Origin of the sequence: Sinorhizobium fredii USDA 257, assembly GCF_000265205.3 — a bacterium.
Taxonomy (GTDB): domain Bacteria; phylum Pseudomonadota; class Alphaproteobacteria; order Rhizobiales; family Rhizobiaceae; genus Sinorhizobium; species Sinorhizobium fredii_B.
Window position 1 is genome coordinate 5728694 of the sequence record NC_018000.1, and the last position, 456307, is coordinate 6185000.

Genomic DNA, 456307 nt, shown 5'->3' on the forward strand with positions numbered 1-456307 from the left:
ACGTGCAAAGAGCGCAGCCCGAGCGATCAGCCTTCCAGCCAACGCACCTCTTCCGGAGCAAGCGAGATCTGAATGGCCGAGAGGCTGTCTTCCAGTTCCGCCACGGTCCGTGGGCCGATGAGCGGGATGATCGGGAACGGCTGGGCGATGACATAGGCGAGGGCGATATGGATCGGGCTGCAGCCGTGCTTCTTGGCGAGTTCGATTGCGCGGTCGCGGCGTTCGAAATTGCGGCCGGAATACCAGACCCGGACGATTTCCTCATTATCATGCTTGTCGCGCCCTGCCCTGTCGGTGAAAAAGCCCCGCCCCTGGCTCGACCAGGCGAAGTTGGGAATCTGTCGCTTCTTCAGCCAGTCTTTCCAGCAGTCGTCGGACGCCGCGACGCAGCCGGGCCAGATGGGATCGAGCATCTGCGCCAGCGAGAAGTTGTTGGAAAGAGCGGCCGGGCCCGCCTTACCGTTCTTCTCGGCATACACGATCGCCTCGTCCATGCGTTCGCGCGTCCAGTTGGAGCCGCCGAAAATGCCCCGGATACGCCCGCGCCGGAGCTCGGCGTCCATGGCATCGACGAATTCGCCGACCGGGATGTCCGGATTATCGCGATGCATGAAGTAGACGTCGACATAATCCGTCTTCAGCCGTTCCAACGACTGAGCCAGTTGTCTGGCAATCACGTCCGGATAGCAGAGCGGCGAATGGGCGCCCTTGCCGATCAGAACGATGTCCTCGCGGTTGACCTTGCGGCTCGTATGCCAGTCGCCGAAAATCCTCTCGGTCCTGCCGGCACCGTAGACGAATGCGGTGTCGAACAGATTTCCGCCCGCCTCGTAGAAGGCATCCAGCGTCAGCGAGGCGGAGGCGAAACTTGGGAAGAACTCGAAGCCCAGCGCAACCGTGGAGGCCGGCTTGGCCACGCCAGGGATCTGCCGTTTGAGCACGTTCTTGCCGGCAACGACGGCCACGCCCGCTAGGTTGGTGGTCCGCCTGGCGGCCGTCTCGATCCCGTATTCGAGACCGACGGATGCGCGCCAGCGATCGAGAACGCTGAGATTGGCGCGCGTATCTTCGGCGTTCATGCCGGGGAAGGCGAATTCGGTGCGGCCGGCACGGATCGCCTCGCCCACCGCATCGACCTCGAACGAGTAGAGATGGCGCTTCTCCTCGACCTTGATTGCCTGCTGTCCATCGTTCCGGATGATTTCGATGCACCCGACCCCGCCCTGCTGACCGGAGGCGAACCAGAAGTCCTTCACCTCAATGCGGCCTTTCGAACCGATGATGCGCAGCATGTTGTCCTGCTGTGCCATGATCGAGCAGGACACCTCCGCGACTATGTCGTTGGGGAACTTGAGGACCGCCGACGCCCACTCGTCGACGCCGGACGGCCCCAGCCGGGCAGCGCCAGACACCGTCAGCGGCTCGAGGAAGGGGTTTTTCTCGGCAGCACCGGCGAGCATACACACCATCGAGACCGGGTAGCCACCGACATCGAGAATGCCGCCGCCGGCGAGATCATTGGCAAAGAGGCGGTGCTCAGGGCGATAGCCACCCATGTCGAAGCCGAAACTCGAGCGGATAATCCGCACTTCGCCGATCGTACCGTCCCGCACCAGTTCGACGAGACGGGCCGTCTGCGGATGGAACCTGTACATATAGGCTTCGCCGGCGAAGACGCCGGCCTTTGTCGCCTCGTGGAAGATCGATTGTGCATCGAAGGCTGAAAGCGCCATCGGCTTTTCGACCAGCACATGCTTGCCGGCGCGCACCGCCTTGACCGCCCATTCGGCATGGCTGGTATGTGGCGTGGCGATGTAAACCGCGTCGATCGCCGGATCCGCGAGAAGCGTGTCGTAACCCTTCATGATGCGCGCGGCCGGAAAGCCCTCGCCGAGGCCGGGCTTGTCCGGATTGCGGGTGGCGATGGCCAAGAGGCGGCCGGTCGCCGAATGGGCAATCCCTTCGGCGAATGTCCGCGCGATGGTGCCAGGGCCGATAATACCCCAACGGATCGGTTGTTCTGAGCTCATGGAATATCCTTTTCGGTCAGTCCTGGGAGAGGGATGGGATCGATCAGCGCAGCCGCTTGCCTTCAGCATCGACCGCTAAGCAACGCCTGACATAGCTGGTAGACCGAGATGCTCCGCGACTACGCGGAGGGAAAGGCCGGCGGCGCCTCCGCCACTGCCTGATTGGCCGGATCGCCACGAGAGGTGCCCCGAAATGCCTGAAGCACATTGAAAACCTCCCTTTTCAATTGTCGTCCTTCAGCGAACATGGGCACATTATCGTCGGGCGAAAATCTGTCTCGCACAAAGGGAACGTGGATTTGGCGAAAAGTAAGATTGTCGAACGAGCGACCTATCAGCCGGGTGCCTGCAGCATTGAGGGCATGCCGACCAGGCTGCATTTCTTCCACGCCCATCCCCCGATCATGCTGCACGCGCATTGGCATGCGCAGATCGAGGTAAACTACGTGATGCGAGGCTCGGTGCATTACCGCATGGCCGGCCATGATCTGAGGCTCGGCGCCGGACAGATGTGTCTGTTCTGGGGCGGGCAGCCGCACCGGATGGACGAATCCTCCGACGATTCCATCTATGCAGGCGCTCATCTGCCGCTGGTGCATTTCTTCCGCATGCGGCTGCCGCCGGCAATCTCGCAAATGCTGATGGGCGGCGCTACAATGCTGACATCCGCGACGGATTGTGCCGACGACCGTAACTTTCCACGCTGGCGCAGCTGGGCTAATTCCGGAGACGAGGTGAAGGCCCAGCACGCTGTGGAAGAACTGCTGCTGCGCGTCGAACGAATGTTCATGGAGCCTTACACGATCATTTCATCCGGCAAGGAATGCGAGGCCGAGAGCGCCTCGGCCCCGCCCTCGCTCGGCGTCGTGCGCATGTGCGATTTCATCGCTGCCAATTTTCTCGAGGAGATCGATGCGGTCGATATCGCCGCCGCAGCGGGATTGCATCCGAAATACGCCATGAACTTGTTTCGCAAGTCGACGGGCATGACGCTGATCAAGTACGTGACCCTGCTGCGGCTTTCACGGGCGCAAGCCATGCTGATGAATGGCAACGACGGCATTCTGCAGGTAGCCCTGGATAGCGGCTTCGGTTCGGTGAGCGCCTTCAACAAGGCTTTCCGGCAAATCGCGGGCATGCCGCCCTCGGAATTCCGCCGCGACGTTCGCGCCGCGGCTAGGTGAGCGTCAAGAAACGTCCGTTTACCTGCCTGCATCTCGCCTCTCCAGTCCGGCAATCGACGGTTTTCCAAGCGTTGGCCTTTCCGGCGAGGGAGACCTGATCAACACTTTCGCCCCGTCAGGTCCGGCGGGGGAGTTCAACGCCGCGCGAAATTCAAGATCTCGAGGGCCCCCCGCTTCACTTGCCGGCCGTAATCAGTGGCTTCGTCGGAATCCCGACGTAGTTGTTACTCGCATCATTGATGTTCCGGTGCCAAAGTATCCGAAGATCCGCAACGAGCGATGAGCAGTGAATGGACCTGCGCCTCGGCCACGAGGCGCGGCAATTCCCACAAATTTGGAGGTGTAAGCCATGACCACAGCCACCGAGAACGGACGGAAAGGCGGGGAGCCCGCCATGCACACACCACCGGTCGTGTCGCCGCAGGCGTGGGAGACCGCCCGCCAGCAGCTGCTGGTGAAGGAAAAGGCCCAGACCCGCGCCCGTGACGCGCTCGCCGCCGAGCGCCGGCGTATGCCGTGGATGGCCGTGGAGAAGGCGTATCAGTTCGACGGGCCCGCCGGCAAAATCAGCCTCACCGACCTGTTCGACGGTCGGCGTCAGCTGATCGTCTATCGCGCATTCTTCGAGCCAGGAGTGTTCGGCTGGCCGGATCACGCCTGCCGCGGCTGCTCCATGGTGGCCGATCAGGTCGCCCACCTCGCCCACCTGAACGCCCGTGACACCACCCTCGTTTTCGTCTCGCGGGCACCCCAAGCAGATATCGCAAGGCTGAAGGCGCGGATGGGCTGGGAGATGCCGTGGTTTACCATCACGGACAGCTTCGACGCCGACTTCGGCGTGGACGAGTGGCACGGCACGAACGTGTTCTACCGCGACGGCGACCGCGTCTACCGCACCTACTTCATCAACAACCGCGGCGACGAGCAGATGGGGAGCACCTGGAACTATCTCGACATCACGCCGCTCGGCCGTCAGGAAGTCTGGGAGGATTCGCCCGAGGGCTATCCTCAGACGCCGACCTACAAGTGGTGGAACTGGCATGACAGCTACGTCGAAGGTGCTGCGCCCGACAAGAAGTGGGTCGAGGTGTCGAACGCCGGAGAGGCGGCGTTCCGAAACGAGGACGTGAACACGAAGCCCTGAGCCATGTCCCGGTGCATCCGATAGGTGGCGGCGAGATCGACGCTTCCGGGGGTGGAGAAAAGCAGTTGGCTACCTATTTCGGAAGAGAGCGGATGGGGAAACACGGCCGAAATCTTGGCTTCACAGCGAAAGGAACACTCAAAATGGCAAAGAATACGATTTGCCTCTGGTACGACAAGGACGCCGAGGCTGCCGCCCGCTTCTACTCCGAGATCTTTCCTGACAGCGTGGTGAGTGCCGTGCACCGTGCACCGGGCGACTACCCAGCCGGCAAAGAGGGCGATGTGTTGACCGTCGACTTCACGGTTGCGGGCATTCCTTGCATCGGCCTCAACGGGGGTCCCGCGTTCAAGCACAACGAAGCCTTCTCGTTCCAGATCGCTACCGACGATCAGGAGGAGACCGACCGCTACTGGAATGCCATCGTCGGCAACGGCGGCCAGGAGAGCGCATGCGGCTGGTGCAAGGACAAGTGGGGGATTTCCTGGCAAATCACTCCACGCGTCCTGACTGACGCGATGGCGGCCGGCGGCGATGAAGCAAAGCGCGCGTTTGATGCCATGATGACCATGAAGAAAATCGATGTCGCCGCGATCGAGGCGGCGCGGCGCGGCTGACGCTCCATCGGTCGTGCGGCCAAATTGCTGCCAGAGCGTGTCGCTTGCTGACATGCTGTGCCCTGCGCTCCGCGCAAGGCTGCGATGTTACCTAGGGCACTATTCAGCGATGCGGATTGATCTATCCTCACCATTGTCAAGTGCAGCTCCTCCTCCCGCTGCGCACGACCTCGATCGGTTCCACTCCTCCTCCCAGGACCGATTGGTTTCAAGACCCCGACGCCTCCTCCCGGCTCGGGGTCTTTTTGTGTCGCACCGCGCGTCAACATCCTGCTTCCTTGACCACCCGTCTTCCCTTACAATTCCTCCCGGACACAGAGGAGTTCCGCCATGAGCGAAGACGCCTTCAACATGTCGACCCGCAAGTTCCTGAAGGAAGTCGGCATCACCTCGCAGCGCAAGATCGAGGAGACGGTGCGCGACGGGCAGACCGGCGGCAAGAAGCTGAAGGTCCGCATGACGCTCACGGCAGAAGGCACCGACCTCAACCACGTGGTGGACGGCGAGATCGAACTTCCATGAGAAGCATCAAGCGGGACGTCCCGTCCCACGTCATTTCCCTGAGGGAACACGTCAGCACCGGACTCATCCACCATTGGCTTCAATGGCTACGGCGTCGTTGTCCGCAAGGCTGGGGGAGCCATCACGAGCTACCTTGGCGAGCGGCCGCCATTCACCGATACCGTTGAAAAAGTCCGTTTTCTGGGACCTCTGATTTTTTGGAGGGCCGTAGAGGCCAACAAAGAAAATTGAGGTGGGGGACCTACCAATTCTGCGATCAAGGAGCGTGTGAGCCGCGTAGCGGAATTGAGATGGCATTGAGCAGTAACATTCGCTGAGATCGCTAATTGGCCGACTTTTCGGCGAGCCCCGAGTTTGGACTTTTTCAACACTATCCACCCATTCCGCTCATTCCGGACCGCTTCGACACGGCCGCTCTAGCCCGAAGTCGCCTGAACCATGGCGGTATCCATCCTCCTCCTTTGTGCCCGAAGCACCACAGAACGAGTCCTTTTGCCGAGAATCCGACCAGAATCGACGCTTCGGGGGTGGATGCGGCCGGCCCTGATCGTTAACAAATGGAAAACTTTGGCCTGCTAGAGTGCCCATTGCCGCACATGCAGGCAGTGAGTAAAGAGTCGCCTGAAACGGGATGCGGAGGATGTCTCCACCACGCTCGAGTATTGCGTATCGAAAGGCGGCGACGGCATTCGCTCTTGCGGCCTCGACGGCGCTCGGGCCGATTTTCGCCGGCCAGGCTCACGCGATCCGAATCTTCGGCATGCGCTTTTTCGAGAGCGCCGAAGAACAGGTTCAGGTTCTCGATCCCGTCAACTATGCCCTGACTTTCGAGCCCGGCACGGACGATGAGGAACTGCGCGAGGCGCTCGAAAACGCCTCGCAACTCAACCAGGATCAGGAAAAGCCGGTCTCCGGCGACCTCGGCCTCTTGATCAAGGCGCGCGACGACCGGGAGCGGCTGCTTGCCGCCCTCTATGAAAAGGCGCACTACGGCGGCACCATCACGATCCTGATCAATGGCCAGGACATCGACAGCCTGCCGCCCGACCCCTCCTTCCCCGATGGCCAGGCCGTGCCGGTGACGGTGCGCGTCATGCCTGGGCCGGCCTTCACGCTCAATTCGATAAGGTTCGAGGGCGATGCCGCGGGGCTCGATCCGGCGACCTACGATCTGACGCGCGGCGCCCGCGCCGACTCGACGCTGATCATCAAGGCGGGCGAGCAGATCGTCACCGATCTCAAGGAACAAAGCCGGCCGCTCGCCAAGATCACCGAACGCAGCGTCGTCGCCGACCATGCCACCTCGACCGTCGACGTGACGATCAGGGCGGATTCCGGACCTGTCGCGCCCGTCGGCGCTCTCACCGTCACCGGCACCAAGACCGTCGACCCGGGTTTCGTGCGCGACTATTCGCGGCTCAATCATGGTCGGCCCTATTCGCCGGAGAACATTCGCAAGGCCGCCGAGCGGCTGCGGACGCTGAACGTCTTCTCCAGCGTCACCATCGTCGAGGCCGATCAGCTTGCGCCGGATGGCACGATCCCGATGAACATCCAGGTATCCGAGGGCAAGCACCGCTATTTCGGTTTCGGCGGCCAGTTCTCGACCACCGACGGCCTCGGTCTGCAGGGCTATTGGGGCCACCGCAATCTCTTCGGCCGTGCCGAGTCGCTCCGCATCGAGGGCTCCGTCGACCGGATCGGCGAGACCACCGACGTCGGCGGGCTCGACTATTCGGCCGGCATTCTCTTCGCCAAGCCCGGCGCCTTCGGGCCGGCATCGACCTTCACGGCGAGCGTCAAGGCGGCAATCGTCGATCCGGATGCCTATAATGCCAAGACGATCACCGCCGCGGCCGGCGCCGGTTTCGAGCTTTCACCCGAGGATACGGTATCCGTCGGGGCGGAGCTGGGCTGGGCGGATATCGACGACGCCTTCGGCTCGAATTCCTATCTGACCGCGGCGATCCCGCTCGAATATGTCCGCGACACCCGCGACGACAAGCTGAACGCCACGGAAGGCTACCGGGCGATGCTCAACGCGAAGCCGAGCTATGAGATCGAGGGAAAGACCTTCTTCAGCTCCTTCGAGACCTCCGCCTCCACCTACTATGCGCTGGGCAGCGAAAAGCGTTTCGTGCTTGCCGGCAAGCTTGGCGCCGGCGTGCTTGTCGGCGGCGACGAACTTTCCGACATTCCGGCGACCCGGCGCTTCTTCCTCGGCGGCGGCGGCTCGGTGCGCGGCTATGCCTTCCAGGAAATCAGCCCGCGCAATGCCGATAACGAGCTCACCGGCGGCCGCTCCTATGTGAACGGCTCGCTGGAGGTCCGCATCGCGGTAACCGATACGATCGGCCTCGTGCCCTTCATCGACGCCGGCAGCGTATCGTCAGGCACCGCGCCGGATTTCTCAGACATCCGCGCCGGGGCCGGCATCGGCCTGCGCTATGCGACGCCCTTCGGGCCCATCCGTCTCGACTTCGCGGTACCGCTCAACAAATATCCGGGCGGCACCGACTACGGCATCTATGCAGGCATCGGCCAGTCTTTCTGATGCTAGGCCGCGATGCCGTGGTAGAATAGGCAATTCCGCCCTACAGCGCCGTGCGTCTTCTCAGACGCACAAAGGTCGCTGCAGCACTTTGAATCGCTGCATGTTTCCCCAAATCGGCTACGATTCAAGGAAACATGCAGCAGGGGCGATGCGCTTCCGTGCTGCCGATTCCAGAGCGGCGTAAGATGGTCTATGGATAGGACATGAATCAGGTCATCGGCACATTTGGATCAGCGCTGCGCTACTTTTTCGCCTTTCTCGGCGCAGCTTTGGTCGCGTTGGTTCTCCTCGTCGCGTTTCTGGGCTTCACCGTGCCCGGCGCGCGCGTCGTCGCCTGGGCGATCGAAAAATATGCGGCAACCCCCGACCAGATCGTCCGAATCTCCGATCCGGGCGCGCTGCTCACCGGCGACTTCACCGCCGGAACCGTGACGCTCTTCGACGGCGAGGGGATTTATGCGGAGGTCCGCGACCTCTCGGTCGCCTGGACCCCGGCCGAACTTCTGTCGATGCGCTTCGATGCAAGCAGCATCTCGGCGGCTTCCGTCCGCCTCGAGCGGCTGCCGGTCCCCTCCACCGAAACGAAAGAGGTGCGAAGCACACTCGCCCTGCCGGTGGACGTGAACATCGATGCCCTCGATCTCAAGGAGGTCGTCATCGGCAAGGCGATCGCCGGCCAGGACCAGTTCCTGACCGCCAAAGGCAGGGTCAACGCCACCAACTCGAGCATCGCACTCGCCTTCGATGCGGCCGAACGTGACCGGCCCGAGGCGCGCGCCGTCGCCGATCTCGTCTTCAATCCGGCCGGAAACGAGCTGAAGCTCGAGGCTGAGGTCGCCGAACCCAAGGGCGGACTGCTGGCGAAACTGCTGCGGCTGCCGGGCGAACCTTCGGTCGATATCCAGCTCACCGGACAAGGACCCCTCTCCGACTGGACGGGCTCCGGCACCGCATCGCTCGACGGCAGCGAGATTCTGCGGCTTGAGGGACAACACGTGCTGACGGCCGACGGCATGCACAACCTGAAGCTCTCCGGCGGCGGTGCTTTCGCCCAGCTGATGCCGCCCGCCTTCAGGCCGCTTTTCGAGGGATCGACCAGCATCGACCTGACCGCCGCCTTCGACGAAAAGAGCCGTGTCCGGATCGAAGCGGGCAAGGTTGCGACCGGCTCCCTGACGCTGAACGCCTCGGGAACGGTTGACAGCCGCGGCGAGAACAACCTTCAGGCAAGCGTAGCCGGCGCCAGCGGCCCGTTCGATTTCCGCTGGCCGCTGAAGGACGGAGAGCTGCAGGCACGGATCAACACCGCCAACCTGTCGCTGATTGGCGATGGACAATCGGCGATCCTCGACATCGCCGCCGATGTCGCCTCGCTCGGCCTGCCGCAGGGGAATCTCGGCGCCATCCGGCTCTCGGCGCAAAGCGACGCCTTCAACCTCGAAACGCAGTCGGGGTCGCTGAAGACGGCCGTGGAAATCGGCGAAACCCGCTTCGCAAGCGCCGATCTTGACCGGGCGATCCAGGCTCCCGTGAAGCTCGCCGGAACGATCGCGATCGCACCGGACGACATCCGCTTCGACCCCGTGACGATCGAGAGCGCCAGCATCGGCGGCTCCGTGACGGGCAGCCTCGATCGCGCCGATATCTCGCTCGAGGCGGCATTCAAGCTCTTTGCCGTTCCGGCCGTGCTGCCGACGGGGCTCGCGGAAAAGTTCGAGAAGACGATTGCCGTCTCCGGCAATCTGGTGACCGAAGAGGACGGCAGCGTCCAGGTGAGCGGCCTCGAACTCCAATCCGAAGCGGTCGAGGCCTCCGGCTCGCTCACACTTTCAGGCGAGACCCTGACGGCCGATTTAAAGGGCACGGTCCCAGATCTCGGCCGATTTCTGCCTGAGGCAAAAGGTAGCGCGGCCTTCCAGGCCGCCGCCTCCGGTCCGTTGAGCAAGCTCGGCGTCAAGGCGGAGATAAAGTCGAGCGGCGCGACGCTCGCCGGGCGCAGCTTGAGCGATCTGACGATCAATGCCGATGCGACGGCGACGCCCGGCAGCCCCGAGGCGAAGCTCTCCGCCACCGGCACGCTCGACGGTCAGGTGATCGACATTCGCGCCGACGTGGTCTCGAAAGACGGCCGCACGTCCGTTCCCGCACTCGAAGCGAAAATCGGCGGCAACACGCTCACCGGCGCGATCGACCTGACGGCGGACTTCAAGCCGAACGGCAAGCTCGACTTCAGCCTCCCAGACCTTGGGCTTCTCGCCGCCATGGTCGGCCAGCAGGCCTCCGGTGACCTTGCCGGTTCGGCAACGCTGCAGACCGTAAACGGCGTCACGTCGGTCGCAATCAAGGCCAGCGGCAGCAGCGTGCAGCGCGACGCGCTGACGATCGCCAAACCGGCGGTCGATCTCGGTATCGCAGACATTGCCAGGCTCGCGATCAAGGGCACTGTCAGCGCGGAGAGCATAGCGCAGGGTGAAAACCGGGTCTCGGACCTCAATCTCGCTTTCGAACAGCAGGGCGGCCGTACCGGCTTTTCGGCCGAGGGCCTCTATGACGGCGCACCGTTGACGGCGGCGGGCGAGCTGACAAGCGACGCCGGCCGCACCGAGATCCGCCTCGCTTCCCTCGCGGCGACACCGAGGCGACTGCCGCTGCAACTCGCAGAGCCGACCCTGATCGCGATCGAAGGGGGCATCGTTCGCCTCGACGGCCTGACCATCCAGGCGTCGACGGGTACTGTTACCGTCTCCGGCACCGCCGGCGACAGGCTCGACCTCAGCGCGAGGCTGAACGATCTGCCCGCCGTGCTCATCAATAGCTTCGCGCCGACCCTTGGCGCGGAAGGCATCGTTGCCGGCACCGTCGATATCGACGGTGAAACGCAGGCGCCGGTGGTCGCCTACGACCTCGCCTGGCGCGGCGCATCCGTATCCTCTTTGCGATCCGGCGGACTTGCCGCGCAGGATCTGACCGCCAAGGGCACGGTCACCGTAACGGAAACAACCATCAGCTTCGATCCGACGACGATCGAAAGCCCCGGTTTCCGCGGCAATCTCACCGGCAGCCTCGCCCGTGCCGAGAAAACGGCAACGGCGAATTTCGAAGTCCAGGCCGAGCCGAGCTTTCTGCCGGGCGGTCTGGCAACGAGGTTCGACACACCGGTGACCGTCTCGGGGAAGGTCGAGACCGGCGGCGATGGCAGCGTCAAGCTGAGCGCCCTCGAGGTCCAGTCCGGCACGGTCGACGCCAGCGGTTCGGCGACCATCGCCGGAGGCCAGCTGACGGCCGATGTGGAGGGCACGCTGCCCGATCTCGGCAAGCTGCTCGCCGATGCGGAAGGCAAGGCTGGCTTCAACGCCGCGATTTCCGGACCGCTCGATGCGCTCGCCATCAAGGGAGAGCTGACTTCGAGCGGCGCAAGGCTGGCCGGCCGCTCGCTGTCGGACCTGATAGTCACCGCCGACGCAACGGTCAAACCGGGGAGCCCGCAGGCGAAACTCACCGCAACCGGCGGGCTCGACGGCCAGGCGATCGACGTCAGGGCCGAAGTGGTTTCAACGGAAGGCCGCACATCCATCCCAACGCTCGAGGCGAAGATCGGCGACAATCGCGTGACGGGCGCGATCGACTTGACGGCGGATTTCAAGCCGAACGGCACCATCGACTTCAACCTGCCCGATCTCGGGCTGGTCGCTGCCATGGCCGGCCAGAAGGCGTCCGGGGACCTTTCGGGTTCGGCTTCGATTGCGACTGCGAACGGCGTGACCTCCGTCTCGGTCAAGGCCAGCGGCAGCAACATCAAGCACGACGCGCTGACGATCGCCAAGCCGGCGGCTGATATCCGCATCGCCGATATCGCCGCTCTGGCAATCCGCGGAACCGTCAGGGCCGAAAGCGTCGCACAGGGGCAGAATCGCATCTCCGCCGTCAACCTGACCTTCGAACAGCAGGGCGGCAGGACAGGCTTCGATGTCGCCGGTCAATATGACGGCGCTCCGCTCTCGGCCAAGGGCGATCTGGCGAGTGCCGGGGACCTCACCGAAATCCGCCTCGCTTCCTTCGCGGCAGCGCCGCGGAGACTGCCGCTGAAGCTTGCCAGACCTACGGTCGTCGCCATTGAGAATGGTGTCGTTCGCTTGGGCGACCTGACCATTCAGGCATCGAGAGGCACGATTGCCGTCGCCGGGACCGCCGGCGCGACGCTCGATATCTCGGCGAAGCTCAATGCCTTGCCCGCCGCCCTGATCAACACCTTCGCGGCGGCGCTCGGCGCCGAAGGGACGATCGACGGAACGGTCGAACTCAGCGGCACCGCCGCTGCGCCGATCGTCAACTACGATCTGCGATGGAGCGGTGCTTCGGTTGCGGCTGCGCGGGGCGCTGGGGTGTCGGGGCTCCAAATCTCCGCGAAGGGGCGGTTTGCCGGCAACCGCGTCACGCTTGATGCGACCGTCTCGGGACCGGGCGGCCTCTCCTTCCGGGGCGGCGGCCAGGTCGACGTCGGCGGCAACATGCCGATGTCGATGAAATTCGCCGGCGACGTTCCCTTCGCCCTGCTTGCCGGCACGCTCGCCGAGCAGGGCTTCACCCTCACCGGCGCGGCGAAGGTCGATCTTTCCCTCTCCGGTTCGGCCAGGGCGCCGCAGATCACCGGTACGGTCTCGACCGCCGGCGGCCGGCTCGTCGACGTCAGGCGCAATCTCGCCCTCAATGATCTTGCGGCCAATGTCACGCTCGACGGCAGTCAGGCGACGATCACTAGGCTTTCCGGCAATCTTGCCAGCGGCGGATCCATCGAGGCAAGCGGCACGGTGGGCATCGCGGCCGGCTCCAATTTCCCGGCCGACCTCAGAATTCGCCTCAACAACGCCACCTATGTCGACGGCACCGTCTTCACCGCCAACCTCGCCGGCGACCTGACGCTCAAGGGCCCGCTCGTCGCCACGCCCGTGCTGGGCGGGCAACTGACGATCCGCAGGGCCGCGATCACCGTGCCGGAAAGGCTGCCGACCTCACTCTCGGCGATCGACATAAAGCACAGGAACGCGCCTGCCGGGGTGCGGCAGATGGCACGCGACGTGCGCAGGGAAACGTCTGCATCCGGCGGTGCGGGCGTCAACGCCGGCGGCGTCATCGCCTTCGATCTCGCCGTCCACTCGCCGGGGCAGTTCTTCGTGCGCGGGCGCGGCATCGATGCCGAACTCGGCGGCGACCTGACGATCCGCGGCACCGCCGTCCGGCCGATCGTCTCCGGCGATTTCGACATGCGGCGCGGCCGGCTCGAAATTCTCGGCAAGCGGCTGACTTTCACGGACGGCCATATCGGCTTCGGCGGCGACCTTATTCCGACGCTCGATCTCGACGCCACCTCGAGCGCCGGTTCGACCACCATTACGGTCAACATCGCCGGGCCCGCCAACAACCCGACGGTGACCTTCTCCTCCTCTCCGGCGCTGCCGCAGGACGAGATCCTTGCGCAGCTGATCTTCAACCGATCGCTGAACAACCTGTCGGCCTTCCAGATCGCCCAGCTCGCCTCCGCCGTCAGCCAGCTCGCCGGCGGCGGCTCGACGTCGCTGCTTGACGGCCTGCGCAACAAGCTCGGCGTCGACGACCTCGATATCACCACCGACGAGAGCGGCGGCGCCCAGGTGCGGGCCGGCAAGTACCTCAACGACCGGACCTATCTCGAATTGCAGCAAGGCTCGGATTCGGCCTCCAGCAAGGCGATCATTAATCTTGACATCGGCCGCGGCGTGAAGCTGAAGGGCGAGGCGGCCGGCGACGGCGCGGCCGCCGGCGGCATCTTCTTCGAGCGAGAGTACTAGGCCTTCTCGCCCCAAAAAGACCCCTCACCACCCCCTCCCCACAAGGGGGTAGGGCTTCCCGGTGGCACCCACCGCACGTGAACCGAACGGTGGGTCCTTGTGGTCAACGTGAGCACAAAGGTCGACATTGAGACGGAAACGGGGCGGCCAGTAAGCCCCTCTCCCTTGTAGGGATGGGTTGGGGAGGGGTCTTGAGCCAAGTGCACGACCCCCACTCAGGCCGCATTCCGCTCGACTCCGAAGGCGTCCAGAAGTTCGCTTTCGTCGATGGCCGTGAACAGTGCCCAGATATGGCCGAACGGATCGATGAGCGCGGCGACGCGGTCGCCCGTCGGCAGGGTCTCGACGGCATTGCGCAGGCTGGCGCCGGCGCCCATCGCGCGTGCGAGCACGCGATCCACATCGTCGACATGGAGTTCGAGGATCGCCGCGGTCGTGCCGAGCGCGTGCGGCGAGCGCGGCCCGCCGAGGTGCGGCTCTGCATCCCGGCGCGGATTGGCGCCGGCCACTCGGAAGATCGAGTCGCCGATGCCGAGATCGGCGCTCGTCAGAATGCCGCTCCATTCATGGCGCTGGAGCAGTTCGGCACCGAAGACGTCACGATAAAAGGCGATTGCGCGCTCCTCGTCCCCATGCCTGACGAACAGTTTGATGCAGATCTGCCGCGCCATTGGACCGCCGCCGGAAATGGCCATGACATCCTCCCCTTGTTCGCTGAGACACAACATCTTAAACGAATATGAGAACAAATCAAGAACAAACCGAAACAGGCGATCAGAAGGCACCGATCATCTTGCTGGTCTTGAGCAGGATGTTCGTTTCCGTGACGGTGATGCCGTCGATAAGGCGGATGCGGCGCAGGGTTTCGTCGAAACTTGCCAAATCGCGGTCCTCGAGCTCGGCGATGAAATCCCAGCGGCCATTGGTGCTATGCAGTGCCCTCACCTGCGGCAGGCCGCGCAATTGCTCGGCGACGCGATCGGCCATCTTGCCGTGAACCTCGATCATCACGACGGCGCGCACCCCTGAGGCGGGGATTTCGGACCCCGTCCGGATGGTGAAGGCGGCGATCGTTCCATTCGCCACCATGCGGTCGATGCGCGCCGCGATGGTCGCGCGCGATACGCCGGTCATGGCCGAAAGCGTTGAGACCGGGGTTCGCGCATTTTGCCGAAGGGCGCTGATGAGGGCCTGGTCGAGATCGTCCATTCTCTGTCACTTTGTCAAGGATTGCTTATCAGTATGCGAAGAGTAGCCTTCTTATCGGCAGTTTTCCATCTTTTTGCTGTCACAGCTTTTGGCGATAATCCTCGCCTGAACCCACAGATTCGAAGGAAGAGAAGAGGCGGACATGAAGACCATCACGTTGATCGGTGCACCGATCGAGGAAGGTTCCGGACGCCGCGGCGCGGCCATGGGCCCGACGGCGCTCAGGATTGCCGGCATCGATACGGTCCTCGCCGAACTGGGCCATACGGTTCACGACGAAGGCGACCTGCGACCGTTACCGGCGCGCGACCTCCCGAACCATCCGGGCGCCAATAATCTGCAGATGGTCGCCGCCTTTGCCCGGGCCCTCAACGACGCGGTGCACGACACCGCCCTCGAGGGGCATTTTCCGATCATTCTCGGCGGCGACCACGCCCTCTCGATGGGCAGCGTCTCCGGCATGGCGCGCTACGCGGACGAAGTCGGCCGGCCGCTCTTCGTGCTGTGGCTCGACGCCCATGCGGATTTTAACTCGCCATCGACCTCGCCATCCGGCAACATGCACGGCATGCCGGTCGCCTTTTTCTGCGGCGAGGCGGAATTCACCCCGATCCTTGCCCCCAACCGGCCGCTCGTCGATCCGAAAAAGGTCTACCAGGTCGGCATTCGTTCCGTCGATGCACGCGAGCGCGAGGAGATCGCCGAACACGGCGTCAATGTCTATGACATGCGCGCCGTCGACGAGATCGGCATGGCCCATATCATGCATCAGATCCTCGACGAGGTGCGCGCCGCCAACGGCCTCTTGCACGTGAGCCTCGACGTCGATTTCATGGATCCGGAGTTTGCCCCCGGCGTCGGCACCACCGTTCCGGGTGGCGCCACCTTCCGCGAGGCCCATCTCATCATGGAGATGCTCTGCGACAGCGGCCTCGTCTCCTCGCTCGATGTCGTCGAACTCAACCCGTTCCTCGACGACCGCGGCAAGAGCGCCCGCATCCTGGTGGAGCTGACGGCGAGCCTCTTCGGCCGTCGCATCCTTGACCGTCCGACCCGGAGCGCCTGAGAATGGTTCGATCCGTACCGCCGTCTATCCGAAACGGCGGCCGGAAGCAGACAGGGGAGAGGCATTGATGAAGACCACGGCAGGCCTGATCGAGACCGAACATCTGCTCGGCGCTCACAATTACAAGCCGCTCGACGTCGTGCTGACGCGCGGCGAAGGCGTCTTTGTCTGGGATATCGAAGGCAATCGCTATCTCGATTGCCTCTCAGCCTATTCAGCCGTCAACCAGGGCCACTGTCACCCGAAGATCTTCAAGGCAATGGTGGAGCAGGCGCAGAAGCTGACGCTCACCTCCCGCGCCTTCCGTAACGACCAGCTCGCTCTCTTTTACGAGGAGGTCGCCGCACTCACCGGCTCGCACAAGGTGCTGCCGATGAATTCCGGCGCCGAGGCGGTGGAGACGGCGATCAAGGCCGTTCGCAAATGGGGATACGAAGTCAAGGGCGTCGCCGACGACCAGGCCGAGATCATCGTCTGCTCCAACAATTTCCATGGCCGCACGATCGGCATTGTCGGCTTCTCAACCGATCCCGACGCGCATGACGGCTTCGGACCCTTCGCGCCTGGCTTCAAGATCGTCCCCTTCGGCGACATCGATGCCTTCCGGGCAGCGATAAGCGAAAACACCGTCGCCTTCCTGGTCGAGCCGATCCAGGGCGAGGCCGGCGTCATCGTGCCGCCCGCCGGCTATTTCAAGGCGGTGCGCGAGCTTTGCACGAAGCATGGCATCACGCTTGTTCTCGACGAGATTCAGACGGGCCTCGGCCGCACCGGCAAGCTGCTGGCGGAAGAGCACGAGGGTATCGAAGCGGACGTGACGCTGATCGGCAAGGCGCTCTCCGGCGGCTTCTACCCGGTTTCTGCCGTGCTTTCGAATTCGGAGGTCCTCGGCGTCCTGAAACCGGGCCAGCACGGATCCACCTTCGGCGGCAATCCGCTCGCCTGCGCGATCGCCAGGGCGGCACTCAAGGTGCTGAGCGAAGAGGGCATGATCGAAAATTCGGCGCTGATGGGCGAGCGCTTCACGAAAAGTTTGACCGACATTCGCTCCAACATCATCAAGGAAGTCCGCGGCCGCGGCCTGATGCTCGCCGTGGAACTCGTGCCGGAGGCCGGCGGCGCCCGCAAATATTGCGAGGCGCTGAAGGAGCGCGGCATCCTCGCCAAGGACACCCACGGCGACACGATCCGCATCGCCCCGCCGCTCGTCATCACCGCTGCGGAGGTCGACTGGGCCCTCGAGCATTTTGCGGCGGTACTCGCTTCCATCTGAGCCGTGCCATGCCACGGACCGGAATGCCAGTCCTTCAAGGCTTCGCAACAAGCAAGTCTTAACGATTCCCGGCCTAGGATGCCGCCAAAGCGCAAGGCGGGCTCCCCGCGCATGATGCGGCTTGCGCCTCGCCGGATGTCGTCGGCGGACCACATCACCAGGTCGCGCCTCGCGGGCGCCGACGGGAAGCCGGAAGGAGCTTTAAATGACAGGCACGTTGAAGACGGCTGGATTTGACGGCGAGACGCTGGAGATCATCGCGTTCCGCCTCCACGATCAGGAATTCTGCGTCAAGACGACGACGATCCGCGAAATCCGCGGCTGGGCGCCCTCGACGCCAATCCCGCATTCGCCGCCGGAAGTGATCGGCGTCATGAACCTGCGCGGCACGGTGATCCCGATCATCGACCTCGCCCACAAGCTCGGCATGAAATCGACCGTCGCCAACGAGCGCAGCGCCATCGTCGTCGCGGAAGTCCACAATATGGTGATCGGCCTCGTCGTCGACCGCGTCTCCGACATTCTGACGGTGCAGGGCAGCCAGGTGCAGCCGGTGCCCGAAGTCACCGCCTCCTTCGACAAGAGCTTCGCCGAAGGCATCATCGCCAACGAGAACGGAATGATCTGCTTCCTCAACCTCGCGCGCATGTTCAAGGAGCGCGAGGTGGAAGACCTCGCCGCCTGACGTTAGTTTAGTCCCCGCCGATCAAGGCCGTCTCGTCCTCTGCGAGACTGCTTTTTTGTTGTTGGCGTCGTTGGGCATCGGACAGACAAAATTCGAGTAGCAAATACAACCTCGCGCGAGGCGGAGGCTCTCTACGGCCTCCTCCGGCAATTCCGGATCGGTGAGGACATCAACGGTGGCCCGACCGACATTCGCGCCGATGCGCCGGCACGGCTTCCCGCAGCAAGACCGACAAGAGGCGCCCAAAAGCGAAACCTGGCGGTCGTGCCCGCCGCCGAAGCCTGGCAGAACTTCTGAGTTCAATCCCCGAACCGCACGCTCGAAGAAGGGGAGGTGGCATCAGTGGCCGCCCTCCCCGCAAGACCATTTTGAGGTTAAGCCAAGAACTTTGCAGGCCCCTCCCCACAAGGGAGGGGCTCGGCGCGTGCGGCCGCCCACAGTGCCAGTTCCAACTTCCAAGCCTTCAGGACCGGTCGAGTCGGGAACGGGGTGGCACGGCATCGAAAGCCCCCTTGTGGGGAGGGGTTGGGGAGGGGTCTTTTTGCGTGCTGCGTCGGTAAGCGCCTCTTCCGGCTACTGTCCCTGGGCTACGCCGCTTCCGGACGGCGGATCTTCGGCGCTGCTTCAAGGACCAACGGGTTCAGTCCCTCGCCGCCGTGCTCGATATGCTCGAACAGTTTGCGGCGCATGCGCGGCTCCCAATATTTGTTGATGTGCGTCGCCACGCCTTGCGCCGCCTCTCTGGCTGGCTGGCTCTGGAAGAAGGTCGCGATCTGGTTCGCCATGTGGATCAGCTTGGCATTGGTATCTGCAGACATCGCGACAGCTCCGCTTCTCTCAAAATGAATCAGTGCGGGAGGCGCGCGTGGAAAACGGCGCCCGTTCTTCCTCGTCCCGCTCAATGCGCTCTGGGTGGGTAAAGATTTCGAATTCGTCGCCGCGCACAAGCGCGATCAGTGTCATGCCGGCCTCCTCCGCCGTGCGGATCGCAAGCGCCGTCGGCGCCGAAATGGCGATGATCACCGGGCTTCCGGCAATCGCCGCCTTCTGAACCATCTCGACAGAGACGCGCGACGTGACGACGACGGCGCCTTGTGTGCCCTTGAAACCGGCGCGCGCGGCGGCGCCCGTCAGCTTGTCCAGCGCATTGTGGCGACCGACATCCTCGCGCACCGCGATCAGCCCCTGGCCCGGCACGTAGAACGCCGCGCCATGCACCGCACGCGTCTCGATGTGCAGCGGCTGCTGGCCGTTGAGCAGGCCGACGGCCTGTACGACATCCTCATCGGAAAGCCTCAGCGACGAGCCGGAAACGTCCGACGTCGCTCGCACGGCTTGCTCGATCGATTCGATGCCGCAGAGCCCGCAGCCGACGGGCCCGGCCATGTGGCGGCGGCGCAAGCGCAACGCCTCGTTCTGCTCGTCCCTGAGGCTGATCTGCAGGTCGATTCCCTTGTCCTCGGCGACCACCTCGACCGTTTCGATTTGATCCGGGTCGGTGATGATGCCTTCCGTCAGGCTGAAGCCGATGGCGAAGTCCTCGAGATCGGCGGGCGTCGCCATCATCACGGCGTGCGTCGACCCACCATAGCTCAGCGCAATCGCTGTCTCCTCCGGCACGACGCGCGATTGCCGTACGAGCACGCCCGCACGCCGCGCGTCTTCCGGAACCTTCGCCGTCGTCTTGAAGCGGGTCCTGTCGGCCGCGCCGACCGTGACGGCAGTGGGAGAGGACGGAAGTCGTTTGCCTACCATTCCTTCTCCTACTCCGCCGCCTCCAGCTTGCCGGCGATCCGCCGCGATTGGCGGGCCTGCTCGTCATAGTCGACCTGCCAGTCCGAGGGGCCGTTCGACGGCGACACCTGCACGGCCGTCACCTTGTATTCCGGGCAGTTGGTCGCCCAGTCGGAAAAGTCCGTGGTGATGACGTTCGCCTGCGTCGTCGGATGGTGGAAGGTGGTGTAGACGACACCAGGCGCGACGCGGTCCGTGATGAGCGCCCGGAGCGTCGTCTCGCCCGAGCGGCTGGCGAGCCGGATCCAGTCGCCGTCGCGGATGCCGCGCTGTTCGGCGTCATGCGGATGGATCTCCAGCCGGTCTTCCGGGTGCCAGACGACATTCTCCGTACGACGCGTCTGGGCGCCGACATTGTAGTGGCTGAGGATGCGGCCGGTGGTGAGCAGCAGCGGGAAGCGCGGCCCGGTCCTCTCGTCGGTCGGCACATATTCGGTGCGGATGAACTTGCCCTTGCCGCGCACGAAGCCGTCGACATGCATGATCGGCGAACCGAGCGGCGCCTTTTCGTTGCAGGGCCACTGCACCGAGCCCATCTTGTCGAGATAGTCATAGGAGACCATGGCGAAGGTCGGCGTCGTCGCGGCGATTTCATCCATGATCTCGGACGGATGGCCATAGTTCCAGTCGAGACGCATGGCCTGGGCGAGTTTCTGCGTCACCTCCCAGTCGGCATAGCCGTTCTTCGGCCGCATCACCCGGCGAACGCGATTGATGCGGCGCTCGGCATTGGTGAAGGTGCCGTCCTTTTCCAGGAAGGTCGAGCCGGGCAGGAAGACATGCGCATAGTTGGCCGTCTCGTTGAGGAACAGGTCGTGCACCACGACACATTCCATCGCCGCGAGACCGGCGGCCACGTGCTTGGTGTCCGGGTCGGACTGCAGGATGTCCTCGCCCTGGATATAGAGCGCCTTGAAGGTGCCTTCGACCGCTGCGTCGAGCATGTTGGGGATACGAAGGCCCGGCTCGTTGTTGAGCGTCACGCCCCACAGCTTCTCGAAGGTCTCGCGCGTCGCGTCGTCCGAAATATGCCGGTAGCCCGGCAGCTCGTGCGGGAAGGAGCCCATGTCGCAGGAGCCCTGCACGTTGTTCTGGCCGCGCAGCGGATTGACGCCGACGCCGGGCCGACCGATGTTGCCGGTGACCATGGCGAGGTTGGCGATCGCCATGACCGTGGTCGAACCCTGGCTGTGCTCGGTGACCCCGAGGCCGTAATAGATCGCGCCGTTGCCGCCGGTGGCGTAAAGGCGAGCAGCCCCGCGCACCAGTTCGGCCGGAACGCCGGTGTAAGCCTCGGTCGCTTCCGGGCTGTGGTGGGGCTCGGCAACGAACGCCGCCCAATCCTCGAATTCCGACCAGTCGCAGCGCTCGCGGATGAAGGCTTCGTTGGCGAGGCCCTCGGTGACGATGACATGCGCAAGCGCCGTCAGGATGGCGACATTGGTGCCGGGTTTGATCGGCAGGTGGTAGGAGGCTTCGACATGGGCCGAGCGGACGAGATCGATCCGGCGCGGATCGATGACGATCAGCTTGGCGCCCTCGCGCAGCCGCTTCTTGAGCCGCGAGGCGAAGACCGGATGGCCGTCGGTCGGGTTGGCGCCGATGATGATGGCGACATCCGTGTGCTCGACGCTGTCGAAATTCTGCGTGCCGGCCGAGGTGCCGAAGGTCTGGTTGAGGCCGTAGCCGGTCGGCGAATGGCAGACGCGGGCGCAGGTATCGACATTGTTGTTGCCGAAGCCGGCGCGCACCAGCTTCTGCACCAGATAGGTCTCCTCGTTGGTACAACGCGACGAGGTGATGCCGCCGACGGAATCTCGGCCATACTGATACTGGATTCGGCGGAACTCGGAAGCGACGTGCGCAAAGGCCTCTTCCCAAGTGACCTCGCGCCAGGGATCGGTGACCTTGTCGCGGACCATCGGGTTGAGAACGCGGTCCTTGTGGTTCGAATAGCCATAGGCGAAACGGCCCTTGACGCAGGAATGGCCGCGGTTCGCCTGGCCATCCTTCCACGGCACCATGCGGACAAGCTCCTCGCCGCGCATCTCCGCCTTGAAGGAGCAGCCGACGCCGCAATAGGCACAGGTGGTGACGACCGAATGCTCCGGCTGGCCGATCTCGATCACCGATTTTTCGGTCAGCGTCGCCGTCGGGCAGGCCTGCACGCAGGCGCCGCAGGAGACGCATTCGGAGGAGACGAAATCCTCGCTCATGCCGGCGGAAACACGCGAATCGAAGCCGCGGCCGCTGATCGTCAGCGCAAAGGTGCCCTGCACCTCTTCGCAAGCACGCACGCAGCGCGAGCAGACGATGCACTTCGCCGGATCAAAGGTGAAATAGGGATTGGATTCGTCCTTCGGCGCCCATTGGCGATTGATCTCGCCATTGTTGCGCGCCTTCACATGGTTCGCGCCATCATAGCCATAGCGCACGTCACGCAAGCCGACGGCGCCGGCCATGTCCTGCAGCTCGCAGTCGCCGTTGGCGGCACAGGTCAGGCAGTCGAGCGGATGGTCGGAGATATAGAGCTCCATGACGCCGCGGCGCACATCCTTCAGCCGCTGCGTCTGCGTCGAAACGCTGATGCCGGGCGCGACCGGCGTCGTGCAGGAGGCCGGCATGCCGGCCCGCCCCTCGATCTCCACCAGACAGAGCCGGCAGGAGCCGAAGGCCTCCATCATGTCCGAGGCGCAGAGCTTCGGCACCTCGACGCCCGCTTCCATCGCCGCCCGCATGATCGACGTGCCTTCCGGCACGCTGATCTCCCGCCCGTCGATCGTCAGCGTCACCAGCTTTTCGGATTTGGAAGCAGGAGTGCCATAGTCGATTTCACGCACCATATTCATTGCACTGCTCCCATGCCGACTACACTAGGGGTCAATCGTTCTCGCGCTGTTTGCGCCGAAAACTCGACAAGCTCCAGCGGCGGCAAGTCTTCAGAGAAGGCCGAGAAGGTCATGCGGCCGTCTTCGTGCCAATAAAACACTTCGAGCACTGCGTGCGTTCCGCCACCAATTTGCTCGTTGACTTCAATATACATCCCATCGCGCTGTATCATTCCGCAGCCTCCACCGCCGGCGCCGACGAAAAGTCCTCCGGGAAATGCGTCATGGCGCTCATCACCGGATAGGGCGTGAAGCCGCCGAGCGCGCAGAGCGAGCCGAACTTCATCGTGTTGCAGAGATCGGCGAGCAGTTCGCGGTTCTTTTCCGGCTCGATGCCGGCCGCGATATTGTCCGCCACTTCGACGCCGCGCATCGAGCCGATGCGGCAGGGCGTGCACTTGCCGCAGCTTTCGACCGCGCAGAATTCCATGGCGAAGCGGGCCTGCTTCAGCATGTCGGCCGTGTCGTCGAAGACGACGATGCCGGCATGGCCGATAAGCCCGTCCTTCGCCGCGAAGGCCTCGTAGTCGAAGGGCGTGTCGAACAGCGCCCGCGGGAAATAGGCGCCGAGCGGCCCCCCCACCTGCACCGCCTTGACAGGACGGCCGCTCGCCGTGCCGCCGCCGATCTCGTCGACGATTTCGCCGAGGGTCAGGCCGAAGGCGGTCTCATAAAGGCCACCGTGCTTGATGTTGCCGGCAATCTGGAGCGGGATCGTGCCGCGCGACCGGCCCATGCCGAAATCGCGGTAGAAGGCGGCGCCCTTGTCCAGGATGACCGGCACCGAGGCGAGCGAGATGACGTTGTTGATGACGGTCGGGCAGTCGAACAGACCTTTGTGCGCCGGCAGCGGCGGCTTGGCGCGCACCAGACCCCGCTTGCCCTCGAGGCTGTTCAACAGCGAGGTCTCCTCGCCGCAGACATAGGCGCCGGCGCCGGTCCGAACTTCCATGTCGAAGGCATGCGCCGATCCGAGCACCGATTGACCGAGCACGCCGGCGGCGCGGGCGATCTCGATCGCTTGCGTCATGGCGGCAATGGCATGCGGATATTCGGAGCGGGTGTAGACGTAGCCCTTTGTCGCACCGGTGGCGACGCCGGCAATCGCCATGCCCTCGATCAGCACGAAGGGATCGCCTTCCATGATCATTCGGTCGGCGAACGTACCGCTGTCGCCCTCGTCGGCGTTGCACACGATGTATTTCTGGGTGCCTGCGGTTTCGAGGACGGTCTTCCACTTGATGCCGGTCGGGAAGCCGGCACCGCCGCGGCCGCGCAGGCCGCTTTCGGTCACCTCGGCAACGATCGCCTGCGGCTGCATGGCAACCGCTTTCTCGAGGCCGCGCAAGCCGCCATGGGCGCGGTAGTCGTCGAGCGACAGCGGATCGATGAGGCCGCAGCGGGCGAAGGTCAGCCGCGTCTGCTGCTTAAGGAAGGGAATCGCTTCCGTCTTGCCAAGACAGAGCGGGTGCGCAGCGCCTGAAAGCAACCCTGCATCGAGGAGTGAGGCGACGTCGCGCGCCTTAACCGGACCGTAGGCGACGCGGCCCGCCGCGGTTGCGACCTCGACCAGCGGCTCCAGCCAGTGCATGCCGCGCGAGCCGTTACGAACGATCATCGCGTCGAGACCGCGCGCCGCGATCGCCTCGGCCATCGCCGTCGCCACCTTTTCGGCGCCAAGCGCAAGTGCTGCGGCATCGCGCGGAATGTAGATCTTGACGGTCATCGGCGTGCCTCCGCGACCAGCGCCTCGAGCTCCGCGTCGTCAACCCGGCCATGCACCTCGCCGTCGAGCATCGCCGACGGCGAGCAGGAACACAGTCCAAGACAGTAGACCGGTTCGAGCGTTACCGCCCCGTCCGGAGTGGTCTCGTGGAAATCGATGCCGAGCAGCGCCTTGGCACGCTCCGCGAGCCGGTCACCGCCCACCGCCTGGCAGGATTCGGCGCGACAGAGTTTTAGGACGTGCCGCCCGGCCGGATGTTCGCGGAAATCATGATAAAAGGTGACGACGCCATAGACTTCGGCGCGCGACAGGTTGAGTTCGCGGGCGATCACCGGCAGGCATTCCTGCGGCACATAGCCGAACTCGTCCTGGATTTCGTGCAGGATTGGCAGAAGCGGACCTTCGAGCGCTTTGAGTTCGCCGACAATCGCCAGCGTACGCTCGGTCACGTCTGCGCCTGGCAGATGAATATTCACGCGAAGAGCCCTCCCGGCTCGTGGTGCGCCGCGATCAGAGCCCTGCTCGATCGCCAGCACGCCAAAACTCGATTTTCGCAGAGCCCGGAGCCTCGTCGGCCTCTGCACAGGCTACAAGCTTCGCGCTTAAGGCCAGAAGGGTCAATAATGCTGTTCCGTTGGTCGATAGAAAAAATCTATTGAACGCAGTTGCGCTCGCTGAGGATGCGGGCCTCGTGCAGCAGGGCGGAGACCAGCGGAGTAAACGGCTCGCGGTAGGTCGCGACCAGGCCTACCGTATGGTGCACATCCGGATCGATGATCGGGATCATCCGGATGTCCTCGTGAAAACCGAATGATTTCGCAACGTTATAGGGCATGATGCTTGCCCACCGCCCGGTCCGGACGTGGGAGAAAAGGACGATCATCGAATTCGATTCGAGCGTCGGGCTTGCCACCGCGCCGGCTTCGGCGAAATGCTGATTAATGATACGCCGGTTCTGCATGTCGGCCGTCAATAGACAAAGCCGAATATTGCTAACCTCTTTCCAGGTCACGCTTGCGCGATCCGACAGGGCTGTGCCGGCGGCGGCAACCAGATGATATTGCTCGATCTGCAGCGGCACGCTGGTGACTCGGCCGAGCGGTTCGTTCTCCAGATAGGTAAGCCCCGCGTCGATTTCGAGATTTTCGAGCAGCGCCAGGATCTGCAGCGAGGTGGTCGAAAGTACCGAGAAGGTGACGTCGGGATGCTTCTCCTGAAACGGTGCCGTGATGAGCGGCACCATGGAGAGTGTTGTCGGGATGGCGGCAAGGCGAATGTGGCCGGAGAGCCCCTTGCGCGCCGCGCGCATCTCCTCGCGCATTGTGCGCGCATCGCCGACGATCCGCCGCGCCCATTCGAGCACCCGCTGGCCTTCGGGGGTCAGCCCCTGAAAGCGGGATCCTCGATTGACAAGAATGACGCCGAGCTGGTCCTCCAGCTGGCGGATCGCCGCCGACAGCGTCGGCTGCGTGACGCCGCATTCCTCCGCCGCACGACCAAAATGCCGTTCGCGGGCGAGGGCGAGAAAGAACTCCAGCTTGTCGATCATGCCTGCCCCATAAGTTAAAGAGTAAGTCGCCGCTCACCCTAGGCCTCTCCCCGCATGCGGCGAAAGGGGACTGAGACTGTGCGGCATATCCCTTCGCCCCGTTCGCGGGAAGGTGCCGGCAGGCGGATGAGGGGGCGGAAGGCGCACGCCCTTCATAATCCCGCTTAGGCGATCAGCTGGCCCCCGTTCACCTCCAGCACCTGGCCGGTGATATAGCCGGAAAGCGCATGCGAGGCGAGGAAGAGATAGGCGGGCGCACAGTCCTCGGCGGTCCCGAGTCGCCCGAGCGGGATCGATTTGCGGGTCGCCTCGAGCTTCTCGGGCGTTGAATAGCGCTCGTGGAAATCGGTGGTGATGGTGCCGGGCGAAACGCAATTGACGCGAATCCCGTCCGGCGCCAGTTCGCGCGCCAGCGCCTTGGAATAGGTGGCGACGAAGGCCTTGGTGGCGGAATAGATCGACGAGCCGGCGCTGCCGCCGGAGCGCGCCGAGATCGACACGGTGTTGACGATCGCCGGATGCGTGCCCTTCAGCAACAGCGGCAGCATCGACCGGGTCATCTCGACGACCGAGGTCTGATTGAGCTGGACGATCGTTCGGTACTCGTCGTCGGTCAGGTCTGCCGCCGGAAAGCGACCGACCATCGTGCCGGCATTGTTGACGAGCACGTCGAGGCTTTCGAAACGGCTTTTCACCTCGTCGGCGAGCGTCTCGACGCCTCCGGCGGCAAGAAAATCCGCCGCCGAGAGGAATGCCCTGCCCTCAGCCGCCGCCAGGTCGAGAAAATCTGGGCGCGGGCCGGAAATCGACCGGCCGACATGGACCAGCACCCGCGCACCGCAATCGAGGAACTGCCGGGCGACCTCGAGGCCGATGCCCCGACCGCCGCCGGTCACCACCACATTCATGCCCTTGAACAAGGCCGGATGATACATGGGCTTTCCTTCCTTCTCGCGAAAAACCACGCTGGCGCATCCAAGGATGGATTGCAACACTGGCATCGGCACTAGCGGCACCGAAGATAAAACCGCAATTAATCGCTGATTCTGAAATTGCGTGGCTTTCGTTTTTGCATATTATGAAAGAAAACGAAAGCAGAGGGAGCGAAGCATGTACCTCACTGGACGGCAAGCGGAGATTCTGGACCTGGCAAAGGCGGAGGGCCGCGTGCTCGTCGAGGAACTCGCCCAGCGTTTTTCGGTGACGCCGCAGACGATCCGCAAGGATCTGAACGACCTCTGCGATGCCAGGGTGCTCAACCGCATTCACGGCGGCGCGATCTTTCCGAGCGGCAAGGAGAATGTCAAATACGACGCCCGCCGCCAGATCGCCGCGGCGGAAAAGCAGGCGATCGGCCGCGCCGCCGCCGCCCTCATCCCCGACAACGCCTCGCTCTTCATCAACATAGGAACCACTACCGAAGCGGTCGGCGAGGCGTTGCTCGACCACAAGGAATTGATGGTTATTACGAATAATATCAATGTTGCCAATCGCTTGCGCGTCTTTCCCTCGATCGAGGTGGTGATCGCCGGTGGCGTCGTACGCGGCTCGGACGGCGGCATCGTCGGCGAGGCGGCGGTCGACTTCATCAACCAGTTCAAGGTCGATTTCGCCGTCATCGGCGCCTCCGCGATCGACCCTGACGGCGCGCTTCTCGATTTCGATTTCCGCGAAGTGAAAGTCGCGCAAGCGATCATCGCCAATGCGCGCCACGTGATCCTGGTTTCCGATTCGACAAAGTTCGAACGTACCGCGCCGGTCAGGATCGGCCACATTTCCCAGGTCCAGACCTTCATCACCGACCGGTGCATCGTTGAAAACGTTCGGAAAATCTGTTCCGAGCAAGGCGTCAAGCTGGTCGAGACCGAGGACTGACCGCACCCATCCAGGGACTGACAAGATTCGAGAAGCATTCGTTTGACATTCGAAATATTTTCGTTTTAACTGCCTTCACTTTCGCGATTGCGTCAATTTGTGCGTTGCGAAAAGTGGGAGGGGAAATCGCGGTGTCAGAGCAGGCAATCTTCGACGTCTTTGTCATAGGCGGCGGCATCAACGGATGCGGCATTGCGCGTGATGCGGTCGGCCGGGGATATTCCGTTGCGCTCGCCGAGATGGACGATTTCGCCTCCGGCACCTCGTCCGGCTCCACCAAGCTCATCCATGGCGGCCTTCGCTATCTCGAGCACTACGAATTCCGGTTGGTGCGCGAAGCGCTGATGGAGCGCGAGGTGCTTTGGGCCATGGCGCCGCACGTCATCTGGCCGATGCGCTTCGTCCTGCCCTATCACAAGGGCGGCCCGCGCCCTGCCTGGCTGATCCGACTCGGCCTATTCCTTTATGATCATATCGGCGGGCGCAAGCTGTTGCCGGCCACGGGCACGCTGGATATGACCCGCGATCCCGCCGGCGCGCCGCTGAAGCGCCTCTTCACCAAGGCCTTCGAATATTCCGACGGCTGGGTCGACGACGCCCGTCTCGTAGTGCTCAATGCCCGCGATGCCGCCGACCGCGGCGCCCGCATCTTGGCGCGCACCCGCGTCGTTTCGGCCCGGCGCGAAAACGGTCGCTGGGCGATCGAAACCGAGGACGCCCAGACGGGAGGGCGCGAAACAGTCCGCGCCCGCATGCTCGTCAACGCCACCGGTCCCTGGGTGGACCGGGTGCTCGGCGACGCGATCGGCAAGAAGGACGTCCATAATGTCCGCCTCGTCCAGGGCAGCCATATCGTCGTGAAGAAGCAATTCGACGACCCGCGCGCCTATTTCTTCCAGAATCCGGACGGGCGGATCATGTTCGCCATTCCTTACCAAGGCGATTTCACCCTGATCGGCACCACCGACCGGGATTTTACCGGCAATCCCGCCGAGGTGCGCATCAGCGATGCCGAGATCGACTATCTCTGCACCTCGGCCAGCGAATATTTCAGCGAACCGGTAACCCGGCAGGATATTGTCTGGACCTATTCGGCGGTGCGCCCGCTCTTTGACGACGGCGCAAGCAAGGCGCAGGAGGCGACCCGCGACTATGTGCTGCGCCTCGAAGGCCAGAATGACCAGGCGCCGCTGCTCAACGTCTTCGGCGGCAAGCTCACGACCTATCGGCGGCTGGCCGAATCGGCGCTCGATAAGATCGGCGAGGCGATCGGCGCAAAGGGCAACAAATGGACGGCCACGTCGCACCTGCCTGGCGGCGACTTTCCGGCAACCGGCTACGACGCGGAAGTCGAAAGGCTGAAGGCGCGCTGCCCTTTTCTCGCTGCTTCGCATGCCCGCCGGCTGGTCCGGCTCTACGGTACGCATGCTGCAAAGCTGCTCGGCCGTGCCGCGAGCCAGACGGATCTCGGCAAACACTTCGGCGCGGATCTTTACGAGGTCGAGGTCGACTGGCTGATCGGACAGGAATGGGCGCGGCGTGCCGAGGACGTGCTCTGGCGCCGCACGAAACTGGGATTGAAGCTGACGCCGGCCGAGATCGCGGAGTTGGAGGACTACATGCACGGCGCCGTCAATGCCGCCGCCTGATCCCGCGATTGAAACTGCCGATGGCTGGGTGGAACACCGGAGAATTCAATGCTTGAAATGAAGAACATAACCAAGGTCGTGGGCGGGGAGACGCATATCCACCCGACCGACCTTGTGCTGGAGAGGGGATCGCTGAACGTGCTGCTCGGCCCGACGCTCTCCGGCAAGACGTCGCTGATGCGGCTGATGGCCGGTCTCGACAAGCCAGCCTCCGGTTCGATCCATTTCGACGGTGCCGACGTCACCGGCGTACCCGTGCAGCGGCGTTCCGTTGCGATGGTCTATCAGCAGTTCATCAACTATCCGGCGATGACGGTCTACGACAACATCGCCTCGCCGATGCGCATCAAGGGTTCCGACAACGCAGTAATCGACCGGGAGGTCCGCAAGGCCGCCGAACTCTTGAAGCTCACCGCCTATCTCGACCGCACGCCCCTCAATCTCTCCGGCGGCCAGCAGCAGCGCACCGCGCTCGCCCGCGCCATCGTCAAAAATGCCGATCTGGTGCTGCTCGACGAGCCGCTCGCCAACCTCGACTACAAGCTGCGAGAGGAACTGCGCGAGGAACTGCCGAAGATCTTCGCCGCCTCCGGCGCCATCTTCGTCTATGCGACGACCGAACCTTCGGAGGCGCTGCTGCTCGGCGGCAACACCGCCTCGTTGAGCGAAGGCCGCATCACCCAGTTCGGACGCACCATCGACGTCTACCGCCGTCCGGCCGACATCATCACCGCCCGCACCTTCGCCGATCCGCCGCTCAACACGATCGAGCTGGTGAAGGCGGGATCGGATTTCACGCTCGAAGGTAAGCCGGTCCTTTCCGTCCCCGCGCATCTTGCGGCGGTTTCGGACGGCCCCTGCACGGTCGCCTTCCAGCCGCACCACCTCTCTTTCGACCGGCCCGAGGGAAGCGGCGATCCGCTCATCGTCAAGACGGCGATTTCCGAGATCGCCGGGTCGGAAAGCTTCATTCACGTCGGCTTCGCCGATGCGCGCTGGGTCATGCTGGCGCCCGGCATTCACGACATCGAACCGGACGCGACCCTCGACGTCTTCGTCGACACCCGCCACCTGATGGCCTTCGGGCCGGATGGCCGGGCGATCGGCGGGACCGCATAAGGAGGCGCTGGGAGGAGACCATGGCACGCATCAATCTCGAACATGTCCGCCACGCCTATGGCGCCAAGCCGAAGTCGGAAGCCGATTACGCGCTGAAGGAAGTCCATCACGAATGGAACGACGGCGGCGCCTATGCCCTGCTCGGCCCTTCGGGCTGCGGCAAGACCACGCTGCTCAACATCATTTCGGGGCTGATCAACCCGTCTGAGGGTCGCATCCTCTTCGACGGCACCGATGTCACGCATCTGACGACGCAGCACCGCAACATCGCCCAGGTGTTCCAGTTCCCGGTCATCTACGACACGATGACCGTCTACGACAACCTCGCCTTCCCGCTGCGCAACCGCCATGTGCCGGAGGCCGAGGTCGACCGCCGCGTCAAGGAGATCATCGAGATGACCGGCCTTGGCGGCTGGGCGAAGAAGACCGCACGGGGGCTGACGGCCGACCAGAAGCAGAAGATTTCGCTCGGCCGCGGCCTGGTGCGCTCCGATGTGAGCGCCATCCTGTTCGACGAGCCGCTCACCGTCATCGATCCCGAGATGAAATGGGTGCTGCGCTCGCAGATCAAACGGCTGCACAAGCAGTTCGGCTTCACCATGGTCTATGTCACGCACGACCAAACGGAGGCGCTCACCTTCGCCGACAAGGTCGTCGTCATGTATGACGGCCAGATCGTCCAGATCGGCACGCCGGCCGAGCTCTTCGAGCGTCCGCGCCACACCTTCGTCGGTTACTTCATCGGTTCGCCGGGCATGAACGTCCTGCCGGCCGAGATCGCCGGCAATAGAGCGGCAGTGGGCGGCGAAAGCATCGCCCTCAATTTCCAGCCAAGGGTCGCGCCCGGTGCCAAGACCGAACTCGGCATTCGTCCCGAATTCATCTCGCTCGGGCGCGACGGCATGCCGGTGGCGATCACCAAGGTCGAGGACATCGGCCGCCACAAGATCGTGCGCGCCCGCTTCGCCGATCGGCCGATCTCGATCATCGTCGACGAGGACGGCGAGATCCCGGCCGAGCCGCGTGTCAGCTTCGACCCGAAGGCAATCAACATCTACGCCGATTCCTGGCGCGTCGGCGAGGAGGCCTGACCATGGAAAAGACCTGGAACAACAAGGCCTGGTTCATGGTCCTGCCGGTCCTGGTGCTTGTCGCCTTCTCGGCGGTGGTCCCCCTGATGACCGTCGTCAACTATTCGGTGCAGGATACCTTCGGTAACAACGAGTTCTTCTGGGCCGGCACCGACTGGTTCCTTGATGTGCTCGAATCCGACCGCTTCTGGGACGCGCTCACCCGCAACCTGATCTTTTCGTCGATCATCCTGGCGATAGAGATCCCGCTCGGCATCGTGATCGCCCTCAACATGCCGAAGAAAGGCATCGGCGTGCCGATCTGCCTCGTCCTGATGGCGCTGCCGCTGCTCATTCCGTGGAACGTCGTCGGCACCATCTGGCAGGTCTTCGGCCGCGTCGACATCGGCCTGCTCGGACGCACGCTCGCAGCGCTCGGCATCAACTACAACTACGTGCAGAACCCGCTCGATGCCTGGGTGACGCTGATCATCATGGATGTCTGGCACTGGACCAGCCTCGTCGTGCTGCTCTGCTATGCCGGTCTCGTATCGATCCCGGACGCTTACTACCAGGCCGCCAAGATCGACGGCGCTTCGCGCTGGTCCGTGTTCCGCTACATCCAGCTTCCGAAGATGAAACGGGTCCTGCTGATCGCCTTCCTGCTGCGCTTCATGGACAGTTTCATGATCTATACGGAGCCTTTCGTCGTCACCGGCGGCGGCCCGGGCAACTCGACGACCTTCCTGTCCGTCGACCTCGTCAAGATGGCCATCGGCGAGTTCAACCTCGGCCCCGCCGCAGCCCTCTCGATCATCTACTTCCTCATCATCCTGCTGCTCTCGTGGATCTTCTACACGGTGATGACCACGAGCGACGCGCAGGGCTGAAAAAGGAGGAGGAACACATGATGACCAACAAGCAACCGCTTTCGCAACGCCTCTCCTGGCTGGTGCCGACGATCTACATCGTCTTCCTGCTCCTGCCGATCTACTGGCTCGTCAACATGAGCTTTAAGGAAACGAGCGAGATCCTCAGTACGTTCTCGCTCTGGCCGCAGAACCCCACACTCCGCAACTACACGGTGATCTTCACCGATCCCTCGTGGTACAACGGCTACATCAACTCGATCACCTACGTCGTCTTGAACACGCTGATCTCGGTGACCGTGGCGCTGCCGGCGGCCTACGCCTTCTCGCGTTATCGCTTCCTCGGCGACAAGCACCTGTTCTTCTGGCTCTTGACCAACCGGATGGCGCCGCCGGCGGTTTTTGCGCTGCCGTTCTTCCAGCTCTATTCCGCCTTCGGCCTCATCGACACGCATATCGCCGTAGCGATCGCCCACTGCCTGTTCAATGTGCCGCTCGCCGTCTGGATTCTCGAAGGCTTCATGTCCGGTGTGCCGAAGGAAATCGACGAGACGGCCTATATCGACGGCTATTCCTTCCCCCGCTTCTTCGTGAAGATCTTCGTGCCGCTGATCGCCTCCGGCATCGGTGTCGCCGCCTTCTTCTGCTTCATGTTCTCCTGGGTCGAACTGCTGATCGCCCGTACGCTGACGACGACTGCCGCCAAGCCGATTGCCGCGACGATGACGCGCACGATTTCGGCCTCCGGCCTCGATTGGGGCGTGCTTGCCGCCGCCGGCGTGCTGACGATCATCCCGGGCGCGCTCGTCATCTATTTCGTCCGCAACTACATCGCCAAGGGCTTTGCCCTGGGGAGGGTCTGATGGCAATCATCGCCACGCGCAAGAACCGCTGGCCAGTCGCACTGGGCGCCGTGCTCGTCGTCTATGTCGTAGCTGCCGGCCTGCTCTTTTCAGCTCTGCCGATCAAGGACGGCAAGCGCGACTGGTTTGCCTCGCTGATCCCGGGCGGCTGGATGGCCTGGTCATTTCCGACCGCCATGTTCTTTCTGACGATCTTCGCACTGCTGTCGCTGATGGCTGTGTGGGAATATGCCCGACCCGGCGGCAACCCACGCCTCGGCATCCTGCGCTTCGAGACGACGCGCGGCGACCGGCTTTTCGTATCGCTGCTCGGAAGCGCATTCATTCACCTCGGCTGGCTGGGGCTCGTCGGCGCAAATCTCTGGTGGGCGGTCGCCCTCTCGGCGATCTACGCCGTCGGTGTCTTCCGCTACGTCTGAGGACGAAAATGAAGGGCGCGCTTACCCGGGCGCCCTTCGAAACTGCAAGGAAACGCAATCGCAAAACCCAAGGGAGGACTTGATGCGACGGCACCTTTTCACAACGACGGCGGCCATGCTGCTGGCACTTACCGGCACCGCCTTCGCCGGCATGGATGAGGCAAAACAATTCCTGGACAAGGAAGTCGGCGATCTGTCCACGCTCGACCGAGCTGGGCAGGAAGCCGAAATGCAATGGTTCGTCGATGCGGCGAAGCCCTTCGCCGGGATGGACATCAAGGTCGTTTCCGAGACCATCGCCACGCATGAATACGAATCGAAGGTGCTGGCCCCGGCCTTCACCGCCATCACCGGCATCAAGATCACCCACGATCTGATCGGCGAAGGCGACGTCGTCGAGAAGCTGCAGACGCAGATGCAATCGGGCGAAAACATCTATGACGCCTATATCAACGACAGCGACCTGATCGGCACCCATTGGCGCTACCAGCAGGCGCGCAGCCTGACCGACTGGATGGCAAACGAGGGCAAGGACGTTACCAACCCGAAGCTCGACATCGACGACTTCATCGGCAAGTCCTTCACCACGGCCCCGGACGGCAAGCTCTACCAGCTTCCCGACCAGCAGTTCGCCAACCTCTATTGGTTCCGCTACGACTGGTTCAACGACGAGAAAAACAAGGCGGACTTCAAGGCCAAGTACGGCTACGATCTCGGCGTTCCGGTCAACTGGTCGGCCTATGAGGACATCGCCGAGTTCTTCACCGGCCGCGAGATCGACGGCAAGAAGGTCTATGGTCACATGGACTACGGCAAGAAGGACCCGTCGCTCGGCTGGCGCTTCACCGACGCCTGGCTGTCGATGGCCGGCAATGGCGACAAGGGCATCCCGAACGGCAAGCCGGTCGATGAATGGGGTATCAAGGTCGACGAAAACTCGCGACCCGTCGGCTCATGCGTTGCTCGCGGCGGCGACACCAATGGCCCGGCTTCGGTCTATGCGATCCAGAAATATCTCGACTGGATGAAGGCCTATGCCCCGGCCGCTGCCCAGGGCATGACCTTCTCTGAGTCCGGCCCGGTTCCCTCGCAGGGCGAGGTCGCCCAGCAGATGTTCACCTACACGGCCTTCACGGCCGCCTTCGTGAAGGAAGGTCTGCCGGTCGTCAACGAGGACGGCACGCCGAAGTGGCGTTTCGCTCCGAGCCCGCACGGCGTCTATTGGAAGGACGGAATGAAGCTTGGGTACCAGGACGCAGGATCCTGGACGCTGATGAAATCCACCCCGGACGATCGCGCCAAGGCCGCCTGGCTCTATGCGCAGTTCGTCACCTCCAAAACCATCGACGTGAAGAAGAGCCATGTCGGTCTCACCTTCATCCGCCAGTCGACCCTCGACCACCAGAGCTTCACCGAGCGCGCACCGAAACTCGGCGGCCTGATCGAGTTCTACCGTTCGCCGGCCCGCCTGCAATGGTCGCCGACCGGCACCAACGTGCCTGACTATCCGAAGCTGGCACAGCTGTGGTGGCAGGCAATCGGTGACGCTTCTTCCGGTGCCAAGACGGCGCAGGAAGCCATGGATTCGCTTTGCGCCGAACAGGAAAAGGTGCTGCAGCGCCTCGAACGCGCCGGTATCCAGGGCGACATCGGTCCGAAGCTCGCCGAGGAGCACGATCTCGAATACTGGAACGCGGAAGCCGTCAAGGCCGGCAACCTCGCTCCGCAGCTGAAGGTCGAGAACGAAAAGGACAAACCGGTCACCGTCAATTACGACGAACTGGTCAAGAGCTGGCAGACGAACTAAGCCATTGACAAAGGCGCCGCCCGGAGTTTCGGGCGGTGCCGCGATACCGGAGATGCGGCACCGGGGCTGGAAACAGCCCCGGTTTTCGTTACTGCATGTTTGGTCAAACCGTACCCGATTTAAGGGCAAAAACATGCAGTAGAGATCTCCCGCCCAGGGAGATCTCACCACACTTCGATCGGTACCGAAGCATCCATCTCTCCGGCGAGGTTAGAAGAGCGGCATGGACTCGCTTTAAGGATTTGATCGATGATCGCTGCCGCCAAGACAAACATCGCTTTCGAACTATTGCTTCTTCTCGCGCTCGCGACGCTCTGGGGCGCTTCTTACACGTTCATCAAGATCGGCGTCGAAACCATTCCGCCGATAACGCTGATCGCCGCCCGGACCTTGATCGCCGGGGCGATCCTTCTCGCCGTCATCGGCTGGCGCGGTCTCTCGCTGCCGCGTGACGCGGCCACTTGGCGGCGCCTTCTGTTCCAGGCCTGCCTCAACAGCGTCCTTCCGTTCACGCTAATCGCATGGGCCGAGCGCACGATCGACGCCGGCGTCGCAGCGATCCTCAATTCCACCACGCCCATCTTCGCCTTCCTGCTGACGGCGCTAATCACCCGCCACGAGGCGGTTACCACGCGCAAGTTCGTCGGCGTCGTTGCCGGGCTGACAGGCACGAGCTTGGTCATCGGTTTGGAGGCCTTTCGCGGGATCGGTGATCAACTCGCGGCACAGATCGCGGTGGTCATTGCGACGGTCTGCTATGCGGGCGCCGCGATCTTCGGCAAGGGGTTCAAGGGCCTGGATCCAATCATCCCCGCCGCCGGATCGCTGATCTCGGGCGCCGCTCTGCTCGTCCCGGCGAGCCTGATCATCGACCAGCCGTGGACGCTCGCGCCTTCGGCCCAGTCTCTGGCGGCGCTCCTCGGCCTCTCGGTCTTCTCCACGGCACTCGCCTTCGCCATCTATTTCCGGCTGATCCAAACGCTCGGCTCCGTCGGTGCGACGGCTCAGGCTTACGTTCGCGTTCCCATCGGCGTTGCGATCGGAGTGCTGTTTCTCGGCGAGACGCTGTCAGCGACCGCGTGGCTGGGGCTCGGCTGCGTCATCCTCGGCGTCGCCGCCATGACCATGCCCGCCGGACGCGCGGTGCCGGCGGTCGTCCCGAAAGGCTGAGCGCTCAGTCCTTGCGCTTCCGGCAATAGAGCTCCAGCCGGTGGCGCACCAGGTCGTAGCCGAGCTCGGCGGCGATTTCCGCCTGCAACTGCTCGATCTTGTCGGAGCGGAACTCGATCACCGCGCCGGTTTCGATGTCGATCAGATGGTCGTGGTGCGGGGCGTCGGCCGTCTCGAACCGGGCGGTGGCATTCTCGAAAGCATGCCGCTGCACGACCCCCTGCTGCTCCAGCGCCGATAAGGTCCGGTAGACGGTCGACAGCGACACGGTCGCGTCGATTTCCTTGGCGCGCCGATGCAATTCGCTCGCATCCGGATGGTCTTCGGCCTCCGCCAGAATCTTCAGAATCGCGGCCCGTTGGCGGGTGACGCGCACCCCCCCATCACGAAGAATTCCTTCCAGTTCCGCGATCCGACTTTTGGCTTGTCTCATGCGGCGACACTAGCCAAGGGCAGTCGCTTTGAAAATAGCTAGTTGCAAATGGTTCTCATTTGCATTGACTTATGCAGGCCATTCGCCTACCCATTGGACAGGTTCAAGATTGAGGAGCGATGGATGATCGATCGGATGCGGCGCATGATTCTTACGGCAGCAACGGCAATGGCTGCCTTTTCCCTCCTGACCGGCACGGCGTCGGCGGCGGAAAAGTTCAAGGCGGTTACCACCTTTACGGTCATTGCCGACATGGCGCGGAATGTTGCGGGCGACGCGGCGATCGTCGAATCCATCACCAAGCCCGGCGCCGAGATCCACAACTACCAGCCGACCCCGCGCGACATTCTCAAGGCGCACGATGCCCAGCTTGTCCTCTGGAACGGCCTCAACTTGGAGCTCTGGTTCGAAAAATTCTTCCAAAACTTCGACGACATTCCGGGCGTGGTGGTCTCCGAAGGAGTCGAGCCGATGGGCATCGCCGAAGGCCCTTATACGGGCAAGCCGAACCCGCATGCCTGGATGTCGCCGTCGGCGGCAATGATCTATGTCGACAATATCCGCGATGCCTTCGTGAAGTTCGACCCGGACAATGCCGAGGCCTACAAGGCGAATGCCGAGGCCTACAAGAAGAAGATCGAGGCGACCATCGCGCCGATCAGGGCCGAGCTCGAGAAGATCCCGGCGGAAAAGCGCTGGCTGGTCTCCAGCGAGGGCGCCTTCAGCTATCTCACGCGCGATTTCGGCCTGAAGGAGCTCTATCTCTGGCCGATCAACGCCGACCAGCAGGGCACGCCGCAGCAGGTGCGCAAGGTGATCGACGCGGTCAGGGCCAACCACATTCCGGTCGTCTTCTCCGAAAGCACCATCTCGCCCGATCCAGCCAAGCAGGTGGCGCGCGAGACGGGTGCCAAATACGGCGGTGTGCTCTATGTCGATTCCTTGAGCGAGGTCGACGGACCGGTGCCTACCTATATCGATCTCCTGCGTGTCACGTCCGAAACGATCGCGAAAGGTCTTTCGCAATGAACCTTCAGGTAAAGGCCCGGCCTACGCCGCGGCCCGGCCCTCTGGACGAGGGCAGCGGCATTCGCGTCAGCAACGCCACCGTGACCTATCGCAACGGCCACCGCGCGCTGCATGAGGCCTCGTTCGAAATCCCGACCGGCACGATTGCCGCGCTGGTCGGAGTCAACGGCAGCGGCAAGTCCACGCTGTTCAAGGCGATCATGGGCTTCGTCCGGCTGGCCAGGGGCGATATCTCAGTCCTCGGCCTCACCGTGCCGCAGGCGCTGAAGAAGAACCTCGTCGCCTATGTGCCGCAGGCCGAGGAGGTCGACTGGAATTTTCCTGTCCTCGTCGAGGACGTGGTGATGATGGGCCGCTACGGCCACATGAACATGCTACGCATACCGAAGCGGGCCGATCACGAGGCGGTGGAGGCAGCGCTGGCGCGGGTCGGCATGAGCGAGTTCCGCAAGCGTCAGATCGGCGAGCTTTCCGGCGGCCAGAAGAAGCGCGTCTTCCTTGCCCGGGCGCTGGCCCAGGAGGGCCAAGTCATCCTGCTTGACGAACCCTTCACCGGCGTCGATGTGAGGACCGAAGACGCGATCATCCGCCTGCTTCTCGCACTTCGCGACGAGGGACGCGTGATGCTCGTCTCCACCCACAATCTCGGCAGCGTGCCGGAATTCTGCGACCGGACCGTGCTGCTGAAGAACACCGTTCTCGCTTACGGCCCGACCGAGACGACCTTTACCCGCGACAATCTCGAACTCGCCTTCGGCGGCGTGCTGCGTCATTTCGTGCTCGGCGGGGAGAGCCTCCACGATGACGCCGATCCGCGCCAGCTTTCCGTCATCACCGACGACGAACGCCCCCTGGTCATGTATGGCGCGAAGGGTCGGATGGTGACCCAACCGGCGAAGCCCGAGGCTGAGGCGGACAGCGAATGATCGCCCTGCTCGCCGAACCCTTCACCTATGGCTATATGCTGAATGCCATGTGGGTCAGCGCGCTTGTCGGCGCCGTCTGCGCCTTCCTCTCGGCCTATCTGATGTTGAAGGGCTGGTCGCTGATCGGCGACGCGCTCTCCCATTCGATCGTCCCCGGCGTTGCCGGCGCCTATATGCTGGGGCTCCCCTTCTCGCTCGGCGCCTTCTTCTCCGGTGCACTTGCCGCCGCCGCCATGCTGTTCCTGAACCAGCGCACGCGGTTGAAGGAGGATACGATCATCGGCCTGATCTTCACCTCCTTCTTCGGCCTCGGCCTCTTCATGGTGTCGCTGTCGCCGACCTCGGTGAACATCCAGACGATCGTGCTCGGCAACATCCTCGCCATCACCCCGGCCGACACGCTGCAGCTCGCCATCATCGGCATCGTTTCGCTCCTGATCCTGTCGGCGAAATGGAAAGACCTGATGGTGACCTTCTTCGACGAAAGCCACGCCCGTTCGATCGGCATCAACACGACGCTCATCAAGGTGCTGTTTTTCACGCTGCTCTCGGCTTGCACCGTGGCGGCACTTCAGACGGTCGGCGCCTTTCTCGTAATCGCCATGGTCGTGACGCCCGGCGCCACCGCCTATCTGCTCACCGACCGCTTCCCCCGCCTCATCCTGATCAGCATCGTGATTGGCGCCCTGACGAGCTTCGTCGGCGCCTATGCGAGCTATTTCCTCGATGGTGCAACCGGCGGCATCATCATCGTGCTGCAGACTGCGATCTTCCTGCTCGCCTTCGTGCTTGCTCCGAAACATGGGCTGCTCGCCGCGCGCCGCCGCGCATCCGAGGCGCTGGAGACCGCATGATGCCATCGCTCGATATGCTCCTTGCCGTCTTCGAATTCGAGTTCATGCGCAACGCCCTGCTGATCTCGGTTCTGGTCGCGATCCCGACGGCGATGCTCTCCTGCTTCCTGGTGCTGAAGGGTTGGTCGCTGATGGGCGACGCGATCTCGCATGCGGTTTTCCCGGGCGTCGTCCTCTCCTACATCGTCGGCCTGCCGCTTGCCGTCGGCGCCTTCGCCGCCGGCATGTGCTGCGCGCTACTCACCGGCTATCTCAAGGAAAACAGCCGCATCAAGCAGGACACGGTGATGGGCGTCGTCTTTTCCGGCATGTTCGGCCTTGGCCTGGTGCTCTACACCAGCATCCAGAGCGACGTGCATCTCGACCACATCCTCTTCGGCGACATGCTCGGCATCGGCTGGGGCGACATCCTGGAGACGGGCCTGATCGCGCTTCTCGCCGCCGGCATCCTCTCCTTGAAATGGCGCGACCTGCTGTTGCACGCCTTCGATCCGGGCCAGGCACGTGCGGTCGGCCTGCCGGTCGGGTGGCTGCATTACGGGCTGTTGGCAATCCTGTCGCTAACGATCGTCGGCGCCTTGAAGGCCGTCGGTCTGATCCTCGCCATCGCCATGCTGATCGCCCCCGGGGCGATCGCCTTCCTTCTAACGCGGACGTTTCGCTCCATGCTGATCGTCGCCGTCGTCGTCGCTGTCGCCGCCTCCTTCTCGGGCGTCTATCTCTCCTTCTTCATCGACAGCGCCCCGGCCCCGACCATCGTCCTCCTGATGACGGCGATCTTCCTCTTGGCCTTCGCCTATTCCACCTGGCGGACGGCGCGCATGGAAGCGCAGCGGACACGCGTGGAGTAGAAAATCAGACGCCCCATCCCCTCCCCCTTGCGGGGATGGGGAGGGGTTCTTCGCCCAACGCCAACCGCGCCTTTTCGAGCATGAAGTCTCTTGGACGCCGGCGCCATGATCCCGTATGGTGCGCCGTCTAAAAAGTTTGAGCGGTCGCGGACGAAACCGCCGACCTGCTCTTTGGCGGAGCAACGGTGGCATGGAGAAGAAGCAGAAAGGCCGGTCCGGCGTCGCTTTCTTCCTATCAGCCGTGGCGCTGATCTTCACGGCGATCCTGGCGACCGCGCTGCTTGCCAACGAGCAACGCAATCTGAAACATCTGCTGACGGCGATGGGGCTGCAGGAGGTGCTCCCTGCAGCCCCGCAAGTGCCGGCGTCGAAGCCAATCCGTCAACGACTCAAGAAAGCGGAGCCGTCGAGAGTGCTGCTGCCGGTTCGAACATTCGAGGACCTGCATACGCCCGAGCAGCAATTCATCCGCCAGATTCGCAGCGACCCGCGCGCTCTGTGCGAGGGCCTGCGGGACGCGGGCTTCCGCGAACTCGCATGGAAATCCGCCGAGAGCGGCCGATGGGAATGTTCCTCGCTCGTTCCTTTTGCCCGCCCGGGCGTGGAGAAAAGCTCGTCGATCTTCATCCTCGTCAAAGGCACCGACGAGAATGAAATAACCTCCTTCCGCGTAAAGCTCAACATAGAGCATCCCGACGATACCCAGGCGGTTACCAGTGCCGCGGCGACGGCCGCTTCGGTTTTCCTGAGTGAGGTTCACTGGGCCGACAGCGAGAGCATCGCCTTGAAGATTCAGGCGCTCGGCGAATTCGATCTCAAGCGTTTCGGCAGCCGTATCCAGTTCAGGCGGGAATCGGGCGACACGCCACGCTACAATTTCCTCGCCAATCAGGCGGCGCGTGCACGGCCGAAGAGCGCCGCCGAGCTCTACTTCGACCGCGAGAAATGGCTTGCGCCCGGCGATGGCTCGATCGTTTCCGTCATTCGCGGCCCAGGCGCCTGGAACACCGGATCCGGTAGCAGCGCGCGCTGAATGGCGGAGCCGGTCAGCGGTCGATGCGCGTCGAGAGAATGATCGATGACAGCGTCTTCTCGACACCCTCGATTTCACCGATGCGATCGATCAGCAGATCCAGCTCGCTGATCGAGGCTGCCGCGACGATGGCAATCAGGTCGAAGCTGCCGCTAACCGAATGCAGTGTGCGGATCTCGCGGATCGCGCCGAGTTCCGGCGTGACACGGCTCAGCGCCCGCGCCGCGATGGTGATCAGCACATGCGCCTTCACCAGCCCCTTTTCATAGCTTTCGGCAAGCCGCACGCCATAGCCGGCGATCACCCCCTCGCGCTCCAGCCGCTCGATGCGAGCCTGCACCGTCGTACGCGACAGGCCGAGCCGCCGCGCGATCGTCGCGGTCGGCATGCGGGCGTTCTCACTGAGGACGGCAAGAAGTTCGCGGTCTTTGTCGGTAACTTGCATATCGTCGATCCACTTCGGCAATACGCCGATTAAGCACCGACGATGTAGCTATTTTGCCGCTTCGAATCAACATCCACTTAGCGGACAATAGCAAACGAAGAGGCTCATACCCCGGGGATAAAAATTATGAGAGACATCGTTGTCATCGGCGCTGGCAAGATCGGCTCGACGATTGCCAGAATGCTGGCCCATACCGGCGACTACCGCGTCTGCGTCGCCGACCACAGCGCCGAGCAATTGCAGCAGGTCGAGAGCCACGAGGCGATTTCCACTGCCGTCATCGACATCGCCGACAGACAAGCCCTCGTCGGCCTGCTGACCGGCAAGTTCGCCGTCCTCAGCGCCGCACCGTTCCACCTGACGGTGGCGATCGCCGAGGCTGCCGCCGAAGCGGAGGTCCACTATCTCGACTTGACTGAAGACGTCGAATCGACCCGCCAGGTCAGGGCGATCGCGGCCGACGCGAAGACCGCCTTCATCCCGCAATGCGGTCTCGCACCGGGCTTCATCTCGATCGTCGCCAACGATCTCACCAGTCATTTCGACACGCTTGAAAGCGTGCGCATGCGCGTCGGCGCCCTGCCGCAATATCCGTCGAATGCTCTGAACTACAATCTCACCTGGAGCACCGACGGCGTCATCAACGAATATATCGAGCCGTGCGAGGCGATCGTCGAGAGTGCGCTGATCGAGGTTCCCGCCATGGAGGAGCGCGAGGAATTCTCGCTCGACGGCGTCACCTACGAAGCCTTCAACACCTCCGGCGGCCTCGGCACGCTTTGCGAGACGCTGAAGGGCAAGGTCCGCACCCTCAACTACAAGACGATCCGCTACCCGGGCCATGCAGCGATCTTCAAGGCACTGCTGAACGACCTCGGCCTGCGCCATCGCCGCGAGGTCCTGAAAGACATCCTAGAGAACGCGCTGCCGACCACGACCCAGGACGTCGTCGTCATTTTCGTCACCGTCTCCGGCTTCCGCCAAGGCCGCCTGATCCAAGAGACCTATGCGAACAAGGTCTATAGCGGCGTTGTTGCGGGACGCATGCATAGCGGCATCCAACTCACCACGGCCGGCAGCATCTGTGCCGTCCTCGACCTGCTCGCCGAAGGCAAGATCCCGACCACGGGCTTCGTCCGCCAGGAAGACATTTCCCTCGACACCTTCCTCGCCAACCGGTTCGGGCACTACTACGCCCAGAAGCACGAAACGGAACGCGCTGCCGGCTGAAGCGGGCTGCATGCCGGCGAGATGGAAATGCCCGGGTCGATCCCGGGCATTTTTTCGTTGCGGCATGGGAATCAACTACTCCAAGCCGGGAGCGATGAGACCCGGCAAAGCGGGATAGGCACAAAGGTCGTCAAGGGGCTCGTTGCAATCAGCTCGGACGCGCTGAAGCACAAAAAAGCCCGCGCGAGGCGGGCTTTTTGTCTATCCGTCGTTTCCCTTATCGGGATGTCCCTTTCAGGCGGGGATGACGATCTCCCCGAGCGTCGTCAATTCGGCGATGAACTGTTCGATGCGGGTCTTCTTTTCGTCGATCGCGCCTTCAAGCTCGGCACGCGCCTCATCGATGCGGTTTTCGAGCACGGTGCGATCGAGCTCGTCGACGTGGACCGCCGATTCGGCGAGCAGCGTGCAGCCGGTGGGCAGGATATCGGCGAAGCCGCCGAAGACGGCGAAACGCTCGGTCTTGCCGTCGGCGGTTTTGACCGTGACCACACCCGGCTTGATCGTCGTCATGGTCGGGGCGTGGTTGGCCATAACGGTCATCTCACCCTCGGTTGCCGGAATGACGACTTCGGTCACCTGGGCGGAAAGCAGCAGGCGCTCCGGGGAAACAAGCTCGAAATTGAAACTGTCGGCCATGACCATTCACTTCTGGTAAGCGCGCCGCGGATCGGCGGCTGTGCATGTTCTCAGCCGCTTGCGCCGCGGCGGAATGAAAGCCGTGGCGCGATCGGTCCGCGCCACGGTTCACGATGCCTATCAGGCCGCTTCGGCAGCCAGCTTCTTGGCCTTCTCGATCGCTTCCTCGATGGAGCCGACCATGTAGAAGGCAGCTTCCGGCAGGTGGTCGTACTCGCCGTTGACGAGGCCCTTGAAGCCCTTGATCGTGTCTTCGAGAGCAACCAGCTTGCCCGGCGAACCGGTGAAGACTTCGGCGACGAAGAACGGCTGCGACAGGAAGCGCTCGATCTTGCGGGCGCGGGCAACGGCGAGCTTGTCCTCTTCGGAAAGCTCGTCCATGCCGAGGATGGCGATGATGTCCTGGAGCGCCTTGTAGCGCTGCAGGGTCGACTGCACCTTGCGCGACACTTCGTAGTGCTCTTCGCCGACGATCATCGGGTCGAGCATGCGCGACGTCGAGTCGAGCGGATCCACGGCCGGGTAGATGCCCTTTTCGGCGATCGAGCGCGACAGAACGGTCGTCGCGTCGAGGTGGGCGAACGAGGTCGCCGGCGCCGGGTCGGTCAAGTCGTCGGCCGGAACGTAGATCGCCTGAACCGAGGTGATCGAGCCCTTGGTGGTGGTGGTGATGCGTTCCTGCATCTGGCCCATGTCGGTGGCGAGCGTCGGCTGGTAGCCCACGGCCGACGGAATGCGGCCGAGCAGAGCCGACACTTCCGAACCCGCCTGGGTGAAGCGGAAGATGTTGTCGACGAAGAAGAGAACGTCCTGACCTTCGTCGCGGAACTGTTCGGCAACCGTCAGACCGGTCAGAGCGACGCGAGCACGCGCGCCCGGCGGTTCGTTCATCTGGCCGTAGACGAGTGCGGCCTTGGAGCCTTCGCCGCCGCCGTGCTTGTTCACGCCCGATTCGATCATTTCGTGGTAAAGGTCGTTGCCTTCGCGGGTACGTTCACCCACACCGGCGAAGACCGAATAACCACCATGCGCCTTGGCGACGTTGTTGATCAGTTCCATGATCAGAACGGTCTTGCCGACGCCTGCGCCGCCGAACAGGCCGATCTTGCCGCCCTTCGCGTAAGGCGCGAGCAGGTCGACGACCTTGATGCCGGTGACGAGGATCTGCGCTTCCGTCGACTGTTCGACATAGGAGGGAGCGTCCTGGTGGATCGCACGGCGGGCCGAGGTTTCCAGCGGGCCGGCTTCGTCAACCGGCTCGCCGATGACGTTCATGATGCGGCCGAGCGTTTCCTTGCCGACCGGAACCGAGATCGGGCCGCCCGTGTCGGTGACCGACTGGCCGCGAACCAGACCTTCGGTCGAGTCCATGGCGATCGTGCGGACAGAGTTTTCGCCGAGATGCTGCGCGACTTCGAGAACTAGGCGGTTGCCCTTGTTGTCGGTCTCCAGCGCGTTCAGGATCTGCGGGAGCTGGCCTTCTTCGAAGGCGACGTCGACGACGGCGCCGATGACCTGCGTGACGCGGCCGACAGCACCCGTAGCCACAACAGCGGCTGTCTTGGCGGTAGCTGCCTTACGCGGTGCAGCGGGCTTCTTCACCGCCGCGGTTTCTTTCGGGGTAGCTGCCTTAGCCATAATTCTTACCCTCTTCTCGTAATCTTAGAGCGCTTCCGCGCCAGAGATGATTTCAATGAGTTCCTTGGTGATCTGCGCCTGCCGCTGACGGTTGTAGTTGAGCGTCAGCTTGTTGATCATTTCACCGGCATTGCGCGTCGCATTGTCCATGGCACTCATCTTGGCGCCCATTTCGCCGGCGACGTTCTCGAGCAACGCCCTGAAGATCTGGACGGAAATGTTGCGCGGAATGAGATCGGTGAGGATGGCCGCAGCGTCCGGTTCGTATTCGTAGATCGCTGATGCGCCGTCTGCCTCGGCAGCAACCGTGTCGGTCGAGGCGGGGATCAGCTGCTGGGCGGTCGGAATCTGCGAAATGACGGACTTGAACTCGGAATAGAACAAGGTGCAGACGTCGAACTCGCCCTTTTCGAAAAGTTCGATGACCTTGTGACCGATCCGGTCGGCGTTCTCAAAGCCGATCTTCTTGACCTCGCGCAGGTCGACGCGGTCGATGATCAGCGACGCGAATTCCCGCCGCAGGATATCGAACCCCTTCTTGCCGACGCAGATGATCTTGACCGTCTTGCCCTGGGCGAGCAGCTTGCGCACGTGATCGCGGGCAAACCGGGCGATCTGCGAGTTGAAGCCGCCGCAGAGGCCGCGTTCAGCCGTGCAGACGACCAACAGGTGCGTGTTGTCCTTGCCGGTGCCCGTCATCAGCTGTGGCACGCTGTCGTCCGCGCCGACCGCCTGGGCGATATTGGCGAGAACGGCAGCCATGCGCTGCGAATAGGGCCGGGCGGCCTCGGCCGCCTCCTGCGCACGCCGAAGCTTGGCCGCGGCGACCATCTTCATCGCCTTGGTGATCTTCTGCGTCGCCTTGACGGAGGCGATCCGGTTCTTCAGATCCTTAAGTGAAGGCATCCGTTGTCCGTCCTAACTGAAATCCGCTCAGGCGAAAGACTTGGCGAAGCTGTCGATTGCGGCCTTGAGCTTGCCCTTGACGTCGTCCGAGATCGCCTTTTCCTTGCGGATGGCTTCCAGCAGGTCCTTGCCTTCCGAACGCAGATAGGAAAGCAGGCCCTGCTCGAACTTGCTGACCTGGTTGACGGGCAGCTTGTCGAGGTAGCCGTTGACGCCGGCGAAGATCACCGCAACCTGCTCTTCCGTCTTCAGCGGCGAGAACTGCGGCTGCTTCAGGAGTTCGGTCAGGCGGGCACCGCGGTTCAGGAGGCGCTGCGTCGCGGCGTCGAGGTCCGAGCCGAACTGCGCGAAGGCCGCCATTTCGCGGTACTGCGCCAGTTCGCCCTTGATCGAGCCTGCGACCTGCTTCATCGCCTTGATCTGTGCGGCGGAACCGACGCGCGAAACCGACAGACCGACGTTAACGGCCGGACGGATACCCTGGTAGAACAGGTCGGTTTCAAGGAAGATCTGACCGTCGGTGATCGAGATCACGTTGGTCGGAATGAACGCGGACACGTCGTTGCCCTGGGTTTCGATGACCGGCAGAGCCGTCAGCGAGCCGGCGCCATTGTCGTCGTTGAGCTTTGCAGCGCGCTCCAGCAGGCGCGAATGCAGGTAGAAGACGTCGCCCGGATAGGCTTCGCGGCCCGGCGGACGGCGGAGCAGCAGCGACATCTGGCGGTAGGCGACGGCCTGCTTCGAAAGGTCGTCATAACCGATCAGGGCGTGCTTGCCGTTGTCGCGGAAATATTCGCCCATCGTGCAGCCGGCGAACGGCGCCAGGTACTGCATCGGCGCCGGATCGGAAGCGGTCGCGGCGACGATGATCGAATACTGCAGCGCACCGCGCTCTTCGAGCACCTTGACGAACTGCGCGACCGTCGAGCGCTTCTGGCCGATGGCGACGTAGACGCAATAGAGCTTGTCACCTTCCGGACCGTTGTCGTGAATGGCCTTCTGGTTGAGGATCGTGTCGAGAATGATCGCGGTCTTGCCGGTCTGGCGGTCGCCGATGACGAGCTCGCGCTGGCCGCGGCCGACCGGAATGAGTGCGTCGATGGCCTTGAGGCCGGTCGACATCGGCTCATGCACCGACTTGCGCGGAATGATGCCGGGCGCCTTGACGTCGACGCGGGCGCGCTGCTTGGCGTTGATCGGGCCCTTGCCATCGATCGGGTTGCCGAGCGCGTCGACGACGCGGCCGAGCAGTTCCGGACCGACCGGAACGTCCACGATGGCACCGGTCCGCTTGACCGTGTCGCCTTCCTTGATATCGCGGTCGGAGCCGAAGATAACGACACCGACATTGTCGGCTTCGAGGTTCAGCGCCATGCCGCGAATTCCACCGGGGAATTCGACCATCTCGCCTGCCTGAACATTGTCGAGGCCATAGACGCGGGCGATGCCGTCACCGACGGAGAGCACCTGGCCGACCTCGGAGACTTCTGCTTCCTGGCCGAAATTTTTGATCTGATCTTTAAGAATTGCGGAAATTTCCGCGGCGCGGATATCCATCAGCCGACCTCTTTCAGTGCAAGCTTAAGGGTAGAGAGTTTGGTGCGAAGGGAGGTGTCAATCTGGCGGGACCCGACCTTGACGATCAGACCTCCAAGAATAGACGGGTCGACGGTGACGTTGACCGCCACGTCTTTGCCGGTAACGCCCTTGAGCGTCGCCTTCAATTCGGTTTCCTGCGCCGCTGTCAGCGCATGCGCCGACGTGACGTCGGCGGTGATTTCGCCACGGTGGCGTGCGGCAATCAGGCGGAACGCCCTGATGCTGCCTGGCAGCGCGAAGAGGCGGCGATTGCGCGCCACCACCTTGAGGAAATTGCCGACGAGCCCGGAGAAGCCAAACTTCTCGACGAGTGCCGAAATGGCCTTGAACTGATCCTCGGCAGAAAAGACCGGGCTCACGACCAGGCGCTTCAGGTCGTCGCTGCCGTCAATCAGCGCCTGGACGCGATCGAGATCGGCACCGACCGCCTCGACCGAACCAGCCTCCAGGGCGAGTTCGAAGAGCGAGGACGCATATCTTTCTGCAACACCGGAAATAAGCTGGGATGTGTCGGCCACGGGCACAAGCTTCTCTCAAAATCATCCAAGAGCGTCAGCAGCGGCGAACCGATTACGTAACATCTTGAATTTGCTGCAATAACTCGCAGGCTATCGAGGCCTTTCGACCCACTTCCCCCGCAATTCGCGGTTCGTCTAGCATAGGATGTTTGGACTCGCAACACGCCAACGGCAGGAATGCGGCATAACACCGCCCCCTTCGACGGAATTTTGCCGTAAATTCACGTTGCCCGGATTTAGGCTTGACGTGGGCCTGTCAGATGAACCCGAAAACATAAGCAAGCGGCAGGATCGCAAGCGCCGTCTGGACGACGAGTGCTGACCAGTTGAAAAGCGTCGCGCCGTTGTCGCTCATCATCGACAATATGCGGCCGAACGCCGCGAGCGCAAAGGCGGCCCCGACGGCGAGATAGACCATCGGCTGGGCAAGCAGGATGGCGCCGAGGCCGAGACCCACATGCATGCCGCCCATGGTGGAGCGCGCCTCCGCCAGCCCACCGCGCCGTCCCTCGGCAATGCCGATACCGGCGGCGCGAAAGGCGAGACGCGGCGCGAAGAGCATGACGAGACCGATCAGCATCGCCGCCCCCGCCGCGCAAAAAGCCAGGAACTCCCCGGTTTCCGTCGGGATGTAGAACTCCATTGCCGTCCTCGCCCGTTACCCCCTGCGCCCTCCTCCGCATGACGTCGGACAGGTCGCGCAAAGAGGTCTAGCGCATGTTCTGTCCGATGTGAATCGGCTGAATGGCAAAGAACGAAGTGCCGTCACAGAAAACTCTGCGGATCGACATCGAGCTGCACGCTGATCGATCCGCGCTCTTTCGGCCCCCCCGCAATCATCGCCTTCACGAAGGACTGCATGTCGCTGTTGCGCCGTCCGTGGACAAGCAGCCGGAATCGGTGGCGGCCGCGGATCAGTGCGAGCGGCGCTTCCGCCGGCCCGAGGACCGAAATGCCGTCGACGCGCGGAGCGGCGTTGCGCAAGGCGCGTGCATGCCCCTCGGCATCGCTGCGCGTGTCGGCAGAGACGATGATCGAGGCAAGCCTGCCGAAGGGCGGCAGCGCCGCCCGTTCCCGCTCGTGGGTCTCGCGGTCGTAGAAGGCGTCCGAATCACCAGACACGATCGCCTGCATTACCGGATGCTGCGGCTGATAGGTCTGCAACAGACCGAGGCTCTTCAGGCCCGTTCGTCCCGCGCGCCCGGTCACCTGCGACAGCAATTGAAAGGTCCGCTCGGCCGCACGAGGATCGCCATTGGCAAGGCCGAGATCGGCATCGACGATGCCGACCAGCGTCATCATCGGGAAATTGTGCCCCTTGGCGACGAGCTGCGTGCCAATGACGATATCCGCCTCGCCGCGGGCGATTGCTTCCAGTTCCAGCCTTAGCCGCTTGACGCCCATCAGGTCGGAGGAGAGGACGATGGTGCGGGCTTCGGGAAAATGTCGCTCGACCTCCTCGGCGATGCGTTCGACCCCCGGGCCGCAGGCGACCAGGTGATCGAGCGTGCCGCATTCCGGGCAGGCCTCGGGGGTGCGTTCCGAATAACCGCAATGATGGCACTGGATCTGGCCGCGAAAGCGGTGCTCGACCAACCAGCTCGAGCAGTCCGGGCACTGGAAGCGATGACCGCAGACGCGGCAGAGCGTCAGCGGCGCGTAGCCGCGGCGGTTGAGGAACAGGAGTGACTGCTCGCCGCGGCCGATCGCCTTGCCGACCTGGTTCAAGAGCACCGGCGAGAGAAAGCCGCCGCGCTCCGGTGGATGGCGGCGCATGTCGACGATGCCGAGATGCGGCAGCGCCGCATCGCCGAAACGGGTCGGCAGGTGGATCGGCCTGTAGCGGCCGACCTCGCCGTTCACCCGGCTCTCGACTGAAGGCGTTGCGGAAACGAGTACGACCGGAAAGCCGCTGAGCCGCCCGCGCACCACTGCCATGTCGCGGGCATTGTAGAAGACCCGGTCCTCCTGCTTGTAGGCAGGGTCGTGCTCCTCGTCGACGATGATCAGGCCGAGCTCCTCGAAGGGCAGAAACAGCGCCGAGCGGGCGCCGGCGACGACGCGCACCTGGCCGGTCGTCACCTGCCGCCACACTTTTTCGCGCATGCGCGGCGCGAGGTCGGAGTGCCACTCCGCCGGCTTGGCGCCGAAGCGATCCTGGAAACGCTCGAGGAAACTGGCGGTGAGCGCGATCTCCGGAAGCAGGATCAGCACCTGCTTGCCGGCCCTAAGCGTCGCGGCGACCGCCTCGAAATAGACCTCGGTCTTGCCGGAACCGGTGACTCCATCGATCAGCGAGACCGAAAACTTTCTTTCTTCGACGGTCGTGAGCAGGTCGGCGGCGGCCTCCTTCTGCGGCCCCTCGAGGCGCGGCGCCGCGAAATCCGGATCGGGTACGGCGACCACCGGCGGCGGCGGCATGAACACCGTTTCGAACACGCCCTGTGCGGCAAGTCCGTCGATCACTCCCGTGGAAACACCGGCTGCGTGGGCAAGGCCGGAGCGGGTCCAGGAGAAGCCATCGCTGGCCGTTGCAAGGACGCGCTCGCGCGCGGCGGTCATCCGTTCAGGGCGCCGCTCGGTCAGACGCAAGGCTTCGACCATCGGCTCGGGATCGAAGGCGGTCGGCGCGCGCAGCGCCATGCGGGCGACGAGGCCAGGTGGCGTGATCGTATAGGACGCCACCCAATCGAGAAAGGCGCGCATGTCGCAGGTGAGCGGCGGGCAGTCGAAGACCTTCTCGATCTCCTTCAGCTTCTTCGGATCGACTGTGCCGTCGTCGAGGCCGTCCCAGACGACGCCGACGACAAGCCGCGGCCCGAGCGGCACCTGCACGATCGAGCCCGGCTCGACCGCCATGCCCTCTGGCACCGCATAGGAATAGGGCCTCGGTGCCGGCATCGGCACCAGGACGGGCACCACGCGGCGGTCGAAGAGAGCGCCGAATAAATCGGTTGAATCAAGCGTCATTTTGCCGTGACCTTGCCACCGCTTTCGGTTAAAGAAAACTGCACAGCGAACCGTCGCCTTTGCAGGAGCAAGGGTTTGTCACGGTTCCACCCGAGTTTCAACGCGCGCGATTTCCGCCGTGGATTTTCCCGTGAGCGGAGAGGCGCCTGAACGGCTTAGTGCCAGAGGAAGACTCCCATGAAATTTTTCGTTGATACCGCCGATGTGAAGGAAATCCGGGAACTGAACGATCTCGGCCTGCTCGACGGCGTCACCACCAACCCGTCGCTGATCCTGAAGTCGGGCCGCGACATCGTCGAAGTCACCAAGGAAATCTGCTCGATCGTCGAAGGCCCGGTTTCGGCCGAAGTCACGGCAACCGAATACAGCGAGATGATGAAGGAAGCGGCTGCTCTTGCGAAGATCGCCGACAATATCTGCATCAAGCTGCCGCTGACGCTTGACGGCTTGAAGGCCTGCAAGGCGCTGACCTCGGACGGCCACCACACCAACGTCACCCTTTGCTTCTCCGCCAACCAGGCGCTGCTCGCCGCGAAGGCCGGCGCGACCTTCGTTTCGCCCTTCATCGGCCGCCTCGACGACATTGCCGTCGACGGCATGGACCTGATCCGCGAAATCCGCCACATCTTCGACAACTACGGCTACGAGACGGAAATCCTTGCCGCCTCGATCCGCACCGTCAACCACGTCAAGGAAGCCGCCCTGATCGGCGCCGACGTGGTCACTGCCCCGCCGGCCACGCTGAAGGCGCTGGTCAAGCACCCGCTGACCGACAAGGGCCTGGAAATGTTCCTCGCCGACTGGGCCAAGACCGGCCAGAAGATCGGCTGATCGACACCGAGCTCGCGCACTGTATTACAGGGCCTCGCAAAGACGCGGGGCCCTTTTGTCATTTCACCGGACTTTTGGATTTCTTCCAAATAGCGAAGTGGGCAGCCGGCGAGCTATACTTCCTCGTCATCCGCCGAGGACATGCCGCCCTCCTTGGCGATCTCATAGGCAAGCTTTCCGCGCACGGCCGATTGGACGAGCTGCAGCGCGCGGTAAAGGTTGGATTTGCCGACGCCGTTCTCGCCGATGAAGAGGTTGACCCCGGTCAGATCCATGCGGATCGATCGCAGCGAACGGTAGTTCTCGGCAAGCATCGAGCGCAGCAAGCATGGACAAGTCTTAGCCGATCGGCGGCGCCACAGAACCATCAGGTCCCGATTTTCGTTTCTTCGGCAGAAGCGCGGGCAGAAAACTGCATAATCGGCTTAGCCAAAATGGGGCAGTGCGTTGAAAACGGCGTCGCTATCGCGCGCAAGCTCGAGGACCGTATGGCGCTCGAGGGAGCGGGTCACTTCCATCGGGTCGCCATCAAGCGCCTCCGGAGGGATGAGATTGCCGACGCGAAAATCGAAAAGGTCGCCCTTCTTGTTCAGGAGCTCATGGAACACCGTCATGTCGCGCAGTTCCGTCGACCATTTGGCGAACCAATAGAACAGTCCGGAATTGCGCGCGCTCATATGCACCGGCAGGATCGGCAGGTTGTACTTGCGGGCAAAGCCGACGGCAGAGCTTTTCCAGGGGCGTTCATTGAGGCGCCCATCGGCCCAGTAGGCGATGCGACCGGACGGAAAGAGCACGGTTGCCTTACCTTCCTCAATCGCCCGGTTGGTGACCTGCAAAGTCTCGCGCGCCTTGAGCTTGCTCTTGTATTCCTCGCGCCATTCGACGGGGATGACCATCTCGACGAAACGTGGATTGACGCGGATGGCGTCGCGATTGGCGAAGAACATCATGTCGGGGCGGCGGCTCTTCAAGAGATCGAAAACCGCAATGCCGTCGGCGATGCCGGTCGGGTGGTTGCTGACGAGGAGAAATCCACCTCGTGCCGGAATCCGCTCCGCCTTGTCGACGCGGATGTCGAGATCGAGCAGCGAGCTCAAGTGTTCGAAAGCCTGGAAGCCCGGCATATTGGCGACGGAATTGGCGAACTCGATCGCCTTGCGGTAGTTGAGCAAGGTGTGGAGAAAGGGCCGCATCACCGGCCACAGAGGATGGCGAACGATCTTCTGGCCGCGCTCGGCGATCAGCGTGTCGACGATATGACCGGGCCGCCCCTGCGAGACCAGCGCAACTGCCTCTGCAAAATGCGCCAGCGCGCTCGCCGAATCACGTCTCGCCATGGTCCCATCCGCCGTTGCTGACCGAAGATCGCAATTCAATATGATCGAAGAATGACAAATTCCAAGAGGATGTTAGCGAAAACATAAGGGCCCGGCGGCATGCTCGGCAATGGAAAACAGTCAAAGAGCGATCGTCGGACCGACAATGAACGAACTTCTAGTGATAGGCCATCCCGAGGTGATGGCGGAGCGTCAGCGGTGGCTTGCAAACCTTGCCGAAGAACGCCGCCTGGCCGACAAGACGATCGAGGCCTATGAGCGGGACACGCGGCAATTCCTGGCCTTTCTAACCGGGCATCTCGCCGGACCGCCCCGGCTCGCAGATATCCGCACGCTCAGGCCGGCCGATCTGCGCGGCTTTCTCGCCCAGCGCCGCAAGGCCGGCGCCGGCGCGCGCACGCTTGGGCGCGGGCTTGCGGGGCTGCGCTCATTCCTGCGCTACCTCGAGAAAAACGGCCTTGCCAACGCCGCCGGCGCCGGTGCCGTGCGCTCGCCGAAACAGCCGAAGTCGCTGCCGAAGCCCTTGACCGATCGGGATGCCCTGAAGGTCGTGACGGCGGATGCGCAGCTTGCCGAGGAGCCGTGGATCGTCGCCCGCAACGCGGCCGTGCTCACCCTCCTCTACGGCTGCGGATTGCGCATATCGGAAGCGCTCGACCTGACGCCCGACGATTTTTCAGGGGCGGCGTCGCTGCGCGTCACCGGCAAGGGCGGCAAGACCCGGATCGTCCCGCTGATCGCCGCGGCGATGGAGGCGGTGGCGACTTACCGGAAACTCTGCCCCTATCATATTGGCTCTGGAGAGCCGCTCTTCCGCGGCGCTCGCGGCGCCAAGCTGCAGCCGGCGATCATCCAGCGCGAGATGCAGAAGCTGCGCTCTGCCCTTGGCCTTCCCGATTCGGCGACGCCGCATGCGCTGCGCCATTCCTTCGCGACTCATCTGCTCGCCGGCGGCGGAGATCTCCGCACCATCCAGGAACTGCTCGGCCATGCCAGTCTCTCGACGACGCAGGTCTATACCGGCGTCGATTCGGCACGGCTGCTGGAAATCTATGATCGAGCCCATCCGCGCGCCTAAAAGGGGCAAGATCCAAAAACGCTCACGCTTTTTTTCATCCGGCTCTACAATCGCCAGGCTCGCGCGTTAACCAAGCGCGTTAAGGAAGCTGTGACGGAGGGGGCTTAGTGTCACACTCATGATGACGATGACCAGACCCGTTCGCGATTTCGCGGCCAAGGCGGCCGACGGCCTGTCGTGGCTGATCGCACTCATGCACGTGCTGTTGGCCGCAAGCCTCCTCGCAGCCTTGCTCTCCGTCTCGGAGGCCGAGGCCGCGGAAGGCGACGACTGCGGTGGCAGCAATATCCTCGCAGGTCTCGAGCGGTCCGATCCGGCCCGTCTGGCGGCGATACGCCGCGAGGCGGATGCCGTACCGAACGGCAAGGGCCTGCTCTGGAGGATCGAAGGGCAAGGATTGGCGCCGTCCTTCCTGCTCGGCACCATGCATGTGACCGATCCGCGCGTGCTGGCCATGCCCGCCGGCGGCGCGGAAGCCTATGCCGGATCGCGGACCGTCGTCGTCGAATCCGACGAGATCATCGACGAGAGAAAGGCGAGCGCCGCCATCATGATGCGCCCCGATCTCACCATGTTCGCCGACAACCGGACGATTAACGATTTCCTGGAGCCGAAGGACCGAGCACTTCTCGAAAACGGCCTCAAGGCGCGCGGCATTCCCCTGCCGCTGGTCGCCAAGATGAAGCCCTGGATGATCGCCAGCTTCGTCGCCCTGCCGGCCTGCGAATTCAGCCGCAAGGCTGCGGGCGCATCGTTCCTCGACAAGAAGCTCGCCGAGGATGCAGTGAGCCAGGGCAAGACGCTGAAGGGACTGGAAAGCCTGGTCGAGCAGCTTTCCGCGATGGATTCGCTTCCCGTCGAGTGGCATCTAAGGGCGCTGATCGACACGCTCGCGCTCGGCAAGACGATCGACGACGTGCTGGCGACGATGACCGACCTCTATCTCGCCGGCGACACCGGCATGATCATGCCGATGATGCGGTCGGTGGCCGAAAAGATCTCGCCCGGCGATCTCGGCTACGCCGATTTCGAGCAGCGAATCATCATCGATCGCAACCGGATCATGTCGGTGAGGGCTGAACCCATCCTGAAACAGGGCAACGTCTTCATGGCTGTCGGCGCGCTGCACTTGCCGGGCAAGGAAGGACTTGTCGAACTCCTGCGCCAGCAGGGCTTCACCCTCACGCCGGTCAACTGACCGGCCGGCGCGCCGGTTCGTTGACTTGAGCGAGCAAGGCCGGAACGATCGCCTTGTGAAAGGGCGTGATCGCGGCGAGATAGAAATAGCCGAACAGGTTCCTGCGGCGCACCAGCGTCGTGACGCCGATCACCTGGCTGTCGGCCGGCCCGTCGTGCACCTCCACGACGATCCGGAAATCCAGATGCCGGTCGTCGAGGCCGAGGACCATCTCTCGATCGCTGCCGCTGAGGATCGGGAAGGCACCGACGAGGCTGACATCTCCGGACGGGGCGCCGGCCTTGAGGCCGAGCGGCGCAACGACGCGATTGCGCAAGGCCAGGAGGCTGCGAATCCAGCGCGGTGCGCTTCCAAGCGCCCGCCGTGCCGCTTCATGCGCCGTCATGCGTTCGCCGAGAAAGAGAAGCTCATAGCAGTCCGCCCAGTCAGCCCCGGGCAGGCAGGCGTTGGGCAAGCGGGCGGCAACGCTGCGAGGTTTCATGAACGCGTCCTTTCGCTATCGCCGGTTGGCTCCGGCGGCGGTCTGAGGGTGGAGCGTTCATGATTGCGCCGGATGACGACTGAAGGCAGGGGGCCGCTTGTCGCAGCCCCCGCGCCAATTGTCACACGGGACCGATCACATGTGGATCGGCTTGAAGAAGGTCGCAAGCGCTGCTTCCTTGACCGCCTCCGACATGGTCGGATGCGCGTGGCAGGTGCGGCCGAGATCCTCGGACGATCCACCGAACTCCATCAGGACGGCGATCTCGTGGATCATCTCGCCGGCGCCGAAGCCGATGATATGGCCGCCGAGCACCCGGTCGGTCTCCTTGTCGGCGAGGATCTTCACGAACCCGTCGGCCTGGAGCATGGCGCGGGCACGGCCATTGGCGGTGAACGGGAATTTGCCGACCTTGTAGGCGACGCCGGCCGCCTTCAGTTCCTCTTCTGTCTTGCCAACGGAAGCGACCTCCGGCTGGGTGTAGACGACACCCGGAATGACATCGTAGTTCACATGGCCGGCCTGTCCGGCGATGATTTCCGCCACGGCCACGCCCTCGTCCTCGGCCTTGTGAGCGAGCATCGGCCCGCGCACCACATCACCGATCGCGTAGACGCCGGCGATGCTCGTCTGGAAGTGACGGTCGATCTCGACCCGGCCGCGCGCGTCGAGCACGACACCGGCCTTGGCGAGACCCATGCCTTCGGTGCAGGGCTTGCGGCCCGTCGCGACCAGCACGACCTCCGCATCGAGGGTCGTTGCTTCGCCGCCCTTGACCGGCTCGAAGGTCACCCTCGCAGCGTTTTCCGACTTCACGACGCCGGTCACCTTGGCACCGAGCTTGATGTCGATGCCCTGCTTCGCCAGCATCCGCTGGAGCTGCTTGGCGATCTCGCCGTCCATGCCGCCAAGGATCGTGTCGAGGAACTCGACAACAGTTACCTTGGCGCCGAGACGCGCCCAGACCGAGCCGAGCTCGAGGCCGATGACGCCGCCGCCGACGACGATCATGCTGGCCGGGACCTTCTCCAGCTCGAGAGCGCCGGTCGAGGAGATGATCACCTTCTCGTCGAACTCGAGCTCGACGCCCGGAATGCCGGCGACATCCGAGCCGGTGGCGATGACGACGTTCCTGGCTTCGAGAACCTGTTCCTCGCCCTTGTCGTTGGTGACGGAGACCTTGCCTTGGCCAAGCACCTTGCCGGTACCCTGGAAGCCATCGATCTTGTTCTTCTTGAAGAGGAACGACACGCCATCGACATTGGCCTTAACGGTGGCGTCCTTGTGGGCCAGCATTTTCTGGAGATTGAGTTTCGGGCTTGCGACCTCGACGCCCAGCGCATCGAGGCCATGCGCGGCGTGATGGAACATCTCGGAGGCATGCAGCAGCGCCTTGGAAGGAATGCAGCCGACATTGAGGCAGGTGCCGCCATAGGTGCTGCGCTTCTCGACAACCGCAACCTTCATGCCCAGCTGCGCCGCCTTGATGGCGCAGACATAGCCGCCGGGGCCGCTACCGATAACGATGAGATCATAAGCCATGTGATAATCCTTCTGGGAGGCTTGTTGAAAGGGCGGTCATCGCCCGCCGCTGACATTGAGGATGGCTCCCGTCACATAAGCCGCCTTATCCGACAGGAGATAGAGAATTGCGTCGGCCAATTCGCCGGCCGTGCCGGGGCGCTGCATCGGGATCGACGGCGCCATGTCGCGGGCCCGATCCGGCAAGCCGCCGGACGCATGAATATCCGTGTCGATGATGCCGGGGCGAACGGCATTCACACGGATTCCCTCGGACGCCACTTCGCGTGCGAGACCGACGGTGAAGCTGTCGATCGCGCCTTTCGTGGCGGCATAGTCGACATATTGACCCGGCGCGCCCAGCACGGCCGCGACGGAGGAGAGATTGACAATCGAGCCGCCCTCTCCGCCGTGCCGCGTCGACATCCGCAGCACGGCTTCCGCCGCGCAACGGATCGCGCCGGTCACATTGACGCGGAACATCCGTTCCAGCCGCTCCGTCGCGATGTCATCGATCCGCTGCGGCGACCCGATAATGCCGGCATTGTTGACCAAACCGTCGAGCCGGCCGAAGGCGGCGTCGACCGCCGAAAAGATCGCCTTCACCCCATCCTCGGAGCCGACATCGCCCTGGATGGCGATCGCCGAGCCGCCTGCCCCGGCGATTTGACGAACGACATCGTCGGCCGCCTGTCGGTTGGAGGCATAGTTGACCGCCACTTGCCAGCCTTCCGATGCCGCGGCTAGGCAGACGGCGGCGCCGATGCCGCGGCTGCCGCCGGTGACGAGAAGGACACGCCCGCCACTCATCCGGCGCATCCTTTGAACGCGAAGACGTCGGAACTGTCGGACGAGGCCTTGCCGTTGCCCCAGGCGCTCGACTGGCGCAGCGACGGGCCGAAATCCGGGAGCAGGATCTGCCGGGCAGCTGGTGCATCCTCGGCCTGAAGCAAGCCGATCGTGCCAGCGCTATCGACGGCATAGATCGGGCCCTGCCATACGGTGCAAGCCGTCAGTTCGGCGCCCGTCACGTCCCCCGTCGGACAATCGTGCATGACGATCCCGTTCGGCCGTTCCGGTTCCCCGGAAGGCAATACGACGCCGTCGAGCGACACTCCGGTGCCCGCGACGCTGATCTTGAAATGATTGCTGGTGACCGCCGCTTCCGATCCGACCGGCTCGAAGCGCAGCTCATAGCCACCGGCCGGATCGGCATAGATCGCCTGGACCTGCTTGCAGTCCTCGGCAAGCGCCGGGAGAGCGGCCAGTGCCAGCGCCAAGGAAGCAAGGATGGCTGTCCGGCCGGACATCTTCAGGCAGCCTTTTCGGTCGCGAGCTTCAGGCCGAGCGCAATGAAGACGAGGCCGCTGGTCCGGTCGATCCACTTGCTCGCCCGCGTGAAGGTGGCCCGCATCCGTGGCGTCGTCATGAACAGGCTGACGCCGACGAACCAGAGGATGAGAGCGCTCGCCATGACAAGGCCGTAGCCAAACTTCACGAGCAACGGCGTGTGCGCCCCGACAACCGTAGAGAAGATCGACAGGAAGAAGAAAACCGCTTTCGGGTTGAGCGCATTGGCGGCGAAGCCAAGCGCGAAGGCCTTCAACGCCGACTGGCTCCCACGCGCCCCGGCATCGTCGGTCTGCTCTACGGTAATCTCAGTCTGTCCGGCCCTGAGCGCCTTGACACCAATATAGATCAGGTAAGCGACACCGCACCATTTGACGATGTTGAAGAGGTAGATCGATTGCGAAATGATCAGCCCCAGGCCGAGAACGGTATAGCTGACATGGAACATCAGCGACGCGCCGATGCCGAAAGAGGTGATGATCGCCGCCCGCCGGCCGTTCACAAGCGACTGGCGCATCACCATGGCGAGATCCGCTCCGGGCGAGACGATGGCGAAGGAAAAGATCGCCATCAGCGATGCGAGTTCGATCAGGTAAGCGCTCATGGTTGCCACCGGTGCGTTGAAGATCAAGATGAAGCCGCAAGAGCCTGAATGCGCGCATAGCGTGCTTTGCAGACACTAGCCTCCTGCTTCATCGCTGTCGAGCGGGCCGCATCGACGGTTGCGCGCGGCGGGAACGAAACGGGGGCTCACGCCCCCGCCTTGGCTTAGAGGTCGAGCACCAGACGTTCCGGATCCTCGAGGCTGTCCTTGACGCGCACCAGGAAGGTCACGGCTTCCTTGCCATCGACGATGCGGTGATCGTAGGAGAGCGCCAGATACATCATCGGACGGATGACAACCTGGCCGCCGATCGCGACCGGGCGGTCCTGGATCTTGTGCATGCCGAGGATGCCCGACTGCGGCGCATTGAGGATCGGCGAGGACATCAGCGAACCGTAGACGCCACCGTTGGAGATGGTGAAGGTGCCGCCCTGCATGTCGGCCATCGACAGCGTTCCGTCGCGTGCCGCCTTGCCGAGACGGCCGATTTCCTTCTCGATTTCGGCAATCGACATCTGGTCGGCATCCCGCACGACTGGCACGACAAGGCCCTTGTCGGTGCCGACGGCCACGCCGACATGGCAGAAGTTCTTGTAGATGATGTCGGTGCCGTCGATCTCGGCGTTGACAGCCGGCAGCTCCTTCAGAGCATGCGTGACGGCCTTGGTGAAGAAGCCCATGAAGCCGAGCTTCACGCCGTGCTTCTTCTCGAAGATGTCCTTGTACCTGTTTCGCAGGCTCATGACGGCGCTCATGTCCACCTCGTTGTAGGTGGTGAGCATCGCGGCGGTGTTCTGCGCGTCCTTGAGACGCCGGGCGATCGTCTGACGCAGGCGGGTCATCTTGACGCGCTCTTCGCGGACGGCGTCTTCTGCCGGCGCCGGCGCACGGGCCTGGATCTTGGCCGGTTCGGCGGCTGCGGGCGCCGAAATTCCCTTGACGACAGCGGCGAGCACATCGCCCTTCAGCACCTGGCCGCGCTTGCCGGAACCGTCGAGCTGGTCGGCGGAAAGATTGTTTTCGGCGATGAGCTTGGCGGCCGCCGGAGCCGGCGGCATGGAGGACTGAGCCTGCGGTGCGGCGGCTGCCGGCTTCGCGGCGGGAGCAGCGGCAGCGGGCTCGGCCTTCTTCTCGGCCGGCGCCGGAGCGGCTGCGGCGGCACCCGCGCCTTCGGCGATCTGGCCGAGCAACGCGCCGAGACCGACGGTCTCACCCGCCTGCGCGACGATTTCGCTGAGCGTGCCGGCGGACGGCGCCGGCACTTCGATCGTCACCTTGTCGGTCTCGAGCTCGAGGATCGGTTCGTCGGCCTTGATCGCATCGCCGACCTTCTTGAACCAGGTCCCGACGGTCGCTTCGCTGACGGATTCGCCGAGGGTAGGAACGCGGATTTCTGTTGCCATGATTTTTGTTCCGTTGATCAGATATCTGTTTCTGTCGATTGGCAGGCGGCGAGGGACTTGATCAGCCCCCCAGCGCATCCTCGAGGAAGGCGTTGAGCTGCGCCATGTGCTTGGACATCAGGCCCGTCGCCGGGGAAGCGGCGGCCGGACGGCCGGTGTAGCGCACCCGCTGATACTTGGCGTCGATATGGGCAAGAACCCATTCGAGGTAGGGGTCGATGAACGACCAGGCGCCCATGTTCTTCGGCTCTTCCTGGCACCAGACCATCTCCGCGTGGCGGAAGCGGCTGAGCTCATTGATGAGCGCTTTCGCCGGGAACGGGTAGAGCTGCTCGACGCGGAGCAGATAGATGTCGTCGATGCCGCGCTTCTCGCGCTCTTCGAGAAGATCGTAATAGACCTTGCCCGAGCACATCACGACGCGACGGATCTTCGAATCCTTCTGCAGCTTGATCGGGCCGTCCTTGATGACCTCGGCGTCGTCCCACAGCAGCCGGTGGAAGGAGCTCTCGCCGGCCATTTCCGACAGGCTGGAGACCGCCCGCTTGTGGCGCAGCAGCGATTTCGGCGTCATCAGGATCAGCGGCTTGCGGAAGTCGCGCTTCACCTGGCGGCGCAGGATGTGGAAGTAGTTTGCCGGCGTCGTGACGTTGGCGACCTGCATGTTGTCTTCCGCGCAGAGCTGCAGAAACCGTTCGAGACGCGCGGAGGAGTGCTCCGGTCCCTGGCCTTCATAGCCGTGCGGCAGCAGGCAGACGAGGCCGGACATGCGCAGCCACTTGCGCTCGCCGGACGAGATGAACTGGTCGAAAACCACCTGAGCGCCGTTGGCGAAGTCGCCGAACTGGGCTTCCCACAGCGTCAGCGCGTTCGGACGGGCAAGCGAATAGCCGTATTCGAAGCCGAGCACCGCCTCTTCCGAGAGCATCGAGTTGATGACCTCGTAGCGCGCCTGGGTAGGCGACAGGTTGGCGAGCGGAATGTAGCGTTCCTCGGTCTCCTGATCGTAGAGGACCGAGTGGCGCTGCGAGAACGTGCCGCGCTCGCAGTCCTGGCCCGATAGGCGGATCTTCGTGCCCTCGGTGACGAGCGTTCCGAAGGCGAGCGCTTCCGCCATCGCCCAGTCGATACCCTCGCCGGTCTGGACCATGTTGGCGCGGTTCTCCATGAAGCGCTGGATGGTGCGATGCGCGCTGAAGCCAGCCGGGATCTCGGAGATCTTGCGGCCGACTTCCTTCAGCTGCTTCATCGGCACCGAGGTCCGGCCGCGGCGCTGCTCATCCTGGTTGTCGGCGGTGCGCAGGCCCGACCAGGCACCGTCGAGCCAATCGGCCTTGTTCGGCTTGTAGGACTGGCCGGCCTCGAACTCCTGCTCGAGACGAGCGCGCCAGTCGGCCTTCATCTTCTCGACCTCGCCGTCGTTCATGAGTCCTTCGGCGACCAGCCTTTCCGAATAGACCTGGACGACCGTCTTGTGGGCGCGAATGGCCTTGTACATCTTCGGCTGGGTGAACGCCGGCTCGTCGCCCTCGTTGTGGCCGAAGCGGCGATAGCAGAACATGTCGACGACGACCGGCTTGTGGAACTTCATCCGGAACTCAGTCGCAACCTTGGCCGCGTAGACCACGGCTTCCGGGTCATCGCCATTCACGTGGAAGATCGGCGCTTCGATCATCTTCGCCACGTCCGAAGGATAGGGCGAGGACCGAGAGAAGGCCGGGTTCGTGGTGAAGCCGATCTGGTTATTGATGATGAAGTGCACGGTACCGGCAACGCGGTGGCCGCGCAAACCGGAGAGACCGAGGATTTCTGCGATGACGCCCTGGCCGGCGAAGGCCGCGTCGCCATGCAGCAGCAGCGGCATGACCTTGACGCGTTCGCGCAGCGGAATGATGTCGCCCTCGAACACGGTCGCCATCTGGTCCTGCTTGGCGCGCGCCTTGCCCATGACGACCGGGTTGACGATCTCCAGATGCGACGGGTTCGCCGTCAGCGACAGGTGCACCTTGTTGCCGTCGAATTCGCGGTCGGAGGAAGCGCCGAGGTGGTACTTGACGTCGCCCGAGCCTTCGACGTCGTCCGGCGCATAGGAGCCGCCCTTGAACTCGTGGAAGATGGCGCGGTGCGGCTTGGCCATGACTTGGGAGAGGACGTTGAGGCGGCCGCGATGGGCCATGCCGAGAACGATCTCCTTGAGACCGAGCTGGCCGCCGCGCTTGATGAGCTGTTCGAGCGCCGGAATGAGCGACTCGCCGCCGTCGAGGCCGAAGCGCTTGGTGCCCTTGTACTTGACGTCGATGAACTGCTCGAAGCCTTCCGCCTCGATCAGCTTCTGCAGGATTGCCCGCTTGCCCTCAGGCGTGAATTCGACGCCCTTGTCCGGTCCCTCGATCCGCTCCTGGATCCAGGCCTTCTCCTCAGGGTTGGACATATGCATGAATTCGACGCCCATCGTCGAGCAATAGGTTCGCTCGAGGATTTCGACCATTTCGCGCACGGTCGCGTATTCGAGCCCAAGCACGTTGTCGATGAAGATCTTGCGGTCGTAGTCCTTCTCTTCGAAACCATAGGTTTTCGGTGCGAGCTCGTCGTAATCCTCGACCGGATCGGCGAGGCCCAACGGGTCGAGCTTGGCATGCAGGTGGCCGCGCATGCGATAGGCGCGGATCATCATGATGGCGCGGACGGAATCGCGCGTCGATTGATGAACCTCGGCCTCGCTGACCGGCACGCCGGTCGCGGCAGCGGCTTCCTCCGCCTTCGCCTTGACCTTCTTCTCGACGACCTTTTCGACGGTGCCCCAATCGCCGTCGAGCGCGGAGACGAGTTCGCCATTGGCGGCGATCGGCCAGTTCTTCTTCTTCCAGGAGGCTCCCTTGGCTGCCTTCACCACATCTTCGGGCCTGTCGGCAAGTGCCTTGAAGAAGGACTGCCATTCGGCCGAAACGGACGACGGGTCCGCTTCATAGCGCGCATAGAGCTGCTCGATATAGGCGGCGTTGGCGCCGTCCAGAAACGAAGTGAGCTGGAATTGCTCGTTGGCCTCTTGCCTTGTCATGGTCTCTCGCGGACTTGCGTCCGCCTCCTGACTCTAAGTTGGGTCGCCGGATTGTCCGGTCATGTTTGCCTGAAGTCCGGATCAGGATGGCCTTCGAAAGGTCGGACATCCGTCCCGGCTTGCGTCGGTTGGAGCGGATGCGGCGCTTCGCCACCTTCGTCCCGCCCGACGCTTCATCATCGTGTCATTCGTGGCTCTATCGGGGCGGCACCGGAGCCGCCCCGAGAAAGTTCGTCAGCCCTTCAGGACTTCGACGAGGGTCTTGCCGAGGCGGGCCGGCGACGGCGAGACGCGGATGCCGGCCGATTCCATCGCCGCGATCTTGTCTTCCGCGCCGCCCTTGCCGCCGGAGATGACGGCACCGGCATGGCCCATGGTGCGGCCGGGAGGCGCCGTGCGGCCGGCGATGAAGCCGACCATCGGCTTCTTGCGGCCGCGCTTGGCTTCGTCCTTGAGGAACTGCGCCGCATCCTCTTCCGCCGAGCCGCCGATCTCGCCGATCATGATGATCGACTTGGTCTCGTCGTCGGCGAGGAACATTTCCAGGACGTCGATGAATTCGGTGCCCTTCACCGGGTCGCCGCCGATGCCGACAGCGGTCGTCTGGCCGAGACCCTCATTGGTGGTCTGGAACACCGCCTCGTAGGTGAGCGTGCCGGAGCGCGACAGCACGCCGACCGAGCCCTTGCGGAAGATGTTGCCCGGCATGATGCCGATCTTGCATTCGTTCGGGGTCAGCACGCCCGGGCAGTTCGGGCCGATGAGGCGCGAAGTCGACTTCTCGAGCCGCGCCTTGACCTTGACCATGTCGGCGACCGGAATGCCCTCGGTGATGCAGACGATCAGCGGAATTTCCGCGTCGATCGCCTCGATGATCGCCGCCGCGGCACCGGCCGGCGGAACATAGATGACCGAAGCATTGGCGCCGGTCGCCTCACGGCCCTCGGCAACCGTCGCGAAGATCGGCAGTTGCTCGCCCTTGGAACCGGTCCAGGTCTCGCCGCCCTTCTTCGGGTGGATGCCGCCGATCATCTTCGTGCCGTTATAGGCAAGCGCCTGTTCGGTATGGAAGGTGCCGGTCTTGCCGGTCAGGCCCTGGACGAGAACCTTGGTGTCTTTGTTGATCAGGATGGACATGAAACCTCAGGCTCCCTTGACGGCTGCAACGATCTTCTGGGCGGCATCGTCCAGATCATCGGCGGAGATGACGTTGAGGCCCGATTCATTGATGATCTTCTTGCCGAGTTCGACATTGGTGCCTTCGAGGCGGACGACGAGCGGCACCTTGAGGCCGACTTCCTTGACCGCAGCAAGCACGCCTTCGGCGATGACGTCGCACTTCATGATGCCGCCGAAGATGTTGACCAGGATGCCCTTCACGGCCGGATCGGCGGTGATGATCTTGAAGGCGTGGGTGACCTTCTCCTTGGAAGCGCCGCCGCCGACATCGAGGAAGTTCGCCGGCTCGGCGCCGTAGAGCTTGATGATGTCCATCGTCGCCATGGCAAGGCCGGCGCCGTTGACCATGCAGCCGATATTGCCGTCGAGGGCGACATAGGCGAGGTCGTGCTTCGACGCTTCGATTTCCTTCTCGTCTTCTTCGGTCGTGTCGCGCAGCGCGACGACGTCCTCGTGGCGGAAGAGCGCATTGCCGTCGAAGGACACCTTGGCATCGAGGACGCGCATGCGGCCGTTCTTCATGACGATCAGCGGGTTGACCTCGAGCAGGCTCATGTCCTTCTCGACGAAGGCCTTGTAGAGGATCGGGAAGAGTTTTTCGGCGTCGGCGCGCGCTTCGCCTTCGAGCTTCAGCGCATCGGCCAGCGCCTTCAGGTCGTCAGCGGTGACGCCCTTATTGGGATCGATCGCAACGGTGACGATCTTTTCCGGCGTATGCTCGGCAACTGCCTCGATATCCATGCCGCCCTCGGTCGAAACCACGAAGGCAACCTGGCCGACGGAGCGATCGACGAGGATCGAGAGATAGAGTTCGCGGTCGATGTCGGCGCCGTCCTCGATATAGAGGCGGTTGACCTGCTTGCCGGCCGGGCCGGTCTGCTTGGTCACCAGCGTATTGCCGAGCATATCCTTGGCATTGGCAACGACCTCGTCGACCGATTTCGCCAGCCGCACGCCGCCCTTGGCATCGGGCCCGAGTTCCTTGAACTTGCCCTTGCCGCGGCCGCCGGCATGGATCTGGCTCTTCACGACGTAAAGCGGTCCCGGCAGCTTTTTCGCGGCCGCTTCGGCTTCGTCGGCGGAGAAGATCGCGACACCTTCCGCGACCGGCGCGCCGTAGCTCTTCAGCAGAGCCTTGGCCTGATATTCATGGATGTTCATGAGTTCTTTCCTGTCTGATTGGCCTGTCTGATTGGCCCGGCGGCGGTTACTTCAGGCTGGGCGCAATGCCGATGCAGGCTTCGCAAAGGCCGGCCACGGCACCGACCGACTTGTCGAAGGCTTCCTTCTCGCCCTTGTTGAGGTCGATCTCGATGATGCGCTCGACGCCGCCGGCGCCGATGACCGTCGGCACGCCGACATACATGTCCTTGACGCCGTACTGGCCGGAGAGATGCGCCGCGCAGGGAAGCACGCGCTTCTTGTCCTTGAGGTAGGCTTCAGCCATCTCGATCGCGGAAGCCGCCGGAGCGTAATAGGCCGAGCCGGTCTTGAGAAGGCCGACGATCTCCGCGCCGCCGTCACGGGTGCGCTGGATGATTTCTTCGAGGCGTTCCTTGGTGACCCAACCCATCTGGACAAGATCGGTCAGCGGAATGCCGGCGACGGTCGAATAGCGGGCGAGCGGCACCATCGTGTCGCCATGGCCGCCGAGAACGAAGGCGGTGACGTCCTGGACCGAAACGTTGAATTCCTGGGCGAGGAAGAGACGGAAGCGCGAGGAGTCGAGCACGCCTGCCATGCCCACAACCTTGTTCTTCGGCAGGCCGGAGAACTTCTGCAGCGCCCAGACCATGGCGTCGAGCGGGTTGGTGATGCAGATGACGAAGGCGTTCGGAGCATATTTCTTGATGCCGGCGCCGACCTGTTCCATGACCTTCAGATTGATGCCGAGCAGGTCGTCGCGGCTCATGCCGGGCTTGCGCGGGACGCCGGCGGTGACGATGCAGACGTCGGCGCCTTCGATCGCCGCATAGTCGCTGGCGCCCGTCAGCGATGCGTCGAAACCTTCGACCGGCGAGGACTGGGCGATGTCGAGGCCCTTACCCTGGGGGACGCCGTCGGCAATGTCGAACAGGACGATATCGCCCAGTTCCTTCAGGCCGGCGAGATGCGCCAGCGTGCCACCAATCATCCCTGAACCAATAAGTGCGATCTTGTTGCGCGCCATGAATGTGCTTCCTTTGTGATCCATGATCGAGGCCTGAAACGCGGCAAACGCCAAACCTTCGCGAAAGCCCTTAAACGGCAAATGGTAAAATATCAATCGATACTTTTTGGCGAAGCAAATTCAATCGGTTAGAACATAAAATTCTTACGTAAAGGTAAGATTTTCTGTCACTGTTGCGTCACTGAAACGCCGTATTTTCAGCATGTTGGGCGGCATATTCTTCGCTCTGCATCTCGATGAGGCGTGAAACCGTGCGGTCGAATTCGAACCCCTCGGTACCCTTCTTGGCGATCAGTAGCCGTTCCGGTTCGGCGACGGCCGAGGCGAAGAGGCGGGCACCCTGGTCGTAGAGCGCGTCGACCAGGATGATGAAGCGCTTCGTTTCATTGCGCATATGCGGACCGAGATGCGGAACGCGGTCGACGAAGACCGTCCTGTACTGCGACAGGATGGCGAGATAGTCGGCCGCGCCGAGCGGCTGCGCGCAGAGATCGGCGAAGGAAAAGCGGGCGCAATGACCGACGGCGGCCGGCACACGGATCTTCCGCCCCTTTCGTCCGATCTCCGTCGAGGTGACGGGCGCGCCGCCGGTCTCGACATACCAGGCGCGATCCATTGCGGCTTCCGCATCCGATCCGAGCGGCGACAGCCAGACGGGATGCCCGTCCGTCTTGCGCAGGCGATAGTCGGTATCCGTGTCGAGCGAGATGATTTCCGTGCTGGCCTTCAGGAGGTCGATGAAAGGCAGAAAGAGACCGCGGTTGAGGCCGTCGCGATAAAGCTCGGACGGCTCCACGTTCGAGGTCGCCACGAGAACGCAGCCCTTGGCGAAGAGCTCGCCAAAGAGGCGCCCGAGGATCATCGCATCGGCAATATCGGTGACCGAGAACTCGTCGAAACACAGGAGCCGTGCCTCGGCGAAGAGCTCCGAAGCGACCGGCGGTATCGGATCGGCCTGCTTGGTCTCGCCGTTCTTGAGCTTCTGCCGGTGCTTGTAGATGCGCTCGTGCACATCCGCCATGAACTCGTGGAAATGGGCGCGCCGCTTGCGCTGTATCGGCACCGCGCCGAAGAACATGTCCATCAGCATGGTCTTGCCACGGCCGACGCCGCCATGGATGTAGAGGCCCTTGACCGGCGGGTGGTCCTTCTTGCGGGCGGCGAACAGCCAGCCGAGCGCATTGGCTTTGCGCGACGGCCGGCTGGCAAGCAGCTCCGCCGTCAGATGGTCGAGCCGCCTTGCTATCGCAAATTGAGCCGGGTCACGCTGCCGCTCCCCGGCCGCAACGAGCGCCTCGAGCTTGTGGAGAATGCTGTCGTCAGGATTGAGCACGATGCACCTGGATGGACCAGGGGCTGTTTTGAAAGGTGAGACTTAAGGCTGCAGGCGGAAGCCCCACCCCGACAACAGGCCGTAACGAGGTCCGGCAGGAAAGCCGGACCGGAGAGTAGGTCAACGGCTGAGGCTAACCGGCTGGCCGCCATTGGTAGAGCCGTCGAAGCGTGAATCGGCGGTCTTGTAAAGGCGGGCGATCGGGGTACCGTTGCGATCCTTGAGCACGACCTGCTTGCCGGCCACCTCCCAGGATCCCATCGTCGTCAGTTCGCCGGCGCAGCCGCGGGTACCGCCGCGCGAGCCGCTTCCGAGATTGGTCAGCGTCAGGAACATGTCGCAAGAACTGCCGGCGCTCGAAACCCGCCAATTGCCGACCATCGATTCCTTCGTCACGTCGAGGCCGCCGGTGGCGGCGGCCACTTGCGTGCCCCCCGGCGCGCCGGGTGCCGGCGTGCCGCCCGTCGGAGCGCTCGGGAATTGCGAGGTGTTGGTCGTCGGATCCGGGAGCTGGCCCGACGAGACCGACGGCACCGGCTGCGCTTGCAACGGGGCAGGCGCGGCAGAAACATCCTGAGAACCGAAGCCACCAAAGGATGTCCGCTGGCATCCGGTCAGCGCAAGCACAATAACAAGCCCCGCCGCCGCATGAAAAACCCGCATGTGTTTACCCCCGATATTGTCCGCGAACCATGATGCAATGCGATAATAAAGGCCGAATTACAGCAAATCCACCTGTGAGATCAAGGCGTCGCATTTCGGTCTTGGCTGTTGCACGATGGAAACGATTGAGATCGGGCGCAGAAAAGCGGTTCTGACCATTCGTCCGGAGACGGAATGTTGGGCTCAGTGGCTGACACCGGCATAGGCGCGTTCGCCCCAAAGCGCTTCGACTGCCCGGTTTCGGCCGCAGCCGTTGCGATAGTACCAGTAGCGGATCGGATTCCGCCCCGCGAAATCCTGATGATAGTCCTCGGCGGGCCAGAACTTCGAGGCTCCTTCGACGGGCGTGACGATCGGCCTGCCGAGTTCGGCCTCGGCCTTGATCTTCTCGGCCTTGGCCTGCATCGCCTGCTGCTCGGTGAGCGCGTGGATCGCCGTCGTGTAGGAGAAGCCGCGATCGCAGAACTGGCCGCCGCCATCGGTCGGGTCCGTCGTGTGGAACAGCACCCCGACGAGATCCGCATAGGAGATCTTGTCGGGATCGAACTTGATCCGCACCACCTCGCGGTGTCCGCCCTTCGCATAGTTTTCGTAGGTCGGATTCTCGCTCTTGCCGCCGGCATAGCCGGAAATCGTCTCGAGAACGCCGGCCACGTCGTCGAAGTCGCTCTCGACACACCAGAAACAGCCGCCGGCGAAGATCGCATACTGCGGCTCGGCCGCCCGCGCCGGCGACAGGAAAAGGCAGCTCACGGCGATTCCGAAGGCCAAGCGAAGCATGGGCGACCCTCCACCTTCTATTACCTATGCGCCTCGCGACGGCTTTCAAATCACTTAGCGACACGTCGATGTGAGTGCCGTGATACGCAAACGGCGGGCTCAGAGCCCGCCGCCGGATTGGCATCGATTGTTGGAGCTGCGCCACTCAGAACCGGCGCTCGACCAGCATCTTCTTGATCTCGCCGATCGCCTTGGCCGGGTTCAACCCCTTCGGACAGGCCTGGGCGCAGTTCATGATCGTGTGGCAGCGGTAAAGCCGGAACGGATCCTCGAGGTTGTCGAGGCGCTCGCCGGTCGCCTCGTCTCTGGAGTCGATCAGCCAGCGATAGGCCTGCAGCAGAACGGCAGGACCCAGATAGCGGTCGCCGTTCCACCAGTAGCTCGGACAGGAGGTCGAGCAGCAAGCACAGAGAATGCACTCGTAGAGCCCGTCGAGCTTCTGGCGGTCTTCGTGGCTCTGCCGCCATTCCTTGGCCGGCGTCGGCGACACGGTCTTCAGCCACGGCTCGATCGAGCGGTGCTGGGCGTAGAAATTGGTCAGATCCGGCACTAGGTCCTTGACGACCGGCATGTGCGGCAGCGGATAGATCTTCACCGACCCGTTGATCTCGTCCATGCCCTTCGTGCAGGCGAGCGTGTTGGTCCCGTCGATGTTCATCGCGCAGGAGCCGCAGATGCCCTCGCGACAGGAGCGGCGCAGCGTCAGCGTCGGATCGATCTTGTTCTTGATGTAGAGCAGGCCGTCGAGGACCATCGGGCCGCAATCGTCGACATCGATATAGTAGGTATCGACCCGCGGGTTCTTTCCGTCGTCCGGATTCCAACGGTAGACGCGGTATTCGCGGAGCTTCGTCGCGCCGACCGGCTTCGGCCAGACCTTGCCTTCGGTGATCTGCGAGTTCTTGGGAAGAGCGAGTTCAACCATGTGCCTTAGTCCTCGACATCAGTAGACGCGCGCCTTCGGCTCGATCTTTTTGGGATCGATGCCGTCGGCGATAAGCTCGGTATGGACCGGACGATATTCGAGCCGAACCTCGCCGGTGTCGTTGACCCAGGCGAGCGTGTGCTTGCGCCAGTTGACGTCGTCGCGGCCGCCGAGCGGGCCGTCCTTGTAGTCCTCGCGGGCATGCGCGCCGCGGCTTTCCTTGCGCGCCTCGGCGCCGTAGACCGTGGTGATGGCGTTGGCCATCAGGTTCTCGAGTTCCAGCGTCTCGACCAGGTCGGAGTTCCAGATCATCGACCGGTCGGTGACCTTGACGTCCGGCAATTCCTTCCAGATGGCGGAGAGGCGCTGGCAGCCGGATTCGAGCGACTCCTGGGTGCGGAATACGGCCGCGTCTTCCTGCATGGCGCGCTGCATCTTGTCGCGCAGCGCCGCCGTTGAGGTGCCGCCCCTGGCATGGCGCAGCCGGTCGAAGCGCTCCATGATCCGGTCGGAGGCAGCCGTGTTGATCTCCGGCACCGCCTCGTTGCGGTCGATGACCTGGCCGGCTCGGATCGCCGCGGCGCGACCGAAGACGACGAGGTCGATCAGCGAGTTCGAACCGAGGCGGTTGGCGCCATGCACCGAGGCGCAGCCGGCTTCGCCGACGGCCATCAGGCCGGGCGCGAGGCGCTCGGGGTTCTGAGCGTCGGCGTTCAGCACCTCGCCCCAGTAATTGGTGGGGATGCCGCCCATATTGTAGTGGACGGTCGGCAGCACCGGGATCGGTTCGCGGGTCACGTCGACGCCTGCAAAGATCTTCGCCGATTCCGAGATGCCGGGCAGCCGCTCGTGCAGCACCGCCGGGTCGAGATGGTCGAGGTGCAGGAAGATATGGTCCTTGTTCTTGCCAACGCCGCGGCCTTCGCGGATTTCCATCGTCATGCAGCGCGAGACAACGTCGCGCGAGGCCAGATCCTTGGCCGACGGGGCGTAGCGCTCCATGAAGCGCTCGCCTTCCGAATTGACGAGATAGCCGCCCTCGCCGCGCGCTCCTTCGGTGATTAGACAGCCGGCGCCGTAGATGCCGGTCGGGTGGAACTGCACGAATTCCATGTCCTGCAGCGGTAGGCCGGCGCGCGCGATCATGCCGCCGCCGTCGCCGGTGCAGGTATGCGCCGAGGTCGCCGAGAAATAGGCGCGGCCATAACCGCCGGTCGCCAGCACCACCATCTTCGCTGCGAAGCGGTGGATCGTGCCGTCATCGAGGTTCCAGGCGACGACGCCGGTGCAGCGCCCGTCATCCGACATGATCAGGTCGAGGGCGAAATACTCGATGAAGAATTCGGCGTTGTTCCTGAGCGACTGGCCGTAGAGCGTGTGCAGGATCGCGTGGCCGGTGCGGTCGGCGGCCGCACAGGTGCGCTGCACCGGCGGGCCTTCGCCGTAGTTCTGCATGTGGCCGCCAAAGGGCCGCTGGTAGATCTTGCCTTCCTCATTGCGCGAGAACGGCACGCCGTAATGCTCGAGTTCGTAGACCGCCTTCGGCGCCTCCATGGCAAGGTATTGCATGGCGTCCACGTCGCCGAGCCAGTCGGAGCCCTTGACGGTGTCGTAGAGGTGCCACTGCCAGCTATCGGGCGTCATGTTCTGCAGCGAGGCGGCGATGCCGCCCTGGGCCGCGACCGTGTGCGAGCGCGTCGGGAAGACCTTGGTGATGCAGGCGGTCTTGAGGCCCTGTTCGGCCATGCCGAGGGTCGCACGCAGGCCTGCGCCGCCGGCGCCGACGACGACGACGTCGAAGGCGTGATCGACATATTGATAGGCCTTGCCGTTTGCAGCGGGGGAATTGATCGATGCCATGACGAAATTACCCTGCGAAAGCGATCTTCAGGACGGCGAAAAGACAGAGCCCGCCGATCGCGATCGCAAAAAATGTATTGAGGATGAGAAGCGCGATCTTGGCGCCCTCCGCATGAACGTAATCCTCGATAATGACTTGCATGCCGAGCCGCATGTGGACGAGCGCGGAGGTCACGACGAGACCCATGATCACCGCGACGAACGGATTCGACAGGGCCGCGACGACATCCGCGTGCGGCGCCCCGGCATAGCGGGCCACAAAGAAGACGAAGAAGATCAGGAGCGGAATATTGGAGACGGCCGTCAGGCGCTGGCGCCAGAAATGGTCCGTGCCTTCCTTGGCCGAGCCGAGACCGCGAACTTTGCCGAGGGGTGTGCGCATATCCATGGTAAGTCCCCTCGTTAGCGAAGCAGAGAGCCGATGATCCAGATGACGAGCGTCAGCGTCACCGATCCGACGAGCATCGCCTTGGCCACCTTGGTCGCGAAGTGCTTTTCATAGCCGTAGCCGAGGTCCCAGACGAGATGGCGGAGCCCGCCCAGCATGTGGTGCATCAGCACCCAGGTGTAGCCGAAGAGCACGAGCTTGCCGATCAATGTTCCGAATAGCCAGTTCACCCAGTCGTAATAGGCCGCGCCCGAAGCCGCGGCGATCAGCCACCAGGCGACCAGGATCGTGCCGAAATAGAGTGCGCCGCCGGTAATGCGGTGCATGATCGACATGACCATGGTGGGGATTGGCTTGTAGATTTGAAGATGCGGCGAAAGCGGCCGGCTTCGTGTGACATTCGTCATCGGAACCTCACGTAATGACCGGAATTCACGCCCTTAAAGTAGACTATATTCATCCGGTATCGCACCCGATTGTGCGCAATTCAGTCATCCGGACCTTTAATCACCATATTGCTTAACGACAAGTATGTTTGCGGTGCAAAATAAATAAAATCGATTAGACGAAAAGCGGCATTTTCCTGCCCGCCGGAGACATCCGGGCGTTAACGATGTGGGCGGAAAAGCCAATCGAATCCGTGACATTTCCCGGCTCTTGCATCAGGATGCGGTTAAGAATTCGTTAACCGCAATCCGGAGGGCAGGACAGTATGAATCTGCGTGCAGTCCATACGGCCAAAATTCTACTCCTGGCCTTCACGCTGGCTATCCCGGTCGGCCTGCCTGCGACAGCCGGGAGTGGTGAGGGTCTGCCGGAAGTAGAGACGCGCGTACGGCATGTCCGGCTCAAGCATCGCCCCCCACACCATTCCTGGCGCAAGGCGCGACATCATCGTCATTTCGCCGGCCATCGACGCCACCGCTCCGTCAACGCCAGCATCGATGATTTTTCGTCCTTCGAGACAGGCGGCCTGGGCGACATTCAAACCCGCACCCGCCATATCCGGCGGAAGCACTGGCCCTTCCACGCCGCACGCCGTGACCGCAATCGCGGTCCCGTGGTAGTCATAGTAGGAAGGGGCTACGACGCCGGCAGCTACAGCGGCGGCATCGATGGCGGCTATGATTTTCCGTCCGGGATTCCCGGCCTCGGCACCTATGCCGGCAACCTTTCGGCCTACCAGCAGCCGGGCAATGGCATCTATTTCAGCCAGGCCGGCAGCTATTCCTATTTCGCCGAGGACGACGTCGAGCCGGCCTCGCCGGCGGAGCGTCCGAAGATCATCGTCGTCTCGCCGCAAACCAATGCCAGCGCCTGCTCATGGGAACACGGGATCTGCGTCATTCGGCCATAGCAGTTCCGGCCGTCAGCGGTCGACGACGGAGGAATCAAACCGCCAGACCGTCGTCCGCTTCACGTCGCTATCCTCGAGCGCCCTTGTGACCGGCACCTCATAGGTCGCAAGCGCGGTCATCCGCTGGCGCGGGCAATAGGCGCGCCCCGGATCGCCGACGATGACCAAGGCGCCGGCGCGTTTGAGCGCGTCGAACCACGGCTGAAGCAGATCGGCAAAGCCCTTGTCGTAGAAGACGTCACCGGCGAGATAGACGTCGGCGGCGCGCTCGCGGCCGATGATGTCCTCGCGGAGGAAGCGCACCGAAACGCCATTCAGTTCCGCATTGAGCCGGACGGCCGTCTCCGCCCAGGGATCGATATCCACGGCGAGCACTTCGGCAGCGCCGGCCAGCATGGCGGCGATGCCGACGAGGCCCGAGCCGGAGGCGAAGTCGACGACGCGGCGGCCGCGCACAATTTCCGGATGATCGAGGACATAGCGGGCGAGCCCCTGCCCGCCGGCCCAGGCAAAAGCCCAGAAAGGCGGCGGCAGGCCGACCTCCTCCAGCTCCTCCTCGGTCTTCAGCCACAGATCATGCGCTTCGCTCGCGAGGTGCAGACTGACCTCCGGCACATGCGGCGGTGACAGAATGCCGGTATTGGCACGGATGAAGCTTTCCGGAACGGTTTTCAAGACTGGAGACTCAGAGTATGACCGAGGCGGGAACGGTTCCGGCTCACCGCGGCGGATTGTCGAACCCGCCCATGCGGCAGACCTCGATCCACTCGTCCTCGGTGACCGGCTGCACGGAGAGGCGCATGGAGGTCACCAGCGACATCTTGGCGAGCTTCGGATTTTCCTTGATCTCCTTCAAGGAGACCGGACGCGGCACGTCCATGACGGCGCGGATGTCGACGCAGTCCCAGCGGGCATCGCCTTCGGCGGTCGAATCCGGATGCGACAGGGCGCAGACCTCGGTAATGCCGACGATCTCCAGCCCCTCGTTGGAGTGGTAGAAGAAGCCCTTGTCGCCGATCTTCATCGCCCGCATGTTGTTGCGTGCCAGATAGTTGCGCACGCCGGTCCATTCGGTTCCCTTGGCACCGGCGTCCTTCTGCATCTGCCAGGACCATTTGTTCGGTTCGGATTTGTAGAGCCAGTAAGCCATTGCCCCTCAAGCCTCCGGATTGTTGAAGACCCAGTTGTAGGCCTTGATCTCGACCTTCGAAAAGAGGCCCGCCTTCGCATAGGGGTCGGCTTCGGCGATCGCCTTCGCCTCTTCGATCGTATCGGCCTTGACGATCACCAAGCTTCCCGTCGGCTTGCCGTCCTCGCCGAGAAAGGGGCCGGCAATCCTCAGGATGCCCTTGACATTGAGCTCGTTGAGATAGGCAACGTGGTCGGGCCTGGTGTCGAGCCTGAGCTGCAGGGCGCCCGGTTTGTCCGTGCATAGAAGTGCGAAGAGCATGGTTCCTCCTGACTATATTGATTGGCGCGGGATGGGGCGGAAAACCGCTTTGCACTTTTCCCTATCCCGCCGCCGGATTATTCCCGGGTCCGGATCATTCCTGGGTGATCGGCCGCGACATTAATTGTTCGAGCGCGGTGCGGACATCGAGCCTGCCGTCGATGATAGCGGCAACCGCCTCGGTAATCGGCATCTCGATGCCGAGGCCCTTTGCCACGCGCGCCGCCACCGACGCGGCAAAGGCGCCCTCGACGAGCTCGCCGCCGCCCCCGTTGGCGCGGCCGTTCTTGCCGAGCGCGATGCCGAAGCGCAGGTTGCGCGACTGGTGGCTCGTCGCCGTCAGCACCAGATCGCCGAGCCCCGACAGGCCGCGCACCGTGTCGCCTTCGCCGCCCCTTGCGGCGATGAAGCGCGACATTTCCGCAAGGCCGCGGGAGATCAGCGCCGCGCGGGCCGAATCGCCGAGGCCCGCCCCTTCGACGATGCCGCAGGCGATCGCCAGGACGTTTTTGAGGGCGCCACCGAGCTGGACGCCGATGCGGTCCGTTGACGGGTAGAGCCGGAAGGTCGGTCCGGAAAGGGCCTCGGCCAGTTCCGTCGCAATTGCCATATCAGGCGCGGCGACCACCATCGCGGTCGGCAGGCCCTTGGCGATGTCGGCGGCAAAGCCGGGACCGGAGAGAACTCCGACACTGTGGCCGGGCAACTCCTCGCCAAGCACGTCCGTCAGGAGCTGGCCCGTCGATTGCTCCATCCCCTTGGCACAGGTGACGATCGTCGCATCGGCGCTGATCGCCGCGCCATAGGCCTGCGCCGCAGCGCGATGCTCCTGCGACGGCATGGCGAAGAGCACGATATGGGCTCCGGCAAGCACGGCGGCATCGGAGGAAAAGGCAAGACCTGCCGGAAGCGCAATGCCGGGCAGAGCCTTTTCGTTGCGGCCGGTCCGGCGGCATTCGGCGGCGACGTCGTCGCGTCGCGAAAGCAGCGTCACGTCCGCCTTGTTCTTTGCCGCCGCGACGGCGGCAAGTGCCGTTCCGAAGGCACCCGCACCGACGACGACGATCTTGGTCACGATCGTTGGATTATCGCTCATCTTCTGTCCATTATGCCTTGGCGCCGCGCTTGCCGGAGCCGATCAAAGCGTGTGCCCGGGTGTCGAGCGGCCAGCGCGAACGCGGCGCGACGTCGAGGCCGTCGGCCGGCAGCCCCGCCGCCAGCCGTTCTGCCCCTGCCCAGGCGATCATCGCCGCATTGTCCGTGCAAAGCTCAAGCGGCGGCGCGACAAAGCGGAAGCCGTGGGCGTCGCAAAGCGCCTGCAGCGTCGCCCGGAGCGTCTGGTTCGCGGCCACACCCCCGGCAACGACAAGCGCCGGCAGATCGACCGAGGCATATTCCGCCTTGAAGCGCTTCAGCCCGCGACCGACCCTATCCTTCAGCGTGCGCGCGATGGCGCGCTGGAACGAGGCGCAGATGTCGGCGATATCCTGTTCCGTGACCGGTTCGAGGGATTGCGCCGCCTGCCGCACCGCCGTCTTCAACCCGGAGAAGGAGAAATCGAGCCGGGCATCGCCGACGAGTGGCCGGGGAAAGTCGAAGCGCTCGGGATCGCCCGTCCTGGCCGACCGCTCCACGGCAGGCCCGCCGGGATAGGGTAGGCCGAGCAGCTTTGCCGTCTTGTCGAAGGCCTCGCCGAGCGCGTCGTCGATGGTCGTACCCCAGCGCTCGTAGTCGCCGACGCCCTTTACGAGGATCAGCTGCGTGTGGCCGCCCGAAACGAGCAGCATCAGATAGGGAAAGGAGAGCCCGTCCGTCAGCCGCGCCGTCAGCGCATGGCCTTCGAGGTGGTTGACCGCATAAAGCGGCTTGCCGGTCGCCCGAGCGATCGCCTTGCCGGTCATCAGCCCGACGATCAGACCGCCGATCAGGCCGGGACCGCTCGTCGCGGCGATCGCATCGATGTCCTTGAGCGTCACGCCGGCCCGCAGGAGCGCTTCCTCGATCAGCGTGTCCAGCGCCTCGACATGGGCGCGCGCAGCGATCTCGGGCACGACGCCGCCATAGGCGCTGTGCTCTTCGAGCTGGCTCAGCACCACGTCGCCGAGAATCCGGCCGCTGCCATCTTCATCGCGCAGCACGACGGAAGCCGCGGTTTCGTCGCAGCTTGTCTCAATGCCGAGGATGCGCACAGGCGGGGACATTACGTGGTATACTCAAAGATTGCGGTCACCGTGAAAGGTGGGTACACGGAACTCATACAGCGCCGTGCGTCTTTCAGACGCACAAAGGACGCTGTAACGCTTTGAAGTGCTGCATGGTTTTATCCTTAAATCGATTCCGATTTAAGGAACGATGCAGTAACAACGGATGGCCAGGGATGCAAACAAAACCTTTCCGCATCGGCACGCGCGGCAGCCCGCTGGCGCTCGCCCAGACCCATGAGACGCGCGACCGCCTGGCCGCCGCGCATGGTCTGCCGCCGGAAATGTTCGAGGTTGTCGTGCTCTCGACGAAGGGCGATCGAATCACCGACCGGCCGCTCGCAGAAATCGGCGGCAAGGGCCTGTTCACCGAGGAACTCGAACAGCAGCTTCTGTCGGGCGATCTCGACTTCGCCGTCCATTCGTCGAAGGACATGCCGACGAAGCTGCCCGACGGACTGTTCCTCTCCGCCTTCCTGCCGCGCGAGGATATCCGCGACGCCTTCATCGGCGGCACCGCACCGAGGCTCGTGCAACTGCCTGAGGGCGCCACCGTCGGTTCGTCGTCGCTGCGCCGCCAGGCGCTGATCCGCCGGCTGAGACCCGACATCAATGTAATCACCTATCGCGGCCAGGTCGAAACCCGGCTGCGCAAGCTCGCCGAGGGTCAGGTCGACGGCACGCTGCTCGCCTATGCCGGCCTGAGGCGGCTCGGCATGACCGACGTGCCGACCGAACTGCTTGATCCGAAGGAGTTCCCGCCGGCACCGGCCCAGGGCGCGATCTGCATCGAAAGCCGCGTCGGTGACAATCGCGTCAACGCGCTGCTCGCCGCGATCGACGACCCGCGCACCCATGAGGCTGTCGCCTGCGAGCGCGGCTTCCTGGCAACGCTCGACGGCTCCTGCCGTACGCCGATTGCCGGCTACGCCCAATCGGACGGTACGCATATCCGCTTCTCCGGCATGATCCTGACGCCCGACGGCACGACCTGCCACCGCATCGAAATCGACGGCAAGGCTGCAGACGCGACGGAGCTTGGACGCAGGGCCGGCGAGGAGATCCGCGCCAAGGCCGGACCGGGGTTCTTTTCGAGCTGGGCCTGACCGATGCGCGTGCTCGTCACCCGTCCGCGTCCGGCAGCCGAAAGAACAGCGCTGAAGCTTGCAGCGATGGGACACCAGCCGGTCGTCCTGCCACTGATGCAGGCGCAACATTTTGCCGGTGCGGTGCGCGCCGGGTTCGAGCGCCGCCATGACGCGATTGCCGTGACCAGTGCGGAAGCCGTCCACGCTCTGGCCGGGCTAGGTCCCGCACTTGACGCGCATCTGGCGACACCGTTTTTCGCCGTCGGCTCGGCGACGGCGCGCGCCGCCGCCGAGCTCGGCTTCGCCGACATCCGGGTCGGGGCAGGAACGGGAGAAGCGCTCGCCGAGACTGTTGCCGGCTTACTCGGCCCGGAGACGGGATCGCTTCTTTATTTCGCCGGCTTGCCGCGCGCCGATGGTTTCGAGCATGCGCTGCGTGAGCGGTCGATCGACCATGTGACCGTCGAATGCTACCGGATGAGCCCCGTCGGCCACGCGCCGGGAACACTGCCGGCTCTCGTCCAGTCCGGCCCATTTGACGCGGTGCTGCTCTACTCGCGCGAAACGGCTCGGCGCCTTGTCGCGCTCCTGCGCGAGAGCGGCCTTGATTGCGCCGACGTTTCCGCCCGTTACCTTTGCCTCAGCGCGTCTGTCAAAGAGGTGCTACCGGCCGGCGTTGCAGCGGATGTTGCAGCAGCACCGGACGAGAAAAGCCTGCTGAGCCTCCTCTGAGACGGGATCAGCAAAGACGGCGCCGATTTTCCGCTCACTTCGCGGGGGTTGGTGGGGTCATGTGAGGCAAATGCCGCAAAAACGGGACACAGGGACTTTCCCTGGTGCGCTTCCCTGACTAGGTTTGGCTGAAGAGCCCGACAGAACGGTAAAGAGGTCACTATGGTATCGGAAAAGCCGCCGCGCCGCTCGCAACCGGAAAAGGAACCGCTGACGATCGACCTCGAGGCGGAGAGAACCGTCACCGAAGAGACCGAGTCGATCGCCAGCCAGGAGCCGGTGACCGACGAGCCGGCGGAGATCTCAGCGACACCGGACACGACGGAGACGGTCGCGGGCGACGCCGACGCGGATGAGGCCCAGAAGGATGAGGTCAAGGCGGATGAGGCGGGGAAAGAAGACGCCGAGCTGAAGGCGGAGGCAGAAGAAGACCGCGCCGGCGCAGCCGCCGCCGCGTTCGACGAGGAGCCTCCGCATCTGAGCAACCGCACGACTCTCGAGCCCGGGAGAAAACAGGCGACGAGCGCCGGGGCGCTTGCCGCCGGCATTTTCGGCGGTCTCGTCGCGCTTCTCGGCGCCGGCGTGTTGCAATATGCCGGCTATGTTCCTGCGCCTGGGCCGGATCGCAGCAACGGATCGGTCGAGCAGAACCTGGCGAGCGAAATCGAAGCGATCAAGGCCGAGCTTCAATCGCGCCCGGATGCCCCGGCAGCCGCCGTCGATATCGCTCCCCTGGAAAGCCGCCTTGCCGCACTTGAACAGGCGGCCCCCTCCGGTGCGACCGCACCCGATGTCACGGCGCTCCAGGCCGATGTCGCCAACCTGAGCAAGGAAATCGCCGCACTGAAAACCGAGCTTGCCGATGCCCGGCAGTCGGCGGACGCCGCCAAGGCCGAACTTGCCGGCCGCATCGATCAGGCGGAGCAGAAACTCAACGAACCGGTCAACGACATCGAGATGGCGAAGGCCGTCGCCGTGACCGCACTGAAGACGGCGATCGATCGCGGCGGACCGTTCGTCGCCGAGCTCGACGCGCTGCGCAGCATCGCGCCCGAGGATGCGGCGGTAAAAGAGCTTGCCGACGACGCCGCGACCGGCGTCGCCACGCGAACGGAACTGCGCAGTGAGTTTCCGACCGTGGCGACGGCGATGCTCGACGCCCTGCATCAGCCCGACCCGAACGAGGGCATCCTTTCCCGTCTCTTTTCGAGCGCCATGTCCGGCATTCGCGTCCGGCCGGTCGGCAGCGTCGAGGGCGACACGCCGGAGGCGGTGATCGCCCGCATCGAGGACAAGCTCAACAATGGCGATCTCAAGGGGGCTTCGCTGGAATGGGAAAGCCTCCCCGAGTCAGCGAAAACCGCCGGTCAGGATTTCAAGACGAAGCTCGACCAGCGATTGCGCGTCGAGACCGCCATCGGCGCGGCCGTGGCGGCGACCATGACGCGAACCGGCACGCAAGGCTAAGAAAAGGAAGAAGACTACATGGTCCGGATACTGTTCTTCATCCTGCTCGTCCTCGCGCTCGCGCTCGGCTTTGCCTGGCTCGCGGATCGGCCGGGGGAATTATCGCTGATCTGGCAGGGCCAACGCATCGAGATGAGCCTGATGCGCGCCGCCACCATCCTGATTTCGCTCTTCGCCGCGATCCTTATCGTCGCCTGGCTGATCCGTACGATCTGGCTGTCGCCGCACACCGTGACGCGCTACTTCCGCGCCCGCAAGCGCGATCGCGGCTACCAGGCGCTGTCAACCGGACTGATTGCTGCAGGAGCGGGCGACGCGACACTGGCCCGCAAGATGGTAGGCCGCGCGCGCGGTCTGATCCGCATCGACCAGGAACCGCTCATTCATCTGCTGGAGGCGCAGACGGCGCTGATCGAAGGCAAGTATGACGACGCGCGCAAGAAATTCGAGCTGATGGCGGAAGACGCGGAGACGCGCGAGCTTGGCCTGCGTGGCCTCTATCTCGAGGCCAAGCGGCTCGGCGCCAACGAGGCCGCCCGCCAATATGCCGAACGGGCGGCCGAAAAGGCGCCGCATCTGTCCTGGGCGACCCTGGCGACCCTCGACCAGCGCAGCCAGGCGGGCCAGTGGGACGAAGCGATCCGTCTTCTGGACCAGAGCCGCGCCGCCAACGTCCTCGACAAGAAGGAAGCGAACCGGAAGAAGGCCGTGCTGCTCACCGCGCGAGCGACGAGCAAGCTTGAGGCCGATCCGAAAGCCGCCCGGGACGACGCGCTCGCGGCGCTGAAGCTCGACGATCGGCTGGTGCCGGCAGCGCTCGTCGCCGCGAAGGCGCTGTTTCGCGAGGACAACCTGCGCAAGGGTGCTTCGGTCCTCGAGAAGATCTGGAAACAGGACCCCCATCCGGAGGTGGCCCGGCTTTACGTGCGGGCGCGCGGCGGCGATTCCGCCGTCGACCGGCTGAAGCGCGCCAAGAGGCTCGAAACCCTGCGCGGCAACAATGCGGTTAGCCTGGCAACGGTCGCCGAGGCAGCGCTCGAGGCACGCGAGCTGGAGCTCTCCCGAATCAAGGCCGAAGCGGCCGCAAGGCTGGCGCCGAGCGAGAGCATCTTCCTGCTGCTTGCCGACATCGAGGAGGCCGATACCGGTGACGAGGGCCGCATCCGCCACTGGATGGCGCAGGCGCTCAGAAGCCCGCGCGACCCGGCCTGGACCGCCGACGGCGTGACCTCGCCGACCTGGCTGCCGGTGTCGCCGGTGAGCGGTCGGCTCGACGCCTTCGAATGGAAGGCACCCCCCTCGCCACTTGCCGGAACGACCGAGAACGGTCGTCTCAGCGGCGACGACGCGATCCGCAGCCTGCCGCCGGTCGCTCCCGACCAGCAGATGGCCATACGAGAAGCGCCGCCAACGGCCAAGGCCGAAGAAAGCCGGCCAGTGCTGGAAGCGGAGCTCCCAACGCCGACACCCACCCTGATAAAGGTGCCTGAGCGCAAGGAACCTGTCGCCCCGCCCGCTAAGAGCGAAGAGACTCGCCCCGAGGAAGAAGAGGAGGCGCCCTTCTTCGGGCGGCCGCCGGACGATCCCGGTGTTCGCGAGCGAGCTGTGGAGGAAGGCAACAAGGCCGGCCTCCGGCTGTTCTGAGTTCTGGTTTCGATGGCTGTGGGCACAAGGCATGTTTGAACGGTTTCGAGCGTTTCTCGAGGAACTGACGGTTCCGTCCGCGCGTATCGACAAGGACGATCCGCGCGTCGCGGTGATCGGGCTCTGTTTCCAGGTGATGGAGGCGGATGGCGCCATCCGTACTTCGGAGCGGCGCAAGATGCGCAAGATCATCAAGGAGCACTACGAGCTCGACGATGCCGCCCTCAATGCCCTGGTCGCGGCGGGCGAAACGGCCGAGAGCGAGGCGATCGACTTCTACCGCTTCACCTCCGAGATCAAGCGCCACCTCTCGGAGGACCAGCGCGTCGAGCTTGTCGGCATGTTGTGGGAGATCGTCTACGCCGACGGCGCGCGCAGCGAAATGGAGGACCACGCTATCTGGCGGATCGCCGATCTCCTCGGCGTATCCGGCCGCGACCGGGTCTTGAAACGGCGGGAGGCAGCCGCCAAGATCGACATGGTCGAGGAGGAGAACGAGGCACAACAGGAAAGCTGACGATGCCGCCAGAAGCCGCCGACGACAAGAGACCGATCCTCATCGTCCTTCACCAGGAGCGTTCGAGCGCAGGCCGCGTCGGCCATATTCTTGAGCAGAAGGGCTTTTCGCTCGATATCCGGCGGCCGGCGCTTGGCGACGAGCTGCCGCCGACGCTCGAGGGTCATTCGGGAACAATCATCTTCGGCGGGCCGATGAGCGCTAACGACGAGGAGGAATTCGTTCGCCGCGAGATCGATTGGCTGTCGGTGCCGCTCCTTGAAAACAAGCCCTATCTCGGCATCTGCCTCGGGGCCCAGATGCTCGCCCGCAATCTCGGCGGCAAGGTCGCTCCCCACCACGAGGGCATGACCGAGATCGGCTGGTATCGGCTCGAGGCCACCGAAGCCGGCAAGGCGCTCCTCGACTGGCCCGCCATGGTCTACCACTTCCACCGTGAAGGCTTCGACCTTCCGAAGGGCGCCGAGTTGCTCGCGACCGGCGACACCTATCCGAACCAGGCCTTCCGCTACGGCGAGAACGCCTGGGGCATCCAATTTCACGGCGAACTGACGCGGGCGATGATGCATCGCTGGGTGGTGCACGGCGCCCACCGCTTCGTCCTGCCCGGCGCCCAGATGGGCAAGGCGCATCTCGAGGGCCGGATGATTCACGACCACCCCTTGCGGACCTGGATGGAGAATTTTCTCGAGCTGATCTTTTTGGGTGGCGACAAGGGGATCACTGCAACCGGGGAAAAGCTGGCGTAACGGACGGCTTGCGGGGGAGCTTGCAATTTCACCCCTCCCCACCTGTGGGGAGGGGTTGGGGAGGGGCCTGTCACTGCCCTTCCCGCTGCCCCTCCGGCACGTCCAACCTGTCGATCCGGCGCAGCTGCGGGAAACCGATCGCCCAGAGCAGCGATACGAGAAGCGTGCCGAGCCCGCCGAAAACGACGGCGAAGACGGCGCCGAAGCCCGACGCCATCGTGCCGGCGCGGAATTCGCCGAGCTCGTTGGAGGCGCCGACAAAGACCGCGTTGACGGCATTCACCCGGCCGCGCAACTCGTCCGGGGTCCAAAGCGCGATCAGGCTCTCGCGCACATAGACCGAGATCATGTCCGCCGCACCCATGACGACGAGCGCGGCAATCGAGATCCACGGCGTCGCCGACAGGCCGAAGACGATCGTGGCAAGGCCAAAGAGGGCGACGCCAATGAACATGTAGAGGCCTGCGCGGTTATGGACCGGGTGGGCGGCGAGCCAGATGGCCATGCCGACGGCGCCGACGCCGGGGGCGGCGCGCAACAGACCCAGCCCCCATGGCCCGAGCACCAGGATATCGCGGGCAAAGACCGGCATCAGCGCCACGGCGCCGCCGAGCAACACCGCGAAAAGATCGAGCGAGATTGCCCCGAGCACCACCTTCTCGGCCTTGATGTAGCGGAAGCCGGCGGTGATCGTCTGCCAGCTCTGTGCCGAGGCGGGCGTGCGCTGGGCAGGCTTCGGCACGGCGAACACCATCAGCGCCGCCGCCGCGAAGAAGCAGAGGCTGACCGTATAGGGCACCGTCGGTCCAAAGCCGTAGATCAGCCCGCCCACCACCGGCCCGACGATCGTCGCCGTCTGCCAGGAACTCGAGTTCCAGGCGATCGCATTCGGCAGATCCTCGGCCGGCACGAGATTGGGCGCCAGCGATTGCGCGGCCGGCGTCAGAAAGGCCCGCTCGATGCCGAAGACGATGAGGATTGCGTAAACCGGCCAGGGAGCGAACAACCCGGACACCGTGAGGATCAGCAGTGCCGCGGCGCAGAGCGTGCCGACGAGCATGCAGAGCCCCATGATGACGCGGCGATTATAGCGATCCGCCACGCTGCCGGTGACGAGAATGAGGACAAGCGACGGCAGGAATTGGAAGAGGCCGATCAGGCCGAGTGCGAAAGGATCCCGCGTCAGATCGTAGATCTGCCAACCGACCGAGACCGACATGATCTGCACGGCGAAATAGGCAAGGAAGCGCGAGAAGAAATAGCGCCGATAGCCGACATGCCGAAAGGCGGCAAAGCGATGCGCGTTGTGGACGGCCGACATGACGGAACACTCCCCGGGAAAACTACGCCCCCGCATCGTTAAACATGATGGCGCCGGGCAAAGCGTCGTACTTGCTCGTTTGGTTCCCAATGTCTACATGTCTGGCGACAAAGAATTGGAGACGGGCATGATTGCTGTCATCGGCACCTTGAATTTCATCATCAACATCGCGTGGTTCCTGATCATCGCGTCGGCGATCTTCTCCTGGCTCTATGCCTTCAACGTGATCAACGTGAACAACCAGGCAATCAACATGATCGGCCGCTCGCTCTATCAGCTGACCGAGCCGCTTTACCGACCGATCCGCCGTTTCCTGCCGGACATGGGCGGCGTCGATCTTTCGCCGCTCGTCGTCCTGGTGATCCTCTATTTCATCCAGCTCTTCCTGAACACGACGATCGCGCCGGCGCTGATCCGCTGACGGCATGCGCGGCGCGCTGACCAGCTTCGGCGATCATGTGCGCCGGACGGTGCGGCTGACGCCGAACGGCGGCAGAGACGCGATCGCCGGCCTGGAAACGGCGGCCGACGGCGAGGAGCATCTCAAGGTGCGGGTGCGGGCGGTGCCGGAAAAGGGCAAGGCGAACCGGGCCCTGATCGCCCTGCTGGCCAAGTCGCTCGGCCTCGCCAAGAATAGAATCGCGCTCGTTTCCGGCGACACGCAGCGCAAAAAAATCCTCCGGATCGAGGCCGACCCGGAGGAAATCAGGAAGCGTCTGAGCGAACTCGTGAGAGAGACTGGCTAGTTACTTCTTCGCCTTGGCGCGTTCGACCGCTTCGCGGATCAGCTGCTTGGCGACAACCGCATCCTTCCAGCCGAAGATCTTCACCCACTTGCCGGGCTCCAGATCCTTGTAGTGCTCGAAGAAGTGCTCGATCTGCTTCAAGGTGATTTCCGGCAGGTCGGTGTAGTCGTGAACCTTGTCGTAGCGCTGGGTCAGATGACCCGAGGGGACCGCGATGATCTTCTCGTCCTGGCCGGAATTGTCTTCCATCATCATCACGCCGATCGGGCGGACGTTGATGACGCAGCCCGGCACCAGCGGGCGCGTATTGCAGATCAGCACATCGATCGGATCGCCGTCATCGGAAAGCGTGTGCGGGACGAAGCCGTAATTGCCCGGATAGGTCATCGGCGTGTAGAGGAAGCGGTCGACGACCAGTGTGCCGGCTTCCTTGTCCATTTCGTACTTGATCGGATGCCCGCCGACCGGGACTTCCACAATCACGTTGACATCTTCCGGTGGGTTTTTTCCGATGGAAATCGCGTCGATCCGCATGAGCACCTCCAGGGTCGTTTGAAAAGTCGCCCGTCGGATAAAGGGAAACATGCCGCGATGCAACATGACTTTCGTCCCGGGGGCGGAAATGCTGTAGGCAGGCGGCGCGGCCAAATATGGGCAGAGCGGATTTTTGTCCTGGAAAAAGGCAATGGGGTGGGGGAGCGCCGGGAGACCTCTAACCCTGCACAGTCACACCCTGTGACGAAGCCATGGGCTTAAGGAAACAGGCGGGGGAGCGCTTACTTCCAGACGAGGCCGACCTTCTTCAGGTATTTCTCGCCGAAGTCTTCCATGCCCTCGGCAATATCGCGACCACCGGCCGACAGGAAGAAATTATAGGCGAGGTCGCTGTCCTCGAGGCACCAGACGACCAGCCCCTCGCAACCGAGCGATTTCAGTAGGCTTTTCGCCTCGCCGAACAGCATGCGCCCGAGACCGAGGCCCTGATATTCGGGGCGAAGATAGATTTCGTAGATCTCGCCTTCCTGCGGGAGCGCCCTTGCGCGGCTCAGGCCCAGCGTCGCATAGCCGGCTATCGTTCCGGCTACATCGACTACGAGCAGCGTCGCCGGCCCGCGCGTCGCCTTCCTCCACCAGGTCTCGTCGCGCCGGTTGACCATCTTGACCAGCGGGCGGTGCGGGATGATGCCGCCATAGGCCTGCAGCCAGGAAGCGCGATGCACATCGGCGATCGCCGCCGCCTCATGCGGCTCTCCGGGCCTGACCTCGATCGAAACAGTCTTCATGACCTGACTCTAAACACACGACACGGCGAACCGGAATCCCGCCAGGCTGCCGCGCCACGTTAACCCACAGGCAACTTTAACGGCATCCGTTCGAAGGTTAACGTGTTTTAACTTTATCCGCAAGCCGCCCGCGAAAGGCACACACAGCAAAAAACCCCGGATCGCTCCGGGGTTCTCATGCATCTGTCGATTTTCTCGAATTTTACGCCGCGCCGGCCGTACGGGTCTTTTCGAAGCGCTTGCGCTCATTCGGATCGAGATACATCTTGCGGAGCCGGATCGATTTCGGCGTGACTTCTACAAGCTCGTCATCCTGGATCCATGAAAGCGCGCGCTCCAGAGTCATGCGGATCGGCGGCGTCAGGCGAACGGCTTCGTCCTTGCCGGCGGCACGCATGTTTGTGAGCTTCTTGCCCTTCAGAACGTTGACTTCCAGGTCGTTGTCACGGGTGTGAATGCCGATGATCATCCCGGCATAAACCTTTTCGCCCGCCTCGATGATCATCGGGCCGCGATCCTCAAGGTTGAACATGGCGTAAGCCACGGATTCGCCGGCATCGTTGGAGAGCAGAACGCCGTTGACGCGGCCGCCGATCTCGCCCTTGTAAGGCTGGTAGTCGTGGAACAGGCGGTTCATGATCGCCGTGCCGCGCGTGTCGGTCAGGAGTTCCGACTGGTAGCCGATGAGCCCGCGGGTCGGCGCGAAGAACACCAAGCGAACGCGATTGCCGCCGGAGGGACGCAGCTCGACCATCTCGGCCTTGCGCTCCGACATCTTCTGCACGACGACGCCGGAATGCTCGTCGTCAACGTCAATGACGACTTCTTCGATCGGCTCCAGCAATTGCCCGCTTTCGTCCTTGTGCATGACGACGCGTGGACGCGAAACGGCAAGCTCGAAGCCCTCGCGGCGCATCGTCTCGATCAGCACGGCAAGCTGCAATTCGCCGCGGCCGGAGACGAAGTAGGAATCCTTCTCGGACGATTCCTCGATCTTCAGCGCGACGTTGCCTTCGGCTTCCTTGAACAGGCGGTCGCGAATGACACGCGAGGTCACCTTGTCGCCCTCGGTGCCGGCAAGCGGCGAATCGTTGACGATGAAGGACATGGTGACGGTCGGCGGATCGATCGGCTGGGCTGTCAGTGCCTCTGCCACGGACGGATCACAGAAGGTGTCGGCGACGGTGCCCTTGGTGAGACCGGCGATTGCGACGATGTCCCCGGCATGGGCCTCCTCGATCGGCTGACGCTCGATGCCGCGGAAGGCGAGGATCTTCGAGATACGCCCGGATTCGAGCAGCTTGCCGTCCTGGCCCAGCACCTTCACGGCCTGGTTCGGCTTGACGGAACCGGAGTGGATGCGACCGGTGATGATGCGCCCGAGGAAGGGGTTTGCCTCCAGGATCGTGCCGATCATGCGGAACGGGCCTTCGGCAACCGTCGGCTCGGGAACATGCTTCAGAACCAGATCGAGCAGCGGTCCCATTCCCTGGTCCTTCGGACCTTCGGGATTGACGTTCATCCAGCCGTCACGACCCGAACCGTAGAGGATCGGGAAATCGAGCTGTTCGTCGGTCGCGTCCAGCGCGGCGAAGAGGTCGAAGACCTCGTTGATGACTTCCTCGTGGCGGCCGTCCGGCCGGTCGATCTTGTTGATCGCGACGATCGGCTTCAGGCCGACCTTCAGCGCCTTGCCGACCACGAACTTGGTCTGCGGCATCGGGCCTTCGGAGGCATCGACCAGCACGATTGCCCCGTCGACCATCGACAGGATGCGTTCGACCTCGCCGCCGAAGTCGGCGTGGCCAGGGGTGTCGACGATGTTGATGCGCACGCCCTTCCACTCCACCGAGGTCGCCTTGGCGAGAATGGTGATACCGCGTTCTTTTTCCAGATCGTTGGAATCCATGACGCGTTCGGCAACGCGCTGGTTTTCGCGGAACGAGCCCGACTGCTTCAGAAGTTCGTCGACGAGCGTGGTCTTCCCATGGTCGACGTGCGCGATGATCGCGATGTTACGAATGCTCATTTTTTGTCTCGGAAAGTTCGTGGGCACGCGCGACAAGGCGGGTACCGCTTTTCAGTTGCCGCGCTCATACAGGTTTTTTTGCGATTGCGAAAGGGGGCGGCGCTTGAGACCGGGCCCGCACGAACCGCTGCGGCACTCAAGCGACGGCCGCCGGATCGAGCGTCACGCGCCACAGCTCCTTATCCTGCCGGTCCATGAGCCGCACGGTCAGTTGCTCGGTCTGGCCGTTGACATCGACGATTCCGAAGAATTGCAGGCCCGCCGACGGCGGCAGATTGCTGTCTGCGCCGCCGGCCGACGCCTTGATGAAGCGGACTTCCGGTCCGAAGGTCATATCGAGTTCCTTCGGCCCATAGGTGCCGGAATGCAAGGGGCCGGAGACGAACTCCCAGAAAGGCAGGAAATCCTTGAAGGCGGCACGCGACGGGTCGTAGTGATGGGCGGCGGTGTAATGCACGTCGGCCGTCAGCCAGACGATGTTGTCGACCCCATTGTCGCGGATGAAGCGCAAGAGATCGGCAAATTCCGTCTCGCGCCCCCCCGGCGCGCCGCCGTCACCATTGGCGATCGCGTCCGATCCACGCTTCCTCGAATAATCGTCCCAGACGACGAGACCGATCGGCATGTCGCAGGCGATCACCTTCCAGGTGGCGCGCGAGGCGGCGAGCTCACGCTTTAGCCAATCGGTCTGTCGCCATCCGAAAAGCCCGGCATCCCCCTCCCCCTGGTTGGGGCCGCGATAGGAACGCAGATCGACGAAGAAGACGTCGAGCAGTGGACCATAGGCGATCTTGCGGAAGATGCGCCCCGGCTGGGTCGGCAGGGTGCGGATCGGCGTCATCTCGTGGAAGGCGCGCGCCGCACGGGACGCATAGACGGCCACGTCCTTCTCCGGATAGCGCGGATCGTCGCGAAGGTCGGTGGAGGCCGACCAGTTGTTCAGGACTTCGTGGTCGTCCCATTGATAGAAGGTCGGGCAGACGGCGTTCAAGCCGCGCACATGCTCGTCGAGCAGATTGTATTTCCATTGGCCGCGATATTCCTCGAGCGTGCGGGCGACGTCGCGCTTCTCCGGCGTGACGATGCGATTCTTCCACATGCCGCCGTCGCGAAGCTTGATCTCGTCGGGGATTGGGTTGTCGGCATAGATCGTGTCGCCGGAATGGATGAAGAAATCCGGCTCGTGCAGCCGCATGGTCGAATAGGTCTTCATGCCAACCTCGTCGATGCCCCAGCCCTGACCGGCCGTGTCGCCGGACCAGACGAAGCGCACCGAACGCCGGCGCAAGGGCGCGGTGCGAAAGCGCCCGACGATCGGCTCGGAAACGCGGTTGCCGTCATAGAGATCGGTGGCGGTGAAGCGGTAGAAGATGTCCTGGTCCGGCAGCAGATTGTCGAGCCGGCACTTCACCGCGCAATCGGTCTGCGGCGTCGCATCGATATCGGCAAGCCGGATGGCACTCGAGAAGCTCTCGGTGGTCGAATATTCGACCACGACGCGCGACGGGCGGTCCACCCGCGTCCAGATCATGCCTGATTGCGGATCGACATCGCCGGACTGGACGCCATGCAGGAATTCCGGCCTCCCGTAGCCGCGCGCATAGAACGGTGTGGCAAGGCCGGAGGACGCCACGAGGCCGGCGGCGCCGGTCGATAAGAGAAAAGAACGCCGGGTGAGCGTGTCTCGAACTGCGGCCAAATCCTGCCTCCGGTCCCGTTTCGCGAATCATCGTCTTCGCAAGCGGACCTTTGGCGAGCCGCATGTCAGCGGCTTTACAGATGGATGAAACTATTTGAACGGATTGGCGACAGTTCTGTGAAGGCGCCGGAACGGCGGGACCGGCGATGCTCAATGCACGAAATCGTAATGGTCCCGTATGCGGTGGTTGAAGTAGCCGCCAGCCGAGTCCGCATCCGCGAGTTCCTCGTAAACGCGCTCCGGAACGTCGAGGTAATGGTACGGGCGATCATTGCCGACGAACCAGATGCTCAAGATTCGACGGGGCACATCGTACTTTGCCTGCCTGATTGCAGAGGAATCCAAGAACGATTGCAGCAATGGCATTGACCCCTCCCGACTGGATACCAGAAGTCGCAGGACGTTGATTATATATCAAATCGCGCAACTTATGAACGATAGCCACTTCGACTGTCGTCCATGCGCCTGCTATGAAGGAAGGCCGGCGCCGCGCCTAACGAGGTCCTTTGCCTTTGACCCGATCGAACACGCCCTCATCCAGTGACCGGCTCGAAGCCATTCTCGCGCGTCTGGAGCAGCGCCGGGACGAAGAACGCGTTTTCATGAAGATCTATGCCGAATCCGCCCGCGCCGCAGCGGCAGCCGCCGACCGCAGGCGGCAGGAAGGAACGGGCCTCGGCCCGCTCGACGGCCGCATCGTCTCGATCAAGGACCTCTTCGACGTGGCCGGCGAGCCGACCCTTGCCGGCTCGATCATCCGCCGTACTGCGCCGCCGGCGTCGGCCGATGCAACAATCGTCCGACGCTTGCGCGCCGCCGGCGCCGTCATCGTCGGCAAGACGCACATGACCGAATTCGCCTTCACCGCCGTCGGCCTCAATCCGCATTATCCGGTGCCGGGCAATGCCCTCGATCCGAAGCTCATTCCCGGCGGTTCCTCCTCGGGCGCTGGCGTTTCGGTGGCGGAAGGCACGAGCGAAATCGCCATCGGCTCCGATACCGGCGGCTCAGTCCGCATCCCCGCCGCCCTGCAGGGCCTCGTCGGCTCCAAGCCGACCGCCCGCCGCATGCCGCTCGACGGCGCCTTCCCCCTGTCGCCGAGCCTCGATTCGATCGGCCCGCTCGCGCTCAGCGTCGCCGATTGTGCGCTGGCCGACGCCATCATGGCCGGCGACACGCCGAAGCCGCTTAGCTCCCTGCCGCTCGATGACCTGAAGTTCGGCATTCCGAGAGGCGTTCTGCTGGAAGGCCTCGCGCCCGATATCGCCGGAGCTTTCGAGGCAAGCCTGCAACGGCTCGCCGGCGCCGGCGCAAAGCTCGCCGAATGCGAGATAGACGATCTCCTCGCCCGCTTCGGCGAAGCCACCGCAATCGGCTCCCTCGCCGGGCTCGAAGCAAGCCGCATCCATGCGGACTGGCTGATGGGCGAGAATGTGCCGGTCGATATCCGCGTGAAATCCCCGCTCCGCCGCCGTCTCGCCGTTCCCGACGCGGCGCTCGAAAGCCTGCTGCAGACGCGGCGCGCGCTCGCCCGCGCCATGGACGAGCGCTTGAAGCATTTTGACCTGGTCCTGCTGCCGACGACACCGATCCCCGCCGTCCCCATCGCCTCCGTGGTGGATGACAAACAGGAATATCGCCGTATCGAGGGTCTGCTGTTGCGCAACACCGAGGTCGCCAACCAGTTCGACCTCACGGCAATCACCCTGCCGATGCCCGGCACCGCGCTGCCGGCGGGACTGATGCTGATGGGGCGAAACGGTGCCGACGGAACGCTGCTGCAGGCGGCTGCTTCCGTGGAGCGTGTGTTACAGGACGCCTAGCGCATGTGCACCTGAAAAGACGCGCGGCGCTGTAGCCCGCCGACCGCCTCAATGCATCGTCTGGGCATCCTCGCCGAGGATCCGAAAGGCATGTTCGAGCGCAGCGACCAGAATATCGGTAAGCTCGTCGCCGTCATTGTCCATCAGGTAGAGGGCCACCCTGGCGTCCTGCGGGTCGCTGTAGTGCTCAATAGTGTCAGACATTCATTGTCCTTTCTTCGCCACTTCACATCCGGCTGTTGGCGCGATGATAGGAAGGTCGGCTTGTGCAGAGCTTGACGTGCGCAGCCCTCATCCACGGCGTTTCATTCAAGCACGGCAGCCGCGAGTTGCGCCGTCCCACCTGGACGTACAAGGCGGCTCATGTTTTTCCTCGCCCGCGCCTCTCGGGCAGGGTAGATGACATGGAAATCGAGCCTCGAGATTCATGATGTCGAAGAAAACCAAGCGCGATGACGTCCACCTGGAGCGGCTGAAGACCGAGTTTCCGGACATCCATCGCGCCCTCCTCGCGGGTGAGATCGCCTCGGCGCGCAAAGCCTTCGTCATCGCCGGCATCACGCCGGAGCGCACCCGCCTCGAGAAGCTCAAGAACTCCTGGGCGAAAGCCACGGAAAGCGAGCGTGACGCTTTCCTGACCTGGGTTTCAGCCACGGGCGCGAGCCCGGCGACGGCGGCATCATTCTCCCCTCCTCCCTCTTCAGATTCGCGGAACGCGGAAACGCCTATCGCGAGCGGCCGCTATCTGCTGCCCTCCACCATCGCCGAGATCCAGGCGATCATGGTCCGGCGCAGGCTGACGCCTCGGGATGTGATGCACGAGATGGGATTTGATCCCGACGGCCAGTCCCTCGCCGGCGCGATAGCCCGCGGCGCGAGCCTCAGACTGTCGGTGATTGCTGCCCTGGAGGGCTGGCTGCGCATCAACCAGCAGAGCTAAGTTGATCGGTACGGCCCTCGGACAGGGGCGCCGCCTTCTCGCGGGATCTCGATGCGATGGAGCAGAAAAGATGAGCTTCGACAAACTGCTCGGCATCGACGTCGGCTACTCCCGATCCCGCCCGACCACCGGCGTTGCCTGGAACCTTGGCGAGGAGTTCGGCTCGGCCAGGACGCACAGCGACTGGGAGCGGCGACAGCGAAGCATTCCCGCCTCGGCCGCATTCGCGGTGATAGCAATCGACGGACCTTTGACGCCGCCGGAGGCGCCCGACACCCTCGATCGCTTCTGTGAGCGTCTCTTCATCCGCGGCACCTTCCAGACGCGCTGCAAGCCGGGCCTCAGTCACCATGGTCATGGTCGCGATCTCCGGAAAGCTGCCGCGGAGACGGCCGCGCAAGTCAGGCACCTCGCAGCCGCCCCGATCGGCAGATCCGTCATCCCCGGCGCCGCGATCATCGAAGCCTTCCCCAACGCCTTTCTCGGCGTTCTCTTGGAGGACGAGCGGTTTGCCATGACGAGAGCCGCGAAGCGCAAGAAGTTCGACTGGCTTTACGACCATGCCGTCGAGTCGGGCGTTATCAAACACCTCCTCGATTTCATCGGCTGGAACAATGAGAGGTTGCTCCAGCAAATCGCCGTCGAAGGCGACCACGAAAAGCGAGCGGCCTGGATCTGCCTGCTGACGGCCGCCTGCGCCGCCGCCGGCAAATCGGAAGTCGTCGGGGACGAGAAAGGAGGCTGGTTCTGGCTGCCGCCGGCAGAGCTCTGGGCGGATTGGGCGAGGGAGACATTGGCGAGGAACAGGGCGGCGATCGCGGCGAGCGCGATTTTGGGGGCTGGTTGAGTATGTTTAATGGCGGAGAGGGGTCGTTCGTTGCGGGCAATAATTAGAACCGTAGTCGTGCTGCCTGCCGCCGCCCGCCCGCGCGATGTCATCTAGCTATGCCTCGGCACATCCGTGCGATCAGCGACACTCCACCATAAATTTGTACTGACACAGTCCGCGCGCGTGCGAAGGTGTTTGCTTCCGCCGGCCTTCCAATGCCGTGACGCAATGGCCAGAGCTGGATCGGGAAACTTGGACAGGGGTTATAAGTGGAATTTCTGCCTGAACACGGTATAGAAGCCGGGAACAGGAGTTTTCTAAGTGACGCGATTATTCTTCGATCAGACGCTTCTTCCCCGGGGGGAGCCCCTGCTCGATCAACCTGTCGAGGTAGTCGCAGTAAGGACTGCCTTCATAGAATGGGTGGGCCGCCTCTCGGACGTATTCCGCATTCAGGTTTGGAAACTTCTTCAAAGCATCAGAGATCCAGATCTTCACTTCATCGGTATTGCCCGCCCTGAGAGCGAGCAACGCTGCCCCAATGAATGGATAATAGGTTGTGCGTTCGAAGGATGCCCCTTCCCGTAGATGCATCCGGGCCGTTGAGAGGTCATCGGGCTCGCCTCTCAGCATCAAGCCAATACCGAGTAGTGTCTTGAACGCAAACATAGACGGATCGTGAGGACTGAGATCGATGGCATTTTGTGCGGCTCTAATCGTCGTATCGGCGTCCCTGAGCCGCACGGCTGCCATTCCATGTGCGAAGTGAAGAAACGCGTAGTTGGGATTTAATGCAAGGCCCAGTACAGCGACAGGGATGGCCTCAGCCGCTCGCCCGTCCACCGTAAGAAGGAGCGACATCATCGCATACGCGATATCGCTACGCCTGTCGATTTCTAAGGCCTTCGTGGCGAACGATAGTCCTTCCTTGACAGCAACAGGCACGTCTGCGGCACGCCCCCAAAGGACGAGTGCGTATCGGTGGCGAGCTAAATAGGCGTAGGGAAGTGCGAAATTCGGATCGTGTTCGAGCGCTTGTCGAAGGAACCTCTCGGCAGTGGCTTGAGAACCTGCTTCGAAGGAAAGCAATTCAGCAAAGCCGCGGTGACAAAGTTCCCAAGCAGTAAGGTTGTCCGTCGATTTGGCGAGGGCGAGGCCCCGTTCGTGCGCTCCCAGTTCTGGTTCGATGCCCGCGATAATCCGGCGCGTTATCTCGTCCTGCACATCAAAAAAATCGGCGATCGGACGATCCCACCGCTCGGCCCAGATGTGTGCTCCGGACAGCGCGTCGATTAGCTGTACAGTGATCCTCAACCGATCACCGGACCGCCGAACCGATCCTTCCACGACATAGCGCACACCAAGTTCCCGGGCGATCTTGCGTACGTCCTTGGCTGTTCCCTTGTAGGCGAAAGTCGAGTTGCGAGCGATCACGAACAACCATCGAAAGCGACTTAGTTCCGTGATGACGTCTTCGACCAGTCCGTCGACAAAGAAGTCCTGATCGGGCGTGGCAGAAAAATTCTGGAATGGGAGAACCGCGATCGAAGCACGTTCCTGTCCAGAGAGCCTAACCGGGCTGGGCGCCGTGCCGTCCAGCTCGACCTGCCACACGTCAATTGGTTCGGGGATGTTCTTAACGGACTGTGGCCCGAGCCACGTCATCCCAGCCTCTATCTTGCCTTTCACATGATCGTAGATTGCACGAGATATGCAGATGCCTCCGGCGGGTGCGATGGTTTCTAAACGCGCAGTGATGTTGACGCAGTCGCCGAGGATGTCGTCCCCATCGATCACCACGTCTCCCAGATGAATACCAATCCGGAAACGCAGACGTCGGTCTTCCCTTTGAGGAGACTCGCGCGAGATCAAGTTGCGCTGCATTAGAAGAGCCGCTCTTACCGCTAACACTGGCGATGGGAAATCGACTAGGAGCCCGTCGCCCATGGTTTTGACGATGCGGCCACCGCCTTCCATAATTGCCGGGTCAATCACGTAGGTTCGCGCATCGCGCAGCCGCGAAATGGTGCCTTCCTCGTCTGCCGCCATGAGACGAGAATAGCCGACCAAATCGGCAGCCATTATTGTGGTAAGGCGACGTTCCACACTTGCCCCTCCGCCAAGAAAATACAGTACCGCCTGATAAGCAAATGCGAAAGCGCTCTGGAACCGGGCGAATCAGGATAGGTACGAAAAATCCAGATTGAATGCCCTGATGTCGCACCCAAAGGGATCCGCTTCTCTCTTCGGCTTTCCGATGCCGAGCGGGAATGGTGGCAGCGTAGAAAGAGCAGCGACTGCGGCGCGTCCACAGCGGCAGCGCGGGTCGTCTGGTTGTGCTTGCACTGGAGGGGCTTGGCGTTTTCGTTCTTGTTCCTCTTCTCGTTCTGGGCAATGCAACCTAACAACCCGACGAGCCGTTGCTCGAGCGCAGACGTTCGCAGCCAAAGCTCCGAACGGCGGCACGCGGCCAGGAGCCTGCTTATATGCTGGAGATGGAGAACGTTACGATCCGACCCTAAGCGGCCGCACGTCCACGCGATCCGGAGGACAGCAGTGGGGTCAGAAAACGGACGCACGAGAACTACGGAAAGGACAAGGGTCACCTCCTTCGCATCGAACCGCTGGAACTCGCCGGTTAGGACACCGATCGACACCTCACCTCGGCACGTCTGGGCATAACTTGAACGACGGCCATCGCGCCAGCAGGCCGCGACCGCGAAAATCAGCAGCACGATCCGCCGTTTCCGCGATAATCGAGCGAACCACCCGATTGGTGACGAGGCCATCGCCGGCCGCAACTGGCTTGGTCAAACGGTGTCGCCGTCCAGATGACTGCAACGTTATTACGTAACTTTCCATTTGACGATTGTAATAACGTAACATATCGAGGGAGCAGACACATGCACTCTGCAGCCAGCTTAGTCACAGGAAAATATTTGGAGGTCTGAATGCGCACACTGCGCGTGCTCTTCACTGCGGTTGCACTCGGCGTCACCGCAGCGCTTAACCCGGCCCATGCCGCGGTGCTCAAGGTTGCCGGCCCATGGGAGATTGCCGGCACTGATCCAGCCCAGACAGGTTATGTCTTCAGCAGATTGCAGGTCGCCGAAACGCTTGTGACCGCCAACCACGAAGGCAATCTCGTCCCGGCCCTCGCTAAACAGTGGAGCGTCAGCAGCGATGGTCTCATATGGCGCTTTACGCTCCGAGAGGATGCCCAGTTTCACGATGGCACGCCGGTGACCCCGCAAGCGGCTGCCGCCAGTCTGAAGCGAGCCCTTGCAGGTGTCGGCGTGCTCTCTCAAGCGCCGCTTGGCGAGATCACCAGTCAAGGGCGGGACGTCGTGATCCGGCTGACGAAACCGTTCTCTGCCCTGCCCGCCTATCTCGTCCATTTCAGCACGATCGTGCTGGCGCCTTCGTCATTTGATGCGGCGGGCAAAGTTACGCAGATCGTTGGATCCGGACCCTACAAGGTGAAGAGCCTCACCGCTCCGGCACGGCTGGAGTTGCAGGCCTCAGGCCGCTGGTGGGGCGGCAAGTCCGCGATCGAGGAAGTCAGCTATCTCGCAGTGGGACAAGGCGAAACCCGAGCGCTGATGGCGGAAAGCGGCGAAGCCGATTTGGTCTTTTCGATGCTGCCGGTCTCGGTGAATCGTTTGAAAGCCAATCCGAAACTCGATGTGCAGATTGCCACCATCCCCCGCACGCGCATCCTCAAGGTCAATGCGGCGTCCCCATTTTTCGACCAGATTGAGGAACGGCAGGCGATCAGTGCAGCGATTGATCGGGCCGGTCTCACCAAGGTGATCCTGCGCAACGCCGATCTTGCTGCAACCCAGCTATTCCCGCCTGCGATGAAGGGCTGGAATTCCCCCGAGGTTCAGCCGCTCGTGCGTGACGTCGACAAGGCGAAGGAACTCCTGGCCACGGCCGGCTGGAAAGCCGCCAGCGACGGTATTCTGGAAAAGGACGGCAAGCGGTTCAGCGTGACACTGCTTACCTATTCGAGCTGGCCTGAACTGCCGCCGATCGCGACGGCACTCCAGGCCCAGCTTAGACAGGTGGGAATCGAGGTAAAAGTATCCGTCGGCAACAGCTCGGAGATTCCGGCGCGCCATCAGGACGGAACGCTGGAGATGGGGCTGATCTCGCGACTCTATTCCATCGTGCCGGATCCCGTCGGAACGCTGCTCCAGGACTATGGTCCCGGCGGAAGCGACTGGGGTTCGATGGGCTGGGACAACAAGGAAATCCAGAGCGTCGTCGAACAACTTGCGGCGACGAGCGATGCGGCGGCCCGCGCTCCGCTTCAGAGTCGCGCGGTGGAGATCCTGCAGCGAGAGCTGCCAAGCATTCCAGTGACCTGGTCGGAGCTCGCCATCGTCTCGAACAAGAGGATCACCGGAGTCCAGGTCGACCCCCTCGAAGTGAATTACGGCTTGTCGGCAATCCGCTGGGCAGAGTGACGGGTAAGGTTATGAGAAACTTCCTTCTAGCGCGCCTGCTCCAGGCGGGGCTAGTGGCCATCGTGGTCGGCGCCTTGTGTTTCGTGCTCATGCGCGTGCTGCCCGGTGACGCCGCCATGCGCATTGCTGCCGGCCGCTACGGGCCGGATGCACGGATTGCCGAAGCGGCAGAAAAGGTCAGGCTCGAACTAGGCCTCGATCGGCCGCTTGCAGCCCAGTTCCTGGAATGGCTAGGCAGCCTCTTGCGCCTTGACCTCGGACATTCGCTCGTCACGGGTTCGCCGGTCGTCCATGAGCTGAAGGTGCAGCTCGGCGCTTCCGTGTGGCTTGCCGCATCGGCGCTCGCGCTATCGCTTCTCATCGGACCAGTCATTGGCCTCTTCTCGGGACTGAAGGCGGGCGGCGCGATTGACCGACTGGGCTTGGCGGGTGCGGCAATTTTCCGCGCCATTCCGCCGTTCGTGCTGGGTCTGATGCTGATGCTGGTCTTTTCGAAGCAGCTCGGCTGGTTACCGCCAGCCGGTTTTGGCTCGCCGCGTGAGATGCTGCTTCCCGCGCTGACGCTCGCACTCGGGCTTGCGGCCATGTCGAGCCGGGTGATGCGCAACTCGGTCGCTGCCGTTGCTAAGGCACCCTATTTCGCCTTCGCCCGATACAAGGGGCTGCCGGAATCCGTTGTCGTCCTTCGGCATGGGCTTCGCAACGCCGCCATCCCTGTCGTTTCCTATACCGGACTGCAAGCCGTGTACCTCGTCGAAGGCGTCGTCGTCGTGGAATCGCTCTTTGCCTATCCGGGCATCGGCCACGCGCTGGTCCATGCGGTTGTCGAACGGGATATTCCCATGGTGCAGGGGACGGCGTTGCTGATGGGGCTGATGTTCGTCGTCATCGCCACCATTGTCGACCTTCTGACGCAGTGGCTCGATCCGCGTGTGAGGAGAACGGCATGAGTACGACCGACGAGCTGTCCATTTCTCGGCCGGACCGGCGACTGACCAGGGGGCGCATGTTCGGCGCCGGCATTCTAAGCCTGGTCGGTGGCTTTGCGTACATCGGGCCGGTGCTCATTCCTGCCGATCCTGCGGCGCAGGATTTTAGCGCCAGCCTCGCTCCGATCGGCGGCGACTACTTGCTCGGAGCCGATCATTACGGGCGCAGCCTCCTCGCGCGTCTCGCCCACGGCGCTCGTCTTTCCTTCGGCCTCGCACTCCTGACCATGCTCTCGGCCGCGATCCCAGGCGTTCTCTTCGGTCTTGTCGCCGCCTGGAAAGGCGGCTGGACAGAACGGTTCCTGGAACTGACGGCCACAATTGTGCTGGCACTGCCCGGTTTGATGCTGGTGCTCCTGCTGCTAGCCTTCGCGCCCGGCAATTATGGCCCGCTGTTCCTGGGCCTGTCGCTTACCCTGTGGGTAGAGTTCTATCGTGTAACGAAGGCGACGACGAAGACCATCCTCGCGCAGCCGCATATCGAGGCGGCGCGCATGCTCGGCTTTGGCTCGCGCTACATCCTTGTCAACTATGTCTTGCCGGTGATCGCACCGATGATCGCAACGCTTTCGGCCTTTGCTATGGCGACGGCGATCATCGCCGTGTCGACATTGAGCGCCATCAGCGTTGGGCTGCAGCCTCCCACGCCCGAACTCGGCAGCATGATCGTGGAGCTCTTGCCGTATTACGCGGAGGCGCCGGTGCATGTGCTGCTGCCGGCATTGCTGATCTTCCTGCTCGTCCTCGGCCTCCAGCTTCTCGCACAGGGAGATCATCCATGAACGTGCGCCCCGGAATCCAGGAACTTTCCATAGCCGCACTCTCCGTGGAATGGGGCGCAGGGCGGATCGTTTCAGACGTCTCCTTCACGGTCGGCAGAGGGCGCCCGTTGGCGTTGCTCGGCGAGAGCGGGTCGGGCAAGTCGCTTGTGGCGCAGGCCATTATGGGAAATCTGCCGACCGAACTGCGGGCCACTGGAAAGGCGCTGCTCGACGGTGTTGATCTCTTGGCTGGTTCGCCGCCCGAACGACGCGCGCGTTGGGGACGCAGTATCTCGCTTCTCCCTCAGGAACCGTGGCTGGCGCTCGACCCAACAATGCGAATTACGCCGCAAATATCCGAGGTCCACCGGTTTGTGAAAAAGAAGAGCCGAGGGCTGAGCCGTTTGCTGGCTAGAGACAATCTTGCCGAAGTCGGTCTTGGACATGCCGGCCAACTCTATCCGTTCGAGATGTCGGGTGGAATGTCCCAGCGCGCCGCAATCGCGATCGCCCACGCGGCCGAGAGCGATCTGTTGATCGCTGACGAACCGACGAAAGGACTTGATGTGGCGCTGCGTGATTCCGTTACCGCGCGGCTGCGGCAAGAGGTCGAGCGGGGACGTTTGCTGCTGACGATCACCCATGACGTCGCGGTTGCACGGGCGCTGGGCGGAATGGTAGGAGTGATCCTGGACGGGCGGCTTGTTGAATACGGGCCTGTGGAAAAGCTGCTCGCGGCGCCAGCGCATCCCTACACCCGCGCATTGGTCGGCGCCGATCCGGCAAGTTGGCATCGACAGAGACCGACCGCCTCGGGTGGGCCGGTACTTGCCGGGCGTCGATTGGCGAAAGCCTTCGGAGAAAAAGTGCTGTTTTCTGAACTGAATATTGAGATTCGTGCCGGCGAGATCGTCGCGATCGCCGGCCAGAGCGGTTGCGGCAAGACCACGGTCGGAAACATTCTGCTCGGGCTTACGGCAGCCGATTCAGGCACCGTCGAACGGCAAACGGGTGTTTCGCCGCTAAGATATCAGAAGCTCTACCAGGATCCGCCCGCCGCTTTCGCGCCGCGTCAAAGCATTCGCAAGGGACTGACCGATCTGGTCACATTACACGGACGCGATTGGATCGATGTAGAGAGACTACTTGCCCGGATTCGGCTGTCGGCAAATTTGCTCGATCGCCTGCCAAGTGAGATCTCTGGCGGCGAGCTGCAGCGCTTCGCCATCCTTCGGGCGCTTTTGCTCGACCCAGTGTTTCTGTTTGCGGACGAAGCCACGTCGCGCCTCGATCCGGTCAGCCAGAAGGACGTCATTGAATTCCTGCTCGAAATCGTCCACGAGACCGGCCTCGGTGTGTTGCTCGTTACCCACGATCGCCATCTCGCCGAGCGCGTATCGAGTCGGATCATTGATATGGGCGAGGCTAGAGAAAAGTAAATCGCCAGCATCAGTGTAACGCTCCGCGCGGCATATCCGCTGCTGCGGGCAGGCTAAGGTGTAGCCACGTCGTCAGCGATGAGGTGAGGTCCGCGTTTGCGGGAGCAGTTACTTCGCCGCGAGTCGCCGGTCGAGCGCGTCGAGGACCCGGCGGGTCAAGGCGGGGTAATCTTCGTCGAAATGGTGGCCGCCTTCGATGGCGACCACGTCGACGCCGGAGGATTTCAGCCCCGGACAGGCGTCGTCTTCCTCTTCCGTGCCGTAGATGCATTGGACCAGCGACGGATCGATCGCCCTGACATCATCGACCGGATCGCCCGCGCTCGCCTCGCCCTCGGCGCCGAACCAGCCAAGGACGGAAATCTTGAAATCCGCCCGATGTGACATAGCCATCAGCGTCACCTGGCGCACGCGCGCGCGGGTGGCGGCGGGCAGCAGGTTATAGGTGCGCGGCAGGATATCGGCACCGAAGGAATAACCGACCAGCAGCACGTTGCGGACATTCCAGCGCTTTCGATAATAGCTGATGATCCGGGCGAGATCGTCGGCGGTCGCCTGCGGCTGGCGCTCGGACCAGAAATAACGGAGAGAATCGATCCCGACCACCGGCACACCCTGCTGCTGCAGGGCATTACCGACCTCCTTGTCGATGTCGCGCCAGCCACCATCGCCAGAATAGATCACGGCCACGGTGTCGCGTGACGGTTTCGCGTCGAGGACGGTGAGCGGCAGACCGAACGGGTTGTCTGTTTCGTCGCCCTCCTGCAGATATTCCGAGAGTGCGCCGGACAGGGCGGCATAGGCGTCGTCCTCCGTGTCCGTGGTCTCGATGTCCGGGTGCTTGTCGACCAGCGCGGCGACATGTTGGCGCCCCTCGGCGGACGCCGCGGGTGAGAACGTGACGCTGACCGGGTCCGGCAAGGGTCCGTCGGTCAAGCCATAGACCAGACGATCACCCTTGCGGGTCTTCTCGGCCGGCGTGCAGAGCTGCCTGGTCAAGGCAATGCCCTCTTCGGGATCGACTGCGAGGGTCTTGCCGATCGTTGCGGCGGGAGATTGGGCGGCGATAGCCAGCGCCATGGCACCGCCAGCGCCGACCCCGGCGACGACCGGCGGCCGGTAGGCACCGCTAGCGGCGGCGCGCTGAACCTGCTGGCTCAAGGATTCGATATCCGAGACGGTGTAAATGCACTCTCCGTCGTCCTTGGCGAGCGCTGCCAGATAGGCCTTGAGATCGATGCCGACGACGAGTGCATTCTCCCCGGAAAGGGAGCGCGCAACAGCATCTTCCTTTTCCGTCCAGCCGTCCGCGCCGGAAAGCAGCACGACGAGCCCGGATGCGTCCTGCTTCGGGAACAATATATGCGGCGACGGGATCATGCCGGTGTCGAATCTCGCCTCTTCGGCCGCTGAGGGGAGGCTTGCCGCCGCAGCAATCAGCGTCGCCAAGGCAGCGCCTTTCCAGATTCTTGTCATGCGGATCATTTCTTGATCACTCCCTTGATGCCGCCACCGATCAGGAACGTCGCGTCCATCAGCGCGAGGATCGGATTGAGACCGCCGCTCGCCGCCAGATAGCGCGGCTGCCAGTGCGGGTGGAACTTCGACTTGAAGGCGCGCAGACCTTTGAAATTGTAGAAGCGCTCGCCGTGCTCGTAGAAGGTCCGGCCGGCGCGATCCCAGACCGGCGCCGTGCTGCGGGAGGACATGCCGGAAAGCGGCGCCATGCCGAGATTAAAGCGCCGGTAGCCTTGCGCCTTGAGGTATTCCATCAGTTGAGCGAACAGGAAGTCCATCGACCCGCGCGGCGCCTCCGGGGAGAAACGCATGAGGTCGACAGAGCCCTCTACCTTATTGGCGGTGACCAGTATGTTGGCGAAGGCGACGATGCGCCCCTCACACTTGAGGATCGCAACCGGCTGCGTCACCAGATATTGTGGATCGAAGGCGCCGAGCGAGAAGCCTTTCTCCCGGGCGCTGTGATGGTCAAGCCAGGCATCGGAAATAGCGGCGAGCTCCGGCAGGATCGCCGGTACGTCCGCGGGCTCCACCACCGAGAACTCCAGACCATCGCGCTGGCCCCGGCTTACCTGGTGGCGCAAGGTCGCCCATTTGCCGCCCTTCATCTCGAAGCGCGTGAGATCGACCTCTGCAAGCTCACCGAGGCGGAAAGCCCTGAGGCCTGCATCGGCGTAATAGGCAAGGCCGCGCGGCGAAATCTGGTAGAAGACGGCACGGCAGCCATTGGCGCGGGCCGTCTCGATGAACTGCCAGATGAGGTCCGGCCAGGCCTCCACCGGGCCGACGGGATCGAAAAGCGCGATCCACGAGCGGCCCCAACGGCCGTACATGATGAAGGCGCGGCCGTCGGCAGAGAACATGATGCTCTTGTCGCCCATCCGCACGAGATTGGCGTCGGACATGTCCTGCGTCTCGACGATGGCGAGCGCCCGCTCCATATCCTCGTCGGAGGCAGGCGCGATCGCAGTCGCGGCCGGACGCATCAGGCTCCAGATGGCCACGGCGGTCGCGCCGATCGTCACTCCGAGCAGCGCGCGAAGACCGCGCGGCGCCTCCGCCGAGAATTCGAACTGCCACCAGAGTTCGTGGCTGTACTCGACGTTGCGATAAACGAAAAGCAGGACGACGAAGGCACCGAGGCAGATGACGCCAAGGGCAGTAAGCCAGGGCAGCGTCAGCGCCTGGCCGAAGAGCGAAGCCGGACGAACGAAGAGACGGCGGCTCGCGAGCAGTCCGACAAGGAAGAAGGCGAGCATGCCGGCCTCTCCGAGCGCTACCGCCTTCACCAATGAGAGCAGGAGCGCCGCGAGCGCGATCACGATCGCCGCCCACCAGGCGCCATCAAGCCGCAGCGCCAGCCCTCGCGCCACAATGAAGAGCGCCAGCCCGAGCAGGCTCGCGAGGAAATGCGCTCCTTCCACGATCGGAAGAGAGACATAGTTCGCGAGGAAGGCCAGATTCTCGTCCGGCGTCGGCGTCACACTCGACAGCACCAGCATGAGGGAAAGCACCAGTGCAAGCGTGGCAAGCAGAAGCGGCGTCATGCGGCCGCCGGCTCGGCGCAGGCTGGAGGCGACCGGATGGCCGGCAAACTGGCGCAGCTCGATTCCGACGATGGCGACGATCGCGATCAGCAGCGGCAGCACGTGGTAGATGACGCGATAGAGGACGAGCGCACCGAGCACCGCGTCGACATCGGCCGCTTGCCCGAGTGTCGCGACGATCACGGTCTCAAAGACGCCAAGGCCCGCGGGCACATGGCTGAGCACGCCGAGACCGACTGCGACGGAATAGATCGCAAGGAGAGCCGGCCAACCGATCGTTCCGGCCGGAAGTAGGACGTAAAGGACAGTCGCGGATGCGGCGAGGTCGAGCGCCGTCACCAGGAACTGTCGCGACGACGTTCTCGAATCCGGCAGCCGCAGAGTGAGGCGGCCGATGTGGACTTCATGGGCGCTGCGCGCCGCGACCATGATCGCGAGCATGCCGGCAAGAACGACGACGGCTATCGTCCTGAGCCAAAAGGCATCGAGCCCGATGAGCGGTGCGACATACTCGCCGACCGCAAGCAGACTCAGGCAGGCGACTGCCGCGAGGCCCAGTCCGAAAGCGAGCGTAACGAATGCGATGACGCGGGCAATCTCGTCCGGTTCGAGCCCGAGACGCGAATAGGAGCGATATCGGATCGCGCCGCCGCTCAGCGCCCCGAAACCGGCTGTGTTGCCGACCGCATAGGCGCAGGCGGCCGTGAGCGCGACATCGGCATAGGGCAGCTTGCGCCGAATGTAGTCAAGGGCGCTGACGTCGTAGAAGGTGAGCGCCAGGAAACTCAAGCCGGTGAACAGAATGGCCGCAACCACTGAACGCCAGCTCGTTTCGGCCAGTGCCGAGACGACGTCGTCATATCGGACCTCGGCAGTCAGATGGAAGATCGCGGCACCGAAAAGAGCAATCAGGACGAGCGTGCCGATGGCGGAAAGATAGCGCTGGTTGCGCCTCAGCAACGGCCGCCACCCGGTTCCAGCCATTTGCGCCTGATTTGCTTCAGCCCTGCCTGAGAAAAACGTCATGAATAGTCCTCCCGCTCACCCGTGGCTAACCGCATCGGTCGGGTGACGGTTTGCCTCGCGGTTCGAGCATTGAACAGCCGTTTGATACCGTCGGCGAGCTTCTCCATGTAGAGATAGATCACCGGCGTGACGAAGAGCGTCAGCGGCTGCGAGACGAGCAGCCCGCCCACCACGGCGACGCCGAGCGGCTGGCGCAATTCCGCGCTGGCGCCAGTGCCGAGCGCGATAGGCAGCGTGCCCATGAGCGCGGCGAGCGAGGTCATCATGATCGGCCGGAAGCGCATCAGGCAGGCGCGGTGGATCGCCTCTGCGGCAGGCATGCCGGTGCGCTGGAAAGACAGCGCCACGTCGATCATCATGATCGCATTCTTCTTCACGATGCCGATGAGCATCAGAAGACCGATCACCGCGATGATCGACAGGTCGAAGCCCCCGAGGCTGATCGCCAGCAGCGCCCCCGAGGCTGCCGAGGGCAGGCCGGAGAGGATCGTCAGCGGATGGATGAAGCTCTCGTAGAGAATGCCCAGGACGATATAGATGGTGAGGATCGCTCCGAGGATGAGCCAGGCCTGGTTGGACATCGCATCCTGGAAGAGCTGTGCCGTGCCGTAGTAGCGCGTCGTGACCTCCGACGGCATGCCGATTTCGGTCTTCAGGCGGCTGATCTCGTCGACGCTGTTGCCGAGCGCCACGCCGGCGGGGAGATTGTAGGAGATGGTAACTGCCGGCAACTGCCCAAGCTGGTTGACGGTGAGTGGCCCGGGAGACGTGTCTATGCGGGCAAATGCGCCAAGCGGCACCAGCGTGTTGGCGGCGGTCGGCACCTGCAATTGCGCGAGCGCGGCAGGAGACCAGTTCTTCGCCGGATCGAGCTCCATGATGACCTCGTAGCTGTCGCCCGAGGTGTAGATGGTCGAAATCTGCTCGGAGCCGAAGCCGCCATAAAGCGTCGAGCGCAGCACGTCTGCCGTGATCCCGAGTGCGGCGGCCTTGTCGCGGTCGATCACGAGCTCTGCCTGGGGCGCATTGTTCTGCAGATCGGAGTTGACATCGGTGAAGAAGGCGCGGTCCTCGCGCATCGCTTCCGTCAGCTTGTCCGCCCACTCGTTCATCAAGCTTTGATCCAGGCTCTGGACGACGAGCTGGTATTGGCTGGCGGAGCTGCGTGCGCCGACGGAGAGGTTCTGCACGGGCGTGATGTAGCTCCGGATGCCGGCAATGTCGCCGAGTTGCGATCGCAGTTCGGAAAGGAGCCTGGGCAATGCCGGCCGTTCGCTTGTCGGTTTCAATTCGACGAAGAGTCTTCCCGAATTCGAGGCCGAGGAGCCGCCCGTGCCGACCGAACTCGCCACATGGGCGACATAGGGCGAATGCGCAAACACGTCTTCGACCTTGGCCTGCAGTGCCGACATCGCCGCGAAGGAGATGTCCGGCCGCGCCTGCGTCGTCACCTGCAGCTGGCCGATATCCTCCTGCGGAAAGAAGCCCTTCGGAGTCGTCCTCACCTGGTAGATCGTCAGACCGATGGTGGCGAAGAAGAGGATGAGGACGGCGAAGCGATGGCGCATGCAGAACTTCAGGAGACGATCATATCCGCGGAGCATCGCCTCAAAGCCGCGCTCGAGCCGCGCATCGAGCCCATGCCTTTCCTGATCATGCTTGGGCATCTCCGGCAGGCGTGCCGCAAGCATCGGCGTCAGCGTCAGCGACACGAATGCCGAGGCGAGAATCGCGATCGTGACGACCACGGCAAACTCGTTGAAGATCTTGCCGATCACGCCGCCCATCAGGAGCACCGGGATGAACACGGCGACAAGCGACAGCGAAATCGCGATGATCGTGAAGCCGATCTCCCTTGAGGCGGAGATCGCCGCCTCGAAGGCGCTTTGTCCTTTTTCCTCCATATGCCGGACGATGTTCTCCAGCATGACGATGGCGTCGTCGACGACGAGGCCGACGGAAAGCGTCAGCGCCATCAGCGAAACATTGTCGATCGAGAACCCCAGCGCATACATGGCTGTGAAGGTGGCGATGATCGAGATCGGCACGGCGAAGGCCGGAATGAGCGTTGCCCAGAGCCGACGGACGAAGAGGAAGATCACCAGGATCACCAGCCCGATCGTGATGGCCAGGGTGAGTTCCACATCGTCGACAGCGCCGCGCACGGACTGGGAGCGGTCGTTGAGCATCTCCAGCGACGCTGCCGCCGGCAGGGACTGGCGGAACGATGGCAGCATCGCCTTCACCATGTCGACCACGGCAACCGTATTCGCGTCCGGCTGACGCTGGACGGCAAGGATGATCGCGCGCGAGCCGTCATGCCAGCTCGCGGTCTGAGTGTCCGCAACCGAGTCGATGACCTTGGTCACGTCGCCGAGCCGAACGGCCTTGCCGTCCGCGCTCTTGACGATCAGCTTGGAGAAGGCGGCGGCATTGTCGAGTTGCGTGTCGGCGACGATCGTCATCTGCCGCCCGGTGGATTGCATGGTGCCGAGCGGCGAATTGTCGTTTGCCGCCGCGACGGCCGTCTTGAGAGCGTTAAGCGAAATGCCGCGGGCGGCGAGCGCGTCGGGATCGATCTCGATGCGAACGGCAAACTGCTGGCTGCCGAATATCGAGACTTCCGCGACGCCGTCGAGCGTCGACAGCGCCGGCGAGATCACCTGCTCCGCCAGCGCGTCGAGTTTGGTGAGAGGCACGGTATCGCTCTTCAATGCGAGCAGCAGCACCGGCGCATCCGCCGGGTTCACCTTGCGGAAGCTCGGCGGCGAGGGCATGTCCTGCGGCAGCGTGCGCAATGTGCGGGTAATGGCCGCCTGAACGTCGGCGGCAGCGGCGTCGATATCGCGGCTAAGTTCGAACTGGATGGAGATCGAGGTGGAACCGAGGGCGTTCGTCGTCGAGATGCTGTCGATTCCCGCGATCGTGTTGAACTGCTTGATGAGCGGCGTCGCGACGGAGGTCGCCATCGTCTCGGGGGAAGCGCCCGGCAAGGTGGCGGAGACGTTGATCACCGGAAAATCGGTCCGCGGCAGCGCCGCGACCGGGAGCACCGTATAAGCAAAGAAGCCTGCCGCCACGAGTGCCAGGGACATCAGCAGCGTGGCGACCGGGCGGCGAATGCAGAATTCGGAGATGGACATGACCGTTTTCCGTCTCTTGCGGCGAACCTCGCTTCGACCGCGGCTTCAAAATATCGGGGCGGACGGGTGCTGTGCCCCGTCGCGCTGGCCGAAAGTCACTGCTGCTCCGCAACCCGCGCCTTGTCACCGGCCATGAGATTGTTCTGGCCCTCCGTCACCACCGTGTCGCCCGCCGCAAGGCCTGAGGTGATCGCAGCCTCCTGGCCGTCATTGGCCGCGACGACGACCGGGCGAACTTCGACCGTGTCTTCGGAGGTGACCCGGTAGACGAATTCGCCTTTTTGGCCGATCTGGACGGCAACGGCGGGAATGACAGCGGCTTGCGGCAGGGTCTTTTGCTCGATGTCGACCTCGACATATTGCCCCGGCCACAGCTTCTGTTCGCCATTGTCGAACTTGGCGCGCATCATCACCGTCCCTGTCGCCGTATCGACGGCGGAATCGATGAAGTCGAGCACGCCCGCGCCGACGACCTTGCCGCTACCGCTCAGCCGCGCCTTGACCTGCGGGGGGAACCGGCGTCGAGCCGCGACTTGAAGCTCTGCAGATATTCCTCCGGCAAGTGGAAAGCGACTTCGATCGGATCGATGGAGGTGATGGTGACGAGGCTCGTCGGCGAGCCGCTGCCGGAAGTGCCGACGAGATCGCCGATCGTCATTTGGACGGCACCGAGCCGGCCGTCGATCGGTGCACGAATGCTCGTATAGCTGAGTGCCACCTTGTCCGCGTCCACAGTCGCCTGATCGGCGTCGACGGTCGCCTTGGCGGATTGCTGGGCGGCGAGCGCCGTATCATAGGCCTGCTGCGTGCCGCTTTTGTCGTCGCGCAGCGTTCGTGCCCGGTCGAGTTCGATTCCGGCATCGGTCAGGATGGCCGTGTCCTTCGCCAGTATGGCCTGGTCGCGGTCGAGTGCAGCCTTCAAGGCGCGGTCGTCGAGCGAGAACAAGAGATCGCCCGCCTTGACCATCTGACCGTCCTTGACATGGATCTCGGTGATCTGGCTCGAGACGCGAGCGTTGACCGTCACGGTCTCCGGAGCGTTCACATTGGCGAAGGTTCTGACGACGACGGGAAAGTCCTGCGCTTTCACTTCGGCGACTTCGACCGACGCTCCCCGAGGGCCGCCGCCGGATGATTTGCTACCGCTGGACCGCAGTGTCGAACCCTGTGCACCTGAGCCCTGTGGATCGGTGCTGGCGCCGTCGCCGGTGGCGAGAAGTGCCGGCACCTTGGCCGCGAGCGGCGCGATCGCTATTCCGCCGAGCATCGAGCCGAGAGCGACCATGGCGATGACAACACGGCTATACATTACATGCACTCCGCTTTTCCGGGAGCGAGGCATGAGGAGATCATGCTCATTCCCTTCTATGATAAGGACCCGGTTCCATGAATTCAGAGGCTCGCGCCGAGCCCACAAAGCTGTGGACACCCGCTGCATCTCAGAAGAACTGGGTCGGCAGATCGAGGGGTTAGGTGCAGCCCGCATGTGCGGGCTGCATATGCTGGAGTCCCTCCAATCCAAGACAACTAACGAGCCCCGGGTTCGGGCCCGTTAGGAATGAGCCTGCGCCTGGCTTACGCGTGGTCGAGAGGCAGTGCGACGAAACGGGTGGTGCCGCCCGACTGGATCCGCACCAGCGCAGCAGACTTGCCTTCCTTCCGGAGCGACATCAGGTCCTGGCGGAAATCCCTGGCATTCGACACCGCCTTGCCGCCGACGTCGAGGATGATGTCGCCAGCGGAGAGACCATGCTGTGCGGCCTCCCCGTTCGGATCGACGGCGACGACGACCATGCCTTTTTGGTCGGTACCGGCGACCTTGCTTGCCGGAGCAATCAGAAGACCGAGATTTTGCTCGTTGGGCGGTACGCTGCCGCTGTCGTTCGCCGCGACGACCTCAGGAGGTCGATCGGCGGGCATCGTGCCGAGTGTCAGCGAGATGTCCTGCATTGCGCCATCGCGGAGCACGGTCAAAGTCGCTGAACTGCCTGGCGCCATCTTGCCGATCTTCTGCGCCAGTTCACGCGGATCGTTGATCGCGGTGCCGTCGACGGCGGTAACGACATCGCCCGGCTTGACGCCGGCCTTCGCCGCCGGGCCATTCGGCTCTGCCTCGTCGATGAGCGCGCCCTTAGCCTGCTTCAGGCCGAGGCTGTCGGCCATATCCGGGGTGATCTGCTGTTGTTGGATGCCGAGCCAGCCGCGCGTGACATGGCCCTTGTCCTTCAATTCGGCGATCACCGCCTTCGCCGTATCGGCCGGAATGTCGAAGCCGATGCCGACCGAACCTCCGGACGGCGAGAAGATCGCCGTGTTGACGCCGATGACATCGCCATTGACGTCGAAAGCCGGCCCGCCCGAATTGCCGCGATTAATCGGCGCATCGATCTGGATGAAATCGTCATAGGGACCGGCGCCGATATCGCGCCCCTCGGCGGAAACGATGCCGGCCGTGACCGTGCCGCCGAGACCATAGGGATTGCCGATGGCGATTACCCAATTGCCGACACGCGGGCGCTCGTCGGCAAAATTGACATGCGGAAAATCGCTGCCCTCGACCTTGATCAAAGCGAGGTCGGTCTTCGGATCGGTACCAACGACCTTTGCGCTGTAATTCTGCCCGTCATTGGTCGTGACCTCGACCAATTTGGCATGATCGACGACATGATTGTTGGTCACGGCATAGCCGTCCGCCGAGATGAAGAAGCCGGAGCCCTGCCCGATCATCACCCCGCTTCCACCGCCACTATCGGGAGAACCGTCTTGACCGTCGTCTGCGGTCTGTTGCGTTCCATCAAGCTCCACCCGCACGGAAATGACCGCAGGCTTCACCCGCGCGACGATGCCGGCAAAGTCGCCCGGCTCGGCTGCGGCTGGCGGCGTCGCCGCCTGCGCGGCGGCATTCCAGCCGAGCGCATTAGGATGGTGCAGCGCGACGGGTTCCATCACGATCGCTGCGAGGCTCAGCACGGAGACGGACGAAAGGGCCGCCAGAGCCGCCGTCAAGCGGCGAGCCCGCGAGTTCTTGGTTTTTACAGATCTGGCCATGACGTGTTTCCTTCTAGTAAGTCGAAGTTGCCGATCGCGGCTGTCAAGGGTGATGCAGACGGTATGCCAGATACTAGATGATTGATTTTACGTGATGTTTTCCGAGTGATTCGCGAGTGGCAGTGGATATCAACCACTCGGATCGGGCTAATCCACCACTCGCGTGGCATCGCCTCCGGTAAAATCGATGACGACCCGCGTTCCGCGGTCGCTTGCGTGGACGGTCACAACGGCCCCGAGCTTCATCGCCATCGCCTCTATGATGAGTTGTCCAAGCCCCGTGGAACCCTCTGCGGAACGCGATCGGCTACCTGTTCCATCGTCCTCGACGCAAAGGCGAATATCGCTTCCGGACGACGCATGCAGAGCCACGCGAACGGGACCGTTCCCGGAGGCGTATGCGTGTTTCATCGCATTGATGATCAATTCGGTCACAATAACGCCCACCGCTACCGCACGGTCCGGGTCAAGCACGACCGGATCGGCCGCAAGCGAGAGCCAGCCTTCCTCGTTCGCGGAGGCGCCAATGTCGGCGACGAGCGCATGGAGATAGTTGTCGAGCGCGACTGTGCGCACATCGTCCGACGTATAGAGGCGTTTGTGCACCTGGGCGACAGCAAGCACGCGGCCATAGGCGGAGGCGAGAGCTCCCTTTACGTGCGCATCATGGCTCACGTCGCTTTGCATCAGGAGGAAGGAAGAGACGAGTTGCAGACTGTTGCCGACCCGATGGTTCACTTCGCGAAGCAGCACGGCTCTTTCGGCCGCGAGCGACTCGAACCGATCACGCGCGGCGCGGACCTCCGCTTCCGCCGCCTCCTTCTCGCGCCGCAGCTTCGCCTGAGCCAGGGCACCTTCAATCGCGACCCGCAACAGCGCGAGAAACTCGCCCCCGACATCCTTGATGACGTAGTCTGCCGCGCCTGCCTTGAGTGCGGCGATCGCCACACGACCCTCGTCCGAGCCGGTCACGTATACCACCGGCGGAGCTTCAGGATCGACGCGGATGGAAGCGAGGGTCTCAAGCCCATCCTGCCCCGGCATGTAGTGATCGAGCGCCACGACATCGATCCCGCCTGCGCGCAAGCGGCGAAGCCCCTCCTCGCCTGTCGTTGCAAGCTGGACGCTATAGCCGTGCCGCTCGAACTCCTTGCTGACCAAGCGCCGAAGGGCGGGATCGTCGTCTATGTAAAGGAGCCGGATGGGCGCCATCACGAATTCTCCGCCACTTGTATGACCGAGAAAAAGAGCCCCAATTGCCGGATGGAATGGGCGAAGCTTTCATATTCGACCGGCTTGGTGATGTAGACGTTGCAGCCAAGATCATAGCACCGCTTGATCTCGTCCTGATCGTCCGTTGTTGTCAAAATCACCACGGGCGAGCGCTTCAGATGCTCGTCTGCCTTGATGCGTTTCAAAATGTCGACGCCTGACATGTCGGGCAGGTTGAGGTCGAGCAATATGAGCAGTGCCCGGCCGGCATGCGCAGTTCCCGCGCCATCCCGGCCGAACAGATAGGCAATCGCGCTCGTGCCGTCGCGGAACGCGACAATGTCGTTGCGTACGCCGGCCCGCCTAATATTTTTCTCTATGAGGCGCGCGTGGCCCTCATCGTCCTCAATCATCACGATCGTGACGTGCGTTGTCATGGGTTTTTCTCCGGCAAAGCGCCCGGTGCGTGGCGCGGCAGCGTCATCGTGAAGGTGCTCCCGCGGCCAGGGTCGGAACGGACGGTAATGGCGCCGCCAAGGCGGCGGACAAGAGTGCGTACATATGTGAGGCCAATTCCCTCCCCTGGACGGTCCTGGGGCCCTGACCGGCGGAATATCTCGAAGATACGTTCGCGGTCCTTCGGGTCGATGCCGCGTCCGTTGTCGTTCACCTCGTAGACGACCTCCGACGGCATCGCCCGACCAGTCACCCGGATCTGGCCGGGTGTGTCGTCGCGAAGGTACTTCAGGGCGTTCTCCAAGAGATTGGCGAAAATCTGCTCGAGAGCAAGGCGGTCGCCGACGCATGGCGGCAAGGACTCGATGATGATTGAGGCCCCCGACTCCTGCGCCTGGTAGCTGAAGCCGTCGGCCGCTGTTCGGGCCAGCTCCGTCATATCGATCAATTCCAGGCGGAGCTCGCGGCGGCCTTCGCGGGTGAGCTTGAGAATGGCCTTGATCAGCCGATCCATGCGCGTGATCGAGCTCTTGATAAAGCCCAGCGCTTCATCGAATTCGTGCGCAAGCCGCTCATCCGGTTCGGAATCGACTTCAGGGCGTGCTCTGAGCAAGGAAATGCGTCCAAAGAGCTCCTTGCGTAGGACCTCCAGCTCACCTGTAAAGCCCATGATGTTGACAAGCGGGGAGCGCAAGTCGTGGCTTACGATGTGGGCGAAGTGCTGGATTTCCTCATTGGCTTGCCGCAGTTCGGCGGTGCGTTTCGCAACGGTTGCCTCGAGTGACTCGTTTGCCTCTTCCAGCGCCCTCTGGGCAGTCTTCAGCCGTCCGGTCGAGTGACGCACCAGAGCGACCGAGATCGCGGCCAAGGCAATGATCAGCGATGCCCCGAAAAGACTCGCGACCAGGAGCAAATGCGCCGTGCTCTGCGAAGCGCCGATCGCTTGTGAAAGCAACTGCTGTTCGTGCCGGACAAGCTGCGCAACATTTGTCCTAATGTCCTCGGCTCGCGACTGCACCAACGCATCACTTCCAAGAGAGGGGGAACGCTCGAGCTCGCCGCTTTCCCGTTTGGCAACGGCCTCTTCGAGAAGAGCGAGTTCCGCCGTTACGGCCGCGTCGAGCTTTGTGACAAGCGGCAGACGGCTTTCCTTCCCCACATTACCAGATAGCGCCGCCTTCGCTTCAGCCAGTGCAATTTTCACCGCCTCCAGGTCGGCGAGAAATGCGTCACGATAACGTTCAGCTCCGGTAAGCAGCAATCCGCGCTGATCGCTTTCGGCCCGCCAGATCTGACCCTGCAAGTCAAGAAGTTTTTCCTTGGCGTTGAGGGTCCAGATCACCTGCCTGGAATCACCGCGCGACTGGGCCACCAACCATACGGATGTTCCGCTGATCATCACAAGGATCGCGAAGCCGAGCGCGAGAAGGAAGGGTTGGCTGGCGGCGAGAGAAGGAGAATATCTCGACATCATGTTGGCACTCCCCCTTCAAATCCGCGCGATTGCAAGCTGCCACGGCTCACTGTTGATCGAGGTCGGGCATTACGCACAGCAAACATGTTCCACAACGGTTCCACGATCAGGACGGCGCGACGGGGCCTGTTTCCAACCGGCTGCTATCCCCGCTCCTATTATCGTCTTGCGCTCTTCCGAATTCGACTCCTTTCGCCTCCACACCGAAGCCGGCCAGAAGCACAACAGCGACGGCGACGACGCCGACGACCATGGCGAGGGCGAAAGCATAGTCACCGTTGTAGTGCTCGGCGAGCCCAGCCTGCAGAGTTGCATTGGCGGAGGCGAGGAGGTTGCCTAGTTGATAGGTGACGCCCGGGAACGTGCCGCGGATTTCGTCGGGCGACAGTTCGTTAAGGTGCGCGGGGATGATGCCCCATGCGCCCTGGACAGCGAACTGCATGAGGAACGCGCCGAGCGCCAGCAGCAGCGGACCGGATGAGTACACCCAAAGCGGAATAACGGGAATGGCAAGCAGGGCTGCGAACACGATAGCGCGCCGGCGGCCCATCCTTTCCGACAAGAGGCCGAAGGTGATGCCGCCAAAGATCGCGCCGATATTGTAAACCACGGCGATCGCTCCAACGGTCGTCGTTGAGAACTTTTGCTGCACCTCGAGGAAGGTTGGATAGAGATCCTGCGTGCCGTGGCTAAAGAAGTTGAAGGCTGTCATCAGGAGAATCGTATAGATCGCCAAACCCGCATGCCGCCGCAGTGTGCGCCACAAGGCGCTCCGATCGGGCTTTTGGCGGCGCGCCAGGAAGACGGGCGATTCGTCGATATTCGAGCGGACATAGAACACGATGAGCGCAGGCAGCACGCCGATCATGAACATGCCCCGCCAACCGACCAGCGGAAAAAGCAGGTAGAAGGCAAGAGAGGCGAGGAGATAGCCCGCCGGGTAGCCGGCCTGTAGGAACCCGGAAACGAGGCCGCGAGTCTTCGGCGGGATCGTCTCCATCGTCAATGACGCCCCAACGCCCCATTCACCGCCCATCGCGATGCCATAGAGCGCTCGCAGAATGATGAGCATGGTCAAGGTCGGTGCGAAGCCGGACGCGAATTCAAGTGCCGAATAGAGGAGGATGTTGACCATCAGTACCGGCCGGCGGCCAAAGCGGTCGGCAGCGTAGCCGAAGATGAGCGCTCCCAAGGGGCGCATGGCCAGCGTCAGCGTGAGAGCGATGGTGACCCGTTCAATGTCTGTCCCGAATTCCTCAGCCACATATTTCATGACAAAGACAAGGATGAAGAAGTCGAATGCGTCGAGCATCCAACCAAGAAAACTCGCGACGACGGCGTTGCGCTGCGGCGAAGTCAGGGAGCGCAGATCTGATAGTATGGGCATGTTTTCCTCCTGGTTAGGCGGTTCGCGGCGGCACTGAGTTGGTGCGGCGTCGCTCGCGATCATGTGACGCAGACCCAGCGCGCCGGTTTGTCCAGGATGATGGCGCGCATCTTTTTTGCCTCATTAGCGCTGCCGCCGTGGACCAGGATCACCAATCAAGGAACGGGCCAACAGCCCGATTGGGGCTTTCGATCAGCTTTTCCAAGCAAACCCGCATCGCCGAACCTTTACGGTCCCGCCTGCGATGGTTTTCGGATCTGGGCCACTTCAGCCAATTGGTGGTTTTCAACCACCTCTGTAGGAGGTAGCGTAAACAAACCACAGCCAGGATCGCGCAGCCGCCGAAAGTCGAAGTACGATGAGTGACGAGCTTCTGATCATCGAGGACGACGCCATGCTAGGCATCGACCTCAAACGATATTTCGAACGCGTGGGCTGGAGGACGCGCCTCGTCCGCAGCCTCGAGGAAGCGGGCTCTTTCGTCTTCGGATCTGGCTATGAAGGGCTCGTCGTGCTTTCGGATCTGCACTTGCCCGACGGTAACGCGCTCGACCTCTTGGAACGCGCCCGCGGCGAGGGCGACAGCCGCGAATGGATATTCCTCACCGGCTTTGGCGAGGCACCGGATGCGGAGCGAGCCAAGCGTCTCGGCGCCTTCGACTTTCTGACAAAGCCAATGGATCGCGAGCGGCTCGAGCGCATCGTTGCCGCAGCGCGGCGCGGCGCGCGCGCCCAGAGGCGGATCGCCGACGAAGCTTCGCAGCAGCGCAATCGCTACATCCCGGCCGCCTTCATCGGTCGCAGCAAGGATGCCGCGCGCGTACGCGATACACTTGAAAGGCTGTGCCAAATCCCGCTCAGCAGTGTCATCATCTCGGGGGAGACCGGCACCGGCAAAGGCCTTGCGGCGCGGATCCTGCATCACAGCGGCACGCGCGCCGACGGCCCCCTCGTCGAGGTTAACTGCGCAGCCTTGCCGCGCGACCTCGTGGAGTCCGAGCTTTTCGGCCATGAGGCCGGTGCCTTTACCGGAGCGAAAGGCAGCCATCGCGGCTTCATGGAACAGGCGAGCGAAGGCACACTGTTTCTCGACGAGATCGGCGAACTCGATCTCGACCTTCAGGCAAAACTCCTCAAGGCGCTCGAAGACAAGGCAATCCGCCGAGTCGGCGGCGAGCGGATGATACCCGTCGACGTGCATGTCGTGGTGGCGAGCAACCGAAATCTGCCGGAACTCGTGGCCGAAAAAGCCTTTCGGGCGGATCTCTATCACCGGCTCAACGTTTTCCAGCTCGATCTGCCTCCATTGCGGGCCCGCAAGGCGGACATCGACGAGATCGTCGACGGTCTCATTCGCGAGTTCAACGCGATTGCCGGCAAGCGGGTTAAACGCGTTCCTCAATCCGTGCACGCGCTCCTTGCCGCATACGACTGGCCCGGAAACGTCCGCGAACTGCGCAATGTGGTGGAGCGGTCGGTGCTTCTTTCCACCGGCGAAGAGCTGTCGGGCGAGTGGTTGCAGATCGCGCCGGGCGGTACCCTCGCGAAGACGATGGCTGCAGGCGACGTCATCTCTCTTCCGTTGGACGGCTCCATGACGTTCGATGCGATGGAGAAGTTGATAGTGGAGTCGATCCTGCAGCGCGAAGGCTACAATGTCCTGGCGGCAGCGCGGAGGCTTGGCCTCACGCGCGAAACCCTGCGGTACCGCATGGCTCGGCATGACCTGCAGCGGCAGAACGCGCCGCGCTGAGCGCCACGCAAGCCACCGATGAGTGGTGGATATCCACCTTCCACTCTCCTGTCCCACCCCAATAGCTTAACCCAACCAAAAGCTTAGCTCTCTGGCGCGGCGCTTGCTTCCATTGCTGTGGCGGGCCATTCCGGTTGCCCGCGCGCGGTAGCCGTTGAATGGAGGCAAATCGGTGCCGGCCATTCCGACAGAACACTCGCCCGTATATCAGGAGGCTTCGATGCATTTGAGCCAACTTCACTACCTCCCTCTTCCTGCGCCTCTTTTTTCCGCCCTGGCGCTGTCGTTCCTTGTTCTGGTGGCGCTGATTCAGCTCGGAGTGCTGCAATATGCGTATACACGCCTGGGCATCAGCGCCCGTGCTGCGCTGCTCCTTCTCCTCGGCTCCCTTCTCGGCAGCTACCTCAATCTTCCTTTGGCGGAATTGCCTGGTCAGGAAGTCCTCTCCGGCCGAGTGGTGGATTACTTCGGCATGCGTTACGTCGTGCCAGTCTTCGTCGATTGGCCTGGGACCATCATCGCGGTGAATGTCGGTGGGGCGCTCATCCCGACATTGATGTCGATCTATCTGCTTTCGAAAAACGGGCTGTGGGGCCGCGGCTTGCTGGCGACCGCCGTCGTCGCCGCCGTCTGCCACTGGCTCGCTCGACCGGTGCCCGGCCTCGGCATTGCGTTGCCGGTGTTCGTTCCCGCGATCAGCACCGGTCTCGTGGCTCTGCTGCTTTCCCGGCAACATGCGGCGCCGCTTGCTTACGTCGGCGGCAGCCTCGGCACCCTCGCCGGGGCAGACCTGCTCAATCTCGGAAATCTGCGAGGTCTGGGCGCTCCCGTCGCCTCGATCGGTGGCGCCGGAACATTCGATGGGATTTTCGTCACTGCGATCCTTGCCGTGCTCATCGCGAGCCTCTCGCGCGGCTCGCCGTTGAGCCGGCTGTCCTCAGCCGCGACAATGCCGGAAGCGCCCACATACGGACCCCCTGAGGCTGGTGGTCGTCACCCATGACCTGGGCGCAATCACCAAGTCAGAATGGGCTGGGCGACGTGAATAAGGCCGAACTCTCAACGGAAACGGGGTGTTGCTGCACTGGCACGTGGCTTGCTTGATGATATGGCAACCCTACTACCGACAGGAGCTATCTCTCCCCGGTGACTGACATCGCTGCTTCGAAGTGCGGAGACGAGAATGCAAAACAAGACTATTACCGAACTGGCGGACCGCTGGATGGATGAGGATCCAGGCGACCTCACTGAACTCGAGCAGACGGTTTTGCAAAGCGCCATTGAGAAACGCGCGGTTTCCAGGGATCGCAACGAGGCCTATGAGAAGGAACTGACATTTGGCGAACGCGTAGCGGACGCAATCGCCCGGGTAGGCGGCTCGTGGACGTTCATCTTCGCCGCCTTGGCATTTCTGTTGCTGTGGACTGTCGGAAATAGCCTGCTGCTCGGGCGCGACCAGTTCGATCCGTATCCTTACATCCTGCTCAACCTCGTGCTGTCGATGCTCGCTGCACTTCAGGCGCCGGTGATCATGATGTCGCAGAACCGGCAGGCAGCGCGCGACCGTCTGGATGCCGCGCACGACTATCAGGTCAATCTCAAGGCTGAGATCGAGATTTTGGCGCTGCACGACAAACTCGATGAACTGCGGCGCAACGAGATCCTGCAGATACGCGACCAACTAACTGAACTGGCGACCCATCTGCAGCGCATCGATAAAAATGCAATCGCGGGGAGCCGGCCGGAATAACGGAGAGGGTTCAACTATGGGAGTCCCGACCGTGCTTGTTTCGCTGCAGACCTGGGCACGACTGGTGGTTCCATCGACTCTGAGGAATACATGAAGAAGCACGATACAAATTACACTTTCACTGCCCGGCCTGTCGCGATCCCTCCTTTTTTATCGAGACGAATGATGGAGACATCTTTATTTTTCGCCCACATCAGCCGACGCCTTACAATAACACTCTACATTCACTAATAACGCATACCAATTGTCGGCAAATATGGCGAATATTTGATGAACAATAGTTATATTGTATTAATTATTATTAAGATGACAGAGTGGAGGTGGCTAAATATTCTTTTTCTAGAGGCTGAATACTGCTGAACGAAGATCGCAAAGCGGCAGTATGAGACAGCCCCGACTGGAAGCTCATGCTTCCCCAATTCTAGGAGACTCAAAAATGCGCTCGTTCATCAAGACGTCTGCAATCGCTGCTCTCGCCCTGTCAATAGCCGCAGGCGGCGCCTTCGCAGCCAACCATCATGGGCACGAGGATCGTGGCATTTCCTCGCGGGGCCCTGAAAACGGGGATTACTACCAAGGGGTATTCGGCGACGACGACGGGACAGCGCCGCCGGTACCGGTATACCAAACCACAGCATCCGTCGCCGTACATACACCACGGCTCGGCAATATTCTCGGAGAGCTTCGCGCTGCCAATCATCGCATGGATACCAAGCGCTCGGAGGGCGAACTCAGTGCAGTGACCTTTAACTGGCTGCGGCGCGAGGAAGCCAACATTCGCGCACGAACTGTCCAGGTGGCGGACCAGCACGGTGGCATGATTCCAAAGGAATTCTACGCACACCTGCAAAAGGACGTTCGTCGGCTTGACGGAGAGATTGCCCGCTCAGCCTGATGGCCGGATGCTAGGCCCGTAAACCTGTCTGCGAAGCCGGTCTGTTTCGGCGGAACCGGCCATCTAGAGAACCGCCGCAGCTTAGCTGCGGCGGTTTTGCTGATTCTCAGCTGCACCCGTTCTGGACTGAGCAGCGGAATACCGGAATACATTGTGCGATCTAATGAGCACGAACGAGAACATCTGCCGCTGCGAGCCTCACGCGGAGGTAAGGCCGCTCTCGGACCCGTTGCGGACATCCGGACCGAAGCACCGAATGACAAAAAGGTACGCTCAAGGCGGACGTTGATTTCTCGCCTTAGTCGGCTCCAAGCAGTCACCCATAAATTCGATGAAGCGTTGCGTCGTTGCCGGAGCAGGCGCGTTTCAATGGCGGCGAAGACAGAGCGGCAGCACGTGAAGCAGACGGCCATCGGCCAAATCCTCGGCGACGATTTCCTCCGCCAGAAGGGCGATGTCTAAGTCGAGCGTGGCCAGCTATCCGACATGCGGCGCATGCAGCCGATTTGAGGAATGTCGAAGTGGCTTAACTGCCAGCGGTCTCGAACATGAGCGCTCGAAAACAGGACCGCCGCACTGCTCGTTCGTCGGTATTGCCTCGGCGTTCTCGTCGCATCGGATGCAAGGAGACGCGAAGGGCGAGCAGGCGGTTGCGTTACACATTGCTCAGGCGTCAGTTCAACTCAATACGTTCTCCCGTTGCCGCCGAGCGTTTTACCGCATCGATTACCCTCACGGTTTCGAGCCCCTCACGCCCGCTGACAAGCGGCGGTTCGTCTCCGCGGATCACCTTGCAGAATTGCCTGATCTGCAGGACGAGCGGGTCCTCGTCGTCGACCTCGATACGCTTTTGGTCAAATGGCTCCCACCAGCTCCGTTTACCAGGATTGCGCCAGACTTCGAGCGACGGAACAGCCAGCGACCCGTGCGTTCCTCCTATCATGTAACAGGATTGCTCCGTTTTGGGGTAGGCCGGATTCTCCCCGGTTGTCATCTCCCAGCTCCACGGTGCGACCACCGAGTCCGAGACTGTCGCAGTTCCCAAAACTCCATTCTTGAACTCGATCAGGATCACAGCCGTTTCCTCAACTGCGTTGCCGCGCACTGCGTTGGACTCGCGTGCCTGAACCGCGGCCACATCGCCGAAAAGGTAACGCAGATTATCGACATCGTGGATGAGATTGAGGAGAACCGGCCCCGCACCGCGCTCACGACGCCACGAGATGTCGAAGTAATCGTCGGGCTTGAACAGCCAGAACATCGCATTGACAACAAGAACGCGGCCGAGCTTTCCGCTTTCGATGATTTCCTTTGCCTTCTGCATCACCGGATTGTGTCGGCGGTGATGGCCGGTCAAAAGAGGAACACCTTTTGCCTCAGCCGCTGCGATCAGCTTTTCCCCGGATATAATGTCGTCGGCGATAGGCTTCTCGATGAGTGCGGGAACGCCTGCTTCAACGGCTTCCAACCCGTTCTGGACGTGAGCCTGGTTGGGCGTAGCCACGATGATCCCGTCAGGTCGGTCTGCGGCAATCATGTCCGCGAAGCTTGTAAACCACTTCACGCTGGCTTCCTTGGCAATAGTCTCGCCAACCGGCGTGGGATCGACCACGGCACTGAGTTGCGCCGAGGGCTCGGCCAGGACGTGCTGAATATGGCGCTTACCGATGAGGCCTGCGCCAAGTACGGCCAGCTTAACCCGTCGGGTCATGGTCACCTCAGCCCTTGCTCGCCGCCTTGATCATTGTCGCCGCGCGCCGGATGCCAAGCTGGTATCCTTCTGTTCCAAGGCCGCAGATCACGCCGTCCGCGCGGTGCGAAACGAACGAATGGTGTCGGAAACTTTCGCGCTTGTGCACATTGGAGATGTGGATCTCGATCACAGGCCCTTCAAATGTGTTCAGAGCGTCGAGGATGGCGAGTGAGGTATGGGTAAAGGCTGCCGGATTGATGACGATGGCCGCACCGTCCTCGCGCGCCTCATGAATCCAATCGATGAGCTCGTATTCCCGGTTACTCTGATGAAAGCGGATTTCATGGCCGAGTTCGGCTGCCAGTTTGCGGCAGTCCGCCTCTACGTCTGCAAGCGTTTCATGCCCGTAGATGTGCGGCTGGCGTTTGCCAAGCAGATTGAGGTTTGGTCCATTGAGAACGTAGATCAGGCTCATAGTATATTTTCCTTCTTGAGCACGCTGTCCTGGTCAGACGAACGCGATTGCTTGAACAGCAAAATCAGGGTCCGACTCGTAGAGATCTGCGCGCAAGCCGAGCCTTCCCGCTTCGAGAGCAGGCGCGGCGATCGCCCGCGCGGCGTCGAGAACGGCAGTGAGAAGCTTCTGCTTGGTCTCTGCAGCACGACCCGGTGCCATCCGCACGATAATTTGGATGAAATGATTATCGACATGCTCATCGCCCACGCAGGAGTATGTCGCCTCCCGCGCAAGCGTGCGCACGGCGGAAGGTTTCACAAGGCCGCCATCGCGAACGCAGCGATGCACGCTCAGCGTGAGCCGGTCCATGGCTACATGCTCGCCTGCGCCCCGGCTATAATCGATAATGATATGCGGCATTTGGGATCTCCCCATCAAGCCGACAGGCGGCACAAGTCCATAAAGTGACGGGACATGCGCTCTGCGTCGGGTGCTATCCCGGTGAACAATTCGAAAGCCGCTGCTGCCTGGTAGACGGTCATGCCGCCGCCACGAAGGGTCCGGCAGCCTCTTCTTTCGGCGAGAGCAAGGAGCTCTGTGACGAGCGGCATATAGACGATGTCGGCGACCCAATGCCGTGGCAGAAGCCATTCCGGGTCGATCGGCAAACCAGGATGGCTCTTCATACCCGTCGGTGTCGCGTGAATAAGGCCGTCCGCGGAGCGCAGGGTGCTGCCGACATCCGTCGTGGCACGAGCGCAATCCCTTGAGAACCGATCGTTCAACTGCCCAGCCAAGGTTTCTGCTCGTGTCGAATCCTGGTCAAAGATCGATAATCGCTTAATACCGAGCTTGATTGCGGCATGCGCCACGGCGACACCGGCGCCGCCGGCGCCAAGCAGGACGGCATGCGACTTCGCGACGTGAGGAAGGCCGCGCTGGAAATTCTCGTAGAAACCGTACCAATCAGTGTTGTGGCCGATCCTCTCGCCGTCACGAAAGACCACGGTGTTGACCGCACCGAGCATCCCTGCATCCTCGGAAAGGCGGCTGAGGTGGGCGATCACCGACTGCTTGCACGGATGTGTAATGTTGCTTCCGGCAAAACCGCGCCGCCCTTCCTCGTCGAGGAGGTCTGGTAGCGCCGAGGCAGGAAGGCCTCGCTCGGCCAGATCGAGAAGCTCGTAACGGTAATCGAAGCCCTGATGTCGAGCCTCCGTTTCGTGGAGCGCCGGGGACTTTGACAGTTGGATGTCGGCCCCGATCAGTCCCACGAGGAATTTCTTGTCGTGCATTGGTATCGCTTTCGAACGTCAGTGGTGGGCAAGGATTTCGCCGAGGAAGGTTTTCGTGCGTTCGTGCTTGGGAGACTTGAAGAAGATCTCCGGTTCGGCCTCTTCGACGATTTCTCCTAAGGCCATGAAGATGACGCGATCAGCGACCTGACGGGCAAAGCCCATTTCGTGCGTGACACAGATCATCGTCATGCCGTCACGGGCGAGCCCGATCATGGTGTCGAGCACCTCCTTCACCATTTCAGGATCGAGGGCAGAGGTTGGTTCGTCGAAGAGCATGACCTTCGGCTCCATGCAGAGCGCGCGAGCGATGGCAACGCGTTGTTGTTGCCCGCCGGATAGCTGCGCAGGATACTTTTCAGCCTGGTCAAGGATTCGAACGCGCTCGAGATATTTTCGAGCCAGTCGCTCTGCGTCAGCGTGGCTTGTGCCCCGAACACGCATCGGGGCGAGTGTACAGTTCTGAAGTACGGTCATGTGCGGGAAGAGATTGAAGCTCTGGAAGACCATTCCCACTTCGCGCCGTATCGCATCGATGGATTTGGTGCTTCCGTCCAGTACCTGACCCTCGACGACGATCTTGCCTTCCTCGATCGTTTCGAGGGCATTGATGCAGCGGATTAACGTCGATTTCCCGGAGCCTGACGGCCCGCAGAGGACGATTTTTTCGCCTTTGCGGACCGACAGACTGATGGATTTCAAGGCATGGAAAGCGCCGTACCACTTCTGCACGTCCTCAAGGGAAATCAGCGTCGGTCGATCGTTTGCGGAATTTAGCACGGAACCCTCCATTTGGGCTTTAATTGACGGTGAACGGGATGTTCGGAATGGATTCCGGGAACTGCGGCAGATCGATCGCCATCCACTTCTTCGTGATGGCGGCAAGCTCACCATTGGCCTTGATCTTCTCGATGAAGGCGTTGACGGCTTCGTTCCAGTCCTTCTCGCCGAGACGGGTTCCGACGCCGTTGTAGGTCGTCAGAAAGTTAATCTTGCGCTCATAGGTGCCGGCACTCGCCGCATCCAGACGCTGACCATAGAACTGGTTGCCGCCAACCGCCTTTACCTGTCCGGAGATCAGAGCCTGGATGGTTGCAGCGTCGTCATCAAAGCGGCGAACCGTTGCGGTGGATCCGACGGCGTCCGTTACTGCCTTATCCTGCGAACTGGACTTCGGAACGCCGATCTCCCATCCCGCAATGTCCTCAGGCTTCGTAACCGTGTCGGACTTCGCGGCATAAAGCGAAATCGTGTTGGCGGCGTAGGGCTTGCTGTATTGAATTGATTTCGCACGCTCTTCCGTCATTGCCATCGTTGCGAACAGGATGTCGACTTTGCCGGTCGTTAGCGCGGGAATGCGGTTGGCAACGGCGAGCGGCTGGAATTGAACCTTAACGCCCAACTCCTTTGCAAAGAGGTTGGCGACGTCAGCGTCGAAGCCGTCCTGCTGGCCGCTCGTATTGACGAAACCCCAAGGCGCGTTGTCGCCCTGGATGCCGACGACCAGCGTGCCCTTTGCCTTGATTTCTTCTACAGTTGCCGCAGAGGCGGCGGCAGCGCTGACGGTTGTGAAGGCAACAGTTGCCAGTGCAAGTCCGAGAAAATTCCGACGATTGGTATGCATAAGTATGCTCCTCCTCCAGGGTTTTGCTTCCAGCGAAGCGGTTAGCGGACGGCTTTCGACATCCGTTTTTCGAGGCCACTTCCGGCATGGGAGAGGGGCCAGCAAATGATGAAGTAGATTGCGGCGACGATCCCGAAGACGAGCAGCGGACGATAGGTCTGGTTTGAAATGATCTGGCCGGCGCGAGTCAGTTCAATGAAGCCGACGATTGCTGCTAGCGACGTGCCCTTGATGAGCTGGACAAGGAAGCCGATCGTGGCCGGCATCGAGATTTTCAGGGCCTGCGGCAGGATGACGTCTTTCATCCGCGAGACATAATGCAGACCGAGGGCGTTGGCGGCTTCCGTCTGGCCCTTCGGCACAGCCTCGATGGAGCCGCGCCAGATCTCTCCCAGGAAAGCACTGGCATGGAGCGTGAAGGCGATTGCGACCGCGATCCACGCGTTGACCTCGATGCCCAACAGCGCAACGCCGTAATAGACAACGAAGAGCTGCATCAGAAGGGGCGTGCCCTGGAAGACACCGATATACCCTGCGGTGATCGTCCGGGCGACCTTCGTCTTCGAGGTGCGCAGCAGCGCTATCAGGATTCCGAATATCCCCCCACCGATGAAGCCCACGATCGCGAGCAGGACGGTCCATTTCAAACCCTGCATCAAAAAGAAGAATTCATTTTCGCCGATGGGACCCATGGCTGCCTCCTATCGCGTCGGGTAGTTGAAGTAGTGACGAGAAATGAGGGCAAAGAGGCCCATCATCAGTGTGGAGATAACCAGGTAGATAGCGGTCACCGTGAAATAGACTTCAAAGCTGCGGAAGGTGTCAGACTCAATGCGCTGAGCGGCCGAGGTCAGTTCGTAGGCGGCGATTGACGTGCAGACAGACGTTGTCAGTGTCAGCATGATGAATTGGCTGGTAAGCGAGGGATAAATCGCCCGAAGTGCCGGCTTGAGCACGATGAGCCGGAAGACGTCCGCCTTGTGGAGTCCGAGGGCGAAGCCAGCCTCGATCTGGCCGCGCGACACGCTCTCGACCCCGCCTCGGATGATCTCGATTGCGTACGCCCCACCATTGATGCCGAGAGCAATGATCGCCGTAACGGTCGGATTGAGGCGTATGCCCATGAGAGGAAGGGCAAAATATATGAAGAAGATCTGCACGAGGAATGGCGTGTTTCGCACGACCTCGACGAACACGATCACCGGAGTGCGCGCAATTCTGCTCTTGGAAGTCCTTGCAACGACGCCCAGGATTCCGATGACGAGTGCGAGAAGCATCCCGGCCAACGCAAGGCCAAGCGTCCCAAACGAAGCCCAAAGCAATTCAGGGGCGCGGTCAAGGACCGCACCGAAATCAAACCTATAACCCATGTATGACTTCCTCCTCCCGACCGGCTCGCGCCGCGTCGGCACCGGATCAATGATCCGGTCTCAGTAGTCCCACTGCGCTGTCGTGGAGATGTTTCAGGTGTGCCTGTGGGTCCACCGACCCGACGAGCGGCACTTCAACCGAGATAGCGGCGCTATCCTTGGCTGTGGTCCAGAGCTCCTTCAATGGCAATTCGCCTTCTCCAGGAGCGAGCCTGCCGCTTCTCGCCTCGGCGATCATTGCGTCCGATGTTTTGGGAGCAGGCCCGCGGACGTCGCAAAGCTGGACGTGTTTTACCTTCCCTGCGTTTGCGCGAAGTTCGTCGATCGAGGCGCCATTTCGGAAGAAGTGAATCCCATCAACGAGGGCACCGGCGTTCTCTGCTCCGCAGGAATTCACGACCGCTACGCTGTCGCGAAAGGTTCTTACCGTCCGCCAGCCCATGTTTTCGATGTCGACTGACATGCTATATCGCGCCGCGAGGGCGCAAAACTCAGAAAGGTTTGTGGCAAGACGGCCGCCGTCTCGATCATCGCCGCAAACACTCAGCCGGCGCGCCCCTATGTTCGCAGCGGCTGCGACGGTCGCCTCATGGGAGGCCGCAACGAAGCTCTCATCGATCACGAAGAACTCGATATCGAACACCTTGATGCCTTCGCCATCGGCAATTGCCTTGAACTCCTGGGCACTCTGGCTGCCCACCGGCAACTCGTAGAAAGGGGCTCCGGGAAAGGCGGGGTGCAGACGCAGACCTATCGACGCAAAACCCGCCCGAGCAGCTGTCACGGCGAATTCTTTGGGCGGCAGCGCGATGGATGAAAAATGCGCCACGCCCAGTTCAAGGCCCGGTCTTGGCGTCGCGACGGTCATCACAAGATCCCCTTTGTCGCGAGGTGATTGCGCAGATTGGTTCCCGTGCGGTGAATATGCTGACGCAACATATCGCACGAATAGTCCAGATCCCGCGCGACGGCTCCCTGAGCGATCTCGCTGTGCTCCTGGCTGACGTTGCGGTCACCCGACGTGCGGGTCAGAAACACCCGGCGATAACGGTCGTTGAGATTAAGAAGCAATCTGCAAAAATGGAGCAGGATCGGCTTCCCGCAGCCAGATATGAGTGTCAGATGAAATTCGCGGTGGAGCTCTTCCCAGCGCTCCAGTGTCTCTGGCCGAGCCGCGTCACGCTCGGTGCGGTTAAGGCGATGCAGCGCGCGCATGACGTTGCCCTCCCACTCCACATCGCCGAGCCGCATGGACTCGCGAAGCGCAAAGACTTCAAACTCTTCGCGCAGGGTGGTGATCTCTTCCAGATTGGCCAAGGAAATTGATGAAACGCGGTAGCCGCGATTGTCCTCGAACTCCACTAGACCGTCCGATATCAGCCGCGCCAACCCTTCACGCAGCGGACTGAGGCTTACGTTGAACGTCTTGCGCGCCTTGTCGAGATTGATCTTGCTGCCGGCCTGAAGCTCGCCGGAGATGATCGCTTCACGAAGACGGGATGCAAGCTGGCTCCCAATTGTGTTTTTGCCGTCATCGAGAAAGCCAGAAGACGACGGAGCATCTTCTGTCGTCGGAGCAAATGCGCCGTCGTCATCCGGTACCATTGTTCCTCCCAAGGCTCCCCCGAACTAATTGTCGATGATCGATACAATAAACGATTATTCGTGTCAACTTGAGAGCGCTGAAATCTACACAAAGTTAAGCCTCAGCTTCCTCTTCGCAAACGATATATAATAGAATCAAGGTATTGCATGCAAACGTCCTGTTTCTTTTGGCTTATTGGCGCCGCGAGAATGCACGGCGGCCTTGACAGATAATCGATTATTTTGATAGGCGGGGAAATCGGGAGGTAGCCCACATGGTGATCAAAACTGAAAGCGATCTGACGCCAGCCGTCCTCGCTGTGATGAATCGCACTGAAGACCCCCGCCTGCGAGAAATCCTCGTCGCGATGGTCAAGCATCTTCATGCCTTCGTGCGCGAGGTTCGATTGACGGAGGTCGAGTTTCGGGAGGCGACAGCCATGCTGAATGAGATCGGGAAGCTGCATACTGATCACCACAACGAGTTTGTGCTGATGGCCGGTTCTCTTGGCGTGTCCTCACTTGTCTGCCTGCTGAACAATGGCGACAGAGGACAGACTGAGACCTCCCAGTCGCTGTTGGGCCCATTCTGGCGCCTCAACTCTCCGCGAGTCGAAAATGGCGGGTCGATTATCCGATCCGAGACACCGGGCACTCCCTTGTTCGTGCATGCCAAGGTCGTTGACCGCGACGGTAAGCCAATTGCCGGCGCGGAAGTGGATGTGTGGCATGCCTCTCCCGTCGGTCTTTATGAAAACCAGGACCCGGACCAGGCCGAGATGAACTTGCGCGGCAAATTCATGACCGACGAGCAAGGTCGGTTCTGGTTCAGGACCGTGAAGATGGTCGGGTATCCCATACCAGTCGATGGCGTGGTCGGACGCCTGCTCAAAGCTCAGGGACGCCACCCGTACCGACCAGCGCACCTGCACGCACTGATCTTCAAGCACGGATATAAGACGCTGATTTCCCAAGTCTTCGATCCCAGCGACCCGAACATCGACTCCGATGTTCAGTTCGGTGTCACGGCAGCGCTGACCGGCGACTTCATTCGCCATGAGGAGCCCCATCCGACCGAAACGGATATTCCTGGTCCGTGGTTCTCGCTCGACTACACCTATGTCATGGAACCCGGCGAAGCCGTTTTGCCGCGTCCCCCGATCAAATAAATCACGATCAGCAGAGCAAACGATATGATCACCGAAGAAGAACGCCAGGCCGCGGCAGACGCGCTGCTCAAAGCTGAAATCGAGCGCAAGCCGATCATACAGCCCAGCGAGACCTACCCGAACCTCGAGCTTGAGGACGCCTACCGGATTCAGGCTTTATGGGCGGAGGCGAGGGTGGCGAAGGGCGCACGGATCGTCGGGCATAAGATTGGCCTGACGTCACGCGCAATGCAGATGGCTTCGAAAATGACGGAGCCGGACTACGGCTGCATTCTTGACGATGCCCTTTACAACGACGGAGCGCAGATCAGGGCTGACTTGTTTATCAAGCCGCGCCTCGAGGTCGAGCTGGCCTTTGTTATGGGTGAGGATCTCGTCGGACCCGGCACCAGGATCTATGACGTCATGCGTGCGACCGAATTCGTTGTCCCGGCGCTCGAGATTATCGACTACCGGACCGAAGTCCCTCGAGCGATCACCGACACCATTGCGGACAACGCAGCTTTCGGCGCCCTCGTCGTTGGCGGCCGTATAATTCGCCCGATGGACATTGATATCCGTTGGGTCGGAGCGACTCTTTCCAAGAACGGCATCATCGAGGAGTCGGGCGTGTCGGCGGCGATCATGGGACATCCGGCAGCCGGCATCGCGTGGCTGGTCAACAAACTTCATGCTGTGGGCGGTGGCCTGAAGAAGGGACAAATAGTCCTGGCCGGCTCCTTCACGCGTCCTGTCGATATCGCGAAAGGTGATGTCATTCAGGCCGACTATGGCCCTGTTGGCTCCATCGGCGTGTCGTTCGTGTGAGGTGCTAGATGGAACATCCTGTCAATCGGTTCAAGCAGAAGCTTCTTGCTGGTCAAAGTCAGATCGGCCTGTGGTGTGGCCTGCCGGGAAACTACGCCGCGGAAATCGTCGCGCCTTCAGGTTTCGATTGGCTCCTGTTCGACACGGAACATTCTCCGGGTGACGTTCTGACCGTCCTGCCACAATTGCAAGCGGTCGCACCATACGACGTTTCCCCAGTCGTCCGCCCGGCCATCAACGACCCCGTTCTCATCAAACGTTTCCTGGATATTGGCGTTCAGACACTGCTCATTCCCTACGTTCAGAACGCGGAAGAGGCGAAAGCCGCAGTCGCGGCGGTGCGATATCCTCCGGATGGAATTCGTGGTGTTTCTGCCCTGACGCGCGCCACTCGTTTCGGCCGAGTTGCGAACTATGCGCAAAATGCGGAACGGGAAATTTGCCTGTTGCTGCAAGTTGAGACGCGGGAAGCGCTTGGCAACCTCGAGTCGATTGCCTCGGTAGAGGGAGTGGATGGGGTATTCGTAGGACCGGCAGACCTGGCAGCGAGTTTCGGACACAGGGGCCAACCGAGCCACCCGGAGGTGGTCGATGCAATTGTCGACGCGATTGAACGCCTGAAAGCGTTGGGCAAGCCTGCGGGCATTCTTACCCCGGATGAGAAGTTTGCGGCGCGGTGCATCTCACTGGGAACACTATTTACTGCCGTTGGTGTCGATGTCGCTGTTCTGGCAAGGGGATCGGAAGCACTCGCGGCACGATTTGCATCGCAAGGAGCGGGCCGCGATGCCGGAACGTGATGAACTCCTCACTGAAATCGCACCGACGGGAGTCATCAGAGCGGCGGTCAACATGTCGAATGCCGCACTTGTCCAACTCGATCCAGTGACAGGCTCTCTAACAGGGCCGAGCGCGCAGATCGCGATCGCACTTGCGGCAGAACTCGACTGCAGTTTGTCGCTGGTTCGATACGGATCGGCCGCTGACATTCTCGCGGCTGCCGAAGGCAACGAGTGGGACGTTGCGTTCATTGCTTCCGATCCATCGCGTGCCGACAGGTTCTCCTTCTCGCCCTCCTATACCACGGTGACCGCCAGCTTTCTGGTGTCAGACAGTAGCCCGCTGGGCAGCGTCGAGCATGTCGACGTCAAAGGGGTACGCATTGCCGCCGCCAGAACCGCTGCGTATACAAAGCAGCTTGAGCGACAGATTAGAAATGCAATCCTCCTCCATACCGAAAATCCCGCCTCCGCCCTGGACATGCTTGTATCCTCCCAGTGCGATGCGGCTGCGGGCTTGACCGAGTCCCTGTCACGTTTCTGCGAAGAGAAACCAGGTTTCCGCGTTGTTGAGGGGACATTCTCGAAAGTGCCTCAGGCGATCGCTGTGCATCGGAGGTGCGTTCACGCTTCAACCTTCCTGTCGGACTTCATCCAGCAGCATTGCAGTGCGGGTAAGCCGAGCAATTGAAGCAGTTGGCGGGACATGCGAGGGAGCCAGGTCGAGGGGACGCGACACGTTAACTCCCGAATAGTCAATTGGAATCCTCTTCCTTCTCAAGCGTTCCGACTCGGAAGTTCATGTTTCGTTAAGCCTTAGCGTACGATGAAAGGGTTGGCGGCGGCCGTGCCCTGGATCCTGGGCGTGTGCTTCGTGGTGCTGGCGCAGCAAGTCCTTGCCGTAGTCGTTGCCATTCGACGTCCTGACGACCGTGTGGATGTGCCCGCGCGTCGGCCACGCCCCGCCGCCACCGCCAGAATGGCCCAGATCGGCGCTCCTCCCCCAGCACCATGACCGCCAGGAAAACTGCGAGCGCGATCGCGACCGACTGGGTGAGCATCATCAGGCGGCGGCGCGGAAGCCGGTCGGCGGTTTATTGCCGGGTGATACGATTGCGTTAGGGACTATCGTCCTTTCCGTGCCGATCGCATCGCGAAAGTCTCTTTCCTGGACGATCGCTACTCCCGCAACCACCGTCAGCTTGTCAAGCCAGGAAGAGCTTCGACGCAAGCAACAAGACGGCAGCTAAAATTCGTCCTAGTACGGGCCGGCACGATTGGCCGAAAGGTCCCGCTTAGCGGCCGATTCGCTCGTTCGCTCGAACTTCCGCAGTCTACTCACCCACGACGCTGATGAAGGCGAATTCTGGACCCGTTGAGGACATCGCGCGCTACCGCCCAGAACTTCCGTATTCGTTGCGCAAAGCAGACCGTTGTGTTGGCCTCCTCAGAATTTCGACCGGCCGCTTTGGAGCTCGCGCCTTAGGCCCGCATCCGAACACAGCCGCATAATGCGAAGATCGATTCTCAGCCTCTCGAATGAAAGGCATTGTAGGTTTCCGCGGTCGAGTCGACGTCCTCGTAGTGCTGGCTCCAGCCCCGTGGCTGTGCTCCAAGGCGCCTTCAAGCAAGCACGATTCTCATAACCGCTTCAGAATGGCTTCTGATGCCTTCTCCGCGATCATGATCACCGGCGAGTTCGTGTTGCCGGAGACGATCGTCGGCATGATGGAGGCGTCAACGACACGCAATCGGCCGACGCCGTGCACGCGCAGCTTCGCGTCCACCACAGCCATAGGGTCACTCCCCATCTTGCAGGTACCGACCGGGTGAAAGATGGTTGTCGCAATGTCCCCGGCGCGGCGGATCAAATCCTCGTCGCTGTCGTGCTCGCGGCCGGGAAGCATTTCCTGCGGCCGGAATTGCGCAAGCGCCTTCGTTTCCATCAGGCTGCGGGCGTGGCGAATGGAGTTCGCGCAAGCAATCGGTCGCCGGCGGTGGAGAGATAGTTTGGGCGTATTTCAGGTGGCTGTGCCGCATCACGCGCGGTGACATGCGCTGTGCCGCGGCTCTCTGGCCGAAGATTGCAGACGGACACCGTAACGGCTGGATAGCGGTGCAACGGCTCACCGAGCCGGTCCGTGCTAAGCGGCTGAACGTGATATTCGAGATCGGCCGTCGCGACCGCCGGATCGCTCTTGGCGAAGATCCCGAGCTGGCTCGGCGCCATTGAGAGCGGGCCGGATCGGCTAATGGCATATTGCAGCCCCATGCCGGCGCGGCTGAAGAGGTTGTGATAGAGCTGGTTGAGTGTGCGCGCGCCTTCGATCTTGAATACGGTGCGGATCTGCAAGTGATCCTGAAGGTTCTCGCCGACGCCCTGAAGTTCGTGGTGGACGGGGATGCCGAGGGCGGACAGCAGGGCCGGTCGACCGATGCCCGACAGCTCCAGGATTTTGGGCGAGTTGATGGCGCCAGCCGACAACACCACTTCGCGTGACGCACGAGCGACCCAGAGGCGGCCGTCAAGGCGGAAACGCACGCCGGTGACCATCTTGCCGTCAAACTCCAGCCGTTCGGTCTCGGCCCCGGTCAGGACGCGCAAATTCTTGCGCTTCATTGCCGGCCGCAGGAAGGCTTTGGTCGTATTCCAGCGCACGCCGCCGCGCTGGTTGACTTCGAAATAGCCGGAACCCTCGTTGTCGCCGCCGTTGAAATCATCCGTCTTCGGAATGCCGAGCTCCTCCGCGGCATCGCGGAAGGCGTCGAGGATCGGCCAGGAGAGACGCTGGCGCTCGACGCGCCACTCGCCGCCCGCCCCGTGAATGGCGGACTTGCCGCGGTAATTGTCCTCCGACTTCAGAAAATAGGGCAGCACGTCGTCCCAGCCCCAGCCCGCATTGCCCGCCTGCCGCCAGCCGTCATAGTCGGCAGCCTGCCCGCGCATGTAGATCATGCCGTTGATCGACGAGCAGCCGCCGAGCACCTTGCCGCGCGGATAGTTCAGCGCGCGGCCGTTGAGGCCGGCTTCGGGTGCCGTCTTCATCAGCCAGTCGGTGCGCGGATCCCCATGCAGTAAAGATAGCCGATCGGCACATGCACCCAGTGGTAGCGGTCAGAGCCCCCCGCTTCGAGCAGCAGAACCCGGTACTTCGGATCGGCCGAGAGCCGGTTTGCGAGAACGCAGCCAGCCGAACCGGCACCGACGATAATGAAGTCGTATATGCCTTCGTCCACCGGCATTTCAGTGTCATGCATGGTCATGCTGCAACTCCAGTCTCCCGGCCTGTGGTTGCCGAAAGCCGCCGCCAAAGCGGGGTCATCGCATCTGCTACGTCCCTGTAGAGCGCATAGCGGCGATGGTAGTGCGCGGCGAGCGCGCTATTCGGTCTGTAGTGCCGGTCGACACGTACCATGGCGGCCGCGCCGTCGGTGAAATCGGCGAAGAGGCCGACGCCCGTCCCCGCCGCGATCGCTGCACCCAGCGCGCCCGTTTCCCGCGAGGTGGTGACGGAGACGGGAACTCCGAGCACATCGGCAAAGATCTGCGGCCAGAGTCGGCTGCGCGAACCGCCACCGGACAGGACCGCCTCGTCGAAGCTGGCCCCCGCGTTACGAATCGTCCCGATATGATGGCGGTGGCCGAAGGCGACGCCTTCTAGCAGGGCACGGATCAGATGCCCCTTGCTGTGCCAGCCCGCGATTCCATAAAAACCTGCCCGCGCGTGGCCGTCCTGCTGGGCGCCGTAGAGATAGGGGTGATAGAGCGGATCGTCCGCAGCGGGTTCGACGGCAGCTGCCAGCGCGCAGCAGGCGTCAAAGGGCGAGAGGTTCTCCGCATGCTCCCCCTCGAAGAACTCCCGCACCAGCCATTCGAGATTGACAGCAGAGGTGGCGCTGTTTTCCATCGCCATGTAGCGGGTGCGGTCGAAGGTTGACGACATGAAGACGGGACCGTCGAGATCGGGACCGTCTATGATGACCTGGTTGATGCTCCAGGTGCCCGCGATGATCGAGGCGCTGCCGGTGCGCGCCACGCCGGAACCGAGGGCCGAGGCGACGACGTCGAAGAGTCCGCCGATCACCGGCGTGCCCGCGGCAAGCCCGGTTTCTTTTGCCACCGCCTCCGTCACCGTGCCGGCGATATCGGCGCTTTCGACAAGTGGCGGCAACAGGTCCATGCAATCGGCAAGCCCGTATGCCTCCATCAGTGCCTTGTCGTAGCAGCGCGCCCCGAGGTCAAGCAGGCCGGCGCCCGACATGTCCGAGACCTCGCTGACGCGGCTCCCCGTCAGGCGGTTGACGACGAAATCCTTGGAGAAGAACACGGTGCCGATGCGCTTGAAGACGTCCGGGCGATTGCGCTTCAGCCAGGCGAGCAATGTCGGAGTCTGCGAAGGCCACGGGCGCTGGCGGGCGATCGGATAGGTTCGATCGCCCACACCTTCCGTCGCCCATTCCTCGACGAGGCCCGTCGCACGTGTGTCGAGCGACTGGATGCCGAGGAGCGGTTCACCGTCGCGGTCGAGCGCATAAAGTCCGTTACCGTGGCCGGCGCAGCCGATCGCGGCGATTTGGGTCGCGGCGATGCCCGCCCTGTCGAGGCAGGTGCGGATGACGCGCTTGGCATTGGCCCACAGTTCGCCGAGGTCGCGCTCGACATGCCCGGGGCATGGCATGCGGCTGTGGCCCTCCTCCCCCGCATGTGCAAGTTCCCGGCCGGTCCGGTCGAAGATCACCGCCTTGATGACGGTGTTGCCGGCGTCGATCCCCAAAAGATAGTCTCCCATTCGGAACCCCTCCCAAGGTTCGTTTACGCTCTCACCCCTGCTGATAGAGCGCGAAGGCGTCCTCGCCGCCGGCATCCTCGTGCACGATCGCCATCAACCCGCGCACCACGGCGCTAGGATTGGCGTGCTGGTAGATATTGCGCCCATAGACCATGCCCATGGCGCCCTGCCGCATCAAGGCGGCTGACTTGTCAAAGACTGCGCGAAGATCCTCCTTGCCGCCGCCGCGCACCAGAACTGGGCAGCGCGCCGCCTCGACGACACGATGGAAATCCTCCGCATTGGTCGTCGGGTCCGCCTTGACGATATCGGCACCCATCTCGCGGGCAAGCCGCGTCAATGTGACGATCTTTTCAGCATCGCCATCGACCATGTAGCCGCCGCGGTCCGTCACCGGCTGCATGACGAGCGGTTCGATCATCAGCGGCATGCCGTATCTTTCGCAGTCTGCCCGCACGCGCGAAATGTTCTGGACGCACTGGCGGAAGAGATCGGGTTCGTCGGGCAGCATGAAGAGGTTGACCACCACGCAGGCGGCATCCATCTGCAACGCACCGATCAGCGGCTCGGTCTCGTTCTGCAATACCGCCCACATGTCGCGATGGCGGATGCGGTTATATGGGTTGCCCATGTCGATGCGCATGACGAGCGCCGGCTTGTCCTTACCGGGAACGTCCTGCAACAGGTCGGCCTGGCCGTAGTTCATCTGGATCGCGTCAGGTCTGGCCTGGAGCAGCGCCTTTACGACGGCTGGCATGTTCTCCAGCCCATCGAGGAAGGACGGCTCGTTGCACACGCCGTGATCGATCGCCACGTCAAGGCAACGGCCGTTGCCGAACAGCCGGTTCATCCGGACCTTGCGGTTGTTTCGCATAATTCACTCCTTTGTTCGTTCCTTGCGGAAAGGGTTGCCTCCGCGACGCCGTGGCGCTCGCGCATGAGGGTGAGAAAACGGCTCAATTCCTCGGCCTTGGTTTGCTCCGGCCAGCCCTTTTCGGCTGCAAGCAGGTCGAGCGCGGCCTCGGCCATGGCAAGCGAAAGCTCGCCGGTGATGGCAAGTGTCGTGCGTCGGAGGAGCAGGTCGTCCACATGCTCGACCGCCTCCGTGCGGATGAGATGCAGGAGCTCCCGGGCGCTGTAGCCGGCATGGGGCAAGCGGTGGTCCTGCCCCGCGGCGGTGAAGCGAGCGACGTCCTCCGCGTCTGTGCCGTAGCGCTCGAAAAGCGTCGCGGCGCGATCGGGGGAAAGGCCTGTCGATTCCGACAGGTCCCGGATCCAGCCGCTATGGTCTTTCGGAAATTCACGTCCGCCGCCGAAAGTGCGATCGGCCGTGTTCACGCGGCGGCTCTGGCCCAGCCGTTCCAGCGCCATGTCAGCTGCGAGCTCGCCGAAGGATCGGAAAGTCGTCCACTTGCCGCCGATCATGCAAATGACCGGCGGCCCACTCTCGCCGCCTTCGAGCACGGTGCAGAAATGGTCGCGCGGGATGCGGCCGGTGAAGCTATCCTTGCTGGCCGGCAGCGGTCGCACGCCGGCGAACTGAAAGACGATCTCTTCCGGTCGGATGCGCACACCCGGCAGCACGTAGGCAAGCGATTGCAGGATATAGTCCCGCTCTTCGGCCTCGCACCGCACTTCATCGGGATCGTCGACGCGGATATCCGTCGAGCCAACCAGCACCTTGCCGAGGTAGGGAAACAGGATGCAGATGCGCCCGTCCTCGTTCTCGTAGTAGATCATGTGCCCGTCGAGCATGTCGTGGAGTGCCGGATTGTCGATGATCAGGTGCGAGCCCTTCGTGCCACCCATCACCGGCGCGGGTCGGTCGTCTGCAGGAAACAGCGTGCCGTTTGCCATATCGATCCAGCCGCCGGTGGCATTGACGACCAGCCGCGGCCGGATCGGGAATTTATCTCCGGAAAGCTTGTCATGCAGCAGGAATTCCCCGGCATCGGCCTGCACGAGCGTCGCGTAGTTGAGGGCGCCGGCATTCGCCCCGGCGGACAGAGCGTCGCGCAACAGCTCGATGCCGATGCGTTCGGGATGACTGACCCAGGCATCGTGATAGGTCGCCGAGCTCAGGATTGCCGGATTGAGCGCCGGCCATTTTTCCAGCGTTGCCTTGCGTCCGCGAAATTGGTGGCGCGGCATCAGCGCCCGCTTGCGCGTCAGGAAATCGTAGATGCCGAGGCCCGCCTTGATGGCGACGGCACCACGACGGCTGGGACGGCGGGTGAGGCGAAGAAAGCGCACGATGCCGTTGGCGAGACCGGAGAAGAGGTCGAAGATCGGCACCGTGGTCGGCAGCGGAGCGACATAATGGGGGGCGTTGCGCAGCAGCCGGTCGCGCTCGACGAGCGACTCCCGCACCAGGCTGAACTCACCATTCTCCAGATAGCGCAGGCCACCGTGAACCATGCGCGACAGCGCAGCACTTGCGCCGGAACAGTAGTCGCCCTTCTCGACCAGCAGCACGCTCGCGTTCTGCAGCGCCAACTCGCGGAAGACGCTGATCCCGTTGATGCCGCCGCCGAGGACGCACACGTCCACCTTCGGGCTTTGGCGCAGCCCGTCCAATGTCTCTTTCCGGTCCATGATGACAGTCCGTTATCCGTCCATGTTGGCCAGCTTCACCGAAACGGCCGTTTCGATGGCTGCCAGATCTTCATCGGAAAGCCGCAGCGTGCCCGCTCGCGCATTGTCGAGCGCCTGCGCCGGGTTGCGCGCGCCGCACAGGGCAAAGGTCACGCCCGTCTGGTTGAGTGTCCAGGCGATCACCGTCTGCGCGATGCTTGCGGCGTGCCGCTCCGCGACGGGCCGAATCGCCTCGGCGAAATCCCTGGCCTTCTGCCGGTTGGCCATGGAAAAGCGCGGATTGTCCTTGCGCTGGTCATCGCCTGAAAACGCCCGGTTCGGTTCGATCGTGCCGGAGAGGAGACCGAGCGCGAGCGAGGAATAGCTGAGCGTCGACACGCGATTGGCAACCGTGAGCGGCAGCAGTTCCGACTCGATCTGGCGATCGATCATGCTGAACCGTTCCTGGATCGCGTCGAGCGATCCGGTACTGATGTATTGCTCCAGCTCCTCACGGCTGACGTTGCTGGCGCCGATCGCGCGGATCTTGCCGGCTCGCTTCAGCTCCTCCAGAGCCGCAACCGTCTCCTCGATGGGCGTCGTCGCGTCCTGCCAATGAGTGATATAGAGATCGATATGATCGGTGCCGAGGCGGCGCAGGCTTTGCTCAACCTCATGGATGATCGAGTCCCGACCGAGATAACGATGGACTGGCTTGCTGTCCTGGTCGAAGAAGTGGTCGCCTTTCTTGGTATGCCACACGAGACCGCATTTCGTGGCGATTGCCGCCTTGTCGCGGCGGCCCGCGATCGCCTTGCCGACGATCTCTTCCGAGCGGCCGAGGCCATAGGCCGGCGCCGTGTCGATGAGGGTGACGCCGGCCTCGAGCGAAGCCTGAATGGCGGCAATGGATTCCGCCTCATCCGTTCCGCCCCACATCCAGCCGCCGATCGCCCAGGTGCCGAGGCCGACGGCCGATGCCTTGACGCCGGAGCGTCCGATCTCGCGGGTTAGCTGCTCACCGCTCATGCGGAAAATCCTTCCTCAGAGGCAATTTCAAGAATACGCACGCCGGTCGCCTCGTCGGTTACGAGCGTGTCGAGATGGTTGCCCCGCATGACGCTGAGAATCGGGCCCGCCTTGTTCGGTCCGCTCGCGACCCCGATCTTGGTCGGGATCGAGGCAAATTCCTCAAGCGTCAGCGACACCAGCGAACGGTTGAGGCTGTAGTCGCAAACCCGGCCTCGTTCGTCGAGCAGGTGGGCGAGCAGTTCGCAGGTCGCGCCGGAGCGTTCGATCGCCGCCCGGTCGGTGCTCGAAGACGGATGCAGATCGTAGTAGCTCGAGTCGTCGGTAAGGATCGAGCCGATGCCAACCACCGCCACCTTCGCCTCGCGCGCCCGTTTGAAGACGTCGGCGACGGAGCGCATGCTGATCAGCATTTCGCGCTGCTTGGCATCGTCGGCGAAGAGGGGCGCGTGGATCTGGTAGGAGCGTCCGCCGAGCCGGTCGGCCATCAGGGTCGAGACATGATTGACATCGGTGTAGTGTTTGCCCTGCACGCAGCCCGTCGCCGGGATGACTTCGACATCGAAACGACGCGGCGGCTTCAGGCCGGCGACGACGGCGCTCACGCCCTTGCCGCCGGTGATGCAGATTGTGTCGCGGTCGCCGATCTCCTCGAGCAACAGCCGTGCCGCCGCCTCGCCGACCGACTGAAGCGCAGTCTGCGGATTGCCGGAAATGGTCGGCACCACGACCGCGCGGCTGATGCCGCCGAGCGCGAGCAGTCGCTCCTCCATGTCAACCAGCGGCTCGACCGGCGATTTGATCTTGATCTCAACGAGACCGAGCTGGCGGCCGCGCTTGATGAGGCGGTTGACGGTGGCTTGCGAGATGCCGAGTTGGTCGGCGATCTGGGCCTGCGTCAGACCCTCCATATAGTGCAGGACGAGCGCCTGGTGCATCTGGCGGGCGATGACGATCTCCTCGCGCGGTGCTGTCGTCCGGAGTTTCGGATTGGCGATTGGCATGTCAGGCGGCCTTCCGATTGTGCAGGAAATGGTCGATGGAAACGGCAGCGAGCAGAATGCACCCCTTGATCATGTCCTGCCAATAGACGGAGACGTTCAGCAGGATCAGCGAACTGGTGACGACAGAGAGAAGCGCTATGCCGAGGATGGCGCCGAGGATCGTGCCGGAGCCGCCGTTGAGCGAGGCGCCACCGATTACCGCCGCCGCAATGATGTTGAGTTCCATGCCGACGCCGAAGGTGGGGGTCGCGGCACCGAAACGGGACATGTAGATGGCTCCCGCCACACCGGCGAGCGTCGAGCAGAGCACCGTCACCCAGAATTTCACGCGATTGGTCTTGATGCCGGAATAGAGCGCCGCCTTCTCGTTGCTGCCGGTGTAGAAGACCTTGCGGAAGGCGGTTGCCCGGCGCAGCAGGAAGTCGAACAGGATGACGACGGCGACGAAGATCAGGATGACATAGGGAACGCCGTAAAACGTGCCCTGCCCCACCGCCTTGAAGCCCGACGGCAGTGTGAAGAGCGAAAGCGGCGTGCCCTTTGTGATGATGAGGCAAAGCCCGCGTACGATCACCATCGCGGCGAGCGACGTGATGAAGTGGTTGAGACCCACGACCGTCACGAAGAAACCCATGATGCTGCCAATCGCGCTGCTCGCGGCAATGCCTACAAGAGAGGCCGCCCAAGGGTCGACGCCGGCTAGGAAGAGCGAACCCGAGAGCACCATGGCAAAGCAGACGACGGAGCCAACCGCGAGATCGATGCCGCCGACGATGAGCAGGATCGTCATGCCCACGACGACGATGCCCTCAACGGAAAAACTCATCAGCATGGCGCGGAAGTTGCCGAGTGTCAGGAAATGCGGCGAGGCAAAGCTCATCATTACGCAGAGTGCAAGGATGATCGCGATCAGCCCCGCCTCGCGCATCCTGCCCATGCGCTTCCAGGACGATGTCTTCGGCGCGCCTGCCACAATCGTGTCGAGTGCCATTCCCGTCCCTCCCAATTTCTCGTCACGCTGCATGGCTCGCCGCCCTTGCCGTTCCCACCCCCGAGGCAAGGCGGATCACGGCCTCTTCCGTCATTTCGTCGGCGCCGAGTTCACCAGCGATGCGCCCCTCCCGGACGACGAGCACGCGGTCCGAGAGACCGAGCAGCTCTGGCATCTCCGAAGATATGACGATGATACCGATGCCCGAGCAGGCAAGCTCACGCAGCAGCCGGTGAATTTCCGCCTTCGCGCCCACATCGATGCCGCGCGTCGGCTCGTCCATCAGGATCACCTTCGGCTTCACCGCGAGCTGCTTGGCGATCGCGACCTTCTGCTGGTTACCGCCTGAGAGCGATTTTACGGGTGCCTCGACACCGCCCATCCGCACTGCAAGCCGTCGGGCGAAATCCTCAGCAAGCGCGGCCTCCGCACGCCCGTTCATGAGACCGACGGCATTCGTCAGCGACTTCAGTTCCAGCACGGAAATGTTCTGCGCGATCGACATCTCCAGAAAGATGCCAGCGCCCTTTCGGTCCTCCGACAGATAAACGACCCCGGCCTTCACCGCATCGGAATAGGAATTGATCGTCTGCGTCTTGCCGCGGAGGCGTACCGCACCGGCCGTGCGCGCTCGAAGCCCGCATATACCCTCGGCGATTTCCGTGCGGCCGGATCCGATCAGGCCGCCAATGCCAAGAATCTCGCCCTTGCGAAGCGCGAAGCTGACGCCATGGAAACGCTCGCCGTCACCAATGTTGTCCACCTCGAAGACCAGCTCGCCAGACGCCTCACCGGGCCTAAGCTTTTCCGGGTAGAGCTGCGTGATCTCGCGCCCCACCATCCGGCGTACCACGTCATCCGGCGTGATGTCGGCAATGCGATCGGTACAGACGTAACGGCCATCGCGGAACACGGTCACCCGGTCACAGAGGCTGAATATCTCGGCCATGCGATGACTGATATAGATGATTGATATGCCGTTCGCCTTGAGATCTCGGACAATCGAAAAGAGCTGCTGCGCCTCGCTTTCGGTCAGCGCCGCGGTCGGCTCGTCCAGGATCAGCACCCGGCAGTCGAGCGTCAAAGCCTTGGCGATCTCGACGAGCTGCTGGCTGGAAATCGGTAGGTCCGCAACCTTGCGGCCGACATCGATTGCGCCCAGCCGATGCATTACCGCCTGCGCGTCACGTTCGAGCGCGCGGTAGTTCATGAAGGGGGCACGGCGGCGGTTGGTCGCCGCCATGAACATGTTTTCCGCAACCGTCACATCCGGGCAGAGGGCGATTTCCTGATGCACCAGACCAATGCCGAGCGATTGGGCGACGGCTGGTGAGGATATCCGCACGACCTTCCCGTCCATGCGGATCTCGCCCTCGGTCGGCTGCAGTACGCCTGCGATGATGTTCATCAATGTCGACTTTCCGGCGCCGTTCTCGCCGCAGAGCGCATGGATCTCACCGCGTTCGAGTATGAAATCGACGTCCGTCAGCGCCTTCACCGCACCGAAGTGCTTGGTGACGCGATGAATTGTCAGCACAGGCTCCGCCATCGTGTTCCTCCCCTACCCGAGACCATCCGCGCTATGAGGCGCGGATGGCGCAATTCCGCAGCTTACTCCTCGATGCCCTTCGTGCCGCGACGTTTCAGGTATTTGTCCCAATAGAAGTCATCGGCATTTTCCGCCGTCACGATGGAGAGGCCGTTGTCGACGACCGGGATGCTCATCGGGTTGAAGCCGGATCGCTTGGCATCGTTCATCGGATCGATCAATTCCGGATGCTTGGCGAGCCACAGCAACATGAAGCCCATATAGCCCTGCATGCCCTGGTTCGGGTTGATTGAACCGAAGACCTCGCCAGCCTTGATCATGTCGAGGATATTGGCGTTGACGTCCGCGCACATGACGAGGACCTTGCCGCCGCTTTCCTTGTTGGCCTGGGCGGCGCCGATTGCCGAATTCGCTTCCGGCATGAAGACGGCGCCGAGGTTTGGATTGGCCTGGATGATGCTGTTGAGGCCCTGATAGGCCTTGGTCGGATCCTGATTGGAGGCAGCGCGGCCGACCAGCTTCATGTCCGGCCACTGCTCCTCCATGCGGCCGATGAAGGCCGCGATGCGCTTGTCGTGGTTGCCCTGGCCCGGATTTTCCAGAACCGCATACTCGCCCTTGCCGCCCATCTTTTCGGCGATCGCGTCGGCGGCATAGATGCCTTCGCGGGTATTGTCCGAGGTGATGAACGACACGCGCTTGGAGAGCGGCGAGTCGGCCGCGAAGGTCACGACCGCCGTGCCCTGGTCGATCGCGCGGTTGATCGGCTCGATGAAGGGGTCGGAGTTCATCGGATGGACGAGAATACCAGCCGGGTTCTGTGCCAGTGCCTGGTCGAAGGTGGCGATCTGTTTGTTGACGTCATATTCCGGCGTGCCCGTATATTCCGTTTCGCAGCCGAACTGCTGGCCCGCCTGCTTGAACATTTCATAGACCGGAAACCAGTATTCGACGCCCGAGACCATGACGTTCATGACGTATTTTTCGCCCGGTTTGCAGCGGAACGGGTTCTCTGTCTCGGCGGCTGCGGAATCGGCAAAAAGCGTTGCCGCAAGGACCGCCATCGCGGTCGTGCTAAAAAAAGTGCGCAAGTGTCCTCCTCGAGGCCGAAGCCCCTCCCAAAAATCCCGAAGGCGCCGAACCGACGCCGATCTCAGTGAAGACCGGATTTCCTCCTCGAAGTCCGGTATGGGCAGCTAAATGCAAAGCGCATGGCCTGTCAATATAATTCATCGTATGAATTATATTTCATACGCTCGCAAAGGGCGACAGCCGGGCGGTGAGGACGTGACCAATCCTCTGCTCCCCACTCCACCCGAAAAATCGCTTCTCGAAGTACGATCCATGCGCTTGAAGATTGAGTGCTAAGGTGTGGGGGTGGCTTTTGGGAGGAAAGCTATGTCTAGCTGGAACTCGGGCCGCATCATCGGTCAGAAGCCTCCATTAAAGCCGAAGGAGGTCTGGGCCATCCGCACCCGCCTCCAGATGTTGGGTGCAGTGCGCGACCTGGCGCTGTTCAACCTCGCGATCGACAGCAAATTGCGAGCTTGTGATCTCGTCGCGATCTCAGTTGGCGATGTTTCGATTTCCGGGAGGGTTCGCGAGCGGGCGATCATTATTCAACGGAAGACCGGCCGACCCGTGCAATTCGAGATCACCGATCAAACGCGGGAGGCTATCGCGGCATGGATTGGAAGTCGCAGGCTCGGTGAACGGGATTACCTGTTTCCAAGCCGCGTGCACGTATTGCCGCATCTGTCGACGCGGCAATATAGCAGGGTCGTTGAACGGTGGGTGTCGAGCATCGAATCCCAAACGCTACGGCACACACTCGATGAGGCGGACGAAGGCGGCCCACATTTACAAGAAGACGGGCAATCTGCGCGCCGTCCAGCTCTTGCTCGGCCACAAGAAGCTGGAGAGCACCGTACAGTACCTCGGAATCGAGGTGGACGACGCCCTGGCCATCTCTGAGCAGGTTGAGTTGTAGTTACTCGATAGCGGCGCTTCGAACAGAGGCGCCGCTATCGCCACGCGGAAGCCAAATTCGACCCGGTCGGTGATCACCACGGGAGCAACATTCAAGGCCGCGATGGTCAATTATCATCCCGGCGCAAATGGCCGGGCTCTTGGCGCACCAGGCAGGGCTCGCCATTCAGTCGGGCTCGCGTCCGTTCGATCCGGTCGCCTTCGAATCGGCGCTGCAGCCCGGCATGCATATAGTCGGCGACGCGATCATCGGCGGGGTATGCCGAAATCCGCCTTCTGCGCTGACAGCCGGGCCAAAGCCTGCGCCTTTGCCATCGCGGCCGATCTCACCGAATCAGCGCGTTTCCCGGCGCATTTGTTCAACACCTGCCGCACCCTTCTCGGCCCGACGATGCGTTCAGCAACGCCATCAGCTTCAAGCTCGTCGACGGGAAGCTCAAGAGAGTCATCGGGTTTGTCAGCAAGGTCGAGGAAAGCTCCGAGGTCGCTGGCAGGCTGCGCTCGCGGCGGAAGCCGGAAATGACGCCTTCACGCACCATGTGTTTGGCTGAAACGAAACTCAACTCCGCTCGACGGCCGGACCGGCCATTGCGGAAATGCCGGTGCCATTGTGTATACGCTCCGCCTTGGCGCCGGATCGTTGCTCCGGGACCAGCGCTGGAACAGGATCGGGCAGCCGCTCTAGCCGCAGCGAATTCACCACCACGAGGATGCTCGAGCCGGCCATGACCGCCGCCGCAAGGATTGGCTGCAGAAGTCCGAATGTTGCGAACGTCAGCGCGACAAGGTTGTAGCCGAACGCCCACATAAGGTTGGTCAAGATGGTCCTGCGGACCGCGCGGGCCACGTCGACGATCCAGGGCAGCATCCACAATCCATCCGCAGGCAGCACGAGCGCCGCAGTCTCGCGGGCGAGATCGGTGGCGGAGCCGACGGCGATACCGACATCTGCGGCGGCCAATACCGGGCCGTCATTCAGTCCATCGCCGACCATCGCCACCGAACCGTGGTCATGGCGGAGCCGATCCAGGGCCAGCCGTTTGGCCTCCGGCGAAAGGCCCGCTTTGACGTCCTTGATCCCAACCAGGGCCGCGATCCGCTCCGCCGCTTGCGCCAAGTCGCCGGTCAACAGTGTGGCGTCGAGCCCGCGCTCACGCAGGGCCGCGATCGCGCCCTGCGCCTCTGGAAGCGGTGAGTCATCGAGCGACAGCACGGCTTGAACCCGCTCGCCCCAACCGACATAGACCACCGAATGACCGCTCGCCTCCAGCGTTCGCGCACGCTCGGTCAGGAACGGGGAAAGCGGCCAGCCCAGATCATTCATCAACCTGCCGTTCCCTACCGCCACGGGCCGGCCTTCGGCGCTGCCGCGGATGCCACGGCCGGGAATCGTCCGAACATCGCGGGTGACGAGCGGCGTGATGTCCCGCTGAGCGGCGCCTGCGGCGATAGCCCGCGCCAGACCATGCTCGGAAAGCCGCTCCAGACCGGCGGCCCGCGCCAGTACTTCGTCGATGCCGACCTCCTCGCGGTCGACGCCGACGAGACGCGCTTTGCCCGCAGTCAGAGTGCCGGTCTTGTCGAAGGCGAGTAACCGTACACGCGCGAGAGTCTCGAGCACGCCGGGGTCGCGGACGAGGCAGCCGTGCCGCGCGAGCCGGCCGATGCCGAGAGAAGTCGCCATCGGAGCAGCGAGGCCGACGGCACAAGGACAGGCAACCACCAGTACCGAGAGGCCAATCAGCAACGCCCTATCGAACGGCAATGACTGCGCCCAGTAAACGATCGTTAGACCGCCGAGGGCGAGGACCAGCGGCACGGACACGCCCACGGCGCGGTCTGCAACGCGCTGGGTTGAACTGCGACGGCCCAGCGCTTCGCGCACCGACCGGCAAATCCGCGCCCAGCGGGTTGCGGTTCCGTCACCGCTGCTTTGTATCAGGAGCGGGCCGTCGATATTGATGCTACCGGCAATCACCTTGGAGCCGGCGCCCTTTGTCACTTGCCGGCTTTCTCCGGTAATCACGGCTTCATCGGTGTTCGATTCCCCCTCGACAACCACACCGTCGACCGGAATGCGCTCGCCTGGCCGGACCCGCACCAGCATGCCGGCCGACACCTCCCGCACCGGACGGCGGATCTCTGCCGCGCCATGGACCACGGTCGCGCTCTCGCTTTCTGCGGCCAGAAGAGGTTCGAGGTCGCGCGCCGCCCTTGCGCGGCCAACAGCCTCGAGATAGCGGCCAACGGTGAATAGCATCAGCACCATCACGGCGGTGTCGAAATAGACATGCGTGCTGCCCTCGAACACGGCCAATGCCGAATAGAGGTACGCGGCAGCGACGCCAAGCACGATGAGTGCCGACGACGTCACTCGTCCCTGAATGCCATTGAGCCACATTTCGCGCAGATAAGGTCCGCCGAGAATCACGACCGCCGGCGTCGCGAAGATCCAGAGCAAAAAGTGAACCCACGGCAGCACGCCCGCATCGACCCCGGTGAACGCGTCCGAATAGAGGAGGAGGCTGAACATCATGATATTCATGGAGAGAAAGCCTCCCACGCCGAGCTGGATCAGAAGCCAGGCGGCTTCCCACTCTTCGTGTCTGCCGCTCTTCACCTGAAAGGCGATGCAGCAGCCGTAGCAGCAGAACGCGCAAGCCTCGCCGTTGAGCCTGCGCTCCATCGGGCGCAGGCCGACGGGCAGTGAACAGTGGCTACAGAGTATGTCGTCATGCGCAGTCATGCGGGATGTCCGTTCAGCCAGGCAAGGCCGATATGCGCGTGAGAAGGCAGGAGACCACGGCCGAGCGTGATGAGACCGAGCAAGAGAATAAAGCCACCGGCCAGCCGCACGCCGCGCCGCCGCGAGGCTGGCCCGAGTATCCGGCCAACGCCACCCATCATCAACATAGCGGGGAAGGTTCCCAGTCCGAACCATGCCATGACGAGGAACCCGGGAAGCGCTCCGGCGGTGCTCGCCGCCTGGGCGGCGAAGGCATAGACCAGGGGACATGGCAGGAAGCCGTTGAAAACGCCAAAGGCGAGCGGTGCGGCGCTGCTCCGGGCCGTCAACAGACCGCGCAGGGACAATGCAAATGTACTGCCGCCAAATCCGATCGCGAGGCGATGAAAGACCTGCAACAAGCCGAAGAACTGCAACGCCATGGCAATCATGAGCAGGCCAGCGACGATCGCGAGAATTCGTTGGCCGATGTCGAGGGTGCCGTTCAAGAGCGGCACCGCCGTTAGACCTTGCGTGGTGCAGATGACCTGACCTATCGCACCCGCGAGCCCGCCCAGAAAGCAATAGGTTGTCAACCGGCCGGTATTATAGAGCAGGTGGCGAAGGACGGTTGCGCCTCCGCCTCGCTGATCGCGGCCCAGCGCGCAGGCAAAGCCGCCGCACATGCCGATGCAATGAAAGCTACCTGCAAATCCAGCGGCGAAGATCATGAGGTAGTAGATCATTGGCGTTTTCGCTGCGCCGCTATAGCCGCACAAGATAGAAAAGATAGATGATAAAGCCGACGGTGCAGCCGCCATAGATGAGGAAGCCGAGCATCTGCGGCAAGCCGGCGTCAGCGAGCTTGAAGACGGTGTCCTGTAGCATCCACGCCTCCTATGTCAGCCGAAATAAAGACGAAGCACGTTTATCGCCACCTCGAAGGTCAGGAAAAGGAGGTTCAATGCGGCGACCCCAAGGAGAATTTTTGCTATCAACATCTCCATCATTCCTGCCTTACCGGCCCTTGCGACAGTCTTCTTAGAACAGACGGCCGGGGCCGAGCCCGCCCCAATAAACATACATGTAATACAGCCCCCAGGCGAACAGCAGCACGTAGACGACGAGAAGCCATAGCGGAATGAATCCCACACGCGCCTGTATCAGGCCGCCGGCATAGTCCTCCAGTTCAGGGTGCGAGCTTTGACGCACATCCAGTTCCGGATGCCTCGGGCTCTCCGGATCGCTGCTCTGCAGATCGCTCATTTTCCATTTCCCTTTCAAAAAACCCATTGGCGGCTTTGTCGGTGCCGCTCAACGCGCCGGATAGGACGCCCCAGATGAACAAGAACAGGGCCGCCAGGCTCATAAGCATGGCGCCCACATAGGGTCCGGTGACTTCAAAACCGAGCATGCGCTAACCTCCAGCGGGTGCCTGTTTCTCGCCAGGCGGAGCTGGCGGGCCGGACGCCGGCACCGACGGATCGGGCACATAGGCTCGCTCAGGCTTGTCCGCGACCAGTTCCAGATTGTTCAGCGCCGCGCGGGCCTCCTTCGTGATCGAGAGCGGCTGCAGCGAGAGCGGGTCTTTATAGGCGGAAAGCGCCACCACGAAATAGGAAAGCGCCCACCGGTCCTCATCCGGAAACGCATTCCGATAGGACGGCATCGGCGTGCCGCTGAGGCCGGTAGTTATCGTCCGGAAGATGTCCTCGACGGCCGGGCCAGACTTGAACTGGCCGCTGGTGAGGTCGGCCGGCACCATCGGGAAGCCGAGGTCATCCTTGAGGCCGGCGGCTTTCTCGCCATCGCCCTTGCCCCCTTGGCCGTGGCACTCCCAGCACTTCGCCGCCTGCCAAACCTCCTTGCCACGGTCCAGCATCGTCTGGGACGGGGTCGGCGGGCGCCCGATATATAACGGTGGGCCAGGCGGTTCCTCGACGAAGAAAGCGTAAGGAGCGGCGGGATCGGAACGGTCAACCGCGAGCTCATACTTGATGTACTGGATCACCGCCAGCCGATCGTTGAGCGGCAGTTCGTACCAAGGGGGCATTGCTGTGCCGCGGATGCCGCGAGTAATGGTGCGCAGCATGTCGCCGTCCGTGGGCAGGGGCTCCTTTGTCAACCTGAACTTGAAGACTGCGGACGTGAAGTCCCTGGGCCGCTGGTTGAACATAAAGGTGGCGGCCGGCCCGTTGCCGTCGCCTTTGACACCGTGGCAACCGATGCAGCGGCGCTCATAGACTTCCTTGCCGTAAGCAATCCATTCCTCCGAGCGCGGCATAGTCGCATCCATGACCTCCAGGCTTTGCGGCTCGAAGAGATCGCGCCATTTACCCCGGTTCGTGCCGAGCTTCTGGACGTAGGAAACGAGCGCCGCCAACGCTTCCGTTTCCGCCGCGATGCTGACGGTTTCTCCTGTGTATTCGTCGTTCGGTGTCAGGATGATCGGCTTTCTTTCGCGCGCCTCCAGCGGCACGAACAGCAACCCGTCCGCATTCGGCGTCAACTGGATCGCTCGTTGGCTGTCGAAGTCGAACAGGCCTTCGGTGACCTCTGTCCTTTCCACGGTCCGATTGCCAGCGCCGTCGTTAACGATACGGACAGCTGCATCGGGCTCGTGGAAGAGGCCGCGATACGGCGCCATTATAGAGTCCGGCACGAGCATTCGCGGATCGTAGAAGTGCGCCAGGTGCCATTCGTCGCTGTATTTCAGGCCGACGCGCGTCAGGTCCGGTCCGATCCGGCGTGTGCCGAACAGGTGGGGCACGTCATAGGCGTATTCGCCCGCCTCGCTAACCGGTCCCCAGCGGCGGATCTCGCCGGTCACTGGCCGCACGAATTGCGAATGACAGTACCAGCAGCCCTCGCGCAGGTAAATGTTGCGGCCGCGAAGCTGCTGCTCGGTGTAGTCTGTCGCCTCTGAAACCATCCATTTCAGCTGGCCGAAATCCGTGCGCACCACCGAGGTCACGCGCGTAGTTCGCGAGGATGGCTCCACGAAGGGCAGCACGCCCTGCGTGATCACCGCGAGGGTGATGCAGAAGACGCCGGCGAAAAGCGCGAAGAAGCGAACGTTCACCGCTCGAGCCCTCCCGCCGGGGACGGGATAGGGGCTCCCACCGGCCCGCGGACGCGTCGCGCCTCAGCCGCCGGGCTAGTCAGCGCGGTCAGCATCAGATTCACCACCAGCAGCGACATGCCGATATCCATGCTGATACCTGACAGGGTCCGCGCCAGCCAATAGGGCTTCACCCAGACGAGCGAGTCGAGCCATTCGACCCCATTCATCCATTGATAACCCTGCTGCAGCCCGCCCGCTGTGAGGACCAGGCCCATGGTCGCGATCCCGACGGTGATCAGCCAGAACGACCAGTTGCCAAGTTTGAAGGACCAGAGTTCGCGCCCGAACAGCCGCGGCCAAGTATAGACGAGGCCCCCCATCGCCCAGACGACGAAGGTGCCGAACACGGTGAGGTGCGAATGCGAGATGACGAAATCGGTGAAATGGGTCGGCTGCTGCAGCTGCCGCAGCGCCTCGGTCGAACCTTGGAAGCAGCCGACGAGATACATGAGCGAGCCCATGATCAGGAACTTCGCCGGCAGGTTCCTGCCGAACTCATGCCACTTGCCCATCATGGTGCCGAAGAAGTTCACCAGCACCGTCCACACCGGAATGATCAGCAGCATCGACGTGACGACGGCCAAGGTCTCGGCCCAGTCGGCGATCGGACTGTAGAGGTAATGGTGGATGCCGACGAACGGGTAGAACAATGCCAGGGACCAGAAGCCTACCAGCGAGAGCTTGTGGGCATAGAGCGGATTTCGCGCGCTGACCGGCAGGAAATAGTAGATGATCACGTAGCCTGCGGGCGTTAGCCACAGCCCGACGATGTAGTGGAGGTAGAGGCCATGGAAGGCGGCGCTGTTGATGCCCGAGATCGTGTATGGCAGGATGAAGCTTCCAAGCACGAAGTTCATCGTCGTCCACACGAAAGTGGCGATCAGGTACCATAGCGCGACATAGATTGCCGGCTCGAGCCGTCGACTGATCGTGATCAGGAACTGCGCGGTAGCAATAGCCACCACGATGAAGAATGCGACTTTCGCGTAGAGCGGAAGCTCTCCGGCTTCCAAACCGTCACTGTCGCCGATCAGCAAGCCGACCAAACCGGCAAGTGTTGCGATGTTCCAGACCCATGCAAGAAGAACCGACCACTCCGACCATATTACCCGCACCCCCGACAGACGCGGTACAAGATAGTAGCAAAGGCCGATGAAAAGCGTCGAGAAGGCGCCGAAGATGACTCCGTTGACGTGGACCGGGCGCAGCCGGCCGAAGGTGAGCTCGAGGTTCCCAGATCCGAGATAGTCGGGATAGTTGAAGGTGCTCGAGATCAAAACGCCGACGGATGGCGTCACCATGAGCCAGAACATGCCAAAATAAAGCCAGGTCCGCACGACCCGGTTGTCGACCAGCGCATCCAGGTCCACATTCGCGAAGTTGCCGCGCAGTTCCATCCCAGTCTCTGCCAACGCATAGACCTCCCCGCGCGGTTCCTGGGCCGCACGACTGCTTCAACCCCACCGATGGTCGACTCGCGACGCGCTCCCTGCAGCCGGTGCCCGGTCTATCGACTAGACTAGTATTTACGTGGCACCAACACCGAGCCGGTGTTCGAACAGGTGATGTACGCCTCGGGCGCCATCATCGCCTCCGATTGGGGATCGATCTTCTCGCCCTGGTTCGGCTTCTCGATGCACCAATAACCCGCTCATCGTCATAGAAGCCACCTCATGAGGACGAGGGGCAACTTTTAAAAATAGAGCTAAAACAGTACCATGTCTAGCCACGGCGGAGATCGCGATTATGCAGTTGAGCGATGCGCCGAAAGTTGTCATCCGGAAGGAGGCGGCCATGCAAAGACATACAAAGGAAGCTTCGGAGCTTAAGGAATTGATCCTCGCGGATCTTCATAAGGAGCCGGGATGCGAGTACGTCACAGATTTTGTGATTCAGCGGCTCGAAACGAGGGAGAACGGGGCAAACTGGACTGTCAAATATCTGGATACTAATCAAGATAAGGTCTGCGAGACAATTCTCATTAATATTGCGCGAATGTTGCAGCTCAGCTTCGACCTTCCCGAACGCCGGTCGTGAGAACGATGAGCGGGATCGGCGCGCATCGCACTTCCAGGATGGCTGGACCCACAGCGTTGCAACACCGACAAACCTGGGCGTCGTGATTGATCAGCTCGCGGCAGCTCTGTTCGATGTCTGGAAGCGGCTCGGGCTGCTACGGGACAATCTCGCCTGCGCGGTTGATTAAAGCTTGCCCGTCGCCGGACGTTCCTTGGACATTAAGTCTTAAGGATCAAGGAAGGCTGCCAAGGAAATCATGTTCTCGTTTGGCGCTAGCAACAGAATGGTGCGCGGCATTGACATCCTGGCGAATGCGGTGCGCTAGAAATCAATGTCGAGATTGTCCTCGTGATCGTGATGGCCGGGAAGCTCGGGCGGCGGCGGTCCAGGCACCTCGGCCACCATGGCCTCAGTCATAATCATTAGACCGGCCATTGAGGCGGCACCCTGAAGCGCTGTGCGCACGACCTTGGCGGGATCGACGATGCCCGCCTCCAACAGATCGCGAAACGTTCCGGTTTGCGCATCGTAGCCCCAGCCGTAGTCGTCCCTTTGGAGAATTTGGGCGGCGACGAGCGAGCCATCCACGCCCGCATTAGACGCAATCTGTTTCGCCGGCCAGGTTATCGCTTCCTTGACGACGTTGATGCCGGCCTGCTGGTCGAGGGTCTCAGCCTTCAAAGTCCGGATTGCACTGCTTGCGCGCAAGAGAGCGATGCCGCCCCCGGGCAGAATACCCTCCTCTACGGCGGCTCGAGTGGCATGCATGGCGTTGCGGATACGGTCCTTCTTCTCCCTAACCTCCGACTCGGTCGCGCCGCCAACCCGGATCACGGCAATCCCGGCGGAGAGCCGCGCCAGCCGCTCCTGAAGCTTTTCCCGATCAAAGTCGGATGTGGACAGGTCAAGCTGCGCCTTGATCGCAGCGATCCGCCCAGCGATGTCCGCGCTTGACCCGCCTCCTTCCGCGATTGTGGTATTCTGTTTGTCGACTCTAATCTTCCGGGCACGTCCGAGACGGTCGAGCGATATGCTCTCGAGCTTAAGACCTAGATCCTCCGAGATAACCGTTCCGCCGGTGAGCAGTGCAATGTCTTGCATGATCGCCTCGCGGAGCTCGCCGTAGGCCGGCGCCTTGACAGCAGCCACTTTGAGGCCGCCACGCAGCCTGTTGATAACAAGCGCCGCCCTGACTTCAGCCTCGATGTCTTCGGCGATGATGAGAAGTGGCTTGTCAGCCTGTACGACCTTTTCCAAAAGCGGCAAAATTTCGCTAAGGCTAGACAGCTTCTTCTCGCAAACGAGGATAAGTGCCTCTTCCATTTCCACCCGCATTTTGTCTCGATTGGTGACGAAATAGGGAGAGATATAGCTGCGGTCGAACTGAATGCCGGTGATGACTTCGCTTTCGGTTTCGAGCGATCTCCCTTCCTCGATCATGATCACGCCGGCGTTGCCGACCTCCGCCATAGCCTCGGCGATGATGTGGCCGATCTCTCGATCTCCATTGGCCGAAATCGTAGCGACCTGCGTGATCTCGACATTTGAAGCGACAGCTCTTGCATTCTGTTTCAACTCCGCGACGACCGCCTCGACCGCACGATCGATCCCGCGCTTCAGGTCCATCGGGTTCATGCCGGCAGTGACCGCCCGGACACCGCCCCTGAGGATTGCGTCGGCGAGGACCACCGCTGTCGTCGTTCCGTCGCCCGCCTGATACGAGGTTTTGATGGCGACCTGCCTGAGCAACTGAACGCCCATGTCCTCGAATCGGTCCTCGAGTTCGATTTCCCTCGCGACCGTCACACCGTCCTTGGTGATTTTCGTGCCAAAGGATCGATTGATGGCTACGTTTCGCCCGCGCGGCCCAAGCGTGACAGCGACAGCACGCGCGAGCGTGTCGATGCCATGCAGCATGCTGTCGCGCGCCCGGAAAGCGAGCCTGATCTCCTTGGCCGTCATGTCTCCCTCCCTTTCTTGCGTCGCGCATCTGAGCGGATGACCAAAGGACGCAACGACGCTTTTTGATTGGCGCGGTCTTTTTAGGGCAACGCGGTACCTCTTCTTTCCGCCGCAGAGGCGGTACTTTCGCGTGGCAGCCCGAGTTCATCCCAAACCTTGCTGAGCGCGGCCACAAGTTGGCAGATCATGATGTCGTCATGGCACGGAGAGGGCGTGATGCGCAGCCGCTCGGTTCCCTTCGCCACGGTAGGATAGTTGATCGGCTGAATGTAGATGCGATGCCCGGCGAGCAGCATGTCGCTCGCCGACTTGCACTTGGCGGGATCGCCGACCCGCACTGGAACGATGTGACTGCCACTGGCCATGACCGGCAGCCTCGCCCCGATTAGCTCTGCCTTTACCCGCTGAACGCGGTCCTGATGAGCGCGTCGCTCAGAGTGCGACACCTTCAGATGGCGGATCGCGGCGGTGGCCGCGGCACAAATTGGTGGAGGTAAAGCCGTGGTGAAGATGAACCCCGGCGCGTAGGAGCGAACCGCATCGATGAGCGTGGCGGTTCCCGTTATGTAGCCACCAAGACAGCCGAACGCCTTGGCAAGCGTTCCTTCGATAACATCGATCCGCTGCATGACGCGGTCTCGTTCAGCGATGCCGCCACCGCGCGGGCCGTACATGCCGACGGCATGGACCTCATCGAGGTAAGTCATGGCCCCGTAACATTCGGCAAGATCGCAGATGCGGCGAATCGGAGCGATGTCGCCATCCATCGAATAGAGGCTTTCGAAAACGATCAATTTCGGCCGCACCCGCCCGGCCGCTCTCAGCAATTCCTCGAGATGGCAGAGATCACTGTGACGGAAGATCCGCTTTTCGCATCCAGACTGTCGTATACCCTCGATCATCGAATTATGATTGAGCGCATCCGAGAGGATGACACAATCGGGGACCAGCTTCGCAATCGTGGATATCCCTGTCTGGTTTGAGATATATCCTGAGGTGAAAACCAGCGCCGCTTCCTTGTGATGAAGATCCGCGAGTTCGATCTCCAGCTCGACCAGCGGATGACTGGTTCCGGATATATTGCGCGTGCCCCCCGCGCCTGTTCCCAGACGCTTCGCTGTTTCAGTCATGGCGCCGATCACACTCGGGTGTTGCCCCATGCCCAGATAGTCGTTGGAACACCAGATAACGACTTCCTTCGACCCGCCCGATCCGTGCCAGATTGCGCGCGGAAAATTCCCGGCGATCCGTTCGAGGTCTGCGAAGACACGATACCGATGCTCGGCATGGAGCTGGGCCGTCGCGTCGGCGAAGAACCGATCGTATCGAGCTGTCACGAACCTTTGAGCGCGAGACAAGCTTTCAGACATGGCCTCCTTGTCTCCGAGTTGCAACCGTTCGACGATTCACTCGCGATGCTTCGTCATCACTTGCCGCAGCATATCGGCCATGGAATCACCGGACATACCGGCCCGCAAGCCGCGAACGAACTTGCCCTGAGGGTCCATGACATAGATGTATGTGCTGTGGTCAACGATATAATCGGCGCCTGTTTCCAGCAGATGGTGGTCGCTGTAAGCGCCATATTTCTGCGCCACCGCGGCGATCTGCTCCCCGCTTCCGCTCAATCCCAGGATCCGCCGGTCGATGGCGCCGGTATATTGCCCCATGACAGCGGGCGTATCGCATTCGGGATCGACTGTGATGAAGATTGGCTGCACCTTCGCTGCCTCGGGGCCAAGTCTGTCGAGAGCGATGGCAATCTCGCTCAGCGTCGTTGGACAAAGACTCGGACACGAGGTGTAACCGAAGAAGACCAGCATCCATCTGCCGCGGAACTTCGCGTCGGTCACCACGGCGCCACCCGGTTCGATGAGGCTGAACGGTCCGCCCACGGTCACCGGCGACGCTGCGAATCCAGGCACGGTGCTTACGAATACCGCAGCCGAAAACAATCCATGGAAGACCGCGCGTCGGCAAGTCGAAGCCCAAAGCAGGCCGTTCCGCCTCTCCATGTCGTGCCTCCTCATCGCAGGCCAACATCCTTTGCTGCACGCGTTCAGCGGCCATGCCAACCGGATGCCTGGCGAGGCCGAAGAACTGCTCCGATAGCTCAGCCTTGCAATGGATACGAAGAGATATGACGCGGCCGGGAGCTTCCCGCTGGCGTCTATCTATATTCGTCGCCAGCCCTGCCAAAATCGCGATTTCGCCTTGATATTAGAATCATTCTGAAGGAAAATACAATGTTTCCTTCAAGGCGAGGGAGGCTTGCTGTGGCAAAGCACCGCTTCTTGTCTAAGTTTCTTGGAACCGCTGCGGTTATGATGATCGCACCGCCGGCTCTATCCTATGAGGTAAGCGCCGTGACCGGAGGCGGGTCGATTGAAGGCGTCATCGTCTATCGCGGCGACGTTCCGACGACCAAAATCATACCGACGAAAGATGTTGAGGTTTGCGGGCAACCGCGGGACGAACCGCTAATCCGCGTTGGCGCCGATCAGGCGGTCGAAAGCGCGGTTGTATATCTGGTCGACGTCGCATCGGGAAAGGAATGGCCGGCACCCGGCAAGACGCCCGAGCTAAACAACCTGAAATGCCGGTTTGAACCCCAGGTGCAGGTGATCGCGGCAGGCCCGCTCGATGTGATCAACTCGGACCCGGTGCTTCACAACACGCACGGCTTTTACGGCAAGCGCACCGCCTTTAACCTGGCCCTGCCGAACAAAGGCCAGCGCATACCGGTAGAATTGCCGCGGCCGGGCACCGTCCGTATCGACTGCGACGCACATGGTTGGATGGAAGGCTGGATTTACGTGGTGGACAATCCCTACTACGCGGTCACCGGCGCTGACGGCAAGTTTTCCATCACTGACATCCCGCCGGGCGACTACAAGCTCGTGGCAGTGCAGCCCTTTATCGGACCCATAGAAATGCCCGTTAAAGTCGAGGGCGGGAAAGCCACCAAGTTCGACATCGAGCTCAAGAAGAAGTAGCATAGTAACGTGTCGGCGTGAGAGACGTAAAATAAAGAACAAGAAAAGCACTGACTGGCTTACATGCCATGTCTGCCTCTGAGCCGAGTTCTTCTTTCGGCCTAAGAGGAGGATTCGTCATGTCTGACGAGCTTGATCGCATTCGCCGCGAAATGCATTCGGTACTGCAACCCGAAGGGGTTCGGCCCGATGACTCGCTGAAAATTACCCGCCGCACCTTTATCCACGGATCCCTGATCTTCGGCGCGGCAACTGTCGGTCAGGCCTTCGCCTGGTGGCCGCTGCTCAACACGCTCGATATTGCTCACGCGGCCGAGACGCCCTTCAAGTTTGCCTGGATATCCGACACCCATCTCTATCCAAGATCCCTGAACACACGCTTCGTAGACAAGGTGGTGCGTGCGGCCCAAGAAGTCCAGGCGATGGATCCGCCGGCCGATTTCCTGATTTTCGGTGGTGACCTGGCCCAACTTGGAAAGATAGAAGAGCTGGAACTCGGCGTCGACCTGCTGAAGGAGATCAAGATCCCGAAACATTACATCCCCGGCGAGCACGACTGGTACCTCGACATGGGCAAGAAATGGGGCGAGCTGTTTGGCCAGCCCAACTGGACCTTCGACCATAAGGGTGTGCGCTTCATTGGCCTCGACACCGTCAGCCGCGGACCGGACTATTGGACGGCCAAGAACATGACGCCCGAAGAGCGGATGGGGCATATGGCCACACTCGACGGCACCGTCGCCGGACCATGGGCGGGCGTCGGCCGGGATCAGCTCGACTGGATGGAAAAGACCCTCGCCGACTGGGACAAGCAGCGCCCCGTCGTGATCTTCAGCCACAACCCCCTTTACGAGTACTATCCGCCGTGGAATTTCTGGGTGCGTGACTGGCGCGAAGTCCATGAGGTGCTGAAACCGTATGCCAAGGTCACGAACATTCACGGTCACGTGCACCAGGTCCTCTACAACGAGATCGGGACGTTGCGTTCGATTGGGATGTTGGCAACGTCCTGGCCGTGGCCCTATGCCCCGGAAGGTTTGCCGAAGCTCACCAAGCCGATGATCCGTGTCGACCCCGGCGATCCCTATGATGGAGTCGGCTGGAGCAAGATCGATGTGGCGGCCAACGACCAGTTGGAAACGGAATATATCATGTGGGGGCGCAAGGAAGTCTTCGTGCAATCCCCGGAAGACCATGACAAGCATGTTTCTGAGGTTATTCGCCCAAGGATCGCCGACAACATGTGGCCATATCGTTAGCGGAGGAAGGGTCATGACAACCCATTCGAAAATCCGCTGTTCACTGCGGCGCTTCCCCTTGATTGGGGGAATTGCCATTGCCGCCGTTTTCGCGGGACCGACCAGCGCCCATAAAGATCCGGTAAAGCAGGAGCAGTTGAAGCTCTACCAGGAAGTGTTCATGGAAGAGGTCAGGAAGGGTGACCTTCTCTTCCATGGCGACCAAAAGATGGCCGAGCAGCTAGGTGTTGCCGACGACCTCTCGAAAACTGGCATGGCCTGCGCGATGTGTCATCCCATGGCGTCCGACACACACCCCCAATCCTTCCCGAAGTTCCAAGCGCAGATCGCTAAGTTCGCTACCCTCCGCGACATGATCAACTGGTGCATCGAGAAGCCGAACCAGGGCGTGAAGATCGATCCGGAATCCGAGGCAATGAAGGCGCTCGAAGCCTACATCACGTGGTCCAACACCGGTTCGGTGCTGCAGCCGGGCAAGTTTTAAGGCGGCCGCTGTCCGCATGAGCGCTACGGCCATCCTTGCGTGAACCCGAACTGGCGCGGGCAAGGGAGGCATGTTTTGTGACCTTGCCCCCAAGTTTTATCCAGTTTTGAGTTCGCTCCAGCGGTTTTGGGTTGCTGTATTCGGGGCGGTAGCGGCGGGTTGCGGTGCGGAGCCATTCCGGCTGCGCAGCACCGCATCACGTCGCGGGTTGATTGTCTGAGCGAACTCGGCCGGTGTCATCCAGCCAAGTCCAGAGTGTGGTCGATGATCGTTGTAATCGCTGCGCCAGTTTGAAAGCGCGGATCGAGCATGGGTCAGTGACGAGAAGAGAGTTTCATTCAGGAGCTCGTCTCGCAGCCGCCCATTGAAGCTTTCGATGAAGGCGTTCTGTATCGGCTTGCCCGGCGCAATATAATGCCAGTCCACTTTGGCCCCGTCCGTCCATTGCAGGATCGCGTTGCTGGTGAACTCGCTGCCATTGTCGCTGACGATCATCTTCGGCTTGCCGCGCCCCTCGATGATCCGGTCAAGCTCACGGGCAACCCGCAGGCCGGAAAGCGACGTATCGGCGACGAGGCCCAAGCATTCCCTGGTGCAATCGTCGACGACCGTCAAAATTCGGAACCGGCGTCCATCGGTGAGTTGATCCGACACGAAGTCCAGTGACCAGCGATCATTGGCGGCAAGCGGGATCAGCATCGGTGCGCGTGTGCCGATCGCTCGCTTGCGGCCACCACGTTTGCGCACTGTCAGCTTCTCTTCCCGATAGAGCCGGAAGAGCCGCTTATGGTTCACAAGGTGACCCTCACGCCTGAGCAGCACATGAAGGCGTCGATATCCAAAGCGGCGACGTTCATGCGCCAGCGCCTTCATCCGCTCGCGAAGGTCATGGTCATCGCTGCGCCTGGTTTCGTAACGGATCGTCATCCGGCAAAAGCCGATGGCTTTACACGCCCGCCGTTCACTCATCTGGTGGCGATCCATCAGATGAGCGACAGCGTTCCGCCTTGCTGCGGGCGTCACCACTTCTTTCCCAAAAGGTCTTTTAAAGCGGCATTGTCGAGCATGGCGTCTGCCAGAAGCCGCTTCAGTTTCGTGTTCTCGTCCTCAAGCGTCTTCAGCCGCTTGGCCTCAGACACGTCCATCCCGCCGAACTTGGCCTTCCACTTGTAGATGCTGGCATCGCTGACACCGTGCTTGCGGCAGAGCTCCGAGACCGGCGTGCCCGCTTCATGCTCCTTCAGAATGCCGATGATCTGTTCGTCCGTAAAACGGTTGCGTTTCATTCCCTGGTCCTCTCAATGGGCCAGAGCTTACTTCAAAATGGACTATTTCAACGGGGCAAGGTCATTTGGCAAAGACTGCACTCGTCTTCCCGAAGGGGGGATGATGCCTTGGATCGACGTCGCCCGCACGGTTCGCCGGACCGTTCTCACCAATCTCCACTGGGCCTGGCTACAATCTCATCGCATTGACGCCGCGCATTGACGCCGCGTCCATCCGATTTCTGAAGCCGATTCTCGCGGCGGCCGTCATGTCGGATCGAGCGTTCGTCGTTATGCATTCGATGGGCTCCAGCGCCTGCCGGACCCGGATCCATCACGCTGGTCGCCAGACCCAGTTATTTCTTCAGGAACCTCCGCCGAACACGTCCGCAGTGAAGGCGGAATACCAGCCCACGGCGTGATGGGCGGTGCGGCGGCGGACCTCAGCGCTCTCGCCCACCTTGCTGATGAACATTCTTACGGTTTTTATTCTTCCGCCCTCGGGTACGAAGGTGAGGGCATTGGTGAAAGCGTCGTGGGGCGCCAGAAACGTGTAGCACGAGTTGAACAGGTGCGGCGGAAACTGACGCGAGCCCGTGAGGGAAGCCGCAATGGCAAAAGCGCATGCTTTGGCCTGGCTGTTGGCAGAGAAGGCAGACTTCGGCATGTCGCCGCCGATAATCGAGTCGCCTACAACGTGGATGCCGGGCTGCAACGTCGACTCGAACGTCACAGGATCGACTGGGCACCAGCCGGATGCGTCAGTGAGACCTGCCTTCTCGCCGATGAGCCCCGCCTTTTGGGCTGGAATAATATTGGCGACCGCCGCCCTGAACGTCTCGCCTTCTGTCACCACCGATCGCGCCGCAACATCTACGGCTTTGATTGCCCCGATGAACTGAGACGGTAGCCATTCAATCATGCCCGGATAGTGGCGCGACCACGCATCCTGAAACAGTTCCTGACCTGAAAACTTATCCTTCGCGTCGAGAATGAGTATCTTCGATTTGGGTTTGAACTGCTTGAAATAGTAAGCGACCAGCGAGGCCCGCTCATATGGGGCCGGCGGGCAGCGGAACGGGTTTGGAGGCGCAGCGATAACGAACACACCGCCGTCGTCCATGCTTTTGAGTTGTCGGCGCAGCAGTTCACTCTGGGGTCCGGCAATCCAGGCATGCGGCATGATCTTTGCCGCTGCCTCATCATAGCCCTCGATCTCGCCGAACTTGAAGGCGATCCCCGGTGCGACGACGAGGCGGTCATAGGAGAGCTTTGTGCCGCCGCGAAGTTCGACAGCCCTTCCTGCAGGATCGATAGCCACCGCGCTGTCGCGGATGATCGTTATGCCGTGGCCTTCGGCCAGCATCTCCAGGCCGAAAGTCAGGGAGGCGAGCGAGCGAAGACCGGCAAGATAGAGGTTGCTGGAGAAGCAAGTGACGTGGGTGGAGTTCGGTTCGACCAGTGTGACGTCAATTGACTTCATGTCGCCGAGGTATCGGGCAACCGTTGCGCCGCCGATGCCGCCGCCGATCACTACAACTTTAGCCCGCCCCTGACCGCGAACAATGTGTGGCGCGGCCAGCGCCAGCAGCGCTCCTCCGATCAGGCCGCCGATCTGGCGACGCGTCCAATCCGTCACGGCTGCCTCCCGGCGTTGGCTCTGTCAGCGAGATAGCGCGCTGTTGCGGCCAGCTCGTCGTCACTGAGCGACAATGCGACCGCATGCATTACAAGACTGGGGCTTTCACTTGCACGAAAGGCGAGCATGGCTTTCACGATAGCCTGTTCGTCCAGTGCCGCAATCGGCGGGATGGCCTGCCCGCCGCCAGTTGGGTCGTGACAGGACGCGCAGGTCGCGGCAATCTGCGCGCCTTGACTAACGTCCGCAGGAGCGGAACTTTCGGGAAAAAGCAGGATCGCGGAAAGCAAAAGACCAAGCAACCACCGGATTTCGGATGCGAGACCCTTCGCACGCGAGACAAGCGCGGCCGCCCGTTCCCGCTTCATGTCAGGTGACCACTATGTCATGATACAGCGAATAGGTCGCGCCGCCGTCCTCCCGCCAGGAGAACTCAAGGCGACCGTTTTCCGTCGCGAGCAACTGGAACTCAAGGAACGGATTGGCCGAGACGGCTTCGTGCAGATCGGTACGGAAGACCTCGAGGCCGCCGTAGCGGCAGACGAACTGATTGATGATCTTCCGCGGGATCGTCTTGCCCGCGGAATCGGTGCGCAGCCCCGTCTCCATCTGGTGCTGGATGATGGCCTTGACCGTGAACACCTCGTTTTTTGGTACCGAGCCTGGAACCATCACGCGGGGTACGGGAGTGGTCACGCCTACCTCCTTGCGCCACTTTCAGAGACAGCCATTGGTGGCGACAGCCACCCAGGCCTGTGCCATCAGCAGGTTACCGTTGCTCATCTCAGCAAGTGCCACCACATGTTGCGGGGCGGCCAGCCGGACGCGCGTCGAGACGCGGGGAAGGCTGCGACCCGGAACGAAATGAAATTGTGCCACTTCGACGAGCGGGTTCTTCGGAGCGAATACACGGACGGATTTGACGTGATCGGCCTCGGTCATCGGACTGTCGACCGAGATGCTCATAGGCACCGTATAGCCGGTCGAGAATTCCGCCGGCATCACGAGGCGAAGCCGATTCGAGGGCGTTGCCTTTCGCCCAGTCACACGGAAGAGAAAGTCCTCTACCTCATCCGCTCCCCGGGAATGCTTCGGCGCCAGCAAGGCAACCGCACATGCCACTGTTCCCATGGTGCTGGTCAGCATATGACGTCGCGTCAGGCTCATCGCTGTGTCTCCGGGACGGCTTGCACGCAGTCAAAAAGGATTTCGTGCCTTCTCAAACGTCGCCACCGCGGTTCTGGGAAGAGTACACCCTGTCCCTTGCCCCGTAAATTGCGCACGATCCAGAGTTCATCGGCATTACATTGAGGCATCCCTCCTATGCTGGCTGCGGCGATTATCGAACTTGACCAAATTGCTTCGTTGGGGTGGCAGGCACTGGTCGACCACAACGGTTCGAGGAGAGGCCGTAGATTTGTGCAAACGTCGTTTGAGGAAGGAAGAAATTTGAGCGCGAGGAGACAACCTGAAACACCGAATCTTTGGGACACGAGCCGCTGCTGAATCAAGCCCCGGTCACGAGGACAGCGGCGAGTATCAGCCCCTATCAGCCAAGAGCAAAAATCCCCGCGGGGTCGACGGGGATGATGATTGAGTTATGCCTTAATTGGTTGCAGGCGGTGCGCATAAGATGGTCTCAGCTTGGATCATTTCATAGCATCTCAGCAGATCTCTCGTGCCGCAGCGACAGCGTGAACGCCCCAAATTCGCGGGCGTCTGAACGGCGCCTTCGTCCCGTCCTAGCGGACGCCCAGGGATATTCTTCTGGACGTCTGTTCACCACCCCGTGCAGACGGTCGATTGATTGGAGAAGCTCACCGCATCATCGCCCCCGCCCAAGCCCGAGGACTTTGGTTGGCTATTCGGTCGTGAAGGCAGCGATGGGGTGCCGACGTTAGGCAGCGGCTCGGTTGAGGCGGACCCAGCCACGCCTTCGCACTTCTGGATCCTGACGACGACATTGTTCAGCCTCAACGGTTGATCGATGCCTACGGGGAATTCGTGATCGTGGGGGGCGCAGCGGTGAATGGGCAACGAGCATCGACGGGCGGGCGCGACAGGGACCTAGACCTCCTCCTCCGCCAGACAGACGCAAACCTCGAGCGCCTGATCGACGTGCAACTCAACTGGCTACGCTTCAACGACACGCGCATCGCCAACTCAAGGAAGCGGGCGCAAAAATCCAGGATCGTAGACGGGGTCTAGGCGCGTCTGCTTACGGGTGGCGCTCAAGGCAATCATCTTCTTGCTTCGCGCACGTTTCGATGGTCGCCGTATCTTCCGCCACCGCGCTGACGCGATGGGAGCAGGAGGGGATTTACGCATGCAGCCGGGCAAGCGGATATGGTCAGCGGGTCCACTTCGAGCGAGGACGCGCGGATTCGTTGGAAAGAGCTTAGGCTAGAGCCGCTGCTTTAATGGTCTTCGCCAAACAATTCAAATACTTACTAGTGTACTGGCGGAGAGGGGGGGATTCGAACCCCCGATGGGCTTGCACCCATGCCGCATTTCGAGTGCGGTGCATTCAACCACTCTGCCACCTCTCCGCGGGGCCGGTTGGCGCTATGTGAGCGCGGCCGGTTCATAGCGGCAGTTTCCGCCGCTGACAAGGGGCAGAAAGAAGAATATCTTCAACTCAGTACCTTTCGCCTTGACAAGGCAGGGCGACTCCCTTAATCCGCGCCATGAAGTGGTGTGGCCTGCCCGCACCGCGGCGGGTCATGGTTTGTGCCCGTTCACTGGCGGTGGCCAAGAGTTTCCCTCAAGGCGCTCCGCTCAACGTAACGACTGAAAAAAAGACGGCCTTGCTGTTTCAGGCAAAGAGCCGGACCGAACATGAAAGGATAACAAATGTTCGCAGTCATCAAGACCGGCGGTAAACAGTACCGCGTGGCAGCCGACGACGTCATCACCATCGAAAAGCTGGAAGGCGTTGCAGGCGACAAGATCGAATTCACCGAGATCCTGATGGTCGGCGTCGGCGCCGATGCAACCATCGGTGCTCCGTTTGTCGAAGGTGCCGTTGTCAGCGCCGAGGTCGTGGACCAGGGCCGCGCCAAGAAGGTCATCGCCTTCAAGAAGCGCCGCCGCCAGAACTCCAAGCGTTCGCGCGGCCATCGCCAGCATCAGACGACCGTCCGCATCCTGGACATCGCTGCCGCCGGCGGCAAGGCGAAGAAGGCTTCGAAGAAGACCGAAGCCGCCGCTGAAGCTGCAAACTGAGTTCGGGATCGAAGGTTTAAAGGAGAACACCAATGGCACACAAGAAAGCTGGCGGTTCGTCGCGCAACGGTCGCGATTCTGAGTCCAAGCGCCTTGGCGTGAAGAAGTTCGGCGGCGAAGCCGTCATTCCAGGCAATATCATCGTGCGCCAGCGCGGCACGAAGTGGCATGCCGGCGCCAATGTCGGCCTCGGCAAGGACCATACGATTTTTGCGCTTACGACCGGTAACGTGGACTTCCGTAAGAAGGCCAACGGCCGAGTCTACGTGTCTGTAATGCCGAAAGCCGAAGCAGCGGAATAAGCCGGTAGCGCTCTAAAACAGCCGGCGTCTCATCGACCCGGCTGACGCACCCGCAAGGTTCTAAAGCCAGACTTCAAAGGGGAGATGGGGCAATACCCAGCTCCCCTTTTCACGTATCTGGAGGAAGAACCATGCAAACCGAGCTCGTCAGGGAAGACCAATCCCGGTCTCCCGAACAAAGGCTGAGGCCTCAACGGTCAAGGACCGATTGCCCGATATTGTTATCGCCCCGGCTCGTTTTGCGCGCCCCGCATGAAGACGATATCGACGCCCTTGCCCATCTTGCCAACAACGCCAATATCGCCACCATGGTCTCGCGCATGCCGCACCCCTACACCACGGCGGATGCGGCCGATTTCGTGCGACGCGCAAAAGCCGGCACGATTGGCAAGTGCGTCTACGCGATCACCAAAGCGGACAATGGCGCATTCCTCGGCTGCTGCGGGATCGAGCCGCATGCCGACGGCAGGACGGTCGAACTCGGCTACTGGCTGGGCGAGCCCCATTGGAACCAGGGCTATGCCACCGAGGCGACGCAAGCGCTGACCGACATGGCCTTCCGCACCCGCGACATCGACCAGATCGATGCGCGCTGCCGGGTCATGAACATGGCTTCGCGCCGGGTCATTCAGAAGTGCGGCTTCCAGTTCCAGGGCTCCGGCATGGTCGACAGCCTGGCGCTCGGCGGCACCGTCGCCGTCGAGTGGTACAGGCTCGACCGCAAGACCTGGGTTTCGCTCAAGAGCTGGGGAGGCATGCGATGAACGCGCTCGTCACCGAACGGGCGCGGATCGTCGCAAAGCCCGATCCCGGCCCCTGCCCGGACATCGAGACGAAGCGGCTCAGACTGCGGCCGCACCGCCTCTCCGACGCGGCACCGATCGCCGAATCGCTCGGCGATTTCCGGGTGGCGCGCATGCTGGCGCGGGTGCCGGCGCCCTATCACCAGCAGGACGCGCTCGACTGGCTGAACCGCCAGGCGGCGAACGTGCTGCCCGACTGGACGTTCGCCGTCACGTCCGGCGACGACGTCCATATCGGCTGCGTCGGCATCGAACTGAGACACGGCGAATGGCATGTCGGCTACTGGCTGAACCGCTTCTATTGGGGCAAGGGCCTAGCGAGCGAGGCGGTCTATGCCGCGGTCGACCGGTTCCTGCGGCGGATGCCGGAGGCGGTGCTGCATTCGGGGGTCTTCGCCGACAACCCCGCCTCGCTCAAGGTGCAGGAGAAGCTCGGCTTCAAGATCACCGGCTGCAGCCAGATCTATGCGCTCGCCCGCAACACCATGGTGGCGCATATCGAAACGCGGCTGTCGGCCGAGGACCTGCGCCGGCCAGCCTGACGAACCGAACCCGCCAGAGCCGGCTCTGGCGGGTTCTTTTGCACGATAGTCTTTGACCTCCGCCGGAACCGCCTATATCGATGGCGGCGAAGAGGCGGGGTCATGGAAAACTCCACGCGGTTTTGCGCGCGCAGCCCGCTCTGCAGACAATCAAGCCGAACATGCAAGAAATGGCGAACCGATGAAATTCCTCGATGAAACAAAAGTCTATATCCGGTCCGGGGATGGCGGCGCAGGCGCCGTCTCCTTCCACCGCGAGAAATTCATCGAGTTCGGCGGGCCGGACGGTGGCGACGGCGGTCGCGGCGGCGATGTCTGGGTGGAGGCGGTGAACGGTCTCAACACGTTGATCGACTTCCGCTACCAGCAGCACTTCAAGGGCAAGACCGGCATCCACGGCATGGGCCGCAACCGCACCGGCGCCAAGGGCGCCGACGTGACGCTGAAAGTGCCGGTCGGCACGCAGATCTTCGAGGAGGACAATGAGACGCTGATCGTCGACATGGTCGCGGAAGGCCAGCGCTATCGGCTCGCCGCCGGCGGCAATGGCGGCTTCGGCAATGCCCATTTCAAGACCTCGACCAACCAGGCGCCGAACTGGGCCAATCCCGGTCTCGAGGGCGAGGAGAAAACCATTTGGCTCAGGCTGAAGCTGATCGCCGATGCCGGCCTCGTCGGCCTGCCGAATGCCGGCAAGTCGACCTTTCTCGCCGCCTGCACGCGCGCCCGGCCGAAGATCGCCAACTATCCCTTCACGACGCTCCATCCCAATCTCGGCGTTGCCACCATCGACGGGCGGGAATTCATCCTCGCCGACATTCCCGGGCTGATCGAGGGCGCCCATGAGGGGATCGGCATCGGCGACCGTTTCCTCGGCCATGTCGAGCGCACCCGCGTTCTTCTGCACCTGGTCTCGGCGCAGGAGGAGGATGTCGCCAAGGCCTACACGACGGTCCGGCACGAGCTCGATGCCTATGGCGGCGGGCTCGAAGATAAGCCGCAGATCGTCGCGCTGTCGCAGATCGACGTGCTTGACGACGAGGAGCTGAAGGCGAAGGCGAAGGCGCTCGCCAAAGCCTGCGGCGCGCCGCCGCTCCTCATCTCGGCCGTTACCAACAGGGGCATGACCGAGGCGCTGAGGGCACTGCGCGACGTCATTTCCGCCGCCAAGGCGGGCGAGGAGCAGGTTTGAGATGGCTGCTACGCGCAAACCGCTCGCAAAATACCGCCGGATCGTCATAAAGATCGGCTCGGCCCTGCTCGTCGATCGCAAGACGGGGCTAAGGAAGAGCTGGCTCGACGCCATGTGCGCCGACATCGCCGCCCTGAAGGCCAAGGGTGTCGAGGTGCTGGTGGTCTCCTCCGGCGCCATCGCCCTCGGCCGCACCGTGCTGAACCTGCCGGCCGGAGCCTTGAAGCTCGAGGAGAGCCAGGCGACCGCCGCGGTCGGCCAGATCGCCCTGGCGCGCGCCTGGTCGGAAAGCCTTTCGACCGATCAGATCATCGCCGGCCAGATCCTGCTGACGCTCGGCGATACGGAGGAGCGCCGCCGCTATTTGAACGCGCGCGCCACGATCAACCAGTTGCTGAGGCTCGGCTCAGTGCCGATCATCAACGAGAACGACACGGTCGCGACCACCGAGATCCGCTATGGCGACAACGACCGGCTGGCCGCCCGCGTGGCGACGATGGTCGGGGCAGATCTGCTTGTGCTGCTGTCCGACATCGACGGGCTCTACACGGCCCCGCCGCATGTCGATCCGGAGGCCCGCTTCCTCGAGACGATTGCCGAAATCACCCCGGAAATCGAGGCGATGGCAGGCGGAGCGGCGTCCGAGCTGTCGCGCGGCGGCATGCGCACCAAGATCGATGCCGGCAAGATCGCCACCACCGCCGGCTGCGCGATGATCATCGCTTCTGGCAAGCCGGAGCACCCGCTCAAAGCGATCGAGGCGGGCGCCCGCTCCTCCTGGTTCGCGCCTTCCGGCTCGCCGGTGACGGCGCGCAAGACCTGGATCGCCGGGCAATTGCTACCGGCCGGCTCGATTGCGATCGACGCCGGGGCGGAGACGGCGCTGCGCTCCGGCAAGAGCCTGCTTCCGGCCGGCGTGCGGCAGGTGACGGGAAGTTTCAGCCGCGGCGACACGATCGCGATCCTTGGCAGCAGCGGCCGCGAGATCGCCCGCGGGCTTGCCGGCTACGATGCCGACGAAGCGCGCCAGATCGCCGGCAAAAAATCGGCCGAAATCGGCGCGATCCTCGGCTATGCCGGCCGCACCGCCATGGTGCATCGCGACGATATGGTGATGACCGCCCCCTCCGGCCCGCGGCCCGAGGAGGAACTGGATGACAGGAAGGGCAAGCTCCATGCTTGACGCGGCCGAAAACGGCAAGGATGTCAACGCGATGATGCTGGAGATCGGCCGGCGCGCCAAGGCGGCCGCCCGGCCACTCGCCATCGCCAGCGCCGAGCACAAGCATGCGGCGCTCGTCGCCATGGCGGACGCGATCGTCGCCAAAAGCGACGAAATTCTCGCCGCCAATGTGATCGATCTCGAAAACGCTCGGGAGAGCGGTGTCGCCACGGCCTTCATCGACCGGCTGACGCTGACGGAGGCTCGTATCCGCGACATGGCGGACGGCATTCGCGCGATCGCCGCGTTGAAGGATCCGATCGGTGATGTCATCGCCGAATGGGACCGGCCGAACGGGCTGCATATCGAACGGGTCCGCACCCCGCTTGGCGTTATCGGTGTGATCTATGAAAGCCGTCCGAATGTCACCGCGGATGCCGGCGCGCTCTGCCTCAAGGCCGGCAATGCCGTGATCCTGCGCGGCGGCTCCGACAGCTTCCATTCGTCACGGGCGATCCATGCCTGCCTCGTCGAGGGGCTGAAGTCGGCGGGCCTGCCGGAGGATGCGATCCAGATGGTCCCGGTTGCCGACCGCGCTGCCGTCGGCGCCATGCTTTCGGGTCTTGAGGGCGCGATCGACGTGATCGTGCCGCGCGGCGGCAAAAGCCTCGTCGCCCGCGTCCAGAACGAGGCGCGCGTGCCGGTGTTCGCCCATCTCGAAGGGCTATGCCATATCTACGTCGACGCTTCCGCCGATCTCGATATGGCGAGAAAGATCGTCGTCAACGCCAAGATGCGCCGCACCGGCATCTGCGGCGCCGCCGAGACGCTGTTGATCGACCGCAATGCAGCCGACCGGCTGGCAACACCGCTGCTCCAGGGGCTGCTTGATGCCGGATGCGAAGTGCGCGTCTCCGAAGAGTTGCAAGACCTGCTTCCCGGCCTGAAGGCGGCGAGCGATGAGGACTGGGCGACCGAATACCTCGACGCGATCATTTCGGCAAAGCTGGTCGACGGCATCTCCGGCGCCATCGAGCACGTCAACAGCTGGTCTTCGGCCCATACGGAGGCGGTGATCGCCGAGGACCCGGCGGTCGTCGAGCGCTTCTTCACGGAAATCGACTCGGCGATCCTCCTGCACAACGCCTCGACGCAATTTGCCGATGGCGGCGAATTCGGTATGGGCGGCGAGATTGGCATTGCCACCGGCAAGATGCACGCCCGCGGTCCGGTCGGCGTCGAACAGCTCACCTCGTTCAAATATCGCGTGCGCGGCACGGGACAGGTGCGGCCCTGACGACACCTGCCGATGTGAAGCCAAGCTATCTGCGCATGCCGCATGTCGAAAGCGGCATGACGGTCGGTCTGTTCGGCGGGTCCTTCAATCCGCCCCATGACGGCCACGTGCTCGTTGCCGAGACGGCGCTGCGCAAGCTCGGGTTCGACCAGCTGTGGTGGATGGTGACGCCCGGCAATCCGCTGAAGGACCGCAACAATCTCGCGCCGCTTGCCGAGCGCATCGCGATGAGCGAAAGGATCGCCCGCAATCCGCGCATCAAGGTCACCGCCTTCGAGCAGGCGCTCGGCCAGAGCTATACGGCACGCACTTTGGAGTTCGTCCGGGCGCGCAATCGCGGCGTGCGCTTCGTCTGGGTGATGGGGGCGGACAATCTCCGGAATTTTCACCGCTGGCAGAACTGGCGCCGGATCGTCGGCACCTTCCCGATCGCGGTGATCGACAGGCCGGGCGCGACGCTCGCCTATCTGTCGTCGCGGATGGCGACGACTTTCAGCCATGCGCGAATCGACGAGGACGACGCGACGACGCTCGCCTTTCAAAGGGCGCCGGCCTGGACCTTCATCCACGGGCCCCGCTCGTCCTTGAGCTCGACGGCGCTTCGTTCCGCCAAATCCGGGTGAATTCCCGTCATTTACTTCTCGCGTCTTGAAACTGCACCGGTTTGGTGCCTACATTTGACACACGGTTCGTCCTCAGATCACGAACCGGAAGTGCATGTTCTGTTCATTCGGAAAGGAAAGACCCTGACAACAGCACACGCCAAGGGATATGCGGTCTCCGCATACCCGCGCAGCACGGGATCGAGCGACGAAGCCGCTGTCCGTGCGCTTAAGCTGGTCCTCGAAAGCCTAGAGGACTCAAAGGCAGAAGACATCATCACCATCAACATTGCCGGAAAGTCGGCGCTGGGAGACTTCATGGTCGTCGTCTCCGGGCGTTCGAACAGGCATGTGATGGCTATTGCCGACCACCTGGTGAGAGACCTGAAGGACGAGGGACTTGGCAATCCCCGCGTCGAGGGCCTCGAGGGTGGTGACTGGGTGCTGATCGACACCGGCGATGTGATCATTCACATCTTCCGGCCCGAGATCCGGGAGTTCTACAACATCGAAAAGATGTGGGCCGCCCCGGAGATGGAGGACAGTACCCTGCACTGAGACGCGCCGCCCGTCCCTGACCGATCGCCTCAGGACGGAGCGACGACCGGTGCCGATTTGAGATGCGGCTGTCATCACCCGACCGGGCGGATGGCAGCAAGAGGGTTTTTGCCGACCGAAACCTACAGCGTCGTGCGTCTTTTCAGACGCACAAAGGTCGCTGTAGCACTTTGAATCTCTGCATGTTTTATCCTTGAACTGAGAACGGTTTAAGGAAACAAACAGTAGTCGGTCGGATGCCGGTGGGGACGGAACGGGTCAATGCGTATCGGACTTTTCGCAGTCGGCCGCCTGAAGGCGGGTCCGGAGAAGGATCTCGCGGCCCGTTATCTCGATCGCTTCTCCAAGGCCGGGCCGGCCGTGGGCCTGGAACTGGCGCGTGTTGTCGAGGTCAATGAGAGCCGCGCGGCGAACGCTGAAACGCGCAAGCGCGACGAAGCGGCCCAGCTCGAAAAGGCGCTTGCCGAGGGCAGCCTGCTCCTGTTGCTCGACGAGCGCGGCAAGGCGCTCGATTCCGAGAGTTTCGCCACGCTGCTCGGCGCGTTCCGGGATGGCGGCAAGCGCGACCTGATGATCGCCATCGGCGGTGCCGACGGGCTCGACCCGGCGCTCCACGCCCGCGCCGATGCCGTTCTCTGCCTTGGCAAGATGACCTGGCCGCACCAGCTCGTCCGCATCCTCATCGCCGAACAGCTTTATCGCGCCGTGACCATCCTTGCCGGCCACCCGTACCACCGCGCGTGAAAAGAGTCGAAGAGCATTCTGCAGAAGACCCCCTCCCCAACCCTCTCCACAAGGGGGATGGGCTTACTTTGCCGCGATCCCGCCTCCTATTTCGAATGTTTCCGGGATAAGCGGTGGATGGAAAATGGTAGGCGGTCGCAGCGAACGAGATAGCCCCTCCCCCTTATGGGGAAGGGTCTGGTCGATGCGCTTCACCGCAATAACAAGAATATGTATTGGTGGCCTCCGACAAATCGGATTAGGGTTCCCTGATTTAACTGCTAGCCCACGAGACAGGATGACGAGCGCCAGGAACAGAGCCGACGTCGCCCGGTTGAGATCTGCCGCGAGGCAGATCGGCCGGCACGCGGCGATCGCCGCCGTTCTTCTGTCCATGTACGGGCCGGCGCTTGCGCAGGAGGCCGCGAGAGACGTGGCTCCAGGCCCGACCGCCGCGCAACAGGGGCCGCCCGATCCCGCGGCCGACCTGACCTTAAGACGCGACAGCACGCGCAGCGAGCTCGACGCGCTGTCGAAGACGATCGGTCTTTCGCGCGACCGCGCCACGGCTCTCGAGCAGACGATTGCCGAGATCGACAAGAGCAATACGGCACTGCGTTCCGCGATCGTCGACTCGGCTGCGAAGCGCCAGGAACTCGAACGGCAGATTGCCGAGGGGGAGATACAGCTCAACGAACTGCGTGCCAAGGAGGACGTGGTCAAGCGTTCGCTGAGAGCCCGGCGCGGCGTGCTCGCCGAAGTGCTCGCTGCGCTGCAGCGCATGGGCCGCAACCCGCCGCCGGCGATCCTGGTGACGCCGGAAGATGCGCTTGGTTCCGTTCGCAGCGCAATCCTGCTCGGCGCCGTCGTTCCGGAAATCCGCGAGCAGACCGACAGCCTCGTCGCCGACCTCGAGGCGCTTGCCGACATCCGCGCCGGCATTGCCAGACAGAGGGACGATCTGACGGCGGCGATGACGGCCGTTCTCGAGGAAGAACGGCGCATGTCGATGCTCGTCGCCGAGAAGGAAAAGCTGCGACAGCGGAACGCGGCGGAACTGGCCTCCGAACAGCGCAAGGCTGACGAACTCGCCTCGCAGGCGACCAATCTCGAGGGGCTGATCTCCTCGCTCGAAAACGAGATCTCCTCGGTGCGCGAGGCCGCTGAGGCCGCCCGCGCGCAGGAGGAAGAACGGCTGCGGATGAACGAGGCCGAGCGTCAGGCGGCACGGGAGTTGGCCAAGAGCGCGGTGCCCGACAAAAACCGCATTGCGCCCGCATACGTGTTTTCGGAATTGCACCAGAGGCTCAGCTATCCGGTCGCAGGCTCGATCCTGCGGCAATTCGGCGACGCGGACGGCACCGGGCACTCGCTGCAGGGGATCATGCTGGAAACCAATGCAGGCGCGCTGGTGACCACGCCGGCGGACGGCTGGGTCGTCTATGCCGGCAGCTTCCGCAGCTATGGGCAGATGATCATTCTCAATCCCGGCGACGGCTACCACATCGTGCTGGCCGGAATGGAGAATGTGAGCGTCCGCCCGGGGCAATTCGTCGTGGCAGGCGAGCCGCTCGCGACGATGGGTGCAAAAAGAGTGGCGAGTGCGGCGGCCTTGACGCTGGAAACGGACAGGCCGACGATTTACATTGAATTCCGAAAAGACGGAAAGCCGGTTGATTCCCGACCGTGGTGGACCGCAGCAGAAGTTGGAAAGGCGCGAAATGATACGTAGAGCTTCACTTGTTCTGGTCGGGGCGCTGATGGGAGCGACGGCGATGGGCGTCGTCTATTCGGCAACGATCCCGGCCGTGGCGGCCAATTCGTCCACTTACCGCGAGCTGGCGATTTTTGGCGATGTGTTCGAGCGTGTGCGCGCGCAATACGTCACGCCGCCGCAGGACGACAAGCTCATCGAGAATGCCATCAATGGCATGCTCTCCTCCCTCGACCCGCATTCGAGCTACATGAACTCGGCCGATGCCGAGGATATGCGCACCCAGACGCGCGGCGAGTTCGGCGGCCTCGGCATCGAGGTGACGATGGAAGAGGATCTCGTCAAGGTGACGAGCCCGATCGACGAAACCCCTGCCGCCCGCGCCGGCGTGCTGGCCGGCGATCTGATCTCGAAGATCGACGGGCAGGACGTCCGCGGCCTGAAGCTCGAGGAAGCGGTCGAGAAGATGCGCGGTGCCGTCGGCACGCCGATCAAGCTCACCATCCTGCGCAAGGGCGCGGAAAAGCCGATCGAACTGACGATCGTTCGTGACGTGATCGCCGTGCGTGCGGTCAAGGTCCGCGTCGAAGGCGATGTCGGCTATCTTCGGGTGATCTCCTTCACCGAGAAGACCTTCGACGATCTGAAGAAGGGCATCGAGAAGATCCAGGCGGAAGTGCCGGCGGACAAGCTCAAGGGCTATGTGCTTGACCTGCGCCTCAATCCGGGCGGCCTGCTCGATCAGGCGATCAATGTTTCGGACGCCTTCATGGAGCGCGGCGAGGTCGTTTCGACCCGCGGCCGCAACCCGGACGAGACGCGCCGCTTCAACGCTACGCCGGGGGATCTCGCGGACGGCAAGCCCGTCATCGTGCTCGTCAACGGCGGCTCGGCTTCGGCATCGGAGATCGTCGCAGGCGCGCTCCAGGATATGAAGCGTGCCACCGTGCTGGGCACACGTTCCTTCGGCAAGGGCTCGGTTCAGACGATCATTCCGCTCGGCGACGCCGGCGCGCTGCGCCTGACGACGGCGCTCTACTACACGCCGTCCGGCAAATCGATCCAGGGGACCGGTATTACCCCGGACATCAAGGTCGAACAGCCGCTGCCGCCGGAACTGCTGGGCAAGGTGGAAGCGCAGGGCGAATCCGATCTGCGCGGCCATATCCCGGGGCAGAACGAGACGGACGAAGGCTCCGGCTCCGTGGCTTACGTGCCGCCGGAAACCAAGGACGACATTCAGCTCAACTACGCGTTCGACCTGTTGCGCGGCAAGAAGACGGATCCGACCTTCCCGGCCAATCCGGAACAGGCCGAGCTCAAGAAGTGAGGCTGGGTGGCTCATTGGCCTGATCCAGGGAGCCACGCGGCCGATCGAAGCGAATGAGACAAAGGCGCCGGGCTGTTCAACCCGGCGCCTTTATATTATTCATCGCCGATGTAGCCGACTGCCGATGATTCTTCGCGTGCGGGCGCATTCCTCACCGCAATTTTCCTAGAGCAATTCCAGGAAAAGTGCGTAACCGTTTTCCGTCCGGAATGGCGTGAAAACAAAAGATAGAGCGTTTTTGCGATTCGAAGAAAAGCGGAAATGCTCTAAGGTCGAGGCTCCGTTTGGGAACTGATCTCAATGCCCCCCTTGGCCACGGCCCGAAGAAGAGGCCAGTGCGCAAGCCCGACCCGCGCCGCATGGTCGGCTATGGGTTTCTCGGCATCTTCACGCTTGCCGTCGCTGGGCTCTCCGGCTGGGCGGCTTTCGCGCCCGATCGCCTGCTCCAAACGGCCGACCCGACCACAAGCGCTGACACGACTTTGGCGTCCGCCGGGCAAGCCGCGCCTTCCGCCAAACCCGAGGGCGCAGTTCGCTCGCTTCGGCCGAGAGGGGCTCATTCGGGAGCCCATGTCGAGGAAATCCTGACGGATGACGGCGCGACGGTTACAAAATTCACGCCGAGGTCGCGCGACGGCGACGGCCCGGCGCTGATCACTGCCGGCCCGATGCGCGGTCAGGATCCTCGCCTGGCGGCGCTTCCGAACGACGATCTCATCGAAGATACGCCTCAAGGCCGGTTGCCGATCGTCGGTCCGGACGGATTGAGGCCGATGGATCAGTATGCCCGCCCCTGGTCCGGCGCCCGCGGCACGCGCATCGGCTTGGTCGTCGGTGGTCTCGGCCTCAGCCAGACGGGAACCCAGCGCGCGATCCGCGACTTGTCGCCGGACGTGACGCTCGCCTTCGCCGCTGGCGGCAACAGCCTGCAACGTTGGATGCAGGATGCGCGGCGCGACGGCCACGAGATCCTCCTGCAAATCCCGATGGAGCCCTTCGACTATCCGGACAACGACCCGGGGCCGCATGCGCTTCTCATTTCCCGCAGCGCCACGAAAAACCTCGCCGAGTTGCACCGCAGCATGAGCCAGATCACCAATTATACCGGCGTCATGAACTATCTCGGCGGCCGGTTTCTCTCCGACACGGATGCACTCGAGCCGGTGATGCGCGACCTCGGCAAGCGCGGTCTGCTGTTTCTCGACGACGGCACCTCGGCGCAATCGTTGTCCGGAACGCTCTCCGGCGCCTTCGGGGTGCCGCACGGCTTCGCTGATCTGGTCCTCGACGGCGAACTCAGCCGCAACGCGATCCTGCGCAAACTCGACGAGCTCGAACGCGTCGCACGGCGCAACGGCAAGGCGATCGGTGTGGCCTCCGCCTTCGACGAAAGCGTGGCGACGATCGCCGAATGGATGGAAGAGGCCGGCGGGCGCGGCATCGAATTCGTCGGCATTTCGGCCCTCGTCAACGATCCGCAACAAAACTGATCTAAGCACGCGAACGGGCTGAACAGCCGGCAGCAACCATGCAGGGAATGGCGAGATGGGTAAAGACAAGGACAAGGTTTTGAGGGCAGAGGACCTTCCTTATCGGCCGTGCGTCGGCGTCATGGTCCTCAATCACGAGGGGCTTGTCTGGGCCGGGCATCGGCTCGCCGTCGGCAATTCGGAATATGACGGCTCGCCGGAGCTCTGGCAGATGCCGCAGGGCGGCATCGACAAGGGCGAGGATCCGCTCGAAGCCGCCTATCGCGAACTCTACGAGGAAACCGGCATGCGCAGCGTTTCGCTGCTTGCCGAGGCGCCCGGCTGGATCAACTACGACCTGCCGGAGCACCTGATCGGCATTGGCCTCAAGGGCAAGTATCGCGGCCAGACACAGCGCTGGTACGCCTTCCGTTTCGAGGGTGACGAAAGCGAGATCGCCATCGACCCGCCGCCGGATGGCCATGATCCCGAATTCGACGCCTGGGAATGGAAGCCGATGCGCGAGCTGCCGAACCTGATCGTGCCGTTCAAGCGCAAGGCCTATGAGGAGGTCGTCGCGGCCTTCGCGCATCTGGCGGGTAGGTAAGTCATCCCGCATTCCGCTGCCGGGCCATCTCCCCGCAGGTGGAACCAGAAAACGCAACCCGCCTTTTCATCGGTGAAAAAAAGTGCCGCGCGTTCGCAACGCGCGGCGCTCCGTTGAGATCGAGCCGATATTACTCGGCTTCGTTGGCCGGGGCGGCGTTGAGCTGCCCGTATTTCTCCTCGCCAATCGTGTCGAGCAGCTGGAGCTGCGACTCGAGGAAGTCGATATGGCCCTCCTCGTCTGCGAGCAGTTCCTCGAAGAGCTTCATCGAGACATAGTCGCCAGCCGCGTGACAGACATCGCGGGAATTCTTGTAGGCCGTGCGGGCGTCGTATTCGCCGGCGAGATCGGCCTTGAGCACTTCCTTGACATTCTGACCGATGCGCAACGGTGCGACCGTCTGCAGGTTCGGATGGCCTTCGAGGAAGATGATGCGTGCGATGAGTTTATCGGCGTGGTGCATTTCCTCGATGGATTCCTCACGCTCCTTCTTGGCGAGCAGCGTGTGGCCCCAGTCTTCGAGAAGGCGGTAATGCACCCAGTACTGGTTTACGGCACCGAGTTCGAGAAAGAGCGCTTCGTTAAGCTGCTCGATGACCTTTGCGTCGCCTTTCAAGATCCGCCCTCCGGTTTTCTTCGTGGAATTGTTTTAGGCGGGTCATGAAATCAAATAACTCGGCATCCGTCGAGTCGCGACGGGCGTGATATTGCTCGGTGGTACGGATGATGATGTCGACGACATTGGGAAAACAGCCGCAGCAGCGGCCGCGCTTTTCCATCGCGTGATAGACTTTCGCCGGCACGATCAGCTGCCAACAGTCCTCATCGAGGAGGCCGATGATCGTATCCTCGATCTCTTCTTCGGTGATGAAATTGCAGCTGCAAACCAACATTTCGCCTTGCCTGTCACACGCAACATCCTGATTTTGCGATAAAGCAAAAGAGGATATTTGCCGTCAACAAAAAACTCCTCTCCATAAAGTTGCGAAGCATATTAGAGCGGTTCTAATCTTGAGAAAAAAGTTCGCGTTTTCATTAGATTAGGCGATTCTAAGGCGAGGATTTTTCTCCCATGGCTTGCAAATTATATGTAGGGCAGCCTGCGACATTTTTACACAGGCAATTCCGGAGGCAAAAGTTGTGGGTGAATCGACGATGCAACGATCGTCGGTAGTTGACGGGAGGCTCAATGGAAATTGCGTCCCTTCGGCATGACCTCGGCCACCTCGCTCCCCGCCTCCGAAGCTTTCGGCCCCTCGTGCGCAGGCGGGGCCAGACGCATTTGCCGGAGTGCCTTCTTGTCGCGGGCATCCGCAGTCGGCCGCAGCGCCTCATCGGCCCGATCATTGGCTCCGAAACGCCTGGCCTCGTTGCGCAGGAGACCGAGCATCGGCGTCATGTCTTCCATATACTCGGCGACCACATGGATGACGCCGCTTTCGCTCTGTAAGCGGCCGCGCACCTTCACGAGCCGCGATCCCATGACCTGCCGCCGGTATGTCTGGAACGTCTTTTCCCAGACGATGATGTTGGCGACACCGGTTTCGTCCTCGATCGTCATGAAGATGACGCCGTTGGCGGAGCCCGGCCGCTGGCGGACGAGCACGAGGCCTGCCACCGTCACCCGTCTTCCGGCCGGGGTCCTTGCAAGGTCACGGCTGGAAAGGATGCCCATGCGCGCGAAATCCTCCCGCATGAAGGAAACCGGATGCGCCTTCAGGGAAAGCGTCAGGTACCGATAGTCATGGATGACATGCTCGCCCGCGGGCATGGCCGGCAGGGCGACCGCCGGTTCGACCTGCAAGTCCGCCGAGCCCGCTCGGTCGAAAAGCGGCAGGCGCTCGACCGCCGACTGCTCGTTGAGCGCCTTCACCGCCCAGAGTGCTCTTCGCCGATCGAGTCCGATGGAGCGGAAGGCATCCGCATCCGCCAGGCGCTCCAGCACGGCCCGGGACAGGCCGGAACGGATCCAGAGATCGTGGACGGAACCATATCCCTCGCCGCGACGCGCCACGAGCGCCTCCATATCCGGTTGCCGCACCCCCTTGACCAGCCGAAACCCCAGCCGCACCGCCTTCCTTGATTGGATGACATCCCGCATATCGGCATGACGCGGATCGATCGCCTCCTTGTGGAACATCCCATCGCCTTCGAGCAGGGCATCCCAGTCCGAGTGGTTGACGTCGACCGGCAGCATCCTGACCCCGTGTTCGCGGGCATCGCGCACGAGCTGGGCGGGCGCATAGAAGCCCATCGGCTGCGAATTCAGCAGCGCGGCGCAGAAGACATCCGGGTAGTAGGCTTTGAACCAGGAGGAGGCATAGACGAGGGAGGCGAAGGAGGCGGCATGGCTCTCGGGAAAGCCATATTCGCCGAAGCCCTTGATCTGGTTGAAGCAACGTTCGGCGAACTCCCTGTCATAGCCGTTCCTGACCATGCCATCGATCATCTTCCGTTCGAAAGTATGGATCGTGCCGGTCCTCTTGAAGGTCGCCATGGCGCGGCGCAGGCGATCGGCTTCGCTGGGCGAGAAGCCTGCAGCGGTGATGGCGATCTGCATCGCCTGTTCCTGGAACAGCGGCACGCCCAGCGTCCTTTCCAGCACCGCCTTCAATTCCGGACTCGGATAGTCGACCGCCTCTCCCCGGCGCTGCGCCTCGCGCCGCTTCAGATAGGGATGCACCATGTTGCCCTGGATGGGGCCGGGCCGGACGATCGCGACCTCGATCACCAGATCGTACATTTCGCGTGGGCGTAGGCGCGGCAGCATGCTCATCTGCGCCCGGCTTTCGATCTGGAACACCCCCACCGTATCGGCGCGGCAGATCATGTCGTAAACGGCTTCTCGCTGATCCTGGTAGAGTTCGGCGAGCGTTTTTCGTTCACCGTAATGGGCCTCCAGGAACTTGAAGGCCCTGGCGAGGCAGGTCAGCATGCCGAGCGCCAGCACATCGACCTTGAGGATCTTCAACTGGTCGAGATCGTCCTTGTCCCATTCGATCATGTAGCGGTCGGGCATGGCCGTGTTCATGATCGGCACGACCTCGTCGAGCCTGTCGCGGGTGATGACGAAGCCGCCGACATGCTGGGAGAGATGCCGCGGGAAATTCATGAGAAGGCTGGCATAGGCAAGAACGCGTCTGGTGAGCGGATCCGCCACGTCGAGGCCCGCCCCCTTGGCCTGATCTTCGGTGAAGGGCGAAGTTCCCCAGCCCCAGATCGAACTGACGAGAGCGGATTGCACATCCTCCGACAGGCCAAAGGCCTTGGCGACCTCGCGCCCGGCCGAACGCGAGCGATAGCTGATCACCGCGGCGGTGAGCCCGGCATGCTCCTTGCCATAGGTCCGGTAGATATATTGGATGACCTCCTCGCGCCGCTCGTGCTCGAAGTCGACATCGATATCGGGCGGCTCGTCGCGGTCGCGCGACAGGAAGCGGTCGAACAGCAGCGTGAACTTCTGCGGATCGACATCGGTGATGCCGAGACAGAAACAGACCGAGGAATTGGCCGCAGACCCCCGCCCCTGACAGAGAATGTTCACGCTGCGGGCAAATTTCACCAGCTTGTGCACGGTCAGGAAATAGGGCTCGTATTTCTTGTCGTGAATGAGTTCGAGTTCGTACTCGATCTGCCGCTGGACCTTTTCCGGCACGCCCGTCGGGTAACGCTCCAGCGCGCCTTTCGCGACCAGCCTTCGCAAGCTTTCAGCCGGCGTCTCGCCTTCGGCGTTTTCGTCCGGATATTGGTGGCTGAGTTCGTCGAGGCTGAAGGAAAGCCGCTTGAAGAATTTGCCAGCATTGGCGATCGCTTCGGGATAGTCGCGGAAAAGCCGTGCCATCTCCTTCGGGCCCTTCAGGTGCCTTTCGGCGTTCTTCTGGAGGAGGAAGCCGGCGCTGGCGATCGTCACATGTTCGCGAATGGCGGTTACGACATCCGCAAGCGGCCTGTAATGCGGATCGTGATAGAGCGCGTCATTGGTGGCCAGAAGCCGGACATCCAGGCTCCTGGCGACTGCGGCGAGGACGGCGAAGTCATGCCGGTCGAAACCGTCATAACGGGGCGCCAGACCAAGATAGAGCCGGTTGCCTACATGCTCCTGCAATTTTTCGAGAAGCGTGCGCATGGCTTCCGGCTGCGGCCGACCCTCGCCCGGCATGACGATCAGGAGAAGCTCCTCCTGCCATTCGAGGAGATCGGCGAGATAAAGCGTGCAATCGCCCTTCTTCGAGCGCAGATTGCCGGTGCTGAGCAGACGGCAAAGATGCCCCCAACCCGACCTGTTTCGGGGATAGGCGAGAATATCCGGCGTGCCGTCGGCAAAAACCAGGCGGGCCCCCGGCTGGAAAGGGTAACCCTCCACTTTCGCCTTGCCATGGGCACGGACGACACCGGCCACGCTGTTGCGATCGGCGATGCCGAGACCCGAAAGCCCGGCCTTCCTGGCAAAGACGATCATCTCCTCGGCCGGCGCCGCCCCCTCGAGGAAGGAGAAATTCGTGCGCGCCCCAAGCTCGTAGAAGATCGGCTCCTCGCTCATGCGAACACTCCGTGCATGAACCATCGGGCCGCGGCGACTTCCCTTCCGTAGAGGCCTTCGCGGAACAGCCAGAAGCGGCGGCCCTGCTGATCCTCGACCCGGAAATAGTCGCGGGTCGGATGCCCCTCGCCGTCGATCCACCATTCGGCGGCGATCCGCTCCGGACCCTCGGCGCGGGCGACGCGATACTGGGTCTTGCGCCAGTTGAAGCTGCGCGGGGCGCCGTCCGGAACCTCGGCCGTCGCCTCCACCAGTTCGGGATAGCTGAAAATCCGAAGCGGGCGGTTTTCAGGAAAAGGCCGGCCTGCAAAAAACTTGTCGTCAGAGGCAGGGGACCCCATCACCGCCGCCACATCCCGAACGGCGGCAAACCCGCCCGCCCGTTCCGGCAGGTGGCTTTCGGCCAGGCTCGCCTGCATCAGGCAATCGGGACCGAAACGGGCGGAAACCTTGTCGATGAAGGCGGCAAGCGGCTGGCTTTCCTCGGGCACGCCGGAAAAATCCTGCTGTGCCGGATCGAGCCTTTCGCTGCGCAAAACCGCGAGCCTCAGGATTTCGAAACCATATCCGGCATCGAGATCGTCATGAAGCGCCTGCAGCCGTTCGCGAAAGAGCGCCGCAATGCGATCGGCATCATTCAACGGGATGGCCGCATGCGCCCGGACGCGGAACACCCGTCCATCGACGCGAAACAGGAGGAGTTCGAACAGCCGCCCGCCTTCGCCATGCCGCTCCAGCGAGGCGCGGACGTCCTTGGCAAGGTGCCGTGCCAGTTCGAGAATGTATTCCTCGTCCATAAGCGGCTCGGCGAGCCGGCGCTCGGCGGAAAAGCTCGGCACCGGCAGGCGGGGCGATAAAGGTTCGTCCGCCTCGCCTCTCGCCTGGTCGAGCTTGAGGAGAAGAAGGGAGCCGAAGCGGCGGGCGAGCGGCGCGCGCGGCGCTTCGAGAAGATCGCCGATCTGCTTCAGCCCGACCCGTTCGAGCGCGGCGGCGGTTTCCGCCGGCAGGCGCAGCGCAGCGACCGGCAAAGGGGCAAGAACCCGGTCGGCCTCTCCCGGTTCGATGACGTCGGCACTGCCATAGCGGGCAACCGCCCAGGAAAGGCCAGCAGCGGAGGAGACGGTCGCCCGCGCTTCGACGCCGAGCGAAAAAAGCCGGGACAAGACGTCGCTGACGAGCCCCTTCTCGCCGCCATGCAGATGAGCACAGCCGGTGATATCGAGGAACAGGCCGTCCTTTCCATCGAGCGCGACGAGCGGCGTATAGCGGTCGCACCAATCGGCAAGCCCTTCCAGGAAGGCCTGGTCCGCCGCCGGATCGGCGGCGATCACGTCGAGCGCCGGACACATGGCGCGAGCCTCCGCAGCCCCCTGGCCGCGCTTCAGGCCGATGCACTCGGCAAGCGTGTCGAGCGCGACGAGGCGCATGGCATTGTCGACCTTGGCGGCAAAAGCCACCGGCGGATGATCAGGACGCCCGCGCGAAAGCCAGGAGGCGCCCCAGCGGCTGCGTGCGATGCGATCGGCCGGCAGATGCGGAAAGTGGATCGACAGGATTCTCTGGCTGTCCGTGGGCTTGAAGAGCGGCGCTCCGGCGCTCGTCGAGGGGGTAGAAGCGGCGGTCATGGGCGTTCCATTCCAGAAAAATGCCGGCAGAGCCGTAAGCCCTGCTTTTTTCGACATGGAGGTGAAAGGCGGGATGATCGAAGCTGCCGCAAAGCACCGAACCATCGGGGAGAGGACGTTCGCCGGCCGGCGCCGGCTTGATCTGGAACCGGAAGAAGGCGCTGCTCGCCTCCTCCTCGCCCGCCTGGCGGAGGAGAAGGAGAGGCACGCCGCCGGCCCGGGCCCGGACATGCAGGCGCCGGCTCTCGCTCAAGGCGAGGCTGGCGGGATTGCCGCGGATTTCCAGAATGACCGCGGCGAAGACCGGCACCGAAAGTGCTGTTTCGGTAACCCACAGCGCATCCTTGACGGTGCGCACTGAGACGAAGAGGAAGCGCTCCGGGTCGAGCCCGTAGGACTTGAGGCCGGGCGCATAGAGCTGCCCCGCCTCGCGGGAAGCAAGCGCCTGGCTGATCCAGAGCACCGGGGCGAGATGGCCTTTCTCCTTCCTTTCCCGTTGATAAAGCACCGCAAGCGCCGCCACGAAGCCGGCGGCCGCGCCCGCATCGCGGGTTTCGGCATTGCGGATTTCCATCAGGCCTTCGAGCGGCAGCCCGCCCTTGAGGACATCGTCGAGCGGCGCAATCCCGAGCGGCAGGACCTTGCGATGCAAGGTTCCTTCCCTGCCGCGCCGAAAGCCGGCGGCATCGGCCGCCTTGGCGGTCCGCACAATTCCAGGCAAGTTGCAATTTTCAATCCGTGATATGGTGTCACGAAGGGAAAGAATGGTTTGCCGTTGCACGGCGTTCTCGGCCATGACGGTCAACCTCCCATCAAATGTTCATGTTATGTTCTTATGGATTCCAGAGCCTGGGGGAAGAGTCAACAGCAAAGGATAAGAATTTATTCCTCATCCCTGCTCGAACAGAATTCAACACTCGAAAAACAAACGAGAAATCGCTATATGAGGGGCAATAAGGAGTGCCTATGGCCCGCATTGACCAGACCGAGGATTGGCGGGAACGCCACGCACCGACGCTTACCACATTCGAACAGCTTGCGTTTGAAGCCTTTAGCCACCTGCCGCAAGAATTCCGCAAGCTGACGACGGACCTCATCATCGAAGTTGCCGATTTTCCAAGCGACGACGTCTTCGAAGACATGGCGCTCGAGACGCCTTTCGACCTTCTCGGCCTGTTCGAAGGCCGCGGCATCGGTGAACGCTTTACCATGGAGACCGGCCAGTTCCCGAACCGGATCACGCTCTACCGCCGTCCGATCCTCGACTACTGGGCGGAGAACGAGGAGACCCTGGGCGACATCATCACCCATGTGCTGATCCACGAGATCGGCCACCATTTCGGTCTTTCCGACGACGACATGGAACGGATCGAGGCCAGCGTCGAGCACGTCGGCGGGTAGCCTAGCAGCAGCTTTTCCGATCACAAATTTGCCCCTCATCCGGCCTGCCGGCCACCTTCTCCCCCGCGAGCGGAGCGAAGGAAACCCGTTGCCCGCTCCGAAGTCACCTCCCTCGGGGCGAGGGGTTAGGGGCAGAATTTCCGCGCTAATCCTCGATCTTGCGCGCCTCCGAGACCAGCATGATCGGCACGCCGTCGCGAATCGGATAGGCAAGCCGCGCCTTTTCCGAGACCAGCTCATGGGCCTCGGCATCGTAGCGCAGCCGCCCCTTCGTCAGCGGGCAGACGAGCAGTTCGAGGAGTTTCGGATCGACCCTGCTGGCATTTGCGTCCATGGCTTCGTCTTCACTGCAGAATGTTGTCGAAATCGCCGAAATTGCGGGCGAGCACGATCTCGGTGATCGCGATCAGCGTTTCGGCGCGCGTCCTGAGATCGGGCGCTTCCAGCAGCGCCTGTTTCTCCGCCGGCCCATAGGGCGACATCATCGCCATCGAATTGACGAGCGTACGGTTGCTGGCCCGTTCGACGCTTTCCCAGTCCGCTTCCAGCTTGTTGGCGTCGAGATAGGCGCGGAAGGCGGCGAGCAGCGCCTCGCGATCGACGAGGGCTTCGTCGTCGGGCCCCTCGAGATCGGCCGCAAAGGGGCCGATGCGGAAACGCCGATAGCCGCGCACGCCGGAAATTTCGGAAAAGAGCCTGTAGCGGCAGACGCCGGTGAGCGACGTGATATAGCGGCCGTCGCCGGTCTCGGCGAAGGAGGTGATGCGGCCGATGCAGCCGACCTGGCATAGGGCCGGCACCGGCGAGGAATCGATGTCGCTGCGACCTTCGGCAAAGGAGGGTTGGACGATGCCGATCAGCCGGTCACCGGAGAGCGCGTCGTCGAACATTGCGAGGTAGCGCGGTTCGAAGATATTGAGTGGAAGCTGTGCACCCGGAAGCAGCAGCGCGCCCGTCAGGGGGAAGACCGGAATTATCTCCGGCAGATCCTTCGGACTGAGATAGCGCGCATTTCCGACATGCATTTCCGAATGCCCCTGAAGATCACGGCGTCCCCGTCGCAGAGCGTGGGCCGCACGCTCAAGAGATGGTGCATCCCTCGAAAATCTCAAGAAGAAAGCTGCGATCGGCGACGCAAAAAGCAGGTCCGCTTGCTGACGCCAACCGGTCAGGAGAAGAGAAGCGCGGAAAGCTTGCGGCGGGCGGCAATCGTCGCCGGATCCTTCGGCCCCCAGACTTCGAAGAAGGACAGGAGTTCGCGCCGGGCGGCGTCGTCCTCAAAGCTGCGATCGCGCTTCATGATCAGCAAGAGATGGTCGGCCGCACCGGTCCTGTCGCCTTCGACATTGCGGATCTTGGCAAGCTTCAGCCGCGCCGCGTGATCGTCGGGGTTAAGTGCCAGCTGATGCTCCAGCTGAACCGGATCGCCGAGTTTGCGGGCCTCTTCGATCTGGTCGAGCTTCTTCGAAACGGCGCTGATGGAAGCGGCCTTGCCGAGTTCCTCCGGCAATTGCGAAAGCGCCTGGCGCGCCTCGGCAAGCTGGCCGAGCGCGATCATGCATTCGACCATGCCGGCGATTGCATCGGTATTTTCCGGCTCCGCCTGCAGCACGGCACCGTAAAGGCCGGCGGCGTTCTGGGCGTCGCCCGCTTCGAGCAGCGCCTTGGCGTCGGCAAGCACCGCTTCGACCTCGGCCTTGGAATCGTCGACGGTCGGGCCGGCAATGCGGTCGATGAACTGCTTGATCTGGCTCTCGGGGATCGCGCCCATGAAGCCATCGACCGGACGCCCGCCGACGAAGGCGATGACCGCCGGGATCGACTGGATGCCGAGTTGGCCGGCGATCGAAGGATGGTCGTCGATGTTCATCTTGACGAGCTTCACACGGCCGGCTGCTTCCTTGACCACCTTCTCGATGATCGGCGTCAGCTGTTTGCAGGGTCCGCACCAGGGCGCCCAGAAATCGACCAGTACCGGCTGCTGGCGCGAGGCCTCGAGCACGTCGCGCGCGAAGCTGGCGGTCGTCGTCTCCTTGATCAGGTCGCCGGCCGCGGCGGCGGCATTCGGTGCCGGCTGCTCGCCGAACGACGCCGAGGCCGTCATCTGGTTGCCGAAGGAACCTGCATAGGGATTGTCGCTACCGCCCATTTTCTCTCCTCGCGGGCTTGTCGCCCGACTTCATGGTTTCCGCGCCAAAGATCGTATGTCAGGCCGTCACTTTCAAGACAAGCGGTTCGTGTCCGGTTGCCTCCATGAAGCGCAGCATATCCTTGGCGGCGATCGAGGTCGTCTGGTCGTTCGAGAGCGGGTGGCAGTTGATCGTGTCGAATTCCATCAGCCCCTCGTCGAGAATGAACTTCACCTTGCCCGACGTGTCGTTGATCGCCCCGAGGGCAGTCACGGCGCCGGGGATCACGCCCAGATATTCCATCAGCTTCTCCGGCTTGCCGAAGGAGACCTTGCTTGCCGCACCGATGGTCTGATGAATGGTCTTCAGATCCACCGTCGCATTCTCCTCGACGATCAGCAGGAAATAATTGTCTTTTTTGTCCTTCAGGAACAGGTTTTTTGTATGTCCGCCGGGAATTTCGTCGCGTAGCGCCACCGATTCGGCCACGGTGAAGACCGGCGCATGCCGCTTCGTCCGGTGTTCGATTCCGAGTTCGTCGAGAAAGCGGAACAGGTCTTCCGCGGTCTTCGGCTGTGCCTCGCTCATGCTCTTGATCCTTCTGCCACCCGAGATTTCCCCCTGCTTTACGAGGAAGGGACGGCTTGCGCAATCTCAAGGGCGACGGCGAATGACCGGGATCACGGCAGGAGCTTTTGGGATTAGCCCGAAAAATTTCTTGCCTTCGACGCTATTTCCCTGTTGCATTTGAAAAATGCTTAGGCCATATAGCGCCGGTCGCCGCAAGACGGGGCGGCAACCCACGGTCCACAGACTACCCCGGACCTGGGTTTGATGAGCGGGTGTAGCTCAGGGGTAGAGCACAACCTTGCCAAGGTTGGGGTCGAGCGTTCGAATCGCTTCACCCGCTCCATTCTTCCAAGACCTTCAAAGCCTCGGTTTTCCGGGGCTTTTGTGTTTTTCTGGCGCGCGCGAAGTCACGTCGGCTGGAAGCTGCGAAAGAGGACGTGGTTACCGCGCGGTTACCTATTCTCGCAAACGCATAGGGCGTTGACCCTCGTAAACATTGCCAGTGGAGCGCGCGCTAATTCCCCTACAGACGACTCAAGGGGCCTCGCTCTCCAAAGTCGCTTGCCTGCGTTCCGCCCTAACTTTCAGGCTAGGCAGAGCTACGATATTAGCTCTTCACGAAGACGTAGTCCGTCTCCTGCCGGAGCACTTCGCCGGGCCTCAGCACCGCCTTCGGGAAACCTTCGCGGTTCACCGCATCCGGCCAGATTTGCGTTTCGAGGCAGAAGCCGGCGAAGGGGCCGTAGCGGCGGCCCTCGAGGCCGGGGACGGGTACGTTCAGCTTGCTGCCGGTATAGAGCTGGACGCCGGGTTCGGTGGTCAGCACCTCCAACGACACGCCGGAATTGATGCTGCGCGCCAGCGCCACGGAGCGCTTCTGCATGCGCTCCGGCGAGAGGCAGAAATTGTGGTCATAGGCGATCTTCTCGCCCTCCAGCTGCCGCCGCAGCGAGGTCATCTCGCGGAGATCGAAGGCGGTGCCGGCAACCGGGCGGATCTCGCCGGTCGGGATCAACCGCTCGTCCGTCGGGAGATAGTGGTCGGCGGCGATCATGATGTCATGGCCGAACGCGTCGGCGCCGCCGTCGAGGTTGAAATAGCTGTGCTGGCAGACATTGGCGAGCGTCGGCGCGTTCGTCTCGGTTTCGTAGAGGACGTTCAACGTGCCGCCCGGCTTTAGCGTATAGGTGCAGGTGACGGTGCAATCGCCGGGATAGCCGGCGCGACCGTCGGGATCGGTGATCCTGAGCGTCACGCTGTCTTCCGCCCCGTCGACGATCGTCCAGTTGCGCTTGCCGATATTGTCGCTGCCGCCGTGGAGATGCGTGACGCCCTTTTCGTTGAGCTCGAGCTGGTAGGCCTTGCCGTCGAGCACGAAGCGCCCGTCGCCGATGCGGTTGGCGTTGCGGCCGGGCGTGGCGCCGAAATAGGGGGAATGGGCTGGATAGCTTTCGAAATCCTCGAAGCCGAGCACGAGCGGGGCCGCATGGCTCTCGAGCCGCAGGTCCTGGATGACCGAGCCCCAGCTGATCACCTTCGCCGTCAGCCCGCCGCCCTTGAGCGTCACCCGATGGACCGGTTCGCCCGACGCCAGGTGGCCGAAGATTTCCGTGTCAGCGCTCATCTTGTCTCTCCTCGCTTCGTCGGTCCAAACGGGCGACAAACTGCGTCATTTCCGGCGGTGCGGCAACCGGAAAGTCAGACTATTCAGCGGGACAATTCCTTCGTCGCCGCCTGCAGGCCGGCAAGCGTCAGCGGGAACATGCGGCCGTGAAAGAGCGCGCGGATCATGCCCGTCGAATGGGTGTGGCGCCAGTCACCCTCCGGCACCGGATTGAGCCAGATCGCACGCGGGAAATGCGTCGTCAGGCGCTCGAGCCAAAGCGCCCCCGCCTCGTCGTTCCAGTGCTCGACCGAACCGCCCGGATGGCTGATCTCGTAAGGGCTCATAGCGGCGTCGCCCACGAAGATGGCGCGGTAATCGCTGCCATAGGTGCGCAGGAGTTCCGCCGTGCGGGTGATGTCGGCGCGGCGGCGGCGATTGTCCTTCCACAGGCCCTCATAGACGCAATTGTGGAAATAGAAATAGTCCATGTGGCGGAACTCGGCGCGCGCCGCCGAGAACAGTTCCTCGACGATGCGGATGTGGTCGTCCATCGATCCGCCGACATCGAAGAACATCAGGAGCTTGACGGCGTTGCGCCGCTCCGGCCGGGTCACCACGTCGAGATAGCCGTGCTCGGCGGTCGAGCGGATCGTGCCGGAAAGGTCGAGTTCCTCGGCCGCCCCCTGGCGCACCCAGCGCCTGAGCCGTTTCAACGCGACCTTGATGTTGCGGGTGCCGAGCTCGACCGTATCGTCATAATCCTTGAACTCCCGCCGATCCCAGACCTTGACGGCGCGGCGGTGGCGCGAGCCCTCCTGACCGATCCTGACACCCTCGGGATTGTAGCCATAGGCGCCGAAGGGCGAGGTGCCGGCCGTACCGATCCATTTCGAGCCGCCCTGGTGACGGCCGGCCTGCTCGGCAAGCCGTTGGCGCAGCATCTCCATCAGCTTGTCGAAGCCGCCGAGCGCCTCGACGAGCTTCTTCTCCTCTTCGCTCAGATATTTCTCGGCGAGCTTCTTCAGCCATTCCTCGGGGATCTCCGCCTCGGCGACACCCTGTAACGGCGAAACCGCCTCAAGTCCTGCGAAGCGATGGCGGAAGACCCGATCGAAGCGGTCGATGTAGCGCTCGTCCTTGATGAGCGCCGTGCGCGCCAGGAAATAGAAGGCCTCCACGTCGAAGGCGGCAATCCCCGTCTCCATTCCCTCGATCAGCGACAGAAACTCCCGGAGCGTTACCGGGACCTTCTCGGCCTTCAGTTCGAGGAAGAAGGGGATGAACATCACTCTCCAGTGCCGATCTTTTCGAGCTCGTAGGATGTCGTCTGGTACATCTCGTTGATCCAGTTGCCGAAGAACAGATGCGCATGGCTGCGCCAGCGGTTCTGAGGCGGCAAAGTCGAATCGTTATGCGGGAAATAGTCATGCGGCAGCTTGATCGGCACGCCGGCATCCGCGTCGCGGAAATATTCGTCCGACAGCGAGGTCGAATCATACTCGACATGGTTGAACATGTAGAGCCGGTTGCCCTTCTTTTCGTGTACCAGGCAAACCCCCATCTCCTTCGATTCCATCAGGATCTCGAGGCTCGGCACCCGATCGATGTCGGCGCGGCGCACCTCGGTCCAGCGCGACACGGGGACGGCGAAATCATCCGAAAAGCCGTTCAGGTAGACGGAGGAAGGCTTGAGGTTCTGGTGGCGATAGACGCCGAAGGCCTTTTCTTTGAGCGGATACTTCGGCACGCCGTGGAAGTGGTAAATCGCCGCCATCGCGCCCCAACAGACGTTCAGCGTCGAATGCACGTGCGTCGTCGTCCAGTCCAAGATGCGCTTCAATTCCTCCCAATAGGTGACCTCTTCGTAGTCGAGCGTCTCGACCGGGGCGCCGGTGATGATAAAGCCGTCGAACTTGCGGCCCTTCACCTCCTCCCAGGTCTCGTAGAAGGCGAACAGATGTTCCTCGGGCGTGTTCTTCGGCCGGTAGCCGCCGATGCGCACCAGCGTCAGCTCCACCTGCAGCGGCGTCGCGCCGATCAGCCGGGCGATCTGGATCTCCGTCTTGATCTTGTTGGGCATCAGGTTCAAGAGCCCGATCTGCAGCGGGCGGATGTCCTGGCGGACCGCCGCGGTCTCGGTCATCACCCGCACGCCCTCGTTGACGAGTGTTTCGAAGGCGGGCAGCGTATCCGGAATCTTGATGGGCATGGTTCCACTCGATCAATACAAAAAAACCGGCGGCGAGATGATCGCGACCGGTCCTCGGAAATCCGTTGTTCCTCGGCCCTTTAGCGATTTCTTTAACGTGGCTGCAAGCCGGCCGGCCAAATCACCACAGGATCGCTTGATAGCGTGGCGGAGGCGGCGCGGTCAATGAAAAACGATTCGCGGATGTTGCGGCGGCCCCTCATCCGGCCCCGCATCCCCTCGCCCCGCTTGCGGCGAGAGGGCTAGTCCTCGGGGTTAAACCCGAGGAGAGGGGCCAACTGCCGCTGGCTTTTGCAGCAAGGCCAGAGCTTCATTCATCCCATATCCCAATCGACTGCTGGCATCGCTTTGGCTGACCCAGAAGAAGCGAAAGCGGATCGGCGGACCGCCGCTGTCCGGCGTCATTTCGTCGTGCAGCCAGCTTTGCCGCTGCTCGCCGACGAGGGCCGTGTGGAAATAGAGCCGCCGGTGCCAGATCTCGCTGCCGCTCTTCACGAAGCGGTAGTCCAATGTGGCGAGTTGGGCGAATGGTTCCCGCGGTGCCAGCCCGGTCTCTTCGAAGAACTCCCGGCGGGCGGCCGCTTCCGGGCTCTCGCCCGGCTCCATCGTGCCGCCCGGCACCTGCAGGTCGACCTCGGGAAAATCCGGTTGATCGAAGACCAGCAGCGAATCTCGCCAGGTGGCGTAGATCAGCACCTTGTGAGCGTCCGGCCTCATCCGTCACGGCGCGCCATGAAGGCCAGCCGTTCGAAAAGATGGACGTCCTGCTCGTTCTTCAGAAGCGCGCCGTGCAGCTTCGGCAGCATCGATTTCGGATCGGCGCGCAAGTCTGCCGGATCGATCTCGCCGGCGACCAGCAGGCGGATCCAGTCGAGCGCCTCGGAGGTCGAGGGCTTCTTCTTCAGGCCCGGCACCTCGCGGATGCCGTAGAAAGCGGTGAGCGCCGCCGAAAGCAGGGTCTTGCGGATGCCAGGATAATGAACCTCGACAATGCGGGCGAGCGTCTCGGCATCGGGAAAGCGGATATAGTGGAAGAAGCAGCGGCGCAGGAAGGCGTCCGGCAGTTCCTTCTCGTTGTTCGAGGTGATGATGACGATCGGTCGGTGCCGGGCGCGGATGGTCTCGCCCGTTTCGTAAACGTGGAACTCCATCCGGTCGAGCTCCTGAAGCAGGTCGTTCGGGAATTCAATGTCCGCCTTGTCGATCTCGTCGATCAAGAGCACTGCCTTCTCAGACGCCTCGAACGCCTGCCAGAGCTTGCCTTTGCGGATATAGTTCCCGACGTCATTGACGCGGGCGTCGCCGAGCTGGCTGTCGCGCAGCCGGGAGACGGCATCGTATTCGTAGAGTCCCTGCTGTGCCTTGGTCGTCGACTTGACGTTCCACTCGATGAGTTCGAGGCCGAGCGCTGCGGCGATCTGGCGGGCAAGCTCGGTCTTGCCGGTGCCGGGCTCGCCCTTGACGAGCAGCGGCCGCTCCACCCGGATCGCCGCATTGACGGCGACCATCAAGTCCTTGTCGGCGATATACTCGGCGGTGCCTTCGAAGTGCATGGGGCTGCTGCTCTCGATTAGGAGGAACGTGCGATACGGGCAAAGACCGATCCCGTTTAGCCGCGAAACGCCGTGACCTCGATCTCGATCAGCATTTCCGGGCGGATCAGGTCGCAGACGACCATCGTCGCGGCCGGGCGGCTCTCGCCGAAGATCTCGCCGAAGATCGGGAAGACCCGGTCGGCGAAGCTGGCGTCGGTGACGTAATAGTGGTTGCGCACCACATCGGCGAGCGAGAAGCCGGCTTCTTTCAAGGCGGCTTCGATCGTCTTCAGGCAGTTGCGCGCCTGTTCCTCGACCGTCTCCGGCATGGTCATGGTTGCGTAGTCGTAGCCGGTCGTGCCGGAGACGAAGCACCAGTCGCCCTTTGCGACGGCACGCGAATAGCCTGCCGTCTTCTCGAAAGGGGAACCGGAAGAGATGAGCTTGCGCGCCATCAGCGCTCAGGCCCAGGGATGCGACGCGGCGTTCTTCTTCTCGAAGCTGTCGATGGCGCTCGCCTTTTCGAGCGTCAGGCCGATGTCGTCGAGACCGTTCAACAGGCAGTGGCGCTTGAAGGCATCGATCTCGAACTTGATCGAGCCGCCGTCGGGGCCGGTGATTTCCTGGGCTTCCAGATCGATCGACAACACGGCGTTGGAACCCCGGTTGGCGTCGTCCATCAGCTTGTCGAGGTCGGCCTGGCTGACAACGATCGGCAGGATGCCGTTTTTGAAGCAGTTGTTGTAGAAGATGTCGGCGAACGAGGTGGAGATAACGCAGCGGATGCCGAAATCGAGGAGCGCCCACGGCGCATGCTCGCGCGAGGAGCCGCACCCGAAATTGTCGCCGGCAACCAGGATCTTGGCGTTCTGGTAGGCCGGCTTGTTGAGCACGAAATCCGGATTTGGCGTGCCGTCCTCGTTGTAGCGGGCCTCGGCGAAAAGTCCCGTGCCGAGCCCGGTGCGCTTGATCGTCTTCAGGTAATCCTTCGGGATGATCATGTCCGTGTCGATGTTGACGACGGGCAGGGGCGCAGCAACGCCGGTGAGCTTGACGAACTTGTCCATGGTCTAGCCTTCGATTTCAGCGGAAATGTCGGGAGAGCGTTTAGATCAGTTTTGCGCCGAAATGAAGGGGAATCTGCGTTTGCGGACCTTCCCGGCTCGATTCAGAGATCGATGATCGTGCCGCGCCCGTCGTTCCAGATCCGCATTTCGCGCTGCTGGCCGGCAGCGGCCGCGCGGGCACGTGCCGGCATCGGCTTCGCGTTGAACCGTGCGGCGATCGCACTGCCGATCGCAATGACGGCGGCAATGCCGGCAAGCGCCAGGGCGAGCGACGCGGTCAGCACGAAGGCCGCAAACGTGATGGCAATGGCTGCGGCCGTGAAAAGAACAGAGCGAATGCTTTGCATGTTCGTCACCTTTCTAAAACGCATGTGGTGGCTTGCGGCACCGCTTGCAAGAGGGCCCATCGACTTGCGCAAGGCACGAAAGGCGGGCACAACCAATCCCATGAGTCGAGCGACCAATCATCATCCCGCGCGGCTCCGCCGCTCCGTGCTTTGCGTGCCGGCGGACAATGCCCGTGCGCTTGCCAAGGTCAAGGACCTTGCCGCGGATGCGGTGATCTTCGACCTCGAGGACGCCGTAGCACCCGAGCGCAAGGCCGAGGCCCGCGACGCTCTTGTCCGCCACCTGTCGGAAAACCGGCCCGGCGGCGAAGCGATCATCCGCATCAATGTGGCGGAATCGGGTTTCAGCGAAGCGGATCTCGTCGCCGCGGTCGCGGCGAGCCCCGATGCGATCCTCCTGCCCAAGGTCGAAAGCCCCGCCGACATTCAAGGCATCCTCGAATGGCTGTCTGAAAACGACGCGCCGGAGAGCTTGCGGCTCTGGGCGATGATCGAGACGGGGCGCGGCGTCATCAACGCGCCGGCGATCGCCGAGACGGGCCGCACCTTCGGCGGCCGCCTCGATTGCTTCGTCGTCGGCCTCAACGATCTGCGCAAGGAGACGGGCGTTGCCGCACTCGCCGGTCGCACCTATCTCGTGCCCTGGCTGATGCAGGTCCTCATCGCCGCCCGCGGCAGCGGCCTCGACGCCATCGACGCCGTCTTCAACGATTTTCGCGATGCGGAGGGCTTCGAGGCCGAATGCCGGCAGGGACGCGACATGGGCTATGACGGCAAGATGCTGATCCACCCCGCCCAGATCAACGCGGCCAATCGCTGCTTCGGCATCGACCAGGCGGCGCTTGACGAGGCGCGCGCGATCATCGACGCCTTTGCCCGGCCGGAACATGCAGGCAAAGGCGTGATCAATCTCGGCGGCCGCATGGTCGAACGCCTCCATCTCGAGCAGGCGCTGAAACTCGCCGCGAAAGCGGAGACCATCGAAAAACGAAAGGCGAAATCTTGAAGCTCTACCGATTTTTGACCGGCCCCGACGACGCGTCGTTCTGCCACAAGGTGACGGCGGCACTGAACCAGGGTTGGAGTCTGCACGGCCCGCCGGCCTATGCCTTCAACGCCGATACACAGCATATGCTGTGCGGCCAGGCGGTGGTGAAAGAGGTGGAAGGCACGGATTATCGTCCCGAGATGAAACTGTCGGAGCAATAGGGCCGCTCATAGGCGGATATCGATTAGCCCTCGCCCCTGGCTCGTCCCGTAGGCCGACGCTTACAGGCGAAAGTGGCCGGCAGGCCGGGGCCAATCACCCGCCTTGACGACCCTCGCCATCAATTCGCCGTCAGCGCGTGATGTTGCCGTTGACAAGCAGGCTTTCCTCCTCCACCTGAAGGGCGAAAGCTCGGGACGCGACTGCCGTCCGCATCCCGCTTCGAACTCGCCGGGACCCCAAGAAGAGGCCTTCATGTCTTCTGCTTTCGATTTCGAGCCAAAGCCGCGCCGCCCGTCGGTTGCCGTCGATGTCGGCGGCGTCATCGTCGGCGGTGGCGCGCCGGTCGTCGTGCAGTCGATGACGAATACGGACACGGCCGATATCGATGCGACGGTGGCGCAGGTGGCGGCCCTCCACAAGGCAGGCTCCGAACTGGTGCGCATCACCGTCGACCGCGACGAAAGCGCCGCCGCCGTGCCGAAGATCCGCGATAGGCTGCTGCGCCTCGGCATGGACGTGCCGCTCGTCGGCGATTTCCACTATATCGGCCACAAGCTGCTTGCCGATCACCCGGCCTGCGCCGAAGCACTGGCGAAATACCGCATCAATCCGGGCAATGTCGGCTTCAAGGACAAGAAGGACAAGCAGTTCGCCGAGATCATCGAGATGGCGATCCGCTACGACAAGCCGGTGCGCATCGGCGTCAACTGGGGCTCGCTCGACCAGGAGCTCCTGACGCGGCTGATGGATGAGAATCAGGCCAAGGGCTCGCCCCTGACGGCGCAACAGGTGACGCGCGAGACGATCGTGCAGTCGGCGCTGCTCTCGGCGGAGCTTGCCGAGGAGCTCGGCCTGCCGCGCAACCGCATCATTCTCTCCGCCAAGGTTTCAGGCGTCCAGGACCTGATCGCCGTCTACGCGATGCTGGCCGCCCGCTCCGACCATGCGCTGCATCTTGGCCTTACCGAGGCTGGCATGGGGACGAAGGGCATCGTCGCCTCCTCGGCTTCGCTCGGCATCCTGATGCAGCAGGGCATCGGCGACACGATCCGGATTTCGCTGACGCCCGAGCCCGGCGGCGACCGCACCCGCGAGGTGCAGGTGGCGCAAGAGCTCCTGCAGGTCATGGGCTTCCGCCAGTTCATCCCCGTCGTCGCCGCCTGTCCCGGCTGCGGCCGCACCACCTCCACGGTCTTCCAGGAACTCGCCCAGAAGATCCAGGAGGATATCCGCGCCAGCATGCCGGTCTGGCGCGAGAAATATCCGGGCGTCGAGGCGCTCAAGGTCGCCGTCATGGGCTGCATCGTCAACGGCCCGGGCGAGAGCAAGCATGCCGATATCGGTATTTCGCTTCCCGGCACCGGCGAGATGCCGGCCGCGCCGGTCTTCATCGACGGTCAGAAGGCAATGACCTTGCGCGGCCCGAAGATCGCCGAAGACTTCCAGCTTCTCGTCGCCGACTATATCGAAAAACGCTTCGGCCGCGGCCAGGCGGCAGCCGAGTAAGCAGCAACGATCAAAGCCGGGTGGTCAAAAGCTTCAGGCCGGCAAAGGCGAAGAAGCCGGCCATCAGGCTCTCGATGATCCGCCGCGATTTCAGATAGCCGCGGTGCACCGGCGACAGCGAGAAGACGATCGCAAAGCCGCAAAAGGTGACGAGGCCGATCAGCATGCAGCCGCCGATGAAGGTGGCGGTGACGGCGGCCGGCGCCCCTTCCGGCATGCCGAGCGACACCAGCATAATCCAGGCGAAGATCGCCTTGGGATTGGTCAGGTGGATGCCGAGGCCCTTGAGATAGAGCTTCTTCAGCGACATTTGCAACGGAACGCCAAGGGATGGCCGGGGTGTGTCACCTCGCATCGCTGCTCGCAGCGCATTGTAGGCGAGCCAGAAAAGATAGCAGGCGCCGGCGATCTTCAGGACGATGATCGCCTCGCCATAGGTCCGGATGAGCGCCGAGAGGCCCGAGGCGGTCAGCATCGCCCAGGTGTAGCTGCCGGTCAGCACGCCGAAGGCAAGCGCCAGCCCGGCCTTTCGCCCCTGGCTCACCGACGTCGCGATGATCGCCAGAACCGCCGGGCCTGGCGATGCGGTGGCGATGACATAGGCCGTCCAGGCGACCAGAAGCTGCGGAAGATAAGGCGTGAGTTCGAGCATGCGGCGCCACCCATTTTGTTGTTCCGGACGGAAAGTAGCCGAGGCCCTCGCGGCAGCCAAGGGCTAGCCTTTCCTGGTTAAATTGAATCATTCTGTTGGCTCAAGCGGAGCGGAATGCTTGCTCGGCTGGCGCGCGGCGTAGCCAACGCTACGGCGAAGCCAGCCGAGCAAACAGGCCGCCCGCTTCAGCCAACCCGAAGGGCTAGAGAATCTCGTCGAGCGCCGAAATCAGCCTGGCGCATTCCTCGTCGGTGCCGATGGTGATGCGCAGGAAATCCGAAATCCGCGGCTTGGCGAAGTGCCGGACGATGACTGCGCGCTCGCGCAGCTTGGCCGCGAGCGTCTGACCGGCCTGGTCCGGATGGCGGGCGAAGATAAAGTTCGCCTGCGACGGCAGGACTTCGAAGCCGCGTTTCTCCAGTTCGCTCGTCAACCGCGCACGCGTGGCGATGATCTTGCCGCGCGTCGCCTCGAACCACGCCTCGTCCCTGATCGCGGCGGTCGCGCCAGCCTGGGCGGCGCGTCCGAGCGGATAGGAGTTAAAACTGTCCTTGACGCGCTCCAGCGCCTCGATCAGCACCCGCTGGCCGATCGCGAAACCGACGCGCAGGCCGGCCAGAGCCCGGGACTTGGAGAAGGTCTGCACGACCAGCAGATTGTCGTATTTCGGAACGAGCGCGGCCGCCGATTCGCCGCCGAAGTCGATATAGGCCTCGTCGATCACCACCGTCTGGTCGGGATGTTCGGCGACCAGCCGCTCGATCTCGCCAAGCGGCAGGCCGATGCCGGTCGGCGCATTGGGGTTGGGCAGGATGATTGCGCCGCAGGGGCGACGATAGTCGGCGATATCGATGCGGAATGCGGTGTTGAGCGGCACTTCGATCGCATCGATGCCGAAAAGCCCCGCATAGGTCGGATAGAAGCTGTAGGAAATGTCCGGATAGAGCAGCGGCTCGTCGTGCTTCAGCAGCGCGGCGAAGGCGTGGGCCAGCACCTCGTCGGAGCCATTGCCGACGAAGACTTCCCCGGCCGAGACGCCACATCGTGCGGCGATCGCCTCCCTCAGGCCCAGCGCGACCGGATCCGGATAGAGCCGGAGTTCGGCGTTTGCCGCCGACCGGATCGCCTCGAGCGCCTGTTCCGACGGACCGTACGGACTTTCATTGGTGTTGAGCTTGACGAGATTGGCCATGCGCGGCTGCTCGCCCGGAACATAGGGTGTGAGCCTGGAAACGATCGGCGACCAGAATTTGCTCATTGTGTTCAGTTCCTTCGGTTCGCGACAAAGCGGGCGGTTTCGACGAGAACGGCCGAACGGGTACCGTAGGGTGCCAGCAGTTCTTCCGCCTCCGCCACCAGCTTTTCGAGTTGGCGCTCGGCCCAGGCCTGGCCATGAAGGCCGACGAGCGTACCCTTGCCGCGGGCGGCGTCCTTGCCGGTGGCCTTGCCCATCGCCTCGGCGTCGGCGGTGAGGTCGAGCAGGTCGTCGGCAAGCTGGAAGGCAAGGCCGACCTTGTCGCCGAAGGCGCGCATGCGTCGGCGATCCTCGAGACTCGCGTCGGCGATAATCGCGCCCGCCTCGCAGGCGAAGCGGATGAGGGCGCCGGTTTTCATCGCCTGCAGCGTAACGATAGCTGCCTCGTCCGGCGCCGTCTTCTCGGCGGCGAGGTCCAGCGCCTGCCCGCCAGCCATACCGCCAAGGCCGGCGGCGCGGGCAAGTGCCAGCACAAGCGCCGTCTTCTGGCGATCCGAGAGGGGCGTTGCGGGCGCGGCGACAATGTCGAAGGCGAAGGTCAACAAGCTGTCGCCGGCGAGAATCGCCGTTGCTTCGTCGAAGGCAATGTGCACGGTCGGCTGGCCGCGCCTGACGTCGTCGTCGTCCATCGCCGGTAGGTCGTCGTGGACGAGCGAATAGCAATGCACGCATTCGAGCGCCGCACCGATCCTGAGCGATGCATCGGCGCTGCCGCCGAGAAGGGCGGTACTTTCGGCGACGAGGAAAGGACGCAGCCGCTTGCCGCCATTGAGCACGCCATGGCGCATGGCATCGAGCAGCGTTGCCGGGCGGGCGATCTCGTCCGCTTGGGACGCGGGCCCGAGGAGGCTCGAGAGCAGTCCCTCGACCGCCAGCGCCGCGGCCTTGAGGCGTTCCGCAAAGAATGATGGCTCGTCTTGCATGAGAGGCTCTTTGGCACGTGGGAGAGCCGCTTTCAACGGACTTTTGCGCCGCAGCTCACGCGTTTTGTTCGGGATGAGTGCACAGGCGCCCTTGTCTTTGCGAGAAAGGCCGTTCAACTTTCGCGATCCATGAAATAAGAGTGGGGCCATGAAAAAGAGCGGGGTCATGAAATAAGAATGGGGAATGGATAGAGGGGTGGACAGTCAGGCCGTGGACATCGTTCCGGAAGAACGCGAGGAGGGCGAGTTGCCCGCCGGACGGTGGTCTGCCATGCGCCGCACGTGGCGAACGCGCCGCCGGCGTCTCGTTCTCGCGGCGCTTTGCATTCTCCTGCTGCCTTACCTGCTGATCTTCGTCTACCTGCTCGGTTTCATTCATCCGGTATCGACATTGATGCTGCGCGACCTCGTGCTGCTGCGCGGCTACGACCGGCAGTGGGTGGCGTTCGACGATATCTCCCCGGTCCTCGTCCAGTCGGTGATGATGTCCGAGGATGGCCAGTTCTGTGTCCATAACGGGGTCGACTGGATGCAGATGCGCGGTGTCGTCGAGGACGCCCTGGATGGCGAACAGACGCGCGGTGCGAGCACGATCCCGATGCAGACGGTCAAGAACCTCTATCTCTGGAACGGCCGCTCCTTCGTTCGAAAAGGAATGGAGCTGCCACTCGCCGTCGTTGCCGATCTCGTCTGGAGCAAGCGGCGCATGATGGAAATCTACCTGAACGTCGCCGAGTGGGGCGACGGCGTCTACGGCATCGAAGCCGCCGCGCGGCATCATTTCGGCGTTTCCGCAGCCAAGCTTTCGCGCCGCCAGGCGGCGCTGCTGGCCGTGGCGCTGCCCAATCCGATCGACCGCAATGCCGGCAAGCCCGGACGGGGCTTGAGGCGTCTCGCCTCGGTGATCGAACGTCGCGCCGGCCGCTCCGGCGACTACATCACATGTCTTTATGATTGAGATGAAGACAATTCATTGGTTGTGCGGCTGCGCCTATGGCAAGTCTGCCTCCCGAAAAACCAAGCGGAGACGGAGCCATGGCCGAGCTGGTCCTTTATGTCGGCAACAAGAATTATTCGTCCTGGTCGCTTCGGCCGTGGCTCGCCCTCGAAGGTTGCGGCATTCCGTTCGAGGACGTCGTCATCCCCTTCGACTTTCCGGCAGGTAACCCGAGGATTCGTGAAATCTCGCCGACCGGCCGCGTGCCGGTCCTGCAGCACGGCGATATCCGCGTCTGGGAATCGCTGGCGATCATCGAATATGTGGCCGAGCTTTACCCCGAGGCTGGCCTGTGGCCGGAGGACCGCGGGGACCGTGCCCGTGCGCGCAGCTATTCGATGGAAATGCTTTCCGGCTTCCGGGCGCTGCGCGGCGCCTGCCCGATGAATATCCGCCGGCCGGTGAAGGCGATCGCGCTTCCCGAAGGGGTCGCCGCCGATGTCGCGCGGATCGAAGAGATCTGGCACGAGGCGATCGCCCGCTCCGGCGGACCGTTCCTCTTTGGCCGCTTCACCGCCGCCGACGCGATGTTCGCCCCCGTCGTCAACCGCCTGGAAATATATGAGCTCACGACGGATCCGGCAACGCTCGCCTACATGGACGCCGTCAAGGCACACCCGGCCTTCCGCAAATGGGAGGAGGCATCGAGGGCCGAACCGTGGATCGTGCCGGAGGACGAGGTCTGACGTCTCAAGTAGGAGCAGACGCTTGCCGCCCCGATTCGAAATTTTGCACGCGGGGACTGGTCAAAGCGTGGTTGGCCATGTATAAGCGCGCAAAATTTCCGAGATCGACATCTGTTTGACCCGGCCATTTTCGGCTGCTGAACAGTGTTTTGCCCGATAAGTGGAGAATGAAATGGCTGTACCTAAAAGAAAAACGAGCCCGTCCAAACGGGGCATGCGCCGTTCTGCTGACGCCCTCAAGGCTCCGACCTACATCGAAGACAAGAATTCCGGCGAACTGCGCCGTCCGCACCACATCGACCTGAAGACCGGCATGTACCGCGGTCGCCAGGTCCTGACGCCGAAGGAAAGCGCATAAGCTCTTCCGTCTGCGGATGAAGTTTGAAGGGTCGGCTCTGCCGGCCCTTTTTCTTTGGTGCGTTGGAGCGCAGCGCTTCCGAAACGCCCCTCCCCAACCCCTCCCCACAGGTGGGAGGGGCTTGCGCGCGTCACCGTCCAGCCCAACTCAAGGTTCCCACAAGTGGTGACGGATTGAATCAAATGTGAAGTAGGGTAGCCCCTCCCTTTTATGGGGAGGGGCGTATTTCTAGCCGAGATTGTCGAGCTTCGTCTGCAGCGCCCGAAGCTGTTCCTTGAGCTCGTCGATATCCTTCGCCTCGGCCTTCTTGGTCTCCTTGGCCGGAGGAGCGGCCATGAAGGGCGAGAACATCTGCATGGCCTGATGGAACATTTCGGTGTTGCGCTTGACCTGCTCCTCGACCAGCTGCAACGGCACCTGGAGGTTCTTGCCGAGCGGCGTGTCGCCGAAGGCCTTGTTGATCTGCTCGCGCATCTGCGCCTGCTGCTCGGTGAAGGCCTGCATCGAATGTTCGAGATAGCTCGGCACGACCATCTGCATCTGATCGCCGTAGAATGAGATGAGCTGGCGCAGGAAGGAAATCGGCAGAAGCGTATTGCCGGTCTTCGACTCCTGCTCAAAGATGATCTGCGTCAGCACGGAATGCGTGATATCTTCACCGGACTTGGCGTCCTGGACGACGAAGTCTTCCCCCCTCTTCACCATCACGGCCAGATCGTCGAGGGTCACATAGGTGCTCGTGCCGGTATTGTAGAGCCGCCGGTTTGCGTATTTCTTGATAACGATCTGGCCTTCATGCTTCGCCATCAGGGTCTCCTCTACCCATCGTCCCGTCTTTATTGTGTTTTTTAAGAGTATCCGCAAAAGAGCGCCGCTGACAATCTCTTTGTGCATTGCGGCGACGCAGGTGCAAAACAACGGTCGGTAGAACCGACGATGAAGCTTTTGTTGCAGAGCATCAAGGAGTTTGACTTGCGCTCCTGGCTTTGCCAGTCTGCTTCTCCAGGCAAAGGAAACAAGAGGAAACGTCCCATGAGCAATCCCTCCATCGTGATCGCCAGCGCCGCTCGCACCGCAGTCGGGTCCTTCAACGGCGCCTTCGGCAACACACCCGCTCATGAACTGGGTGCAACGGTCATCAAGGCGGTCCTCGAACGGGCCGGCGTCGAGGCGGCAGAGGTCCACGAGGTGATTCTCGGCCAGGTGCTTCAGGCCGGCGAAGGGCAGAACCCGGCCCGCCAGGCGGCGATCAAGGCCGGCCTCCCGCCGGAAAAGACCGCCTGGGGCATGAACCAGCTTTGCGGCTCGGGCCTGCGCGCGGTCGCCCTCGGCATGCAGCAGATCGCCATCGGCGACGCGAACATCATCGTCGCCGGCGGCATGGAATCGATGTCGATGGCACCGCATTGCGCGCATCTGCGCGGCGGCGTCAAGATGGGCGACTACAAGATGATCGACACGATGATCAAGGACGGCCTGACGGACGCCTTTTACGGCTACCACATGGGCATCACCGCCGAAAACGTCGCGCGTAAGTGGCAGCTGACCCGTGAGGAGCAGGACGAATTCGCGCTCCGCTCGCAGAACAAGGCGGAAGCGGCGCAGAAGGCCGGCCGGTTCGCCGACGAAATCGTCCCGTTCATCGTCAAGACCCGCAAGGGCGACGTCAGCGTCGACCAGGACGAATATATCCGCCACGGCGCCACGCTCGATTCGATCGCCAAGCTGCGTCCGGCCTTCGACAAGGAGGGTACGGTCACCGCGGCCAACGCCTCGGGGCTCAATGACGGCGCTGCCGCAACGCTGCTGATGACCGAGGTCGAGGCCGCCAGGCGCGGCATTCAGCCGCTCGCCCGCATCGTCTCCTGGGCGACGGCCGGCGTCGACCCGCAGATCATGGGCACCGGCCCGATCCCCGCCTCGCGCAAGGCGCTCGAAAAGGCCGGCTGGTCGGTCGGCGACGTCGAACTCGTCGAGGCCAACGAAGCCTTCGCGGCGCAGGCCTGCGCGGTCAACAAGGATCTCGGCTGGGATCCGTCGATCGTCAACGTCAACGGCGGCGCGATCGCCATCGGCCACCCGATCGGCGCTTCCGGTGCCCGCGTCCTCAACACGCTGCTCTTCGAAATGAAGCGCCGTGGTGTTTCCAAGGGCCTCGCAACGCTGTGCATCGGCGGCGGCATGGGCGTCGCCATGTGCGTCGAGCGCCTGTAACAGTTAGCGGTATGCAAGGGCTCCGCCCTATTCGATCGAGCACGCGCGGCCCGGAGTTCCGGGCCGCGGAAGAATAGTTTTGGCAGATTTTAACCCAATGGGAGGCGAACATGAGCAGGGTAGCATTGGTTACGGGTGGGTCCCGCGGTATCGGCGCTGCGATTTCGGTGGCGCTGAAGGCGGCCGGTTACAAGGTGGCTGCGACCTACGCCGGCAATGACGAGAAAGCCCAGGCCTTCAAGCAGGAAACCGGTATCCCGGTCTACAAATGGGACGTCTCCAGCTATCAGGCTTGCGTCGACGGTATCGCCAAGGTGGAGGCGGATCTCGGGCCGATCGACATTCTCGTCAACAATGCCGGCATCACCCGCGATGCGATGTTCCACAAGATGACGCCGGAACAGTGGGGAGAGGTCATCAATACCAATCTCACCGGCCTCTTCAACATGACGCATCCCGTCTGGTCGGGCATGCGCGACCGCGGCTTCGGCCGCGTCATCAACATCTCATCGATCAACGGCCAGAAGGGCCAGATGGGCCAGGCGAACTATTCCGCCGCCAAGGCCGGCGATCTCGGCTTTACCAAGGCGCTGGCGCAGGAAGGGGCGGCAAAGGGCGTCACCGTCAATGCGATATGCCCCGGCTATATCGGCACGGAGATGGTGCGGGCGGTGCCGGAAAAGGTGCTGAACGAACGAATCATCCCGCAAATCCCGGTCGGCCGCCTCGGCGAACCGGACGAGATCGCCCGCTGCGTCGTGTTCCTGGCGTCTGACGAATCCGGCTTCATCACCGGCTCGACGATATCGGCGAATGGCGGACAGTATTTCGCCTGATCTACAGCGCCTCGCGTCTTTTCAGGCGCACAAAGGTCGCTGCAGCGCTTTGAGTTGCTGCAATTTTTACCCTTGAGTTGGGCTCGACTTCTGGCCCCTCCTCCTTGTGGGGAGGGGTTTTCCCATAAATCGGACCGGCGTCAGCCTTCGAGCTCCTCGCGCAACATTTCAAGCTCCAGCCATTCCTCCTCCATGCGCGTCAGGCCCTCTTTCAGTTTTTCGAGCTCGGCGGCAAGCTTCGCGAAACCGTCCGGATCGCGGGAAAAGAGAGAAGGATCGTGCATCTTCTCTTCGCGCTTGGCGATCTCGGCCTCGGCCTTGGCGATCTCCTTCGGCAGGTTCTCCAGCGCGAATTTCTGCTTGTAGGAGAGTTTCCCCTTGGATTTCGGCTCGGCTGTTTCGACGGGGGCATCGCTCGGCTTGGCCCTCTCGGCTTTCTCGGCCTTGCGCCGCTCCTCGATCGCGCCCTTGCGCTGCGCCATCATGTCGGAATAACCGCCGGCATATTCGATCCAGCGGCCGTCGGGCGCTTCCGGATTGGCGGGCGCAATGGTCGAGGTCACCGTGCGGTCGAGGAAATCGCGGTCGTGGCTGACAAGGATCACCGTTCCGGCAAAGCCGGCGACGATCTCCTGCAGGAGGTCGAGCGTCTCAATGTCGAGGTCGTTGGTCGGTTCGTCGAGGATCAGGAGGTTGGTGGCGCGCGCCAGGATGCGGGCGAGGATCAGCCGGGCTCGCTCGCCGCCGGATAGTTCGCTGATCGGCGTGCGGGCCTGCTCCGGCTGGAAGAGGAATTCCTTCATGTAGCCGGTGACGTGTCGCTGTTCGCCGTTGACGAGAAGCGTCTCGCCGCGCCCGTCGGTCAAGTAATGCGCCAGCGTCTCGTCGAGGTTCAGATCTTCACGCTTCTGGTCGAGCGTGGCGATCTCCAGATTGGTGCCGAGCTTGACGGTGCCTGAGTCCGGTTCGAGCTGCCCGGTCAGGAGCTTGAGCAGCGTCGTCTTGCCGGCGCCGTTTGGCCCGACGAGGCCGATCCGGTCGCCGCGATGGACGCGGATCGAGAAGGGCGCGACGATCGTCCGCTCGCCATAGGCCTTGGTGATCTTCTCCGCCTCGATGACCAGCTTGCCGGATTCCTTGGCGTCGGCGACGGTTGCCTGGATCGTGCCCTGCGGCCCCTTGTGGCCGCGATAGCGCGTCCGCATGTCCTGCAACTCGCCGAGGCGGCGCATGTTGCGCTTGCGCCGCGCCGTGACGCCGTAGCGCAGCCAGTGCTCCTCGCGCTCGATCGCCTTGCCGAGCTTGTGCTGTTCGAGTTCCTCCGCCTCCAGCACCTCATCGCGCCAGGCTTCGAAATGAGCAAAGCCTCGGTCGAGCCGGCGCGACTGGCCGCGATCGAGCCAGACCGTCGCGGTCGAGACCTTCTCGAGAAAACGCCGGTCGTGCGAGATCAGCACGAGGGCCGAGCGGCTGCGGGCGAGCTCGTCTTCCAGCCATTCGATCGTCGGCAGGTCGAGATGGTTGGTCGGCTCGTCGAGAAGCAGGATATCGGGCTCCGGCGCCATGACGCGGGCGAGTGCCGCGCGGCGCGCCTCGCCGCCGGAGAGGCGCTTCGGGTCCTCCTCGCCGGTCAGCCCCAGATGCTGCAGCAGATAGGTGACGCGGTAGTGATCGTCGCCGGGGCCGAGCCCGGCCTCGGCATAGGCCTGCACCGTGTCGAAGCCGTCGAAGTCCGGGGCCTGGTGCAGATAGCGGATGGTTACCGAGGGATGCCGGAAAATCTCGCCGGACTGCGGCTCGATAAGACCGGCGGCCATCTTCATCAGCGTCGATTTGCCCGAGCCGTTGCGGCCGACGAGGCAGATGCGGTCACCCGGCTCGACCTGCAGATTGGCGCCGGCGAGAAGCGGCGTGCCGCCGAAGGTAAGAAGGATGTCGTCAAGCTTCAGGATGGGGGGCGCCAAGGCGTCAGGCTCCGGAAAGATCGTAGGGTCGGGCGAGAACCACCGCCCGGCCGGATTTCAGGGAAAAGCGAACCGGACCTTCCGCGACATTGGAAATCGTCCGGGAGGAGCCGAAAGGCAGTGCGAAGCCGTGGAGCGGGTAGCGGGCGTTTTCGATCGACAGGCCGGTAAGGTCGGTGAAGCCGAGGATCGAGAACAGGCTGCCCTTCGGCAGGTCGATCTCGTGGACCCCCGGCATCAGCGCATAGGCCTCCTCCTCGCCGGAGGTCATGAGCGCGGCGTGTCCCTCTTCCGCCAGCGCCGCGAGTCGCAGGAGGTGCAGGAAGGCATGGTCGCTGCGGGTGCCGCCGAGCGCGCCGGCGAAGATCAACGTCGAGGCGCCCCGCGCAAGCGCCGCCTCGACTGCCAGCTCGCCATCGGTGGCGTTCTTGGCGGCCGGATAGCTTTCCCGCGGGACCTCGGCGTAATCTGCGAACAACGCCTGATCGGTCGAGTCGAAGTCGCCGACCCAGAGCTCCGGTTCCACCCCAAGCGTCTTCGCATGGCGTATGCCGCCATCGGCCGCGATGAAGCGGCTGCCGGAAAGCTGCACCGTAAGCCGCTCCGTGAGGGTGAGCGCGCCGCCGAGAAGAATGGTGAAGGTCGATCGGGTCATGGCACAAGCCCATAGCGCAAAGCGGCGCCCGAGGAAAAGGGCAGAACGTCTTTTCGGGGCGCCCTCTCGTGGCTTGCTGGATCAGGCCTCCCGCGTCCCGTCCGGAGAAAGCATGTCCGCATAGATGCCGGGCGTCGAATCCGGAATCTCCACCGCGCCGACGGCGCGCGCATAGAATTCCGCCGGGCCAACGCCGCCGATGATCGCATAGGCGTAGCCGGCGGCACGCATGGCGAAGAGGCTTTCGAGCAGCAATGCCTCTCCGAGGCCGCGGCCGCGCATCGCTTTGTCGACGCCCGTCGGCCCGAAGAAGCCGAGCGCGGTCACGTCATGACAGGCAAAGCCGGCAAGCTCTCCATTCCATAGCGCAATATGGATCCGCGTCGGCGTCGCGGAAAAGGCCGCCTCCGCCTCGCCCGCCCAAGGGGCGCCGAATCGTTCCTCGATCCAGGAGACAACGATCCTGCGTTCGGCCGTTAGCGCGCGCCTGATGGTAACGTCGGGGCCGAGTCGGGACCCGCGGCCTTCAGGCAAGGCATAGAGGCGAACCAGCATGTCCGGCATGAAATGACCCCGCTTGGCGAACAAAACGCCGCCGCCGTTGTTTGAACTCAGAGCGCCGGCAAATCCTTCCGGTTTCTCGCAAACCCTTGATAGCGCAGGCGGCGCTCAGGGCCAATGCTTCCGCCGAAACTCCGCTTGCCTTGGCTGCCGCCGAAAGCTAAATCTTAGGCGCTCTAACGGGGTGCCCCGGACCGCTTGCGGTCCGATGGCTGAGAGGCTTCGAGCCAACCCGCGGAACCTGATCCGGCTCATACCGGCGGAGGGATTAGAAGCGATCGGACCGATACGCGCTTTTCCCGTGCAGCATCAACAACAGGGAGAGGTGCCCATCATGTCCAGTTCACTCCATCGCAAGATCCTCGGCCGGCTGGCGATTGCCAGCATCGCTGTCGCCGCATTTTCAGCGAGCGCCGTCGCCGCCGAAAAGACGCTGACGATCTACACCTATGAAAGCTTCATCACCGAATGGGGTCCGGGCGCCAAGGTCGCCAAAGGCTTTGAGAAGACCTGCGCCTGCAAGGTGAATTATGTCGGCGTTGCCGACGGCGTCGAACTCCTGACGCGGCTGAAGCTCGAGGGCGAGGGATCGAAGGCCGACATCGTTCTCGGCCTCGACACCAACCTAGTCGCAGAGGCCAAGGCCACCGGCTATTTTGTCCCGCACGGCCTCGACACGACGAAGCTCAAGGTTCCCGGGGGCTTTTCCGACGACACCTTCGTTCCCTATGACTACGGCCATTTCGCCGTGATCTATGACACCGAAACCCTGAAGAACCCACCGAAGAGCCTCAAGAACCTGGTCGAAGGCGATCCGGCCCAGAAGATCGTCATTGAGGACCCGCGTACCTCGACCCCCGGCCTCGGCCTGCTTCTCTGGGTCAAATCCGTTTACGGCGACAAGGCCGGCGAGGCCTGGGCGAAGCTTAGCGAGCGCGTGCTGACGGTGACCCCCGGCTGGTCGGAAGCCTATGGCCTGTTCACCAAGGGCGAGGCGCCAATGGTCCTCTCCTACACCACCTCGCCCGCCTACCACATGGTGGCGGAAGGAACCGACCGTTATCAGGGAGCCCCCTTCGCCGAGGGCCACTACATCCAGATCGAAGTGGCCGGCGTAACGAGGAACAGCAAGGAACCGGAACTCGCCCGCAAGTTCCTCTCCTTCATGACCGGCCCGGAATTCCAGTCGATCATCCCGACGACCAACTGGATGATGCCGGTCGGTTCCACCAACGAGCCTCTGCCCGAGGCCTTCGGCAAGCTCGTCAATCCGGAAAAGACCTTCCTGATGCCGTCCGAAGAGGTTGCCGCCAACCGAAAGGCCTGGATCGACGAATGGCTGGCGGCGATGAGCAAGAACTGAGGCCGGCTTGTTCGACGCCGCCGAAAACAGGATGACAATCGCCGCCGCGGCTTTCTGCCTCGGCGGCATCCTGCTCTTCGTCGGTCTGGCAGGCGCCGCGCTGCTCGCGCAGTCCGGCGACGGCGGCGCCAACGGCCTATTCGACGCCTATATCTGGCGCGTCACCCGCTTCACGCTGCTGCAGGCAGGCCTCTCGACGGGCCTGTCGATCCTCTTCGCCATACCCGTCGCACGCGCCCTGGCGCGACGGGCATCCTTCCCCGGCCGGATCTGGATGCTGCGGCTGATGGCCTTGCCGCTCGGCCTGCCGGCACTTGTTGCGGCGCTCGGCCTGATCGAGGTCTGGGGTCGGCAGGGCTTCCTGAACAACGTCCTCGCAGTGACAGGATTGCAGCAGCCGATCAGTGTCTACGGCCTGTTCGGCATCCTGCTTGCGCATGTCTTCTTCAACATGCCGCTTGCGGCCCGGCTGATGCATGCCGGCCTCGAACGCATCCCAGGCGAATACTGGCGCAGCTCCGCCAATCTCGGCATGGGCTCGCTTGCCGTTTTCCGCTTCGTCGAATGGCCGGCGCTCCGGGGTCTGCTGCCGGGCATTGCCGGCCTCATCTTCATGCTCTGCGCCACCAGCTTCACGCTGGTGCTGACGCTTGGCGGCGGCCCGGCTGCAAGCACGATCGAGGTGGCCATCTACCAGGCGCTGCGCTTCGATTTCGACCCACCCCGGGCTATCGCCCTTTCCGGCCTGCAGGTCGTTCTGACGGGCACGCTCCTTGTCGCCCTCAAATTTCTCGCGCCGCCCCCCGAGGAAGGCGAGACGAGCGGCAGGGCGACCCGACGGTTCGATGGTCTGAGTCGGCTTTCGCGCCTTGCCGACGGGACCTGGCTGGTGCTCGCCCTCGTCTTCGTCGGCCTGCCCTTCGTCGCCATCGCAACGTCCGGATTGCAGGCCGATCTCACCCGCCTCGTCGGCGAGCCGGCGTTCCATCGGGCACTCACCACCAGCGCCGCCATTGCCCTTCCGTCCGCCACCATTTCCGTCGTCATGGCCGTCCTGATGATCCGTGCGCAGCGGCTGCTCCTCGCGCGACGACGCCCTCAAGTGCCGGCCCGCCTGTTTGCCGGTGCGATCGGTGCCAGCACCTCCTTGATCCTGCTCGCCCCGCCCGTGGTGCTTGGCGCCGGCTGGTTCCTGCTCGTCCGGCCCTTCGGCGACGTCGCGCGCTTTGCCCCGTTTTTCGTCATCGCCATCAATGCGCTGATGGCGCTGCCATTCGTTCACCGCGTCCTCGCCCCGGCGATGGCGACCCATGCCGCGCGCACCGAGCGCCTTGCGTCCAGCCTCGGCATCCGGAGCTTGCATCGCCTGCGATGGATCGATTGGCCGGTGCTGCGCAAACCTCTGTTGATGGCATTCTCCTTCGCGCTCGCGCTGTCGCTCGGCGATCTTGGCGCGGTCGCCCTCTTCGGTTCGCAGGATCTCGCGACGCTGCCCTGGCTGCTCTATAGCCGGATGGGCAGCTACCGCACCGCCGACGCGGCCGGGCTCGCCCTGCTGCTGGGCCTCATCTGCCTCGTTCTGACCATGCTCGGCACGGCAGGAGAGAAGCCAGCACAAGGACGAAGCGCATGAGTTCGCTCGCCCTGTCGCTCAAGGACGTCAAGGTTCGCTTCGAAACGACGGCGCTGGCATTCGATTGCGCGGTTCCGGCCGGACAGATCGTCGCCGTTATTGGCGCCTCGGGCTCGGGAAAATCGACGCTTTTCAATGTCATTGCCGGCTTCGAAACGCCGGAGGCAGGCGAAGTGCGGATCCTCGGCGAGGACATGGCCGGGCGCATGCCCGCCGAGCGACCGATCTCCATCATCTTCCAGGAAAACAATCTCTTCGCTCATCTCGATGTCGCAACGAATGTCGGCTTCGGGATCAGCCCCTCTCTCCGCCTCGACTCATCCGACCGTGGCAGGATCGAGGAGGCGCTGGCGCGGGTCGGGCTCGCCGGCTTCGGCAGGAGGTTGCCGCCGACGCTTTCCGGCGGCGAGCGCCAGCGGGTGGCGCTTGCCCGCGCGCTGGTGCGGCATCGGCCGCTGTTGCTGCTCGACGAGCCTTTCGCCGCACTCGACCCCGGCATGCGCGCAGAGATGCGCGCGCTGCTGAGCGACCTGCATGGCGAGGAAGGCAACACCATCCTGATGATCACGCATCATCCCGATGACGTGAAGAGCCTCGCCGATACCGTGCTTTTCCTCGACCAGGGGCGTATCGTCGCCCATGACGCCCTGGATCGTTTTCTTGCACGGCGGGACCTGGCAGCGATCAACCGGTTTCTCGGCAACGACGAGATCGGGTGAGACGAATGAGCGTCACCCGCCTGCCATGGCAATCGACCGGGGGAACGCGGCAGTATTTTTGGACAATGTCCGGTTCGCCACAATTTGACCGCCCCGGCGTGCGACGCGCGGAACGTCCGGCCGGATATGCGCGTTACTCGCGCATCCGTTGCTGTGATACCACGGGGCAACTATTTCTACGGGGATCAGCTAGGCAGGCGGCGCTTAAATCGATACAGCATGGTCATGGCTGAAAAACCTGCGCCAGCGCCCTTATGCGGCTGAAATAGTAGGATTTTTCGACGCTGGCGACTGTTGGCTCATGAGCGCAGGGCGCCTCGGCGGATGGAACGGGCTGAGGAATGGCAAGGCACACAGTCACAAGAGGCTGGTTTCCGAAGCGGCGTGGCGTGGCACCGCGCGCTCTGGTTGCATTGTCCTCGTTGAGCCTTCTTTCCGGCTGCCAGTCGATTATCGAGCAGACCTACGAGCCGGCCGTCTCGCCCTCGTCCAATCCGCAGATCGTCGAGGAGGTGCAGAAGAACGATCCGCGCGCCCAACTCGGCGCGCGCGAGCATCCGCGCATCGTCGCGAGCTATGGCGGCGAATACAAGGACGCCAAGACGGAACGGCTGGTCGCCCGCATCACCGGCGCGCTGACGGCGGTTTCGGAAAACCCGCAGCAATCCTACCGCATCACCATCCTCAATTCCCCGGCGATCAATGCTTTTGCGTTGCCGGGCGGATACCTTTACGTCACACGCGGCCTGCTGGCGCTTGCCAACGACGCCTCGGAAGTGGCCGCCGTGCTTTCGCACGAAATGGCGCATGTCACCGCCAATCACGGCATCCAGCGCCAGCAGCGCGAGGAGGCCGAGGTGATCGCCAGTCGTGTCGTCTCGGAAGTGCTGTCCTCCAACCTTGCCGGCAAGCAGGCGCTGGCCCGCGGCAAGCTGCGGCTTGCGGCCTTTTCGCGCAACCAGGAACTGCAGGCCGACGTGATCGGGGTCAGGATGCTCGGCGAAGCCGGCTACGACCCCTATGCCGCAGCGCGCTTCCTCGATTCGATGGCCGCCTATAGCCGCTTCAGTGCGGTCGATCCGGAAGCGGACCAGAGCCTCGATTTCCTGTCGAGCCACCCGAACGCGCCGCAGCGCGTCGAGCTCGCCCGCCGGCACGCCCGCGCCTTCGGCCCCGAAGGGACGAGCGGCGACCGCGGCCGTGACTACTATCTCGCCGGCATCGACGGGCTGCTCTATGGCGACAGCCCGCAGGAGGGCTATGTGCGGGGCCAAACCTTCCTGCACGGCCAGCTCGGCATACGCTTCGACGTGCCGCAAGGCTTCCAGATCGACAACAAGGCCGAAGCGGTGCTCGCCACGGGTCCGGGCGAAGTCGCCATCCGCTTCGACGGCATTGCCGATAATGCCGGCCGCAAACTGACCGACTACATTGCCAGTGGCTGGGTGACCGGTCTGCAGCCGGACACCATTCGACCTATTGCCGTCAACGGCCTCGAAGCCGCGACGGCGCGGGCCTCCGCCGATCGCTGGGATTTCGACGTGACCGTCATCCGCATCGGCGACCGAATTTACCGGTTCCTGACCGCGGTTCCCAAGGGATCGGCGGCGCTTGAACCGACGGCGAGCCAGCTGCGCAGTTCCTTCCGCCGCATGTCGCCGAACGAAATCCAGGCCTTGAAGCCGCTGCGCATCAGGGTGGCCACCGTGCGGCCGGGCGACACGAGCGCCACATTGGCAGCGCGAATGATGGGAACGGACCGGAAGCTCGACCTCTTCCGGCTGATCAACGCAATGCAGGTCACCTCCACCGTCAGACCGGGCGACAAGGTGAAGATCATCTCCGAATAGGTGATCCGCCTCCATCGGCTCGGCCGGCGCTCTTCCTCGTCCTCCATGCAACGCCTCTCACCGGCCGTCTTGCTGCCGCGCCGTGCGTTTTTTCCGAGGGATAAAATCTCACACTTCGAATTGCCGCATGTTTCTCCTTATATCGGCTTCGATTCGAAGAATGATGCAGTAGACACGGTTACTCGAGGGGAGATCCAGCCATGAGAAATGTTCGCCTTCAGACGCTTGGAGTTCTCGCCGCCGCCTCTCTGTTCTGCGGCGCCTCAAGCCAGGCGACCGCCAGCGATAGCCCAGGACATATCAAACGCGTTGTTGACGAGGCGATCCGCCCGATCATGGAGGAATACGACGTTCCCGGAATGGCCGTCGCAGCCACGGTGCAGGGGAGGAGATACGTTTTGAACTACGGCGTCGCCTCGAAGGAGAGCGGACAGAAGGTCGGCGATGAGACGCTTTTCGAGATCGGCTCGATCAGCAAGACTTTTACGGCGACTCTGGCATCCTATGGGGAAGCGCGTGGGGTCCTGTCTCTCTCCGATAGTGCCAGCAAGCACCTGCCCGCACTCTCCGGAAGCAGCTTCGACAGGATCAGCCTTCTCGATCTCGCCACCTATACGGCAGGCGGCCTGCCTTTGCAGTTTCCGGCTTCCGTCACCGACCAGAAAGAGATGATCGGCTATTTCAAAGGCTGGCGGCCGAGCTACGCCGCGGGTGGCCATCGGCTCTATTCGAATCCCAGCATCGGCCTATTCGGCTACCTCGCCGCCAAAAGCATGGGCGAGCCGTTCGACGCTTTGATGGAGAAGACGCTTTTCCCGGCGCTTGGCCTGACTCAAACCCATATCAGCGTTCCCGAGGACCGGATGGGCGACTATGCCCATGGCTATTCGAAAGCTGGCAAGCCCGTCCGGGTAAGCCCCGGCGTCCTCGATTCGGAAGCCTATGGCGTAAAGACCACTGCCGCCGATTTGATCCGTTTTGTCGAGGCAAACATAGAAGGCGCGGAGTTGGACGACACACTCCAGCGCGCGATCGCCGCAACGCACAGCGGTTACTTCAGGGTCGGCGACATGACCCAGGGACTCGGATGGGAGATGTATGCCTATCCGACCGATCTCAAGCGGCTGCTGGCGGGAAACTCGCCTGAGGTCAGTTTCAAGCCGAACAAGGTGACGAGACTGGATCCGCCGCTGCCGCCTCGGGACGACGTGCTGATCAATAAGACCGGCTCGACCAGTGGATTCGGCGCCTATGCCGCCTTTGTTCCCGCCGAGCAGATCGGTATCGTCATCCTGGCCAACAGGAACTACCCCATTCCAGCCCGGGTAAAGGCCGCCTATCAGATCCTGACAGCGCTGCAACGCCTACCGGCGGAAGACCGGTAACGCCGGCCTCTGGGAAATCGCCAATTCAATGCATGGCAGCGGTCAATGCCGGCGCCCTTGCAGCCAGCGCCGTCCGCAGCTTCTCGAGCGCCCGGGTTTCGATCTGCCGCACGCGCTCCTTGGATATGCCCAACGCCAGGCCGAGTTCCTCGAGGGTGGCACCGTCCTCGGAGAGGCGACGCGCCCGAATGATCTTCATCTCGCGCTCGGTGAGCTGCGTCAGCGCGGTCTGCAGCCAGCGGCGAGCCCGCTCGCCGTCGATCATGTCGCTCACCTGCTCGTCGGGAAGCGGTGCATCGCTCGGGAGAAAATCCAGCCGCGCACCGCCGTCGGACTCTCCGTGACCGACCGGCGCCTGCAGCGACGCGTCGTTGCCGGAGAGGCGGGCATCCATGGTCTGCACATCGGCGAGGCTAACGCCCAGGGCGGCAGCGATTTCCTCGTGCATAGCCTGCGATGTAAGTTGCCGATCGCCCTGCGCCAGGCGCGCCCGCAACCGGCGCAAATTGAAGAACAACGCCTTTTGCGCCGAGCTGGTGCCGCCCCGCACGATCGACCAGTTGCGCAGCACGAAGTCCTGCATCGACGCGCGGATCCACCAGGTGGCGTAAGTCGAAAAGCGGACCTCACGGCTCGGCTCGAAACGCGCCGCCGCCTCCAGGAGCCCGATATGCCCCTCTTGGACGAGATCGCCCATCGGCAGCCCGAAGCTGCGGAACTTGGCCGCCATCGCGATCACCAGCCGCATATGCGACATGGCGATCTTGTTTCGCGCGTCCTGATCGTGATCATTCCGCCAGGCCTCGGCCAGCGCATGCTCCTCGTCCCGCTCGAGATAGGGGGCATCCATTGCAATCTTGATCAAACGCCTGTCTGCTGTGAGGGTCTTCATCGATTGCTCCCTGGCTGGCGCCGAACGCCAACACTGTTGATCTTAGAAGAGCCGAACGCCTGTCGCGGCGGTCGGTTGAAGGGCGGCCGGCGCTGCTTGACGAATTCAGGCAGTGCCCTAAATCGAGGAATACGACCTGAGACGGTGAGGAATCACAGAACCGAGATCGCGCGGGAACGCAGGCGCATGCCTGTCCCGTGAACGAGAAACGTGCGCAGGGTCGAAAAGTTCCCGCTCGTGATGACGATTTTAGATTGCAGGAGGCGCGCCATGCCACCTGCGCTGTCCTGGTGGCAACGAACTTCCCGCGCGGTGTCGGCTCAGGAGGTCGGCGCAAGAAAAAGGCCCGGCGCTAAGACCGGGCCTTGATCAAACTTGTGAATGCTGCTTGCAGTGCGTCGCTGCCGATCTTAGGCGGCTTCGTCCTGCGTATCGTCTTCTTCGATGGCCTTGCCGCGCTTCGGCCCCTTGTTCAGATTGGCTTCGACGAGACGCACGGCTTCTGTTTCCGACATCTTGTTCACGGCAGCGATTTCGCGCGCCATGCGATCGAGAGCGGCTTCATAGAGCTGGCGCTCGGAATAGGACTGTTCCGGCTGGTTTTCCGCACGATAGAGATCGCGCACCACTTCCGCGATGGAAATGAGGTCGCCGGAATTGATCTTGGCATCGTATTCCTGGGCGCGACGCGACCACATGGTCCGCTTCACGCGTGCCTTGCCCTGCACAACCTTCAATGCGCGATCGACGAAATCGGTCTCGGACAGCTTGCGCATGCCGATGCTGACTGCCTTGGCCACCGGCACCTTGAGACGCATCTTGTCTTTTTCGAAATCGATGACAAAAAGCTCGAGCTTCATGCCGGCGACTTCCTGCTCCTCAATCGCCACGATCTGACCAACGCCATGAGCCGGATAAACGATCGATTCACCGGTCTTGAAGCCTTGGCGCATTGAAGATTTTTTCTGCTGGGTCGTCATTCGTTTCAAACACTCCCTATTGCGCACCGGCCTCAATCGGCCGGGCCGGGTCGTGAGGCCCGGATAGACGGGGATACCGCCGGGTGGGGTCAATCCTGGTCCGTCCACGAAATGCAAAAGGCTTCTTGCGTCGCAGTCACGAGCAACGGAACGTTGCCTATTTTGAAAGTGCCGCGCCGTGGAAATCGATTTGCTTTCGTGCTGGTTTTCGGGCGCGCAAAAGCACCCTCTGTGGATCAGTGTACGGAACCTAGCACAAAAAAGAGCGGAAATCAATAATTTGCTGCATGGCAACGATCAAGCCACCATGCTCGCACCTGCGAGGCACCGACAGGATTTCCCCAGATTTCCGGTCTTGCCCTTTCTCGCCTGCGTCAGCCGAGGCGAACAGAGTCGCCGACGCTTCAGTCGCCCTGGCCGGGTTTCTCGGAGAAATACTGCTCGTATTTCCCTTCGACGCCGTCCATTTCCTTGGCTTCCGGAAGCGGATCGCGCTTGACGGTGATATTGGGCCACTGGGTCGCAAAATCAGCGTTCAATTTCAGCCACATATCGAGCCCCGGCTCGGTATCCGGCTTGATCGCCCCGGCAGGACATTCCGGTTCGCATACGCCGCAATCGATGCACTCGTCCGGATGGATGACGAGAAAGTTCTCGCCCTCATAGAAGCAATCCACCGGGCAGACTTCCACACAGTCCGTGTACTTGCAGCGAATGCAATTGTCGGTCACGACATACGTCATGAGGTACTCCAGCCAATGCTCACATTTGATGGCAGACGGCAACGCTTCATCGTCCGCGCATGCTAGGAATGTCCGGCGCGCATAGCTGCCCGAAGCAAACCACAAGTGCCACCTCTGCATGGTTCCTTAAATCGGCACCGGTTTAAGGATAAAACCATGCAGCATTTCAAAATTCCTACAGCGACCTTTGTGCGCCTGAACCGGCGCACGACGCTGTAATGTGGCTTGTGACCTAAAGGCTTTGAGCAGCCTTTGCAAGAATAATCCACTCGCGTTTTGCCGCGAAAAGGGCAGAGTTTTCCAGCATCGCCGCGCTATCGGATCGATAGCAGCTAAATTTGCCGGATAGCTGTTCAAGAGTGCGCCCGCCACTACCCGCGACGGCATCCGGGAGTTCGGGAGATCGCGAAAACCGCGCTTCAAGAAGAGCCCTAATCGTCGTCGTCGACGTCGGGCCTGAGGCGGTCGGTCTCACGCCGCTGCCGTTTGGTCGGGCGCCCCGCGCCGCGCTCGCGCGTCGCCTGTTCGAAGGGCGTCAGACGCTCGACGGGTGCAGGCGGTGTCAGATCTTCGTAGAGCAGCCGCGCCTCCTCATAGGGACCCCGCCGGGTTCCCGGTAACAGGACCCGCAGGACGAGGTCGCGACGTTCGAGCGAGAGCTCCAGCGTGTCGCCCGCCTTGACCTGCGCGGACGGCTGCGTCGCCCGCGCGCCATTGACGGCCACTTGGCCAGCCTCGATCGCCTTCTGGGCGAGCGATCGCGACTTGATCAGCCGGGCGAAGAACAGCCACTTGTCGAGCCGCTGGCGCGCTGCGGGCGAGGACGGTGGCTGTTTCTCCATGATCCGCCTACTTTTTCAGTTGCTCCTTGAGCGCGGCGAGCTTCGCGAAGGGCGAATCCGGATCGATGGGCTTTTCCTTGCGCGGCGGGCGATTGTCGAATTTGGCGCCCCGGTCGTGACGTTCGTGACGCTCATGACGGTCCTGGCGCTCCTTGCGCTGACCGCCCGGCTTGCCGTCCTGAGGCTTGGCGCGCGCCGGAGCGCCGCCCTTGCGGCCGCCTTCCCTGGCCTCGCCCTGGCCCTGACGTTGGCCGCCGCGGCGCTGATCGCCCTGTTGGCGGCCGCCGCGCTGGTTGTCCTGGCGGGTGCCGGGACGCCACAGGAGCACCGGCTTCGGCTCGGCCGGCTCTTCCGGTTGCTCCGCGGCAGTCGTTTCGTCGCCGCTCGCTTCTGCCGGGGCGGCTTCTGCCGAAGCGTTTTCCGCCGGCGCCGCATCGCCGCCCTCGGAAGGCTCCGCCGCCGCATCTGCGTCGGCTTCAACGTGCTCGGCAGCAGCTTCCGACGACGCGCCCGCCTCTGCCGGCGTGCCGTCCTGCTTCGCCAGGAAGGCTGCCGCCTCCTCCGCGGTCACGCTGTCGGCGCGATAGCCGAGACCTTTGAGGATCTCTTCCATATCGTCCGGCGTCGCACCGAGGATCGACAGCATCGACGTCGTCGCCGTGAAGCGACGGCCGTCATAGGCCCCCTCGGGCCGCGGCGTCATGCCCGGCTTCCATTGCAGGAGCGGGCGGATGAGGTCCGCGAGACGTTCCAGGATGTCGATCCGCACGGCGCGCTTGCCGAGGTAGCGGAATCCGGCGAGCTTGTAGAAGGTCCGCTCGAAGGACGGATCGGTCACGACCGAAGTCCGGCCGGCGGCAAGCATCGGAATGAGTTCGCCGTGGCCGGGCTTGTCCAGGCCGTCGTTCTTCAGCGCCCAGAGAAGCGTGATCAGCTCTGCCGGCGCCGGCTTCAAGAGGGCCGGAAGGAAGATATGGTAGGCGCCGAAACGAACGCCATATTTGCGGATCGACGCACGGCTTTCCTGATCGAGCGACTTCACCTCTTCGGCGACATCGCGACGGAAGAGCACGCCGAGATTCTCGACGAGCTGAAAGGCCAGACCCTTGGCCAGGCCCTCGAGATCCTCGGCACGCGAAATGTCGTCGAGCGGCTTCAGCACCGTGCTGATGTGATGGTTCACGAAGCGCTCGATCCGCGCCACGACATGGTCACGGGCGTTGGCTTGAAGCTGCTCGTCGGCGAGCAGGATGACGCGGGGGCGCATGACGTGATCGCTCGCCGCAAGCCGCGCCACGGGATCGCCGAGCCAGCGCACGAGCCCATCCGACGAAAGCGCCAGATCGTTGTTGCCGGCCGCATGCAGACGGGCGGCGCGTGCCTCGAACTCCAGCGCAAGCGCCTTCTGGGCGGCGCCCTGAACGGCCCTGGCGTCCGTTCCCTCGCTGCCGGCGACGAGCGTGAACCGGAAACCGGTTAGCTGACCGACGTGGTGTCCTTCGACGAAGACATCACCATTCACACTGATTTCTGCTTCAAGCATCGCATTCTCTCTCAGGCGCTTCATGAGCACAGATGTCCTGCGGTCAACGAAGCGTTTCGTCAACCTTTCATGTAACGCGTCGGACAATCGATCTTCGATTTCCCGCGTCTTTTCTTGCCAGTGTGTCGGATCGGCAAGCCACCCGGGCCGGTTGGACACATAGGTCCAAGTCCTGATCTGCGCGATTCGCGCCGAAAGTGTGTCAATCTCGCCATCCGTATGATCGGCGCGGCGAACCTGCTCGGCCATGAAGTCCTCGTTGACCGTGCCATGGCGGACGAGATCGGCATAGATGCTCGCAATCAGGTCGGCGTGCTGCGCCGGCGTGATGCGGCGGTAGTCGGGAAGCGCGCAGGCCTCCCAGAGCTTCTCGACGCGTTCCGAGGTCGTGGCGACATCGATCACTTCCGGATAGCGCGCCAAATGCTCAAGCGCCTGCTGGTCGACGGCCGGAAGGGCGCGCGTCAGCCCGGACACAGCCGGTGCCGCCTCGAGGCTGTGCTTCAGCGCCTTCAGCGAAGAGTAGTCGACGGCCTTGGAGCGCCATTGCAGCACCCGGACCGAATCGAACTCATGCGATTCGATCCGGTGCACCAGCTCGTCCTCGAAGGGATCGACGCGACCGGTCACGCCGAAAGTGCCGTCGCGGACGTGCCGGCCGGCGCGGCCGGCGACCTGGGCAAGCTCCGCCGGATTGAGGTTGCGGTATTGGTAACCGTCGAACTTGCGGTCCTGCGCGAAGGCGACATGATCGACGTCGAGATTGAGCCCCATGCCGATCGCGTCTGTCGCCACCAGGTAATCGACATCGCCTTCCTGGTAGAGCGCCACCTGTGCGTTGCGGGTGCGCGGCGAAAGCGCCCCGAGAACGACCGCGGCGCCGCCGCGTTGCCGCCGGATCAGCTCGCCGATGGCATAGACCTCGTCGGCCGAGAAGGCGACGATCGCCGATCGATGCGGCAGCCGGGTGATCTTCTTCGAGCCCGCATAGAGAAGCTGCGACATGCGCGGCCGTTCGACCACTGTGATGCCTGGCAGCAAATACTCGAGGATCGGCCGCATGGTCGCCGCACCGAGGAGGAGCGTTTCTCCCCGGCCGCGCAGATGCAAGAGCCTGTCGGTGAAGATGTGACCGCGTTCCAGGTCGCCGGCGAGCTGCACCTCGTCGATTGCGACGAAAGACGCCGTCGTCTCGCGCGGCATCGCCTCGACCGTGCAGACCGAGTAGCGGGCGCGATGCGGCGTGATCTTCTCCTCGCCGGTGATCAGCGCGACATTGTGGTGCCCGACCTTCTCGACCAGACGGGTATAGACCTCGCGGGCAAGCAATCTCAGCGGCAGCCCGATGACGCCGCTGTCATGCGCGACCATGCGCTCGATGGCATAATGCGTCTTGCCGGTATTGGTGGGTCCGAGCACCGCGGTCACCCCGCGGCCGCTCAGGATCATGGATTGAAAGGACACGTCATCGATCCCGGGCAGTCTCAAAGAGCCAGGATGCTACTCAGCAGCCCGGCGGGCAACAGATGCCCACGCAGAGGCCCGAACGCAAGGGGGCGCGAGCAATTAAAAGCATCGGGCTGCCGCCGACCATATCTTGGGGCTCGCTTTACCCGCAAATATCGACTTATGGAACAGCGGTGGAACGAATCGGAGACGAATCGCTGACTCCCACCGATTCACTGTATGTTCACGGCTATATATAGTTTCCCGAATGCGGATTCGCACCACATACTGAATCTACCGTCGAATCATGCCTCGCACCACGATTAAGGACCCGAACCCCATCCACCAACGGTGGAATCGGTGCAAAGGATTCCGAATCCAAGAGTCTGGAATGGCTGGAAAATTCTGACCAAGATTCGCGCTCGAAGCTGAGAACTCCGGGAATAAGAATCGTGCCTTGCCTTTCCAGTGCGTCGAGCCTCCGCCGCTGAAGAAGCACCCGCGGTGTGGCGCTTCCCGATTTGTTCACCACAAGATCTAGATACTCCTCCCGGAATCACCGCCGAAGATGTTCTGGACGATCAGCCCGTGACGCTGCACTGGCCGCGCTCATGCACGGCCCCCGCATTGAACGGACCGAGAGAATATGATAAGGAAACCTTATTATCCTCCTGTGAACGATCCAGATGCCCCGAAGACTCGAATCCGACACGATCGGACTGCTGCTCACCGATGTCTCGCGCCTGCTGCGCGGTGCCTTCGACCGCAAGGTCAATGCGATGGCGCTCGGGATTACGCCCGGGGAAGCGCGCACGCTGATGCAGGTGGCCATGACCGAGGACATCAAGCAGGCGGAGATCGCCACTCGCATGGGGATAGAGCCGATGACGCTTTCGGCCTATCTCGATCGCCTCGAGGCGCTCGGGCTCGTGGCGCGCATGCCCGATCCGGCCGACCGGCGCGCCAAGAACGTCGTGATCACCGACAAGGCCGATCCGCTGCTTTCCGAACTGATGGCTGGTCTTCGCGAGATGATGAATGCCTATACCGAGAGCCTGGGCGACGAGGGGCGGGAGCTCTTGCGCGGCAATCTCCGGATCCTGCGTGACAATCTTCGTCGGCTCGATCCTTGCCTCGCCGGCAAGGAGAAAGGGACGGCTGAATGACGCTCAAGATGAGCGAGCGGCGCACCAGCATCATCGGTGCCTTCCTGGTCGCGCTCGGGCCGGTGTCCATGGCGCTCTATACGCCGGCGATGCCTGAGCTTGTCCGCGCCTTCGCCTCCAGCGAAGCGGCGATCAAGATGACGCTGTCGCTCTATTTCGGCGGCTTCGCCTTCGCCCAGCTCGTTTCCGGCACGCTCTCCGACGTCATCGGCCGGCGACCGGCGACGCTGATCTTCATGGCGATCTACCTCGCCGGCAGCCTGATGGCGGCCTTTGCGCCCTCCGTCGCCGTGCTGCTTGCCGGGCGGCTCGTGCAGGGGATCGGCGCGTCCGTCGGCATGACGGTGGCCCGCGCCATCGTGCGCGACCAGTTCACCGGCACCACAGCTGCCCGCATCATGAACATGATTGGTATGATGCTGGCGCTCGGTCCGGCGGTGTCGCCGACGCTCGGCGGCATCGCGCTCGGCCTTTTCGGCTGGCAATCGATCTTCTTCCTGATGGTCGGCTTCGCGTTGATGGCCTGCTTCAGCGTGCAGTTCTTCATGGTCGAGACGGTGACGCCGGACCGCAGCAAGGGGCACCTGCAGCCAATCCTCGCCGCCTATCGCGAGCTGCTGGCGGACAGCCGCTTCGTCTCCACGACACTGGTGATCGCCGGCGCGGTCGGGGCCCTCTATGCCTGGGCGACCATGCTGCCCTTCGTGCTGATCAGCGAGGTTGGGCTGACACCGACTGAGTTCGGGGTCGGCATGTTGATGCAGTCGGGCCTGTTCTTTTCCGGCACGGTGACGGTGCGGCTCCTGATGCGGCGCTTTACGCCGCAGGCGCTGGTGCCCGCCGGCCTCTCTTTTATCGCCATGGCGAGCCTCGTCCTTGCCTTCACCATGCATGCGCTGAGCCCGAGTTTTCTCTCGGTGATGATTCCGATCGGCATCTACGCTTTCGGCATCGCCTTCGTCATGCCCTATATGATGACCGCGGCGATGGTGCCCTTCCCGCAGATCGCCGGCACGGCGTCGGCGGTGATGGGCTTTATCCAGATGGGTTCCGGCCTTCTCGGCGGCGCGCTGGCCGCCCTCGTCGGCGCACCGGCGCTGGCGCTCGGGACGATCATCCCCGGCTTCGGCCTCCTCTCCATCGCGAGCTACCTCTGGTACCGCCGGACTGTGCGCCTGCGCCCGTTGACGGTGCCGGCCTCTGCCGAGGAGCCGCTGCGCGAGGCGGCGGAATAGCCGCGACAAAAAACCGCGGCAGATTGCTCCGCCGCGGCTTTTACTTGAACAGGTGACCTTTAGCGGTTGCGCGCGGCGAGGGTACGCAGGCGCAGCGCGTTGAGCTTGATGAAGCCGGCCGCGTCCTTCTGGTCGTAGGCGCCCTGGTCATCCTCGAAGGTGACGAGCTTGTCCGAATAGAGCGACTTGTCGCTCTCGCGGCCGATGACCATGACATTGCCCTTGTAGAGCTTCAGCGTCACTTCGCCTTCCACATGTTCCTGGCTCTTATCGATTGCCGCCTGCAGCATCTCGCGCTCCGGCGAGAACCAGAAGCCGTAATAGATGAGCTCCGCGTAGCGCGGCATCAGTTCGTCCTTCAGATGTGCGGCGCCGCGGTCGAGCGTGATGCTCTCGATGGCGCGGTGGGCGGCCAGCAGGATCGTGCCGCCGGGGGTCTCGTAGACCCCGCGCGACTTCATGCCGACGAAGCGGTTCTCGACGAGATCGAGGCGGCCGATGCCGTTGTCACGGCCATAGTCGTTGAGCTTGGCGAGCAGCGTCGCGGGCGACAGGCGCGCGCCGTTGATCGACACCGCATCGCCGCGCTCGAAGCCGACCTTGATGACGGTCGCCTGGTCGGGCGCTGCCTCCGGAGAAATGGTGCGCATGTGCACGTATTCCGGAGCCTCCTGCGCCGGGTCTTCCAGAACCTTGCCTTCCGAGGAGGAGTGCAGCAGGTTGGCGTCGACGGAGAAGGGCGCCTCGCCCTTCTTGTCCTTGGCGACCGGGATCTGGTGCTTCTCGGCGAATTCGAGAAGGTCGGTCCGGCTCTTGAACGACCAGTCGCGCCAGGGGGCGATGATCTTGATGTCGGGGTTCAGCGCGTAAGCCGAGAGCTCGAAGCGGACCTGGTCATTGCCCTTGCCGGTCGCGCCGTGGGCGATCGCGTCGGCGCCGGTCTTCCTGGCGATGTCGATCAGGTGCTTGGAGATCAGCGGACGGGCGATCGAGGTGCCGAGCAGGTAGACGCCTTCATAGACCGCATTGGCGCGGAACATCGGGAAGACGAAGTCCTTGACGAATTCCTCGCGGACGTCCTCGATGTAGATCTCCTTGATGCCGAGCATCTCGGCCTTCTTGCGGGCCGGCTCCAACTCCTCGCCCTGGCCGAGATCGGCGGTGAAGGTCACCACTTCGGCGCCCAGCTCCGTCTGCAGCCATTTGAGGATGATCGAGGTGTCGAGACCGCCGGAATAGGCGAGTACGACCTTCTTCACGTCTTTGTGCGATGCCATGATGTCTGTCCGTCTGCTCTCAAAAGCGGCGATGCCGCCGTGCAAAAAATCTGCGGCACTTTAGCTAGAACTCGAAGCGATACAAGCGGAACCAGCGTCGTGCGCACGAATCCGCTGGCCAAAGTGCGTGCCCGGCGGTATCAGCAGGGATCACCGACCGGGAAAAATGCCATGGATTTCGTGCCCAGCCTGCCGACCCTCCTCGCCTTTGCCGCCGCCAGCCTGCTTCTGGCCGCAACGCCGGGACCGGACATGACGCTTTCGATCAGCCGCGCGCTGGCACAGGGCAAGAAGGCCGCGCTCTTCGTGGTGGTCGGTACCGGCCTCGGAATCGTCGTCCACACGCTGCTGGTCGCCTTCGGCATCTCGGCGCTGATCACCGCCTCGCCGACCGCCTTCCTGGTCTTGAAGACGGGCGGTGCCGCCTATCTCCTGTGGCTGGCGATCCAGGCGATCCGCTACGGGTCGAGCCTGTCGGTGACGAAGGTCACGGAGACAAGGGGCTCGGCGCTGTCCAATATCGCAACCGGCTTTTCGGTCAACATCCTCAATCCGAAAGTCGTGATCTTCTTCATGACCTTCCTGCCGCAGTTCGTCAGCGCCGACGATCCGGCAGTGACCGGCAAGCTCCTGTTCCTCGGTTTCTTCTTCATCGCCATCGGCATGCCGGTCAACGCGCTGGTCGTGCTCGCCGCCGACTGGCTAGCGGCCTGGCTGCAGCGCAACAAGCGGGTGATGCGGGCGATCGACTACAGCTTCGCCGGGGTCTTTTCCATTTTCGCCGTCAAGATCTTCCTGACGCAGTCGCGCTGACTACAGCGCCGCGCGTCTTTTCAGACGCACAAGGGTCGCTGTAGCACGTTGATTTGCTGCATGTTTATATCCTTAAATCGAAAGGAAACATCCAGTAGCGGTCGCCGATCAACCGATCAGCAGCGCATCGTCGTCGAGCGTCTGGCCGCGGATGCGGCGGAACATGGCAATCAAGTCTTCCACCTGCAGCGTCTTGCGGCTGTCGCCGGCGACGTCGAGCACGATCTCGCCGCCGTGCAGCATGATGGTGCGATGACCGAAATCGAGCGCCTGGCGCATCGAATGGGTGACCATCAGCGTTGTCAGCTTGCGTCCGGAAACGATCTTCTGCGTGAGGTTCATGATGAACTCGGCCATGCCCGGATCGAGCGCTGCGGTGTGTTCGTCGAGCAGCAGCACTTCGGAACCGGCGAGCGTCGCCATCACCAGCGAGACGGCCTGGCGCTGACCGCCAGAGAGGAGATCCATGCGGTCGCGCATGCGGTTCTCGAGACCGAGATTGAGCTCGGCGATGCGCTCGCGGAAATGCTCGCGGCGCTTCGGTCCGAGGGCCGGCGTGAGCCCCCGGCCCTCACCGCGCCTGGCGGCAAGCGCCAGGTTTTCCTCGATCGAAAGCGCGCCGCAACTGCCGGCGAGCGGGTCCTGGAAGACCCGCGCAACGAGACCGGCGCGGGCGGCCGTGCCCTTGCGCGTCACGTCGGTCTTACCGATCGTCACGCGGCCGCCGCTGGACAGCACGTCGCCGGCGAGGACGCCGAGCAACGTCGATTTGCCGGCGCCGTTCGAGCCGATTACGGTCACGAAGGCGCCTTGCTCGATCGTCAGGGTGACACCGTTCAGCGCCTGTTTCTGCAACGGCGTGCCCTTGCCGAAGACGACCTGGATGGTCTCGAGGTTGATCATGCGGCACCTCCACGGCGCAGGCGGGGCAGGACGAGCGCCACGGTGACGAGCACGGCGGTCACGAAATTGAGGTCGGAGGCCTGTAGGCCGAGCGTATCGGTCGACAGCGCCACCTGAATGGCGATGCGATATAGGATCGATCCGAGCACGCAGCCGACGAGCGCCAGCAGAATGCCGCGGGCGCCGAGAAGCGTCTCGCCGATGATCACCGCGGCGAGGCCCACGACAATCGTCCCGACACCCGAGGTCACGTCGGCAAAGCCGTTGGTCTGGGCGAAGAGGGCGCCGCCTAAGGCAACGAGCGCGTTGGAAATTGCCATGCCGATGTAAATCTGACGGCTGGTGTCGACCCCTTGCGCCCGCGCCATGCGGGCATTCGCGCCGGTCGCCCGCATCGCCAAGCCCGCATCGCTTTCGAGGAAGCGCCAGACGAGAACGACGGCGAGGACCACCAGGATGCCGACGAAGAGCGGCCGCATGTAGAAATCCCTGAGGCCGAGCCCGTAGAAGGGCGACAGCATCGTGTCGGCATTGATCAGCGCCACGTTCGGCTTGCCCATTACCCTGAGATTGACGGAGAAGAGCGCGATCATCGTCAGGATTGAGGCAAGCAGGTTCAGGATCTTGAACCGCACGTTCAGGAGCGCCGTTACCATCCCTGCCGCCGCACCAGCAACCATCGCGACGGACGCGGCCAGCCATGGATTGACCCCGGCGATGATCAGCACCGCAGTCACCGCCGCGCCGAGCGGAAAGGATCCGTCGACCGTGAGGTCGGGAAAGTCGAGCACCCGGAAAGCGAGAAAGACGCCGACGGCGACGAACGCATAGACGAGCCCCAGTTCCACGGCTCCCCAGAAAGCAATTTGACTCAACGCCGGTAGTCCTCTTCTCAGGCGCTCCGCACTTCATGCGGAACGTGACCTTCTGAATTTGAACAGGATGCCGGCGGAAGGCCGGCAATTTCATTCCGCTCGATAAGTGAACCGCCCCCGTATGATACGGGGGCGGCAGTTAGGCAATAAAAGCGACCCCTAGCGGGCGCTGTTACTCGATCACACGGGTCGCGCGGCCGAGGACGCTTTCCGGCAGGGTCACGCCCATCTTGGCAGCGGCGCCCTTGTTGATCACGAGATCGCTGCCGGCGGCAACCTTGACGGCGATGTCGCCCGGATTTTCGCCCTTGAGAACGCGCACGACCACTTCGCCGGTCTGCTTGCCGACGTCGTAGTAGTTGAAGCCGAGGGCGGCAATCGAGCCGCGCGAGACGGAGTCCGTATCGGCAGTGAAGAGCGGCAGCTTGCTTTCCGCGGCAACGGCCACGGCGCCTTCGAGCGCGGAGATGATCGTGTTGTCGGTCGGGACATAGATCGCATCGGCGCGGCCCACGAGGGCGCGGGCGGCACCCTGCACTTCGGCCGATTTCGTCGCGGCGGACTCGACGACGGTGAGGCCCGCCTTTTCGGCTTCGGACTTCAGGGCGGCGAGTAGCGAAACGGAGTTCGCCTCGCCGGAATTGTAGAGATAGCCGATAGACTTCGCATTCGGCAGGATTTCCTTGATCAGCGCCACGTGTTCAGCAACCGGCGACATGTCGGAGAGGCCGGTGACGTTGCCGCCAGGCTTTTCCATGTCCTTGACGAGCTGGGCGCCGAGCGGATCGGAAACGGCGGTAAACACCACCGGAATGTCGCGCGTCGAGGAAACGACGGCCTGCGCCGACGGCGTCGAGATCGGCACGATCACGTTCGGTGCCTCGCCGGCAAATTGCCGGGCGATCTGCGCCGCGGTGGCGGGATTGCCCTGCGCCGACTCGTAGATGAATTTCAGGTTCTCGCCTTCTTTGTAGCCGGCGGCGGCAAGCGCGTCCTTGACTCCGTCGCGCGCGGCATCAAGAGCCGGATGCTCGACGATCGCGGTGACCGCGACCGTCACCTCGTCGGCGCGCGCCGGCAAGGCAATGGCGGCGGTGGCGGCAAGCGCGATGAGAAGTGAACGCATGGGTGTCCTCCGATTTTGACGAGCGGGAATTAACGGCTAGCCGCGTCGTGAACCTGCTCAGGATGAATTGCCGCTTTCTTAGGCATCGGAGTGGATGAAATCAATCGATGGGAAATGCTTCACCCATCAATTTTCTTCATCGATGGGATAGCGGCCCACCTAGATCAGGATCGGGATCGCCTTCTCCCCGCATGCGGGGAGAAGGTGACGGCACGCGGACGGAACAAATTGAGCCGTCTCAATCCTCGCCGTGATTGGCGATCATCATCGCCTCGAAGGCGAGCCGGTCGACCTTGCGCATGCGCTCCGATTCCGACTTCAGCTGGCCGCAGGCGGCCAGGATGTCGCGGCCGCGGGGGGTGCGGATCGGCGAGGCATAGCCGGCCTGGTTGATGAAATCGGCGAAAGCCTCGATCTGCTCCCAGTCGGAACACTGATAGTTGGTGCCGGGCCAGGGATTGAAGGGGATGAGGTTGATCTTCGCCGGGATCCCCTTCAAGAGCTTCACCAGTTCCTTGGCATCTTGCAGGCTGTCGTTGACGTCCTTCAGCATCACATATTCGAAGGTGATGCGGCGCGCGTTGGAAAGCCCGGGATAGGCGCGGCAGGCGTCCATCAGCTCCTTCAGCGGATATTTCTTGTTGATCGGCACCAGCATGTCGCGCAACTCGTCATTGACGGCGTGCAGCGAGATGGCCAGCATGACGCCGATTTCTTCGCCGGTGCGATAGATCTCCGGTACGATCCCCGAAGTCGAGAGCGTGATGCGCCGCTTCGACAGCGACAGCCCATCGCCGTCCGAGGCGATCAGAAGCGCCGTCTTGACGTTCTCGAAATTGTAGAGCGGCTCGCCCATGCCCATCATCACGACGTTGGTGATTTTGCGGCCCTCGGCCGGGACGATCGCGCCCTGCGGCGTGTCGCGCTCCGGGAAGTCGCCGAGCCGGTCGCGCGCGAGCAGAAGCTGCGAGAGGATTTCCTCGGCCGTCAGATTGCGCACCAGCTTCTGCGTGCCGGTGTGGCAGAAGGAACAGGTGAGCGTGCAGCCGACCTGGCTTGAGATGCAGAGCGTGCCGCGGCCTTCCTCAGGGATATAGACGGTCTCGATCTCCACGGGCCGGCCGGCGCCGCGCGGCGGAAAGCGCAGCAGCCACTTGCGCGTGCCGTCGCCTGAAACCTGTTCCTCGACGATCTCCGGCCGGGCGATGGTGAAATGCTCCTTGAGCATTTCACGCATGTCCTTGGAGACGTTCGACATCTGGTCGAAGTCCGAGACGCCGCGCACATAGAGCCAGTGCCAGAGCTGGCTCACCCGCATCTTGACCTGTCGCTCCGGCACGCCTTTTTCGACCAGCAGTGTGGCCATGTCCTCGCGCAACAGGCCGATCAGCGACGGCTTTTCCGACTGCGGCGCAGGCCGCACCTGCGGCGCCTTGACGATCTCCGCCCTGTTCAAGATCTCGGTGGCTGCCATGCTCTCGATGTCCTGTCGTACAGCAAAGAGGCGTCCGGAGAACGATTCCGGACTATTTCCCAGTGCTCGAATTGAAATCTGGTGAGCCTCGACGCGCGCTCGACGGGGGCGCGGGGCTCCGAATTTGCCGGCGCTTTAGCATTCTTTCGTCGGCGAGTCACCATGAGCGCTTCACCCGGAACGCAAAAAGGCCGGCGCGGTGGCCGGCCTTTGCAATCAACAACAGGCCGGCGCGGCTTACTTGCAGGCCTCGATCTGCTTCAACGCAGCCGAAATGCCGGAGAGCGAATAGGAGTAGGAGGTTGCCGTGCCTTTGCGGGACTTGGCGTTGACCGACATGTCCTTGCCCGATTTCATCGCCGCGACAAGCGCCGGCTCTTCCGCGGCATTTTCCACCCAGGCAGAATTGCCCTTGGTGAACATCACGAAGGTGCGTCCGTCGATAACAACGTTGACCTTGGAATTGTCCTGCAGCTGATAACCCATCATCGCCTGCGGCTCATAGCTGATGTTCTGCCCCGGACGTTGCGAGACGAGGAAGAAGATGTCGCCGTGGTCGACACCGGCAGGGGTCTTCTCCTTGGGGATGGAGAGAACGTAGCAGACCTTGCCGCCCCCGCCGGCCTGGTAGGAGTATGCGCCCCAGGCATTGAATTGCTGGATTCGCGTCGGCGATTGCGCGGAAGCCACGCCGGCTGCCGCCAGTACGAGTGCGATTGCGGTTGCGATCTTTCTTGCAAACATGTGTTCCTGCCGATTTCCTAGCTTGCGATTGCCCGAACCAGGCTCACACGGGCAACGCGTAGAGACGATTTGAATATATTTTGACTTAATTCAGGTTACCAATCCGTCAACGAATGCCGCGATGACGTCGCCTGCTCCCCGAAGGCGGGCCGATCGTCGCCCGTACAGCCTTGGCCATTCTCGGGCATCGCGGTTCTCTCGTGTGCGGATCTGCCGGTTCGGTCGAACGTCGGTACTGGAGGGCCGTGGCCGGTGGTTATCCTGTCTCAAATCTCGTCGGACGCGCCGTTCTGCTGCCTCTTCTGCCGACAGCCGTCACGTTTCCGGAATCTATGTCACAAAGAATCGGGCAAGAGTTTGTCTTTGCGGGCGGCAATGCGGCGACCTCACCGCTGGGCGGCGCCGCTATTCATCGGGCCGGTCGCCAATCGTCTCGTCGGCCTTGCGATAGTGCGTTTCCTTGATCTGGCCGCTGATCGCCGCAAAGGCAGCCGTCAGCACGGCGATGTCGTCGGAGAAGCCGACGGCGGCGAGCACGTCGGGCACGAAATCGAGCGGCAGGACGAAATAGGCCAGCGCCGCAAGCAATATGCCGCGGGTCCGCGTCGGCGTCTGCGGGTCCACAGCGCAATAATAGGCGGCGACGAGATCGCGGCTGAAGGGGATCTGGCGAACCGCCCGGCGGAAGGTCGGCCAGAAGCCGCGGCGCACCTTGCGTTCACGGCGCTCCTGTTCGGATTCCTCGCCGGGAAGAAGAATTTCACCGATCTTGATGTCGTCCATCGCGTCCGTTCCGCTTTGCACCGCAGCCCGATATGGTATGGGCGGAGCGCTATTTCAAATGGTCCGGCATCCGGCCGGCGGCCGCCTGGTCCATTTTCGCCGCCAGCTTGAAGTCGAGTTCCGTCAACCCGCTGGCATCATGTGTCGAAAGCGTGACATCCACCTTGTTGTAGACGTTGAACCACTCCGGATGGTGGTTGAGCTTCTCCGCCGCAAGGGCGCATTGCGTCATGAAACTGAAGGCGTCGGCGAAATTCCGGAATCGGAATGCCTTCCAGATCGAGGCTCCGTCCTCGGCGAGAACCCAGCCTTCCATCCTGTGCAGATGTTCGGCGATGGCTTCGGCATCGAGCTTTTCGGGCCTCATGCGGTTTTCTCCCTGGCCTATTCGGTCTAACCATGCCGCGTGGGCGCACGGCAGCGCTAATTGCATGCGCATCCCAAAAGCGTGCGGCGGTTCTGGGATGCGACATGCATACTCTAAGTACCCAATGGATATCATGAAACCCGTCAGAATTCTCTTCGTTTGTCTGGGCAATATCTGCCAATCGCCCCTGGCCGAGGGCGTCATGCGTGCGCTTGCGCGCCGCGCCGGCTATGGCGAGGCGGTCTCGGTCGATTCCGCCGGCCTAGGCGCCTGGCATATCGGCCACCTGCCCGATCGGCGCTCGATCGAGGCCGCCAAGGCCCACGGCATCGACATTACCGATCTGCGCGGCCGTCAGATCGCCACGGTCGATCTTGCCGACTTCGACCTGATCCTCGGCATGGACCGCCGCAACGTCGCCGAGCTGCAGAGGCTCGCCTCGCTGGAAACGATGCACAAGGTGCATCTGTTCATGAAGTTTGCCGCGGGCCGGAACGACGACGTTCCGGACCCCTATTACGAGACGGCGGATGCCTTCGAGGCGCTCTACCAGACGCTGGAAGCCGGCTGTTCCTCGCTGCTTGCGAAGCTTGTGCGCCCTTCCTGAAGCGGAAACACCTCTTCCGTCAGATAGGGTCCGCCGCCGACGGAGTCGCGTGAAGAAAGGAGCACGAAGCGCGGAACGATAAAGGGCGCGGTCATGAAATTGCCGCGCCCTGATAGATATTCGACCACGTCGTCGACACGTGAGGCGCGTAGTCGCGCCAGCGTCACGTGCGGCGTGAACTTGCGCGGATCCGGCGGCAGGCCGAGACGCTGGCAGATGCGCTCGATTTCCGCCTGCAGCGCGAACATGTCGGGATTGTTGCTGACGCCGGCCCAGACCGAATGCGGCTTCTTCGAGCCGAAGGCGCCGGTGCCCGTCAGTTGCAATTGGAATTCGGGCCGTTCGATGCGGTCGAGCCAGTCGATGATTTCATTGGCGGTGCGCCAGTCGACGTCGCCGATGAAACGCAGGGTGATGTGGTAGTTCTCCACATCTATCCATCGAGCTCCGGGAAGACCTCCGCGCAGCAGCGAAAGACTCATTGCTGCATTACGCGGAATTTCGAGGGCGGTGAATAGTCTCGGCATGGCGAGCTCCCCGAATCTCTTGCAGATGTCTTAGCGAATCACGCATCAACTCTGCACGCAACCATTATTTGGCAGGTTCAGAAATTAACAACTGCTTAATTGTGATGTCCCTCATTCTCCTTTCTGAAGCGACCTGACGAATTGCTCGGCCGTCGAAAGAAAACGCTCTACCATCACGGCGATGCCGTCGCCGTTCGGATGCATGCCGTCTTCAAGTTGCAGCCCCGCCTTGGTCACGACGCCGTCGAGAAAGAAAGGGTAGAAGGCAAGGTTGTGTTCCCTCGCCAGGTCGGAATAAATCGAATTGAAGCGCGCCGCGTAGTCGGCACCCATGTTTGGCGGCGCCATCATGCCGACGAGCAGCACGGCGATACCACGCTCCTCGAACCGCGCGAGCATGGCTTCCAGGTTCTTGCGGGTTTCCTCGGGCGGAATGCCGCGCAGCGCGTCATTGGCGCCGAGTTCGAGGATTACGCCCTTCGTTCCGTCCGGCACCGACCAGTCTATACGGGCGAGACCGCCCGACGTCGTGTCGCCCGACACGCCCGCATTGGCGATCGTGATGTCGAGCCCCTTGGCTTTCAGGGCCTTCTCGAGCCGGGCGGGAAAGGCATCCTCCGGCGGAAGCTGGTAGCCGGCCATCAGGCTGTCGCCGAAGCCGACGAGCTTCAGGCTTTCGGCACGGCTTGGCGCCGATAACGCGATTGTCATTGCCAGGCTCAAGAAAAACGGGAGAAAATCTTTCAATCGCATAAGTTCGTTCCTAAATCGGCAAGCAATCTTTTTGGTCATTCCATTGTCTTTCATATAGGGTCGTTCCGCGTGGCAAAAACCATCATCGAACTGAAAAATGCGGACCTGACCCTTGGAGAGGCAGCGGCCTCGGTGCATGTGCTGAAGGACGTGAGCCTTACCGTCAACGCCGGCGAGTCGGTCGGCATCGTCGGGCCGTCCGGTTCGGGTAAGTCCACCCTGCTGATGGTCATGGCCGGCCTGGAGCGGCTCGACGGCGGCGAGATCGCCATCGACGGCACGGCGCTGCACCGCATGAACGAGGACGAGATCGCCGATTTCCGTGGCCGCAATATCGGCATCGTCTTTCAGTCCTTTCATCTCATCCCCAACATGACCGCGCTCGAAAATGTCGCGGTGCCCCTGGAGCTTGCCAATGTTCGCAACGCCTTCGACGTCGCGCGGCGGGAGCTCGTCGCCGTCGGGCTCGGCGAGCGGCTGACGCATTATCCGGGGCAGCTTTCCGGCGGGGAGCAGCAACGCGTGGCGATCGCCCGGGCGCTGGCGCCATCGCCGAAACTTCTCATCGCCGACGAGCCCACCGGCAATCTCGACGCCGAGACGGGCCGGCAGATCACCGATCTGCTCTTTGCCGAGCAGCGCGAGCGCGGCATGACACTCATTCTCGTCACCCATGACGCCGCCCTCGCCGGGCGCTGCTCGAGGCAGGTGCGGGTCCGCTCGGGCGAAATCGTCTCCGGTGCCGAGGCCGCGCCTCTGGCCGAAGCGACCCGCCAGGAGGCCGCATCCGCATGAGCGCGGCCACAGCCATCCGCCGCCTTCGCCCGCTCCTCGCCCTACGCCTGGCGCTTCGGGAGATGCGCGGCGGTCTCAAGGGTTTCTATATCTTCCTCGCCTGCATCGCGCTCGGCACGGCGGCGATCGCCGGCGTCAACTCGCTATCGCAGTCGATCAGCGCGACGATCGCTTCGCGGGGCCAGGAAATCCTTGCCGGCGATATTCGCTTCGAGCTCAACAACCGCGTCGCGACGCCTGAGGAGCGCGGCTTCCTCGACGGGCTCGGCCACGTTTCGGCGGCCGCGGGGCTGCGTTCCATGGCGCGGCTTCCGGACGGATCGAACCCGGCGCTGGTGGAATTGAAGGCCGTCGACGGCGCCTATCCGCTTTATGGCGTGCTCGAAAGCGAGCCGGCCAGGCCGCTTGCCGAACTCCTTGCGAAGCAGGGCAACATCTATGGCGCCATTGCCGCGCCCTTGCTCCTTGAACGCCTCGGCATCGCTCCGGGAACCGAGATCCTGCTCGGCAACGCGCGGATGCGCGTCAATGCCACGATCATCCGCGAGCCCGATGCGCTGTCGGACGGTTTCGGCTTCGCACCGCGGCTGATGGTGTCGGCCGAGGCGCTCGCCGCGTCCGGCCTGGTGCAGACCGGCAGCCTCGTCGAGCACAGCTACAAGATCAAGCTTGCCGACCCTTCGCGCGTCGCTTTGGCCCGCACGGAAGCGCAGACCCGCTTTCCGGCGGCCGGCTGGTCGATCCGCACCAGCAGCAATGCCGCTCCGTCGCTCAACGCCAACATCACCCGCTTCTCGCAGTTCCTGACGCTTGTCGGGCTGACGGCGCTGATCGTCGGCGGCGTCGGCGTCGGCAATGCGGTACGGTCCTATCTCGACGGCAAGCGTGGCGTCATCGCCACCTTCAAATGCCTCGGGGCGCCGGCCTCGCTGGTGGCGACGATCTACTTGGCGCAGATCCTGATGATCGCGTCGATCGGCATCGCCATCGGCCTCCTCCTCGGTGCATTGATCCCATTCGTGGCGGCGCAATTTTTGGCCGACATGCTGCCGGTTTCGACGTCCTTCGAGCTCTTTCCCTCGGCGCTTGGTCTTGCGGCGCTGTTCGGATTCCTGACGGCGCTTGCCTTTGCGGTCCTGCCGCTCGGCCGGGCACGTCGCGTTTCGGCCACCGCGCTCTTTCGCCAGCAGGGTTTCGAGCCGAGCGGTTTTCCCGCCTGGCCCTATCTCGCGGGGGCGCTGATCTGCCTTGCGGCGCTCGCCGGTCTCGCCGTCGGGACGGCCTATGACCGCTACATCTCGCTGATCTTCCTCGGCGCGATCGCCTTCGCCTTCATCGTCCTGCGCGCCGTGGCTTTCCTCATCGGCTGGCTGGCGCGACGCAGCCCACGCGTCCACTCGCCGGCCCTTCGGCTGGCCATCGGCAACATCCACCGCCCCGGCGCACTGACGCCATCGGTCGTCCTGTCGCTTGGGTTGGGCCTGGCTCTGCTGGTGACTCTCGCGCTGATCGACGGCAATCTGCGACGCGAACTGACCGGCGACATGTCGGACCGCGCGCCCAATTTCTTCTTCGTCGACATCCAGGGCCACGAGATCGACGGCTTCCGCTCGGTGCTGGGCGAGGCGATGCCGAAAGGCAAGATCATCGAGGTGCCGATGCTGCGCGGCCGCATCGTCGCTTTGAACGGTCAGGACGTCAACAGCCGCACCGTGCCGCCCGGCGGGCAATGGGTCCTGCGCGGCGACCGCGGCATCACCTATGCGAAGAACAAGCCGGAGAATTCGACGCTCACCGAGGGCGCCTGGTGGCCGGCGGACTACACCGGCGAGCCGCTCGTCTCCTTCTCGGCGGAAGAGGCCGGCGAACTTGGCCTGAAGATTGGCGACACGGTCACGGTCAACGTGCTCGGCCGCAACATCACCGCCCGGATCGCCAATTTCCGCAATGTCGAGTGGGAATCTCTTTCGATCAATTTCGTCATGGTCTTCTCGCCCAACACCTTCGCGGGCGCGCCGCATGCCTGGCTGGCGACGATCATCGACCCGGATGCTACGGCGGCCGAGGAAGCGACGGTGCTGAAATCCGTCACCAACGCCTATCCGACGATTACCAGCGTCCGCGTCAAGGACGCGCTCGACATCGTCAACACGCTGCTTGGGCAACTCGCAACGGCAATCCGCGCCGCCGCTGCCGTGGCGCTGATCGCCTCGGTGCTGGTTCTCGCCGGCGCGCTCGCTGCCGGAAACCGGGCCCGCATTCACGACGCGGTGGTGCTGAAGACTCTCGGCGCCACGCGGGGAACGCTGATCCGTGCCTTCAGTTACGAATACTTCATTCTTGGCCTGGCCACCGCCGTTTTCGCGCTGCTGGCCGGCGGCGTTGCGGCTTGGTTCGTCGTCAGTCGCGTCATGACGCTGCCCTCGAGTTTCCTGCCGGACGTGGCCGTCGCCACGGTCGCCGCCGCCCTCGTCGTAACCGTCGGCATGGGTCTTGCCGGAACCTGGCGCATCCTCGGCCAGAAGGCCGCTCCGGTGCTGCGCGAACTGTAGCGGTCGCGATTAACCGTAAATCACCCTTGTTTGATCGCCCAAACGCCCGGCTTTGCGCGATTCGGGCCGGCTCGGGTCTTGTGCGGCGCGGCTTTCATCATCATATTTGTCCACAGGCATGCTGGAGCCCCGCAGCGGCGCCTGGGCGTGAGCTGGTACAGACCCCTTGCGGCCCGACACCGTAATTCCAACCGGGGCTTAAAGAGGAAACAATGGCTGATCTCAGAAATTATCAAACCCGAATGTCGCCCGCCGGCGCTCAGGCGGGTGCCGTGATCGATGAAGGCCTTCGCGCATATATGCTGAAGGTCTACAACCTGATGGCCCTGGGGCTGGCGATCACCGGCGTGGCAGCTTACGGGACCTACGCGCTTGCCGTCTCCAATCCGGCATTCGCCCAGCTCATCTACGCCTCGCCGCTGAAGTGGGTCGTGATGCTGGCGCCTTTGGCGTTGGTCTTCTTCATGAGCTTCCGCATCAACTCCATGAGTGTTTCCGCCGCACAGGCGACGTTCTGGATCTACGCTGCGCTGATGGGCCTTTCGTTGTCCTCGATCTTCCTGGTCTTCACCGGGCAGAGCATCGTGCAGACGTTCTTCGTGACGGCCGCCTCGTTCGGGGCGCTCTCGCTTTACGGCTACACGACGAAGAAGGACCTGTCTGGCTTCGGCACGTTCCTGATCATGGGCCTTTTCGGCCTGATCATCGCGTCGATCGTCAACATCTTCCTTGCCTCGTCGGCCCTTGGCTTCGCGATCTCCGTCATCGGTGTTCTGGTCTTCGCTGGCCTGACCGCCTATGACACCCAGAAGATCAAGGAAATGTACTTTGAGGCCGATGACGTCGCGGTTGCCGGCCGCAAGGCCATCATGGGCGCGCTGACCCTCTACCTCGACTTCATCAACCTGTTCATGTTCCTGCTGCAGTTCATGGGCAACAAGAACGAGTAGTCAGGACCTGAATTGACGAAGAAGGCGGCTCCGGCCGCCTTTTTTGTTGCCCGGAATCTTGATCGATCCGGCCGCTTCATGCGAATGCTGCGGTAATCGTAACGACGAAAACCGACCATGACCTTCACGCTGCGCGACGCCGTCGCCACCGATCTTCCGGCGATCACCGAGATCTACAGCGAATCCGTCCTGAACGGCGTAGCGACCTATGAGGTGGCGCCGCCTTCCGAGGCGGAGATGGCGCTGCGCTTCACCACGATCACCGGCAACGGCTACCCCTATGTCGTGGCCGTGGACGAACGCGGCGCGGTCCTCGGCTACGCCTATGCTTCGGCATTCCGCACGCGCGCCGCGTATCGGTTCCTGGTCGAGGACTCCATCTATCTGGCGCCGGAAGCGCGCGGCAAAGGCATTGGCAAGGCCCTGCTCAAGGAGTTGGTCCAGCGCTGCACGACACTCGGCTTCCGCCAGATGGTGGCCGTGATCGGCGGTGCACACCCTTCCTCCATCGCGCTTCACGCCGCCCTCGGCTTCGAGCAGCAGGGGTTGATGAAGGCGACTGGCTTCAAGCATGGGCGCTGGCTGGATACCGCGATCATGCAGCTCCCGCTCGGCAAAGGAACGGACACCCTGCCCGCCGAGGGCGTCTACCCGGATACGCTCTATCGCAGCTGACGTTAGGATCGCCCCTCAGCCTGGCCCTCTCTCGCACGTGGGGGAGGGGACGTGAGCGTAGCGCGCTGTCACTTCGCCCCGCTTGCGGGGTGAAGGTCGCCGGCAGGCCGAATGAGGGGCAGCACGGGAACGACGTCGTAGAAACTCGCCTCACGTCTCGACGAGCTTCAGCACCTTGTTGAAGACCTTGAGGACCTGGGTGAGCTCATGGCCGCGCTTCAAGATTGTGCCCTGGGCGTTCAGAACGCTGTAGGTGCCCTGCTTGGCGGCAAGCTTCGGGTTCTTTTCGATCCGGTAGAGCGGGACCTCCCCGGCGCGTTTGAACACCGAGAAAACGGCACGGTCCTTCAAATGATCGATCGCATAGTCGCGCCATTCGCCCTCGCCGACCATGCGGCCGTAGAGTCTGAGAATCAGGTCCAGCTCACGCCGGTGGAAGGTGACGGGCGGTGGATTCTTGGCTTGCTTGTATTCATGAAAATCGACGACCACATTGGATGTGGTCTGGCCCTGGTGACGCGTTTCGCCCTCCGGCAAATCCGATTCATCTGTCATCAGCAATACGGCCCTCTGATGTGTCAGGACCATGACAGTGTGCCTGACGAGAGACGAAATGCAAGCCGGAAGCTGTTGGTAAGGCGGGCAATTCTTGCCCTTGCCGCAATTCAGTCAAATCGCCGCCCCAATTCACCGCAAAACTCCGACCGCTGCCGGACAGAGTCGTTGCCACCGTGTGTCCGGACAGGTCGTCATGCTGCGGGAGGTTTCCAAACGCGGACATGACCGGTTCGGTCCGGTAACTTCGAACCCTCAGCCCCAGCCCCTCGATGCTGCCGGGCCGAACCATCCTCTAGCCAATCGTCGGCTGCAATTCCGAATCAAAACGCCGTCGTCGGGAGCTGCTAAAGCCTGCCCTGCGGGCCGGCCAGAAGGGTTGCGGCGCCGATGATCGGGCCTGGCGTTTCCGCATTCTTCATCGATTGCAACAGGATGGCGCAGCCGCTGTTGCCACGCCCCTCGATCAGCACCGACGCGGGCAGCGTAAACTGGGCGGGCTTGCCGTCCCACATGCCGATGGTCTGGATATCCTTGACCGCGTGCCAATAGGCGATCTCTCTGCCTTTGTTCTCGCCTCTTTCGACCTTGACCTCCCTGGCCCGGTCGAAATAAACGACGACGACATTCGCCTTGCCCTCGCCGGCGCCGACCTTGATGGAGATTTCCTCGCCGCCGATCGAGGCATCGACCGGCACGGCAAGGCCGCCGCCGCTGGCGCTCATCGTCGCCAGACGGGTCTTGATCGCCTGCAAGTCGGAGCCGTTCATGTGGTCGCGGCCGTTCAGAACCACCTGGGGCGTGTAGACGCCGCTACGGCCAAGCATCCGGGCATAGGCATATTGCCGCTCGGTGTTCTCCTTGGTGGCGAGCGTGTCGGCCCAGCCGAGATAGTTCCAGTAGTCGACATGATAGGCGAGCGCCACGACCTCGCCCTCGTCGACGAGCGTCTTCAATGCGGCGTCGGCCGGCGGACAGGACGAACAGCCCTGGCTGGTAAAGAGCTCGACGACGCCCTTGAACGTCTTGACATTGTCTGCCGCCGCCGTGCCGCCGATGGCTCCGAAAAGCCCTATCGTCAGGGCCAGGCGGCGGATCATTGGCGTCGGTGCGAATGTCATGGCTTCACTTGGGTTTGTCGGGCGGGCGTCTTTCATCCGTGGAATACATTACATACGACGGCCCGGTTTCAACAGAAAGTCACGTTGGAGTGACCTGCCGCTCGGTTGGGGAAAACCGGCCTGTAGGCGCGCGCAGCATTCCGAAGCAGCAAAAAGCCGGGGCATCGGCTGATGCCCCGGCTTGATCCGTTGCGGTCAGGCGACCCGCTCAGGCCGCGAGATCGCGCAGAACCGTCTGCAGAATGCCGCCATTGTTGACGTAGGTGACCTCATCCAGCGTGTCGATGCGGCAGATGAGCGGCACTTCCTTCACCGAACCGTCGCCATAGGTGATCTTGGCGACGCGCTTCTCGCGCGGCTGGACGTTGGCGAGACCTTCGATCGTCACGACCTCGTCGCCTTTGAGACCGAGCGAATCCCAGGTCATGCCCTGCTCGAAGACGAAAGGAACGACGCCCATGCCGACGAGGTTCGAGCGGTGGATGCGCTCGAAGGACTGGGCGATCACGGCCTTGACGCCGAGGAGGTTGGTGCCCTTGGCTGCCCAGTCGCGCGACGAACCGTTGCCGTATTCGACACCGGCGAAGATGACCAGCGGAACGCCCTCTTCCTTGTATTTCATCGCCGCGTCGTAGATCGACATCTCCTCCTTGGAGGGATAGTGGATCGTGTAGCCGCCTTCCTTGCCGTTCGGGCCGAGCATGTGATTGCGGATGCGGATGTTTGCGAAGGTGCCGCGCATCATCACTTCATGGTTGCCACGGCGGGTGCCATACTGGTTGAAATCGGCAACGCCGACGCCGTGCTCGAGCAGATAGCTGCCTGCCGGCGATGCAGCCTTGATCGACCCGGCCGGAGAAATGTGGTCGGTGGTGATCTTGTCGCCGAAGAGCCCGAGGACGCGAGCGCCCTTGATGTCGGAGATTCCGGCGCCCTTCTTGCCCATGCCGACGAAGTAGGGCGGGTTCTGGACATAGGTCGACGCCTCGTCCCATGCGTAGGTCTGCCCGGCCGGAATCTGGACCGACTGCCAGTTTTCGTCGCCCTTGAAGACGTCCGCGTACTTGCTCGCGTAGAGTTCACGCGTCACGTACTTGAAGATGAACTCCTGGATTTCCTTGGAGGTCGGCCAGATGTCCTTCAAGTAGACCGGCTTGCCATCCTTGTCTTCGCCGATCGGCTCGTTAGTCAGGTCCTTCTGGACGGAACCTGCGAGCGCGTAGGCGACGACGAGCGGCGGCGAGGCGAGGTAGTTCGCCTGAACGTCCGGCGAGATGCGGCCTTCGAAGTTGCGGTTGCCGGAGAGAACGCCGGCGGCGATCAGGCCCTTGTCGTTGATGGTTTTCGAGATCGGCCCCGGCAGCGGGCCGGAGTTGCCGATGCAGGTCGTGCAGCCGAAGCCGACCAGGTTGAAGCCGAGGGCGTCGAGATCCTTCTGCAGGCCTGACTTGGCCAGGTATTCGCCGACGACCTGCGATCCCGGTGCCAGCGAGGTCTTGACCCAGGGCTTGGTCTTCAGACCCTTGGCGACGGCGTTGCGGGCAAGCAGGCCGGCGGCGATCAGCACCGACGGGTTCGAGGTGTTGGTGCAGGAGGTGATCGCCGCGATCGCGACATCGCCATGGCCGAGGTCGAAATCCGTGCCTTCGACCGCATAGCGGTTCGCAAGCTGGCCGGGCTTCTTGTAGTCGTTATCGAGTGCAGTGGCGAAGCCGGAGGCGATGTTTTCCAGCGAGATGCGGCCTTCCGGACGCTTCGGGCCGGCCATCGACGGCACAACGTCGCCGAGGTCGAGCTCCAGCGTGTCTGTGAAGACGAGATCGGAGCCGTCGCCCTCGCGCCACATGCCCTGCGCCTTGGAATAGGCTTCGACCAGCGCGATGCGCTGCTCTTCACGGCCCGACATGGTGAGATAGTTGATCGTTTCGGCATCGACTGGGAAGAAGCCGCAGGTGGCGCCGTATTCCGGACCCATGTTGCCGATCGTCGCGCGGTCGGCGAGCGTCATGTTGTCGAGACCGGGGCCGAAGAATTCGACGAACTTCGAGACCACGCCCTTCTTGCGCAGCATCTGCACGACGGTCAGCACCAGGTCGGTCGCCGTGACGCCTTCCTTGAGCTTGCCCGTCAGCTTGAAGCCGATGACTTCCGGCAACAGCATCGAGACTGGCTGGCCGAGCATCGCGGCTTCGGCTTCGATACCGCCGACGCCCCAGCCGAGTACGCCGAGGCCGTTGATCATCGTGGTGTGGCTGTCAGTGCCGACGCAGGTATCCGGGTAAGCGGTGATTTCGCCGTTCTCTTCGCGGGTCCAGACCGTCTGGCCGAGATATTCCAGATTGACCTGGTGACAGATGCCGGTGCCAGGCGGCACGACGCGGAAGTTCTTGAAAGCCTGCTGGCCCCACTTCAGGAAGCGGTAGCGTTCGCCGTTGCGCTGGTATTCGAGTTCGACGTTGCGGGCAAAGGCGTTCGGCGTGCCGAATTCATCGACGATGACCGAGTGGTCGATGACGAGGTCGACGGGAACGAGCGGGTTGATCTTTTCCGGGTCGCCGCCGAGCGAGACCATGGCGTCGCGCATCGCTGCGAGATCGACGACGGCCGGAACGCCGGTGAAGTCCTGCATCAGCACGCGTGCCGGACGGTAGGCGATCTCGTTTTCCGCCGTGCCCTTGTCGCCGAGCCATGCGGCGACGTTTTCGATGTCCTTCTTGGTGACCGAGCGGTCATCCTCGTTACGCAGCAGGTTTTCCAGCAGAACCTTCATCGAATAGGGAAGCTTGGACACACCGGAAAGCCCGTTCGCTTCCGCTTTCGGCAGGCTGTAATAGACATAATCCACGCCATTGACCGTGAGCGTGGAGCGACAATTGAAGCTGTCTAGGGACTTGGACACTGGAATACCCCGTTCCGTCTGATCGCCAAAAACTGACGTACGAACGCCCGAGCGCCTGTGAGGCGCGAAATGGGATGCGGGTGCGGCCATTTCCGCTGTCCGTACGTGGAATGTCATTCCATGTTCGGCGCTTGGATGAAATTCACGCCGACCGCTGGCGCGTTGGCCGCCTTATAGATAATTTCTCCAAATCGTGCCAGACCAACCAAGGTTCAATCGGAACTTTTTTTGCTCTGCGGAAAAGAGCGTCAAGGAAAGCCAAAAATTGATGCGCCTGCTGGTAGAGGGTTTGAGCGCGAGGCGCGGTGAAGACTTGATTTTTCACGATATTTCCTTTTCGCTTGCAACCGGGGAAGCGCTGGTCGTGACGGGTCCGAACGGCTCGGGAAAGTCTACTTTGCTGCGCGTCCTGGCGGGCCTTCTTCAGGTCGAATCGGGAAGGCTATCACTCAAGGACGGGCCCTCCGGCTATGAGCATCCGCGCGAGCTCAGCCACTATCTCGGCCACCGCAATGCGATGAAGCAGGAATTGACGGTCGAGGAAAATCTTTCCTTCTGGCAGCACTTTCTCGGCAATTCGCCGGGCGGCTCCGGCCTCGATCTGGCTGCGGCCGCAGCCGCCGTCGGGCTCGCCGGCATCACCCATCTGCCCTTCGGCTATCTTTCCGCCGGCCAGCAGCGGCGCATGGCGATGGCGAAGCTGCTTGTCGCCCATCGGCCGATCTGGATTCTCGACGAGCCCACGGCGGCTCTCGATGCCGGGGCGGACAGGCTCTTTGCCGGATTGGTAACGCGCCACCTCGAGCGTGGCGGCATCGTCATTGTCGCCACCCACCAGTCGCTGGGGATTGGACAATCGAAGACGTTGCAGATGACGGGGTTTGCGGATTGATCGCTCTCTTCTTCCGGGACCTGAAGCTTTCGGTGCGCGCCGGCGGTGGTGCGATGATCGGCGTGCTGTTCTTCATGACGGTCGTCTCCGTGATCCCCTTCGGCGTCGGGCCGGATCTCAATCTGCTCGCCCGGATCGGCCCGGCGATTCTCTGGATCGGCGCGCTGCTCGCCGCGCTTCTCGGCCTCGACCGGCTGTTCCAGGCGGAGCGCGAAGACGGCTCGCTCGATCTGCTGCTGATGCAGGAGACACCGCTCGTCCTCACCGTCTTCGTCAAATGCGCCGCCCATTGGGCCGCCACCGGCCTGCCGCTGGTCGTCGCCTCGCCGTTTCTCGGCCTCTTCATGAACATGGACGAGCTTGCCATCGGCGCCACGATGCTCACGCTCTTCGCCGGGACGCCGGCGATCACCTTCATCGGGGCGGTCGGCGCGGCCGTTGCCGTGGTCCTGCCACGCGGCGGACTGCTCGTCTCGATCCTCGTGCTGCCGCTCGCCATCCCCGTACTGATCTTCGGTGTCAGCGCGGTCTATGCGGCGGTCGAAGATCCCGCCCCCTTTCTGCCGCCTTTCATGATATTGATGGCGATAACCCTGTTCTTCGCGGTGATCGGACCGGTGGCGACGGCCGCCGCACTGCGACATTCGTCTGATTGATTTCAATGACGCGATCGTGATTGACCACTGCATAATTCCTTAGATCGCATTTGAGCTAAGGATAAAATTATGCAGCGTCAAAGTGCTACAGCGACCTTTGCGCGTCCAAAAGACGCGCGGCGCTGTAGGTCAATTGCGGAAGGGGTGCTTCCGCGTTAAAGAGCCGTCATGAGCGACAACAGCCTGGCCATCCGCAAGTTCAGCGACCTCGCCAACCCGACCCGGTTCCTGGCGCTGGCCGATCGGGTGCTGCCGTGGATGGCCGGTATTACGATATTGCTCTTTGCCGTCGGCTTCTGGCTCTCCTTCACGACCGAGGGCGACTACCAGCAGGGCGAGACGGTGCGCATCATGTATGTGCATGTGCCATCCGCCTGGCTTTCGATGATGTGCTACACGGTGATGGCGATCTCGGCGCTCGGCACGCTTGTGTGGCGCCATCCGCTCGCCGATGTGTCGGCCAAGGCGGCTGCACCGATCGGCGCCTCCTTCACCTTCCTGGCGCTCGTCACTGGTTCGCTCTGGGGCAAGCCGATGTGGGGCACCTGGTGGGTGTGGGATGCGCGGCTGACCTCCGTCTTCGTGCTTTTCCTCATGTATCTCGGACTGATGGCGCTGAACCGCGCCATGGACGATCCCGCCCGATCGGCGCGCGTCTCCGCCGTGCTCGTGCTGGTCGGCTTCGTCAATATCCCGATCATCAAGTTCTCGGTCGAATGGTGGAACACGCTGCATCAGCCGGCGAGCGTCATGCGCCTCGACGGGCCGACGATCGATCCGGAATTCCTGTGGCCGCTGATAATCATGGCGATCGGCTTCACGCTCTTGTTCTTCACGCTGCACATCGCCGCGATGCGCAACGAGATCTGGCGCCGCCGGGTGACGTCGCTCCGGCGACAGGCGGCCCGCAATGCCGGACGGGAGACGCTCGCGCCATGATGAGCCATGCCGCCTATGTGATTGCCAGCTACGCCGTCGCCCTCGCGGTCGTGGCGGGGCTCGTCTACTGGGTTGTCGGCGACGGCCGCGCCCGCCAACGCGAATTGAAGACGCTCGAGGCCGCCGGCATTCGCCGCCGTTCGGCGGACGTTTCAGGCGGAGAGGCCCAATGACGAGTACGCAGGCGCCGCAGCCGGACGAGCGCAGGCCCGGGGCCTTGCGCTATCTGCTCGCGGCCCTTCCGCTTCTGATCTTCGCTGGCCTGGCGCTGATCTTCTGGAGCCAGTTGAACTCCGGCAGGGACGTCAGCGAAATCCCCTCGGCCCTGATCGGCAGCAAGGCGCCGAAGCTCGACCTGCCGCCGCTCGAGGGCGCCGCGACGCCTTCCGGCCAGCCGATGCCGGCGCTGACCGACGCTGCCGTCAAGGGCCAGCTGACCCTCGTCAATGTCTGGGCCTCCTGGTGCGTCCCCTGCCGCCAGGAGCATCCGATCATCCTCGAACTGTCCAAGGATCCGCGGCTCACCGTCGTCGGCATCAACTACAAGGACCGCAATGACAATGCGCTCCGGTTCCTGGGCGAACTCGGCAATCCGTTCTCGGCGGTCGGCATTGATCCGAACGGCAAGGCGGCGATCGACTGGGGCGTCTACGGGATTCCGGAATCCTTCCTGGTAGGCGCCGATGGCACGATCCTCTACAAGCGCGCCGGCCCTCTTGACGAGCGGACCCTTAAGGAGGGGCTGTTACCGGCCATCGAGAAGGCGCTTGCCGGATCGTAGGGTGCAGCGGCCCTTTGCCCCTCATCCGGCCTGCCGGCCACCTTCTCCCCGCAAGCCGGGCGAAGGAGACCCGCGGCGCCACCCGAACGCACCTCACCGACTCCAATCGAGAGAGCAAACGGGTGCCGCAGTCCCTTCTCCCCGCGAGCGGGGAGAAGGTGGCCGGCAGGCCGGATAAGGGGGCAAGTAACCCAGCGAAAGGGCGCTAAAGTCCCGCCTGCCACGCCTTAATTGCATCGAGCGGCCAGACGAGCATCAGCACGTTGAGTGTCAGGTTGTCGCGGATCAGCCAGCCGGTGAAGAGTTCGAGGGCGATGGCGATCACCACGGTTACCGCCACAGGCAGCCGCGATGCTATGAGGAAGCCCGCTGCCATGGCGAGCGTGTCCATGGTGGAATTCAGAATGCTGTCGCCGAAATAGTCGAGCGAGATCGTCGCGGAGCGATAGCGGTTGATCACCATCGGCGTGTTCTCGGCAATCTCCCAGGCAGACTCGATCATGGTCGCGAGCAGCAGACGGGCGCTCAAAGGCTTGCCGCGCAGCACGAGATAGCCGAGGCCGTAGAAGAGAATGCCGTGGATGATGTGGGACGGCGTATACCAGTCGGCAATATGCTGGGAGTTGCCGCTGGAATTGACGACGCCCTCCCATAATTTCACGTAGCCGCATTCGCAGATCCACAGCCGTCCCATCAGATGCTGCGTCAGGATCTGGATCGCGACGACGCCGAGGCAGGCGAGCAGCCAGATCCAAATGCGCTGTCTGTGATCCTCGGTACCGGCGGCGATCGTCACTCGGCACCTTCCTGTTCCAGCGAGTGCTTCATGATCAGCGGCATCTGGGCAAGAGTGAAGAGAATGGTGATCGGCATCGTTCCCCAGACCTTGAAGGCGACCCAGAAGTCCGTCGAGAAGGTGCGCCAGACGATCTCGTTCAGGACCGCGAGAAACAGGAAGAACACGCCCCAGCGGATCGTCAGCTTGCGCCAGCCGTCCTCGTCGAGCTTGAAGGCAGCGTGGAAGACATAGCCGAGCAGCGACTTGCCGAACAGCAGCCCGCCGAGCAGGATCGCGCCGAAGAGCGTATTGACGATGGTCGGCTTCATCTTGATGAAGGTGTCGTTCTGCAGCCAGAGGGTCAGCGCGCCGAAGACGAAGACGACGATGCCGGAGATCAGCGGCATCATCGGCAGGGTGCGGGTCATGATCCAGGAGGCGATGAGTGCCGCGGCGGTCGCTGCCATGAACAGGCCGGTGGCGATGAAGATCGGCTCGCCGAGCTCCGCAAGAGCCGGAAAGCGGCTTGCCAGCCAGTCGCCGCGCGAATTGGCGAAAAAGAAGACCATGAGCGGTCCGAGCTCGAGCACGAGCTTCAGGAGCGGGCTCACCTCTGTCTTCGGCTTGGCGGCCTCGATTGTCGACATGTGCGGATCCTGTTCTTGCATTTCTGGCTGCTCATAACACCAGCATTGCGGCAAAACCATATCAGCAGCCGCTTAGGCTGCAAGCGCTCGGTTTCTCGATCAAGCGGCGGCAACCCCGGCGATCGCCTCGGCAAAGTCCTTCGCCTCGAAGGGTTCGAGATCGTCGATACCCTCGCCGACACCGATAAAATAGACCGGCAGCTTGTGCTTGGCGGAGATCGCCACCAGGATGCCGCCGCGCGCCGTACCGTCGAGCTTGGTCATGATCAGGCCGCTGACGCCGGCGACATTGCGGAAGATCTCCACTTGCTGCAGCGCATTCTGACCGGTCGTCGCATCGAGGGTCTGCAGCACGGTGTGCGGTGCGTCGGGATCGAGTTTGCCGAGGACGCGGACGATCTTTTCGAGCTCGGCCATCAACTCGGCCTTGTTCTGCAGCCGCCCGGCCGTGTCGATGATCAGCACGTCCGACTTCTTCTCGCGGGCAAGCTGGAATGCCTCGTAGGCAAGCCCGGCCGCGTCGGCGCCGAGCTTCGAGGCGACGATGTCGGACTTCGTCCGCTCGGCCCAGATCTTCAGCTGCTCGATCGCCGCGGCCCGGAACGTGTCGCCCGCCGCGACCATGACCTTCAAACCCGCGCCGGATAGCTTTGCCGCGAGCTTGCCGATCGTCGTCGTCTTGCCGGTGCCATTGACACCGACGACGAGGATCACGTGCGGCTTATGGCTGAGATCGAGTTCGAGCGGTTTGGCGACCGGCGCCAGCACCTTGGTGATCTCGCCGGCCATGATGCGCGAGACGTCCTCGCCCGTCACATCCTTGCCGTAGCGCTCCGAGGCGAGCGTGTCGGTGATGCGCATCGCCGTCTCGACGCCGAGATCCGCCTGGATTAACAGGTCCTCGAGGTCCTGCAGCGTCGCCTCGTCGAGTTTCCGCTTGGTGAACAGGCTGGCGATCTGGCCGGTCAGCTGCGACGAAGTACGGGCGAGACCGCGGCGCAGCCGCTGGTACCAGGAAAGCTTCGGCTGCGGCGCCGGTGCCGCCTCCTTCGGACGCTTGTCGGAGGTTGCAAAGCCTTTGGGGAGGCTGGGAGCGGCGGCGGCGAGGTCATCGGGTGAGGTATCCCCCTCTGCCCCGCCGGGCATCTCCCCCACAAGGGGGGAGAGAGATGCGGCGCTCTCGTCATCTTCCGGGACGTTTTCGGGAGCGGCGATGTCGGCATGCTTCTCGGGGCCTTCGCCTGCAGCGTCGGTCTCCGGTGCGGTTATCTCCGGAGCATCTTGCGAGCTTGACTCGGACGAGGCGACGCGATCGTCCGCACCCGCCCTGGCCTCCTCAAAGCCCGTCCGGTCGTCCTCGGCAATCGCCTCGGTCTCCCCCAAATCCCCCCCCTTGCGGGGGAGATGTCCCGAAGGGACAGAGGAAGGTATCTCGACCTCATCGCCAAGCGCGGCATCTTCGGAAGGGGCTCACCCCCTCTGCACTGCCGGGCATCTCCCCGCAAGGGGGGAGATCGGAGGCGGAGCGCTCTGGTCTTCCATCTCGACGCTTTCGCCAGGAGCGATGCCGGCGCTTGCCTTGATTTCTTCGCGATGGGTGCCGACCTCATCCGGGGCGCGTTCGACGGATGGCAAAATCTCGCCAGCCCTCTCCTCGCTAGGATCATCGCGATCATCTTCGGCGGTCGCCCCTCCTCTCCCCCCGTGTCGGGGAGATGTCCCGAAACGTCAGAGACGGTTACCGAAGCCTCATCGGCAACCGGCGCCTCCGGCACTACCTCCTGCGGCGGCACGGTTTTCTCTTCGACGGTGTCCTTGCCGAAGGAGAAGATCTTCTTGATGAAACCAATTGCCATGGAAATGTCCGGATATCAGGCCGCAGCCATCTGTTTTCGTTGCATCGCCAGATGCTTGCCATTGTGGCCGGAGATCGTGACCTCCAGCAGCGACCGCGGCTCGAGGCCGGCAGCATCGACGAGCGTAAAGTTCTCGGTATGCGCCAATCCGTTCAACTCGACGAGAATCGTCTGCTCGGTGCCGATCATGCGGTCGAGATGGGCGGCGTGAAGCGCGGCGCCTTTCGCGCGTAGACGCGCGGCCCGCTCCTTGACGAGCGCCCGGTCGAGCTGCGGCATGCGGGCCGCCGGCGTGCCGGGGCGCGGGCTATAAGGGAAGACGTGGAGGTGGGCGAGGCCGCAGTCCTCGGCGAGGCGCACCGCGTTTTCGAACATCTCTTCCGTTTCCGTCGGAAAGCCGGCGATCATGTCGGCGCCGAAGCTGATCTCGGGTCGCAAGCTGCGCACCTGGTCGCAGAAGGCGCGGGCGTCGCCGCTCGAATGGCGCCGCTTCATGCGCTTCAGGATCAGGTCGTCGCCGTGCTGCAGCGAGAGATGCAAATGCGGCATGAAGCGCGGCTCGTCGGCGATCAGGTCGAGGAGATGCCGGTCCGCCTCGATGCTGTCGATCGAGGAAAGGCGCAGCCGCAGGATGTCCGGCACCTGCTTCAGAAGCGTTTTGGCGAGAAGCCCGAGCATCGGGGTTCCAGGCAGGTCGGCGCCGTAGCTGGTCGCGTCGACACCGGTCAAGACGATCTCGCGATAGCCGCTTTCGGTGAGCCGCCGCGCCTGGTCGACGACCGCGCCCATCGGCACGGAGCGGGAATTGCCGCGGCCATAGGGGATGATGCAGAAGGTGCAGCGATGGTCGCAGCCGTTCTGCACCTGAATGAAGGCGCGCACGTGCCCGTCGATGTGCTTGATCATCTGCGGCGCCGTGGCGCGCACGCTCATGATGTCGTTGACGCGCAACTTCTCCTCGGCCGAGACGCCGAAGTCCGGCAGCGAACGATAGGAAGCGCTCGCGAGCTTCTCCTCGTTGCCGAGAACCGCGTCCACCTCTGCCATGTCGGCAAAAGTTTCCTTCTCGGTCTGGGCGGCGCAGCCGGTGACGATGATGCGGGCGTGCGGATTGTCGCGCCGCACGCGGCGGATCGCCTGGCGTGCCTGACGCACGGCTTCGGCCGTGACGGCGCAGGTGTTGACGAGGATGGCGTTGTTCAGCCCCGCCTTCTCGGCCTCCGCCCGCATCACTTCCGATTCATAGGTGTTGAGGCGGCAACCGAAGGTGATGACCTCGACGCCGCTCAAAGCGCTCGCGCTCCGCTTTCGCTGGTCGTGACCTCGCGCTCGAAGGCGCCGGTTGAGGGATCCAGCGTGCCAGACCACTCCCATTCGGCCGGTCCCGTCATGATGACGTGGTTGTCTCGTTCCCGCCATTCGATCAGGAGCGGACCGCCCGGAACATTCACGGTGACAGTGTGGTTCGTGCGACCTGTCCTGGCACCGCTGACCGCGGCAGCACAGGCGGCAGAACCGCAGGCAAGCGTTAGCCCCGCGCCGCGCTCCCAGGTCCTCAGGTCCATCTCCTGGCGCGAACGGACGCGAGCGATCGAGATGTTGGCACGCTCGGGGAAGATCGGGTGATTTTCAAGGAGCGGTCCGAAGCGATCGAGCTCGTAGCTCCACACATCGTTCTCCACCCAGAAGATCGCATGCGGATTGCCCATCGAAGCAACCGAGGGCGAATGCAGCACCGGATCGTCGATCGGGCCGATCTGCAGCTCGATCCGGCGCGTATCGTGGAATTCCTCGGCGAGCGGAATTTCATCCCAACCGAACCGCGGTAGTCCCATGTCGACCGAAATCAAGCCGTCGTCGTGCTCCTTCGCTTCGAGCAGGCCGGCGACGGTATGAAAGAGAAAGGCCTTTTTGCCGGCCTCGGCGGCAAGCGCCTGCACGACGCAGCGGGTGCCGTTGCCGCAGGCCTGGGCCATAGAGCCGTCGGAATTGATGATGTCGATCCAGGCATCGGTGCCGGACGCCTTCGGATCGTGGATCGCCATGATCTGGTCGAACTGGGTCGCCGGATCGGCGTTGAGCGCGATCGCGGCCTCAGGCGTGACCCGGTCCCTGCGGCCGCGCATGTCGACCACCAGGATCTTGTTTCCAAGCCCGTTCATCCTGGCAAATTGCACGTGGTCGGTCATGTCGCGATTTGTCCAAACTGGTCCCCGCCGGGGAGGCGCCTTTCATTCGGGCTGTATATGGCGGAAAAGCCCGGAAATTACCAGTGCCGGCTTCGTTCGAACTAGGCAGGAACGTCGAAGACCTCCCCCGGCCGCAGCGGCCGGAACCGACCGGGCTCGATACCGGCCTTGTCGAGGGCGGTTTCGAGCGCGCTGAGCGGCTCCTCGATCCCCTCGTCGGTCAGGCGAAACGTCCCCCAATGATGTCCCGCCACGTGTTCGGCCCCGCAGGCGAGCATGCCCATCACCGCCTCCTCCGGGTTCTGGTGGTGGCTTTCCATGAACCAGCGGGGTTCGTAGCAGCCGAAGGGCAGGTTGGCGAGGCGGAAGGGGCCATGCTTGTCGCGGGCAGTGCGATAATTGATGCCGCCGTGGAAGCCGGTGTCGCCGATATGGTAGATTCTGCCGGCCGGCGTCTCGATGACGAAGGCGGCCCAGAGCGCCATCCGTCGGTCGCGTGTGCCCCGGGCAGACCAATGGTGGCAGGGTTCGGCATGGATGACGACGCCGTCGCCCACCTCGATACGATCGCCCCAATCGACAACGGATATTTCCATGTCCGGTACGGCGCTGCGGATGATCGTGTCGTTGCCGAGCGGCGTTACCACCCAAGGCGCGTGCTCGGCGTACAGCGCGCCAAGCGTCTCGAGGTCGAGATGGTCGTAGTGGTTGTGGGTGACGAGGACGAGGTCGATCGGCGGGAGGTCGTCCATGTGAATGCCCGGCGCATTGTGCCGACGCGGCCCGGCAAAGGCGAAAGGGCTCGCCCGGTGAGACCAGACCGGATCGGTCAGGATGTTGAGACCGGCCACCTGGATCAGAAGCGTCGCATGACCGACCATCGTCACCCGCAGGCGGTCGCCGTCGACAGTAAGCTCGGGCCGCACCTCCACGAAGGGGCTGTCGTAATGCCTCGGCCAACGCACGCGTTTGCCCCGCACCTGCCAGCGCAACAGGTCGGCAAAACCGCGCGGTGCCATTCCGCCGGGATTGAAGAAGTGAACGCCGTCGAAATGGTCCGAAACGGGTCCGTTGTAGTAGCGGTTGCCGCCTTTGCTCATTGCCGACCTAAGCTGTCGAATGGCTCTGCTGTCGGAGAAAGATAGGAGCTTCAGCGCTCGATCACAGGGTCGGAGAGAAATCGGTTAAGAATTTCTTGAGAATGACAACTCGATTGCTACCATGCATCCATGCTCGTCCGATTCGACAAACAGGAACGCCTCTACAAGGCAATCAAGCTCGTCCGTCCGGTTCATCTCAACGTCAGCAGGACGTTCGAGAAGATGCTCGAGGGCGCCGGGATCACGGTTGCCGAGCGTGCCGTGCTGGAACTCATCTGCGAGGCGCCGGTGACGGTGCCGGAGGCAGCCAGGCGGCTAGCGATGAAGCGCCAGTTCGTGCAGCGCGTCGCCGCCGGCCTCATCAGGAAAGGGCTGGTCGAGAAGAAGCCCAATCCCGAGCACCGGCGGGCCGGTTTCTGCGCACCAAGCCCAGCCGGCAGGGATCTTTTTCACGGCGTCCATCAGCGCGAGCTCGAAATGCTGCGGGGCGTCCTCGGCGACATCAACCAGACCGAGGTGGTCGTGGCTCTGAGAGTCATGACGCGGATTGATACCGCCTTTGCAGTGCTTGCCCGGCAGGCCGGCGAGAAGGAGGAGGGCCTGTGACGCCGCTTCTCCTGGTCGTTGCGACACCTGCCGAGGGTCGCCGACGATCCGCATCCAAGCCGCGGTCATTGCAGCAGCTTCACCTCTAACTTGACTTTTCGGTCGCTTTCCTGTTTATCGCGACGAAATTCCTTCGCAAGTGATGACTTCGAAGCCGCCGACCGGGCCCCGCAAAGGTATAAAGAGAGCCCGGAGGTTAACACCCGACAGCGCGTCGCGCCCTCGGGTGGTTTTTGGCTTTGCGCCTTGTTTTCCGCGCGAAGGAACCCCAGTTTTCGGCGAGTCCCCAGGTCAAACCAGGTGAAACCGGAAACCAGAAGGAAGAGAGAATGTTCGAGAGCCTCCAGGACCGTCTTGGTTCCATATTGAATGGACTGACCGGCCGCGGCGCCCTGTCGGAAGCTGACGTTTCCGCGGCGCTCCGGGAGGTTCGCCGTGCGCTGCTCGAAGCCGACGTCGCGCTCGATGTGGTGCGCTCCTTCACCGAAAAGGTTCGCGAGAAGGCGGTCGGCGCCGAGATCCTGAAATCGATCAAGCCCGGCCAGATGGTCGTCAAGATCGTCCATGACGAGCTTATCGGCATGCTCGGTTCCGAGGGCGTGACGATCGATCTCAATGCCCCGGCTCCCGTCGTCGTAATGATGGTCGGCCTGCAGGGTTCGGGCAAGACGACGACGACCGGCAAGATCGCCAAGCGGCTGACGATGCGGGACAAGAAGAAGGTCCTGATGGCCTCGCTCGACACGCGTCGCCCGGCCGCGCAGGAGCAGTTGCGGCAGTTGGGCGTCCAGACGGGCGTCGACACGCTGCCGATCATCGCCGGCCAGTCGCCGACCGATATCGCCGCCCGCGCCGTGCAGGCCGCCAAGCTCGGCGGCCATGACGTCGTCATCCTCGACACCGCCGGCCGCACCCATATCGACGAGCCGCTGATGATCGAGATGGCGGAGATCAAGCGGAAGTCCAATCCGCACGAGATCCTGCTCGTCGCCGACGCGCTGACCGGCCAGGACGCCGTCAATCTCGCCCGCAACTTCGACGACCGCGTCGGCATTACCGGCTTGGTGCTGACCCGCATGGACGGCGACGGCCGCGGCGGTGCGGCGCTGTCGATGCGTGCCGTCACCGGCAAGCCGATCAAGCTGATCGGCGTCGGCGAGAAGATGGACGAGCTCGAAGAGTTCCATCCGCGCCGCGTTGCCGACCGGATCCTCGGCATGGGCGACATCGTCTCGCTGGTCGAGAAGGCGGCGGAGAACATCGATGCCGAGAAGGCGGCCGCCATGGCCGCCAAGATGGCCAAGGGCAAGTTCGACCTCGACGACCTGGCCGATCAATTGCGGCAGATGCAGAAGATGGGCGGCATGGGCGGCATCATGGGGCTGATGCCCGGCATGACCGGAATGAAGGACAAGATGGCCGCCGCCGGCCTCGACGACAGGCTTTTCAAGCGCCAGCTCGCCATCATCTCCTCGATGACCAGGGCCGAACGCGCCAACCCGGACATGCTCAAGCATTCGCGCAAGAAGCGCATCGCCAGCGGCTCCGGCACCGATGCCGCCGACATCAACAAGCTTCTGAAGATGCACCGCCAGATGGCGGACATGATGAAGATGATGGGCGGCAAGGGCAAAGGCGGCGGCATGATGAAGCAGATGATGGGCGGCCTTGCCAACAAGATGGGCCTTGGCGGATTGGGCGGCGGCATGCCGGATCTTTCGAAGCTGGACCCGAAACAGCTCGAGGCGCTGCAGAAGCAGGCCGAGGCTGCTGGTCTCGGCAAGCCCGGCGGCCTTCCGGGCCTCGGCGGTGGCGGTTTGCCCGGCGGCGGTCTGCCCGGCCTCGGCGGCGGCCTCCCAGGCCTTCCCGGCCTCCCGAAGAAGAAGTGAGGATCGCGACGAATGCTTGATCCCGAGATCAAAGAGGAATTGGCGAGCTACCGGCAGTCGATCGACAACATCGATGCCGCGCTCGTCCACATGCTGGCCGAACGGTTCCGCTGCACCAAGGCGGTCGGCGTTCTGAAAGCCAAGCACAAGCTGCCGCCGGCCGATCCGGCGCGCGAAGAATACCAGATCGAACGCCTTCGCCATCTGGCCAAGGACGCCAATCTGGATCCGGATTTCGCCGAGAAGTTTCTGAACTTCATCATCAAGGAAGTCATCCGGCATCATGAAGCCATCGCCGCCGATCGCTCGCAGCCCGCGGGCAGCGCCGGCACCACCACCCGTTCCGCTTGAACGAAGCGGTCAAGAAAGCCTGCAAGGAGTAAATTGAAATGGCACTGAAAATTCGTCTCGCCCGTGGCGGCTCCAAGAAGCGCCCCTTCTACCAGATCGTCGTTGCCGATGCGCGCAGCCCGCGTGACGGCCGCTTCCTCGAGAAGATCGGTTCCTGGAACCCGATGCTCGGCAAGGACGACGAAAAGCGCATCGAACTGAATGCCGAGCGCGTCAGCCACTGGCTCGCCCAGGGCGCCCAGCCGACCGATCGCGTCCTGCGCTTCCTCGACCAGGCCGGCCTTGCCAAGCGTCCGGCTCGCAACAATCCGACCAAGGCAGAGCCCGGCAAGAAGGCACAGGAACGTGCCGCCGAAGCCAAGCAGAAGGCCGAAGACGCAGCCGCTGCAGCTGCGGAAACTGCCGCGGAATAATCCCCGCCAAAACGGTGTAGCAAACGGGTGGCATTTTCATGCCGCCCGTTTTGCTTTATGTGCACGTTTAAAGAATTGGAGCGGGATCGGGTACAATGCGCCCGCTCCCAGCTGGATGCCGAAATGACGACACTCGAAAACCCAGTCCTGATGGCGACGATCGGTGCGGCCCAAGGCCTGCGCGGCGAAGTGCGGGTAAAATCCTTCACGGACGATCCGACGGCACTTGGGGACTACGGCAACCTGCACAGCGAGGACGGGCGTGTCTTCGAGGTGCTGGAAATCCGTGAAGCCAAGAACGTGGTCATCGTCCGTTTTCGCGGCATCAACGACCGCACGGCGGCCGAGGCGCTGAACGGTCTCGAACTCTTCATCGAGCGCGACAATCTTCCCGACGACGATCTCGACGAGGAGGAGTTTTTCTATGCGGATCTCGAAGGCCTGGAAGCGGTCGACGGCACGGGCAAGAGCTACGGCTCGGTGACCGGCGTCTTCGACTTCGGCGCGGGTGATCTCCTGGAACTGAAGGGCCCCGGCCGTCGGCCGGTGCTGATCCCCTTCACCGAATGGTCGGTGCTGGAGATCGATCTCGAGGCCGGCAAGATGCTGGTCGATCCGGTCGCCGCCGGTCTCGTCGACGACAAGGACGAGAGCCTCGACAAGCAATTCCCGACGAAGCGCAAGTGAACCGCAGGCCATGTCCTTTCGCGCGACGGTCCTGACGCTATACCCGGAGATGTTCCCGGGCCATCTCGGCGTGTCGCTGGCCGGCAAGGCGCTGGAGCGCGGCCACTGGTCGATCGAGGCCGTGCAGATCCGCGATTTCACCGAGGACAAGCACCGTACCGTCGATGATACGCCGGCCGGCGGCGGTGCCGGCATGGTGTTGAAGCCGGATGTTTTGGCCCGCGCCATCGACCACGTCTCGATAGATGACGACCGGCCACGCCTGCTGATGAGCCCGCGCGGCCGGCCCCTGACACAGGCCCGCATTCGCGGGCTAGCCGCAGGCCCCGGGATCGTCATCGTCTGCGGGCGCTTCGAGGGCGTCGACCAGAGGGTCATCGACACGCGCAATCTCGAAGAGGTCTCGATCGGCGACTACATCCTTTCCGGCGGCGAGCCGGCGGCGCTGGTCCTGCTCGACGCGGTCGTCCGGATCCTGCCGGGCGTGATGGGCAATGAATTGTCCGGCCTGCATGAAAGCTTCGAGGGCGGGCTGCTCGAGCATCCGCACTATACCCGGCCGCAGGTCTTCGAAGGCCATGAGATCCCGGCAGTGCTGACCTCGGGTAACCACGGTGCCGTTGCCAAGTGGCGCGAGGCCGAAGCGCAGCGGCTGACGGCGGCGCGCCGTCCCGACCTGCTGGAGCAGAATACGGTTCAGCCGGTGAAGAAATAATAGGCGGCGAGCAGCAGGCCGACGGCGACGACGATGGCGCGAATGACGGCTTGCGGAACGCGCCGGGCGGCCCAGACGCCGCAATAGCCGCCAAGGGCCGCACCCGGCACCATGATCGCCGCATGCAGCCAGGAAACGACGCCGCCGGCCGAAAAGACAAGGATGGCGATCAGCGCGATGACGATTGAGATGAAGTTCTTCAGCGCATTCAGCCGGTGGTAGCTGCCGCCAGTGGCAAGCCCGAGCACCGCAAGCATCATGATGCCCATGCCGGCTCCGAAGAACCCGCCATAGACGGAGGTCACCATCTGGCTCGTCACGCCGAGCGGCCCGATTCGGTGCTCTTCGCTGCGGGCTTTCGACTTCAGGAGAGGGCCGGCCGCAAAGATCCCCGTCGCGGCGATCAGCAGCCAGGGCACCATCGCCCGGAACGACGGGTTGGAGAGCGAAAGCAGGAGCAGCGCGCCGGCAAGCCCGCCAATCGCCGAAATGGCGCCGAGGACAATGGCGTTCCGCCGATCGGCGCGGATTTCCTTGGCATAGGCGAGCGCCGAGGTGATGTAGCCGGGAAACTGGACGAGCGAGGAGGTGGCGTTGGCGACGATCGGCGGCAGGCCCCCCAGCGTCATGGCGCCGAAAGTCAGAAACGTGCCGCCACCGGCAATGGCATTGACGGCCCCGGATAGGAACCCCGCAACAAAAAGCAACAGCGCCTGGAAAATCGTCATGGCCGTCCTCGAAAAGCTCGGATTCGGGGATAGCGGCTGGAGCAATCGATCGCAAGTCTGCCACCAGCCAATAACCCCCTCCCCAACCCCTCCCACCTGTGAGGAGCGGTTGGGGAGGGTTTTTAGCCGCCAACGCGGGCGATCGGTCGAGAAAATCTGCGATCGGGGATGACAAGCGGCGTCGTTTGGTGTATGTGCCGCCCCGGTTCGGGTTCTTGCCCGTCGACCACCAACAAAGAATGGCGAAACCGCTCCTGTCCTCCAAGAGGACAAGACCTGAAGGAAATTCCGACAGGCCGGCCGAGAGCGCTCTGGCTGTTTCAGAAGAAAGCAAAGGTTAGACCGATGAACATCATCCAGCAGCTGGAAGCCGAACAGGCGGCCAAGATCGCCGCCAAGCGCACCCTTCCCGATTTCTCCGCCGGCGACACCGTCCGCGTCAACGTCCGCGTCGTCGAAGGCAGCCGTACCCGCGTCCAGGCCTATGAAGGCGTCTGCATCGCCCGCTCCGGCGGAGGCCTCAACGAGAGCTTCACCGTCCGCAAGATCTCCTACGGCGAAGGCGTCGAGCGCGTATTCCCGGTTTACTCGCCGCTCGTCGAGAGCGTCGAAGTGGTTCGCCGCGGTAAGGTCCGTCGCGCCAAGCTCTACTACCTGCGCGATCGTCGTGGCAAATCGGCGCGTATCGTCGAGAACACCGGCACGCGCGCCCGCAAGCTGAATGAAGCCGAGCGTCAGGCCGTTGCCGAAGAGAAGGCACGCATCGAGGCTGAGAAGGTTGCAGCCGCCCAGGCGCTCGCCGCCGAGAAGGCAGCCGCCGAAGCTGCTGAAGCGAAGGCAGCCGAAGAGGCAAAGGCAGCCGAAGCGGCAGCCGAATAAGATTTCGACTCTCTGCGTTGAACGGAAAGGCGGTCTCGGGGCCGCCTTTCTTCTTTAGAACTATCTGCTTGTCTTCCCGACAGAATTTGTGACATTTTCGGTCGCCACAATTTTCGGGAGTTCCTCCAATGACAATCCGTCGCCACGTGCTTGCGGGCATCGCCGCTGCGCTCGCCGTTCCCTTCGTGTTTTCCGCGCCCGCAGTCGCGAGCGACCTGCCGGATCTCGGCGGCAAGACGGTCGTCGTCGTCACCGAGAACGCCTACCCGCCGCTACAGTTCATCGATCCGAAGTCCGGCCAGGCGGTCGGTTGGGAATATGACGCGATGAACGAGATCGCCAAGCGGTTGAACTTCACGATCGAATATCAGAACACCAGCTGGGACGCGATGATCCAGTCGGTTTCCGACGGCCAATACCAGATCGGCATGACCGGCATCACCATCAAGGACGACCGCAAGGAGAAGGTCGATTTCTCCGATCCTTATATGCGTTCGCAGCAGTTCATGCTGGTGCGCGGCGACGAAACGCGCTTCAAGGATGCCAAGAGCTTTGCTGCCGTCGAGGACGCGCTGATCGGCGCCCAGCCCGGCACTTCGCCCTTCTACACGGCCGTCTATGAGATCCTCGACGGCAACGAGCAGAACCCGCGCATCAAGCTGTTCGAAACCTTCGGTGCCACGGTGCAGGCGCTGAAAGCCGGCGACGTCGACCTGGTGCTGACCGACAGCGTCGCCGCCAAGGGCTATGTCGATTCGTCAGCAGGCGCGCTCAAGGTGGTCGGCGAGCCGCTCGGCACCGAGGATTTCGGCTTCATCTTCCCGAAGGGATCCGATCTCGTCCAACCGGTCAACGCCGCCATCAAGGCGCTCAAGGAGGACGGCACCTTCGACGCGCTCAACAAGAAATGGTTCCTCGACTACAAGATGGGCGGCTGATCGCCGGCGCGCGATGAGGTGCGGTCTTCCGCCCGCATCCCGCTCCAACTTATTGGAATCTCGATGGCGCCGGTCCAATCATCCGACACTTCCGAGAAGGGCGACTATCCCTGGTGGCTGGTCGCCCTTCTCCTGATCGCCGTGGCGCTTGCCGCGGTGATCGTCTCGAACGACATCTTCACCCAGGTTTTCACCGTCGTGCTGAAGGGCATCGGCGTCACCGTCTTCGTGACGCTGACAGGCTTTGCGCTGGCGACCGTGCTCGGCCTTGCCGTGGCTTTGATGGCCCTTTCCGAGCACGTGGCGCTGCGACAGGTGGCGCGCTTCTATACGGAAGTCATCCGCGGCGTGCCGATCCTCGTGCTGCTCTTCTATATCGCCTTCGTCGGGGCGCCGGCCCTGGTGGTGACCGTGAATTTCCTGACATCGCCCATCATTTCGGCGGGCTTCATGGAGCCGCTCGTCGTTCGCGACATCTCGTTGATGTGGCGGGCGATCATCGCGCTGATGATCGGCTACTCCGCCTTCATCGCCGAGGTCTTCCGCGCCGGCATCCAGTCGGTCGACAAGGGTCAGGTGGAGGCCGCCAAGGCGCTCGGGCTCTCGCGTTACCAGCGCTTCCGCCTCGTCGTCTTTCCGCAGGCGATCCGCGTCATCCTGCCGCCGCTCGGCAACGACTTCGTCGCGATGGTCAAGGATTCCTCGCTCGTCTCGGTGCTCGGCGTCGCCGACATCACCCAGATGGGCAAGGTCTATGCCTCGGGCTCGTTTCGCTTCTTCGAGACCTATTCGATCGTCGCCTATGTCTACCTGATTCTGACGATCGGCCTGTCGCTGGCGCTCAGGGCGTTTGAGCGGCGGCTGAGAAGGGCTGAGGCGCGGTAGGGTGTCCTATCGCCGGAAACGGCCCCCAACCCCTCCCCACAAGGGCGAGGGACTTACGATGCCGCAGAGTCACTCCCTCTTGTGGGGAGGGGTTTGGGAGGGGCGAACCGAGGCACAGCGCCTGTTGCAGACGCCATCCCACCGATTGCCGAACAGTGAAAAAATTGATATGAGCACCGGCCATGGAATCCAAATTCGGATGTCGCGAACAGAAAATCGTCGTGCTGCAGGACCATAAGCGTCTGCCGGCACGTTTTTTTGCGCGTGTCTGCGGGGCGCTGACGAGCCGCCTATGCTGATCGCTTGATCAGTGTTGTTTCCGGCCGCACCGCTGCCGGTTTTTCCGTATCTGAATATTCGATGGATATATGCCATGAGCGCACCGCGTACCCTCTATGACAAGATCTGGGACGATCATCTGGTCAACAGCCAGGATGACGGCACCTGTCTGCTCTACATCGACCGTCACCTCGTGCACGAGGTGACGAGTCCGCAGGCCTTCGAAGGACTGCGCATGGCCGGCCGCAAGGTCCGCGCGCCAGAAAAGACGCTCGCCGTCGTCGACCACAACGTCCCGACCTCGCCGGATCGCCACCTCGGCATCAAGAACGAGGAAAGCCGCATTCAGGTCGAGGCGCTTGCCAAAAACGCCGCCGATTTCGGCGTCGAATATTATTCCGAGAACGACAAGCGCCAGGGCATCGTCCATATCGTCGGCCCAGAGCAGGGCTTTACGCTTCCGGGCATGACGATCGTCTGCGGCGACAGCCACACCTCGACGCACGGCGCCTTCGGGGCGCTGGCGCACGGCATCGGCACCTCGGAAGTGGAGCACGTGCTTGCAACCCAGACGCTGATCCAGAAGAAGGCGAAGAACATGCTGGTGCGCGTCGACGGGCAACTGCCGCCCGGCGTGACCGCCAAGGACATCATTCTCGCCATCATCGGCGAGATCGGCACGGCCGGCGGCACCGGCCACGTCATCGAATTCGCCGGCGAGGCGATCCGGTCGCTGTCGATGGAAGGCCGCATGACGGTCTGCAACATGACGATCGAAGGCGGCGCCCGCGCCGGCCTGATCGCGCCGGATGAAACGACCTTCGAATATATCAAGAACAAGCCGCGCGCCCCGACGGGCAAGGCCTGGGACATGGCGCTCGACTACTGGAAGACGCTGCACACGGACGAGGGCGCCCATTACGATCGCGTCGTCGTGCTCGACGCCGCCAGCCTGCCGCCGATCGTCTCCTGGGGCTCCTCTCCGGAAGACGTCATCTCGGTCCAGGGTGTCGTTCCGAACCCGGACGATATTCAGGACGAGACGAAGCGGACCTCGAAATGGCGTGCGCTCGACTATATGGGCCTGAAGCCGGGCACGAAGATCACCGACATCGCCGTCGACCGGGTCTTCATCGGCTCCTGCACCAATGGCCGCATCGAGGACCTGCGCGCCGTCGCCAAGGTCGTCGAGGGCCGCAAGGTCGCCTCGACCGTTTCGGCGATGATCGTGCCGGGGTCCGGCCTCGTCAAGGAACAGGCCGAGGCCGAGGGTCTAGACAAGATCTTCAGGGAAGCCGGTTTCGACTGGCGCGAGCCCGGCTGCTCCATGTGCCTGGCGATGAACGACGACCGGCTGAAGCCCGGCGAACGCTGCGCCTCGACGTCGAACCGCAACTTCGAAGGCCGCCAGGGCTTCAAGGGCCGCACCCATCTGGTCTCTCCGGCGATGGCTGCCGCCGCCGCGGTAGCGGGCCACTTCGTCGATATCCGCGAGTGGAAATAAGCCGGTTTTGAGCTTTTCCGGCATGCTCGGCCGCCCTTCCGGGCGGCCTTTTTTATTGCATGCGTCGGTGCGACAATAGGATCATCGGCCGACACATGAGGAGCGCCCCATGCCTGACGACGCCAGCCCTCCGATACGCCGCCTCATGCTGCTCCGCCACGCCAAATCCGCCTGGCCGGAGGGGGTTGCCGACCATCGCCGGGCGCTTGCCGGCCGCGGTCGAAAGGCGGCCCCGGCAATTGGCGCCTTCATGGCGCAGCGGGGCCTGATCCCGGACCTCGCCCTCGTTTCAACCGCCCGACGCGCGCAAGAGACCTGGGAACTCGTCGCCGAAGCTTTGCCGCACAAGATTGCCGCCCGTGACGCCGTCGGCATCTACGAGGTTGCCGCCACGGCCATAGTCGACGTGATCCGCAAGGTGGAGCCGTCCGTCGAAAAGCTGCTGCTCGTCGGGCACAATCCGGGCATGGCGGAACTCGCACTGCTCCTCGCCGGCGGCGGCGATGCGGTGGCGCTGGAGCGCCTCAGGAAGAAGTTTCCGACGGCCGGGCTCGCCGTCATGGATTTCACCATCGAGCAATGGTCGGAGATAGCGCCCGGCACGGGGCGGCTCGTCCAGTTCGTGACGCCGCGCCTGCTCGATGATGGATCATGAGGCGACCGGCGCATCCTAGAGCCTTTCCTGATTAAATTGAACCATTCTGCCGGAGCAGGTTTGCGTCAGAGCAGAGGCGATTGCCGACTGTAGTACCCGGATGTACGGCCGAGGCGATCGCCTCTGAGGCTGGCGGAAAGATGCCCGGCCCTTCGGGTTGGCTGAAGCGCGCGGCCTGTTTGCTCGGCTGGTTTCGCCGTAGCGTTGGCTACGCCGCGCGCCAGCCGAGCAAACATTCCACTCCGCTTGAGCCAACAGAATGGTTCAATTTAACCAGGAAAGGCTCTAGGCGACCCTGACTGCCGTTCCCCGACGCATGTGCCGGATCAGCCGTTTCATCGCCGGCAGGCTGACGGCGATACAGCCTTGCGTCGGCTCGTAGCCGGGGCGAATGAGGTGGAAGAATATCGCCGAGCCCGCTTGCCGCCGTCTGCAGGTGATGTTCCAGTCCATGACCAGACAGACGTCGTAAAGCCCGTCGTCCCGCATCATCGTCTCGTGGCTCGCGGCAAACGGCGCCCTCACTGGGCGGTTATAGGATGCATGGTCCGGCGCGTCGCACCAGAGCATGTCGCGGCGGATCCCGCGCATCGGCAGCCGGGTCGACGGCAGGGAAACGCGATCGCTGCGCACGAAGCCGCCGATCAGTTTCATCGTCGCCCGCGGCGTCGCGCCGTCTCCTTCGCGCTTCAGGGCGGTGAGGCCGCTTCGCCCGATCGCCGCCTGCTCCGTTCTGCCGTCAAAGCTCACAAGGGCGCGCCGGCGGTCGCGCGGCGCAGCGCGGACAAGGATGGTGGACTTCCCCGATCTTACTCCCGACGTTTTCTTGCGCATTATTCTCACAAATTCTTGCTTTGCCCGTGATCTCGCGGCCACCCTATCCACGGTTCCAGGCCGACAAGATTGCGTGTCCGCCGCGCTTTGCCAAGGGCGGCATTTGAGCTAGGTTGAATTCAGGAAGCAACAGGAAATATCCCATGGCGACGCGCACCATCCTCCTTGTCGACGATGACAATGATCTGCGTGAGACGTTGATAGAGCAGCTTTCTCTTTACGAGGAGTTCGACCTCCTGCAGGAATCGACCGCCGGCAAAGGCATCCAGACGGCGCGCGCCCGCCAGGTGGACCTGTTGATCATGGATGTCGGCCTGCCGGACATGGATGGCCGCGAGGCGGTGAAGCTGCTGCGCAAGGGCGGGTTCAAGGCGCCGATCATCATGTTGACCGGTCACGATACCGATTCGGACACGATCCTGGGTCTCGAGGCTGGCGCCAACGACTATGTCACCAAGCCCTTCCGTTTCGCCGTGCTGCTGGCCCGCATCCGCGCCCAGCTTCGCCAGCACGAGCAGAGCGAGGACGCGACCTTCAGCGTCGGCCCCTATACATTCAAGCCGAGCCAGAAGCTGCTGACGATGGAGAACGGCCAGAAGATTCGCCTCACCGAGAAGGAGGCGGCGATCATCCGCTACCTTTACCGTGCCGAACAGAAGGTGGTTACCCGCGACGTCCTGCTCGAAGAGGTCTGGGGCTACAATTCCGGGGTGACGACGCATACGCTCGAAACACATGTCTATCGGCTGCGCCAAAAAATCGAACGCGACCCTTCCAATGCCGAGATTCTGGTGACAGAGAACGGCGGCTACAAGATCGTTCCGTAGCGCGGGATCGCGTGAAGCGGTTTTCCGTTCCGCATTCCGCTCTTCAGAGATAGCCAGGAGAATTGCTGCGTGACGCTCAATGATGACATCGCGCTTCTGTCCAACGTCTCGCTTTTCGCCGACATCGGCGACGACAAGCTTCGGCTGATCGCCTTCGGCGCCGAGCGCCGCCGCATCGCCAAGGGCCACGAGCTCTTTCGCGAAGGCGCTCCGGCCGATTGCGCCTATGCGGTTGCCGCCGGGAGCTTCTCGCTTTCGAAGCTCAACGCCGAAGGCCGCCCGCAGCCGGTCGACACCGTCGGCCGCGGCACGCTGTTATCTGAGCTGGCGCTGATATCGATGGTCGAGCGCAAGTTCACCGCCACCGCCGACGAGGACAGCGAGGTGATCCGCATCAACCGGCCGCTGTTCCGCCGCATGCTGGAAGAATATCCGGAGGTGACCGCCATGGTCGAAGCCCGGATCCGCGACAACCTGCAGGCGATGATCCGCCGCGTCGAGGCGCTGGCCGGGCGTTTCGCTTAGTCGAAGGCACTTTGCCCAAAAAGCCCCTCCCCACCCTCTTACACAGGTGGGAGGGGCTAGGCGGCCGCGGCTCGGACCTGTGGCCCTCGCAACATCTGAGCTGTCAGAGCCGGTGAGACATGGGTGGACCGGGCGCGGCAAGGAAGCCCCTCCCACCTGTGGGGAGCCCACACCTCAAAGTTCGAAATGAGCGATCACCGGCACGTGGTCGGACGGGCGCTCCCAGCCGCGTGCTTCCCTGAGGATGTCGACGCGGACGAGCTTCGCGGCGAGGTCGGCAGAGGACCAGATGTGGTCGAGACGGCGGCCGCGGTCGGCCGCGGCCCAGTCCTTTGCCCGATAGCTCCACCAGGTGTAGAGCCTTTCAGGCGGCGGGGTATGCTGGCGCATCAGGTCGACCCAGGCGCCGCCGGTCATCACCGTGGTGAGCCCATCGGTTTCGATCGGCGTGTGGCTGACGATCCTCAGGAGCTGCTTGTGCGACCAGACGTCGCGCTCGAGGGGCGCGATGTTGAGGTCGCCGACCAGGATCGAGGAGATGCCCGCCTCGGCCTCGGCGTGCAGGAGTTTCATCTCGTCGACGAAATCGAGCTTGTGGCCGAATTTCGGGTTGATCGTGCGGTCCGGTTCATCGCCGCCGGCCGGCACATAGAAATTGTGCAGGCGAACGGTCTTGCCGCCAGCTTGAAAGACCACGGAGAGATGGCGCGCATCTCCGACACCGCAATAGTCGCGGCGATCGGCCAGTTCGTGCAACGGCAGGCGCGAGATGGTCGCCACGCCGTGATAGCCCTTCTGCCCGTGCATCTCGATATATTGGTAGCCGAGCTTCTTCAGCGGTGCCGAGGGAAACTGGTCGTCCGGGCACTTGGTTTCCTGCAGGCAGAGGATGTCCGGCTGCCATGTCGCCAGCAAATGCTCCACCAGCGGCATGCGCAGGCGGACGGAGTTGATGTTCCACGTGGCGATGGAAAGCGTCATTCCAATTCCTCTGGAGAATTCGCCGATGACAGAAAGAAGGCGTCCGGAAACACCGGGCCGTTTTAAGCAGGTCCGGCGCCGATCGACAAGCATGAAAAAGGCCGCCCGAGGGCGGCCAATTCTTTCCAGTGTCCGGCTACTGCACGTTTCCTTAAATCCTAGCCGATTTAAGGCGATTCAAGTGCTACAGCGACCTGTGTGCGTCTAAGAAGACGCACGACGCCGTAGAGCAAGGTCAGCGGCCGCCCCCTTTATTTCGCACTTCGTCATAAGGAATGCGGAACACCTTGTCGTCCAGTTGGATGCCGGTCTGCACGTTGAAGATCATCACCGACGTGTCCTTCTTCTGCGCGTCGGTAATCGTCCACTGCCTCAGATTGTAGGTTTTCGGATCGAACATCATGGTGATGGTCGAATCGCCGAAGATCGAGCGGTCGCCCAGCACGATGGTGATGAGATCGGGCTCGACCCGGACGGCGCGCACCATGCGGCTGCTCAGGTCGATCCTCTCGCTCAAGAGCAGATTGAGCGGCGTCTTCGACAAGGGATAGATGTCCCAGGTCTTCAGCTTCATGTTGCCGATGACCACCGACCGGCCGTCGGCGATGACGCGCATCGGCGAGGGTGCCTCGTAGTTGAAGCGGATGCGTCCGGGCCGACGGATGTAGAACTTGCCGCCGGTCTGCTCGCCGCGCGGACCGAACTGGACGAATTCGCCGGCCATAGTCTTCACCGATGAGAAATGATCGGCGATCTTCTGGGCGACGGCGGAGGCCTGCGCCGAAGCGGGTGGCGCATCAAGCGTCGTTCCGGCGATGGCCGTGAGCGCTGCCAGGCCGCAAACGAAGACGCGCCGCGAGATCGCCCGAGTGTTGCCGTCATCGTTTCTTGTCTCTGTCATCGCAGTCTCCTTCATATGAGCGTCATGTGGAGCGCAAGTGGGGCGCCTTCAAGGCGTTGTCCGGCACCGCGGCGCCCCCGCTCTCAAATGACCGTTACCGACCGGCTCTCCAGACTTACCGGCCCGTGATCTCCGCTTCGGTCGGCACCAGAATTTCCCGCTTGCCGGCGTGGTTGGCCGGTCCGATGATGCCCTCCTGCTCCATCCGCTCGATCAGCGATGCGGCCCTATTATAGCCGATGCCGAGACGCCGCTGCACGTAGGATGTCGATGCCTTGCCGTCGCGCAGCACGATCGCCACGGCCTGGTCGTAGGGGTCCTCGGAATCCGCAAGATTCGAGGTACCGGCCGGTCCGCCGCCTTCGTTCTCCTCGTCGTCGTCCTCGGTGATCGCGTCGAGATATTGCGGCACCCCTTGCGTCTTCAGATAGGCGACCACCTCTTCCACTTCCGTGTCGGAGACGAAGGGGCCGTGGACGCGCTGGATGCGGCCGCCGCCGGCCATGTAGAGCATGTCGCCCTGGCCGAGGAGCTGCTCGGCCCCCTGCTCGCCGAGGATGGTGCGGCTGTCGATCTTCGAGGTAACCTGGAAGGAGATGCGGGTCGGGAAGTTCGCCTTGATCGTGCCGGTGATGACGTCGACCGACGGGCGCTGCGTCGCCATGATGACGTGGATGCCGGCGGCGCGCGCCATCTGGGCGAGCCGCTGCACTGCACCTTCGATATCCTTGCCGGCGACCATCATCAGGTCGGCCATCTCGTCGATGATGACGACGATATAGGGCATCGGCGAGAGGTCGAACTCTTCGGTTTCGTAGACGGCCTCGCCGGTCTGGCGGTCGAAGCCGGTCTGGACGGTGCGGGTGATCGCCTCGCCCCTGGCAAGCGCCTGCTCGACGCGGGCGTTGAAGCCATCGATGTTGCGGACGCCGATCTTCGACATCTTCTTGTAGCGCTCTTCCATCTCGCGCACCGTCCATTTCAGCGCGACGACGGCCTTCTTCGGGTCGGTAACCACCGGCGAGAGCAGATGCGGGATGCCGTCATAGACGGAGAGCTCGAGCATCTTCGGGTCGATCATGATCAGCCGGCACTGATCGGGGGTGAGGCGATAGAGCAGCGACAGGATCATCGTGTTGATCGCCACCGACTTGCCCGAGCCGGTCGTGCCGGCGACGAGCAGATGCGGCATCTTGGCGAGGTCGGCGACGACCGCTTCGCCGCCGATCGTCTTGCCGAGTGCCATGGCGAGCTTCGTCTTGGTGGTCTCGAAGTCGCGCGAGCCGATCAGTTCGCGCAGATAAACCATTTCGCGCCGCTGGTTCGGCAGTTCGATGCCGATGGCGTTTCGGCCCGGCACCACGGCGACGCGGGCGGCGATGGCGCTCATCGAGCGGGCGATGTCGTCGGCAAGGCCGATGACGCGCGACGACTTGATGCCGGGCGCCGGCTCGAGTTCGTAGAGCGTCACCACCGGGCCGGGACGGACATGGATGATCTCGCCCTTGACGCCGAAATCCTCGAGCACGCCTTCGAGCATGCGGGCATTCTGCTCCAGCGCATCCGCCGACAGCGAGGCGTCGCGCGCGACATTCTTCGGCTCCGCGAGGAAATGGATCGGCGGCAGCGCGAAGTCGTCATCCTCGTCGACGAAGGAGCGCTGGGCCTCGCGTTCGATGCGCTGGCCGCTCTTCGGGCGCGGCGGCAGCGGGGCCACCCGCGAGCCGCCTATCGCGACCGTCGGCTTCGCGGGGGCAGGCCTCGGCGCCCAGTCGGCGGCAATGTCGTCCTCGTCGTCCGGCAGGATGCCGGCGGGGCGAGCCTCGTCGATGTCGAAGGGCGGTTCGTTTTCATCGGCGACGATCGGCGGCGGCGTGACGATGCGGCGCTCGGCGCGATCGAGCGACGGTTCGATACGTGCGAGGCCGGCCTGCGCCTTCGGCCGGACCGGCTCGTTGAGCGTACCGAATTCGTCGTTGTTGAAATCATATGGTTCGTCGTACTGGCGTTTGGCGCGGCTGGCGCTCAGGCCGAAGGCGCGCCGCAGCCGGGCCTGCGCCGTGAAGCGCATATGGGCGAGCGAGCCCATCAGCAGGGTCAGCGGACCTTCGTCGTCGTCTTCCTCGAGTTCTTCGCGGATGGTGCGCGCCTTGCTGGGGACGGGCGCCGGTGCTTCCTCTTCCAGGTCCGTCTCGCTGACGCCGATCAGGCCGGCGCTGAAGATCAGCGCCCAGGCCGCCGGGCCGGCGAATAGGCAGGCGAGAACGGTCGCGAAGGTGCCGGTTGGGAACGTGCCGGTAAAGAGCGCCGGGAAACGCAGGATCATATCGCCGAAAACGCCGCCGAGACCATTTGGCAATGGCCAGGTGATCGGTGCCGGCACGCAGCTCAAGGCAGCGCCTGCCAGAGCCGACCCGACGAACCAGAGGCAGAGCCGCTTCACGATCTTGTCGAAGGGCTTGTTGCCGATCAGCACGAGGGCCCAGGCGACCGCCGGCAGCAGCGCCACGACGCTCGCCAGGCCGAAGAACTGCATGAAGATATCGGCAAAGGCGGCGCCGCCATAGCCGAGCAGGTTGGTCGGCTCGTCCGAGGTGGCATAGGAGAAGCTCGGATCGGCAACGTTCCAGGTCGACAGGGCGGCAACGGCGAGCGCCAGGGCGCCGAACAGCGCAAAGCCTGCCAGCGACGCGATCTGGCGCCAGAGGAAGGCGGTTAGCACGAACTGATTGGAACGGTTGTCAAGCGTTGCGGGGTTGCTTCTGCTCATGTTGCCTGCTGCCCGTTTCGATCCGCCGGAGCGCCACGCATCTTCCAAGTGAACGGTGGGAGCATTCCGGCCATTAGTTGCAGAGCATCCTTGCCGCCCTCCGAAGCCGGGGTGGACGCAGAATGCTCCGGGCACATTGCGTGCCATGGAATCAACCTACGCGGAGTAGGGTTAATGCGACATTAACCATGCGCGTGTGGAGCCGAAATACCGGTTGATGGGAGTGCCGAGGCAAAAAAAGCCCGGATCGCGGGGATCCGGGCGAAAGGCGATCCACGTAAAATGCGGATCGCGACGGGACTGACGGCGGCGCCGCCTACAGGCGGCGCCGCAATTGCTTAGCTGGTGTGGTAGGCCGCTTCGCCGTGCGAGGAGAGGTCGAGACCTTCGCGCTCCGCTTCGACCGAGACGCGCAGACCGACGATCGCATCGACCACCTTGAAGAGGATGAACGAGCCGATCCCGGACCAAACGACCGTGACGAGGACGCCCTTGAGCTGCGCCCAGACCTGGGTTGCCGTGCCGGCATAGCCGGCGGCGAAGTCAGCCGTGGAATAGTCGACGATGCCGGCGCCACCAAGGGCCGGATTGACGAGGATGCCGGTTCCGATCGCGCCGAGGATACCGCCGACGCCGTGAATGCCGAAGACGTCGAGGCTGTCGTCATAGTTGAACTTGTTTTTCACCACGTCCACGAAGAAGTAGCAGACCGGCGAGACGACGAGGCCGAGGACGATCGCGCCCATCGGACCGGCAAAACCGGCAGCCGGGGTAACGGCAACGAGACCGGCAACCGCACCCGAGGCGGCACCGAGCATCGAAGCCTTGCCGCGAACGAGCGTTTCAACCACCGCCCAGGAGACGATGGCGGCTGCGGTCGCCAGGAACGTGTTGATCATGGCGAGAGCGGCATAGGCATTGGCTTCGAGGTTCGAGCCGGCATTGAAGCCGAACCAGCCGACCCACAGCAGCGAGGCGCCGACCATGGTGAGCGTCATCGAATGCGGAGCCATGATCTCCCGCTTGTAGCCCGTGCGCTTGCCGAGCAGGATGGCGCCGACGAGGCCCGCGATACCCGCATTGATGTGGACGACGGTGCCGCCGGCGAAGTCGATCGCGCCGAAGGAGAAGATCAGGCCGGTCGGAGCCGTATAGGCGCTCGGACCACCCCAGAACCAGACCATGTGGGCGATCGGGAAGTAGACGAAGGTGACCCACAGGATGACGAACAGCATGACCGCCGAAAACTTGATGCGCTCGGCGAAGGCGCCGACGATCAGCGCCGGCGTGATGCAGGCGAAGGTCATCTGGAAGACGACGAAGACGTATTCGGGGATGAAGACGCCCTTCGAGAAGCTTTCCGCAAGCGTCGTCGTGTCGACGCCGGCCAGGAACATTTTCGAGAAGCCGCCGATGAAGGAGTTGAGCGAGCCGCCATCGGTGAAGGCCAGCGAATAGCCGTAGGTCACCCAGATGATCATCACGACGGCGGTGATCATCAGAACCTGCATCAGCACCGACAGCATGTTCTTGGCGCGCACCAGACCGCCATAGAAGAGCGCCAGACCGGGAACGGTCATCAGCAGGACCAGGATGGTCGACAGCAGCATCCAGGTGGTGTCGCCCTTGTCCGGAACCGGCGTTGCTGCAACGGCCTCGGCAGCGGCGGGCGCCGTCTCCTGGGCGAAAGCAACGACCGGCGCGAGCAAGGCGGCAGCGGTGGCGCCCACGCGTCGAAGAGAGGTGGAAAGGTTGAATGACATCGAAAAAAGCTCCCTGATCGGCGCTGCTTACAACGCTTCTGAATCCGTTTCGCCGGTGCGGATGCGCACGGCGTGGTCAATCGAATAGACGAAGATCTTGCCGTCGCCGATCTGGCCGGTCTTGGCAGCCGAGGCGATCGCGTCGACGGCCTTGTCGACGATCTCCGACGGAACCGCGATTTCGATCTTCAGCTTCGGCAGGAAGCTCACGGCATACTCGGTGCCACGGTAGATTTCGGTGTGCCCCTTTTGGCGGCCGTATCCCTTCACTTCGGTTACGGTTAAGCCCTGTATGCCTACGGCGGTCAGGGCTTCGCGGACCTCATCGAGCTTGAACGGCTTGATAATTGCCATCACAATTTTCATCGGCTTCCCATCCTTGTCTGCCTCCGGCCGGAGGCCGTCTCTCCTTGCTGCTTAAGCGCCGAAGCGCTGGGCAACTGAAAAGTCACATTCAAGGGGCGTGCCAGATTCGATTGAGCGGGCACAAACTCGGGAAAAGACACGAAAAAACCACTTTTCGCCCGGCTTCAGGCGCGAAGTGCCAAAAAAGTCGCCAGCAGATCCGCCTAATAGATAAGCAATTTTTAAAAATTGACCATTTTTTACTCAGTTGCCTTTTTGCGGATCAGGCCCTCCTGCGCCACGGAAGCGATCAGCACGCCCGAGCGATCGAACAGGCTACCGCGCGTCATGCCGCGCGCGCCATGCGCGCTCGGGCTGTCCTGCGTGTAGAGCAGCCAGTCGTCCATCTTGGACGGACGATGGAACCACATGGCGTGGTCGAGGCTGGCGACCTGGAGCGTCCGGTCGAAGACGGAGGTGCCGTGCGCGTAAAGCGATGTGTCGAGCAGGGTCATGTCGGAGAGATAGGCAAGGACGGCGGCCTGCAGATGGCGCTCGTCCGGCACCTTGCCGACCGCCTTCACCCAGACGTCCTGCCGCGGGGCGGCCTTGTCGCGCGCAAAATAGTGCTCCAACGAGGCGGGCCGGATCTCGATCGGCCGCGGCCGCTCCCAATAGCGGCGGATCGCCTCGGGCGCATGGACGAGGAACTTTTCGCGCAATTCCTGTTCGCCCGGCAGGGTTTCCGGCATGGGGATTTCCGGCATGTCGAACTGATGGTCGAAACCGTCCTCGTCAAACTGGAACGAGGCCGACATGGAGAAGATCGCCTTGCCGTGCTGGATTGCCACGACGCGCCGGGTGGCGAAGCTCGATCCGTCGCGGATGCGGTCGACCTCGTAGATGATCGGGACGGTGGGATCGCCCGGCCTGAGGAAATAGGCATGCAGCGAATGGACGTAGCGGCCTGCGTCGACGGTGCGTTGCGCGGCCACCAGCGCCTGGCCGATCACCTGGCCGCCGAACACGCGCTGCCAGCCGACCTGGGGGCTGAGGCCTCGGAACAGATTCACTTCGAGCTTTTCGAGATCGAGTATAGCAAGAAGGGCATCCATGGGGGTTTCGGTAGGGCGCGACATTTTCGGCGGTCTCCGATGATAGGAACGGCGATGGCATTGATCTATATACGCATGGAACGATGCTCAAGTGCGACGGGAGAGAGGCGGGATGATCGATGTACTGATTGCCGGAGGCGGCTATGTCGGCCTGTCACTCGCCGTATCGCTGAAGAAAGCGGCTCCCCATCTTCAAGTGACGGTCGTCGACGGTGCGCCGGAAGGCGCGTGGAAAAAGGACGAGCGGGCCTCCGCCGTCGCCCTTGCGGCCGAGCGCATGCTCGATGTTCTGGGGGTCTGGAGCGCGATCGTGCCTGAGGCCGAACCGATTCTCAGGATGGTGATCACCGATTCGAAGACGGTCGATCCCGTCCGCCCGGTGTTCCTGACATTCGAAGGCGACGGCGGCGAGGGGCGTCCCTTCGCGCATATGGTGCCGAACACCGCCCTGGTCGGCGCCTTGCGCGAGGCCTGCCGGGAACTCGGCGTCGCCATCCGGCAGTCGGTTATGGTCGAAAGCTTCAAGAGTGGCGACCACGCCGTTGCCGTGACGCTCGCCGGCGGCGAGGCACTGGAGGCTCGGCTGCTGGTCGCCTGCGACGGCGTCCGCTCGAGGTTGCGCGAGGCGGCGGGCATCAAGGTCGTCGAGTTCGATTACGGCCAGTCGGGCATCGTGACGACGGTCGAGCACGAGCGTCCGCATGGCGGCACGGCAGAGGAGCATTTCATGCCGGCCGGTCCCTTTGCCACGCTGCCGCTCAAGAGCAACCGTTCGTCGCTCGTCTGGACCGAGAGCACGTACGACGCCGAGCGTCTGGTCAAGGAGGATGATTTTATTTTCGAGGAGGAGCTGGAGCGCCGCTTCGGCCACAGGCTCGGCCATCTCAAGGTGGTCGGCGGCCGCAGGGCCTTTCCGCTCGGACTGACGCTGGCGCGCGATTTCGTAGCACCCCGCTTCGCGCTGGCAGGTGATGCCGCCCACGGCATCCACCCGATCTCGGGCCAGGGCCTCAATCTCGGCTTCAAGGACGTGGCCGCACTTGCCGAGACGATCGTCGAGGCGGATCGCCTCGGCCTCGACATCGGCTCGCTTGCCATCCTCGAACGCTACCAGCTCTGGCGGCGTTTCGACACGTTCCGCATGGGTGTGACGACGGATGTCCTGAACCGGCTGTTCTCCAACGACATCACGCCGGTGAGGGTCATCCGCGACATCGGGCTCGGCCTCGTCGACCGCCTGCCGTCGCTCAAAAATTTCTTCATTCGCCAGGCGGCCAGTGTTGCCGGCGAAGCGGACCCACGCCTGCTTTCCGGCCAGCCGATCTGACCGTGCACGGACAACACTAATCCCGCCCCTTGTGATCCGCATGAACGGCGTGGTGCGACAGGAGAAGCACGACGATGAAGAGAACGGGCAGCGATGCGAAGATGACGGCAAAGCCGCTGTGCTCGGCAATGAAGCCGATCAGCGACGGCGCGAACAGCATGCCGGAATAGCCCATCGTTGTCGCGACCGCGAGGCCGATGCCCGGCTGCAGGCCCGGCATGTTGCCGCCGGCCGAAAAGGCGATCGGCACCATGTTCGAAATGCCGATGCCGGCGACGGCAAAACCGAGCACCGCCATGGCCGCGTTCGGCGCAAGCCCCGCCAGAACCATGCCGACGAGGGCCGTGACCGTGCAGATGCGCAGCGTCGTCGTCGCGCCGAAGCGATCGCGCACGTGATCGCCGGCAAAACGCATCGCCGCCATGGTCGCCGAGAAGGCGGCAAAGCCGAAGCCCGAGAGCTCGACCGAGGCGCCGAGCTCGTTGCGGAGATAGAGCGCTCCCCAGTCGAGCACGGCCCCTTCCGGCACCATCGAGAACAGCGCCATCAGGCCGACAAGCCAAGGCAGCGGCGTCAACGGCAGCTTGAGCTTCTCCTTGGCGGCCGCGGGATGCGGCTGGTCCGCAAGGATCATCGGCCAGGCGACCGCAAGGATCGCGGCGCAGAGGCCGGTCACCAGGATGGCATGCGGCAGCACTCCGACGCGCGCCATCAGGAAGCCGCCGATGCCGGCGCCGATCAGCCCGCCGAGGCTCCAATAGGCGTGGCAGGAGGACATGATGGCGCGGCGCATCGATTTCTCGACCTCGACGGCATTGGCGTTCATCGCCACATCCATGGCGCCGACGAAGCCGCCGAGCAGGAACATGCCGATCGCCGCCGTCCAGACATCCGGCAACAGCGTCAGGACGAGGAGCAGGGGCGAGAGGATGATCGCCGTGGTCTTGGCCACCTTCTCGGAGCCGATGCGGGCAATATAGCCGCCGGCGATCGGCATCAGCACCAGCGAGCCGATGCCGAACACCAGGATCAAGAGGCCGAGGACGCTCTCGCCGATCCCGAGTCGATCCTTGAATTCGGGAATTTTCGGTGCCCAGCTTCCGGTTACGAAGCCGTTCATCAAGAACAGCAGGGAGACGGCAAGCCGGTTCTTCGACATATAGCCCTGCCGGACTGCCGCCTTCGGGGCGTGCTCTGTGCGCTGATCCATTTTGATCTTCCTGTTCGCCGATCCCGGCTCAAATGGTGGTTTCGATAAGGTTGCCGTCGGGGTCGCGGGGTACGGCTTCGTCGACCCGGAAGGCAATCCGATCGCAATTCCTTGTCCAGAGGGCGACATGCACGATGCTCATCCGGCGCTCCCCGTCGCAAGAACGACGCTGGCACCCTGTGCGGTGAATGCCGCGATATATGCCTCCGGGGCGCCCGCTTCGAGAACCAGCGTCGAAACCCCGTCGATGCCGATCACCACATAGGGCGCGGCTGTGCCGAGTTTGTCGGTGGTGACGGCGACGACAACCGAGCGGCTGCGCGCGGCTATCAGTCGCTTGAATTCCGCGTCCTCGAAATGGATGGCGGTGAGCCCGGCATCGGCATCGGCGCCGCAGGGGCCGAGGATGCATAGGTCGGGACGCATGAGTGCGGCATCGCGCTGCGCCCGCGCGCCGACCGCAGCGCCGACGGCGCGATCGAGCGCACCGCCGATCAGGATGACGTCGAGCCCCGGCTTCTCTAACAGCGCGGAGGCGATCAGCGGCGTGTTGGTGACGATCGTCGCCGAAAGGCCCGGCTCGATGGTCTGCGCAATTGTCAGATTGGTCGAGCCCGCATCGAGAAACACCGTCATGCCGTGCCGAATGAAGCCGACCGACGCCCGGGCCAGCGCCGCTTTGCTTTCCGGGGCAAGCGCGGCCCGCTCGCTCAAGGAGCCCGCATCCGGCGCAATCGGCAGGGCGCCGCCATAGACGCGCTCGCAGAGGCCCGCCGCGGCCATCTCGCGCAGGTCCCGCCGGATCGTGTCTTCGGAAACATTGAACTCGCGCGCCAGATCGGCGGCGAGAACGCGGCCATTGGTCCTCAGGCGTTCCCGGATCAGGAGTTTTCTTTCGCGCAGCAGCAGTTCGATCGACATTTTCCAAAATCGTGCATAAACGTGCATGAATCGATAAGAACGTGAGTACCACCCTCGCATGGCGATTTCAACCGGGGATCGATCGGAACAGGCAAGCAGTTTGGAAGTTGTTATGACGGCCGTTCCGATCGGGTCGGTTCGCTTGAGAAAATATTCTCTCGAAACAGCCGGGAATTGGTCTTTTATGCGCTCAGGCGCTTCGGAATTTGTGCGAGTCTCGGCGCAATCCGGATGACGGGCCGGAGAACAGAAAAATGGAAACAGAACAATGAAACTCCTTCCGACACTTTTCGCAGCCGCGCTTCTGCAACTGTCCGCCTTTGCGCCTGCCGAAGCGGGCTCGAACCTCGACGATATCAAATCGACCGGCGTGCTGAAGATCGGTACCGAGGGCACCTATGCCCCTTTCACCTATCATGATGCCAACGGCGCGCTCGTCGGTTTCGACGTGGAGATCGGCCAGGCAGTCGCCCAGCGCCTCGGCGTCAAGGCCGAGTTCCTGGAAGGTAAATGGGACGGGCTGATCGCCGGCCTCGATGCCAACCGTTACGACACCGTCATCAACCAGGTCGGCATCACCGAGGAGCGCAGGAAGAAGTACGATTTCTCCGAGCCCTACATCGCTTCCAAGGCGGTGCTGATCGTCAAGGGCGACAACGAGGAGATCAAGGACTTCGCCGACTTGAAAGGCAAGAGATCCGCCCAGTCGCTGACCAGCAATTTCGGCAAGCTTGCCGAAGCCTCCGGCGCCGAGCTCGTCGGCACCGACGGCTTCGACCAGTCGATTCAGCTCGTCCTGACCGGCCGCGCCGACGCGACGATCAACGACAGTCTCTCCTTCCTCGACTTCAAGAAGCAGAAGCCGGACGCCAACGTAAAGATCGCCGCAGAGAAATCCGACGCCGACTATTCCGGCATCATCCTGCGCAAGAACGAGCCGGAACTGCTTGCCGCGATCAACAAGGCGCTGGCCGAAATCAAAGCCGACGGTACCTACGAGAAGATCTCGCAGAAATATTTCGGCGCCGACGTTTCGAAATAGCGTCTGTGGAGAGGCCGGCGACTGACCCCTCCCAACCCTCGAAGCGTCGAATGAGGGACGCAACGGATTCGGAGCCTCTCATCCCTCCCCCTGTGGGGAGGGTGGCCCGTAGGGCCAGAAGGAGTTCTTACGGAACAGTTATACGGATGCGGGCCTCACCGCTTTCCCCATTCCGCTCCATGAATTACGATCCGTTCCGGCCCCGGAGCGGATCGCGCGTTTTGAAAGGCTTTCCCTTGCCAAATTGGTTGAACCTCATGGCGGAATCGCTGCCGACCCTGCTCTGGGCCGGGTTGATTTTCACCATCCCGCTGACCCTGCTTTCCTTCATTCTCGGCCTGCTGCTCGGCCTCGTCACCGCCATCGCCCGGCTTTTCGCGCCGGCACCCTTCGTCGCCGTGGCGCGCTTCTATGTTTGGGTGATCCGCGGCACACCGCTGCTCGTCCAGCTTTTCGTCATCTTCTACGGCCTGCCGAGCATGGGCATTTTGCTCGATGCCTTCCCGGCAGCCCTCATCGGTTTCACGCTGAACATCGGCGCCTATACGTCCGAGATCATTCGCGCCGTCATCTCCTCCGTGCCGCGCGGCCAGTGGGAAGCCGCCTATTCAATCGGCATGAGCTGGAGCCAGGCGATGCGCCGCACCATTCTGCCGCAGGCCGGCAGGGTGGCCGTGCCGCCGCTGTCGAACACCTTCATCTCGCTGGTGAAAGACACGTCGCTTGCCGCGGCGATCACCGTGCCGGAGCTGTTCCAGACGGCGCAACGCATCGTCGCCACCACCTATGAGCCGTTGATCCTCTATATCGAGGCGGCGCTGATCTATCTCGCCATGAGCTCGGTGCTTTCGGCCCTGCAGGTGAAGCTCGAGAAACGCTTCGCCCGCTATGGCGGCTTCCTGGAGGCACGCGCATGATCGAGCTTACGCATATCGTCAAGCGCTTCGGCACCAATACGGTCCTGAACGGCATCAGTGTCACGCTGGCGGAAGGCACCGTGACGGCGCTCGTCGGTCCGTCGGGCGGCGGCAAGAGCACGCTGTTGCGCTGCGTCAATCTCTTGGAAGTCCCGACCAGCGGCGCGATCCGCCTCGGGGAGGAGCAGCTGGAATTTTCCCCCGGCCGCAAGGTCGGCTGGCAGGCGATCCAGCGGCTGCGACGGCAGACCGGCATGGTGTTCCAGAACTTCCAGCTCTTTCCGCACCAGACCGCGCTCGGCAATGTGATGGAAGGCCTCGTCACCGTCCTCAAATGGCCGGCCGACCGGGCCCGTGCCCGCGCGCTTGAACTGCTGGAGAAGGTCGGCATGGCCCACAAGGCCGATGCCTGGCCGGCGACCCTTTCCGGCGGCCAGCAGCAGCGCGTGGCGATCGCCCGCGCGCTTGCACCGTCCCCACGCGTCCTCTTGTGCGACGAGCCGACCTCGGCGCTCGATCCGGAACTCGCCGAGGAAGTTGTCGAGGTGCTCAGCCGTCTCGCGCGCGAAGGCACGACGATGATCATGGCCACCCACGACCTGCGCCTTGCCTCCCGCGTCGCCGATCACGTGGTCTTCCTCGACGCCGGCGTCGTCGTCGAAAGCGGTCCGCCGCGCAAGATTTTTTCAACGCCCGAGCGGGAGCGGACCAAGCGGTTCATCGCGTCGCTGAGTGCGCCGATGAGCTATGATATTTGAGCAACCTCCGGACAAGCAGGCGGACTGATACTACCACGGATGCTGTGAATAGCCGCGGGGACGGGCGGCGATGCTACAGCAGGCCTGGCGTCGCTTCATTTCGCACTACAAATACGGCCGCAACGTTCCGGCCGTATGGACTAGGATCTTGTACCTTCAAGCACCAAACACGATCAGCAGATCCTTGGCGTCGATCTGGTCGCCGGCCCTGACCAGCACCTCGGCGATCGTGCCGTCCCTCTCGGCGTGCAGCGCCGTCTCCATCTTCATCGCCTCGATGGAGAGCAGCACGTCGCCGGCCTTGACCGGCTGGCCGGGATGGACGGCAACCGTCGAGATGACGCCCGGCATCGGCGCGCCGAGCTGGGCGGCGTTGCCGGCCTCGGCCTTGCGGCGAATGGCGGCGGAAGCGCCGCGGTTGCGGTCCGGCACCTTGATCGACCGCGGCTGGCCGTTCAATTCGAAGAACATCTTGACCATGCCCTTCTCGTCGATCTCGCCCTGCGCCTGGTTGAGGATCACCAGCGTCTTGCCCTTCTCGATATCGGCGAACAGTTCCTCCCCCGGCGCCATGCCGTAGAAATAGGCCGGCGTCGGCAGCACGCTGACCGGACCATAGGTCTCGCAAGCGATCGCATAGTCGGTGAAGACCTTCGGATACATCAGATAGGAAGCGAACTCGAAATCATCGAGCTCACGGCCGAGTTTCTCCTCGATGCTCTTACGCTCCGCGTCGAGATCGGCCGGCGGCAGCAGCGAACCCGGCACGGCCGTATAGGGCTCTTCGCCCTTCAGCGCTTTCTTCTGCAGCCCTTCCGGCCAGCCGCCCGGCGGCTGACCGAGATCGCCCTTCAGCATCGATACGACCGAGTCCGGGAAGGAGACGTCCTTGGCCGGGTTCTCGACATCGGCGACCGTCAGGTCCTGCGAGACCATCATCAGCGCCATGTCGCCGACCACCTTGGAGGACGGCGTCACCTTGACGATATCGCCGAACATCCGGTTGGCGTCGGCATAGGCCTGCGCCACCTCGTGCCAGCGTGTCTCAAGGCCGAGCGAGCGGGCCTGCTCCTTCAAGTTGGTGAACTGGCCGCCCGGCATCTCGTGCAGGTAGACTTCCGAGGCCGGTCCCTTGAGGTCGCTCTCGAAGGCCGCGTATTGATGGCGCACTGCCTCCCAGTAGAAGGAGATGCGGCGGATCCATTCCGGATTCAGGCCGGGGTCGCGCTCGGTGCCGGCCAGCGCCTCGACGATCGAGCCGAGGCAGGGCTGCGAAGTGTTGCCGGACAGCGCATCCATCGCCGCATCGACGATGTCGACGCCGGACTCGACCGCCGCCAGCACGGTCGCCGCGGCGATGCCCGAGGTGTCGTGGGTGTGGAAATGGATCGGCAGGTCGGTCGATTCCTTCAGCGCCTTGAACAGCACCCGTGCGGCGGCCGGCTTCAATAATCCGGCCATGTCCTTGACGGCGATGATATGGGCGCCGGCCTTTTCCAGTTCAGCGGCCAGCGCCGTGTAGTATTTCAGGTCGTATTTCGGCCGGGCGGAATTCAGGATGTCGCCGGTATAGCAGATCGCCGCCTCGCAGATCTTGTTTTCTTGCGCCACAGCATCCATCGCAACGCGCATGTTTTCGACCCAGTTCAGGCAGTCGAAGACGCGGAACACGTCGATGCCGCCCTTGGCCGCTTGGGCGACGAAGTATTTGACGACATTGTCCGGATAGTTCTTGTAGCCGACGCCGTTGGCGCCGCGCAGCAGCATCTGCAGAAGCAGGTTCGGCGCGTCCTCGCGCACCATCGCCAGCCGCTCCCACGGATCCTCGGTCAGGAAGCGCATCGACACGTCGAAGGTGGCGCCGCCCCAGCATTCGAGCGAGAACAGGTTCGGCAAGGCCCGGGCATAGGTGCCGGCGATCCGTGCGATGTCATAGGTGCGCATGCGGGTGGCAAGCAGCGACTGGTGGCCGTCGCGCATCGTCGTGTCGGTGATCAGCACCTCAGGCTGCGCCTTCACCCATTCGGCGAACTTCTTCGGACCAAGCTCATCGAGCCGTTGCTTGGTGCCCGGCTTCACCTCACCATTGATGAACGGCACGACTGGAGCGGCGATGTCGTCGTTGGGCTTCGGCCGGCCCTTCGCCTCCGGATGGCCGTTGACGGTGACGTCGGCGAGATAGGTCAACAGCTTGGTGGCGCGGTCCTGGCGCTTCACCTGTTGAAACAGTTCCGGCGTCGTGTCGATGAAGCGGGTCGTGTAGCTGTTGTCGTGGAACCTCGGGTGGCCGATGATCGCCTCGAGGAAGGTGAGGTTGGTCGCGACGCCGCGGATGCGGAATTCGCGTAGCGCCCGGTTCATGCGGCGGATCGCCTCGTCCGGCGTCGGCGCCCAGGCGGTGACCTTCTCGAGCAGCGGATCGTAATAGCGGGTGATGATCGCGCCGGAATAGGCGGTACCGCCGTCGAGCCTTATGCCGAAGCCGGTGGCGCCGCGATAGGCGGTGATGCGGCCATAGTCCGGAATGAAGTTCTGCTCCGGGTCCTCGGTGGTGATGCGGCACTGCAGGGCGTGGCCGTTGAGGCGGATGTCCGCCTGCTTCGGCACGCCCGACTCCGGCGTGCCGATGGCAAAGCCGTCGAGGATGTGGATCTGCGCCTTGACGATATCGATGCCGGTGACCACCTCGGTCACCGTGTGCTCGACCTGGATGCGCGGGTTCACTTCGATGAAGTAGAACTTGCCGGTGTCGGCATCCATCAGATACTCGACGGTGCCGGCGCCGATATAGTTGGTCGCCTGAGCGATCTTCAGCGAATAGTCGGCAAGCTCCTGCCGCTGCGCCTCGTTGAGATAGGGCGCCGGCGCGCGCTCGACGACCTTCTGGTTGCGCCGCTGGATCGAGCAGTCGCGCTCGAACAGATGCACGACATTGCCGTGCGTGTCGCCGAGAATCTGGCTTTCGACATGGCGAGCCCGCTCGACGAGCTTTTCGAGATAGACCTCGTCCTTGCCGAAGGCGGCCTTCGCCTCGCGCTTCGCCTCGGTCACCTCGCGGATCAGGTCCTTCGGGTCGCGGATCGCCCGCATGCCGCGGCCGCCGCCGCCCCAGGAGGCCTTCAACATCACCGGATAGCCGATCTCGTCGGCGAGCCGCTTGATCTCGGCCGGGTCGTCCGGCAGCGGCTCGGTCGCCGGCACGACCGGCACGCCGATCGAGATCGCCAGGTTGCGGGCCGCCACCTTGTTGCCGAGCTGGCGCATCGTTTCCGGCTTCGGGCCGATGAAGGTGATGCCGTTCTCGGCGCAGGCCTCGGCGAATTCCGGACTTTCCGACAGCAGTCCGTAGCCCGGATGGATGGCGTCTGCGCCCGACAGCTTGGCGACGCGGATCACCTCGTCGATCGAAAGATAGCTCTCGATCGGTCCGAGGTCGCGGGGCAGATGCGGACCGCGGCCGACCTGATAGCTCTCGTCCGCCTTGAAGCGGTGCAGCGCCAGCTTGTCCTCCTCAGCCCATATCGCGACCGTTTCAAGCCCCAGCTCGTTGGCCGCGCGGAAGACGCGGATGGCGATTTCGGATCGGTTGGCAACAAGGATCTTTGAGATGGACAAGTCGGACTCCTCAATAGACTTGAAAACGCGGGAATGCTGCACCCGCGAAATGAACTATTAGCGAGTCAAGGAATGAAGTGCAATTTCAGATGCGACACGAAGCCTAACCCATTGGGTCAGGACGGCCCCCTAGGAGATCAATCCAAGGCGGAAGGCAATTGCCACGGCGTGGTGCCGGTTCTTCGCCTTCAGCTTTTCCTGGATGCCGTTCATGTACCAGTCGACCGTATGGCTCGAAATGTCGAGCACCTTGCCGATGTCGTTCGAGGTCATGCCGTCGGCGAGATAGTTCAGCGCTTCCATCTCGCGCCGGGTCATCTGGACTTCGACGCGCGAGACGAGCTCTGCCATGATTTCCGGATCGGTGAGTTCGAGCAGCTTCCAGAACAGCCGCTTGGCGATCGCGTCGAAGAGGCTCAGTTCCACCGGGCTCAAGTCGACCACACGGCCGCCGACGGTCAAATTGCCCATCAGCCCGCGCCGGCCATGCACCGGAAAGATGTAGCCGTCGAAGAGCCCGTGATTGCGCGCCTCGATCATCATGCTTTCCATGCGCTTGCGGTGCGGGTCGGAGCGGAAGGCGACGAGCGTGTCGCGCCAGCGGAAGCCGCGCTGGGCGTGGCCGAGATAGCGGATCGTCGGGTCGATGACGACGTATTTCTTGCGGATGTAGATCTGCGGTCAGCCGTCGGGCCAGCGCCCGGCGAGCAAGAGCCTCAACGGGTTCTCGTGCGGTTTGGGCTGGCGTATGAGGCCGTAGAAATCGAAGCCACAGCGATCGAGCAGCCGCTCGAACTCGGGCAGGATCTCCTCGCGTGTCTTCATCTCTTCCAGAAGCGCCAGAAACTGTACGAGCAACGTTATATTCATTGAACACCTTGAGGTCGGAACGGGCAGCGAGCGCTTGCGAAGTCTTCTATGAACGCGCCGTTCAGAAGCCATTCATGTTGCAACCGCAATAATTCTTCTTATCACGCCCGGTCCTGTACGAAACCTGCAAAAAATCGGAGTCGTGGCAAGAGATTGCGAACGATGGATCGTCCACCAAATCCTCCCTTGGACCCGGATGATCAAGCCGTCTGATTTGCCCGCTTCGGGTTTTCCGCAGGTTTTTCTCAAGGCCGTCTCGCGCGGCTTTGTCGGTCCAGCAGGGCAATCCTGCGTTGATCGACAAAGGCGCAACGCCTCGCCGCACTGCTGTTGCGGCGGAAAAATCCGATGCCCAGAAGGGGTGAGACAGTGTCTTTATTCCAGGTGTATGCAAGAGCGCTTCAGTATCTTGCTGTCCACAAAATCCGTGTCGGGGCGATCGTCATCGCCAATATCGTCCTGGCTGCCATCACGATTGCCGAACCCATCCTCTTCGGCCGTATCATCGACGCGATCTCGTCGCAGAAGGACGTCGCGCCGATGCTGCTCCTGTGGGCCGGCTTCGGTGTCTTCAACACGATCGCCTTCGTGCTCGTCTCCCGCGAGGCCGACCGTCTTGCGCATGGCCGTCGGGCGACGCTCCTGACGGAAGCCTTCGGCCGGATCGTCTCCATGCCGCTCTCCTGGCATAGCCAGCGAGGCACCTCGAACGCGCTGCACACGCTGCTACGCGCCTGCGAGACGCTCTTCGGGCTATGGCTCGAATTCATGCGCCAGCACCTCGCGACCGCCGTAGCACTCGTCCTGCTGGTGCCGACCGCCTTCGCCATGGACTTCCGCCTGTCGATGGTGCTCGTCGTGCTTGGCGCGGCCTATGTGCTGATCAGCAAGGCCGTGATGAGTCGCACCAAGGACGGCCAGGCCTTGGTCGAGAACCACTACCACACGGTCTTCTCGCATGTCTCCGACGCGATCAGCAACGTCTCGGTGGTTCACAGCTACAACCGTATCGAAGCGGAAACGCGCGAACTGAAGAAGTTCGCCGAGCGGCTTCTCTCCGCCCAGTATCCGGTGCTCGACTGGTGGGCGCTGGCGAGCGCGCTCAACCGCATCGCCTCGACCATTTCGATGATGGCGATCCTCGTCATCGGTACGATCCTGGTGCAGCGCGGCGAGCTCGGCGTTGGCGAGGTGATCGCCTTCATCGGCTTCGCCAACCTCCTGATCGGCCGTCTCGACCAGATGAAGGCCTTCGTGACGCAGATCTTCGAGGCGCGCGCCAAGCTCGAGGACTTCTACAAGCTCGAGGATGCGGTGCGTGAACGCGAGGAGCCGGCCGGCGCCAAGGAACTCACCGGCGTCGTCGGCGAAGTGCAGTTCCGCGACGTCTCCTTCGACTTCGCCAATTCCGCCCAGGGCGTGCGCAACGTCTCGTTCACAGCCAAGGCCGGCCAGACGATCGCCATCGTCGGCCCGACCGGCGCCGGCAAGACGACGCTCGTCAACCTGTTGCAGCGGGTCCATGAGCCGAAGCACGGCCAAATCCTGATCGACGGCGTCGATATCTCGACCGTAACGCGCAAGTCGCTGCGCCGCTCGATCGCCACCGTCTTCCAGGATGCCGGCCTGATGAACCGCTCGATCGGCGACAACATCCGGCTCGGCCGCGAGGATGCTACGCTGGAAGAGATCATGGGCGCCGCCGAAGCCGCCGCCGCAAGCGACTTCATCGAAGGCCGCCTCAACGGCTACGACACGATGGTCGGCGAACGCGGCAACCGGCTCTCGGGCGGCGAACGCCAGCGGATCGCCATTGCCCGCGCCATCCTCAAGAACTCCCCGATCCTCGTGCTCGACGAGGCGACCAGTGCGCTCGACGTCGAAACCGAGGCACGCGTCAAGGAAGCGATCGATGCGCTGCGGAAGGACCGCACGACCTTCATCATCGCCCACCGCCTGTCGACGGTGCGCGAGGCGGACCTGGTGATTTTCATGGATCACGGCCGGGTCGTCGAGATGGGCGGCTTCAGCGAACTCAGCCAGAGCAACGGTCGCTTCGCCGCCCTTCTGCGCGCCAGCGGTATTCTGACGGACGAAGATGTCCGCAAGAGCCTCACGGCGGCGTGACCTCTATCGCCTCATTGGCACGAAACGACAATGCCCCGGAGCTCCGGGGCATTTTGTCATTTAAGGCACTGCAAAGCCCCTCGAGTGGGCGCGTGCGGCGGCGGTGGCATGCTCGCGTCGCCGGAAAACTTCAGTAACCGCTTCTGTCGCGACTTCTCGGATCGTCCACGAACTTGTCTCGGTAGATATCTCCTTGCCTTGCTTTGGCACGCCATGGCCGAGCCTTCCGAAGCGGAATCTCGTAAGCTGGGTCATCTCGATCGAGCGTTGCAATCGCGAAGCCAGGCTCGAGAGACGCCGAGCATAGGCTGATCCATCGTCCATCAGGCCCGATCGTACCCGCGGCTCCCTCATCGGCGGTTTGCGCCGGCGTCGCTGCGCCTATCCAAAGGCAGTTCAACACCGCATGTGCCTGTAGCGCGATCCGGAAATGCGCGGGAATGCCGTAGGAAGAGAAGAGAACCACATCGACGCCGAAACGCTCGTACTCGGCGAATACCTCGGAAAACTGGGACTCGATGCACACCGCTGAACCGAAACGATAGCCATCTATCTCAAACGTGATCGGTTCGGTTCCGGGGGTGTACCAGCCGCCCAGCTCAGTGCTCGACAGATATCGTTTGTCGTATCTCGTAAGCAAATTCCCGTCGTCCGCGAAGACGTAGAGGCTGTTGTGAGGCGGATAAGCGGCGGAGAGCCGATGCGCAGCGCCGACGACGGCAAAGATACGAAACTGCCTGCAAGTATCGGCTATGGACCGAAGCTCGGCTTCCTGACGATCCCAATCGAAAGTCCGCCAGCGATCAGGACGTCGTATCTGCGCTTTGCCATAACCCGAGAGGGCGCCTTCGCAGAAACTGATCAGTCGCGCACCCTGATCCGCAGCACTCTTGATCATCCCGCGTATCGCGGCTCCATTGACCGAAACCTCCTGGGAGACGATGGTTTGCGCTGTCGCCAATTTCAACGGATGCTTCTCCGCGTCGCAAATCAATAAATCCCTGGAGGGATCTTAATCCTAACCAGGCCATGCAAGTCTAACCGATCTGACGCGCCTCCTAAGCCGCCCGTAGCGGCTTGGCGCCGGCCATCTCCCTCAGCCAGTCGAGATAATAGGCATAGACGAAGTGCAGGCCGATGCCGGCGATGACGAAGAGGGTGCCGATCAGCGGGTTCCGGCCGGTGACGAAGAGCAGCACCTGCCCGGCCATGGCGAGGATCGTTCCGAGGATGAAGACCGGCAGCGAATGCCGGCCGACCATCACCAGCGGATGATTGCCGTCGAGCCGCGTCAGCCGGCTGACGAGCGGGGTGATCGCCAGAAGATAGGCAAGCGCCAGCACGTGCAGGAGCCGCGTCAGCGACAGGAACGTCTTGTCGAAGCCGGTCAGCACCGCCGGCAGCCCGAAGGAAAGATCGATGCTCCACCAGGAGAACAGCACCCAGGCGGCCGAGATCAGCAGATAGGCTGCTGAAGGCACGATGAGCCACCAGCTTCGCGGCAGGCGACCGCCGCGGCGCGCATGGGTCATGCAGAGAATGCCGATCACGAAGAGGAACTGCCAGGACCAGGGATTGAGGAACCAGTAGCCTTCGTCGAGGAAATTCGAGGGGACGAGCTTGAAGCAGCCGGCGGCAAGCCAGAGGGCGGCGGAAAGGACGAACAGCAGCCACGGACGATGCGTATTCAGCCACAGGATGCCGGGCAGCATCAGGAACAGCACCGCGTACATAGACAGGATGTTGTTGTAGCCGAGCTGGTGGCCGAGCAGCACCATGGCGACGATGCCCTGTTCGGCCTGCTCGACGATCGGGCGGATGTTGATTTCGCCGATCAGATCCTGGCGGCCGAAATAGAGGGCGCCGCCGGCAAAGATCGCCAGCGTCACTACGCTCGTCATGATATGCGCGACATAGAGCGTCAGGGCACGACGCCAGACCTTCAAGGTCAGCGCCAGCCGCGCACCGGCCACGAACTTGCCGCCATAGGCTACACCGACCGACAGGCCGGAAATCAGCACGAAGGCCTCTGCCGAGTCGGAGAAGCCTACGTTCTTGTGCGTGAGATATTCGAGATACTGGCCCGGAACGTGGTTGATGAAGATCGTCAACAGGCAGAGCGCTCGGAAGACGTCGAGGCGGGTGTCGCGCCCTGTCGCGACCGGGGCGGTTGCAATCGGGTCTCTGCCGCCCCAAGAGGTCTTTTGCAGCATGCGGTCCTTATCCGGGTTTTGGCGCCCCGCCCCACCCCTTGTTGAAACCGGACGCCGCCCCGCCCGAGGGCGTTCCGGCAGCGTCGATGAAACCGCGACCTGAGGTCGCGCTGCCAAACTGACGGCAAAGAAAAACCGGCCTCGCACTTCCGCACAAAGCCGGTTCCTCTCCCATTCAATTCCGGCGCTTAGAGTAAAATGCCTTCATGCGCGTTTTTTGTGACACTATTATTGACGCTGACGATCAACTCACCGGTTTTTTTGTCGCGGCTGACGGAAATCCGATGGGTGGCGCCATTCAGCCTGACTTCGGCGGAATAACCATCCCATTCCTCCGGCAACACCGGCTGGATCGCCAGCTTTTCCCCCCGCTGGCGAATGCCGAGGATCCCCTCGACGCCGGCGCGGTAGAGCCAGCCGGCCGAGCCGGTATACCAGGTCCAGCCGCCGCGGCCGGCGAGGGCGCCCTCGCCATAGATATCCGCCGCCACGACATAGGGCTCCACGCGGTAATGTTCCGCACCGTCGCGACTGCGCGAATGCGATATCGGGTTCAGCATCTGGAATGCTCGCCAGGCCTCCTCCGGTCGCCCCTGAGCGGCAAAGGCCAGCACGACCCAGGTGGCCGCGTGGGTATATTGGCCGCCATTCTCGCGCACGCCCGGCGGGTAGGACTTGATATAGCCGGGATCCTGCTTGGTCTTTTCGAGCGGCGGCGTGAACAGCCTGACAATGCGTTTTTCCGGATCGACCAGTTCCGCCATCACCGCATCCATGGCGCGCCCGGAACGCTCCGCGTCGCCTTCGCCCGATAGCGTGCTCCAGGATTGCGCGATCGAATCGATCCGGCACTCATTGTTTTCCGCCGAGCCGAGCGGCGATCCATCGTCATAATAGCCGCGACGATAGTAGTCGCCGTCCCAGCCGGCCTCATCGAGCGCCCGCTTGACGATATCGAGATGAGCCGCCCAGAGCGCCACGCGTGGCTCATCCTTGCGCTCACGCGCATAGGGCAGGAAGGCGCGAAGCGCTCCGGCCAGGAACCAGCCGAGCCAGACGCTCGTACCCTCGCCCGCCTCGCCGACGCGGTTCATGCCGTCGTTCCAGTCGCCGCCAAGAATCAGCGGCAGCCCGTTGGCACCGGTGCGTTTGATGGCGAGATCGAGGGCACGGGCGCAATGCTCGTAGATGTCGGCAACCTCGTCAGCGATCTCCGGCGTGTAGAAGCTGTCGTGCTGTCCCTCCTCGAGCGCAGGCCCGACGATGAAGGGCAGCTTCTCGGCGAGGATGTCCTTCGTCCCGGTGACGGTGCAATAATGCGCGACCGCATAGGCGAGCCAGACGACGTCGTCGGAAATCATCGTACGGACGCCCGCCCCGGAGCCGGGCAGCCACCAATGCTGCACGTCGCCTTCGACGAACTGTCGGGAGGCGGCGTTCAACACCTGCGCCCGCGCCAGTTCCGGCCGGTGGGTGAGGAAGGCGAGCGTATCCTGCAATTGATCGCGGAAGCCAAAGGCGCCGCTCGCCTGATAAAAGGCCGAGCGGGCCATGATCCGGCACCCGAGGCTCTGATAGGGAAGCCAGTGATTGATCATGTGGTTGAAGGCCCGGTCGGGTGTCTCCACCTTCACGACGCCAGTGAACTCGCTCCAGAAGGTCTTTGACGTCTCCAGCACCGTTTCGAATGTGCCAGCACGCAATTCCCCTAGGATTCCTTCTATTTGGTCGCTGTTGTCGGCATCGCCGAGGAAGAAGGTGACCTGCCGCTCGGCGCCCGGCTCGATGGTCAGATCCGTCGCAAGCGCCGCGCAAGGGTCGCCGTCCACTTCGGTCGACCCGGAAAGTTCGGCTCCGGAAATAACCGCCTGCGGGGCGAGGATCGCGCCGTTGCGGCCGAGGAACTCCCGGCGGCTCGCCGCGTAGCTCGCCGTCTCGCCATCGATCGCGAAGAATGCCGTGCGGCCGGCAAAATCGATGCTGTAGGGATTGGTCGCGAGAAGCGCGCTCGCAGCCTCCTGCCATTCGGTCAGCACGAAAGGCGCCGTGCGGCTGCGGTTGTTGCCGAGAACCCACTCGGCATAGCCGTAGATGCGCAGCTTGCGGGTGGCCGAACCCCGGTTGCGGATCGACAGCCGGATGAGCTTGGCCGGCAGCGATCTGTGCACGGTGTGGGTCGCCTCGATATCGAGGTCGTCCTGCTTGCTTCGGAAGTTCGAATAGCCAAGGCCGTGACGCGCTTCGAAAAGCGCCGACCTGCGCCGCGAAAGGGCTGCGTAGGGCGTCGTCACCGAACCGCTCGTCATATCGCGGATAAAGATCGCCTCGCCCGGACGGTTGACGACGGCGTCATTGCTCCAGGGGGTCAGCTGGTAGTCGCGCGAATTGCGGCTCCAGGAGAAGCTTGCTCCCTCGGCCGAGACGTGGAAGCCGAAGCCCTCGTTGGAAATGACATTGATCCACGGGTGAGGCGTCGCCTCGCCGCCGCGCAGCCGCACGACATATTCGCGCCCCCCGTCGGCAAAGCCGCCAAAACCGTTCCAGAAGTCGAGGTCGTCGCCGGAGACGGGCGCAGCCGCTCCGTCGGCCGCGTCCTGGATCACCGGCAGCAGCATCCGCGTACGCTCCTTCGCATCTTCCGCCGGCTTTGCGTAGAGCGCGGCGGCGCGGGCGATCTGGTCGGTGATCGTGCCGTTGCGGGCGTGGAAGACGGCGCGCGCCGCCGAGATCAGCGTCGACCAGGTCTCCGGCTCCATCAGGTCGCGCCGCACCGCGAAGATGTGCTGGCGCGGGCCGTCCGAGAGGCCGCGCAGCCTCAGGTTCTCGCACATGGAATCGAGCGTGTGCTGCAGATCCTGCGCATAGGATGAGGCGCGCTCATTGACGATCACCAGATCGGCGGTGATGCCGCGGGCTCTCAGATATTCCTGCGCACGCAGCGCCTCGCGGGCGATGCCGAGGTCGCCGTCGTCATTGATCCTCAGGCAGAAGATCGGGAAGTCGCCGGAGATCGCCAGCGGCCACAGCGCCGCCTGGGAGGCGAGGCCGACCTTGACGCTCGCCGTGTCGGCGCGAAGGTGCATGTCGGGATAGACCAGGTAGCGGCCGAGCATCTGGAAGCTTGCCGCCTCCTTCGAACTGATCCCGACATGGCGCATCTGCACCTGGCTGCGGGTCCAGGCATGGATGAGCTCGTGATTGAAAGTTTCCGGGTGGCGGTAGCGGTCGATCGCCCGGTCGACTGCTTCCCGGTCCGGGGCGGCGATCGTCCAGAAGATGACGCTGACCTTCTTGCCGGCCGGAACCCGGACGACACGCCGGAGCGCCATGATCGGGTCGAGCGTATAGCCGTCGGTGCCCGAGAGGCTGACGCCCGGATCGAAGGCGGCGGCCTCCGACAGCGTGCGGCCCTGGCCGACGAAGCGGCGGCGGTCGGTTTCCGCCTGGGTGTGCCGATCGCTGCCGGCATTGTCGGTGATGAGATGCGCGACCTCGATGTCCGGGTCACTGGAACTGCGCTTGTTGCGCGACACCCGGATGACGTCGCCCTGCCGGCTGATCTCGGTGCGGATAAACATCTTCGAGAAGGCCGGATGCGCGCTGTCGGCATCGTCCATGGCGAGCACCGGCTCGGCATAGGAAGTGACTTCGATGAAGCGGTCTTCCGTGCCGGTATTGAGCAGGATGACCCGGCGGCCTTCGGCGTCGTGTTCCGTGGCGACGATGCATTCCACCTCGCTCATGAGATCGCCGACGGTCTTGACGAACTCGGCCTTGTCGTCGCCGAAGCGGGTGAGGGTCTTTTCGCCCTCGACGCGGCGCGGCTCGGCGGTCGCCGACCACCACTCGCCCGTCACCGTGTCGCGCAGGAAGATGAACGTTCCCGACCTGTCTTCCACCGGATCGGGCTTCCAACGGGTAACCGACTGGCCGTTCCAGCGCCCGTAGCCGGCGCCGGTCGCCGTCAGCATGATGGAATAGTGGCCGTTCGACAGGAAAACCGTCTCGCGGTCCTGCGCCAGCGGGTCCTCGATCAGCCGGACTTCCGGGCGCAGCAGGTCGGCCTGTCCCTTGCCGAGTGATTCCGGCTCGCGCTTGGCAGCCATCACCGGAATGTCGCGCGGCGCCTTTTCCTGCAGCAAGAGCTCCGCCGCCTCGATCACCGGATCGGCGTGGAACCATTCGCGCAATTGGCCATTGAAGACCACGTTTGCGACGGCTGCGATCGACATGCCATGATGGTGGGCGTAGTAGTTGCGCACCACGGCGCATTTCTGCCCTTCGGGCACGCGCGTCGGCGTGAAATCCACCGCATCGTGATAGCCATAGGCACCAAGGGCGCCGACTTCCCGGAGCCGCTCCAGATTGGCGAGCGCCGACTTCGGGTCGTACATGCAGGCGAGGATCGACGCGTAGGGCGCGATCACCGCATTCTGGCCGAGACCACGTTTGAGGCCCAGCGTCGGCACGCCGAAATTCGTGTACTGGTAGGTGAGCTCGTGATCGCGCGCATTGAAGGCGGCCTCAGAGATGCCCCACGGGGTCCCGAGGCGCCGGCCATGGTTGATCTGCTCCTGCACCACCAGATTGTTCGTCTGGTTCAGGATGCCGCCTTGCCGCTCCTGTATGACGAGCGGCGGCATCAGATATTCGAACATCGAGCCGGACCAGGAGACGAGCGCGCCGCGCGCGCCGATCGGCACGATCGGCCGTCCGAGCTTGTACCAATGCTCGGTCGGCAGATCCCCCTTGGCGATTGCGAAGAGGCTCGTCAGCCGCGCTTCTGAAGCCAAAAGGTCATAGCAGGCCTCGTCGAGCTCGTTGGCGTTCACCCGGTAACCGATCGAGAGCAGCCGCCGCTCCGGCCGGAACAGGAAGCTGAAATCCATCGAGAAAGCGATGTCGCGGGCCCGGTCCTTGAGCACGAGCAGGCGCTGGCGCAGCGAGTCGATCGCCCCGAGATCGAAGACGCCGTCGGCGATGTGCGCCTCGCAGGTCGCCACCAGCGAGCCCGCCCATTTGGCCACTTCGCCGCTTTGGGCGGTGCGGACCTCATGGTCGAGATTGAGGGTAAGCTTGTGCATGTCGCGGGCAAGCACCGCCAGGTTGATGACCCGGATCGAGGCGAACTCGTGCTCGCGCTTGACGGCGGCGAGCGCGTTCTGGAAGCCGGCGATGCGCTCTTCGATCAGCCGCCGCAAAGGACGCACGGTCTTGCGGTCGTCCGGCAGTTCGTCCAGCACCTCGGCGAGGATGGCGGCGACGTCGCCGATGCCGTCGAGATTGCCCTGGACATGGGCGGAGGGCGCCTCGGCCCATTCCCGGCACATGGACGAGACTGCGATCAGGTGCCCGGCCAGATTACCGCTGTCGACCGACGAGATATAGCGCGGCTCCATCGTTTCGAGGCCGCGCGTGCGGTACCAGTTGAAGAGATGGCCGCGGTATTTGGGCATGCGATCGATCGTGGCGATCGTCTGCTCGAGCCGGGTGATCGTCTCCTCGAAGCCGATCCAGCCGAAGGAGCGCGCCGACATCGCCGACAGGAGATAGACGCCGATATTGGTGGGCGAGGTGCGCTCCGCCAGAACCGGTTGCGGAGTTTCCTGGAAATTGTCCGGCGGCAGGAAGTTCTGCTCGGCGGTGACGAAGGTCTCGAAATAGCGCCATGTCCGCCGGGCGATCTTGCGCATGTCCTCTATCGCCTCGTCGGAGACGACGAGCTGGTCTTCCGTTTCCGCCGACTGGCTGACGAACCATGCGACCGCCGGCGACGCCGCCCAGACAAGGGCAAACGGGATGCCGATGAAGGGCAGCCCGGTATCGGAGACGGCCGCGAGCGCAAGCGAAACAAGGGAGAGCGCCGGCGCCGTCCACATGGCGCGGAAATAGTCGCCGATCGAGCCGTGGCCGGCACTCTGGACCTGCGCGGCCGTCCGCCATTCGAGCATCAGCTTGCGGCTGACGAAGGTGCGGTAGAGCGACCGGACGATCGCGTCCGCCATCATCGCCGCATTGTGGGCGATGAAGACGATGCGCAAGGCAACTTGCGCATTGGCGGCGCGGATGTCGGAAAGCACCGTGTGTATATGGGCGCGGGCGACGATATCGTTGCGCCGCGGCATGATCCCGGAGATGAGCGATAGCGTCGGCGCGACGAAAAGACTGAAGATCAGCACGATCTGCCAGATCAGCGCATCCGTCGGCTGCATGTAGTACCAGCCCATGACGGAAGCAGCGAGCCAGGCGACGGGAATCAGCGAGCGGCGCAGGTTGTCGTACATCTTCCAGCGGCCGAGCATGGAGAGCCCGTTCGTCAGGCTGAAGATGTAAGGCAGGAGCTGCCAGTCGCCACGCGCCCAGCGGTGCTGACGCGACATCTCGACTTCGTAGCGGGTCGGGAAGTCCTCGACGAGCTCGATATCGGTCACCAGCGCGCAGCGCGCATAGGATCCCTCGAGCAGGTCATGGCTGAGCACCGCGTTCTCTTCGATCCGGCCCTTGAGCGCCGCCTCGAAGGCATCGACGTGGTAGAGGCCCTTGCCGGTGAAACTGCCTTCGTCGGTGATGTCCTGATAGACGTCGGAAACGGTGAAGATATAGGGATCGATGCCGCGGTTGATCGAGAAGATGCGCTGGAAGGCGGAGGCCTCGTTGCCCGTCGTCAGCGACGGCGTCACGCGCGGCTGCAGGAGGCTGTAGCCGGCTACCACCTGCTGCGTCTTCGGGTTCACGACCGGCCGGTTGATCGGGTGATAGAGCTTGCCGACCAGCTTCGTCACCGCGTCGCGCATCAGGCGCGTGTCGGAATCGAGCGTCATGACATATTGCACGTCCTCCGGCACCGTATTGGCGCCCTGGAGGAACGAGGTGTCGCGATCACCGCGCAACAGGAGGTTGAGCTCGTGCAGCTTGCCGCGCTTGCGCTCCCAGCCCATCCAGACGCCTTCGGCCTCGTTGAACAGCCGCCGGCGGTGCAAGAGGAAGAAGCGCGTCTTGCCGTCATAGGCATAGCGGGCCGCGAGCGACGCCACTTCCCGCTTGGCATATTCGAGCACGTCCGAATCGGTCGGCGTTTCCTCGAACTTGCTGTCGGCCCAGTCGCTCAACAGAGCGAAATAGATCTCGCCACGCGGATTGGCGAGATAATGAACCTCGAGATTGCGCACCAGCTCGTCGACATGGTCGCGCTTGGCGATCAGGCAGGGCACCACGACGAGCGTGCGGGCGTCCTCGGGGATGCCGTCGAGGAACTCGTAACCGACAAGCCGCGACGGTTTGACGAACAGCGTGACGAGCGTGTTGAACAGGCCCATCGCACCCTCGGAAGCCGGCAGCGCGAAAAGCAGCAGCATGATCAGCTTGGCGCCGTTCGGAATGTCCATCGGGCTAACGAAGGCGTAAACGGCAATCATCGCCAGAATGGTCAGAAGGATGTTCGGCCCGGCGATCGCAAACCAGTCCAGCTTGCGCACCAGGCGGATCATCCTCTGCAGCACCGACGGCGAATAGCCGATCCTCCTCTCCAGGATTTTGCGCCGTTCGCCGACAAGGAAGGCGCCGACATTCGGCTCCTGCAGCGGCGCCTCGACCGCGGCGGCGGCCCTCGCCTCCTCGACCATCTCGATCGCCGTCTGCGTGACCTCGTGCTCGCTGTAGCCGGACCGGCGGGCGAGCTTTTCGATGGTGTCGCGATACGTGTTGCGCGAACCGAATTCGAGCGCCGCATAGTCGGAGCCTTCACGCAGCGTCGCGTCGATCTTGCTGACACTCTCGAACCAGACGGCCCAGTCCGTGTCGTCGATCTCGCGCAGGCTGCGGATGATATTGCTCATCGTCGCGTTGCCGGACGACAGGCGGTTCTGTTCGGCGACCAGCGCCTCCTCGACATCGGTGCCGCGCTGCTCAAGCCTTTCCTCGATCCAGCCGATGACCGCGCCGGAGGTCTGCGACCCGTCGCGCATCCGGTAGAGAAGTTGGGCGATGAAGGTGTTGTCGGCGGCAAGCGCCTCGGACTCCGCCAAAAGCGACCGGCATCGTTCCGGATCGCTCAGGCGGATGATCTGGTCGGCCACCTCGTTCGCCTTCCGCCGCATGCCGCGCGAGCGTTCGACGCGGATTGCGATTCGGCGCAGGTTTTCGATGAGGACGAAGCGCAGGATCGACGGCAGGGCCCACAATTCACCGATCTTGAGGGTCTCCTGCTCCTGGAAACCCTCGACCATCGCGGTGATGCTCTCCCGCGAAACGGTGCTGTGGGTGTGGGCCACATAGAGCCAGGCAAGCGCCATGGTGCGCGGAATGGTCGTGCCGGAAACCGACAACGTCGGCAATTGGCGGTAGAACTTGCGCGGAAAATCGCGCCGGACCTCCTGGATCGCTTCCTCCACGACATGGTGGTTGTCGAGCAGCCATTCGGCCGCCGGGGTGATCGAGGCGCCGGCTTCGACGTCGGCCGCCGTCGCCCGGTAGACACGGAAGATTTCCTTCTCGTTCTCCCGGTGTCTGGTGCGGAACTCGAAGGGAAAGAATCCCGGCAGGGATGAAACACCGCTCAGCGCAAGCTCGGCCCCGCACGCCCTGAGGTCGTCGTTCGAGAAATAGGTCGAGCGGATCGAATCGTTGTAATCGATTTGCTTCGCTTCGGGTTCGCGCGGGGTATTGGACGGCGTCGTATGTTGGAGCATGGGTATGGATTCTGTTTCCAACCGGGGTTGATTGGCCCGGTTCTCGTTGATCTGCCGGAGTGGCTGCGGCCCTGAAGTTCCAGGCGGCGCCGGCGCGTTTCTAGACACGGTCATGTGTCCCCCCATCTGCCGTCGTCATCCCGGAGCCGGAAAGCCGCGGAAGCAGGCGCTGGCCGGGACATGGGGCCCGAAGATCGCAATGCCGACGGCGCGTTGGATGTCACGGCCGGGTGATGCATCAAAGTGGCATTTTTTAGCCGCAGTGTCAGCGGCTTGCAAGGATTGCGAGCATCGCCTTGATCGATTTGCGCGGGACTGCGGCGGCAGCGCTGCGGCGCGGCCGCACCCTCCCGCTGGCTCGATGAATGCTTGACTCAAGTCCGGCCCCTTCCTGGTAAGTGGCAGCATGACGATCTCAAAAGGACCGCTTGGAAAGCCGCCTTCCACCCTCCCCGGCTGCGTCGGTCTCAGCCGACCTGCTCGCTGATCCATTCCCGGAAGGCGCGGCTGATCGGGTTTTCCAGTTTGCCTTCCGGCACGACGAGATAATAGCTGTTTTCCGTCTGCATCGGTCGATCGAGTACAATCCGCAGCGTGCCTGCGGCGAGTTCCTGCTCGATCAGATAACGGGGCAAAAGGGCAAAACCGAGACCTGCGGTCGCCGCTTCGATCACCATCGAGAATTGATCGAACCGGTTGCCCCGGTAGGCGCCGTGACTGTCGACACCGCTGGCGTCGAACCATTGCGCCCAGAGCTTCGGCCTCGTCGCAAGATGAAGCAGCGGTCCGCCGCCGATGTCTTCGGGCGTCTCGACCGAATTGGCTGCAAGAAGCGCCGGACTTGCGGCCGGTACGATGACCTCGCTGCACAAATAGCTGCAGGTGGCGCGCGCCCAGACCGGCTGGCCGTAGTGGATCGCCAGGTCGAAATTCTGCTCGTCGAAATCGAACGGCGCCGAGCGCGAGGCGATGTTGAGAACCGTGCCGGGATAGCGCCTCAGGAAATCCGGCAGGCGCGGCACCAGCCAGCGGCTGCCGAAGGTCGGAAGCGAGGCAACGGAAAGGCTTGAATCCGCCCGTGCCGAGGCCATGGCACGCACCATCAGTTCCTCCGTCTGGTGCAGGAGACGGCGGACCTCCGGCAGGAATTTCTGCCCCGCATCCGAGAGAATGACCCGCTGGCGGACCCGCTCGAAGAGCAGCACGCCCAATTGTGTCTCGAGGTCCTTGATCTGCCGGCTGACGGCGCTTTGGGTGAGATTGAGTTCGGCCGCCGCTTGGGTGAAGCTGCCGTGACGCGCCGCGCATTCGAAAGCCTGCAGCGTCGTCACGTCGGGAACCAGTCGGCGGCTTAACTTCATTCCGGCCTCGCATCAACATAGTCAGAAGCAGCGCGATCAATGGCCGCCGACTTTGGATATGATCAGAATTAAGAATGATCTTGTCTTCACCCTTAGCGCGAGGCGAGCCCCAGTGAAAGAGAATAGTTTCGTATCGGCCGACGATATCCGCGCCGCCTTCTCCGCCGCGATGTCCTTGATGTACCGCGAGGAGGTGCCGGCCTACGGCACGCTGATGGAACTGGTCGCGAAGGTCAATGCTGACACACTGGCGGCGGATGCGACGCTCAAGGAACGCTTGGAGGCAACTGATACGCTCGAACGCCTCTCCGAGGAACGTCACGGCGCGATCCGTCTCGGCACCCCGGCGGAATTGTCGGTGATGCGCCGCGTCTTCGCGGTGATGGGCATGTATCCGGTCGGTTACTACGATCTTTCGACCGCCGGCGTGCCGGTGCATTCGACCGCTTTCCGCCCGGTGGGCGAAGCCGCATTGAAGCGCAATCCCTTCCGCGTTTTCACCTCGCTCCTGCGGCTGGACCTGATCGCCGACGAGATGCTGCGCACCGAGGCGGACGCGATCCTTGAAGAACGCCGCATCTTCACGCCGGGGGCCATCGAGCTTACCGAGAAGGCCGAGCGCGGCGGCGGGCTCGACAAGGCCGATGCCGAGCGCTTCGTCGTCGAGGTGCTGGAAACCTTCCGCTGGCACGACAGGGCCAATGTGAGCGCCGAGATGTACGAGCGCCTGCATGACGCCCACCGGCTGATCGCCGACGTCGTCTCCTTCAAGGGGCCGCACATCAACCATCTGACGCCGCGCACGCTCGACATCGACCAGGTCCAGGCGTTGATGCCCGAATACGGCATTGCCCCCAAGGCCGTCGTCGAAGGGCCCCCGACCCGCAACTGCCCGATCCTGTTGCGTCAGACCTCCTTCAAGGCGCTCGAGGAAGCGGTTTCCTTCCGCGACGCCGACGGCGGCTGGAAGCCCGGCTCGCACACCGCCCGTTTCGGCGAGATCGAACAGCGCGGCATCGCGCTAACCCCGAAGGGCCGCGCCCTTTACGACCGATTGCTCGACGAATCGCGCAAGATCGTGCGTCCCTCCGCCGACGGATCCAATGCCAGGGAGTACGGAGCGGCGCTCGCCAACGCCTTTGACGCCTTCCCGGACAGTTGGACTGAAATTCGCCAGGCAGGGCTCGGTTATTTCAGCTATTCTCTGACGGAAAAGGGCCGGCAGACGAAGCTGCCCGGCCGGCGTGGTCTCGACTCGCTGATCGCCGACGGCCTCGTCCAATACGATCCGATCGTCTACGAGGACTTCCTTCCGGTCAGCGCCGCCGGTATCTTCCAGTCGAACCTCGGCGACGGCGGGCAGCAGGAATTCGTCGCGAGCCCGAACCAGAAGCGCTTCGAGGCCCGCCGCCGTCCTCAACGAATTCGATCACTATGCCGGCATCGAAAAGGCATCGATCGAGAGCTGCCTCAAGGTCTTGACCGCCGCCGTGGCAGCGGAATGATACGCCGACGATGATTGAACGGGACCATATCGACGCGCTGGCACGGCTCCTTGGCGACAAGGGCGTCGTCACGCGTCCGGAAGACATGGAAGCCTACGAGACCGGCGCGCGCTACGACCGCGGCCGCGCCGCCGCCGTGCTGCGTCCGGCGAGCACCGCGGAGGTTTCCGCCGCGGTTTCTTACTGCGTGCGCAACGGCATCGCCCTCATCCCTCAGTCCGGCAATACGGGGCTCGTTTCCGGCTCGACGCCGGATAACTTCGGCAGCGAAGTGGTCCTCAGCCTCGACCGTCTGACGCGGCGCTTCGAGATCGGCCTGGACAATCGGTCAATTCGCGTCGATGCGGGCTTTCGCCTTTCCGACCTCAACAGGAAGCTCGAGGAGCACGACCTGTTCTTCCCGATCGACCTTGGCGCCGATCCGCGGCTGGGCGGCATGATCGCCACCAATACGGGCGGCTCGCGTTTCCTGAAATATGGTGACGTCCGCCGCAACACGCTGGGCTTGAAGGTGGTGCTCGCCGACGAGACAGGCACTGTGCTCGATCTCGACTGCGATCTCAGAAAGAACAATACCGGCGTCGACTGGAAGCAGATCTTCATCGGCACCTCCGGCGCTTTCGGCATCGTCACCGAATGTGTGCTCAATCTCGAGCGCCTGCCGAAGCAGACGGCAACCGCGTTCCTCGTTCCTGCGAGCGGTGCCCATGTCCTGCCGCTCCTGAACGCCGTGGAAGAGCGCCTCGGCGCCTATCTGTCAGCCTTCGAGGGAATGTCGAAGAACGCGATTGCCGCCGCCTTCGCCCATGTCCCGTCGCTCAAGAACCCTTTCCAGGGCGGCAACATCCCCGACTATGTTATCCTGGCAGAGATCTCCCGCACCTGGCCACCGCGCGAGGGCGAGCAGTCGCTCGACGCGGTTCTCGAAGGTGTGCTGGCGGAAATCTGGGAGATGGAAGAAGCGCCGCTCGCCGATGCTTTCATCGGCCCGCCGCACGAGACTTGGGCACTGCGCCATGCGCTTTCCGAAGGCGTGAAGCATCTGGGCAAGCTGATTGCCTTCGATCTGTCCTTCCGAAGGGGTGACATCATGGCCTACTGCGACCATATGAAGGCCGAAATGCCGCAGAAATTTCCCGGCGTCACGGTTTGCGATTTCGGCCATATCGGCGACGGCGGCGTCCACTTCAATCTGGTCGTCGCGAAGGATAGCCCGCTATTGACCGATCCGGCCTTCGAGCAGCGCCTGCGCGAATGGGTCTTCACTGTCGCGGTAGAGCAGTATCAGGGCAGCTTCAGCGCAGAGCATGCGATCGGCCGCCGCAACCAGGCCTATTACGATCTCTACACGCCGGAAAAACTCAAGGAGATGGCCGCCGGACTGAAGACGTTCACCTCGCCGGGAAAGCTCGGCAGTGTGCGTTTCGGTTGAGCCGCGCGGGATGAGGAAACGTGTGAAGCGGTTTTCCGCCCGCATCTCGCGCCAACCTCACAAATAAGACAACACGGGAGTCAGACGACATGAATATTGCAGCCACGAAAGTCGACGTTGCCAAGGAGGCAGCCGCCCTCCTCGACAAGATGGGCGTCGCCAGGGAACTCTATACCGGCGGCGACATGCCGTCCTACAGCCCGGTCACCGGCGAGCAGATCGCCAGCCTGAAGACCGTGTCGGCCGCCGAAGCGGCCGGGAAGATCGAACAGGCCGACGAGGCCTTCCGTGCCTGGCGGCTGGTGCCGGCGCCGAAGCGCGGCGAGCTCGTCCGGCTGCTCGGCGAGGAACTGCGTGCCTTCAAGGCCGATCTCGGCCGCCTCGTCTCGCTCGAAGCCGGCAAGATCCCGTCCGAAGGCCTCGGCGAAGTGCAGGAAATGATCGACATCTGCGATTTCGCCGTCGGCCTGTCCCGCCAGCTCTACGGCCTGACGATCGCCACCGAACGTCCCGGCCATCGAATGATGGAAACCTGGCATCCGCTCGGCGTCGTCGGCATCATCTCGGCCTTCAACTTCCCGGTCGCCGTCTGGTCGTGGAACGCAGCACTAGCGCTCGTCTGCGGCAACGCCGTCGTCTGGAAGCCGTCGGAAAAGACCCCGCTCACCGCCCTTGCCTGCGAGGCGATCCTCGAGCGCGCCCTCGCCCGCTTCGGCGATGCGCCGGCAGGCCTGTCGCAGGTGCTGATCGGCGACCGCGCAATCGGCGAGGTGCTCGTCGACCATCCGAAGGTTCCGCTTGTCTCGGCGACCGGCTCGACCCGCATGGGCCGCGACGTCGGGCCGCGCCTTGCCAAGCGCTTCGCCCGCGCGATCCTCGAGCTCGGCGGCAACAATGCCGGCATCGTCTGCCCCTCGGCCGATCTCGACATGGCGCTCCGCGCCATCGCCTTCGGCGCCATGGGCACTGCCGGCCAGCGCTGCACGACGCTCCGCCGCCTCTTCGTGCATGAAAGCGTCTATGACCAGCTCGTGCCTCGCCTGAAGAAGGCCTATCAATCGGTCTCGGTCGGCAATCCGCTGGAATCGACCGCACTCGTCGGTCCGCTCGTCGACAAGGCCGCCTTCGACAGCATGCAGAAGGCGATCGCCGAGGCCAAGAGTGAGGGCGGTGCGGTAACCGGCGGCGAACGCGTCGAGCTCGGCTACGAGAACGGCTACTACGTCAAGCCGGCTCTCGTCGAAATGCCAAAGCAGGTGGGCCCGGTGCTTGAAGAAACCTTCGCGCCGATTCTCTATGTCATGAAGTACAGCGACTTCGACGCAGTGGTCGCCGACCACAATGCGGTCGCGGCCGGACTTTCATCGTCGATCTTTACCCGCGACATGCAGGAATCGGAGCGCTTCCTGGCGGCCGACGGCTCGGATTGCGGCATTGCCAACGTCAATATCGGCACCTCCGGTGCGGAAATCGGCGGCGCCTTCGGGGGCGAAAAGGAAACCGGCGGCGGCCGTGAATCCGGCTCCGACGCCTGGAGGGCCTATATGCGCCGCGCCACCAACACGATCAACTATTCGAAGGCTCTGCCGCTGGCGCAGGGCGTCTCGTTCGACATCGAATAACTGGCGACATCGAATAGGATCGACAATGACCATCAATGCAACGGTCAAGGAGGCGGGCTTTCTGCCCGCCTCGCGGATTTCCTCGATCGGCGTTTCGGAAATCCTGAAGATCGGCGCCCGCGCCAATGCCATGAAACGGGAAGGCAAGCCGGTCATCATCCTCGGCGCCGGCGAGCCGGATTTCGACACGCCTGACCACGTCAAGCAAGCTGCCTGGGAAGCGATCCAGCGCGGCGAGACGAAATACACGGCGCTCGACGGCTCGCCGGAATTGAAGAAGGCGATCCGCGAAAAATTTCAGCGCGAGAACGGCCTTGCCTATGAGTTGGACGAGATCACGGTTGGCACCGGCGCCAAGCAGATCCTCTTCAACGCCATGATGGCGTCGATCAATCCCGGCGACGAGGTGATCATCCCGACGCCCTACTGGACTTCCTATTCGGACATCGTCCAGATCTGCGAAGGCAAGCCGGTGCTGATCGCCTGCGATGCGTCGTCCGGCTTCCGCCTGACGGCGGAAAAACTCGAGGCGGCGATCACGCCGAAGACGCGCTGGGTGCTCTTAAACTCGCCGTCGAATCCGTCGGGCGCTGCCTATGGCGCCGACGACTACCGGCCGCTGCTCGATGTTCTGCTCAAGCACCCGCATGTCTGGCTGCTCGTCGACGACATGTACGAGCATATCGTCTATGACGGCTTCCGGTTCGTCACTCCCGCCCAGCTCGAGCCGAGCCTCAAGGAGCGGACGCTCACCGTCAACGGCGTCTCGAAAGCCTATGCGATGACCGGCTGGCGGATCGGTTATGCCGGCGGCCCGCGCGCGCTGATCAAGGCGATGGCCGTCGTCCAGAGCCAGGCGACCTCTTGCCCCTCATCGGTGAGCCAGGCGGCCTCGATCGCGGCACTGAACGGCCGGCAGGATTTCCTGAAAGAACGCACCGCGAGCTTCCGGCGCCGCCGCGACCTGGTGGTGAGCGGACTGAACGCCATCGACGGCCTCGATTGCCGCGTTCCCGAAGGTGCCTTCTACACCTTCTCCGGCTGCGCCGGCATGCTCGGCAAGGCGACGCCCGAGGGTAAGCGGATTGAAACGGATACGGATTTCTGCGCCTATCTGCTCGAAGACGCCCATGTCGCCGTCGTCCCAGGCTCGGCCTTCGGCCTTTCGCCCTTCTTCCGCATCTCCTATGCGACGTCGGAGGGGGAGCTCAAGGAAGCGCTGACGCGTATCGCCGCGGCCTGCGCGCGGCTTTCCTGAGTCAGTTAAAAGAGGCGCGGAAAAGACCCCTCCCCACAGGTGGGAGAGGCCTGACCTGCCGCACCCACACCTCCTCGTTTGGACCGTTCCAGCTGGGATAGAGCTTGACGAAATGGCGCCGGGCTCAACGCGCATCAAAGCTCCTCCTCCCTGTGGGGAGGGGTTGGGGGAGGGGCATTCTCGCACCCCCTTCTCAAAACGTCGGCGGCGTGCAGGCGCTGATCACCTCGCAGGGCACCGGCCCGACGCAGCGGAAACGATGCGGCCGCCGGCTTTCGAAATAATAGGCGTCGCCCGGTCCGAGGATGCGCCGCTCGTCATCGACGGTCACCTCGAGCCGCCCGGAAAGCACGATGCCGCCCTCCTCGCCCTCATGCACCAGCGGCACCTTGCCGGTGTCCGCCCCCGGCTGGTAGCACTCCTTGAGGATCTGCAGGCTGCGGCCGAAAAGATTGTCGCCGATCTGCCGGTATGAAATCGGCCCCTTGCCGATCTCCACCAATTCCTCCGCCGCATAGAAGGCTTTGCGCGGCTTCTCCGGTTCGAAGGAAAAGAACTCGGCAAGCCCGATCGGGATGCCGTCGAGAATGCGCTTCAAGGCACCGACCGAAGGGTTCGAAGCGTTCGATTCGATGAGCGATATGGTCGAGTTGGTGACGCCCGCCCGCTTGGCCAGTTCCCGCTGGGAGAGATTGTGCATCAGCCGCACATGCCGCAGGCGGCTGCCGATGTCGACGCTCATCAGAGTTTCCCGTGTTGACGTTGTTCGGAATATCGAAATAGTATCAAACACAGCCCATAAAATACAATGACTTAGCTAAACAAAGAAAAGGACTTGTTCGGCATCCCAAATCATGGCGTCAATCCCGCACCTGATTGGAGGATCGCATGGACGCTCACAACAAATCCAACGCCCCGGTGCTCGACAGCTACTGGATGCCCTTCACCGCCAACCGCCAGTTCAAGGCGGCCCCGCGCCTGCTCGCCTCGGCCGAGGGCATGCACTACACCAGCGTCGACGGACGCAGGATTCTCGACGGCACCGCCGGTCTCTGGTGCGTCAATGCCGGCCATGGCCGCCGCCAGATCGCCGCCGCCGTCGAGCGACAGCTGACGACGATGGATTTTGCCCCCTCCTTCCAGATGGGCCATCCGATCGCCTTCGACTTTGCCGAACGCCTTGCCGAGATCGCCCCCGGCCCGGCGGCCGCCAAGCTCGACCGGGTGTTCTTCACCGGCTCCGGATCGGAGTCGGTCGACACCGCACTGAAGATCGCGCTCGCCTACCAGCGCTCGATCGGCCAGGGCACGCGCACCCGTCTGATCGGCCGCGAGCGCGGCTATCACGGCGTCGGCTTCGGCGGCATCTCGGTCGGCGGCATCCTCAACAATCGCCGTGTCTTCCCGCAGCTTCCCGGCTCCGACCATCTGCGCCACACCCATGATCTTTCCAAGAACGCCTTCGTCAAGGGCCAGCCGGAGCACGGCGCCGACCTCGCCGACGACCTCGAAAGGCTGGTGGCGCTGCACGGCGCCGAGACGATCGCCGCCTGCATCGTCGAGCCCGTCGCCGGCTCGACCGGCGTCTTGATCCCGCCGAAGGGCTATCTCGAGCGCCTGCGTGCGATCTGCGACAGGGACGGCATCCTCCTGATCTTCGACGAGGTGATCACCGGCTTCGGCCGCCTCGGCGCGACCTTCGCGGCCGACTATTTCGGCGTGACGCCGGATATCGTCACCACCGCCAAGGGGCTCACCAACGGTGCCATTCCGATGGGCGCGGTCTTTGCCAGCCGTAAGGTTCACGACGCGCTGATGCATGGGCCGGAGGGTCAGATCGAACTCTTCCACGGCTACACCTATTCCGGCCACCCGGCCGCCTGCGCCGCCGGCATTGCCACCCTCGACATTTATCGCGACGAGGGCCTGATGACCCGTGCCGCCGAACTGCAGGCGGACTGGCACGAGGCGATGCATTCGCTGAAGGGCCTGCCGCATGTCATCGACATCCGCACCATCGGCCTCATCGCCGGCATCGAGCTCCTGTCACGCGACGGCGCCCCCGGCGCCCGCGCCTACGACGTGTTCGTCGATTGCTTCGAGAGGGGTCTGCTCATCCGCGTGACCGGCGATATCATCGCTTTCTCGCCGCCGCTGATCGTCGAGAAGCAGCATTTCGGCGAGATCGTCTCTATCCTCGGCGCTGCGCTGCAGCGGGTGAAGTAACCAGATCGATACTTGGCGGCAGGGCGGCGTGTCAACAAACTCCTCCCCAATCCACAAGGGGGAGGGGCTCGGCGTTCGCTGTGATCGCCTGCTCATTTCCAACCTCTGCGTCTGCCTTAAAGGTCAATATGGAGGCCGGAAGCTGCAGCCCTTGAAGCCCCTCCCCCTTGTGGGGGAGGGGGTTTGGGGAGGGGGTCATATTCGCGCGGGTCCCCAGCCGGCTCACCGTATCAAAATCGCCCGGAAATCGTTGACATTCGTTCCGGTAGGCCCCGGCACGAAAAGGTCGTCGCTCGCGGCGAAGGCCGACCAGGCGTCGTGGCGGGCGAGATGGGCGCGCGGATCGGCTCCCGCCGCCCGCATGCGGCCGACGCTTTTCCCATCGGCAAAGGCGCCGGCATTGTTCTCCGAGCCGTCGATGCCGTCCGTATCGGCGGCGAGCGCATCGATGCCGGTAACACCATCGATGTCGAGCGCCAGCGACAAGAGGAATTCGCTGTTCCGTCCGCCCTTGCCGTAATCCTTGCCGGAAATCGTCACCGTCGTCTCGCCACCGGAAAGCAGCACGATTGGCTTGGTAAACGGTCGGCCGCGCAACGCCACTTCGCGGGCCAGTGCCGCATGCATGCGGCCGATGTCGCGTGCCTCGCCCTCGATCGCGTCCGACAGGATCATCGCCTCGATGCCGGACTCTCTGGCACGCGCGGCTGCAGCTTCCAGCGAGACGCTCGCCGAGGCGATCACATGAACTTCGTTGCCGGCAAAGGCTGGATCATCGGGACTCGGGGCGCGTGCAGCATCGGAGGAGAGATGCGCCATCACCCGCTCGGGCAGGATCATTGCGTAGCGCGCAACGATCTCGCGCGCCTCCTCGAGGCTCGACAAGTCCGGCACGGTCGGACCGGAGGCGACAAAGGCAGGATTGTCGCCCGGAACGTCGGAGACGACGAGGCTGACAACGCGCGCTGGCCAAGCCGCTAACGCGAGGCGCCCGCCCTTGATGCGCGAGACGTGCTTGCGCACCACGTTCATCGCCGAGATCGGCGCGCCGGACGCAAGCAACGCCCTGTTGACGGCAACCTCGTCCTCGAGCGTCAGACCATTTGGCGGCGCTGGCAGGAGTGCCGAGCCGCCGCCGGAAATCAATGCCACCACGAGGTCGTCCTCCGTCAGCCCTTCGACCTGTTCGAGCAGTGCCGTGGAGGCGCCAAGCCCTGCCTCGTCCGGCACCGGATGGGCCGATTGCAGCACCTTGATGCGCTCGCAGTTCTCGACCGGCCCATGGCGCGCGACAACGATACCCTCGAGCGGTCCGCCCCAGAGCCGCTCGAAGGCGGCCGCCATCTGGCTTGCCGCCTTGCCGGCGCCGACGACGATCGTGCGGCCCTTCGGCCGCGTCGGCAGATGAGCGCGAATGGCGGCGTAAGGGTCGGCCGCAATGACGGCAGCTTCGAAAAGGGAAGTCAAAAAGCGGCGCGGCTCAATCGGTACCATCGAATCAATCCGGGATTTCGAGATCGTAGACGAAGACACCTTGTACGCCGCCATCCGCCGCCGCAACGATTTTTCGACCAGTCTTTTGATGTTCCGGATCGCCGAGATAGGCGTCGCGGGCCTCGGCATCGGCAAAATCGACAATGAAGCCTTCGGCGTAGCCCTTGTCCATGCCTGTCTCCGGACTGATATTGGCGCCGACATGGATAGCCAGGAACCCCGAGAGGCGCTCCTTCAGGGCGGAAATCTCGGCGAAGATCGTCGCCTTTTCCGCCTCGCTCACCTCGGGGCGGAAGCGGATGAAAACGCAGTGGCGAATCATGTTTGCTCCTCAGCGAATATCGGCGCGGGCCCGCGGCCGCATGTCGTTGCGCTCGTGCTGGAACACCGCGGGCGGCAACGGTGGCAAGCCGCGGATGATATCCGCCCCCTTCTCGCCCATCATGATCGTCGGTCCGTTCGTATTGCAAGACGGCACCCGCGGCATCACCGAACTGTCGCAGACCCGCAAGCCCTCGAGGCCGCGAACCTTCAGGTCGAGATCGACGACCGCCATATGATCCGTGCCCATCTTGCAGGTACCGACCGGATGATGATCCGTCTTGGCATTGGCGCAGCCGTAGTCGAAGAGCTGCGCCTCGGTCTTGATATCCTTGCCCGGCAAACGTTCGGCCAGCACGAAGGGCTCGAGCGCCGGTTGTTGCATGATCTCGCGGGCGATCTGCAAGCCTTCGAGCGACATCTCTCGGTCATGCGGATCCTCCCAATAGTTTGGGTCGATCAGCGGCGCGGCGGCCGGATCGGCCGAGGAAAGCCGAACCGTGCCGCGCGAACGCGGATGCAGATAGGCTGAGTTGAGCGTGACGCCGGCATTCTTGAGCCGCGCGACGCCCGCCTCGATACCCGAGCCGAGGCCGAGATGGAACTGGATATCCGGCGAGCGGGCATTCGGATCGGCATACCAGAAGCCGCCCGTCTCGAAGAGCGAGGAGGCGACCGGGCCGCTGCGGAAAAGCACGTATTGCAGCCCGGCCCAGAGCGTGCGGTGCAGCTTGGCGACGTTGTCATAGGTGTGGTCGCCGGTGCATTCGGCAATCACGAAAAGGTCGAGATGGTCCTGGAGATTGCCGCCAACGCCGGGAAGATCGTGGCGGACCTCGACGCCGACCGAGTGCAGGTGATCGGCCGGGCCGATGCCGGATTGCAGCAGCAGTTTCGGCGATCCGATGGCGCCGGAAGAGACTAGCACCTCCCGTTCGGCACGGATCGTTTCGCTGCCCTTGGCGGTCACAACCTCCACGCCAACCGCCCGCCTGGCCTCGAGGACGATGCGGGCGACGCGGGCGCCGGTGCGCACCGTCAGATTCTTGCGATCCTTGATCGGCGAAAGGTAAGCGAGCGAGGCAGACGAGCGCCGGCGGTTGCGCTGGGTCAGCTGGTAGAAGCCGACGCCCGCCTGCTGCTTGCCATTGAAGTCGTGATTGTAGGGAATGCCAAGCTCCTGGCCGGCGCGGATATAGGCATCGCAGATCGGCAAGGCCGAGACTGGCATCGAGACGCCGAGCGGCCCGCCATAGGAATGATAGTCGTCGGCGAAGCGCTGGTTGTCCTCGGCCCGCTTGAAGTAGGGAAGCACGCTGCGATAGTCCCAGCCGGCGCAGCCGTCCTCGCTCGCCCAGAGGTCATAGTCGACGGCATTGCCGCGGGTGTAGAGCTGCGCGTTGATCGAGGAGCCGCCGCCGATCACCTTCGCCTGCGTATAGCGCAGCACCCTGCCCCTCATGTGCTTTTGCGGCACCGTCTGCCAGCCCCAGCTCGCCACGCCCTTGGTCATCTTGGCGAAGCCGGCCGGCATGCGGAACAGGGGGTTCCAATCGCCGCCGCCTGCCTCGAGCAGCAGCACCTTGACGGTCGGATCCTCGCTCAGCCGGTTGGCGAGCACGCAGCCGGCCGGGCCGGCACCGGTGATGATGTAGTCGAATGCCATTCTCCGTTTCCTCCACCGCCTCATTTGGAACGTTCCAAATACAAGGCGTAATAAATCCAACGGACGCCTCCGGCGAGGCAGTCCTTTCTGCTCTAAAGGCGGCTGATCGACAGGCCTCCGTCGGCCTGGATGACCGAGCCGGTGGCGAAGGCGAATTGGCCGTCGGCGAGGCCGGCGACGATATTGCCGATATCCTCGGGCTCGCCCCACCGCCGCACCGGCACCAGCCCGCCCGCAATCAGCGCATCGTATTTGCCCGAGACCGTGGCGGTCATATCGGAACGAATGATGCCGGGCCGCACCTCGAAGACCGAGATCCCGGTTTCGGCGAGCCTGAGCGCTAGGCCCTGGCTGAAGGCGGCAAGGCCTGCCTTGCTCATGCAGTAGTCGAGCCGTTCCGGCGAGGTCATCGCCGCCGAGACCGAGGTGATGTTGATGATCGAGCGCGGCGTGCTCGGCTTGATTGCGAGCATCGCCCTGACGACGGCTTGCGTGAAGAAGACGGTACCGCGCAGGTTGATGCCGACGATCGTATCGAAGTTTCCCGGCTTCAGGTCGAGGAAATCGCCGCGCACGACGGAAGCGATGCCGGCATTGTTGACGAGGCAGTCGATCCGGCCGAAAGCGGCGATCACCGCATCGACAGTCGCCTGATGGCCCGAAAGGTCCGCAACGTCGGCCCTCAGAAAGATGGCGCGCGCGCCCAGCGCGCCGAGATCCGCAATGACCGGCGCGACGCCTTCCGCATCGCCGATTCCGGTGATGGCGATGTCGAAGCCGCCCGCCGCCAGTGCACGGGCGATGCCGAGGCCAATGCCGCGACGGCCGCCGGTGATGATCGCGACGGGGCGCGCCTTGTCCGTCATGACCGAAGATCCTCTTTGGTGATGTGATCGGCGACACGCAGCGCCTGGGCCGCGACCGTCAGGGCCGGATTGACCGCGGCAGAGGTCGGCAGGAAGCCGGCATCGACGACGAAGAGATTGGGATGATCGAAGGCGCGGCAATAGACGTCGAGCGGCGCCAGCGCCGGATCGCTGCCGATCCGGACCGTGCCGCACTGGTGCGACGGCGTCCGCTTGTCGAAGGCGCGTGCCAGCACCACCGGAAAGCCGGCCTGCTTCAGCACCCGCTTCAGCTTGGCGACGAGCTGCAGATGCGCCTGCCAGTTCGTCCGCACCCATTTGAGCAGGATGCGCTCGCCGTCGACCATGACCCGGCTTTCCGGCGACGGCAGGTCCTCGCTCATGGCGTAGAAGTCGATGGCGCGGGAAGAAACCTGGCTCAGCAGCCATTCCGGCATCGACCGCATATTGGCCTTCAGGATCGCGCCGGAGACGCGGCCGAGGAGCTGGATATTGCCGAGCGGCGGCCCGCCCTCGCCGTCCGAGAGGTAGAAATCGTTGAGACCGAAGGTCTTCTGGTAGACGGAATCGTTGCGGTACCAGGGGCTGAGCGCAATCACCGCACTCGAATTGTGATTCATGAAATTGCGGCCGACCTGGTCGGACCGGTTGGCGAGTCCGGCCGGGTTGCGGTCACCGGCCGAGCGCAGCAGCAGCACGGCCGATTGCACGGCGCCGGCCGAGAGGATGACGAGCTTCGGCGAGACGCTGTGCTCGATGCCGTCCTTGACATAGTGCACGGAGGAAATCGTCTTCCCATCCGGCGCCGTCGCCAGTCGGGTGACGCGCGAACCGATCTGCAGCCGCACATTCGGATATTCGAGCGCCGCCGTCAGCGCCGCGGTTTCGGCATCCATCTTTCCGTCGAAGCTGTTCGGATGCGCATCCCACGGTGTCTTTCCTTTGGCGAGCCAGCGGTCGATATCGATCCCGAGCGGCAACGAATAGGGATGCATTCCGATCGCTGCCAGGCGCTTCCGCACCTTGGCGATTGCCGGCTCGTCCGGCACCGGCTTGTGCGGATAGTCGCTGGAGTGAGCCGGTTCGGTGGGGTCGTCACCGAGTTTGCCGCGCACCTGATAAAGCTCTTCCGCCTTGCCGTACCAGGGCTCGAGCTCCTCATAGGGAAACGGCCAGGCGGGCGACACGCCGTCGAGATGCCGCATCTCCTCGAAATCCTCGCGGCGGTATCGGGTGAGCACAGCGCCGTAGAATTTCGAGTTGCCACCGACATTGTAATAGTTGCCGGGGTTGAAGCCGGCGCCGCCCGCCTCGTACCAGGTCTCCTTCGGCCGGAAATGGCCGCGCTGGAAGATCGCCCGCTGATCGCGGTTGACCGGCAAGTCCTCGATGTGACCGCCGGCCTCGAGGATGAGGATTTCGGCGCCCGAAGCGGCAAGTCCCGCCGCAACGGTGGCGCCGCCTACTCCCGATCCGACGATGACGATATCCGGCTGGCTCTGCATGCTCTGGCTCATGCGATCCGCATCTGGCTCTCAGGGTCGAAGAACACTGCCTTGTCGAGATTGAAGGCGAGCCGCGACGTCTGGCCGGGCGCAATGCGGGCGTCGGCCCGGAGCCTTGCCACGATCTCCTTGCCGCCGAGCCGGGTGACCGCGAAGGTATCGGAGCCGGCCGGCTCGACCACCTCGATCAGGCAATCGCCCTCGGCGACGAACTTCGCATTGCGGTCGGCACCGTCCGGGTCGGTCAGCGCCTCCGGGCGGATGCCGAAGACGACGTCCCGGCCGGCATAGGCGGAGAGCGCGCCGTTATGCGGCACGGCAAGCCGCAAGGGCTCGGCATTCGGCCGCTCCAGCGTCACGGCGACGTCCCTGCCGGAGGTTTCGATACGGGCCTTCAACAGGTTCATCGCCGGCGATCCCATGAAGTCCGCAACGAACATATTGGCCGGATTGTTGTAGATCTCGGCCGGCGTGCCGAACTGCTGCAACACGCCATCCTTCAGGACGGCGATCTTGGTCGCGAGCGTCATCGCCTCGATCTGGTCGTGCGTCACATAGACGATCGTCGTCTTCATGCGATGGTGCAGGCGCTTGATTTCGGTGCGCATGTCGACGCGCAACTTGGCGTCAAGGTTCGACAGCGGCTCGTCGAAAAGGAAGAGCTTCGGGTCGCGCACAAGCGCCCGGCCCATGGCGACGCGCTGGCGCTGGCCGCCGGAAAGCTGGCCGGGCTTGCGCTCGAGCAGGTGGCCGATCTGCAGCATGTCGGCGACTTGGCGGATCGCCTTGTCGCGCTCCTCCTTCGGCACGCCGCGGATTTCCATGCCGAAGGCGATGTTTCCGGCGACCGTCATGTTCGGGTAGAGCGCATAGGACTGGAACACCATGGCGATATCGCGCTTCGACGGGTGGAGCCCCGACACCGAGCGGCCATCGATCGCGATGTCGCCAGAGGTAATCGGCTCCAGCCCGGCGATCGTGTTCAGGAGGGTCGACTTGCCGCAGCCGGACGGGCCGACGAGCACGAGGAAGCCACCCTGCTCGATCTCGATGTTGATGTCCTTCAGGATTTCGAGTGAGCCGTAGGATTTGCGCAGATTGCTGATTTTCAGGAATGACATGGGCTTATCCTTTCACGGCGCCGGACATCAGCCCGCGGACGAAGTAGCGGCCGGACACGATGTAGACGATGAGCGTTGGCAGGGCGGCGAGGATCGCGCCCGCGAAGTGGACGTTGTATTCCTTGACCCCCGTCGACGAGCTCACCAGATTGTTGAGCGCCACCGTCATCGGCGTCGAATAGGGGCCGGAGAACGAGGCGCCAAACAGGAAATCGTTCCAGATATTGGTGAACTGCCAGATGACCGAGACGACGATGATCGGCCCGGAGGACGGCAGCATGATCCGCAGGAAAATCTGGAAGAAGCTCGCCCCGTCGATCTGCGCGGCGCGCACCAGTTCGGTCGGGAACGCCTCGTAATAGTTGCGGAAATAGAGCGTCGTGAAGCCGATGCCATACACCACATGGACGAGGATCAACCCCCAGATCGACCCCGCAATGCCGAGAATCCCGAGGATGCGCGCCATCGGGATCAGCACGATCTGGAAGGGGATGAAGCAGGAGAGCAGCAGCATGCCGAAGAAGATGTTGGCCCCAGGGAAGCGCCACTTCGTCAGCACGTAGCCGTTCAGCGCGCCGATGATCGTCGAGATCGCGACGGCCGGAACGACCATCAGGATCGAATTGATGAAGAAGGGACGAAGACCGGTCGGCTGCACGCCGATCTGCGCGGTCGACCAGGCCGATAGCCAGGGCTCGATGGTCCAGGTCTGCGGCAGGTTGAGCATGCCGCCTTGGCGGATTTCATCGAGAGGCTTCAGCGAGTTGACCAACATCACGTAGAGCGGCAGCAGCGAATAGAACGCGAACAGGATCAGCGCCACGTAGATCAGCGCCCGGGTCAGGCGATTGTGCGAGATGACGTTCTCTGGACTGGGAGCGCCCATCAGCGTTTTCCTCCCCGGATTTCGGAATAGAGATAGGGAACGATGATCGAGAAGATCATCACCAGCATGATAATCGCCGACGAAGCACCGATCGCCATCTGGTTACGCGTGAAGGTGTAGGAATACATGAAGGTCGCCGGAAGCTCGGTCGCCTGCCCCGGCCCGCCGCCGGTCAAGGCGATGATCAGGTCGTAGGCCTTGATGGCGAGGTGGGCGAGGACGACGAAGGCCGACAGGAAGACCGGCCGCATCAGCGGAATGATGATCCGCCGGTAGATGGTCGGCGTGGTCGCCCCGTCGATCTGGGCGGCCTTGATGATCTCGTTGTCGACGCCGCGCAAGCCCGCCAGGAACATCGCCATGATGAAGCCGGTCGATTGCCAGACGGCGGCGATGACGACGCAATAGATCGCGTAGTTGCGGTCCTTGATCCAGTTGAAGGAGAAGCTCTCCCAGCCCCAGAGATGCATGGTGTTCTCGAGCCCGATACCGGGATCGAGGAACCACTTCCACGCCGTCCCCGTGACGATGAAGGAAAGCGCCATCGGATAGAGATAGATCGGCCTCAGAAAGCCTTCGGCGCGGATCTTCTGGTCGAGCAGGATCGCCAGCCCCAGGCCAAGCACCGAGCAGATGACGATATAAAGCGTCGCGAAGATCGCCAGGTTGCTGACCGCCCGCCACCAGTGCGGCAGGGCCCACAGCCTGCCGTAGTTCGAGAAACCCACGAAATTGTAGGACGGCAGCATCTTGCTGTCGGTCAGCGACAGGAAGCCCGTATAGACTATGAAGCCGTAGACGAACACCAGAACTATGAGAAAGCTAGGGGCGAGCACGAGCTTGGGCAAAAGCTCCTGCAGCCGGGTGCGGCTATCCATGTTTGTTACCACCGTATCGTTTCGTTTGGAGGGTCCTGCCCCTCATCCGCCTACCGGCACCTTCTCCCCGCACTTGGGGGAGAAGACGCGTGCCGAAGCGCCTCCGTCCCCTCTCCGCGCGAGCGGGGAGAGGGGACGGGTGAGGGGCTTATCACCCCCTTTTCCGTCGCTTACTTCGCAGCCTCGACCGCCGCGGCGAGTTCCTTCACGGCCTCTTCCGAGCTGAGTTCGCCATTGAACTGGCGGGTCACCACGTCATAGATCGCGTTCTTGACGGCGGCCGGGTTGGCATGGCCGTGCGCCATGGAACCGAAGAGCGTGCCATTGGCATTCGCCTCAGCGAGATCTTTCATGCCCTTCTTGCCGCAAGCGTCGAAGTCGGTGTCCGGAACGTCGGTGCGGGCCGGTACCGATCCCTTGACGACGTTGAAGGCCGACTGGAAGGTCGGGCTTTCGATGGCCGACGCCATCTGCAACTGCGCCGGAACCTTGTCTTCGGCAACCTTGAACATCACGAACTGGTCGGAGTTGAAGGTGACGGAGCCTTGCGTTCCCGGGAAGCGCATGCAGACGAAATCGGTGCCGGGCACCTTCTTCGCCTTCAGGAATTCACCCTTCGCCCAGTCGCCCATGAACTGCAGGCCGGCCTTGTTCTCGATGACCATGGCCGAGGCGAGGTTCCAGTCGCGCCCGGAGAAATTGTCGTCGACATAGGAGCGCAGCTTCGTCATTCGGTCGAAGGCTTCCTTCATCTTGTCGCCGCCGAGCGCTGCCGGGTCGAGATCGATGAAGGCCTGCTTGTAGAAGTCGTTGCCGAGCGAGAGAACGACGGCGTCGAAGATTGTCGCGTCCTGCCAGGGCTGGCCGCCGTGGGCGACCGGCGTAATGCCCTGCTCCTTGAACTTGTCGAGCAGCGCGATCAGCTCATCCCAGTTCGCCGGCTCCTTGCCGCCGGCCTTGTCGAGGGCGGCCTTGTTGATCCAGACCCAGTTGGTCGAGTGGACGTTGACCGGGGCAGCGATCCAGTGGCCGTCATATTTCGAGAATTGCTGCAGCGCCGTCGGAATGACCTTGTCCCAGCCTTCCTTGGCGGCAATGTCGTCAAGGTTGCCGAGCGCGCCTTCCTTGGCCCAGTCGAGAATGTCGAAGCCGAGCATCTGCACCGCCGTCGGCGCATTGCCGGAGGTGACGCGGGCGCGAAGCACCGTCATGGCTTCCGTGCCGCCGCCACCGGCAACCGGCATGTCGGTCCAGGTGATGCCCTTGCCTTCAAGATCCTTCTTCAGAACATCGAGTGCTCCCGCCTCGGCACCGGACGTCCACCAGTGCAGCACTTCCACGTTCTCTGCTGCGCGCGCGGCGGTCGCCGCCAACATCAGTGCTGCAACAGCCGTCGTCGTCATCAACTTGCGCATCGTTTTCCTCCCGTTTGCAAGTTACCGAAGCGGAAAGCTCCTCCCGCCTTTTAGAATTGCCACCCACTCCCGCGGGGCAGCTTGGGCTTGCGGCATGCGCCGCCCGCACAATTTAAAACGTTACAAATCACCACGAGTCAAGCGGACCACGCTTAGCCATACTCTTTGGCCCGAAACCGGCTGAATTTGCTGGCTTATATGGTCCAAAGTCGATGCTGCAATGCAGCATATCCCGCGTATCGCGGCCATTTAAAACGTTTGCATGATCCAATTGCCTATTGGTTCGCGTCACGTTACAAATGCCGCTCTCGAGCCCTCGCAGGAAAGCATCCTTTTGGCCGATCCTTCGAAACCCTTCCGCCCGGAAAGTGCCGCACGACGACGCGGCAAGCCAACCCTGCGCACCATCGCCGATATGACTGGATTGGCCGTGACCACGGTCTCGCGGGCGCTTGCCGACGCTCCGCAGATCTCGCTCGAAACGCGCCATCGCGTGCGCCAGGTGGCGCTCGACATCGGCTATGCGCCGGATCGCGCCGCGCAACGTCTGAAGACCGGGCGCACCAATGTGATCGCGGTGCTGCTCCAGCCGCATGAGGAGATCCTCGGCTACGGAACCTCCGTCATGGCTGGCATCGCCAAGGCGCTGCAGGGCACCGCCTATCACCTGATCGTCATGCCGAACTTCCTCGATTCCGCGAGTATCGAGGCGGTGAACTACATTATCCGCAACGGCATGGCCGACGGGCTGATCTTCTCGCGCACCGAACCGCTCGACCCGCGCGTCAAGCTTCTTTCGGAGACCGGCTTTCCCTTCGTCACCCATGGCCGCACCGAGCTTGCCACGGCCCATCCCTTCGTCGACTACGACAATTTCACCTTCGCCTATGAGGCGACGCGCCGACTGATCGCCAAGGGGAGACGCAAGCCGGCGCTGATCAGCGGCCCGGCCGGCTTCACCTTCACAAGCCACATCCTGCATGGTTTCATGACGGCGGTGCGCGAGGCGGGCTGCGCCTACGATATCCTCTCCGATATCGATCTCGACAGCCCGGCGGGCGCGATCCGCGATCGGATCCGCCGGCGCTACGCCGACAACGATCCGCCGGACGGCTTTGCCTGCGGCGGCGAAGTCTGCGCGCTGGCGACGATCACCGGCATGAGCGACTGCGGCCTGACCCTCGGCGTCGAGTACGACATCGTCGCCAAGCAGACCTCGCCTCTGCTCGGCGCCATCCAGCCGCGGGTCGACACGATCTACGAGGACCTGACCGAGACTGGCGAGCATATGGGGCGCATCCTTCTGCATCGCATCGGCGGCAGCACTGATACCGGCGAGTTGCAATTGCTGCTCGACCCCGAGCTTCGTTTCAAGTTGGGGTAGGCCGCCGGCGCGCGCAGCCGGAACCGAAAGGCGTGGAACCAGCCACCCCTTCCTCATCCTGTCTGCGGACATCGCCAACGAAACCATCTGCGAACAGCCTCCCCTTCCCGATCTCAGCGCGGCATCCACCAATTGGTGCGCTGGCCGATATGCATGTTGAGCGTCTTGGTCTCCGTATAGTCCTCCACCGCGTGCCGCCCGAGTTCGCGGCCGAGGCCCGACTGCCGGTATCCGCCGAAGGGCAGTTCCGAAGCGCCGTCCATGAAGGTGTTCATCCAGACGGTGCCGACGCGCACGCGCCGCCCGATCGTCAGACACGTATCGAAGTCGCGACTCCAGACACCGGCCGAGAGCCCGTAATCGATCGAATTGGCGATGCGGATCGCCTCCTCCGTCGTCTCGAAGGTCAGCACCGAGAGGACCGGTCCGAAAACCTCCTCGCGCGCTACCGCCATGTCCGGTCGGACGGCCGAGAGAATGGTCGGCGCCATGAACTGGCCCATGCCGAGATCGAGCGCCGCGCCGCCATGGCTGACGGCTGCGCCCTCGCCTGCGGCGGCGGATACATAGCCGGCGATCTTTTCGAGATGCTGCGGCGTGATGATTGCGCCGACCTGCGTCTCGGGATCGAGCGGATCGCCGACCTTGACCTTGGCAGAAAGCGCGGCGATGCGCGCAGTCACCTCTTCGGCAATGTCGCGATGCAGGATCAGCCGCGAGCCGGCATTGCAGCATTCGCCGGCATTGAAATAGGCGCCGAAGACGGCCGCATCGATGAATTCATCGAGATTGGCATCGGGAAAGACGATCTGCGGGTTCTTGCCGCCGAGTTCGAGCGACACCTTCTTCAGGGTCTGCGCCGCATTCGCCATGGTCAGCCGGCCGACGCCGGTCGAGCCGGTGAAGGAGACCATGTCAATATCCGGATGGCTGGAGAGCGGCGCGCCGACCTCCGGCCCCGTGCCGACGATGATGTTGACGACGCCTGCCGGCACGCCGGCCGCCTCGAGGATTTCGCCAAGCACGAGCGTCGAGGCGGAGGTGAGTTCCGAGGGCTTGACCACCGTCGTGCAACCGGCGGCGAGCGCGAAGGGTAATTTCTGGCTGACGATCAGGAAGGGGAAGTTCCAGGGCGTGATGATCGAGACGACGCCGATCGCTTCGCGCAGCACGACACCAAGGGTACCCTCGCCGAGCGTGTTGTAGCTCTCGCCTGAAAGATCTCGGGCAAGTGCGGCCGCATAGCGCCAGATGTCGGCGGCGCCTGCCAACTCGCCTTTGGCCTGGCTGATCGGCTTGCCGGATTCGATCGCGTCGAGAAAGGCGAGCTCGTCGGCGCGCCCGGCAATCATGTCGGCGGCCCTAAGGAGGACCAGGGAGCGCTCGGACGCCGTCATGCGCGGCCAGGGGCCATTGTCAAAGGCACGCCGCGCCGCAGCGATGGCGCGCTCGGCATCGACCTTCGTCGCCGCCTGGTAACAGCTGACGACGACGCCGTGGCCCGGTGCCACGCGCTCGATCGTCCGGCCCTCGGTGCCGGCCACCCATTGGCCGGCGATCAGCATGCGGAATTCGCGGAGCTTGTCGTCGCCGAGCGGCTTCGGCCTCAGCAGTACCGTCATCACCATTCTCCCTTGAAGCGCGCTTGGCGCTTTTCGCTGAAGGCTGCCACGCCCTCCTTGAGATCGCCGGTCTTGGCGACCAGGATCGAGCCCAGCGTCTCGACGGCAGCGCCGTTGTCCTCGCCATTCGCCGAAGCGATCATCAGTTTCGATATTTCGAGCGCCGCCGGCCCGCGGCTGGCAACGCGCGCGGCATAGTCCCGCGCCGCCGCCATGACCGTGCCGGTCTCGATCACCGCATCGACCAGCCCCTCGGCCTTTGCCTCCTCCGCGGAGAACATCTCACCGCCGAGCACCATGCGGCGGACGATCTGCGCGCCGAAACGCAAGACGAGGCGCTGCGTTCCGGACCAGCCGGGCACCATGCCGAGGCTTGTTTCGGGAAGGCCGATCTTCACTTGCCGTTCGGCGATGCGGATATCCGCGGCCGCCGCCAGTTCCAGGCCGCCACCGAATGCGGGGCCGTTCAAGGCGGCGATCACCGGCATGCGCAAGGTCGCCAGCCGCTCGAAGACGCGATGGCCGAAGCGCACCCAGTCATGGCCGAAAGCGGCGGGGTCCATGCCGCCCCAGGCCTTGATGTCGCCGCCGGCGGAAAAGGCCTTGCCCTCGCCGGTGAGAATCGCGACCCGCACATCGCGGTTCGCCTCGACCGTATCGCAGGCGGAAGCGAGCGCCTTCAGCATGTCGATGTCGAAGGCATTGAGCTTTTCCGGACGCGCCACCGTCATCGTCGCGACGGCACCATCGATCTCGACGCGGATGCGTTCGTCAGCCATGCGTGCCTCCAGTGATCTCACACCGCCGCTTGGCCGGCAGCTCGAGCCCAAACGGCGCCTCTTGGAACAGCACGGCATCCATGACCTTCAGCCTGTCGGAAATGATCAGCGGAAACTCCGACTGGTCGAGGACATGCGCCTGGAGATCGACGCCCGGCGCGATTTCGGTGAGCACGAGGCCCGCGGGCGTCAGCTTCATCGCCGCCCGCTCGGTGACATAGGTCACGTCCTGCCCCTGTTCGACCGCGCGGCGGCCCGAGAAGGTGACGTGCTCGACCTGGTCGACCAGCTTCTTGAGCTTGCCTTCCTTTTCGATGACGAGTTGGCCGTCGGCGACCGCAAGTTTCGCGCCGGCATTGAACATGCCGGAAAAGACGATCTTCCTTGCCCGCGCCGTGATATCGACAAAACCGCCGGCTCCGGCCGTCACATGCGGGCGAAAACTGAGCTTCGAGACGTTCACCGAGCCGCTGCGGTCGATCTCCAGGAAGGAGAGCAGCGATGCATCGAAACCGGCACCCTGGAAATAGGTGAACTGGTAGGGCGACGGCATGAAGGCATCCGCATTCGAGGCGCAGCCGAAGGCGAAGTCTAAGAGCGGCACGCCGCCGACCGCCCCCTGTTCGATCACCCAGGTGACAGCACCATGCAGCCCCTCTTCGATTAGGATACGCGGCACATTCGCCGAAATTCCAAAGCCGAGATTGACGGCGCTTCCCGCTTCGAGCTCCTGGGCGACGCGGCGGGCGATGACCTTCTGGATGTTGAATTCCGGGACGCGGAAACTGTCGAGCGGCCGGAAGATCTCGCCGGAGATCGCCGGATCGTAGAGCGTCTGTGTCGTCTGCTTCTGGTCGGGATCGACGATCAGATAGTCGACAAGGACACCCGGCACTCGCACGTCATGGGGCTTCAGCGAGCCCTCCTTGGCGATGCGCTTCACCTGAGCGATGACGATGCCGCCATTGTTGCGGGCAGCCAGCGCCTGGTCGAGCCCGCCAAGATAGGCGCCCTCGTGCTCGTAGGTGAGATTGCCGCGCTCGTCCGCTGTCGTGGCGCGGATGATCGCCACGTGAGGCGCGATCGCCTTGAAATACAGCCAATCCTCACCCTCGAAGGAAATCTTCTTCACGACCGGCTCGGCCGCTGCGACCGCATTCATCGCGCAGCCCTCGCGCGACGGGTCGGCGAAGGTGTCGAGCCCGACCTTGGTCATCACCCCCGGACGTTTTGCCGCCGCCTCGCGATGCATGTCGAAGAGAATGCCGGAGGGAATGTTGTAGGCCGCCACCTCGTTGGCACCGATCATCTGCCAGATCAGCGGCGGCTCGGCGCTCGACGGTCCGGAAGGATAGGAACCGCCGATGATCCTCTTCAGCAGACCCTTCCTGGCGATGTAGTCGACGCCCTTGATGCCGCTCATGTCGCCGGCGGCGATCGGATGCAGCGTCGTCAGCTCGCGCGGGTGGCCGGTCGCTTCGAAGCGCTCGCCAATCGCCTTCAGCATCAGGTCCGGGCAGCCGAGGCCGCTGGAGGATGAGACCGAGACGACGGCTCCGTCCGGTATCAGGGCAGCCGCTTGCGCCGGCGAAATATGCTTGCTGATAGACATGCGGTTCAAAGTCCCGGTTCGATCTGGGCGGCGATGCCGGTTGCCGCCGCCTTGACGACGGCGAGGCCGACGGCGAGCGACCAGACGCCATCCTCGCCAGTTGCGCCCGGCGATCCCTCGCCCGCGATCGCGGCATGGAAGGCGACGAGCGCCGTCTCATAGAGATTGCGGTGATCGAGCGGCAGTTCAGTTTCGCCGTCTTCGTTTCGCAAGGTCACGGTGCCGACCGGGCGCTGCGTCATGACATTGCGGCCGATCAGCGACCCGTCCGTGCCATGCACTTCGAGGCCGGTTTCGGCGTATTTTGTCGTGAAGGCGTCGTGGAACTGCGCGATCACACCGGAGCGGAAGCGCAACACCCCCATCACCCCGTCCTCGAGCCCCTCCTTGCCCATGCCGGCACTGTGGCTGATCGCCACCGCCTCGATCGGGTCGTCGTTAAGGATGAAGCGCAGCGTGTCCGCGTCGTGCACGGTAATGTCGAGAATGACGCCGCCGCCGGCGTCCGGCCTTTCGAGCCGCCAGCCCTGCAGATGCGGCGGCAGATAGACGGCGTGAAAGACCCGCGCCGCGATCGGCCTGCCGATCCGGCCGGCGGCGATCGCTTCCCGCATCGCCCGATGCGTGGCGGCATTGCGCAGATGATGGTTGGTGCCGAGCACGACGCCGGCCTCGCACGCGGCGAGCACCATTTCGCAGCCGTCATTCAAGTTCATCGCCAGCGGCTTCTCGCAGAGTACATGTTTGCCGGCGCGGATCGCCGCCAGCGCCTGATCGTGATGAAGCTCGTTGGTCGTCGAGATGTAAACCGCGTCCACATCGGCATCGCCGACGAGGTCGTCGATGCTGGTAACAGACTTGGCGATACCGTTTTCCGCCGCGTAAGTCTCACCGCGTTCCTGGCTCGAGCTCATCACCGAGATGACCTCGCCGCCGGCGGCGCGGATGGCGCCGATCACCCATTCGCGCGCAATCGTGCTCGCGCCGATCAATCCCCATCGGATCATGACGATATCTCCTTCACCCTGCGCTCGACGGTGCCGCCGCAGCTCTGGCGAACGACGAGCCGCACGGAGCTGACAATCGATTCGGGCTCCGCGCGCCCGGCCGCGATCTGCTTCAGAAGCAACTCCGCCGCGCGTTCGCCCATGCCCTGCGGGTCGACGGAAACCGTCGTGAGTGCCGGCACCGCGGTCTTCGCCTCGATCACGTCGTCGAAGCCGATCACCGCGAAATCGGCGCCCGGCTCTAGCCGCCGCGCCCTCAGCCCATCGCAAACGCCGAAGGCAACCGCGTCGTTGAAGCAGAGTGCGGCGGTCGGCCGCTCCTTCAACATCATCGCCTGCTCGATCGCCGTCACGCCGCCGGCGCGCGACGGCGCCGAACCGATGATCAGCTCGTCTGGGGCGGGCATGCCCGCGGCGTGCAGCGCATCGCGATAGCCGCACATGCGCGCCTCAAACACCGCGGTGTCGGGAAAGCCGCCTAGGAAGGCGATATGGCGATGGCCGCGCTCGATCAGATGACGGACGGCCGCCACAGCACCGGCGTGGTTGTCGGAAATCAACGACGAGACACCAGCTTCCGCAATGTCGCGCACGACGAGCACGACGGGAATGCCGCTGGCGACGAGGGACGCGAGATCGGACGCTTCCGTGCCGCGCGCCGGCGAAATGATCAGGCCGGAGACGCCGTGCTCGCGCATCGAGGCGATGACCTCGCGCTGGCGTTCGCTTTTTTCACCGGTATTGGCCAGGAACTGCACGAACCCGGCGGACTGCACCACCGCATCGACGCCGACGGCGAGCTCCGCGAAGAAGCTGTTCGTCAGGTCGTTGACGACGATGCCGATGATCTTCGACTTCGCCTGGCGCAGATTGGCGGCGCTACGATTGTAGACATAGCCAAGCTCGCGGATTGCGGCGTTCACCTTCGCCCGGGTCGTCTGGTTGACGAGCGCGCTTCCCTGCAGGACGAGCGACACGGTCGACTTCGACACGCCGGCGGCGCGCGCTATGTCGACGACCGTCACCCGCTCCTTCGCCATCGAACCCCCCGACCAGACCTTTTCATCTCTTGCATCCTTAATAATTGGAACGTTCCAATTTCGTCAAGAGGCTTCTGTTCACTTTTTTAAGGCCCGGCAGAGATTTTTCTCCGAGACAGTCGTGGCCGGAATGTCGCATGTATTTCCGACAATTAACTACGGACTTCCGGCTGAATCAGCCATAAGTGAGGAATTCCATGCCTTCGATGCGCATCGAACACATCATGTCCGGATCGGACCAATCGCAATTTCGATCTTGAAATTTGGAACGATCTAAATTATTCGATGCGACAAACCTGAGGAGGATGTACGCCGATGACCAGCCTGATGCTGCCGCGCCAAGACGGCTCACTCGAAGAATACCGGCTCCAGGGAACGCCGATCGCCCGGCCCGCTGCGATGCCGGCTTTCAACCGCATTGCCTATGCGGCCGCGCATGTGGTTTCCGATCCGCTTCGCGACGCCGATCCGTGGGGAAATCCGGCGGTCGATTGGGATGGGACGATGGCCTTTCGCCATCATCTGTGGAGCCTCGGCTTCAAGATCGCCGAGGCAATGGATACCGCCCAGCGCGGCATGGGACTGTCCTGGACGGGGGCGCAGGAACTGATCCGCCGCTCGCTCGCCGAGGCGCGAAGCGTTCCGGGTGCCGATCTCGCCTGCGGTGCCGGCACGGATCAGCTTCCGGCCGCCGAGGCGCGGTCGATCGAGGACGTCATCGCGGCTTACGAGGAGCAGATCGGTTTCGTCGAAGGGGAGGGCGGACGGGCGATCATGATGGCGAGCCGGGCGCTGGCCCGCGTAGCGCGCTCTGGTGATGACTACCGCCGCGTCTACGGCCACATCCTCCGCCAGACGAAGGACAAAGTCGTCCTCCATTGGCTCGGCGACATGTTCGACCCGCAGCTCACGGGCTATTGGGGCTCCGAGAATTTCGAAGAGGCGCTCGAAACCGTGCTGGCGATCATCGGCGAGAACAGCGCCAAGGTCGAAGGCATCAAGATTTCGCTGCTCGACAATGCCAAGGAAGTGGCGCTGCGCAATGGCCTGCCGGAAGGCGTGCTCTGCTTCACCGGCGACGACTTCAACTATGCGGAGCTGATCGAAGGCGACGGCGAAAAACACAGCCACGCCCTGCTCGGCATCTTCGACGCCGTCGCGCCCTCGGCCTCGAAGGCACTTGCGGCGCTTGCGGCCGGCGATCTTGCCACCTTCCGCGGTGTCATCGAGCCGACGGTGCCGCTGTCACGCAAGATCTTCGAGGCGCCGACGCAATACTACAAGGCCGGAGTCGTCTTTCTGGCCTGGCTGAACGGCCACCAGCGCCACTTCACCCAGCCGGCCGGGCTGCAGTCGGCGCGCGGCCTGCTGCATTATTCGGATATCTTCCGCCTCGCCGACCGGGCCAATGTTCTCGACAAGCCGGAGCTCGCGGCTGCGCGGATGCGCAACCTGCTCGCGGTGTTGGGAGTGGAGCAGGTGGCTTAGGAAGCAACAATCTTCGCCTTGTCTGCCCCTCATCCCGCTGCCGCGACCATCTCCCCGCGCGCGGGGAGATGGTGACGGGTGAGGGCAAATTCCACCCCGACGCTTCAGAGAACCGGCGCCGCCAGCCCCTTCTTCGCCAGCATCGCCTCGGGGCTCGGCAGTTTGCCGCGGAAGGCCTTGTAGGCGTCTTCCGGATCAATTGCGCCGCCGACGGAGTAGATATGGCCCTTGAGCTTGGCTGCCATCGCCGGATCGAAGGGATCGCCGGTCTCCTCAAAGGCGGCGAAGGCGTCGGCGTCGAGCACCTCCGACCACATGTAGGAATAGTAGCCGGCGGAATAGCCATCTCCCGAGAAGACGTGCAGGAAATGCGGACTGCGGTGGCGCATGACGATCGATGCCGGCAGGCCGATCTTCTCGAGCGTCGCGGCTTCCAGCGCTACGGGATCGCTGATGCTTTCGGCGGTATGGTAGGCCATGTCGACAAGTGCCGACGCGGTGAACTCGACGGTGGCGAAGCCGGAATTGAAGGTCCTGGCCGCCAGCACCTTGTCGAGCAGCGCCTGCGGCATCGGCTCGCCGGTCCGGTAGTGCACGGCATATGTCTTCAGGATCTCCGGCACCGTCAGCCAGTGTTCGTAGAGCTGCGACGGCAGTTCGACGAAATCGCGTGAAACGCCCGTACCCGATACCGAGGGATAGGTGACATTAGAGAGCATCCCGTGCAAGGCATGGCCGAACTCGTGGAAGAGGGTACGGGCATCGTCGATGGAGAGCAGCGCGGGCTTGCCATCGGCGGGCTTTGCGAAATTGCAGACATTGTAGACGATCGGGATTTCGCCGAACGCACCGTTCTTCAGTTTCAGCTTGTGCTGCGACTGGAACGAGCTCATCCAGGCGCCGGAGCGCTTCGAGGAGCGGGCGAAATAGTCGCCGAGAAAGACTGCCAAGAGCTTGCCGGTCGCGTCGCGGATTTCGAAGACGCGCACATCGGGATGGTAGGCGGCGATCCCCTTCCTTTCCGTTGCCGTGATGCCGAAGAGGCGGCGGGCGACGTCGAAGCAGGCGTCGATGATCTTTTCGAGTTGCAGATAGGGCTTCAGCTCGCTCTCCGAGAAACTGAATTTTTCTGCCCTCAGCTTTTCGGCATAGTGGCGCCAGTCCCAGGGCATGACATCATGGTTACGGCCTTCGGCGGCGATCAGCTTGGCCAGATCCGCCTCCTCCTCGCGGGCGCGCGCCACTGCCTTTTCCCATACCTGCAGCAAAAGGCCGTTCACCGCCTCGGGCGTCTTCGCCATCGTGTCGTCTAGCTTCAGCGCCGCATAATTTTCGTAGCCGAGCAGCTTTGCCTTCTCGGCCCGGAGCGAGAGCGTCTCGGCGATAATGCCGCGATTGTCGGTCTCGCCGCCGTTTTCGCCGCGCGCCGTCCAGGCCCGGAAGGCCTGTTCACGGAGTTCCCGGTTCTCCGAGAAGGTCAGGAAGGGCTCGATGATCGAGCGCGACAGCGTTACCGCATATTTGCCGTCGTCGCCCCGATCGCGCACGACAGCCGCCATCGCGTCCTTCAGGAAATCCGGCAGCCCGGCCAATTCCTCTTCGCTCGACAGCAGCAGCACCCAGTTCTTCTCGTCGGCAAGCACGTTCTGTCCAAACTTCGCGCCGAGCCCGGCGAGCGTCTCGTTGATCCCTGCCAGACGCTCCTGCTCAGGCCTGGCAAGTTTGGCGCCGGATTTGACGAAACCCTTCCAATGCCGCTCAAGCACCCGCGTCGCCTCGAGATCGAGTTCGAGCTCGTTCCGCTTCTCCCACAGCGTGTCGATGCGACTGAAGAGTGCCGCGTTCGTGCCGATCTTCGAATAGTGGCGCGACATCTTCGGTGCAATGTCGCGCTCCAGCGCCTGGATGACCTCGTTGGTGTGGGCGCCCGCCTTTGTCCAGAACAGCGCCGAAATGCGCGACAGCTCGTCTCCGGCAATTTCCAGCGCGACGACGGTGTTCTCGAAGCTCGGCGGCTCCGGATTGTCGGCGATCGCGTCGATCTCCACCTCGTGACTCGCGAAGGCCGCATCGAAGGCGGGGGCGAAGTCCTCATCCTTAATCGCCTCGAAGCGAGGCAGGCCCTCATGGCCGGTCCAATTTGTGAGGGCAGGGTTCAGCGAAGCGTTGACGGTCATGAGATTCCTTTCGCATGCGGATACCGCCGGGTGCGGATTGGCGCGCTGGCGGAGTGTGAAATGGTTGGCGGGCGCGGATTGTTCAAGCCTTGCGCATGCCGAGCAGCCCCGGCGCCGCGTGCCAGATCGCCTGCGCCGCGAAACCGATGAACAGCAGCCCGGAGAGCCGGACGATAGCGAGCTCATGGCGCCGATAGAAGCGCCGGACGACCGAGGCGCCGATAATTGCGATCAGGATCACGTCGGCGATCAGGAAGCCGATCAGCGAAACGGCGAGCAGCATGGGCAGGGCATTGAAGTCCAACGCGTTTGCGGAACTGGCCAGCAGCGCCGTGAAGGTCGCGAGCGCCACCGGATAGCCCTTGGGATTGGTAAGCCCGAAGATCAGTCCCCGCCGCAGCGGCCGCTCCACCGTCATCAGGGCCCGGTTGTCGCCCTTCGGACGCGCCTTGAGCGCCGTCCAACCGATCCAGGCGAGATAGACGCCGCAGATGAGGCCGAGAATATCGAAGATCGCCGTGCCGATCGAACGGGCTCCGACGATGGCGACGAGGGCCAGTGTCGACCATAAAATATCGCCGGCGAGATGGCCGCCCATGAACAGCGCACCGGCCTTTCGGCCCTGGCCGGCGCCGATGCCGAGCAGTGCCAGGAATGCGGGGCCGGGGATCAGCGTATAGGAAAGTGCGGCGAGAAAGGCACCGACAAGAAGCGTCTCGGACATCTTGGAAACCCCGGTTGCAATTCGGCCATTCGAGCGTCCGGCGCCGATTCCGTCAAGCGGAAATGGGAAAGGCCGCAGACCGGGCCGGCCTGCCTGACCTGCTTGCCGGGCGGCATCAGCCGCGGCGCGACGGTTTGCGAAAGGTGAGAATGTCCATCATGTCGCGGACCAAGACCGCTATGGCCCGGATGAGCTTGCGCATGCTGCGCAAACCGGTGATCGGCCCCATGCTACCACCGTCACACAGGAAGCCGCCCGCCTCTGTTTCCGAGGGAACGGAGGCGAAACGCACGCACAAAACTTTCGCCGATGCGATTTCCCTCGATACGAAGTTGCGCTAAGAACGCGCGCTACAGCGCCGTGCGTCTTCCAGACGCACTAAGGTCGCTGTGGCAGTTTTAACGTGTTGCATGTTCTCGTCCTTAAATCGCGCGGGATTTAAGGAAGCATGCAGTTGTTTCCTCCTCGAGAAGGACTATCCATGACTGTGCGCAATCTCTTCCTTCTGCCCGGCGACGGCATCGGCCCGGAAGCCATGGCGGAAGTCCGCAAAATCATCGCTTACATGAATGCCGAGCAGGGCGCCGGGTTCGTGACGGACGAGGGGCTTGTGGGTGGTTCCGCCTATGAAGCCCATGGCGCGGCGATCTCGGAAGGTGACATGGCGAAGGCGCTTGCCGCCGATGCGGTGCTCTTCGGCGCCGTCGGCGGACCGAAATGGGACGCAGTGCCTTACGAAGTGCGGCCGGAAGCCGGCCTGCTGCGGCTGCGCAAGGATCTCGAACTCTTCGCCAACCTGAGGCCAGCCATCTGCTACCCGGCGCTCGCCAACGCCTCCTCGCTGAAGCCGGAGCTGGTCGAAGGCCTCGACATCCTCATCGTCCGGGAGCTGACCGGCGGCGTCTATTTCGGCGAGCCGAAGCAGATCATCGACCTCGGCAACGGCCAGAAGCGCGGCATCGACACGCAGGTCTACGACACCTACGAGATCGAACGCATCGCCGGCGTCGCCTTCGAACTGGCGCGCACCCGCACGAACCGCGTCTGCTCTATGGAAAAGCGCAACGTCATGAAGTCCGGCGTGCTCTGGAACCAGGTGGTTACCGAGACGCACAAGGCGAAATATTCCGACGTGCAGCTCGAGCACATGCTGGCCGATGCCGGCGGCATGCAGCTTGTGCGCCAGCCGAAGCAGTTCGACGTCATCGTCACCGACAACCTCTTCGGCGACATGCTTTCCGACGTCGCCGCGATGTTGACCGGCTCGCTCGGCATGCTGCCCTCGGCTTCGCTCGGCGCACCGGATGCCAAGACTGGCAAGCGCAAGGCACTCTATGAGCCGGTGCATGGCTCGGCGCCGGACATCGCCGGCCAGGGCATTGCCAACCCGATCGCCATGATCGCCTCCTTCGCGATGTGCCTGCGCTATTCCTTCAATCTGGTGAAGGAAGCCGACAATCTCGAGACGGCGATCGCCAATGTGCTCGACAAGGGCATCCGCACCGGCGACATCATGGCGGAGGGTTGCAGCAAGGTCGGCACAGTCGAAATGGGCGACGCCATTCTTGCCGAGTTCAAGGCGCTCTCGGCCTGATCGGCCGTCGACGTTCCTTTTCTACTGATTGAACAAACACCTCCGGATGACATCCGGAGGTGTTTTTCGTTGGATCTCTTGATTTTTTCGCGTTCGTTTTCAAATGCAGGAAAGCGACAGGAAAGGAAACCATGAACCAACAGCTTGCTTCCACCGGCTGGATTCTGCTGACGACGATGCTTCTCGTCCTGGCTTTCGTTCCCTTCGATCCGCACCTGTCGGAATTGGCGCGAAGCCTGCCGGACGAGATCGTCGACTTCAACCGGACGATTACCGATTTCGGCACCTTCGCCTGGATGGTCTATACGTCCGCCATCCTGCTCCTGATCGCCTTCATCGTCCGGCGCGCATCACGACGCGACACGGTCCGGCAACGAGCGCGAACCGCGCGCAATCTCTCGGCCTATTTCTTGCTGACCGTCGGCACGTCAAGCATGCTGGTGCACGGGCTGAAATTCGTGATCGGCCGCGCCCGCCCGGAACTTTTCACCGACTATGGCGCCTACAGCCTCACGCCTTTTACCGGCGACAGATTGTTCGAGAGCTTCCCCTCGGGCCATTCGACGGCGGCCGGCGCCTTCTTCGGCGCCTTCGCGATGCTGAAGCCTGAGCTCAGGCCGCTCTTCCTGATCTTGGCGCTGATGATCGGCGCCTCGCGCGTCGTCGTCGGCGCCCACTATCCGAGCGACGTGGCCGCCGGCCTGCTCCTCGGTCTCTGGGTCGCGATGATGTACGCCTTTCTCTTCGTCCGGCAGGACTGGCTCTTCCGTATCGATGCCGGCGGCTGGCCGGCGCCGAAAACCGCAAGTCCTCCGCCAGAACTCAAATAAAAGCCAGTGCGAAGGCCGCGCCCCAGAGCCAAAACAAAAAGCCGGCGCGGAGGCCGCGCCCCATAGCTCAAATAAAAAGCCGGCGCGGAGGCCGCGCCCCGGAGCTCAAATAAAAAGCCGGCGCGGAAGCCGCGCCGGAGTCAGGAGAGCTGTTTGAGCGGTTGCGGTTTTGCGCCCGCATCCCGCGTTTCGACTGGTGCCCGCTCAATCCATCTGATGGATGTCGCGGTCCTTGGTTTCGGGCAGGAACAGCAGACCGATCACCAGCGTCAGGCCGGCGAAGACGATCGGGTACCAGAGGCCGTAGTAGATATCGCCCTTTGCGGCGCTCATCGCGAAGGCTGTTGCCGGAAGCAGGCCGCCAAACCAGCCGTTGCCGATATGATAGGGCAGCGACATGCCGGTGTAGCGGATGCGGGTCGGGAAGAGCTCGACGAGCAGCGCGGCGATCGGGCCGTAGACCATCGTCACATAGATGACGAGGACGGTCAGAACCGCGATGATCACCGTCCAATTGACCCGGGCCGGGTCTGCCACCATCGTGAACGCGCCGCCCTTGTCGATCGAATAGACGGCCATTTCTGTGGCGCTGCCGACTTCTTCCTTGGTCAGGAGCTTGTCGGCAATGAGCTTGTCGGCCGGAACCATGGTCCTTTCCCCGCTGCGGATGGCGGTGGCGTCGAGGGCCAGCTCCGGGTTCCCGGTAACGAAAGCATCAACCTTGGATTCCGGAACCTTGGCAGCACCGCGAACCAGCGGATAGCCGGAGGCCTGGAGCGTCATGTTGACCTGCTTCTTGAAGGCAGCGTCCTGCGCCTTGGCCTGGTCGCCGGCAGCCGTGGCGTCATAGCCGCTGATCGTCGTTTCGCCGATCTTCACCGTTGCCGGGGTCCCCGCCGCAGCCGTGGTCACGACGTCGTAGGGAACGGAGTTTTTGGTCAGGAAGTCCGTAGCGATATCGCAGGAAGTCGTGAACTTCTGGACGCCAGTCGGGTTGAACTGGAAGTTGCAGTCGCCCGGAGCGGCGGTGACCGTCGCACGAATGCTCTGCTGCGCCTCGGCCAGCGCCGGGTTGCCCGCCCAGGTCATTGCCTTGAACAGCGGGAAATAAGTCAGCATCGCCAGAAGCAGACCAGCCATGATGATCGGCTTGCGGCCGATCTTGTCGGAGAGCCAGCCGAAGAAGACAAAGAACCCGGTGCCAAGCAAGAGCGAGGCAGCGACCATCAGGTTCGCCGACTGGGAGTCGACTTTAAGGATGTTCTGCAGAAAGAACAGCGCGTAGAACTGGCCGGAATACCAGACGACAGCCTGGCCGACGACGGCGCCGAAAAGGGCCAGGAGGGCAATCTTGGCATTCCGCCATTGGCCGAAGGCCTCCGTCAGCGGCGCCTTCGAACCCTTGCCCTCTTCCTTCATCTTCTTGAAAGCGGGCGATTCGTTCATCTTCAGCCGGATCCAGACGGATACGCCGAGAAGCACGCAGGAGAGCAGGAAGGGTATGCGCCAACCCCATGCGGCGAAGGCCTCCTTGCCGACCATGAACTGCACGAACAGGATCACCACCAGCGACAGGAACAGCCCGAGCGTCGCCGTCGTCTGGATCCACGAGGTGAAGTAGCCGCGGCGGCCGTGCGGAGCATGCTCCGCGACGTAGGTCGCGGCACCGCCGTATTCACCACCAAGCGCAAGGCCCTGCAGCAGGCGCAGCACGATCAGGATGATCGGTGCGGCAATGCCGATCGAGGCGGCGCCGGGCAGGACGCCGACGAGGAAGGTCGACAGACCCATGATCAGGATCGTCACGAGGAACGTATATTTGCGGCCGACGAGATCGCCGAGACGGCCGAAGACCAGCGCGCCGAAGGGGCGCACCAGGAAGCCGGCGGCGAAGGCAAGCAGCGCGAAGATGTTGCGCGTCGTCTCCGGATACTGGCTGAAGAACGTCGCTCCGATATAAAGGGCAAGCGACCCGTAAAGGTAGAAATCGTACCATTCGAAGACGGTACCGAGCGACGAGGCGAAGATGACCTTCTTTTCCTCGGCGGTCATGGGTCCGGCTTTTTTAACGCCGTCCGCTGTTGCGACATTTGCCATTTTGATGATCCTCCACTTCAAAAGGCATATTGGAGCGCCCATGGATCGTTCCGCTTCCTCCCCGAAGCTGCGAAACGTGGTGCGCCTGATTGAGAGGATGTCAGAAAAGCCTTGCCCGAGGCAGGGATGCTTTCGTTCTATGACTTTCGTCTAATGCGGCGATCGGGCGCGGCGTGGATTTGAGCGCCCGCATCCCGCCAAGCAATTCAAGGCGGACAACCGCCTCCGGCTTGACTCTTGTGGAAAAGCCGGTAAGAGCAGCGGCGAACGAGGAAACTTGAGATGCGACCGAACGGTTCGTCCATCGCTGCGCTGAACTTGCCGGTCTATACCGGAGAGGCTCGCCTTTTCTCGCTCAATCGTAAAACAACGGCCAAAACGACGACGAAAACCGTCTGACGTCTCTGGCCCTCCGCTCTCTCCCCGGTACGGCCGGGGACAGGAACCTCGCGGACAATCCGCGCGGCGCCGCCTCCACCAGATGAGGAGAGACAGAAAGAGAGCTTAGATCATGGGTTTCAAGATTGCAGTCGCAGGCGCCACCGGCAATGTCGGCCGGGAGATGCTGAACATCCTGTCCGAACGGGGATTTCCTGCGGATGAGGTTGTAGCGCTCGCCTCCTCGCGCTCCATCGGCACCGAGGTCTCCTACGGCGACAAGACGCTGAAAGTCTCCAACCTCGAAACCTATGATTTCTCCGACACCGACATTTGCCTGATGTCGGCCGGCGGCGCGGTTTCCTTGAAGTACTCGCCGAAGATCGGTCAGCAGGGCTGCGTCGTCATCGACAATTCCTCAGCCTGGCGCTACGACGCCGACGTGCCGCTGATCGTGCCGGAAGTGAACGCGGATGCGGTTTCCCAGTTCACCAGGAAGAACATCATCGCCAACCCGAATTGCTCGACCGCGCAGCTCGTCGTCGCGCTGAAGCCGCTGCACGACCACGCGAAGATCAAGCGCGTCGTCGTTTCCACGTATCAGTCGGTTTCCGGTGCCGGCAAGGATGGCATGGACGAGCTCTTTAACCAGACGCGCGCCGTGTTCGTCGCCGATCCGATCGAGAGCAAGAAGTTCACCAAGCGAATCGCCTTCAACGTCATTCCGCATATCGACGTCTTCATGGAAGACGGCTACACCAAGGAAGAGTGGAAGGTTCTCGCCGAAACCAAGAAGATGCTCGATCCGAAGATCAAGGTGACCTGCACGGCCGTCCGCGTGCCGGTGTTCATCGGCCATTCGGAATCGGTCAATATCGAGTTCGAGAACGAGATCACCGCCGACGAGGCGCGCGAGATCCTGCGCGAGGCGCCGGGTTGCCTGGTCGTCGACAAGCATGAGAACGGCGGCTATGTGACGCCTTACGAATGCGCCGGCGAAGACGCGACCTATATTTCGCGCATCCGCGAGGACGCGACCGTCGAAAACGGCCTCAACATATGGGTCGTTTCCGATAACCTGCGCAAGGGTGCGGCGCTGAACGCCATTCAGATCGCCGAACTGCTCGTCAATCGCGGCCTGATCAAGCCGCGCAAGCAGGCCGCCTGAGAGGCGACAATCAAGTGCAATCGGAACCCCGCTCGGCACCTTGACCTTGCGGGGTTTCGCATTGAGTTCGGCGCGACGGATTCACGTGAAACCATGACGCGTCACAAGAGCAACGCGGGGCCAGCAGTGCGAGCGGCTCTTTTCTAAGGCAACAGATTCGGGCAATGACGGGGTATTCCATGAAGATGGCAAAGCGCGCAGCGGCAGGGCTCGCAGCCCTCATGATAAGTGCAGTTCTTCCCGCAGCCGCCTCGGCGGCGCAATGCGGCAACGACGGCGGTGGCTTTTCGGCCTGGGTCGCGGAGTTCAAGCGCGAGGCGGCCGGCAACGGTATCAGCCCATCGGTGCTCGACTCGGCACTTGCCAACGTTTCCTATAGCCGGGCGACGATCCGCGCCGATCGTGGACAGAAGAGCTTCAAGCTCTCGTTCGACCAGTTCATGAAGAAGCGCGGCGGCCAGACGATCATATCGCGCGGCAGGAAGATGCGCGCCCAGAACGCCAGGCTTTTCGACAGCATCGAGCAGCGCTACGGCGTGCCGGCGGGTCCGCTGATCGCGATCTGGGGCATGGAGACCGGCTTCGGCTCGTTCATGGGCAAGGAGCACACACTCTCAGCCGTCTCGACGCTTGCCTATGATTGCCGCCGCTCCGCCTACTTCACCGACCAGCTCTATGCTGCGCTCCAGCTCGTCCAGCGCGGCGATCTGAACCCGGCCGCCCGCGGCGCTGCCCATGGCGAAATCGGCCAAACCCAGTTCCTGCCGATGAACGTCCTGAAATACGGTGTCGACGGCGACGGCAACGGGCATGTCGACATGGTCCGCTCACGCGCCGACGCGCTTGCCTCGACCGCGAACTTCCTGCGCGGCCACGGCTGGCAGCCGGGCGGCGGCTACCAGCCGGGCCAGGTGAACTACGCGGCGATCCAGGGCTGGAACGCCGCAAGCGTCTACCAGCAGGCGATCGCAATCATCGGCGCCGAGATCGACGGCGACTGATCAGGCACACTGATTGGAATAAAGGCTCGCTTCGAAAGGAGCGGGCCTTTCTGTATCCTACGTCCCAGGCCGGGTAAAATCGCCGGTCTTCGCGTCCATCACCCAAAGCTCGCCGGTCGAGATGTCGAACCAGGCGCCGTGCAGACGCAGCTTTCCCTTTGATTCGAGGATCTGCACGCAGGGAAATGTCCTGAGATTGGCGATCGAGTTGCGGATCGACACGCGCTCGAGCGCGCGCTGGCGTTCCGACTGAGTCATGAACTCATTGCTCTGGATCTGTTCGGCGGCCGGCTTCAGCAGGTTCATCCAGCGGCCGATGAAATCACCGGGGGAGAGCGGTTCCGCATCCGGGTCGAGCGCCGCCTTGATGCCGCCGCAGCGCCCGTGACCCATGACGACGATGTCGCTGACGCGCAACGACTGGACCGCGAATTCGAGTGCCGCGGATGTGGAATGATAGTGCCCATCCGGCTCGTAGGGCGGCATCATGTTGGCGACGTTGCGAACGACGAAGAGTTCTCCCGGACCGCTGTCGAAGATCGTTTCCGGTGCGGCGCGCGAATCGCAACAGGCGATAACCATTGACCTTGGCTTCTGGCCGCTCTCCGCAAGCGTCTTGTAGCGTTGCTGCTGTTCGCTGAAACGACCGCTCATGAAGTTGCGGTAGCCGGTCAGAAGATGTTCCGGAAAGCCCTGCATATCCATCGGTAACCCCGCGTCATCCAACGTCATTCACTGTCGCATGGCTCCCTGTGAACCATGGGCGTCGAAGTGTTACAGCGACCGTCGCGCACCTGGAAGGGCGAAGAGCGCTTATGAGCTATTTCTTTTATATCCGCCCCTATTTCTTCACCTGGCTCGGATGCATCAGCCGGCGCATCTGCACCATCGCCATCGGCGTCGCCAGGCTCGAAGCATCCTGCTCGAGCGTCAGTTCGTCGGCGCCGCGCTTGCGGCTGCGCGCGATGATCTCGAACACGCTGGCGGTCGCCATCTGCAACGCACGCTCCTCGGAAAGCCCCTGAAGAAGCCGCGCAAGAAAGACGGCCGCAAGGAGGTCTCCGGTGCCGTTCGGCGGATCGTCGATCAGCCGATGTTCGGCAAGCAGCGCATGCCGTCCGGAAAGATAGAGATTGCCGGTGCCGCCGCTCATCATCGGGATCGCCGACGTCACCAGCACCCGGGACGGCCCGAGACCGAGGGCTGCGTCGAGGATCGTCGCGTTGGTTTCAAGTGCGGCACCCGCGAGCCAGGCGAGCTCGAACCGGTTGGGCGTCGCCAGCGTCGCAAGCGGCAGCAGCCGATCGCGGATGGCGGCAGCGACTTCGATCGGCACGTAAAGGCCGTTCGCATCGCCGATCACCGGGTCGCAGGCGTAGAAAAGGTCCGGATTGCGTTCATTGAGCGCTGTCACCAGCCGGGCAACGCCTTCGGCCTGGGCGGGCGAGCCCAGGTAACCGGAGAGTACGGCGCGCACCTCGCCGGCCCACGGAGCATTGGCAAGATCGTCGATGATGGACTGGAAGTCCGCGTCGGGCATCACCACCCGGGTCGAGCGGCCATGGCCCGGATGCCAGGGCAGAATGACGGTCGGCAGCGCCCACACCCGATGCCCGAGCGTCTCCAGGGCGAACACGGCGGCGCGATTGCCGACCGTGCCGCGAACCACATGGCTGGATATGACAATGACGGCACCGGGCGCGGCGGGCATTTCGGACATCGGGCAAGACCATCCTTCGATTCGAAGTGTGATCGCCCGACTGTTGCGGCGCTGTCAACAGCCGGTCACTTAGGACGACTACGGAGACTTGCGGTGTTTTTGTCCGTTTTCGTCGTTTTTCGAGAAATTTTCGCGAAAACACCCCCGATTTAAATGGATTTAGGTCGATTCTACGCGAATTTCCCCAAAAACAGGCTCGATTTTGCCCAAATCCATCATAAAACAAGTCGCCATTGACCACGGTTCTGATAGGGTCGACTATCTTTTGGGGGGAGCGATTTTCATGGGCGTGAAGCATAATCCGAAACGGGATCGTCACATTGATGCGGCCCGTGCGGCTGTGACCAAGATCGGAACCGAGACTCTGCCGCCGGAGATCCTCTTCGGGGGAGCAAGCAACGACGACCTCGACCTCTATTCGCCGGACATGCTGGCGCTGACCGCCGCCCATGCCCGCCGGGAGCTGGCCCGCTGGGATGGCGGCAAGCCGCAGGTTTCGGTCGAGACGGTGCCGGGCGTAGCGCCGGGAGGAACCGAAGTCTCGATCATCGCCGTCACCGAACGCAACATGCCCTTTCTTTATGACTCGGTCATGGGGGAGGTGACGAGCACCCACCGCGACATTCACCTGGCGATCCATCCCATTCTGGTCGTGAAACCCGGCCAATCCACGAAACTGTTCGATCCGGACGAGGAAAGCGACCCGGCGCACCGCGTCAGCCATATCCAGATCCATCTGAGCAAGCTGACGCCGCTCGAGGAGCGGTCGCTGAGCAAGCGTATCACCGATGTGCTGGAGCAGGTCCACCAGGCCGTCCACGACTGGCCGGCGATGACCGCCTTGCTCGATCAGGCCATGCGCGAACTGGAGGATTACAACGCTTCGCGCAAGAAGAGCGACCGCGACGAGGCGCTCGCCTTTCTTCGCTGGCTAAGGGACAACAATTTCACCTTCCTCGGAATGCGCGAATACACCTATTCCGGCAAGGGCGAGAAGGCGAGCGTCGAGCGCGGCAAGGGCCGGGGCCTCGGCATCCTTTCCAATCCAGACGTCCGCGTTCTGCGTCAGGGCAAGGATGCGGTGTTGACGACGCCCGAGATCCTCGCCTTCCTGGAAGGTCCCGACTTTCTGATCGTCACCAAGGCCAATGTGAAGTCCGTCGTGCACCGCCGGGCCTACATGGATTATATCGGCGTCAAGCGCTTCGACGCCACCGGAAACGTCGTCGGGGAACTCCGTATCGTCGGCCTCTTCACCTCGACGGCCTACACCCGGCAGGCGGCGGAAATCCCGCTGTTGCGGCACAAGATCGAGAAGATCGTCGATCACTTCGGCTACGACCCGCAGAGCCACTCGGGCAAGATGCTGGCGAATACGCTCGAAGCCTATCCGCGCGACGATCTCTTCCAAATCGACGTCGGCGTGCTCGCCGCCTTCTGCGAGCAGATCAACGAGCTCGCCGACCGGCCGCGCGTTCGCGTGCTGCCGCGTATCGACCACTTCGACCGCTTCGTTTCAGTCATCGTCTTCGTGCCACGCGAGCAATATGATTCGGACGTTCGCGAAAAGATCGGCGATTACCTGAAGACCGTCTATGACGGCCGCGTCTCCGCCTACTATCCCGCCTTCCCGGAAAGCGGTTTGGCCCGCGTGCACTTCATCATCGGACGCCCGGGCGGCAAGACACCACGCGTCCCGCAGGCCAAGCTCGAGGAAGCGGTCCGCGCTATCGTCACCCGCTGGATCGACCGCTTCAACCTGCTTGCCCGCAAGGACGGCATAGAGCTTGCGGTCGGAGAGGCCTATCAGGCCGCCTTCACGCCGGCCGAGGCCTATGCCGACCTCTCCGCCATAGCCGCCTGTAGGGCGGACGATCCGATTCGCATCTCCTTCTATCATCGGGACCGGGAAAGCCCGGACGCGCTGGAACTGAAGATCTTCCACGCCGACACCCCGGTGTCGCTCTCCCGCCGCGTGCCGCTCCTCGAAAATCTCGGTTTCCGCGTCATCAGCGAGCAGACCCACGACATCGGTGTGCGCATCCATGGGCAGGAACTGCGTGAAGTAGTGCTGCACGACATGGAGCTTATTCACCGCGACGGCCACACGGTCCATCTCGCCAAGACCGGTGCTGCCCTGGAGGAAGCCTTCCTCGCCGCCTGGAACGGCACGATCGAGGACGACAACTTCAACCGGCTGGTCATGCTGGCGGGGCTCACCGCCCGCGAAGTAACTGTGCTGCGCGCCTATTCACGCTACCTGCGCCAGGCCGGGATTACCTATTCGCAGGGCTATATCGCCGATACGCTGAACAAATATCCGGCCATCGCCGCCGATATCGTCCGCCTGTTCTCGACGCGGCTCGATCCGAAGATTGACGCGAAGTCGCGCGCGAAGAAAACCAGCGCCCTGCTCGCGGCGATCGAGGAGGCGCTATCCGCCGTACCAAGCCTCGACGAGGACCGGATCCTGCGCCGCTACGTCAACGTCATCCAGTCGACGCTCCGGACCAACTATTTCCAGAAGGATGCGGAGGGCAGACCGCGTCCGGTGCTCGCCTTCAAACTCGATCCGAAGACGCTCGAAGGCCTGCCGGAACCGCGGCCGTTCCGCGAAATCTTCGTCTACGGCACCGAAGTCGAAGGCGTGCATCTGCGGTTCGGCAAGGTGGCGCGCGGCGGGCTTCGCTGGTCCGACCGGGCCCAGGATTATCGCACCGAGGTGCTCGGCCTCGTCAAGGCGCAGCAGGTCAAGAACGCGGTCATCGTGCCGGTCGGCGCCAAGGGTGGCTTCTATCCGAAGCAGCTTCCCCTAGGCGGCAACCGCGACGAGATCTTCAGGGCCGGCACCGAGGCCTACAAGACCTATATCCGTACGCTCCTGTCGGTGACGGACAACATCGTCGGCCAGGAAGTCGTACCGCCTCAAGACACGCTTCGCCTCGACGGCGACGACCCTTATTTCGTCGTGGCCGCCGACAAGGGTACCGCAACCTTCTCGGACACGGCGAACGGGCTGGCGCAGGAGGCCGGTTTCTGGCTCGACGACGCCTTCGCCTCCGGCGGCTCGGCCGGCTACGACCACAAGAAGATGGGCATCACGGCGCGCGGCGCCTGGGAGGCGGTCAAGCGGCATTTCCGCGAGATGGACATCGACATCCAGACGACGCCCTTCACCGTCGCCGGCGTCGGCGACATGTCGGGCGACGTCTTCGGCAACGGCATGCTGCTTTCGGAGAAGATCCGGCTGATCGCCGCCTTCGACCACCGCGACATTATCATCGACCCGAATCCGGATATCGATCTCTCCTTCGCCGAACGTAAGCGCATGTTCGCGCTGCCGCGCTCGAGCTGGCAGGACTATGACCGCAAGACGCTTTCGCCCGGTGCGATGATCATCTCGCGCGCGGAAAAGCTGGTGACGCTGACGCCCGAGGCGATGGCGGCGATCGGCATCGACAAGCCGAAGGCGACGCCGTTCGAGATCATGAACGCCATCCTGAAGAGCCAGGTCGACCTTCTGTGGTTCGGCGGCATCGGCACCTATGTCCGCGGCAGCAACGAGACGGATGCCGAAGTCGGCGATCGTGCCAACGACCCGATCCGCGTCACGGCGGAAGAGCTGCGCGCCCGGGTGATCGGCGAGGGCGCCAATCTCGGCGTCACCCAGAGGGGTCGCATCGGCTTCTCGCTTGCCGGCGGGCGCTGCAATTCCGATGCGATCGACAATTCGGCCGGCGTCAATTCCTCCGACGTGGAGGTCAACATCAAGATCGCCCTCGCCTCGGCGATGCGCGACGGACGTCTGACCCGACCCAAGCGCAACACGCTTCTGGCGGCTATGACGGACGAAGTCGGCCATCTCGTGCTGCGCAACAACTATCAGCAATCGCTGGCAATCTCGCTCACGGAAATGCTGGGCCTCGGCAACCGCACGCCGCTGGCACGGCTGATGGCGCGGCTCGAGACCGACGGGCATCTCAACCGCAAGGTGGAGACGCTGCCGACGGAAATAGCCATGGCCGAGCGCTACCAGGGGGGCAAACCGCTGACGCGCCCGGAGATTGGCGTGCTGCTCTCCTATGCGAAGCTGGTATTGTTCGAGGAACTGATCCAGAGCGAACTGCCGGATGACCCCTATTTCACCGCGACGCTCGAACGCTACTTTCCGGCAAAGATGCGCAAGACCTATGCCGGGGATATTCACGGCCATCGCCTGCGCCGCGAAATCATTGCGACGGTGCTCGCCAACGAAGCCATCAACCGCGGCGGCCCCGCCTTCGTCTCGACACTCACGGACGCGACCGGCTTCCTTTCCGCCGATGTCGTAAAGGCAGCGGTGCTGGCGCTGGATGGTTTCGACCTGCCGCGGATCTATGGCGAGATCGATGCGCTCGACAACAGGATCAGCGGCGCGGTCCAGAACCGGCTCTACCAGGAAGTCGGGCGTATCTTTGCGGTCGTCGCCGAGAGGGCCTTGCGGACGCGGGCGTCCGAGGGGGCCGTTGCCGACGCCGTTGCGCGGCTGCGCGATGGGCTGCAGAAGCTGCGCGGCACGATGCGCGCGGCGATTTCGAGCGAGAGTGCCGAGGAGGCGCGCCTGAAGTCTGCCGGATTCATCGAAAGCGGCATCCCGGCAAAGCTTGCCGAAGAGATCGCCGAACTGTCGATGATGACCCTGGTCCCCGAGATCATGCAGATCGCCACGGTAACCGGCGAGCCTCTCAATCGCACGGCGCAAGGCTATTTCGCCGTGACCGAAACGCTCCGGGTCAACCGCCTGCTGGCAGCCGCCGATCGCGTGCCCGCCACCGAACAGTTCGAGGCGATGGCGCTGACACGGGCCGTTGCCGACATAGCCACCGCCCGCCGCGATATCACCGTCGCCGCGCTCGTCGAACAGAAGCGAGACCGCAATCCGGTACTCGCCTGGCAGGAACAGGACCGTGAGCGCGTATCGCGCGCTGGCGACCAGTTGAAGCTCCTGACCGAAAAGGGCGAGACGACGCTTGCCAAGATCACCGTCGCCGCAGGTCTCCTCAGCGATCTTGCGCGCGGCAGGGCGAAATGACACAGTCCCTCCGGGCCGCTGGCCTGGAGGACTGATTCCGTTCCGGTTAAGCGAAATCAATGCATTGGCACTCGCGCCCGTTAAACAGCGCGGGGTGCCCTACTGCATGTTTCCTTAAAGCGTAGACGATTTAAGGACTGAGACATGCAGCAATTCAAAGTGCTACAGCGTCCTTTGTGCGTCTGAAAAGACGCACGGCGCTGTAGTCCGGGAGGGGAACCTTGGAGTTGACGGCCGGACGAACGGCGGAACAGCCGAAAGCCACGCGACTCGGCATTGCCGGCTGGATGCTGTTCGACTGGGCCGCGCAACCGTTCTTCACCGTCATCACCACCTTCATCTTCGCACCTTATTTCGTTTCCCGGCTAACGGCAGATCCCGACGCCGGGCAGGCGATCTGGGGCTACACGCTCACGGTTTCCGGCATCGTCATCGCGGTGCTTTCACCGGTGCTCGGCGCCGTTGCCGATGCGACCGGACCGCGCAAGCCGTGGATCGGCTTCTTCGCGATCATCCAGATCTTCGCGCTCGCCATGCTGTGGTTCGCGGTGCCGGATTCACCACTGATCTACCCCGCGATCTTCCTGGCGCTGGCAACGGTCGCGGCCGAGTTTTCGATCGTCTTCAACGACTCGATGATGCCGCGTCTCGTCGGCGAGAAGGACGTGGGACGTATCTCCAACATCGCCTGGGGAATGGGCTATCTCGGCGGCATGATCGTGCTGATCGGCGTCGTCGCCCTGCTTGCCGGGAATCCGGCTACCGGCAAGACGGCGCTGGGGCTGGATCCGCTCTTCGGGCTCGATCCGGCCAAGGGCGAAGACGCGCGCATCACCGGCCCGATCTCGGCGCTCTGGTACCTAGTCTTCATTCTGCCGATGTTCCTTTTCACCCCCGATGCGGGCAAGGCGACGACATCCCTCAGGGAGGCGACGGAGCGGGGTCTGACGGAACTCAGAGGCACGCTCGGCGAGCTCAAGGAGAGGGCGGGGATCTTCCGCTTCCTGATCGCCCGCATGATCTTCCAGGATGGCGTCAATGGCTTGCTGGCGCTCGGCGGCACCTTCGCCGCCGGCATGTTCGGCTGGCAGACGATGGAACTCGGCCTCTACGGCATCATCCTGAACGTCGTCGCGATCGGCGGCTGCCTCTATGCGAGCCGGCTCGACACGCGGCTCGGCTCGAAAGCCATCGTGGTCGCCAGTCTCGTCTGCCTGACGATCGCGACACTCGGCATCGTTTCGACGGGTCCCGGCTTCACCCTGTTCGGACTTATCCCCCTGCCGAGCGTGGATTCGGGCGGACTTTTCGGCACGGCCGCCGAGAAGGCCTACATTCTCTACGGCCTCCTGGTCGGCATCGCCTTCGGCCCGGTCCAGGCCTCCTCGCGGTCCTATCTCGCCCGCAGCGTCGCGGCCGACGAGGCCGGGCGCTATTTCGGGCTCTACGCGCTGTCCGGCCGCGCCACCTCGTTCCTGGCGCCCGCCTCGGTGGCCACCATCACGGTGATGACCGGTTCGGCCCGGATCGGCATGATGGCGCTGGTCGCCTTTCTGGCCGTCGGGCTCGTCATCCTGCTGCGCACGCCCTACCCGGCCCATCGGCCGGCATAAAGAACCCGCGGCGCGGCGGAGTTTGCCTTGTGAAAGCTGAAGAGCGACAAGGTCAGCGGTTTCCGCCCGCATCCGTCTCAGTCGTCATCCTCGGGCTTGATCCGAGATCCACTCACGAGCCGGCAAAAGGCGCCGCTCGTTGAAATCTGCTCCGCGTCCCGGTGAAGCTTGCGTCTGGATCCTCGGGTCAAGCCCGAGGATGACGAAGGAGCAGACGCAGATCACCGCAAAACCCTCGCTCAGTGGCGGAAATGCCGCATGCCGGTAAAGACCATGGCGACATTGTGCTCGTTGGCTGCGGCGATAACCTCTTCGTCGCGCATCGAGCCGCCCGGCTGGATGACGGCGGTGGCGCCGGCGGCGATCGCCGACAGGAGACCGTCGGCGAAGGGCAGGAAGGCTTCCGAGGCGACCGCCGAACCGCGTGTCAGCGGCGCAGCAAGGCCAAGCGCCTTGGCCGCTTCCTCGGCTTTGATAGCGGCAATGCGGGCTGAATCGACGCGGCTCATCTGACCGGCGCCGATGCCGGCCGTCTGGCCGTCCTTCGCATAGACGACGGCGTTCGACTTGACGTGCTTCGCCACCTTGAAGGCGAACTTCATGTCCTCGAGCTCCTGCGCCGTCGGCGCGCGTTTGGTGACCACCTTGAGTTTCAGATCCTCGACCATGCCGTTGTCACGGGTCTGGACGAGCAGGCCGCCGGCGACGGTCTTGGCGGTCAGCCCCGGCGTACGCGGATCCGGCAGGCCGCCGGCCGCCAGCAGCCGGAGGTTCGGCTTGCGGGCGATGATCGCTTTGGCCTCGTCGCTGACCGACGGCGCGATGATGACTTCGGTGAACAGCTTGACGATCTCTTCGGCCGTCTCCGCATCGAGCGGCTGGTTGAGGGCGATGATACCGCCGAAGGCCGAGGTGGAATCGCAGGCGAGCGCGCGGCGATAAGCTTCGGCGAGCGACGGCGCGGTGGCGACGCCGCAGGGGTTGGCGTGCTTGATGATCGCACAGGCCGGCGCCTTCTCCGGCAGGAACTCGGCTACCAGTTCGAAGGCTGCGTCCGTATCGTTGATGTTGTTGTAGGAAAGCTGCTTGCCCTGCAGCAGCGCCGCGGTCGCGACCCCCGGCCGCTGCTCGCCGGTCACGTAGAAGGCCGCCTTCTGATGCGGGTTCTCGCCGTAGCGCATCTCCTCCTTGAGCACGCCGCCGATCACCCGATGGCGCGGCATGGGCGTATCGAGCGCCTCGGCGAACCAGTTGGAGATCGCCGCATCGTAGGCCGCGGTGCGGGCATAGGCCTTGGCCGCCATTTTCTGGCGGAAGGCGTAGCGCGTCGTGCCGTTGGCGATTTCGTCCAGCAGCCCGGAATAATCGGCCGGATCGGTAACGATCGTCACATAGGCGTGATTCTTGGCCGATGCGCGGATCATCGCCGGTCCGCCGATGTCGATATTCTCGACCGTCGTCGGATAGTCGCCGCCCTGGGCGCGGACCTCCTCGAACGGATAAAGGTTGATGACGGCGAGATCGATGGCAGTAATGCCGTGCTCGTCCATCGCCGCTTTGTGGTCCGAATCGTCGCGAATGGCGAGCAGGCCGCCATGCACGCCGGGATGGAGGGTCTTGACGCGGCCGTCCATGACTTCGGGAAACTTGGTCAATTCGGAAACGTCACTGACGGGAAGCCCGGCCGCCGCCAGCGCCTTGTGTGTGCCGCCGGTCGAGACCAGCCGAATCCCCTTCGCGTCGAGAGCGCGGGCGAGCTCGACGATGCCCGCCTTGTCGGACACGGAGAGAAGGGCGGTTTGGATCCGGACTTCGTCCGGTGCCGGAATTTTCTTGGAGGCGACAGCCATCAACCATGCTCCTTTGGCAGCGCCGGACGCTTGGAAAGAGGGTGCCGGCGATTGGGATGGCTGCCCGTTAGCACAGCTTGCCGACGGAAGGAACCGTTGCAGCCGCAGGCGGGGAAAATAGGTCCTTTGTGCCCCCGTCTAACCCTCGCGGGTCAGCGTCCACTGGATTTCCGGCTGCGTCCCGACCGCGAAGGTGACCGTGATCTGCGAAGAAGCGCGGACGCCGGAGGGGTCGGCAAAGAAGACGTCTTCCTCGATCGCCAGGTCTCCGTCCCGGCAGGCAAAAAGCCAGGCCTCGCCGTCCGGCGCACTCAGATAGATCTCGCCCACGCTGCTCTGGCGCAGCCCGATTGCCGGATGAATGTGAAAGCGGGCGACGGCGATAGCGGCATCGGACGGCTCCGGATCGCTTCCGTCTTCGCGGGCGAGCCGATCACGTCCGCGGATCAGCCGGCCGCCGTTCAGAAGACCGATATCGCGCTCGTGGATGAGCCCGAAGGCGCCGAGATAACCATTATGACTCGCCCTGACGGATTCGATGCGGCCGGGCTCGTCGCTTCGCTCCGATTCGACCCGCGACACGCCGCTGACCATGAGCGGACCGAGAAAGTGCGATTGCGAAAAGCGTGAGGAGGAGGTGTCGTTCACCGTCACCGTCGAGTGCGCGGCAGTGGCGCGGGCCATTTGCCGGAATCGTTCGCCGGCAAACTTCGGCGCGCCGGAATTGATGATGAGACGGTTTCGCCCCGAAGACATCTCGAAGGAGAGGCAGCCGGCATGGGCGCTGCGCGACAGATCGACCGACAGCGGACGGCCCGTGTCGACGATCGCGACGGTCTCGCCGAGCGCCAGCCGCTCGAAACTGATATGCGGAAGCGACCGGAACGGCTCGCCCGCCGTTTCGTCGTAACGCAGCACCGATGCAAGCTCGTGTGCCGGCACCGAGCTGGCGCCGTTGAAGAGCGCCAGCTCCCCGCTCTGGTGCCGAAAGAAGCGCAAGGCCGGGTACATCCGGTCGATGCCGGAAATCAGCCGCGACGGCACGTCGTGACCGAGATTGACATAGGTCTGCCTGAGCGGCAGCAGGTCGAGCAGCAGTTCGAGACCGGCGCGCGGGTTGCGCGAGAAATGACCGCCGTCGGGCAGGATCTGCCGGTCGAGCTCGAGATCCAGACTGCGCGCGGCCCTGCGCAGTGCCGAAGAAGAGACGGGCATCGACACGGAAGCCATCGCCAACGCTATGCGAACCCTGAGCCGCGCCTCCCCGTCCGGGACGGTTTCGGCGATGTGGCGGAGATAGCGGATTTGAAAGGCGAGGCTTTTCAGGAAGCGGCGATAGAAACCGTGCTCGGCATTGCGTAACACCACCGGCGAATGCGACAGCCAGACGATGACGCGCTGCGCGATCACATCGGCGTCCCAGGCAATGCCGCCGATAGTGCGACCATGCGTGCCCATCCAGTCGTCGAAGATCTGACGCAGCCTAATGAAGCCGGCTTCATCGCGGACCGCACGCATGTGGCGCAGCCAGTCGAAGGCGTGGAGCCGATTGGCAAATTCGTGCGACGGCAGGTCGATCTCGAAGGGCGATTCACCCTCTGTGTCGAGCACGCGGCCGGCCAGCGGGTAGCGGCCCTGAAGAATTTCCTCCGCCACAAAAGGATCGATGGCTCTGAGATCCGTGGGCGCGACGATGAGCCGGTCCGGCGTCGATCCGGAAAAACGCAGCGCCGACAGGCGGCCGAGCGAAAGCCGGCGCGCAAATCGGCGCCAACCTTCGCGCAGATACAGGTAAAGCAGCCTTCGTTTACCGGTAAACAGCATCGGCGCCTGCAGGTTTGTTGATTGCCGCAACGGGACCTTCAAAGCGCTTGAGCAGAATCGCTTTCATGGCCGGAACCGTGCCGGAAGGATGATTAAATTTCTATCAATCTGGCCACCATTGATAGGCGGGCGGTCCGAAAGCGTCAATTGTCGCGGCGAGACAGCCTGTTGACGAGGCTCTAGCCCTCGGCGCGGCGAAGCACCGCCGCATAGAAACCGTCAAGCCCGCTGGAAAAGGGCGCGGCAAGCGGCAGCATCGCCGGCGTCGTGCGGAACTCGCCAACAGCCGTGATCGCCGCTTCGAACCCGGGCCAGTCGGACGCGGCAATCGGAACGCGCTCGCAAAGTCCCTCGTCAAGGACACGCGCTACGACGTCTTCCCCTTCTCGCGGGTCCAGCGAACAGTTGGAGAAGACCACGATGCCACCCGGCTTGACGACGCTCAGCGCATGGCGCAGCAGCCGCTCCTGAAGCTGGGCAAGCTTTTCGACGTCTTCCGGTCCCTTCGTCCACAGCACATCCGGGTGACGCCGCGTCGTGCCTGTCGAAGAGCAGGGGGCATCGAGCAGCGCGGCGTCGAAGAGCTCATCCGGACGGAAGTCCGCCATGTCGGTCTCTTTCGTCCGGGCCTCGAGGCCGAGCCGCTCAAGATTGCCCTTGAGCCGCCGCAGCCGGCTGGAGGACTGGTCCAGCGCCGTCACATTCGCCCCGGCAAGAATAAGCTGGGCCGTCTTGCCGCCCGGCGCCGCGCAGAGATCGACCACCGTTTTGCCGGAAAGATCGCCAAAAAGGCGCGCTGGTATAGAGGCGGCGGCGTCCTGCACCCACCAGGCCCCTTCCGCAAAGCCCGGCAAGGACGGGATCGCACCGGAAAAATCACCGAGCCGAACGGAGCCGGTCGGCAGGACCGTGCCGCCGAGGCGTTCGGCCCACAAGGCTGGGTCGGACTTCACCGTGAGGTCGATCGCGGCGGGAACGAGCTGCGCTTCCGAAATGCCTTCCGCCTGGGCGCGGCCGTAATGGGCGACGAGCCGGTCATGGAACCAGACCGGAATGGCGGGCACCGACCGCACCTTCTCGAGGATCGTCTCCTTCTCGCGCGAAAGCCGCCTGAGAACGGCGTTGACGAGACTGGCAAAGCGGCGATTGCGCGGATCCGACTGCGCCTGCTCGACCGCAAGGTCGACGGCGGAATGATCCGGAATGTCGAGATAGAGGATCTGTGCGGCGGCAACCGTCAGCACGTGCTCCAACGCCCGTGCGCCCTCGGGCAGCGGCGTCTGCAGCAGCGAATCGATCGCGGCGCGGATTCGCGGCAGGTGGCGGAGCGCCGAATTGAGGATGGCGCGCACCAGCGCGCGATCCGCATCATTGAGTTCGCGATAGGCGGGATTGCCGTGCTCCTGGTCGAGCATGCCGTCGAGCGACGTCCTGCGGTCGATCACCGCCGCCAGGATCTTGGCGGCGGTCTGGCGGCTCCTCAGCCCGGGCTTGGCCTCGACGCCGGCCGCGCCAGAGCGTTGCCCAGCCGACTGGGAAGGCTTGTTTCTGCGCACTCGTTTCGGATCTGAATCGTTCTTCGTTTTTTCGGACATCAGGACCAGGGGCCTTTCGGCGGTTCGGAACCACCGCGACCCCAGCCGGTTCTCGGGACAGAGCGCGATTTGCGCACCGCATTATCAGGCCGAACCCCTGGCGTCGAGCCCGCCGACATCTCGCCAGCCATCCGCTCGAGCGCGGCAACGCGGTTTTCGGTATTCGGATGGGTCGAAAAGAGGTTGTCCATGCGCTCGCCCGAGAGCGGATTGATGATGAACATGTGCGCCGTCGCCGGATTGCGCTCGGCATCATAGTTCGGAATCGCATGGGCCGCGCCGGCGATCTTGCGGAGCGCCGAGGCGAGGGAGAGCGGATTGCCGCAGATCTCCGCGCCGCGCCGGTCGGCGGAATATTCACGGGTGCGGCTGATCGCCATTTGCACCAGCATGGCCGCGAGCGGAGCGACGATCATCGCGATCAGAACGCCGATGAAGCCGAGCGGATTGTTGTTTTCACGGTTGCCGCCGAAGAAAAAGGCGAAATTGCCGAGCATCGAAATGGCGCCGGCGAGCGTCGCGGTCAGCGTCATCGTCAGGGTGTCACGATACTGAATATGAGCGAGCTCATGCGCCATGACGCCGGCCACTTCCTCATAGGAGAGCGACTGCAGCAGACCGGTAGAGGCGGCGACCGCCGCATTCTGAGGATTGCGGCCCGTCGCGAATGCGTTCGGCTGCGGACTGTCGATGACGTAGACGCGCGGCATCGGCAGGCCGGCATTCTGCGCCAGGTCGCGGACGATTCCGTAATATTCCGGGGCACTGCGTTCGTCGACTTCCTGGGCCCGATACATGCGCAGCACCAGGCGGTCGGAATTCCAATAGGAGAAGAAGTTCATGCCGGCGGCCATGACCAGGGCGATCATCATGCCGCCCCTGCCGCCGATGACATAGCCTACGGCCATGAACAGGACGGTCATGAAGGCAAGCAACATTGCGGTGCGCACGAGATTCATGAATCAAGCTCCTGGCATTCTCAAGTGGCTTCCCGTTCGGCGGCGAAGCGCAGCACCGACTCGGCTTGGCCTCTGATCTCACTCCAAACGTTTCACGTGAATCAGGGTTCCCGCTTCGAAGGAAGCCACTTATATGATGGGGATAAAGGTCCCGCTCTTCAATATCGTCAGGAAAACCAGCCGTCACATGCAGAACGACAATGACAATTCACCCGATCGTCCGAAGCGGCCGCTGACGCCGGCCGCGCTCCGCGCCCTCAAGGAGGCGGAGGAGAGACGCCGCGCCGAGGAGCAGGCGGCGACGCCGGCGGAATTCGGCGGACGCGGCGGTCTCGATCCGGCCCGTTTTGGCGACTGGGAGATCAAGGGTCGGGCGGTCGACTTCTGAGAAGCCTTTGCCAGGATGGCGCACCATCGTTTCGTCGGCGAATCGATGCTGGCCGAGGATCTCTGGACTGCACGATTCGCGTCCGCTGCATCGTCCCTTCTCCCCGCCTGCGGGGAGAAGGTGGCCGGCGGGCCGGATGAGGGGCCTTTCTAAGCGCCTTGCGCGGCCCGTTCCCCCAAGCTCACATCAGCCGCGGTTCTGGCGGTTGGCGATCAGGTCGTCGACGACCGTCGGATCGGCGAGCGTCGACGTGTCGCCAAGCGACCCGAAATCGTCCTCGGCGATCTTGCGGAGAATCCGGCGCATGATCTTGCCGGAGCGCGTCTTCGGCAGGCCGGGAGCGAACTGGATTTTGTCCGGCGTGGCGATCGGCCCGATCTCCGAGCGGACGTGCTTGACGAGCTCCTGGCGAAGCTCGTCGCTGCCAACCTCACCTGCCATCAGCGACACGTAGCAATAGATGCCTTGCCCCTTGATCGGGTGCGGATAGCCGACAACCGCCGCTTCGGAAACGAGGTGGTGCGAAACGAGTGCCGATTCGACCTCCGCCGTGCCGAGACGGTGGCCGGAAACGTTCAAGACATCATCGACGCGGCCGGTGATCCAGTAATATCCGTCCTCGTCGCGGCGGCAGCCGTCGCCGGTAAAGTACTTGCCCTTGTATGTGGAGAAATAGGTCTGAATGAAGCGCTCGTGGTCGCCATAGACCGTGCGCATCTGACCAGGCCAGCTGTCGACGATGCAGAGATTGCCATCGGCCGCACCCTCGAGCACCTTGCCTTCATTGTCGACGATCTGCGGCTGGACGCCGAAGAAGGGGCGTGTCGCCGAACCCGCCTTGAGATCGGTCGCGCCGGGCAGGGGCGTGATCAGGATGCCGCCGGTTTCCGTCTGCCACCAGGTATCGACGATCGGGCAGCGCTCATCGCCGACGACATGGTAGTACCACTCCCAGGCTTCCGGATTGATCGGCTCGCCGACTGTTCCGAGCAGACGCAGCGAGGAGCGCGACGAGCGCTTGACGAAGTCGTCGCCCGCCCCCATCAGCGAGCGGATCGCGGTCGGCGCCGTGTAGAAGATGTTGACCTTGTGCTTGTCGACCACTTCCCAGAAACGGCCTGCATCCGGGAAGTTCGGCACGCCCTCGAACATCAGCGTCGTCGCGGCGTTGGCGAGGGGTCCGTAGACGATATAGGAATGGCCCGTCACCCAGCCGACATCGGCGGTGCACCAGTAGATATCGCCGTCGTGGTAGTCGAACACATATTGATGTGTCATCGAAGCGTAGACGAGATAGCCGCCGGTCGTGTGCAGAACGCCCTTCGGCTTGCCGGTCGAACCAGAAGTGTAGAGGATGAACAGCGGATCTTCGGCTTTCATCTTCTCCGGCGGACAATGCGGCTCGACCGTCGCGGTCTCCTGGTGGTACCAGAGATCGCGGCCCGATGCCCAGCCCACCTTGCCGCCGGTGCGGCGTACGACCAGCACCTTGTCGACCCTCACATGCTGCCTGGCGGCGATATCGATCGCTTTGTCGGTGTTTTCCTTGAGCGGCACCGGCTTGCCGCCGCGCACCCCTTCATCGCAAGTGATCACGAAGGTGGATTCGCAGTCGATGATGCGACCGGCAAGCGCATCGGGCGAGAAGCCGCCGAAAACGACCGAGTGGATCGCGCCGACGCGAGCGCAGGCGAGCATCGCATAGGCCGCCTCCGGGATCATCGGCATGTAGATGGTGACACGATCACCCTTCTTGACGCCATGCTTCTTCAAGACGTTGGCAAGCCGGCAAACCCTGTCGTAAAGTTCATTATAGGTGATCTTCTTATCGAGATACGGGTTGTCCCCTTCCCAGATGATTGCGGTCTTGTCGCCATGCGTCTTCAAGTGACGGTCGATGCAATTATAGGAGACGTTGGTCAGCCCGTCCTCAAACCATTTGATCGAAACATCGCCCTCGAAGGAGGTATTCTTGACCTTGGAGTAGGGCTCGAACCATTCGATCCGCTTGCCGTGCTCGCCCCAGAACTTGTCCGGATCGGCAACGCTCTCTTTATACCATTTCAGATAGGTCTCGTTGTCGATGAGCGTGCGGTTCTTGGCCGCTTCCAGGACCGGGTGGGTCTTGACGTCCATATTCTTCCTCCCTGTGCATTTCTGCCTGGATCACGATGATCGTGGGTCGAATCGTCCCAGAACATCAACATGATCCATCCGAACATAGAGCGGGTGCGAACCGCTCTCAGCGGCACTCCCACCGCCGTTTTGACGATTCATAGCAGCTCAAAGCTTCGCCGCAATTAGACAAAAGCACATTCGGAAGTGAAGAATTGCAATTTCGAGACAAGAACGATATAGAACGCTCAATTCCCGGAAATGAGTGGTAGACTCAACGGCCCGCGACACCGGCGCGGCGGACAAAAGGACTATATCCATGGCTCAGCAATTGCTTATGCCCAAGGCAACGGCCGTCTGGCTCGTTGACAACACCGCACTCTCGTTCGACCAGATCGCGCAGTTTTGCAAGCTGCACCCGCTCGAAGTCAAAGCGATTGCCGACGGTGAATCGGCGCAGGGCATCAAGGGCCTCGACCCCATTGCAACCGGTCAGCTTTCGCGCGACGAGATCGCCCGCGGCGAGGCAAATCCGAACCATAAGCTCAAGCTCTCCGAACCGAAGGTCCGCGTTCCGGATTCGAAGCGCAAGGGACCGCGCTACACGCCCGTTTCCAAGCGCCAGGACCGTCCGAACGCCATTCTCTGGCTGGTCCGCAACCATCCGGAACTGAAGGACGCGCAGATTTCGCGCCTCGTCGGCACGACGAAGTCGACGATTGAGCAGATTCGCGAACGCACCCATTGGAACTCTGCCAACCTGACGCCGATGGATCCGGTCACCCTCGGCCTGTGCTCGCAGATCGACCTCGACCTCGAAGTCGAGCGCGCCGCCAAGGGCCGCCCGCTGCCGACCGCGGCCGAGGTGGGCGCGACGCTCGAGTCGGCACGGGAAACCGAGAAGCTCGACTACAGCTTCGAACGCGAAGAAGAGAAGGAAATCGACGCTGACGCCGTCTTCGCCAAGCTGAAGTCGCTGAAGTCGGACCGCAAGGACGAAGACGACGACTATTGATCGGTTCGTCAGCGGTGAGATTCAAGAACCCGGATCGCAGGATCCGGGTTTTTTGTTGCCGTACTCAATAGGCCGAGCCCGAAGAGTCTTTGAGGTTGTGGCGCTCCGTCCCCGTGAGCGGCGGATTGAAGATACTGACGAGGACCAGGTCTTTGTCGCGGCCCCCGCGCAGATAGTGCTTGTCATGCTTGTCGAGCACATAGATGTCGCCCCTGCGGATCGGAAAGACATTGCCCTCCATATCTTCGACCTCGCCTTCGCCGGCGATGCAATAGCAGGCTTCGAGATGGTTGCGGTATTGAAGCAGCGACACGGTGTTGGCCCGCACCACCGTATGGCAGACGGTGAAGCCCATGCCGTCCTTTTCCGTCAGCAGTCGGTGGCTGGTACCGCTGCCCCACTCGACGAAGTGATCGGTGACTTCAACGTCCTGCAGGCTGCGCACGAACATGGCGTTCTCCTCGTGTAAGAAAATCTGACAAATCCCGCAATGGGTCCCCGGGCCGTCGCGATGAATCCCTTTATTTGCTTGATTTATGCTTCTTACAAACGATGATTCCTCACCGGATAGTTGAGGAGAATTTACATATGATGCCGCCCTTGGGCGCCTTGCGGGTCTTCGAAGCCGCCGCCCGCCTCGCTAGCTTCTCGCGCGCCGCCGACGAATTGCATGTCACGCATGCCGCCGTGAGCCATCAGATCCGGCAATTGGAGGAATGGTTCGGCCGCCCCCTGTTCCTGCGCGAAAAGCGCGGCGTTCGGCTCGCGCCCGAAGCCGAGCGGCTTGCCGAAGCCCTGTCGGTAAGCTTCGAGCGCATTGCCGCCGAAGCGGAATCCTTGAAGCTCAGGACGAAATCGGAAATCACCGTCGCCTGCATTCCCTCGATTGCGACCCGCTGGCTGATCCCGGCGCTCGGTGAGTTCCTCGCAGCCCATGCCGATACCACGGTCAGGGTGGTCTATGCCATGGCAGCGCAGCGCCTACGTGAAACCGGCTGCGACGTGCTCATCACGCTCGGCGCCGATCTGTCCGACGGCGTCGTCTCGGATCGGCTCTTTTCCCGCGTCAACAGGCCCGTCGCAAGTCCGCGTTATCTGGAACGGGAGGGTCGTCTCGCGACTGCTCAGCAGATCGCCACGGCGGACCTCTTGCACGACGAGACGACGGCCCATTGGCAGCAATGGTTCGCCCGGGCCGGCATAGTGCCGCCCGGGTCCCTGAAGGGTCCGGTGTTTCAGGATTTCAATCTGCTGGCGACCGCCGCCATCGCCGGCCATGGCGTCGCGCTTTGCCCGGTCGAAGTATGCCGGCGCGAGATCGACAACGGCGACCTGATCGTGCTCTCCGAGACTTCGATCCTCGAAGAGGAGAGCTACTTCCTGATCAGCAAGTCCTCGCGCCAGAAGGCCGCGTCCGCCTTCTGCGGCTGGTTCAAACAGGTTGTTGACCCCGCATCGAACTGACGCGCCGCGTCAAATGCCGATACCCTTGGCGTGAAGCGCCTCGGTGATTTCATCGAGGACCGCCGGGTCGTCGATCGTCGCCGGCATCTTCCAGGGCTGGCGGTCGGCGATCTTCTGTATTGTGGCGCGCAGAATCTTGCCGGACCGGGTCTTCGGCAGCCGCTTGACGCAGATCGCGGTTCGGAAGGCGGCGACAGGGCCGATGCGCTCGCGAACGAGGTCGATGACCTCTGTCTCGATATCCGATGTTTCACGGGAAACATTCGAGTTGATCACCAGGAAGCCGGCCGGAATCTGCCCCTTCAACGGATCGGCGATGCCGATCACGGCGCATTCGGCGACGTCCGGATGACTGACGCAGACCTCCTCCATAGCCCCCGTCGAAAGCCGATGCCCCGCAACGTTGATGATGTCGTCGGTACGCGCCATGATGAAGACATAGCCGTCCTCGTCGATATAGCCGGCGTCGGCCGTCTTGTAGTATCCGGGATATTCCTCGAGATAGGCGGCCCGAAACCGGTCGTCGGCCATCCAGAGCGTCGGCAGGCAGCCGGGCGGCAGCGGCAGCTTGACCACGACATTGCCGAGCGTCCCCGCCTCGACCGGATGACCGGCATCATCGACGACCTGCACGTCATAACCGGGGAGGGGAACGGCGGGCGATCCGTATTTGACCGGCAGCAAGCCGAGGCCCAGCGGGTTGCCGGCGACCGGCCAGCCGGTCTCCGTCTGCCACCAGTGATCGATGACCGGTACCCCGAGTGCCCGCTCGGCCCAGCGGATCGTGTCCGGATCGGCGCGTTCGCCGGCAAGATAGAGGGCGCGGAAGCGCGACAGGTCATAACGCGCCACATGGGAGGCTTCCGGATCCTCCTTACGGATCGCACGCAGCGCTGTCGGGGCGGTGAACATGACGGCGACGCCGTGCTCGGCGATGATTCGCCAATAGGTGCCCGGGTCGGGGGTCCCGACCGGCTTGCCTTCGAACAGGATCGAGGTGCTGCCATTGAGGAGCGGTCCGTAGACGATATAGGAGTGCCCGACGACCCAACCGATGTCGGATGCCGCCCAGAAGACCTCGCCAGGCCGGACGCCGAAGAAATTCTCCATCGACCATTTCAACGCGACCATGTGGCCGCCATTGTCGCGCACGACGCCCTTCGGCTGGCCGGTGGTTCCGGAGGTGTAAAGGACATAGAGCGGATCGGTGGAGGCGATCGCTGCACAGGGTGCTTCATCGCCGGCCTCCCTGGCAGCCGCCAGAGCATCGGCGAAATCGAGATCACGACCGGGCACCATCTCGGCGGCCAGCATGTCGCGCTGGAAGATGAGGCAGTGGGCGGGCTTGTTGCTGGCGATCTCGATCGCCTGATCGAGCAGCGGCTTGTAGGCGACGGTGCGGCCGGGCTCCAGCCCGCAGCTTGCCGAAACGACGAGCCTGGCCTGGCAATCATCGATCCGGACGGCGAGCTCATTGGCGGCAAAGCCGCCGAAGACGACCGAATGGACCGCGCCGATCCGCGCCGCCGCCAGCATGGCGATCGCGGCTTCAGGGATCATCGGCATATAGATGATGATCCGGTCGCCCTTGTCGATACCGAGCTTTCCATAGACCGCCGCCATTGCCTTTACGTCGGCGAGCAGCGCCGCATAGGTGATCTTTTCGGTCCTGCCGGTGACGGGACTATCGTAGATGAACGCCGTCTGCTCACCGCGGCCCGCCTCGACATGGCGGTCGAGGCAATTGTAACAGGTGTTGGTGACGCCATCCGGAAACCAGTGCCCGTAAGGCCCACGCTCGGCGTCGAAGATCCGCCGCGGCCTTTCGACCCAGTCGATCGCCTCCGCGGCTTCGGACCAGAAGCCCTGCGGATCGGCTTTCCATGCGGCATACACATCGGAATAGCGACTTGCCATTTCCGTTCTCCTCCACTGACCTTCCGGACGGATGGCCCGACTCCTCTGTGCTGGAGGATAAGCCCGTGGAGGCAAAGGGAAAGCCCGACGAAAGGGTAATGGTCGGAATCGAGACGAGTGCGGCTCTCTGCCGCTCTCCAAGCTCTGCCAATCAGCGCGCGCCGAAGATCGCCGAGCCGACCCGGACGCTGCTGGCGCCGAAAGCGATGGCCGTTTCGAAATCGCCGGACATGCCCATGGAGATCTTGGTGAGACCGCACTTGGCCGCGAGTTTCGCAAGCAGGGCGAAATGCGGACCCGGATTCTCATCGAGAGGGGGAATGCACATCAGGCCCTCGACATCGAGGCCAAGCTCCAGGCGGCAGAGATCGATGAACGCGACGGTCGCCTCCGGTGCTATGCCCGCCTTCTGCGGCTCGAGACCGGTATTGACCTGCACATAAAGCCGCGGCTTGCGGCCCTGCCGCTCCATCTCGGCGGCGACGACGCGGGCGATCTTCTCTCGATCGATCGTTTCGATTACATCGAAGAGCGCGACGGCGTCGGCCGCCTTGTTGGACTGCAGCGGGCCGATCAGGTGCAGTTCGACATTGGGCGTCTCGCGCTTGAGCTCCGGCCACTTGCCTTGTGCTTCCTGGACGCGATTTTCACCGAATACCCGCTGGCCGGCAGCGATCACCGGTCGGATCGCCTCTGCGTCGAAGGTCTTCGAGACGGCGACGAGCGTGACGACGCCTTCAGCCCGCTTCGCCGCCCTTTCGCTGGCGCGAATCCGGCTCAGGACATCGCCCAATCGTTGCTGTACGTCCATTCTGCGCTCCTTGCGGTGTCGAGGCTCACATGCGGATTATTGAAACTTGCGACACTTGCCAAGCCCGGCGACGGTAATGGCCGCCGAATGGGCCAAAGTGCCGTGTCCTGGCCCTGAAAACTTGACGGTCCGGCGGTTTCATGATGAAGGTCAGGCCAGCTATTACGAGGGCGCTTTGGACGCCGCAAAATTTCCGGAACATCGACAAAGACATGGCTACCGAACGATATAATCCGCGTGATGCCGAACCGCGCTGGCAGCAGGAATGGGACGCAGGCAAGGTCTTCGAGACCAGCAACGACGATCCACGTGAAAAATATTACGTGCTCGAGATGTTCCCCTATCCGTCCGGGCGGATCCACATGGGCCACGTGCGCAACTATACGATGGGCGACGTCGTAGCCCGTTACAAGCGCGCCCGCGGCTTCAACGTGCTGCATCCGATGGGCTGGGATGCCTTCGGCATGCCGGCCGAGAACGCCGCCATGGAACGCGGCGTGCATCCGGCCAGCTGGACCTACCAGAACATCGCCTCGATGAAGGCGCAGCTCAAGGTCATGGGCCTGTCGCTCGATTGGAGCCGCGAATTCGCCACCTGTGATCCGGCCTATTATCAGCGCCAGCAGCATCTCTTCCTCGATTTCCTGGAAAAGGGCCTGGTCTACCGCAGGCAATCGAAGGTCAATTGGGACCCGGTCGACAACACCGTGCTCGCCAACGAACAGGTAATCGACGGCCGTGGCTGGCGCTCGGGAGCGCTGGTCGAACAGCGCGAGCTGACGCAATGGTTCTTCCGCATCACCGATTTCAGTCAGGATCTGCTCGACGCGCTCGATGGTCTGGATCAGTGGCCGGAAAAGGTGCGGCTGATGCAGAAAAACTGGATTGGCCGCTCCGAGGGCTTGGCTCTGCGGTGGGAACTTGATCCGGCGACGGTTCCCGGCGACAGCAGGGAGCTGACCGTCTATACCACGCGTCCCGACACGCTGTTCGGCGCCTCGTTCCTGGCGATCTCCGCCGACCATCCGCTCGCCAGGGAAGCCGCTGCCAACAATGCGGCGATCGACGCCTTCTGTGAGGAATGCCGGCGCGCCGGAACATCGCTCGCCGCCCTCGAGACGGCCGAGAAGAAGGGGGTGGATACCGGCATCCGCGCCAGGCATCCGTTCGACCCGGATTGGGAGCTGCCCGTCTATGTCGCCAATTTCGTGCTGATGGACTACGGCACGGGCGCGATTTTCGGCTGCCCCTCCGGCGACCAGCGTGACCTTGATTTCGCCCGCAAATACGACCTGCCGGTCGTGCCCGTCGTGATGCCGAAGGATGCCGATCCGGCAAGCTTCACGATCGAGGACGAGGCCTATGTCGGCGACGGGGTCATGATCAACTCGCGCTTCCTCGACGGGCTTCCCACGGAAGAGGCCTTCGAGGCCGTCGCCTCGAAGCTCGAGAAGGAGACGCTGAACGGCGCCCCGCGCGCCGAACGCAAGGTGAATTTCCGCCTGCGCGACTGGGGAATCTCCAGGCAGCGTTATTGGGGTTGCCCGATCCCGGTCATCCATTGCGAGGATTGCGGCGTCGTTCCGGTGCCGAAGACCGATCTGCCCGTGGTCCTGCCGCCGGACGTCACCTTCGACAAGCCCGGCAACCCGCTCGACCGGCACCCGACGTGGCGGCATGTGGCCTGCCCCGAATGCGGCAAGGACGCGCGCCGGGAAACCGACACGATGGATACCTTCGTCGATTCCTCCTGGTATTTCACGCGTTTCACGGCGCCCTGGGAGGACAATCCGACCGATCCGAAGGTTGCCAATCACTGGCTCCCGGTAGATCAGTATATCGGCGGCATCGAGCACGCGATCCTGCATCTGCTTTATTCGCGCTTCTTCACCCGGGCGATGAAGGCGACCGGCCACGTGGCACTGGACGAGCCCTTCAAGGGGCTGTTCACGCAGGGCATGGTGGTGCACGAGACCTATAGCCGCGGCGAAGGCGCGCAGCGCGAATGGATCACGCCCGCGGAAGTCCGCATCGAAGAGATCGACGGCCGCCGCCGCGCGCTGCTCGTCGAAACCGGCGAGGAAATCGCCATCGGCTCGATCGAGAAGATGTCGAAGTCCAGGAAGAACGTCGTCGATCCGGACGACATCATCGGCTCCTATGGCGCCGACACGGCACGCTTCTTCGTGCTCTCCGATTCGCCGCCGGACCGCGACGTGATCTGGTCCGAGGCGGGCGTCGAGGGCGCCCACCGCTTCGTCCAGCGCGTCTGGCGCCTAGTCGGCGAGGCTGCCGAAAACCTGCGCGGCGTAAATGCCTCGCCGGCTAAGGAAGGCGAGGGCATGGCGATATCGCAGGCCGCCCATCGCACTCTGCGCGCAGTCGAGGCTGACTACGACAAACTTGCCTTCAACAAGGCCGTGGCGCGGATTTATGAGCTCGTCAACGTGCTGGCCGCGCCGCTCGCGCAGGTTGCCGCGGGCAAGGCCGACCCGGCCGTCACCGCCGCTGTCAAGGACGCCACGACGATCCTGATCGACCTGATCGCGCCGATGATGCCGCATCTCGCCGAAGAGTGCTGGCGCGAGATCGGCGGCGCGGGGCTGATCGCCGAGAGATCATGGCCGGCCTTCGACCCGGCGCTCGTCGTCGAGAACGAAATCACCTTGCCGGTGCAGATCAACGGCAAGAAACGCGCCGATTTGACAATCGCGCGCGACGCAGATCAGAGTGCGATCGAAAGCGCCGTCCTCGCACTTGACGCCGTAAAAGCGGCGCTCAACGGCGGCAGCCCGAAGAAAATTATTGTCGTGCCGCAAAGGATCGTCAATGTCGTCGTCTGAGAAAGCTGGCCTTCGTCTCCGGTTCCTGGGCGTGCTTGCCGGCACGTTACTGCTGACGGCGCTGGCCGGCTGCCAGGTCCGTCCGCTCTATTCCGACGGTCCGACCGGTGCGACCTCTGTGGCGCTTGCCTCCATCGAGATCGCGGAAGCGGACGATCGCGTCGAGCAGGAAGTCCGCAATGCATTGATCTTCCTGGCCTCGGGTGGCCAGGGCGAGCCGGTCAACCCGCAGTATCATCTCGCCCTCAATGTTTCGCACCGGACGATGGGTGTGCTTTACGACGATGCGGAGGACCGGGCGAACGCCGGCCGCATCGTCGTCAAGGCAGACTACAATCTGACGAGGACGGCAACAGGCGAGACGGTGAAGGCGGGCTATCGCTCGGCGGTCGCGCTCGCCGATTTCCCGGAACAGGAATTCGCAAAGGTTCGCGCCGTTCGCGACGCCGAGAATCGCGCCGCCAAGGAACTGGCGGAACTCATCGGGGCTGATATCGCCGCCGCTCTCGGCCGCTGACGCCGGTATTCGGATGAGCGAGGTCAAATCGCACGAATTCGACAGCTTCCTCAACCGAGGCGCGTCGAACTACCGCCTTTTCCTGCTCTACGGCCCCGACCGTGGCCTCGTTTCCGAGCGTGCCGCCCAGCTTGCCGGCCGCTGCGGCGTCGCTCTCGATGACCCCTTTGCCGTCGTCAAGCTTGATGCAACGGAGTTGCAGCAGGGCGCCGGCAGGGTGCTCGACGAAGTCAATGCCATCGGGCTTTTCGGCGGCGATAAACTCGTCTGGATCCGCGGAGCCTCGAGCGAGAAGGCGATCGGCGAAGCCTTGCAGATTCTTGCCGACACGCCACCGCCCGGGAGCACGCTGATCATCGAGGCGGGCGACCTCAAGAAGGGCGCGGCGCTCAGGAAGATTGGCGAATCGTCGCGGGCCGTCGCCTCCATCGCCTGCTACAGCGACGACGCCCGCAGCCTGCATGCTCTCGTCGACAAGGAACTTTCGGAGGCGGATCTGCGCATAAGCCCGGCGGCACGCGAGCGTCTACTCGAAGCGCTCGGCGGCGACCGCATGGCCTCGCGGAACGAGGTGCGGAAGCTCGCACTCTATTGCCGTGGCAAGGATATGGTCGACGAAGAGGACGTCCTCGCCATTGTCGGCGACGCCAGCGCCATTTCCGTCGACGACGCGGTGGACGCGGTGCTGCAGGGCGACGTCGATGCACTGCTGCACGCCATGAAGAAGATCACCACCTCGAAAACGCCGCCCTTCCTGGTGCTCCAGGGCTGCCTCAGGCAGTTTCAGCAACTGGATGCGATGCGCGCCGAGATGGACACAAGCCGCCAGTCGGCGAGCCAGGTGGTTGCAAGCCTCGGCCGCGGCCTTCATTTCCGCCGCAAGCCGATTGTCGAGGCGGCGCTCAAGCACTGGACCACGCCGGCGATCCGGCGTGAACTGGGACGGCTCCAGGCAACAATTTACCAGAGCCGCGCGCGACAGAGCCTGGAAGAGAGTATGGTGCTGCAGAATCTCCTTGCGATCGCGATACAGTCGGCAAAGCGGTGATCGGTGTTCCCACAGCGTTGGCGGGCCTCTCGATAAATCCGAGCGAGAGTGTTCGAAGCAGCTAGTTGCCACTGATCTCGACTAGGATCCGCCTGTGGTTTTCCCCTCCCCAAGGCCTGCCATAAGGGGCCCACAACGGGGAGGCGGTAAGTGCACCCCGCAACCACGAGCCCATTCCGACCGCTGCATTTTGTGCAGCAGGCAAAAATCGGAGCCGTGCAGCCGAGATGACTCCAACGTGGGAGCCCGCGAAACCGCCGAGATTTGGCGGATGCAGTGCGGCATCGCAAGTCCCTCCCTTTTGGGGAGGGGTTTGGAAGGAGCTTATGAAACCCAGCCCCTAACGTCGCTCGAGTAGCCGGCAAATCTCTTCGAGCTGATCGAGGGTCTTATAGGCGATCCGCAGATGCCCTCCGGATGCCCTATGGCTGACGGTCACCTCTAACCCCAAGCTGTCCGACAGGGTGCGTTCCAGCGCCAGCGTATCGGCATCCTTCTCATCGCGCTGCCGGCTCTTGGCGAAATTCGGATCGTTCTGGGCCTTGATGTCGTTCTGGGCCATGCGCTCCGCTTCGCGCACCGACAGGCCCTTGGAGACGATCGAGCGTGCCAGCGCCACCGGATCGGAGGTCGGGACGAGGGCGCGCGCATGGCCGGCCGACAGGCTGCCGTCGGAGAGCATGTCGCGGACCGGTTCCGGCAATTTGAGAAGCCGCAAACTGTTGGCGACATGGCTGCGGCTCTTGCCGATGATGTCGCCGAGATCGTTCTGCGTATAGCCGTGTTCGGCGATCAGCTGCTCGTAGCCAAGCGCCTCTTCCAGCGGATTGAGATCCGAACGCTGGACGTTCTCAACGATCGCGATCTCGAGGGCCGTCCGATCGTCCACATCGCGCACGATCACCGGTATTTCCGTGAAGCCGGCAAGCTGCGCCGCCCGCCAGCGGCGCTCACCGGCGATGATCTCGTAACGCTCATGACCTATGGTGCGAACCACGACAGGCTGGACGATGCCGTGCTGGCGAATCGAACTGGCCAGATCTTGCAACTCCGCTTCGTCGAATTGGCGACGGGGGTTGCGCGGGTTCCGGGAGACGAATTCGATTGGCACGCGGCGGTCGGGATTGACCTGGCTTGCAGGCGCCGTTCCACTTTGCAACGGCTGGTCCATTTCGCCAATCAAGGCGGCCAAACCGCGGCCGAGGCGCCTCTTGGAGCTGTCGTCGTTCATTCTACACCCGATTAATTACGATACCGAAACGTTTACGCCGCCTTTCGCTGGCGCTCACGTTGGATAACTTCTGACGCCAATTGCAAATAGGCCTGGCTTCCGGCGCATTTGAGATCGTAGAGAATCGCCGGTTTGCCGTAGGACGGGGCCTCGGAAACGCGCACGTTGCGTGGAATCAAAGTGTGATAGACCTTTTCGCCGAGGTGGGTCCGGACATCGCTGACCACCTGCTGTGCCAGATTGTTGCGCGAGTCGAACATGGTCAGCACGATACCCTGGATATCCAAGCTCGGATTCACCGTGCGACGCACCTGGTCGACCGTCTCCAACAGCTGACTGAGACCCTCCAGCGCAAAGAACTCGCATTGCAGCGGCACGAGCACCGAATGCGCCGCGGCCATGGCGTTCATCGTTAACAGGTTGAAGGACGGCGGGCAGTCCACCAAGATATAGGAATAGGCGAGCGCTTCCGGGGCGGTCAGCGCCTTGCGCAGGCGGAAGACCCGGTCGGCTTCGCGCGAAATCTCCATTTCGACGCCAAGCAGATCCATTGTCGATGGGATGATCGCCAGGTTTGGCACCGCGGTCTCGCGCGCAATCTCGCCAATGGAATGGCTGCCCATCATCAGCTCGTAGGAAGACAGGTGCCTGTCGCGACGCTGAATGCCGAGTCCGGTGCTGGCGTTTCCCTGCGGATCGAGGTCGACGATCAGAACCCTTTCGCCGATAGCCGCCAGTGCGGTCGCTAGATTGATCGCGGTCGTCGTCTTGCCGACGCCGCCTTTCTGATTGGCAATGGTGATGATCCGATTTCTTGGGCCAAACATGCTTCGCTCGCCTATCACTTCGTCCGACGCGAAAGATTTGCAATCTCGAGCACAACCGAATCCGGCTCGACGACACTTGCATGTTTTACCAGATCGAATTGAAAGCGACTAACGGCTTTGTCGACTTCCTGCTGATAATCCCGGCCTTTGTGAAAGAAAGCGACCGTATTCGACGTCTCCTCGAGCATCCAGGGCGTGCAATAGTCGAGCAACTGGGTCAAATCGGACAGCGCGCGAGCCGAAACCGCATCGCAACGGGGAATCACAGACGGAGCTTGCTCGATTCGAATCGGATGCACCGATCCACGCGCACCGGTTTCATTCAGGGCAATTCGAAGAAAGGCTGCCTTCTTGTTGTTGCTTTCGACAAGATCCACCCAGCCGTCAGAATATTCCGACAAGCAGATGGCGGTGATCACGCCGGGGAAGCCGCCGCCGCTGCCGAGATCGACCCAGGCTTTTGGGGAAGGCGAAAGGTGGAAAATCTGCAGGCTGTCAACGATGTGGCGCTGCCACAGGTCTTCGAGCGTGGATGGCGCAACGAGGTTAATCGACTTCGCCCACTTCTGAAAAAGCACAGCGAAATGCTCCAGCTTTTCGAGCGTTTCACGTGAAACACGCAGCGCTTTCATGCGCTCGGCAGGACTCGCTTTCATTGTGCCGCAGGCTCCGCCACAGGCCTGACACCACGCTCCTGCCGCCTTAGCCACGACAGCAGCAACGACACAGCGGCGGGCGTCATGCCATCGACCTTCATCGCCTGGGCCAAGTTGCGGGGCCGCTGCTGTGCCAGCTTCTGCTTCAGTTCGTTCGACAGCCCCGGCAAGTCGCTATAATCGAAGTCATCCGGAATTATCGCGCTCTCCTCCCGCCGGATACCGGCGATGTCCGCAGCCTGACGCTCCATATAAACGGCATAAGCCGCATCGATCTCCAACGCCTCGCCGAGACAGCGCTCGATCGCTTCGAGCTGCGGCCACAAGGGCTTGAGCGCCTCGATCGTCTGACCCGGGTAGGAGAGGATTTCGAAGGCCGAACGCCGCTGCCCGTCCTGGTTAAGTTTTAGGCCAAACCGCCTGCCTTCGTTCGGCGTGATGGACAGGGACTGCAGAAGGGTGCGACCCTCTTCATAGGCGCCCTTCCAGGATGCAAAGCGTGCCCGCCGCGCCTCTCCGACGCAACCCAACTCGACGCCGACCGGGGTCAAACGCATATCGGCATTGTCGGCCCTCAGCGACAGCCGATACTCCGCCCGGGAGGTAAACATCCGGTAAGGCTCAGTGATGCCGCGCGACGTCAGGTCGTCGATCATCACGCCGATGTAGGAATCCGTCCGACTGAAAACGAAAGACTCGCGCCCGGTTGCCGCCAGCCCTGCGTTCAGGCCGGCCACGAGACCCTGCGCTCCCGCTTCCTCATAGCCTGTCGTGCCGTTGATCTGACCCGCCAGGAAGAGGCCGGGCATCTTGCGTACCGCCAGCGAAAGCTGCAGCTCGCGCGGATCGACATGGTCATATTCGATGGCATAGCCTGGCTGGAGGATGGACACACTTTCCAGACCCGGAATGGTGCGGATAAACGATTCCTGCACATCTTCCGGCAAGGAGGTAGAAATGCCGTTCGGGTAAATGGTGTCATCCTCGAGCCCCTCCGGCTCAAGGAAGATCTGATGGCCATCCCGTTCGCCGAAGCGGACGATCTTGTCCTCGATCGACGGGCAATAGCGTGGCCCAACTCCCTCGATCTGGCCAGAATACATGGCGGAGCGGTGAATATTGTCGGCAATGACCTTGTGTGTGGCGTCCGTCGTCCGGGTGACGCCGCAATCGATCTGGCGGTTGACAATCCCGTCGGTCATGAAAGAGAAGGGCACCGGCTCTTCGTCCGGCCCCTGGCGGCCAACGCGGTCCCAGTCGATTGTCCGGCCATCCAAGCGCGCCGGCGTACCGGTTTTCAACCGTCCAAGTCTGAGGCCGAAGCGCGTTAGCGTCTCCGAAAGGCCGACCGACGGCTCCTCGCCGACGCGGCCGGCCGGGATCTTGCGGTCACCGATGTGAATCAGACCCTTGAGAAAGGTGCCGGTCGTCAGTACCACCGCAGCGGTGCGAAACACCCGGCCGTCTTTCATGATCACGCCGGCTACCACATCGGCTTCGGTCAGGAGGTCATAAGCGTCTCCTTCGATCACGGTGAGATTGTCGGTTGCATCAATCTCCCGCTGCATAGCTTCGCGGTAGAGCCTGCGATCCGCTTGCGTGCGTGGTCCCCTGACCGCCGGTCCCTTGCGCCGGTTAAGCAGCCGGAACTGAATACCGGCCGCATCGGCGATGCGACCCATCAGCCCGTCCAGTGCGTCAATCTCGCGGACCAGATGGCCCTTTCCCAAGCCGCCAATGGCAGGGTTGCAGGACATTACACCGATTGTCTCTTTCTTATGGGTGATGAGCGCGGTCCGCGCACCCAGCCGTGCCGCCGCCGAAGCGGCTTCGCAGCCGGCATGGCCGCCGCCAATCACGATGACATCAAAGCTTGTCATACCTACTCTCGCTTACTTCAGGTCTTGATTCGCAATTCGCAGCACCGAGTCAAGAAGTTTCACGTGAAACGTGCCGAGCAGACTCGGAATTGGTGCAATCGCCCTGAGACGTCATTTGCCGATGCAGAATTCCGAGAATATCACGTCGAGCAAATTCTCGACATCGACGCGGCCGGTGATCCGCCCAAGGGCGTCACTTGCCAGTCGAAGCTGTTCCGCCTGGATGTCGAGACCCTCTGCGGCTAGGCCGCTCGCAAGCGCCGCGCTCGCCTGTCTCAGGCAATCCACATGGCGCTTCCGCGACGGCATGGCAAGTGCGGTCCGGCCCGCCAGATCGGGAAGGTGTGCCTTTATCCTTTCCAGCAAATCGGCGATGCCGTCGCCCGTCTTCGTCGATAGGAACACGTCGGCCTGCTCGGGCGACCAAGTCGTCGCCTTGCGGTCGATCTTCGTTGCGACACGAAGCACCGGCACATCACCCCCGACCGGTTCGCTCCAGACGAAGTCGCCCGGTTTCTCCGATAGCAGCAGGATCAAATCGGCGTGCCCGATAACCTCACGCGCCCGGCGGATGCCTTCCCGCTCGACGATTTCCTCGGTTTCCCGAAGTCCGGCGGTGTCAAACAGCTTCACGGAGAATCCGGCTAAGGAAAGGTCAACCGATAGAACATCGCGAGTCGTCCCGGCAATCTCCGTGACGATCGCAATGTCCCTCTTGGCGAGCGCATTGAGTAAGCTCGATTTTCCGGCATTCGGTTCGCCCGCAATGACGATCTTCAGACCGTCGCGAACAATCTCGGCAAGGCCGGCCTGGTCGATATGCGCGTCAATCTCCCCCTGAAGCTTCTCGATGTCGGCCCAAATCGTCTCGCTGACGGAACCGGGAACATCCTCTTCATCGGCAAAGTCGAGTTCCGCCTCGATCATCGCGCGCGCATGCGTCAGGCGTCGAGCCCAACTCTGGTAGACAGCCGATTGACCGCCGCTGGACTGCTCGAGGGCAAGACGACGCTGCATCTCCGTCTCGGCAGTGATCAGATCGGCTAACCCCTCGACCTCGACGAGATCCATCTTGCCGTTTTGGAAGGCGCGCCGCGAGAACTCGCCGGCTTCGGCATGCCGCAACCCTTCGAACCCGGCGAGCGCATCGAGAATGGCGTGCACAACGGCCCGCCCCCCATGTACCTGCAGCTCGCAGCAGTCCTCGCCGGTGAACGAGGCCGGAGCGGGAAAGTAGATCACCAGTCCGCTATCCAGCATCTCATCGTTTCGAGTCCGAATCGTTCTGAGCGAGGCGGAGCGCGGTTTCGGCAGTGCACCGCATAGGCGCACAAGCGCATCGGCCGTCGCCGGTCCGCTGATGCGGATCACGGCAACGCCGGCGGGTAGGGCGCCGCTGGAGAGCGCGTATATGGTATCCGTGAACTGCATCGGCTTGTTCGATCCGGTGAAGGCACAGCGCGAATCCGCGCGCCCGTCAACGGTTTTCTCGTGTAGAGGTGCAACCTTAGGCGAGCACTATGTCCGTACGCCGAAACACGCTGCGTCGGTCGTCGGCAACGGCGCAGACTTATGCATGCCTGCGGCCCGGAAATCAAGCATAGCCAAGGCTATGCGGATTGCGGCGGACAGGCGCACTGTTTCACGTGAATCATCGTGATGCCGAGGGACCGCAGGACTCATACTGGCGCCACCACCATTGAAGGCAGCTGAGGAATACCAGCGACAGAAAAGGCCGGGATTCAGTGAATGCCGGCCACCTGGATGGTACGGTAGCAATCGATCAGGTGTTCATCGAATCGAAGAAATCGCCGTTTGTCTTCGTCTGCTTGAGCTTGTCGATGAGGAACTCGATCGCATCGGTCGTGCCCATCGGTGCAAGAATGCGGCGCAGCACGAAGATTTTCTGCAGATCCTGGCGCGGCACCAGCAGGTCTTCCTTGCGCGTGCCGGACTTCAGAATGTCCATCGCCGGGAAGATGCGCTTGTCGGCAACCTTGCGGTCGAGCACGATTTCCGAGTTGCCGGTGCCCTTGAACTCTTCGAAGATGACTTCGTCCATGCGGCTGCCGGTGTCGATCAGCGCCGTGGCAATGATCGTCAGCGAGCCGCCTTCCTCGATGTTACGAGCCGCACCGAAGAAGCGCTTCGGACGCTGCAGGGCATTGGCGTCGACGCCGCCGGTCAGCACCTTGCCGGAGGACGGCACGACCGTGTTGTAGGCACGGCCGAGGCGGGTGACCGAGTCGAGAAGAATGACGACATCACGGCCATGCTCGACGAGGCGCTTCGCCTTCTCGATGACCATTTCGGCCACCTGCACGTGGCGCGTTGCCGGCTCGTCGAAGGTCGAGGAGACGACTTCGCCTTTCACCGAACGCTGCATGTCGGTCACTTCTTCAGGCCGCTCGTCGATCAACAGTACGATCAGATAGCATTCCGGATGATTGGCGGTGATCGAATGGGCGATGTTCTGCAAGAGAACCGTCTTGCCGGTACGCGGCGGGGCGACGATGAGGCCACGCTGCCCCTTGCCGAGCGGAGCGACGAGGTCGATGACGCGGGCGGACAGGTCCTTGGAGGTCGGTACTTCAAGTTCCATCTTGAACCGCTCATTCGGGTAGAGCGGCGTCAGATTGTCGAAGTGAACCTTGTGGCGGATCTTTTCCGGATCGTCGAAATTGATCGTGTTGACCTTGAGCAGCGCGAAGTAGCGCTCGCCTTCCTTCGGGCCGCGTATCGGCCCTTCGACCGTATCGCCCGTCTTCAACGAAAAGCGGCGGATCTGCGATGGCGAAATGTAGATGTCGTCCGGACCGGGCAGGTAGTTTGCATTTGCCGATCGAAGAAAGCCAAATCCGTCCTGAAGGACCTCGACAACGCCTTCACCGATGATTTCTATCTCTTGCGTGGCCAGGTTTTTGAGGATGGCGAACATCAGCTCTTGCTTGCGCATGGTGCTGGCGTTCTCGACCTCGACCTCTTCGGCAAAGGCAAGGAGATCCGTCGGCGTCTTGTTCTTGAGGTCTTGAAGCTTCATTTCAGCCATGAAGAGTCCATGATTTGTAGGGGAATGGGAGCAGGCGTGATTTTCGTAAGGGAGCTGCAGAGGGGGAAAAGCGGCAGGCTCTAAACTTCGTCACAGGCCTTGGGATGAAGGAGATGGGCGAAAATAGCGATTCACGTGAAACGCCGCAAGGGGGCGCCGCAAATTAAGCGCCACCTATCACAGCTCTGAATCGATTGAAGTCAAAATGGTTTCACGACGGCGAGGATGACGATGAGGATCATCAACAGGGTCGGCGCCTCGTTCATCAGCCTCCAGTAGCGCGCGCTCTTCCGATTCGCGTCCCGCTGAAAGTCAGCCACCGCCCGGCCGAAATGCACGTGCACGAGCGTCAACAGCACGACGCAGAAGAGCTTCGCGTGAAGCCAGCCGCCACGGAAGCCGTAGACGCTCCAGGCAAGATAGAGGCCGAGGACCCAGGCGATCATCATCGCCGGATTCATGATGACCTTCAGCAGCCGTCGCTCCATCGTCTTGAAGGTCTCGGACTGCACCGAACCGGGCAGCGCATCGGTGTGATAGATGAACAGCCGCGGCAGATAGAGGAGCCCCGCTATCCAAGAAATCACCGCGATGATGTGAAGCGCCTTGATCCAGAGATAGAGATCGCCCGGCCGCCCGACGAAAAGCCCGGCCAGCAGAGCCACGAAGACGGACAGCGCGGCAATCGCCCGAAGCCGCGCCCGCTTTCCGGGAGCGTTATCCGTCTGCCGCTCGATCATCACCCTCTCCCGCGAACACGCGCAACGAGGGCGGCGACGTTCTCCGGGTCGGCCTCAGGCGTGATGCCGTGGCCGAGATTGAAGATCAACGGTCCATTGCCGAGCACGTCGAGAATCCGATCGATGCCGCGCTCCATTGCCGCCCCGCCGGCAACAACCCGCATCGGGTCGAGATTGCCCTGCACCGGACCGTCCTTCTGCAATTCGGCAGCGAATGACAGCGGCACAGCCCAGTCGAGCCCGATCGCGTCGGCGCCGGTCGACCGGCGATAGTCCTTGAGCAACAGGCCGGCTCCCTTGGCAAAGGCGATGATCTTCGCCGAAGGGCGGCGGGCGCGCACGGATGCAACGATCCGCCGCACCGGCTCGACGGCAAAGCGCGCAAACTCATCCTCGCCGAGGACACCCGCCCAGGAATCGAAGATCTGCACCGCATCGGCGCCGGCATCGATCTGCTCGACCAGGTAGTCGGCAGAAACGTCGGCCAGGAAGGCCAAAAGCTGCTCGAAAGCCTTCGGATGGCGGTAGGCGAAAAGGCGTGCGGGTGCCTGGTCAGGTGTGCCGCGACCGGCGATCATGTAGGTCGCAACCGTCCAAGGCGCACCACAGAAACCGAGCAGCGTCGTCTCCGCCGGCAATTCCCGTCGGAGCCGCGAAACGGTTTCGAAGACGGGAGTGAGGTGACTCAAAACGTCATCGGCCTTGAGGCCCGCAATGCCGTCCGCATCGATCGGATCCATCCGTGGCCCGTGGCCCTCCTCGAAACGGACGTTCCGGTGAAGCGCATCGGGAATGACGAGAATATCGGAGAAGAGGATCGCAGCGTCGAAGGCGTAGCGCCGGATCGGCTGCAGCGTCACTTCCACGGCGAGATCCGGCGTATAACAGAGATCGAGGAAGCTCCCGGCTTTCACTCGCGTAGCGCGATATTCCGGCAGATAGCGGCCGGCCTGGCGCATCAGCCAGACGGGTGGAGGTGTGAGGCATTTGCCGTTCAACACCTCTATCACTTTGCGACGTGTCTCTGCCACTCGCCATTTCCCCAATCTAAAAATAAAACCTTATTGAAAAGGTTTCTATTTCTTAGAGTCGGTGGGTATCAAGGATTAAAATCAATCCTCAGTTCTTCCAATCAGCAGGGATCGACGCGCGCATGGTGGGAGAAAGTTCGACCGAATTTCCGACGGATCGGGAAAAGCCGCGAAAACTCAGAAAAGTCAGGATCTTGGCTGCACTCCCGGATTTGCGATTCCTGTGGACAAGGAGTCGATCCGCGTGACAATTTGTCGTCGGCATGAGTCTTGTCCACAACAGCGCCTGGGCGTTTTTCGTCTCGGTACCGAATGTGAATAACGCGGCGGTTTTCCACCTGCCTGAGCGGCGACCGCGATTTTGGCGTCTGGTGTCCCGGCCTATCAACAGCCTCCGGAGAATTGCGTGGAGAACCGAAAAAACTACTTCCACCTGCATCTCGTCTCCGATTCGACCGGCGAGACGCTGATTGCCGCCGGCCGCGCGGCGGCGGCGCAATTCCAGTCCGCGCACGCGCTCGAACACGTCTATCCGCTGATCCGCAACAAGAAGCAGTTGATGCAGGTCCTCGACGCCATCGACGGCGCGCCGGGCATCGTGCTCTATACAATCGTCGACCGGGAGCTTGCCGGTATGATCGACCAGCGCTGCCGCGAGATCGGCGTTCCTTGCGTTTCGGTCCTCGATCCGATCATCGAGCTGTTCCAATCCTATCTTGGTTCGCCGTCGCGTCGGCGTTCGGGCGCACAGCACGTCATGGATGCCGACTATTTCGCCCGGATTGAAGCGCTGAATTTCACCATGGATCACGACGATGGCCAGATGCCGGCCGACTTCAACGCGGCGGACGTCGTGCTCGTCGGGGTGAGCCGGACCTCGAAGACGCCGACGAGCATCTATCTTGCCAATCGCGGCATCAAGACCGCCAACATCCCGATCGTGCCCGGCGTGCCCTTGCCGGACGGGTTGCTCAAGGCGACGAAGCCGCTGGTGGTGGGGCTGATCGCCAGTGCCGACCGACTGTCGCAAGTCCGCCAGCATCGCGTGCTCGGCACGACCCAGAGCTTCCATGGCGAGGACTATACCGACCGGGCAGCGATCGCCGAGGAACTGAAATATGCCCGCACGCTCTGCGCGCGCAACAATTGGCCGCTGATCGACGTGACGCGGCGTTCGATCGAGGAAACGGCCGCGGCAATCGTTGCCCTTCGTCCTCGGCTCAGATAGAGCGAATCGCAGGAACCGGGCGGGGCGCGCACCAGTCGGACGGTCACCGTTCGGTTCCGGTTCATGATGAATCGATCATGATGGTTCGGATCGAACCGGTCCAGCGACCATGGTGATCTCGGGACTGCGGAATTGAGAAGATGAAATCCTCGCTCGTGCTGGCCTCTGCCAGCCCATTTCGACGCGCCCTCCTGGAAAATGCGGGGCTGACATTTGCGGCGCGCGCAGCTCAGCTAGACGAGCGGGCCCTGGAGCGTCCGCTGGAGGAAGCAGGTGCGTCGCCGACCGAAGTTGCGCTGGCGCTCGCCGAAGCAAAGGCGAGGGATGTCTCGCGCCATTTCGATGGAGCACTGGTGATCGGCAGCGACCAGACGATGTCGCTTGGGGCCCGCGTCTATCACAAGCCGAAGGACATGGCGGAAGCCGCCGAGCATCTCTTGTCGCTCGCCGGCGAGACGCACAGCCTGAACAGCGCGATCGTGATCGTCCGCGATGGCGATGTCCTCTGGCGGCACGTCTCGACGGCGCATATGACGGTCAGGCCCTTGGACCGGACCTTTGTCGAACGGCATCTGAAGCGGGTCGGGGAGAAGGCGCTTTCGAGCGTCGGCGCCTATCAGCTCGAAGGCGAGGGGATCCAGCTCTTCGAGAAGATCGACGGCGATTACTTTACCATTTTGGGCCTGCCGATGCTGCCGCTCCTTTCCAAACTGCGCGAATTGGGATCGATCGATGCGTGATTCACGTGAAACATTTGTTAACCATGCCTTCGTCACGGGCTGTCCGATCAGGCATTCGCGCTCGCCGCTGATTCACGGCTATTGGCTGAAGCAGTTCGGAATTGCCGGAAGCTACCGGGCTTACGAAGTGACCCCGGAGGCATTCCCGGATTTCATGCGCCAGTTGCGGGACGGCAGCGCCGGCTTCTGCGGCGGCAATGTCACCATCCCCCACAAGGAGATGGCATATGAGCTTGCCGACCGGCCGGATGAGCTGAGCGCCGAGCTTGGCGCCGCCAACACGCTCTGGCTCGAGGACGGAAAGATCTCAGCGACGAATACGGACGGGCGTGGCTTCGTCGCCAATCTGGACGAGCGCGCCAGCGGCTGGGACCGGAGCTCGACGGCGGTCATCCTCGGCGCCGGCGGCGCCAGTCGCGCCGTGATCCAGGCCGTCCGCGATCGCGGCGTCAAGACGATCCACGTGGTGAACCGCACCGCCGCCAGGGCGCAGGAACTGGCCGACCGGTTCGGCCGCGCCGTTGAGGCTCATCCGGTAGCCGCACTTTCCGAAGTTATGGCCGGCGCCGGCCTGTTCGTGAACACGACGTCGCTCGGCATGGACGGCGAGCCGGTGCCATCAATCGATTTCTCGCCCTTGGCAAGCGGCGCCGTGGTCACCGATATCGTCTATGTGCCGCTGAAGACACCGCTCCTTTACCAGGCCGAAGCGCAGGGCTTCCGCATCGTCGACGGGCTTGGCATGCTCTTGCATCAGGCAGTGCCCGGATTCGAGAAATGGTTCGGTCAGAGACCGGTTGTCGATGAAACGCTTCGGCAAATCATCATCGAGGATATGGACGTTCACGCATGATCATCGTCGGGCTCACGGGCTCCATCGGCATGGGAAAAACGACAGCGGCTCAGATGTTTCGGGAGCTCGGCGTACCGGCGAGCGACGCGGACGAGGTGGTCCACGACCTCTATCGCGGCGAAGCGGTCGCCCCGGTCGAAGCAGCCTTCCCGGGTGTCGCAAAGGACGGCGTCATCGACCGGGCGGAACTCTCCCGGCAACTGCTTGCGCAACCGGAGCGGCTTGGCGAACTGGAGCGGATCGTCCACCCGCTCGTTCGCGCCAAGGAAATGGAATTCATCGCCCGGCACAAGGCGGCCGGGGCGCCTTTTGTTCTTCTCGATATTCCCCTACTTTTCGAGACCAGGGCCGAAAAGCGGGTGGATCGGGTCGTCGTCGTCAGCTGCGATGCGGAGAGTCAGAGAGAGCGCGTCATGAAGCGCCCGGGCATGACCGCGGAGAAATTCGCGATGATCCTCGCGCGGCAAGTGCCCGACAGCGACAAGCGCGCCAGAGCGGACTATGTGATCGACACAAGCAACAGTTTCGACGTCACCCGCGAGCAGGTTCGGGCCATTGTCGATCGATTGCGCGCGGGCCGGCACTGATCTGGGCCAACCAATGGGCTTCAATTGGCAAAAGAACGACATTAGAATCGCGTGCAAGAGTGGCCGTGATTCGCCGAGCGCCCGCCTTTAGGAAAATCCATGCGTGAGATCATTTTCGATACGGAAACGACTGGCCTCGACAGCCGCGAGGACCGGGTCATCGAGATCGGTGGCGTCGAGCTCGAGAACCAGTTTCCAACTGGGCGGACGATCCATCTCTATATCAATCCCGGCGCCCGCAAGGTCCACCCCGACGCGCTCGCCGTGCACGGCATCACCGACGACTTCCTCAAGGATAAACCGTCCTTTGCCGACGTCGTCGAGGAGATCGTCGATTTCTTCGGCGACGCGCGTTGGGTGGCGCACAACGCCACCTTCGACATCGGCTTCATCAATGCGGAGTTCGATCGCTTGGGACTGTCGCCGATTGCCATCGATCGGGTGACCGACACGTTGTCGCTGGCGCGGCGAAAGCACCCGATGGGTCCGAACTCGCTCGACGCCCTCTGCCGCCGCTATGGCGTCGACAATTCGCATCGCGCCAAGCACGGCGCCCTTCTCGACTCCGAACTACTCGCCGAAGTCTATATCGAGATGATCGGCGGCCGGCAGGCGGCTCTCGGACTCGTCACCAGTGAGATCGGCGGTCTTGCCGTACAGGCGGACGACGGCCCGATCATTGTCATGCAAAGGGAGCGGTTGCTGGCGCCGCGCCTGACGGAGGCAGAAATCGCCGCCCATGCGGCTCTTGTTTCGAAGATCGGCGCCAAGGCGATCTGGGTGAAATACGGCCGCTAGGACATGTCGTCCAAAGGGCGAAGCGGTAGCGCTGGCTCAGCTTGAAAACAAAAACCCGGCGCGAGCCGGGTTTTCCATCACTATCCGAATTGGGATGCGTCAGTTGGTCGTCGTGTTGCTGTTGGCGACCTGAGCACGGACCTTCTCTTCTGCCATGCGCTGAGCGAACATCTGCGCGAAATCGATCGGATCGATCATCAGCGGCGGGAAACCACCGTTGCGGGTCGCGTCGGCGACGATCTGACGGGCAAAGGGGAACAGCAGGCGCGGGCACTCGATGAAGAGCAGCGGCAGCATGTGCTCCTGCGGGAAGCCCGAAACTCGGAAGACGCCGCCGTAGGCGAGTTCGACATTGAACAGCACCTTGTCGCCGTCCTGCGCCTGGGCGTTCAGCGAGAGAACGACGTCGAAATCGTTCTCCGCGAGCGGGTTGGCATTGACGTTGACATTGATGTTGATCGACGGCGCGTGCTCGCGGGCCTGGAGCGAACGCGGTGCGCCGGGGTTCTCGAAGGAGAAGTCCTTGACATACTGGGCCAGGATATTGAGCGACGGGGTCTGCTGGGCGGCGCCGCCGTTGCCGTTGGATGCGGTATCAGTCGTCATAAGAGTTTCCTCGGACTTCGAATTGGTGAGGCCGTCTAGCATTTCGGTCCTGGGCTTACAACCCTCGAAGCCCGGACCGGTTCCCCGGAATGAAGGGCGATTCAAGCCCTCCTCGGCCGGAATCATTATGGCCCCTGATCTAACGAGAAATCCGGTTGCTCGGTGGCGGGGAACCGTCTCCGTCCTCGTCTTTCCTGGAGAACTCGTCCGTATCGAGATCGATGATCGTCGGCCTGTGCGGCGGTCGGTCGTTCCCGCCGCCGCCATAATAGAAGCCGCTTCCCGTCGTCAGGATCGTCAGCCGCGTCTGTAGGAAGGAAGCGATGGCGCGCCTGACCGGGGGCAGGAAGAGGACCAGGCCGGCAATATCGGTGATGAAGCCGGGAACGATCAGCAGGATCGCCGCAATGAAGATGAGCGCACCGCCAAGAAGATCCGGGCCGGGATCCTTTCCTGCCCGCGCCGCTTCCTGTACACGGCGCAAAGTGCCGAGCCCCTGGATGCGGAGAAGCAAGACGCCGGCAACTCCGCTCAACAGGACGAGGAGCAGCGTCATCGCCAAGCCGAGCTCCCGGCCGACGACAACGAAACCGGTAATCTCTGCGATCGGCAGACCGAGAATGACGAGAGGAATGATCACCGAACGCATTGATCGTGCTCGCAAGAAGATGAGTGCAATTGATCAGTCTCCGGTTTATGGGTGCGACATCGCCATTTGAATGGTTTATCCTTGCGGACTATATGGAACACCAAGATAAATTCTAACAGCGGTTCCGGGTGGAAATGGGCTCTTTTGACTTCATCACGTTTTTTTCCTGATCGCAGCTGTGGTCATCTTCTTGCAATTGCGCAGCGTCCTTGGCCGCAGGACAGGAAATGAACGACCGCCTTTCGATCCCTATTCGCCGCGCGAGGCGCAGGGTCCGGAGGCGAGAGACAATGGCAAGGTCGTGCAGCTCCCTCGCCGCGAGAGCACTGCGGAGGACGAGTCGCGCTACGCCGCCATCGATGGCTTTTCGAAGCCCGGTACGCCTTTGAATGCCCAACTGAGGGCGCTCAGCGACGCAGATCCCAGCTTCCAGCCCGCCGAATTCCTCAACGGCGCGAAGATGGCCTACGAGATGATCGTCATGGCTTTCGCCGATGGCGACCGCAAGACACTTAAAGGGCTCCTGTCCCGCGAGGTCTATGAGGGCTTCGAAGCGGCGATCGCCGAACGGGAAAGCAAGGGCGAGGTGGTCAAGTCGACCTTTGTCGGCATCGAAAAGGCCGACCTCGTCCATGCGGAACTCAAGGACAGCGAAGAGAACGTCACGGTCCGCATCATCAGCCAACTCATCTCCGCCACCTACGACAAGCAAGGCAAGCTGATCGACGGTGATGCCGATTCGGTTGCCGAAGTGAACGACCTCTGGACGTTTGCGCGCGATGCCCGATCGCGCGACCCAAACTGGAAGCTGATCGCCACCGAATCGGAAAATTGACCGCAAGGGGCGATAATGGCCTTTGATCTCGAACCGGTCGCCTTCTCGGAATTGCCGGGGTGGCAACAGGATGACCCGACTCCCGTCATCGACGCGCTGCGCCGCTGTCAGCATCAGGTGACGGCGGTCAAGCCGTACAGGACTGGCTCTCTCGGTGTTTCGGTTGCCGATCTGCTGCCCGTCTTCGAGGCGGCCGGGGCGGTTTTTTCAAGCGCGCCGGAAGCGCGGAAGTTCTTCGAAGGTCATTTCGTGCCCTTCCGCATCCGGCCTGCGGACAGAAGGCCAGGCTTCGTCACCGCCTTTTACGAACCAGAGGTTGAGGTTCGCGCCATCGCCGACGAGGCATTCCGCTTTCCCTTCTACCGGCGCCCCGCCGACCTCGTTGATATCGACGATACGAACCGGCCGGAAGGCATGGATCCCTATTTCGCCTTCGGCCGGCTGCGTGACGGCAGGATTGAGGAGTATCCCGATCGCCGGACGATCGAGGAGGGCCTGCTCCTGGGCCAAGGCTTGGAGATCGCCTACGCCCGCTCGAAAGTCGATGTCTTTTTCGTCCATGTCCAAGGTGCGGCCCGGCTCGTTTATCCGGATGGATCGCGCCGCCGCATCACCTATGCGGCGAAGACCGGGCATCGCTTTTCCGCCATCGGCAAGCTCTTGATCGAGCGCGGCGAAATCGACGCGGCGACCGTTTCGATGACGAGCATCCGCGGCTGGCTCGTGGCCCATCCGGAAGAGGTTGACGAGGTCCTCTGGCACAATCGCTCCTTCATCTTCTTCCGCGAAGCACCCGTCGGAGATGAAAAGCTCGGACCGGTGGCCGCGGCCAAGGTGCCACTCGAGCCGGGACGGTCGCTTGCGGTCGACCGCCTGATCCACACTTTTGGGGTTCCTTTCTATATTGCCAGCGAAACCCTTACCCATCTCGATGGCGGCCGTCCCTTCGGACGGCTGATGCTTGCGCTCGATACGGGTTCGGCGATTGTCGGGCCGGCGCGCGGGGATATCTTCACGGGATCGGGCGAGATGGCCGGCGCGCTTGCCGGCTCCGTGCGCAACGATGCCGATTTCTACATCCTTGTGCCGCGCGCGGCTGCCGCCCGATATCGCCATGGCTAGGGACAAGAAGCTATCGCCGGACGACCGCATCCTTTGGGGAAAGGTCGTGCGCTCGATCAAGCCGATGCCGGGGCGTTTGCAGGACCTCGAGGACCTGCTCGGGGAAATCGAGGAGCCGTCAACGCCACCTCCGCAGCAACCGAATTCCGGCGCGTCCGCGTCCGAAACGCCGGAACAGGGGATTGCGCTCAGCGGCAAGGCCGAGCACCGCCATCATCCGTTCGAGAGGCCGGTTAAGCGGAAGCTTTCCAAGGGCCGGCTCGCGCTCGAGGCGCGGATCGACCTGCACGGAATGATCCAGAGTGAGGCGCATGGCTTCCTTCTGCAGTTCCTGCTGAAAGCGCACGAGCGGGGTTTGCGCCATGTGCTTGTCATCACCGGCAAGGGAACGTCGCTCGGCAGCGACGGAGCGTTGAAGCGCGCCGTGCCGCTCTGGTTCGCGCTGCCGGAGTTTCGCCCGCTGATCTCGTCCTACGAGCCGGCGGCGCGAAACCATGGGGGCGAGGGGGCGCTCTATGTCCGCCTGGCGCGCAGCAGGGGACATGCATCGTGACGCCTTTCGGTGAGGCCATGCGCGAGCTGCGCCGCCGCAAAGGCGTCTCGCAGAAGGAGATGGCGGCGGTGATCGGCGTTTCGCCGGCCTATCTGTCGGCCCTCGAACACGGCAAGCGCGGCGCACCGAGCTTCGATTTCCTGCAGCGCGTCGCCGGCTATTTCAATGTGATCTGGGACGAGGCCGATGAACTCTTCCGGGTCGCGCGGCTTTCCGACCCGCGAGTGGTCCTCGACACATCGGGCCTGCCGCCCGGCCACACGGCCTTTGCAAACCGTCTGAGCGAGCGGATTCGCGGCCTGTCGGGCGAAGCGATCGAGGCGATGGAAGATATTTTGGAAAAAGCCACATTTCCTGATAATGACAGGGGATGAAGCCTCGCCCTGGCCGTGCTCCTGTGGCCCGGGGTTTGGAACCCGTGGACAAATTTCCTATAGTCCGCGAGGCGTCCGCGCTGTGATTCGCAACGAATCGCCGCGTCCGAAGAACCTGGAAAGACCTGAAGCCGAATGACCGATATCTCTGAGACCGAAGCCGGCGCGATTGCCGAATATGGTGCCGATTCCATCAAGGTGCTGAAGGGCCTCGATGCCGTGCGCAAGCGCCCGGGCATGTATATCGGCGACACCGATGACGGCTCCGGTCTGCACCACATGGTCTATGAGGTCGTCGACAATGCGATCGACGAGGCGCTGGCGGGCCACGCCGACATCGTCACCGTCACGCTCAATCCGGACGGTTCGGTCACCGTGACCGACAACGGTCGCGGCATTCCGACGGATATCCACCGGGAAGAGGGCGTCTCGGCGGCCGAAGTCATCATGACGCAGCTCCACGCCGGCGGCAAATTCGACCAGAACTCCTACAAGGTTTCCGGCGGCCTGCACGGCGTCGGCGTTTCGGTCGTCAACGCGCTCTCCGTCGCCCTGAAGCTCAAGATCCGCCGCGCCGGCAAGATTCACGAGATGAGTTTCACCCACGGCGTCGCCGACGGGCCGCTGGCGATCACCGGAGACGCCGGCAGCGAGACCGGCACCGAAGTCACCTTCCTGCCGAGCGAGCTGACCTTCTCGAAGACCGAATTCGACTATGCGACGCTCGAACACCGGCTGCGCGAGCTCGCCTTCCTGAATTCCGGTGTCCGGATCGTGCTCACTGACAAGCGCCATTCCGACATCCGCCGCGACGAGATGATGTATGACGGCGGGCTCGAGGCCTTCGTCGCCTATCTTGACCGGGCGAAGAAGCCGCTCGTCCACAAGCCGGTGTCGATCCGCAGCGAGAAGGACGGGATCACCGTCGAGGTGGCGATGTGGTGGAACGACAGCTACCACGAGAACGTGCTCTGCTTCACCAACAACATCCCGCAGCGCGACGGCGGCACCCATATGGCGGGCTTCCGCGGGGCGCTCACCCGCCAGATCACCTCCTATGCCGATACGTCCGGCATCACCAAGAAGGAAAAAGTGTCGCTGACCGGCGATGATTGCCGGGAGGGCCTGACGGCGGTTCTGTCGGTCAAGGTGCCGGATCCGAAGTTTTCCTCGCAGACAAAGGACAAGCTGGTATCGTCCGAAGTCAGACCCGTTGTCGAAAGCCTCGTCAACGAGGCGCTCAGCGTCTGGCTCGAGGAAAATCCCTCCGAGGCGAAGATCCTCGTCGGCAAGGTCGTCGAAGCGGCCGCTGCCCGCGAGGCGGCCCGCAAGGCTCGCGAACTGACGCGCCGCAAGGGCGCGCTCGACATCTCGTCGCTGCCGGGCAAGCTCGCCGACTGCTCCGAGCGCGATCCAGCGAAGTCGGAGGTGTTCCTGGTGGAGGGCGACTCGGCAGGCGGCTCAGCCAAGCAGGGCCGTTCGCGCGAGAACCAGGCGATCCTGCCGCTGCGCGGCAAGATCCTGAACGTCGAGCGCGCCCGCTTCGACAAGATGCTGTCGAGCCAGGAAATCGGCACGCTGATCACCGCGCTCGGCACCTCGATCGGCAAGGACGAGTTCAATGCCGACAAGCTGCGCTACCACAAGATCATCATCATGACGGACGCCGACGTCGACGGCGCCCACATCCGCACGCTGCTGCTCACCTTCTTCTTCCGGCAGATGCCGGAGCTGATCGAGCGGGGCCACCTTTATATCGCCCAGCCGCCGCTCTACAAGGTGACGCGCGGCAAGTCCGCCCAGTACCTGAAGGACGAAAAGGCGCTCGAGGATTATCTGGTCACCATGGGCCTCGAGGAGGCATCGCTGACACTCGGCTCCGGCGAGGTCCGGGCCGGGCAGGATCTCCGCGAGGTCATCAACGACGCCTTGCGCCTGCGCTCGCTGATGGAGGGGCTGCATTCGCGCTACAACCGGGCAATCGTCGAGCAGGCGGCCATTGCCGGTGCGCTCAATACGGAACTCAACAGCCACCAGGACGACTACCAGAAGGTCGCGGTCGAAGTGGCGCGCCGTCTCGATGTCATTGCCGAAGAGACCGAACGCGGCTGGGTCGGATCGGTGACGGCCGAGGGCGGTCTGAGGCTTGAGCGCATGGTGCGCGGCGTCAAGGAAGTGGCGGTGCTCGACATGGCGCTGATCGGCTCCTCCGATGCCCGCCACATCGATCAGCTGACGGGGAAACTCAAGGAAGTTTATTCGGAGCCGCCGGTGCTCAGGCGCCGCGATGGCACGCAGGAGATCAGCGGGCCGCGTGCCCTTCTGGACGCGATCTTTGCCGCCGGCCGCAAGGGCCTGACCATGCAGCGCTACAAGGGTCTTGGCGAGATGAACGCCGAGCAATTGTGGGAAACCACGCTCGATCCGAACGTCCGCTCGCTGCTGCAGGTCAGGGTTGCCGACGCCACCGACGCGGATGGCCTGTTCTCGCGGCTGATGGGCGACGAGGTCGAGCCGCGCCGCGACTTCATCCAGGAAAATGCGCTGAGCGTCGCCAACCTGGACATCTGACGAAGCGATCGATTCGGAAAGAAGCGCTTCGGTGCGTTGAAAACAAAAGCGTGGGGCGTCTTCGCTCCCACGCTTTTTCTTTTGTGCGCTGGGCACAGACCATGCAAACGCCGCCCGATTCCAGCTCCAGGCGTCAATCGCCCCTGAATCGACCCTCGAAGACGAATTCGCCGATCGCCTTGCGCTGGCTCGGCCTTTCCCTTTCGCGCAGATACTCCGGAAGGGTGGAGGGATCGGCGATCCTGCCGATCGCCACGGCCGCCTCGACCCGGTAGTGCTCCGGGACGCCGAGCACGTGCATTGCCTTGTCTCGGTCAATCCCCGCCATGGCATGGGCATGCCATCCGGCAAGCTGCGTCTGCAGCGCCAGTGCAAACCAGGCAGCACCCGTATCGAAGGCGTGGGTATAGGCGGGTCTCAGCTCGCCGCTCGATGTCAACCTGTGGGTCTTCGACAGAATGATGACGAGCGCCGAAGCGTTCTTCGCCCAACGCTGGTTGCCTTCGTCGAGCGTCTCCAGCAGCGACGCAAAGTACTCTGTGCCGCGCCGGGCATAGACGAAGCGCCAAGGCTGCATGTTGCTCGCCGAAGGCGCCCAGCGCGCCGCTTCGAAGAGCGCCAGCAGGTCCGTTTCGCTGATTTCTTCGCCGGTGAAGGCGCGGGGCGACCACCGCTCGAGGAAGATCGAGTGGATCGGGTGGTCGGCTTTTCTGTGGTTGATTTCTGTCACGAACGAGCATCCTTGTCCTGCATGGGAATTCCTTGGGAGGCCCTTCGACTTGCAGATGAAGCGTCCGCGAGGAGCCGGATTCGCCGCGACGCTATAGAAGATGCAGGCGCTTTGAAACGCGCTCTCCGAAAAATGATCGGAGTTGGATCTTGCACCGCAAGGACCCTTCGAAAGGTTGGAACGAAGCGAGACGGCAGCCGTTCTGATTTGGGGTTCCCCCGGGAGCGGCGCTGCGGAGGCTTGCCTTTTGTTTGAGGGGAAAAGCAGAAAGGGTGTCCCGACCGATTGTCGAAACCGAAAAAAGTTGTATAAGTTCTGTAAAGTTTTCCGAGGGAAGGACCAGCCATGAACATGAAGGACCCGTCGCTGTTTCGCCAGGCCGCGCTCGTCGGCGACAACTGGATCGAAGCGGACCCGCAGAATGCGATCGAGGTGAACAACCCGGCGACCGGCGAGATCATCGGTCTTGTGCCGAAGCTCGGTGCCGCCGAGACCAGGGCCGCGATCGAGATCGCCGCGCGGGTGCAGAAGGAATGGGCGGCGCGAACCGCTAAGGAGCGCGCGGCAATCCTGCGCCGCTGGTTCGAGCTGATGATCGAGAACAAGGACGATCTAGGCCGGATATTGACTATCGAGCAGGGCAAGCCGCTTGCCGAAGCGACCGGCGAGATCGTCTATGGCGCGAGCTTCATCGAATGGTTCGCCGAAGAGGGGCGGCGCGTCTATGGCGACCTCGTGCCCGGCCACCAGAAGGACAAGCGCATCCTGGTGATGAAGCAGCCGATCGGCGTGGTCGCTGCCATCACACCCTGGAACTTCCCGAATGCGATGATCACCCGCAAGGCCGGCCCCGCCTTTGCCGCCGGCTGCGCCATGGTGCTGAAACCGGCCGCGCAGACGCCGTTCTCGGCGATCGCCATCGCCGTGCTCGCCGAGCGGGCCGGCATGCCGAAGGGCCTGTTCAGCGTCATAACCGGCTCGGCCCGCGAGATCGGCGCCGAGATGACCTCCAACCCGACCGTGCGCAAGCTGACCTTCACCGGCTCGACCGAGGTCGGCGCCGAGCTCTACCGCCAGAGCGCCGCGACGATCAAGAAGCTCGGCCTCGAACTCGGCGGCAACGCGCCTTTCATCGTCTTCGACGACGCGGATCTCGATGCTGCGGTCGAGGGCGCCCTGATCGCCAAGTTCCGCAACAACGGTCAGACCTGCGTCTGCGCCAACCGCCTCTATGTCCAAGACGGCGTCTACGAAGCCTTCTCGGCGAAGCTGGCTCAAGCGGTCGCCAAGCTCAAGACCGGCAACGGGATGGAAGAGGGCGTCATTCTCGGGCCGCTGATCGACAAGCCGGCGCTTGAGAAGGTCGAGGAGCATGTCGCCGACGCGCTCGCCAAGGGCGCCCGCGTCATCCAGGGCGGCCAGCGCCACGCGCTCGGCGGCAGCTTCTATGAGGCGACGGTGCTGGCGGACGTCACCCAGGCGATGGCGGTGGCGCGCGAGGAAACCTTCGGTCCGGTGGCGCCGCTCTTCCGCTTCAAGGACGAGGCGGACGTCATCCGCCAGGCGAACGACACCGAATTCGGCCTGGCCTCCTATTTCTATGCCAAGGATCTGGCGCGCGTCTTCCGCGTCGCGGAGGCGCTGGAGTACGGCATGGTCGGCGTCAATACCGGTCTGATCTCGACGGCGGAAGCGCCCTTCGGTGGCGTCAAGCTCTCCGGCCTCGGCCGCGAGGGCTCGAAATACGGCATCGAGGAGTTCATGGAAATCAAATATGTCTGCCTCGGCGGTATCGCCTGAGTAGGCAAGGTCTTTCACGCAAACAAACCGGCCGGAAAGTTCTGGCCGGTTTTTTTGTTTGCCGCTAAGACATTGGTCTTCGTCACAGGAGAGCGATCATGCCGGCCCCCAAAAACTCCTTCAAAGCGGCAATCCGCGAAGGTCGTTTCCAGCTCGGCCTGTGGGTGGCGCTTGCCAGCCCCTATGCCGCCGAAGTAGTGGGCGGCAGCGGCTATGACTGGCTGCTGATCGACGGCGAACATGCGCCGAACGACCTGCCGTTGCTTGCCGCGCAATATCGCGCCATCGCCGGCCGCGGCAGTCATCCGATCGTGCGCCTGCCGGTCGGCGACACCGCCCTCATCAAGCAGATCCTTGATACGGGTGTTCAGACCCTGCTCATCCCGATGGTCGACACTGTCGAACAGGCGCGGCAGCTGGTCCGCGCCGTCCGCTACCCGCCGCACGGCATTCGCGGCGTCGGCGCCGCCCTCGGGCGCGCTACGAATTTCGGACGGGTCAAGGATTATCTGCAGAACGCCAATGACGAGATCTGCCTGATCCTGCAGATCGAGAGCCGGGCAGGCTTGGCCGCCATCGATGAGATTGCCGCACTGGACGGTGTCGACGGCCTGTTCATCGGCCCATCGGACCTAGCCGCCGACATGGGCCATCTCGGCAATCCGGCCCACCCGGAGGTCCGGGCCGCGATTATCGACGGCTTTGCGCGCATCGAGAAGGCCGGCAAGGCGCGCGGCATTCTGACCCTCGATCCGGTACAGGCGCGCGACTACCGCGATCTCGGTGCCGACTTCCTGGCGATCGGCACCGACGTGACCTTGCTCGTCAGTGCCACGGAGCGATTGCGCCGCGAATTTCTCGGAGAGGTTGATCCGGTGAGAGCCGAATCCGGCTACTGATCGGGACGAGCTGCTAAGGAATCGACTGCAGCAGGGTCTCCCGCGCCGACTTAAGGTGACGGCGGCAGGCCTGCTCCGCCTGCTTCGGGTCGCGCGACTGAAGAGCCGCGATATAGGCGAGATGCTCTTCCAGCGCCCGGGCGTTGCGCTCGCGCGCATTCGCCTTGTTCCACTGGTAATGGTAGTGGAAGACGATCGCGATAACGTCGTAGAAATCGACGATGAAACGGTTGCTCGACGATTTGTGCACAAGCAGGTGAAATCGCTCGTCGAGCTCGGAGAATTCCCTGTAGCGGTTGTCGATGTCGGCAAGGATTTCGCGATGCAGCGCTTCGATCTGCTTCAGTTCGGCCCAAGCGGGGTCATTCTCGGGTAGGGTCACGAAGCGAGACGCCGAGCGAAGCTCGAACATCTCCCTGACTTCCGTCAGCTCGAGCGCGAATTCGCGGGTAAATCCCTTGAGCACCCAATGGCTGTTCGGCCGCTTCTCGATCAGGCCGAAGCGACTGAAGCGGATCAGGAATTCGCGCACACTCGTGGTGCCGGTGCCGATCTCGCGCGCCAGCTCGAGCTCGTTGATCTGCATGCCGGGCTCCGCGCCGCCCGCCAGAATCCGGCGCATGAAGCTGCGTTCGATTCTCTCGGCGAGCGAATCGGTTTCCTCGGTGGGGAAATAGTCCGACGCCTCTGGACGCCTGAGCACGATCTTGCGGCGCTTGTCCCAGCTGATGAGCTTGACCTCCTCGCAACGCGACAGGATGGCACGCACCGTCGTGCGGCTGACGCCGAGCGCCTGTCCGAGCTCCGGTTCCGAGGGCAACGCGGATGTTTCCGAAAGCAGCGTGAGGCAGCGGTTGAAGGCATCCTTGAAGACTGTGTTTTGCTTCGCCATGAATTGATCCGGCCTATTGACGTTTCCTGGGGTCTAGCCCGGCAGCGCCGGTTTGTCTTGAGGGTCGCTCGCAGAATTTGTCGAGACCGTCCTGCTTCCTGCCTCTCCCATGCCGTCATCGGCTGAGAGCATCGGAATCCCAGTTGCGACGGCAGCCATAATACCCATTGACGAAGATCTGTCTATTGTAGATAAAAGACAAATCAGAGAACACGGGCCCATCCCGTGAAAACAGTTCTGGGAGAGCCTGAGATTGTCCGCACCGACTTCGATCCTTCTTTCGCCGGAAGATAATGTCGCTGTCACTACGGTGGCGATCGAGCCCGGCGAAACATTGCCCGGCGGGCAGAAGGCAACGGCGCGGATCGAAGCCGGCCACAAGGCGGCAATCCGGCCGATCCCGGCCGGTGAGCCCGTCGTCAAATATGCCCAGGCGATCGGCCGCGCCACCCGCGACATCGCCGCCGGCGAGCATGTGCACTCCCACAATCTTGCCTTTGATCAGGACCGGCTGGCGATCGGTGCGCCGGTGCCGCCGGAAGCGGCGAGCGAAGCCGACAAGGCGCGCACCTTCCTCGGCTACCGGCGGGCCGACGGCCGTGCGGCGACCCGCAACTATATCGGCATCATCGCCAGCGTGAACTGTTCCACCACCGTCTGTCGCGCCATTGCCGAGGAGGCCAACCGCCGCATCCTGCCCCGGTACGAAGGCATCGACGGCTTCGTGCCGATCGTCCACGACCAAGGCTGCGGCATGTCGTCCTCCGGCGACGGGATGAAGAACCTGCACCGGACGCTTGCCGGCTATGCCCGTCATGCCAATTTCGGCGGCGCACTGATGGTCGGGCTCGGCTGCGAGGTCAACCAGCTGACGCTCTACGGCCAGGGCGGCTCCGGCGCGGAAAAGCGGCATTTCAACATCCAGGAGGCCGGCGGCTCGCGCCGCTCGGTCGAGCGCGCCCTTGGCGTTCTCGAGGAAATCGCCAAGGAAGTGGCGACGGCGCGCCGCGTGCCGATTCCGGTGAGCGAGATCATCGTCGGGCTGCAATGCGGCGGCTCGGACGGCCTTTCCGGCGTGACGGCAAACCCGGCGCTCGGCGCCGCAGTCGATATTCTCGCCGGTGCCGGCGGCACCGCGATCCTCTCCGAGACCTCGGAGATCTATGGGGCCGAGCATCTCCTGCGCAGCCGTGCCGTCAACGAGGCGGTGGCGGTGAAGCTCGACGGGCTGATCTCCTGGTGGGAAAACTACGTCGAGATGCATGGCGCCTCGCTCGACAACAATCCTTCGCCGGGCAACAAGCGCGGCGGCCTGACGACGATCCTCGAAAAGTCGCTCGGTGCGGTTGCCAAGGGCGGCCGTTCGCCGTTGGCCGCCGTCTACAGCTACGCCGAACGCGTGACCGAGCACGGCCTAGTCTTCATGGACACGCCCGGCTACGACCCGGTGTCGGCAACCGGCCAGGTGGCAGGCGGAGCCAATGTCATTGCCTTTACGACCGGCCGCGGCAGTTGCTTCGGCTGTCGGCCGGCGCCGTCGATCAAGCTGACCAGCAACACGGCGCTCTACCGGGCAATGGAAGAGGACATGGATATCGATTGCGGGGTGATCGCCTCCGGCGAGGCGACGATTGCCGGGCTCGGCCGCCAGATCTTCGATCTGATCATCGACACGGCTTCGGGCAGCAAGACGAAGAGCGAACTTTTCGGTTACGGCGACAACGAATTCGTCCCCTGGCATCTGGGGGCGACATTGTAGGAGGCAGGTGACTACCCCTCATCCGCCTGCCGGCACCTTCTCCCCGCCCTGCGGGGAGGGCTAAGGGTGAGGGCAAAGGGCCGGGTGAGGAGCTGCCCCGCTCTTGAATTGAGAATGGGCATCCTTGGAGGGAGGAGACAAGGAATGCAGACGAGAAAGATCGGCCGTACGGATCTCGAGGTGACCGAATACAGTTTCGGGACCGCAGGGCTCGGCGGCCTCTATCGCGAATGCACGCGCGAGGCGGCGCTGGCGACGCTCGACGCCGCTTGGAATTCAGGCATCCGCTATTTCGACACGGCGCCCTATTACGGTCTCGGTCTTGCCGAGCGCCGGGTCGGCGATTTCCTGCGCGGCAAGCCGCGCGACAGCTACGTGCTCTCGACCAAGGTCGGCCGCCTGCTTCACCCGGTCCCGGAAGACAAGGTCCCCGACTATTCCTACGTCAAGGCGCTGAATTTCGACGTCACCTATGATTACGGGTATGACGCGATCATGCGGTCGGTGGAGTTCAGCTATGCCCGTCTCGGACTTAACCGCATCGATATTCTCTATGTCCACGATATAGGCGGCTACACCCACGGGACGGCGAAGAACGCCGTCTATCTCCGGCAACTGCTCGATTCCGGCTTGAAGGCGCTGGAGGAGCTGAAGGCGGGCGGCGCCATTTCGGCCTATGGCCTGGGTGTCAACGAAGTCCCCGTCTGCCTCGACGTGATGCGCCAGGCGGATATCGACTGCATCCTGCTTGCCGGCCGTTACACGCTTCTCGATCGATCGGCGGTCGCGGAACTCATCCCGCTCTGCGAGAAGAAGCAGACCTCGCTCGTCGTCGGTGGCGTCTTCAATTCTGGCATCCTCGCCACCGGCCCGGTGCAAGGGGCGCATTTCGACTACATGCCGGCGACGGAAGAGATCCGTGCGAAGGTGGCGGCGATGGAGCGGATTGCCAGCGAGCGCGGCTTGCCGCTTGCGGCGCCCGCCCTTCAGTTTCCGTTGGCCAATCCTCAGGTCGCCTCGGTCCTGCTCGGCACCGCCAAGCCCTCAAGCCTCGAGCGCAACATGGAGCTGACCCGAAGGAAGATAGCGCCGGAAGATTTCGCCGTCTTCGAGCCTCACACGCTCGTAGCCCCAGCGCTCGGAGCGGAGGCTGTGAGGGTCTGATTGTCTCGCCGGCTGCCGAGAGCGGCGGCGATCCTTTTTGCGTCCTGGAGGAACGCAATGAAGCGGGCGTATCGAAGTGGGGCTTGCCAACTCGATTTGTCTGAACTAGCGTGTCGAAATGTTTTTTATTGATAAAAGACGATCTGCAAGCACCTGGCGGATTGGTCTCGCTAACGGAACAAGGTGTAATGAGAGGAGAAACTTGATGAGCATGACCAGACGCATTCTTTCCCGCCGCGCCTTCAACGCCCTGGCCGGCGCCGCCTTCGCCGTTGCGATGGCGCCCGCGACGTCTTTCGCGCAGGACGTCACCATCCCGATCATCGTGAAGGACACGACCTCCTTTTACTGGCAGATTGTGTTGGCGGGCGCGCGTGCCGCCGGCAAGGACCTCGGCGTCAACGTGCCGGAACTCGGCGCACAATCCGAATCCGACATCAACGGCCAGATCAGCATCCTAGAGAACGCCGTCGCCGGCGCGCCGGCCGCGGTGGTCATCGCTCCGACCGAGTTCAAGGCACTTGGCAAGCCGATCGACGAGGCCGCCAAGGCGGTGCCGGTCATCGGCATCGATTCGGGTGCTGATTCGAAGGCCTTCAGTTCGTTCCTGACGACTGACAACGTCCAGGGCGGCCGCATCGCCGCCGACGGTCTTGCCGCCGCGATCAAGGAAGCGACCGGAAAGGAAGAGGGCGAGGTCGCCATCATCACCAGCCTGCCGGGCGTCGGTTCGCTCGACCAGCGCCGCGAAGGCTTCCTCGACCAGGTCAAGACCAAGTATCCTGGCCTCAAGGTGGTTGCCGACAAATATGCCGACGGCCAGGCGACGACCGGCCTCAACATCATGACCGACCTGATCACCGCCAATCCGAATCTCGTCGGCGTCTTCGCCTCCAACCTGATCATGGCGCAGGGCGCCGGCCAGGCGATCGCCGAGAACAAGCTCGGCGACAAGATCAAGGTCATCGGCTTCGACAGCGACGAAAAGACCGTCGGCTTCCTCAAGGAAGGCGTGCTGGCCGGTCTCGTCGTGCAGGATCCCTATCGCATGGGTTATGATGGCGTGAAGACGGCGCTTGCGGTTTCGAAAGGCGAAAAGGTCGAGGCCAATGTCGACACCGGCGCGAACCTGGTCACCAAGGCCAACATGGCCGAGCCGAAGATCGACGCGCTCCTGAACCCGAAGGTCAACTGACCTGTCGCCAATGAGTCGTGGCGTTTGGGTCACCTGCGCCACGACCCGTCTTGGCGCGACGGCCGGCCGGAGAAGCCGACCGTCGCGGACCGGAAAGTGAGGAGGGTGTTATGACGGGGCTTCAAGAGGTCAGCCAGCGGCACGAGGAGGCGCTCGAGGCGGCCGTGCCGAAAGGCAAGCCGATCCTGGAACTGCGCGGCCTGCAGAAGAACTATGGCGCCGTCCAGGCGCTGAAGCCTGCGAACATCACCTTTCTCTCCGGGGAGGTTCACGCGATCGTCGGCGAAAACGGCGCCGGCAAGTCGACGCTGATCAAGCTTCTGACCGGCGTCATTCCGCGGACCGCCGGCGAAGTGTTCTGGCAAGGTGAGTCTGTTCAACTCGCGAGCCCCAACGAGGCGATCGCCCGCGGCATCAACGCGGTTCACCAGGAAGTGGTCCTCTGTCCGCACCTGAGCGTGGCGGCCAACATGTTCCTCGGCGACGAGATGAACCGCCGCGGTGTCATGCGCAAGCGGGCAATGACGGATGCGGCCCAGGGCGTTCTCGACGACCTCGGCTTCAACCTGCCGGCCAACGCGACGCTCGGCAGCCTGACGATCGGCCAGCAGCAGTTGGTCGCGACCGCGCGCGCCGCCATGCGCGGCACCCGCTTCCTGATCTTCGACGAGCCGACGGCCTATCTGACGCGGCAGGAATCGGCCCAGCTCTTCCGCCTCATTCGCCGGCTGCAGGGCGAGGGCGTCACCATCGTCTATATCAGCCATCGGCTCGAGGAAGTCTTCGAGCTTGCCGACCGCGTCTCGGTGCTGCGCGACGGGACCCATGTCGGCACGCGCGGTATATCCGAGACGAATGAGGCGGAACTGATCGCGCTGATGATCAACCGCACCATCGAGCAGATCTATCACAAGGAGCAGTTTGCTTTAGGCGAGACCATCGTCGAGGCGCGCGGGCTCTCCGGCCCCGGTTTCAGCGACATATCGCTTTCCGTCCGGGCCGGCGAGATCGTCGGGCTCTATGGCCTGATCGGCGCAGGGCGCAGCGAATTCGCGCTCGGCCTCTACGGCCGTCATCCGCTCACCGCCGGAGAGGTCTATTGGCAGGGCCGCAAGGTCGAGATCGACCATGAGCGCAAGGCGATGGAACTCGGCATCGCGCTCGCGCCGGAAAGCCGCCGCGACCAGGGCCTTTGCCTCAACCTGCCGATCGGCCTCAACATCAACCTGCCGGTGTTTCGCAGGCTGACGCGCGGCTTGACGATCAACCGCGCCGAGGAGGCCGCCAATGCCGAACGCCAGATCCGCGACCTGCAGATCAAGACGCCGTCGCGCCGGGTGCTCGCCTCCGCCATGTCCGGCGGCAACCAGCAGAAGATTGTCATCGGCAAGTGGCTGAGCCACGGAGCCAAGCTGTTCATCTTCGACGAGCCGACTGTGGGCGTCGACGTCGGCACTAAGGCAGAAATCTACCGGCTCTTCGCGCGCTTGCTGGAAAATGGGGCGGGGATCATCCTGATCTCCTCCTATCTGCCGGAAGTCTACGAGCTTGCGGACCGGCTGCACGTATTCCGCCAGGGACGACTCGTGGCAAGCCATGATTACCGCGCCGCCAGCCACGAGGATGTCCTGGCGCAGGCGATCAATGCCTGAGCGTTTCGAGCGAATAAGAAAGACTGCAGGGAGGACGGAATGAGTGTGGAAACGGTAGAAAGCAGCGCAGGTCCGACGCCGAAGAGAGGGGTCAGCATCCTGTTCGGGCTGACGCTCCTCGGGCTACTGGTCGTGCTCTGGCTGCTGCTTGGCCTGGCGACGAGCGCCTTCTGGACGCCGAACAATATCAGCAACCTGCTGCGCCAGGGGGCGATGACCGCGATCCTCGCGGTCGGCCAGACCTTCGTGATCATCACCGCCGGCATCGACCTGTCGGTCGGCGCGGTCGTCGGCTTCAGCAGCGTCGTCGTCGCCTGGCTGCTGGCCGCCGGCGTGCCGCTCTGGCTGGCGCTCGTCGCAACGCTGGCGATCGGCGTGCTGATCGGCGCATTTCACGCCTTCGGCATCGTTCGCATGGGCCTGCCGCCCTTCATCATCACGCTGGCGACGCTGACATCGTTGCGCGGTATAGGCCTGCTGGTCACAAACGGTTCGACGATCTCGATCACCAACGAGGCCTTCACCAATTTCTCGCGCGCCGACTTTCTCGGTGTCCCGAGCCTTTTCTGGATGGTGATCGTCGTCGCGATTCCGGCCTACGTCTTCCTGCATTTGAGCCGCTTCGGCCGCTATCTCTTTGCCGTCGGCTCGAACAGCGAGGCGGCCCGCCTGTCCGGCGTCAACGTCAACCGGACGATCTATCTCGCTTATATTCTGTCTTCGACCTGCGCCGCCTTTGTCGGCCTGCTGCTCGCCTCGCGCATCGGCATCGGCAACGCCACGCAGGCGGAGGGCTGGGAATTGCAGGCGATCGCCTCGTCGGTCATCGGCGGGACCAGCCTTTTCGGCGCCGTCGGCTCTGTGCACGGACCGCTGCTCGGCGCCTTCATCCTGGCGACCATCAACAACGGCGCCAATCTGTTGAACGTCAACTCCTTCTGGCAACGCATCATCACCGGTCTGCTGATCATCGTGATCGTCTATTTCGACCAGCTCAGGCGCCGGGGGTCGCGTTGAACGGCGATTGGCCAATGCCGGCCGGATCGCGCTTCGGAATCTAGGAAAGCCCCATGAAAGTTGTCGTCTGTTCAGAACCCGGTCGCCTGGAAATCACCGATCGACCCCGGCCGGCGGCGCCCGCCGAGGGTCGGGTTCGTCTTGCCGTTCGCCAGGTCGGGATATGCGGCACCGACTATCACATCTTCGAAGGCAAGCATCCGTTTCTCGAATATCCGCGCGTTATGGGCCACGAGATTTCCGCGACCGTGATCGAGGCAGGCCCGGGTTCCCGGCTCGATCCGGGCATGCTGGTGGTCGTCAATCCCTATATCTCCTGCGGTAGCTGCATTGCCTGCCGGAGGGGGAAGCCGAATTGCTGCACGGCGATCCGGGTTCTCGGCGTCCACACCGACGGCGCCTTCTGCGAAGAGATCCTCATGCCCGAGCAGAACCTCTATCCGGCGAACGGTCTTTCTCCCGAAGCCGCAGCGACGGTGGAGTTCCTGGCGATCGGCGCCCATGCGGTCAGGCGGTCAGGGGTGGCGCCCGGCGCCAGGTCCCTGGTGATCGGCGCCGGCCCGATCGGCCTCGGGACGGCGATTTTCTCGCGGATTGCCGGACACGAGGTAACGCTTCTCGATACAAGCGCCGAGCGACTGGGTTTCGCGGCGAACGAGCTCGGCTTTTCGGGCGGCCTTCTGGCCGGTGAGGGGCTGGAAAAGGCCGTCGCCCAAGCGACGGATGGCGATGGCTTCGACGTCGTTTTCGACGCCACCGGCAATGCCACGTCGATGGAACGCTCCTTTGCCCATGTCGCCCATGGCGGGACGCTAGTGTTCGTCAGCGTGGTGAAGAACGACATCCGCTTCTCCGACCCGGAATTCCACAAGCGCGAGACGACGCTGGTGGCGAGCCGCAATGCGACGCGCGAGGACTTCGATCACGTTATCGCGTCGATCGGCAGCGGCCTGGTCCCGGTGGACAGGCTCGTGACCCACAGGACGACCCTCGACCAGGCGGTGCACGACTTGCCGCGTTGGGCGCACGACAAGGCGGGCCTTGTGAAGGCGGTCATTACGGTGAATGCGGCATGAGCTTCATCGATGCCCACCAGCACTACTGGACCTTGGGGCTTGGTCACAACGACTGGCCCGGCCCGGACCTTGAACCGATCTTCCGCGACTTTGGACCCGACGATCTCAAGCCCCATCTGAGCGCCGCGGGAATCGGCAGTACCATCCTCGTGCAGGCGGCGCCGAATGTCGCCGAAACCGAGTTCCTGCTCGATATCGCCGCGCGGGAAGAGACGGTTGCCGCGGTCGTCGGTTGGGTCGACATCCTTGCTGCGGACGCCGGTGCCGAGCTTCGGCGACTGAAAACGCATCCGGAATTCAAGGGCATTCGGCCGATGTTGCAAAGCATCGACGAAACCGCCTGGATTCTTCGGCCGGAAGCGATCGCCACGCTTGAGATGCTGCCGCAAATGAACCTCCGTTTCGACGCGCTCGTCCAGCCGCGCCACCTGCCGGTGATCGCTGTGCTCGCCGATCGCCTGCCGGATCTCGCCATCGTCGTCGATCACGGCGCCAAGCCTTTCATTGCGGAAGGCCGGCTGGAGCCTTGGGCGACGGATATGGCGGCGCTCGCCCTCCGCCCCAACGTTCACGTCAAGCTGTCGGGGCTTGTGGCCGAGGCCGGCGGAGACTGGTCGGTCGAACGATTGCGGCCCTATGCCGCTCACCTGGTTGACGTCTTCGGTGCTGAGCGAGTCATGTTCGGCAGCGATTGGCCGGTTGTGCTGCTCGACGCCGACTATGCAGAGTGGTTCGCTGCTGCCCGGGCGTTGACCGCGACTTGCACGGAAGCGGAGCGGCAGGCGATTTTCCTGGGGACGGCGGCCCGTTTCTACGGAATTTCCGCGGTCTGAGGTACGAACGTCATAGCGCGACACGCCGGCGCAATGTTATCTCAATATATTAGTAATATGATTTCGCTGCGCAACATACCCCAAAATGCAGGGGGCGTTTTTGTTGCGATGCACAAGAAAAGTGGTAGTCTGCAAGGGATTGCGGACACCAAGACAAACACTCGCAAGCCTTGCGTCGGGACCTGGGAGCGGCGCCGAGATTGATTGAACCGAGGGGTACGCATCCCATGTTCTACCAGCTTTACGAAATGAACCATGCCATGATGGCACCGTGGCGCACGGCGGCGGATGCCATGCGGCTGGCCTTCAAGAATCCGATGAATCCGGTCTCGCACACTTATTTCGGCCGCGCCGCGGCCGCGGGGCTGGAAGTCTTCGAACGCGCCACGCGTCGTTACGGCAAGCCGGAATTCGGCCTGCCCGAAACGATTATCGACGGGCTGCCGGTGCCGGTCCGCGAAAAGATCGTCTGGCGGGCGCCCTTCTGCAACCTCATCCATTTCGAGCGGTCGCTGCCGAAGGGGCGGACGCCGGACCCGAAAGTGCTGCTCGTCGCGCCGATGTCCGGACATTATGCGACGCTGCTGCGCGGTACCGTCGAGGCGCTGCTGCCCCACTCCGACGTGTACATCACGGACTGGATGGATGCCCGGATGGTGCCGCTCAGCGAAGGCACCTTCGACCTCGACGACTATATAGACTACGTCATCCAGCTCCTGCATTTCCTCGGACCCGACACGCATGTGATCGGCGTCTGCCAGCCGGCGGTACCGGTCCTCGCCGCGGTCGCGCTTATGGAGGCGGACAACGACCCGCTCTCGCCGGCGTCGATGACGCTGATGGGCGGTCCGATCGACACGCGCATCAATCCGACCGGTGTCAACCAGCTGGCCGAGCAGCGTCCGGTTGAATGGTTCCGCGACAATGTCATCATGCCGGTGCCGTGGCCGCAGCCGGGCTTCATGCGCATGGTCTATCCGGGCTTCCTGCAGCTCTCGGGCTTCATGTCGATGAATCTCGATCGCCATCTGGTCGCCCATAAGGAGTTCTTCGCCCATCTCGTCAAGAATGACGGCGATGCCGCCGACAAGCACCGCGATTTCTATGACGAATATCTCGCGGTCATGGACCTGACGGCGGAATTCTATCTGCAGACGGTGCAGGTGGTGTTCATGCAGCATGCGCTGCCGAAGGGCGAGATGACGCATCGCGGCAAGCGCGTCGATCCGACGGCGATCCGCAGAACGGCCCTGCTGACCGTCGAGGGCGAGAACGACGACATTTCCGGCGTCGGCCAGACCAAGGCGGCGCAGACGATCTGCACCAACATCCCGGACTACATGCGCCAGCACTACATGCAGCCGGATGTCGGGCACTACGGCGTCTTCAACGGCTCTCGCTTCCGCGGCGAGATCGCGCCCCGCATCGTCGCCTTCCAGCGCCAGCATTCGCGCCACTCGAAACCGGTGAAGCAGATCATCAAGGGCGGCAAGTCGGCCTAAGGGCCGTCGCCGCCGGGCCGATCCGAATATCCCTCGGACCAAACTGCGGCAGCGATTTGCTACCGCAGAGTCAAGGGCTTGTCCGATTCGCATCCGGTGCATCTTGCAGACATCTTCGGTCTTTCCCACATCGTCTTCATCGGGCCGCAACGGGCGGCCCGCTGACTGCGAGGAATACTGAAGATGAACCAATCTGCATTGATCCGTCCGGACTGGACGCCTGCGACCATTGCATTGATGGTGCTTGGTTTCATTGTGTTCTGGCCGCTCGGTCTGGCGATGCTCGCTTACATCCTCTTCGGCGACAAGCTGAGGACCTTCAAGAAGGACGCCAACGACAGCGTGGACCGCATGTGCGCCGGCTTCCGCCGGAACCACAAGGCCCAGTGGGCCCACCATCGGACCGGCAATGTCGCCTTCGACGACTGGCGCGAAGCGGAACTTACCCGCCTCGACGAAGAGCGCCGCAAGCTCGACGAGATGCGCGAGGAGTTCGACGCCTATGTCCGCGAGCTCCGGCGCGCCAAGGACCAGGAGGAATTCGACCGCTTCATGCGCGAGCGCAAGAACGGCCGCCCGGGTCCGGCACCCGGCTCCGAAACGAACTGACCTGACGGAATCGATGTCCGGCGTTTCACATGAAACGCCGGACGTCTCGTAGAGGCAGCTGCCAGCGGTCGGCGAATCGGCTAGAAAGGCCTCATGTTTCCTTCTTTCAAGCGGCGCCGCGGCACTGAAACGCGCCTCGATGTTACGCGTGACATCGAGGTGGCCGGCAAGCTTCTTCCCTTGACCATCCGGCAGAACGCCCGGGCGACGCGGATGACGTTGCGTATAGAGCCCGGCGGGCGCGCCTTGAAACTGACCGTTCCCGAGGGCCTGCCGGAGCGCGAGGTCAGCGCGTTCCTCACCCGTCACCAGGGCTGGCTGATGACCAGGCTCGCGCGCTTCTCCGGCGAGAGCGAAATCGAGCATGGCGGAACGATCTTCATCCGCGGCGTCGCCCATCGCATCGAAAGAACCGGCCGCATCCGTGGCCTCACCGAGGCCGTGGTCGCTGACGACGAGGCGGTGTTGCGGGTCGGCGGCGCGGAGGAGCACCTGCGTCGGCGGATTGCCGACTTCCTGAAGAAGGAGGCGCGCTTCGAACTGGAGCGTCTCGTCGCCGTCTATGCCGGCAGGATCGATCGCCGGGTGCGCTCGCTCAGCTTCAAGGATACCCGCAGCCGCTGGGGTTCCTGCTCCGCCGAAGGCGACTTGAGCTTTTCCTGGCGCATTGCAATGGCGCCCCCGAAAGTCATCGCCTATCTCGCCGCCCACGAGGTGGCCCATCTCCAGGAGATGAACCACGGCCCCGACTTCTGGGCACTGTGCGAAAAGCTCTGTCCGGACACAAACGACGCCAGGCGCTGGCTGAAGCGCAACGGCACCATGCTGCACGCGATCGATTTCGGTTAGATCTGGATTGGGGAAAAGCGCGCGGTTTCCGCCGCAAGGACGTGCCGGCCTGATTCTTCGCCGGCCAAGAATGTCACATGAGCGTCATTTGATGTTGCTACTGCAACGCGCAGAACGACAATGTGACGGTAAACTCATGCCATCCAGCCTTCCTTCCAAAGCCGTTCGCTTTGGAAAGCGCGCTTCCAAAAAGGCGCCAGCATCGGCAGCGCCGATCGCGGTGCGCTTCCTGCATCGGGCTGACGTCGATGCGCTCCTCGTTCTCGAACGGGCCAAATGGACCGGCGCGCAGGCTGCGAGCCGGGCCGATCTCGAGCGGCGCATAGCGGCTTTTCCCGGCCTGAGCATCGGGGCCTTTTCCACGGAGACCGGCGCGGCGCTTGCGTCGCTCTTCCTGAAACCGGTGACGCCGGAGCAGATCAGAGCCGCACGCACTTGGTCGGAATGCGCGGCAATTTCCAGTCCCCCGCCCGCAAACGCGCGAGCGCTCTTCGGAATCAGCCTGAGCAGCACGGATGCTCTCGCCGTGCGCCTCATCTTCGAGTTCTTTTGGCCCTACGCGTTGAAACAGGGATGGCGGCGGATCTATCTCGGCTCGCCCATGCCGGGACTGGCAGCCTGGAGGCGCGCCAATCCGGAGGCGCCGATCGACGAGTACGTCTGGGAAACGCACAACAAGCTGCCGCGCGATCCACAGTTGCGCTACTATTATAAGAAAGGCTTCCGCCGGATCGAGGGCTGGAAAGCCGATTATTTTCCCCACGAACCGTCCCTCGACCACGCCGCCCTGTTGCGCGCCGACATTCCGCTGTCGTCGGTCTCTCCCTTGTGGACGCTGATGCCGCTGTCGTGGCTTGAGCGGATGCGCAGTCTCTTGTTCCTGGTTGCTTGAGACTTCCATTCGCCGTTGATTGCAGATCGGGATAGCCTCATGATTTCGAATGACTCCGTGGCGAACCGCTACGACGCCGACGTCCTCGTGATCGGCGCAAGCATGGCAGGGCTGCTGGCTGCAGCGGCGGCGAGCCAGGCCGGCAAGACCGTGCGCATCATCGAGCGCGATGTGCTCGACGGTTCGCCCCTGCCGCGCAAGGGTGTGTCGCAAGGCCATCAGCCGCATGTTCTTCTCTATCGTGGTCTGTGCGCCATCGAGGAACTGCTGCCGGGGTTCCGGAGCGAGCTTGTCCAGGCTGGTGGCGTGCCGCTCGACACCGGCAATCTCGCCTGGCTCGGCGAACAGGGATGGGCACCGATCGGCAACCCGGCCTTCGAACTGGTCTCCGCGACGCGCCCCGTGGTGGAAGAGCTCGTGCGCCTGAGGGTGGCTGCCTTGGCTGGCGTAGCCTTGACCGACGGCGTGCGCATCGCGGCTCTCGAGCGCGACAGCGAAAGACACGGCTGGATCGCCCGAAAGGCGGACGGAAGCGTGCTGTCGGCGCCGCTTGTCATCGACGCGTCCGGGCGCGCGTCCCGCCTGCCGTTCTGGCTCGTGGAGTCGGGGTTCGGCGGGGTCGAGGTCACGACCGTCGATGTCGGCTTCGGCTATGCGAGCCGCATGTACAGAGCTCCGGCGGATCATCTGGCGCCGGCCGCCGGCATTCTCGTTCTTCCAACCCCTTCGAGCCCCATGGGAGGGGTTGCCCTTCCCGTAGAAGGCGGACGCTGGATGATCGGCGCGGTGGGTGCGGGAGAATGCTGCCCGCCGCGCGAAACCGAGGGCTTCCTGCCTTTCCTCGAACGGCTGCGCGATCCTGCGCTCGCGGATTTCGCCCGGTCGGCGACCGCTGTCAGCGATGTCGTCATCCATCGCCGGACGGATAATGTGCGCCGCCAGTACGACCGGATGTCGGCTTGGCCCGCCGGATTGCTGGCGATCGGCGACAGCTTTTGCGCCTTCAATCCGGTTTACGGACAGGGCATCACCGTATCGGCCTGCCAGGCGCTCATGTTGCGGGACAGTTTCAGGGCCGGTGAGGTCATCGGCGCGGAACACCGCCTGATGCGGAGGCTCGGTCAACTTGCGCAACTGCCCTGGGAGATCGCGACGGGCGAAGATCTGCGCTATTCCTCGAGCCGGGGAGAATCGACCCCGCTCCAGGCGCTGTTTGGGAAATGGTCCCGGCAGCTCGACCTGCTCGCCGCCCATGGAGACCTGCAGGCCCAGCGCGCCTTGGACCGGGTATATCATCTCGTCGGTTCGCCGGTGGGATTGCTTCATCCGCGTCTCTTCTGGTCCGCGTTGAAGGCGTGGGCGTTCGGCCTACCGCCCCGGCTTCCCCGACCGCTTGAGCGCCCGAGGTGAGGGCGGCAAAAAGCACCGCTTCGTCGAATGTGGTAAGCTTGTGACCTGAGCCGCAACACCTGGCGGCAACCCTCCTCTTGATTGCCGAGGAAGGCCATGGTTTTGCTCGACTCGCGCGGCATTTCGTGCAAGGTCGCTTCCCATGAAAATGGACGTGAAGATTTGTGGATTGAAGACCGCGGAGGCCTTGGAGCACGCCGTGTCCCTCGGCGCTTCGCACACGGGTTTCATTTTCTTCCCGAAGAGCCCGCGCAACATCGAGCCGGACGATGCCGGTCGCCTTGCCGAGCGCATTCGCGGCCGGGCGACGATCGTCGCCGTCACGGTCGACGCGGACAATGACGATCTCGACGAGATCGTTTCCGCTCTCAGGCCGGATATGCTGCAGCTGCATGGCGGCGAGGATCCGGAGAGGGTGCTGACCGTCAAGGCGATCTACGGCCTTCCGGTGATGAAAGCGCTGTCGATCCGCGAGGCTTCCGATCTCGACCGGATCGATCCCTATCTCGGCATCGTCGATCGTTTCCTTTTTGATGCGAAGCCGCCGGCCGGGTCGGAACTACCGGGCGGCAACGGCGTCTCTTTCGACTGGAGACTGCTCGACGCGCTTGACGGAAGCGTCGATTACATGCTTTCCGGTGGACTGAATGCTGAAAATATCGGCGAGGCTGTTGCGCTCACCGGCGCGCGCGCCGTCGATACATCCTCCGGGGTCGAGAGCGCACCGGGTGTCAAGGATTTGAAGCTCATGGATGCGTTTTTCGATGCGGTCCGCCGCGCCGAAACCGAACGGCGACGATCAGGGAGCAAGACGTGAATCAGCCGCTAAAACCGAACTCCTTCAGGGCCGGACCGGACGAGGACGGCCGTTTCGGTATTTTCGGCGGCCGTTTCGTCGCCGAGACTCTGATGCCGCTGATCATCGATCTTCAGGACGAATGGAGCAAGGCCAAGAACGACCCGGCCTTCAAGGCGGAGCTCGAAAACCTCGGCACCCACTATATCGGCCGGCCGAGCCCGCTATACTTCGCCGAACGCCTGACCGCCGAGCTCGGCGGCGCGAAGATCTATTTCAAGCGTGAGGAGCTGAACCACACCGGCTCGCACAAGATCAACAATTGCATCGGTCAGATCCTGCTGGCCAGGCGCATGGGCAAGACCCGCATCATCGCCGAGACCGGCGCCGGCCAGCACGGCGTCGCCTCTGCGACCGTTGCCGCGCGCTTCGGGCTTCCCTGCGTGGTCTATATGGGCGCCACCGACGTCGAGCGCCAGGCGCCGAACGTCTTCCGCATGAAGCTGCTCGGCGCCGAGGTGAAGCCTGTGACCGCCGGTCACGGCACGCTGAAGGACGCCATGAACGAGGCGCTGCGCGACTGGGTCACGAACGTCGACAGCACCTATTACCTGATCGGCACGGCCGCCGGCCCGCATCCCTATCCGGAGATGGTGCGCGACTTCCAGGCGGTCATCGGCCAGGAGGCCAAGGAACAGATTCTCGCGGCCGAGGGCCGCCTGCCCGACCTTGTCATCGCGGCGGTCGGCGGCGGCTCGAACGCCATCGGCATCTTCCACCCGTTCCTCGATGACGAGGGGGTGAGGATCGTCGGCGTCGAAGCGGGCGGAAAGGGACTTGAGGGCGACGAGCACTGTGCCTCGATCACTGCCGGCTCGCCGGGCGTCCTGCATGGCAACCGTACTTACCTGCTTCAGGACGGCGACGGCCAGATCAAGGAAGGCCACTCCATCTCGGCCGGCCTCGATTATCCGGGTATCGGTCCGGAACATGCCTGGCTCAACGATATCGGCCGGGTCGAATATGTGCCGATCATGGACCATGAGGCGCTCGAAGCTTTCCAGACGCTGACGCGGCTCGAAGGCATCATCCCGGCGCTCGAACCGTCGCATGCGCTGGCCGAGGTTATCAAGCGGGCGCCGACAATGGGCAAGGACGAGATCATCCTGATGAATCTCTCCGGTCGCGGCGACAAGGACATCTTCACCGTCGGCAAAATTCTGGGAATGGGGCAGTAACGAGTATGACCGCACGCATCGAGCAGAGGTTCGCCGACGTCGCGGCGGAAGGCCGCCCGGTCCTCGTCACCTATTTCATGGGCGGCGATCCCGACTTCGCAACGTCCCTGGCGATCATGCAGGCACTGCCGAAGGCGGGCGCCGACGTGATCGAACTGGGCGTGCCGTTTTCCGATCCGATGGCCGACGGTCCGGCGATCCAGCTTGCCGGCCAGCGCGCCCTGAAAGCCGGGCAGACGCTCGCCAGGACGCTCGAACTCGCCCGCCGCTTCCGGGCCGAAGATCAGCGCACCCCGGTCGTGCTGATGGGCTATTACAATCCGATCTATATCTACGGCGTCGAACGGTTCTTGAACGATGCGGTCGAGGCGGGTGTCGACGGACTGATCGTCGTCGATCTGCCTCCGGAAATGGACGACGAACTGTGCATCCCGGCCCTGAAGAAGGGCATCAGCTTCATCCGTCTGGCGACGCCGACGACGGATGACCGCCGTCTGCCCAAGGTTCTCGAAAACACCTCCGGTTTCGTCTATTACGTCTCGATGACCGGCATCACCGGTTCCGCCTTGCCCGATCCGTCGCTGATTGCCGGTGCGGTGGCACGGATCAAGTCACACACGAAGCTGCCCGTCTGTGTCGGCTTCGGCGTCAAGACCGCCGACCATGCGCGGGTGATCGGCGCCTCGGCCGATGGTGTCGTGGTTGGCACGGCGATCGTCAACCAGATCGCCTCGAGCCTGACCGAAGAAGGTCACGTCACCGAGGCGACGGTGCCCGGCGTCGAGGCGCTTGTGCGGGGGCTTTCGGCCGGGGTGCGGGCCGCACGCCTTGCGGCAGCCGAATAATCGCCCATATTGGCGCGCAGAAGCCGAAGGACAGCTTCAGGAGTCTATAAGTGAACTGGATCACAAACTACGTTCGGCCGAAGATCAATTCGATGCTCGGCCGCAGGGAAGTTCCGGAGAACCTCTGGATCAAGTGCCCTGAAACCGGCGAGATGGTGTTCCATCGCGATCTCGAAGAGAACAAGTGGGTCATCCCGCAGTCCGGCCATCATATGAAGATGCCGGCAAAGGCCCGCCTGAAGGATCTCTTCGATGGCGGAATCTACGAAACGCTGCCGCAGCCGAAGGTGGCGCAGGATCCGCTGAAGTTCCGCGATTCGAAGAAATATCTCGACCGCCTGCGCGACAGCCGCGCCAAGACCGAGCTCGAGGATACGATCGTCGCGGGCCTTGGCCTCGTTCAGGGCGTCAAGCTGGTCGCCGTCGTGCATGAGTTCAACTTCATCGGCGGCTCGCTCGGCCTGGCGGCCGGCGAAGCAATTATCAAGGCCTTCGAGAGAGCGATTGCCGAGAAGTGCCCGCTGGTGATGTTCCCGGCTTCGGGCGGAGCCCGCATGCAGGAAGGCATCCTTTCGCTGATGCAGCTTCCCCGCACCACCGTCGCGGTGAATTTGCTGAAGGAAGCGGGGCTCCCCTATATCGTCGTGCTGACCAATCCCACTACCGGCGGGGTGACCGCATCCTATGCGATGCTGGGCGACATCCACCTGGCCGAACCCGGTGCGGAGATCGGCTTTGCCGGCAAGCGGGTAATCGAGCAGACCCTGCGCGAAAAGCTCCCCGACGGCTTCCAGACCTCCGAGTACCTCCTGGAGCACGGCATGGTCGACATGGTCGTCAAGCGCCACGACATCCCGGCGACGTTGGCACGCGTACTGAAGATCCTGATGAAGAAGCCGGCGGAGGCCGCAAGGCGGGAGAGCGGCTCCCAGGTTTCGGCCTTGCCGCTCGCAGCCCGGGCGTAGCCGCCGCAACCCAACGAGCCCTGTATTGAACGTTGCGCGTCCCATCCGGACGCGCATACGTCGTTGTAAGTGTCTTGATTTGCTGCAATTCCGTTCTAAGGAATCATCGAGCAGCGGATCATCTTTTGCGAGGCAGGAACATGACGGCGGCACAGGTCAGCGAGGCGGCGCAGGAGATCGACAAGCTTCTTGCCCTGCATCCCAAGGGGTTCGACCTGTCGCTCGACAGGATCACGCGGCTGCTCGCCGCGCTTGGAAACCCGCAGGACCGCCTGCCGCCGATCATCCATGTCGCCGGCACGAACGGAAAAGGCTCCGTCACCGCATTTTCCCGGGCAATCCTGGAGGCGGCGGGTCTCAGCGTTCATGTGCACACATCGCCGCATCTGGTGAACTGGCACGAGCGTTATCGGCTCGGCGTCGCGAGCGGCAAGGGTGCGCTCGTCAGCGATCCGGTTCTCGCCGATGCGGTACGCCGCGTTGCGAAAGCCAATGCCGGCGAGAAGATCACCGTCTTCGAAATCCTGACGGCGGTCACCTTCGTGCTGTTCGCAGAGCACCCGGCCGATGTTGCGATTATCGAGGTCGGTCTCGGCGGCCGCTTCGATGCGACGAATGTTATCGCCCGGCCGGCGGTTTCCGTCATCATGCCGATCTCGCTCGATCACCAGGCCTATCTCGGCGATCGCGTAGAACTGATCGCCGCCGAAAAGGCCGGAATCATGAAGCGCGGCTGCCCGGTGGTGATCGGCCATCAAGAGGAAGATGGTGTGCGCGACGTGCTCGTCGATACGGCCGAGCGGCTCGGCTGCCCGATGTCCGTCTATGGCCAGGATTTCATGGCGCATGAGGAATTCGGCAGGTTGATTTTCCAGGACGAGAACGGCCTTGCGGACCTGCCGCTGCCGCGCCTGCCGGGCCGGCACCAATATGCCAATGCCGCGGCGGCGATCCGCGCCGTCCGGGCGGCCGGGTTCGACGTTCCGGAAGCGGCGATCGAGAAGGGCCTGGCCGGCGTCGAATGGCCGGGGCGCCTGCAGCGACTGGCCGGCGGCAAGCTTTCGCACTATGGACCGCCCGCCGCCGAGATCTGGATTGACGGCGGCCACAATCCCGGCGCCGGCCAGGTCATAGCCGAAGCGATGGCCTCCTTCGAGGAACGCGATCCGCGGCCGCTGTTTCTGATAATCGGCATGATCAACACCAAGGATCCGGTCGGCTACTTCAGGGCCTTCCTCGATCTCGCCGAACAGGTCTTCACCGTGCCGATCCACGCCTCGGACGCGGGCCTTGATCCGGTGGCGCTGGCCGCCGACGCGGCCGCTGCCGGGTTGGAGGCCAATGCCACCTCCTCGGTCGCCGAAGCGCTCGGTCTCATCGCCGAACTCACCGAAGAGGACCCCGTGCCGCCGCGCATCCTGATCGGCGGTTCTCTCTATCTCGCCGGCGATGTGCTCGCCGAAAACGGCACGCCGCCGCGGTAGTAGGACGAGTTCGGCTCAGCTGCGTCTGCCCTCATCCCGCTGCCGCGACCTTCTCTCCATTTTGAGGGGGAGAAGAAGGGATTTGCCGCGAGCTCTTAAGTCCCTCACCCCGCGAGCAGGGAAAGGCTCTAAGATCTAGGGTAAGGAGCAAGCTCAAGCCTCGGCTGTCTCGGACGAGCAAGAAAAAAGCCCGGCGAGCCGGGCTTTTCGATAGCGCTTTTCAAAAATTCGGCGGCTTAGACCGCGTTGGAAATCCACGAGCTGAGCGCGGTCTTCGGCGCGGCGCCGACCTTGATGTCGGCAACTTCGCCGGCCTTGAACATGGCGAGCGTCGGAATCGAGCGAACTCCATATTGGGCGGCCAGTTCGGGGTTTTCATCGATGTTGAGCTTGACGACCTTGACCTTGCCGGCCAGTTCGGTGGCGATCTCTTCAAGGCTCGGCGCAATCATTTTGCACGGGCCGCACCATTCGGCCCAGAAGTCGACGACGACCGGCTCGGCGGAATTCAGGACTTCTTTTTGAAAATTGGACGCATCGACTTTTACAGTTGCCATCGGCTGCTCCTTCGGAATGGCATTGTCCAGATATTGTGCCTCATGTGAGGCCTCGCCACTGGATTTTCAATATCGTGTATCTCACTTTGTCGCGAGCTCTTCAAGGCTCGCGTCCAGCATCGTGTCGGGAAGCACCCGGACCGCCGGACCTTCCGTGAAGATCAGCGCAGAGCGAAATTGCTTGCCAGGATAAAGCGGCTTCAACAGTTCGCGATAAATGGCGAGCTGCCGTCGGTAAACGGTCGGAACCTCGTCGGCCGAGGCCGGCACGTCGCGGTTGGTCTTGTAATCGGCAATCGTCACCGTGTCGCCGGCAATCGCCAGGCGGTCGAGCCGGCCTGACACGGCGAACGCATGACTGCCGAGCGTGAGCGTTCCCATGACGGACACCTCGGCGCGGCTGTCCTCGCCAAAAAGCGACTGCAGGTCCGGATGATCGAGCACGTCCATCACGGCACCGGCGAGCGCCTGCCGCTCTGCCTCCGGCCAGCGCGGTACGGCGCGGCTCAGATAGCGTTCCGCCGCGTCGCGCCGCTCCGGACCGTCGAGCATCGGGAGCACCTGCAGCAGCCGATGCAGGATCGCGCCGCGCAGCATCGAGGCTTTGGGCGCAGTAGGCCCTGCAAAGAGAGCCGAGCCGACGATCGACTCCTGATCCGAATCGTCGATGGCCACGCTCGTTCCGGAAGGGGCGAGCGGCCGCGGCAGTCGGCGCTGCGGCGGCAAGGGCGTGAACAGCGCCGGCGGCAGGCCGGAGGCCATTGAATCAGGCTCACTGCCCGTGTTGCCGCTTGTCGGGATGATGACCGGCACATGCGCTTCGCGCCAGACATGGCCTGTCCATTCCTCGCCTCCGGCGCGGAAGGCCATCGGCGTCGCTCTGCCTTTTGGGTCGTGCGACAGCGTCCCCTGAGCCATCGCATGCCAGGTGTCGAGGTTCTGCCGCTGGCCACGATAACCGCAGACGATCAGCCGATCCGCGGCGCGCGTCATGCCGACATAGAGCAGGCGGCGATATTCTTCTTCCGCCAGTCGCTTCAGTCGATCGTTGTCGGCGGCGATCAGCGAATTCGGCGTCGAGCCGGGCGCCCGCCAGACGGGGACGCTGACGAGCGAGCCGTCGGTCTGTTGCTTCTCCAGAAAGCGCAGGTCCGATACCTGCTGGCTGACGAAGGCGGTGCCGCCGCCGTCGACAAGGAAGACGACCGGCGCCTCGAGGCCCTTGGCGGCATGCACGGTCATGACGCGGACCTCGTCGCGCTCCTTGTCCTGCTCGCGCTTCACCGTCGGCGCTTCGATCTCGAGCGTCGAGATGAAGGCCTGCAGGCCGGGGAGCCCACTCCGCTCGTGGTCGAGCGCGAAGGTGAGGAATTCGTCGAGGATGTCGCTGACCTCGCTGCCAAGCCGCGCCAGGAAGGCGCGCCGGCCGCCATGGGTCCCAAGCACCCGGGCGTAGAAGTCATGCGGCAGCAGGTTGCGGGCAAGCTCGTCGTAACCGGCAAGGGTGCGCACGACCCCATGATAGCGGCTCGATTCGTCCGTACCGAGCTGTTGCAGCCGCTGCCAGAGGCTTTCGCCCTCCGCTCGGCGTCCCGCCAGTTCGAAGACATTCTCCTCGCCGAGATTGACGAGCGGGCTCTTCAACAGCGCCGCGAGTGACAGGTCGTCCTCCGGCAGAAGTACGAAGCGGCCGAGTGCCATCAGGTCCTGGATGGCGATGTGGTTGGTCAGCACCAGCCGGTCGGCACCGGCAACCGGAATATTGCCGCGGCGCTTCAGCGCGCGTGTCAGGGCGTTGACGAAGGCATCGCGCTTGCGCACCAGCACGATGACGTCGCCCGGCCGCATCGGCCGCCGGACGCCCTTTTCGATCACGGTCTCCCTGCCGATCCAGTCTTCGAGCACGGCCGCGATCCGCCGGGCGAGAATGTTCACCGGCGCGCGCTCGGGCGTCGCATCGAACGGCGCCGTCCAGTCGTCTTCGGAGGTGGCTGGCTCAGGGGCGATGACGTCCCAGATGTCGACGGCTCCTGGGTGGCCAATCCGGTTGGAGGCATGCACGACCGCCTCGCTCCGGGCGCTGAGCCCCTTGGCATTGCCCGGATTGGCAAAGACCGTATCGACGGCGGAAAGCACGTCGACAGTCGAGCGGAAGGAGAGCTGCAGGCGGATGGGGCTGAAATATTTGTTGCCGGCGCGCACCCTGCGCTCGGTCAGGATGCTTTCGCGCGAAAAGCGCTCCGGACGTGCGCCCTGGAAGGAATAGATCGACTGTTTCTCGTCGCCGACCGCAAAGATCGTCCGGTCGTCCGCGCGCGCTGTTTCGCCGGCAAAGAAATCGGCGGCAAGCGCCTGGATGATCGTCCATTGCGCGGGGCTCGTATCCTGTGCCTCGTCGACGAGAATATGGTCGATACCCTGGTCGAGCTTGTAATGCACCCAGGCGCCGACGTCGCTGCGGGCAAGCAGCGCCGCCGTGCGGTTGATCAGGTCCTCGAAATCGAGCTGGCTGCGCCTCTTCTTGAGGTCCTCGTAGTCCCGATTGAGCCTTTCCGCGAGGATCAGCGCCGCGCGCGTGGCCTCATACATCCGCACGATGCTGAGGCGATCGGCACAGGAGACGATGTGCTGGCGTGCTTCCTCGATCAGCGGTATTAGCTGCGGCGCCTGCACCAGCATCGCCTTGTTGAAAAACGCAGAGTCCGCCTTCGGCTTGCCGCCGCCGTTGAAGAACACGCGCAGAAGTCCGGCGAAGCGCTCCTCCGCATTCCCGGCCGCGCGGACGACCGCCAGCCCCTTTGCAATCTCGCCGGGCTTTATACCACCGAGGCTGAGCGCAAGCTCGATATATTGCTCGAGGGCAGTGCCGTTGAGGCCGGCAAGCGGCCAGGCGCCGGCCATCACGCTCGCGGCCGATTCTCCCGGAGCGAGACCGAGCGCCGCACGCAATTGCCTCTCCCGCCCGCCGCGTTCGGTGGCGCGGTCGAGAAAGGCCTGGATGGGCGCGCGGTTCGCCACGATCGCCTGCAGCAGTTTTTCGAGACCCGTGTCGTCGGCAAGGTCGAGAACCGCCGCAAAGGCATCGGCAAGCTCCGTCTCGTGCTCAGCGGCGGTGGCCGTCAGCAAAGCGCGTCGCGCGTCGGCGAGCAGCACCGCCGCGGCCCGGTCGTCGAGGACCGAAAAATGGCCTGCCACATTGGCCTCGAGCGGAAACTGGTGAAGCAGGGCCTCGCAGAAGGCGTGAATCGTCTGGATCTTCAGACCGCCGGGGGTTTCGAGCGCCTTTGCAAAGAGCCGCCGCGCCTCCTGGATCTTGGCGACCGAAGGGCGTGCGCCTTCGATCGTCTCGATGCGCTTTTCCAAAGCGGCGTCATCGATCGTTGCCCATTCGGCGAGACGCTCGAAGATGCGGTTCGACATCTCGGAGGCCGCCGCCTTCGTATAGGTCAGGCAGAGAATCGCGGAAGGCCGGCAGCCGGCGAGCAGCAGCCGGATGACTCGCTGCGTCAGCACATGCGTCTTGCCCGAGCCAGCATTGGCCGAGACCCAGGCCGAGCGGGTGGGATCCGAGGCAAGCGATTGCCGCTCCGTCGTCCAGTCGAGCCACGCCTTGGGCGTCCTCTCCTCCGGGCCGAAGGCGTCATTCCTCATCGTCGTCCTCCCCTTCGGCGGTCGCCCATTCGGCGACGCGTGCCAGGTGGTCGTACTCGCCGCCATAGTCCCGCTCCTTCTGGACGATTAGGCGCGAGGCGAAGCCATATCGACCGCTGGTGAGCCCGGTAAGCAGCTTCTTCAGTTCGGCAAGCGAATCTTCCGCCAGTTGGTCGGCAGATTTGGTCTCCTTCGACTTGCTGTTCTCGTTGTTGACGGTGTCGACGACAAAGCGGCTGCCGGGCTTCAGGCGCACATAGCGCAGCGAATGCGGCCGGGCGGGTCCGATCGTGCCGAAAGCGCCGGCCTTGAGCGCCGCCGCTTCGAGCGCCAGTTGCGGGTCGAGCAGCGCCCGCGCTTCTCTGGCGGAGGGGCTGGAGCCGGTCTTGTAGTCGATGATATCGATGACGCCGCCCACGAGCCTGTCGAGGCGGTCGGCAATGCCGGTCAGCCTTATGTCGGCAATGCCGAGGTCCATTGCGGCAGGAACTTCGGTGAAAGACCAGACGATCTCATGACGGCGCTCCCGCTCCCAGGAAAGGAACGTCCTCGCCACCGCTTCGAAGCGTGGCCGCCAGATTGTGTCTATGTGAGCCGGGAGATTTTCCTCGTCGAAGGCCTCCCCGATCAGCCGCGCCATCGCCTCTTCACCGTCGCGGGAGGCGGGATCGAAGCCGCCTTTGACGAAGCGGTCGACGATCCGGTGGTAGAGCAGGCCGCGTTCGGCAGCACCCGGATCGCAGTTGAAGGGGTCGATCGGCTGCAGCCGCAAGATGCGCCGCGCGTAGATGGAATAGGGATCGCGGCGAAGTCGGGCCACCTCGCTGAACGAATATTTGCGCGGCTGCAGTTCGACCGGCGGCTTCGGCTGCGGCCTCTCGCTGAGCGGCTGGCGCTCGCCATCGTCGAGGATACGCATAAAGTGGAGATAACTGGCGCCATTCGCCTTGAGCTGCTCGGTCAATGTCTTGCCGCCGAGCGCCTGCAGGCGTTGCAGCCATCGCGAGGCGACCGTCGGAGCCGAGCCCTGGCGCATGGATCTGGAAAGGATCAAGCGGCGCGTTCCGCAGGCCATCTGCAAATCATGGGCAAGCTGGCCGATGCGTCGTTCGGGCGGTTCGAGGCCGATTCCGGACTTCATGGTCCGCGACAGAAACGGGTCGTTCGAGGTCTGCCCCGGCCAGGTGCCCTCGTTCATGCCGCCGAGCACGATGAGGTCGACGCTTTGCAGACGCGATTCCAGCGCCCCGAAGATAAAGACGCGCGGGTGCCGCATCGACCGAGGCTTGACCGCTTCGCTGGCGGCAAGCGCCTCGACGATATCGCACCATTGCCGCCCGTCGGCCTCCATCTGCCCGTCGGTCTCGATGATCCCCTTAAGCAGCGTCGCCAATGCTTCGCCGGCTTCCGAAGCCCACAACCCGCCGAGGCTGCCGCGCTCGTCGAAGCTGACCGCTTCCAGTGCCCGACCGGTGCGCTCCGCCCATTCGGCCAGGGTCAGGACTGTCATGTGGCGGCCGCTTTCTGGGCCGCCGGAGATGGTGCTCGCCAGCGGCTCGACAGCCGCTGAAATTCGCCGGGCGAGGGCCCGTGCGAGTTCGACATCGTTCTGACCAATTCCGGCGCGCCAGGGCCTCGGATGCCGCTCAGTCCGCTGCCTCGCGAGTGCCTTGTCGAGCACCACTTCGAGAGCGGAAATATCGGATAAGTCGGTGCCGCCGCGCAGCGCAAGAAGCTCCAGCACGTCGGCTGCATGCCGCGCGGCTTCCGCCGCCTGGCCGAAGCGGGCGAGCGGGTGCTTCAGAAGCGCTACCAGGGCCACCGGGTCGTCCGGTCTGAGAGTCGCCTCGATCAACAGCCGCGTGAGCGCGCCTGCCGCGGTGGCCGAGAGCGGCACGCCAGCGGAATCATCGGCCTCGATGCCGAATCGGGCGAGCTCCGCGCCGACCCGTCGCGCCAAGCCGCGATCGGGTGTGATCAGCGCCGCCTGGCTCTCTTCGTCGCCTTCGAGCGCGAGCCTCAGCGCAATCGCGATCGCGGTCGCCTCCTCGCGCTCGTTCGCCGCCTCGATCAGCGCCACGTCGGCGAAGGCGGCAAAGAGCCTCTCCGCCGCAAAGCTCTCGCGGGCCTCGGTCCAACGATCGGTGGCTTGGGCCGGCAACAGTGCCCGCGAAAGAACCACGGCTCGATCGCCGAGGTCATCGTCGAGCGACCCCAGCACCGGCACGTCGCGGCGTTCGATGCGCATGCGCTGCAGGAGGCGATGAAAACCATATTGCGGGTGCGTACGGCTTGCCGGGTCTCGTGCCGCCAAGGCGGCCCCGTTGCCGCCGATCAGCTCCCATTCCGCGTCGCTCATCTCCAGGTCGAGGCCGGGAAGCACGATGGTGCCGTTCGACAACGCCTTCACCGCGGCGATCAGGGCCGCGGTCGCAGGTATCGAGCCGGTCGAGCCGGCGATGATGATCGGCCCATCGACCTTGCTGGCGGCGATGCGCTGTGTTTCAGCCTTGAGCACGGCGTTGCGATGGCGCGCCGGCGAGGAATGTTTGAGCTCGTTAAGGCGGTCCGGCCAATAGGTCCGGGCAATCTTCAGGAAGGCGAGCGTCAATTGCCACCAGAGCGCATGCTCGCCGCCGTCGAGACCGTCGAGCGCATCCCAGTCGAGCTCCTCCGTCTCGATCGCGTCGATCAGCTCGGCGAGATTGCGCGCCAACCAGATGGCGTCGGCCGGGCTTGCTGGGGCGATCAGCGGGCTTTCGGCATGAATGTCGAGGACCACCTGCGGCAGTCGGTTGCGCCAGGCGAGAATGAGGCGGGCGAGCTCGATCAGCCGCGCCGTGCCGGAGAGCGGTGGGGCAAGATCGAGAATCGCCGGAACCTCGGCGTCGAAGAAGCCGCTGTCATCCTCCGTCTCGCCCAGCGCGCGGATCATCGGCAGGATCGCCGAGCGGCCGCCGAGCAGGTCGACGAATTCCGAGCGCAGGACGCGGGCCGAACGCCGGGTCGGAACGAAGATCGTCACGCCGGCGAGCGCCAGCGGATCGGCCGGATCATATTGGAAGTCCGGCGTCAGCGCGCCGCCCAACAGTTTTTCCGCCAGCGTTTTCAGGAAGGGCAGGCCGGCTGGGATCGTGAAGACGTTGGAAGCGCGGCCGGGCAAGCTAGCCTCCCGGCTCGAACCGCCGGACCACAGCTTCGGCCTCGTCGATCGCCTCCGGCGTGCCGACGGTCATCCATTGGCCTTGCAGCATCAGACCGAACAGCCTTTCCCTGGCGATCGCCCGATCGAAATAGACGTTGAGATTGAACGCGTCACTGGGCGCATCGGCGAAAAGCCGCGAGTCCATGGCGATCGCGCCGGCATAGACGACGGGATTTTCCATGTCTTCTTCATAGCGCGTCAGCCGCCCGCTTCTGGACAGCGAAAAATCCTTCTTGCCGTTGTGACCGGTCGTGTCCTCCAGGCGCACGCAGAGCAAAGCCATGTCCATGCGCTCGGGATCGAAGAATTCGGCGAGCCTCCGCAGATTGCAGGGTTGCTCAGCCTCCTCGCCGACCCAGAAGAGATCAGCATTCATCACCAGGACCGGCCCGTTGTCGAGAAGCTTCAGTCCCTTGGCGAGTCCGCCGCCGGAATTCATCAGCGCATCCCGCTCGTCCGAAATCAGGATCCGCGGCGTTTCGCGCCGGCTGAGATGAGCTTCCATCTGGTCGGCGAAATGATGGACGTTCACCGCCGCCTTGGTCACGCCGGCAGCCGCGAGCAGGTCCAGGACATAATCGATCATCGGCTTGCCGGCGATCCGGACGAGCGGTTTCGGCAGAGTGTTGGTGATCGGCCGCAGGCGGATGCCCAGTCCGGCTGCGAGCACCATGGCATTGGTGATAGGCATGATTTCCCGTCAGTTTGCTGATTCGCTAACCAGGATTCCAGCCTTAATGCACCATTCGCGCAAGGGTGTCAGCACTTCATGCGTCAATGCATGCTGCAGATAGGCGAAGGTTCGTGGCATGTGCTTCATATAGCCGGGCTTGCCGTCGCGCTGCATCAGCCGCACCCAGATGCCGGCCAGTTTGCAATTGCGTTGCGCCGCCATCAGGTGCCAGTCGCGCAGGAAGGCCGCCTCATCGAAGCCGCCCTGCGCCTTGCGCTCGGCCACATAGGCGCCCAGCAGCCGTTCCGCCAGCCTGCGATCGATTGTCACGCGCGCATCCTGCACGAGCGCGGCGACGTCGTAAGCCGTTGGCCCGATCATCGCATCCTGGAAGTCGATGATGCCGATCCGCTCGAGTCCAAGGCGATCGGGGCGCCAGAGGATGTTGGGCGAATGGAAGTCACGCAGCAGCAGGTTCTTTTCGCCTGAGCCGAGAATGTCGATCAATTCGTCCCAGATCGCGAAATAGTCGCTTCGCTCCGTGTCGGAGGCAGGCAGCCCTCGCTTCCATGGCAGGTACCAGTCGATCAAGAGGCTCGTCTCGATCTTGATTGCCGTGCGGTCGAAATCGGGAATGTGATGAACGATGCCGTCGGCGATCGCGATGTCACGCTCGGCCGTCTCGGCATGAAGTCGGCCAAGCAGCCGTACGGCCTCGATATAGCGCTCCGCAACGGGCCGGCCTTCGGCGTCGATGATTCCCTCCGAGCCCAGGTCCTCGATGAGCAGCAGCCCTTTGCCGAGATCGCGCGCATAGATCGCCGGCGCCGCAAAGCCGCGCTTGCGCAGGAGCTCGGAAATGGCGACGAAGGGGATGACGTCCTCGGCAAGATGGGCGAGCTGCTGGTAGTATTTGCCATCCTGGAGGATGGGGCCGGGCTTGTGCTTCGCCGCGTCCATGAGGATTTTCGCCGGCTCACCGTCGGCCGAATGGATGCGCTCATAAGCCCGCACCGAGGCGTCGCCGCTCAGGTGCCGGCGACGCGCGTCCGCATGACCGGCATCGGACAGAAAAGCGCGGATGGCGAGCGAGCGGGCAATCCGCTCGAGGGCCGCGTCGGGCCCCATAATGCGCACACGACGCCCTTCGCTCTCATGTGTGAAGCTCAGTGTGATGCGTTGGGCGGGCAGCGCTTCCTCGGCCTTCTCCGGCCATTCGACGAGACAGATGCCTTCCGACAGGGCCTCGTCAAAACCGAGCTCGTCGAGCTCCGAAGCGTCGGCGAGGCGGTAAAGATCGAAATGCGCGACCGGGATCCGAAGATCGTAGGCCTGTACCAGGGTGAAGGTGGGGCTTGGCACCTCCAGCGAATCGTCGTCGGCCATCGCCCGCAGAAAAGCGCGCGCGATGGTCGATTTCCCCGCCCCGAGATCGCCCGAAAGCCCGACGCAGTCGCCCTTCTTCAAGGCCAGCGCCAGGTCTTCGCCCAGTTCGATCGTCGCGGCTTCATCCTTCAGCAGGCGTTCGAGAGACTTCATCTATTCCGCCGCGATGATCTTCGGCATGTCGGCGGAAGGGATGCGGCAGGTGACTTCCGTGCCTTCGCCTTCCTTGCTGCGGATCGCTACGGTGCCGTGATGCAGGCTGACAAAACTCTCGACGATCGACAGGCCGAGACCCGCGCCGCCGCTCTGGCCGTAGCTCTCGAAGCGGTTGAACACGGTGTTCAGCACGTCCTGCGGGATGCCCGGTCCCGTATCGGTGACCGAGAAGACGAAATCGCTGCCTTCACGCCGGCATTGGAGGTCGATCGTGCTGCCGTCGGGCGCGAAATTGGCGGCATTGGTCAAGAGCTTGATGAAGACCTGCTTCAGCCGCTGCTGGTCGGCGGTGATGCGCCCGAGATTGTCGGGCGCGTCGATCCTCAGCGAGACGCCGCTCTCGGTCAGCCTGTCGGCCATCTGCTGCGCCACGTCGTCGAGCAGGTCCAAGAGGTTCACCTCGGACATGTCGAGTTCGACGATGCCAGCATCGACGGTTGCAAGGTCGAGGATATCGTTGACGATCGTCAGCAGGAGCGAGGAGGAGGTGGCGATGTGGTCGACATATTCCGCCTGGCGCTCGTTGAGATCGCCGAAGGCCGGCGTCTTCAAGAGATCGGCAAAGCCGATGATGTTGGTCAGCGGCGAGCGCAGCTCGTAGGAGACGTGATGGACGAAATCGTTCTTCAGCGCATCCGCCTTGCGCAAGGCCTCGTTCTTTTCCGTCAGCGCTCGCTCGACGCGCACGCTGTCGGTGATGTTGACGAACGTCAGCATCGTCTGGGCGTTGGGCAGCGGAATGACGGCATAGTCGAGGATCAGTCCGGTGCGCAGCTCCAGGATGCCGCGGCTCGACGGCCGCTCGTCGTCGAAGCTGGTGATGATATGGGCGAAGCGCTTCCAGCCGTCCGGCTGGTCGTATGAGGCGAGGCACGCCTGCTCGACGGCACGGATATGGGTGCCGGGCTTGGCCTCCGCCTCGCTGATGCCCCAGATCGCCCGGAAGGCCGGATTGGATAGCCGCATGCGGCCGTCGGGCCCGAAGACGGCGACGCCCTCGGCTAGGTGATCGATCGTTTCGCCCTGAACCTGCACGAGCGTGTTGTAGCGGGTTTCGAGATCGACCTTTTCGGTCAGGTTCTCGAAGACCCAGGTCACGCCGCCCTGTGGCCGTGCCGTCGCGAAAACGCGCAGGGTCTGCCCGTTGGGCAGGTGCCAGAGGTCGGACTGCGTATCGAGGGCCTGGTAGACCGACAGCGCGTTTGTCTTCCATTGCTTCCAGTTGAGCTGTTCCGGCAGCTTGCCGCCGGCTCTCAGCCGATCGAGCACTTCGCCGTTGTCGGGCTTGCGCTCCAGGAACCCCATGTCCAGCTCCCAGAGCCGCTGGAAGGCCTGGTTGTAGAATTGCAGGCGCTGATTGCCGTCGAAGATCGCGACGGGCGTCGCCAGGTGGTCGAGCGTTTCGGCATGGCTCTTCAGCGTGCGCGCCAGTTCCTCGCGCACCGATTCGATGCCGGAAATGTCGATGGCCATGCCCGCCGAGCCGGTGGGGGTGCGGGCGTCGACGACGTCGAAGAAGGTGCGGTTGCCCTTGACGACGGTCGAAAGCTTGTCGCGGTACGGCGTTTCGAAGGTCGAGACGGAGCGGATCTTTTCGCGCGCCGTAGTCGCCAGCAATTCGCGTCCCTCGGTCGCGGCCACAGCCGGGCTACGCGCATCGACCGCCTCCGCATAGGCCTCGTTGACCCATTCGAGCTTGCCGTCGGCGCCGCGCTGCCAGACCGGAAGGTCGACCGCGTCGAGAAGTGTGCGGAATGTCGAGAGCGAGGAATGCAACTGGTGACGCTCGAGCTTCAGTTCGGCCAGTTCGGCGCGCAGATTGTTGAGCGCGATGAAGCGCACGAAGGCTCGCCCGCCGGATACGCGTCCCTGCGCTTCCAGCACCTCGTTGCGCTGTGTTTCGAGCACCAGGTCGAAACTTTGCGCCTGGGCGCGCAAGGCCTCGATCGCCTTCTCGAGCTGGCCCGCCGATTGCGGCTTGATCCAGCGCCCGAAGGCAAGAAAATCCCGGTCGTCCTGCGGAGCGCCGGTCTCGACGGGAAGCTGCCCGAGGAATTCCGGGCGTTCGGCCAGTCCGTCCCAGACGACAATCCGGCGGTTCTTGTCGGCAATGAGCGCCTGGAAACGGGAGATCCGCTGGTTCGCATCCGAAAGGTCCGAGCGCAAGGCACGATTTTCCGCTTCGATATTGCCGCGCTGGCGGATGAGCCAGATCGCCGAAAGCATCGCTGCGGAGATGACGCCGATGAGCACGGAAAAGGTGACGACTTCGGAGGTGCCGAAAATCGATCTGGCGACCGGCGCGGAGGCCTGGGCGGCTGCGTCCGTTGCCGCCAAAAGCGCCGTGCCGGCGAACAACCGCCGCACCAGCCGGGAAGCCTTGCGGCCATCGCCGAAAAAGCTGAATCGTTCTCTTCTCATGGCGCCGTCCCCGTTGATCCGCAAAGTTCCGCCGACCTTGCGTCGCCATGCTCGAAACCCTCGAGGAGGGTTTGCGTCCGTTCCGATTGCATCCCCGGTCTGTCTCCGTCTGTTTGCCGCTTTCCGACAAGACATCCCCGCCCGTAACGCCTCAGGCCCCTCCGGCGTCACGAATCAATGACTTAACCATACTTCTTTGACGATTCACCGGAAAGTGCGCCGCCCAAAAAAGCGGCCGCGATCTCTTGTCAAGATCGCGGCCACAAGATGTTGTGGATTGCCCGGGTAAGGATTAGTACCGGTAGTGTTCGGCCTTGAACGGGCCCTGCGGCTTCACGCCGATATAGTCGGCCTGCTCTTCCGAAAGCTCGGTCAATCTGGCGCCGAGCTTGGCGAGATGCAGGCGAGCGACCTTCTCGTCGAGCTGCTTCGGCAGAATGTAGACCTCGTTGTTGTAGTTTTCGCCCTTGGTGAAGAGCTCGATTTGCGCCAGCACCTGGTTGGAGAAGGAGGCCGACATGACGAAGGACGGGTGACCGGTGGCGTTGCCGAGGTTCAACAGGCGGCCTTCCGAAAGCAGGATCAGCCGGTTGCCCTTCGGGAACTCGATCAGGTCCACCTGCGGCTTGACGTTCGTCCACTTCAGGTTCCTGAGCGCGGAGACCTGAATCTCGTTGTCGAAGTGGCCGATATTGCCGACGATCGCCATGTCCTTCATCTCGCGCATATGCTCGATGCGGATGACGTCCTTGTTGCCGGTGGTGGTGATGAAGATGTCGGCGGACGACACGACGTCCTCGAGCTGCACCACTTCGTAACCGTCCATGGCGGCCTGCAGCGCGCAGATCGGATCGATTTCGGTGACCTTGACGCGGGCGCCGGCGCCCTGCAGCGAGGCGGCCGACCCCTTGCCGACGTCGCCATAGCCGCAGACCACGGCGACCTTGCCGGCCATCATCACGTCGGTACCGCGGCGGATGCCGTCGACGAGCGACTCCTTGCAGCCGTACTTGTTGTCGAACTTCGACTTGGTGACGCTGTCGTTGACGTTGATTGCCGGGAAGGGCAGCAGGCTCTTGGCCTGGAGCTGGTACAGGCGGTTGACGCCGGTGGTCGTCTCTTCGGTCACGCCCTTGATGGCGTCGCGCTGCTTGGTGAACCAGCCCGGCGAGGCGGCAAGCCGCTTCTTGATCTGGGCGAAGAGGATTTCTTCTTCTTCCGAACCGGGATTCGAAAGCACGTTCTCGCCGGCTTCGGCGCGGGCGCCGAGCAGGATGTACATGGTGGCGTCGCCGCCATCATCGAGGATCATGTTGGAGAAGCCGCCATCGGTCCACTGGAAGATCTTGTCCGTATAGGCCCAGTATTCTTCGAGGGTTTCGCCCTTGACGGCGAAGACCGGCACGCCGCTTGCAGCGATCGCCGCTGCCGCATGGTCCTGCGTGGAGAAGATGTTGCAGGACGCCCAGCGGACATCCGCGCCAAGCGCAACCAGGGTCTCGATCAGCACGGCGGTCTGGATGGTCATGTGCAGCGAGCCGGTGATGCGTGCGCCCTTCAGCGGCTTCGAAGCGCCGAATTCCTCACGGCAGGCCATCAGGCCCGGCATTTCCGTTTCGGCAATGGTAATTTCCTTGCGCCCGAAATCGGCAAGCCCGATGTCGGCGACAATATAGTCCTGAGTTGCGGTCATGGAGTTCTCCAGGCTGATCTTGGGGCGCGTCGGTCCTACAGAGTCCGGCGGCATGACGATGCCTCCCGCGCGTCACGTTCGGGAGAGTGGGCTCGGTCTATCAGGAATCGTCGGGCAGGGCAACCGTCATATAAAGAGGTCTTTATATGTTTATATTACCGTGCCGGAGAGCGGGACGGCCAGCAGGGGATCACATTTCCTCGCCGAACTTGTCGCGCACCAGCGCATCCAACGCGTTCAAGGCCTCTTCGGCCTGATTGCCGCTGGCGGCCACGAAGACCGTGCAGCCGGTGCTGGCGGCCAGCATCATCAGTCCCATGATGGATGTTCCGCCGACGGTCATTCCGTCTTTCGATACGGTGATCTCGGCGTCGTAGGCCTCGACCGTCTGCACGAATTTCGCCGAGGCCCGCGCATGCAGGCCGCGCTTGTTGATGATGAGCAGCTCGCGCGTCAGCGCCGTGTCGGGCAGGTGGTCCATCATTTTCCGCTCAGGACGCGGCTGGCGACATTGATGTATTTGCGGCCCGCCTCGGAAGCCTCGACAAGGGCCTTGTCCATGTCGCTCTCGCCCCGGACGCCGGCGAGCTTGATCAGCATCGGCAGGTTGACGCCGGCGATCACCTCGACGATGCCGCTGCGCATCACGGAAATGGCGAGATTGGAAGGTGTGCCGCCGAACATGTCGGTCAGGATGATGACACCGTTTCCTTCGTCGGCACTTTCGACGGCGTCGATGATATCCTGACGCCGCTGGTCCATGTCGTCCTCGGGGCCGATGCACACCGTCTCGATAGCTTTTTGCGGACCGACGACATGTTCCAATGCATGCCGAAACTCATCCGCCAGCTTGCCATGGGTGACAAGCACAAGTCCGATCATGGGTATCTTTGCTCCAACTGCAGTGCAATTCGTCGATGGTCAGATATCGCAATGCAGCAATTTCGTCCACCTGTTGGGGCGGCCATCTTGGCAAGGAAAAGCTGAAGTGCAAGCCAAAAATGCCGAAAAAGCAGTCGCCCTGCCTTTCGACAAGGCTAAAGGCCTAGTTTTTCCGGCAGCAATGCGGTGAGCGCATCGACCGGCGAAAGCAGAGTTTCAACGGGAAGGCGCAGCATCGGCAAGCTTCGCCCGATCTCAAGTTGCAGTTCCTCTTGCTCCGGGGGAAGGCGCGGATCGAAAGGCGCGCGGACCGGCAGGATCGCCCAGTCGAGGACACAGGCAGGCAGGGTGTCGACTTCCGCTATGCCGCTGCCGCGGATTTCGATCAGGCCGCGGATCGCCGCAGGGCAGCGCGCCACGATCCGCTCGTTCGCGAGCGTCAGGTCGACGCGGTCGTCAGCAACGAGCGCCGCGAAGCGCCCGCGGCGTCGTAGTTCTGCAATGCAGGCGAGCGCCAGAGCCGATTTCCCCGATCCGGAAGGGCCGGTGACCAGAAAGCCGGTCGTGCCGAGCACCATGGCGGTGCCGTGGATGTTGCAGTGCGTGCTCACGTGTGCGGCTCGGCGGGAAGGGAAAGGATGAAGCGGGCACCGGTTACCTCACCGCCCTTGCCGACGATGTTTTCCGCCTTCAGTGTGCCGCCGTGGGCTTCGGCGATCTGGCGCGAAATCGACAGGCCGAGGCCGGAATTCTGGCCGAAATCCTCGGCCTCCGGCCGGTCCGTGTAGAAACGCTCGAAAATCCGGTCAATGTCTTCCGCCTGAATGCCGGGACCGTTGTCCTCGACATAGACGAGGCAGCGCGACCGCGAACGGGTCAGGCGCAGGATGATCCGGCCGTTCGGTTCCGGCACGAAGGAGCGAGCGTTCTCTATGAGGTTGGTGATGATCTGCCCAATGCGCAGGTCGTAGCCGCTGACGATGAAGTTCGCCTTCGGATTGTCCTTGCGATCGACGACGAAGTCGAGCAGCACGGGCTTCTTCTTGCCGCGAATCTGCCGCGAGATGTCGATCATATCGCCGAGAAGTTTTTCCAGGTCGATCTTCTTCGCGTCGCTGCGCGCCAGTTCGGCATCGAGCCGCGAGGCGTCGGAAATGTCGCTGATCAGCCGGTCGAGGCGCCGGACATCGTGCTGGATGATGTCGAGCAGCCGCTTCTTCGACTCCTCCGTGCGCGCCAGCGGCAGGGTCTCGACGGCGCTCCTGAGCGAGGTGAGCGGATTCTTGAGCTCGTGGCTGACATCGGCGGCGAAGTTCTCGATCGCGGCGATGCGATCGTAAAGCGCCGTCGTCATTTCCCGGAGCGCCACCGAAAGGTTGCCGATCTCGTCCTGGCGGGAGGAGAAGTCCGGGATTTCCTCGCGCTCCTTGGCGCCGCCGCGACGCACCCGGATGGCGGCTGCCGACAGTCGCCGCAACGGATTGGCGATCGTCGACGACAGGAGCAGCGAGAGAATGACATTGACGAGCGCCGCCACGCCGAAGACGCGGATGATTGCCAGACGTTCGGCATGGACGATCTTGTCGATGTCGCCCGCCTGGGTGGAAAGCAGCAGGACGCCGAGCACCGCGCGAAAGCGCTGCACTGGCACCGCCACGGACACGATCAGCTCGCCCTTCTCTGTGACCCGCACCACCGCGCCGCGTACGCCGGTCAGCGCGTTCATCACCTCCGGATAGATCGAGCCGTTGCCGCCCGGCGGCTCTTTGTAGAGCGGCAGGTCACGCGGCTGCAGCAGGCGGTTGAACCAGGCGCTGATCTTATCGGAAACGCTCGACGTCTCCGGATCGACCGGCGGAAGATCGAAGCGGAGCACCTGGCCGCCGCTATAGAGATGGCGCGAGTCGAGCAGAAGGTCGGCATCGGCGTCGAACAGGCGAGCCCGCGTGCGTGTCGGCGAGATTAGCCTTCTGAGGACGGGCGCGACTCGTTCTTGGATGATCGGGAATTCCAGATCCTCGTCGCTCGGCAGCGGGGTTATGCTCTCGCCGGCCTGCAGCTCGAGCAGCTTTTGCGGGTCGATGGTGATCGAGTTGGTGTCGACCGACGCCGAGGCGGAGATGGCTCCGGCGATGATTTCGCCTTGGGTCAGCAGGCTTTCCACGCGGGCGTCGATGAGGCCCTCGCGGAACTGGTTCAGGTACATGATCCCGCCGACCAGAACGACGAGCGCGACGAGGTTGAAGAAGACGATGCGCCGCGTCAGGCTGGAGAAGACGGCGTTGCCGAACAGCCGCCGGATCAGCGTAAAGGGATGCGCCCATCGGCGCCTTCCACGCAGCGCCGATGACCGCCCGTCCGAATCTTCGATCTCGCCCTGCAAGACTTCTACCAAGTCTTCCGCTCCCACGACGAATATTCGCCGCCCTTTTTGTTTGCGTATCAGCCCCGGGCCGGCCTGCCGCTCTTGCGCCCAAGCCATCCTTCGGCGCCGCCGAATCCGCGATCGGAGCACCGAAGGGTCGGGCTTGAGGTCAAGCGTATTGCGGCGCTTTCGCCGAAGCCGGCGCTATCTGGCGGAATCGATCGCCGCTATCATCATGACTGCTCACCAGTCGCGAGCTGCGATCCCGTTCGGTGGCCGCGTCGGTTTTCAATGAGCCACAATCGGTGCGAAGGCAAGCCCCGCGTGGCCTCAGGCGGACTCGCGGAAGCGATAGCCGACGCCATAGAGCGTCTCGATCATATCGAAGTCGCAGTCGACCATCTTGAACTTCTTGCGAAGCCGCTTGATGTGGCTGTCGATCGTCCGGTCGTCGACATAGACCTGTTCGTCATAGGCGGCATCCATCAGCGCGTCGCGGCTTTTCACGACGCCGGGCCGCTGCGCCAACGAATGCAGGATGAGAAATTCGGTGACGGTGAGTGTGACCGGTTCGCTCTTCCAGGTGCAGGTGTGGCGCTCCTGGTCCATGACCAGCTGTCCGCGCTCCAGCGAGCGGGACGGCGCGTCGGCGCTCTTGGCAAGGCCAACGACTCCGGCCGCGGCGGCGTCGCGGGCCGGTGCGCGGCGCAGGATCGCCTTGACGCGCTCGACCAGGAGCCGCTGCGAGAACGGCTTCGTGATGAAATCGTCCGCCCCCATCTTCAGGCCGAAGAGCTCGTCGATCTCCTCGTCCTTGGAGGTCAGGAAGATCACCGGCAGATCGGATTTCTGCCGGAGCCGCCGCAACAGCTCCATGCCGTCCATGCGCGGCATCTTGATGTCGAAGATCGCCAGGTGCGGCGGGCGCGCCACCAGGCCCTCGAGCGCGGAGGCGCCATCGGTATAGGTTTCGACCTTGTAGCCCTCGGCTTCCAGCGCGATGGATACCGATGTCAGGATGTTACGGTCGTCATCGACAAGCGCGATGGTCTGCATCGTGTTTCAACTCCGTCTTTATGGGTCCGGCGCCGGGATCCGCTCTTGGCAGCGGCGGCAAACCGCGAGTCACGGTTGCGTTACTTGAGTATAAAGGTGGAACAAATTGTGGCGAAGCGAAAAAAGCGCCCTATCGCAGGCGGGTCGGAGCGCCTGCTACGGTTGGGCTCCTCCAGGGAGCGATTCAACCGATTAAAAAATCCATATTTTTCTTTAAATCGATTAATATACTGATATCATTACTCTTTTAGGATTAACTACCTTGTTTTCAGCAAACCGACCCGGTATGTTCCAATGAAATTCAACGCCATTGGCCAGAGACGAAGGAAGCTTGACCATGGAGCAACTCGGCAACCGCAACCCCTCGAACGGATTGGAAACGATCGGTTTTTCCGACCTCTCGGTCGTTCGCTACAACTTCGAGGCAGCGGAGCTTTATGAGGAAGCCCTTCGCCGCGGCGAGGCGCAATTGACGGCCCATGGTGCGCTTTGCGCCCGCACCGGCCAGCACACCGGCCGCTCGCCCAAGGACAAGTATGTCGTGCGTGATTCGGCCACGGCCGATCAGATCTGGTGGGACAACAATAGCGCGATCTCGCCCGAAAACTTCGAGCGTCTTCGCCAGGATATGCTGGCGCACGCCAAGGGCATGTCGCTCTATGTGCAGGATCTCGTCGGCGGCGCCGACGAGGAGAATGCGTTGCCGACGCGGGTCGTCACCGAATTCGCTTGGCATTCACTGTTCATCCGCAATCTCCTGATCCGTCCGCCGCGCGAGGCACTGGCGACCTTCCTGCCGAAGCTGACGATCATCGACCTGCCGAGCTTCAAGGCCGATCCCGAGCGCCACGGCTGCCGCAGCGAGACCGTCATCGCCTGCGACCTGACCAGGGGTCTCGTGCTCATCGGCGGCACGTCCTATGCAGGCGAGATGAAGAAATCGGTCTTCACCGTGCTCAACTACCTGCTGCCGAAGAAGGCCGTCATGCCGATGCACTGCTCAGCGAATGTCGGCCCGGCCGGCGACACGGCCATCTTCTTCGGCCTTTCCGGCACCGGCAAGACGACACTCTCCGCCGATCCGAACCGCACCCTGATCGGCGACGACGAACATGGCTGGGGCCACCAGGGCGTCTTCAATTTCGAAGGCGGCTGCTACGCCAAGGCAATCCGCCTGTCGGAAGCGGCCGAGCCGGAGATTTTCGCGACGACACGCCGCTTCGGTACCGTCATGGAAAACGTCGTCCTCGACGAACGGCGCGCGCCCGACTTCGACAATGGCTCGCTGACGGAAAACACCCGTATCGCCTATCCGCTCGATTTCATTCCGAATGCCAGCGAGACCGGCACGGCGCCGCAGCCGCGCACCATCATCATGCTGACGGCGGATGCCTTCGGCGTCCTGCCGCCGATCGCCAAGCTGACGCCGGAACAGGCCATGTACCACTTCCTGTCCGGTTATACCGCCAAGGTCGCCGGGACGGAGAAGGGCGTGACGGAACCGGAGGCGACCTTCTCGACCTGCTTCGGCGCACCGTTCATGCCGCGCCATCCCTCGGAATACGGCAACCTTCTCAAGGATCTGATCGCCAAGAACGGCGTCACCTGCTGGCTCGTCAATACCGGCTGGACCGGCGGCGCCTACGGCACCGGCAGCCGCATGCCGATCAAGGTAACGCGCGCGCTTCTCTCGGCGGCGCTCGACGGATCGCTGAACAGCGCCTCGTTCCGCACCGATGCGAATTTCGGCTTCGCGGTGCCGGTCTCGGTGCCGGGCGTGGATGACCGCATTCTCGACCCGCGCTCCACCTGGTCGGACGGCGTGGCCTATGACGCCCAGGCGCGGCGGCTGGTCGAAATGTTCATCGCCAACTTCGCCAAGTTCGAGAGCCATGTCGACGGCAGCGTGCGCGATGCCGCTCCGGGGACCCGGTTGGCCGCCGAATAACATCGCAGGCCATGATTCACGTGAAACCCGGTCCTCACGGCCGGGTTTTCGCGTTTTATCTTGAGGTCGTTCTCAATCGCGCAACTCTGTGCGATAGAACGGTCTCTATCCAAAGTGCTACAGCGTCACGCGTCTGGTCAGACGCGTGACGCTGTAGGGGGCGAACATGGCAAGCGAACCGCTTTACATCAACGAAAACATCGTGATCGCCGGCTGGGAGCTGACGGAGCAGTTCGTGCTGGCCGGCGGTCCGGGCGGCCAGAATGTCAACAAGGTGTCGACCGCCGTCCAGCTCTTCTTCGATATCCAGGCCTCACCGTCGCTCCCGGACCGCGTCAAGGCCAGTGCCCTGAAGCTTGCCGGCAGACGGGCCTCCAAGGACGGCGTGCTGATGATCGAGGCCAGCCGTTTCCGCAGCCAGGACCGCAACCGCGAAGACGCCCGCGAGCGGCTGAAGGAACTGATCCTGAAGGCGGCCGAACCGCCGCCGCCGCCGCGCAGGAAGACGAAGCCGTCGCGCGGTTCGATCGAGCGGCGGCTGAAGGAGAAGTCCGGCCGCGGCGAGATCAAGAAGCTGCGCGGACGCCCCGCCGGCGATTGAGGTACGGGCGTGCCCTGAATCTTTCCGGACTGCCCTTGTCTTCATGGAAACCGTCCTCTCTTACCGGCAGCATACCCGTAGAAGGAGGCGACCATGGGTCTGTTCAGCTTCATCAAGAGCGCCGGCAAGAAGCTCGGTATCGGCGACGATGATAGCCCGCCGGATGCGGCGACCGTCGAGAAGGAACTCGCGTCTCACGATCTCGGCACCAAGGACGTCAAGGTCGAAGTCGTCGACGACAAGGTGGTCCTCAAGGGTGTCGTCAAGGACCAGTCGATTTTCGAGAAGGCTGTCGTCGCCGTCGGCAATACGCTCGGCATATCGGCGGTCGAAGCCTTCGAACTGCAGGTCGCCGCTGGCGGCGCGGCGCCGGCGGCGGCAAAGGCTCCGGTTTTGCATACCGTGAAAAAGGGCGACAACCTCTGGAGATCGCCGAGGTACACTGCGGCAAGGGCAAGGGCGCCAAACACACGGTGATCTTCGAGGCCAACCAGCCGATGCTCACCCATCCGGACAAGCTCTATCCCGGCCGAGTGCTGCGCCTCCCGGAGCTCGATGCCGGCTGAGCGAAGGCGATATTCGGGTCGCATTCGGCTCCAATGAGCGCTACATCCCAGTCGTCGGGGCCCCTTGAGCGGCAGTTTCGCCTCCCGCGGAAAGAGGTCGGTGATCGTCATCGAACGACAGGGTGCTGGCAATGCAGGTGCTGCCGAAGGGCGTAAGGCATATTCCCGGTTTTCTCGACCGCTCGCGTCAGGAAGAGCTTGTCGAGGCCATCCGCCATGTGGTCGCCACGGCGCCGCTCTACGTGCCGGAAATGCCGAAGACCGGCAAGCCGATGTCGGTGCGCATGACCAATTGCGGATCGCTCGGCTGGATCACCGATCGCGAGCGCGGCTATCGCTACCAACCGGAACATCCGGTCACCAGCAAGCCGTGGCCGCCGATTCCCGATGTCCTCATCGACATCTGGTGGGCGGTTTCGGCAAGCGACAAGCGACCCGAGGCGTGTCTCGTCAATTTCTATTCCGCCGACGCCCGGATGGGATTGCACCAGGACCGGGACGAGCGCGACCTGGAAACGGCCGTCGTGTCGATTTCGCTCGGCGATACCTGCCTCTTCCGCGTCGGCGGCCGGACGCGCGGCGGGCGGACCATGTCGTTCAGGCTCGAAAGCGGCGATGTCGTCGTGCTCGGCGGCGAGGGGCGGCTCGCCTTTCACGGCGTCGACCGGATTTATCCGAACACCTCGACGCTCTTGAAGAACGGCGGGCGGGTCAATCTGACGCTACGGAGGGTCAATCCGTAGAGCTTCGATAAGACCCCTCCCCAACTCTCTCCACAAGGGGGAAGGAGCTTCAATGTTCGCTGCGACCGCCTGCCGCTTCCGACCGTCGGAAAGGCCGACTTCGAAACGCTGGCAGTGCGGCATCGTAAGTCACTCCCCCTTGAGGGGAGGGGTTGGGGAGGGGTCTTCACTCCAGCGCCGAAGCTTTGCGCTCAAAGCTTCCTCAGCGCCACCGTCTGCGTCAGGTGATTGGGACCCTTCTGCAGGATGAGGTCGGCGCGCGGCCGCGTCGGCTGGATATTCTGGTGCAAGTTTTTCAGGTTGATGTTGTGCCAAAGGCCTTCGGCGATCGCCCGCGCTGCGTCCTCGCTGATCGTCGCATAGCGATGGAAGAAGGATTGCGGGTTCTGGAAGGCCGTTTCACGGAGCCGCATGAAGCGGCTCACATACCAGTTGTGGATCAGGCTTTCCTCGGCGTCGATATAGATCGAGAAGTCGAAGAAGTCCGAGACCATCGGGACGATCTTGCCGTCGGCCGGCAGATCGCGCGACTGCAGCACGTTGATTCCCTCGAAGATCAGGATGTCCGGTCGGTCGATGACCTGGAATTGGTCGGGGATGACGTCATAGGTCAGGTGCGAATAGGTCGGCGCCTTGACGTTCGGCCGGCCGGCCTTGATCGCCGAGAGGAAGCGCAGCAGCGCGCCGATGTCGTAGCTCTCCGGGAAACCCTTGCGATCCATCATGTTTTCGCGCTGCAGGTGCGCATTCGGGTAGAGAAAGCCGTCCGTCGTGATGAGATCGACCTTCGGGCTCGAGGGCCAGCGCGCCAGCAGCTCGGCGAGGATACGGGCGGTCGTCGACTTGCCGACGGCGACGGAGCCGGCGATGCCGATGACGAAGGGGGTCTTCGTCTCGTCCGACATGCTCAGGAAGCGCTTGCGCTGCTGGAAGAGAATCTGCGACGCTTCCACATGGGCGGAGAGAAGTCGCGACAGCGACAGATAGATGCGGCGCACCTCGCCGAGATCGACCGGGTCGTTGAGCGAGCGCAGCCGTTTGACCTCTTCTGCCGTCAGCGTCAAGGGCGTATCGGCGCGAAAGCGCGACCATTCCTGGGCGGAGAAGACGTGATAGGGCGAATATTCGCCCCCGGTGAGATTGCCCGGAATATCGACCGGTTCGATGTCTTTCGCGGCGATGCTCATGGATTCTGCCGGTTTGCCTTCTCCTGCAGGCCGGATTGGCTCGTTCGCCTGGCCAGTTCGCTCATCACATCCTGCAACGGGACGGCGGCGATGTTCAATACGACCATAAGATGATAGAGGAGATCGGCGCTCTCATCGATCAGATTCTCGCGGTCGCCACTGACCGCCGCGATCACCGTTTCGACCGCCTCCTCGCCGAGTTTTTTCGCCGCCTTGCGCTGTCCGGCCGCAACCAGCTTGGCCGTCCAGGAGTCTTCCGGCGCCGCCTTGGCCCGGGTCGCCACGATCGTCTCGAGATCGGTGAGGGTGAAAGCGCTCATCACGAAAATCCTTCAATCGAGGCGCATGGCGATGCCGCGCTCGGCCATGTAGCGCTTCGCTTCGCCGATGCTGTAGGTACCGAAGTGGAAGATGGATGCCGCAAGCACTGCTGTCGCATGGCCGTCGCGGATGCCTTCCACCATATGATCGAGCGTTCCGACGCCGCCCGAGGCGATGACCGGCGCACGCACCGCATCGGCAATGGCGCGCGTCAGCGCGATGTCGTAGCCGCTCTTGGTGCCGTCGCGATCCATCGAGGTCAAAAGGATTTCGCCGGCGCCGAGGTCGACGACCTTCCTGGCGAATTCGATCGCATCGATGCCGGTCGGCTGGCGCCCGCCATGGGTGAAGATCTCCCATCGGTCCGCTTCGCCCGCAGCCGAGACCTGCTTCGCGTCGATGGCGACGACGATGCATTGGTTGCCGAACTTGTCGGCGGCCTCGGCTACGAAACCCGGATTCTTCACGGCCGCCGTGTTGATCGATACCTTGTCGGCGCCGGCAAGCAGCAGCTTGCGAATATCCGATACCTGGCGCACGCCGCCGCCGACGGTGAGCGGCATGAAGCATTGCTCGGCGGTGCGGGCGACGACGTCGAAGATCGTCTCGCGATTGTCCGATGAGGCGGTGATATCGAGGAAGCAGAGCTCGTCGGCCCCGGCGGCGTCATAGGCTTTTGCCGCCTCCACCGGATCGCCGGCGTCGATGAGATCGACGAAATTGACGCCCTTGACGACGCGGCCGTCCTTAACGTCGAGGCAGGGGATTACGCGGGCTTTCAGCGTCATCGGTTCATCCCTTTCGCGCGGCGCGGATCAAGGCCAGCGCCTCTTTCGGATCGATCCGCCCATCATAGAGCGCCCGGCCGGAGATCGCCCCTTCGAGCTTCTCGGCATCCGGCGCGGTCAAGCGGCGGATATCGTCCATCGAGGCGAGACCGCCCGAGGCGATGACCGGAATGGAAACCGCATTGGCGAGTTCCAAGGTCGACTCCCAGTTGATGCCGGTGAGGATGCCGTCGCGGTCTATATCGGTATAGATGATCGCCGAAACGCCGGCGCCCTCGAATTTCTTCGCAAGCTCGATAACCCCGAGCTCGGAGGCTTCCGCCCAGCCCTCGACCGCCACCTTGCCGCCCTTGGCGTCGATGCCGACCGCCACCCGGCCGGGGAACTTGCGGCAGGCCTCGATCACCAGCGCCGGATCGCGCACCGCGACGGTGCCGAGGATGACGCGCTTGAGCCCGCGCGACAGCCAGTTCTCGATATGCTCGAGCGTACGAATGCCGCCGCCAAGCTGCACCGGATTCCGGGTCGCCTTTAGGATGGCGTCGACCGCAGCGCCGTTCACCGTCTCGCCGGCAAAAGCGCCGTTCAGATCGACCACATGCAGCCATTCGAAGCCCTGTTCCTCGAAGGCACAGGCTTGGGCGGCCGGATCAGGGTTGTAGATCGTCGCCTGGTCCATGTCGCCGAGCTTCAGGCGCACGCATTGGCCGTCCTTGAGGTCGATCGCGGGGAAGAGAATCATGTGTTCGTCCGATCAGATGGCGGGAGCCTCTAGGGCTTCCAACGCAGGAAATTCGAAATGAGGGCGAGGCCGAGCGCCTGGCTCTTTTCCGGGTGGAACTGCGCCCCGGCCTTGTTGTCACTCGCGACGAAGGCCGTCACCGGACCGCCGTACTCCGTCTCGGCGATAACGTGCTCCGGGTCTGCGGCGGCGAGGTGATAGGAATGCACGAAATAGGCATGCAGTCCTTTCTCGCCGGTCGGAATGCCCTCGAAGAGCGCGTGCTGCCGGTTGAGCCGCAGCGTGTTCCAGCCGATCTGCGGGATCTTCAACGACGGGTCCCGGGGCGCCATCTCCACGACGTCACCAGGAATCCAGCCGAAACCCTTTGTGGTTGTCTTTTCCAGCCCGCGCGACGACATGAGCTGCATGCCGACGCAGATGCCGAGAAAGGGACGTCCTTCCGTCTCGACGGCCTGCACGAGCGCCGCTTCCATGCCGGCGACGGCGTCAAGGCCACGGCGGCAGTCGGCATAGGCACCGACGCCCGGCAGCACAATGCGATCGGCCGAAGCAACCCGTTCCGGCTTTTCCGTCAGGTCGATTTCGGCGGCGATGCCGGCTTCGCGTGCCGCTCGCTCGAAGGCTTTGGTGGCCGAGCGCAGATTGCCGGACCCGTAGTCAATGATGGCGACCCGCATCAGCGCTCTCCATAGGATTCAAAGAAGCCGACCCCGGCGGCATTTTCCGGCCGTCCGGACTTGGACCATTCGATCGACTGCAACGGAGTTGCGCCTTGATGGTGCGCCGTTGCTGCCGCGTTCGCGAAGTAGATCTCCACCGCCGTCTCGATGTTGCGGGCCGGAATGATCGAGCGAAGCGTCCAATCCTCGGCCGCGAGTTTCCGGGCGATGAAAAGCGGCCCTTCGAGCGATACCAGCAGACTGAGCGCCACCTGCATGGTCAACGCGGCGGCGAAGCCGCCGGGGAGCGTCGACACAAGAATTAACAGAATTTGCAAAACGGCAACGGAGATTCCGAGCAGCCAGGCCCGCTTGGCGATCAGCCAGAGCGCGGGGAAGAAGAAGGCTACCCAAGAAAAACCGTCGGCGATGAACCGCGCCCTTTCGTCGTCGGCCGGTGCGCCGGGCGGGGTCATGATCAGATAGGAGGCCATAAGTCTTCAGCCAGTCTTGGCCGGCTCAGGCGAGCGTGCCCTTCGTCGAGGGAACGCGTCCAGCCTGGCGCGGGTCGATTTCTGTTGCCGTGCGAAGCACGCGGGCGACGGATTTGAAGCAGGTCTCGGCAATGTGATGGTTGTTGGCGCCGTAGATGTTTTGCACATGCAGCGTGATGCCGGCGTGCTGGGCGAGCGCCTGAAAGAATTCGCGCACCAGCTCGGTGTCGAAGGTACCGATCTTCGGTGAAGTGAAGGTCACGTTCCAGACGAGAAACGGCCGGCCGGAGACATCGACGGCGGCGCGCGTCATCGTCTCGTCCATGGCGAGGTCGAGCGAGGCGTAACGGGTGATGCCGCGGCGATCGCCGAGCGCCTTGGCAATCGCCTGGCCAATGGCAATGCCGGTATCCTCGACGGTGTGGTGATCGTCGACATGGAGGTCGCCTTCTGTCTTGATCTCCATGTCGATCAGCGAATGGCGCGCGAGCTGGTCGAGCATATGATCGAAGAAGCCGACGCCGGTCGCAATCTTCGAGACGCCGGTACCGTCGATTTTGACGGAGACGGACACCGCCGTTTCGTTCGTCTTTCGCGAAACCTGGCCGGAGCGGCTCAGCGTCACGTCTGCCATCAGGCTCTCCTGTCTGCACTCGATAGACCGGAGCGGATGCGGGCGGCAGAACGCCTTCCGCCGCCTCGACCCGTTCCAGAGCCGCTGCATATCAGGCGGGGCGCCAAATATCCAGAACCGCGACGGAGATTCGATCGGTGCCGAGCGACAGGCGCGAACCCGCGTCAAAGTGGCCGGTAGGGGTGATTTGAGCCGCGCATTTGCAATCGCGTCGCGCTAACTTACATAGGCCTCAAGCAACCAGGTTCTTTCGGGCAGCAACGCCTCGTATGCCGGGGCCGACAGGTATTTTGATGAGCGAACACAATCCCTATGGAACGATGCATGCCACCACCATCATCACGGTGCGCAAGGACGGCAAGGTGGTGATGGCGGGCGACGGCCAGGTGAGCCTCGGCCAGACGGTGATGAAGGGCAATGCGCGCAAGGTCCGGCGCCTCTCGAAAGGCGACGTGATCGCCGGCTTCGCCGGCGCGACGGCGGACGCCTTCACGCTTCTGGAGAGGCTCGAGGCGAAACTCGAGCAATATCCCGACCAGTTGATGCGGGCGGCCGTCGAACTTGCCAAGGACTGGCGCACCAACAAGTATCTGCGCAATCTAGAGGCGATGATGCTGGTCGCCGACCGATCGGTGACGCTGGCGATCACCGGCAATGGCGACGTGCTCGAGCCGGAGCACGGGACGATCGCCATCGGCTCGGGCGGCAACTACGCCTTTGCGGCCGCCCGCGCCCTGATGGACAGCGACAAATCGGCCGAAGAGATCGCCCGGCGCGCGCTCCAGATCGCCGGAGACATCTGCGTTTATACCAACCACAATGTCGTCATGGAGACGCTGGATGCCGGCTGACTGGGCAGATGTCAGCTTCGAGCCGGTGGCCGAGCGCCATCTGCCGATGCTGCTTGCCTGGCTTTCGGAGCCGCATGTCCGACAATGGTGGGGCGACCCGGATGTGGAACTCGGGCTGATCCGCGAGGGTTGCGCCAGCGGCGAGGTCGACGGGTTCGTCTTTCACGTGTGGGGCGAACCGGCCGGTTACATCCAGTCCTGGATCCCCTCGCAATATGACGAGGAGCCCTGGGCGAAGGATCTGGCGTCCGACACGCCCGGTGTCGATATCTTCATCGGGCCCCCTGAAATGACCGGCAAAGGCGTCGCGGCGCTCGCGCTCAAGGCCTTTGCCGGAAAGCTGTTCGAAAAGGGTGCCGCCCGGATCGTCATCGATCCGGATGCCGGCAACCGGCGAGCGGTCAGAGCCTATGCGAAGGCCGGCTTCGTGCCCTTCGCCGAATGGATAGACGAGTCCGGTCGGACCCTCCTGATGGAGCTGACGCGGACCGAGTTTGAGAGGAATTCATGACCACCTTTTCACCCAGAGAGATCGTATCGGAGCTCGACCGCTTCATCATCGGCCAGAAGGACGCCAAACGCGCCGTGGCCATCGCATTGCGCAACCGCTGGCGCCGCCAGCAGCTGAGCGACGAGCTGCGCGACGAGGTCATGCCGAAGAACATTCTGATGATCGGCCCAACCGGCGTCGGCAAGACGGAGATTTCCCGCCGCCTCGCCAAGCTCGCCGGCGCTCCCTTCGTCAAGGTGGAAGCCACCAAGTTCACCGAGGTCGGCTATGTCGGCCGCGACGTCGAGCAGATCGTCCGCGACCTCGTCGAGGTCGGCATCACGCTGGTGCGCGAGAAGAAGCGCGCCGACGTCAAGGCCAAGGCCCACCAGAATGCCGAAGAGCGCGTACTCGACGCGCTGGTCGGCACGACGGCGTCGCCGGCGACACGCGATTCCTTCCGCAAGAAGCTGAGGGCCAACGAGCTCGACGACAAGGAGATCGAGGTCGATATCGCCGAAATCGGCGCGCCCGGCGGCTTCGAGATCCCGGGCATGCCGGGTGCCAATATCGGCGTCCTGAACCTGTCGGAAATGTTCGGCAAGGCGCTGGGCGGCAGGACCAAAAAGGTCAAGACGACGGTCAAGGATTCCTACGAGCTCCTGGTCAACGACGAATCCGACAAGCTGCTCGACAATGAGCAGATCCAGCGCGAGGCGATGGCGGCGGCGGAAAACGACGGCATCGTCTTCCTCGACGAGATCGACAAGATCGCCGCCCGCGACGGCGGCATGGGCGCCGGCGTTTCGCGCGAAGGCGTCCAGCGCGACCTGCTGCCGCTCGTGGAAGGAACGACGGTGGCGACGAAATACGGGCCGGTGAAGACGGATCACATCCTCTTCATCGCCTCCGGCGCTTTCCACGTGTCGAAGCCGTCCGATCTGCTGCCCGAGCTGCAGGGGCGCCTGCCGATCCGGGTCGAGCTGCGCGCCCTGACCAAGGAGGATTTCCGCCGCATCCTGACTGAGACCGAGGCGAGCCTCATTCGCCAGTACAAGGCACTCCTGGAGACGGAGGGCGTGGCGCTCGACTTCACCGAGGATGCGATCGACGCGCTCGCGGAGGTCGCCGTGCAGCTCAACGCCAATGTCGAGAACATCGGCGCCCGACGCCTGCAGACGGTGATGGAACGCGTCCTCGACGAGATCTCCTTCAACGCGCCCGATCGCGGCGGCGATACGCTGATGATCGACGCGGACTATGTCCAGAAGCATGTCGGCGATCTTGCCGCCAATACCGACCTGTCGCGCTACATTCTGTGACGCCGGCGCTGCACTCGCCCGCAAAATAGCGCTGGTCACCGCATCGTGGGGCGCCTGTCACTCGACAGGCGCCCATATATTTTCTAGAGCGAACGCTGATCGGTCGAAAACGGGGCATTATTCCGACATGATTGTGCCCTAGGTGGCCGCGCCCGGACGAATCGGGGCCCCAGCTTCACAGGAAAATTGAACGTGCGCCTTACCGCCTGCCTGCTTCTTCTCGCCACGCTTTGCTTCTCCGCGGCGCAACCGGCCGCGGCCGAGATTCGCGTGGTCCCGGAAGGCAACCGGCACGTCGAGCAGCCGCGCGTTCCCGGCGCTTCCCTTCGCCGCACCAAGGCTGGCCGGACCTCCTTCGACGCGAAATACGAGAAGGTGCGCGATTTGCTCGCCAGCGACCGCAATCTCGTCGCGAAGATCAAGTCGATCGCCGCCGCCTACGGTATCGCGCCGATCCACATGATCGGCGCCATCGTCGGCGAGCACACCTACAATGTCGACGCCTATGACCGCCTGCAGGCCTACTACGTCAAGGCGGCCGCCTATGCCGGCAACAGCTTCCACTTCGGTTACGACGGCGAATCCGTCGATGAATTCGTCAAGCGTCCGCAATTCGCCGACTGCGCCGGCGAAAAGTCCTCTTACGCGCTGTGGAGCTGCCGCGAGCGGATCTGGGACAGGGAGTTCCGCGGCCGGTCCGTCGGCGGACAAACTTTCCCGAACAACCGCTTCAGCGCCGTCTTCTTCCAGCCTTTCTTCGCCGGCCAGACCTTCGGCCTCGGCCAGATCAATCCGCTCACCGCCTTGATGCTGACGGACATGGTATCGCGCGTGTCCGGCTATGATCGTCTCGGCGAGAATAATGCCGGCGCCGTCTACGAGGCGATCATGGATCCGGATGTCTCGCTCGCCTATATGGCCGCCTCGATCCGGCATTCGATCGATGCCTACCGGTCGGTCGCCGGCATGGACATTTCCCACAACCCTGGCCTGACTGCGACGCTCTACAATGTCGGCAGCCCGGACGAGCGCGCCGCTGCACTTGCGGCGAAGAATGCGGGCGGCGAGGTCCACTGGCCGGAAGAAAACTATTATGGCTGGCTGGTCAACGACAAGCTCACCGAGCTCGAGACCTTGCTTTAGGCGGCGGCAGAGCGTCGGACCCCATCCGTATCTCGATCGCGCTTCACGTGAATCATCTTCTTGATTGCGCCGTAAAAAACTGAAACGGTAGGCGGTCAGGAAAGGCATCGACATGGACACGCGACCGGAGCCCTTCGAGCCGCCCGCGCCCGTCCCGCGCACCCACATTCCTTCGCGGCTCGAGATCATCCGCACGGTGCTGCGCAATCCGCTCGAACTGTGGGGCGAGCCCTCCTATACGCTTCCCTGGATCGAGACGAAGTTCATTAACCAGCGGACATTGATCGTCAACGATCCGGGACTCATCCGTTACATTCTCGTCGAGAATGCCGCCAATTACGAAATGTCGAATGTCCGGCGGCTGATCCTCCGCCCCATCCTGCGCGACGGCCTTTTGACGGCGGAAGGCGAGGTCTGGAAGCGATCGCGCAAGGCGATGGCCCCGGTCTTCACGCCCCGCCACGCGAAAGGCTTCGCCGGTCAGATGCTGAGCGTCTCGGAGCATTTCGTCCAGCGCTACGAACGTGCCGCTTCCGAGCCCTTCGTCTCCAATGTCGCCGTCGACATGACCGAGCTTACCTTCGAGATCCTCGCCGAAACGCTCTTCTCCGGGGAGATCGCCGTCGCAAAGGAAGGCTTTGCCGCCAATGTCGAGGAACTGCTGCACCGGATGGGCCGTGTCGATCCGATGGATCTTCTCGTGGCGCCGCCGTGGGTGCCGCGTCTCACCCGTATTGGGGGTCGAAAGGTGCTCGAACGCTTTCGCGGCGTCGTGTCGGAGACGATGGCGCAGCGCCGGCAGCGCATGGCGGAGGGGCCGGACAAGGTTCCGAACGATTTCCTGACGCTGCTCCTGCAGCTCGAGAGACCGGAGGGACTTTCGACCTCCGAGATCGAGGACAATATCCTGACCTTCATCGGCGCCGGTCACGAAACGACGGCCCGGGCGCTCGCCTGGACGCTCTATTGCATCGCCAATACGCCGGCCTATCGCCAGACGATGGAGCGCGAGATCGATTCAGCGCTGGCAAGCGGCGCCGAACCGGTCGAGTGGCTCGAACGGATGCCGCATGTGCTCGCCGCCTTCGAAGAGGCGCTGCGGCTCTACCCGCCGGCGCCTTCGATCAATCGCGCCGCGATCGAGGAGGACGCGTGGACGTCACCGGAAGGCGAGGTTGTCCCGATCCGCAAGGGCATATCAGTGCTGATCATGCCGTGGACGCTGCATCGTCACGCGCTCTATTGGCAGAAGCCGCGCGCCTTCATGCCCGAGCGCTTCCTTCCCGAAAACCGCGACAAGATCAACCGCTTCCAGTATCTCCCCTTCGGCGCCGGCCCGCGCATCTGCATCGGCGCGACCTTTGCGCTGCAGGAAGCAGTGATCGCTCTTGCCGTCTTGATGCACCGCTTCCGCTTCGACCTGACCGAAGCGACGCATCCCTGGCCCGTGCAGAGGCTGACGACCCAGCCGAGGGGCGGGTTGCCGATGATGGTATCGGTGCGGTCGGGGTAGCATATCCGGCTGGTCGGGTGGCATCCCCTCTGCCCCGCCGGGCATCTCCCCCACAAGGGGGGAGAACGGCAAGCCGCGGGCTCTCCGCCTTCTATCCCCGACAAACTCACCTCGTAGCAGGAGGGAGGAATGGCGCCTGGCGGTGCCTCTTTGATCTCCCCCCTTGTGGGGAGATGCCCGGCAGGGCAGTGGGGGTAAGCCTATCAGACTTTTGAACGTCGCTGTCACGCGATGGATTTTCGCGAAAGTATGCCCTATCACCGGACGATCCTGACCCCTGGCTTCCTCCCGATCCTAGAATAATGGACTTGAGCAGAAATTGACCTCGCATCTTCTTCTCGGCATCGATACTGGCGGCACCTATACGGACGCCGTTCTTTTCAGTGAAGCGGCGGGTGTCGTCGCCAAGGCCAAGGCGCTGACGACGCGGCACGATCTTGCCGAAGGCATTTCCGGAGCGGTGGAAGCCGTCCTGAAAAAGGCGCAGGTTCCGGCATCGGCAATCAGCCTCGTTTCGCTCTCGACGACGCTCGCCACCAATGCGCTCGTCGAAGGCCAGGGCGGCCGCGCCGGGTTGGTGATGATCGGTTTCGGGCCTGAGGATCTGAAGCGCGACGGCCTCCAGGAGGCGCTGGGGTCGGATCCGGTGATTTTCCTTCCGGGCGGCCATAACGTCCATGGCGGCGAGGCGCCGCTCGACATGAGCGCGCTCGACGAAGCACTGCCGACGCTTGCCACCGAAGTGTCGTCCTTCGCCATCGCCGGCTACTTCGCCGTGCGCAATCCGGATCACGAGAAACGGGTGCGCGAGCGCATCCGCGAAGTCTCGCATCTGCCGGTCACCTGCAGCCACGAACTGTCCTCCAAGCTCGGCGGTCCGCGCCGCGCGCTGACGACGCTCCTCAATGCCCGGCTGGTTTCGATGATCGACCGGCTGGTCGGCTCCTGCGAAGATTTCCTGAAGGAACGTGGCATCGACGTGCCGATGATGGTGGTGCGCGGCGACGGCGCGCTGATCTCTGCCGCGGAGGCAAGGCTGCGGCCGATCGAGACGATCCTCTCCGGGCCGGCCGCGAGCCTGGTCGGGGCGCGCTATCTGACCGGGCTCGAAAACGCCGTCGTCTCCGATATCGGCGGCACGACGACGGATGTCGCCGTGCTCGATGCCGGCCGCCCGCGGCTCGACTCGGATGGGGCCGTCGTCGGCGGCTTCCGCACCATGGTCGAGGCGGTCGCCATGCGCACCTACGGCCTTGGCGGCGATTCGGAGGTGAAGATCAACGATCGCGGCCTCAAAGCGAAGATCGATCTCGGCCCGCGCCGTTTCCTACCCTTGAGCCTTGCAGCGGCGCTCCATGACGATGCGGTGCTGTCGGTGCTCGACAAGCAGCTGCGGGCGACCCATGCCGGCCGCCACGACGGCCGTCTTGCCGTGCGCACCGGCCTGCCCGACCATCTGGCGAGCGGCCTTCAGCCGCAGGAGCAGGCCCTATACGACAGGATCGGTCCGGTGCCGTTGGCGCTCGCCGACCTTATCGTCAGCACGCCGCAGAAGGCGACGCTCGACCGGCTTGTCGCCCGCGGACTGGTGCATATCTGCGGCCTGACGCCGTCCGACGCGATGCATGTGCTCGGCAGGCAGTCGCAGTGGAATACCGACGCCGCGCTGCTCGGCCTGAAGATCGCTGCCCGGACCAAGGACGGCTCCGGCCAGCCGATCGCCGCCTCTGCCGAGATGCTGGCGAAAACGATCGTCGACCGGCTGGCGCGGCAATCCTCGGAGGTGATTCTCCAGGCCTGCCTTAACGAGGATGGTGCCGGCGCGATCGACCCGGCCTCCTCCCTCGCCGTCGATCGCGCGCTGAAGCGCGAGCCCGGCATCGTCCGCTTTTCGCTCGGCCTCGACCGGCCGCTCGTTGGCCTTGGGGCCTCGGCGCCGGTATATTATCCGGCGATCGCCGGGATGCTGGCGACTGAAGCGGCAATCCCGGCGGAAGCCGACGTCGCGAATGCCGTCGGCGCCGTCGTCGGCCAGGTGCGCGCCACCGTCACCGTCTTCGTGACGGCACCCGAGGAAGGCATCTTCATCGTCAACGGCGCGGGCGCGAGCGAGCGCTTCATCGACCAGGAGGAGGCCTTCGGTGTCGCCCGCCGCCGCGCCGAGACCATGGCGCTGGAGACGGCGCGTGCCAACGGCGCGGAGGAACCCGCCGCGACCGCTTGGGAGGAGATCGACGCTCCGGAGGTCGAGGGCGGCCGCAAGCTCATCGAGGCGCGTTTCATCGCGTCGGCGAGCGGCAGACCGCGGATCGCCCATCACTGATCTTTTCCAATTTGGAAATAATTCTTCGCATCCTTGCGGAATTGACAGGCAACGGGTTGATGGGAGACTGTCCGCGCGCGTGAGCGGGATGAGGAAAGGCGGAAAGCGCTTTTCCGCGTGCATCCTGCTCCTATTTATTGGAATCTGGCATAGAGACATTTCAGGAGCTGCCGAATGGACCGCGTTGAGAACAATGATCTGAAGATCGATGCGGGCCTTCACCGCTTCCTGGTCGACGAGGCGATGCCGGGCACCGGCGTCGATCCCGACCATTTCTTTTCCGCCCTCGCGGAACTCGTCCATGATCTCGCGCCGAAGAACCGAACGCTTCTCGCCAAGCGCGACGAACTCCAGGCAAAGCTCGATGCCTGGTACCGCGAACATGGTGCTCCGGTCGACCTCGATGCCTATCAGGCTTTCCTGAGAGAGATCGGCTATCTCCTGCCGGAGGGGCCGGATTTCTCGGTGTCGACCGCCAATGTCGATGCCGAAATCGCCACCATTGCGGGGCCGCAACTCGTCGTTCCGGTGATGAATGCCCGCTATGCGCTGAACGCCGCCAATGCGCGCTGGGGTTCGCTCTATGACGCGCTCTACGGGACCGACGCTATTCCCGATGCGGACGGGGCCGAGCGCGGCAGAAGCTATAATCCGGCGCGCGGTGCCAAGGTCATTGCCTGGGCACGGGATTTTCTCGACGCGAGCGTTCCGCTTGCCACGGGCCGCTGGAGCGAGGTCGCTGCGCTTGCGATCGACGGGCCTGCTCTTTCGCTGAGCTTGACGAACGGCGCCACGATGTCGCTTCGGAATCCGGCTCAGTTCGCCGGCTATTCCGGGTCCGCGGCGACGCCTTCCGAGATCGTCCTCACCCAGAACAATCTTCACATCGTCATCGTCCTCGATGCAACGACGCCGATCGGCAAGGCTGACCAGGCCGGCATTTCCGACGTCATCCTCGAATCGGCGATCACGACGATCATGGACTGCGAGGACTCCATTGCCGCGGTCGATGCCGAGGACAAGGTCGTTGTCTATCGAAACTGGCTCGGGCTGATGAAAGGCGACCTCGAGGAAGAGGTCGCCAAGGGCGGCAGGACGTTCACGCGCAAGCTCAATGCTGACCGCGTTTTCACCAGGTCCGATGGTTCGGCGCTGACGTTGCCCGGTCGTTCGCTGATGCTGGTGCGCAATGTCGGGCATTTGATGACCAATCCGGCGATCCTCGACCGTGACGGCCGCGAGGTGCCCGAAGGCATCATGGACGCCATGGTGACGGCGCTGATCGCTCTGCACGATATCGGCCCGAGCGGAAGGCGGGCAAACTCGCGCAGCGGCTCGATGTATGTAGTCAAGCCGAAGATGCACGGCCCGGAGGAAGTGGCCTTCGCCTGCGAGATTTTCGCTCGCGTCGAGGCGGCGCTCGGGCTTCCGGCCAATGCCATCAAGATGGGCATCATGGACGAGGAACGGCGCACCACCGTCAATCTCAAGGAATGCATCCGCGCCGCCCGCGAGCGGGTCGTCTTCATCAATACCGGCTTCCTCGACCGTACCGGCGACGAGATCCATACCTCGATGGAAGCCGGCCCGATGATCCGCAAGGGCGACATGAAGCAGGCGGCCTGGATCGGTGCCTACGAAAATTGGAATGTCGATATCGGCCTCGAGTGCGGCCTTTCCGGCCACGCCCAGATCGGCAAGGGCATGTGGGCGATGCCGGACCTGATGGCCGCCATGCTGGAGCAGAAGATCGCCCATCCGAAGGCCGGCGCCAATACTGCCTGGGTTCCCTCGCCAACGGCGGCGACGTTGCACGCCACGCATTATCACCGGATCAACGTTGCCGAGGTACAGGCGGACTTCAAGAGCCGGCCGCGTGCCAAGCTCGCCGATATTCTCTCGGTACCGGTGGCGGCGCGGCCGAACTGGACAGAAGAGGAGATCCAGCGCGAACTCGACAACAACGCCCAGGGCATTCTCGGCTATGTCGTGCGCTGGGTCGACCAGGGCGTCGGCTGCTCGAAGGTGCTCGACATCAACAATGTCGGTCTGATGGAAGACCGCGCGACGCTGCGCATCTCGGCGCAGCACATGGCCAACTGGCTGCACCATGGCATCGTCAGCGAGGCGCAGATCGTCGAGACGATGAAGCGGATGGCGGCCGTCGTCGACCAGCAGAATGCAGGCGATCCGCACTATGCGCCCATGGCCGGCCATTTCGACGAATCGATCGCCTTCCGGGCAGCGCTCGAACTGGTGCTCAATGGCCGCGAGCAGCCGAACGGCTATACCGAACCAGTGCTGCACCGCCGCCGCCTGGAGCTCAAGGCGAAACTGACCGCTTGAGCGATGATACTCTAAAAACGAAAGGGCCGCCGGCATCACCGGCGGCCCTTTCGTTTAGGCCCGTCTCTCAGCTTACTGCTGGACGACGACGCGTGCGTTTCGACCCGGCCGAACCCGCGAATAAAGGTCGATGATATCCTGGTTCATCAGGCGGATGCAGCCGGACGAGGCGGCGGTGCCGATCGAAGACCATTCCGGCGTGCCGTGCAGGCGGAAGAGCGTGTCCCGGCCCTCCTCGTTGAAGAGATAGAGCGCGCGTGCGCCGAGCGGATTGCTGATGCCGGGGCCCATGCCCGCTTCGACATATTTGGCGACTTCAGGCTTGCGCTCGGCCATCTCCTTCGGCGGGTGCCAGGTCGGCCATTCCTGCTTCCAGGCGACATAGGCCTCGCCTTCCCAGGCAAATCCGGCCTTGCCGACGCCGATGCCGTAACGCACCGCCTTGCCGCCTGGCAGCACGTAATAGAGGAAGCGATTCGGCGTGTTGACGACGATGGTGCCCGGCCGTTCCCTGGTGGCATAATCGACGATCTGGCGGTGGAAACGCGGGTCCAGGCGCTTGATCGGAATCGCGGGCAACGGATAGCCGTGGTCCTCGACGGCGCCATAATTGCTTGTAAAGATCTGATTCGTCGCGACTTTCTGGCCCTCGGGAGCAGAGCCTGCGGTGGACGTCGTTTGCGAGCAGCCGGCGATGAAGACAGTCGCCGCCAGACTGCACAAAAGGAGAGCGTTGCGGAAGCGCATGGGGGTCTCGTAAAAGGGAATCAGGAAACGCGGAAGCGTGCCCGGCCGTCAGCTTATTTGCGATTGCAGTGCACTGCGCAAGGGATTGGGCCGCCGCAATTCGGCCGAAATGTGCAAATTCCGTGACGATGGTTTTTTTGCAACAAGGGCTGTGACGGGAGCCGGAGTGGGACGATGACGATCCTATCGATCCATGGCGACAATCCGCTCGCCGACGGGCGCCAGTCGGAGCGGGCACTGAAGGTGCGCCGCGGCGTGCAGCGATTGTTCATGGAATTGCGCCACGCGGTGCTGCCGGAGCTGACGCTCGCCAGCGGCCGTCGCGCCGACCTGATCTCGATTTCTCCGAAGGGGGAGATCTGGATCGTCGAAATCAAGACGTCGATCGAGGACTTTCGGGTCGACCGCAAGTGGCCGGACTACCGCCTCCATTGCGACCGCCTGTTCTTCGCCACCCATGCGCAGGTGCCGCTCGATATCTTCCCGGAGGAATGCGGACTGCTCATCTCCGACGGCTATGAAGCCCATATGCTGCGCGAGGCGTCGGAGCATCGCCTGGCGGCGGCGACGCGCAAATCGGTAACGCAGGCCTTTGCCCGCACAGCGGCGCAGCGACTGATGCTCGCCGAGTGGGCGGCCGAGCGCAATGGCGAACTCGGCCAGTCGATCCGCGATATCGTCGGCGGGTCGCGCGATGCGGCGACCGAGGCGGAGTGATTATTTCGGTGCCCGCTTTGCCAGGATGCGCTGCAGCGTGCGGCGGTGCATGTTGAGGCGGCGAGCCGTTTCCGAGACGTTGCGTTCGCACATCTCGTAGACGCGCTGGATATGTTCCCAACGCACGCGATCGGCCGACATCGGATTTTCCGGCAGTTCGACGCGCTCGCCCTGGCGACGCACCAGGGCGGCGAAAATCTCGTCGGCATCCGCCGGTTTGGCGAGGTAATCGAGCGCTCCGAGCTTCACCGCGTTCACCGCCGTGGCGATATTGCCGTAGCCGGTCAGCACGATCATGCGGGTATCGTCGCGGCGGCCGCGGATCGCTTCGATGACGTCGAGCCCGCTGCCGTCACCGAGCCTCAGATCGATGACCGCATGTTTCGGCGGGTGCGACTTGGCCTTGGCGATGCCTTCGGCGACCGATTCGGCGATCTCGACCGCGAAGCCGCGTGCCTCCATGGCACGCGCCAGGCGGCGCAGGAAGGGCCCGTCATCGTCGACGATCAAAAGCGTTCTATCCGCTCCGATCAGTTCGGCATCTGCAGGGGTGGCATGGGCACCCGTCGATTTTTCGCTCATTCTTTCAATCCGCAGCCAAACCTGGGCAGTTTGCGCTGAAACTATGTGGGTTTTTCCCAGCAGTCTTCAATAAACTGCCAAAAATCATTTCGCCAGTTTCGTATCCATCAGCGCGCGCGGCCATTCGACGCTGACCCGGGCACCGGGACTATTTTCAAAACGGAGCCGGGCGCCGGACCGCTCGAGCAGCGTCTTGGCAATGAAGAGCCCGAGCCCGAGCCCTCCGGCGCTGTCTTCCTTCTGCCGTCGGGTCACGTAAGGTTCGCCGATTCGCGCGAGGATGTCCGGCGAAAAGCCGTCGCCATCGTCTTCGATCGTCACCTTGACGCGTTCCGCCGTGTGCTCGACCGTGACCGTCACCGCCTCCCGCGCATAGTCGACGGCATTTTCGAGAAGATTGCCGAGACCGTAGAGAATGCCCGCATTGCGATTGCCGACGGGCTCGGTGGCGCGGTCGCCTTTCTCCACAAGCTTGATCTGGATGCCGAATTCGCGATGCGGCGCCATCACCTCCTCGATCAGCGAGGAAAGCGGCAAGAGCCGCATATGTTCCTCGCTTTCGGAGGAAAGCGTCGTCAGGCGTTTCAGGATGTCGCGGCAACGCTCGCTCTGGCTTCGGAGCAGGTGGACGTCCTCGCCGAAGCGCGGGTCGTCGCCAAGCTCTCGCTCCATTTCCTTGGCGACGACTGTGATCGTCGCAAGCGGCGTGCCGAGTTCATGGGCGGCCGCCGCCGCGAGCCCGTCGAGCTGCGACAGGTGCTTCTCGCGCTGGAGCACGAGTTCGGTTGCCGTCAGCGCCTCCGAAAGCTCGCTTGCCTCGAGCGACACACGATAAGTGTAGAAGGCAGCGAAGGCCGTCATCGAAACGATCGCGAACCAGATGCCAGCGGTCAGCACGCGCGGAATCAACAGGACCGTGCCGGGATACCAGGGCAGCGGGAAGGGCGAGAAGGCGAGCGCGCTGACGCCAATTATCGCGAACACGGCGAGAACGATGCTGTGCGGCTTCGGCTGCGAGGCGGACGAGATGATCACCGGCACGCAAAGCAGCGGCGCAAACGGATTGGCGAGCCCTCCGGTGATGAAGAGCAGTCCCGTCAGCTGCGCCAGATCGAGGCCGAGCAGGACGAAGGCGGCCGCCGCAGTCAAGCGATGCGTCGGCGGAAAGCGAATGGTGAGAAAGACATTGAGCAGCGCCAGGCTGGCGATCAGCAGCGAGCAGAAAACGAGCGGCAGCGGGAACTGCAGCCACAGCGCCGTGACGATGACGGCCACGGACTGGCCGCCGACCGCCAGCCAGCGCAGCCGCACCAGCGTCTGCAGTCTCAGGCTTCGATTGCTGTTCAGTTCGTTGTGGTCGAGTGTCATCGTCGCCATGCTGCCTGCCGGTCCTCTCATGCGTACTTGGAAGTCTAGCGCGATCCGCGAAGGATAAACCAGCCCCAGGTCCTGAGCCTATGTGCCGCGTGGCTTGGCGCGCGTCGTCGGCAGGGCATTTGCCGGGTCATCCGGCCAGGGATGCTTGGGATAGCGGCCGCGCATGTCGGCGCGCACGTCCTTCCAGGAGCCCGCCCAGAAGCCCGGCAGGTCGCGCGTCGTCTGGATCGGCCGGTGGCCGGGCGAGATCAGTTCGAGCAGCAGCGGCAGCCGCCCGTCGCCGATCGTCGGATGCGCCTTCAGACCAAAGAGTTCCTGGACGCGGATGGAAAGCAGCGGCTCGTCGCCATCGTAATAAATCGGATGCCGCTGTCCGGTCGGCGCTTCGAAATGCGTCGGAGCGAGCCTCGAAAGATTGCGCTGCAGGTCGTAAGGAACGAGCGCCATCAGGCCTTCGGCAAGATCGCGGCCCTTGATCCCGTCAATGCCGCCGGCTTCCCCTTGAAAAGGAACGAACCAGTCGTCGAGGCGGGCGACGAGCGCCGCATCCGACATGTCGGGCCAGGGATCACCGATCGAACGGTGAAGGAAGCCGATGCGGTCGCGCAGTTGCGCCACGTCCTTCGGAAAGGGCACGGCAGCCAGTCCCAGCTGGCGAATGCCATCGGCGAGCGCCCGGGCGGCCGGCTCGCCGCGTGGCCGAGGCAGCGGCGTTTCGTCGAAGAGGATTGCTCCAAGCCGCGTCACCCGGCGGGCTCTGACTTGGCGGCTCGCCCGGTCGAAGACGCTCTGTTCCTCGGAGACGATCGCCTCGGGCATATGGGCTTCGACATCGGCCCTAGTGATTTCCGCCGCCGCCAGCACCCGCTGCGCTCCGGCTCTTCCCGTCAAATCGGCGATCACCAGCATCGTTGCTGCCGCCAGCCGCTCGGTCTCAGGCACCTCCGCGCCCCGTCCGTTCGCCATGACGAAGCGGCCGCGACCGCCGCGCTGCAGGGCGATTCGATCCGGGAAGGCGTGCATCAGCAGCGGTCCCGGCAAGGCAGGCCCGCCCTTTTCCTTTGACCCGCCAAGGTCGGCGGCCATGCGTCTGGCAAGCCCGCGTGCCGCCTCCGCCCGGTCGCCGCGCTCGTTCCGGAAGCGGCGCAGCCGATCCTCGATGTCGACGCTGTTGCCGCCGAGGCCCTGCTCGGTGAGCATCACGGCGATGAGGCAGGCCTCCGCAGCCGTCCCATCTTCTGCCGCCGAAACCGCCATCGCCGCCAGCCTGACAGGCAGCGCCAAGTCGCGGATCCGGCGCCCTCTCGGGGTCAACGCGCCTTGCGCGTCGAGCGCCCCCAGCTCGACGAGCAGGTGGCGGGCCTCAAGCAACGTCGCTTCCGGCGGCGGGTCGATGAAGCGAAGCGCCGAGGGGTCGGCAACGCCCCAATGGGCAAGATCGAGCAGCAGGCCGGAAAGATCGCTGGCCAGAATCTGCGGCGGCGTGAAGGGAGCAAGCGCCGCCGTCTGGCCGGGATGCCACAGCCGGATGGCGATGCCGGGCTCGGTCCGCCCGGCGCGTCCGGCACGCTGATCGGCCGAGGCCCGGGAGACGCGGACAGTCTCCAGCCGCGTGATCCCGGTCGAGGCCTCGAAGACCGGCAGGCGTTGCAGGCCGCTGTCGACAACGATGCGCACCCCGTCGATGGTGATCGACGTTTCGGCGATCGAGGTCGCCAGCACGATCTTGCGGGTGCCCTTCGGCGGCGGCCGGATTGCCGCGTCCTGCTCCTTCTGGCTGAGATTGCCATAGAGCGGCACGATCATCGTATTCTGGTCGAAACGCCCGGCGAGGCGTTCTGCCGTTCGGCGGATCTCGGCTTGGCCGGGCAGGAAGGCGAGAATCGAGCCGTCTTCGGACCGGTGTGCCTCGACGATCGTCCGGACCACCCCATCCTCGACGCTTTCATCGGTGCCTCTGCTCTCGTATCGAAGATCGACCGGATAGCTCCGCCCTTCGCTCTGAAGAACCGGCGCATCGCCGAGCAGTCCGGCGACGCGCTCGACATCGAGTGTTGCCGACATGACGACAATCCTCAGGTCGTCGCGCAGCGCCGATTGGACGTCGAGCGCCAGCGCCAGGCCGAAATCGGCGTCGAGCGATCGCTCGTGGAATTCGTCGAAAAGGACTGCCGAAACGCCGGTGAGCTCGGGATCGTCGAGGATCATCCGGGCAAAAACGCCCTCGGTCACCACCTCGATGCGGGTCTTCGCCGAAATGCGGCTGTCGAGTCGCATGCGGTAGCCGACCGTCTCGCCGACCTTCTCGCCCAGCAACTCTGCCATTCGGCCTGCCGCGGCCCGTGCCGCCAGTCGTCGCGGCTCGAGCAGGATGATCTTGCCGCCGTTCAACCACGGCTGGTCGATGAGGAAGAGCGGTACCAGCGTCGTCTTGCCGGCGCCGGGCGGCGCGGACAATACGACGGATGGCGATGCGCGGAGCGCTTCGGCAAGATCGGGCAGGATCTCGCGGACGGGCAGGGACGGAAGCTCGCCCATCATGCCTTCTCCTCCCCGCCGATTTCGATCACCCTGCCGCCCGCGGCCTCCGCATCGGCGCTATCGTGCGTGACGAGTATGGTGGGCAACCCCGCCGCCTTCGCCTTGGAAAAAACCAGTTCGCGCATCTGCTGCCTGAGGGACGCGTCGAGCTTCGAAAAGGGTTCATCGAGCAGAAGGAAGTGCGGCGCCGAGACCAGCACCCGTTGCAGCGCCACCCGCGCCTTCTGGCCGCCGGAGAGCGTTTCCGGATCGCGGTCGAAGAAACCGCCGAGCCCGACTTCGTCGAGCGACTGCTCGGCAAGTACGCGCCGCGCCTTATGTCCCTTGATCGAGGGGGGTATGGCGAACACGATGTTGGCGCCGACGGAAAGATGGGGAAAGAGCAGCGGATCCTGGAACAGGATGCCGGCGTGGCGCCGGTTGGCGGGAATATCCGTCACGTCTTGCTTGCCGATCAGCAACCGCCCGCCGGCGTCGAATGCCGGATCGAGGAACCCGCCCGCGAAGGCGAGCAACGCGGATTTTCCGGAACCGGAAGGCCCCATGATCGTCAGCACCTCGCCCGGCATCACGGTTGCCGAAACCGCAAGCAGGCTCCGCTCCGCCAGCCGGATCGTCACGTCCGAGAGCGTCAGGGGTCTTGTTTTGGCGATTTCTAGCATTCACGTCCTCATTGCCCGCCGGTTGCGGAATAGCAACTGGGGGCCAAGCGACGCAATGAGAAATGCCAGGAAGGGCAGGGAACCCTGGACGAGCGCATAGACGGCGATCACCCGCCGGTCGCCGCCGGAGGAAAGCGCCACCGCCTCGGTGGCGATCGTTGTCAACCGCCCCGCGCCGATCAGCAGCGTCGGAAGGTAAAGGCTTATCGACACGGAGAAACCGACGGCAAAGGCGGTGAGACAGGCCCGAAAAAGGAGCGGCAGACGGACGGTCAGCAGGGTTCGCAGCGCGGACTTGCCGAACCCGGCAGCGATCCTCTCAAAGCGCCGATCGAGTTCCCGCCAGGGTGCTGCGAGCGACAGCAGTACGTAAGGCAGGACGAACAGGAAATGGACCGCCAGCACGCTCCAAAAGGCTGGTTTTATGCCGGCCGAGATGAATAGGATCTGCAGACCGAAAACGAAGCTGATTTCCGGCAGCAGCAGGGGCAGATAGAGCAATCCGTAGCGCGGCCTGTTCCCGCCACGGTCTGCCGCGCCATTCCGATAGAGCAGCAGAATGGCGGAAAATAGGGCGAGCGCCGCCGCCGTCAGGGCGAGCGCGATCGTGCTTTGGAGCGCCGGCCAGAGCTGCGGCAGCGTGCGCAGCCAGATCTGCGGCGTGAGCGTTGTCGGCATCGCATCCGGAAACGGCCACAGCCCGGCGACCGACCAGAGGCAGAGATTTGCGATCCCGAAGAAGATCAAAGCGGCGCAGGCGGCCATCGTGAAAGCGGAGATGAGGCGCGGCGCGGCGTCCTTCTGTAGGCGCCGCCCTGAAGAGGTCAGCCGAATAAGGACGAAGCGACCAAGCCGTTCGATGAGGAGCCAGATCACCACCGCCGCAAGGGCGATGGCAAGCTGCAGCAGAGCGGCCGCCGAGGCGAGAAACCGTGCGCCGAGGTCGTGATCCGCCGTCCATTGGGCGATCCGCACCGGCAGTGTTGCAGGCAATTGCGGCCCGAGGATGAGGGCGACGTCGACGACGGAGACCGAATAGACGAGGACTGCGAACACGGCCAGGCGGATCTGACGGTAGAGGGCCGGCCAGAGGCTGACGATAAAGCCACTCAGGCGCCCATAGCCGAGCGCCGCTGTCAATTGTCTCGCTTGGCGAAGCGGGAGTTGCGGCAATGCGGCGAGCGCGACCAGGAAGAGGAAGGGAACTTCCTTGGTGATCAGCCCCGCGACCATCGACAGGCCGAGGGGATCATTCGGAACGAGCCATTGCGGCGGCCGTGTGAGGCCCGTTAGCTCCGGCGAAATCAGGCGAACGAGAAAGCCCGACGGCGCGACGAGGAAGGCCAGCGCAAAGGCGGCGGCCGCATGCGGAACCGCCAGCAACGGCGACACCAGGTGCTGGATGCGGGAGAAGGCCGGCGTTCCGGCGAACCCCGCCAGGAAGGTGCCCACGATCGCGACGGCGGCACAAGTCGTGGCAAGGCCCGCGGCTAGACCGGTGAGGCTGGAGCGCAGGATATGCGGCTGGCCGGCAAGCTCGGCAAAATGGCTAAGGCTGAACCGCGAGCCGCCGAGTGCCGGCAGATAGCCGAAGGCCGGCAGGATGATCCCTGCCAGGCCGGCCAGGATCGGCAGACCCAAAAGCAGGGCAAGAAGCATGTTCGCGCCAGGAGCGCGCGATCCTGCCTGCGGCGCTTTGATTCTAATTGGCCGCTCCATAGCGCCGAATCCATTCGGCCTCGATGCGCGTCATCCAGTCCGGATGCGGTTCGTCGAGAGCAGGCCCAAGTTCGTCGGGCTTCAGCGTAGCAATGCCGAGGTCCAGATTTTCGAAGGCGGAACGATCCTCGTCCGTAAGCTTTGCCAGCGAAAGAACGGTCGGGTCACCCCAGATCTTCGGATCCTGCTTGCGCAGTTGGGCTTCGGGCGAAAGCAGGAAATCGGCAAGCAGCAGCGCCCCGGCCTTGGCCGTCGCGTTATAGGGAATGGCAAGGAAATGCGTGTTGCCGAGCGTGCCGCCGGAAAAGACGAAGGAGCGCACCGTGTCCGGAAGCTCGCCATTGGCGATTGCGGACGAGGCTTCCGCCGGGTTGAAGGCGAAGATGATGTCGAGCTCGCCGTCGGCGAACTTCTGCTTCATGTCCGGATAGTTCTGCGGATAGGCTTTGCCCTGCCGCCACAGGAGTGGCGTCAGCTTGTCCAGATAGGCGAACAAGGGCGCGACATCCGCCGCGAAGGTCGCGTCGTCGACCGGTTTTTGCAGCATTGTCTTGTCATCGCTGAGCTCGATCAGCACCTGCTTCAGGAAGGACGTGCCGGTGAAGTCCGGCGGCTGCGGATACGAGAAGCGGCCCGGATTGGCCTCCGCCCATTTCCGGAGGCCCGCCGCAGAATCGGGCAGGTCGGCTTTCCGCGTTCGCGCCGAATCATGGAAGAACACGAGCTTGGCGCCGCCCCAGGGGCTTTCCAGTCCCTCTGTCGGAATGGTGAAATCCCTAAGCACCGTCGGTTTTGTCTCGTGATCGACATAGCGCCAGTTCGGCAGCTTCGTCGCCCAGCCGGGGCCGAAGAGAAGGCCTTCGCGCTTCATCGCGGCAAAATTCTCGCCGTTGATCC

General features: G+C 63.1%; 393 protein-coding genes, 2 tRNA genes, 8 pseudogenes and 2 riboswitches (1 of these 405 only partly in view). Of the genes and pseudogenes, 177 read left to right on the plus strand and 226 right to left on the minus strand.

Annotation, left to right across the window (positions count from 1 at the left end; all coding sequences use genetic code 11):
* Window positions 1-26: 26 nt before the first annotated feature.
* On the minus strand, window positions 27-2030 hold the full coding sequence (locus tag USDA257_RS26925; protein ID WP_014766147.1) for an aldo/keto reductase: 2004 nt from the start codon (window positions 2028-2030) through the stop codon (window positions 27-29).
* Window positions 2031-2323: 293 nt separating this feature from the next.
* Here USDA257_RS26925 and USDA257_RS26930 point away from each other — a divergent pair, with 293 nt between their 5' ends.
* The 6 genes from USDA257_RS26930 (at window position 2324) to USDA257_RS26955 (ending at window position 13876) form a co-directional block, all read left to right on the plus strand.
* Window positions 2324-3214, plus strand: coding sequence for a helix-turn-helix domain-containing protein (locus tag USDA257_RS26930; protein WP_080605703.1), 891 nt, complete (start codon window positions 2324-2326; stop codon window positions 3212-3214).
* Between the two features lie 349 nt (window positions 3215-3563).
* Entirely contained in the window at window positions 3564-4358 is a 795-nt protein-coding gene (locus tag USDA257_RS26935; RefSeq protein WP_014766150.1) for a DUF899 domain-containing protein, read from the plus strand.
* A gap of 143 nt (window positions 4359-4501) precedes the next feature.
* Window positions 4502-4975, plus strand: a complete 474-nt coding sequence (locus tag USDA257_RS26940) for a VOC family protein (protein ID WP_014766151.1) — start codon at window positions 4502-4504, stop codon at window positions 4973-4975.
* 330 nt (window positions 4976-5305) lie between these two features.
* Complete coding sequence (locus USDA257_RS26945) at window positions 5306-5497, plus strand: DUF6494 family protein (RefSeq protein ID WP_014766152.1); 192 nt, start codon at window positions 5306-5308, stop codon at window positions 5495-5497.
* Window positions 5498-6137: 640 nt separating this feature from the next.
* Window positions 6138-8051, plus strand: a complete 1914-nt coding sequence (locus USDA257_RS26950; RefSeq protein ID WP_014766153.1) for an autotransporter assembly complex protein TamA — start codon at window positions 6138-6140, stop codon at window positions 8049-8051.
* Window positions 8052-8254: 203 nt separating this feature from the next.
* Window positions 8255-13876 carry a translocation/assembly module TamB domain-containing protein gene (locus tag USDA257_RS26955; protein ID WP_014766154.1) on the plus strand — a complete coding sequence of 1874 codons (5622 nt, stop codon included), beginning with the start codon at window positions 8255-8257 and terminating at the stop codon, window positions 13874-13876.
* Window positions 13877-14091: 215 nt separating this feature from the next.
* On the opposite strand, the gene USDA257_RS26960 is transcribed toward USDA257_RS26955, so the two are convergent.
* Together USDA257_RS26960 and USDA257_RS26965 are read right to left on the minus strand one after the other, a co-directional pair.
* Window positions 14092-14571: a VOC family protein gene (locus tag USDA257_RS26960; RefSeq protein WP_014766155.1), complete on the minus strand. Its 480-nt coding sequence runs from the start codon at window positions 14569-14571 to the stop codon at window positions 14092-14094.
* A gap of 79 nt (window positions 14572-14650) precedes the next feature.
* Entirely contained in the window at window positions 14651-15085 is a 435-nt protein-coding gene (locus tag USDA257_RS26965; RefSeq protein ID WP_014766156.1) for an Lrp/AsnC family transcriptional regulator, read from the minus strand.
* 142 nt (window positions 15086-15227) lie between these two features.
* Here USDA257_RS26965 and rocF point away from each other — a divergent pair, with 142 nt between their 5' ends.
* From rocF to USDA257_RS26980, 3 genes are all read left to right on the plus strand, one after another.
* On the plus strand, window positions 15228-16151 hold the full coding sequence (rocF, locus tag USDA257_RS26970; protein WP_014766157.1) for an arginase: 924 nt from the start codon (window positions 15228-15230) through the stop codon (window positions 16149-16151).
* A gap of 67 nt (window positions 16152-16218) precedes the next feature.
* A complete protein-coding gene (rocD, locus tag USDA257_RS26975) occupies window positions 16219-17424 on the plus strand; it encodes an ornithine--oxo-acid transaminase (RefSeq protein ID WP_014766158.1) in 1206 nt (401 codons plus the stop codon).
* A 205-nt stretch (window positions 17425-17629) separates the two neighbouring features.
* Window positions 17630-18109, plus strand: a complete 480-nt coding sequence (locus USDA257_RS26980; protein WP_014766159.1) for a chemotaxis protein CheW — start codon at window positions 17630-17632, stop codon at window positions 18107-18109.
* A 587-nt stretch (window positions 18110-18696) separates the two neighbouring features.
* Here the strand turns inward: USDA257_RS26980 and USDA257_RS26985 are convergent.
* The 8 genes from USDA257_RS26985 to USDA257_RS27020 all read right to left on the minus strand — a co-directional run bounded on the left by USDA257_RS26985 (window position 18697) and on the right by USDA257_RS27020 (window position 27001).
* A complete protein-coding gene (locus USDA257_RS26985) occupies window positions 18697-18927 on the minus strand; it encodes a formate dehydrogenase subunit delta (RefSeq protein ID WP_014766160.1) in 231 nt (76 codons plus the stop codon).
* Window positions 18928-18946: 19 nt separating this feature from the next.
* Window positions 18947-19864 (minus strand): formate dehydrogenase accessory sulfurtransferase FdhD, encoded by a 918-nt coding sequence (fdhD, locus tag USDA257_RS26990; RefSeq protein ID WP_014766161.1) that lies wholly within the window; start codon window positions 19862-19864, stop codon window positions 18947-18949.
* A gap of 8 nt (window positions 19865-19872) precedes the next feature.
* Entirely contained in the window at window positions 19873-22752 is a 2880-nt protein-coding gene (gene fdhF / locus USDA257_RS26995; protein WP_014766162.1) for a formate dehydrogenase subunit alpha, read from the minus strand.
* Complete coding sequence (locus USDA257_RS27000; RefSeq protein ID WP_041414716.1) at window positions 22749-22964, minus strand: hypothetical protein; 216 nt, start codon at window positions 22962-22964, stop codon at window positions 22749-22751. The genes fdhF and USDA257_RS27000 overlap by 4 nt, the downstream gene beginning before the upstream one ends.
* Window positions 22961-24517, minus strand: coding sequence for a formate dehydrogenase beta subunit (locus tag USDA257_RS27005; protein ID WP_014766164.1), 1557 nt, complete (start codon window positions 24515-24517; stop codon window positions 22961-22963). The genes USDA257_RS27000 and USDA257_RS27005 overlap by 4 nt, the downstream gene beginning before the upstream one ends.
* A complete protein-coding gene (locus tag USDA257_RS27010; RefSeq protein WP_014766165.1) occupies window positions 24514-24993 on the minus strand; it encodes a formate dehydrogenase subunit gamma in 480 nt (159 codons plus the stop codon). Before USDA257_RS27010 ends, USDA257_RS27005 begins: the two co-directional genes overlap by 4 nt.
* A gap of 176 nt (window positions 24994-25169) precedes the next feature.
* Window positions 25170-26066, minus strand: a complete 897-nt coding sequence (locus USDA257_RS27015) for a LysR family transcriptional regulator (protein WP_014766166.1) — start codon at window positions 26064-26066, stop codon at window positions 25170-25172.
* Between the two features lie 164 nt (window positions 26067-26230).
* Complete coding sequence (locus USDA257_RS27020; protein WP_014766167.1) at window positions 26231-27001, minus strand: SDR family NAD(P)-dependent oxidoreductase; 771 nt, start codon at window positions 26999-27001, stop codon at window positions 26231-26233.
* A gap of 175 nt (window positions 27002-27176) precedes the next feature.
* Here USDA257_RS27020 and USDA257_RS27025 point away from each other — a divergent pair, with 175 nt between their 5' ends.
* From USDA257_RS27025 to USDA257_RS27065, 9 genes are all read left to right on the plus strand, one after another.
* Window positions 27177-27941 carry a DeoR/GlpR family DNA-binding transcription regulator gene (locus USDA257_RS27025; protein ID WP_014766168.1) on the plus strand — a complete coding sequence of 255 codons (765 nt, stop codon included), beginning with the start codon at window positions 27177-27179 and terminating at the stop codon, window positions 27939-27941.
* Between the two features lie 131 nt (window positions 27942-28072).
* Window positions 28073-29590, plus strand: a complete 1518-nt coding sequence (gene glpD / locus USDA257_RS27030) for a glycerol-3-phosphate dehydrogenase (protein ID WP_014766169.1) — start codon at window positions 28073-28075, stop codon at window positions 29588-29590.
* Window positions 29591-29638: 48 nt separating this feature from the next.
* Entirely contained in the window at window positions 29639-30709 is a 1071-nt protein-coding gene (locus tag USDA257_RS27035) for an ABC transporter ATP-binding protein (protein WP_014766170.1), read from the plus strand.
* Window positions 30710-30729: 20 nt separating this feature from the next.
* Window positions 30730-31800, plus strand: a complete 1071-nt coding sequence (locus USDA257_RS27040) for an ABC transporter ATP-binding protein (RefSeq protein ID WP_014766171.1) — start codon at window positions 30730-30732, stop codon at window positions 31798-31800.
* A gap of 2 nt (window positions 31801-31802) precedes the next feature.
* A complete protein-coding gene (locus USDA257_RS27045; protein ID WP_014766172.1) occupies window positions 31803-32669 on the plus strand; it encodes a carbohydrate ABC transporter permease in 867 nt (288 codons plus the stop codon).
* A 17-nt stretch (window positions 32670-32686) separates the two neighbouring features.
* The gene (locus tag USDA257_RS27050; protein WP_014766173.1) at window positions 32687-33511 is read left to right on the plus strand and encodes a carbohydrate ABC transporter permease; all 825 of its coding nucleotides are present in this window, start codon (window positions 32687-32689) and stop codon (window positions 33509-33511) included.
* Window positions 33511-33930 (plus strand): DUF2160 domain-containing protein, encoded by a 420-nt coding sequence (locus USDA257_RS35680; protein ID WP_014766174.1) that lies wholly within the window; start codon window positions 33511-33513, stop codon window positions 33928-33930. The genes USDA257_RS27050 and USDA257_RS35680 overlap by 1 nt, the downstream gene beginning before the upstream one ends.
* A gap of 82 nt (window positions 33931-34012) precedes the next feature.
* The gene (locus USDA257_RS27060; RefSeq protein ID WP_014766175.1) at window positions 34013-35737 is read left to right on the plus strand and encodes an ABC transporter substrate-binding protein; all 1725 of its coding nucleotides are present in this window, start codon (window positions 34013-34015) and stop codon (window positions 35735-35737) included.
* A 249-nt stretch (window positions 35738-35986) separates the two neighbouring features.
* A complete protein-coding gene (locus tag USDA257_RS27065; protein ID WP_014766176.1) occupies window positions 35987-36907 on the plus strand; it encodes a DMT family transporter in 921 nt (306 codons plus the stop codon).
* A 4-nt stretch (window positions 36908-36911) separates the two neighbouring features.
* Here USDA257_RS27065 and USDA257_RS27070 read toward each other — a convergent pair whose 3' ends face one another.
* The gene (locus USDA257_RS27070; protein ID WP_014766177.1) at window positions 36912-37340 is read right to left on the minus strand and encodes a Fur family transcriptional regulator; all 429 of its coding nucleotides are present in this window, start codon (window positions 37338-37340) and stop codon (window positions 36912-36914) included.
* 123 nt (window positions 37341-37463) lie between these two features.
* Between USDA257_RS27070 and USDA257_RS27075 the strand changes: the two genes are divergently transcribed.
* The 5 genes from USDA257_RS27075 to USDA257_RS27095 all read left to right on the plus strand — a co-directional run bounded on the left by USDA257_RS27075 (window position 37464) and on the right by USDA257_RS27095 (window position 42033).
* Entirely contained in the window at window positions 37464-38369 is a 906-nt protein-coding gene (locus tag USDA257_RS27075; RefSeq protein WP_014766178.1) for a metal ABC transporter substrate-binding protein, read from the plus strand.
* Complete coding sequence (locus tag USDA257_RS27080; protein ID WP_014766179.1) at window positions 38366-39295, plus strand: manganese/iron ABC transporter ATP-binding protein; 930 nt, start codon at window positions 38366-38368, stop codon at window positions 39293-39295. Before USDA257_RS27075 ends, USDA257_RS27080 begins: the two co-directional genes overlap by 4 nt.
* Window positions 39292-40149 (plus strand): metal ABC transporter permease, encoded by an 858-nt coding sequence (locus USDA257_RS27085; RefSeq protein ID WP_014766180.1) that lies wholly within the window; start codon window positions 39292-39294, stop codon window positions 40147-40149. Before USDA257_RS27080 ends, USDA257_RS27085 begins: the two co-directional genes overlap by 4 nt.
* Window positions 40146-41000: a metal ABC transporter permease gene (locus tag USDA257_RS27090; protein ID WP_014766181.1), complete on the plus strand. Its 855-nt coding sequence runs from the start codon at window positions 40146-40148 to the stop codon at window positions 40998-41000. Before USDA257_RS27085 ends, USDA257_RS27090 begins: the two co-directional genes overlap by 4 nt.
* 190 nt (window positions 41001-41190) lie before the next feature.
* A complete protein-coding gene (locus tag USDA257_RS27095) occupies window positions 41191-42033 on the plus strand; it encodes a DUF6030 family protein (RefSeq protein WP_014766182.1) in 843 nt (280 codons plus the stop codon).
* Window positions 42034-42046: 13 nt separating this feature from the next.
* Here the strand turns inward: USDA257_RS27095 and USDA257_RS27100 are convergent, their stop codons facing one another.
* Window positions 42047-42478, minus strand: coding sequence for an Lrp/AsnC family transcriptional regulator (locus USDA257_RS27100; RefSeq protein ID WP_014766183.1), 432 nt, complete (start codon window positions 42476-42478; stop codon window positions 42047-42049).
* A 126-nt stretch (window positions 42479-42604) separates the two neighbouring features.
* Here USDA257_RS27100 and USDA257_RS27105 point away from each other — a divergent pair, with 126 nt between their 5' ends.
* On the plus strand, window positions 42605-43708 hold the full coding sequence (locus USDA257_RS27105) for a saccharopine dehydrogenase family protein (protein WP_014766184.1): 1104 nt from the start codon (window positions 42605-42607) through the stop codon (window positions 43706-43708).
* 234 nt (window positions 43709-43942) lie between these two features.
* On the opposite strand, the gene USDA257_RS27110 is transcribed toward USDA257_RS27105, so the two are convergent.
* The 7 genes from USDA257_RS27110 to USDA257_RS27140 form a co-directional block, all read right to left on the minus strand.
* Entirely contained in the window at window positions 43943-44347 is a 405-nt protein-coding gene (locus USDA257_RS27110; protein WP_014766185.1) for a F0F1 ATP synthase subunit epsilon, read from the minus strand.
* Window positions 44348-44467: 120 nt separating this feature from the next.
* The gene (atpD, locus tag USDA257_RS27115) at window positions 44468-45985 is read right to left on the minus strand and encodes a F0F1 ATP synthase subunit beta (protein WP_014766186.1); all 1518 of its coding nucleotides are present in this window, start codon (window positions 45983-45985) and stop codon (window positions 44468-44470) included.
* A 24-nt stretch (window positions 45986-46009) separates the two neighbouring features.
* On the minus strand, window positions 46010-46891 hold the full coding sequence (locus USDA257_RS27120) for a F0F1 ATP synthase subunit gamma (protein WP_014766187.1): 882 nt from the start codon (window positions 46889-46891) through the stop codon (window positions 46010-46012).
* A gap of 27 nt (window positions 46892-46918) precedes the next feature.
* Window positions 46919-48448, minus strand: a complete 1530-nt coding sequence (atpA, locus tag USDA257_RS27125; RefSeq protein WP_014766188.1) for a F0F1 ATP synthase subunit alpha — start codon at window positions 48446-48448, stop codon at window positions 46919-46921.
* Window positions 48448-49014, minus strand: coding sequence for a F0F1 ATP synthase subunit delta (locus USDA257_RS27130; protein WP_014766189.1), 567 nt, complete (start codon window positions 49012-49014; stop codon window positions 48448-48450). The genes atpA and USDA257_RS27130 overlap by 1 nt, the downstream gene beginning before the upstream one ends.
* A gap of 250 nt (window positions 49015-49264) precedes the next feature.
* On the minus strand, window positions 49265-49651 hold the full coding sequence (locus tag USDA257_RS27135) for an AGROH133_08824 family phage infection protein (RefSeq protein ID WP_014766190.1): 387 nt from the start codon (window positions 49649-49651) through the stop codon (window positions 49265-49267).
* Window positions 49652-49773: 122 nt separating this feature from the next.
* The gene (locus USDA257_RS27140) at window positions 49774-51978 is read right to left on the minus strand and encodes a primosomal protein N' (RefSeq protein WP_014766191.1); all 2205 of its coding nucleotides are present in this window, start codon (window positions 51976-51978) and stop codon (window positions 49774-49776) included.
* A 177-nt stretch (window positions 51979-52155) separates the two neighbouring features.
* Between USDA257_RS27140 and fsa the strand changes: the two genes are divergently transcribed.
* Window positions 52156-52809, plus strand: coding sequence for a fructose-6-phosphate aldolase (gene fsa / locus USDA257_RS27145; RefSeq protein ID WP_014766192.1), 654 nt, complete (start codon window positions 52156-52158; stop codon window positions 52807-52809).
* 131 nt (window positions 52810-52940) lie between these two features.
* Here the strand turns inward: fsa and USDA257_RS27150 are convergent.
* Together USDA257_RS27150 and USDA257_RS27155 are read right to left on the minus strand one after the other, a co-directional pair.
* A pseudogene (locus USDA257_RS27150) lies at window positions 52941-53177 on the minus strand (AAA family ATPase); the annotation flags it as partial.
* Between the two features lie 57 nt (window positions 53178-53234).
* The gene (locus USDA257_RS27155; protein WP_014766194.1) at window positions 53235-54149 is read right to left on the minus strand and encodes a GNAT family N-acetyltransferase; all 915 of its coding nucleotides are present in this window, start codon (window positions 54147-54149) and stop codon (window positions 53235-53237) included.
* 145 nt (window positions 54150-54294) lie between these two features.
* Between USDA257_RS27155 and USDA257_RS27160 the strand changes: the two genes are divergently transcribed.
* Both USDA257_RS27160 and USDA257_RS27165 read left to right on the plus strand, forming a co-directional pair.
* Window positions 54295-55227, plus strand: coding sequence for a tyrosine recombinase XerC (locus tag USDA257_RS27160; protein WP_041415654.1), 933 nt, complete (start codon window positions 54295-54297; stop codon window positions 55225-55227).
* A 118-nt stretch (window positions 55228-55345) separates the two neighbouring features.
* Complete coding sequence (locus USDA257_RS27165; protein WP_014766196.1) at window positions 55346-56425, plus strand: TraB/GumN family protein; 1080 nt, start codon at window positions 55346-55348, stop codon at window positions 56423-56425.
* On the opposite strand, the gene USDA257_RS27170 is transcribed toward USDA257_RS27165, so the two are convergent.
* The 17 genes from USDA257_RS27170 to sdhC form a co-directional block, all read right to left on the minus strand.
* Window positions 56418-56906 (minus strand): DUF2867 domain-containing protein, encoded by a 489-nt coding sequence (locus USDA257_RS27170; RefSeq protein WP_014766197.1) that lies wholly within the window; start codon window positions 56904-56906, stop codon window positions 56418-56420. The genes USDA257_RS27165 and USDA257_RS27170 overlap by 8 nt on opposite strands.
* 135 nt (window positions 56907-57041) lie before the next feature.
* Entirely contained in the window at window positions 57042-58448 is a 1407-nt protein-coding gene (gene lpdA, locus USDA257_RS27175; RefSeq protein WP_014766198.1) for a dihydrolipoyl dehydrogenase, read from the minus strand.
* Between the two features lie 36 nt (window positions 58449-58484).
* Window positions 58485-59237, minus strand: coding sequence for an SDR family oxidoreductase (locus USDA257_RS27180; RefSeq protein WP_014766199.1), 753 nt, complete (start codon window positions 59235-59237; stop codon window positions 58485-58487).
* Window positions 59234-59737, minus strand: coding sequence for a hypothetical protein (locus USDA257_RS27185; RefSeq protein WP_014766200.1), 504 nt, complete (start codon window positions 59735-59737; stop codon window positions 59234-59236). Before USDA257_RS27185 ends, USDA257_RS27180 begins: the two co-directional genes overlap by 4 nt.
* Window positions 59738-59739: 2 nt before the next feature.
* The gene (locus USDA257_RS27190; RefSeq protein WP_014766201.1) at window positions 59740-60381 is read right to left on the minus strand and encodes a LysE family transporter; all 642 of its coding nucleotides are present in this window, start codon (window positions 60379-60381) and stop codon (window positions 59740-59742) included.
* A 164-nt stretch (window positions 60382-60545) separates the two neighbouring features.
* Window positions 60546-61784: a 2-oxoglutarate dehydrogenase complex dihydrolipoyllysine-residue succinyltransferase gene (odhB, locus tag USDA257_RS27195; protein WP_041414718.1), complete on the minus strand. Its 1239-nt coding sequence runs from the start codon at window positions 61782-61784 to the stop codon at window positions 60546-60548.
* Between the two features lie 61 nt (window positions 61785-61845).
* The gene (locus USDA257_RS27200) at window positions 61846-64842 is read right to left on the minus strand and encodes a 2-oxoglutarate dehydrogenase E1 component (protein ID WP_014766203.1); all 2997 of its coding nucleotides are present in this window, start codon (window positions 64840-64842) and stop codon (window positions 61846-61848) included.
* Between the two features lie 234 nt (window positions 64843-65076).
* Window positions 65077-65979 (minus strand): succinate--CoA ligase subunit alpha, encoded by a 903-nt coding sequence (gene sucD / locus USDA257_RS27205; RefSeq protein ID WP_014766204.1) that lies wholly within the window; start codon window positions 65977-65979, stop codon window positions 65077-65079.
* Window positions 65980-65985: 6 nt separating this feature from the next.
* Window positions 65986-67182, minus strand: coding sequence for an ADP-forming succinate--CoA ligase subunit beta (gene sucC, locus USDA257_RS27210; protein WP_014766205.1), 1197 nt, complete (start codon window positions 67180-67182; stop codon window positions 65986-65988).
* Window positions 67183-67228: 46 nt separating this feature from the next.
* Entirely contained in the window at window positions 67229-68191 is a 963-nt protein-coding gene (mdh, locus tag USDA257_RS27215; protein WP_014766206.1) for a malate dehydrogenase, read from the minus strand.
* A 178-nt stretch (window positions 68192-68369) separates the two neighbouring features.
* A complete protein-coding gene (gene zapE, locus USDA257_RS27220) occupies window positions 68370-69524 on the minus strand; it encodes a cell division protein ZapE (RefSeq protein ID WP_014766207.1) in 1155 nt (384 codons plus the stop codon).
* Window positions 69525-69644: 120 nt separating this feature from the next.
* Complete coding sequence (locus tag USDA257_RS27225) at window positions 69645-70187, minus strand: protease inhibitor Inh/omp19 family protein (protein ID WP_014766208.1); 543 nt, start codon at window positions 70185-70187, stop codon at window positions 69645-69647.
* Window positions 70188-70370: 183 nt separating this feature from the next.
* A complete protein-coding gene (gene msrA / locus USDA257_RS27230) occupies window positions 70371-70967 on the minus strand; it encodes a peptide-methionine (S)-S-oxide reductase MsrA (protein WP_014766209.1) in 597 nt (198 codons plus the stop codon).
* Between the two features lie 145 nt (window positions 70968-71112).
* Window positions 71113-71892, minus strand: a complete 780-nt coding sequence (locus USDA257_RS27235; protein WP_014766210.1) for a succinate dehydrogenase iron-sulfur subunit — start codon at window positions 71890-71892, stop codon at window positions 71113-71115.
* A gap of 18 nt (window positions 71893-71910) precedes the next feature.
* Window positions 71911-73752: a succinate dehydrogenase flavoprotein subunit gene (gene sdhA, locus USDA257_RS27240; protein WP_014766211.1), complete on the minus strand. Its 1842-nt coding sequence runs from the start codon at window positions 73750-73752 to the stop codon at window positions 71911-71913.
* A 7-nt stretch (window positions 73753-73759) separates the two neighbouring features.
* Complete coding sequence (gene sdhD / locus USDA257_RS27245; protein ID WP_041414719.1) at window positions 73760-74140, minus strand: succinate dehydrogenase, hydrophobic membrane anchor protein; 381 nt, start codon at window positions 74138-74140, stop codon at window positions 73760-73762.
* 14 nt (window positions 74141-74154) lie between these two features.
* Window positions 74155-74547, minus strand: a complete 393-nt coding sequence (sdhC, locus tag USDA257_RS27250) for a succinate dehydrogenase, cytochrome b556 subunit (protein ID WP_014766213.1) — start codon at window positions 74545-74547, stop codon at window positions 74155-74157.
* Between the two features lie 305 nt (window positions 74548-74852).
* Here sdhC and USDA257_RS27255 point away from each other — a divergent pair, with 305 nt between their 5' ends.
* Complete coding sequence (locus USDA257_RS27255) at window positions 74853-75497, plus strand: hypothetical protein (protein WP_014766214.1); 645 nt, start codon at window positions 74853-74855, stop codon at window positions 75495-75497.
* A 12-nt stretch (window positions 75498-75509) separates the two neighbouring features.
* On the opposite strand, the gene USDA257_RS27260 is transcribed toward USDA257_RS27255, so the two are convergent.
* The 5 genes from USDA257_RS27260 to tsaD all read right to left on the minus strand — a co-directional run bounded on the left by USDA257_RS27260 (window position 75510) and on the right by tsaD (window position 79148).
* Window positions 75510-76172 carry a class I SAM-dependent methyltransferase gene (locus tag USDA257_RS27260; RefSeq protein ID WP_014766215.1) on the minus strand — a complete coding sequence of 221 codons (663 nt, stop codon included), beginning with the start codon at window positions 76170-76172 and terminating at the stop codon, window positions 75510-75512.
* Between the two features lie 43 nt (window positions 76173-76215).
* Complete coding sequence (locus USDA257_RS27265) at window positions 76216-76647, minus strand: EVE domain-containing protein (RefSeq protein ID WP_014766216.1); 432 nt, start codon at window positions 76645-76647, stop codon at window positions 76216-76218.
* Between the two features lie 6 nt (window positions 76648-76653).
* The gene (locus USDA257_RS27270) at window positions 76654-76947 is read right to left on the minus strand and encodes a YciI-like protein (protein ID WP_014766217.1); all 294 of its coding nucleotides are present in this window, start codon (window positions 76945-76947) and stop codon (window positions 76654-76656) included.
* A 94-nt stretch (window positions 76948-77041) separates the two neighbouring features.
* Entirely contained in the window at window positions 77042-78043 is a 1002-nt protein-coding gene (locus tag USDA257_RS27275) for an NAD(P)H-dependent glycerol-3-phosphate dehydrogenase (RefSeq protein ID WP_014766218.1), read from the minus strand.
* A 10-nt stretch (window positions 78044-78053) separates the two neighbouring features.
* Window positions 78054-79148, minus strand: a complete 1095-nt coding sequence (gene tsaD / locus USDA257_RS27280) for a tRNA (adenosine(37)-N6)-threonylcarbamoyltransferase complex transferase subunit TsaD (RefSeq protein WP_014766219.1) — start codon at window positions 79146-79148, stop codon at window positions 78054-78056.
* 176 nt (window positions 79149-79324) lie between these two features.
* Here tsaD and hemC point away from each other — a divergent pair, with 176 nt between their 5' ends.
* The 6 genes from hemC to USDA257_RS27310 all read left to right on the plus strand — a co-directional run bounded on the left by hemC (window position 79325) and on the right by USDA257_RS27310 (window position 85345).
* Window positions 79325-80254, plus strand: a complete 930-nt coding sequence (gene hemC, locus USDA257_RS27285) for a hydroxymethylbilane synthase (RefSeq protein ID WP_041414721.1) — start codon at window positions 79325-79327, stop codon at window positions 80252-80254.
* Window positions 80255-80257: 3 nt separating this feature from the next.
* Window positions 80258-80968 (plus strand): uroporphyrinogen-III synthase, encoded by a 711-nt coding sequence (locus USDA257_RS27290; RefSeq protein ID WP_014766221.1) that lies wholly within the window; start codon window positions 80258-80260, stop codon window positions 80966-80968.
* 162 nt (window positions 80969-81130) lie between these two features.
* A complete protein-coding gene (locus USDA257_RS27295; protein ID WP_014766222.1) occupies window positions 81131-82435 on the plus strand; it encodes a COG4223 family protein in 1305 nt (434 codons plus the stop codon).
* An 18-nt stretch (window positions 82436-82453) separates the two neighbouring features.
* Window positions 82454-84079, plus strand: a complete 1626-nt coding sequence (locus USDA257_RS27300) for a heme biosynthesis protein HemY (RefSeq protein WP_014766223.1) — start codon at window positions 82454-82456, stop codon at window positions 84077-84079.
* 31 nt (window positions 84080-84110) lie between these two features.
* The gene (locus USDA257_RS27305) at window positions 84111-84596 is read left to right on the plus strand and encodes a tellurite resistance TerB family protein (protein ID WP_014766224.1); all 486 of its coding nucleotides are present in this window, start codon (window positions 84111-84113) and stop codon (window positions 84594-84596) included.
* Between the two features lie 2 nt (window positions 84597-84598).
* Entirely contained in the window at window positions 84599-85345 is a 747-nt protein-coding gene (locus USDA257_RS27310) for a glutamine amidotransferase (RefSeq protein WP_014766225.1), read from the plus strand.
* 70 nt (window positions 85346-85415) lie between these two features.
* Here USDA257_RS27310 and USDA257_RS27315 read toward each other — a convergent pair whose 3' ends face one another.
* Window positions 85416-86666 (minus strand): MFS transporter, encoded by a 1251-nt coding sequence (locus tag USDA257_RS27315; RefSeq protein WP_014766226.1) that lies wholly within the window; start codon window positions 86664-86666, stop codon window positions 85416-85418.
* A gap of 127 nt (window positions 86667-86793) precedes the next feature.
* On the opposite strand from USDA257_RS27315, the gene USDA257_RS27320 reads away from it, so the two are divergent.
* A complete protein-coding gene (locus USDA257_RS27320) occupies window positions 86794-87087 on the plus strand; it encodes a YggT family protein (RefSeq protein ID WP_012709685.1) in 294 nt (97 codons plus the stop codon).
* Between the two features lie 4 nt (window positions 87088-87091).
* Window positions 87092-87412, plus strand: coding sequence for a DUF167 domain-containing protein (locus tag USDA257_RS27325; RefSeq protein WP_014766228.1), 321 nt, complete (start codon window positions 87092-87094; stop codon window positions 87410-87412).
* Here the strand turns inward: USDA257_RS27325 and ppa are convergent, their stop codons facing one another.
* The 5 genes from ppa to USDA257_RS27350 form a co-directional block, all read right to left on the minus strand.
* Window positions 87413-87946 carry an inorganic diphosphatase gene (gene ppa, locus USDA257_RS27330; RefSeq protein ID WP_041415656.1) on the minus strand — a complete coding sequence of 178 codons (534 nt, stop codon included), beginning with the start codon at window positions 87944-87946 and terminating at the stop codon, window positions 87413-87415. It abuts the gene before it with no gap.
* A gap of 242 nt (window positions 87947-88188) precedes the next feature.
* Window positions 88189-88695: a GNAT family N-acetyltransferase gene (locus USDA257_RS27335; protein WP_014766230.1), complete on the minus strand. Its 507-nt coding sequence runs from the start codon at window positions 88693-88695 to the stop codon at window positions 88189-88191.
* Between the two features lie 202 nt (window positions 88696-88897).
* Window positions 88898-90724 (minus strand): translational GTPase TypA, encoded by a 1827-nt coding sequence (gene typA / locus USDA257_RS27340; RefSeq protein ID WP_014766231.1) that lies wholly within the window; start codon window positions 90722-90724, stop codon window positions 88898-88900.
* Window positions 90725-90860: 136 nt separating this feature from the next.
* Window positions 90861-92423 (minus strand): alkaline phosphatase D family protein, encoded by a 1563-nt coding sequence (locus USDA257_RS27345; protein WP_014766232.1) that lies wholly within the window; start codon window positions 92421-92423, stop codon window positions 90861-90863.
* A gap of 150 nt (window positions 92424-92573) precedes the next feature.
* On the minus strand, window positions 92574-92789 hold the full coding sequence (locus USDA257_RS27350) for a KTSC domain-containing protein (protein ID WP_041414722.1): 216 nt from the start codon (window positions 92787-92789) through the stop codon (window positions 92574-92576).
* Window positions 92790-92935: 146 nt separating this feature from the next.
* Between USDA257_RS27350 and USDA257_RS27355 the strand changes: the two genes are divergently transcribed.
* Complete coding sequence (locus USDA257_RS27355; protein ID WP_014766233.1) at window positions 92936-94246, plus strand: amidase; 1311 nt, start codon at window positions 92936-92938, stop codon at window positions 94244-94246.
* A gap of 48 nt (window positions 94247-94294) precedes the next feature.
* On the opposite strand, the gene USDA257_RS37270 is transcribed toward USDA257_RS27355, so the two are convergent.
* A complete protein-coding gene (locus USDA257_RS37270; protein WP_014766234.1) occupies window positions 94295-94450 on the minus strand; it encodes a hypothetical protein in 156 nt (51 codons plus the stop codon).
* Between the two features lie 226 nt (window positions 94451-94676).
* On the opposite strand from USDA257_RS37270, the gene USDA257_RS27360 reads away from it, so the two are divergent.
* Both USDA257_RS27360 and USDA257_RS27365 read left to right on the plus strand, forming a co-directional pair.
* Window positions 94677-95186 (plus strand): hypothetical protein, encoded by a 510-nt coding sequence (locus tag USDA257_RS27360; RefSeq protein ID WP_041415658.1) that lies wholly within the window; start codon window positions 94677-94679, stop codon window positions 95184-95186.
* A gap of 70 nt (window positions 95187-95256) precedes the next feature.
* A complete protein-coding gene (locus USDA257_RS27365; RefSeq protein WP_014766236.1) occupies window positions 95257-96033 on the plus strand; it encodes a DUF429 domain-containing protein in 777 nt (258 codons plus the stop codon).
* Between the two features lie 312 nt (window positions 96034-96345).
* Here USDA257_RS27365 and USDA257_RS27370 read toward each other — a convergent pair whose 3' ends face one another.
* The gene (locus USDA257_RS27370; RefSeq protein ID WP_014766237.1) at window positions 96346-98121 is read right to left on the minus strand and encodes an adenylate/guanylate cyclase domain-containing protein; all 1776 of its coding nucleotides are present in this window, start codon (window positions 98119-98121) and stop codon (window positions 96346-96348) included.
* A gap of 845 nt (window positions 98122-98966) precedes the next feature.
* Here USDA257_RS27370 and USDA257_RS27380 point away from each other — a divergent pair.
* Genes USDA257_RS27380 through USDA257_RS27395 form a run of 4 tightly spaced genes read left to right on the plus strand, consistent with a single transcriptional unit; the run spans window position 98967 to window position 103676 of the window.
* The gene (locus tag USDA257_RS27380; RefSeq protein ID WP_014766238.1) at window positions 98967-100487 is read left to right on the plus strand and encodes an ABC transporter substrate-binding protein; all 1521 of its coding nucleotides are present in this window, start codon (window positions 98967-98969) and stop codon (window positions 100485-100487) included.
* An 11-nt stretch (window positions 100488-100498) separates the two neighbouring features.
* On the plus strand, window positions 100499-101437 hold the full coding sequence (locus USDA257_RS27385) for an ABC transporter permease (protein ID WP_014766239.1): 939 nt from the start codon (window positions 100499-100501) through the stop codon (window positions 101435-101437).
* On the plus strand, window positions 101434-102258 hold the full coding sequence (locus USDA257_RS27390; RefSeq protein ID WP_014766240.1) for an ABC transporter permease: 825 nt from the start codon (window positions 101434-101436) through the stop codon (window positions 102256-102258). The genes USDA257_RS27385 and USDA257_RS27390 overlap by 4 nt, the downstream gene beginning before the upstream one ends.
* Entirely contained in the window at window positions 102255-103676 is a 1422-nt protein-coding gene (locus USDA257_RS27395) for an ABC transporter ATP-binding protein (protein WP_014766241.1), read from the plus strand. Before USDA257_RS27390 ends, USDA257_RS27395 begins: the two co-directional genes overlap by 4 nt.
* A 108-nt stretch (window positions 103677-103784) precedes the next feature.
* On the opposite strand, the gene USDA257_RS27400 is transcribed toward USDA257_RS27395, so the two are convergent.
* From USDA257_RS27400 to USDA257_RS27440, 10 genes and pseudogenes are all read right to left on the minus strand, one after another.
* Window positions 103785-105161, minus strand: a complete 1377-nt coding sequence (locus tag USDA257_RS27400) for a virulence factor family protein (protein WP_014766242.1) — start codon at window positions 105159-105161, stop codon at window positions 103785-103787.
* The gene (mprF, locus tag USDA257_RS27405; RefSeq protein ID WP_014766243.1) at window positions 105158-107767 is read right to left on the minus strand and encodes a bifunctional lysylphosphatidylglycerol flippase/synthetase MprF; all 2610 of its coding nucleotides are present in this window, start codon (window positions 107765-107767) and stop codon (window positions 105158-105160) included. The genes USDA257_RS27400 and mprF overlap by 4 nt, the downstream gene beginning before the upstream one ends.
* Window positions 107764-110910 (minus strand): efflux RND transporter permease subunit, encoded by a 3147-nt coding sequence (locus tag USDA257_RS27410; RefSeq protein WP_014766244.1) that lies wholly within the window; start codon window positions 110908-110910, stop codon window positions 107764-107766. Before USDA257_RS27410 ends, mprF begins: the two co-directional genes overlap by 4 nt.
* Before the next feature lie 95 nt (window positions 110911-111005).
* Complete coding sequence (locus tag USDA257_RS38455; RefSeq protein ID WP_269845035.1) at window positions 111006-111368, minus strand: efflux RND transporter periplasmic adaptor subunit; 363 nt, start codon at window positions 111366-111368, stop codon at window positions 111006-111008.
* 29 nt (window positions 111369-111397) lie between these two features.
* Window positions 111398-112219: an efflux RND transporter periplasmic adaptor subunit gene (locus USDA257_RS38460; protein WP_269845036.1), complete on the minus strand. Its 822-nt coding sequence runs from the start codon at window positions 112217-112219 to the stop codon at window positions 111398-111400.
* A 266-nt stretch (window positions 112220-112485) separates the two neighbouring features.
* The gene (locus USDA257_RS27420) at window positions 112486-113958 is read right to left on the minus strand and encodes a trypsin-like peptidase domain-containing protein (RefSeq protein ID WP_014766245.1); all 1473 of its coding nucleotides are present in this window, start codon (window positions 113956-113958) and stop codon (window positions 112486-112488) included.
* 147 nt (window positions 113959-114105) lie between these two features.
* On the minus strand, window positions 114106-115170 hold the full coding sequence (locus USDA257_RS27425; protein ID WP_014766246.1) for a sensor histidine kinase: 1065 nt from the start codon (window positions 115168-115170) through the stop codon (window positions 114106-114108).
* Complete coding sequence (locus tag USDA257_RS27430; protein ID WP_014766247.1) at window positions 115170-115607, minus strand: response regulator; 438 nt, start codon at window positions 115605-115607, stop codon at window positions 115170-115172. The genes USDA257_RS27425 and USDA257_RS27430 overlap by 1 nt, the downstream gene beginning before the upstream one ends.
* Window positions 115576-117100 (minus strand): annotated as a pseudogene (locus USDA257_RS27435) (sensor histidine kinase). The gene USDA257_RS27430 and the pseudogene USDA257_RS27435 overlap by 32 nt, the downstream one beginning before the upstream one ends.
* A 106-nt stretch (window positions 117101-117206) precedes the next feature.
* The gene (locus USDA257_RS27440) at window positions 117207-118487 is read right to left on the minus strand and encodes an MFS transporter (protein ID WP_014766249.1); all 1281 of its coding nucleotides are present in this window, start codon (window positions 118485-118487) and stop codon (window positions 117207-117209) included.
* Window positions 118488-118845: 358 nt separating this feature from the next.
* Between USDA257_RS27440 and USDA257_RS27445 the strand changes: the two genes are divergently transcribed.
* The 4 genes from USDA257_RS27445 (at window position 118846) to USDA257_RS27460 (ending at window position 122885) form a co-directional block, all read left to right on the plus strand.
* Window positions 118846-120240: a sigma-54-dependent transcriptional regulator gene (locus USDA257_RS27445; RefSeq protein WP_014766250.1), complete on the plus strand. Its 1395-nt coding sequence runs from the start codon at window positions 118846-118848 to the stop codon at window positions 120238-120240.
* A 220-nt stretch (window positions 120241-120460) separates the two neighbouring features.
* Entirely contained in the window at window positions 120461-121243 is a 783-nt protein-coding gene (locus USDA257_RS27450; RefSeq protein ID WP_014766251.1) for a DUF1614 domain-containing protein, read from the plus strand.
* A 180-nt stretch (window positions 121244-121423) separates the two neighbouring features.
* Entirely contained in the window at window positions 121424-121990 is a 567-nt protein-coding gene (locus USDA257_RS27455) for a DUF1003 domain-containing protein (protein ID WP_014766252.1), read from the plus strand.
* A 436-nt stretch (window positions 121991-122426) separates the two neighbouring features.
* Complete coding sequence (locus USDA257_RS27460; RefSeq protein WP_041414725.1) at window positions 122427-122885, plus strand: hypothetical protein; 459 nt, start codon at window positions 122427-122429, stop codon at window positions 122883-122885.
* A 673-nt stretch (window positions 122886-123558) separates the two neighbouring features.
* Here USDA257_RS27460 and USDA257_RS27465 read toward each other — a convergent pair.
* The 10 genes from USDA257_RS27465 to USDA257_RS27510 are packed head-to-tail and all read right to left on the minus strand — an operon-like array spanning window position 123559 to window position 130929.
* Window positions 123559-124596 carry a Gfo/Idh/MocA family protein gene (locus USDA257_RS27465; protein WP_014766254.1) on the minus strand — a complete coding sequence of 346 codons (1038 nt, stop codon included), beginning with the start codon at window positions 124594-124596 and terminating at the stop codon, window positions 123559-123561.
* 7 nt (window positions 124597-124603) lie between these two features.
* Entirely contained in the window at window positions 124604-125053 is a 450-nt protein-coding gene (gene aroQ / locus USDA257_RS27470) for a type II 3-dehydroquinate dehydratase (protein ID WP_014766255.1), read from the minus strand.
* Between the two features lie 33 nt (window positions 125054-125086).
* Complete coding sequence (locus tag USDA257_RS27475; protein WP_041414727.1) at window positions 125087-125455, minus strand: 5-carboxymethyl-2-hydroxymuconate Delta-isomerase; 369 nt, start codon at window positions 125453-125455, stop codon at window positions 125087-125089.
* A gap of 14 nt (window positions 125456-125469) precedes the next feature.
* Entirely contained in the window at window positions 125470-126330 is an 861-nt protein-coding gene (locus USDA257_RS27480; protein ID WP_014766257.1) for a shikimate dehydrogenase, read from the minus strand.
* Between the two features lie 18 nt (window positions 126331-126348).
* Entirely contained in the window at window positions 126349-127110 is a 762-nt protein-coding gene (locus tag USDA257_RS27485) for an amino acid ABC transporter ATP-binding protein (protein WP_014766258.1), read from the minus strand.
* 19 nt (window positions 127111-127129) lie between these two features.
* Window positions 127130-127954 (minus strand): transporter substrate-binding domain-containing protein, encoded by an 825-nt coding sequence (locus USDA257_RS27490; protein WP_014766259.1) that lies wholly within the window; start codon window positions 127952-127954, stop codon window positions 127130-127132.
* 41 nt (window positions 127955-127995) lie between these two features.
* Window positions 127996-128646: an amino acid ABC transporter permease gene (locus USDA257_RS27495; protein WP_014766260.1), complete on the minus strand. Its 651-nt coding sequence runs from the start codon at window positions 128644-128646 to the stop codon at window positions 127996-127998.
* A gap of 9 nt (window positions 128647-128655) precedes the next feature.
* A complete protein-coding gene (locus tag USDA257_RS27500; RefSeq protein WP_014766261.1) occupies window positions 128656-129324 on the minus strand; it encodes an amino acid ABC transporter permease in 669 nt (222 codons plus the stop codon).
* Window positions 129325-129370: 46 nt separating this feature from the next.
* On the minus strand, window positions 129371-130192 hold the full coding sequence (locus USDA257_RS27505; protein ID WP_014766262.1) for a sugar phosphate isomerase/epimerase family protein: 822 nt from the start codon (window positions 130190-130192) through the stop codon (window positions 129371-129373).
* Window positions 130192-130929 (minus strand): GntR family transcriptional regulator, encoded by a 738-nt coding sequence (locus tag USDA257_RS27510; protein ID WP_014766263.1) that lies wholly within the window; start codon window positions 130927-130929, stop codon window positions 130192-130194. Before USDA257_RS27510 ends, USDA257_RS27505 begins: the two co-directional genes overlap by 1 nt.
* A 254-nt stretch (window positions 130930-131183) precedes the next feature.
* Between USDA257_RS27510 and USDA257_RS27515 the strand changes: the two genes are divergently transcribed.
* From USDA257_RS27515 to USDA257_RS27530, 4 genes are read left to right on the plus strand one after another with little or no spacing between them, the layout of a single operon-like run.
* The gene (locus USDA257_RS27515; protein WP_014766264.1) at window positions 131184-132077 is read left to right on the plus strand and encodes an intradiol ring-cleavage dioxygenase; all 894 of its coding nucleotides are present in this window, start codon (window positions 131184-131186) and stop codon (window positions 132075-132077) included.
* Between the two features lie 24 nt (window positions 132078-132101).
* Entirely contained in the window at window positions 132102-132884 is a 783-nt protein-coding gene (locus USDA257_RS27520; protein WP_014766265.1) for a fumarylacetoacetate hydrolase family protein, read from the plus strand.
* Window positions 132885-132892: 8 nt separating this feature from the next.
* Window positions 132893-133684, plus strand: a complete 792-nt coding sequence (gene hpaI, locus USDA257_RS27525; RefSeq protein WP_014766266.1) for a 4-hydroxy-2-oxoheptanedioate aldolase — start codon at window positions 132893-132895, stop codon at window positions 133682-133684.
* Window positions 133671-134354, plus strand: coding sequence for a transporter substrate-binding domain-containing protein (locus USDA257_RS27530; protein ID WP_014766267.1), 684 nt, complete (start codon window positions 133671-133673; stop codon window positions 134352-134354). Before hpaI (USDA257_RS27525) ends, USDA257_RS27530 begins: the two co-directional genes overlap by 14 nt.
* 949 nt (window positions 134355-135303) lie before the next feature.
* Here the strand turns inward: USDA257_RS27530 and USDA257_RS27535 are convergent.
* From USDA257_RS27535 to USDA257_RS27575, 9 genes and pseudogenes are all read right to left on the minus strand, one after another.
* Window positions 135304-136921: pseudogene (locus USDA257_RS27535) on the minus strand (GMC family oxidoreductase).
* Window positions 136922-136923: 2 nt separating this feature from the next.
* On the minus strand, window positions 136924-138453 hold the full coding sequence (locus USDA257_RS27540) for an FGGY-family carbohydrate kinase (protein ID WP_014766269.1): 1530 nt from the start codon (window positions 138451-138453) through the stop codon (window positions 136924-136926).
* A 31-nt stretch (window positions 138454-138484) separates the two neighbouring features.
* The gene (locus tag USDA257_RS27545) at window positions 138485-139327 is read right to left on the minus strand and encodes a class I fructose-bisphosphate aldolase (protein ID WP_014766270.1); all 843 of its coding nucleotides are present in this window, start codon (window positions 139325-139327) and stop codon (window positions 138485-138487) included.
* On the minus strand, window positions 139300-141048 hold the full coding sequence (locus USDA257_RS27550; protein WP_014766271.1) for a glycerol-3-phosphate dehydrogenase/oxidase: 1749 nt from the start codon (window positions 141046-141048) through the stop codon (window positions 139300-139302). Before USDA257_RS27550 ends, USDA257_RS27545 begins: the two co-directional genes overlap by 28 nt.
* A gap of 12 nt (window positions 141049-141060) precedes the next feature.
* Complete coding sequence (locus USDA257_RS27555) at window positions 141061-142056, minus strand: aldo/keto reductase (RefSeq protein WP_014766272.1); 996 nt, start codon at window positions 142054-142056, stop codon at window positions 141061-141063.
* Complete coding sequence (locus tag USDA257_RS27560) at window positions 142053-143060, minus strand: sugar-binding transcriptional regulator (RefSeq protein ID WP_014766273.1); 1008 nt, start codon at window positions 143058-143060, stop codon at window positions 142053-142055. Before USDA257_RS27560 ends, USDA257_RS27555 begins: the two co-directional genes overlap by 4 nt.
* Before the next feature lies 1 nt (window position 143061).
* Window positions 143062-144051, minus strand: coding sequence for an ABC transporter permease (locus tag USDA257_RS27565; RefSeq protein ID WP_014766274.1), 990 nt, complete (start codon window positions 144049-144051; stop codon window positions 143062-143064).
* A gap of 22 nt (window positions 144052-144073) precedes the next feature.
* Window positions 144074-145600, minus strand: a complete 1527-nt coding sequence (locus USDA257_RS27570) for a sugar ABC transporter ATP-binding protein (RefSeq protein WP_014766275.1) — start codon at window positions 145598-145600, stop codon at window positions 144074-144076.
* 62 nt (window positions 145601-145662) lie between these two features.
* Window positions 145663-146691, minus strand: coding sequence for a substrate-binding domain-containing protein (locus tag USDA257_RS27575; protein ID WP_014766276.1), 1029 nt, complete (start codon window positions 146689-146691; stop codon window positions 145663-145665).
* 307 nt (window positions 146692-146998) lie between these two features.
* On the opposite strand from USDA257_RS27575, the pseudogene USDA257_RS34635 reads away from it, so the two are divergent.
* Window positions 146999-147590 (plus strand): annotated as a pseudogene (locus USDA257_RS34635) (tyrosine-type recombinase/integrase).
* Window positions 147591-148148: 558 nt separating this feature from the next.
* Here the strand turns inward: USDA257_RS34635 and USDA257_RS27585 are convergent.
* The 6 genes from USDA257_RS27585 to USDA257_RS27615 form a co-directional block, all read right to left on the minus strand.
* Window positions 148149-150275, minus strand: coding sequence for a heavy metal translocating P-type ATPase (locus tag USDA257_RS27585; protein WP_041414728.1), 2127 nt, complete (start codon window positions 150273-150275; stop codon window positions 148149-148151).
* Between the two features lie 56 nt (window positions 150276-150331).
* The gene (locus USDA257_RS27590) at window positions 150332-151060 is read right to left on the minus strand and encodes a sulfite exporter TauE/SafE family protein (RefSeq protein ID WP_041414729.1); all 729 of its coding nucleotides are present in this window, start codon (window positions 151058-151060) and stop codon (window positions 150332-150334) included.
* Between the two features lie 19 nt (window positions 151061-151079).
* The gene (locus USDA257_RS38465) at window positions 151080-151202 is read right to left on the minus strand and encodes a hypothetical protein (RefSeq protein WP_014766280.1); all 123 of its coding nucleotides are present in this window, start codon (window positions 151200-151202) and stop codon (window positions 151080-151082) included.
* Window positions 151203-151355: 153 nt separating this feature from the next.
* A complete protein-coding gene (locus USDA257_RS27605; RefSeq protein WP_014766281.1) occupies window positions 151356-151580 on the minus strand; it encodes a hypothetical protein in 225 nt (74 codons plus the stop codon).
* A gap of 151 nt (window positions 151581-151731) precedes the next feature.
* Window positions 151732-153396, minus strand: a complete 1665-nt coding sequence (locus tag USDA257_RS27610; RefSeq protein WP_014766282.1) for a cbb3-type cytochrome c oxidase subunit II — start codon at window positions 153394-153396, stop codon at window positions 151732-151734.
* Window positions 153393-154835 (minus strand): cbb3-type cytochrome c oxidase subunit I, encoded by a 1443-nt coding sequence (locus USDA257_RS27615; RefSeq protein WP_041414733.1) that lies wholly within the window; start codon window positions 154833-154835, stop codon window positions 153393-153395. Before USDA257_RS27615 ends, USDA257_RS27610 begins: the two co-directional genes overlap by 4 nt.
* A 397-nt stretch (window positions 154836-155232) precedes the next feature.
* Between USDA257_RS27615 and USDA257_RS27620 the strand changes: the two genes are divergently transcribed.
* Window positions 155233-155475 carry a hypothetical protein gene (locus tag USDA257_RS27620; RefSeq protein ID WP_041415667.1) on the plus strand — a complete coding sequence of 81 codons (243 nt, stop codon included), beginning with the start codon at window positions 155233-155235 and terminating at the stop codon, window positions 155473-155475.
* 303 nt (window positions 155476-155778) lie between these two features.
* Here USDA257_RS27620 and groL read toward each other — a convergent pair whose 3' ends face one another.
* The 3 genes from groL to USDA257_RS27635 form a co-directional block, all read right to left on the minus strand.
* Window positions 155779-157419 carry a chaperonin GroEL gene (groL, locus tag USDA257_RS27625; protein ID WP_014766285.1) on the minus strand — a complete coding sequence of 547 codons (1641 nt, stop codon included), beginning with the start codon at window positions 157417-157419 and terminating at the stop codon, window positions 155779-155781.
* A gap of 80 nt (window positions 157420-157499) precedes the next feature.
* A complete protein-coding gene (gene hemA, locus USDA257_RS27630; protein WP_014766286.1) occupies window positions 157500-158789 on the minus strand; it encodes a 5-aminolevulinate synthase in 1290 nt (429 codons plus the stop codon).
* A gap of 36 nt (window positions 158790-158825) precedes the next feature.
* Complete coding sequence (locus USDA257_RS27635; protein WP_014766287.1) at window positions 158826-159434, minus strand: SCO family protein; 609 nt, start codon at window positions 159432-159434, stop codon at window positions 158826-158828.
* A 261-nt stretch (window positions 159435-159695) separates the two neighbouring features.
* Here USDA257_RS27635 and USDA257_RS27640 point away from each other — a divergent pair, with 261 nt between their 5' ends.
* The 3 genes from USDA257_RS27640 to USDA257_RS27650 all read left to right on the plus strand — a co-directional run bounded on the left by USDA257_RS27640 (window position 159696) and on the right by USDA257_RS27650 (window position 162158).
* On the plus strand, window positions 159696-160415 hold the full coding sequence (locus USDA257_RS27640) for a hypothetical protein (RefSeq protein WP_041414734.1): 720 nt from the start codon (window positions 159696-159698) through the stop codon (window positions 160413-160415).
* 119 nt (window positions 160416-160534) lie between these two features.
* The gene (locus USDA257_RS27645) at window positions 160535-161674 is read left to right on the plus strand and encodes a metallophosphoesterase family protein (RefSeq protein WP_014766289.1); all 1140 of its coding nucleotides are present in this window, start codon (window positions 160535-160537) and stop codon (window positions 161672-161674) included.
* A 13-nt stretch (window positions 161675-161687) separates the two neighbouring features.
* On the plus strand, window positions 161688-162158 hold the full coding sequence (locus USDA257_RS27650) for a c-type cytochrome (RefSeq protein WP_014766290.1): 471 nt from the start codon (window positions 161688-161690) through the stop codon (window positions 162156-162158).
* Window positions 162159-162254: 96 nt separating this feature from the next.
* Here the strand turns inward: USDA257_RS27650 and USDA257_RS27655 are convergent.
* From USDA257_RS27655 to USDA257_RS27690, 6 genes are all read right to left on the minus strand, one after another.
* A protein-coding gene (locus tag USDA257_RS27655; protein ID WP_086018029.1) for an IS3 family transposase occupies window positions 162255-163444 on the minus strand; the annotation gives its coding sequence in 2 pieces (ribosomal slippage) (window positions 162255-163195 and window positions 163195-163444; 1191 coding nt in all).
* A 343-nt stretch (window positions 163445-163787) separates the two neighbouring features.
* Window positions 163788-165062, minus strand: a complete 1275-nt coding sequence (locus tag USDA257_RS27665; protein WP_014766292.1) for an NAD(P)/FAD-dependent oxidoreductase — start codon at window positions 165060-165062, stop codon at window positions 163788-163790.
* Complete coding sequence (locus USDA257_RS27670) at window positions 165059-165430, minus strand: c-type cytochrome (RefSeq protein WP_014766293.1); 372 nt, start codon at window positions 165428-165430, stop codon at window positions 165059-165061. The genes USDA257_RS27665 and USDA257_RS27670 overlap by 4 nt, the downstream gene beginning before the upstream one ends.
* A gap of 1 nt (window position 165431) precedes the next feature.
* Window positions 165432-165734 (minus strand): thiosulfate oxidation carrier complex protein SoxZ, encoded by a 303-nt coding sequence (soxZ, locus tag USDA257_RS27675; RefSeq protein WP_041414738.1) that lies wholly within the window; start codon window positions 165732-165734, stop codon window positions 165432-165434.
* Window positions 165735-165779: 45 nt separating this feature from the next.
* Window positions 165780-166229: a thiosulfate oxidation carrier protein SoxY gene (locus tag USDA257_RS27680; RefSeq protein ID WP_014766295.1), complete on the minus strand. Its 450-nt coding sequence runs from the start codon at window positions 166227-166229 to the stop codon at window positions 165780-165782.
* A 1292-nt stretch (window positions 166230-167521) separates the two neighbouring features.
* A tRNA-Ser gene (locus USDA257_RS27690) sits at window positions 167522-167611 on the minus strand.
* A gap of 304 nt (window positions 167612-167915) precedes the next feature.
* Here USDA257_RS27690 and rplU point away from each other — a divergent pair.
* The 14 genes from rplU (at window position 167916) to USDA257_RS27760 (ending at window position 180588) form a co-directional block, all read left to right on the plus strand.
* Window positions 167916-168287: a 50S ribosomal protein L21 gene (gene rplU / locus USDA257_RS27695; RefSeq protein ID WP_041414740.1), complete on the plus strand. Its 372-nt coding sequence runs from the start codon at window positions 167916-167918 to the stop codon at window positions 168285-168287.
* 32 nt (window positions 168288-168319) lie between these two features.
* Complete coding sequence (rpmA, locus tag USDA257_RS27700; RefSeq protein WP_003531206.1) at window positions 168320-168589, plus strand: 50S ribosomal protein L27; 270 nt, start codon at window positions 168320-168322, stop codon at window positions 168587-168589.
* A 131-nt stretch (window positions 168590-168720) separates the two neighbouring features.
* Entirely contained in the window at window positions 168721-169353 is a 633-nt protein-coding gene (locus tag USDA257_RS27705) for a GNAT family N-acetyltransferase (RefSeq protein ID WP_014766297.1), read from the plus strand.
* Window positions 169350-169934, plus strand: coding sequence for a GNAT family N-acetyltransferase (locus USDA257_RS27710; protein WP_014766298.1), 585 nt, complete (start codon window positions 169350-169352; stop codon window positions 169932-169934). The genes USDA257_RS27705 and USDA257_RS27710 overlap by 4 nt, the downstream gene beginning before the upstream one ends.
* A 181-nt stretch (window positions 169935-170115) precedes the next feature.
* Window positions 170116-171126 carry a GTPase ObgE gene (gene obgE / locus USDA257_RS27715; protein WP_014766299.1) on the plus strand — a complete coding sequence of 337 codons (1011 nt, stop codon included), beginning with the start codon at window positions 170116-170118 and terminating at the stop codon, window positions 171124-171126.
* Window position 171127: 1 nt separating this feature from the next.
* Window positions 171128-172309 carry a glutamate 5-kinase gene (proB, locus tag USDA257_RS27720; protein WP_014766300.1) on the plus strand — a complete coding sequence of 394 codons (1182 nt, stop codon included), beginning with the start codon at window positions 171128-171130 and terminating at the stop codon, window positions 172307-172309.
* Window positions 172302-173585: a glutamate-5-semialdehyde dehydrogenase gene (locus USDA257_RS27725; protein ID WP_041414743.1), complete on the plus strand. Its 1284-nt coding sequence runs from the start codon at window positions 172302-172304 to the stop codon at window positions 173583-173585. The genes proB and USDA257_RS27725 overlap by 8 nt, the downstream gene beginning before the upstream one ends.
* A 56-nt stretch (window positions 173586-173641) precedes the next feature.
* Complete coding sequence (locus tag USDA257_RS27730) at window positions 173642-174208, plus strand: nicotinate-nucleotide adenylyltransferase (RefSeq protein WP_231698946.1); 567 nt, start codon at window positions 173642-173644, stop codon at window positions 174206-174208.
* Window positions 174209-174298: 90 nt separating this feature from the next.
* Window positions 174299-174745 (plus strand): ribosome silencing factor, encoded by a 447-nt coding sequence (rsfS, locus tag USDA257_RS27735; protein WP_041414745.1) that lies wholly within the window; start codon window positions 174299-174301, stop codon window positions 174743-174745.
* 261 nt (window positions 174746-175006) lie between these two features.
* Window positions 175007-175489, plus strand: a complete 483-nt coding sequence (gene rlmH, locus USDA257_RS27740; RefSeq protein ID WP_014766304.1) for a 23S rRNA (pseudouridine(1915)-N(3))-methyltransferase RlmH — start codon at window positions 175007-175009, stop codon at window positions 175487-175489.
* 277 nt (window positions 175490-175766) lie between these two features.
* Window positions 175767-177200, plus strand: a complete 1434-nt coding sequence (locus USDA257_RS27745) for a murein hydrolase activator EnvC family protein (RefSeq protein WP_041414746.1) — start codon at window positions 175767-175769, stop codon at window positions 177198-177200.
* Complete coding sequence (locus USDA257_RS27750; protein ID WP_014766306.1) at window positions 177190-178512, plus strand: S41 family peptidase; 1323 nt, start codon at window positions 177190-177192, stop codon at window positions 178510-178512. Before USDA257_RS27745 ends, USDA257_RS27750 begins: the two co-directional genes overlap by 11 nt.
* Before the next feature lie 284 nt (window positions 178513-178796).
* Entirely contained in the window at window positions 178797-180002 is a 1206-nt protein-coding gene (locus USDA257_RS27755; RefSeq protein WP_014766307.1) for a divergent polysaccharide deacetylase family protein, read from the plus strand.
* 55 nt (window positions 180003-180057) lie between these two features.
* Entirely contained in the window at window positions 180058-180588 is a 531-nt protein-coding gene (locus USDA257_RS27760) for an RNA pyrophosphohydrolase (protein ID WP_014766308.1), read from the plus strand.
* Between the two features lie 130 nt (window positions 180589-180718).
* Here USDA257_RS27760 and bfr read toward each other — a convergent pair whose 3' ends face one another.
* From bfr to USDA257_RS38115, 5 genes are all read right to left on the minus strand, one after another.
* Complete coding sequence (bfr, locus tag USDA257_RS27765) at window positions 180719-181204, minus strand: bacterioferritin (protein WP_014766309.1); 486 nt, start codon at window positions 181202-181204, stop codon at window positions 180719-180721.
* On the minus strand, window positions 181170-181481 hold the full coding sequence (locus USDA257_RS27770) for a (2Fe-2S)-binding protein (protein ID WP_014766310.1): 312 nt from the start codon (window positions 181479-181481) through the stop codon (window positions 181170-181172). Before USDA257_RS27770 ends, bfr begins: the two co-directional genes overlap by 35 nt.
* Window positions 181482-181774: 293 nt before the next feature.
* A complete protein-coding gene (locus USDA257_RS27775) occupies window positions 181775-185128 on the minus strand; it encodes an error-prone DNA polymerase (RefSeq protein ID WP_014766311.1) in 3354 nt (1117 codons plus the stop codon).
* The gene (locus USDA257_RS27780) at window positions 185125-186555 is read right to left on the minus strand and encodes a DNA polymerase Y family protein (RefSeq protein WP_231698947.1); all 1431 of its coding nucleotides are present in this window, start codon (window positions 186553-186555) and stop codon (window positions 185125-185127) included. Before USDA257_RS27780 ends, USDA257_RS27775 begins: the two co-directional genes overlap by 4 nt.
* 40 nt (window positions 186556-186595) lie before the next feature.
* Complete coding sequence (locus tag USDA257_RS38115) at window positions 186596-187549, minus strand: ImuA family protein (RefSeq protein ID WP_223843383.1); 954 nt, start codon at window positions 187547-187549, stop codon at window positions 186596-186598.
* A gap of 170 nt (window positions 187550-187719) precedes the next feature.
* Here USDA257_RS38115 and USDA257_RS27785 point away from each other — a divergent pair, with 170 nt between their 5' ends.
* Complete coding sequence (locus tag USDA257_RS27785; protein ID WP_014330104.1) at window positions 187720-188154, plus strand: metallopeptidase family protein; 435 nt, start codon at window positions 187720-187722, stop codon at window positions 188152-188154.
* A 145-nt stretch (window positions 188155-188299) separates the two neighbouring features.
* Here the strand turns inward: USDA257_RS27785 and USDA257_RS27790 are convergent, their stop codons facing one another.
* The 4 genes from USDA257_RS27790 to USDA257_RS27805 form a co-directional block, all read right to left on the minus strand.
* On the minus strand, window positions 188300-188488 hold the full coding sequence (locus USDA257_RS27790; protein WP_012709672.1) for a Trm112 family protein: 189 nt from the start codon (window positions 188486-188488) through the stop codon (window positions 188300-188302).
* Between the two features lie 10 nt (window positions 188489-188498).
* Complete coding sequence (locus tag USDA257_RS27795) at window positions 188499-189179, minus strand: LON peptidase substrate-binding domain-containing protein (RefSeq protein WP_014766313.1); 681 nt, start codon at window positions 189177-189179, stop codon at window positions 188499-188501.
* A gap of 143 nt (window positions 189180-189322) precedes the next feature.
* Window positions 189323-190303 carry a thioredoxin gene (trxA, locus tag USDA257_RS27800; protein WP_014766314.1) on the minus strand — a complete coding sequence of 327 codons (981 nt, stop codon included), beginning with the start codon at window positions 190301-190303 and terminating at the stop codon, window positions 189323-189325.
* Window positions 190304-190361: 58 nt separating this feature from the next.
* Complete coding sequence (locus USDA257_RS27805) at window positions 190362-190871, minus strand: prolyl-tRNA synthetase associated domain-containing protein (protein ID WP_014766315.1); 510 nt, start codon at window positions 190869-190871, stop codon at window positions 190362-190364.
* Between the two features lie 250 nt (window positions 190872-191121).
* Between USDA257_RS27805 and USDA257_RS27810 the strand changes: the two genes are divergently transcribed.
* A tRNA-Gly gene (locus USDA257_RS27810) sits at window positions 191122-191196 on the plus strand.
* Window positions 191197-191460: 264 nt separating this feature from the next.
* Here USDA257_RS27810 and USDA257_RS27815 read toward each other — a convergent pair.
* From USDA257_RS27815 to USDA257_RS27850, 8 genes are all read right to left on the minus strand, one after another.
* Complete coding sequence (locus tag USDA257_RS27815) at window positions 191461-192477, minus strand: aldose epimerase family protein (RefSeq protein ID WP_041414750.1); 1017 nt, start codon at window positions 192475-192477, stop codon at window positions 191461-191463.
* Between the two features lie 83 nt (window positions 192478-192560).
* Window positions 192561-193745 (minus strand): vWA domain-containing protein, encoded by a 1185-nt coding sequence (locus tag USDA257_RS27820; RefSeq protein WP_014766316.1) that lies wholly within the window; start codon window positions 193743-193745, stop codon window positions 192561-192563.
* Window positions 193745-194668: a homoserine O-acetyltransferase MetA gene (gene metA / locus USDA257_RS27825; RefSeq protein WP_014766317.1), complete on the minus strand. Its 924-nt coding sequence runs from the start codon at window positions 194666-194668 to the stop codon at window positions 193745-193747. Before metA ends, USDA257_RS27820 begins: the two co-directional genes overlap by 1 nt.
* Before the next feature lie 60 nt (window positions 194669-194728).
* Window positions 194729-194806, minus strand: a riboswitch (SAM riboswitch).
* Between the two features lie 117 nt (window positions 194807-194923).
* A complete protein-coding gene (locus USDA257_RS27830) occupies window positions 194924-195385 on the minus strand; it encodes an NUDIX hydrolase (RefSeq protein WP_014766318.1) in 462 nt (153 codons plus the stop codon).
* A complete protein-coding gene (locus tag USDA257_RS27835; protein WP_041414751.1) occupies window positions 195382-196221 on the minus strand; it encodes an AAA family ATPase in 840 nt (279 codons plus the stop codon). The genes USDA257_RS27830 and USDA257_RS27835 overlap by 4 nt, the downstream gene beginning before the upstream one ends.
* Window positions 196222-196277: 56 nt before the next feature.
* Window positions 196278-196658 (minus strand): RidA family protein, encoded by a 381-nt coding sequence (locus USDA257_RS27840; protein WP_041414753.1) that lies wholly within the window; start codon window positions 196656-196658, stop codon window positions 196278-196280.
* A 6-nt stretch (window positions 196659-196664) separates the two neighbouring features.
* Window positions 196665-197270: a 3-isopropylmalate dehydratase small subunit gene (gene leuD / locus USDA257_RS27845; protein WP_014766320.1), complete on the minus strand. Its 606-nt coding sequence runs from the start codon at window positions 197268-197270 to the stop codon at window positions 196665-196667.
* Between the two features lie 101 nt (window positions 197271-197371).
* On the minus strand, window positions 197372-197617 hold the full coding sequence (locus USDA257_RS27850) for a hypothetical protein (RefSeq protein ID WP_041414755.1): 246 nt from the start codon (window positions 197615-197617) through the stop codon (window positions 197372-197374).
* A 100-nt stretch (window positions 197618-197717) separates the two neighbouring features.
* Between USDA257_RS27850 and USDA257_RS27855 the strand changes: the two genes are divergently transcribed.
* The 3 genes from USDA257_RS27855 to ispG all read left to right on the plus strand — a co-directional run bounded on the left by USDA257_RS27855 (window position 197718) and on the right by ispG (window position 200333).
* Window positions 197718-198623, plus strand: coding sequence for an HpcH/HpaI aldolase/citrate lyase family protein (locus USDA257_RS27855; RefSeq protein ID WP_041415672.1), 906 nt, complete (start codon window positions 197718-197720; stop codon window positions 198621-198623).
* Window positions 198620-198826, plus strand: a complete 207-nt coding sequence (locus USDA257_RS27860) for a DUF1737 domain-containing protein (RefSeq protein WP_014766322.1) — start codon at window positions 198620-198622, stop codon at window positions 198824-198826. The genes USDA257_RS27855 and USDA257_RS27860 overlap by 4 nt, the downstream gene beginning before the upstream one ends.
* A 253-nt stretch (window positions 198827-199079) precedes the next feature.
* The gene (gene ispG / locus USDA257_RS27865) at window positions 199080-200333 is read left to right on the plus strand and encodes a flavodoxin-dependent (E)-4-hydroxy-3-methylbut-2-enyl-diphosphate synthase (protein ID WP_014766323.1); all 1254 of its coding nucleotides are present in this window, start codon (window positions 199080-199082) and stop codon (window positions 200331-200333) included.
* A 10-nt stretch (window positions 200334-200343) separates the two neighbouring features.
* Here the strand turns inward: ispG and USDA257_RS27870 are convergent, their stop codons facing one another.
* The 3 genes from USDA257_RS27870 to USDA257_RS27880 all read right to left on the minus strand — a co-directional run bounded on the left by USDA257_RS27870 (window position 200344) and on the right by USDA257_RS27880 (window position 203163).
* The gene (locus USDA257_RS27870) at window positions 200344-200985 is read right to left on the minus strand and encodes a LysE family translocator (protein WP_014766324.1); all 642 of its coding nucleotides are present in this window, start codon (window positions 200983-200985) and stop codon (window positions 200344-200346) included.
* 202 nt (window positions 200986-201187) lie between these two features.
* The gene (hisC, locus tag USDA257_RS27875) at window positions 201188-202243 is read right to left on the minus strand and encodes a histidinol-phosphate transaminase (RefSeq protein ID WP_014766325.1); all 1056 of its coding nucleotides are present in this window, start codon (window positions 202241-202243) and stop codon (window positions 201188-201190) included.
* A 5-nt stretch (window positions 202244-202248) separates the two neighbouring features.
* Window positions 202249-203163 (minus strand): polyprenyl synthetase family protein, encoded by a 915-nt coding sequence (locus tag USDA257_RS27880; RefSeq protein WP_041414756.1) that lies wholly within the window; start codon window positions 203161-203163, stop codon window positions 202249-202251.
* Window positions 203164-203374: 211 nt separating this feature from the next.
* Here USDA257_RS27880 and mtgA point away from each other — a divergent pair, with 211 nt between their 5' ends.
* The 3 genes from mtgA to rpmF all read left to right on the plus strand — a co-directional run bounded on the left by mtgA (window position 203375) and on the right by rpmF (window position 205204).
* Complete coding sequence (gene mtgA / locus USDA257_RS27885; protein WP_080605851.1) at window positions 203375-204121, plus strand: monofunctional biosynthetic peptidoglycan transglycosylase; 747 nt, start codon at window positions 203375-203377, stop codon at window positions 204119-204121.
* A 77-nt stretch (window positions 204122-204198) separates the two neighbouring features.
* Complete coding sequence (locus tag USDA257_RS27890; RefSeq protein WP_014766328.1) at window positions 204199-204846, plus strand: glutathione S-transferase family protein; 648 nt, start codon at window positions 204199-204201, stop codon at window positions 204844-204846.
* Between the two features lie 172 nt (window positions 204847-205018).
* Window positions 205019-205204, plus strand: a complete 186-nt coding sequence (gene rpmF / locus USDA257_RS27895) for a 50S ribosomal protein L32 (protein ID WP_012067326.1) — start codon at window positions 205019-205021, stop codon at window positions 205202-205204.
* A gap of 228 nt (window positions 205205-205432) precedes the next feature.
* Here the strand turns inward: rpmF and phaR are convergent, their stop codons facing one another.
* The gene (phaR, locus tag USDA257_RS27900; protein WP_014766329.1) at window positions 205433-206011 is read right to left on the minus strand and encodes a polyhydroxyalkanoate synthesis repressor PhaR; all 579 of its coding nucleotides are present in this window, start codon (window positions 206009-206011) and stop codon (window positions 205433-205435) included.
* Window positions 206012-206236: 225 nt separating this feature from the next.
* On the opposite strand from phaR, the gene USDA257_RS27905 reads away from it, so the two are divergent.
* Both USDA257_RS27905 and USDA257_RS27910 read left to right on the plus strand, forming a co-directional pair.
* On the plus strand, window positions 206237-207418 hold the full coding sequence (locus USDA257_RS27905) for an acetyl-CoA C-acetyltransferase (protein ID WP_014766330.1): 1182 nt from the start codon (window positions 206237-206239) through the stop codon (window positions 207416-207418).
* Window positions 207419-207528: 110 nt separating this feature from the next.
* Entirely contained in the window at window positions 207529-208254 is a 726-nt protein-coding gene (locus USDA257_RS27910) for a beta-ketoacyl-ACP reductase (protein WP_014766331.1), read from the plus strand.
* A 140-nt stretch (window positions 208255-208394) separates the two neighbouring features.
* Here USDA257_RS27910 and USDA257_RS27915 read toward each other — a convergent pair whose 3' ends face one another.
* The 3 genes from USDA257_RS27915 to USDA257_RS27925 all read right to left on the minus strand — a co-directional run bounded on the left by USDA257_RS27915 (window position 208395) and on the right by USDA257_RS27925 (window position 211437).
* The gene (locus tag USDA257_RS27915) at window positions 208395-210218 is read right to left on the minus strand and encodes an ABC-F family ATP-binding cassette domain-containing protein (protein ID WP_014766332.1); all 1824 of its coding nucleotides are present in this window, start codon (window positions 210216-210218) and stop codon (window positions 208395-208397) included.
* A 4-nt stretch (window positions 210219-210222) separates the two neighbouring features.
* Window positions 210223-210873, minus strand: coding sequence for a thiamine diphosphokinase (locus USDA257_RS27920; RefSeq protein ID WP_014766333.1), 651 nt, complete (start codon window positions 210871-210873; stop codon window positions 210223-210225).
* 81 nt (window positions 210874-210954) lie between these two features.
* A complete protein-coding gene (locus tag USDA257_RS27925) occupies window positions 210955-211437 on the minus strand; it encodes a GNAT family N-acetyltransferase (protein ID WP_014766334.1) in 483 nt (160 codons plus the stop codon).
* A 167-nt stretch (window positions 211438-211604) separates the two neighbouring features.
* Window positions 211605-211719: riboswitch (TPP riboswitch) on the plus strand.
* A gap of 49 nt (window positions 211720-211768) precedes the next feature.
* Here USDA257_RS27925 and thiB point away from each other — a divergent pair.
* The 5 genes from thiB (at window position 211769) to ampC (ending at window position 218384) form a co-directional block, all read left to right on the plus strand.
* Window positions 211769-212797, plus strand: a complete 1029-nt coding sequence (gene thiB / locus USDA257_RS27930) for a thiamine ABC transporter substrate binding subunit (protein ID WP_014766336.1) — start codon at window positions 211769-211771, stop codon at window positions 212795-212797.
* 31 nt (window positions 212798-212828) lie between these two features.
* Window positions 212829-214430 (plus strand): thiamine/thiamine pyrophosphate ABC transporter permease ThiP, encoded by a 1602-nt coding sequence (gene thiP / locus USDA257_RS27935; protein ID WP_014766337.1) that lies wholly within the window; start codon window positions 212829-212831, stop codon window positions 214428-214430.
* Window positions 214427-215149 (plus strand): thiamine ABC transporter ATP-binding protein, encoded by a 723-nt coding sequence (gene thiQ / locus USDA257_RS27940; protein ID WP_014766338.1) that lies wholly within the window; start codon window positions 214427-214429, stop codon window positions 215147-215149. Before thiP ends, thiQ begins: the two co-directional genes overlap by 4 nt.
* A 341-nt stretch (window positions 215150-215490) precedes the next feature.
* Window positions 215491-216999, plus strand: a complete 1509-nt coding sequence (locus USDA257_RS27945) for a M48 family metalloprotease (RefSeq protein WP_014766340.1) — start codon at window positions 215491-215493, stop codon at window positions 216997-216999.
* A 200-nt stretch (window positions 217000-217199) separates the two neighbouring features.
* Window positions 217200-218384 (plus strand): class C beta-lactamase, encoded by a 1185-nt coding sequence (gene ampC, locus USDA257_RS27950; RefSeq protein WP_014766341.1) that lies wholly within the window; start codon window positions 217200-217202, stop codon window positions 218382-218384.
* A gap of 25 nt (window positions 218385-218409) precedes the next feature.
* Here the strand turns inward: ampC and USDA257_RS27955 are convergent, their stop codons facing one another.
* The 5 genes from USDA257_RS27955 to USDA257_RS27975 form a co-directional block, all read right to left on the minus strand.
* Complete coding sequence (locus tag USDA257_RS27955; protein ID WP_014766342.1) at window positions 218410-219276, minus strand: RNA polymerase factor sigma-32; 867 nt, start codon at window positions 219274-219276, stop codon at window positions 218410-218412.
* Between the two features lie 410 nt (window positions 219277-219686).
* The gene (locus tag USDA257_RS27960; protein WP_014766344.1) at window positions 219687-220256 is read right to left on the minus strand and encodes a CarD family transcriptional regulator; all 570 of its coding nucleotides are present in this window, start codon (window positions 220254-220256) and stop codon (window positions 219687-219689) included.
* A 404-nt stretch (window positions 220257-220660) separates the two neighbouring features.
* Window positions 220661-220999 carry a ferredoxin FdxA gene (gene fdxA / locus USDA257_RS27965; RefSeq protein WP_012709747.1) on the minus strand — a complete coding sequence of 113 codons (339 nt, stop codon included), beginning with the start codon at window positions 220997-220999 and terminating at the stop codon, window positions 220661-220663.
* Window positions 221000-221430: 431 nt separating this feature from the next.
* Complete coding sequence (locus USDA257_RS27970) at window positions 221431-221841, minus strand: RNA-binding S4 domain-containing protein (protein ID WP_014766345.1); 411 nt, start codon at window positions 221839-221841, stop codon at window positions 221431-221433.
* Between the two features lie 7 nt (window positions 221842-221848).
* Complete coding sequence (locus tag USDA257_RS27975; RefSeq protein ID WP_041414760.1) at window positions 221849-224833, minus strand: helicase-related protein; 2985 nt, start codon at window positions 224831-224833, stop codon at window positions 221849-221851.
* Between the two features lie 683 nt (window positions 224834-225516).
* Here USDA257_RS27975 and USDA257_RS27980 point away from each other — a divergent pair.
* Entirely contained in the window at window positions 225517-225996 is a 480-nt protein-coding gene (locus USDA257_RS27980; RefSeq protein WP_014766348.1) for a MarR family winged helix-turn-helix transcriptional regulator, read from the plus strand.
* On the plus strand, window positions 225993-227231 hold the full coding sequence (locus USDA257_RS27985; RefSeq protein WP_014766349.1) for a multidrug effflux MFS transporter: 1239 nt from the start codon (window positions 225993-225995) through the stop codon (window positions 227229-227231). Before USDA257_RS27980 ends, USDA257_RS27985 begins: the two co-directional genes overlap by 4 nt.
* A gap of 59 nt (window positions 227232-227290) precedes the next feature.
* Here USDA257_RS27985 and USDA257_RS27990 read toward each other — a convergent pair whose 3' ends face one another.
* A complete protein-coding gene (locus tag USDA257_RS27990) occupies window positions 227291-228508 on the minus strand; it encodes an argininosuccinate synthase (RefSeq protein ID WP_014766350.1) in 1218 nt (405 codons plus the stop codon).
* Window positions 228509-228679: 171 nt separating this feature from the next.
* On the opposite strand from USDA257_RS27990, the gene USDA257_RS27995 reads away from it, so the two are divergent.
* Window positions 228680-229321, plus strand: a complete 642-nt coding sequence (locus tag USDA257_RS27995) for a LysE family translocator (protein ID WP_014766351.1) — start codon at window positions 228680-228682, stop codon at window positions 229319-229321.
* A 108-nt stretch (window positions 229322-229429) separates the two neighbouring features.
* Here USDA257_RS27995 and USDA257_RS28000 read toward each other — a convergent pair whose 3' ends face one another.
* The 7 genes from USDA257_RS28000 to USDA257_RS28030 form a co-directional block, all read right to left on the minus strand.
* Window positions 229430-230224 carry an ABC transporter ATP-binding protein gene (locus USDA257_RS28000; protein ID WP_014766352.1) on the minus strand — a complete coding sequence of 265 codons (795 nt, stop codon included), beginning with the start codon at window positions 230222-230224 and terminating at the stop codon, window positions 229430-229432.
* On the minus strand, window positions 230221-231099 hold the full coding sequence (locus tag USDA257_RS28005) for an ABC transporter permease (protein WP_014766353.1): 879 nt from the start codon (window positions 231097-231099) through the stop codon (window positions 230221-230223). Before USDA257_RS28005 ends, USDA257_RS28000 begins: the two co-directional genes overlap by 4 nt.
* A gap of 172 nt (window positions 231100-231271) precedes the next feature.
* Entirely contained in the window at window positions 231272-232225 is a 954-nt protein-coding gene (locus USDA257_RS28010) for an ABC transporter substrate-binding protein (protein WP_014766354.1), read from the minus strand.
* Window positions 232226-232463: 238 nt separating this feature from the next.
* Window positions 232464-233699, minus strand: a complete 1236-nt coding sequence (gene rlmN, locus USDA257_RS28015) for a 23S rRNA (adenine(2503)-C(2))-methyltransferase RlmN (protein ID WP_014766355.1) — start codon at window positions 233697-233699, stop codon at window positions 232464-232466.
* Between the two features lie 237 nt (window positions 233700-233936).
* Window positions 233937-234443 carry an invasion associated locus B family protein gene (locus USDA257_RS28020; protein ID WP_014766356.1) on the minus strand — a complete coding sequence of 169 codons (507 nt, stop codon included), beginning with the start codon at window positions 234441-234443 and terminating at the stop codon, window positions 233937-233939.
* 405 nt (window positions 234444-234848) lie between these two features.
* A complete protein-coding gene (locus USDA257_RS28025) occupies window positions 234849-235226 on the minus strand; it encodes a YkvA family protein (protein ID WP_014766357.1) in 378 nt (125 codons plus the stop codon).
* Between the two features lie 49 nt (window positions 235227-235275).
* Window positions 235276-235593: a 4a-hydroxytetrahydrobiopterin dehydratase gene (locus USDA257_RS28030; RefSeq protein ID WP_041414763.1), complete on the minus strand. Its 318-nt coding sequence runs from the start codon at window positions 235591-235593 to the stop codon at window positions 235276-235278.
* A gap of 133 nt (window positions 235594-235726) precedes the next feature.
* Between USDA257_RS28030 and USDA257_RS28035 the strand changes: the two genes are divergently transcribed.
* Window positions 235727-236200 (plus strand): low molecular weight protein-tyrosine-phosphatase, encoded by a 474-nt coding sequence (locus USDA257_RS28035; RefSeq protein ID WP_041415674.1) that lies wholly within the window; start codon window positions 235727-235729, stop codon window positions 236198-236200.
* Here the strand turns inward: USDA257_RS28035 and thpR are convergent.
* Both thpR and USDA257_RS28045 read right to left on the minus strand, forming a co-directional pair.
* Entirely contained in the window at window positions 236140-236727 is a 588-nt protein-coding gene (gene thpR, locus USDA257_RS28040) for an RNA 2',3'-cyclic phosphodiesterase (RefSeq protein WP_014766359.1), read from the minus strand. The genes USDA257_RS28035 and thpR overlap by 61 nt on opposite strands.
* A gap of 111 nt (window positions 236728-236838) precedes the next feature.
* Window positions 236839-237480 (minus strand): arylesterase, encoded by a 642-nt coding sequence (locus USDA257_RS28045; protein ID WP_041414765.1) that lies wholly within the window; start codon window positions 237478-237480, stop codon window positions 236839-236841.
* 69 nt (window positions 237481-237549) lie between these two features.
* Here USDA257_RS28045 and USDA257_RS28050 point away from each other — a divergent pair, with 69 nt between their 5' ends.
* The 4 genes from USDA257_RS28050 (at window position 237550) to USDA257_RS28065 (ending at window position 242452) form a co-directional block, all read left to right on the plus strand.
* Window positions 237550-238275, plus strand: a complete 726-nt coding sequence (locus USDA257_RS28050) for an ABC transporter ATP-binding protein (protein ID WP_014766361.1) — start codon at window positions 237550-237552, stop codon at window positions 238273-238275.
* Window positions 238272-240827: an ABC transporter permease gene (locus USDA257_RS28055; protein WP_014766362.1), complete on the plus strand. Its 2556-nt coding sequence runs from the start codon at window positions 238272-238274 to the stop codon at window positions 240825-240827. Before USDA257_RS28050 ends, USDA257_RS28055 begins: the two co-directional genes overlap by 4 nt.
* Before the next feature lie 212 nt (window positions 240828-241039).
* Window positions 241040-241777: a Bax inhibitor-1/YccA family protein gene (locus USDA257_RS28060; protein ID WP_014766364.1), complete on the plus strand. Its 738-nt coding sequence runs from the start codon at window positions 241040-241042 to the stop codon at window positions 241775-241777.
* A 117-nt stretch (window positions 241778-241894) separates the two neighbouring features.
* On the plus strand, window positions 241895-242452 hold the full coding sequence (locus tag USDA257_RS28065; RefSeq protein WP_014766365.1) for a GNAT family N-acetyltransferase: 558 nt from the start codon (window positions 241895-241897) through the stop codon (window positions 242450-242452).
* 150 nt (window positions 242453-242602) lie between these two features.
* Here USDA257_RS28065 and USDA257_RS28070 read toward each other — a convergent pair whose 3' ends face one another.
* From USDA257_RS28070 to acnA, 3 genes are all read right to left on the minus strand, one after another.
* Window positions 242603-243013: a DUF2794 domain-containing protein gene (locus USDA257_RS28070; protein ID WP_080605852.1), complete on the minus strand. Its 411-nt coding sequence runs from the start codon at window positions 243011-243013 to the stop codon at window positions 242603-242605.
* A 341-nt stretch (window positions 243014-243354) separates the two neighbouring features.
* Window positions 243355-244128: a DUF1223 domain-containing protein gene (locus tag USDA257_RS28075; protein ID WP_014766367.1), complete on the minus strand. Its 774-nt coding sequence runs from the start codon at window positions 244126-244128 to the stop codon at window positions 243355-243357.
* Between the two features lie 208 nt (window positions 244129-244336).
* Window positions 244337-247027 (minus strand): aconitate hydratase AcnA, encoded by a 2691-nt coding sequence (gene acnA, locus USDA257_RS28080; RefSeq protein ID WP_014766368.1) that lies wholly within the window; start codon window positions 247025-247027, stop codon window positions 244337-244339.
* Between the two features lie 268 nt (window positions 247028-247295).
* Here acnA and ccmA point away from each other — a divergent pair, with 268 nt between their 5' ends.
* The 5 genes from ccmA to USDA257_RS28105 all read left to right on the plus strand — a co-directional run bounded on the left by ccmA (window position 247296) and on the right by USDA257_RS28105 (window position 250295).
* Entirely contained in the window at window positions 247296-247919 is a 624-nt protein-coding gene (gene ccmA, locus USDA257_RS28085; RefSeq protein WP_014766369.1) for a heme ABC exporter ATP-binding protein CcmA, read from the plus strand.
* The gene (ccmB, locus tag USDA257_RS28090) at window positions 247916-248575 is read left to right on the plus strand and encodes a heme exporter protein CcmB (protein WP_014766370.1); all 660 of its coding nucleotides are present in this window, start codon (window positions 247916-247918) and stop codon (window positions 248573-248575) included. Before ccmA ends, ccmB begins: the two co-directional genes overlap by 4 nt.
* Before the next feature lie 168 nt (window positions 248576-248743).
* Entirely contained in the window at window positions 248744-249514 is a 771-nt protein-coding gene (locus tag USDA257_RS28095) for a heme ABC transporter permease (RefSeq protein WP_014766371.1), read from the plus strand.
* Window positions 249511-249687: a heme exporter protein CcmD gene (gene ccmD / locus USDA257_RS28100; protein WP_014766372.1), complete on the plus strand. Its 177-nt coding sequence runs from the start codon at window positions 249511-249513 to the stop codon at window positions 249685-249687. Before USDA257_RS28095 ends, ccmD begins: the two co-directional genes overlap by 4 nt.
* Window positions 249684-250295 carry a DsbE family thiol:disulfide interchange protein gene (locus USDA257_RS28105; protein ID WP_014766373.1) on the plus strand — a complete coding sequence of 204 codons (612 nt, stop codon included), beginning with the start codon at window positions 249684-249686 and terminating at the stop codon, window positions 250293-250295. Before ccmD ends, USDA257_RS28105 begins: the two co-directional genes overlap by 4 nt.
* Window positions 250296-250500: 205 nt before the next feature.
* Here the strand turns inward: USDA257_RS28105 and USDA257_RS28110 are convergent, their stop codons facing one another.
* The 6 genes from USDA257_RS28110 to USDA257_RS28135 all read right to left on the minus strand — a co-directional run bounded on the left by USDA257_RS28110 (window position 250501) and on the right by USDA257_RS28135 (window position 256865).
* Window positions 250501-251091 carry a DUF2585 domain-containing protein gene (locus USDA257_RS28110; protein WP_014766374.1) on the minus strand — a complete coding sequence of 197 codons (591 nt, stop codon included), beginning with the start codon at window positions 251089-251091 and terminating at the stop codon, window positions 250501-250503.
* On the minus strand, window positions 251088-251720 hold the full coding sequence (locus USDA257_RS28115; protein WP_014766375.1) for a septation protein A: 633 nt from the start codon (window positions 251718-251720) through the stop codon (window positions 251088-251090). The genes USDA257_RS28110 and USDA257_RS28115 overlap by 4 nt, the downstream gene beginning before the upstream one ends.
* Before the next feature lie 99 nt (window positions 251721-251819).
* Complete coding sequence (gene ftsY / locus USDA257_RS33100; RefSeq protein WP_161623563.1) at window positions 251820-253151, minus strand: signal recognition particle-docking protein FtsY; 1332 nt, start codon at window positions 253149-253151, stop codon at window positions 251820-251822.
* A 440-nt stretch (window positions 253152-253591) separates the two neighbouring features.
* Window positions 253592-254866: a tRNA (N(6)-L-threonylcarbamoyladenosine(37)-C(2))-methylthiotransferase MtaB gene (gene mtaB, locus USDA257_RS28125; protein WP_041414767.1), complete on the minus strand. Its 1275-nt coding sequence runs from the start codon at window positions 254864-254866 to the stop codon at window positions 253592-253594.
* The gene (gene dapF / locus USDA257_RS28130) at window positions 254863-255765 is read right to left on the minus strand and encodes a diaminopimelate epimerase (RefSeq protein WP_014766379.1); all 903 of its coding nucleotides are present in this window, start codon (window positions 255763-255765) and stop codon (window positions 254863-254865) included. Before dapF ends, mtaB begins: the two co-directional genes overlap by 4 nt.
* A 101-nt stretch (window positions 255766-255866) precedes the next feature.
* Window positions 255867-256865, minus strand: coding sequence for an MBL fold metallo-hydrolase (locus USDA257_RS28135; protein ID WP_014766380.1), 999 nt, complete (start codon window positions 256863-256865; stop codon window positions 255867-255869).
* 129 nt (window positions 256866-256994) lie between these two features.
* On the opposite strand from USDA257_RS28135, the gene USDA257_RS28140 reads away from it, so the two are divergent.
* The 6 genes from USDA257_RS28140 to trmD all read left to right on the plus strand — a co-directional run bounded on the left by USDA257_RS28140 (window position 256995) and on the right by trmD (window position 261526).
* The gene (locus tag USDA257_RS28140; protein WP_014766381.1) at window positions 256995-257471 is read left to right on the plus strand and encodes a MarR family winged helix-turn-helix transcriptional regulator; all 477 of its coding nucleotides are present in this window, start codon (window positions 256995-256997) and stop codon (window positions 257469-257471) included.
* A gap of 329 nt (window positions 257472-257800) precedes the next feature.
* Window positions 257801-259360: a signal recognition particle protein gene (gene ffh / locus USDA257_RS28145; protein ID WP_014766382.1), complete on the plus strand. Its 1560-nt coding sequence runs from the start codon at window positions 257801-257803 to the stop codon at window positions 259358-259360.
* A 12-nt stretch (window positions 259361-259372) separates the two neighbouring features.
* Window positions 259373-259711: a chorismate mutase gene (locus tag USDA257_RS28150; protein WP_014766383.1), complete on the plus strand. Its 339-nt coding sequence runs from the start codon at window positions 259373-259375 to the stop codon at window positions 259709-259711.
* 38 nt (window positions 259712-259749) lie between these two features.
* Entirely contained in the window at window positions 259750-260124 is a 375-nt protein-coding gene (gene rpsP, locus USDA257_RS28155) for a 30S ribosomal protein S16 (RefSeq protein WP_014766384.1), read from the plus strand.
* A 123-nt stretch (window positions 260125-260247) separates the two neighbouring features.
* Window positions 260248-260811 (plus strand): ribosome maturation factor RimM, encoded by a 564-nt coding sequence (rimM, locus tag USDA257_RS28160; protein ID WP_041414769.1) that lies wholly within the window; start codon window positions 260248-260250, stop codon window positions 260809-260811.
* Between the two features lie 10 nt (window positions 260812-260821).
* Window positions 260822-261526, plus strand: a complete 705-nt coding sequence (trmD, locus tag USDA257_RS28165) for a tRNA (guanosine(37)-N1)-methyltransferase TrmD (protein ID WP_014766386.1) — start codon at window positions 260822-260824, stop codon at window positions 261524-261526.
* On the opposite strand, the gene USDA257_RS28170 is transcribed toward trmD, so the two are convergent.
* Complete coding sequence (locus USDA257_RS28170) at window positions 261508-262254, minus strand: sulfite exporter TauE/SafE family protein (RefSeq protein ID WP_041414770.1); 747 nt, start codon at window positions 262252-262254, stop codon at window positions 261508-261510. The genes trmD and USDA257_RS28170 overlap by 19 nt on opposite strands.
* Window positions 262255-262599: 345 nt before the next feature.
* Here USDA257_RS28170 and rplS point away from each other — a divergent pair, with 345 nt between their 5' ends.
* The 5 genes from rplS (at window position 262600) to USDA257_RS28195 (ending at window position 267394) form a co-directional block, all read left to right on the plus strand.
* Entirely contained in the window at window positions 262600-263133 is a 534-nt protein-coding gene (gene rplS, locus USDA257_RS28175) for a 50S ribosomal protein L19 (protein ID WP_014766388.1), read from the plus strand.
* Between the two features lie 128 nt (window positions 263134-263261).
* Complete coding sequence (locus tag USDA257_RS28180) at window positions 263262-264071, plus strand: basic amino acid ABC transporter substrate-binding protein (protein ID WP_014766389.1); 810 nt, start codon at window positions 263262-263264, stop codon at window positions 264069-264071.
* 63 nt (window positions 264072-264134) lie between these two features.
* Window positions 264135-264956, plus strand: coding sequence for an amino acid ABC transporter permease (locus tag USDA257_RS28185; RefSeq protein WP_014766390.1), 822 nt, complete (start codon window positions 264135-264137; stop codon window positions 264954-264956).
* 373 nt (window positions 264957-265329) lie between these two features.
* Window positions 265330-266739: a 3-isopropylmalate dehydratase large subunit gene (leuC, locus tag USDA257_RS28190; protein ID WP_014766392.1), complete on the plus strand. Its 1410-nt coding sequence runs from the start codon at window positions 265330-265332 to the stop codon at window positions 266737-266739.
* Between the two features lie 109 nt (window positions 266740-266848).
* The gene (locus USDA257_RS28195; RefSeq protein ID WP_014766393.1) at window positions 266849-267394 is read left to right on the plus strand and encodes a SixA phosphatase family protein; all 546 of its coding nucleotides are present in this window, start codon (window positions 266849-266851) and stop codon (window positions 267392-267394) included.
* Between the two features lie 285 nt (window positions 267395-267679).
* Here USDA257_RS28195 and USDA257_RS28200 read toward each other — a convergent pair whose 3' ends face one another.
* The gene (locus USDA257_RS28200) at window positions 267680-268228 is read right to left on the minus strand and encodes a L,D-transpeptidase family protein (protein WP_014766394.1); all 549 of its coding nucleotides are present in this window, start codon (window positions 268226-268228) and stop codon (window positions 267680-267682) included.
* Between the two features lie 143 nt (window positions 268229-268371).
* On the opposite strand from USDA257_RS28200, the gene USDA257_RS28205 reads away from it, so the two are divergent.
* Together USDA257_RS28205 and USDA257_RS28210 are read left to right on the plus strand one after the other, a co-directional pair.
* Window positions 268372-269055: a response regulator transcription factor gene (locus USDA257_RS28205; protein ID WP_014766395.1), complete on the plus strand. Its 684-nt coding sequence runs from the start codon at window positions 268372-268374 to the stop codon at window positions 269053-269055.
* Between the two features lie 69 nt (window positions 269056-269124).
* Window positions 269125-269580, plus strand: a complete 456-nt coding sequence (locus USDA257_RS28210) for a cyclic nucleotide-binding domain-containing protein (protein WP_014766396.1) — start codon at window positions 269125-269127, stop codon at window positions 269578-269580.
* Between the two features lie 174 nt (window positions 269581-269754).
* Here the strand turns inward: USDA257_RS28210 and USDA257_RS28215 are convergent, their stop codons facing one another.
* From USDA257_RS28215 to tesB, 6 genes are all read right to left on the minus strand, one after another.
* Complete coding sequence (locus USDA257_RS28215; RefSeq protein WP_014766397.1) at window positions 269755-270561, minus strand: exodeoxyribonuclease III; 807 nt, start codon at window positions 270559-270561, stop codon at window positions 269755-269757.
* Window positions 270562-270796: 235 nt separating this feature from the next.
* On the minus strand, window positions 270797-271462 hold the full coding sequence (locus USDA257_RS28220; protein WP_014766398.1) for an outer membrane lipoprotein carrier protein LolA: 666 nt from the start codon (window positions 271460-271462) through the stop codon (window positions 270797-270799).
* Between the two features lie 115 nt (window positions 271463-271577).
* The gene (locus USDA257_RS28225; RefSeq protein ID WP_041414772.1) at window positions 271578-274232 is read right to left on the minus strand and encodes an FtsK/SpoIIIE family DNA translocase; all 2655 of its coding nucleotides are present in this window, start codon (window positions 274230-274232) and stop codon (window positions 271578-271580) included.
* Window positions 274233-274570: 338 nt separating this feature from the next.
* Window positions 274571-275995: an ammonium transporter gene (locus tag USDA257_RS28230; protein WP_014766400.1), complete on the minus strand. Its 1425-nt coding sequence runs from the start codon at window positions 275993-275995 to the stop codon at window positions 274571-274573.
* Window positions 275996-276022: 27 nt separating this feature from the next.
* Window positions 276023-276361 carry a P-II family nitrogen regulator gene (locus USDA257_RS28235; RefSeq protein WP_014766401.1) on the minus strand — a complete coding sequence of 113 codons (339 nt, stop codon included), beginning with the start codon at window positions 276359-276361 and terminating at the stop codon, window positions 276023-276025.
* Between the two features lie 239 nt (window positions 276362-276600).
* Complete coding sequence (gene tesB, locus USDA257_RS28240) at window positions 276601-277479, minus strand: acyl-CoA thioesterase II (protein ID WP_014766402.1); 879 nt, start codon at window positions 277477-277479, stop codon at window positions 276601-276603.
* Between the two features lie 88 nt (window positions 277480-277567).
* On the opposite strand from tesB, the gene USDA257_RS28245 reads away from it, so the two are divergent.
* Window positions 277568-278782 (plus strand): ubiquinone biosynthesis hydroxylase, encoded by a 1215-nt coding sequence (locus tag USDA257_RS28245; RefSeq protein WP_014766403.1) that lies wholly within the window; start codon window positions 277568-277570, stop codon window positions 278780-278782.
* Window positions 278783-278798: 16 nt separating this feature from the next.
* On the opposite strand, the gene USDA257_RS28250 is transcribed toward USDA257_RS28245, so the two are convergent.
* Both USDA257_RS28250 and USDA257_RS28255 read right to left on the minus strand, forming a co-directional pair.
* Complete coding sequence (locus USDA257_RS28250; RefSeq protein ID WP_014766404.1) at window positions 278799-279992, minus strand: MFS transporter; 1194 nt, start codon at window positions 279990-279992, stop codon at window positions 278799-278801.
* Window positions 279993-280130: 138 nt separating this feature from the next.
* Window positions 280131-280913 carry a DeoR/GlpR family DNA-binding transcription regulator gene (locus USDA257_RS28255; protein ID WP_086018066.1) on the minus strand — a complete coding sequence of 261 codons (783 nt, stop codon included), beginning with the start codon at window positions 280911-280913 and terminating at the stop codon, window positions 280131-280133.
* A 268-nt stretch (window positions 280914-281181) separates the two neighbouring features.
* On the opposite strand from USDA257_RS28255, the gene USDA257_RS28260 reads away from it, so the two are divergent.
* The 3 genes from USDA257_RS28260 to USDA257_RS28270 all read left to right on the plus strand — a co-directional run bounded on the left by USDA257_RS28260 (window position 281182) and on the right by USDA257_RS28270 (window position 283630).
* Complete coding sequence (locus USDA257_RS28260; RefSeq protein WP_041414777.1) at window positions 281182-281955, plus strand: amino acid ABC transporter substrate-binding protein; 774 nt, start codon at window positions 281182-281184, stop codon at window positions 281953-281955.
* Window positions 281956-282191: 236 nt separating this feature from the next.
* On the plus strand, window positions 282192-282872 hold the full coding sequence (locus USDA257_RS28265) for an amino acid ABC transporter permease (RefSeq protein ID WP_086018067.1): 681 nt from the start codon (window positions 282192-282194) through the stop codon (window positions 282870-282872).
* Window positions 282869-283630 carry an amino acid ABC transporter ATP-binding protein gene (locus tag USDA257_RS28270; protein WP_014766408.1) on the plus strand — a complete coding sequence of 254 codons (762 nt, stop codon included), beginning with the start codon at window positions 282869-282871 and terminating at the stop codon, window positions 283628-283630. The genes USDA257_RS28265 and USDA257_RS28270 overlap by 4 nt, the downstream gene beginning before the upstream one ends.
* A 156-nt stretch (window positions 283631-283786) precedes the next feature.
* Here USDA257_RS28270 and pyc read toward each other — a convergent pair whose 3' ends face one another.
* Window positions 283787-287245, minus strand: coding sequence for a pyruvate carboxylase (gene pyc, locus USDA257_RS28275; RefSeq protein WP_041414781.1), 3459 nt, complete (start codon window positions 287243-287245; stop codon window positions 283787-283789).
* A 129-nt stretch (window positions 287246-287374) separates the two neighbouring features.
* Window positions 287375-288115: pseudogene (locus USDA257_RS28280) on the minus strand (LuxR family transcriptional regulator).
* Between the two features lie 369 nt (window positions 288116-288484).
* On the opposite strand from USDA257_RS28280, the gene USDA257_RS28285 reads away from it, so the two are divergent.
* Window positions 288485-290242, plus strand: a complete 1758-nt coding sequence (locus tag USDA257_RS28285; RefSeq protein WP_014766412.1) for a glucan ABC transporter ATP-binding protein/ permease — start codon at window positions 288485-288487, stop codon at window positions 290240-290242.
* Window positions 290243-290372: 130 nt separating this feature from the next.
* Here USDA257_RS28285 and USDA257_RS28290 read toward each other — a convergent pair whose 3' ends face one another.
* The 4 genes from USDA257_RS28290 to USDA257_RS28305 form a co-directional block, all read right to left on the minus strand.
* Window positions 290373-291209 (minus strand): carbon-nitrogen hydrolase family protein, encoded by an 837-nt coding sequence (locus USDA257_RS28290; RefSeq protein WP_041414782.1) that lies wholly within the window; start codon window positions 291207-291209, stop codon window positions 290373-290375.
* A 91-nt stretch (window positions 291210-291300) separates the two neighbouring features.
* Window positions 291301-292455: an OpgC family protein gene (locus USDA257_RS28295; RefSeq protein ID WP_014766414.1), complete on the minus strand. Its 1155-nt coding sequence runs from the start codon at window positions 292453-292455 to the stop codon at window positions 291301-291303.
* A gap of 188 nt (window positions 292456-292643) precedes the next feature.
* The gene (ndvB, locus tag USDA257_RS28300) at window positions 292644-301256 is read right to left on the minus strand and encodes a cyclic beta-(1,2)-glucan synthase (RefSeq protein WP_041414783.1); all 8613 of its coding nucleotides are present in this window, start codon (window positions 301254-301256) and stop codon (window positions 292644-292646) included.
* 353 nt (window positions 301257-301609) lie between these two features.
* Window positions 301610-302503 (minus strand): LysR family transcriptional regulator, encoded by an 894-nt coding sequence (locus USDA257_RS28305; protein WP_014766417.1) that lies wholly within the window; start codon window positions 302501-302503, stop codon window positions 301610-301612.
* Window positions 302504-302615: 112 nt separating this feature from the next.
* Between USDA257_RS28305 and hglS the strand changes: the two are divergent.
* From hglS to USDA257_RS28325, 4 genes and pseudogenes are all read left to right on the plus strand, one after another.
* Window positions 302616-304008 (plus strand): annotated as a pseudogene (gene hglS, locus USDA257_RS28310) (2-oxoadipate dioxygenase/decarboxylase HglS).
* Between the two features lie 10 nt (window positions 304009-304018).
* Window positions 304019-305440, plus strand: coding sequence for an FAD-binding oxidoreductase (locus USDA257_RS28315; RefSeq protein WP_014766419.1), 1422 nt, complete (start codon window positions 304019-304021; stop codon window positions 305438-305440).
* Between the two features lie 89 nt (window positions 305441-305529).
* Window positions 305530-307062, plus strand: coding sequence for an L-piperidine-6-carboxylate dehydrogenase (gene amaB / locus USDA257_RS28320; RefSeq protein ID WP_014766420.1), 1533 nt, complete (start codon window positions 305530-305532; stop codon window positions 307060-307062).
* Window positions 307063-307087: 25 nt separating this feature from the next.
* A complete protein-coding gene (locus USDA257_RS28325; protein ID WP_014766421.1) occupies window positions 307088-308320 on the plus strand; it encodes a pyridoxal phosphate-dependent aminotransferase in 1233 nt (410 codons plus the stop codon).
* Window positions 308321-308513: 193 nt separating this feature from the next.
* Here the strand turns inward: USDA257_RS28325 and USDA257_RS28330 are convergent, their stop codons facing one another.
* Window positions 308514-309062, minus strand: coding sequence for a cupin domain-containing protein (locus USDA257_RS28330; RefSeq protein WP_014766422.1), 549 nt, complete (start codon window positions 309060-309062; stop codon window positions 308514-308516).
* Between the two features lie 146 nt (window positions 309063-309208).
* Between USDA257_RS28330 and USDA257_RS28335 the strand changes: the two genes are divergently transcribed.
* Window positions 309209-310546, plus strand: a complete 1338-nt coding sequence (locus USDA257_RS28335) for an aspartate aminotransferase family protein (RefSeq protein ID WP_014766423.1) — start codon at window positions 309209-309211, stop codon at window positions 310544-310546.
* A 222-nt stretch (window positions 310547-310768) separates the two neighbouring features.
* Here the strand turns inward: USDA257_RS28335 and USDA257_RS28340 are convergent, their stop codons facing one another.
* The 9 genes from USDA257_RS28340 to USDA257_RS28380 all read right to left on the minus strand — a co-directional run bounded on the left by USDA257_RS28340 (window position 310769) and on the right by USDA257_RS28380 (window position 320698).
* Entirely contained in the window at window positions 310769-312040 is a 1272-nt protein-coding gene (locus USDA257_RS28340; RefSeq protein ID WP_041414785.1) for a glycerate kinase type-2 family protein, read from the minus strand.
* 4 nt (window positions 312041-312044) lie between these two features.
* Complete coding sequence (locus USDA257_RS28345) at window positions 312045-312362, minus strand: Dabb family protein (protein WP_041414786.1); 318 nt, start codon at window positions 312360-312362, stop codon at window positions 312045-312047.
* 9 nt (window positions 312363-312371) lie between these two features.
* The gene (locus tag USDA257_RS28350) at window positions 312372-314027 is read right to left on the minus strand and encodes a GMC family oxidoreductase (RefSeq protein ID WP_014766425.1); all 1656 of its coding nucleotides are present in this window, start codon (window positions 314025-314027) and stop codon (window positions 312372-312374) included.
* Between the two features lie 92 nt (window positions 314028-314119).
* Window positions 314120-314893 (minus strand): 3-ketoacyl-ACP reductase, encoded by a 774-nt coding sequence (locus USDA257_RS28355; RefSeq protein WP_014766426.1) that lies wholly within the window; start codon window positions 314891-314893, stop codon window positions 314120-314122.
* On the minus strand, window positions 314890-316410 hold the full coding sequence (locus USDA257_RS28360; RefSeq protein ID WP_014766427.1) for a GMC oxidoreductase: 1521 nt from the start codon (window positions 316408-316410) through the stop codon (window positions 314890-314892). Before USDA257_RS28360 ends, USDA257_RS28355 begins: the two co-directional genes overlap by 4 nt.
* A complete protein-coding gene (locus USDA257_RS28365; protein WP_014766428.1) occupies window positions 316407-317519 on the minus strand; it encodes an ABC transporter ATP-binding protein in 1113 nt (370 codons plus the stop codon). The genes USDA257_RS28360 and USDA257_RS28365 overlap by 4 nt, the downstream gene beginning before the upstream one ends.
* A 4-nt stretch (window positions 317520-317523) precedes the next feature.
* Window positions 317524-318405, minus strand: a complete 882-nt coding sequence (locus USDA257_RS28370) for a carbohydrate ABC transporter permease (RefSeq protein ID WP_014766429.1) — start codon at window positions 318403-318405, stop codon at window positions 317524-317526.
* Window positions 318405-319283 carry a carbohydrate ABC transporter permease gene (locus tag USDA257_RS28375; RefSeq protein ID WP_014766430.1) on the minus strand — a complete coding sequence of 293 codons (879 nt, stop codon included), beginning with the start codon at window positions 319281-319283 and terminating at the stop codon, window positions 318405-318407. Before USDA257_RS28375 ends, USDA257_RS28370 begins: the two co-directional genes overlap by 1 nt.
* A gap of 170 nt (window positions 319284-319453) precedes the next feature.
* Window positions 319454-320698, minus strand: coding sequence for an ABC transporter substrate-binding protein (locus USDA257_RS28380; protein ID WP_014766431.1), 1245 nt, complete (start codon window positions 320696-320698; stop codon window positions 319454-319456).
* Window positions 320699-321032: 334 nt separating this feature from the next.
* Here USDA257_RS28380 and USDA257_RS28385 point away from each other — a divergent pair, with 334 nt between their 5' ends.
* Window positions 321033-322082, plus strand: a complete 1050-nt coding sequence (locus USDA257_RS28385; RefSeq protein WP_041414787.1) for a LacI family transcriptional regulator — start codon at window positions 321033-321035, stop codon at window positions 322080-322082.
* A 113-nt stretch (window positions 322083-322195) separates the two neighbouring features.
* On the opposite strand, the gene USDA257_RS28390 is transcribed toward USDA257_RS28385, so the two are convergent.
* The 5 genes from USDA257_RS28390 to USDA257_RS28410 are packed head-to-tail and all read right to left on the minus strand — an operon-like array spanning window position 322196 to window position 328142.
* Window positions 322196-323704, minus strand: a complete 1509-nt coding sequence (locus USDA257_RS28390; protein WP_014766433.1) for an aldehyde dehydrogenase family protein — start codon at window positions 323702-323704, stop codon at window positions 322196-322198.
* Window positions 323704-324483 carry an enoyl-CoA hydratase/isomerase family protein gene (locus USDA257_RS28395; RefSeq protein ID WP_041414789.1) on the minus strand — a complete coding sequence of 260 codons (780 nt, stop codon included), beginning with the start codon at window positions 324481-324483 and terminating at the stop codon, window positions 323704-323706. The genes USDA257_RS28390 and USDA257_RS28395 overlap by 1 nt, the downstream gene beginning before the upstream one ends.
* The gene (locus tag USDA257_RS28400) at window positions 324476-326095 is read right to left on the minus strand and encodes an acyl CoA:acetate/3-ketoacid CoA transferase (protein WP_014766435.1); all 1620 of its coding nucleotides are present in this window, start codon (window positions 326093-326095) and stop codon (window positions 324476-324478) included. The genes USDA257_RS28395 and USDA257_RS28400 overlap by 8 nt, the downstream gene beginning before the upstream one ends.
* A 5-nt stretch (window positions 326096-326100) precedes the next feature.
* Window positions 326101-327102, minus strand: coding sequence for a Gfo/Idh/MocA family protein (locus USDA257_RS28405; RefSeq protein WP_014766436.1), 1002 nt, complete (start codon window positions 327100-327102; stop codon window positions 326101-326103).
* Window positions 327099-328142: a LacI family DNA-binding transcriptional regulator gene (locus tag USDA257_RS28410; protein ID WP_014766437.1), complete on the minus strand. Its 1044-nt coding sequence runs from the start codon at window positions 328140-328142 to the stop codon at window positions 327099-327101. The genes USDA257_RS28405 and USDA257_RS28410 overlap by 4 nt, the downstream gene beginning before the upstream one ends.
* Before the next feature lie 315 nt (window positions 328143-328457).
* Between USDA257_RS28410 and USDA257_RS28415 the strand changes: the two genes are divergently transcribed.
* Window positions 328458-329630 (plus strand): dihydrodipicolinate synthase family protein, encoded by a 1173-nt coding sequence (locus tag USDA257_RS28415; RefSeq protein WP_014766438.1) that lies wholly within the window; start codon window positions 328458-328460, stop codon window positions 329628-329630.
* A 104-nt stretch (window positions 329631-329734) separates the two neighbouring features.
* On the opposite strand, the gene USDA257_RS28420 is transcribed toward USDA257_RS28415, so the two are convergent.
* A complete protein-coding gene (locus USDA257_RS28420; protein ID WP_014766439.1) occupies window positions 329735-331807 on the minus strand; it encodes a M3 family metallopeptidase in 2073 nt (690 codons plus the stop codon).
* Window positions 331808-331889: 82 nt separating this feature from the next.
* A complete protein-coding gene (locus USDA257_RS28425; protein ID WP_014766440.1) occupies window positions 331890-332531 on the minus strand; it encodes a LysE family translocator in 642 nt (213 codons plus the stop codon).
* A gap of 149 nt (window positions 332532-332680) precedes the next feature.
* On the opposite strand from USDA257_RS28425, the gene USDA257_RS36320 reads away from it, so the two are divergent.
* The 3 genes from USDA257_RS36320 to USDA257_RS28440 all read left to right on the plus strand — a co-directional run bounded on the left by USDA257_RS36320 (window position 332681) and on the right by USDA257_RS28440 (window position 334955).
* Window positions 332681-332872, plus strand: coding sequence for a hypothetical protein (locus USDA257_RS36320; protein WP_144051963.1), 192 nt, complete (start codon window positions 332681-332683; stop codon window positions 332870-332872).
* A gap of 140 nt (window positions 332873-333012) precedes the next feature.
* Window positions 333013-334125, plus strand: a complete 1113-nt coding sequence (leuB, locus tag USDA257_RS28435) for a 3-isopropylmalate dehydrogenase (protein ID WP_041414793.1) — start codon at window positions 333013-333015, stop codon at window positions 334123-334125.
* A gap of 131 nt (window positions 334126-334256) precedes the next feature.
* Entirely contained in the window at window positions 334257-334955 is a 699-nt protein-coding gene (locus tag USDA257_RS28440) for a phosphatase PAP2 family protein (protein WP_014766443.1), read from the plus strand.
* Between the two features lie 204 nt (window positions 334956-335159).
* Here USDA257_RS28440 and USDA257_RS28445 read toward each other — a convergent pair whose 3' ends face one another.
* Window positions 335160-337052, minus strand: coding sequence for an MFS transporter (locus tag USDA257_RS28445; protein ID WP_014766444.1), 1893 nt, complete (start codon window positions 337050-337052; stop codon window positions 335160-335162).
* 511 nt (window positions 337053-337563) lie between these two features.
* Here USDA257_RS28445 and USDA257_RS28450 point away from each other — a divergent pair.
* Together USDA257_RS28450 and USDA257_RS28455 are read left to right on the plus strand one after the other, a co-directional pair.
* Window positions 337564-338598: an aspartate-semialdehyde dehydrogenase gene (locus USDA257_RS28450; RefSeq protein WP_014766446.1), complete on the plus strand. Its 1035-nt coding sequence runs from the start codon at window positions 337564-337566 to the stop codon at window positions 338596-338598.
* A 179-nt stretch (window positions 338599-338777) separates the two neighbouring features.
* The gene (locus USDA257_RS28455; RefSeq protein WP_041414794.1) at window positions 338778-339599 is read left to right on the plus strand and encodes a lytic murein transglycosylase; all 822 of its coding nucleotides are present in this window, start codon (window positions 338778-338780) and stop codon (window positions 339597-339599) included.
* 57 nt (window positions 339600-339656) lie between these two features.
* Here the strand turns inward: USDA257_RS28455 and USDA257_RS28460 are convergent, their stop codons facing one another.
* A complete protein-coding gene (locus USDA257_RS28460) occupies window positions 339657-340304 on the minus strand; it encodes a carbonic anhydrase (RefSeq protein ID WP_014766448.1) in 648 nt (215 codons plus the stop codon).
* Window positions 340305-340440: 136 nt separating this feature from the next.
* Window positions 340441-341319, minus strand: a complete 879-nt coding sequence (gene pdxY / locus USDA257_RS28465; RefSeq protein WP_014766449.1) for a pyridoxal kinase PdxY — start codon at window positions 341317-341319, stop codon at window positions 340441-340443.
* A gap of 283 nt (window positions 341320-341602) precedes the next feature.
* On the opposite strand from pdxY, the gene USDA257_RS28470 reads away from it, so the two are divergent.
* Window positions 341603-346390 (plus strand): NAD-glutamate dehydrogenase, encoded by a 4788-nt coding sequence (locus USDA257_RS28470; protein ID WP_014766450.1) that lies wholly within the window; start codon window positions 341603-341605, stop codon window positions 346388-346390.
* A gap of 221 nt (window positions 346391-346611) precedes the next feature.
* Window positions 346612-348003: an MFS transporter gene (locus USDA257_RS28475; RefSeq protein ID WP_014766451.1), complete on the plus strand. Its 1392-nt coding sequence runs from the start codon at window positions 346612-346614 to the stop codon at window positions 348001-348003.
* A 239-nt stretch (window positions 348004-348242) separates the two neighbouring features.
* On the opposite strand, the gene purH is transcribed toward USDA257_RS28475, so the two are convergent.
* The 4 genes from purH to htpX all read right to left on the minus strand — a co-directional run bounded on the left by purH (window position 348243) and on the right by htpX (window position 354231).
* On the minus strand, window positions 348243-349853 hold the full coding sequence (gene purH / locus USDA257_RS28480; RefSeq protein WP_014766453.1) for a bifunctional phosphoribosylaminoimidazolecarboxamide formyltransferase/IMP cyclohydrolase: 1611 nt from the start codon (window positions 349851-349853) through the stop codon (window positions 348243-348245).
* A 138-nt stretch (window positions 349854-349991) separates the two neighbouring features.
* Window positions 349992-351677, minus strand: a complete 1686-nt coding sequence (locus USDA257_RS28485) for a heparinase II/III family protein (RefSeq protein ID WP_014766454.1) — start codon at window positions 351675-351677, stop codon at window positions 349992-349994.
* A gap of 179 nt (window positions 351678-351856) precedes the next feature.
* A complete protein-coding gene (locus tag USDA257_RS28490) occupies window positions 351857-353272 on the minus strand; it encodes an RsmB/NOP family class I SAM-dependent RNA methyltransferase (protein WP_014766455.1) in 1416 nt (471 codons plus the stop codon).
* Entirely contained in the window at window positions 353272-354231 is a 960-nt protein-coding gene (htpX, locus tag USDA257_RS28495; protein WP_014766456.1) for a zinc metalloprotease HtpX, read from the minus strand. The genes USDA257_RS28490 and htpX overlap by 1 nt, the downstream gene beginning before the upstream one ends.
* Window positions 354232-354364: 133 nt before the next feature.
* Between htpX and USDA257_RS28500 the strand changes: the two genes are divergently transcribed.
* Entirely contained in the window at window positions 354365-354619 is a 255-nt protein-coding gene (locus USDA257_RS28500) for a DUF1674 domain-containing protein (RefSeq protein WP_014766457.1), read from the plus strand.
* Between the two features lie 186 nt (window positions 354620-354805).
* Here the strand turns inward: USDA257_RS28500 and acs are convergent, their stop codons facing one another.
* Entirely contained in the window at window positions 354806-356755 is a 1950-nt protein-coding gene (acs, locus tag USDA257_RS28505; protein WP_014766459.1) for an acetate--CoA ligase, read from the minus strand.
* Between the two features lie 298 nt (window positions 356756-357053).
* Here acs and USDA257_RS28510 point away from each other — a divergent pair, with 298 nt between their 5' ends.
* Window positions 357054-357749 (plus strand): DUF1013 domain-containing protein, encoded by a 696-nt coding sequence (locus USDA257_RS28510; RefSeq protein ID WP_014766460.1) that lies wholly within the window; start codon window positions 357054-357056, stop codon window positions 357747-357749.
* Window positions 357750-357813: 64 nt separating this feature from the next.
* On the opposite strand, the gene USDA257_RS28515 is transcribed toward USDA257_RS28510, so the two are convergent.
* Window positions 357814-358200: an ectoine synthase gene (locus USDA257_RS28515; protein WP_014766461.1), complete on the minus strand. Its 387-nt coding sequence runs from the start codon at window positions 358198-358200 to the stop codon at window positions 357814-357816.
* A gap of 137 nt (window positions 358201-358337) precedes the next feature.
* Between USDA257_RS28515 and USDA257_RS28520 the strand changes: the two genes are divergently transcribed.
* Window positions 358338-359213 carry a LysR substrate-binding domain-containing protein gene (locus USDA257_RS28520; RefSeq protein WP_014766462.1) on the plus strand — a complete coding sequence of 292 codons (876 nt, stop codon included), beginning with the start codon at window positions 358338-358340 and terminating at the stop codon, window positions 359211-359213.
* Between the two features lie 9 nt (window positions 359214-359222).
* Here USDA257_RS28520 and USDA257_RS28525 read toward each other — a convergent pair whose 3' ends face one another.
* Both USDA257_RS28525 and USDA257_RS28530 read right to left on the minus strand, forming a co-directional pair.
* Window positions 359223-361130, minus strand: a complete 1908-nt coding sequence (locus USDA257_RS28525) for an AMP-binding protein (protein WP_014766463.1) — start codon at window positions 361128-361130, stop codon at window positions 359223-359225.
* Between the two features lie 151 nt (window positions 361131-361281).
* Complete coding sequence (locus USDA257_RS28530) at window positions 361282-361941, minus strand: YggS family pyridoxal phosphate-dependent enzyme (protein WP_014766464.1); 660 nt, start codon at window positions 361939-361941, stop codon at window positions 361282-361284.
* Between the two features lie 212 nt (window positions 361942-362153).
* On the opposite strand from USDA257_RS28530, the gene leuS reads away from it, so the two are divergent.
* Genes leuS through holA form a run of 3 tightly spaced genes read left to right on the plus strand, consistent with a single transcriptional unit; the run spans window position 362154 to window position 366349 of the window.
* Window positions 362154-364784, plus strand: coding sequence for a leucine--tRNA ligase (leuS, locus tag USDA257_RS28535; RefSeq protein WP_041415680.1), 2631 nt, complete (start codon window positions 362154-362156; stop codon window positions 364782-364784).
* Window positions 364771-365301, plus strand: coding sequence for an LPS assembly lipoprotein LptE (lptE, locus tag USDA257_RS28540; protein WP_014766466.1), 531 nt, complete (start codon window positions 364771-364773; stop codon window positions 365299-365301). Before leuS ends, lptE begins: the two co-directional genes overlap by 14 nt.
* Before the next feature lie 13 nt (window positions 365302-365314).
* Window positions 365315-366349, plus strand: a complete 1035-nt coding sequence (holA, locus tag USDA257_RS28545) for a DNA polymerase III subunit delta (RefSeq protein WP_014766467.1) — start codon at window positions 365315-365317, stop codon at window positions 366347-366349.
* 340 nt (window positions 366350-366689) lie between these two features.
* Here the strand turns inward: holA and USDA257_RS28550 are convergent, their stop codons facing one another.
* The 8 genes from USDA257_RS28550 to hemE form a co-directional block, all read right to left on the minus strand.
* Window positions 366690-367580: a ParB/RepB/Spo0J family partition protein gene (locus USDA257_RS28550; protein ID WP_014766468.1), complete on the minus strand. Its 891-nt coding sequence runs from the start codon at window positions 367578-367580 to the stop codon at window positions 366690-366692.
* Window positions 367581-367612: 32 nt separating this feature from the next.
* Window positions 367613-368407, minus strand: a complete 795-nt coding sequence (locus USDA257_RS28555; protein WP_014766469.1) for a ParA family protein — start codon at window positions 368405-368407, stop codon at window positions 367613-367615.
* Window positions 368408-368421: 14 nt separating this feature from the next.
* On the minus strand, window positions 368422-369063 hold the full coding sequence (gene rsmG, locus USDA257_RS28560) for a 16S rRNA (guanine(527)-N(7))-methyltransferase RsmG (RefSeq protein WP_014766470.1): 642 nt from the start codon (window positions 369061-369063) through the stop codon (window positions 368422-368424).
* On the minus strand, window positions 369060-370943 hold the full coding sequence (mnmG, locus tag USDA257_RS28565) for a tRNA uridine-5-carboxymethylaminomethyl(34) synthesis enzyme MnmG (RefSeq protein WP_014766471.1): 1884 nt from the start codon (window positions 370941-370943) through the stop codon (window positions 369060-369062). The genes rsmG and mnmG overlap by 4 nt, the downstream gene beginning before the upstream one ends.
* A 111-nt stretch (window positions 370944-371054) precedes the next feature.
* Window positions 371055-372374 carry a tRNA uridine-5-carboxymethylaminomethyl(34) synthesis GTPase MnmE gene (gene mnmE, locus USDA257_RS28570; RefSeq protein WP_014766472.1) on the minus strand — a complete coding sequence of 440 codons (1320 nt, stop codon included), beginning with the start codon at window positions 372372-372374 and terminating at the stop codon, window positions 371055-371057.
* 352 nt (window positions 372375-372726) lie between these two features.
* On the minus strand, window positions 372727-373992 hold the full coding sequence (rho, locus tag USDA257_RS28575) for a transcription termination factor Rho (protein ID WP_014766473.1): 1266 nt from the start codon (window positions 373990-373992) through the stop codon (window positions 372727-372729).
* 200 nt (window positions 373993-374192) lie between these two features.
* Window positions 374193-374732: a protoporphyrinogen oxidase HemJ gene (hemJ, locus tag USDA257_RS28580; protein ID WP_014766474.1), complete on the minus strand. Its 540-nt coding sequence runs from the start codon at window positions 374730-374732 to the stop codon at window positions 374193-374195.
* Window positions 374732-375763 carry a uroporphyrinogen decarboxylase gene (hemE, locus tag USDA257_RS28585; RefSeq protein ID WP_014766475.1) on the minus strand — a complete coding sequence of 344 codons (1032 nt, stop codon included), beginning with the start codon at window positions 375761-375763 and terminating at the stop codon, window positions 374732-374734. Before hemE ends, hemJ begins: the two co-directional genes overlap by 1 nt.
* Window positions 375764-376169: 406 nt before the next feature.
* On the opposite strand from hemE, the gene USDA257_RS28590 reads away from it, so the two are divergent.
* From USDA257_RS28590 to dnaQ, 5 genes are all read left to right on the plus strand, one after another.
* A complete protein-coding gene (locus tag USDA257_RS28590) occupies window positions 376170-376991 on the plus strand; it encodes a pyruvate, water dikinase regulatory protein (protein WP_014766476.1) in 822 nt (273 codons plus the stop codon).
* A gap of 140 nt (window positions 376992-377131) precedes the next feature.
* A complete protein-coding gene (locus USDA257_RS28595; protein WP_014766477.1) occupies window positions 377132-377731 on the plus strand; it encodes a Maf-like protein in 600 nt (199 codons plus the stop codon).
* The gene (locus tag USDA257_RS28600) at window positions 377724-378584 is read left to right on the plus strand and encodes a shikimate dehydrogenase (protein WP_014766478.1); all 861 of its coding nucleotides are present in this window, start codon (window positions 377724-377726) and stop codon (window positions 378582-378584) included. The genes USDA257_RS28595 and USDA257_RS28600 overlap by 8 nt, the downstream gene beginning before the upstream one ends.
* Window positions 378581-379171 (plus strand): dephospho-CoA kinase, encoded by a 591-nt coding sequence (gene coaE / locus USDA257_RS28605; RefSeq protein WP_014766479.1) that lies wholly within the window; start codon window positions 378581-378583, stop codon window positions 379169-379171. The genes USDA257_RS28600 and coaE overlap by 4 nt, the downstream gene beginning before the upstream one ends.
* Before the next feature lie 99 nt (window positions 379172-379270).
* Window positions 379271-379969: a DNA polymerase III subunit epsilon gene (gene dnaQ, locus USDA257_RS28610; protein WP_014766480.1), complete on the plus strand. Its 699-nt coding sequence runs from the start codon at window positions 379271-379273 to the stop codon at window positions 379967-379969.
* Window positions 379970-380068: 99 nt separating this feature from the next.
* Here the strand turns inward: dnaQ and secB are convergent, their stop codons facing one another.
* Together secB and USDA257_RS28620 are read right to left on the minus strand one after the other, a co-directional pair.
* On the minus strand, window positions 380069-380575 hold the full coding sequence (secB, locus tag USDA257_RS28615; protein ID WP_041414797.1) for a protein-export chaperone SecB: 507 nt from the start codon (window positions 380573-380575) through the stop codon (window positions 380069-380071).
* Between the two features lie 139 nt (window positions 380576-380714).
* Entirely contained in the window at window positions 380715-381224 is a 510-nt protein-coding gene (locus USDA257_RS28620) for an FxsA family protein (protein WP_014766482.1), read from the minus strand.
* Window positions 381225-381358: 134 nt separating this feature from the next.
* On the opposite strand from USDA257_RS28620, the pseudogene USDA257_RS28625 reads away from it, so the two are divergent.
* From USDA257_RS28625 to gyrB, 5 genes and pseudogenes are all read left to right on the plus strand, one after another.
* A pseudogene (locus tag USDA257_RS28625) lies at window positions 381359-382059 on the plus strand (Tim44/TimA family putative adaptor protein).
* 15 nt (window positions 382060-382074) lie between these two features.
* A complete protein-coding gene (mltA, locus tag USDA257_RS28630; protein ID WP_014766484.1) occupies window positions 382075-383181 on the plus strand; it encodes a murein transglycosylase A in 1107 nt (368 codons plus the stop codon).
* A complete protein-coding gene (locus USDA257_RS28635; protein ID WP_014766485.1) occupies window positions 383174-383734 on the plus strand; it encodes a Smr/MutS family protein in 561 nt (186 codons plus the stop codon). Before mltA ends, USDA257_RS28635 begins: the two co-directional genes overlap by 8 nt.
* Window positions 383731-384108, plus strand: a complete 378-nt coding sequence (locus USDA257_RS28640) for a helix-turn-helix domain-containing protein (protein WP_014766486.1) — start codon at window positions 383731-383733, stop codon at window positions 384106-384108. Before USDA257_RS28635 ends, USDA257_RS28640 begins: the two co-directional genes overlap by 4 nt.
* A 135-nt stretch (window positions 384109-384243) precedes the next feature.
* Window positions 384244-386679: a DNA topoisomerase (ATP-hydrolyzing) subunit B gene (gyrB, locus tag USDA257_RS28645; protein ID WP_014766487.1), complete on the plus strand. Its 2436-nt coding sequence runs from the start codon at window positions 384244-384246 to the stop codon at window positions 386677-386679.
* Window positions 386680-386812: 133 nt separating this feature from the next.
* Here gyrB and USDA257_RS28650 read toward each other — a convergent pair whose 3' ends face one another.
* A complete protein-coding gene (locus USDA257_RS28650) occupies window positions 386813-387409 on the minus strand; it encodes a nitroreductase family protein (protein WP_014766488.1) in 597 nt (198 codons plus the stop codon).
* Between the two features lie 345 nt (window positions 387410-387754).
* On the opposite strand from USDA257_RS28650, the gene gabD reads away from it, so the two are divergent.
* Together gabD and hpaI (USDA257_RS28660) are read left to right on the plus strand one after the other, a co-directional pair.
* Window positions 387755-389209, plus strand: a complete 1455-nt coding sequence (gene gabD, locus USDA257_RS28655) for an NADP-dependent succinate-semialdehyde dehydrogenase (protein ID WP_014766489.1) — start codon at window positions 387755-387757, stop codon at window positions 389207-389209.
* A gap of 98 nt (window positions 389210-389307) precedes the next feature.
* The gene (gene hpaI, locus USDA257_RS28660) at window positions 389308-390108 is read left to right on the plus strand and encodes a 4-hydroxy-2-oxoheptanedioate aldolase (protein WP_014766490.1); all 801 of its coding nucleotides are present in this window, start codon (window positions 389308-389310) and stop codon (window positions 390106-390108) included.
* 13 nt (window positions 390109-390121) lie between these two features.
* Here hpaI (USDA257_RS28660) and USDA257_RS28665 read toward each other — a convergent pair whose 3' ends face one another.
* Complete coding sequence (locus USDA257_RS28665) at window positions 390122-391000, minus strand: GntR family transcriptional regulator (RefSeq protein ID WP_014766491.1); 879 nt, start codon at window positions 390998-391000, stop codon at window positions 390122-390124.
* A gap of 253 nt (window positions 391001-391253) precedes the next feature.
* Between USDA257_RS28665 and USDA257_RS28670 the strand changes: the two genes are divergently transcribed.
* From USDA257_RS28670 to USDA257_RS28750, 17 genes are all read left to right on the plus strand, one after another.
* Window positions 391254-392759, plus strand: coding sequence for a UxaA family hydrolase (locus USDA257_RS28670; protein ID WP_014766492.1), 1506 nt, complete (start codon window positions 391254-391256; stop codon window positions 392757-392759).
* A gap of 144 nt (window positions 392760-392903) precedes the next feature.
* The gene (locus USDA257_RS28675) at window positions 392904-393923 is read left to right on the plus strand and encodes an aldo/keto reductase (RefSeq protein ID WP_014766493.1); all 1020 of its coding nucleotides are present in this window, start codon (window positions 392904-392906) and stop codon (window positions 393921-393923) included.
* 205 nt (window positions 393924-394128) lie between these two features.
* Window positions 394129-395118: an ABC transporter substrate-binding protein gene (locus tag USDA257_RS28680; RefSeq protein ID WP_014766494.1), complete on the plus strand. Its 990-nt coding sequence runs from the start codon at window positions 394129-394131 to the stop codon at window positions 395116-395118.
* 110 nt (window positions 395119-395228) lie between these two features.
* A complete protein-coding gene (locus USDA257_RS28685) occupies window positions 395229-396770 on the plus strand; it encodes a sugar ABC transporter ATP-binding protein (RefSeq protein WP_014766495.1) in 1542 nt (513 codons plus the stop codon).
* Between the two features lie 39 nt (window positions 396771-396809).
* The gene (locus USDA257_RS28690; RefSeq protein WP_014766496.1) at window positions 396810-397787 is read left to right on the plus strand and encodes an ABC transporter permease; all 978 of its coding nucleotides are present in this window, start codon (window positions 396810-396812) and stop codon (window positions 397785-397787) included.
* Between the two features lie 53 nt (window positions 397788-397840).
* A complete protein-coding gene (locus USDA257_RS28695) occupies window positions 397841-398863 on the plus strand; it encodes a zinc-binding alcohol dehydrogenase family protein (RefSeq protein WP_014766497.1) in 1023 nt (340 codons plus the stop codon).
* Entirely contained in the window at window positions 398860-399696 is an 837-nt protein-coding gene (locus USDA257_RS28700; protein WP_014766498.1) for an amidohydrolase family protein, read from the plus strand. The genes USDA257_RS28695 and USDA257_RS28700 overlap by 4 nt, the downstream gene beginning before the upstream one ends.
* A 227-nt stretch (window positions 399697-399923) precedes the next feature.
* Window positions 399924-401198, plus strand: a complete 1275-nt coding sequence (phaZ, locus tag USDA257_RS28705; protein ID WP_014766500.1) for a polyhydroxyalkanoate depolymerase — start codon at window positions 399924-399926, stop codon at window positions 401196-401198.
* 183 nt (window positions 401199-401381) lie between these two features.
* Window positions 401382-401807, plus strand: a complete 426-nt coding sequence (locus USDA257_RS28710; protein WP_014766501.1) for a DUF2852 domain-containing protein — start codon at window positions 401382-401384, stop codon at window positions 401805-401807.
* A 93-nt stretch (window positions 401808-401900) separates the two neighbouring features.
* Window positions 401901-402656: a M48 family metallopeptidase gene (locus USDA257_RS28715; RefSeq protein WP_014766502.1), complete on the plus strand. Its 756-nt coding sequence runs from the start codon at window positions 401901-401903 to the stop codon at window positions 402654-402656.
* A 136-nt stretch (window positions 402657-402792) separates the two neighbouring features.
* On the plus strand, window positions 402793-403548 hold the full coding sequence (locus USDA257_RS28720; protein WP_014766503.1) for a hypothetical protein: 756 nt from the start codon (window positions 402793-402795) through the stop codon (window positions 403546-403548).
* A gap of 39 nt (window positions 403549-403587) precedes the next feature.
* Window positions 403588-404958, plus strand: coding sequence for an FAD-dependent oxidoreductase (locus USDA257_RS28725; RefSeq protein WP_014766504.1), 1371 nt, complete (start codon window positions 403588-403590; stop codon window positions 404956-404958).
* A 142-nt stretch (window positions 404959-405100) separates the two neighbouring features.
* Window positions 405101-405775, plus strand: coding sequence for a phosphoribosylanthranilate isomerase (locus USDA257_RS28730; RefSeq protein WP_014766505.1), 675 nt, complete (start codon window positions 405101-405103; stop codon window positions 405773-405775).
* Window positions 405772-406992, plus strand: a complete 1221-nt coding sequence (trpB, locus tag USDA257_RS28735; RefSeq protein WP_014766506.1) for a tryptophan synthase subunit beta — start codon at window positions 405772-405774, stop codon at window positions 406990-406992. Before USDA257_RS28730 ends, trpB begins: the two co-directional genes overlap by 4 nt.
* Window positions 406993-406997: 5 nt before the next feature.
* Window positions 406998-407837, plus strand: a complete 840-nt coding sequence (gene trpA / locus USDA257_RS28740) for a tryptophan synthase subunit alpha (protein ID WP_014766507.1) — start codon at window positions 406998-407000, stop codon at window positions 407835-407837.
* A 50-nt stretch (window positions 407838-407887) separates the two neighbouring features.
* Window positions 407888-408802 (plus strand): acetyl-CoA carboxylase, carboxyltransferase subunit beta, encoded by a 915-nt coding sequence (gene accD / locus USDA257_RS28745; protein WP_014766508.1) that lies wholly within the window; start codon window positions 407888-407890, stop codon window positions 408800-408802.
* Between the two features lie 140 nt (window positions 408803-408942).
* Window positions 408943-410286 carry a bifunctional folylpolyglutamate synthase/dihydrofolate synthase gene (locus USDA257_RS28750; RefSeq protein ID WP_014766509.1) on the plus strand — a complete coding sequence of 448 codons (1344 nt, stop codon included), beginning with the start codon at window positions 408943-408945 and terminating at the stop codon, window positions 410284-410286.
* A gap of 236 nt (window positions 410287-410522) precedes the next feature.
* On the opposite strand, the gene trxA (USDA257_RS28755) is transcribed toward USDA257_RS28750, so the two are convergent.
* From trxA (USDA257_RS28755) to USDA257_RS28810, 12 genes are all read right to left on the minus strand, one after another.
* Complete coding sequence (gene trxA, locus USDA257_RS28755) at window positions 410523-410843, minus strand: thioredoxin (RefSeq protein WP_014766510.1); 321 nt, start codon at window positions 410841-410843, stop codon at window positions 410523-410525.
* A gap of 81 nt (window positions 410844-410924) precedes the next feature.
* Entirely contained in the window at window positions 410925-414494 is a 3570-nt protein-coding gene (gene addA, locus USDA257_RS28760; protein ID WP_014766511.1) for a double-strand break repair helicase AddA, read from the minus strand.
* Window positions 414484-417657 carry a double-strand break repair protein AddB gene (addB, locus tag USDA257_RS28765; protein ID WP_014766512.1) on the minus strand — a complete coding sequence of 1058 codons (3174 nt, stop codon included), beginning with the start codon at window positions 417655-417657 and terminating at the stop codon, window positions 414484-414486. Before addB ends, addA begins: the two co-directional genes overlap by 11 nt.
* A 1-nt stretch (window position 417658) precedes the next feature.
* On the minus strand, window positions 417659-418390 hold the full coding sequence (locus USDA257_RS28770) for a nucleotidyltransferase family protein (protein WP_014766513.1): 732 nt from the start codon (window positions 418388-418390) through the stop codon (window positions 417659-417661).
* Between the two features lie 9 nt (window positions 418391-418399).
* Window positions 418400-419911, minus strand: coding sequence for a bifunctional tRNA (adenosine(37)-N6)-threonylcarbamoyltransferase complex ATPase subunit type 1 TsaE/phosphotransferase (locus USDA257_RS28775; RefSeq protein ID WP_014766514.1), 1512 nt, complete (start codon window positions 419909-419911; stop codon window positions 418400-418402).
* Window positions 419912-422395: a PAS domain-containing sensor histidine kinase gene (locus USDA257_RS28780; protein ID WP_014766515.1), complete on the minus strand. Its 2484-nt coding sequence runs from the start codon at window positions 422393-422395 to the stop codon at window positions 419912-419914.
* 292 nt (window positions 422396-422687) lie between these two features.
* Window positions 422688-424088, minus strand: a complete 1401-nt coding sequence (gene ahcY, locus USDA257_RS28785) for an adenosylhomocysteinase (protein ID WP_041414801.1) — start codon at window positions 424086-424088, stop codon at window positions 422688-422690.
* 190 nt (window positions 424089-424278) lie between these two features.
* Window positions 424279-424572, minus strand: a complete 294-nt coding sequence (locus tag USDA257_RS28790) for an HPr family phosphocarrier protein (RefSeq protein WP_014766517.1) — start codon at window positions 424570-424572, stop codon at window positions 424279-424281.
* Window positions 424569-424970, minus strand: coding sequence for a PTS sugar transporter subunit IIA (locus USDA257_RS28795; RefSeq protein WP_014766518.1), 402 nt, complete (start codon window positions 424968-424970; stop codon window positions 424569-424571). The genes USDA257_RS28790 and USDA257_RS28795 overlap by 4 nt, the downstream gene beginning before the upstream one ends.
* A gap of 155 nt (window positions 424971-425125) precedes the next feature.
* The gene (locus USDA257_RS28800) at window positions 425126-425548 is read right to left on the minus strand and encodes an HPr kinase/phosphorylase (protein ID WP_048657525.1); all 423 of its coding nucleotides are present in this window, start codon (window positions 425546-425548) and stop codon (window positions 425126-425128) included.
* 29 nt (window positions 425549-425577) lie between these two features.
* Complete coding sequence (locus tag USDA257_RS28805; protein WP_215811796.1) at window positions 425578-427311, minus strand: stimulus-sensing domain-containing protein; 1734 nt, start codon at window positions 427309-427311, stop codon at window positions 425578-425580.
* Between the two features lie 354 nt (window positions 427312-427665).
* The gene (locus USDA257_RS28810) at window positions 427666-428391 is read right to left on the minus strand and encodes a response regulator transcription factor (protein ID WP_014766522.1); all 726 of its coding nucleotides are present in this window, start codon (window positions 428389-428391) and stop codon (window positions 427666-427668) included.
* Window positions 428392-428728: 337 nt separating this feature from the next.
* Between USDA257_RS28810 and USDA257_RS28815 the strand changes: the two genes are divergently transcribed.
* The 4 genes and pseudogenes from USDA257_RS28815 to USDA257_RS28830 all read left to right on the plus strand — a co-directional run bounded on the left by USDA257_RS28815 (window position 428729) and on the right by USDA257_RS28830 (window position 432249).
* Window positions 428729-430339, plus strand: coding sequence for a phosphoenolpyruvate carboxykinase (locus tag USDA257_RS28815; RefSeq protein WP_014766524.1), 1611 nt, complete (start codon window positions 428729-428731; stop codon window positions 430337-430339).
* Between the two features lie 166 nt (window positions 430340-430505).
* Entirely contained in the window at window positions 430506-430940 is a 435-nt protein-coding gene (gene arfB, locus USDA257_RS28820; protein WP_014766525.1) for an alternative ribosome rescue aminoacyl-tRNA hydrolase ArfB, read from the plus strand.
* 93 nt (window positions 430941-431033) lie between these two features.
* Window positions 431034-431506, plus strand: a pseudogene (gene lysM / locus USDA257_RS28825) (peptidoglycan-binding protein LysM).
* A 131-nt stretch (window positions 431507-431637) separates the two neighbouring features.
* Window positions 431638-432249 carry an alpha-ketoglutarate-dependent dioxygenase AlkB gene (locus tag USDA257_RS28830; protein WP_014766526.1) on the plus strand — a complete coding sequence of 204 codons (612 nt, stop codon included), beginning with the start codon at window positions 431638-431640 and terminating at the stop codon, window positions 432247-432249.
* 191 nt (window positions 432250-432440) lie between these two features.
* Here USDA257_RS28830 and coaA read toward each other — a convergent pair whose 3' ends face one another.
* From coaA to hisB, 7 genes are read right to left on the minus strand one after another with little or no spacing between them, the layout of a single operon-like run.
* Window positions 432441-433436: a type I pantothenate kinase gene (gene coaA, locus USDA257_RS28835; RefSeq protein WP_014766527.1), complete on the minus strand. Its 996-nt coding sequence runs from the start codon at window positions 433434-433436 to the stop codon at window positions 432441-432443.
* Window positions 433433-433756, minus strand: coding sequence for a phosphoribosyl-ATP diphosphatase (locus tag USDA257_RS28840; RefSeq protein WP_014766528.1), 324 nt, complete (start codon window positions 433754-433756; stop codon window positions 433433-433435). The genes coaA and USDA257_RS28840 overlap by 4 nt, the downstream gene beginning before the upstream one ends.
* A gap of 12 nt (window positions 433757-433768) precedes the next feature.
* The gene (hisF, locus tag USDA257_RS28845) at window positions 433769-434545 is read right to left on the minus strand and encodes an imidazole glycerol phosphate synthase subunit HisF (protein ID WP_014766529.1); all 777 of its coding nucleotides are present in this window, start codon (window positions 434543-434545) and stop codon (window positions 433769-433771) included.
* 4 nt (window positions 434546-434549) lie between these two features.
* The gene (gene hisA, locus USDA257_RS28850; RefSeq protein ID WP_014766530.1) at window positions 434550-435287 is read right to left on the minus strand and encodes a 1-(5-phosphoribosyl)-5-[(5-phosphoribosylamino)methylideneamino]imidazole-4-carboxamide isomerase; all 738 of its coding nucleotides are present in this window, start codon (window positions 435285-435287) and stop codon (window positions 434550-434552) included.
* A gap of 29 nt (window positions 435288-435316) precedes the next feature.
* On the minus strand, window positions 435317-435967 hold the full coding sequence (gene hisH, locus USDA257_RS28855) for an imidazole glycerol phosphate synthase subunit HisH (RefSeq protein WP_014766531.1): 651 nt from the start codon (window positions 435965-435967) through the stop codon (window positions 435317-435319).
* A complete protein-coding gene (locus USDA257_RS28860) occupies window positions 435967-436443 on the minus strand; it encodes a DUF2628 domain-containing protein (protein ID WP_014766532.1) in 477 nt (158 codons plus the stop codon). Before USDA257_RS28860 ends, hisH begins: the two co-directional genes overlap by 1 nt.
* A gap of 25 nt (window positions 436444-436468) precedes the next feature.
* Window positions 436469-437077, minus strand: a complete 609-nt coding sequence (gene hisB / locus USDA257_RS28865) for an imidazoleglycerol-phosphate dehydratase HisB (protein WP_014766533.1) — start codon at window positions 437075-437077, stop codon at window positions 436469-436471.
* A gap of 293 nt (window positions 437078-437370) precedes the next feature.
* Here hisB and hslV point away from each other — a divergent pair, with 293 nt between their 5' ends.
* The 7 genes from hslV to USDA257_RS28900 all read left to right on the plus strand — a co-directional run bounded on the left by hslV (window position 437371) and on the right by USDA257_RS28900 (window position 447065).
* The gene (gene hslV / locus USDA257_RS28870) at window positions 437371-437928 is read left to right on the plus strand and encodes an ATP-dependent protease subunit HslV (protein ID WP_014766534.1); all 558 of its coding nucleotides are present in this window, start codon (window positions 437371-437373) and stop codon (window positions 437926-437928) included.
* Window positions 437918-438439 (plus strand): GNAT family N-acetyltransferase, encoded by a 522-nt coding sequence (locus USDA257_RS28875; protein WP_014766535.1) that lies wholly within the window; start codon window positions 437918-437920, stop codon window positions 438437-438439. The genes hslV and USDA257_RS28875 overlap by 11 nt, the downstream gene beginning before the upstream one ends.
* Window positions 438436-439740 (plus strand): ATP-dependent protease ATPase subunit HslU, encoded by a 1305-nt coding sequence (gene hslU / locus USDA257_RS28880; protein WP_014766536.1) that lies wholly within the window; start codon window positions 438436-438438, stop codon window positions 439738-439740. Before USDA257_RS28875 ends, hslU begins: the two co-directional genes overlap by 4 nt.
* A 192-nt stretch (window positions 439741-439932) precedes the next feature.
* Window positions 439933-440883 carry a DUF1402 family protein gene (locus tag USDA257_RS28885; RefSeq protein WP_014766537.1) on the plus strand — a complete coding sequence of 317 codons (951 nt, stop codon included), beginning with the start codon at window positions 439933-439935 and terminating at the stop codon, window positions 440881-440883.
* Between the two features lie 112 nt (window positions 440884-440995).
* Complete coding sequence (locus tag USDA257_RS28890) at window positions 440996-442396, plus strand: cytochrome P450 (RefSeq protein ID WP_014766538.1); 1401 nt, start codon at window positions 440996-440998, stop codon at window positions 442394-442396.
* A gap of 319 nt (window positions 442397-442715) precedes the next feature.
* A complete protein-coding gene (locus tag USDA257_RS28895; protein ID WP_014766539.1) occupies window positions 442716-444719 on the plus strand; it encodes a hydantoinase/oxoprolinase N-terminal domain-containing protein in 2004 nt (667 codons plus the stop codon).
* 174 nt (window positions 444720-444893) lie between these two features.
* On the plus strand, window positions 444894-447065 hold the full coding sequence (locus USDA257_RS28900) for a malate synthase G (RefSeq protein ID WP_014766540.1): 2172 nt from the start codon (window positions 444894-444896) through the stop codon (window positions 447063-447065).
* A gap of 72 nt (window positions 447066-447137) precedes the next feature.
* Here USDA257_RS28900 and USDA257_RS28905 read toward each other — a convergent pair whose 3' ends face one another.
* Complete coding sequence (locus USDA257_RS28905; protein WP_014766541.1) at window positions 447138-447812, minus strand: L,D-transpeptidase; 675 nt, start codon at window positions 447810-447812, stop codon at window positions 447138-447140.
* Window positions 447813-447986: 174 nt separating this feature from the next.
* Between USDA257_RS28905 and USDA257_RS28910 the strand changes: the two genes are divergently transcribed.
* A complete protein-coding gene (locus USDA257_RS28910; protein ID WP_014766542.1) occupies window positions 447987-448529 on the plus strand; it encodes an MmcB family DNA repair protein in 543 nt (180 codons plus the stop codon).
* Here the strand turns inward: USDA257_RS28910 and USDA257_RS28915 are convergent, their stop codons facing one another.
* The 6 genes from USDA257_RS28915 to USDA257_RS28940 all read right to left on the minus strand — a co-directional run.
* Window positions 448530-449111 (minus strand): ActR/PrrA/RegA family redox response regulator transcription factor, encoded by a 582-nt coding sequence (locus USDA257_RS28915; protein ID WP_014766543.1) that lies wholly within the window; start codon window positions 449109-449111, stop codon window positions 448530-448532. It abuts the gene before it with no gap.
* 84 nt (window positions 449112-449195) lie between these two features.
* On the minus strand, window positions 449196-450488 hold the full coding sequence (locus USDA257_RS28920) for an ActS/PrrB/RegB family redox-sensitive histidine kinase (protein ID WP_014766544.1): 1293 nt from the start codon (window positions 450486-450488) through the stop codon (window positions 449196-449198).
* Window positions 450489-450566: 78 nt separating this feature from the next.
* A complete protein-coding gene (hrpB, locus tag USDA257_RS28925; protein WP_014766545.1) occupies window positions 450567-453029 on the minus strand; it encodes an ATP-dependent helicase HrpB in 2463 nt (820 codons plus the stop codon).
* The gene (locus USDA257_RS28930) at window positions 453026-453691 is read right to left on the minus strand and encodes an ATP-binding cassette domain-containing protein (RefSeq protein WP_014766546.1); all 666 of its coding nucleotides are present in this window, start codon (window positions 453689-453691) and stop codon (window positions 453026-453028) included. Before USDA257_RS28930 ends, hrpB begins: the two co-directional genes overlap by 4 nt.
* On the minus strand, window positions 453692-455410 hold the full coding sequence (locus tag USDA257_RS28935) for an ABC transporter permease (RefSeq protein ID WP_014766547.1): 1719 nt from the start codon (window positions 455408-455410) through the stop codon (window positions 453692-453694).
* Window positions 455394-456307 carry the 3' portion of an ABC transporter substrate-binding protein gene (locus USDA257_RS28940; protein WP_014766548.1) on the minus strand. Its footprint extends 313 nt past the window's final position, so only the last 914 of its 1227 coding nucleotides appear in the window; its start codon lies off the right edge, out of view — the gene reads right to left on this strand; it ends in the stop codon at window positions 455394-455396. The genes USDA257_RS28935 and USDA257_RS28940 overlap by 17 nt, the downstream gene beginning before the upstream one ends.

Coding starts and splice junctions, on each gene's coding strand:
- USDA257_RS26925 (WP_014766147.1), bottom strand. CDS start 2,030: ATGAGCTCAGAACAACCGATCCGTTGGGGTATTATCGGCCCTGGCACC.
- USDA257_RS26935 (WP_014766150.1), top strand. CDS start 3,564: ATGACCACAGCCACCGAGAACGGACGGAAAGGCGGGGAGCCCGCCATG.
- USDA257_RS26940 (WP_014766151.1), top strand. CDS start 4,502: ATGGCAAAGAATACGATTTGCCTCTGGTACGACAAGGACGCCGAGGCT.
- USDA257_RS26945 (WP_014766152.1), top strand. CDS start 5,306: ATGAGCGAAGACGCCTTCAACATGTCGACCCGCAAGTTCCTGAAGGAA.
- USDA257_RS26950 (WP_014766153.1), top strand. CDS start 6,138: ATGTCTCCACCACGCTCGAGTATTGCGTATCGAAAGGCGGCGACGGCA.
- USDA257_RS26955 (WP_014766154.1), top strand. CDS start 8,255: ATGAATCAGGTCATCGGCACATTTGGATCAGCGCTGCGCTACTTTTTC.
- USDA257_RS26960 (WP_014766155.1), bottom strand. CDS start 14,571: ATGGCCATTTCCGGCGGCGGTCCAATGGCGCGGCAGATCTGCATCAAA.
- USDA257_RS26965 (WP_014766156.1), bottom strand. CDS start 15,085: ATGGACGATCTCGACCAGGCCCTCATCAGCGCCCTTCGGCAAAATGCG.
- rocF (WP_014766157.1), top strand. CDS start 15,228: ATGAAGACCATCACGTTGATCGGTGCACCGATCGAGGAAGGTTCCGGA.
- rocD (WP_014766158.1), top strand. CDS start 16,219: ATGAAGACCACGGCAGGCCTGATCGAGACCGAACATCTGCTCGGCGCT.
- USDA257_RS26980 (WP_014766159.1), top strand. CDS start 17,630: ATGACAGGCACGTTGAAGACGGCTGGATTTGACGGCGAGACGCTGGAG.
- USDA257_RS26985 (WP_014766160.1), bottom strand. CDS start 18,927: ATGTCTGCAGATACCAATGCCAAGCTGATCCACATGGCGAACCAGATC.
- fdhD (WP_014766161.1), bottom strand. CDS start 19,864: ATGGTAGGCAAACGACTTCCGTCCTCTCCCACTGCCGTCACGGTCGGC.
- fdhF (WP_014766162.1), bottom strand. CDS start 22,752: ATGAATATGGTGCGTGAAATCGACTATGGCACTCCTGCTTCCAAATCC.
- USDA257_RS27000 (WP_041414716.1), bottom strand. CDS start 22,964: ATGATACAGCGCGATGGGATGTATATTGAAGTCAACGAGCAAATTGGT.
- USDA257_RS27005 (WP_014766164.1), bottom strand. CDS start 24,517: ATGACCGTCAAGATCTACATTCCGCGCGATGCCGCAGCACTTGCGCTT.
- USDA257_RS27015 (WP_014766166.1), bottom strand. CDS start 26,066: ATGATCGACAAGCTGGAGTTCTTTCTCGCCCTCGCCCGCGAACGGCAT.
- USDA257_RS27020 (WP_014766167.1), bottom strand. CDS start 27,001: ATGTATCATCCGGCCTTGTTCAAGGGCATGAATGTGGTGGTGACCGGC.
- USDA257_RS27025 (WP_014766168.1), top strand. CDS start 27,177: ATGTACCTCACTGGACGGCAAGCGGAGATTCTGGACCTGGCAAAGGCG.
- USDA257_RS27035 (WP_014766170.1), top strand. CDS start 29,639: ATGCTTGAAATGAAGAACATAACCAAGGTCGTGGGCGGGGAGACGCAT.
- USDA257_RS27040 (WP_014766171.1), top strand. CDS start 30,730: ATGGCACGCATCAATCTCGAACATGTCCGCCACGCCTATGGCGCCAAG.
- USDA257_RS27045 (WP_014766172.1), top strand. CDS start 31,803: ATGGAAAAGACCTGGAACAACAAGGCCTGGTTCATGGTCCTGCCGGTC.
- USDA257_RS27050 (WP_014766173.1), top strand. CDS start 32,687: ATGATGACCAACAAGCAACCGCTTTCGCAACGCCTCTCCTGGCTGGTG.
- USDA257_RS35680 (WP_014766174.1), top strand. CDS start 33,511: ATGGCAATCATCGCCACGCGCAAGAACCGCTGGCCAGTCGCACTGGGC.
- USDA257_RS27060 (WP_014766175.1), top strand. CDS start 34,013: ATGCGACGGCACCTTTTCACAACGACGGCGGCCATGCTGCTGGCACTT.
- USDA257_RS27065 (WP_014766176.1), top strand. CDS start 35,987: ATGATCGCTGCCGCCAAGACAAACATCGCTTTCGAACTATTGCTTCTT.
- USDA257_RS27070 (WP_014766177.1), bottom strand. CDS start 37,340: ATGAGACAAGCCAAAAGTCGGATCGCGGAACTGGAAGGAATTCTTCGT.
- USDA257_RS27075 (WP_014766178.1), top strand. CDS start 37,464: ATGATCGATCGGATGCGGCGCATGATTCTTACGGCAGCAACGGCAATG.
- USDA257_RS27080 (WP_014766179.1), top strand. CDS start 38,366: ATGAACCTTCAGGTAAAGGCCCGGCCTACGCCGCGGCCCGGCCCTCTG.
- USDA257_RS27085 (WP_014766180.1), top strand. CDS start 39,292: ATGATCGCCCTGCTCGCCGAACCCTTCACCTATGGCTATATGCTGAAT.
- USDA257_RS27090 (WP_014766181.1), top strand. CDS start 40,146: ATGATGCCATCGCTCGATATGCTCCTTGCCGTCTTCGAATTCGAGTTC.
- USDA257_RS27095 (WP_014766182.1), top strand. CDS start 41,191: ATGGAGAAGAAGCAGAAAGGCCGGTCCGGCGTCGCTTTCTTCCTATCA.
- USDA257_RS27100 (WP_014766183.1), bottom strand. CDS start 42,478: ATGCAAGTTACCGACAAAGACCGCGAACTTCTTGCCGTCCTCAGTGAG.
- USDA257_RS27105 (WP_014766184.1), top strand. CDS start 42,605: ATGAGAGACATCGTTGTCATCGGCGCTGGCAAGATCGGCTCGACGATT.
- USDA257_RS27110 (WP_014766185.1), bottom strand. CDS start 44,347: ATGGCCGACAGTTTCAATTTCGAGCTTGTTTCCCCGGAGCGCCTGCTG.
- atpD (WP_014766186.1), bottom strand. CDS start 45,985: ATGGCTAAGGCAGCTACCCCGAAAGAAACCGCGGCGGTGAAGAAGCCC.
- USDA257_RS27120 (WP_014766187.1), bottom strand. CDS start 46,891: ATGCCTTCACTTAAGGATCTGAAGAACCGGATCGCCTCCGTCAAGGCG.
- atpA (WP_014766188.1), bottom strand. CDS start 48,448: ATGGATATCCGCGCCGCGGAAATTTCCGCAATTCTTAAAGATCAGATC.
- USDA257_RS27135 (WP_014766190.1), bottom strand. CDS start 49,651: ATGGAGTTCTACATCCCGACGGAAACCGGGGAGTTCCTGGCTTTTTGC.
- USDA257_RS27140 (WP_014766191.1), bottom strand. CDS start 51,978: ATGACGCTTGATTCAACCGATTTATTCGGCGCTCTCTTCGACCGCCGC.
- fsa (WP_014766192.1), top strand. CDS start 52,156: ATGAAATTTTTCGTTGATACCGCCGATGTGAAGGAAATCCGGGAACTG.
- USDA257_RS27155 (WP_014766194.1), bottom strand. CDS start 54,149: ATGGCGAGACGTGATTCGGCGAGCGCGCTGGCGCATTTTGCAGAGGCA.
- USDA257_RS27160 (WP_041415654.1), top strand. CDS start 54,295: ATGAACGAACTTCTAGTGATAGGCCATCCCGAGGTGATGGCGGAGCGT.
- USDA257_RS27165 (WP_014766196.1), top strand. CDS start 55,346: ATGATGACGATGACCAGACCCGTTCGCGATTTCGCGGCCAAGGCGGCC.
- USDA257_RS27170 (WP_014766197.1), bottom strand. CDS start 56,906: ATGAAACCTCGCAGCGTTGCCGCCCGCTTGCCCAACGCCTGCCTGCCC.
- lpdA (WP_014766198.1), bottom strand. CDS start 58,448: ATGGCTTATGATCTCATCGTTATCGGTAGCGGCCCCGGCGGCTATGTC.
- USDA257_RS27180 (WP_014766199.1), bottom strand. CDS start 59,237: ATGAGTGGCGGGCGTGTCCTTCTCGTCACCGGCGGCAGCCGCGGCATC.
- USDA257_RS27185 (WP_014766200.1), bottom strand. CDS start 59,737: ATGTCCGGCCGGACAGCCATCCTTGCTTCCTTGGCGCTGGCACTGGCC.
- USDA257_RS27190 (WP_014766201.1), bottom strand. CDS start 60,381: ATGAGCGCTTACCTGATCGAACTCGCATCGCTGATGGCGATCTTTTCC.
- odhB (WP_041414718.1), bottom strand. CDS start 61,784: ATGGCAACAGAAATCCGCGTTCCTACCCTCGGCGAATCCGTCAGCGAA.
- USDA257_RS27200 (WP_014766203.1), bottom strand. CDS start 64,842: ATGACAAGGCAAGAGGCCAACGAGCAATTCCAGCTCACTTCGTTTCTG.
- sucD (WP_014766204.1), bottom strand. CDS start 65,979: ATGTCCATCCTGATCAACAAAGACACCAAGGTTCTCGTCCAGGGCCTG.
- sucC (WP_014766205.1), bottom strand. CDS start 67,182: ATGAACATCCATGAATATCAGGCCAAGGCTCTGCTGAAGAGCTACGGC.
- mdh (WP_014766206.1), bottom strand. CDS start 68,191: ATGGCGCGCAACAAGATCGCACTTATTGGTTCAGGGATGATTGGTGGC.
- USDA257_RS27225 (WP_014766208.1), bottom strand. CDS start 70,187: ATGCGGGTTTTTCATGCGGCGGCGGGGCTTGTTATTGTGCTTGCGCTG.
- msrA (WP_014766209.1), bottom strand. CDS start 70,967: ATGCTTCGCTTGGCCTTCGGAATCGCCGTGAGCTGCCTTTTCCTGTCG.
- USDA257_RS27235 (WP_014766210.1), bottom strand. CDS start 71,892: ATGGTTGAACTCGCTCTTCCCAAGAACTCGCAGATCACCGAAGGCAAG.
- sdhA (WP_014766211.1), bottom strand. CDS start 73,752: ATGGCATCGATCAATTCCCCCGCTGCAAACGGCAAGGCCTATCAATAT.
- sdhD (WP_041414719.1), bottom strand. CDS start 74,140: ATGGATATGCGCACACCCCTCGGCAAAGTTCGCGGTCTCGGCTCGGCC.
- sdhC (WP_014766213.1), bottom strand. CDS start 74,547: ATGACGAATGTCACACGAAGCCGGCCGCTTTCGCCGCATCTTCAAATC.
- USDA257_RS27255 (WP_014766214.1), top strand. CDS start 74,853: ATGAATCTGCGTGCAGTCCATACGGCCAAAATTCTACTCCTGGCCTTC.
- USDA257_RS27265 (WP_014766216.1), bottom strand. CDS start 76,647: ATGGCTTACTGGCTCTACAAATCCGAACCGAACAAATGGTCCTGGCAG.
- USDA257_RS27270 (WP_014766217.1), bottom strand. CDS start 76,947: ATGCTCTTCGCACTTCTATGCACGGACAAACCGGGCGCCCTGCAGCTC.
- USDA257_RS27275 (WP_014766218.1), bottom strand. CDS start 78,043: ATGAGCGATAATCCAACGATCGTGACCAAGATCGTCGTCGTCGGTGCG.
- tsaD (WP_014766219.1), bottom strand. CDS start 79,148: ATGTCCCCGCCTGTGCGCATCCTCGGCATTGAGACAAGCTGCGACGAA.
- hemC (WP_041414721.1), top strand. CDS start 79,325: ATGCAAACAAAACCTTTCCGCATCGGCACGCGCGGCAGCCCGCTGGCG.
- USDA257_RS27290 (WP_014766221.1), top strand. CDS start 80,258: ATGCGCGTGCTCGTCACCCGTCCGCGTCCGGCAGCCGAAAGAACAGCG.
- USDA257_RS27295 (WP_014766222.1), top strand. CDS start 81,131: ATGGTATCGGAAAAGCCGCCGCGCCGCTCGCAACCGGAAAAGGAACCG.
- USDA257_RS27300 (WP_014766223.1), top strand. CDS start 82,454: ATGGTCCGGATACTGTTCTTCATCCTGCTCGTCCTCGCGCTCGCGCTC.
- USDA257_RS27305 (WP_014766224.1), top strand. CDS start 84,111: ATGTTTGAACGGTTTCGAGCGTTTCTCGAGGAACTGACGGTTCCGTCC.
- USDA257_RS27310 (WP_014766225.1), top strand. CDS start 84,599: ATGCCGCCAGAAGCCGCCGACGACAAGAGACCGATCCTCATCGTCCTT.
- USDA257_RS27315 (WP_014766226.1), bottom strand. CDS start 86,666: ATGTCGGCCGTCCACAACGCGCATCGCTTTGCCGCCTTTCGGCATGTC.
- USDA257_RS27320 (WP_012709685.1), top strand. CDS start 86,794: ATGATTGCTGTCATCGGCACCTTGAATTTCATCATCAACATCGCGTGG.
- USDA257_RS27325 (WP_014766228.1), top strand. CDS start 87,092: ATGCGCGGCGCGCTGACCAGCTTCGGCGATCATGTGCGCCGGACGGTG.
- ppa (WP_041415656.1), bottom strand. CDS start 87,946: ATGCGGATCGACGCGATTTCCATCGGAAAAAACCCACCGGAAGATGTC.
- USDA257_RS27335 (WP_014766230.1), bottom strand. CDS start 88,695: ATGAAGACTGTTTCGATCGAGGTCAGGCCCGGAGAGCCGCATGAGGCG.
- typA (WP_014766231.1), bottom strand. CDS start 90,724: ATGAGCATTCGTAACATCGCGATCATCGCGCACGTCGACCATGGGAAG.
- USDA257_RS27350 (WP_041414722.1), bottom strand. CDS start 92,789: ATGCCATTGCTGCAATCGTTCTTGGATTCCTCTGCAATCAGGCAGGCA.
- USDA257_RS37270 (WP_014766234.1), bottom strand. CDS start 94,450: ATGTCTGACACTATTGAGCACTACAGCGACCCGCAGGACGCCAGGGTG.
- USDA257_RS27360 (WP_041415658.1), top strand. CDS start 94,677: ATGTCGAAGAAAACCAAGCGCGATGACGTCCACCTGGAGCGGCTGAAG.
- USDA257_RS27365 (WP_014766236.1), top strand. CDS start 95,257: ATGAGCTTCGACAAACTGCTCGGCATCGACGTCGGCTACTCCCGATCC.
- USDA257_RS27380 (WP_014766238.1), top strand. CDS start 98,967: ATGCGCACACTGCGCGTGCTCTTCACTGCGGTTGCACTCGGCGTCACC.
- USDA257_RS27385 (WP_014766239.1), top strand. CDS start 100,499: ATGAGAAACTTCCTTCTAGCGCGCCTGCTCCAGGCGGGGCTAGTGGCC.
- USDA257_RS27390 (WP_014766240.1), top strand. CDS start 101,434: ATGAGTACGACCGACGAGCTGTCCATTTCTCGGCCGGACCGGCGACTG.
- USDA257_RS27395 (WP_014766241.1), top strand. CDS start 102,255: ATGAACGTGCGCCCCGGAATCCAGGAACTTTCCATAGCCGCACTCTCC.
- USDA257_RS27400 (WP_014766242.1), bottom strand. CDS start 105,161: ATGATCCGCATGACAAGAATCTGGAAAGGCGCTGCCTTGGCGACGCTG.
- mprF (WP_014766243.1), bottom strand. CDS start 107,767: ATGACGTTTTTCTCAGGCAGGGCTGAAGCAAATCAGGCGCAAATGGCT.
- USDA257_RS27410 (WP_014766244.1), bottom strand. CDS start 110,910: ATGTCCATCTCCGAATTCTGCATTCGCCGCCCGGTCGCCACGCTGCTG.
- USDA257_RS38460 (WP_269845036.1), bottom strand. CDS start 112,219: ATGTATAGCCGTGTTGTCATCGCCATGGTCGCTCTCGGCTCGATGCTC.
- USDA257_RS27420 (WP_014766245.1), bottom strand. CDS start 113,958: ATGGCCAGATCTGTAAAAACCAAGAACTCGCGGGCTCGCCGCTTGACG.
- USDA257_RS27425 (WP_014766246.1), bottom strand. CDS start 115,170: ATGGCGCCCATCCGGCTCCTTTACATAGACGACGATCCCGCCCTTCGG.
- USDA257_RS27430 (WP_014766247.1), bottom strand. CDS start 115,607: ATGACAACGCACGTCACGATCGTGATGATTGAGGACGATGAGGGCCAC.
- USDA257_RS27440 (WP_014766249.1), bottom strand. CDS start 118,487: ATGCCCATACTATCAGATCTGCGCTCCCTGACTTCGCCGCAGCGCAAC.
- USDA257_RS27445 (WP_014766250.1), top strand. CDS start 118,846: ATGAGTGACGAGCTTCTGATCATCGAGGACGACGCCATGCTAGGCATC.
- USDA257_RS27450 (WP_014766251.1), top strand. CDS start 120,461: ATGCATTTGAGCCAACTTCACTACCTCCCTCTTCCTGCGCCTCTTTTT.
- USDA257_RS27455 (WP_014766252.1), top strand. CDS start 121,424: ATGCAAAACAAGACTATTACCGAACTGGCGGACCGCTGGATGGATGAG.
- USDA257_RS27460 (WP_041414725.1), top strand. CDS start 122,427: ATGCGCTCGTTCATCAAGACGTCTGCAATCGCTGCTCTCGCCCTGTCA.
- USDA257_RS27465 (WP_014766254.1), bottom strand. CDS start 124,596: ATGACCCGACGGGTTAAGCTGGCCGTACTTGGCGCAGGCCTCATCGGT.
- aroQ (WP_014766255.1), bottom strand. CDS start 125,053: ATGAGCCTGATCTACGTTCTCAATGGACCAAACCTCAATCTGCTTGGC.
- USDA257_RS27475 (WP_041414727.1), bottom strand. CDS start 125,455: ATGCCGCATATCATTATCGATTATAGCCGGGGCGCAGGCGAGCATGTA.
- USDA257_RS27480 (WP_014766257.1), bottom strand. CDS start 126,330: ATGCACGACAAGAAATTCCTCGTGGGACTGATCGGGGCCGACATCCAA.
- USDA257_RS27490 (WP_014766259.1), bottom strand. CDS start 127,954: ATGCATACCAATCGTCGGAATTTTCTCGGACTTGCACTGGCAACTGTT.
- USDA257_RS27495 (WP_014766260.1), bottom strand. CDS start 128,646: ATGGGTCCCATCGGCGAAAATGAATTCTTCTTTTTGATGCAGGGTTTG.
- USDA257_RS27500 (WP_014766261.1), bottom strand. CDS start 129,324: ATGGGTTATAGGTTTGATTTCGGTGCGGTCCTTGACCGCGCCCCTGAA.
- USDA257_RS27505 (WP_014766262.1), bottom strand. CDS start 130,192: ATGACCGTCGCGACGCCAAGACCGGGCCTTGAACTGGGCGTGGCGCAT.
- USDA257_RS27510 (WP_014766263.1), bottom strand. CDS start 130,929: ATGGTACCGGATGACGACGGCGCATTTGCTCCGACGACAGAAGATGCT.
- USDA257_RS27515 (WP_014766264.1), top strand. CDS start 131,184: ATGGTGATCAAAACTGAAAGCGATCTGACGCCAGCCGTCCTCGCTGTG.
- USDA257_RS27520 (WP_014766265.1), top strand. CDS start 132,102: ATGATCACCGAAGAAGAACGCCAGGCCGCGGCAGACGCGCTGCTCAAA.
- hpaI (WP_014766266.1), top strand. CDS start 132,893: ATGGAACATCCTGTCAATCGGTTCAAGCAGAAGCTTCTTGCTGGTCAA.
- USDA257_RS27530 (WP_014766267.1), top strand. CDS start 133,671: ATGCCGGAACGTGATGAACTCCTCACTGAAATCGCACCGACGGGAGTC.
- USDA257_RS27540 (WP_014766269.1), bottom strand. CDS start 138,453: ATGGGAGACTATCTTTTGGGGATCGACGCCGGCAACACCGTCATCAAG.
- USDA257_RS27545 (WP_014766270.1), bottom strand. CDS start 139,327: ATGCGAAACAACCGCAAGGTCCGGATGAACCGGCTGTTCGGCAACGGC.
- USDA257_RS27550 (WP_014766271.1), bottom strand. CDS start 141,048: ATGGACCGGAAAGAGACATTGGACGGGCTGCGCCAAAGCCCGAAGGTG.
- USDA257_RS27555 (WP_014766272.1), bottom strand. CDS start 142,056: ATGAGCGGTGAGCAGCTAACCCGCGAGATCGGACGCTCCGGCGTCAAG.
- USDA257_RS27560 (WP_014766273.1), bottom strand. CDS start 143,060: ATGCCAATCGCCAATCCGAAACTCCGGACGACAGCACCGCGCGAGGAG.
- USDA257_RS27565 (WP_014766274.1), bottom strand. CDS start 144,051: ATGGCACTCGACACGATTGTGGCAGGCGCGCCGAAGACATCGTCCTGG.
- USDA257_RS27570 (WP_014766275.1), bottom strand. CDS start 145,600: ATGGCGGAGCCTGTGCTGACAATTCATCGCGTCACCAAGCACTTCGGT.
- USDA257_RS27585 (WP_041414728.1), bottom strand. CDS start 150,275: ATGGAGCGCAGGCTCAACGGCGAGGCTTGCGCGTTCTGCTGCTACGGC.
- USDA257_RS27590 (WP_041414729.1), bottom strand. CDS start 151,060: ATGATCTACTACCTCATGATCTTCGCCGCTGGATTTGCAGGTAGCTTT.
- USDA257_RS38465 (WP_014766280.1), bottom strand. CDS start 151,202: ATGCTACAGGACACCGTCTTCAAGCTCGCTGACGCCGGCTTGCCGCAG.
- USDA257_RS27605 (WP_014766281.1), bottom strand. CDS start 151,580: ATGAGCGATCTGCAGAGCAGCGATCCGGAGAGCCCGAGGCATCCGGAA.
- USDA257_RS27615 (WP_041414733.1), bottom strand. CDS start 154,835: ATGGAACTGCGCGGCAACTTCGCGAATGTGGACCTGGATGCGCTGGTC.
- USDA257_RS27620 (WP_041415667.1), top strand. CDS start 155,233: ATGCAAAGACATACAAAGGAAGCTTCGGAGCTTAAGGAATTGATCCTC.
- groL (WP_014766285.1), bottom strand. CDS start 157,419: ATGACGGCCAAGGAGATCAGGCTCGCTTTCCGGGCGCGCGACAGCATG.
- hemA (WP_014766286.1), bottom strand. CDS start 158,789: ATGTCTGAAAGCTTGTCTCGCGCTCAAAGGTTCGTGACAGCTCGATAC.
- USDA257_RS27635 (WP_014766287.1), bottom strand. CDS start 159,434: ATGGAGAGGCGGAACGGCCTGCTTTGGGCTTCGACTTGCCGACGCGCG.
- USDA257_RS27645 (WP_014766289.1), top strand. CDS start 160,535: ATGTCTGACGAGCTTGATCGCATTCGCCGCGAAATGCATTCGGTACTG.
- USDA257_RS27650 (WP_014766290.1), top strand. CDS start 161,688: ATGACAACCCATTCGAAAATCCGCTGTTCACTGCGGCGCTTCCCCTTG.
- USDA257_RS27670 (WP_014766293.1), bottom strand. CDS start 165,430: ATGAAGCGGGAACGGGCGGCCGCGCTTGTCTCGCGTGCGAAGGGTCTC.
- soxZ (WP_041414738.1), bottom strand. CDS start 165,734: ATGGTTCCAGGCTCGGTACCAAAAAACGAGGTGTTCACGGTCAAGGCC.
- USDA257_RS27680 (WP_014766295.1), bottom strand. CDS start 166,229: ATGAGCCTGACGCGACGTCATATGCTGACCAGCACCATGGGAACAGTG.
- rplU (WP_041414740.1), top strand. CDS start 167,916: ATGTTCGCAGTCATCAAGACCGGCGGTAAACAGTACCGCGTGGCAGCC.
- rpmA (WP_003531206.1), top strand. CDS start 168,320: ATGGCACACAAGAAAGCTGGCGGTTCGTCGCGCAACGGTCGCGATTCT.
- USDA257_RS27705 (WP_014766297.1), top strand. CDS start 168,721: ATGCAAACCGAGCTCGTCAGGGAAGACCAATCCCGGTCTCCCGAACAA.
- USDA257_RS27710 (WP_014766298.1), top strand. CDS start 169,350: ATGAACGCGCTCGTCACCGAACGGGCGCGGATCGTCGCAAAGCCCGAT.
- obgE (WP_014766299.1), top strand. CDS start 170,116: ATGAAATTCCTCGATGAAACAAAAGTCTATATCCGGTCCGGGGATGGC.
- proB (WP_014766300.1), top strand. CDS start 171,128: ATGGCTGCTACGCGCAAACCGCTCGCAAAATACCGCCGGATCGTCATA.
- USDA257_RS27725 (WP_041414743.1), top strand. CDS start 172,302: ATGCTTGACGCGGCCGAAAACGGCAAGGATGTCAACGCGATGATGCTG.
- USDA257_RS27730 (WP_231698946.1), top strand. CDS start 173,642: ATGACGGTCGGTCTGTTCGGCGGGTCCTTCAATCCGCCCCATGACGGC.
- rlmH (WP_014766304.1), top strand. CDS start 175,007: ATGCGTATCGGACTTTTCGCAGTCGGCCGCCTGAAGGCGGGTCCGGAG.
- USDA257_RS27745 (WP_041414746.1), top strand. CDS start 175,767: ATGACGAGCGCCAGGAACAGAGCCGACGTCGCCCGGTTGAGATCTGCC.
- USDA257_RS27750 (WP_014766306.1), top strand. CDS start 177,190: ATGATACGTAGAGCTTCACTTGTTCTGGTCGGGGCGCTGATGGGAGCG.
- USDA257_RS27760 (WP_014766308.1), top strand. CDS start 180,058: ATGGGTAAAGACAAGGACAAGGTTTTGAGGGCAGAGGACCTTCCTTAT.
- USDA257_RS27770 (WP_014766310.1), bottom strand. CDS start 181,481: ATGTTGGTTTGCAGCTGCAATTTCATCACCGAAGAAGAGATCGAGGAT.
- USDA257_RS27775 (WP_014766311.1), bottom strand. CDS start 185,128: ATGAGCGAGGAGCCGATCTTCTACGAGCTTGGGGCGCGCACGAATTTC.
- USDA257_RS27780 (WP_231698947.1), bottom strand. CDS start 186,555: ATGCGCCTCGTCGCGCTCGACACGCTTGCCGAGTGCATCGGCCTGAAG.
- USDA257_RS38115 (WP_223843383.1), bottom strand. CDS start 187,549: ATGGCCGAGAACGCCGTGCAACGGCAAACCATTCTTTCCCTTCGTGAC.
- USDA257_RS27785 (WP_014330104.1), top strand. CDS start 187,720: ATGGCCCGCATTGACCAGACCGAGGATTGGCGGGAACGCCACGCACCG.
- USDA257_RS27790 (WP_012709672.1), bottom strand. CDS start 188,488: ATGGACGCAAATGCCAGCAGGGTCGATCCGAAACTCCTCGAACTGCTC.
- USDA257_RS27795 (WP_014766313.1), bottom strand. CDS start 189,179: ATGCATGTCGGAAATGCGCGCTATCTCAGTCCGAAGGATCTGCCGGAG.
- trxA (WP_014766314.1), bottom strand. CDS start 190,303: ATGGGCGGTAGCGACAATCCCTATGCAGGTTCCTTCGGCAACCAGATG.
- USDA257_RS27805 (WP_014766315.1), bottom strand. CDS start 190,871: ATGAGCGAGGCACAGCCGAAGACCGCGGAAGACCTGTTCCGCTTTCTC.
- USDA257_RS27815 (WP_041414750.1), bottom strand. CDS start 192,477: ATGAGCGCTGACACGGAAATCTTCGGCCACCTGGCGTCGGGCGAACCG.
- USDA257_RS27820 (WP_014766316.1), bottom strand. CDS start 193,745: ATGTTCATCCCCTTCTTCCTCGAACTGAAGGCCGAGAAGGTCCCGGTA.
- metA (WP_014766317.1), bottom strand. CDS start 194,668: ATGCCCATCAAGATTCCGGATACGCTGCCCGCCTTCGAAACACTCGTC.
- USDA257_RS27830 (WP_014766318.1), bottom strand. CDS start 195,385: ATGAGGCCGGACGCTCACAAGGTGCTGATCTACGCCACCTGGCGAGAT.
- USDA257_RS27835 (WP_041414751.1), bottom strand. CDS start 196,221: ATGCACTTCGAAGGCACCGCCGAGTATATCGCCGACAAGGACTTGATG.
- USDA257_RS27840 (WP_041414753.1), bottom strand. CDS start 196,658: ATGGCGCGCAAGCTCATCTCTTCCGGTTCCCCTTTCGAGAAGACGGCA.
- leuD (WP_014766320.1), bottom strand. CDS start 197,270: ATGGACAAGTTCGTCAAGCTCACCGGCGTTGCTGCGCCCCTGCCCGTC.
- USDA257_RS27850 (WP_041414755.1), bottom strand. CDS start 197,617: ATGCAAAGCATTCGCTCTGTTCTTTTCACGGCCGCAGCCATTGCCATC.
- USDA257_RS27855 (WP_041415672.1), top strand. CDS start 197,718: ATGAGTCGAGCGACCAATCATCATCCCGCGCGGCTCCGCCGCTCCGTG.
- ispG (WP_014766323.1), top strand. CDS start 199,080: ATGTCTTCTGCTTTCGATTTCGAGCCAAAGCCGCGCCGCCCGTCGGTT.
- USDA257_RS27870 (WP_014766324.1), bottom strand. CDS start 200,985: ATGCTCGAACTCACGCCTTATCTTCCGCAGCTTCTGGTCGCCTGGACG.
- hisC (WP_014766325.1), bottom strand. CDS start 202,243: ATGAGCAAATTCTGGTCGCCGATCGTTTCCAGGCTCACACCCTATGTT.
- USDA257_RS27880 (WP_041414756.1), bottom strand. CDS start 203,163: ATGCAAGACGAGCCATCATTCTTTGCGGAACGCCTCAAGGCCGCGGCG.
- USDA257_RS27890 (WP_014766328.1), top strand. CDS start 204,199: ATGGCCGAGCTGGTCCTTTATGTCGGCAACAAGAATTATTCGTCCTGG.
- rpmF (WP_012067326.1), top strand. CDS start 205,019: ATGGCTGTACCTAAAAGAAAAACGAGCCCGTCCAAACGGGGCATGCGC.
- phaR (WP_014766329.1), bottom strand. CDS start 206,011: ATGGCGAAGCATGAAGGCCAGATCGTTATCAAGAAATACGCAAACCGG.
- USDA257_RS27905 (WP_014766330.1), top strand. CDS start 206,237: ATGAGCAATCCCTCCATCGTGATCGCCAGCGCCGCTCGCACCGCAGTC.
- USDA257_RS27910 (WP_014766331.1), top strand. CDS start 207,529: ATGAGCAGGGTAGCATTGGTTACGGGTGGGTCCCGCGGTATCGGCGCT.
- USDA257_RS27920 (WP_014766333.1), bottom strand. CDS start 210,873: ATGACCCGATCGACCTTCACCATTCTTCTCGGCGGCGCGCTCACCCTC.
- USDA257_RS27925 (WP_014766334.1), bottom strand. CDS start 211,437: ATGCCGGACATGCTGGTTCGCCTCTATGCCTTGCCTGAAGGCCGCGGG.
- thiB (WP_014766336.1), top strand. CDS start 211,769: ATGTCCAGTTCACTCCATCGCAAGATCCTCGGCCGGCTGGCGATTGCC.
- thiP (WP_014766337.1), top strand. CDS start 212,829: ATGACAATCGCCGCCGCGGCTTTCTGCCTCGGCGGCATCCTGCTCTTC.
- thiQ (WP_014766338.1), top strand. CDS start 214,427: ATGAGTTCGCTCGCCCTGTCGCTCAAGGACGTCAAGGTTCGCTTCGAA.
- USDA257_RS27945 (WP_014766340.1), top strand. CDS start 215,491: ATGGCAAGGCACACAGTCACAAGAGGCTGGTTTCCGAAGCGGCGTGGC.
- ampC (WP_014766341.1), top strand. CDS start 217,200: ATGAGAAATGTTCGCCTTCAGACGCTTGGAGTTCTCGCCGCCGCCTCT.
- USDA257_RS27955 (WP_014766342.1), bottom strand. CDS start 219,276: ATGAAGACCCTCACAGCAGACAGGCGTTTGATCAAGATTGCAATGGAT.
- USDA257_RS27960 (WP_014766344.1), bottom strand. CDS start 220,256: ATGACGACCCAGCAGAAAAAATCTTCAATGCGCCAAGGCTTCAAGACC.
- fdxA (WP_012709747.1), bottom strand. CDS start 220,999: ATGACGTATGTCGTGACCGACAATTGCATTCGCTGCAAGTACACGGAC.
- USDA257_RS27970 (WP_014766345.1), bottom strand. CDS start 221,841: ATGGAGAAACAGCCACCGTCCTCGCCCGCAGCGCGCCAGCGGCTCGAC.
- USDA257_RS27975 (WP_041414760.1), bottom strand. CDS start 224,833: ATGATCCTGAGCGGCCGCGGGGTGACCGCGGTGCTCGGACCCACCAAT.
- USDA257_RS27980 (WP_014766348.1), top strand. CDS start 225,517: ATGCCCCGAAGACTCGAATCCGACACGATCGGACTGCTGCTCACCGAT.
- USDA257_RS27985 (WP_014766349.1), top strand. CDS start 225,993: ATGACGCTCAAGATGAGCGAGCGGCGCACCAGCATCATCGGTGCCTTC.
- USDA257_RS27990 (WP_014766350.1), bottom strand. CDS start 228,508: ATGGCATCGCACAAAGACGTGAAGAAGGTCGTACTCGCCTATTCCGGC.
- USDA257_RS27995 (WP_014766351.1), top strand. CDS start 228,680: ATGGATTTCGTGCCCAGCCTGCCGACCCTCCTCGCCTTTGCCGCCGCC.
- USDA257_RS28000 (WP_014766352.1), bottom strand. CDS start 230,224: ATGATCAACCTCGAGACCATCCAGGTCGTCTTCGGCAAGGGCACGCCG.
- USDA257_RS28010 (WP_014766354.1), bottom strand. CDS start 232,225: ATGCGTTCACTTCTCATCGCGCTTGCCGCCACCGCCGCCATTGCCTTG.
- rlmN (WP_014766355.1), bottom strand. CDS start 233,699: ATGGCAGCCACCGAGATCTTGAACAGGGCGGAGATCGTCAAGGCGCCG.
- USDA257_RS28020 (WP_014766356.1), bottom strand. CDS start 234,443: ATGTTTGCAAGAAAGATCGCAACCGCAATCGCACTCGTACTGGCGGCA.
- USDA257_RS28025 (WP_014766357.1), bottom strand. CDS start 235,226: ATGGACGACATCAAGATCGGTGAAATTCTTCTTCCCGGCGAGGAATCC.
- USDA257_RS28030 (WP_041414763.1), bottom strand. CDS start 235,593: ATGAGGCCCGAAAAGCTCGATGCCGAAGCCATCGCCGAACATCTGCAC.
- USDA257_RS28035 (WP_041415674.1), top strand. CDS start 235,727: ATGAAACCCGTCAGAATTCTCTTCGTTTGTCTGGGCAATATCTGCCAA.
- thpR (WP_014766359.1), bottom strand. CDS start 236,727: ATGCCGAGACTATTCACCGCCCTCGAAATTCCGCGTAATGCAGCAATG.
- USDA257_RS28045 (WP_041414765.1), bottom strand. CDS start 237,480: ATGCGATTGAAAGATTTTCTCCCGTTTTTCTTGAGCCTGGCAATGACA.
- USDA257_RS28055 (WP_014766362.1), top strand. CDS start 238,272: ATGAGCGCGGCCACAGCCATCCGCCGCCTTCGCCCGCTCCTCGCCCTA.
- USDA257_RS28060 (WP_014766364.1), top strand. CDS start 241,040: ATGGCTGATCTCAGAAATTATCAAACCCGAATGTCGCCCGCCGGCGCT.
- USDA257_RS28065 (WP_014766365.1), top strand. CDS start 241,895: ATGACCTTCACGCTGCGCGACGCCGTCGCCACCGATCTTCCGGCGATC.
- USDA257_RS28075 (WP_014766367.1), bottom strand. CDS start 244,128: ATGACATTCGCACCGACGCCAATGATCCGCCGCCTGGCCCTGACGATA.
- ccmA (WP_014766369.1), top strand. CDS start 247,296: ATGCGCCTGCTGGTAGAGGGTTTGAGCGCGAGGCGCGGTGAAGACTTG.
- USDA257_RS28095 (WP_014766371.1), top strand. CDS start 248,744: ATGAGCGACAACAGCCTGGCCATCCGCAAGTTCAGCGACCTCGCCAAC.
- ccmD (WP_014766372.1), top strand. CDS start 249,511: ATGATGAGCCATGCCGCCTATGTGATTGCCAGCTACGCCGTCGCCCTC.
- USDA257_RS28105 (WP_014766373.1), top strand. CDS start 249,684: ATGACGAGTACGCAGGCGCCGCAGCCGGACGAGCGCAGGCCCGGGGCC.
- USDA257_RS28115 (WP_014766375.1), bottom strand. CDS start 251,720: ATGTCGACAATCGAGGCCGCCAAGCCGAAGACAGAGGTGAGCCCGCTC.
- dapF (WP_014766379.1), bottom strand. CDS start 255,765: ATGACCGACCACGTGCAATTTGCCAGGATGAACGGGCTTGGAAACAAG.
- USDA257_RS28135 (WP_014766380.1), bottom strand. CDS start 256,865: ATGAGCAAAGGCGGCAACCGCTACTACAACGGACCCGTTTCGGACCAT.
- USDA257_RS28140 (WP_014766381.1), top strand. CDS start 256,995: ATGCTCGTCCGATTCGACAAACAGGAACGCCTCTACAAGGCAATCAAG.
- ffh (WP_014766382.1), top strand. CDS start 257,801: ATGTTCGAGAGCCTCCAGGACCGTCTTGGTTCCATATTGAATGGACTG.
- USDA257_RS28150 (WP_014766383.1), top strand. CDS start 259,373: ATGCTTGATCCCGAGATCAAAGAGGAATTGGCGAGCTACCGGCAGTCG.
- rpsP (WP_014766384.1), top strand. CDS start 259,750: ATGGCACTGAAAATTCGTCTCGCCCGTGGCGGCTCCAAGAAGCGCCCC.
- rimM (WP_041414769.1), top strand. CDS start 260,248: ATGACGACACTCGAAAACCCAGTCCTGATGGCGACGATCGGTGCGGCC.
- trmD (WP_014766386.1), top strand. CDS start 260,822: ATGTCCTTTCGCGCGACGGTCCTGACGCTATACCCGGAGATGTTCCCG.
- USDA257_RS28170 (WP_041414770.1), bottom strand. CDS start 262,254: ATGACGATTTTCCAGGCGCTGTTGCTTTTTGTTGCGGGGTTCCTATCC.
- rplS (WP_014766388.1), top strand. CDS start 262,600: ATGAACATCATCCAGCAGCTGGAAGCCGAACAGGCGGCCAAGATCGCC.
- USDA257_RS28180 (WP_014766389.1), top strand. CDS start 263,262: ATGACAATCCGTCGCCACGTGCTTGCGGGCATCGCCGCTGCGCTCGCC.
- USDA257_RS28185 (WP_014766390.1), top strand. CDS start 264,135: ATGGCGCCGGTCCAATCATCCGACACTTCCGAGAAGGGCGACTATCCC.
- leuC (WP_014766392.1), top strand. CDS start 265,330: ATGAGCGCACCGCGTACCCTCTATGACAAGATCTGGGACGATCATCTG.
- USDA257_RS28195 (WP_014766393.1), top strand. CDS start 266,849: ATGCCTGACGACGCCAGCCCTCCGATACGCCGCCTCATGCTGCTCCGC.
- USDA257_RS28200 (WP_014766394.1), bottom strand. CDS start 268,228: ATGCGCAAGAAAACGTCGGGAGTAAGATCGGGGAAGTCCACCATCCTT.
- USDA257_RS28205 (WP_014766395.1), top strand. CDS start 268,372: ATGGCGACGCGCACCATCCTCCTTGTCGACGATGACAATGATCTGCGT.
- USDA257_RS28215 (WP_014766397.1), bottom strand. CDS start 270,561: ATGACGCTTTCCATCGCCACGTGGAACATCAACTCCGTCCGCCTGCGC.
- USDA257_RS28220 (WP_014766398.1), bottom strand. CDS start 271,462: ATGACAGAGACAAGAAACGATGACGGCAACACTCGGGCGATCTCGCGG.
- USDA257_RS28225 (WP_041414772.1), bottom strand. CDS start 274,232: ATGAGCAGAAGCAACCCCGCAACGCTTGACAACCGTTCCAATCAGTTC.
- USDA257_RS28230 (WP_014766400.1), bottom strand. CDS start 275,995: ATGTCATTCAACCTTTCCACCTCTCTTCGACGCGTGGGCGCCACCGCT.
- USDA257_RS28235 (WP_014766401.1), bottom strand. CDS start 276,361: ATGAAAATTGTGATGGCAATTATCAAGCCGTTCAAGCTCGATGAGGTC.
- tesB (WP_014766402.1), bottom strand. CDS start 277,479: ATGTCGCGCCCTACCGAAACCCCCATGGATGCCCTTCTTGCTATACTC.
- USDA257_RS28245 (WP_014766403.1), top strand. CDS start 277,568: ATGATCGATGTACTGATTGCCGGAGGCGGCTATGTCGGCCTGTCACTC.
- USDA257_RS28250 (WP_014766404.1), bottom strand. CDS start 279,992: ATGGATCAGCGCACAGAGCACGCCCCGAAGGCGGCAGTCCGGCAGGGC.
- USDA257_RS28255 (WP_086018066.1), bottom strand. CDS start 280,913: ATGTCGATCGAACTGCTGCTGCGCGAAAGAAAACTCCTGATCCGGGAA.
- USDA257_RS28260 (WP_041414777.1), top strand. CDS start 281,182: ATGAAACTCCTTCCGACACTTTTCGCAGCCGCGCTTCTGCAACTGTCC.
- USDA257_RS28270 (WP_014766408.1), top strand. CDS start 282,869: ATGATCGAGCTTACGCATATCGTCAAGCGCTTCGGCACCAATACGGTC.
- USDA257_RS28295 (WP_014766414.1), bottom strand. CDS start 292,455: ATGCTGCAAAAGACCTCTTGGGGCGGCAGAGACCCGATTGCAACCGCC.
- ndvB (WP_041414783.1), bottom strand. CDS start 301,256: ATGACCGTGTCTAGAAACGCGCCGGCGCCGCCTGGAACTTCAGGGCCG.
- USDA257_RS28305 (WP_014766417.1), bottom strand. CDS start 302,503: ATGAAGTTAAGCCGCCGACTGGTTCCCGACGTGACGACGCTGCAGGCT.
- USDA257_RS28315 (WP_014766419.1), top strand. CDS start 304,019: ATGATTGAACGGGACCATATCGACGCGCTGGCACGGCTCCTTGGCGAC.
- amaB (WP_014766420.1), top strand. CDS start 305,530: ATGAATATTGCAGCCACGAAAGTCGACGTTGCCAAGGAGGCAGCCGCC.
- USDA257_RS28325 (WP_014766421.1), top strand. CDS start 307,088: ATGACCATCAATGCAACGGTCAAGGAGGCGGGCTTTCTGCCCGCCTCG.
- USDA257_RS28330 (WP_014766422.1), bottom strand. CDS start 309,062: ATGAGCGTCGACATCGGCAGCCGCCTGCGGCATGTGCGGCTGATGCAC.
- USDA257_RS28335 (WP_014766423.1), top strand. CDS start 309,209: ATGGACGCTCACAACAAATCCAACGCCCCGGTGCTCGACAGCTACTGG.
- USDA257_RS28340 (WP_041414785.1), bottom strand. CDS start 312,040: ATGGTACCGATTGAGCCGCGCCGCTTTTTGACTTCCCTTTTCGAAGCT.
- USDA257_RS28345 (WP_041414786.1), bottom strand. CDS start 312,362: ATGATTCGCCACTGCGTTTTCATCCGCTTCCGCCCCGAGGTGAGCGAG.
- USDA257_RS28350 (WP_014766425.1), bottom strand. CDS start 314,027: ATGGCATTCGACTACATCATCACCGGTGCCGGCCCGGCCGGCTGCGTG.
- USDA257_RS28355 (WP_014766426.1), bottom strand. CDS start 314,893: ATGACGGACAAGGCGCGCCCCGTCGCGATCATCACCGGCGGCCGTCGC.
- USDA257_RS28360 (WP_014766427.1), bottom strand. CDS start 316,410: ATGAGCCAGAGCATGCAGAGCCAGCCGGATATCGTCATCGTCGGATCG.
- USDA257_RS28365 (WP_014766428.1), bottom strand. CDS start 317,519: ATGTCATTCCTGAAAATCAGCAATCTGCGCAAATCCTACGGCTCACTC.
- USDA257_RS28370 (WP_014766429.1), bottom strand. CDS start 318,405: ATGGGCGCTCCCAGTCCAGAGAACGTCATCTCGCACAATCGCCTGACC.
- USDA257_RS28375 (WP_014766430.1), bottom strand. CDS start 319,283: ATGGATAGCCGCACCCGGCTGCAGGAGCTTTTGCCCAAGCTCGTGCTC.
- USDA257_RS28380 (WP_014766431.1), bottom strand. CDS start 320,698: ATGCGCAAGTTGATGACGACGACGGCTGTTGCAGCACTGATGTTGGCG.
- USDA257_RS28390 (WP_014766433.1), bottom strand. CDS start 323,704: ATGACGGTACTGCTGAGGCCGAAGCCGCTCGGCGACGACAAGCTCCGC.
- USDA257_RS28395 (WP_041414789.1), bottom strand. CDS start 324,483: ATGGCTGACGAACGCATCCGCGTCGAGATCGATGGTGCCGTCGCGACG.
- USDA257_RS28400 (WP_014766435.1), bottom strand. CDS start 326,095: ATGTCTATCAGCAAGCATATTTCGCCGGCGCAAGCGGCTGCCCTGATA.
- USDA257_RS28405 (WP_014766436.1), bottom strand. CDS start 327,102: ATGATCCGATGGGGATTGATCGGCGCGAGCACGATTGCGCGCGAATGG.
- USDA257_RS28410 (WP_014766437.1), bottom strand. CDS start 328,142: ATGGCGAAGGAGCGGGTGACGGTCGTCGACATAGCGCGCGCCGCCGGC.
- USDA257_RS28415 (WP_014766438.1), top strand. CDS start 328,458: ATGACCAGCCTGATGCTGCCGCGCCAAGACGGCTCACTCGAAGAATAC.
- USDA257_RS28420 (WP_014766439.1), bottom strand. CDS start 331,807: ATGACCGTCAACGCTTCGCTGAACCCTGCCCTCACAAATTGGACCGGC.
- USDA257_RS28425 (WP_014766440.1), bottom strand. CDS start 332,531: ATGTCCGAGACGCTTCTTGTCGGTGCCTTTCTCGCCGCACTTTCCTAT.
- USDA257_RS36320 (WP_144051963.1), top strand. CDS start 332,681: ATGTCCATCATGTCGCGGACCAAGACCGCTATGGCCCGGATGAGCTTG.
- leuB (WP_041414793.1), top strand. CDS start 333,013: ATGACTGTGCGCAATCTCTTCCTTCTGCCCGGCGACGGCATCGGCCCG.
- USDA257_RS28440 (WP_014766443.1), top strand. CDS start 334,257: ATGAACCAACAGCTTGCTTCCACCGGCTGGATTCTGCTGACGACGATG.
- USDA257_RS28445 (WP_014766444.1), bottom strand. CDS start 337,052: ATGGCAAATGTCGCAACAGCGGACGGCGTTAAAAAAGCCGGACCCATG.
- USDA257_RS28450 (WP_014766446.1), top strand. CDS start 337,564: ATGGGTTTCAAGATTGCAGTCGCAGGCGCCACCGGCAATGTCGGCCGG.
- USDA257_RS28455 (WP_041414794.1), top strand. CDS start 338,778: ATGAAGATGGCAAAGCGCGCAGCGGCAGGGCTCGCAGCCCTCATGATA.
- USDA257_RS28460 (WP_014766448.1), bottom strand. CDS start 340,304: ATGGATATGCAGGGCTTTCCGGAACATCTTCTGACCGGCTACCGCAAC.
- pdxY (WP_014766449.1), bottom strand. CDS start 341,319: ATGTCCGAAATGCCCGCCGCGCCCGGTGCCGTCATTGTCATATCCAGC.
- USDA257_RS28470 (WP_014766450.1), top strand. CDS start 341,603: ATGGGCGTGAAGCATAATCCGAAACGGGATCGTCACATTGATGCGGCC.
- purH (WP_014766453.1), bottom strand. CDS start 349,853: ATGGCTGTCGCCTCCAAGAAAATTCCGGCACCGGACGAAGTCCGGATC.
- USDA257_RS28485 (WP_014766454.1), bottom strand. CDS start 351,677: ATGCTGTTTACCGGTAAACGAAGGCTGCTTTACCTGTATCTGCGCGAA.
- USDA257_RS28490 (WP_014766455.1), bottom strand. CDS start 353,272: ATGTCCGAAAAAACGAAGAACGATTCAGATCCGAAACGAGTGCGCAGA.
- htpX (WP_014766456.1), bottom strand. CDS start 354,231: ATGAATCTCGTGCGCACCGCAATGTTGCTTGCCTTCATGACCGTCCTG.
- USDA257_RS28500 (WP_014766457.1), top strand. CDS start 354,365: ATGATGGGGATAAAGGTCCCGCTCTTCAATATCGTCAGGAAAACCAGC.
- acs (WP_014766459.1), bottom strand. CDS start 356,755: ATGGACGTCAAGACCCACCCGGTCCTGGAAGCGGCCAAGAACCGCACG.
- USDA257_RS28510 (WP_014766460.1), top strand. CDS start 357,054: ATGGCTCAGCAATTGCTTATGCCCAAGGCAACGGCCGTCTGGCTCGTT.
- USDA257_RS28515 (WP_014766461.1), bottom strand. CDS start 358,200: ATGTTCGTGCGCAGCCTGCAGGACGTTGAAGTCACCGATCACTTCGTC.
- USDA257_RS28520 (WP_014766462.1), top strand. CDS start 358,338: ATGATGCCGCCCTTGGGCGCCTTGCGGGTCTTCGAAGCCGCCGCCCGC.
- USDA257_RS28525 (WP_014766463.1), bottom strand. CDS start 361,130: ATGGCAAGTCGCTATTCCGATGTGTATGCCGCATGGAAAGCCGATCCG.
- USDA257_RS28530 (WP_014766464.1), bottom strand. CDS start 361,941: ATGGACGTACAGCAACGATTGGGCGATGTCCTGAGCCGGATTCGCGCC.
- leuS (WP_041415680.1), top strand. CDS start 362,154: ATGGCTACCGAACGATATAATCCGCGTGATGCCGAACCGCGCTGGCAG.
- lptE (WP_014766466.1), top strand. CDS start 364,771: ATGTCGTCGTCTGAGAAAGCTGGCCTTCGTCTCCGGTTCCTGGGCGTG.
- holA (WP_014766467.1), top strand. CDS start 365,315: ATGAGCGAGGTCAAATCGCACGAATTCGACAGCTTCCTCAACCGAGGC.
- USDA257_RS28550 (WP_014766468.1), bottom strand. CDS start 367,580: ATGAACGACGACAGCTCCAAGAGGCGCCTCGGCCGCGGTTTGGCCGCC.
- USDA257_RS28555 (WP_014766469.1), bottom strand. CDS start 368,407: ATGTTTGGCCCAAGAAATCGGATCATCACCATTGCCAATCAGAAAGGC.
- rsmG (WP_014766470.1), bottom strand. CDS start 369,063: ATGAAAGCGAGTCCTGCCGAGCGCATGAAAGCGCTGCGTGTTTCACGT.
- mnmG (WP_014766471.1), bottom strand. CDS start 370,943: ATGACAAGCTTTGATGTCATCGTGATTGGCGGCGGCCATGCCGGCTGC.
- mnmE (WP_014766472.1), bottom strand. CDS start 372,374: ATGCAGTTCACGGATACCATATACGCGCTCTCCAGCGGCGCCCTACCC.
- rho (WP_014766473.1), bottom strand. CDS start 373,992: ATGGCTGAAATGAAGCTTCAAGACCTCAAGAACAAGACGCCGACGGAT.
- hemJ (WP_014766474.1), bottom strand. CDS start 374,732: ATGATCGAGCGGCAGACGGATAACGCTCCCGGAAAGCGGGCGCGGCTT.
- USDA257_RS28595 (WP_014766477.1), top strand. CDS start 377,132: ATGAAATCCTCGCTCGTGCTGGCCTCTGCCAGCCCATTTCGACGCGCC.
- USDA257_RS28600 (WP_014766478.1), top strand. CDS start 377,724: ATGCGTGATTCACGTGAAACATTTGTTAACCATGCCTTCGTCACGGGC.
- coaE (WP_014766479.1), top strand. CDS start 378,581: ATGATCATCGTCGGGCTCACGGGCTCCATCGGCATGGGAAAAACGACA.
- dnaQ (WP_014766480.1), top strand. CDS start 379,271: ATGCGTGAGATCATTTTCGATACGGAAACGACTGGCCTCGACAGCCGC.
- secB (WP_041414797.1), bottom strand. CDS start 380,575: ATGACGACTGATACCGCATCCAACGGCAACGGCGGCGCCGCCCAGCAG.
- USDA257_RS28620 (WP_014766482.1), bottom strand. CDS start 381,224: ATGCGTTCGGTGATCATTCCTCTCGTCATTCTCGGTCTGCCGATCGCA.
- mltA (WP_014766484.1), top strand. CDS start 382,075: ATGGCCTTTGATCTCGAACCGGTCGCCTTCTCGGAATTGCCGGGGTGG.
- USDA257_RS28635 (WP_014766485.1), top strand. CDS start 383,174: ATGGCTAGGGACAAGAAGCTATCGCCGGACGACCGCATCCTTTGGGGA.
- gyrB (WP_014766487.1), top strand. CDS start 384,244: ATGACCGATATCTCTGAGACCGAAGCCGGCGCGATTGCCGAATATGGT.
- gabD (WP_014766489.1), top strand. CDS start 387,755: ATGAACATGAAGGACCCGTCGCTGTTTCGCCAGGCCGCGCTCGTCGGC.
- hpaI (WP_014766490.1), top strand. CDS start 389,308: ATGCCGGCCCCCAAAAACTCCTTCAAAGCGGCAATCCGCGAAGGTCGT.
- USDA257_RS28665 (WP_014766491.1), bottom strand. CDS start 391,000: ATGGCGAAGCAAAACACAGTCTTCAAGGATGCCTTCAACCGCTGCCTC.
- USDA257_RS28675 (WP_014766493.1), top strand. CDS start 392,904: ATGCAGACGAGAAAGATCGGCCGTACGGATCTCGAGGTGACCGAATAC.
- USDA257_RS28680 (WP_014766494.1), top strand. CDS start 394,129: ATGAGCATGACCAGACGCATTCTTTCCCGCCGCGCCTTCAACGCCCTG.
- USDA257_RS28685 (WP_014766495.1), top strand. CDS start 395,229: ATGACGGGGCTTCAAGAGGTCAGCCAGCGGCACGAGGAGGCGCTCGAG.
- USDA257_RS28690 (WP_014766496.1), top strand. CDS start 396,810: ATGAGTGTGGAAACGGTAGAAAGCAGCGCAGGTCCGACGCCGAAGAGA.
- USDA257_RS28695 (WP_014766497.1), top strand. CDS start 397,841: ATGAAAGTTGTCGTCTGTTCAGAACCCGGTCGCCTGGAAATCACCGAT.
- USDA257_RS28700 (WP_014766498.1), top strand. CDS start 398,860: ATGAGCTTCATCGATGCCCACCAGCACTACTGGACCTTGGGGCTTGGT.
- phaZ (WP_014766500.1), top strand. CDS start 399,924: ATGTTCTACCAGCTTTACGAAATGAACCATGCCATGATGGCACCGTGG.
- USDA257_RS28710 (WP_014766501.1), top strand. CDS start 401,382: ATGAACCAATCTGCATTGATCCGTCCGGACTGGACGCCTGCGACCATT.
- USDA257_RS28715 (WP_014766502.1), top strand. CDS start 401,901: ATGTTTCCTTCTTTCAAGCGGCGCCGCGGCACTGAAACGCGCCTCGAT.
- USDA257_RS28720 (WP_014766503.1), top strand. CDS start 402,793: ATGCCATCCAGCCTTCCTTCCAAAGCCGTTCGCTTTGGAAAGCGCGCT.
- USDA257_RS28725 (WP_014766504.1), top strand. CDS start 403,588: ATGATTTCGAATGACTCCGTGGCGAACCGCTACGACGCCGACGTCCTC.
- USDA257_RS28730 (WP_014766505.1), top strand. CDS start 405,101: ATGAAAATGGACGTGAAGATTTGTGGATTGAAGACCGCGGAGGCCTTG.
- trpA (WP_014766507.1), top strand. CDS start 406,998: ATGACCGCACGCATCGAGCAGAGGTTCGCCGACGTCGCGGCGGAAGGC.
- USDA257_RS28750 (WP_014766509.1), top strand. CDS start 408,943: ATGACGGCGGCACAGGTCAGCGAGGCGGCGCAGGAGATCGACAAGCTT.
- trxA (WP_014766510.1), bottom strand. CDS start 410,843: ATGGCAACTGTAAAAGTCGATGCGTCCAATTTTCAAAAAGAAGTCCTG.
- addA (WP_014766511.1), bottom strand. CDS start 414,494: ATGAGGAATGACGCCTTCGGCCCGGAGGAGAGGACGCCCAAGGCGTGG.
- USDA257_RS28770 (WP_014766513.1), bottom strand. CDS start 418,390: ATGCCTATCACCAATGCCATGGTGCTCGCAGCCGGACTGGGCATCCGC.
- USDA257_RS28775 (WP_014766514.1), bottom strand. CDS start 419,911: ATGAAGTCTCTCGAACGCCTGCTGAAGGATGAAGCCGCGACGATCGAA.
- USDA257_RS28780 (WP_014766515.1), bottom strand. CDS start 422,395: ATGAGAAGAGAACGATTCAGCTTTTTCGGCGATGGCCGCAAGGCTTCC.
- ahcY (WP_041414801.1), bottom strand. CDS start 424,088: ATGACCGCAACTCAGGACTATATTGTCGCCGACATCGGGCTTGCCGAT.
- USDA257_RS28790 (WP_014766517.1), bottom strand. CDS start 424,572: ATGATGGACCACCTGCCCGACACGGCGCTGACGCGCGAGCTGCTCATC.
- USDA257_RS28795 (WP_014766518.1), bottom strand. CDS start 424,970: ATGATCGGACTTGTGCTTGTCACCCATGGCAAGCTGGCGGATGAGTTT.
- USDA257_RS28800 (WP_048657525.1), bottom strand. CDS start 425,548: ATGGTGCTCGGCACGACCGGCTTTCTGGTCACCGGCCCTTCCGGATCG.
- USDA257_RS28810 (WP_014766522.1), bottom strand. CDS start 428,391: ATGCAGACCATCGCGCTTGTCGATGACGACCGTAACATCCTGACATCG.
- USDA257_RS28815 (WP_014766524.1), top strand. CDS start 428,729: ATGGAGCAACTCGGCAACCGCAACCCCTCGAACGGATTGGAAACGATC.
- arfB (WP_014766525.1), top strand. CDS start 430,506: ATGGCAAGCGAACCGCTTTACATCAACGAAAACATCGTGATCGCCGGC.
- USDA257_RS28830 (WP_014766526.1), top strand. CDS start 431,638: ATGCAGGTGCTGCCGAAGGGCGTAAGGCATATTCCCGGTTTTCTCGAC.
- coaA (WP_014766527.1), bottom strand. CDS start 433,436: ATGAGCATCGCCGCGAAAGACATCGAACCGGTCGATATTCCGGGCAAT.
- USDA257_RS28840 (WP_014766528.1), bottom strand. CDS start 433,756: ATGAGCGCTTTCACCCTCACCGATCTCGAGACGATCGTGGCGACCCGG.
- hisF (WP_014766529.1), bottom strand. CDS start 434,545: ATGACGCTGAAAGCCCGCGTAATCCCCTGCCTCGACGTTAAGGACGGC.
- hisA (WP_014766530.1), bottom strand. CDS start 435,287: ATGATTCTCTTCCCCGCGATCGACCTCAAGGACGGCCAATGCGTGCGC.
- hisH (WP_014766531.1), bottom strand. CDS start 435,967: ATGCGGGTCGCCATCATTGACTACGGGTCCGGCAATCTGCGCTCGGCC.
- USDA257_RS28860 (WP_014766532.1), bottom strand. CDS start 436,443: ATGGCCTCCTATCTGATCATGACCCCGCCCGGCGCACCGGCCGACGAC.
- hisB (WP_014766533.1), bottom strand. CDS start 437,077: ATGGCAGACGTGACGCTGAGCCGCTCCGGCCAGGTTTCGCGAAAGACG.
- hslV (WP_014766534.1), top strand. CDS start 437,371: ATGAGCGAACACAATCCCTATGGAACGATGCATGCCACCACCATCATC.
- USDA257_RS28875 (WP_014766535.1), top strand. CDS start 437,918: ATGCCGGCTGACTGGGCAGATGTCAGCTTCGAGCCGGTGGCCGAGCGC.
- hslU (WP_014766536.1), top strand. CDS start 438,436: ATGACCACCTTTTCACCCAGAGAGATCGTATCGGAGCTCGACCGCTTC.
- USDA257_RS28890 (WP_014766538.1), top strand. CDS start 440,996: ATGGACACGCGACCGGAGCCCTTCGAGCCGCCCGCGCCCGTCCCGCGC.
- USDA257_RS28900 (WP_014766540.1), top strand. CDS start 444,894: ATGGACCGCGTTGAGAACAATGATCTGAAGATCGATGCGGGCCTTCAC.
- USDA257_RS28905 (WP_014766541.1), bottom strand. CDS start 447,812: ATGCGCTTCCGCAACGCTCTCCTTTTGTGCAGTCTGGCGGCGACTGTC.
- USDA257_RS28910 (WP_014766542.1), top strand. CDS start 447,987: ATGACGATCCTATCGATCCATGGCGACAATCCGCTCGCCGACGGGCGC.
- USDA257_RS28915 (WP_014766543.1), bottom strand. CDS start 449,111: ATGAGCGAAAAATCGACGGGTGCCCATGCCACCCCTGCAGATGCCGAA.
- USDA257_RS28920 (WP_014766544.1), bottom strand. CDS start 450,488: ATGGCGACGATGACACTCGACCACAACGAACTGAACAGCAATCGAAGC.
- hrpB (WP_014766545.1), bottom strand. CDS start 453,029: ATGATGGGCGAGCTTCCGTCCCTGCCCGTCCGCGAGATCCTGCCCGAT.
- USDA257_RS28930 (WP_014766546.1), bottom strand. CDS start 453,691: ATGCTAGAAATCGCCAAAACAAGACCCCTGACGCTCTCGGACGTGACG.
- USDA257_RS28935 (WP_014766547.1), bottom strand. CDS start 455,410: ATGGAGCGGCCAATTAGAATCAAAGCGCCGCAGGCAGGATCGCGCGCT.